This is a genomic window from Streptomyces sp. NPDC020780, assembly GCF_044334475.1.
Classification (GTDB): Bacteria; Actinomycetota; Actinomycetes; order Streptomycetales; family Streptomycetaceae; genus Streptomyces.
This window is the reverse complement of sequence record NZ_JBIRTB010000002.1, coordinates 1-461373: the sequence shown is the minus strand read 5'-3', so window position 1 is coordinate 461373 and position 461373 is coordinate 1. Positions and strand designations below refer to the sequence as shown.

Sequence of the window (461373 nt, the reverse complement as noted above, 5' to 3'; positions counted from 1 at the left end):
CGTACGAGCAGACCCCGCCGCACACGCGCAGGGCCGACACGCCCATGGCGTACTGGACCAACTCCTCCCGGTACGTGGCCTACCGCTACAAGGGACTGGCCGCGGGGGCGAGCGGCAGCGGTGCGGACACGCGGTTCCCGGGCGCCGGGAAGTTCGGTCCGGGGGCCGACAACGCGTACGTGACCCGGCTCGGGAAGCTGCTCATCGCCCAGGGCGCCGAACGCTTCTACCGGACGGGCGCGGGACCCCGCTGGACCGGTGCGGACCAGCGGGCGACCCAGGCCTTCCAGCGGGCACAGGGGTGGCGGGGCAAGGAGGCGGACGGCATCCCCGGTCCGCATACCTGGAGCCTGCTGGCCCGGGGAACCGGGCGGACGATCCCCGCGGGGACGAACGGGACCGCGGCCTTTCCCGGGCGCCAGCTCTTCCGCCCGGGCCAGTCCAACAGCCATGTGCGGCGGCTCGGCGCCCGGCTGGTGAAGAAGGGATACGGCAGGCATTACACGACGGGCCCCGGTCCGCGCTGGACGGAGGCGGACCGGCGCAACGTCGAGGCCTTCCAGCGGGCTCAGGGCTGGAGCGGCCGCGCGGCCGACGGATACCCGGGGCCCGAGACCTGGCGGCGGCTCTTCGCGTGACGGCTGTGGCTGACGGAACGGACATGACGGAGGCGGACATGCGCTACATCGAGAACCGACGGGACGGCTGGGGCGAGTGGGGCGGGGCCCCCGGTCCCGGCACACGCGGGAGCAGGGAGGGGGGAGCGCCCGCAGGCGAGACGCCGGGTGCGGAGCCGGCACCCGCGCCGGTGAGCGGGGCGCGGATGCCGGGCGGCGAGACGCCCAGGACGGAGCCCGACCGCGCGGCGGAGCCCCTTCCGTACGACGGCACCCGGGCGGACGCGCTCGGCCTGGCGGGTGCGGCGGACAGCGCCGGGGTTCCCGCCGCGACGACACCGGCGGACGTGGAGCCTCTCGACCTGGACACGCATCCGGCCGTGGACGTGCCGGCCGACCTGGGGCCGGCGATGGACGCGGTGGCGGGGGTGGGGCGGTCCGGTAGGCCGGGTGGTGAGGTGCCGGCCGGTCTGGGGCCGGTCCTGAACGTGGTGGCAGGGGTGGGGCGGCCCGGCGGGTCGGGTGGCGAGGCGCCGGCTGAGTTGGGGCCGGTCCTGGGTGCGGTTCCCGCGGTGGGCGCGCAGGCAGGAGGGGAGCCCTCGGTGGAGGAGCCGGGGGGCCTGTTCTCGGCCGGGGACGCGCTGCCCGACCGGCACCAGGCCCCCGGCGCCGGCCCGGAGGCCCCGGTTCCGGGCGAGGCGGCGGAGGTGGAGGCGGACCCGGGGGCGGACCCGGCGGTCCGGGTCGAGCCGCCCGAGGCGGTGGACATGGTGCCTGCCCAGGCCCTGGGCACCGGTCCGGACGTGCCGGCTCCCGCGCACGCGGCGGACCGGAGAGCGACGGACGGGGAAACGGCGGCCGGGCAGCCGGCCCGCACCGAGCGCGCCAGGACGGCCGCCACCGTGGGGGCCGGGGACCCCGCCCCGCGGTGGGGGGCCGGACGCCGGCGCCCCATGGCCGCCGGTGGGGGCACGGCGCCCCTCCCTGCGCACCTCCTCCTCCGCGACGGCCCCGGCTTTGGCGGCGGGCGGGCGGTCCCGCCCCCGGACGCCACCGCCACCCGGCCGGGTGCCCGGCGCCCTCCCCTGCCGCGCTCGCCGCAGACGCAGAAGCCCACCCGTCCGGCGCCCGTCACCGACCCCCGGCTCACCGAGCGGCCCGGACCCGTACTCCCCGGCTGGGCCGCGCTGCTGGCCGGAGCGGCCGGGACGGCCGCCGGGGCAGCCGTACTGGGATGGCACGGCGCCCTTCCCGCCGCGGTGACCGGCCGGCTCGGTATCGGCGTACGCCCGTACCACGGCCTCGGCGTCGGTACCTGGGCGGTGCTCGCCCTGCTGCTGACCGTGGTCCTGCTCGCGCTCGGCGGCCTCGGGCGCGGGCGGGCCGGGTACGCCTCGGTGCTGACGCTGTTCGGCGACTACCGGGGCAGCGTCCGGCGCACCGGCCTGGTCTGGGCCTCGCCGCTGCTGCTGCGCCGCCCCGTCGACGTGCGGCTGCGGCACTGGCGCAGCGAGCCACTGCCCGCGGTGGACGCGAGCGGTACCCCCTTGCGCGCCGTCGTCCTCGTCGTCTGGCGGGTGCAGGACACGGCGCGGGCCATGCTCGGCGTCGCCGACCACGAGCAGTACCTGCGGGACCAGGTGGAGGCGGCCCTGGCCCGGGTGCTCTCCCAGCTCCCCGCCGACGCCTTCCACGAGGAGACCCGCACCCTGCGTGACGCCGAGGCCGTGGGCACCGCGCTGACCCGGATGCTGAAGGGTGACTGCTCGCCCGTGGGCATCGAGGTGTACGCGGCGCAGCCGACCGCGATCGAGTACGCCCCCGAGGTCGCGGCGGCGATGCACCGCAGACGGGTGGCGGCCATCGACGCCAGGCACCGCGACAGTGTGCTGACGGCCGTGGTCGACGCGGTGGACGACACCGTCGGCCGGCTCACCGCGCGCGGCATCGTGGAGCTGGACGACTACGAACACAAGTCCCTGGTCAGGGACTTGACGGTGGCCTTCTACGCCGGCCGCAGCGGTGGCCCGGGCGCCTGATCCCGCCCGGGGGTCCGGTGGTGCGCGCGGAAAACGGTACCCACATTGGTCTGGACATGTTCATGCTCCGTCAATAATCTGGAGTTGGTCCAGACCAAACACGACGACCTGCGCGCGCGGCATTCCCCGAGACATCCCCCACGTTCGAGGAGCGACACACCATGCGGAAAAGGGCAAGCGCGGCCGTTCTCGGCCTCGCGATAGCGGGCGCCTCCATGTTCGCGACCGGCAGTGCCAGCAGCCACGGCTACACGGATTCCCCCATCAGCCGGCAGAAGCTCTGCGCCAACGGAACCGTCACCGGCTGCGGCGCCATCCAGTGGGAGCCGCAGAGCGTCGAGGGCCCCAAGGGCTTCCCGGCGGCAGGACCGGCGGACGGGAAGATCTGTTCCGGCGGCAACAGCACCTTCGCGGCGCTCGACGACCCGCGCGGCGGCAACTGGCCGGCCACCGGCGTCACCAGTGGGCAGGGTTACAGCTTCCGCTGGCAGTTCACGGCCCGCCACGCCACCACGGACTTCCGCTACTACATCACCAAGAACGGATGGGACCCGACCAAGCCGCTCACCAGGGCCGCACTCGAATCGCAGCCGTTCATGACCGTGCCGTACGGGAACCAGCAACCCCCGGCGACACTGACCCACCAGGGCTCCATGCCCACCCAGAAGACCGGCAAGCACATCATCCTGGCCGTCTGGAACGTCGCTGACACCGGCAACGCGTTCTACGCCTGCTCCGACGTGAAGTTCTGATACACCCCGGCACGACGCACAGTGGGCGGTCCCCCCGGAAGGGGACCGCCCACTGTGGTGTCTGTGCGCCGTCAGGGACTCGAACCCCGGACCCGCTGATTAAGAGTCAGCTGCTCTAACCAACTGAGCTAACGGCGCCTGCTGACGTGAAAATAATACCTGGTCCCCGGGGGTGCTGAGGACACGTGCCCGCACGCCCCGTGCGTGGTCCTCCCCACACCCGCCCCGCCCCGGGCCCGGCGCGCCGGTGGCTTCCGGGCCCGGGGTCAGAGGGCCAGGGACAGGAGCACCGGCGCGGCGCGGCGGTTCAGGGTCGCCGCAGCCGCCCGCAGCCGGTGGGCGTCCTCGATCGGCAGTGACAGGGCGAGGCACCCGGCCGACGAGCCCGCCGTCAGCGGGACCGCCGCGCACACCGTGCCCACCGCGTACTCCTGGAGGTCGAGGACCGGGACCGTCGCCGGCTGGCTGTCCAGCTTCGAGAAGAGCACCTTCTCGTTCGTGATCGTCCGCGAGGTCAGCCGGGCCGTCCGGTGCCGGGCGAGGTGGTCACGCCGCCCGTTCTGGTCGAGCTGGGTCAGCAGGCACTTGCCGATCGCGCTGGCGTGGGCCGCCGAGCGGAAGTCCACCCACTCGTTGACCGCGGGCGTGCGCGGCCCGTCGGCGACCTGGGTGATGCGGATCTCGCCGTCGACGTACCGGCTGACGTAGACCGCGGCGCCCACCGAGTCCCGCAGCTGGACGAGCGACTGCTGCAGCTTCGCCTCCAGGGCCCGCTTGCGGGCCACGCCGGAGCCGAGCTCCAGGAGTGAGGAGCCGATGACGTACGCGCCGTCGGCCACCTGCTCGACGTACCCCTCGCGGCGCAGGGTGAGCAGGAGCGGGGTGAGGTGGCCGACGGGCAGCCCCGTCTCGCGCGCGAGACGCGCGTCGGTCACGCCGTCGCCGTGGGCGGACACGGACTCGAGCACGCGCAGGGCGTACTGCACCGAGTGGAACGGCGCCTTCGGTTCGGGCTTCAACGCCACGGTTTCCCCCTACCAGGTTGTGACCGCAAGCTTCCGCCCCACGATAGCCCTCAACGGCGCCGGTCGGAGGGGGTGTTGCCGAGATGGGGGAAGCGCCCCCTGCCCACCGCAGGGGTGCGTCCGCCCGGCATATGTCAGTGTCATTACCCTTACGCCGCTACCCGGGTCACAGCACCGCGTCGAGGAACTCGCGCGTGCGTGCGTGTTCGGGGTCGGAGAAGATCTTCTCCGGCGTACCGGACTCCACCACCCGGCCCGCGTCGAACATGAGGACCTTCTCCGAGACGTCCCGGGCGAAGTTCATCTCGTGGGTCACGCAGAGCATCGTGATGTCGGTGTTCCGGGCGATGTCACCGAGGAGCTCCAGCACGCCCGCCACCAGCTCCGGGTCGAGCGCGGAGGTCACCTCGTCGAGCAGCAGGATCTCCGGCCGCATCGCCAGCGCGCGGGCGATCGCCACCCGCTGCTGCTGGCCGCCGGAGAGCTGGGACGGGTGGGCGTCGACCTTCTGCGAGAGCCCGACCAGGTCGAGGAGTTCCCGGGCTCGGGACTCCGCCTCCTCGCGGTCCATGCCCAGCACGTTGACCGGGGCCTCGGTGATGTTCTGGAGCACCTTCATGTTCGGGAAGAGGTTGAACTGCTGGAAGACCATCCCGATCTTCTTCCGGGACTCCCGCAACTGCTTCTCACCCGCCGGCTTCAGGGCGCCGGACGGCGTCCGTACGTGCGAGAGCGGCGAGCCGTCGACCCAGATCACCCCGTCGCTGACCTTCTCCAGCGTCATCAGCAGCCGCAGGATGGTCGTCTTCCCGGAGCCGCTGGGCCCGATCAGCGTGACGTGCTCACCGCGCCTGACGGTGAAGTCCAGCTGGTCCAGCACCACGTGATCGCCGTAGCGCTTGACGACCTTGTCGAAGCGCACCAGCGGCTCGACACCGGTCACCGCCGGGTCCGCAGCCGCGTCGGCGGGTTCCTTCAGGGGAGCAGAGTCAGTGGCCAAGGCGCTTCTCCAGCTTTCTCATCAGCAGGGAGGTGGGGTAGCTCGCGACCAGGAAGATCAGACCGGCGAGCGTGAACACCTCCGTGTACACGAAGTGGTCGGCCCCGTACTTCCGGGCCTCGAAGACCATTTCCTGCACCGTGATCACGGCGAGGAAGGGGGTCTCCTTGAACATCGAGATCGCGTAGTTCCCGAGGGCGGGCAGCACGTTGCGCACCGCCTGCGGCAGGATCACCGCCTGCCAGGTCCGCCGGGGCGACAGGGAGAGCGCCCGGCAGGCCTCCCACTGCCCCTGGGGCACACCGTCGATCCCGGCCCGGTAGACCTCGGAGGTGTACGCGGCGTAGTGGATGCCCAGCACCACGATGCCGACGGTCAGCGGCTCCACGGAGCTGAAGACGGCCGCGGCGCCGACCAGCTGGACCAGCAGGGGCGTCGAGCGGACGAACTCGGTCACCGCCCTGACCGGCACCGTCACCAGACGGGACGGAGCCCGCCCGGCCACGGCGACGGCCAGCCCCAGTACCGCCGCCACGAGCGTGCCGAGCGCGGTGGCCAGCAGCGTGACCCGGAATCCTTCGAGCAGCAGCGGCAGCGCCTCGCGCGCCGCGTCCCAGTTGAACGACTGGTTCACCGCGTACCTCCGGCTGTGGCGGCGGCCTCCGCCGTACGCGTCCTGAGCAGGCTGCCCACCCCCGTGTGCAGGCCCAGCCGCCGCTTGGCGGCGCGCTCCAGCGTGTTCATGAGCAGCGTCAGCGCGTAGGCGAGGACGAAGTAGACGGCCAGCAGCAGCAGATAGGTGCCGAGGGTCTCACCGCTCCGGCTGCGGACGTGTTCGACGGCGGTCATCAGATCGGCCGCGGAGAGCAGCCACAGCAGGGGCGTGCACTTCAGCAGCTGGATCAGGAGGTTGGTGAAGGAGGGGATCATCTGCACCCAGGCCTGCGGCATGATCACCTTCCGCATCCGGTGGAAGGGCGTCATGTTCAGCGCCACGGCGGCCTCGTACTGCGCACGGGGCACCGAGTTGATCGCGCCGCGCACGATCTCGGCGCCGTACGCACCGTAGTTGAGGCCGAAGGCGACGACGCCGCAGAGCAGCGGGGTGAGTTCGTACCCCGTCAGCGGCGGCATCGCGTAGTAGAGCCAGAACAGCTGGATGTAGAGGGAGGTGCCGCGGAAGAACTCCACGACGGTCCGGGAGACCCCACGCACCAGGAGCAGTTTGCTGCCCGCCATCAGGCCGAGTGCGAACGACAGCACCAGCGCGAGCAGGGAGCCGAGCACCGTGGCCTCGAGCGTCACCCCCAGGCCCGATCTGACCTGGGGGAACTCTTCGCCGAGTACGGAGAGGAAGTCACTCATACCGTGTGATCCGTCCCCGTCAGCCCTTGCACAGGTCGGCGGTCTTCAGGGTGGCCGGCGGGATCTCCGTGGCGCCGAAGCCGTACTCCCCGAGCAGCTCCACATAGCGCGACCTGTCGGCGACGATCTTCTTGAGCTCGCGGTTGAAGGAGTCCCGCAGGTCCTCGTTGCCCTGACGGAACACCGCGCCGCCCGGGGAGAACTGCTTCGTGCCGTCCAGTTCCGGTACGAAGGCCTCGGTGACCTCGGTCTCCGGGTTCGTCCTGGCCAGCCAGCGCAGCGAGATGCCGGTGAGCAGGAAGGCGTCGATCCGGCCGCCCTTGACGGCGTCGGCGCCGTCCTGCGGCTTCTGCAGCGTCTTGATCTTCCCCTCGGCGATGCCCGCGCCCTTGGCGTACGAGGCCTCGACCGCACCCGACATCACGCCGACGGTGACTCCGGCGGCCTTCGCCGACGCCAGGTCGGTGATCTTCGCCGGGTTGCCCTTCCGCACCATCATGGCGGTGGGGGAGATGAACTCCGGCTCGGAGAACAGGGCGTTGGCACACCGTTCGGGGGTGATGGCCATGCCCGCGCTGACCACGTCGTACTTCCCGGCCTGCAGGCCGGGTATCAGTCCGTCCCACTCCGACAGGGTCGGCTTCAGCTCGTCCACCCCGAGTGCCTTGAAGATCTCCCGGTGCAGGGTGGGCGCCTCGCCCTTGAGCTCCTTGCCCTCCATGTACCCGTACGGCGCCTCGTTGGCGTATGCGACCCGGACGAACCCCTGCTTGCGGAGCTTGTCGAGGGCGCCCTCGCCGTCCGCCGCACCGGCGTCGGTCTTGCTGCACGCGGAGAGCAGGCCGGGGACGACGAGCAGCCCGCCCACGGCTGCGGAACGATTGAGGAAGCCCCGACGGGACAGGTGAGGGAAGTCAGCCATGGTTCGCAATCTCCTGGGGAATTCGGGGAGTCGGACTGTCCGGACAGGCTCAGCGCCTGCCCGATCCCCCGTGTCTATGCAGGCAGCGCTGTCATGTAATCGAACGGTGGCCGGAGGGAGACCTTCCCGTGTCCCGTTGCGGGCGGAGGGCGACGGCGGGAGTGCGGGGTGTATTGCCCTGGTGCGCTTGGTTCCTGAGTGACCGTTCCGTCCCGGGGCCGGGCAGTACACCCTGCGTGCGGGGCGGTTCGGTGGGCGTGTTCAGGCTGTTGCCCGCGTGCCGGGGGTTCAGTCCCCGAGTCGGGCGGTTTCCCGTGGCCCGGGCGGTTCAGTCCGCGTGTCCGGCCGGGATGTCCCGCGAAGGTACGTAACCGCGTCGCACGTCCACCACGTTCGGCAGCGGCTCACCGGCCGTCCACCGTTCGTACATCGAGACGAACTGCTCGCCCAGCCGGTCCCGCCGGCCTGCCGTGTCCCCGCTCATGTGCGGGGAGACCACCAGGCCGGGCACGTCCCACAGCGGGCTGTCCGGCCCCAGGGGCTCCTCCTGGAACACGTCGAGTGCGGCGCCCGCGATCCAGCGCCGGCGTACGGCGTCGACCAGGGCCTCCTGGACGACCACCGGCCCGCGCCCGACGTTCACGAAGTGGGCGGACGGCTGGAGCAGGCCGAAGAAGCGCGCGTCGAACATGCCGCGCGTCCCGTCCGTCAGCGGAGCCGCGCAGATCACCCAGTCGGCGCCGGCCGCCAGCCGGTCCAGGTCCTGCACGCCGTGGATCGAGCGCCGCGCCGTACGCCCCACGAGCGCCACCTGGACGCCGAGCCCGTGCAGCAGGCGCATGATCTCCCGGCCGACCGGGCCCGCCCCGACGACGACCGCGCGGCTGCCGGCGAGCTGCCGGGTCTCCCTGGGGTGCCAGCGGTGCTGCCGCTGGAGCTCCAGGGTGCCCGGGAGATCCTTCGCGAAGGCCAGCACCAGGCCGGCCACGTACTCGGCGACCGGAAGCTCGAAGACGCCCCGAGCATTGGTGACGACGGTGGGGGACACGGCCAGTTCCGGGCAGAGCAGCCGGTCCACTGCCGCACTCGCCGTGTGGACCCAGCGGGGGCGCGGACCCTCACCGGGCCAGGCCCGGCGCACCGCGTCCGAGGTGACGTCCCACACCAGCAGGACGTCCGCGTCCGGCAGCTGTCCGGCCAGTGTCCGCTCGTCGGCGTACCGGACGTGGGCCCGCCCGGTCAGCCGGCCCAGGCGCGGCGACGGGGCGGTGTCCAGGACGAGGATCACGGGATCGGCCATGAGGACCTCCTACGCTCGCACCGGGCCGGACGGCCGTCAACAGGGCCGTAACCCGGAAGAGAAACCGCTGGTCACACGTACTGAGGGCGCCGACAGGCGGCAGGTGGGGGAATACTTGACGCAAGCAGGGGCAGCGGTGACAGCGTGCACGGGGAGCGGCAGCGGGGGACATCCGGACGGACAGGAAGGATGGACATGACGACCGTAGGACTTCTCTACCCGGGCCACGCCGCGGAGGACGACTTCCCGCGGATCGAGGTCATGCTCGACAGCGACATCAGAGTGCCGCTGTTCCACACCGACGACGTCACCGGGACCGCCGGGCCCCGGGGTGCCTCCCGGATCGAGGCCCTGCGGGAGGCGGGTGCTCCCGGGCGTCTGGCCGCAGGGGTGGAGGAGCTGCGCCTGGCCGGTGCCGAATCGCTGGTGTGGGCCAGTACCGAGGGCAGCTTCGTGTACGGCTGGGAGGGCGCCCACCAGCAGGTCGCGGACCTCGCCCGGGCCGCGGGGCTGCCCGCGTCCAGCACGTCCTTCGCCTTCGTGCACGCGGTCGGCGAGCTCGGTGCCTCACGGGTCGCGGTCGCCTCGCTCGACGCCGAGGACGTCGCGCCGCTGTTCGCCGACTTCCTGACGGCCGCCGGACTGGGGGTGGTCTCCGTCCGAGGCGTCGGTGACGCCGCCGGGACCACCCCCGCGGAAGCCGCCGCCTGGAGCCCCGAACAGGTGATAGAGCTCGCCACCGCCGCGGACCATCCGGAGGCCGAGGTGCTGCTGCTGCCGTGCAGCGCGCTGCACACGGCGGCCTTCGTGCCCGAGCTGGAGGAACGGGTGGGCAAGCCGGTCCTCACGGCGAGCCAGGTGACGGTATGGGAAGGGCTCCGGCTCGCCGAGCGCCGAGTCTGGGCCCCCACGCTCGGCACCCTGTTCGCCACCCGGGAGCCCCCGCCCGGCATGTCCGAACCCCGGGGCATCGAGGTGCGGGAGTAGCACCGGCCGGGGAGGGAGTCTCCGCCGTCCGGTGCAGGACGCCGGACGGCGGCTCCCGGGCGGCGGGGGAGACACGCCGGGCCGGGCGCCGCCCGGTGGAGAGGACGCCACGGCGGGGTACGGAAGAACGACGCCGCGCCGGGTACCCGGCCGACGAAAGAACGCCGGGCCGGGCAGCGGCCGGGAATAAGCGGAGTCATCCTCCTGTTCGTACTCTCCGATACACGGACGCAGCACAGGAGAGGCCGGACACGTGGACGAGAACCGAGGCGACGAGATCCGTGGCACCACGAGGGGGACGGCCTCCGTGCCCCTGTCCGTCCTCGACCTGGTGACCGTGGGACAGGGCCGCACCGCCACCCAGGCCCTGCGCACCAGCGGGGAGATCGCCACCCTCGCCGAGCGGCGCGGGTTCCACCGCTTCTGGGTCGCCGAACACCACTCGATGCCGGGTGTGGCCTCCTCGTCGCCCGCCGTGATCCTCGCCCACCTGGCCGCGCGCACCGAGCGCATCAGGCTCGGCTCCGGCGGCGTCATGCTGCCCAACCACGCCCCACTGGTGATCGCCGAGCAGTTCGGCACCCTGGAGGCGATGGCACCGGGCCGCATCGACCTGGGCCTCGGGCGGGCCCCCGGAACGGACGGCGCCACCGCGGCCGCCCTGCGCCGCACCGACCGGCTCAACGAGGGCGCCGACGACTTCCCGCAGCAGCTGGCCGAGCTGACGCGCTTCCTGGACGACGACTTCCCGGACGGGCACCCCTACGCCCGCATCCACGCCGTACCCGGACCGATCCAGGCCACCTCGCCCGGCGGCGTGCAGTCGCCGGCCCGCCCGCCGATCTGGCTGCTGGGCTCCTCCGGCTTCAGCGCCCGGCTGGCCGGCGTCCTCGGTCTGCCCTTCGCCTTCGCCCACCACTTCTCGGCCCGGAACACCGTCCCGGCCCTGGACCTGTACCGCGAGTCCTTCAAGCCGTCCGCGGTGCTCGACGCCCCCTACGCCCTGATCGGCGTCGCGGCACTGGCCGCCGACGACGAGCGTGAGGCCCGGCGCCAGGTGCTCACCGGCGCCCTGTCGATGGTGCGGCTGCGCACCGGACGCCCCGGACTCGTACCGACGCCCGAGGAGGCGGAGGCGCACACCTTCAGCCCCGTGGAGCGCGAGTTCGTCGACGGCTGGCTGACCGACATCGTCCACGGCACCGCGGACGAGGTACGGGCCGGACTGGACGACCTGGCCAAGCGCACGGGCGCCGACGAGCTGATGATCACGGCCAACGCGCACGGAGGCGAGGCCCGGCTGCGCTCGTACGAACTGATCGCCGACGCGTACGGACTGCCCGACCTCGGCTGATCCCGCCCGCCTCCCGGCCCCCCGTCCGGGCGTCACCGCCTCACCGTGCCCCGGCTCAGCTCCGGGGCGGCCGGGTGCCGATCAGCTCCCCGATCCGTTCCGGGGCCACCGCCCGGGAGTACAGCCATCCCTGGCCGGTGTCGCAGCCGATGCGCCGCAGCCGCTCCGCCTGGCCCGACGTCTCCACGCACTCCGCGGTGACCGTCAGGCCCAGGCGGTGCGCGAGCTGCACCATGGCCTCGACGATCGTCTCGTCGGCGGGGCTGGGGTGTGTGCCGTCCTCGTACCGGAACCCGCGGACGAAGGAGCCGTCCAGCTTCAGCACCGAGACGGGCAGCCGGCTCAGGTAGGCGAGGTTGGAGTAGCCGGTGCCGAAGTCGTCGATGGCGATGCGGACCCCCATGTCGCTGAGCTCCTGGAGCACCCGCAGCGGCCGGCCGGAGGATCCCATCACGGCGGACTCCGTCAGCTCCAGCTGGAGCAGGCCCGGTTCGAGCCCGGTCTCGGCGAGGACCGCCGCGACATCGGCGACGAGATCGGAGTCCCTGATCTGGCGCACGGCCACGTTGACGCTGATGAACAGGGCCGGCTCGCCGGGGTGTTCGAGCTGCCAGCGGCGGGCCTGCCGGCAGGCCGTACGCAGCACCCACCGGCCGAGCTGGACGATCGTGCCGTCCTCCTCGGCGATCGGGACGAACCGATTCGGCGCCAGCATGCCGAACTGCGGGTGATTCCATCTGACCAGGGCCTCGACACCCCGGACGACCTCGTCGGCCATGCCGACCAGCGGCTGGTACTCCAGCGTGAACTCCCCGCGCTCCACGGCGGCCCCGAGCGTGGAGGAGAGCGCCTGCCGGGTCACCCGGTACGCGTTGCGCTCGGGGTCGAAGAGCGTCCAGCGGGCCCTGCCGTCGGCCTTCGCCCAGTACAGGGTGGTGTCGGCGGCCTGCATGAGAGCGGTGGGTGAGGTGCCCGCGGTGGGCCGCTCCACCACACCGATCGACGCGGAGACCGAGAGCCGCCGGCCGGTCAGGTCGAAGGGCCGCTCGAGTGCGGTGAGGACCGAGCGGGCGAGCTCGGTGAGCTGATGGGTGCCCGCCGAGTCCTCGACGAGGATCGCGAACTCGTCGCCGCCCAGACGCGCCACGAGGTGTCCGCCGAACCCGTCGCCCGCGCGGTGGTGGCCGTCCGCCTGCGCGCACTCGGTGAGGCGCCCGGCGACGGCGGTGAGCAGCCGGTCGCCCGTGCGGTGCCCCAGGGTGTCGTTGACCGCCTTGAAGCCGTCGAGGTCCAGGTAGCAGAGGCCGATCCGGTTGCGCCGGGGCAGGGAGTCGTCCTGGAAGGTCGGGGTCTCCAGGGCGGTGGCGAGCCGTTCGAAGAACAGCGTGCGGTTGGGCAGCCGGGTCACCGGGTCGTGCAGCCGCAGATGGCGCAGCCGCTCCCGCAGCTCGTGCCGGTCGCTGATGTCCGCGACCGACAGCAGGACGCTGCCCGTACCGCCGCGCCCGCGCGTGGCCGGGTCCGCCATCGGCACGACGGTGACCTCGGTCCACACCGACCGGCCGTGGCCGTGCCTGAGCCGTGCGGCGCAGCGGAGCCGGGACCGGGTGCCGTCCAGGACCTCGTTGTACGACTGCCAGGTTGCCCGGTCCGAGGCGAGACCGACGAGGTCGGCGGCGGGCTGCCCGGCCAGCGAACGGGGATCGGCGCCGAACAGCGCCCCCATCGCGTCGTTCACCCGGACGACGCGGCCCCGGGGGTCCACGACGGCCATCGGGAGGGCGGCCAGCCGGAAGGCGGCGCGGTAGTCGTCCGCCCCCGACGGGATGGAGGAGTCCTCCGGGTCCGGTGGCTTCCTGAAAGCCCGCTGATCACGTTCGGTGACCACGGGCCGTCCGGTGCCGGGGGCCGTGCCCGCCGGGGCTGCCGGGCCTTCGGAGGTTCCGCTCACCGCTCGCTCCCGCTGTGCAGATGGTGTCGACAGATGTGGTCGGGCAGGGGTCATGGGGTGGAGCGCCGTACGGGAGGCGGACACCACGCAGGAAAGCGAGGTGAAGCATAGAGCGTGGCGCGTCGGCCGTTCCAGCGCGACCACGGTTTCCGTCGTACGGCACGCGCATGGCTCAGGCGAACCGGCGCGACCCTCTTTTGCGCGTGAGTGGTGGTTTTTGTGTCCATCTGGCTTCATCGCGGGGAGGGGGTGATCGAATGTGACTTTCTGTGAGCGGATGGCGGCCCATGATGTCCCAGCGGCGCGGTGACGGTGGGGGGAAGGGCGCCGACCGTGGGCGAGGCGTGCCCGCGCTGACCCGTGTGGGGCAGCACAACAGGGCGCACGGCATCCAACCGGCACAGGGTGAGGGGGATGTTCCGCATTCGCCACCCCGGAGGTAGATGTGCCGCGTCAGCGCAGACCCGGGGGAGTGGAGAGGCCGAGTCTGCGCAGTGCGGCGGCTGCCCTCACCTCCCTCGTGGCGCTCGCCGCCACCGGACTGGTCGCCGGACCCGCCGTGGCCTCCCCGCGCGATGCCGCCCCCTGCGCCCTGCCCCGCACCGCGGCCCACCACTCCCTGGGACTGGACAGCTGGAACAACGCCTATCCCCGCCCCGGGCGTGACCTCGACGCGGTGATGGTGTTCCTGTCGTTCCCCGACTCCGAACCCGCCGTACCGCCCGAGGTACTCGCCGCCGACCACTTCCCCTCGACCAGCCGCTTCTTCCAGCGCGCCTCGTACGGGACGTTCACCCTGCGCGCCCACCCCCAGCGGCAGTGGACCCGGATGCCCCACCCCTCCACCTGGTACGGCATACAGCGCGACTGGGACCCCGGCCGGCGCGGCGCCTACCTGCGTGACGCGATCCGCGCCGCCGACGAGCGGACCGACTTCTCCGCGTACGACATCGTCTACCTGGTCGCCGACCCGGACGCGCCCGGCGTGGACTCGGACGCCACGAAGGTCGTCAACTTCGACCACCCGCTGCGCGTCGACGGTACGGACGTCCGGCGGGTCGTCACCGTCTTCGAGGAGCACCCGCCGGACCGCAACGTCCTCGCGCACGAGACCGGACACGTCTTCGACCTGGCGGACCTCTACCACCGCCCGGAGGACGGCAAGGGCGACTGGGACACCTACGTCGGCGACTGGGACGTGATGGGCAGCCAGTTCGGACTGTCCCCGGAACCGTTCGGCTGGCACAAGTGGAAGCTCGGCTGGCTGGGACGCGACCAGATCGTCTGCGTCCAGGGCAGCGCCGACCTGACCCTGGAGCCCATGGCCGAGGCGCCCCTGCCCGGCGTTTCCCTCGGCACCCGGCTCGCGGTCCTCAGGACGGGCACGGACAGCGCGGTGGCCGTCGAGGCCCGCAGCGCCACCGGGAACGACCGCGCGACCTGCACCGAAGGTGTGCTGATCTACCGCATCCACACCGCCACCCCGTCCGGCGGCGGCCCGGTCGAGGTGCTGGACACCCACCCGCACTCCGGCGCCTGCTGGGACCGGTCCGTCTACCCGCCGCTCGCCGACGCCCCGCTCCGCGAGGGCGAGCGCTACACCGTGCCCGGCGAACGCGTCCGCATCGAGGTCACCGACCGGACACCCTCGGGGGCGTGGACGGTGCGGATCGACACCGGTACCTGAGCCGGGGAGCCGCAGACACACGAAGAAACCCCCTCGCTTCCGCGAGGGGGTTTCTCCCGTCTGTGCGCCGCCAGGGACTCGAACCCCGGACCCGCTGATTAAGAGTCAGCTGCTCTAACCAACTGAGCTAGCGGCGCCTGCTGACGTCGTAGACATTAGCACCCGTATCGGCGGGAGGAAAAATCGAATTCCCGGTGGTCGACGGGGCCGCCGACCTGCTGACCCGCACACACGCCCAGAGGAGCACGTCCGGACCCGGAAGCCAGGGGGTACGGGTGTCCGGGGCCACCAGCCAGCGGGGTCCTGGGCCGTTCGCCCCGCCGGCCAGCGGCGGCACGGTCACCGCGTCCCCCGTGCCGTGACACAGCAGCGGAGGCAGCGCACCCTGGTGCGCCCGGGCGTGGCCGGCGGAACCGGTGCCCCACTCCTCCCAGGCCAGCAGCGACGGCAGCCGCTGGGCGGTGCCGGGCGAGGCGAAGAGCAGCGTCCTGCCCCGGTGGGTGGCGACCGGGCCCGAACCGGGGCCCTCGGACCAGAGCTGCTCCAGCATGCGCCGGCCGAACAGGGCGGTCACGCTCACCACGTCGAACGCGGAGCCGCACGGCAGGACGCCCGGGGATGCCGGGCGCGCCTGCCATCGGGAGAGGGTGCTGCAGGGGTACGGCGAGGCACCGGCCAGCCAGGCCGCCCCGGCGGCGGTGACCTGAGCGGCCCGGTCGTCGGCCGTCCGGTCGTCGGCCCCGTCCCGCAGGAGAGCGACGAGGTCGACGGCGTGGCGCGGGGCGGCACCGGGGTGCAGGGTCGTTTCGTCTTTCAGCCATACGCTCATGACGACAGGTCTACCGGCTGTGACGGTACTGATTCCCAGGGTTGCGCGAAAGCCGGACAGGTCACGTTCCGGGGAGTATCGTGCCCGAGCGCATATGCCAGAGGCTGTACCCGGAGTGACGAAGGGGAACGGCCGGGCAGCTCGCGCCGGGCCGTACGGCTGCTCTGCCGGCGTCAGGGGCGAGGCGCGTTCAGCAGGGAGCGGCCGAACTCGATCATCTTCTTGGCGTAGTCCTCGGTCCACTCCGCGCGTTCGGCTATGTCCGCGGCGGTGAGCCGGTCGAACCTGCGAGGATCGGCGAGCTGCGCGGCGGCCAGGGCCTGGAACTCGACGGCCCGGTCGGTCGCGGCCCGGAAGGCGTGCGTCAGCTCCGTCGCACGGGCCAGCAGCTCCTTCGGGTCGTCCATCGACTCCAGGTCGAAGAAGTGCTCCGGATCGGCTGCCGCCTCGGCCGGCTCGAAGAGCAGGGGCGCGGGACGCAGCCTCTGCCGGTCGTTCCGCTCGGGTTGTGCCATGTGGTGTTCCTTCCTCGTGCGGCCGGAGGGCCACCTTCCATTGTCCAGCCCGGCGCAAGAGCGCTGCCCAGGAACGAGCCCGGCGATGCGTCCGGGGCGTCCCGGATTCACGGCCGCCAGGGGACGCGGTGTTCGGCGAGATGGGCCAGGACCGCGTGATTCGCCTCCCAGCCGTCCGGGAACTTCACCGTCACCCCCAGCTGGACGGGCTCCGTCGAGGGGTGCTCGTCCAGCAGCTCCGCCACGCCTTCCCGGCACACCACCACACACGCGTGCCGGTGCCGCGAGGCCAGGACGCACAGGCGGCCCGTCTCCAGGTGGAAGGCCGTGGCGTCCGGGCGGCCGGACAGCGGGTGCAGGACCACCGTCACGTCGAACTCGCGCCCCTGGAGCCGGTTCGCCGTGTCCACCGCGACGCCCGTCACCCCCAGCTCGGCGAGCGCCGCACGCACCGCCGCGGCCTGATCGCGGTGGGCCGTGCCGACCGCGACCCGGTCCGCCGTCACCGCGACGGCTTCCGGGGAACGCTCGCTCGTCGCGGCGCCGCCCCGGTCCAGCAGCCGCCGGACCACCAGGGCCACCGCGCGCACCGCCTCCGGGTCGGTGCGCGGCGTGTGGCGGGCCGGAAGCTCCAGCAGCCCCCAGCCGGACTCCGCCGCCTCGTCCAGCACCCGGTCGGGGCCGGAGCCGTCCGAGGGCACGCCGAACGACAGCCGCCGGTCACCGTGGCCCGTCCCGCTGCGGAAGGGGGTGTACGGATAGAAGGCGTCCGAGACCAGCGGCGCCGCCGACGCGGGCAGCCGCCACGACACCGGCAGCCGGTGCTGCGGCAGCTCCGGATTGTGCGCGAGCAGCGTGGACACCGCGCTGGCCGACGGGTCGTACGACAGCCCCGCCCACTGGTCGGCGCCCACGATCGAGAACGGGTCGAGCTGACCGGGGTCCCCGACGAACAGCGCCCGCTCGAAGAGCCCCGCCACGGCGAGCAACGCGTCCGACCGCATCTGGTAGGCCTCGTCGACGATCGCGTGTCCCCAGGGCTCCACGTTCTTCACGTGGGCCCACTTGGCGGCCGTGGAGATGACGACGTCGAGACCGGCCAGATCCGCCGCCTTCGCCGACTTCCGTACGGTGGCCAGACCGTCCAGGACCTTGTCGTACGGGTCGGAGTCGCTGCTGTGCAGGCGGCCCACCGGCAGCTCCGGCGCTTTCTCGGCAAGCCGGACCACCAGGTCGTCCACCTGGGCGTTGGTCTGCGCGACCACCATCAGCGGGCGGCCAGCCGCCGCGAGTTCGAGCGCCGCGCGCACCACCAGGGTCGACTTCCCGGCGCCCGGCGGCGAGTCCACCACGATGCCGCGCGCCGTGCCCCGCAGGGTGTCCCCGAGAATCGCGTCGGTCGCCCGCGCCGCCGCGGAAGCCGGGTCGAGTACGGCAGTCACAGGAGGTCCTCCGCGGTGACGGGGTCGGGCTTCTCGGCGTGTCCGTCGGCCGCACTGCCCGGCGGGCCGCCGTGGGTCCACGGCGTGTCCTCCGGGTCGGGCAGCTTCGGGCCTCCCCGCTGGTCGTGCTCGAACAGCGTCCAGGCGATCCGGTCACCGGGCTCCGGGACCGAGCCGGGCGCGGGCTCCCTGCTCCGGCCCATCCGGTCCGTGATCTTCAGGACGAGCAGGAGCTCCCCGGCGTCCGGGCCGTCGCAGGCGTACGACACGAACTCGGCCGTCTGCGGCTTCCCGTCCAGCGAGCGGTACACCTTCGTCCGCTCACCGAGATGCGGGCGCTCGTCCGTGCGCACCGTGAGCAGCGGGCGCGGCGAGGGCCGCTTCGACTCGGTGTACGTCATCTCCACGTCCGTCACCTCCGCGACGAACGCCTCGCCCGCCAGCCGCCGCCCCGCCAGCACCAGCGGATCGTCCAGCGCCTCCTGCGCCTCCAGCTGCGCCTGGGCCGTCTCCCGGGAGGCCAGCTTCTGCGCCGCCGTCACCGCGTCGTCCCGGCGCGGCTGCGGAGGCTCGCCGGCCCGGACCCGGTCCCGGTGCGCGGTGAACGACCAGCGGTCCCTGGTCCAGCGGTCCTCGGTCCTGGCGCCCCCCGGCAGCTCCCGCAGCAGGTCGAGCCCCCGCCACACGGCATCCCACGTCGGCCGCAGGACTCCGTCGAGGAGCTGCCTGATCTCCTGTTCGGCCCGGCTCAGCTCGCCGAGCCGGACGTCGGCGACCAGACCGTCCTCGGCGGCGGCCAGCGCCGTGCGCGCCCGGTCGTACGCCTCGATCGCCGGCGCGAGGAGCTTGTTGTCGAACGCCGGGTCCGTGGCCGGTCCGGCGGGCGGACAGACCAACTGCCCGGTGCCGTCCCGCTCCAGCTCCGCACGGAGCGCCGCCACCGCCCCCGACCCGCCCGCCGGCGGGTCGATCCAGGCGAGCAGAGCACCGAGATGCTGGTCCTCCAGGCCGCTCTGCCCCGTCGCCCAGTGCCGGTTCAGCAGGTCCGTCGCGGACAGGAGCAGCGAGGAGCCCGGCACCCGCGCCCGCTCCCCGTAATGCGTCAGCCAGCGGCCGAGCAGCGGCACCCGGGCGGGCGCCGGGTACGGGGTGTCCGGATCGTCCTCGGCGGTGCGGCGGAACCGCATGGACCGCCCGAGCAGCCGTACGAACTCGACGCCCGCCCGGCTCGGCACGATCAGCTGGGCGGCGTCCGCGCAGAGCTCGACCTCGACCTTGACCTTCTTACCGGTCTCCGGGTCGGTCTCCGCGCGCTCGGCCGGCTCGACGGCGTCGGCGTACGACTCGATGTGCGGCAGCACCGCCTCCGCCAGCTCGGCGAGGAACTGGAACCGCAGGTCGCGGTCGCGCGGCTGGGGCACCGCGAGCAGCCGGGGCGCCTCGCGGTCCGTGCCCACGAGCGCGCCGAGCGGGGCGCCGGCCTCGCCCGCGGTGGTCAGCGGCACCAGGACCAGCGGCCGATCCGTGAGATGGCGGTGGCGCACGGTGGCCAGCGGCTGGGCCCGCCCGCTGTCGACCGCCTCCAGTCGGGCCAGGGTGGTGATCAGCGACATGGTGCGCCGCCCTCCAGCGCCTCGGCGCGCAGCGCCGCCGCCCGGCGCAGCGCGGCCACCGTCGGGTCCGCCGGGTCGCCTTCCTTGCCGGCCGCGGCCGCCAGTACCCCGGCGACGGTCGTCAGACCGCCGAGCTCGCCGCGCACGCTCCGGCCCAGGGTCTCCACCGCACCCCGCGCACGGGCCTTCGCCCGGCAGTGGAAGGCCAGCTCGCACGCGGCCAGGCACTCGGGGGCGTAGGCGGCGGGGACCGCGTCGACCGCCGTGCCCAGCTCCTCGGGAGAGCACTCCGGGTCGAAGGTCGTCCCCTCCGGCAGGGCGGCGGCGATGTCCTCGACGCGCGTCAGCCTGGTCAGCTGGCGGCGGGTGACGGCGCGCTGTTTACGCACGTCCACGACCGACGCGGTCGGCAGGTTGGAGAAGTCCTTCGGGCAGACCAGCAGAACCCGGTGGCCGACTCCGGCCCCCTCGGTCAGCGCGGCGACCCGCTCCAGCGCGAGGACGTAGACGGCGGCCTGCCGGGCCGCGGCCCCGACCTTCGCGGCATCGGCGGAGCCGTCGATCATGGGGAACGACTTGATCTCGACGACGGTCCAGGTGCCGTCGGGGTGCACCACGACGGCGTCCGGCTCCAGATAGGCGGGTGACCCGGCCACCTCCAGCGCCAGCATCGGGTGGTCCAGGAGCGACCAGCCGCCCGCCGCGGTGGCCTCGCGCAGTGCCAGCGCCGTGCGCGCGGCGCGGCCCTCGGGGCCGGCGGCCGTCAGATCGGGCACCTCGGCGGGCCCCGGGGCGTCCGCCCCGCTGCCGAGCCGCTCGAACAGCAGGCGCAGCAGCTCCGTGCCGCCGTCGGCCTTGACCTTCGCCTCGAAGGCGTTGCCCCGGACGAACGCGAACTGCGACTGGCCGAATGCGGCGGGGGAGCCGAGCGCGGTCGCCAGCCCGGCCTTGTCGACCCCGGCGCCGTCGAGCAGGGCGCGCCGCCTGCAGCCCGGGTTGGCGGCGAGGGCGGCCAGCGCCCGCGCGTCGAGCGGATGCGGCGCGACGGTCGGGCCGCGCAGCTCAGCGAGCCGCTGCCGGAGCGTCGTCGCTGGCGGCTTCGGCCGCGGAGCCGGTGGCTGCGTGGCGGGAATCTGCGGAGGGGGTCCGCTGGCCGGGGAAGCGCTCACCCGCGGAAGTCTTGCATCCGTCACTGACAATCGGGGACTTCGCGGGGGTGACGGGGGCCGGAACAGGCGTGAACACGGCGCGCACCCGGTGCCTGACACGGTCGGCGGCCCGCATGACGGGCTTGGTCAGCAGCGCGCCGACGCCCATCACGGCCGCCCCGGCCACCGCGTCGAGGAAGTAGTGGTTGGCCGTCCCCATCACCACGAGCACGGTGATCAGCGGGTAGGCGATCCCCGCCGCCCGGACGAGCGGGTGGCGGCCGTGGCGCCACAGCAGGAGGCCGCACCACACCGACCAGCCGACGTGCAGGCTCGGCATCGCCGCGTACTGGTTGGTCATGCCGCTGAGCCCGCGCGGGGCGCTCGCGCCCGTACCCCACCAGCCGTAGGAGCTGTACTGGGCCATCGTGTCGACGAATCCGTGTCGGGCGTCGAGCAGCCGGGGCGGGCAGGTCGGCAACAGCGCGAAGCCGGCCAGTCCGAGGACGGTGGAGGTCATCAGCCAGGTGCGGGCCGCCCGGTAGGCGGCGGACCTGCGGCGGAACATCCACACGAGGACGGCCGGGGTGACCAGGTAGTGCAGGGAGGCGTAGGCGAAGTCGGCCGGGACGCCGAGTGCGGCGTGCTCGGTCAGCAGCCGGTTCAGGGGGTGCTCGGCGTTGAGGAACAGCGCCTTCTCGATCCGGAGTATGGCCAGGCCGTGGTCCACGGCCGCCGGTATGTCCTCCCGGACGAGGAGGCGGCCCACCGAGTACAGCCCGTACACCACTGCCAGCAGAGGCAGCTCCGTCCACCAGCGGGGCCGCCGTCGGCCGGAGGTGCGTATCGCGGCGGTGGCGTGCGGCATCCGGTTGCTCTCCCCATGTTCGTGCGGTCGACGGCGGGCGTTCAACCGTACGGCGGTTGCCGGCCTTGTCACCCCCGGGGGGCCGTTCGGCCGCGGACGTCGCCGGTCACGCGTGGTGAGGGACGCCCGTACCGCCCCGCGGGTTGCCCCGGGGGCGTGTGAGAGATGATGATCCGGGGCCTCGCCCGCACCGTCCCCCGGCCGGTCGTCGCCGTTGCCGCCCCGTCGCCGTCCCGGACACCGCTGTCCCGGGACCCCTCAGATCCTAAGGTCCCCGGATCTTCGGACCTCATTACCTTCTTCAGGGAGAGCCGTCATGGCACCGCGAATCCTGCTCGCCCGGCACGGCCAGACACAGTGGTCGCTCCAGGGCAATCACACCGGCAGGACCGACATCCCCCTCCTGGACGCCGGCCGGGAAGGCGCCGAGCTGCTCGGGGAGCGGCTGCACCGGCAGCCCTGGGGGGGCTTGCCGGGGGCGGAGGTGCGGACCAGTCCGCTCGTCCGGGCGGCCGAGACGTGCGCACTCGCCGGATTCGGTGAGCGGGCCGAGCCGTGGGACGCGCTGATGGAGTGGGACTACGGGGAGTACGAGGGCCTCACCCCGGCACAGATCAAGGCGGACCGCCCCGACTGGCTCATCTGGCGCGACGGGGTGCCCGGCGGCGAGACCCTGGCCGAGGTCGCGGCCCGGGCCGACGCCGTCGTGGACTGGGCGCGTGCGGCCGACCGGGACGTGCTGGTCTTCGCCCACGGGCACATCCTGCGGGCCCTGGGCGCGCGGTGGCTGGGCGAGGACGTGTCCTTCGCCGCCCGGATCCGGCTGGAGCCGACCTCGCTGTCGGTTTTGGGATGGGCGTACGGGATGCCGGCCCTGGAGCGCTGGAACGACACCGGACACCTGGACCGGTAGGCGGGCGGGCCCGCTGGGGCGAGGAGCGGGCTCTTCCCGGCCCGCCCCGGGCGCGGGCCCGCCCGTCATCCGACGGGCGGGAGTTCCTCGTACCGGTTCAGCAGCGCGGCCACCTCCGGGCCGCCCCGCGGCCTCAGCACGCGCACCGCGCTCGCCAGCATCCCCCGGATCCGCGAGGACCGGACCCGGTCCAGCAGGTCGAGCACCTGGTGGCCGACCGCCGCCGCCTCGTCGGCCGTACCCGCGCGGGCCAGGTCGCCGGCGAGCTGCGCCCGGTAGAGCGCGAGGTTCCGCGTGAAGTGCGCATCCTGCAGCTGGGTGGCCCGCCGGGCGTGCCGCGCGGCCCGCGGCCAGTCGCTCAGCGCCGACCAGCACTGCGCCTGCAGCATCTCCAGCTCCGCCTCCCGGAAGAACGTCATCCACTCCGGGTCCGACGCGCGCGCCCCTCGCTCGAACGCCGTCCGCGCACGCCCGATCGCCTGCTCGCACCCGGTACGGTCCCCGAGCCACGCCCGGCCGCCCGCCTCCCGCAGGGCGAGGAGGGCCGTCAGCCGCGGCGAGCCGAGCGGACGGGCCGCCCGCTGCCCCGCCTCCGCGGCCCGGACCGCCTCCCTGGCCCGTCCGGTGTCCCGGGCCAGGAACGACGCGTTGCAGAACGCGTGTGCCTCCAGCGCCGTGTCCCCGGCCAGCCGCGCCGTCGCCAGCGCCTCCGCGTAGTGCGAGCGCGCGTCCTCGAATCGGCCCGAGTCGTGCGCCAGCCAGCCCACCGAGATCGCCAGTTCACCGGCGCCCGCGTGCAGCCGGTCCAGGGTGCTGCGGCGGGCCGTCGTATCGGCGTCGAGCAGGGCGTACGCGGCCCGCAGGGGCTGGGAGGCCCGCCGGTAGAGCCCGTCCGCGCCGTGCCGGTCGTCCAGCAGTCTGATCTGGCGCACCGCGCTCTCGACGGCGCTCACCTCGGCCTCGCCGACCCGGCGCGGGGCGGGCATGGTGATCAGGCCGGCGGCGGACGGACCGCCGAGACCCAGGGACGCGGCTGCCACCGTGGCGGTGCCGCTGGTCATGAACACGCGACGCAGCACGTCGCTCTCCTCGTCGATGTCACTGTGGAGCGTGGGGGGAGTGCGGGGAAGGGGAGGGGACGCCGGGCGGGCCCTCCGGCCGCGCACGCTCTCGCGAGCCGAGAAGCCCAGACTTTCCAGGGTGGCCCCCGGGAACATGTGCAGGAACACCCGTTCGTACGCGTAGTTGGGACAGCGGATCTCGCCGGATTCCACGCGCCCGATGTACCGCGCGTCGCACGCGACGTGTTCCCCGATCTCGCGGGCAGCCCTGCGGACCGTTGCCGCGAACTCCCCGGCGGAGCGCTGTCCGCGCAGCCGCCGGAAGGCGAGGTTGGGAACTGCCGGTGTCGACACCATGGCGGGGCCCTTCTCCGGTGGGCAGCCGGGCACCTGCTTCCTCTGTCCCGGCGGAGCACGAACGTACCTGCTGTGACGGAACGCACACGCTGTGTTTCGGTGCAAACTGGGCATCTCGCCCCCGATCCGCCATGAACTGCCACCCTTTGCGGCGGCGTGCCGCCGTAGCCCTTGACGCCGTCGGCGCGTTGGTCCATGGGAGACGGGGCACGGCCCCGTTCGGCGACAGAGGAGGGCTTTCCCGTGCTGCACATGGGCCCGGAAACAACACCGTGCGACCTGGTGACCGTCCCGGCGCGTCAGGGCCTGGAGGCCGTCGACATCCTGCGCCGGGGCGCCGACCACGAGGCTGTCGGCCCGGTTCTCCACGACGGTGCCTGCGCCACCCTCGGCTTCCTGGTCCCGCCCGGCACCGCGGACGGGTGGGACGTACCGGGCAGTGCCTGTACGCGGACGGACGGCCGCGGGCTGAGCATCCCCGCCGAACCGCCCGTCGTCGGTGGCGGCTGGCTCCTGCCGCCCGGCGCCGACGCCCCGGTCACCGACCCGGACGCGCTCCGGGCCGCCCTCGGCCAGGCGGCCCGCCTCATCGAGGCGGTCGACAACTGCCGCTGAGGCGATAATGGGCAGGTGGGCGGAGTTCCCGCCGTCGCCGGCCCGTCCCAGGACACCGGCCGCAACCGGTGAGCGAGGACGAGGACGTGGCACGTCGAGGAGCATCCGCGAAGGGCGGGGGCGCCCGGAAGCGGCCCGACCACGCACAGGAGCCCGTCGCGGCCCCGGTGGACGGCGGCCTCGCCGAACTCGTACCCGACCGGGAACGGCCGCGCGCCCGGACCCTGCTCCTGGACGGCGCCCCGCAGTCCCATGTGGACCTCGACGACCCCGCGTACCTCTCGTTCGCCTACCAGCGCAGGCTGGGCCACGTCATCGATCTCGCCGCGCCCCCGGGCCGCCCCCTCCAGGTCCTGCACCTGGGCGGCGGCGCCTTCACACTCGCCCGGTATGTCGCCGCGGCCCGCCCCCGCTCCACCCAGCAGATCGTCGAGATCGACGCGGCCCTCGTGCAGTTCGTCCGCCGCGAACTCCCCCTGGACCCGCAGGCCCGGATACGGGTGCGTACCACCGACGCCCGCGCCGGGCTCGGCAAGATCCAGGACGGCTGGGCCGACCTCGTCATCGCCGACGTGTTCCGCGGGGCCCGGACCCCCTCCCACCTCACCTCCGCCGAGTTCCTCGCCGAGGTGCGCCGCGTCCTGAGGCCCGGCGGACAGTACGCCGCCAACCTCACCGACGGGCCGCCGCTCGCCCACCTCCGGGGCCAGATCGCCACGGCCGCGTCCCTCTTCCCCGAACTGGCCGTGGCCGCCGACCCGGCCGTCTGGCGGGGCCGCCGCTTCGGCAACGCCGTCCTGGTCGCCTCGGACCTGCCGCTCGCCGTCGCCGAACTGACCCGCAGGGTCGCGAGCGACCCGCACCCCGGCCGGGTCGAACACGGCCGTGCCCTCACCGACTTCACGGGCGGAGCCGCCGTCGTCACCGACGAGGGCGCCCGTCCCTCACCGCCCCCGCCGCCCGGAGCCTTCGACTGACCACCCGGGCCGTGTCACCGGTCGACGACTTCGGGCGCCCGGTCGTCGGCGCCGCCACCCGGACTCTCCCTTCGCCCCTCCACCTCCCCGCCCTCGAGGAGTTCGGGGCCGACGGGGTCCTCGGCGCCCGCGGCGGGTTCCGGTGAGGTGAAGAGCCGGGCATGTGAGGCGAAGAGCCGGGCATTCGGCCCGCCCACCGGAACCCCCGCCCCCTCAACCGGAGTTCGGGGAAAGAACGCGGAACTGCCCCCAGGTCCCCCGGGGCGCCCCCGAACCGCAGTGTCCCGTTCATCTTCCGGCGGGCGTCTCCGGGCCGCGGCGTGACCGCCACCCGCCGGAAAGAGCCGCGCCGAAATATGCCGCACAGGCGCCCCGTCTCGGGGCCGGCAGCCGGTTCCTGAGCCCAACACCCCGCTGAACTGGGCCTTTCAGGGGCTCGACGCCCGGTTCATGCAGGGCGTGCCGGTGAACGCAAGACCTCGGTCGGACACGTTCGCGTGACTTGCAGGACACACTCGGGCAACGGAAGCGTCTTCAACTCTTGACACCCACCCCCTTGAGGCAGCAATCTTCCGGCATCAGCGCATGGGAGCGCTCCCATATCGAACGAGGTTTTTCGCTCGTACGGGGACGGCACAGCCCATGTCCTCTCCGTACCACCGGCACCCGCCCCCACCGGCGCGTATGCCGAGCAGATCGAACGCCAGTCCCACCCTGGAACAAGGAGTAGTGGAATGCGCATCACCCGCACCGTCGCAGGTCGACGCCGCAGAGCTGCCGTCATGGCCACCACGGGCCTCACGGCCACCGCCCTGCTGCTGACCGGCTGCAGCGACTCGGACTCGGACTCCGGCAAGGCCGACGCGAACGGGAACATCACCCTGACCGTGGCCGACTTCGGGCAGTTCGGGTACAAGGAGGCGGGGCTCTTCGCGAAGTACCACGAGCTCCACCCCAACATCACGGTCAAGGAAAACACCACGGCCGAGGAGAAGGTCTACTACCCCAAGTTCCTCCAGCAGCTCAACACGGGCAGCGGACTGGCCGACGTACAGGGCATAGAGGTCGGCCGCATCAAGGAGCTCGTCGACACCAAGGCGGACGCGTTCGTCGACCTCGCCAAGGTGGTCGACACCGACCAGTGGGTCAACTGGAAGGCGCTGCAGGCCAGCACCGACGAGGGCAAGGTGATCGGCGCCGGTACCGACATCGGCCCCATGTCCATCTGCTACCGCCGCGACCTGTTCGAGCAGGCCGGTCTGCCGGCCGACCGTGAGGCGGTCGCCGCGAAGGTCGCCGGCGGCTGGGAGGACTACCTCAAGCTCGGTGAGGAGTTCAAGAAGAAGGCGCCCGAGGGCACCTTCTTCATGGACTCCGCCAGCGCCATGTACAACGGTGTGGTCAGCTCGGACTCGGAGCAGTACTACTCCAAGGACGGCAAGCCGATCTACAAGGAGAGCGCCGGCGTCAAGGCGGGCTGGAACCTCGCCGCGGAGGCGGTCGACAAGAAGCTGACCCAGGGCCTGGCCCAGTTCAGCCCGCCGTGGCAGGCGGCCCTGCGCAAGGGCAGCATCGCCACCGTGGCCTGCCCCGCTTGGATGGCGGCGCAGATCTCCACCTACGCCGGTGACGCGTTCAAGGGCAAGTGGGACATCGCCCGCACCCCCGGTGAGACCGCGGCCAACTGGGGCGGTTCGTTCCTCTCCGTGCCCGCGAAGGGCAAGCACGTCAAGGAGGCCGGTGAGCTCGTCAAGTGGCTGACCGCGCCCGAGCAGCAGGCCGCCGTCTTCAAGGCGGTCGGTGTCTTCCCGTCGAACAAGGGCGCCTACGAGCTCGCCGACGTGAAGGGCGCCAAGCTGGAGTACTTCAACAACGCCCCCATCGGTGAGATCTACGCCCAGGAGGCGCAGGTCATCCCCGCGGCCGTGCTCGGCCCGAAGGACGGCATCATCAAGGACTCCATCTCCACCCAGATCAACAACATGGAGCAGCGCGGCACCAAGCCCGACAAGGCCTGGGACGACGCCGTCGAGGCCATCGACAAGGTGATCGGCTGATCCTCACCGGTGCGGGCGGCCGGGACGCCTTCCACGCGTCCCGGGCCGCCCGCACCGGCGCCGGTTCCCGCACCGGCCCCGTGCACGGCTTCCGACACCCCCGCCGGCCCTGACCAGAGGCCGGCCTGCCCCTGCGGTGTCGGCACACCCCAGGGAAGGACTCCCACCTGTGGCAACCACGACCCCCACCCGGGGCGCACACGGCTCCCGGCCCGGCCGTCGCGCCCCGAAGCCCATGAGCCCAGGACGCCAGGCATGGCGCAGCCGGCTGTGGCGCTTCGACGACAAGGCGTCGCCGTACGCCTACATCGCGCCCTTCTTCCTCGTCTTCGGGGCCTTCGGCCTCTACCCCCTCCTCTACACCGGCTGGATCGCCCTCCACAAGGTGGAGATGACCGATCTCGACCACATGGAATGGGTCGGTTGGGAGAACTTCAGCACCATCCTCCAGGACTCCGAGTTCTGGACCGCGGTCACCAACACCTTCGTCATCGGCGTCATCTCGACCGTCCCGCAGCTGATGATGGCGCTCGGTCTCGCGCACCTGCTGAACTACAAGCTGCGTGCCAGCACCTTCTGGCGCACGGTGATCCTCACCCCGTACGCCACCTCGGTCGCCTCCGCGGCGCTCGTCTTCGCCCTCGTGTTCCGTGCGGACGGCGGTCTCCTGAACTGGGTGCTCAGCTTCTTCGGTGCCGGTGACACCAACTGGGTCAACGGCCACTGGACGTCCAAGATCGCCATCGCCGTCATCGTCATCTGGCGCTGGACGGGCTACAACACGCTGATCTACCTGGCGGCGATGCAGGCGGTCCCCTCCGACCTGTACGAGGCCGCCTCGATCGACGGAGCCTCACGCTGGCAGCAGTTCCGCAACGTGACGATCCCCGCGCTGCGGCCGACGATCCTCTTCACGATCGTCATCTCCACCATCGGCTCCATGCAGCTCTTCGGTGAGCCCCTGCTGCTCGAGGGCGGCGTCAACGGAGCCCAGGGCGGTACGGAACACCAGTACGAGACGCTCAGCATCTACCTCTACAACTACGGCTGGAATCTCCTCCACCTCGGTCCGGCCGCCGCAGTCGCCTGGGCCATGCTCGTCCTGCTGCTGCTCATTGCCGCGATCAACTGGCTCATCGGGCGCTTCGTGCGCAAGACCGCGGCCTGACGGGGAGCGATATCCATGACCACCACCAGCACCGTCACCACCCCGGACCGCCGCGGCGTCTCCAAGACCGCGGTCCGCCCCGGCGAACCGCCGCGCCGCGCCTCCCGGTTCAAGCCCGGCGCGGGCCGGCAGCACCACGCGGGACCCTTTGCCTACGTCGCCCTGGCGGTCGTCGGCATCGGCTCGCTGTTCCCTCTGTACTGGACGCTCGTCACCGCCTCCCGCACCCAGGACGAGGTACTCGACACGCCACCCCCGCTCTACCCGGGCGGCAAGCTGGTCGACAACCTCGAAGCGGCCTGGGAACAGGCCCACCTCGGGACGGCCATCCTCAACACGTTCATCGTGTCCTGCTGCATCACCGCCGCGACCCTGTTCTTCTGCACCCTGGCCGGCTACGCCTTCGCCAAGATGCGCTTCAAGGGGCGCGGAGCGCTGATGACGATGGTCATCGCCACCCTGACGGTCCCTCCGCAGCTGAGCGTCGTCCCGCTCTTCATGATGATGTCGGACATCGGCTGGGGCGGTCAGCTGGAGTCGGTGATCTTCCCGACCCTGGTGAGCGCCTTCGGCGTGTTCTTCATGCGCCAGTACCTGCTGGAGGCACTGCCGTACGAGCTCATCGAGGCGGGCAGGATGGACGGGGCGAACAACCTCCGGATCGTCCGGAGCATCGTGCTCCCCGTGGCCCGCCCGGCCATGATGGTGCTCGGCATGCTCACGTTCGTCCAGACGTGGAACGACTTCTTCTGGCCCTACCTCGCGCTGAACCAGGAGAACCCCACCCTGCAGGTCGCCCTCGGCCAGCTCAGTGCCTCCTACGTCCCCGACCAGAGCATCATCATGGCCGGCGCGCTGATCAGCACCGTGCCCCTGCTCGTCGTCTTCGTGATCTTCGGCAAGCAGATCGTCGGCGGGATCATGGCCGGCGCCGTCAAGGGCTGACCTCCTCGCCCGCCGTGCCGTCCCGTCCTGGTTCGACCCCCGGCCGTCCCGTACGGCCTGTGCCTGACCACAGGCCGTACGGGCTCCGGGGCCCGTACCTCCCCGTCCTTGTCCCTCCACCCCATGGGAGCGCTCCCGCATGACTGCCGTACGACCCGACACCACCCCCCAGCAGGCGCCCGAGGCGCAGTTCCCCACGGGCTTCCTCTGGGGCGCGGCCACCGCTTCCTACCAGATCGAGGGCGCCGCCGCCGAGGACGGCCGTACGCCGTCCATCTGGGACACCTTCAGCCGTACCCCGGGCAAGGTCCGCAACGGTGACACCGGTGACATCGCCGCCGACCACTACCACCGCTACCGCGACGACGTCGCCCTGATGAAGCGGCTCGGGCTGAAGGCCTACCGCTTCTCCGTCTCCTGGTCCCGGGTCCAGCCCACCGGCCGCGGCCCGGCGGTCGAACGCGGCCTGGACTTCTACCGCAAGCTCGTCGACGAACTGCTCGACGCCGGCATCATGCCCGTCGCCACCCTCTACCACTGGGACCTCCCCCAGGAGCTCGAGGACGCGGGCGGCTGGCCCGAGCGGGCGACCGCCGAGCGCTTCGCCGACTACGCCGCGATCGTCTCCGGTGCCCTCGGCGACCGCGTCGGCATGTGGACCACCCTCAACGAGCCCTGGTGCTCGGCCTACCTCGGTTACGGATCCGGTGTGCACGCCCCCGGCCGCACCGAGCCCGCAGCCTCCCTGCAGGCGGCCCATCACCTCAACCTCGCCCATGGCCGGGCGATCGAGGTTCTGCGCGCCCAACTCCCCGCTGCCGCGCAGACCTCGGTCACCCTCAATCTCCACCAGGTCCGCCCGCTGACCGGCAGCGAGGCCGACGCGGACGCCGCCCGCCGGATCGACGCAGTCGGCAACCGGGTCTTCACCGGCCCGATGCTGCGTGGCGAGTACCCCGAGGACCTGATCGCGGACACCTCCCACCTCGTGGACTGGTCCAAGCTGGTCCGGGACGGCGACCTCGCCTCCATCTCCCGGCCGATCGACGCCCTCGGCGTCAACTACTACACGCCGACGCTGGTCTCCACGCCCGAGGGCGGCGCCGGTGACACCCGCAACGACGGCCACGGCAACAGCGACCACTCGCCGTGGCCCGGTTCCGAGCACGTCGCCTTCCACCTCGCCGAGGGGAAGGAGCGCACGGCGATGAACTGGGCGATCGACCCCGCCGGGCTTTACAACCTGCTCATGGACGTCACCCGCGACCACCCGGGCCTGCCCCTGATGATCACCGAGAACGGTGCGGCCTTCGACGACTACGTCTCGCCCGAGGGCAAGGTCGAGGACCCCGAGCGGATCGCGTACCTGCACGGGCACCTCGACGCCGTCCAGCGGGCGATCGCCGACGGCGCGGACGTCCGCGGGTACTTCCTGTGGTCGCTGATGGACAACTTCGAGTGGGGCTACGGCTACTCGAAGCGCTTCGGTGCGGTGTACGTCGACTACGCCTCCCAGCGCCGCATCCCCAAGGCGAGCGCCCACTGGTACTCCGACGTGATCCGCCGCCACGCCCTGCCCCGGGCCGACGGCACGGTCTGACGCGACGGCGCAGGCGGGACCCGTCCGGGGGGACGGGTCCCGCTTCTGTGTGCCCGCCCGCCCCTCTCCCTTCCGTCTCCTCCCCTCCCGCCTTACCTGCTGGTTACAAGGACCCCGTAGGCTTGGGAGCGCTCCCAAGAGGTGGGTGCCGCGCAAGGACCGCAGGTCCGCGCGAGTGCCGGGGAACAGGCGGCGGGACTTGGATTGGCTATCCCGCTGTGAGAAATTGACCGCGAACGGGAGGCAGCCATGGCGGCAGCGCGAGTACGGAGTGGTGGGCGTCCCACACTCGAAGAGGTAGCGGCACGGGCCGGAGTGGGGCGGGGCACCGCCTCGCGCGTCATCAACGGCTCGCCCCGGGTCAGCGCGCAGACCAGAGAGGCCGTCGAGGCAGCCGTCGCGGAGCTGGGGTACGTGCCCAACCGGGCGGCCCGCGCGCTCGCCGGCAACCGGACGGACGCCATCGCCCTCGTCGTCCCCGAGTCCGAGACCCGGTTCTTCGCCGAGCCGTACTTCTCCGACATCGTGCGGGGGGTCGGAGCGGCCCTCGCCGACACCGAGATGCAGCTGCTGCTGACCCTGGCGGGCAACGACCGCGAGCGCCGCCGGCTGGCCCAGTACCTGACCGCGCACCGGGTCGACGGTGTGCTGCTGGTCTCCGTCCACGCGGACGACCCCTTGCCCGACCTGCTGGAACAGCTCGGCATGCCCTCCGTGATCAGTGGCCGCAGACACGCGGCGGAGACGCTGCCCTCCGTCGACTCCGACAACTTCGAGGGCGCCCGCGCGGCAGTCGACCACCTGATATCGCGGGGCCGCCGCCGCATCGCCACGATCACCGGACGCCTCGATGTGTACGGCGCCCAGCGCCGCCTGGACGGTTACCGCAAGGCCGTTGCCGCGGCCGGGCTCGACCCCGACGAACGGCTGATCGCCCCTGCGGACTTCAGCGAGGAGGGCGGCGCCCGCGCCATGCGCGAGCTGCTGGCCCGCCGCCCCGACGTGGACGCCGTCTTCGCCGCCTCCGACGTGATGGCCGCAGGCGCGCGCCAGGTCCTGCGCGAGTCCGGCCGCCGTATCCCGGACGACGTGGCCCTGGTCGGCTTCGACGACTCGGCGGTGGCCCGCCACATGGATCCGCCACTGACGAGCGTCCGCCAGCCGATCGAGGAGATGGGCCGCACGATGACCCGCGTCCTGCTCCAGGAGATCGCGAACCGCTCGTCGGGTGAGAGCCCCCAGGACCGCCCGAGGATCGTGCTGCCCACGGAACTGGTGGTGCGGGAGTCGTCCTGAGGCTTTCCGCCGGTGCCTACTCGGCGGCCGTCGCCGCCACCCTCGGGAGCCTCGGTGGCGCCTCGGCGGCGACGGTCCCGGCCGCCGTCGCGACCATGATGGTCGATGTCGCGTTCATCACCCGGCTCCAACTGCGCCTGGCTTATGACGTCGCAGTCCTCTACCGGGTCCCGCTCGACCTGTCCGACCCCGATGACATGTGGAAGCTCATTCGTGTGGCCTTCACGATCAAGAGCGGGGAAATGGTCCGGGAAGGCGTGGTCAAGGTGGTTCCGGCCCTCATGCGGCCGGTGATCAAGCGCTTCTACTCCCGAGGGGTACTGACCGCCGCGAGAGGGCTGCCCGTCGTCGGCAAGTATCTCCTGCAGCGCAATGTCATCAAGATCGGGATCCCCGTGGTCGGCGTTCCCCTCGCGGTGGTGCTGAACCGCTATACGACGCTGCTCGCGGGGCGGCACGCGCAAGCCGTCTTCCGGAACGAGGCGCGGGTGATCGAGGTCGCCGAAGGGCTGAGCAAGCGGAGCCGGCACCCGCAGTTGATGCTGTGGGTGGCGTGGCTCGTCGTCAGGGCGGACGAGAAGATCGCGGACGACGAGGCGCTGTTGATGCGGCACCTGGTGAAGCTGGTGCGGGATCGGCATCAGGTGGTCGACGAACAGCTTGCTCACCTCGTCGACATCGAGTCGGCCGAGGTGTGGCGACGCCTGGACGCCGAACCAGGCGATCTCAGCGACATCCTCGACGTGGCCGAACGGGTGGCCACTGTGGACGGTGCCCTCAGCGCTCGGGAGGCAGCCGTGATCTCCGAGCTCCGCGAGCGCTGCAGACGAGTCTGAGGCCGTCACCCGCCTCCCCCGCAGAGTCCCTGCCTGCTCGGGATGACCACAGGGACCCTCTGACGTATGAGCCCCCATCGCTCCGGTCGGCAGCCTGTCGGCCGGGGCCTCATTTTTCCTCGACACGAAAGCGGCCCCGTCTGTGACGGGGCCGCTCGTTGTGACACTGGTGTGGGGGTCGCTTGGGCCCGCCGTTCGGATCTCCGGTAGTTGGCCACGGCGGCTTACCGGTGAGTCGATCGTGGTGCCGATTGCGACGTAGGCGTCGGCGCGGAGGACTTCCGCACGAGCTCACTGGAGCAGTTCGAAGTGGGGATGGTAAGGGGAAGACGGGCAGACGTGGAGTTGCAGGTTGTTGCCGCCGGTGATGTCGATCAAAGTGAAGTTGCCGTCGCGGGCGCCCAGGTACGGCGGGCCCGGGGTCGGCCGGTCCTCCTCGGCTATCCAGGTCGCGCTGCCACCGTCCCATTCCGATGAGGCGATGGTGAGGAGCGGGACCGCCTCGGTGCCGCACTCCGGGCAGGCGCGGTCGACGGGGTCGGTGGGGCGTGCGCGCCAGCGGGGCCAGGTGAGGGAAGAGCGCAGTGACGTCGAACGGCCGCGGAGGGGTGGTAAATATGGCGTTCATGGCGGTGATGCTGCCAGCAGCCGCCGACAATGGGAGAGCGCCATCAGCGCCTCGCGCCGCCTCCATGCCGGCGGTTGTGCCGCCGAGGGGAGACAAGTCGCTCCTCGGGTGCTCCGGGTTCGGGGTGGACAGCGGCGCGGAGTCGGCGAAGACCGGCATGCCGAGTTCGACCAGCTGAGGGCGGCCATCAACAGGGGCCCGCTGGAGGCGGCTGAGATCGCCGTCGCGGCATCCACGCTGATCTGAAGTCCTTCAACCTTCCCGAGCCAATCATTGCCACGAGCTTCCCGGATGCGTTCAGGGAGGTTCTGGATGATCTCGATGGGGCCGTTGGCGGGGGTCGATCTGAAGGACCGGGCCGCGGATGCAGGCGTGCTCGTGCGTGCAAGGGGTTCCGTCGGGGTGAGAGCGCCCGGGCCGCCTGACCGGAAACGGAAAAAGATCAACCCCTGACCGAATTCCAGGTCAGGGGTTGATCAAGCAGGGTGAGTAACGGGACTTGAACCCGCGACATCCTGGACCACAACCAGGTGCTCTACCATCTGAGCTATACCCACCATGTCGCCCGGTCCTTTTCTGACCGGCCGAGAAAAAGTGTACAGGGTCCGGGAGGGTGCTCGCGCCCGAGTTCTCCGAAGCCCGGATCGCGGGCCCCGAAGGGCCCGTGACCTGCGACGTCGTCGCTTACGGCGCGGAGGGCGGCGTGTGGCGGGCCGCGATCTCCTTGGCGCGTGCCGAGTCCGGGCCGGGCGGCGGCACGAAGACCGCCTCCCGGTAGTAGCGCAGCTCCGTGATGGAGTCGCGGATGTCCGCCAGCGCCCGGTGGTTGCCGTTCTTGTCCGGACTGTTGAAGTACGCCCTCGGGTACCAGCGCCGGGCCAGTTCCTTCACCGAGGACACATCGACGATCCGGTAGTGGAGGTAGCCCTCCAGCGACGGCATGTCCCGCAGGAGGAAGCCGCGGTCGGTGCCGACCGTGTTTCCGCACAGCGGGGCCTTGCCCGGCTCCTTCACGTGCTCGCGCACGTACGCCAGGACGCGCTCCTCGGCGTCGGCCAGGGTCGTGCCCCCCGCCAGTTCGTCGAGGAGGCCCGAGGCGGTGTGCATCTGCCGCACCACCTCGGGCATCGTCTCCAGCGCCGCGTCCGGCGGGCGGATCACGATGTCCACCCCTTCGCCGAGCACGTTCAGTTCCGAGTCGGTGACCAGCGCGGCCACCTCGATGAGTGCGTCGTCCGTCAACGAGAGCCCGGTCATCTCGCAGTCGATCCACACCATGCGGTCGTTCATGTTCCCCACCCTACGGGGCACTCCGCTGCCCGGGCAGGGCCGGGCGCCCGGGGGCGTACGCATCGGAAACCCCGGCGAAGTGCTCCAGCGGACCACCGGAGCCCGCCGGCGCGGTGACGGGTGCCGGACCGGACGGGGCCGCCCCTGCGGCCCGCCGACTCGACGCCGTGCCCTGGACGGGCACGGAGGTCTCCAGCACCGTACCGACGCTCTCCATCGCCCCGCCCTGCGGACGGCGGGCCCGGTAGGCGGCCCGGTACGCGGCGGGGGAGGACCCCAGCTGGCGGCGGAAGTGCCCGCGCAGCGCGACCGGCGAGCGGAAGCCGCAGCGGCCCGCGACCTCGTCGACCGAGTAGTCGGAGGTCTCGAGCAGCCGCTGCGCCTGCAGCACGCGCTGGGTGATCAGCCACTGGAGCGGTGCGCTGCCCGTGAGCGAACGGAACCTGCGGTCGAAGGTCCGCCTGCTCATGTAGGCGCGCGCGGCCAGCGTCTCGACGTCGAACTGCTCGTGGAGGTGCTCCAGTGCCCAGGCCACGACCTCGGCGAGCGGGTCGGAGCCGATCTCCTCCGGTAAAGACCTGTCCAGATAGCGCTCCTGACCGCCACTGCGCCGCGGCGGTACGACGAGCCGGCGCGCCAGCGCCCCTGCCGCCTCGGTGCCGTGGTCGGTACGGACTATGTGGAGGCACAGATCGATTCCGGCCGCGGTGCCGGCGGAGGTGAGTACGTCACCGTCGTCGACGAACAGCTCCCGCGGATCGACGTGCACCGACGGATAGCGCTTGGCCAGCGTCGGCGCGTACATCCAGTGCGTGGTGGCCGGGCGGCCGTCCAGCAGGCCGGCCGCGGCGAGCACGAAGGCGCCCGTGCACAGACCGACGATGCGGGCACCCTCCTCGTGGGCGCGGCGCAGCGCGTCCAGTGCCTCGGCGGGCGGCGGCGATGTGATGGAGCGCCAGGCGGGCACCACGACGGTGCCGGCCCTGCTGATCGCCTCCAGGCCGTACGGAGTACTGAGTTCGAGCCCGCCGGTCGTGCGCAGCGGTCCGTCCTCACCCCCGCACACCAGCAGGCGGTAGCGCGGAACGCCCGCGTCCTGGCGGTCGATTCCGAAAACGGAGAGCGGGATGGAGCTCTCGAAGATAGGGCCCCCACTGAACAGCAGTACGGCTACGACTTCCCGGCGTCGCCGCCCGGTCAGTTTCCGTGCGGCCTCCGTTGCGGTGGCGGAGTCCTGGCTCATGACGCTAAGCCCCCCTCGGTGTTCGCGTCTCCCTGGTCCCTACGGGCCTGTCGCTCCTGCACGTTTCCCCTCGGTCTCGCACGCGTCCCCAGTCTTCGATATTCATGATCGAATCTACTGCGTTCCGTGGTGCCGACGTGACACGTTCCCCCACCGGCACTATGTCGACAAGGCAACTTGGCGCGAAGCATTCGATCACGAAGCGTTTCACCCGCGAGCGCCGCAGGGAAGGGCGCCTGGTGATCATGGCCCGTCCGCGTTGGGTCAAAGCGTACCGCGCGGTCTATTCCTGCCTGCTGGCACGTGGCTTGGTCGGCCATGACGCCAAGAAAGTGGGGTCGATAGGAAGTTGGCTGAAAACGAGCGGTTGCGTGGGTGCATTCCAGTCATGTGACCGGCGTACGACCGCGAGGGTCGACAGCTTCCGTGCGCCCCTGAGAGCTCCGGAGGGCGTCGGGTCGCCGGGATGTGAACGAGCCGGAGCCGCCCGGTGGCACGGAGTGACGGCGGGCCGGAGGGACGGGTGCGCCGCGTCCGGACGCCGCTCGCGGATTCGTCACAGGGGCCGGCGAGAACCGGAAGGGGGGCGGACCGCTCCTCCCGAGCTGGATGTACGACACAACCGGCATTGCCATACGGGGCGGTGTCGGGCATGCTCCCCCCATTGCCGCATGCGCCGTGCGAGGGCTGGGCAGTGAAGGAGTGGCGCCGTACCCTTGCGGGTAAAGGGTTGGGAAGATGATTCCCGGACACAGCTTCGCCGCTCGCAGCCACACCTCCACACCGCTCCCTCCTCACGAGGACTCTCTTCGCCGAGACACCGATGGCCGGTCACGAAATCCCTGAACCCGCAGACCGCAAGCAGGTAGCCGACCCCCGGTCGGAACCGCGGACGGTCGAAGAGTCGCGCCCCTCGTGCGATCCAGCCTTCCGGCATGGGGTCGTGGTCGGTTTCGACGGCTCCATGTCCAGCGAACGAGCCCTCGCCTATGCCATCGGTATGGCGGGGAGGCACAGTTCCGGGCTGATCATCGTCCATGTGGCCAACCGGCTGCCGACCACGGTCTGGGCGGGCTGCGAGCCGCCGGTCTTCGTGGATGTGCCCGACCACCGCACCGAGGTGCTCGGGCTGGAGCTGGCCTGCGCGGACTACCTCTCCGACGTGCCGTGGGTGCTCGTCGAGCGCGGCGGTGACATCTGCCACGAGCTCGAGGAGGTCGGCCGCGAGTATGCGGCGGACGCCATCGTGGTCGGCTCCACGCACGGCCTCGTGGGCCGGATCTTCGGGTCCGTGGCGGGTCGTCTCGCCCGACGGGCCCAGCGCCCCGTCATCGTCATCCCCTGAGGCCCCGTAAGGGCCCCTGGCGGCCCGTCAGCCAGTGTGTGGCCCCGTCCGGCCCTGTGTCCGGCCGCCCACGAGCACGGAGCGGCCCCCGCACCCGCCGTGGCGTGGTGCGGGGGCCGCTCCCTGAACCGGCCGGCCGCTCGGGGCCGTCAGCCCTGGCCCGGGCGTGGCCCGCGCCGGACCACCGGCTCCGCGCCCCGGCCGCTGCCGTCCTACTCGACGGTGACCGACTTCGCCAGGTTGCGCGGCTTGTCGATGTCCCGGCCCATGGCCAGCGCCGTGTGGTACGCCAGTAGCTGGAGCGGGATCCCCATCAGGATCGGGTCCAGCTCGTTCTCGTTCTTGGGCACGACGAAGGTGTGGTCGGCCTTCTCCTGCTCGCGGTGGGCGACGGCGAGGATACGGCCGCTGCGCGCCTTGATCTCCTCCAGCGCGGCGCGGTTCTTCTCCAGCAGGTCGTCGTCCGGGACGATCGCGACCGTGGGCAGCGCGGGCTCGATGAGGGCGAGGGGGCCGTGCTTCAGCTCGGAGGCGGGGTAGGCCTCCGCGTGGATGTACGAGATCTCCTTGAGCTTCAGGGATGCCTCCAGTGCGACGGGATAGCCCCGCACGCGGCCGATGAACATCATCGACTGGGCGCCCGCGTACTCCTCGGCCAGCTTCTTGATCTCGTCCTCGGCCTCGAGGATCTCGCCGATCTGCGCGGGCAGCTTCCGCAGGCCCTCGATGATCCGCTTGCCGTCCGAGACGGACAGGTCGCGGATGCGGCCGAGGTGCAGTGCGAGCAGCGCGAAGGCGACGACGGTGTTGGTGAAGCACTTGGTGGAGACGACGCAGACCTCGGGGCCGGCGTGGACGTACATCCCGCCGTCGGCCTCCCGGGCGATCGCCGAGCCGACGACGTTCACGACACCCAGGACACGCGCGCCCTTGCGCTTGAGCTCCTGGACGGCGGCCAGCACGTCGTAGGTCTCGCCGGACTGGGACACGGCGACGTACAGCGTGTCGGGGTCCACGACCGGGTTGCGGTAGCGGAACTCGGAGGCGGGCTCGGCGTCCGCGGGGATGCGTGCCAGCTCCTCGATGAGGCCGGCGCCGATCAGACCCGCGTGGTACGAGGTGCCGCAGCCGAGGATCTTGATCCGGCGGACCCCGCGGGCCTCGCGGGCGTCCAGGTTGAGGCCGCCGAGGTGGACGGTGGAGAAGCGGTCGTCGATGCGGCCGCGCAGCACGCGGTCCACGGCGTCGGCCTGCTCGGAGATCTCCTTGTGCATGTACGTGTCGTGGCCGCCCATGTCGTACGACTCGGCCTCCCACTCCACCGTGGTGGGCGTGGCCGTCGTGGTCGAGCCCTCGGTGGTGTACGTGCGGAAGTCGTCGGCCTTCAGGGTGGCCATCTCGCCGTCGTCGAGCGTGACGATCTGGCGGGTGTGGGCGACGAGGGCGGCCACGTCGGAGGCGACGAACATCTCCTTCTCGCCGATGCCCAGGACGACAGGGGAGCCGTTGCGGGCGACGACGATGCGGTCGTTGAAGTCCGCGTGCAGGACGGCGATGCCGTACGTGCCCTCGACGGACTTCAGCGCCTCGCGGACCTTCTCCTCCAGTGTGGCGGCCTGCGCCCGGGAGATCAGGTGGACCAGCACCTCGGTGTCGGTCTCGGAGAGGAAGGTGACACCGTCCGCGACGAGCTTGGCGCGCAGCTCCGAGGCGTTGTCGATGATGCCGTTGTGGACGACGGCGACCTTGTTCTCCGCGTCCAGGTGCGGGTGCGCGTTCTCGTCGCTCGGGGCGCCGTGCGTGGCCCAGCGGGTGTGGGCGATACCGGTGGTGCCGGCGAACCGCTTGGGTACCCGGGCCTCCAGTTCGCGGACCCGCCCCTTGGCCTTGACCGTCTTCAGGACGCCCGGCTTCCCCGCCGCGGCCTTGCCCGTGATGACGATGCCCGCTGAGTCGTAGCCCCGGTACTCCAGCCGCTGCAGGCCTTCCAGCAGCAGTGGAGCCACGTCACGCTTCCCGATGTAACCGACGATCCCGCACATAGAGTCCTGCTTCCCATCGACGTACAGAGTGAGTGCCCGGCCGCCCGGCCGTTCGGCTTGCCCGGATTGTTCGGTCGGCCGTTCGATCGTTCAGCTGTTCGGTTGTTCAGCCGTAGACGATGCGGCGCAGCTGCCGGAGCGAGAGCTCCTGCGGTGCCACCGCCCGGTGCGGCAGCTCGGCCGCGATCCGCTCGAAGATCTCCGTGTTCACCAGGCCGCCGGACTGCAGTTCGCGGTGGCGGCGGCGGACGAAGTCCTCGGCCGTCTCGTCGAAGTACGCCAGCACGTCGAGGATCACCCGGGCCGCTTCCCCGCGCTGGAGCGGGGTGGAGCGTACGAGGTGGTCGACGAGGTCGTCATGCGACGGGCGGTGTTCGAGCACCCGTTGATATTGCTCGGAACGGACGGTATTCGCAAGAATTCTGCCCGATATCGGGCAGGAGGGCGTGCGGGTGCCTCGTGCGGTGGGCTCCCGGGTGCTTCAGGGACGCCCTTTTCGTGGCGTTGAACGCGTCGTCGGTGAGGATGTTCACCTCGCGCGGCTCACCTGAGGGCTGTCCCGCAATCCCGGGTGGATCGGCGCGCTGTCGGCGCGCGCCCGCCGGGTACCACAGGACAGGGAACGGCGGCGGCCGGGTGGCGGTGTACTGGCGGGGGGCCCTCACCGGTCCGGGGCCCTCACCGGTCCGGCGCACGTACCGACTGAACGGTACGGACGGTTCCCGACCGCCGCTGATCGGCCACCTCGGCGGCTTCCTCTCCGATCCGGGCGGAACGGTGGCCGGACCGGGGAGGAGCCCTTCGGTTCGGGGGGTCAGCTGACCTTCTTCGCCTTCTCGATCGCCTCGGCGAGGTCCTCGAGAATCGGCGCGCACTTGGCGTACGAGTAGATGGGCTCCGTCGTGCGCGGGACGACCTGGCCGGCCTTGACGGCGGGCAGCTGGGTCCAGGTCGGCTTGGAGGTCAGTGCGTCGGGCTGCAGGGCGGAGGAGCGGTTGTCCATCATGATGATGTCGGCGCCGTACTTGTCGACGTTCTCCCAGCTCAACTCCTCGAAGAAGCCCGCCGCGTTGACCTTGGGCTCGACGAACCGCACGCCGAGTTCCTGGAAGTACCGGGTGTCCGCGGACGTCTTGGCGAGCGAGACGTAGAAGAGGTCCTGGCTGGCGGAGCCGACCATGACCGTGATGTCCGGCCGGGACTTCGCGGCGGCGCGCAGCCGGGCGGCGGCCTTCTCGAAGCGGGCCTTCGCGTCAACGACAGCCGTGGCCTTCACGTCGGCACCGAGGGAGGCGGCGAGGTCCTCGTGGCGCTGGATCGCCTTGGGGACCGTGGTCTGCGCGGCCCACAGGGCCACGCTCGGTGCCAGCTTGAGGATCTTGTCCTTGGACTGGTCCGGCACGTACCAGAGGGCGTCCTTCTCCCACATGGCGGTGACGAGCAGCTCCGGCGCGAGAGCGGTGTACTTCTCCACGTTGAACTCGCCCCATACGTTGCCGAGTACCGTGACCTTGCTGATGTCGAGGTCGCCGGCCTGCACATCCGGCTTGCCGTCGGTGGTCTTCGTCGGGCCGAAGACGCCCTTGACCTCGATGCCGTAGTCGTGGAGCGCTGCGGCGACACCGATGAAGGCGACGATGTTCTTCGGTACGGAGCCGGCCTTCGCGGTCTGCCCGCGGTCGTCCTCGAAGCTCCAGGGGCCGGACTCGGCGGCTCCGGCCCCCGGGCCGGACTCCTGCGCGGAGTCGTCCCCGCACGCGGCGAGTACGGCTCCGAGGCCGACGGCTCCACCGGCGGCCAGCAGACCGCGGCGGGAGAGGGAGGGTATCCGGGCGTGGGGCATGTTCGATCTGCTTTCATGCGGGTCACGGCTGGCCGCCGACGGTTCGAAGGATAGGTTAGCCTAACCTTACGATCCGGACCCGGGGTGGCCGACGAAGGACTGTCCCGTGGTCCCTGGCGGATCAGCGCGCGGCGTCAGGTGCGGTGCATCGCACGGCGGAGGCGAGTCCGCACACCCGATGTGCATTAGGGCGTTCCGGCGGCGCGGCGCGGCGCCGTAGCTGTCGTCGCGCGCCCGCCAGGAGACGGGACAGCCCTCAGGGCCGCCCTCTCGTCGTCGAAGGAGCGGCCCCGCACGGCCCGGCGGTCCGTCAGGCGCCCATCCCCAACTCCCGTGCGATCAGTATCCGCTGCACCTCGCTCGTGCCCTCGCCGATCTCCAGGATCTTGGAGTCGCGCCACATCCTCGCCACCGGATACTCGTTCATGAAGCCGTAGCCGCCGTGGATCTGCGTCGCCTCGCGGGCGTTGTCCACCGCGACCGTGGACGAGTACAGCTTCGCGATCGCCGCCTCCTTCTTGAACGGCTCGCCCGCCAGCAGTCGCGAGGCCGCGTCCCGCCAGCCGATCCGGGCCATGTGCGCCCGCATCTCCATGTCCGCGATCTTGAACTGGATGGCCTGGTTGTCACCGATCGGCTTGCCGAACGCGTGCCGCTCCCGCGCGTACTTCACCGACTCGTCCACACAGCCCTGCGCCAGGCCCGTCGACAGGGCCGAGATGGCGATCCTGCCCTCGTCCAGGATGCGCAGGAACTGCGCGTACCCGCGGCCCTCCTCGCCCAGTAGGTTGGCCGCCGGCACACGCACATCGGAGAACGACAGCTCCCGGGTGTCCGAGGCGTTCCACCCGACCTTCGAGTACGGGGCGGCGACGGTGAAGCCCGGGGTGCCGGAGGGCACGATGATCGAGGAGATGCGCGGGGCGCCGTTCTCCTTGCGGCCCGTCACCGCGGTCACCGTCACCAGGTCCGTGATGTCCGTACCCGAGTTGGTGATGAAGCACTTGGAGCCGTTGATGACCCACTCGTCCGTCGCTTTGTCCAGCACGGCCGTCGTCCGCGTGCCGCCCGCGTCCGAGCCGCCGTCCGGCTCCGTCAGCCCGAAGGCGCCCAGCGCCTCGCCCGAACAGAGCCTCGGCAGCCACCGGCGCTTCTGCTCCTCGGTGCCGAAGCGGTAGACGGGCATGGCACCCAGCGAGACCCCGGCCTCCAGGGTGATCGCCACGGACGAGTCGACCCGGGCCAGCTCCTCCAGGGCGATCCCGAGGGCGAGGTAGTCACCGCCCATGCCGCCGTACTCCTCCGGGAAGGGCAGGCCGAAGAGGCCCATCCGCCCCATCTCCCGCACGATCTCGTACGGGAACTCATGGCGCTCGTAGAAGTCGCCGATCTTCGGGGCGATCACGTCGTGGGCGAACTCCTCGACGGTACGGCGCAGTTCCTCGTGCTCGGCGGTCAGCCGGTGGTCCAGGGACATGGGGTGGGTCACTCCTTGTGAGAGAGGGCACGGACGGTGCGGGACGGGCTGGGCCGGCCCAGTTGTTCGGCCATCCACACGCTCGTGGCGGTGAGTGCGCCGAGATCGACACCCGTTTCGACACCGAGGCCGTCGAGCATCCACACGAGGTCTTCGGTGGCGAGGTTGCCCGTCGCGCTCCTGGCGTACGGGCAGCCACCGAGGCCGCCCGCCGAGGCGTCCACCGTCGTCACCCCCTGCTGGAGCGCGGCCAGGGTGTTGGAGAGCGCCTGACCATAGGTGTCGTGGAAGTGCACGCCGATCGCGCCGGTGGGGATCCCCGCATCGTTCAGCGCGGTCAGCAGGGCCACCACATGGCCCGGGGTGGCGACACCGATGGTGTCGCCGAGGGAGAGTTCGTCGCAGCCGAGGTCCATCAGAGCCCTCGCGACCCGGACGACCTGGGCGATCGGCACCGCGCCCTCCCACGGGTCGCCGAAGCACATGGACAGATAACCGCGCACATGCACCGCCTCCGCCCTGGCGCGGGCCACGACCGGCTCGAACATGGCGAGCGACTCGTCCACCGTGCGGTTGAGGTTGCGGGCGGCGAACGTCTCGGTCGCCGAACCGAACACGGCGATCCGCCGGGCACCCAGGGCGAGCGCCCGGTCCAGCCCCCGCTCGTTCGGTACGAGGACCGGCAGGGCCACGTCCCCGACGTCCGCGATGTCCCCGAGCAGCGGGAAGAGCTGTTCGGCGTCGGCGAGCTGGGGCACCCACTTCGGGTGGACGAAGCTGGTCGCCTCGATCGTGGACAGCCCGGCCACGGCGAGCCGGCGCACGAACTCCGCCTTCACCTCCGTCGGCACGACGGACTTCTCGTTCTGCAGGCCGTCGCGGGCGCCGACCTCATGGATGCGGATCCGGGCCGGCAGGCCCTGCGCGGGCACCGTCATGGGCAGTCCGGTCCCGGTCACGACTCCTCCTTCGGGGCCACCACGGCCAGGATCTGGTCCATGGCGACCGAGGTCCCGGCGGTGACGTCCAGCTCGGTGACCGTGCCGGCGTGCGGGGCGGAGATGACGTGCTCCATCTTCATCGCCTCGACGACCAGCAGGCTCTGCCCGGCCGCGACCTCGTCCCCGACGGCCACCTTCACCACCGTGACCGTCCCGGGCATGGGCGCGGCGAGCGTGTCCGCGCCGGAGCGGGCGGCGCCGCTCAGCGACGCCGCCACCGGGTCGTGGTCCTGGACGTGCCAGGTGTCCCCGTCCCGGCCGAGCCAGACCCCGTCCGGGGAGGAGGCCCGGCTGAACGTACGGGTGAGGCCGTCAACCTCCACGGTGACGTGGAGCGGGTCCACCGCGACCAGCCGGGAGGCCTCCGCACCCGGCAGCGAGGGCAGCGGGCCGCACGCGTCGGCCGGCTCCTCCCGGTCCCCGGCGTGGCCGAACGTCAGCCGGGCCGTGCCCCCCGGCTCCGCACGCATCCCCACGCGCACCGGGTCGTGGCCCGGGACCCGGAAGTGGTGGAAGGTCTCGGCCGGTGTCCCGCCCAACCGCCAGCCGTTGGGTACCGAGAACGGGTCGACCCAGCCTGCGGAGGACGGCGGCGAGGGGGTACGCAGCAGCGCCGCCGCCGCGTACACCTCCTCCGGCACGCCCTCGGGCACCAGGCCGTCGGCCTCCCGCTCCACGAGACCGGTGTCCAGGTCGCCCGCGACGACCGCCGGATGGGCCAGCAGCCGTCGCAGGAACCCGGCGTTCGTCGGAACGCCCAGCACCACGGTGTCCGCGAGCGCCGCCCGCAGCCGGCGCAGAGCCGTCGCCCGGTCGGGTCCGTACGCGATGACCTTCGACAGCATCGGGTCGTACGTGCTGCCGACCGGGACGCCCTCGCCGAGACCCGAGTCCGTCCGCACCCCGCCGCCCTGCGGCTCGTGCAGTGCGAGCACCGTGCCGCCGGAGGGCAGGAAGCCGCGCGCCGGGTCCTCCGCGCAGACCCGTGCCTCGACGGCGTGCCCGGTGAGGGTGATGTCTTCCTGGGTGTACGGGAGCCGCTCCCCGGAGGCGACCCGTAGTTGCCACTCCACCAGGTCGAGACCGGTGATCAGCTCGGTGACGGGGTGCTCGACCTGGAGACGGGTGTTCATCTCCATGAAGTAGTACGACGAGGGGTCGTTGCCCGGGACGATGAACTCCACCGTGCCCGCGCCCACATACCCGCAGGAACGTGCCGCCTGGACGGCCGCCTCGCCCATCGCCGCCCGGGTGTCCTCGTCGAGCAGGACCGAGGGGGCCTCCTCGATGATCTTCTGGTGGCGGCGCTGGAGCGAGCACTCGCGCTCGCCGAGGTGCACGACACCGCCGTGCCCGTCGGCCAGGACCTGGATCTCGATGTGGCGCGGCCGGTCGATCCACCGCTCCACCAGCAGCGTGTCGTCCCCGAACGAGGCGCGCGCCTCACGCCTCGCCGCCGCGATCTCGTCCGCGAGCAGCGTCTCCTCCCGCACCAGCCGCATGCCCTTGCCACCACCGCCGGCCGAGGGTTTCAGGAGGACGGGGGTGCCGATCTTCCGTGCCGCGTCGGCCAGTTGCTCATCGGTGAGTCCGCTGCCGGAGGAGCCCGGCACCACCGGGACGCCGGCCGCCGCGACCGTCTCCTTGGCCCGGATCTTGTCGCCCATCAGGGAGATCGCCGAGGCGGGTGGGCCGATGAAGACGAGCCCCGCCTCCGCGCACGCCCGCGCGAAGGCGGCGTTCTCGGCGAGGAAGCCGTACCCGGGGTGGACGGCCTCCGCGCCCGTGCGCCGGGCGGCGTCCAGGAGCCGCTCCACGGAGAGATAGCTCTCGGCGGCCGCCGCCGGTCCGATCCGGACCGCGGTGTCCGCCTCCCGCACATGCCGGGCGTCCGCGTCCGCGTCGCTGAAGACGGCGACCGACCGCACACCGAGCTCGCGCAGGGTCCGGATGACCCGGACCGCGATCTCGCCGCGGTTGGCGACCAGAACAGTGCTGAACATGGAAGTCCTCACATCACATCCGGAAGACGCCGAACTGGGGATCACCCAGCGGGGCGTTGGCACACGCGGTCAGGGCGAGACCCAGCACCTGCCGGGTCTCCATCGGGTCGATCACGCCGTCGTCCCACAGCCGGGCGGTCGCGTAGTAGGCGTTGCCCTGCTGCTCGTACTGCGCGCGGACCGGATCCTTGAAGGCCTCCTCGTCCTCGGCGGGCCACTCCTCGCCGCGCCCCTCGATCTGGTCGCGCTTGACCGTGGCCAGCACGGAGGCGGCCTGCTCGCCGCCCATGACGGAGATCTTGGCGTTCGGCCACATCCACAGGAAGCGCGGCGAATACGCCCGCCCGCACATGGAGTAGTTGCCCGCCCCGTAGGAACCCCCGACGACCACGGTGAGCTTCGGCACCCGGGTGCACGCCACGGCCGTCACCATCTTGGCGCCGTGCTTGGCGATGCCACCCGCCTCGTAGTCCCGGCCGACCATGAAGCCGGAGATGTTCTGCAGGAAGACCAGCGGGATGGCGCGCTGGTCGCACAGCTCGATGAAGTGGGCGCCTTTCTGGGCGGACTCGGAGAACAGGATGCCGTTGTTCGCGACGATGCCGACGGGGTGGCCGTGGATGCGGGCGAAGCCGGTGATCAGCGTCTGGCCGTACTCCGCCTTGAACTCGGCGAAGCGGGAGCCGTCCACCACTCGGGCGATGACCTCCCGCACGTCGTAGGGGGTGCGGGAGTCGACGGGCACCGCCCCGTACAGCCCGGCGGGGTCGACCTTCGGCTCCTCGGCGGGCTCCACCGTCCAGGGCAGCGGCCCCCGGCCCGGCAGGGTCGCCACGATGTTCCGGACGATCCGCAGCGCGTGCGCGTCGTCCTCGGCGAGGTGGTCGGTGACCCCCGACGTACGGGAGTGCACCTCGCCGCCGCCGAGCTCCTCGGCCGTGACGACCTCGCCGGTGGCGGCCTTCACCAGCGGCGGACCGCCCAGGAAGATCGTCCCCTGGTTCCGGACGATGACGGCCTCGTCGCTCATGGCGGGTACGTACGCCCCGCCCGCCGTGCAGGACCCGAGCACCGCGGCGATCTGCGGGATGCCCGCACCCGACATCCGGGCCTGGTTGTAGAAGATCCGGCCGAAGTGCTCCCGGTCGGGGAACACCTCGTCCTGCATCGGGAGGAACGCCCCGCCCGAGTCGACCAGGTACAGGCAGGGCAGCCGGTTCTCCAGGGCCACCTCCTGGGCGCGCAGGTGCTTCTTCACCGTCATCGGGTAGTACGTGCCGCCCTTGACGGTCGCGTCGTTGGCGACGATCACGCACTCGCGGCCGCTGACCCGCCCGATCCCGGCGATCACCCCGGCCGCCGGCGCGGCGCCCCCGTAGAGCCCCTCGGCCGCCAGCGGCGCCAGCTCCAGGAAGGGCGAACCCGGATCGAGCAGGGTGTCCACACGCTCCCGGGGCAGCAGCTTGCCGCGCGCCACATGCCGGGCGCGGGCCTTCTCACCCCCGCCGAGCCGTGCCGTGGCGAGCCGCGTGCGCAGCTCCTCGGCGAGCGCGTGATGCGCCGCCTCGTTGGCCTGCCAGGCCTCCGAGGCGGGATCGGCCGCGCTCGTCAGGACCGGTGCCTGCTGCATCTGTCGAGCCCCCTTGCCCGTACCGCGGTGGTCGGCCGCCCGCACCGCGGGAGCCGACGAGAGTTAATGAGCGTTAACGCGTTGCGCTCAGGTTAACGAGCGCTAACCCGCCTGTCTAGAATGAATCCTCATGAGCACCCACGCCGCCGACCGCAACGCCGCCCGTGCCGTCCCCCGGGTCGCGGCCCCCACCCGTCGCGAGCAGATCCTCCGGGAGGCCGCCCGCCTCTTCGCCGAACGCGGCTTCCACGGGGTCGGTGTGGACGAGATAGGGGCGGCGGTCGGTATCAGTGGTCCCGGCCTCTACCGTCACTTCCCCGGCAAGGACGCGATGCTCGCCGAGCTCCTCGTCGGCATCAGTGAGCGGCTGCTGGAGGGGGGCAGGCTCCGCGTCACGGAGGACGCCGCCTCCCCGGGCGGCTCCCCGGAGGCGCTCCTGGACGCCCTCATCGAGGGCCACATCGACTTCGCCCTGGACGACCGGCCCCTGATCACCCTCCATGACCGTGAGCTGGACCGCCTGCGCGACACCGACCGCAAGCGGGTGCGCCGGCTCCAGCGGCAGTACGTCGAGGTCTGGGTCGAGGTCGTCCGCGCCCTCTACCCGGCGCTCGCGGAGAACGAGGCGCGCGTGACCGTCCACGCGGTCTTCGGCCTGCTGAACTCCACGCCCCACCTGGCCCGCCCGGAGGCCCTGCCGGGCCGCGCGGCCACGGCCGCCCTGCTGCACCGGCTGGCCCGCGGCGCCTTCGCGGCGGCGGGTGGCTGAAGGCTCCGGGAGAGGTGCGCGGTCCGCACGGGCCCGTGACGCCGCGTGGGGAGGGGGTGGTGACGGGGCGTCGTGCCGCACGCGCCGAACGGCGTGCGCCGTACCCTCCGGGCCGGCGCCGGGCAGGTGACTGCCGATCGCTGCCAGGTCGCGGTCAGGAAAAGTCGACAGAGTGCCGGTTCCGTACATAATAGGACTAATCGTCCATGTGACGGACAGTCGTCACATGGCTCCGCACAGTCCCGCCGTGCGTCCCGAGCCTGTCTCCTACGGTGCCCGGTGCGCGCGATCACCAGGGCCGATTCCGGTCCGCGGCCCGCCAGGTATGTCCCGGCCCCAGTGGCGGGCAGACCTCCAGGCCTCCGCACACATCGGGGGCAAGGGTGGGACGCGCCGCCGGTGACGCGCACATCGGCGGGGACGGCGGCCACCCGTTCCGACCCGACCGAGGAGAGCCGAAAGCTGTGGCTGATCACACGACACGTCGCCGGGGTTACCGGGAGGGTCTGGGCGGCGAGATGCTCGCCGAGTTCCTGGGCACCTTCGTCCTCATCCTGCTGGGGATCGGCTCGGTGGCCCTCACGGTCGCCGGCCTGCCCGGGTCCGGCCGCCAGGCCGTCCCCTTCGGACCCGCCGACTGGCTCATCATCGCCTGGGGCTGGGGCTTCGGAGTGATCTTCGGCGTGTACGTCGCCGGAGGCGTGACCGGCGCACACCTGAATCCGGCGGTCACGCTCGCCTTCGCCGTCCGGCGCTCCATCGCCTGGCGGAAGGTCCTGCCCTACTGGCTCGCCCAACTGGTAGGGGCCTTCGTGGCCGCCGCGCTCGTGTACGCGTCCTACCGCTGGGCGATCGACTCCTTCAACCAGAAGGCCGGCCTCGCCCGGGACAAATCGCTCCCCACCTTCTCGATCTTCGCCACCTTCCCGGCCGAGTACTTCGGGAACTCCTGGTGGGGCCCGCTGCTCGACCAGATCATCGGCACCGGCATTCTGCTGTTCCTGATCTGCGCGATCACCGACACCCGGAACATGTCACCGATGGGCAACCTCGCACCGTTCGTCATCGGCCTCGTCGTCGTGGCGATCGGCATGACCTTCGGTACGAACGCCGGGTACGCCATCAACCCCGCCCGCGACTTCGGTCCCCGCCTGTTCACCTTCTTCGAGGGCTGGGGCTCCATCGCTCTGCCCGGGAAGTACCAGTGGTTCAGCGGCTACTGGTGGATCCCCATCGTGGGCCCGCTGATCGGCGGCGTCATCGGCGCCGTGCTCTACGACCTGCTGATCAGCCCCCTGGTCAAGGCGCGCCGGGGCCCCGAGCAGGAGGGCCACGTCCCCGAGGAACCGACGCGCAAGCGCTGACACCCTCGGCCGGTGCGCCCTGCCCGCCCGCAGCGGCCCTCCAACGGACGCGCCCGGCGGGCAGGCAGGGCGGTCGGCCCCGATGCTGGTGACAGACGGTGCCGGCGCCCGCCCGGCGCGGCGCGTTCCAGCGGCGCGCCCTCTGTACAAGGAGAAGGGACGGCAGCGATGCCCGAATTCGTCGGCGCGGTGGACCAGGGGACCACCAGCACGCGCTTCATGATCTTCGATCACGCCGGTAACGAGGTGGCCCGCCACCAACTGGAGCACAGCCAGATCCTTCCGAGGTCGGGATGGGTCGAACACGATCCCGTGGAGATCTGGGAACGCACCAACACGGTGATGCAGAACGCCGTCCGGGCCGGAGGCCTGCAGGCCTCGGACCTCAAGACGATCGGGATCACCAACCAGCGGGAGACCACGGTGGTCTGGGACCCGCGCAACGGCCGTCCGTACTACAACGCGATCGTCTGGCAGGACACCCGCACGGACAAGATCGCCGCGGCCCTGGAGCGTGACGGCCACGGGGACGTCATCCGGCACAAGGCGGGCCTGCCGCCCGCCACCTACTTCTCCGCAGGCAAGATCAAGTGGCTGCTGGAGAACGTCGACGGGCTCCGCCAGGCCGCCGAGGCGGGCCACGCGATCTTCGGCAACACGGACGCCTGGGTGCTGTGGAACCTCACCGGCGGACCGAACGGCGGCGTCCACGCCACCGACGTCACCAACGCCAGCCGCACGATGCTGATGAACCTGGAAACGCTGGACTGGGACGACGAACTGCTGGACATCTTCGGGATCCCGCGCTCGATGCTGCCCAGCATCCACCCGTCCTCGGACGCGGAGGCCTACGGAACCTGCCGCACCTCACGGCCGCTGAACGCCGCCGTCCCGATCACCGGCGTCCTCGGTGACCAGCACGCGGCCACGGTCGGCCAGGTCTGCTTCGCACCGGGCGAGGCCAAGAACACCTACGGCACCGGCAACTTCCTCGTGCTCAACACCGGTAACGAGCTGGTGCGTTCGCGCAACGGACTGCTGACCACCGTGGCGTACCAGTTCGCCGGCAGCCCGGCCGTCTACGCGCTGGAAGGCTCCATCGCCGTCACCGGCGCGGCCGTGCAGTGGCTGCGCGACCAGCTGAAGATCATCAGCACCGCTGCCGACAGCGAGCAGCTCGCCCGGTCGGTCGAGGACAACGGCGGGATGTACTTCGTGCCCGCCTTCTCCGGCCTGTTCGCACCGTACTGGCGCTCGGACGCACGAGGGGCGATGGTCGGCCTGGCCCGTTACAACACCAACGCGCACATCGCACGCGCCACCCTGGAGGCCATCTGCTACCAGAGCCGCGACGTGGTGGACGCGATGGAGCAGGACTCCGGAGTGCACCTCGACGTGCTCCGGGTCGACGGCGGCGTGACCGCCAACGACCTGTGCATGCAGATCCAGGCGGATGTGCTGGGCGTACCCGTCAGCCGTCCGGTGGTCGCCGAGACCACGGCGCTCGGCGCGGCCTACGCGGCCGGACTCTCCACCGGCTTCTGGCGCGACACCGACGAACTGCGCACCCACTGGCAGGAGTCCAGGCGCTGGGAACCGCAGTGGAGCGAGGAGCGGCGTCAGGAGGGGTACGCGGGCTGGAAGCGGGCCGTGGAGCGCACCCTGGACTGGGTGCGGACGGAGACCGGCTGAGAAGCCGCGCCGGGAGGCGCCCGCCGTCCTGCCGCGCCTGTACGGGTCCCGCCGCCCCGTACAGGCGCGGCGCTCATGCGTTACTCCGGCACCCGTACGTACGTGACGGCACAATGGGTGCATGCCGATACCCAGCCGAGCCGCCCTCGTGGAGCACCTCGTCCGTTCCCGTATCGCGGGCGACGTCGCCACGCCCCGCGACAACAACCTCTCCCACTACCGCAAGCTCGCCAACGGCGACCGCCACTACTGGCTGGGGCTCGAGCTCGGCGACCGGTGGCGGGACGAGCAGGACGTGCTGGCCGTGATGGCCGAGCGGTGCGGCGTCAGCGACGACCCGGAGCACCGGCAGGGGCAGGACACCATCGACCCGGAGTTGACCGTCGCCGCCCTGGACCGGATGGCGGCCCGGCTGCGCAAGGCCGCGGACGGCGGCCAGCGCGTGCTGTTCGCGACCGGGCACCCGGGCGGGTTGCTGGACGTGCACCGGCAGACGGCGGCCGCCCTGCGCGCCGCCGGGTGCGAGATCGTGCGCATTCCGGGCGGCCTCATGGCGGACGAGGGCATGGTCTTCCAGTTCGCGGACGTGGCCGTCCTGGAGCGCGGCGCGACCCTGTGGCACACGCACTCCCCGGCTCCGATGGCCGCCATTCTGGACGGGCTGGAGCGGGAGGGCCGACCGCAGCCCGACCTGGTCGTGGCGGACCACGGGTGGGCGGGGTGCGCCGGGCAGCGCGGGCTCGACTCCATCGGGTACGCGGACTCCAACGACCCGGCGCTGTTCCTGGGCGAGGCGGAGGGCACCCTCCAGGTCACCGTGCCGCTGGACGACCACGTCACGGACCCGCGCTTCTACGACCCGATGACCGACTACCTGCTGGACGCGGCCGGGCTGCTCCCGGCCGCGGACCTGGCGTAAGGCGCCGCCCTCCCGCAGGCGGGGGGCCGGCTCCGGGGCTTCGCCCGCCTGCCGGTTCCTACGCCGGGCGCAGCCGTACGGGCAGGGACCGGTGACCGTTGCTGATCAGCGAGGCCATGGGTTCCAGCTCCCCTTCGGCCACGGCGAGCTCGGCGTCCGGTCATCCGCCGGAGCGCGCCGCCGACCGCTGTGCGAGCCCCGGGGTCGGGTCCAGGTACACCCGCCGGATCGACGGGTACCTCTCGCGCAGCCGCTGTTCCGCCTCCTCGCAGGCCCACTCGATCTCCGCGGCGGTCGACGCGTCCCGGAAGTCGACCTTCGCCGCGACCAGCAGTTCCCTCGGGCCCTGGATCAGCGTGGTCAGCTCCAGTACCCCGACGACGTGGGGGACGGACAGCAGTTCCTCGCGCACCCCGGCCCGCATCTCGGCGGGGAGCGGGCGGCCGATGAGCAGCTGGGCGTTGGACCGGCAGAGCACATAGGCCACGTAGACCAGCAGGACGCCGATGAGGACGGAGGCGACGCCGTCCCAGACCCCGGAACCCGACAGCTGACCGCCGAGCAGGCCGCCGGCGGCCAGGAGGAGGCCGGCGAGGGCGGCGGAGTCCTCCATCACCACCGCCTTGACGGCCGTGTCCGAGGTCCGGCGCAGGTAGTGGGGGGCGGGCATCCGGAGGCGGGCCGCCTCGCCGCGGATCTGGCGGACCCCGGTGCGCAGCGAGAAACCCTCCAGCACGAAGGCGACCGCGAGCACGAGGTACGAGACGAGCGGATCGCCGAGCTCCTCACCCCGTGTGAGGGTGTGGATGCCGTCGTACAGGGAGAACACCGCGCCGCCGACGAAGGTCGCCACGGCGGCGAGCATCGCCCAGATGTACCGCTCGGGGCCGTAACCCAGCGGGTGATCCTCGTCGGCGGGCTTCCCGCTGCGCTTGAGCGCGGTGAGGAGCATGACCTCGGTGACGGTGTCGGCGACCGAGTGAGCGGCCTCGGAGAGCATGGCGCTGGAACCGCTGATCAGCCCCGCGACCAGCTTGGCCACGGCGATGCCGAGATTGGCCGCCGCCGCGACGACGACGGTGACCGTGGACTCGCCGCCGGACTCCCCGTCATGGCTCTTCTCGTCGCTCATGGGGGCGAGTATGTCCGAACGGGCGCCGTTCAGTCCCTCGGGACGCGGACCACACCCTCCTGGATCACGGTGATGGCGAGCTGCCCGTCGGCCGTGTAGATCCGGGCCTGGCCGAGGCCGCGCCCGCCGGACGCCGACGGCGACTCCTGGTCGTACAGCAGCCACTCGTCCGCCCGGAAGGGCCGGTGGAACCACATCGCGTGGTCGAGGCTGGCACCCACCACGTCGCCCACGGCCCAGCCGCCGCGCCCGTGGGCGAGGAGCACCGAGTCGAGCAGTGTCATGTCGGAGACGTACGTCGCCATGCAGACGTGCAGCAGCGGGTCGTCGGCCAGCTTGCCCTGGGTGCGGAACCAGACCTGCGACCGCGGGTCCCGCGGCTCGCCGACGCTGGCGAACGGCGGGGCGTCCACGTACCGCAGGTCGACGGCCGCACGTGCCTCGATCAGGCGGTCCACGACCGACGGGTCGCTGAAGCGGCCGGCGTACCGGGGGAGCATCTGCTCGGCCGTGGGGAGCGTCTCGGGGTCCGGGGAGGGTGGCATCGGAGCCTGGTGGTCCATGCCGTCCTCGTGCACCTGGAAGGAGGCGGAGAGGTGGAAGATCGGCTTGCCGTGCTGGACGGCGACGACCCGGCGGGTGGTGAAGGACCGCCCGTCGCGGATCCGGTCGACGCTGTAGACGATGGGCGCACCGGGGTCCCCGGCGCGCAGGAAGTACGCGTGCAGGGAGTGGGTGGCCCGGTCCGGTGCGACCGTACGGCCCGCCGCGACCAGGGCCTGGGCGGCGACCTGGCCGCCGAACACCCGGGGCACGACCGCCGAACGGCTCGTGCCCCGGAAGATGTCCTGCTCGATCCGCTCGAGGTCGAGCAGATCGAGCAGGGAGTCGAGTGCCGATCTCATGGAGAGAAGGTAACCGCTCTACAGACCCATGGACTTGGCGATGATCGACTTCATGACCTCGCTGGTGCCGCCGTAGATGCGGTTGACCCGGTTGTCCGTGTACAGGCGGGCGATCGGGTACTCGTTCATGAAGCCGTACCCGCCGTGCAGCTGGAGGCAGCGGTCGATCACGCGGTGCGCGACCTCGGTGCAGAACAGCTTCGCGGACGCGGCCTCGGCGGCGGTGAGCTCGCCGGCGTCGTGGGCGTCCATGGCCCGGTCGACGACGGCCTCGGCCGCGTCCACCTCGGCCTTGCAGGCGGCCAGTTCGAACTTGGTGTTCTGGAACGAGGCGACCGTCTTGCCGAAGACGGTGCGGTCCTGCGTGTACTGCTGGGCGAACCGCACGGCGGCGGCGGCCTGGGCGTACGCGCCGACGGCGATGCCGAGACGCTCCTGCGGGAGGTTCTGGCCGAGGTAGGAGAAGCCCTTGTTCTCCTCGCCGAGCAGGTCCTCGACGGGCACCTTGACGTCCACGAAGGCCAGTTCGGCGGTGTCGGAGACCTTCAGGCCCAGCTTGTCGAGCTTGCGGCCGACCGAGTAGCCCTCGGACTTGGTGTCCACGACGAGGAGCGAGATCCCATGCCGGCGGTCGTCGGCCCTGGGGGCGTCGGTGCGGGCGCAGACGATGACCTTGTCCGCGTGCACACCACCGGTGATGAAGGTCTTGGCGCCGTTGAGGACGTAGTGCGTGCCGTCCTCGGAGAGCTTGGCGGTCGTCTTCATGCCGGCCAGGTCCGAACCGGTGCCCGGCTCGGTCATGGCTATCGCGTACATCGTCTTCCCGCTGACGAAGTCCGGGAGCCAGCGCTTCTTCTGCTCCTCGGTGGCGTACGACTTGATGTACGGCAGGCAGAGCAGGACGTGCACCCCGGAACCGCCGAAGGAGACGCCCGCGCGTGCGGTCTCCTCGTACAGGATGGCCTCGAACTTGAAGGACTCCTCGCCCGCGCCGCCGTACTCCTCGGGCACCTCGATGCCGAAGATGCCCAGCTCGGCGAGCTTGTAGTAGAAGTCGCGAGGAGCCTGGCCGGCCGCGAACCACTCGTCGTAGACGGGGACGACCTCGGCCTCGATGAAGGCGCGGATGGTCTCCCGGAACGCCTCGTGGTCCTCGTTGTACACCGTACGGCGCACGGGGTGCCTCCTCGGTCGGCTTCAGCTGCGGCTTCGGTCAGGATGGCTAAGCGCTTGCTCAGTCCTGGTCAGAAGTTACCCGGCAGTCACGGTGGCTGTCCAGGGTGATGCTGAGCACGCCCGCCGCCCGTCCCCGCCTCCGGGCCGTACGGGAACGACCGGCGGGGGCCCGGCCGCGCCGCACGCGCCGACCGGGCTGACCGCAGAAGAACTCGGCGCTCTAAAAGCCGAGTTCGAGGAGGGTGGTGGTGAGATCGGGGCGGTCGCGCGAGGGGACCTGCGAGGTGCTGTCCGGGGGCGCGGGCCGCCGCACCCCCGGACAGGGAGGTGAGGGCTGGTTCCTGACCCTCACCGGTGATTCGGAGCCGGCCCGCCCCCGGATGGGTCGTGTGTCAGGAAAGTGGCGGAGAGTGCCGAGGTGGAGCGCTGTGTCACTCCGATGGCGGCGGGCGACGGGCGGGCGCACTGTGGAACGAGGGTCGGTGAGAAACGGGCCGGCCTGTCGTACCAACCCTCTGTGAGGCAGTCATGGCTGATATGGACGGGAACACGGAAAAGACCGGACGCGGCACGACCACCATCGCCGACAACGTCGTCGCCACCATCGCGGGCATCGCCATCCGGGACACGGACGGCGTGCACGCGGTGGGCACAGGGGCGTCGAAGGCATTGGGAGCCGTCACCGGCCGGGTGTCCGGGTCCTCCGTGGCAGGGCGCTCCGTCAAGGTGGAAGTGGGCGAGAAGCAGGCGGCGGTCGATGTCGCCATCAAGGTGGAGTACGGCGTGCCGATCCACGAACTCGCCGACCGGGTCAGGAGCAACGTGACGGACGCGGTCGAGAGCATGACCGGTCTGGAAGTCGTGGAGATCAACATCAACGTCTTCGACGTCCACATCCCGGGCGACGACAGCGACGAGGACGAGGGCGGCCGGTCGTCCGCCCGCGTGCAGTGAGCCCGCGCCGGGTCCGAGCCCCGGCGCCGGCCACCTGCCCCCAGGACGTGGCGGGTTCCCCGGCTACTGGGGCTTGAAGGAGCGGATCTGGTAGTTCCCCTGGAGGTTGCCGCCCTGCCCGGCGAGCGTGGAACCGACGCGCGAGTTGAAGTTGGTCTGCGTGTAGTACTGCACCCGGTGCTCGGTCTTGTTCCACACCGACAGGACGTTCCGTCCCTCGCGGATGAAGGAGCAGTTGTCCGCGGTGTTCCGCATCTCGCGGGCCGTCCACTGGCAGCGGGTCCCCTCGCCGTTCCAGCCGGCGAACGCGCAGAAGTAGCCGTGTGTGCACCGGGTGAACGCGGCGGCCGGAACGGCATGCCCGGTCTGTCCGACGGCCGGGCGAGCGTCGGCGTCGGTGGTCGACACGGGGCCCGTGCCCAGCCCGAAGGCCAGGACGATCGCAGTGGCGGCAAGTGCGGTGATGCGGTTCATGGTGAGACCTCTCGCTGATCCTGTCGGCGGGCTGTGCCCGTGGCAGAAGCAGCGTGGCACCACGATGACCTGCGCAGACAGGTCCGAACGGGGGGCGCGCGAGGTCAGTGCGACGGTGGGGACGCGCCTGTGCGCACCGGCGTGGAGCCGGCCTCCGCCGACGGAGGGCTGCTCCGTCACCGGGGAGCTGCGCGCGGTCCGGTCGGTGGTCTGGCCGTCACCGTGAGCGGTGCCTCCTGAGTGCGGTGCGACGACGGGCCCGTCCCGATCGCGAACTCGCCGGGCTCCACGGCCCAGTGCCCGGTGAGGGTGAACGAGGCGAGTGTCCGGGCGTCCACCGCGAAGGTGACCTCGGTGCTCCCGCCGGGCGCCAGTTCCACCTGCGCGAAACCGCGCAGCTCGCGCACCCGTGGCCACGAGGTCCCGCCGAGCACCCGGCGCACGTAGAGCTGGACCGTCTCCCGCACCGGACGCCCACCGGTGTTGGCGACGCGGACCACACAGCTCACCGGCGCCGGTCCGTCGAACCGGTCCACCGCCAGGGACGACCGGGACAGCCGGGGTGCGCCGTACTCGACCGTCGTGCAGGACAGCCCGTGACCGAAAGGATGACGGGCCGTGGCGGGCTGGTCGACGTAGCCCCGGTAGCCGTGGTCCTTCCCGTTGTAGAAGACGGGCAGCTGGGCCGCCGAGCGGGGTACGGACACGGGCAGCCGCCCCTGCGGCTGGGCCGCGCCGAACAGCACGTCCGCGACCGCCCTCCCGCCCCACGGACCCGGATACCAGGCACTCAGTACCGCGGCCGCCGAGCCGGAGAGGTCGGGCAGCGCGTGGGGGCGGCCCTGGACGAGCACCACGACCACCGGAGTCCCGGTCGCGGCGACGGCGTCCAGCAACGCCGACTGCGCCGGGGGCAGGCCGAGTTCGGCGAGGTCGACGCCCTCGCCGCAGGTCATCTCCACCGGATTGCCGGAGGTGACGACGGCTGCCCCGTTGGCGTCGAAACGGGTTCCGGACTCGCGTGCGCTCGATCCGCCGAGGACCAGCACGGCCACATCGGCGGCGCCGGCGAGCGCCACCGCCTCGGGCAGATCCGACAGATCCCCGCCCACGAGGCCGCAGCCCTCGGCGTACACGACGTCGGTCCCCTCCGGCGCGGCGGCCCGGATGCCGGCGAGCACGCTGCTGCCCGTCCCGGGCCGTTGCGGGGCGGTGTAGTCGCCGATCTGCTGCGGAACGGAATCGGCGTTCGGCCCGATGACCGCTACGGTCCCGATCCGCCGGCCCGCGAGCGGCAGCGTCACCGCGTCGTGTTCGAGGAGGGTGACGGACTCGCGGGCGATGCGCTCGCTCAGCCGCTCCAGGCGGGCGCGGTCCGGACCCCGCCCGGCGGCCCGCCCCGCGGTGTACGGGTGCTCGAAGAGGCCGAGGCGGAACTTCAGCGCGAGGACGCGGCCCACCGCGGTGTCGAGCGCGGACTCCTCGACGAGACCCCGCCGGACCGCCTCCCCCAGCCGGGGGTAGCAGTCGTCCCACAGGCTCACATCGGTCCCCGCGCGCAGCGCCAGCGCACCGGCCGCAACCGGGTCACCCGCCATCCGCACCAGGCGGTCGACCGCGAGCCCGTCGGCCATCACCAGGCCGTCGTAGCCCCACTGTTCCCGGAGGATCCCGGTCAGCAGACGGTGGTTCGCCGCGCACGGCACGCCGTCGAGCTCGTTGTACGCCGCCATCAGACCCGCAGCTCCGGCCCGTACACCCGCCAGTGCCGCCACGAGGTGGATCTCGTGCAGTTCCCTCGCGCCCAGCTCGGTGGCCGCGCTGTTGCGGCCTCCGACCGTGGCCCCCTGCCCGGCGAAGTGCTTGAGGACTACGGCCGCGCGGTCCGGCCCGATGCGCTCCCCGGCCGGACCCTGCACACCGCGTACGAGTGCCTCGGTGAACCGCGCCGCGAGATACGGGTCCTCGCCGAAGCATTCCTCCGCGCGACCCCAGCGCGGATCCCGCACCAGGTCGAGCGCCGAGACCAGCGCGACATGGCCCCCACGGGCCCGGAGCTCGGCGGCCGCGAGGGCGGCCGCCTCCTCGTACAGCTCCGGGTTCCAGGTGGCGCCGACCGCCAGATTCACCGGCAGCACGGTTCCGTCCAGCGCCTGCAGCCCGTGCGGCATCTCCTCGACCAGCAGGACGGGAATGCCGAGCCGGGTGTTCCCGACGACGTGCCGCTGCACGGCGTCGGAGACCCGCGCCCCGTCCGCCGCGCCGATACCCGTCTCCGGCGTCACGCCGGACCACGGGTCGGCGCGCTGGAGCCCGTACAGCGCGCCCATCCCGTCGTAGGCCGCCACCTCCGCCCGGAACGCGTCCGTCAGCCGATGGCCGGACGGGGTGCGCTCGTACGCGTCCCAGCCGTACATCCGCTGGTTGACCTGGCCCACCTTCTCGGTGAGCGTCATCCGTGACAGCAGATCGCGGACCCGGTCGGCGACGGGCACCTCGGGGTCGCGGAACAGTGGCTCGGACATGGGGCGGCTCACCTCGGGAGGTCGGGAGGGCAGGGCGGTCAGCGCAGTTCCAGTACGCGCACCCCGTACGGGGGGAGGGTCACGTCCCGCACCGGCTCCGCGCCGGTCAGCTCGCGCAGTTCCCCGTCCGCCGCCGGGCACACGGTCAGCTCCTCGCCGGACTGGCTCACCAGCCACACGAAACGCGTCCCGTCCTCGCGGACCAGCGTGTCAGCGCTGACGTACGGGGTGTCGACGGTCACCGGCCGTGCGGCGCCCGCCAGTTCGGCCAGGGCCGCGTACAGCCGGTGCGTCTGCTCCGGATTGGCGCGGGCGGTGCGCGCCGCCATGTGCTCCAGCGGATACGTCGCCAGGACCGTGCGGCCCTCGCCCGCCCGGTGACACAGCAGTGCCGGGCGGCCGTGCGCGTCGGTGGCCACGACCCGTGCGCCGTCCGGGACGACGGGCAGGTAGGCGCGGCTGTCCTCGTTGCCCGCGACCGGGAAGGTGAGCACCTCGCCCGCCGCTATCGACCCGAAGTCCTCGGCGAACGTCATCTCCAGGACGTCGTCCTCGATCGGCTCCGCGACCCCGTAGGAGAGCTGGAGCTCCACCCCGAACAACCCGTCGAGGTCGTGGAACCACGGGCCACGGGTCGTCGGGTACTCGCCCGAGCAGAAGGACAGATAGACCGTCGCCCCTTCCCGCGCCCGGCGCTCCAGGGCGCGGCGGGTGCGGGTGGTCAGCTGGCGGGTCGAGGGCAGCAGGTACAGCGAGGCGTCCTCCGGCAGCCCGTCCGCCTCCCGGGCGAACGCCACCGGCAGGTCCGCGCCGCGCGCCGCCACGTAACCCTGGTGCAACGAGGTGAAGATCAGCGGGCGGTCGGCGGGCCTGCTGTAGGGGTAGCCCCGCTCCAGGAACGCCGGCACGACCAGGGCCGCGTCCGCGTCGGTACGCCGGCAGCGCGGGAAGTCGACCTGTTCCAGGACTTTCGCGAAGGCGGCCAGTTCGCGCAGCGGCTCCTTGGGGCGGCCGGCGCCGTCGGTGATCCCGAAGTGCATCTCGAAGGGGTGGTGGTCGTACGGCGACCGGTCCCACAGGTCGTCGTAGTCCGTGTTGTTCCAGGCCATCCAGCCGGTCGCCCCGCCCAGCAGCGAGTTGTGCAGGGTCTGCCGGTAGAAGATCCCGGCGTTCGCGGCCGAGACCGTGTCGGTGGAGAGCCCGAACTCCTCCAGGACGACCGGCTGCCCCGTCACAGCGGCCAGCTCGCACTCGAACGCGGCCCGGTAGTGCTGGCGCGGCCGGTCCGTGTCCGAGCGGTAGACGTGCGGCCCAACGAAGTCGACGTATTCCGCGGTCTCCCGCAGCGAGAAACCGTTGTCGCGTCCGGTCACCTCGATGCCCCAGGCGCCGTCGCCGAGCGACACCGGCTGGGTGCCGCCCGCCGCGCGCACGGCGTCGCACATGAACTGCGCCCAGGCGGTGACGACATCGCTGGACGGAGGGTCGACCTGGTAGATCCGCCCGTAACCGGGCATCTCGTTCGTGATCAGCCAGCCCGTGACCGCCGGATGGTCCTTGAAGCGCCGGGTCATCTGGGAGACGAACCACGCCTGCCGGCCGACGAGCCACACGTCCTCGTAGAGGTCCCGGTCGCCGCGCCAGGCCGGGTCCCAGTTCTCGCCCGACATGTGGCCGACGATGAAGGTGGGTACGGTGCCCATCCCCGCCTCGTGATGGGCGTCCAGGAAGTCGCGGAACCGGTCGCAGAGTTCCTCGTCGATCCGTCCCGGCTCGGGGTGGAAGTCGGGCCAGTAGAAGAACGACCTCGTCATGTTCAGACCGTGCTCCCTGAGCACGGCCAGCTCCTCGCGCACCGTCCGCGGCTCGTAGTTCCGCCACATCAGCGGACCGCCGGTGCGGGACCAGAAGTTGGCCCCCAGCCACGGGAGGACGGCGGAGTCGTGGGTGAGCTGGGCGCTGTGGCGTCGCATGGTTCTACAGGTCCTCTTCGGTGTGCGGGGGGTGCCGTGGTGATGCGGTTCAGGCCGGGGACGGCAGGGGGCCGGTCGATTCGCGTACGACCAGACGGGGGCGGCCGTCGAGCACGGGCGGAGGTACGTCCTCGCCGCAGCCGACGAGCAGGGTGCGGGCGGCCGCCGCGCCGACGCGCTGCACCTGCTGGTCGACGGTGGTGAGCCGGGGGTGGATCCAGCGGCCGAGCGAGAGGTTGTCGTACCCGACCACCGACAGGTCGCCGGGCACCCGCAGACCGGTGCGCTGTGCCGTGCCGATGGCGCAGACGGCCATGGAGTCGTTCGGGAACACGAGGGCCGTCGGCCGGTCGGGCAGGGAGAGCAGCTCCTCGGTCACCTCTACGGCCGCCTCCTCCGTGAAGTCGCTGTGCCGTACGGCGACGGGGCGCAGACCCGCCTCGGCCAGGCTCTCCTCGAAGGCCTGCAACCGCAGCCGGGTGTGCAGCAGTTCGGCCGGCCCCGCGACGTAGGCCACGCGCCGGTGGCCCAGCTCCAGCAGATGGCCGACCGCCTCCCGTATGCCGGCCCCCTGCTGTCCGAGGCCCACCCGGGGCACCGGCGATGCGGTGTCGGGGGCACCCAGCAGCACGGCGGGCAGCCCGAGGCCGCGCAGCAGCTCCGGACGCGGGTCGTCGGCGCGGGCGTCGGTCAGCACGGCGCCGTCTATGCGGCCCTCGGCGGCCAGGCGTTCGTACAACGCGTTCTCTTGCGCCATGTCGGCGACCAGGTGGAGCAGCAGGCCGTAGCCCCGCGGGGCGAGTTCGCCCTCCAGACCGGTGATCAGCTCGCTGAAGTGCGGGTCGGAGCCCAGCACATCGGTGGGCCGCCGGACGACGAGCGCGATCGTACGGGTCCTGGCCCGGCGCAAGGCGGTCGCGGAGGCGCTGGGGGACCAGCCGAGCTCTGCCGCCGCGTCCAGGACCCGGCGGCGGGTGGCCTCCGAGATCCGGCCGGTGCCGTTGACGGCCTGGGAGACCGCCGCGGTCGACACCCCCGCGGCGGCGGCCACGGCCTTGATCGTGGGGCGCGCGGGGGCACGCCCTTCGGGACGCTTGTTCACCAGGTAACTCCGGGCGTGCTCCGGACGTGGGGCCGAGTAGTGATCGCACCCAAGCAGTTTGAGGCGGGGGAATGGCTGTCAGGGCGACTCGCCGTCAGCCTGCGCGCCGGCACGCTCGCCCTCAAGGCGGTAAATGATCTCGGAGTTGAGTGACCGATGGGCAGTCTTGGCTTGGGCGACCAGCCACGCGTGGAGGTCGGCAGGGAGGCGGAGCGTGATGCGGGATTCATGATCCATGACCTCACAGTAGTGCTAGAGTGACACTATGACGACACTGGATGGAGGGGCCGTCGCGCTCGCCCGGTACACCTACCGTCTCCGTGTGTCGTCCACCGCCCTCGTCGGCATCGAAGCGGAATGGGCTCGCTGCCGGTGGGTGTGGAACGAGTGCGTGGCCACGTCCCGCAAAGTCCACACCCGCAGTAGGGCGGCAGGTGGGAGGGCGACGTGCGGTCCAGCCGCGCTCGACAAGATGCTGACCGAGGCTCGCCGCGCTATGGCCTGGCTGCGTGAGGGTAGTTCGGTTCCACAGCAGCAGATGATCCGGGACTTCGCGAAGTCCCGCGCGAAAGCCCTGAAGGACATCAAGGCCAGGCTGCCCGAGCGGCAGCGCGCCGGGTTGCCCCGCGCCAAGCGGAAGCGTGAGGCATTGCCGTCGTTGAACTACACACAGCGCGGCTTCCGGCTGAAGGACGGGCGCCTGCACCTCGCAGGGAACATCGTCCTGACCGTGGTGTGGTCCCGTGACCTTCCTTCCGTGCCCACATCTGTGCGCGTGTACCGCGACAGCCTCGGCCACTGGTACGCGAGCTTCGTAGTGGAGACGCGCACTCAGGCGCTGCCTGCCACAGGCCGCATAATCGGCATTGATTGGGGCGTGAGGGAGATCGCGACCACCACCAGCGACGCCCATGACCTGTCCCACCCGCAGCACGGGAATGTCTCTGCTGCGAAGCTTGCCGGTTACCAAAAAATGATGGCTCGCCGCCGATCTCCGAAGAATCAGCCCGCTACCGGCGGGTATCGAGAGGCTCGCAAAGCGGCGGCGAAGGTGTGCAAGAAGATTGCCCGGCAGCGTCAGGACACAGGCCGCAAGTGGGCCAAGAACGTCGTGCGCAGTTTTGACGTGGTCGCTGCAGAAGATTTTCGGCCGAAATTCCTTGCCCAGACGACCATGGCTCGCAAGGCCGCCGACGCCGCCATCAGCGCTACGAAAGCCGCTCTGGTCGAGATGGGGCGTAAGCACGGGCGCATCGTGCATTTGGTAAACCCCGCGCACACCACCATGGACTGCGCGCGATGCGGAGCGAGAGCCAAGCACGCACTTCCCCTTTCCGAACGAACGTATGCATGTGCCGCGTGTGGTTGGGTGTCCCCGAGGGACAAGAACTCCGCCCGCGTGATGCTTGCCCGGGCTGGTCTCAACCCGGCTGGTGTTGATCTTGTAAGCCCTGCCGCCTGCTAGGCGTGAGGCAAAGTGAGCTTGGAATCCCTCTTCTTCCGGAGGGGGAGGAGTCAAATCTTCACCGCTCCGCTGACGAGTGCCTGCTGCATCCGCTTCTGGAGCACGGTGTAGACCACCCAGACCGGGATCAGGGTCAGCACCGTGCCCGCCGTAAGGATGCCGTAGTCCGTACCCGTCAGGGACTTGAGCGTGGGCAGGGCGACCTGCACCGTCCGCAGGTCCGGGTCGGGGCCGATGATGACGAGCGAGTAGAGGTACTCGTTCCAGAAGGTCAGGAAGTTCAGCAGCAGGATCGTCGCGATGCCCGGCATGCACATCGGTGTGTAGACGTGCCGCAGGACGGCGAAGGTGGACGCCCCGTCCATGCGCGCCGCCTCCTCCATCTCGCGTGGGATGGTCCGCATGAACTGCACGAGGATGACGACGGACAGCGGCATCGCCGTCGCCGGCAGGAACAGCACCATGAATGCCCGGGTGTGGAACAACCCGGTGGCGGCCGCGAGCAGGAACGTCGGGAAGAGCGCGGCGAACGTGGGGACCAGGAAGCCCAGCGAGAACACCCGCTCCACCAGGGCCCCGAGACGTCCCTCGGTCCGGGCGATGGCGAAGGCCGCCGGTATGGCGAGCGCCAGGGTGAGGGCCAGCGCCAGCGCCGTCACGAGCAACGAGTTGAGGACGGCCGGCCCGAGGTGCGCGGAGGAGAACGACTCGGTGAAGTTGGTGGTGGAGAGAGAGGTAGGCAGGGAGAACGGGCTCCCGAAGATCTGGTCGTTCGTCTTGAAGGCCGAGACCAGCAGGTAGTAGAGGGGGACGACCAGCAGCACCATGTACAGCCAGGCGAAGATGTGCGCCGGCAGCCAGGACCTTCCGAACTTCATGGGACCTGCTCCGATCAGTAGTTCTGGCGGAAGACGCGACGGATGGTGAGCAGACCGGCCAGGCCCACGAGGAAGAGGACCACTCCGACGGTCTGGCTGTAGCCGAGGTCGGCCGCGATGAACGCCTTCTGGTAGACGAGGAAGGACAGCGTCGTCGACGAGCTTCCCGGGCCGCCCTGGGTGAGCAGCAGGACGTTCTGCGCGGAGCCGAACAGCGTCCAGAGGAACTGGAGCATCGTCACGACACCGACGAAGTCCCGTATGACGGGGAAGTGGATGCGCCACATGGCACGCCAGTGACCGGCGCCGTCGAGCTGCGCGGCCTCACCGATCTCGTCCGGAACGCTGCCCAGCCGGGCCGCGAACAGCACGGCGGTGAACCCGACGCCGCTCCACACGTCGAGGACGATGAGGGAGGCGAGCGCGGTGGAGGGCGAGGCGAGCCAGGCGTCGGTCATCGAGCCGAGACCGAGTGTGTCCAGGGCGCCGTTGAGTAGGCCGTCCGGTGAGAGGACCGCGTAGAACACCATCGCCTTGGCGGGGGTCGAGATCAGCCCGGGGATGAAGAGCAGGTAGCGCAGCACGCGGTGCCCCGGAGGCTTCTGCGCCACGTAGTAGCCGAGCATGTACGCGCCGATGATCATCAACGGCAGGGCCACGACGAGCTGTACGGCGGTGTTGCGCACCGCGTCCAGGAACACCGGGTCGTCGAGTACGGCGCTGACGTTGCCGGTGCCGGCGAAGGTGACCGGCTGGAGCATGCCCGGCCAGTGCAGGGCCGCGATGACGAAGATGGCGACCAGCGGGCCGACCATGAAGACCAGGTACCAGACCAGCGCGGGCACCGCGAGGACGACCCCGCCCTGCGTACGGCGCTTCGTGGTGGTGGCGGTGGAGGGCTGCGGGGCGGCCGGTCCGCGGACCGGGGCGCCGCCCGGGGCGGACGAGAGCATCGTCATGGGAGGACTCGCAAAGGCTCGGGCGCGCGGATTCAGGCCGTGCGGTAGGCGGATTCCAGGGCGGAGCGCACGGAGGCCGCGCTCGTGCCCCGCGTGAAGGCGGTGCTGGTCGCGGTGATCAGCGGCTGAGTCGCGGTGGGCGGGACATAGAGGTCGGGCAGGAGTACCTGGCCGACCCGGTCGCCGAGCCGCTGGGCCTCGGCCACCAGCGGGAAGTCCTTGCTGACCGTGTCGGTCACCAGCGCCATGTCCCGGCCGCTCTCGGTGATGAAGCGCGACACGATGTCGGGCCGGTACATGAAGCGGAGGAACTTTTCGACCGAGGACAGCTTCTTCACGCCGTTGGGGCTGATCCAGAAGCCGATGAGGGTGTACGAGCGCAGGATGGTCGGCTTCTCGTGCGCGGCGCCCGGCGCCAGCGGCCAGCCGCCGACCTCGGTGTGCCCGGCCGTCTCGGCGGGGACCTTCGCCAGCGCGGAGGACATCGCGGACTGGATGGCCGCCGCTTCCGTGTTGTACTGCGTGGTCATCGTGTCGGAAGTCAGCCCCTGCGCCTTGTCGGCGAAGACACCGGCGTCCCGTAGCGACACGAAGTAGTCGATGCCCGCGCGGGCGCCCCGGCTGCCGCTGAAGTCCCCGGTCGTGTAGACCTGCCGGGCCTCTTCCGGGGTGAGGAAGGTCTGGATGATCTGGGCGAGCAGCTTCTGTCCCGTCCAGTCGTTGCCACCGACGGTCACCGGTGCGATGCCCTTCGCCCGCAGCTTCCGCGCGGCGCCGATGAGCTGGTCCCCGGTGGTGGGCACGGCGTCGACGCCGGCGCGGTCGAGCAGGTGGGTGTTGAAGGCGACGGGCCAGTTGGTGGCGAAGTAGGGGAAGGCGCGGAGCCTGCCCTTCCCGTCGGTCCACTCGGTGAGTGCGGCGGGCAGGACACGCTCGCGAAGGCCCCAGTCGTCGAGGTAGTCCGTCACGTCGACGGTGGCGCCGACGTCGGTCCAGGCGAGCGTCTTGTCGTACAGGTTGACCATGACGACGTCCGGCTCCTTACGGGCCAGCCGCGAGGTCTCGTACACCTGGGGGAGGTCGTCGCCGTTGACGAGGTTCTTCACCCGGAGTCCCGGGGTCTCCTTCTCGAAGGCCTTGACGGCGGCGGTGTACGTGGGCGAGCCCGGCGCGGTCGTGCCGAGCTGGGTGTGGACGACGAGCGTGCCCGGGTCGGAATCGGCCGAGGCGAGCGTGGAGCAGCCGGACATTGCGGGCAGCGCGGTAGCGGCGGCGAGGCCGGAACCAGCGGCAAGGAAACCGCGCCGACTCAGGGGTGAGCGCACAGCGGGATGTCTCCAACCAGGACGTTGACCAGAGTGGTTAATCGATGTACCAGCGGGTTGCGAGAAACCTAGGGGCGGGGGGAGGAATGGTCAACCCCCGGTTGCGCATGCTGGAAGAGCCGACATTTCGGGCCGTGTGTCATGCGGAGGGAAGCGATCGGTCGTCGTTCCACTCCACGCCGTAGGGGGCGCGGCGATCGACCGCCGCCCCTATGCTCCGTACATGCGTGCGAGATGGGTGGGGGCTGCCTTCGCGGCTGGCCTGATGCTCTGGTTCGGCTGGGGCCTGGCGGGATTGGAGACCCTGGGGTGCGCGCCGCATCCCAAGGGCGGCTGTGGCGTACCGGAAGGCGGTGGGAAGTACTTCACGGCGTTCATGGCCGCGCCCTGGCCACTGGGCATCATGGCCAGGGCTTTCGGGCGCTACCGCACGGACTGGCGCCCGGCTCTGGGGTACTCGGTCGGAGCGGTGGCCGGGGCGGTGGTCGCGCTGACCATGGGCACCTCGGTCGGACACTGGATCGTGGCGTGCGCCCTCGTCTCGGCCGGTGCCGTGATTCCGTGGGCTGCGCGGCGCCACACCGACAGGGCGCGCGAGGCGCGGCGCCTGGAGCGCGAGCGTCGCATGCGCGAGGAACGGCTGGCGCGCTCCCGGGCGCGCAGGGCCGAGCGCCGCCGTGAACGGAGCAGGCGGCGGCGCGAGGAGACAGCGGTACGTGACGTGACGTGAGGGCGCGGGCGGGGCGCGCCGTCGGTGAGCCGCTGTGACGTTCGGCGTCCCCTCGATCAGGATCTCGCACATACCCTGCATGCCCGTGACCCTGGCCGGGGCGGGGTGCGGGGCTCAGGCGGCGAAACGACCGGCCTTTACGGCGGCGACGAACGAAGACCAGCCTGCGGCCGGTATCAGCAGGGCCGGTCCGTGAGGCGACTTGGAGTCGCGGACGGGGACGCCGGAGGGGTGGCCGTCCAGGACCTCTACGCAGCTGCCGCCTTCGCTGTTGCTGTAGGAGGACTTACGCCAACCGATCTGCTCGAAGGAATTCTGGACGATTCGGTCAGTCATTGGCTTCCGTAATCCTTCGCTGTAGTCCTCAGCAGGTCCAGCGACTCCTTCAGCGGCAGAGCGTCGCTCAGGGCGAGAGCGTAGCGGCTCTGCAACTCCTGTACTACGGAGGGGGAATCATGCACCCGTCCCATACGCAAGCCCTCGCTGTATGCCACAGGAGGCTGATCCTCGAAGGTCATCAGGGTGAGCATGCCGTCCATCAGGGGGTGGAATCCCAGGGTGAACGGCATCACGTGAACGCGCACACGCCCCGCCTGCACCAACTCGACCAGATGCAGGATCTGCTGTGCCATGACGTCCGGCCCGCCCACCGACCTGCGCAGTACGGCTTCGTCGAGTAGCACCCACACTGCGGGATTCAGCGGGTTGTCGAGCACTCCTGCCCGCTCGAGACGTGTGACAACGAGCCTGTCACATTCCTCTTCACCTACAGGAGGGAAGGACATGCCGAGGATCGCACGCGCGTACCTTTCCGTCTGGAGGATGCCTGGAATGTATGACAGCGCGAACTCGGAGATCGTCACAGCCTGTTGTTCGAGGAGTCGAGCCGCTTCGAAGTAGTCGGCGACCGCCGCATCATCGTCCGGCAGGAAGCTACTCAGCACATTCCCCGTGTTCAGGGCCTTGTCCAGCCGTCGCGCGTCCTCCTTCGACGGGATGCGGCGGCCCGCCTCGATGTGCGCGATGTGCGAACGGGTCATGACCGCCGCGTCGGCCAACTCCTGCTGGGTCAGCCCTGCGGCTACGCGCTGTTCCTTGAACCAGTCCCCATAGCTATTACTCAACGTCAGCTCCCGTGTGACGAAGCATCTGTCACCAAAGACCCCCTGGCGAGCCTAGTCCCGCCGGTCCCACTCTGTGAGCAGATCGCTACTCAGCGACAGACGGCCAGGTGTCGGCCCCAGGGCACGACCTTGCCGTCGCCCTTCCAAGCCACGGAGTTGACGACGTGCTGCACTGCGCCATCCGCATCCTCGAGACGTTGCTGCGTCTCCTTCAACCGGTCTCGTCGCTCCCGGAGGAGCTCCGGGTGACCCCTCCTCCCGAGCGCTTGTCGTCCGAGTCGTTGCCGGGGCGGTCGTCGCTATGGCTCGCGATGTACGGCATCGACACCAGGCCCTGTCCGAGCTGCGGCACGGTGGCAGCCGTATGACCGGTCGGATCCCCGACGCGGCACGACTGCTCCCGTGGGCCGGCCCGGAGGGCAAGCCCTGCTATGTCCTCGGCGACGGGACGGGGTACCTCTCCCGGATCGCGGACGACATCGAGAGCGTCCAGCTCGACATGGCTACCGAACTGCTCGGCCACGCTGCCGACATGCTCGACGACCGGCAGGTGACCCCACCACAACTGCGGTACGTCGTGGCCCGCATGGCCGAGTCGCTGGGTGACGTCCACCGGATCGCCCGGAGCCGAGGCGAACGCCTCGCGGCTCTGCGTGCCGGCCCCGAGGACTGAGCGGCCGACGGCTCTCAGGCGTCGAGCACCGCTGCGACCGCTTCGATCTCCACGAGTTGGTCGGTGTACCCGAGGACCGTGACGCCCAGCAGTGTGCTCGGGGCGTCATGGTCGCCGAAGCCGGCCCGGACCACGTCCCAGGCGGTCACCAGGTCCTCCTGCCGCGAGGACGCGACGAGCACCCGCGTACTGATGACATCCTCCAGCGAGGCGCCCGCGTCGGCGAGGGCGGTGCGCATGTTCCCGAACGCCTTCGCCGCCTGGCCCGCGTAGTCGCCCACCGCCGCCGTGGAACCGTCCTCGTTCAACGGGCACGCCCCGGCGAGGAAGACCAGCCGGGCGTCGGCGGGGGCGGTGGCGGCGTAGGCGTACTCGGCCACGTCGGAGAGGGTGGTGGAGCGGATGAGTGTGACGGCGCGGGGCATGGCATCCAAGTCCTGGCGAGTGGGCGGGCGTTCCCCTGTCTAGCAGACTCCCGCCGGGGCGGCCTTCCCATTTCTCTCCGCGCGGGCGGTGCTTCCCACCGGACGATCCGGTGCATCGCTTGGTGTGATGTCCTTAGAGCCCGACGTCGGGGAGACTGTCATGCAGTGCCCCGACTGGATGCGACAGGCAGAGGCGCGACCGGGGCGCGGCATCAACCGCCTCCGCTCCTGAAGCGCGCGGGGATCGCCTCGGCACCCCTCCTCGGATCGCGGAGAGCGGCGCGAGCATCTGCGCGTGATGGATCTCAGGGCCGGGTGGCCCCGGCCGGCGGGAAGCCGCAGACTTCCATGTGCACGACCGGGTTCAGCTGTCCCGTCGGCCTATCCGCCTGGTGAAGCGCCGTATCCCTCTTCGGGTGGGCGCGAGAGGCGGGTCAGCGGGGGCGACCTGGACCTGAGCCGCGGGCAGGGCCGGTGCGGGGGCGGGTGCCGGGGTTTGCGCGTACGGGCTGCCGTGTTCGATCCGGCTCCGGACGGCCTGGGCCATGGCGTGGTGGGACGGTTCCCGCAGCAAGCCCGCCGCGGACAACCTCTGCCACATGTGCACTAGTTCCTGTCCCCTGGCCGCCACCTGGGCCTCGTCACGGAGCCGTTGCCACGCCGCGGTGGCACGGGCCACCTCGGGCACGGCCCGGTGCAGATCACTGCTGCACCGTATGCGCGCGACGGTCAGCGCGAGGCCGACGGAGGTGGTGTAGTCGCCGCGGCGATAGGCGATGTACGCCTCGATCGCCCTGGCCTCCAGTGACATCTCGTCCTCCGCGCCCCGGCGCAGCGTCAGGTGCTCTCGCAGGGCGCCGGCGAGGACGAACGCGGCGTGCAGTTCCTCGCGCTGCGCGTGCTGGATGATCCGTTCGACGCGGGCGAGCGGAGGAAACGCTCTCTCCTCGGCGGTGGTCCGCTCGTGGCCCGGCGGGAGGTCCTCCTCCTCGGCGATGGTCCGGCTGGAGCCGTCGGGGTACACCCGAAGCCGCGCCACCTGCCGCACGCTGCGGTCGATGACGGTCGCCGCCACCGGAGTCCCCAGGGTGCGGGCGAACATGGCTATCGCGTCGAGGATCGCCTCGTTGGGCGGGCGTGTGCCGCCCATCGCCAGCAGGTGGCCGTTGACCACCGTCGACCCGTCCTCCGCCACGTAGGCGTCGAGACGAACGAGTGGCTGTGCGCTGAGGGCGGGGAGATTTCCCTTGTCAGGGGGCGTCAGTGAGTGAGGCATCCGCTCAGACTCCGGGCCGGACTACGTCTAGGGCGGGTGCGGAGGCAGCTGGTGCAGCGGTGTGTCCGGGCTGTGGAACGTGGACCATATGTTCGCCTCCGAGGTGCATGCCCACGTGCGTGGCGTCATCCTAATAGATGATCAGGTTGCGGGGCCGGGCGGATGCCAGGCCGGTCCGGGCGGCACCGCACAGCACGCGTCCGACCGGGCACATCCCTGCCTTTGACGACGTACGTCATCGGGTTGACAAAGCGGCTCACCTTGTCTGCCGCGGGCAGGGCTTTGCGGCGAAACGGCCTTACGCCGGCAGCGATCGCGCCGCCGAGGTAAGGCGTGACAAGGCCCCCCGCGCGGCACGGTTCCTGCCATGGACGGGTAGCGCACAGGAAGAAGGTCGATGACAGGACAACAAGCCTGGTCACCGGACTGACCGAGGGGGCGGCACCAAGGCCCTGCGTGCTCACGGGCGGAGCCACCTGGCCGAGCTGCCACCCCAAGTCCGAGAAAGAGCTGAACGCGGGGAAGTCGGCGGAGACCTGTACGGCGCCGCTGATCACCAGAGGTGAGAGGTGGGCGCAGTTGAACTTGCCAGCGCTTCAGCGGTGACACCACTGGAGTGCCCGCTCGGGAACTAGCCCTAGGCAGAAGGAAGTTGCAGACCTGATCGCTTACGTGGGGAACTCGCCGCACCAGTTGCGCCCGAGGAGAGTGGCGGGCAGGTACTCGGACTCGACTTCGATAGGGATGTTCGCGTCGTGGGCGATGCAAGCCATGGCCAAGGGGGCGAGGGCGACGAGGCCCGGGGCTTGGTACATGCGGCTTTCCTCGGTCCAGTAGTCCTTGTGCCACTGGAGGGCCGTGGTGAGCGCCTGGGTGAAGCCAGCATGGTCCTTGCGGAGGAAGCGGTGGAACATTTCCATAGGTGGGTACATCAACTTGCCCGCCGTCTCCGGGTCAGAGGCGGTTTCCGGGTCGGTGCCGTCGACGGCGGCCACCAGTTTCTCGCCGAGATCGGGGCTGCCCAGCCAGTAGGCCTGAAGGGTGCTGATCCAGTTGTAGTGGTACGCGTCGAAGTTAGAACCATTCTCCCGGAGCAGGGCGAGTGGTACGTGGCACAGGGCGGTGATCCGGGCCTTCTCGCGGCAAACGACTGCCAGGTAGAAGGCGGTGATCCAAGCGCCGGGGGTCACATACGACTGGGGGCCGGTGGCCTGGAGCGTGCGGTCCTCGTGCGCGATGCGGCACTGCACGTGCTCCAGGGGTGTGGTCGCTGCGGCGAACACGGCAGAGCTAACCTGCATCGCGGTAACCCAAGCGTCCCAGGTCGGGAAGATCGATGCCCGTGGATCCAGCAAACAATGAGACTGGGCCAAGGTAAGCGTGGTGCGCTGGGCACGGCCCAAATCCGTGGAGTCGGTCTCGAGCCCATCGATAAGCTTCTGGGCGCTCGCTTGGAGTACGGCGATGCCTGCTTCCGCCCTCTCGGTGGGGAGGGAAGGGCGGGAGATGTGGAAAGCCAACGCGTTACTCCTCGAAGATCTTGAAATGTTTGAGCTCTGCTCCAGCATACTTACCGGTGTTCTCAGTGGCCTGCACAAGGACGTAGCGCAAGGTCTTGTTCTTGATGGCCGTGTCGATCTCCTCTGCGTACTTCGCGTCTTCCGGTGAGAAGAGGGCGCGTTCCTCCATGTCGGCGACAATCGTACGGACGTATTCGAGGGTTCCCTGCTTCACTAGAGTGCCACTGTCCAGATCGCCGTTGCCTTGACGCCAGAGCAGGGTTCCCTGGGGCCCCTTCGCCTCGACGACAATCAGGTTTCCGTCCCTGTCCCGCCAGAGCTGGTCGAACCTTCTGGAACCGTTAGGCGTATCGGGGAGGTCGGTTATCTCTCGGGCTCCATCGAATTCCTTCAGCAGGAGCATGTGCTTGCGGGCGGCCTCTTCGCCAAGGGCCTCGCCGAGTTTGCTGTTATTGGAGACGCGCGGCCCGACAGTCGCATCGAAGTGCTGCTGGGCATCCGCGAGCGCTCGAGCAGTTTGATCGGTCGGGGTGGCGTCGAATGCCTTCTGGGCATTGGTGAGTTCCATGCCAGCTATGCGCTTGGCCGAGACTTCGTCGAGGTGTGTGAGCCTATGGGGGGCGACTGTGGCGTGGTCCCTCACGAGGTCTCCGGGAAGAAAGTCCTCCGAGCTCGCGTACGGCAAATCGTTGGCGCTCATCCAACCTCCGCCCGGCTTCTCGACGAGCTTCGGCAGGAGCTGACCATCGACCAGTTCCTCGGCGTTGTTGCGTTTGCCGATTCCCCACTTGTCGTAGTACTGAGCTCGCCAGGCGGGGTCCTCGTTCGCCAACCGGACGTGTTCGCGGGTGATGACTGCGCGCTCTCCGGGTGTCCGCTCGCCAGCCGGCTTGTTACGGGCAGCCTCAAACTCCGCGCGGTGGCCACCGCCGTCCGCCGTTGAACCGCCAGGGGCGTTGTCAGCCGCTCCGCCCGAGGCTGGAAAGTGGCCTCTGCCGCCGCCACCATGGTCTTGGGTGCCGCCCGGTGTTCCGTTGTCGACGTCCGAGTGGGGTGCAGGGTTACCACTGCTTCCTGGTGTGCTGTCGCGACCACCAGGTGTGTCGACGTCAAGGCTACTGCTCGGCATGTGGTCTGCCGTGCCGCCGGGCGCGCGGTCGGCCGCCTTGTTCCCCGGCAGATCGGTCTCGGCCCGGCCGGCATGTCCCAGGTCGTCGCCCACCCGCGCCCCCGCCCCGACCAGCACCGGCTGCCGTGCCGGGGTCTCCACGCGGGCGTGGTCCGGGGTGTTCGCGTCCGCGTCGGCCTTGCCGGGTTCGACGCGGGCGTCCTCGCCGCGTTGGACGAGGTTGCCGCTTTCGTCGTAGAGGTTGCCCTTGAGGTCCGCGTAGGCGGCGCCCTCGTCGAAGGGGTTCTTGACTGTGCCTTCAGGGAGGGCGATCACTCCCTCCGGGAGTCTGACCGTGCCGTCCGCGAGCCGGATCGCGCCTTCCGGTATCGCCGTGCCCGCGGGGAGGTCGACCGTGCCGTCGGCCAGGCGTACCGCTCCGTCGGGGAGGGTGAAGACGTTGTCCGGGAGTGGCGGTATCTCGATCGTGCCCAGGCCCTTGAGGCCGGTCATGGCGTCGCCGACCTTCGTGAGGCCGAAGCCGGCGCCCTTGAAGACGTACGTCATCGGGTCGACGAAGCGGCCCACCTTGCCTGCGGCGGACAGGGCCTTGGCGGCCAGGGCGGCCTTGCCGCCGCCGGCGACCGCGCCGCCGGTGCCGCCGGTGAAGACGGTCGTGACGACGTTGAAGGTGACCGCACCAGCTGCCCGGGAGGGGTTCTCGCCCCACTGGTCCCAGGCCACCAGCGCCTTGCCCGTCTCCTTCATCGCCGTACGGGAGTCACGCAGCCAGGAGGGCAGGTCCTCGTCCTTCGCCGTCCAGTAGGCCGGTCCGGCCGCGATGGTCACCACCAGGCCGGTGCCGAGCTGAGCCAGGCCCTTCCACGCCTGGCCGGCCGCCTCGAAGCCGTCGTAGCAGAACAGGGTGCCCAGGCCCTTGATCGTGCCCCAGACCCCGTCGACGAAGAAGCCCTTGGTGAAGTCCCAGGCGTGTTCCCACACCTGCCAGCCCGGGGTGGATTCGACGAGCGGGTCGCCCCAGGGGAGGCCCTCTGCATGCTTGAGGGTTTCGGCGTCGTAGCCGTACTGGTTCTTGCTGTCCGAGCCGTCGCTCGTCTTCAGGGGCAGGAGGCAGACCAGGGCGACGATCTTGTTGTAACAGGCGATTTCCGCCTCCTGGAACGCGGCCAGGGTCTCGATGATCTCGTCGCGGCGGTGGTTGTTCTCGTCGATCAGGTCGCCGTCCTCGCGCCACTTGTCGTCGGCGTTGATCTTCACGAGGAACGCGCCGGCGTCCCGCTTGATCTCCTTGAGCTTCTCGACCAGCGGGTAGACCTCGTCCGAGTAGGTGCTCAGTGCCGAGGCGATGGACTCGAGGTCGGACTTCAGCGTCTGCCCGCTGGTCGCGACCGGCTTCGTCGTCGCGAACAGCTGGTCCGCCTCGGGCGCCCGGTAGAAGGCCTGGAGGCCGCCGAAGCTGCTGTGCACGTCGGCGGTGGCCGTCGCGATGGTCTCCGCGGCCGTGGTCAGCTCGGTGACCTTCACATCCAGTGTCGCCAGGTCTCCCGTGAAGACCGGTATGCCGTCCAGGGGGATCGGCTTGTCGTTGCTCACTTGCGTCCCCCGGGAGCGTCCTTCAGCAGGTCCAGCCGCACGGCCCTGGCCGCGTCCTGCGCGTGCTTCGCCGCGTCCAGGTCGCCCGCCACGTACTCGTTGGTGGCCTTCGCCGCCCCCAGCACGGCGGCCTGGATACGCTCCGCCATCGACTTCAGATAGCCCTGGCGCATCTCGAGGTACTGGCTCAGCGCGGAAGCCACCGGTCCGAGCGTGGGCTTGGACAACGGGGCCGCACCCACCGGTACCGGGCCCTGCAGCGGCACCGAGGCCTCCGAACCCGGCACGGCGGTCCCCGCAGCCGTCGCCGCCTCCGACATCGTCGTGACCAGAGCGTTCAGAGCCTTCTCCAGGTCACCCGCATGCGTGCCGGTGACCTGCAACTGGCCCTGTACCCCCTGCGGCTTGATGTCCCATGCCGTCATGAACGCCCACCCCCGTGTACCCCTGCGCCGAACCGTCCCGCTGCCTCGTCCGGGCCGGAGGGAACGTTCCTCCAAACCCGAATGCGCGCCACGTCAGCCGATGTTGTCGACCGCTGCCTTCGCGCGTGCGAGCGTCTGCTGCGCGGTGCTGTCGTTCTTCTCCAGCGTCGTCTTCAGCAGCTGGATGATGTTCCTGACCTCGTTCGAGGTGTTGTTCCAGCGGATTTCCTTGCCGTGGTACTCGTCCGCCACACCGTCCGCGGCGAAGTCCAGCATCGCCGCCTTCACCTGCGCGTCCCGCGCCGAGATCACCTGCTCCAGGCGGGCGATGACTGCCTGGATGTTGCCCTGCGCCTCCGAGGACGCACCCGTGTCGTAGGAACGGCGGTCGCTGTCCGTGGCCATGGTCGATTACTCCCCGTGGAATGAGATCCGAGCCTGCGCGTGCGAAAGAGGGCCGGTCAGCCGCGACCGGAGAAGCGGGCCGCGTCGAAGTTCGCCGATGCCATCTGCGCCTTCGCGTTCTCGCCCTGCTCCTGGTCACCCTCACCGAACGCGGCGTCCATCCCCGACTGGCCACCGAGCAGGGCGGCCAGGGAGGCGTTCAGCGCCGCGGTGATCTCGTCGGAACGGGACTTGAACGAGTCGAAGGCGGCCTTGCCGGCGCCGTTGAACTTGCCCTCCAGCGGCTGTGCCGCCTGGATCAGCTGATTGATCAGAGTTCCGAGGTCGGTACTCGACTCCGAGGAACGCGACCTCAGGTTCGTCAGAACCGATGCCCCCATGTCGAACTTCATCAGGCCCCCCACCAGACTGAACAACCGTACGAATCATCATGTCTATCAACCCGGACGTCGCTGATGCAATCAGCAATCAGGTCACTGTGACCATCCCAATACACTCCTGCGGAAGCCCCGGTCACGCACCCTTCAGATGCCGCACCAGCCGTTCGTAGTCCTGCCAGCCCGACAGGTCCGACGGATCGCCCGGCAGGGGGTAGTACAACGCGGGACGTGCCCGGGGGCCCAGCTGAACGGGCTTCGCGGTCAGAGGAGTGCGCCGGGCCCGGTCGCCCGGTATCGCGCGGACCTCGTCGGCGCCCAGGACGAAGGCCAGCGGGACGCCGGGCCCTTCGAAGCGGGGAGGTACCGCGAGATCCCGGCGGGCTTTGCGGACCTGTACGAGCATCGACTGGAGCCGGTGGCGCGTGGCGAGCACCTCGGCCGCCCGGGGGAGCGCGTCCAGAGGCATGTCCTCGTCCGCTCCGTATCCGAACGCAAGCGTCACCTCCTCCTCCACCCCCGCCGTCGTGCGGGTGACGCGCACGGTGGCGAGCCCGGGCCGTTCCGGGGTGCCGACGACCACGGCCCAGGTCGGCCGGGGGGACCGCTCGAAGGCGAGGTCCGTGAGGCGCTGCGGTGACCAGGGGAGGTTGGCCGGTTCGGCCGTCCCCCAACCCGCCGGAGGTGCGCCGGTGAGCTCGCGCCACACCGACTCCAGGCCGCCGCCGAGCACCAGTCGATCGTCGGCGGGGTGGAGGGAGCGGAACGTCAGTGCCAGCTGCCGTTCGCCGGTGACCGACACCTCCTTGTAGGACGCGGCGACCAGGTTCTCCGGGCCCTCCACGGTCGAACCGGGGCCCCCGACCGGTGCGAAGATGCCGTCCTGCCAGCGGAGTACGGCTCCTGACAGCCCGTCGTAGTAGCCGTCCCGTTCGTCCTGGACGATCCAGCGCGACGGCCACGTTCCCAGGAGAGGCCGAGCGGCGGGGGAGAGCGTCGTCCCGGGCGGTGCGACGACCTGGAGTCCCAGTCCGGCCTCCGTGGCGGCCCGGTAGGCGTCCGAGAGCCACGCCGTCAGGGCGACCACCGGACGGTCCTGGATGACGACGGCGACCTTCTCGGTGAGTACGTCGACGGCGGGGACCGCGGCGGCCGGGGTGGGGGCGACGCTCACCCCGTCCGTCGACACCACGGCCAGCGAACGGGCGGCCTCCGGAGGCCAGGCGGAGCCACCGGCCAGGTGGGCGAGCCGGGCGGCGAACGTGCCCGCGAGCTGCTCGGCCTCCGTGACCCCGGTGGTGGCGCGGGCCTCCGTCCACCAGAACGGGACAGGCGGCGCCGTGGCCCCGAGCAGCCGCTCCGCCTCGCCGGCCACCTGGACGAGCAGCGGTGCCTCGACGGAGACCAGGGGGCGGCCCTCCGGGTCACAGAGCTGTACGACGGCGCCGTCGCCGTGGGTGTCCACCAGCTTGTCGGGCCCCCCGGAGAGCAGCCCCACGAGCACGGTCCACGGGTCGGGCATGCGGGTGGTGAGGGCGATGACGTCCTTGGTCATGGGGTCGTCCGGTCCTTCGTCGTTCGTGGAGGTGCGCCGGGTGCTATCCGGGCGTGTACACGGTCTGTATCAGGCGGTTCGCGTAGCCCCGGCGAATCAGCACGCCGCGTCCCGGGGGCTGTCGGGTGGCGTACACGCCCGGGAACAGCTGGCCCTCGCTGCGGTCGCCCGCCATGAGAACGGCTGAGGCGCCGGACTCGCGCAGGCCCTGCACCAGCGGCTCGTACATCCCGCGCGACGCCCCCGCGACGCGGCGCGTCAGGACGAAGTGGAGGCCGATGTCCACCGCGGACGGGATGTACGGCAGGAACGGGGAGAGAGGCGACTGGCCGGCCGTCGTCAGTACGTCGTAGTCGTCGATGAGGACCACGATCCGCGGACCGTCGCCCCAGTTGCCGGGCTCCAGATCCTCGATGGGCGTGCTGCCGTCGGGCAGCCGCTTCTCCAGCTCGGTGGCGATTCCGGCCGAGAGGCCGGAGCACAGCTTGGCGTTGTACGCGTAGCCGCCGCGGAACTCCTCGGGGATCGCACCGCGCAGACTCCGCCGCGGATCCATCACGGCGAAGACCAGCTCGTCCTCGCTGTAGCGGTCGATGAGCCCGGCGGCGACGGTCCTGAGGAGAGTCGTCTTCCCGCACTCACTGTCACCCATGACCAGCAGGTGCTGGTCGTGCTCGAACAGGTCCAGGAGGACGGGTTCCAGCGCCGTCTGGTCGACGCCGATCGGCACTCTCCGGGGTTCGGCGGCCGGACCCGGCAGCAGGTGCGGTTCCAGGAGGTGCGGCAGGACCCGCACCGGCTGGGCGACCTCTCCGCTCCACGTGGCACGGACCGTACGGGCCGTGCGCTCCAGGACCGCTCCCAGGTCGGTGGTGCCGGCGAGCCCGTCCGTGCGGGGCAGCGCCGCCTGGGCGAAGAGCTTGCCGTCGGTGAGGACACGACCGGGCTCGTCGGGGGACAGGGTCTGGGAGAGCTTGCGGTCGATGCTGGACTCGCCCGGGTCGTTCAGCCGGAGCTCCAGGCGGGTGCCGAAGGTGGACTGGGTGGCGATGCGTACGTCGTTCCAGCGGAGCATGCCCGCGACGACGTGGATTCCGTAACCACCCCCGCGCTTGAGGATGTCGGTGACGGCGTCGTCCAAGTCCTCGAAGTCGTCGCGCAGCGCGCCGAACCCGTCGATGACGAGCACGATCTCGGCCGAGGCGAGCTGAGGCAGCCTGCCGGCCGCGTGCAGGGTGCGCAGCTGCCCGACGGAGTCGATGCCGTGCTCGCGGAAGAGCTCCTCGCGGGTGGCGAGCATGTTCCGCACCTCTTCGACCGTGCGTCCCGCGCGCTCGCGGTCCGCGCGGCCGGCGACACCGCCGACGTGCGGCAGGCCCGACAGTGCCTGAAGGCCACCGCCGACCAGGTCGAGGCCGTAGACACCGACCTCCTGCGGGGTGTGGGTCAGTGCGAGCGCGAGGACGAACGTACGCAGGAGGGTCGTCTTGCCGGACTGCGGGCCCCCGATGAAGGCGGCGTGGCCGCCGGCCACGGTGAGGTCCAGGAACCAGCGGCCCTGCCACTGCTTCGTCGGGTCGTCGAGCAGACCGAGCGGCACCTGGAGCGGGCCGCGGCGCCCGGCGAGCTGCATACCGCGTGGGCCGGCGTCCAGGGGGCCCGCCACGCTGTCCAGGGTGAGAGCGGTCGGCAGCGGCGGCAGCCAGATGCTGCGTACCGGTCCGGCGGCGCCCTCCAGCTGCCCGACGACGATGCCCAGCTCGGTCGGCCCCGTCTCGCGGCGTCGCGTCGAAGGCTCCTGCGGGCCGGAATCACCGGATGCGGAGCAGGTGTTGAATGCCTCGTACTCAAGAGCCAGTGGACCCGTCTCCTCCTCGTCCGCGCGCTGGACGGGACCGCGGTAGCCCCCCGAGACGTAGCTGGCCTTGAATCGCGCGTAGTGGCTGGTGTCCACCTTGAGGTAGCCGAAGCCCGGCAGCGGCGGCAGATGGAAGGCGTCCGTGGTGTCCAGGACCGTGCGGGACTCGTCGGCGCTGAAGGTGCGCAGACCGAGCCGGTAGGAGAGGTAGGTGTCCAGGCCCTTGAGCTTGCCGCCCTCGATGCGCTGGCTGGACAGCAGCAGGTGCACGCCGATGGAGCGGCCGATACGGCCGATGGACAGGAACAGGTCGATGAAGTCCGGTTTTGCTGTGAGGAGTTCGCCGAACTCGTCGATGACGACGAACAGGTGCGGCAGCGGTTCCAGGTCGGGCCGCTTCTCGGCCCGGAGCGCGGCGTAGTCGCCGATGTCGGCGACGTTGCCCGCGTCCTTGAGCGCCTGCTGCCGGCGCTTGACCTCACCGGCGAGGGAGGCGTGGACGCGCTCGACGAGACCCGCCTGGTTTTCCAGATTGGTGATCACGCCCGCGACGTGCGGCAGGTTCGCGAACGGTGCGAAGGTCGCCCCGCCCTTGTAGTCGACGAGGACCAGGGCCAGATCCTCCGGGGGGTGCGTGGCCACCAGGGCGAGGACAAGGGTGCGCAGCAGCTCCGACTTCCCGGACCCGGTGGCGCCGACGCACAGGCCGTGCGGACCCATACCGAGCTCCGAGGACTCCTTCAGGTCGAGGAGCACCGGTTCGTGGGAGTCGCTGATGCCGATGGGCACGCGCAGGAAGGCACGTTCGCCGCGCGGGGCCCAGAGGCGGGACAGGTCGAGCCGCGCCACGTCGTCGATGCCGAGCAGGCCTGCGAAATCGACGGGGCCGGACAGCGGGGCGTCGACGAGTGACTCGGCGGACAGGCGCAGAGGCGCCAGCATCCGGGCCAGACCCTCGGCGAACGGGATGCCGACCTCGTCGACGGTGCCGTGCGCGCGGACCGGTTCCTGTTCCCGCAGGTCCTCGATGGCCACCTCGGTGCCTTCGACGGTGATCCGGATGCCGACGTGTCCTGGCTCCTGGACGCGCTGTTCGAGCAGATGCAGGACCGTGACGCCCATGTCGCGCAGGCCCACGGCGTCATCGGGCCGCGGCAGGTCGACGGCGTCCTCACCGTGGCCGTCGGTGACGACGAGCAGCCGGGACGTCATGGACAGGGCGTCCTGGCCGGCCAGGCCCCTGCGCAGCTCGGCCGCGTAGGAGGCGCGGCGGCGTAGTTCGGGGCCGAGCTGCCGGGCGAGCTGGGGTGCGGAGGGGGCGATGCGCCGGGCGGCGACCGGGCCGTCCAGCTGTTCGGGGTCCAGCAGGTGCGGCAGCCACTTGGCCCACTCCCAGTCGGCGACCCGGTCGCCGGGCACGGCGAGCGCCATCGCCACGTCGTCGGGGGCGTGCGTCGCCGCGGCTTGCACGAGGAGGGCGCGGACGACCCGCAGGCAGTCTTCGCGGGGGCCGATGACGCTGATGTTGCCGACCCGGTCGAGCGGGACGGTGAGCGGGAGTTCCGTGCCGGTGCGGAAGCGGGTCATCAGCGCCGAAGCTTCGTTGAGCATGAAGAGGTCGGGCGGGGTGAGGACCGACGAGCCCTGGTCGGCGATGCGCAGATCACGTACGGGCATCTCACCGGTGCCGAGCCGCACCTGCAGGAAATCGGCGTCGACGCGGCGGCGCTCCCACAGGCGGGCCGGGTCCCGCACGACGTCGTAGAGGGCGTGCGGCGGCGGGTCGAGCACGTCGGCGAGCTCACGGCGCGCGCGCTCCTCGCCGGAGAGTTCCTCCCGCAGGTCCTCCACGTAGGCCAGGTAGGCCTCGCGCTGGGTCCGGCGGGTGCGCTGGGCCTTGCCGCGCTGCGAGAAGAGCAGGGCGACGGAGCCGACGACCGTGACGACGAGGATGACCGCGCCCAGAGCGGCGAACTGGCTGTTGCGGACGACGGTCATCATCACGACCGACGACATGACCCCGGCGACGGGGAGCAGCGACATCGCGATGTTGCCCGCCTTCCCCTCGGGGAGGTTGGGCGGGGCCTCGATGGTGCGTGCTCCGACGGCTGCCGGAGGTCTGGTGGTCCTGGCCGGGCGGTGTATCAGTCGGGTACTCATGATCGTCCGTCACTCACGGTCGGGCTCGGGCTCGGCATGGTCAGCGCCGCTTCTGCGAGAGCTGGAAGACATCCGCTGCGAGGCGGGTGGCGGCCTGCCTCGTCGAGCGGGCGAGCAGTTCCGTGCGGATGGCGCCGCCGGAGGCCAGATGCCGGTCGTAGGGGAGGATCTGGACGCTCGCGCCGGTGGACGCGAGCTTCTGCGCCGCTTTGCCGAGGTCGATCCCGGGGCGGGGTGACTGCTCGGTGAGGACGACGACCGTGCCCTCGATCACGTGGCGGGGCAGCCCCTTGACCCACTCGAGCACGTTGTACGTACTCATGACACCTTCCAGGGTCGCCGGGGCGGTCAGCACGCGGGCCTGGGAGGCCGAGAGTGCGACCCGCGCGACCTCCGCGGGCAGCGTCTCGCAGTCGACGACCGTCACACCGAAGTAGCGCCGCAGGGAGACCATGACCCGTTCGTACGCCCTGGTGTCCAGCATCGCGCCGATCCGGCCCTGGCTCCCGGGCAGGAGCCAGGCGTTGTCGCGCAGTTGGACGAGGTAGCCGGTGACGTCGAGCAGGGACATCTGTGGTTCGACGATGTCCGCGACGTCGCCGGTGGTCCAGCGCAGGGACGGGGCGCCGAGCCGCAGCGGCAGCGAACCGAGCGCCGGATCGGCTTCGACGAGGAGGACCGGGTCCTGCCGGTAGTGGGCGTACGTGGTGCCGAGCAGCGCGGTGACGGTCGACTTGCCCGCGCCACCCCGGATGGAGGTGACGGCGATCTGGCGGCCGGTCGTCACGGGCTGCTGGAGCCGCTCGGCGGTGCGGGTGGCCTCGGCGACCTCGCGCGCGGCGGATGAGGAAACGATGCGGCGCAGGGCGTGTGCGGCACGGGCCGCGAGGGGTTCCCCGTGGTGCGGCTTGCGCACCGCCCCGGCCAGGCCTTCGTCCACCACCGGCCGGGAGCCGGGGGTGTTCCGGGGAGCTCGGGCACCAGGCGTGTACGGCGCCGGAGCCGGTCGCTCCTGACGCTGGTGACCGGCCTGACCGGCCTGACCGGCCTGACCGGCCTGACCGGCCTGACCGGGCGCACCCGTCCCGGGCCCGGCATCCGGTACCGGGGCACCGGGGGAGGGAATGCCCGGGGCCTGCGAGGGGGAGCCGACGGCGTGGCCCGCGTCGCCCCGGCGTTGACCGCCACGCGGGGCAGCGCCTCCCAGGTCGCGCAGCACATCGCCCTGCCAGTTGTCCGCGTTCGGCATCTCTGCCCTTCTCCTCCGCCGTGAAGCCCCTGCCGGAGCGTCCGCGCGTTGTCTCAGAACTTGTTGAGCAGCTGTCCGAACACACCGAACGCACCGACGGCGAGCGGGAAGAGGCTCACCATGCCGATGGATTCGATCAGGTCGGCCGTTCGCCGAAGCCGGACCCGGACGTGCTCCGGTGGCTGCACCGCCAGGACGAGCAGCGGCAGAACCGCTGCCGCGCCGAGGACGGCGATCGGTCCGGCGCTTCCGCCGTGCTGCATCCACAGCATCACCAGGCGTACGACGAGGACCGTCGCGGCCGTGAAGAGCGCGACCACTTCCGCCACCAGGGGAAAGGCGCGTGCTCGTGACAGGAGGACCACGGTGACGACCGAGGTCAGCACCACGGTCCACACCGTCTGCGTCCCGGCCCGGGTGATCAGCCAGCCTGCGCCGGCAGCGGAGACCGACGTGGCCAGGGTCGCGAGGGCGAGGCCACGATGCGTGGCCGCGAGCGCGTTGCCCACCTCGTGACGGCTGATGGAGGCGCCGCCCGAACGGCGGTCGTCGAGTGCGGTCAGCCCCGACGCCATCAGGGCCAGGCGAGGCAACAGGCCGAGCAGGACGACGGAGACGACCGCCATGACGGCACCGAGCCGTGCCGGGTCCCCCTGGACGGCGGCGGCGCCTTCCCACACCACGGTGAGCGCGGCAGTCGTCACGGCGCCGATGAGTCCGCCGCGGCCGAGCGGCGAGAAGTAACCGAGCATCACCAGCGTCAGGATCACCGCTCCCGCGACGGCGGCGAGACGCAGAGTGCCCGGCCAGTCGTGCGCGTCGGCCGCGGTCCACGCAGCGAGGGTGCCGATCGCGCCGGAGAGGAGCAGGAGTGCTGTTGCCAGGCCGCGGTTCCCCTTCCCCGCCTTCGCCACGACGGCGCCGGCCGCCACGAGGAGGAACGTGAGAGCGGTGAGGGAACCGGCCAGGGCGCCGAGCGGGAATTCACGGCGGGCGAGCAGCGCGGCGGTCACGGCGAAGACGACGGTGGCCACACCCCCGGCCGTCCGGCGCGCGGTGGGACGCCAGCGCCACACCCGCAGATCGAGGTCGTCGGCCACCTGGTCGGTGACGTCGTGCACCACGGGCGCGGGCGGTGCGGAATGCGTCCTGACGAGCCGGAGGACGGCGCCGTCGGCTATCCCGGCCGACGCCAATGTGCTGTCGTGCGGGAGTGCGGAACCGTCGGACGTCATCAACTGCCGTGTCAGCGGGCGCGAGGCGATTCGGTCGTCGAGTACCTGGAGGATATCCGGGAGCAATTGACCGATCGGGGTGTCCGACGGAAGGACGATGTCGGCCCTGCGCCGCTCTCCGACCAGGGTCACCCGGCTCAGTTCCGCCCGGGAAGTTATCGCTGTGGTCACCACTTACGGGAACCTATCATCACGGCTTCGAGAGCTTTCGGGGTCAAAGGTGTGTACCGCAATTCGCAGTCTTTTCGCACTCAATCCGGGGGTATCAACCGGTACTTCGCGGATTCCGTTGAGCGCTTGTCCTGCCGCCTGTCAGCCGGTGCGGTCGTACTGCTGCGCCTGGCGCTGCTGCTTTTCCTGTTCGGCCTTCTGCTTGTCCAACGTGTGCTGGAGGAAGGCCCATCCGACGCAGCCAGCGCACATCACAGCCGCGATGGCGATTCCCGCGAAAACCTTCCCGAGTCGCTCGTCAGCGGTCCGCCGCGCGCGTTGCGCGCCGAACAGCAGGGCGTCGCGCATTCTGCGTCGGCGTACCCCCACCGACTCCAGTAGCTGACTGTCGTAATCCCGTGCCATGGGTGGTCCGTCGCCTCGGTCGATCGTCGCGTCAGTCGGTCGTCCTGAAACATAGGGCACACGTCGGCGAGGGGCACGCCCCAGGGGCTGTTTCAGGGCGCGTTCACGGTGTGCGGCTCCGCAGCGCGAACCACAGCTCCGTCCGTACGTCCATGTCGTCCAGGTCCATGTCCAGCAGGGCCGCGCACCGCGCGACGCGCTGGCGGACCGTGTTGCGGTGGATGCGCAGGGCCACCGCCGTGCGGTCCCAGCTGCCGTGGAGGCTCAGCCAGCAGCGCAGGGTCTCGGCCAGGGGCGCGGTGAGCGGGGCCAGCAGGGCGCGGCCATGGGCCTCGGCACGGTCGGCCGGGATCAGGCCGTCCAGGCCTCCGGCGCCGGGGCGGTGGATGCTGAGCGGGGCGCGGGTCGCCTCGGCGTGGCCCAGGGCGCGGGCCGCCTGGCCTTCGGCGGCGGGCAGGGCGGTCACCGGGACGGATGCGGAGACGCCGAGGGTCCAGCCGGGCTGCGGGGCCACCGCCTCGGCAGCGCTGCCGGGGAGCAGGATCCGTACGGTCTCGCGGTCCACGTCCGTCAGGGCCGAGCCCAGCGCCGCGCCGAGTGCCCCGGCGTTCAGCGGGTCGGCCGGGGCGCCGTCGGCGCGGCGGGCCTGTACGACCGTCCACGAGTCGCCGTCGCCCAGCAGCGGGGCCACGTCCTCGGGGGCCGCGCCCAGCAGGAGCCGCACGAGCGCCGCCGAGCGGCCCGCCCCGTCGGCGCCCTGGTGCGGGGCGGTGAGCAGGGACAGCAGCACGACCGCGATCCCCGCGACGGTGTGGTCGCCGGTGTCGCGGCGGGGCGTCGCCAGGGCGAGGGCCAGTCCCTGCCCGCCGCCCAGCGCATACGCGAACAGATGGGTGCCGCCTTGGGTGTCGGTGGCCGATGACGGACTCGGCGTCCGCCCGGGCGCCGGGCCCGTGCCGGCCATGGGCGCGGCGGGGGCCACCACCCTGGCCAGCCGTGCCAGCGCCGCCCCTACGTCCGGTGCCGGACGCCCGCCCGCCGAGTGCAGCACCCCGCCGTCCGCGGTGAGGAGCGCGACCCGGCCGTCCAGCTGTACGGCGAGCTGACGCAGCACCGCGGGCACCGGGTCGGGGCGGGCCGCCGCCGTCGCCAGGGCCTGCTGGGCGCGGGTCACCCTGCGCAGCTCACGGTGTCGCGCCTCCGCCATCAGCCGCCACACGGCCCGGGCGATCGCGGTGAAGCGGGTCCCGGGAGGCACCTCCACCAGGGGCAGCCCGTGCCGGTCGCACGCCTCCACCAGGCCGGACGGCACCGTGTCGTGCACCGGCGCCACCCCGAAGCCGAGCGCCGCCGCCCCGGCCTGTACGAGCCGGGCCACGTAGGTGTCCCCGTCCGTGAGCTGGACCCCGGCGGTCAGCACCAGCTCACCGCCGAGCAGGTACGGATACGGGTCGGCCATCTCCGAGGTGTGCACCCACAGGAGATCCGCATGTTCGGGACCGGCGATCCGGCGCAGACCCAGTTCCTCCCGGGCCAGCAGTTCGGCCAGGGGGACGGGCGGGGCCGGTGGTCCGGCGGGGAACTCCGGCATGGACGATCCATCCATCGGTGCGGGTGGGAACGTACGAAACGTACACTTCAGCGTAGGCTTCCGGCCACCTACCGTCTTTCCTGCAAGCGGCACCTGAGCGGACGCCCGGTCGCCGCGCACCCGAACGAAAGGCATCCGCCCCCATGAGCAGCAACGAAACGCCGCGCGGCCCGATCGACTCCTCGCGCGTGCCCCGGTACGCCGGGCCCGCGACCTTCGCCCGGCTGCCCCGGCTCGACGAGGTCGGCACCGCCGACGTCGCCGTGGTCGGTGTGCCCTTCGACAGCGGGGTCTCCTACCGTCCCGGCGCCCGCTTCGGCGGCAACGCCATCCGCGAGGCGTCCCGCCTGCTGCGTCCCTACAACCCGGCGCAGGACGCCTCCCCCTTCGCCCTCGCCCAGGTCGCGGACGCCGGGGACATCGCCGCCAACCCCTTCAACATCAACGAGGCCGTCGAGACGGTCGAGGCGGCCGCCGACGACCTGCTCGCGACCGGCGCCCGCCTGATGACGCTCGGCGGCGACCACACCATCGCGCTGCCGCTCCTGCGGTCCGTCGCCAAGAAGCACGGACCCGTCGCGCTGCTCCACTTCGACGCCCACCTGGACACCTGGGACACCTACTTCGGCGCCGAATACACCCACGGCACCCCGTTCCGCCGGGCCGTCGAGGAGGGCATCCTCGACACCGAGGCGCTGTCCCACGTCGGCACCCGCGGACCGCTGTACGGCAAGCAGGACCTCACCGACGACGCCAAGATGGGCTTCGGCATCGTCACCTCCGCAGACGTCATGCGGCGCGGCGTCGACGAGATCGCCGACCAGCTCCGGCAGCGCATCGGCGACCGGCCGCTCTACATCTCCATCGACATCGACGTCCTGGACCCGGCCCACGCCCCCGGGACCGGCACCCCGGAGGCCGGCGGCCTCACCTCGCGCGAACTCCTGGAGATCCTGCGCGGCCTCTCCTCCTGCCACCTGGTCTCCGCCGACCTGGTCGAGGTCGCCCCCGCGTACGACCACGCGGAGATCACCTCCGTCGCCGCCTCCCACACGGCGTACGAGCTGACCACGATCATGTCCCGCCAGATCGCGGAGGGCCGCGGCCGCTGAGCCACGCCCGCGACGACCGGCCGCGGCCCGCCCCTGCCCGGGCGCAGAGCGCCCTCAACCCCCCGGCCGGGGCGTGACGACGGCGACCCCGTGGCCGAGACCCTCCAGGGACCCGGCGCCGCCACCGTCTTCGGGCTGCCCGGCCGGCACACGCTCGTCATGTCCGACGCGATGTTCCGACGCACTCCGCCGCTCCTCCCTCTACTGCGGCGGACTGCGCGTCGGGAAGAACGCCGCCTTCGCCACCGACGCCCGGCCGGAGCACGGGCGAGGTGGCACCCTGCGTCTCTCCACCGTCCCGGGAGCCTGACCTCCCTCGCCGCGCTCCAGGAGGCGGTGGCGGCACCGGCGCCCGTACCGGCGGTCTCCGGCCGGATCCCGGCCGCCGGGCTCGGCGGCGGCCCCTCCGCCCCCCGGCTGCCGCCCGCCTCCCGGCTGCCGCCCGCCTCCCGGCTGCCGGCCGCCGCCCGCGCCCCGTCGGCCGTCCCCGGTCCTAGGACCACCCGCCCCCGCCTCCGTCCATGGGCCGAGAATTGTTGCCGCGGGATGAAATCCGCAGCTGACCGCGTTGGTGACTGGCGGTAGACCAGCGGGCGGTACGGGGACATGCGGGAGGCACGATGGCGGGCGAGAGCGCGGACGGGGAGCGTAAGGACGCGGGGCGGAAGGACGCGGCGGAGAAGGGCACGGCTCAGCCGGGGTGGGCCCGGCGGCTGACCGGATACGCGTGGCGCTACCGGCGCAACGTCCTGCTGGCCCTGGGTTCGTCCCTGGCCGGCATGGCCGTGATGGCCCTCGTCCCGCTCATCACCAAGGTGATCATCGACGACGTCGTCGTGAACCACACCCGGTCCCTCGGTCTCTGGACCGGGATGCTCGTCGTCGCCGCCGTCCTCGTCTACGCCGCCACCTACGTCCGCCGCTACTACGGCGGCCGGCTCGCCCTCGACGTGCAGCACGATCTGCGGACCGAGATGTACGGCACCCTCACCCGGCTCGACGGGAAGCGGCAGGACGAGCTGTCCACCGGCCAGGTCGTCGGGCGGGCCACCAGCGACCTCCAGCTGATCCAGGGACTCCTCTTCATGCTCCCGATGACCATCGGGAACGTCCTGCTCTTCCTCATCTCCCTGGTGATCATGGCGTGGCTGTCGCTGCCGCTGACCCTGGTCGCCCTCGCCGTCGCCCCCGCCCTGTGGTACATAGCCCGCCGCTCCCGCGCCCGCCTCTTCCCGGCCACCTGGTACGCCCAGAGCCAGGCCGCCGCCGTGGCCGGCGTGGTCGACGGGGCCGTCTCCGGTGTCCGGGTCGTCAAGGGGTTCGGGCAGGAGGAGCAGGAGACGGGCAAGCTCCGCGAGGTCGGGCGCAAGCTCTTCGCAGGGCGGCTGCGGACCATCCGGCTGAACTCCCGCTACACCCCCGCACTGCAGGCCGTCCCCTCGCTGGGCCAGGTCGCGATGCTGGCCCTCGGCGGCTGGCTGGCCACCCGGGGCGAGATCACCCTCGGTACGTTCGTCGCCTTCTCCACCTATCTCGCCCAGCTCGTCGGCCCCGTCCGGATGCTCGCCATGGTCCTCACCGTCGGCCAGCAGGCCCGTGCGGGCGTGGAGCGCGTCCTGGAGCTGATCGACACCGAGCCCTCCATGCAGGACGGGACGAAGGAGCTGCCGGCCGACGCCCCGGCGAGCGTCGAGTTCGACGACGTGCGCTTCGGTTACGGCGCGCCGGACCCCGGTTCCCGTGAGGGCGAGCCGGGCGACGGAGCGGGCGAGCGACCCGTGCTCGACGGGTTCTCCCTGACCATCGAGCCCGGCGAGACCGTCGCCGTCGTCGGCGCCTCCGGCAGCGGCAAGTCCACCGTCTCCCTCCTGCTGCCCCGCTTCTACGACGTGTCGCACGGTGCCGTCCTCGTCGGCGGCCACGACGTCCGCGAGCTGACCCAGGACTCCCTGCGGGCCGCCATCGGGCTCGTACCCGAGGACAGCTTCCTCTTCTCCGACTCGGTCCGCGCCAACATCGCGTACGGACACCCGGAAGCCACCCAGGAGCAGATCGAGCAGGCCGCGCGTGCCGCCCAGGCCCACGGCTTCGTCTCCCAGCTGCCGGAGGGCTACGACACCAAGGTCGGCGAGCACGGGCTCACCCTGTCCGGAGGACAGCGCCAGCGCGTCGCCCTCGCCCGCGCCATCCTCACCGACCCCCGCCTGCTCCTCCTCGACGACGCCACCTCCGCCGTCGACGCCCGCGTCGAGCACGAGATCCACGAGGCGCTGGCCCAGGTCATGGCCGGCCGCACCACCCTGCTGATCGCGCACCGCCGTTCCACCCTCAACCTCGCCGACCGCATCGCCGTCCTCGACCGGGGACGGCTCGCCGACATCGGCACGCACGCGGAGCTGGAGGAGCGCTGCGCGCTGTACCGGCGGCTGCTCACCGATCCCGACGAGCTGGGCGGCACGTCACCGGGCCATCAGCCGGCCGGTGACGCCGTGCCCGAGGACGACCGCGCGCTCCAGGAGGAACTGGACGCCGAGTTCGACGCCGAGCGCGGCATCACCCCCGAGCTGTGGATCCGCAAGGAGGAGCGGCGCGACCCGGCGGCGGCCGGTATGCCCGCCACCCCCGAGCTCCTCGCCCAGGTCGAGGCCCTGCCGCCGGCCACCGACACGCCTGGCATCGACGAGGCGAGCGCCGTGCGCCCGGAGGAGTCGTACGGCCTGCGCCGGCTGCTGCGCGGCTTCGGGCTGCCGCTGCTGGTGAGCCTGGCGCTGGTCGCCGTCGACGCGGGCATGGGCCTGCTGCTGCCGGTTCTGATCCGGCACGGCATCGACGACGGCGTGCAGCGGATGGCGCTCGGCGCCGTCTGGACCGCGGCCGGACTCGGCCTGCTCGCCGTCCTCGTCCAGTGGGCGGCCCAGATCGGTGAGACCCGGATGACGGGCCGTACGGGCGAACGCGTCCTGTACTCCCTGCGCCTGAAGATCTTCGCCCAGCTCCAGCGGCTCGGCCTCGACTACTACGAGCGCGAGCTGACCGGCCGGATCATGACCCGGATGACGACGGACGTGGACGCGCTGTCCACGTTCCTGCAGACCGGCCTGGTCACGGCCTTCGTCTCCGTGGTCACCTTCTTCGGCATCACGGTGGTGCTGCTCGTCCTGGACGTGCAGCTGGCCCTGGTGGTCTTCGCGACCCTCCCGGTGCTTGTGGTCGGCACGTTCTTCTTCCGCCGCAAGAGCGTCAAGGCGTACGAACTCGCCCGGGAACGCATCAGCGTCGTCAACGCCGACCTCCAGGAGTCCGTCGCGGGGCTGCGGATCGTGCAGGCGTTCCGTCGTGAGCGCGACGGCGCCGAGCGGTTCGCGGCCCGCAGTGACCACTACCGCCAGGCCCGGGTGCGCGGGCAGTGGCTGATCTCCGTCTACTTCCCGTTCGTCCAGCTGCTGGCCTCGGTCGCGGCGGCCGCCGTGCTGATCGTCGGGGCGGGCCGGGTCGACAACGGCACCCTGACCACGGGCGCGCTGGTCGCCTACCTCCTCTACATCGACCTGTTCTTCGCCCCGGTGCAGCAGCTCTCCCAGGTCTTCGACGGCTACCAGCAGGCCACGGTCTCGCTCGGCCGGATCCAGGAGCTCCTGCGGGAGCCGACCTCCACCGCCGACCACGAGGCCCCGCAGGACGTGACCTCGCTGCGCGGCGAGATCGCCTTCGAGGACGTGTCCTTCGCGTACAACGGCGAGGAGGAGGCCCTTACCGGTATCGACCTGCGCATCCCGGCCGGTCAGACGGTCGCCTTCGTCGGTGAGACCGGCGCGGGCAAGTCCACGCTCGTCAAGCTGGTCGCCCGCTTCTACGACCCGACGAGCGGGCGGGTCACGGCGGACGGCAAGGATCTGCGCACGCTGGACCGGACCGCGTACCGGCACCGGCTCGGAGTCGTACCCCAGGAGGCCTACCTCTTCGCGGGAACGGTCCGTGACGCCATCGCCTACGGCCTGCCGGACGCCACCGACGCCCAGGTGGAGGCGGCGGCCCGGGCGGTCGGCGCCCACGAGATGATCGCCACCCTGGAGGGCGGCTACCTGCACGAGGTCGCCGAGCGGGGCCGCAACCTCTCCGCGGGCCAGCGCCAGCTGATCGCCCTCGCCCGTGCCGAGCTGGTCGACCCCGACATCCTGCTGCTCGACGAGGCGACCGCCTCCCTGGACCTCGCCAGCGAAGCGCAGGTCAACCAGGCCACCGACCGGATCGCCGGCCGTCGCACGACGCTCGTCGTCGCCCACCGGCTGACGACGGCCGCCCGCGCGGACCGGGTCGTGGTGATGGACGGCGGGCGGGTCGCCGAGGACGGCACGCACGACGAACTCCTCGCCAGGAACGGCCACTACGCCCGGCTGTGGCGCACGTTCATAGGGGAGGACCTGGGTGAGGACGCACCGGTGAGGGTCTGACACCGTTGTCCACCCCGGATCCGCGCAACCTCGCAGGCCCCCTTTCGCGTCGTACACCCGTACGCATGTGGGTCCCGGTGAGGGCCCGAGGGTCCGACGGAGCGGGTGGGGTGGACGAGTGGCGGGACGACTGAGGGCATCGGAGCGGCCGCGGCCGGCGGGACCGGCGGCGGGCCGGCGCCTGGGAGCGGCGCTGTTCGTGCTGCCGCTCCTCGGCTCCGCCGGCCTGGTGCTGGGCGGCCCCGCCGTGGCCCCCGCGCAGGCCGCGGCGGCGTGTTCCGGCCGGCTGGCCAAGACGGTGACGTTCGCCACCGGCTCGCTGCGCGTCTACGAGAGCCGGTCCTACGCCTGCGCGGTCGCGGTCGCCGCGAAACCGGGCGCGCGGCGCACCATGCGGGTGTCGCTGCAGCCGCGCGGGGGCCGGGCGGTCGTGGACAGCGGCACCTTCACCACACTGGCCGGACCCGTCACCGTCCACGCCCTGAACCGGTGCGTGCGCGCCTCCGGTTCCGTCGCCGGTTCGTCGGGTTCCACCGGATGGATCCTCTGCTGAGGTGCAACCGGGTCTGGCGTGGCGGGTGTTGTCCCCGCTAGGTTCACGGCGTCTGTCGTGAATCAAGGGGAGGGTGCATGCGCAAGGCGCTCACAGGGGTTCTGTCGCTGGCGGTGCTCATCGGCACAGCGAGTGCGACCGGAGCCTCGGCCGGTGCGGCCACCGCCGCGGAACCGGCCGCGAAGCAGAGCAGCGGCTCCGTCAGCAGCGGCGGCGAGAGCAGCAGTGAGGACATCAAGGACCGCATCCTGGCCATCCCGGGCATGAGTCTGGTCGAGGAGAAGCCGTACCCCGGATACCGCTTCTTCGTCCTGAACTACACCCAGCCGGTCGACCACAGGGACCCGTCCAAGGGGACCTTCCAGCAGCGCGTCACCCTGCTGCACAAGGACACGTCCCGCCCGACTGTCTTCTTCACCAGCGGCTACAACGTCTCGACCAACCCGAGCCGCAGCGAGCCGACGCAGATCATCGACGGCAACCAGGTCTCCCTGGAGTACCGTTTCTTCACCCCGTCCCGCCCGGACCCCGCCGACTGGTCGAAGCTCGACATCTGGCAGGCCGCCAGCGACCAGCACCGGGTCTTCACGGCGCTGAAGAAGATCTACTCCGAGAACTGGCTGACCACCGGCGGTTCCAAGGGCGGCATGACGGCCACCTACTTCGAGCGGTTCTACCCGAAGGACATGGACGGCGTCGTCGCCTACGTCGCGCCCAACGACGTGGTGAACACGGAGGATTCGGCCTACGACCGGTTCTTCGAGAAGGTCGGCACCAAGGAGTGCCGCGACCGGCTGAACGGTGTCCAGCGCGAGGCGCTCGTGCGCCGCGGCCCGCTGGAGGAGAAGTTCGAGGCGTACGCCGCGGAGAACAGCCTCACCTTCGACACCGTCGGATCGCTCGACAAGGCGTACGAAGCCGTCGTCATGGACTACGTCTGGGCGTTCTGGCAGTACAGCCTGCTCTCCGACTGCGAGGCCATCCCGGCCGACGCCCCGAACGCCACCGACCAGGAGATATGGGACTCCATCGACGGCATATCGGGCTTCTCCGCCTATGCCGACCAGGGCCTGGAGCGGTACACGCCGTACTACTACCAGGCGGGCACCCAGCTCGGATCGCCCGACATCGCGCAGCCGTGGCTGGATGGTCTCAGCCGCTACGGCTACCAGCCGCCCCGCACCTTCGTGCCGCGCTCCATCCCGATGAAGTTCGAGCCCTCGGCGATGCGCGACGTGGACACCTGGGTCCGGAACAACGCCAGGCACATGCTGTACGTCTACGGCGGGAACGACCCGTGGGGCGCCGAGCCCTTCCGCCTCGGCCGGGGTGCCCGTGACAGCTACGTCTTCACGGTGCCGGGCGGCAACCACGGCTCCAAGGTCGCCGGGCTCGTCGCCGACGAGAAGGCCACGGCGACCGCCGCCATCCTGCGCTGGGCCGGCGTCGCGCCGGCGGCCGTCGAGGCCGACCCGGCGAAGGCGAAGCCGCTCGCGAAGTTCGACGCGAAGCTGGACAAGCGGGACCAGGAGCTCGAGAGGAACCCGGGCTCGCTGAGGCCGTAGTACGGCCCCGCACGTCGACGGGCCGGTCGAACCGGGTGGGCCTCACCCGGTTCGACCGGCCCGTGGTCGCGTCAGTAGGACAGGCCGTAACCGACGGGGTACAGCGTCCGTGCCGGGTCGTCCGCGCGCTGCACCGGAACCGGCAGGCGGCCCACCGGCTCCGCCCGCCCCGCGATGACCCGGACGGCAGCCCGCAGCTCGACGTCGGTCCAGGAGTACGCGGCCAGGCTCGCCGCGTAGCCCGTACCGGTCAGCTGGGCGATGTCGTACGGGTTGCGCAGGGCGAGCGTGACCACCGGGACGCCGGTGGCCGCGAGCGCGCTGACCAGGGTGCGCTGGGAGCTGGTCGCCGAGACGTTGTACGTCCCGACGACGACCGCGTCCTTGCCCTGCGCGGCCGCCACCGCCTCCGCGATCCTCGCCTTCGACGGAGCCGTCCCCGTGGACAGGGCGGTCGCCGAGAACCCCAGCTCCTGGAAGGCGCCGGCGAGCGTGGTGGTCGGTGGTCCCGTCGTACCGGACGGTGAGGCGGGATCCGCTCCGACCACGAGGAGGTCGCGGTGCGAGCGGCGGGAGAGCGGCAGCAGCGCACCGGTGTTGGCGAGCAGCGTGGTCGTGTGCTCGGCGATCCGGTCGGCGGTGGCCAGATGGGCCCGGGTGCCGACGGTCCGGTCCACACCCGCGTGGGTGACGTAGGGGTCGCGGAACAGCCCGAGCTTCGACTTCAGCCGGAAGATGCGCAGGATCGATTCCTCGATCCTGGCCTCACTGATCTCCCCGCTCTTCACCGCCGCCAGGACGGCGTTCCAGGCGACCGAGAGGTCCGGCGGGTTCAGCAGCTGGTCGACCCCGGCCTTCAGGGCCAGGACGGGGACGCGCTCGTCGCCGTACTTCGTGCGCACACCCTCCATGCCGAGCGAGTCGGTGACCACGACGCCGTCGTAGCCGAGCTCCTCGCGCAGGATGCCGGTGAGGATGGGGCGCGAGAGGGTGGCCGGGTCCTCCGAGGGGTCCAGGGCGGGGACGACGATGTGCGCCGTCATGATCGAGTCGATGCCCGCCGCGGCGGCGGCCCGGAACGGCGGGGCGTCCAGCTCCGCCCACTGCTCCCGGGTGTGGTGGATGGAGGGCAGACCGGTGTGGCTGTCGGTGCTCGTGTCGCCGTGGCCGGGGAAGTGCTTGGCCGTGGCGGCGATCCCCGCGCTCTGGTAGCCCTTCACCTGGGCGGCGACCAGGGCGGCCACCGACCGGGGGTCGGAGCCGAAGGACCGCACGCCGATGACGGGGTTGGCCGGGTTCACGTTGACGTCGGCGTCGGGCGCGTAGTTCTGCCGGATGCCGAGGGCGGCCAGCTCGGCCCCGGCGATCCGGGCCGCCTTGCGTGTGTCGGAGCGGGATCCACCGGCGCCGAGTGCCATGGCGCCGGGCATGAGCGTGGCCGGCTCGCCCACGCGGCAGACGATGCCGTGCTCCTGGTCCGTCGAGATCAGGAGCGGCAGAGGGGTCGGTCCGGCGAGCCCGGCGCGCTGGATGCCGTTGGAGAGATCGGCGATCTGGTGCGGGTCGCGGGTGTTGTGCGCCCAGGTGAAGTAGATGATGCCGCCGACGTGGTACGTGGAGATCAGCTCGGCGGCGGTACGGACGCCGATCTCGGCGAGGTTGGCGTCGATGTCCGCCTGGTCGGGGGCGGTGGCCGAGTGCCCGTACACCCGCATCACGAAGAGCTGGCCGACCTTCTCCTCGAGGCTCATCCGGGCGATGAGCCGCTTGAGGCCGCTGTCGGACGAGGGGCCGGCAGCCTGGGCGGTGCCGGGAACGGCGACGACTCCGGTAGCGGCCGCGGCGACGGTGGCCGCGGTGGCGGCGAGGAGGGTGCGTCTGGAGGTGCGGTGGTGCACGTGAGCTCCTTCCGGTACTGAAAGAAACTTCCAAGAAGGTACGGATATATGGAAAGTAACTTCCGGTCAAGGGGATCACCCGAAAAAAGCCGGACACGCGCCGCACGCCGCGTCCCCGCCCGGCCTACTGCTTCGGCGCGCCGAGCCGCAGCAGATACTCCCGACCCATCGACAGCAGCCCCGGCAGGGGTGCGGCGGCCGGGTACCAGCGCTTCTCGTACTCCCAGCAGACCCAGGCATCGGGGTCCAGTGTGTCCAGGCACGCCTTCAGGGGCAGCACCCCGTCCCCCAGTGCCAGCGGTGTGGTCTCCTCGGCGGACGCGATGTCCTTCACCTGGACGTAGCCGAGGTGGGGGGCGAGCACCGCGTGCGTGGCCACCGGCTCCTCGCCCGCCAGCCAGGTGTGCATGACGTCCCAGACGGCGCCGATCTGCTGGTGGCCGACCGTGCCCACGACCCTGGCCACGTCCACCCCGGCGCGGTGCGAGTCGTGGGTCTCCAGGAGGATGCGTACGCCCAGGTCGGCGGCGTGCGGAGCCGCGGCGCCCAGTCGGCGGGCGGCGTCGGCGTCGGCCTCGGCGGAGTCCCGGTCGCCGCCACCGGGAAAGACGCGGACGTTCGCCGCCCCCAGGTCGCGGGCCAGTTCCACGAGCGCGGCGAGCTCGGTCAGGACGGCTTCGTCGTCCCCCTCGGCGGCGACCCGTACGTATCCGGCGAGGGCCAGGATCTCGATCCCGCCCTTCGCGAACTCCTCGGCCACCGCAGTCCGTTCGGAGGGCGTCAGCCCGGTGTGCACCGGCTCCTCGGGGTGCGTGCGCAGCTCCACCCCCGCGTACCCGTGGTCGGCGGCGAGCCGCACCACCTCGGCGACCGGCGTCCCCGGAACTCCGAGGGTCGAGAAAGCGAGCTTCACGTGTGTGTCCTTTCGTCGGTGCGGGTGAACCGGTACCCAGGTACGGGGCGGGGAATCCTCACCCCACCCGGGGCGCCGCCGTCGACCCGCGCACCGTCAGCTCGGCCGGGATCGTCGCGATGCCGCCGGGTGGGGGCTCCTCCTTGCCCATCGCCAGCCGCCCCGCCCGCGCCCCGGCGTCGAACAGCGGCAGCCGTACGGTCGTCAGGCCCGCGTCCACCGAGAACGGCAGGTCGTCGAAGCCGGCCACGGAGATGTCCTCGGGGATGCGGAGGCCGCGCTCCCGGACCGCCGCGCTCGCGCCCAGGGCGACCGTGTCGTTGGCGGCGACGATCGCCGTCACCCCGGGCTGCCGGCGCAGGAGTTCCAGCGTGGCGTCGTAACCGGAGCGCCGGTCGTACGGTCCGTGCACGGTGAGGCCCTCCCCGTCCTCGTGCACCCCCGCCGCCTCCATCGCCTCGCGGTGGCCCTCCAGGCGGTGGCGGGTCGTGGTGCGCTCCAGCGGCCCGGCGACGTATCCGATCCGGCGGTGCCCGAGGCCGAGCAGGTGCTCGGTCAGGGCCCGGCCGCCGCCCCGGTTGTCGAAGGCCAGCGAGGCCACGACCGCGTCGGAGTCCGGCAGCGGGGGGCGCCCGCAGAAGACGATCCGGGTCCCCGCGTCCGCGAGTTTCGCCAGTTTCGCGGTCATGGCGGCCTGGTGGCCGGAATCCTCCAGGGCGCCGCCGGTGAGGACGAGGGCGGCCGCGCGCTGGCGCTGGAGGAGGGTGAGGTAGGTGAGTTCGCGCTCGGGGGAGCCGCCGGTGTTGCAGACGACGGCGAGCTTCTCGCCGCCCGCGCGGCCCGTTCCGTCGCCGGGTCCGCCGATCTCGCTCTGCGCGGCCCCCGCCATGATGCCGAAGAACGGGTCGGCGATGTCGTTGACCAGGATCCCGACGAGGTCGGACGTGGCGGCGGCCAGGGAGCTGGCGGGGCCGTTCAGCACGTAGTCGAGATCGTCCACCGCGCGCAGGACCCGCTCCCTCGTGGAGGTGGCCACCGGGTAGTTGCCGTTCAGTACGCGGGACACGGTGGCCGGGGACACCCGGGCGCGAGCCGCCACGTCCGCCAGGGTGACTGTCATCGCTCTCCTCCGAGGAGTTGTGGGGCGCCCCTCTTGTCCGGGCCGCAGTCGGCAGGCTAGCGTCATCCCTCATAGAAAGCGCTTGCTACGGCGGTATGGAGGAACTTCGTGACACGCAGGACAGTGCGCATCGCCATGAACGGCGTCACGGGACGCATGGGATACCGGCAGCACCTGGTGCGCTCGATCCTCGCGATCCGCGAGCAGGGCGGCCTCGACCTCGGCGACGGCGAGGTGCTGTGGCCCGAGCCCGTCCTCGTCGGCCGCCGCGCCCCCGCTCTGGAGGCACTCGCCGCCCGGCACGGCCTGACCGAGTGGTCGACCGACCTGGACGCGGTGCTCGCCGACGACTCGATCGACATCTACTTCGACGCCCAGGTCACCTCGGCCCGCGTCGAGGCGATCAAGAAGGCGATCGCCGCGGGCAAGCACATCTACACCGAGAAGCCCACCGCCACCGACGTCGAGGGCGCCCTCGGACTGGCCCGCCTCGCCCGCGACGCCGGGATCAAGCACGGCGTCGTCCAGGACAAGATCTTCCTGCCCGGCCTGCTGAAGCTGAAGCGCCTCATCGACGGCGGCTTCTTCGGCGAGATCCTCTCCGTGCGCGGCGAGTTCGGCTACTGGGTCTTCGAGGGCGACTGGCAGGAAGCCCAGCGGCCGTCCTGGAACTACCGCGCGGAGGACGGCGGCGGCATCGTCGTCGACATGTTCCCGCACTGGGAGTACGTCCTGCACGAGCTGTTCGGTCAGGTCACCAGCGTCTCCGCGCACGTACGGACCCACATCCCGCAGCGCTGGGACGAGCACGGCAAGCCCTACGCCGCCACCGCCGACGACGCCGCGTACGGCACCTTCCAGCTGGCCGGCGGCGCCATCGCCCAGATCAACTCCTCCTGGGCGGTCCGCGTCAACCGCGACGAACTCGTCGAGTTCCAGGTCGACGGCACCCACGGCTCCGCCGTCGCGGGACTCCGCAACTGCCGTGTCCAGCACCGCTCGGCCACCCCCAAGCCGGTCTGGAACCCCGACCTCCCGGTCACCGAGCCGTTCCGCGACCAGTGGCAGGAAGTCCCCGACAACGCCGTCTTCGACAACGGTTTCAAGGCCCAGTGGGAGCTGTTCCTCCGCCACATCGTCCTCGACGAGCCCTACACCTGGGACCTGATGGCCGGTGCCCGCGGTGTCCAGCTGGCCGAGCTCGGCCTCAGGTCCTCCGCCGAGGGCCGCCGCCTCGACGTACCGGAGCTGACCCTGTGACCGCCCCCGCCATCCCCGGAGCACCGGAGCTGATCCCGTGACGATCCACCTCCCGCAGGGCCCGTACGAACCCCGCAGCACCCCCCTCGACCTCACCCCGGGCGGCGGACCGCTCGCCTCCCGTACGGTCTTCTCCGCCGCCCACGTGGTCGCCGACCCCTACGCCGACATCAGCCCCGACGACCCCGCCGCCGTCGACTGGGACGCCACCCTCGCCTTCCGCCGCCACCTCTGGTCCCACGGCCTGGGCGTCGCCGAGGCGATGGACACGGCGCAGCGGGGCATGGGCCTGGACTGGTCGGGGGCAGCCGAACTGATCCGGCGTTCGGCCGCCGAGGCGAAGTCGGTGGGCGGCGCACTCGCGTGCGGCGTGGGCACCGACCAGCTCACCGGCCCGGCGACGCTCGCCGAGGTGCGCGCCGCGTACGAGGAGCAGCTCGCCCTGGTCGAGGAGAGCGGCGCCCGGGCCGTCCTGATGGCCTCCCGCGCGCTGGCCGCCGCGGCCCGCGGCCCCGAGGACTACCTGGAGACGTACGCCCACCTGCTGCGCCAGGCCACGGAACCGGTCGTCCTGCACTGGCTCGGCCCGATGTTCGACCCGGCTCTGGAGGGGTACTGGGGTTCCGCCGACCTCGACGCCGCCACCGGCACGTTCCTCGAGGTCATCGCCGAACACCCGGACAAGGTCGACGGCATCAAGATCTCGCTCCTGGACGCCGGACGCGAGATCGACGTGCGGCGCCGCCTGCCCGGCGGGGTGCGCTGCTACACCGGCGACGACTTCCACTACCCGGAGCTGATCGCGGGCGACGACCGGGGCTTCAGCCACGCCCTGCTCGGCATCTTCGACCCGCTGGGCCCGCTGGCCGCCCACGCGGTACGGATGCTGGACACGGGGGACGTCGAAGGATTCCGCGCCGTCCTGGACCCCACGGTCGAGCTGTCCCGCCACCTCTTCCGCGCGCCGACGCGCTTCTACAAGACGGGCGTGGTGTTCCTCGCCTGGCTGGCGGGCCACCAGGACCACTTCACGATGGTCGGCGGCCTGGAGTCCGCGCGTTCGCTGCCGCACCTGGCGACGGCGTACGAACTGGCCGACCGGCTCGGCCTGTTCCCCGACCCCGAGCTGGCCGAGTCCCGGATGCGCGCCCTGCTGGGCGTCCACGGAGGTAGCCGATGAACACCGGACTCTCCCGCCTGTCCCTCAATCAGGAGACGGTCCGGCAGCTGTCCCTGCCCGAGCTCGTCGAGAGCTGCGCCATGGCGGGCATCGGCCAGGTCGGCCTGTGGCGGGCCCCGGTGCGGGAGTACGGCGTCGAGCGCGCCGGACAGCTGATGAAGGACGCCGGCCTCACCGTCACCAGCCTCTGCCGGGGCGGCTTCCTCACGGCGACCGACCCCGCCGAACGCGCCCGCGCCCTGGACGACAACCGTGCGGCCGTCGACGAGGCGGCCGGCCTGTCCACCGACACCCTGGTCCTGGTCTCCGGGGGGCTCCCCGCCGGGGACAAGGACCTGTACGGCGCCCGGGAGAGGATCGCCGACGCTCTGGGCGAGCTGGCCCCGTACGCACGGGAGCGGGGCGTACGTCTGGCCATCGAGCCGCTGCACCCGATGTTCGCCTCGGACCGCTGTGTGGTCTCCACACTGTCCCAGGCGCTGGACCTGGCGGAACGCTTCCCCGCCGAACAGGTCGGCGTGGTCGTGGACGCCTACCACGTCTGGTGGGACGACCAGGCGCCCGCCCAGATCGCCCGGGCGGGCGCGGCCGGCCGGATCCACTCCTTCCAGCTCGCCGACTGGATCACTCCGCTTCCGGCGGGCGTGCTCGTGGGCCGCGGCCAACTCGGCGACGGGTGCGTGGACTTCCGTGCGATGCGCCGCCAGGTCGAGGCGACCGGATTCGACGGGCCCATCGAGGTCGAGATCTTCAACGAGGGCCTCTGGGCCCGCGACGGCGCCGACGTGGTGGCCGAAGTGGCCGCCCGCTACCTGGAACACGCCTGCTGAGAGGCCTGTGGGGGGAGTTGGGCAAAGAGACCGTCAAGGCGTGCAACCTTTCCGCACCCTGCCCGGTCATATTCGGCGTCGGGACTTCCGGGGAGGGGTCCGGGGGGAACGGGAAGCCCGACGGAGGGGGAGAGCGAGGGGGGTCCGGCCTGTGGGCCGGGCCCCATTCCGCTTTCCGTACCGCCGTACCGCCGTACCGCCGTACCGCCGACGCCGGGGATCCGGCTTCGCCGCGCCCGCCCCGGTCAGCCGTCGAAGTCGCGGCGGGACGCTTCGATGTGGGCGAGGTTGCGCTGTGTCCACTCGCACATCACGTCGACCGTCCTCCGCAGGGCCCGGCCCGGCTCCGTGAGGGCGTACTCGACCTTGGGCGGCACGGTGGGGTGTACCGTCCGGTCCACCAGCCCGTTGCGCTCCAGCATGCGCAGGTTCTGGGTGAGCATCTTGTGGCTGATCCCCTCGACGGCGCTCCGCAGCTCACTGAAGCGCAGGGTGCGGTCGCCCAGGGCTTCGATGATCAGGAGCGCCCATTTGTTGGCGACGTCCGAGAAGATCTCCCGCGCCAGCGAGTCCGCGCGCCGCAGGTCGGCCTGTTCCTCGGGGGAGCCGTCGAATTGCTTGGTCACCTTCTGGTTCCCCTGTCACAAAGAAGTGCGTTCTTCCACGTCAGCACACACTCTCCTACGGTTATCCAGTAACCACAAGAGAGTGCGCGACGGCCCCTGGCGGGCCGCGCGGCAAGGAGGCGGACAGCATGGCCATCACCCTGACGAACCCCGCAGGACTGCCAGAGATCGACGTCTACCGGCAGGTGTCGGTCGCGACGGGTTCGAAGCTGGTCTTCGTCGCCGGACAGGTCGCCTGGGGCGCCGACGGCGTCACGGTCGGTGAAGGCGACCTGGCGGCCCAGGTCGAGCAGTGTTACGTCAACGTCGCCACCGCCCTGGCGGGTGTCGGCGCCTCCTTCGACGACGTGGCGAAGCTGAACGTCCACGTCGTCGACTGGACGCCGGAGAAGATGCCTCTGCTTCTGGAGGGCATCTCCCGGGCGTCCGCCCGGCTGGGGACCACTCCCGCTGCGCCGGCCACGCTTCTGGGTGTCGCCGCACTGGACGTCCCCGAGCACCTGGTCGAGGTCGAGGCCACGGCGATGCTCGACTGACCGGATGTGATGACTCCCGTGGGGGACTGCGGGAGTCATCCGGCTCACCTGAGCAGCGGTGGCGAGGGCAGCTCGAAGTGGTCGGCGATGATCCGGAGCGTGAGCGTTCCGCCGGCGTTGAAACCGGGATCGGCCTCGTACGCCGGTGTGTCCCGGCCGATGATCCCGGCTTCGAGCAGCTCGCGTACCAGGAGATCTCCGCTCCGGCGTGATTCGCGGCGATCGCCCATGTTGAAGCACGTCCGTGCGAACCCGCCCCGGCTGTAGGCGAACTGGAACGGATGGACGTCGCAGTGCGGCACCATCCCTGGCCTTGCGTGGGTATCCCCGGCTTCAGCTGGGGAGGGGAACGCATCCTTGGCCCGGAGGCGCGCAGCGCCGGAGTTCTCTGCGCCCGGAGTGACGCGACGTGATGACCACTCGAACGAATGTCCGGGTGGATTTGTCGGCTTGGCGACATCCACCGAAGGTACTGTGATCAACGGAGCCGGACCGGAAGGGGGGTGGGCCGGATGATCCGCGCGTACAAATTCCTCATGCGGCCCACCGTGGGCCAGGCGATCGCGCTGGGCGAGATGCTGCGTGATCACTGTTCGCTCTACAACGGGGCGTTGCAGGAGCGCCGTGATGCCTGGCGGCACGTCTCGAAGACCGGCATCACCTATGGGATGCAGTCGGCGCAGCTCAAGGGGATCCGGGGGTTCGATCCGGAGCGTCAGGGGCGTTGGTCGTTCTCCAGCCAGCAGGCAACGCTTCGTCGTCTCGACAGGGCGTTTGCCGCGTTCTTCCGCCGGATCAAGGCCGGGGACACCCCGGGCTATCCGCGTTTTCGCGGGGTGGACCGGTTCGACACGGTGGACTTCCCCAAGGACGGGGACGGCTGCCGCTGGAACTCCTCCCCGCACGACCCGGTGACCCGCGTCCGCTTCCAGGGCGTCGGGCATGTGAAGGTCAACCAGCATCGCCCGGTCCTCGGCCGCGTCAAGACGGTGTCGGTCAAGCGCGAGGGCCGAAAATGGTTCGTCGTGCTCACCGCCGAACAGGAGCGGCCCGAACCGCTGCCCGCGACCGGCTCGGTGGCCGGGATCGATCTGGGCATCGCGAACTTCCTCGCCGACTCGAACGGCGCCTTCGTGGCCAACCCGCGCCACGGCCGTCGTGCGGCCGCGAAACTCGAGGCGGCGCAGCAGGCCCTGTCCCGTTTCCCGTGCCGCAAGGCCACGGACCGTACCGCCAACCACCAGCGGGCCGTGGAGAGGGTCGCCCAGCTCCACGGCAAGGTCCGGCGTCAGCGGCTCGACCACGCCCACAAGACCGCGCTGAGTCTGGTCCGCGCACACGACTTCATCGCGCACGAAGGCCTCACGATCCGCAACATGAACAAGGCCCCCGCACCCAGGCCCGACCCCGGCCGGGCAGGTGCGTTTCTGTCCAACGGGGCCGCCGCCAAGGCCGGGCTCAACAGGTCGATCTCCGATGCCGGATGGGGGGTGTTCCTGACGATCCTGCACGCCAAGGCTGAGAGCGCCGGACGGGAAGTGATCGCCGTGGACCCCCGCAACACCTCCCGGCGGTGTCCCGAATGCGGGCACACCGCGAAGGAGAACCGGCTCACACAGGAAAAGTTCCACTGCGTCTCGTGCGGCCACACCGCGCACGCAGACACAGTCGGAGCTGTCAACGTTCTACGGGCCGGGCTGGTCCGTCGCGACGCCAACCAGGCATAGCGAGAAGCCCCTTCGTTCACGAGGGGGAGGAGTCACGTAGTTCTGTCCGTGCTCGCACGGACGGGCGGGCGTCGACGCCAGGAACACGGTCTCCATCGGTTCGGGCCGGTCTGCGCGGTCCGCGTAGCGGAAGCCGGTGACGTAGCACGCCAGATCGCTGACGGAGAATCCGTCCGATGCCGATGCCGATGCCGATGCCGATGCCGATGCCGATGCCGATGCCGATGCCGAGCGCGCGTCCTGCGTCACCCAGGTCCAGCCGGACGACCGGCACCGTCGGATATGGGATGCCCGGCTTCGGCGAAGACGGCGGACAGCGTGGACATGCTCATGCCCTTGCAGAAGGTGACATACGTGTCCGGGGCGAGCTGGATCACTTGGCCGCCACCTCTGTCGGCAGTTGCGGTGAGGGCAGGAGGAAGTAGTCCGCGTTCGTCTGCACGAGACGGTCCTCGTCATCGGTGTCATGGTCGAAGCAGTCATGGTTGCCGGTTTCCTCCTCCGCGCACGAGGAGTCAGGGCCTATCAGACCCGCGGCCAGCAGCTCGGCGGAGAGGTGGTCCGGATTCTCCCCCATTCGGAATTCCACATCCTCGAAGTGGAAGCCGCCCGAGTCGCGGGCCAGGCTGTACGGCCGGCACCGTGTCCTCGGCGCAGGCGTCGTCGAAGGGGAAGCGGTCCCGGCGACCGGCTCCTCGGCCCTGGGTGATGGCACCGACGACAGCGGTGACGGCTTCCGCCTCGAAGCCGAAGTCTCCGCGCGAGCCGGGAGTGTGCGGAGGTTTCGCCACCCGGAGGCCCCGGAGGGGTGCGCTGCCGCGGGCGGGCTCGGTTGGCCGACCATGCTCGAGGGAGTTCCTGTACCGTCGTCCCGGGCCCGAACCGTTCAGGCATGACACCCCGCGCTATCTGCCAACACGGTTGTCCTCCAGAGGACTTGGCTCACCCCACGGCCGAGGTGGGTGAGGTCCGGTCGTGCGTGGGTGCGGAGCGCGCCGCGACACGAACGCCGAACCCGCATATGAGTAAGGAAATTGCATGGCACGTGAGCATGATCCTTCCAGCCACATACCGCCGAGTTCGGGCACGTCCTCCGGGGCGGCCGGCGCGGCCGGGGCGTCCGGGAGTCCGTCGGTGTCCGTCCGCCGGGCGGTGCCGATGCAGGGACCGGCCGGGGACCCCGGTGACGCCCTGACGCCGGGCGGCCTGCGCGGCCGCAAGGGCGCCTCGTCCGCAGCGGCCGCCGCGGACGCCGACGCGCAGGGCCCGACGAGCGGGAGCCCGGAGAGCGGGGGCCCGAGGAGCGCAGGCTCCGAGAACAAGGCCGCCGAGGGCGCGGACGCCCGGACGCAGACCACGGAGCGAGCGGATAACGCCGCAGCCGCCACCGGCGCTTCCGGCACCGGTGCCGTGCGGGGTATCGGCGCACCGGAGCCGTCGGCGGAGGAGGCGCCCGAACCTGCCTCGGCCAACTCCGCCGAGAGCACGGTTGCGTCCGCGGCGTCGGCGTCCGACCGGGCCGCGGCGTCCGCGGCCTCCGGTGCCGTCGGCGGGGCCCCGGCCGCCGCGGTCGCGGCGGCGGGCAGCGGCGGCGCGGGCGCGGGTACGCACGCGGACGGCGAACCGCCCGGCAGCCGGCCCAAGAAGCCGATGCTGGCCGCGGCGGCGATCATCGGCGCGATCCTGATCTCCGTGCCCTTCCTCGTGGCGGGTCAGGACGACCGCAAGCCCGAGAAGGACCGCACGCAGAACGCGGCAGGCACGGTCCTGGACACCGAAGGCTCCGTGCGCCCGCAGACCTACACCAGCAAGTCGCCGACTCCCTCCGTGACTCCGAGCAAGGAGAAGGAGAAGCCGAAGCCGAAGGTGGTGCAGAAGGAGAAGCCGTCCGTGTCGCCGACCCCCAAACCGGTGATCGTACCGCCACCGGTCAAGCCCGAACGCAAGCCCACAGCGACGGTGACGGCGAAGGCGCCGCCGTACACGGCTGCCAGCGCGTTGAGCAGCCTCGCCAAGGGCGACCCCGGGGGGCGGCACATCTGCTACCGGACCTTCGTCTCCGGGAGCGGCTGGCAGGCGCCGGTGTGCGACGGGACGATGGCCGGGACGGCCGGCCAGGGCAAGCGGATCACGGCCCTCAACATCGCGGTGTGGAACGTCGGCGGGTCCTCCGCCAACGCCATGCTGCACGACCCGGGTTCGACGAGCGGTAAAGCCACGTGGGTCCCGAGCTGGACGGCCATCGTCGAAGACGGCAAGAACAACTACATAGGCAGCTCGAAGCCCGGCGCCCCCTTCATGACGGCCTTCGCCATGAACATCGGCAAGGGCGGCGTCTGCCACACGGCCAAGATGCAGAACGGCGGCTGGGGCCCGCAGTACTGCAAGAACAGCCGGCCCGAGTTCATGTTCGTCGGCACCACCGACAACAACAACTGGTTCGAGGCCGTGAAGCTCACGGTGTGACCCACCGGGCTCCGGCCCGTCAGGAGGAGCCCCCCGGTCGTCACCGGGGGGCTCCACCGTGTCCGCCCCGGGTCGGGCGCGGACCACGCCGCAGCGACCACCCGGACCATCCGGATATGCTCCCGGCGCGCCTGCGGTGATCTCGCCCGCCCGCATGGCCCCGCAACCCCCGTTCGGTACAGCGGTGTCGGAGCGAACGCGGCCCGGTCGGTGGGCGGCTTGCGGCATGGCCAGGGTGGCCGTCGAGGCAACGGCGGTCATCGACCGGGAGTACCGGGCCCCTCGGGCTTCCTGAACAGCGCGGTCCAGAGGAAGTCCTCGCCGAAGCGGAGGGAGTCGTCCGGCTCGTCCCGCATCCGCCGGAGTTCGACCTCCTCCATCCCGGAGAAGATCCAGCGTAGGGACTCCGGTGTGTAGGCGAGGCCGCCACGAAGCCCCGCACCACCGTAGAACTCGGCGTCGGAGAGTTCGGAACCCATCGCCCCGGCGGCGAAGCAGCTGAGAGCGAGGTGCCCACCGGGTACGAGGGTGCGCTCCACCAACTCGAGGTAACTGACACGACGGTGGGGCGGCAGATGGTGGAAGCAGCCCGAGTCGCAGATCAGGTCGTACGGCCCGGCAGGCGCGTCCTCGGCGAAGGCGTCCCCGCAGTGGAAGCGGATGCCTGCCCCGGCGTCACCGGCCCGCTCCTCGGCCCAGGCGAGCGCCCCCGGCGACAGGTCGACGGCGTCCACCTCGAAGCCGAGCGCGGCAAGGTACAGCGCATTGCGCCCCGGCCCGCAGCCGAGGTCGAGCGCCCGCCCGGGGCGGATCAGGCCCCGGTCGACGTACGACGCCAGGCTCTCGTCGGGCTTCGCCACGAAGAAGGGCACGGGCTTCGACCGGTCCTCGTAGAACGCGTCCCACCACGCCCCCGCTCCGCCGGTCCACCGGTCGGCCTCCGGCGCGAAGAGGCCGTCCATGAGCCGTAGAACGTCCTCGACCGTGCGTGTGTTCCGGTCCATCCGGCCCCCTTTCGGAAGGTCTCAATCTACCTGCTCACCCGGGTATAAGGCCAGGTCAGCACGGTTGGGCGCCCCGCCTGAGCGGCCGGGCGGCGGCCTCGGAGACCCCCTGCCGCCCACCCCGCCACCTCCGGCCCGTACGCACCTCCCCGCGCCCCTCAGCCCCCGCCCCGGGCCCCCGTACCGCCCCGCCGACCCCCCTTTCTCCGCCACACGCGAGGCCTGCCGGTCGTCGGGAAGCCAGGGACGGGAATATGCGTGCAAGTCGGGCGCGACCGTGTCTCTGGCTTCTCTCTGACGCTCGGCGCTCGGCGCGGGCGCCGGGGAGGGGTTCGCAGTGTGGCCTTGGGACTGTCGGTCCCGCCCGATACGGTCGGGACCATGTCCAACACGGCCGTGCTCGAAGGCGTCCTGGAGCGGATCACCTACGCCAACGAGGAGAACGGCTACACCGTCGCCCGCGTCGACACCGGGCGCGGGAGCAACGATCTGCTCACCGTCGTCGGCTCACTGCTGGGTGCCCAGCCGGGCGAGTCCCTGCGGATGGAGGGGCGCTGGGGCTCCCATCCGCAGTACGGCAAGCAGTTCACCGTCGAGAACTACACCACGGTGCTCCCCGCCACCATCCAGGGCATCCGCCGCTACCTCGGCTCCGGCCTGATCAAGGGCATCGGTCCCGTCATGGCCGACCGCATCACCACCCACTTCGGCGTCGACACCCTGGACATCATCGAGCAGCGACCCGAGCGGCTGGTGGAAGTGCCGGGGCTCGGTCCGAAGCGGACGAAGATGATCGCCGCGGCCTGGGAGGAACAGAAGGCCATCAAGGAGGTGATGGTCTTCCTGCAGAGCGTCGGCGTCTCGACCTCCATCGCCGTCCGCATCTACAAGAAGTACGGGGACGCCTCCATCTCCGTCGTGAAGAACCAGCCCTACCGGCTGGCCGCCGACGTCTGGGGCATCGGATTCCTCACCGCCGACCGGATCGCCCAGGCCGTCGGCATCCCGCACGACAGCCCCGAGCGGGTCAAGGCCGGTCTGCAGTACGCCCTTTCGCAGTCCACCGACCAGGGGCACTGCTTCCTCCCCGAGGAGCGGCTGATCGCGGACGGGGTGAAGCTGCTCCAGGTGGACACGGGGCTCGTCATCGAGTGCCTGGCCGAGCTCGCCGAGGACCCGGAAGGTGTCGTACGGGAGAAGGTGCCGGGCCCGGAGGACGGACAGCCCGTCACCGCCGTGTACCTCGTGCCCTTCCACCGCGCCGAGATCTCCCTCGCCGCCCAGGTGCAGCTCCTGCTGCGTACGCCGGAGGACCGCATGCCGGCCTTCCGGGACGTCGACTGGGAGAAGGCGCTCGGCTGGCTCGCCCGGCGCACGGGGGCGAAGCTGGCGCCCGAGCAGGAGGCCGCCGTCCGGCTCGCGCTCAGCCGGAAGGTCGCCGTCCTGACCGGCGGTCCCGGCTGCGGCAAGTCGTTCACCGTACGGTCCGTCGTCGAGCTGGCCCGTGCCAAGAACGCGAAGGTGGTGCTGGCCGCCCCCACCGGGCGGGCCGCGAAGCGGCTCTCGGAGCTGACCGGCGCCGAGGCGTCCACCGTGCACCGGCTGCTGGAGCTGAAACCGGGCGGGGACGCGGCGTACGACCGGGACCGGCCGCTGGACGCCGACCTCGTCGTCGTCGACGAGGCGTCGATGCTCGACCTGCTGCTTGCCAACAAGCTCGTCAAGGCGGTGGCACCGGGTGCCCACCTCCTGCTGGTGGGAGATGTGGACCAGCTCCCCTCGGTCGGCGCGGGGGAGGTGCTGCGGGACCTGCTCGCCGAGGGCGGCCCGGTGCCGTTCGTCCGGCTGACGACGATCTTCCGGCAGGCCCAGCAGTCCGGCGTCGTCACCAACGCCCACCGGATCAACTCCGGGGTGCCCCCGCTCACCCAGGGGCTGAGTGACTTCTTCCTCTTCGTGGAGGACGAGACGGAGGACGCCGGAGTGCTCGCCGTGGACGTCGCGGCCCGCCGCATTCCCGCCAAGTTCGGGCTGGACGCCCGGCGTGACGTACAGGTCCTCGCTCCGATGCACCGGGGGCCGGCCGGCGCCGGACACCTCAACGGCCTGCTCCAGCAGGCCATCACCCCCGGCCGGCCCGATCTGCCGGAGAAGCGGTTCGGCGGCCGGGTCTTCCGGGTCGGCGACAAGGTCACCCAGATCCGCAACAACTACGAGAAAGGGGAGAACGGCGTCTTCAACGGCACGGTCGGCGTCGTCACCGCCCTCGACGCGGACGAGCAGAAGCTGACGGTCCGCACGGACGAGGACGAGGAGATCGCCTACGACTTCGACGAACTCGACGAGCTGGCCCATGCCTACGCCATGACGATCCACCGTTCCCAGGGCAGCGAGTACCCGGCGGTCGTCATCCCCGTCACCACCAGCGCCTGGATGATGCTCCAGAGGAACCTGCTGTACACAGCCGTGACCAGGGCGAAGAAGCTCGTCGTGCTGGTCGGCTCCCGCAAGGCCATCGGGCAGGCGGTCCGCACGGTTTCCGCAGGAAGACGCTGCACGGCGCTGGATTTCCGGCTGCGCGGAGGACCGGTGGAAGACTTCGCGGCAAAATGATCGATCAAAACGGTGGGAAACATCACTGAGCCCTTCCGGAACCGGGGGACAGGGGGCAGGATGAGTAACTTGGCGGCACTCAGTGCCGCCAGTAGGTCCAATGGACGACCCCGAGTGCACTCTCCTGAGCCGAATGGGGGAGGGTGGAGAACAGTCAGGGCACCTCGAAGAAGAGGCACTACGTCGGTGAGGGATGACGTGAGCGAGCACACCAACAACGCTGTAGTACTGCGGTACGGCGATGACGAGTACACCTACCCGGTGATCGACAGCACCGTCGGCGACAGGGGCTTCGACATCGGGAAGCTCCGGGCCAACACGGGCCTGGTGACGCTGGACAGCGGATACGGCAACACGGCCGCGTACAAATCCGCCATCACCTACCTCGACGGCGAGCAGGGCATCCTGCGCTACCGCGGCTACCCGATCGAGCAGCTCGCCGAGAGCTCGACGTTCCTCGAGGTCGCCTACACGCTGATCAACGGCGAGCTTCCCAAGGTCGACGAGCTGTCGGCCTTCAAGAACGAGATCACCCAGCACACGCTGCTGCACGAGGACGTCAAGCGTTTCTTCGACGGCTTCCCGCGTGACGCCCACCCGATGGCCATGCTCTCCTCGGTCGTCAGCGCGCTGTCCACCTTCTACCAGGACAGCCACAACCCGTTCGACGAGGAGCAGCGCCACCTCTCGACGATCCGTCTGCTGGCCAAGCTCCCGACGATCGCGGCGTACGCCTACAAGAAGTCGATCGGTCACCCGTTCGTCTACCCGCGCAACGACCTCGGCTACGTCGAGAACTTCCTGCGCATGACGTTCTCCGTGCCGGCCCAGGAGTACGTGCCGGACCCGGTCGTCGTCGCGGCGCTCGAGAAGCTGCTCATCCTGCACGCGGACCACGAGCAGAACTGTTCGACCTCCACCGTGCGTCTGGTCGGCTCATCGCAGGCGAACATGTTCGCGTCGATCTCCGCCGGCATCTCGGCCCTGTGGGGCCCGCTGCACGGTGGCGCCAACCAGTCGGTGCTGGAGATGCTCGAAGGCATCCAGGCCAACGGGGGCGACGTCGACTCCTTCATCCAGAAGGTGAAGAACAAGGAGGACGGCGTCCGCCTGATGGGCTTCGGCCACCGGGTGTACAAGTCCTTCGACCCGCGCGCCAAGATCATCAAGGCCGCTGCCCACGACGTGCTGTCCTCGCTCGGCAAGTCCGACGAGCTGCTCGACATCGCCCTCAAGCTGGAGGAGCACGCGCTCTCCGACGAGTACTTCGTCTCGCGCAACCTCTATCCCAACGTGGACTTCTACACGGGCCTGATCTACCGCGCCATGGGTTTCCCGACCGAGATGTTCACCGTGCTCTTCGCGCTCGGCCGGCTTCCCGGCTGGATCGCCCAGTGGCACGAGATGATCAAGGAGCCGGGATCGCGCATCGGCCGCCCGCGCCAGATCTACACCGGCGAGGTCCTGCGTGACTTCGTCCCGGCCGAGAGCCGCTGACACCGGGTCGCCGAGTCCGCGTCATGGAGGCCGGGTCGTGGAGACCGGCCCCGCGGAACCGCCGTAGTATCCGGGCCTCGTTTCAGGCCCCCGCCTTCGCCCCGCGTACCGCACTCTGCCCAGCAGGGTGCGGTGTCCGGGGCGATTCGGCGTTCCGGGGCGGATCGGGACGCCGGGGGGCGCTTCGCGCACCTGGGCGCTCCGCCGACCGGTGTGGTGCGTCGACCGGCGTGCGTGGTGGTCCGGGAACGCGAGAAACGCCCCGCCGCCGATCCCCCCACGGGTCGACGGACAGGGCGTTTCCCATGTCCCGGAGCGGATTCCCCCCACGGGATCCGGCCGGGCGTCTGCCGGGAGCCGTAACTCCCGTTGTCCTTGCGGTGATGCTGTTCAGTTCTGTCCTGCTGTGCGGTCCGCCGGGGTACGTACGGGAGGGCCGCTCAAAGCTCCCCGGTGCACGTGCCCCGGCCAACACTTGCCCGGAGCGTCCCCCAAGACACTCCGTCGGACGTCCCCCAAGACATCCTTGGCATCGCACTCTTAGACTCACCAACCCATCAGATGGTTACCCTCGAATCGGTGTGATCTAAGTCTCTTTGTGTGCATCATGTGAAGGTGCGCAACCGGCGACCGGCCGTTAGGGCGAAGGCCGGTGGCAACGCCGTGGTCGCACCCCGCGATCATCGGGCTGAGCAGCCCGAACACAGCGCGGGGCGGAGCGGCCACGTAGGAACCGAAGGCCCGGAGGAGGTTGCCTCTGATGGCTGACAGCGTACGCCGTGACTGCCGGTCGGCGGCAGTCGCCACCTTGATTTCTCCACGAACACGTCGGGCCGGCCCCCTCGCGTGTCCCCGCGGCGGGAGCCGGTCCGGTGGGGCGGTGCGGGTGGCGGTTCGTCCGGGCGTCGGGCCGCCCCGCCGGGTGGGTGCTCAGGCGAGGCCGACCAGCTCGTAACCCGCCTCGTCGACGGCGGCGCGCACGGCGTCCTCGGTCAGCGGGGCGGCGGACGCGACCGTCACCCGTCCGGTCGAAGCCTCGGCCTTCACCGAGGTGACTCCTTCGAGTCCGGAGATCTCCTCGGAGACGGCCCCCTCGCAGTGGCCGCAGGTCATGCCCTTCACCTCGTACACCGTGGTGACGGCTCCGGCCTGGGCGTCGGACGCCCCGTCGCTGCAGGAGCCGGTGGACGAGCAGCAGGAGCCGGCGGCCTGGGGGGTCCGGGGTTCGGCGGTCATGACGTTCTCCTCTTCGCGAGCACACTGGGACTGGCGTACGGGCAATCGCCCGGGGGTGAATACCCGTACGCCTGCACTATACCCCCAGGGGGTATCGATGTCCCGCAGTGCGCCCTGCGGGATCCGTTCGCAGGGCGGCGGCTCCAGGTAGCGGTCGAGCACCGCCGTCAACTCCCGCTTGTACGCGTCCCGTTCCGCTTCCCCGCGCGCCATGGCCGGATCCAGGAGCACCTGAGCCGTCAACGACCCCGGTTGCTGGGCCGGGCCGCGACCCAGGCGAGCACGGTGTCCACATACCAGTACGGCTTCCCGTGCTGGACGTCGTCCGGTGGTGGGAGCAGCCCGTGCTTGCGGTACGAGCGGACGGTGTCCGGCCGGACCCTGATGTGCGCGGCAATGTCCTTGTACGACCAGAGCCTGCTGTCCGTCATGAATGACACCTCTCCGTATCCCCGTGCCGCACCCACCGCGCCGCCCTGATCGGCGAACGAGAGGGGCGGCACGCGGGGCAGGGGATGTAGTGAAGCTGTGACGCAAGCCCGACGGAACGCGTACATATGTGACGCGGAGATGACCTGACCCGAGAGGTGCGGGCGGCTCGCCGGGCCGTGGCGACCGCCGAGCCCCCGGGTGACTGCTCAGCCGCAGTGGCCATGCACGCCGCTCCCGCCCTGACGCCGCTGGGCTGACGCGACCCGAGGCCGCGAGCTGACGTCGCTGACCTGACGCCCTGACGCCCTGACGCCGCTGCGGTCACGTGGCCACCGTGGCCGGCGGGATCAGACGGCGGGCCGGGCGGGTCCGCAGGTCCGGAGGAACGCGCGGGTGCGGCGGGCGATGGGCAACGGTTTGTCCGGCGGGCACGGGTACATGTCCTGCTCGACGATCGCGAAGAGATCGGTGCCCAGGGCGCGCGCCGCGTCGAGTACGGGTTCCAGCGCGGGCACTCCGCCCGGCGGCTCGCACATCACCCCGCGCGCCACCGCGGGCCCGAACGGCACCTCGTTCGCCACGACCTCCGCCAGGATCACCGGGTCCACCTGTTTGAGGTGCAGATAGCCGATCCGTTCGCCGTAGGTCTCGATGAGCTTCACGCTGTCCCCGCCGCAGTACGCGTAGTGGCCCGTGTCGAGGCAGAGGGAGACCAGGTCGGGGTCGGTCGCGTCGAGGAAGCGGCTGACGTTCTCCTCGCTGTCGATGTGCGTATCGGCGTGCGGGTGCACGACGATCCGCAGCCCGTAGCGCTCCCGCACCTCATGTCCCAGCCGCTCCGTCTGGGCGGTGAGATCGCGCCACTGCGCCGCCGTGAGGGTGCGGTCCTCCAGGACCGCACCGGTCTTGTCGTCCCGCCAGAACGACGGGATGACCACCAGGTGTTCGGCGCCCATCGCCCGGGTGAGTGCCGCGATGCCGTCGACATGCGCCCAGGTGCTGTCCCAGACGTCCGGGCCGTGGTGCAGTCCGGTGAAGACGGTGCCCGCGGAGACGGTGAGGCCGCGGCGTGCGGTCTCGTCCGCGAGCCGGGCGGGGTCGGTGGGCAGATAACCGTACGGGCCGAGCTCGATCCACCGGTAGCCCGCCTCGGAGACCTCGTCGAGGAAGCGTTCCCAGGGCACCTGCCGCGGATCGTCGGGGAACCACACTCCCCAGGAATCGGGTGCCGAACCGATGCGGACGCGGGCCGGGCCGGGTGCGGAGGAGGTCATGCCGCCCACCTTTCAGGGCCGGAAATCGAGTGTCAAGGGACCGTCCGAATGTCCGGACAAAGCGTTGACAGGGTGCGGGGCGAGGGCTAGACCTGGGACCAGTCGTCCGGCCGCGACCGATACGCGGACCGAAGGGATGCGTATGCCTGAGCCGTATGACGTGATCACCATGGGGCGGATCGGGGTGGACATCTACCCGCTGCAGACCGGTGTTCCGCTGGCCCGGGTCGAGACCTTCGGGAAGTTCCTCGGCGGCTCGCCGTCCAACGTCGCCGTGGCCGCCGCGCGGCTCGGGCGGCGCACGGCCGTGATCACGCGGACCGGCCGGGACCCCTTCGGGGACTACCTCCGCGAGGAACTCGGCGCGTTCGGTGTGGACGCCCGCTGGGTGAGCGACGTGGCGCGCTACCCCACCCCCGTCACCTTCTGCGAGATCTTCCCGCCGGACGACTTCCCGCTCTACTTCTACCGGCAGCCCAAGGCCCCCGATCTGGAGATCCACGCCGACGAACTGGACCTCGACGCGGTGCGTGCCGCCCGCGTCTTCTGGATGACCGGAACCGGACTGTGCGCCGAGCCCAGCCGGTCCGCCACCCTCGCCGCACTCCGGGCCCGCGCCGCGGCACCGGGGCCGCCGCCCGGACACGTCACGGTCTTCGACCTCGACTGGCGGCCGATGTTCTGGGAGGAGGGGGACCACGGCTCCGTCGCCCGCGCCCGGTACCGCGAGGCACTCGCCCACGCCACGGTCGCCGTGGGGAACGTCGACGAGTGCGAGATCGCCACCGGGGCACGCGACCCGCACACGGCCGCCCGCGCCCTGCTGGCCGCCGGGGTCGAACTCGCCGTCGTCAAGCAGGGCCCCGCGGGCGTGCTCGCCGTCCACCGCGACGGCACCACCGCCGAGGTCCCGCCCCTGCCCGTGGACGTCGTCAACGGGCTCGGAGCGGGCGACGCGTTCGGCGGCGCCCTCTGCCACGGCCTGCTCGCCGGATGGGACACCGCACGCACGGTGCGTTACGCGAACGCGGCGGGCGCCATCGTCGCCTCCCGCCTCGCCTGCTCCTCCGCGATGCCGTTCCCGCACGAGGTCGAACAGGCCCTCACCGCCGGCGGCGTGCCCTCGGCCGCCCCGGCCGCGGAAGCCCCCGGAACCGCCCCGTGACCCCGCCCGCCGCCTCCGGCGTCGCCGACCTCGTCCGGCTCCGGGCGCACCGCCCCGAGGCGGTCGCCGAGGCCGCCGCCGCCCGCAGCAGACGCCCCCTCCTCGGCCCCACCGGCCGCCTGATGATCATCGCCGCCGACCACCCCGCCCGCGGTGCCCTCGCCGTCGGCGACGACGAGACGGCCATGGCCGACCGCTTCGAGCTGCTGGAACGCCTCTGTCTCGCCCTCTCCCGCCCCGGCGTCGACGGCGTACTGGCCGCAGCGGACGTCCTGGAGGACCTGCTGCTCCTCGGCGCCCTGGAGGACAAGGTCGTCATCGGCTCCATGAACCGCGGCGGGCTCGCCGGAGCCGCCTTCGAACTCGACGACCGCTTCACCGGCCACCGCCCCATCGACCTGGCACGGCAGAACTTCGACGCGGGCAAGATGCTGCTGCGGATCGACCACGAGGACCCCGCCTCCCTGGAGACCCTGCACACCGCCGCCCGCACCGTGAACGCGATGGCGGATCACCGGCTGCCCGTCTTCATCGAGCCGTTCCTCTGCCGGCGCACCGGCGACGGGCTCCGCACCGACCTGGGGGCCGCCGCCGTCACGGCCTCCATCGCCATCGCCTCGGGGCTGGGCGGCACCTCCGCCTACACCTGGCTCAAGGTCCCCGTCACGGAGGACCCCGACGCCATGGAGCGGGTGCTGCGCGCCTCGACCCTGCCCACGGTCCTGCTCGGCGGCGAGGTCAAGGGCGATCTGGACGGGGCGTACGAGAAGTGGCGCGGGGCACTGCGGCTGCCGACGGTGCGGGGCCTGGTCGTCGGGCGTTCGCTGCTCTACCCGACCGGCGGGGACGTGGCGGCGGCGGTCGACACGGCCGTGGGGCTGTTGTGAGGGAACACCCGCCGCGCGAAAGGGTAGGGATGCGGTCATGACGACGCGCGAGGAGCAGCAGCGGTACCACCTGCGGGCCGGGGACACGGCGAGCGGCCCGTACTCCCTCGACATCGGCCCCGAGACGGTCGGCTGGGACCGGTCGAGCCTGCGGGTGCTGGAGCTCGAACCGGGTGGTGTTCACACCCTGGTCACCGGGGAGAGCGAATGGATCGTCCTGCCGTTGACCGGCGGCTGTACGGTGCGGACGGCAGATGAGATCTTTGAACTGCGCGGCAGGGCAAGCCCGTTCGGCGCAGTGACCGATTTTGCCTATCTTCCACGTGACGCCCGCGCACAGATCGCCTCCGGCGCAGGAGGTCGCTTCGCCCTGGCAGGAGCGAAGTGCGAGCGACGACTCCCCGCTCGCTACGGCCCCGCGCCGGAGGTACCGGTCGAGCTCAGGGGGGCCGGCACCTGCTCGCGGCAGATCAACAACTTCGCCGCCGCCGACACCTTCGCGTGCGACCGGCTCATCGCCGTGGAGGTCCTCACCCCGGGCGGCAACTGGTCCTCGTACCCCCCGCACAAGCACGACGAGCACCGTCCCGGTGTCGAGTGCGTACTCGAGGAGATCTACTACTTCGAGGTCGAGGGCGACGGCCTCGGCTACCACCGGGTCTCCCCCTCCCGCGCGGGCGGGACGGACGTCCTCGCCGAGGTCGCCACCGGGGACGCCGTCCTCATCCCCGACGGCTGGCACGGCCCTTCCATCGCCCCGCCCGGCCGCACCCTGTACTACCTGAACGTGATGGCGGGCCCCGGCGAGCACCGCGAGTGGCTGATCCAGGACCACCCCGGCCACCGCTGGATCCGTGACACATGGCCCGCGCAGCCGGTCGACCCACGGCTCCCGCTGTACGGCGAGGAGGCCGGCCGGTGACCACGTCCCGTACCGCCACCCGCAGGCTCACCACCGCCCAGGCGCTGATCGCCTTCCTCGCCCGGCAGTACACCGAGCGCGACGGCCGGCGCCAACGGCTGATCAGCGCCACCTGGGGCATCTTCGGCCACGGCAACGTCGCGGGCGTCGGACAGGCGCTCGTCGAGTCCGGCCCCGCGATGCCCTTCCTCCAGGGCCGCAACGAACAGGCCATGGTGCACGCGGCCGTCGGATTCGCCCGCCAGTCCGGCCGGCTCTCCGCGCAGGCCGTGACGACCTCCATCGGCCCCGGCGCCACCAACCTCGTCACCGGCGCGGCCCTCGCGACCGTCAACCACCTGCCCGTCCTGCTCCTGCCCGGCGACACCTTCGCGACCCGCCCCGCCGACCCCGTGCTCCAGCAGCTCGAAGTGCCGTACGCCGGTGACGTGTCCGTCAACGACTGCCTGCGCCCCGTCTCCCGCTACTTCGACCGCGTCACCCGCCCCGAGGCACTGATCCCGGCGGCCCTGCAGGCGATGCGGACCCTCGCCGACCCGGCCTGCACGGGCGCCGTCACGCTCGCGCTGCCCCAGGACGTCCAGGCCGAGGCGTACGACTGGCCGGCCGAGTTCTTCGCCGAGCGCGTCTGGCACGTACGCAGGCCCGCCCCCGACCCGTACGAACTGGAGCAGGCCGTACGGGCGGTGCGCTGCGCCCGCCGGCCCCTGATCGTCGCGGGGGGCGGTGTCCACCACAGCGCCGCCGAGGAGGCACTCGCCGCCTTCGCCGCCGCCACCCGCATCCCCGTCGCCTCCACCCAGGCGGGCAAGGGCTCGCTGCGCCACGACCACCCGGCCGACGTCGGCGGCATCGGCCACACCGGCACCGCGACGGCCGACGCCCTCGCCCGCGAAGCCGACCTCGTCATCGGGATCGGCACCCGTCACACCGACTTCACCACCGCCTCCGCCACCCTCTTCGCCCATCCGGAGGTCCGCTTCCTCAACCTCACCATCACCGGCTTCGACGCCCACAAGCTCGCCGCCCTCCCGCTCGTCGCGGACGCCCGCACCGGCCTCGAAGCTCTCGGTGCCGCCCTGCACGCACGCGGTCACCGCGTCGACCCCGCCTACGAGACCGAGTACACCGACGCCAAGGCGCGCTGGGAGCAGCGCGTCGACACCGCCTTCGCCACCCCCGATCCGGACGCCCGCCCCACGCAGGCCCAGGTCCTGGGCCTGCTCGACGCCCTGGTCACCGAGGACGACATCCTGATCAACGCGGCCGGCTCGCTCCCCGGCGACCTCCACAAACTGTGGCGGGCGCGCTCCCCGCGCCAGTACCACGTCGAGTACGGCTACTCCTGCATGGGATACGAGATCCCGGCCGCCATCGGCGTGCAGCTCGCCGCGCCCGGCCGGCCCGTCTGGGCCCTCGTCGGCGACGGCACGTACCTGATGAACCCCACCGAGATCGTCACGGCCGTCCAGGAGGGCCTTCCCCTCAAGCTCGTCATCCTGCAGAACCACGGCTACGCGTCCATCGGGGGCCTCTCCGAGGCCGTCGGCGCCGAACGCTTCGGCACGGCCTACCGGTACCGGGACGCGGACGGCGGCTACACCGGCTTCCCGCTCCCCGTCGATCTCGCGGCGAACGCGGCCTCCCTCGGCATGCGGGTGCTGCGGGCGAAGTCCGTGGCGGGTCTGCGCGCGGCCCTGGCCGAGGCGCGTGGCGCGGACCGTCCCACTTGTGTCTACGTGGAGACCGAAACGGCAGACACAGTGTCGGGCCCCCCTCCCGCACAGGCGTGGTGGGATGTTCCTGTGGCCGAGACCGCGACCCGCCCGTCGGCGGCCGAGGCACGCAAGGAGTACGACCGGCAGATCGCAGCCCGACGCCGCCACCTCTGAAGGAGCACCCCGTCATGAAGACCGTCAACCACTGGATCGGTGGCAAGGCCGTCGAGGGCACGTCGGGCACCTACGGCCCGGTCACCGACCCGGCGACCGGTGCCGTCACCACGCAGGTCGCGCTCGCCTCCGCCGAGGAGGTCGACCTGGCGGTCGCCGCCGCGAAGAGCGCGTACGCCACGTGGGGCACCTCCTCGCTGTCCGCACGCACCGCCGTCCTCTTCCGCTACCGCGCTCTGCTGGACGCCCACCGGGACGAGATCGCCGCCCTCATCACCGCCGAGCACGGCAAGGTGCACTCCGACGCGCTCGGCGAGGTCGCCCGCGGTCTGGAGATCGTCGAGCTGGCCTGCGGGATCACCACCCAGCTCAAGGGCGAACTGTCCACCCAGGTGTCCAGCCGGGTCGACGTCTCCTCGATCCGCCAGCCGATCGGTGTCGTCGCGGGCATCACGCCGTTCAACTTCCCGGCCATGGTGCCGATGTGGATGTTCCCGCTGGCCGTCGCCTGCGGCAACACCTTCGTGCTCAAGCCCAGCGAGAAGGACCCGTCGGCCGCCAACCTGCTGGCCGAGCTGGCCGCCGAGGCCGGCCTGCCCGACGGTGTGCTGAACGTCCTGCACGGCGACAGGGTCGCCGTCGACGCGCTCCTCGCCCACCCCGACGTCGCCGCCGTCTCCTTCGTCGGCTCCACCCCGATCGCCCGCCACATCCACGCGACGGCCTCCGCGAACGGCAAGCGCGTCCAGGCGCTGGGCGGCGCGAAGAACCACATGCTGGTCCTCCCGGACGCGGACCTGGACGCGGCGGCCGACGCCGCCGTCTCCGCCGCGTACGGCAGCGCCGGGGAGCGCTGCATGGCCATCTCGGCCGTCGTCGCCGTCGGCGCGGTCGGCGACGCACTCGTGGCCCGCATCAAGGAGCGCGCCGAGAAGATCACGATCGGCCCCGGTACCGACCCCGCCTCCGAGATGGGCCCGCTGATCACCGCCGCCCACCGCGACAAGGTCGCCTCCTACGTCACCGGCGCCGCCGCCCAGGGCGCCGAGGTCGTCCTGGACGGCACGGGCCACACGGTCGAGGGCTTCGAGGACGGCCACTGGATCGGCCTGTCCCTCCTCGACCACGTCTCCACGGACTCCGACGCCTACCGGGACGAGATCTTCGGGCCGGTCCTGTGCGTCCTGCGCGTCGACACGTACGAGGAGGGCGTCGCCCTCATGAACGCCTCGCCGTTCGGCAACGGCACCGCGATCTTCACCCGCGACGGCGGCGCCGCCCGGCGCTTCCAGATGGAGATCGAGGCCGGCATGGTGGGCGTCAACGTCCCGATCCCGGTACCGGTGGGCTACCACTCCTTCGGCGGCTGGAAGGACTCCCTCTTCGGCGACCACCACATCTACGGCAACGACGGGGTGCACTTCTACACCCGCGGCAAGGTCGTCACCACCCGCTGGCCGGACCCGGCCGACGCCCCGTCATCCGTCGACCTGGGCTTCCCCCGCAACCACTGAGGCCCACGCACCCGTTCCCCGGTGGTCCCCGCCTTCGGAAAAGGCGGGGACCACCGGCGGGTCCGGCTGCGACACTGACCGCATGGTGACGGCGTCGCAGCTTCCGTTCGGCACGGTTCTCAGCGACCGGCTGGGGCCGCCCGCGCATCCGGCCGAGCTGGAGAGCAGCCCACGCTCCCACGTCTGGCGCCTCGAGCTCGCCGGCGGGCCGGCCGTCCTGAAGCAGCTGGTGGCGGGCCCCGGAGCCGACGAGCGGTACGCGCGCGAGGTGGCCGCCCTGCGCATCGCCGCCCGGGCCCCCGGACCCCCCGTCGTGCCCGCGCTGCTCGCCACCGACCCCGCCGAACGGGTCATCGTCCTCGAACACCTCGACCACGGCCGCCCCGCCCCCGACTGGACCGTCGGCTACGCGGCGGCCCTCGCCCGGCTGCACGCCACCGCGCGCCCCGGTGACGCCGGAGCCCTGCCCCGCTGGCAGGGCCCGACCGGCTCGGACGTCACCTCCTTCCTCACCCTGGCCGAGGCCCTCGGGGTCCGCGCGGCACCGGGTGCCGAGGCGGAACTGCACGCCCTCGTCGAGCGGCTCGGCCGGGCGGAAGGGACCGCGCTGCTCCACGGCGACCCGTGCCCGGGCAACGACCTGCACACCCCCCACGGAGTCAGGTTCATCGACTTCGAGCAGGCGTCCCTGGGCAGCGGGCTGATGGAACTCGCCTACCTGCGCATCGGGTTCCCGACCTGCTGGTGCGTCACCCGGGCGGCCGGGCCCCTGCTGGAGAGAGCGGAGTCCGCGTACCGCGCGGCCTGGTACGCCGCGACCGGCCGCGCGCTCCCGGACACCGGCCTCGCCGACGCCTGCGCGGGCTGGCTGATCCGCGGCGACGCCCTGGTCCAGCGCGCCCACCGCGGCGCCGCCGACCAGCTGGCCCGGGTGCCGGAGGAGGACTGGGAGTGGGGCACGGCGACCGCCCGCCAACGGCTCGCCCACCGGCTCGCGGTGGTCGCCGGAACAACGGAGGACGGCGGTGAGCTGCGGGGACTGCGCGCCCTCGCGGCGGACCTGCGCCGCGCGCTCCTCCACCGCTGGCCGGAGCTCCGCCCGGTGCCGACGCGGCGCCCGTAGGACGTTCGTAGGGGCGGCCGGCGGCCCGCCGGAAAACCCGTGGCAGCGAGCACGGCGCCCCGGCCATCCTGGGGGCCATGTCCACACCGCACCATCAGATCCGCGCCCGGCACACAGCCACCACGGTCACCGTCTACCAGGCGTACGCGCCGTCCATCGGACTGCCCACCGCCCGGGGCGGGCGTTTCCCGGCCGCCTGGAAGCGTGACCGCATGACGTGGATCAAGCCGAGCTTCCTGTGGATGATGTACCGCTGCGGCTGGGGCACGAAGGAGGGCCAGGAGACCGTGCTCGCCGTCGAGATCACCCGCGAGGGCTTCGGCTGGGCCCTGGAGAACGCCGAACTCTCGCACTACGTCCGGGGCGTGCACCCCGACCGGGCCACCTGGCAGCGCGACCTGCGCCGCAGCCCCACCCGGGTGCAGTGGGACCCGGAACGCGACCTGCACCTGAACGCGCTGCCGCACCGCTCCCTCCAGCTCGGACTGAGCGGCGAGGCGGCACGGCGTTACGCGGACGAGTGGCTGGTCTCCGTCACCGATGTCACGCCCCTCGCCCAGGAGGTCCACGCACTGGTCAGGGCGGGCGAGACGGACCGGGCATCCGCCCTTCTGCCCGCCGAGGAGCCGCTCACCGGCTTCCGCGCTCCGGTGCCTGCCGGCCGGTGAGGGACGGCAGGTCCCCTGCCTGCGCCCGGTAGGAGCTCCGCGGCCGCGGTGTGGCACGGCTGATGCGGATGTCCCCGTATGTGCGCTTTCGTGAGGCCGGGTGTACCGCGTGCGGAGTACGAGGAGGAGCGGACGTACCTCCCGGGGATGCCGTCCACCTCCCCCCGGGGGCACCCCGGCCCCCGGGCCGCTCCGTCTAGGGTCGAGTCATGGAGAACCCGACTTCCCGGTGGCGGCACCGGCTGCCCCGTACCCCAGGCCGGTGGGCCGCGGTCGTCGCCGCCCTCGCCGTGCTCGTGGGCGCCGGTACCTGGACCGCCGTCGCCGACGACAGCGCCCCGACCGTGCACCGGCAGGACCGGATGATGAAGATGAACGGCGTGTCGGTCGACACGTCCTACTTCACGTCCGGGGGCACGAAGCCCCGGCCGGCCGTCCTCATCGGACACGGGTTCGGCGGCAGCAAGAACGACGTGCGCGCCCAGGCCGAGAAGCTGGCCGCGGACGGGTACGCCGTCATGACCTGGTCCGCCCGGGGATTCGGGAGGACGACCGGGGAGATCACGCTCAATGCCCCCGACGGCGAGGTCAAGGACGTGTCCGGGCTCATCGACTGGCTGGCGGACCGGCCCGAGGTCGAGCTCGACGCGAAGGGCGACCCGCGCGTCGGTGTCACCGGCGCTTCGTACGGCGGCGCGGTGTCCCTGCTCGCCGCCGGGTACGACGAGCGGGTCGACGCCATCGCCCCCGTGATCAGCTACTGGAACCTCGCCGACGCGCTCTTCCCGGACGGGGTGTTCAAGAAGCTCTGGGCCGGGATCTTCGTCTCCTCCGGCGGCGGCTGCCAGAGGTTCCAGAAGCAGCTGTGCGAGATGTACGAGCGGGTCGCCGTCAGCGGCAAGCCGGACGCCGCCGCGCGCGCCCTGCTGACGGAACGTTCCCCCGTGTCCGTCGCCGACCGCATCGACGTGCCCACGCTCATCCTCCAGGGCCAGAGCGACTCCCTCTTCCCACTCGGCCAGGCCGACGCCATGGCCGAGGCCGTCAAGGCCAACGGCGCGCCCGTGTCCGTCGACTGGATCTCCGGCGGGCACGACGGCGGGGACGACGAGGGCGACCGGGTCCAGGGCCGGATCGGTGACTGGTTCGGCCGGTACCTGAAGAAGGACGAGGACGCCGACACCGGGCCGGGCTTCCGCGTGACCCGGACCGGCGGTGTCGACTCCACCGACGGCGCCGCCCTGAAGCGCGGCGCGAGCAGCGACTCGTACCCCGGGCTGACCAGCGGCGGACGGAAGATCCCCCTCACCGGCGCCCACCGGCTGCCCGGCCAGGGCGGCGGGCAGGACGCGGCCACCGGCGGCGAGGGCGGCGGACGGAAAGCACCGGACGGTCTCACCCAGACCTTCCGCAACCCCGCCGGCGCCGCCCCGCCCTCCGTCTCCGCCCTCCCCGGCGTCGGGGGCGGGCTCTCCCAGCTGTCCTCGCTCGGCGTCGGGCTCTCCCTCGACTTCCCCGGGCAGTACGCGAGCTTCGAGTCCGCCCCGCTGGACAGTTCCGTACGCGTCACCGGATCCCCCACCGTCACCGTGAACGTGAAGGCGGACCGGGGCGACGCGGTGCTGTTCGGCAAGGTCTACGACGTCTCCCCGGACGGGACGCGGCAGGTGCTGCCCTCCCAGCTGGTCTCCCCCTATCGGATCACCCCCGCCGAGCAGGGCAAGCCGGTCGAGCTGACCCTGCCCGCCGTCGACCACGAGGTCGACGCCGGGCACCGGCTCCGCCTGGTCCTCTCCGCGACCGACCTCGCCTACGCCTCACCTGCCGAGCCCGCGACGTACACCGTCACCCTCGACGGGGCGCTGACCGTGCCCACCGCCCCCGCGGTACGAACGGCGTCGGCCGCCCTGCCCTGGTGGACCTGGGGACTCCCGGCCGCCGCGCTCGTCGTCGCCGCCGTACTCCTGTCCACCGCACGCCGCCGCACCGCGACTCCGGCGCCGGACCCGTCGCTGACCGGCGTACCGCTGCAGATCACCGGCCTGTCCAAGAAGTACTCCAAGGCCTCCGACCGGTACGCGGTACGGGAGCTGGGCTTCCGGGTCGAGAGGGGGCAGGTCCTCGGCCTCCTCGGTCCCAATGGAGCCGGCAAGACCACCACCCTGCGCATGCTGATGGGCCTCATCACCCCCGACGCCGGTGAGATCCGGGTCTTCGGGCATGCCATCCGGCCCGGGGCGCCGGTGCTGTCCCGGGTGGGTTCCTTCGTCGAGGGCGCCGGCTTCCTGCCGCACCTCTCCGGCCGCGCCAACCTGGAACTGTACTGGCAGGCCACCGGACGGCCCGCCGGGGACGCACACCTCGACGAGGCGCTGGAGATCGCCGGACTCGGCGACGCCCTGGCCCGCGCGGTGCGCACCTACTCCCAGGGCATGCGTCAGCGGCTCGCCATCGCCCAGGCCATGCTCGGCATGCCCGACCTCCTCATCCTCGACGAACCGACCAACGGCCTCGACCCGCCCCAGATCCGCGAGATGCGGGACGTGATGATCCGGTACGCGGCCGGCGGCCGCACCGTGATCGTCTCCAGCCACCTCCTCTCCGAGGTCGAACAGTCCTGCACCCACCTGGTGGTCATGGACCGCGGCAGGCTCGTGCAGGCCGGCCCGGTCGCCGAGATCACCGGCAGCGGCGACATGCTGCTCGTCACCACCGCGGAGGAGGCCACCGGACCACTCGTGGACAAGGTGGCCGCGCTGCCCGGCATCGGCTCGGCCGTCCGCGTGGACGGCGGCCACGGACTGCTGGTCCGCCTCGACGGCGCCACCGCGGCCCAGCTGGTCGCCGAACTGGTCCGGCTCGACGTGCCGGTGACCGGTGTCGGCCCGCACCGCCGCCTGGAGGACGCCTTCCTCACCCTCATCAACGGAGATCCCGCATGAGCGCCGCGACCGAGCTCCGAAGCCTCGCCGAAGCCCCCGGCTACCAGGCCCGCCGCACCCTTCCGCTGCGCGTCGAGGCGATGCGCCAGCTGCGCAGGCGCCGCACCCTGCTCATGGGCGGGGTACTGGCCGCCCTGCCCTTCGTCCTGATCATCGCCTTCGCGATCGGCGGCACCCCCGACGGCGAGGGCGGCGGGGGAGGGGGCTCGCGGATCAACCTCATGGACGTCGCCACGGAGTCCGCCGCCAACTTCGCGGCGACCTGCCTGTTCGTCTCCGCCGGTTTCCTGCTGGTGGTGCCGGTGGCCCTGTTCTGCGGGGACACCGTCGCCTCCGAGGCGAGCTGGTCCTCGCTGCGCTACCTGCTCGCGGCGCCCGTCCCGCGCGCCCGGCTGCTGTGGAGCAAGCTCGTCGTGGCGCTCGGCTTCAGCCTCGCCGCGATGGTGCTGCTGCCGCTCGTCGCGCTGGCCGCGGGAGCGGCGGCGTACGGCTGGGGGCCGCTGAAGCTCCCCACCGGGGGCGCGCTCGCCACCTCCGACACCGTGCCGCGCCTCGCCCTCGTCGTCGCCTTCGTCTTCGTCTCCCAGCTGGTCACCGCCGGGCTGGCGTTCTGGCTGTCCACGAAGACGGACGCACCGCTCGGAGCGGTGGGCGGCGCGGTCGGGCTGACCATCGTCGGCAATGTCCTGGACGCGGTCACCGCGCTCGGGACCTGGCGTGAATTCCTGCCCGCCCACTGGCAGTTCGCGTGGGCCGACGCACTCCAACCCGACCTCGAATGGGGCGGGATGGTGAAGGGCGCGGCCGTATCGGTGACGTACGCCCTGATCCTGTTCGCCCTGGCCTTCCGGGGGTTCAGCCGCAAGGACATCGTGTCCTGACGGCGACGGCCCGCCCCGCCGCCGTGCGCTGTTGCCGCATCGAGACGGATCCGCAACACGTTCGTCCGATCCTGCGGGGCTCCCCGTACGTCACATACACAGAGGTCGACGACGCGGGGGGCACGGATGGGACGCAGGACGAGGACACACCGCAACGCGCTGGGTCTACTGCTGGCAGGGGGCGTGGTGATCACCGGCTGCAGCGCGGGAGGGACGAGCTACGAGTCCGCCGCCGGGCACGACAGCGCACGCCGGCCCGTGGGCGGACAGCCCGCGCCCGGCGCACCCGGCGGGGCGCGGCCGAAGGGGGACGGCGCGCGGGAGGGCGACGCCCGACAGGCCGCGCCGCCCGACTACCTCTCGACCTTCGCCCTGGACGTGGACACCGCGAGCTACGGATACGCGCGCCGCGTCCTCGGTGACGGCCGGCTGCCCGAGGCGGACACGGTGCGCCCGGAGGAGTTCGTCAACAGCTTCCGGCAGGGCTATCCGCAGCCGGAGGGCAACGGCTTCTCGGTGAGCGTCGACGGGGCACGGCCCGCCGCCGACGCCGCCGACTGGTCACTCGTACGCGTCGGACTGGCCACGAGGGCCGCCGCCGCGACGGGCGAACGCCCGCCCGTCGCCCTGACGTTCGTCGTCGACATCTCCGGATCGATGGCCGAACCCGGCCGCCTCGACCTGGCCAAGACGTCGCTGGGCATCCTCGCCGACGAACTGCGCGACGACGACTCCGTCTCCCTGGTCACCTTCAGCGACGAGGCCGAGACCCGGCTGCCGATGACCCGCCTCCAGGGCAACCGCACCCGAGTCAAGGACGCCGTCGAGGAGATGGAACCCGCAGACTCCACGAACGTGGCGGCGGGCGTCACCCGGGGCTACGACGAGGCCGTCAAGGGCCACCGCGAGGGCGCCGCCAACAGGGTGGTCCTGCTCTCCGACGCGCTCGCCAACACCGGCGAGACCGACGCCGACGCGATCCTGGAACGGATCGGCGACGCCCGCGCGGAGTACGGCATCACACTGTTCGGCGTCGGCGTGGGCAGCGACTACGGCGACGCCCTGATGGAGCGGCTCACCGACAAGGGCGACGGCAACACCACCTACATCGGCGACGAGGCCCAGGCCAGGAAGGTCTTCGTCGACCAGCTGCCCGCCCATGTCCAGCTGCGGGCCCGCGAGGCGAAGGCCCAGGTGGCCTTCGACCGCAGGACCGTCCAGCGGTTCCGGCTCATCGGCTACGAGAACCGCAAGGTGGCCGACGCCGACTTCCGTGACGACAGCGTCGACGGCGGCGAGGTCGGCCCCGGCCACACGGTGACCGCTCTCTACGCCGTACGCCTGCGCGAGGGCGCCTCCGGCCACGTGGCGACGGCGACCGTGCGCTGGCTGGACCCCGGTACCCGCACGGCACACGAGGAGACCGGTTCGGTGGGGACCGAAGCGCTCGGCGGCATGCTCTGGGGCGGCGACAGCCCCCGGCTCCAGGTGACCGCGGTCGCCGCGTACTTCGCGGACACCCTGCGCGGCGGCGACCTGCCGGGCACCCCGCCCCTCACCGCCCTCGCCTCCCGGGCACGGAAACTGGCGACCGTCACCGGGGACAGCGCGGTGACGAAGCTCGCCACGGCGATCGAACAGGCCGACCGCATCAGGAACCGCGGCGGCGAGGAACCCCCCGGCGCCGCGGGTGAGGGCGAGGTCGGCTGACCCGGCCCTCCGGGCCGTTCGGGCCCTCAGCCACCGGCCGCTTCATCGGCCGGCGGGCGGTCCGGCTCCGCCTGTTCCCCCCGGGCCTCCCGCTCCCAGGTCAGCCGGACGGTGAGGTTTCCCTTCGCGGCCGTCTTGGCGATGATCGCTCCCGCCTCGGCGTTGATCCGCACACCGAGTCCGACCTCGACCGTGGTCGGCGAGCTCGGCATGGTGGTCATCCGGTCCATCAGGAGGGCGGCGGCAGCCCGTACCTGGTCGAAGCTCTCAGCCAGGGAGCGCGCCGCCGTACCCGCGATCTCCCCCGGCCGGCCGGGTGGCCGGTACGATTCCGGAGTTGCCGGACGGAACCTCCACCACCACCCGATCGCCCTCGCCGTCACCTCCCGCGTCCAACGGCACCCAGATGAGCCGCGCCTCGTCACCCACGCGTCCGGCTCCTTCCCTCGCACAGAGGCCCCCGGTAGGCACCGGGCGGTACGTTGCCGCTCACCGCGGGGGGCAGACTGTCATCGCCGAGGATCCGGCACAGCCGTGTCATCCACCCGCGTGCCTGTTCCACGGACGCTGACGTCACCGGTTTCGCCCCGGGGGCCGGGAGCCTGCCGAGTGCGTCGCCGTCACCCGGTCCGACCACGGCGACCACGCCCATCGAGTCCAGGACCACGGACGTCCTGTCGGCCGGTCCCGTCAGGTCCAGGCCCGACCAGATCTGCCCCGCGCCGATCGTGCGAACCGGACCCTCGCCGGGTGCCTGGATCGGCGGACCCTCACCGGCCAGGTAGTAGGCCAGCGGTTCCACCCCGGCGGAACCCAGTGTGATCCCGCTGACCGGGACCTGCTGGGTGCTGCGTTCCTCCTGGAGCAGCCTGCCGTCGTCGAGGTCGTGAACGGCGATGCGGTGGGACAGCGCCGGCTGTCCGCTCCCGGTGCCGGTATCCGTCTCCACGAGCCCCAGCCGTCTCAGGTCAGGGCTCACGTCCATGTACACCGGCTTGTCCGTCGTACTCCGCCAGCGCATCACCTCCCGGCCGACGGGTGCCGCGCCGGTCAGGTCCCAGGACTTCACCACCATGGTCTGCTCGGTCAACGACACGCTCCGGTCGGCCACGGTGAGCAGCCGCTCGCCCCCGCCCCTCAGCCACAGCTGCTCCACGTCGTCCGGAAGACCGGGCATGACCTTCTTGATCCGCCCGTCGGCCGCGTTCCACACCACCAGCCTGCCGCCCTGGCCGAACAGGCCCGTCTGCCCGAGCAGTACCTCGGACTCCTGGTCGAAGGCGAGACGGGCGTACTGGGTCGGTAGTTCCAGTCCGGGGATGTCGGGGAGCGTGGGCATCTCCAGCCCGGGGATCTCCGGGCCCGTGTCGATGTCCTTGGGAAACGGGTCCCCGCCCCGGGGCGCTTCCAGGTCCACGATCCGGCCGGTGGCGACAGTGAGCAGCCGGGCCATCGTTCGCGTCGGGTCCGGTGACTTCGTCAGGTCCGGAGAGATGACCGTCGAATCCGCCAACGCCACCATCGTGCCGTCCGGGCTGACCGCCGTGACGTCCCCTTCCTGCCGCGTCTCCACGCGGCGTAGGCCTGAGGCGTCGCGGCGCAGGACCACGAGGTCGTTCTCACCGGTCCGCGCGACCACCACCTGCGCCTTCTCGTCCGCGACCGTGCCGGTGGGAAGGCGCAGCGGGTCGAGCACGGCGGTGGTGGCGCTCCTGTACCGGGGAGCGAGCAGGTCCGCGAAGCCGAACCGTGCGTACATCTCCCCGAGCAGCTGCCGCGTGCGCGGAGTGTCCTGGGTCCGGTAGGCACGCAGGGCGAGCAGTAACGCCGTGTACGACATGCCGAAGTCCGCGGCGTTCTTCCCCATGTCCGCGTCGCGGGACTGCTGGACCAACACGTCCGATGCCCTCGCGGCGGCGTCCTGGCTGATGTCCGCACGCCAGGCCCAGCTGCCGAGCCCCGCCAGCAAGGCGAGCGTGACGCCCACAGCGATGAGCCCGGTCACGCGCCGCCGCGCGCTTCTGTCGCTCGCCTTGATGAACGCCTCCTCGCCGGGGCGCAGTTCGCCGGTGCGGGCGACCCCCCAACGACGGGCGTCACGGAGATCCTGCCCGCGCAGCAGCCGCCGCCCGGGGCGGTCGTCGGCGGACCACAGGGCGATGCGCCGGCGCAGCCCCTCCTGCCACATGCGGAAGTCACGGTCCTCCGCGACGTACGCGCGCAGGCGGTCCCAGTGGGTCAGCAGCGTCTCGTGGGCCAGCTCGACAGTCTCCTCGGGCGGACCGGAGTCCGGCCGGTAGTCCTCACCCGGGATGAGCAGGCGGGTGGTCATCAGCCGCTGCGCCAGACGCCATTGCTCGGGACGGAGTTCCGAGCGGGCCAGGGTGCGGCGGGTGGGCGCGATACGGTCGTCACCGGGGTGGACGAGCTGGACCAGCAGAGCGCGGGCCGCTTGTTGCTCGGTCTCGGACAGGGCATCGGTCCAGACCTGCTCGGCGTGGGTGACCAGTGCGTCGTGGACCCGCCCGAGGGACTCGTACGCCGTGTGGCCGATGCGTCCGTACCGCTGGCGTTCCCACAGTTTCGTCAAGGTGAACTCGAGCAGCGGCAACCGTCCGGGATCGCTGCCGACGTCGCTGAGGATGCGGTCGACCAGCCCTGGCTCGTAGGTGGTGCCCGTGCCGGTGAGCGGCAGCTCCACGGCGGCCCGCAGTTCGGCGTCGGACATCGCGCCCACCGTGAAGAGCCGCTCGCCGGCGAGCAGGGGGGCGAGGCCCGCGTGGGCGAGGGCGGGGGCGAGGAAGTCGGCCCGCAGGCTGATGACGAGCCGCATCCGGGAGCCGCGATGCAGGCAGTACGTCAACGCCGCTGCGAGGGAGTCGAGTTCGGTGTGCGCAGTGGTGCCGCCGGTTCCGGTGAGTGCTTCTTCGAACTGGTCGGCAACCAGGATCAGACGCTCCTTGCCCTGCCGGACCAGCAGCCGTTCCACCAGGGCGGGAAGTTGACCGTCCCGTAAGAGCGCTGTCAGAGCCGGGAGTTCGGCGAGCCGGGCGGCCTCCGTCAGGTCCGGTTCCAGCCGGGGCAGCAGGGCGAGCGCGAGCGCCTCCAGAGGGCTTCGCCCGAGCCGCCCGGGGCGGAAGACAACGATCTCCAACTCGGCCGTCCCGCGCAGCCTGGGCAGCACACCGGCGTGCAGGAGGGAGGACTTGCCGCAGCCCGACGGTCCGACGAGGCTGGTCACCGGTGCGTGGGAGAGCAGTCCGGCGATCCGGTCGGCGGGTTCGGCGCGGCCGTGGAAGAGGGCGGCGTCCTGCTCCCCGAACGGTTCCAGGGACCGGAAGGGGCAGGCGGGCAGGGCACTGGCGGACAGTCCCGACCAGGTCTCGCGCAGGGTCCGGACCGGGATCAAGTAGGCGGTACGCACGTCGGCCCGTGCGTCGGCGGCGACGACCATGCCGACGACACCGCCCTCGGCGACATCCCAGACGGGGGCCCCGGAGTAACCCTGCTCCACCCGGTGCTCGCTGGCGGGGTCGGTGTCGTACTGGAGCCAGCCGGCCCCGGTCGCGCCGCGCAACCAGCCGACACTCCAGGTGCCGTCGTCGTATCTCCGAGGGAAACCGAAGGTCCGTACCCTGCGGTCGGGGCCTGCGGCGTCCTCCACGAGGCGGGCCACGGGTGCCTTCGCGGGCGGATCGACGAGGAGTTCCAGAACGGCGACGTCACCGGAGCCGTCGGCCCGGACCGGCGTCCAGGCGCCGACGCGTGCGGGCACCCGGGTGCCGGGCTCGACGAGTGGGAAGTCGATCCACAAGCGGCTGTCGGGCGGTTCCTGGGTGTCCGGCGGCAGACCGAGCGCCGTGGCGACGACGTGCGCGCAGGTGATGACCTCGCGTTGCCCGGCACGGAATCCGGCGCCCTCGGGCCTCCCGTCGATTCCTAGGACGCGTGCCACCGACGCATCACTGGGCGCCGCGCTTCCCGGTTCCATGGTGTCCACCCCCGTGCACCAGATCCCTGTCGAGGCGCTGAGCATATCCAGGTGTCTGCCGATGTCCAGGGGTGATTCCGGACGGCCGAGGCGGACCCGCGCGGCCCGTCCGGCCCATCCGGTGGCCGCGGTCGCGCGGGGGACGACGGCGAGGGCCGGACCGGTGCGGCCGGGGCCGTTGTCGCTCACCGCCTCGGCGACGCAGGTCCGATCGGTGGTGAGAGTGAGGGTAGACATCGGTGGCGGGCGTCGGCGGGACGGGGCCGACGGCCTGCTGGGGCCGGTGGGCGTCGCGGTCAGGGCGCCACTGCGAGCGATGCTGACGCAGCCTCCGACCTCGCTCATGCACGGCGGACACCGTTGCGGTCCGCGGGGCCGTCCCGCACGTCCCGGAGGGCGCGGGACGAGGGTTGCGGCGCCTCGCCGCGTCGTCGGGACGTCCCCGTACGTTCCGTAGGGGGACGTCCCTCCACCGTGCGACGCACCGCATCCGACGCCGCGCGCCGATCCTGAGGGAAGCGCGGGACGGCCCTCAGGCCAGGTGGAACACCTCGGTCAGCGGGACCATGGCCTCGTCGGCGGCCTCGTCCTGCTCGAAGAACCCGGACATCTCCCGCTGCCACCGTGCGTTGACCTCGGTCGCCGCCATCGCCTCGCGGGCGGCGTCGAAGTCCTCCGTCTCCAGGTAGCCGACCAGCAGGCCGTCCTCGCGCAGGAAGAGCGAGTAGTTGTGCCAGCCGGCCTCCGACAGGGCGGCGAGCATGTCCGGCCACACCGCGGCGTGGCGCTGACGGTATTCGTCCTTGCGGTCCTCGCGGACCTTGAGCAGAAAGCAGACGCGCTGCATGGAGCCGGCTCCCCGGATCAGAAGTCGAAGGTGTCGATGTTCTTGGCGTCGAAGACGGTCGGCTCGCCGAGGATGACCTCGCCGTCCTTGCCGATGGTGTACTCACCGAGCTTGCCCGCCTCGAACTTCTCACCCTCGGCACCCGTGATCTGACCCGACGCCAGCGCGGCGGCCGCGTAGGAGCCGAGGTAGCCGAGCTCCTCCGGGTTCCACAGCGAGAACTGCTCGACCGTGCCGTCCTTGATGTACTTGCGCATCTGGTTCGGCGTACCGAGCCCGTTGAGCACGACCTTGCCCTTGTACGAGGAGTCGCTCAGGTAGCGCGCTGCGGCCGCGATGCCGACCGTCGTGGGCGAGATGATGCCGTTGAGGTCCGGGTAGGCCTGCATGAGGCCCTGGGTCTGCTGGAAGGACTTCTGGTCCGCGTCGTCGCCGTACGCGACCTTCACCAGCTCCATGTTCTTGTACTTCGGAAGCTTCAGCTCCTCCTTCATGAACTCGATCCAGGTGTTCTGGTTCGTCGCGTTCTGCGTGGCCGAGAGGATCGCGACCTTGCCCTTGTAGCCGATCTGCTCACCGAGGTGCTGGACCAGGCTGCGGCCGATCTCCTCGGAGCTGGCCTGGTTGATGAAGAGCTGGCGGCAGTCCTTCGCCGTGTCCGAGTCGTAGGCGACGACCTTGATGTCCTTCTTCATGGCCTGCTTGAGCGGGCCGCACACCGCGTTGGGGTCGTTGGCCGCGACCAGGATGGCGTCCTGGCGCTGCTGGATCAGGGTGTTGATGTAGGAGACCTGCGAGGAGGCGTTCGCGTCGGACGGGCCGACCTCCTTGCCCGTGCCGCCGTACTCCTTCGCCGCGGCGATGCCCGCCTCGTCGACGATCTTCTCGTACGGGTTGTTGATCTGCTTGGGCAGGAAGGCGATCTTCAGGCCCTTCTTCAGCGAGGCGTTCGGATCGGCCTTCGCGGAGCTCGCGGCCTTGGCGCTCCCGCTCTCCTTGCTGTCCTTCGTGGTGCCGGAACAGGCGGTCAGGGCGAGGGCGAGGGAGACGGCGGTGGCTGCGGTCGCGACGGCGCGGCGCCCAGCGGCATTGCGGAGCATCATGGCGGCGGTGTGCCTTTCGAGGAGGGTGAGGAGGGTTACTGCTGGGGTGCGGGCGTGTTCGCGGCCCGCCGGTGCCGTCGTTCGACGACGGTGGCGATGACCCGGGGGGTGAGGACGGAGGCCACGAGGAGCAGGCCGGTCACGATGACCTGCACCTCGTTGGCGATGTCGTTGAGGGTGAGCAGGTTCTTCAGGACGCCGATCAGCAGGACACCGGCGACAGCGCCGAAGAGCGTGCCCTTCCCGCCGTCGAAGTCGATGCCGCCGAGCAGGACGGAGGCGATGACGAGCATCTCGAAGCCGAGTCCGTTGTCCGCGCGGGCGCTTCCGTAGCGGAGGGTGAAGACGATCCCCGCGAAGGCGGAGAACAGGCCGGTCACGACGAAGAGCAGCAGCTTGATCCGCTTGACCCGGATGCCGGCGAAGTACGCGGCCTCCTCCTGGGCGCCGATCGCGAAGAGCGAGCGGCCCAGGCCGGTGGCGTGCAGCACCACGGCGGTGACCGCGGCCAGCACGACGAAGAGCAGGACGGGATAGGTGAGAAAGGTGCCCGGGACGGTCGTGGTGTCGACGGCCCAGTCCGCGTACACCTGCGGGAAGTCCGTCACCGCGTCGCTGCCCAGCGCCACCGAGGCGAGGCCGCGGTAGAGCGCCAGGGTGCCGATGGTGACGGCCAGGGACGGCAGCCCCACCCTGGTGACCAGCCAGCCGTTCAGGAGGCCTCCGGCGACGCCCACCAGGAGCACCACCGGCACGATCGTCTCGAAGGCCCAGCCCGCCTCCCACAGCGCACCGGTCAGCGCACTGCCCAGGCCCAGCATCGACGCGACCGACAGGTCGATCTGCCCGGCGACGACCAGGAGGGTCATCGGCAGGGCGATGAGGGCGACTTCGGCGATGTCGTTGAAGGCGAACGCGAGGTTCTCGCTCGACCCGAAGCCCTCCGTGGTACCGAGTCCGACGATCAGGACGGCCACCAGCAGGACACCGACGGCGGTGTCCCAGCGCAGTGCCAGGCTGCGCAGGGGAGAGGGCTTCGTTCCGGCCCGCGGCGTGGGAGCCGTCTTCGTTTCAGGCGCCGTGGTCATGGCGGGCGCTCCTCTTCCTCAGTGCGGCGGTCATCCGCAGGTTCACGATCCGGTCGACGCTGATGGCCAGCAGGAGGAGCGCACCGGTGATGGCGCCCTGCCAGAAGGAGTCCACCTTCAGGACGACCAGGACGCTGCCGATGGTGGTGAGCAGCAGGGCGCCGAGGGCGGCGCCCCACACGGTGCCGGTGCCGCCGGTGATGGCGACACCGCCGACGACGACGGCGCTGACGACGGTCAGTTCCCAGCCGTGCGCGTTGTCGGCGACGACGGTTCCGAAGCGGGCCAGCCACAGGGCGCCCGCGAAGCCGGCGACGGCCCCGGAGAAGGCGTACGCGGCGAGCACCCGGCGGCGGATCGGGATGCCGGCGAGCCGGGCGGCCTCGGGGCTCGACCCGATGGCGTACAGCTCACGGCCCGAGCGGTAGGAGCGCAGGAAGTACGCGGTCGCCGCGAGCAGGACGAGTGCGATCAGCGGGAGGTAGGGGACCCCCAGCACGCTGCCGCTGCCGAGCCCCAGGATCGCCTCAGGGACCTCGGAGGCGCTGATCTGGTCGCCCTGGGCCCACCAGTAGTCGACGCCCTGGATGATGTAGAGCATGCCGAGGGTCACCACGAGCGCGGGGACCTTGCCGAAGCTGACGAGGGCGCCGGAGACCAGTCCGCAGACCACGCCGATGGCGATGCCGAGCAGCATCACGGTCAGCACGCCGTGGTCGCTCCCGGCGACGAACTTGCCGCAGGCGAAGGCGGAGAGGCCGACGACGGAACCGACCGACAGGTCGATGTTGCGGGTGACCACGACGGCGGACTGGCCGACCGCGAGCAGGACCAGGATCGAGGCGTTGAGGAGCAGGTCCTTGATGCCCTGGTCGGACAGGAAGCGCGGGTTGGCCAGGTAGGTGCCGAGGATCAGCAGGACCAGGGCCCCGGCGATGGAGATCTCGCGGGCCCGGAAGACCGCGTCCACGAGCGAGGACGCACTGCGCTGCGGCGCCTTCACGGTGTCCGGAGGACTCTCGATGGTGGTGGTCATGCCGCTGCCCTTTCCTTGCGTCCGGTGGCCGCCGCCATGACCGATTCCTCGGTGGCTTCCGCGCGTGGGATCTCGGCGACGAGCCGGCCCTCGTGCATCACGAGCACCCGGTCGGCCATGCCGATGACCTCCGGAAGGTCGGAGGAGATCATCAGGACGGCGAGACCGTCCGCCGCCAGCGAGGAGAGCAGGCGGTGGACCTCGGCCTTGGTGCCGACGTCGATCCCGCGGGTGGGCTCGTCCACGATCAGCACGGCCGGCCCGGTCGCCAGCCACTTGGCCAGCACGACCTTCTGCTGGTTGCCGCCGGAGAGCACGCCCACGGTGTCCGCCAGCCGGTTGTACTTGAGCTGGAGCCGCACGGCCCAGTCGGCGGCCCGGTCGTGCTCCAGGGCCCGGCTGACGAGCCCGCGCTTGCGGACCTCGTCCAGGCCGGTGAGTCCGATGTTGCGCTCGATCGACATATCCATGACCAGCCCGCGCTGCCGGCGGTCCTCGGGGACGAGCGCGAGCCCGGCGGCCATCGCGGCGGTCGGCGATCCGGGCCGCAGCACCGTGCCGCCCACCCTCACCTCGCCGGCGTCGGCACGGTCGACGCCGAAGACCGCCTGGGCGACCTCGGTGCGCCCCGCGCCGACGAGTCCGGCGAGGGCGACGATCTCGCCGCGGCGGACGTCGAAGGACACGTCGCGGAAGACGCCCTCGCGGGTCAGCCGGTGCACCGACAGGGCGACTCCGCCGACCTCGGCGTCCTGCTTCGGGTAGAGGTCGTCGAGGTCGCGGCCCACCATCCTGCGGACCAGGTCGTCCTCGGTGAGTCCCTCCAGCGGCTCGGAGGAGATCCACCGGCCGTCGCGCAGGGTCGTGACGCGCTGGCACAGCTCGAAGATCTCGTCGAGGCGGTGCGAGATGAACAGCACGGCGGCGCCCTCGGCGCGCAGGGCCTGCACGACGGAGAACAGCCGGGCGGTCTCGCTGCCGGTGAGCGCGGCAGTCGGTTCGTCCATGATCAGGACGCGGGCGTCGAAGGACAGCGCCTTGGCGATCTCGACGATCTGCTGGTCGGCGATCGAGAGCCCGCGGGCGGGGCGGTCCGGCGCCAGGTCGACCCCGAGCCGGCGCATCAGCCCGGCGGTGGTCGCGTGCACGGCCTTGCGGTCGATCCTGCCCAGGGCGCGCCGGGGCTGGCGGCCCATGAAGATGTTCTCGGCGATCGACAGGTCGGGGAAGAGCGTCGGTTCCTGGTAGATGACCGCGATGCCGGCGTCCCTGGCGTCGGCCGGGCCGTGGAACACGACGGGTACGCCGTCGAGCAGCACCTCGCCGCTGTCCGGCCGGTGCACCCCGGCGAGGGCCTTGATCAGCGTGGACTTTCCTGCGCCGTTCTCCCCGGCGAGTGCGTGGGCCTCGCCGGGGAACAACTGCAGGGACACGTCCCGCAGGGCTCGTACGGCACCGAAGGACTTGCTCACGCCCTTCAGGGCCAGGACCGGGGCCGGGTCCGGGGCGGACTGGTTCATGGGAGCTCCTCAGCGGTGGGAAGTGTCGCTCCAGCCGCCGTGAAAGGTTTCAATGAGGTTGCTCGGAAGCTAAACGGGGATTGCGGGCTCAGTCAATGGGTTGATGGGGAGAACTTCACCGACGGCGGGAGAAGTGCGACCTGAATAGGGTGAATGGGTGGAACTCTTGACAGTCTTCGAGGTCAGCCGCTATCTTCCGAGGCTCTGAATCGATTCACATAACGGTCGCGCATCGCTCCTCTTACAACTCCGCACCGGCGGCCCCCTCGTTCACGGCCGCCGCCGCAGCCGCCCCGGCACGTCCCTATGGTCCCGGCCGATGGCAACGTTGTCCGGCAGGCCCCGCCTCAGCCCGCCCACTCTCCGCCCACGACCGCCGGATGCCGTGGACCCAGGAGCGCTACCAGCCCCGCCCTCCCCGGGACGGGCTCCGGCACCTGGTGCCATCCCGCCCGGCGGTAGAAGCCCGTCGTGGCGTGCGCGCGCACCGAGGTGAGCAGCCAGCAGCGGGAGTCCGCCGCGGGCGCGGTCGCGGCGGCCAGCAGTGCCGAACCGGCCCCTCACCCCGGACCTGCGGGTCGACGGCCAGATCGTCGACCCGCAAAGCCCCGCACAGCCACGCCGCGACGCGCTCCGGCCCCAGAGCCGCCGCGACCTGCCCGTAGGGGCGGCCGTCAGGAAAGGGGTCGGGGGTCGTCGAGGCCGTGGCGAAGCCGACGATCGTGTCCCCGTCGTGGGCGAGCGCGGCCGTGAACCCGGGCCGGTCGGTGTCGGCGGCGAGCCGCCGCGTGCAGTGGCCGGCCATGGCCGCGTCCTCGTTCCACGGCGGCGCCGAGAACACCTCCGCGTACACCCGCCGTATCCCTTCGGCGTACGCGGGGAGGCTCCGGCCGTCCACCGGTCCGACCCGCATGACCCCCATGACCCCCACCCGTCCCGTCGCCCGTGGCCCGGAACAGGACAGGGACCGCGGCGGCGCCGTCCGGTGCCGCCCGCGGTCCCTGTCCGCCTCGCCCCCGTCAGGAGCCGCCGGGGCCGGCGTACGAGGACGTGAAGTCCCGGCGGAGGCGTTGTCCGTGCGCAGCACCCTGCCCCGCACGGAGACGGTTGCGCCGGCGGGCGACGGGTCAGACGCGGGGAAGCGCGGCCGTCACCCGGCGGTAGGGGCGGAGGGAGACCGGGCCGAGCAGCCCCGACGGCAGCGGCTTCTTCCGCTCGTTGGACAGGGTGTTGGAGACCCGCACGGACAGCGTGTTGCGGCCCGGCCGCAGCAGTTCGGTGACGTCGGCGGTGTACGGGGACCACAGCAGGGGCGGCAGTTCGGTGCCGTTGAGGGTGACCGCGGCGACCTCCCGCACGGTGCCGAGAGCGAGCCGGAAACCCCTCTCCCGGAGCACCGCGCGGTCCAGCGTGAACGCGGTGGAGTAGGTCCCGCTGCCGGAGAACAGCGGTTCCAGGTCCGTCCAGCTGCCGAGCGGCCTGGTCACCGGAAGCGCACCCTCGCGCGCCAGCAGCAAGGTCCAGTCGCCGTCGAGGGCGACGGCCTCCAGCGGATCGGTGACGACGGCGCTGCCCCGGTAGCCGTGTGCGCCGTCGGTACCGGCGAACCCGTACCGGCCGGGCGCGTCGGCGACCGCGGTGACCCGCAGCTCCCGGCCGTCCCGGACGACGGCGTCCACCGGCAGGGCCGCCTCGGTCAGGTGGGGACCGGGCCGCGCGGTGTGCCGCACCACGACGGCCAGCGTCTCGTACGGGCGGAGCCGCAGCGGCAGCCGGATACCGGCCTCGTCACCCTGCTTCCCGGGCCGCTCCACCCGGTACACGGGTGCGGTCCGCGCGGTCCCGGTGGCCGGGTCCCACAGCTCCGGCACTCCGGACACGGGAAGCGCGGCCACGGTGTCGACCGGCTCGCCGCTCTCGTTGTTGACGAGGAAGGCGGTGTCCTTCCCGCGGGTGGTGCGCAGCACGCGTACGGAGGGCGCGGCCGGTTCCAGGACGGCGGCGGCCACCCCGGCGGCGTGCGCGGCGGCCCGCAGCCCCCCGGTGTCCGCGACGCGCACCGCCGTGCCCGCTCCGAAGCCGTTCCGGCCGGGCACGGAGTCGCCGAACAGCCCGGTGACCGCCCGCTGCAGGGACCGGTCGCTCCCGTTCGCGTCCTCCCGCGGCAGTTCGCCCACCGCGACGACGGTGCCGCCGCTCCGCACGAAGGCGGCCAGCGTCTTCACCGTCTCCGCGTCGATGACCGGAGTGACGGGGAGGACGACCAGGTCGTAGCGTGCCGCGCCGACCACGAGGCGGCCGCCGTCCACCGAGCCGTGCGCGAGCAGTCCCCGGTCGCCCGAGAGAGCCCCCTCGTGCACGAGGTCGAAGTCGACCTGTGCCCGCTCCAGGGCGCCGGCCGCGTCGTTGAACGCGCCGTCGACCTCACCCTGCCGGGCCGTCCCGGTCACCTGTTCGGCCGCCCGCTGCGGCTGTACGAGCGCGGTCCGGGCCCCGGAGGTCCCCCGGGCGAGCTCCATGACCCGCCCGATCCAGTCGGAGATCGGCCCCATCGCCCACCACCACGGCGAACGCGGGCCGAAGGGCGGTGGGAAGAAGACCCGGACCTCGTCCGTCCACAGCGCGTGCAGCACGGTGAGATTGACCCCGCGCGTGGCGTGCGCGCCCAGCAGGGCGCGCACGAAGTCGGGGGCCACGGCCCAGCCCATGTTGCCGAAGGCCTCCATCAGCACCCGCTCGCGGCCCATCTGGTGGCCGGAGGAGGCGGGGTTGCGGGGCGTCATCGTGGAGCCGCCCGCCACGTACTCGGCGGTGATGACGTCCCCACCTGGTATCTGGGCCCACTGGTTGACCTTGTGCAGGTCCCCGGTGGACCAGATGCGCTTGGCGGGCGAGGTCTCGTCGTACAGCGGGTTGGTGATCAGGACGGTCCCGCGCTCCGCGTACCAGCGCGACTGCTTCTCGAAGGCCGCGGCGAAGCGGTCGGACACCGCCTGCCAGTAACGGCCCCGTTCGATACGGCCGCTGCGGCCCAGGTCGTCGAAGGCGCAGGCGTACGCGAGGCCCGGCTCGGTGCCCACGGCGCGCAGCGCGTCCTCCAGCGCGGGCGACCACGGCAGCCGTCGGAAGTGGGCCTCGGCGGACGCGAAGAACGGCTCGTCGTCCCAGAAGCCGGGCACGACCGTGCCGAAGTAGCGGGCGAACCGGCGGTGGTACTCACCGGGCACGATGTCCAGCATCAGCTCGACGGGCTCGTCGGCCAGCAGATCGACGTAACTGCGGCTGTAGCCCTGGCTGTCGTCGACGAGAGGCGTGCCGCCGAAGAGGTCGATCTGCCAGCGGCCGGCGGGCACCTGCCAGCGTCCCCCGGCACGCAGCCGCGAGGTGAGGTCGGTCAGCGGCCCGGTGCCGGTGGCGCCGATCGGGCGGGCCACGGCCGCGGCCGGGGAGCCCGCGGTGTCCGCGCGGTCCGGGAAGTCGCCCGCGCAGGACGGGTCGGAGAAGTCCTGCCCGTACAGGATCCCGCCGTCCGGGCCGGTGACGGTGATGCTGTCCCACAGCGAGCGCTGGGTGCCGGTGGCGCGCACCCCGGCGCTGCCGGTGGCGTACGTGGTGTCGGTGACGGTCCCCTTGTCCCTGCCGTCGAGGGTGACGGACAGGGACGGCCCGGTGACGGTCACCGCCAGGGTGTGGAACTTGGTGCTGTTGAAGCCGTCGGTCCGGGTGGACCTGGCCAGCTGGACGGACGTGCCGTCCGTCAGCCGGGATACGGTGACGACGCCGGTCCGGTCGAACTCCACGACGTATCCGGCGGAACCGTCCGCGGCGGCCCGTACGACGAGCCCGGCCGCGGACTGCTCGGCCTTGGCGCTCGCCGTGACGGTGACGTCGCTCCAGGCGGCACCGGCGCGGAGCACGGCGGAGCCGCCGAGCACGGCGGCGTCCGCCACCAGCCGGCCGGTGTCGGTGCCGACGCCGGTCGTCGTGAGGAGATCGGCTTCCAGGGGGCCCTCGACGACGGTGGTGGAGCGCCACAGGGCCTTCAGCCGCAGGTCGGGCCGGGGTTCGTAGGTGCGGGAGCCGACCGTGCCGCCCTTGACGATGTACTCGCCGCCCCGGCCGCTGGGGAAGTGGTCGTCGTTGAAGATCCACACCCGCATGCCGGTGCGCTCGGCGACCCGCAGGACGTGCTCGACGATGCCGAACCACTCCTCCGTGAAGAACTCGGGGCGCATCTCGGCGTTGTCGAAGGGGAAGAGGACGACCTCGTACATCCCCTTGGAGCGCAGGTCGGCCATCTGGGTGTCGACGAGTGCGGGGGTGACCGGGCCGTTCCAGTACCAGTAGACGGTCGGGCGGCTGTCACGCGGCGGGTCGGTGAAGCGGGCGGGGGAGTAGCCGGCGGCCGCGGCGGGGGAGGGGGAGGCGCCTGGAGCGGAGGCGGACGCCGTGCCGGCGGCGTCGAGCGCGAACACCGTGCCGGCGGCGCCGACCGCCGCTACGAACGTGCGTCTGGACAGGGGGGCTTCAGGCATGCGGGTGCTCCGTGCTCGAGGGGTGACAGTGACGGTGTGACGAGTGAGGGGGGAGGGGTGCGGACGTACGGAGGTGCCTTTAGGTGTGTGTGCGGGCCGGGGGAGGGGCTTCAGAGGGCCGCGACCTGGGCCGCCTGAGTGCCCTGTTGTGGAGGCGGAAGTCCGCGACGGCGCCGTGCGGCGGCGGGTGGGTGGCGTTCTGCGAACGTCCCAGGTAGTTGCGGGTGGTGGAGCCGAGCAGCAGCGGGCTCGTGGTCATCGCCGCGTTGCGCCCGGCCTCCACTCCGTCGACGTACAGCACGCCGGGCTCCTTCCGAGGGGGAGGCAGCTCTCGGAGCCGTAGGACCGGGCGGACCCGGCCCTGCGGCCACGTGTGTGCGATGCGTGGCGCCCGTTTCCGAGCGGCGGCCATCAACGAGGCGCCCCCAGAGACGAGTTGAAACGTTTTTACAGCGCCGGTGGCAAGCTAGGTGCTGCCGTCGCGAGCGTCAAGAGGCCGGACCCGGAGTACTCCACGTACTTCCCTGTGCTGCTATGCCCCCATCTGGCTGCAGGGATCCCGGATGACGGATCGCCACCTCGGCGGCGGGGGGCAGAAATCCGCGCACGCCTCTTGTGGCCCGGGCGGCGGCCCGCATATCTTCCAGGCCAAGACTATTGAATCGTTAAAACGTGCCGACGGTCAGCGCAGGCAGTCAGTACGGCGAACCAGCAGGGTGGCGAGATGCAGAACAGACCGCGTCCCGACGACGTGACCGCGAACAACGCCCCGGCCGTGGCCCGGGCGGCCGGGGCGAACGGCGCGGCGTCCGGAGCCGAGGACGGCGTGGACGCGGGGACCAGCCTCCGGCGACGTGCCGTCCTCGGTATGGCCGCCGCGGCGGGCGCGATGGCCGCGCTGCCGTTCTCCGCCTCCGCCGCCGCGGCGGCCGAGCCAGGATCCCCGGCCGCGAACCCGCCCGCCCAGGGGGAGTTCGCCCGACGCTTCGCCTCACCCGCCGCTCCCGTACGGCCCAAGTTCCGCTGGTGGTGGCCGGACGCCCTGGTCGACGCCGACGAGATCGAGCGGGAGATCGACCAGATCGCCGCGGCCGGCTTCGGCGGCGTCGAGATCGCGGCCGTCACCCACAGCCTCTCCCGGCCGATCGACCCGGTCCGCTACGGCTGGGGCACCCGGGCCTGGACCGATGCCGTCGAGACGGCCCTGACGAGGGCCCGCAAGCGCGACCTCGTCGTGGACCTCACCCTGGGCCCCGCCTGGCCCGCCGCCGTCCCCGGCATCACGCCCGACAGCCCCGGGGCCGTCAAGGAACTCGCCCACGGTGTCGCTGTCCTTCCCGCCGGCACCGCCTTCGCCGGCCCGCTGCCCGAGCCCGTCACCGCTCCCGGCTCCGGCGTCACCGCCCGTACGCTCCTCCTCGTCCAGGCCGCTCGGGTCGCCGCCGGTACCTCCCCCACGGCCGCCCCCGTGCAGCTCGACCTCGCCACCGTCACCGACCTCACCCCCCGTGCGTCGGCGGACGGATCCCTGGAGTGGACGGCTCCCGCCGACGGGACCTGGCTCCTCATCGCCTGCTGGGAACGCGGCTCGGGCCAGCGCCCCGAAGGCCCGGCGCACACCACCCCGCTCAGCTACGTCGTCGACCACTTCAGCGCGGCGGGCACCCGCGCGGTCATCGACTACTGGGAGAAGCACATCCTCACCTCCCGCATGCGCACCCTGCTCCGGGAGAACGGCGGCGCCCTCTTCGAGGACTCCATCGAGATGGAGACCCACGCCACGCTCTGGACCCCGGGCATCGCGGCAGAGTTCGAACGGCGCATGGGCTACGCCCTCGCGCCGTACCTGCCCGCGCTCCTGCAGACCAAGGAGAAGTACGTCTTCTCCTTCGACGCCGCCACCAACAAGGCGATCCGGCGCGACTTCATGGAAGTCGTCACCGAGCTGTACGTCGAGAACCACCTGCGGCCGGTCCAGGACTGGGCCCACAGCCTCGGACTCCAGCTGCGCATCCAGCCGTACGGGCTCCAGACCGACGCCATGTACAAGGCAGCCGTCCTGGACATCTCCGAAGGCGAGTCGCTCGGCTTCAAGAACCTCGACGACTTCCGCACCCTCGCGGGCGGCCGCGACATGGGCGGCAAGCTCATCCTCTCCAACGAGGCGGGCGGCACCGCCGGCGGCGCCTACGCCACCACCTGGGAGGCCACCCTCAAGAAGCTCGTCACCCAGTACGCGGCGGGCGTCAACCAGGCCGTCTTCCACGGCTTCGCGTACGCCGACGCCCCCGGCGCCGCCTGGCCCGGCTTCGCCGCCTTCTCCCCGTACAACGGCGGCACCGGGTACGGCGAGGCCTGGGGGCCGCGCCAGCCGACCTGGGGCCACTTCCCCGACATAGCGGGCTACTTGAGCCGTACCCAGCAGGTGCTCCAGACCGGCGTCAACAAGGTCGACATCGGGGTCCTGTGGCAGAAGGGCTACGCAGGCTCGGGCCTCGGTGCCTCCTGGTTCACGGCCGACGGCGTCCCGGCCGGCTGGACCCACCTCTTCCTCAGCCCCCGCCTGCTCGGCCTCCCGAACGCCGTGGTGAAGAACGGCAGACTCGCGCCCGAAGGACCGGCGTACAAAGCGCTGCTCGTCGACGGCGACATCATGATCGGACGGGAGCACACCCTCCAGACCGACGTCGCCGAGAAGCTCATCGGCTACGCCCGCAAGGGACTTCCCGTCATCGTCATCGGCGACTGGAGCGACGGCCACGTCCCGGGGATGCCCCGCACGGGCGACAACGACCGGCTCCGTGCCCTGATCCGGGAACTGCTCGCCCAGCCGACCGTCAGCAACGTCCCCGACCGCCCCGACGTCCCCCAGGGCATCGCGGCACTCGGCCTCACCCGCGACGTCGAGTACGCCGAGTCCTCGATGCTGCTCCACAACCACCGGGCCGACACCGACGCCGACTACTACTTCTTCGCCAACGACGCCGTCAGCAAGAAGAACTCGACCGGCACGCGCATCAGCCACGACGTCACCCTCACCACCCGCCACGCCGACGTCGTCCCGTACCGCCTCGACGCGTGGAGCGGCACGATCGAGCCGCTGGCCGCCTACACCCGCCTCCCGGACGGGCGTCTGAGGCTCCGCATCACCCTCGAACCCGGGGCGACCACGATCATCGCCACCGCACGCCCCGGCCGCTGGGTCACCGGACCGGCCCCGCAGTGGTACGCCACCTCGACCGAGGCCGCCGAGGTGCGGCGGGCCGGTAACGGCAAGGTCGAGATACGCGACACCCGCCCGGGCACCTACGTCACGACGCTCGGCGACGGGCGAACGCTCAGCGCCCGCATCGAGGACGTGCCGGAGCCCCTGTCCCTCACCCGCTGGACGCTGACGGCCGAGGACTGGACCCCGGGCGCGACCGCCTCCACCACCAGCAGGACCCGTCGCACGATCGAGCTGGACGGGCTCGTCCCCTGGTCCGGCATTCCGGAACTGGCCGACTCCTCGGGCGTCGGCCGCTACCGCACCACGGTCCGGCTCGGCCGCCCCTGGACGGGGGGCCACGGGGCGACGCTGGAACTGGGCGAGGTGTTCGACACCTACCGGGTCACGGTCAACGGCCGCCACCTGCCGCCCGCCGACCAGCTGACGACGACCGTCGACGTCGGTCCGTACCTGCGCGCGGGCACCAACACCATCGAGGTGGAGGTCGCCACGACCCTCCTCAACCGGCTGCGGGTCAGCAACGCGCCCGTGTTCGGGGTGGCTCAGCGGCAGAAGTACGGACTGGTCGGGCCCGTACGGCTCGTTCCCTACGGGCGGGCCGTGGCCGACCGCTGACGGGCGGGTGGCGGGTGGCGGACGGCCGGGGCGTCCCGCGCCTGCTTCGGCCTCCGGCCTCCCGCCTGCTGTGAGTTCCGGGTTCAGGCCTCAGCCGACTGCCGCAGGTGCCAGGCTCCGGCTCAGCCGGTTGCCGCGGGGGCCAGGCTCCGGCTCAGCCGGCCTGCCGCACCAGATGCGCGGTGAACCAGTCCCTCGCCAGGTCGGCGACCTGGTCCAGGGTGCCCGGTTCCTCGAAGAGGTGGGTGGCGCCCGGCACGATCTCCAGCCGGTTCTCGCAGTGCAGCGCCGCCTGGGCCTGCCGGTTGAGGTCGATCACCGTGGTGTCGGCGCCGCCCACGATGAGCAGCGTCGGCGCCCGTACTGCGGACAGGTCCGCCCCGGCCAGGTCGGGCCGCCCGCCGCGGGAGACCACGGCGCCGACCCCCGAGTCGGGCGCGGCGGCGGCCCGCAGCGCGGCCGCCGCCCCCGTACTCGCCCCGAAGGATCCGACCGGGAGGGAGACGCGGCCCCGCAGCCAGTGGGTGGCGTCCGCCAGCCGCCCGGCGAGCAGCCCGATGTCGAAGACGTTGGCGCGGTCGGCCTCCTCCCGGGGCGTGAGGAGGTCGAGGAGGAGGGTACCCAGGCCCGCCCGGTTCAGGGCGGACGCCACGGAACGGTTGCGCGGGCTGTGGCGGCTGCTGCCCGAGCCGTGGGCGAACACCACGACGGCCCCCGCGCCCTCGGGAAGCACGAGGTCCCCGGTGAGGCCGGCCGCGCCCGAGGCGACCTCCACCTGCTCGGACACGGCAGGGACGGTGTTCTTCCGGGCCCGGGCCAGCAGGGAGACGACCTCTTCGTCGGAGGTCTGGGAGAAGTCCCTGTACCACTCCCCGACGGCGGAGAACAGCGCCGGCGTGGACAGGCACACGAACTCGTCCACGTCCGCCCGCAGCCGGGCGACGACGTCGGGCGAGGCCACCGGCACGGCGAGGACGACGTACTCGGCGCCCTGTGCCCGTACCACCCGACAGGCGGCCCTGGCGGTCGCCCCGGTGGCGATCCCGTCGTCCACCACGACCACCGCGCGGCCCTTGAGCGGGAGACGCGAACGACCTTCCCGGTACGCGTGCGCCCGCCGTACGAGCTCCGCCTCCTCGGCCTGTTCGACGGACACGAGATCCTTACCCCGTACGCCGGCGTGACGGACGATCTCGTCGCTGATGACCCTGACCCCGCCCTCCCCGATGGCACCGAAGCCCAGTTCGGGATGGTAGGGAACCCCGAGTTTGCGGACCACGGCCACATCCAGGGGGGCGTCGAGCTCCCGTGCGACCTCGGCCGCCACCGGGACACCGCCGCGCGGCAGTCCCAGGACGACGGGGTCGCGCCGCTTCATGTGCCGCAGCGCCTCGGCGAGCTGCCGTCCGGCGTCCGTGCGGTCGGTGAACAGCACAGTGATTCGCCTCCCAGCGGGCGGCGGCACACATTCCCGCGGCCCGGCATCCGGAATCTCTCCATCCCCAGGGTCGCACCTCCGACAGGGCCGTGGCGAGGTGGCGGAACACCCCGAGCACGCCCCCGCGGCGCAGGCTCCGCCGGAGGCCGCGGCGGCGGCGCAGATCCTGCCGTAGATGCGGGCCGCCTCCACGTCGAAGGGGAGGGGATCGAACTCGTTCTCGGCGCGCTGCAGCATGTCCGTACGGCGGGCCCGCTCGGCGCGTTCGTCGTGGTCGCTCTGCTCGCCGCTGCCGCGTACCCGGTGGGGTCCTGCGGAGAGTTCCGCGAGGGTGATGGCGCTGATGGCCATCTCGGTAGGTAGCTCGTCGGCGTCGATCCACTTACGCAGGATCATGATGTTGGGGTCGAGCAGGCCTTGCTCATGCTCAACGGGCATACGGGTCGTCCAACTCCTGCTCGACGGCGGGGCCCTGGTCGTCGCGGAAGGCGCCCAGCGAGATGTCCGGGGCGGTACGTGACATGGCCGCGAACTCGGCACGGGGAACGAAGCGGCGACGGCGGCGGAGCGGGATCAGTTCGCCGACGCGGTGCCCGTCGCGGGTGACGGTGAACGCCTGTCCTCCCTGGACGGCGTCCATGATCCGGCAGGCGGGACGGAGGGCGAACGGGTCAGCGCCGATGCCGGTAGGGGTCCGTGTACGGCTCCATGGACTGGCGGACCTCGTCCCGGACCGGATCCATGAGCGGGCCCGGGGCGTAGTACCGGGCGCGGGCCTTGCCGTGGGGGACGAGCCAGCCGCGGGCCACGAGCTCCCGGATGTCGCGGATGGCCTGCTGGTCGCTGAGGTCGGCGTCCTGCTGGTAGACGGTGCGGCGGACCTTCGCGTCTGAGAAGGCGGGCAGCAGGGCGTAGACGACTCGCTCGTCCAAACCGGCGGCCTCGACGCCCTCGACCAAGCGGGTCCAGGCCCGTGACATCACATCGAAGCGGCGCTGGGCCTGCTGGGCCTGGCGGTGGTGGGCGGTCAGGCAGAACCGGACCCAGGGCCGGGTGTCCCGCTTCGGACTCCAGTGGGGGCCGCCCACGTCCTCCAGGATCTGGTAATAGGCGTACGTGTTCTGCCCCCGGCCGAGCCATTCCTCGATGGAGGAGAACTCGGGCGGCATCAGAGCCTCGCGGGAGAAAACGAGAGTGGACAGGGCGCGGGACATGCGCCCGTTGCCGTCCTTCCACGGGTGGATCTTGACGAGGTTGAGGTGGGCCATGGAGGCGCGGACGTGGACGGGTGCGTCGAGATCGCCCTCATTGAGCCAGTCGATGAACTCCGCCATCAGAGCGGGGACGTCCGCCTGGTCCGGTGCGGTGTAGGCCGGGACGAGAGGGTCGTCGGGGCTTGTGACGTAGACGGGCCCGTCGCGCCAGCGGCCGGGGCGTTTGTCGAGGTGGTGGCCCTGGAGCATGAAGTGCAGGCCGTTGAGCAGGCCGGCGTCGTAGCGGAAGTCGTCTCCGGCGTCGGCGAGGGCCTGGATGTAGGTCATACCGCGCTGGTAGCCCTCCAACTCGGCACGCGTCTTCTCCCCGGTCTCCAGCGGTTCCTCGCCCGACATGAGGGCTTCCACGTCGTCGACCGTCGCCGCGTACCCCTCGATGGTGTTCGATCCGGCGATCGCGCGGGCGGTGAGGTTGCGGCGCAGCTGGCGGGTCCAGCGGGGGGTAGCCCGAAGCATGTGCCGCAGGGCGCGACGCATGGCCTCGATCTCGTCGAGAGCTCGATGGTCGTCAGTGGTCAGGCGCGGGGCCGCGTAGAGCATGCGGCAATGACACTATGATTGTGTCATTCGGTCAAGTGGGCGGGCCTCGATGCGCTACAACTCAGGCATCCCAGGACAGCGGAACCAGAGGGCCACCTGCCGGGTGTGTCAACGATGCGAAATGGTCCACGAGACTGGCGACAGCGGTGGGGTGTGGATGACTGCGCCTATCTCTGGGTTGTCCACATAGGCATGGTCCGTGAGGTTTGCACTGCCGAGCAGCGCGATACTTCGGTCGGCCCCGATGAGCTTGGCGTGCATGCTGCCGTGGCGCCCACCGGCGCCCCGACGCGTGTGGGGCGCCCATTGCCCAGCTCGTCTGTTGGGCAGGGGGCTCCGTCCGGGCGGACGATCCTGGCCTGGGGCAAGCGACTGGCGCACGCATGGAGCAGGTGCCGCTTCGGCGCCTGCTCTGCATCCTCCCGATGGGCCGTCAGAATGCCGCTGACCAGGAGGTTGCTCTCTCGCGGATGACGGTGAACCGTGGGATAACCCCGAACCGGGGGACGTATAAGGGACGGGGCGCCTGAAGCGAGGGGGCGAATCAGGGCAAAATCCCTCCGGGGCAATGAAAAAGCCCCCCGCAAGTGATCTTACGGAGGGCTTGAAACCGCCTCTGACCTGTATAAACGAGTGCCCCCGGCAGGACTCGAACCTGCGGCCAAGCGCTTAGAAGGCGCCTGCTCTATCCACTGAGCTACGGGGGCCGGTATCCGCCTCTGCGGTCCGGAGGGCGCTGGATCAAGCCATCCGGGACCTTGCCGGGACAAGGATAGGGCTCGGATCGCCTCGTCCCGCTTGCTTCACCTGCGTGGCACGATGTGGAGGTTCAGTGAAGCGAACCGATAATCGCAGGTAGGTACGATTCGCGCACCCCTTTTGGCTCCGCGCGCCCCGGGTGTTGTGCACTCGTTATGCCTGTGCCCCGCTCGTCCCCTCTGTCCCCCGGGTGGATCCGCCGCGCAGAGAAGCCTATACGCTTCAAAAAGCCTTCAAAATTGGGCATTCTTCGCATGTGGTAACCATGGATGTACGGCCCCAGCTCATCGACGCACTTTCCGCCCTGCGCGACCGTGTCGCCGCCGTGCGTCTTCCCCTTCCGCTGCCGGGGGCCGCCCGGGCCCGGCAGACCAGGACCGAACTCCTCGCCCAGCTGGACGACTACCTCGTTCCCCGCCTCAAGGACCCCGAAGCGCCGCTGCTCGCCGTGATCGGCGGATCCACCGGCGCCGGCAAGTCGACGCTCGTCAACTCGCTCGTGGGCTGCCGGGTCAGTGAGGCCGGTGTGCTACGCCCGACGACGCGGACGCCCGTACTCGTCTGCCACCCCGACGACCACCACTGGTTCGCCGGCGTCCGGGTCCTGCCCCAGCTGACCCGGATCTGGCTGCCGCCGGGGCGGATCCCGGACCCGGACGGTCTCGACCACCTGGGCACGGACGGGAACCAGGACGGCACCGTGCTACGCGTGGAGACCGCCGCGACGCTGCCCCGGGGTCTCGCCCTCCTGGACGCCCCCGACATCGACTCGCTCGTCGTGAGCAACCGGGTCCTGGCCGCCGAACTCATCTGCGCGGCCGACGTGTGGGTCATGGTCACCACCGCGTCCCGGTACGCCGACGCGGTCCCGTGGCACATGCTCCGTACCGCCAAGGAGTACGATGCCTGCCTCGTCACCGTCCTGGACCGGGTGCCGCACCAGGTGATCGCCGAGGTGTCGCGGCAGTACGCGGCCCTGCTCACCCGGGCCGGTCTCGGCGACGTGCCCCGGTTCACCATCCCCGAGCTGCCCGAGTCCGCAGGCGGCGGCAGCGGGCTGCTCCCCACCACGGCCGTCGCCCCGCTGCGCGCCTGGCTCACCCACCGGGCGCAGGACCCGGCGGCCCGTCAGCAGGCCGTGGGGCGAACCGCGTCCGGGGTCATCGGCTCCCTCGACGTGCGGCTCCCCGAGCTCGCGGGGGCCGTGGCCGCCCAGTACGCGGCGGCCGTGCGGCTGACCGGCGTGGTCGAGGAGGCCTACACGAAGGAGTCGTCCCGCGTCCGCCTACGGCTGCGGAACGGCGCCGTACTCGCCGGTGGCGCCCGCACCCGGTGGCGCGGATACCCGCTCTACAGCACGGCCGGTGAGGTGCTGGACGCCCTCGTGGAGAGCCTCGCCGCACTGCTCCAGTGCGCCGTCGCCGCCGCCGACGAACAGATCCGCACCGCCTGGCAGCGGGACCCCGCGGCGGGTGACTTCCGGTTCGAGGGCGCGGGCCGGGAGGCCGGGGGATGGGGACCGGCCGAGGACGTCCAGGGCCGGATCGCCATGGCCGTACGGCGTTGGCGGCGCGTCCTGGAGGAACTGGCCGAGGAGGAGGTGCGGCTGCTGGAGCGCAACGCCGCGCCCGACGCCGAGACGGTCGCCGCGCTGCTGGCCGCCGCCCTGCTCGGCGGTCGCCGGGCCCGTGGCGCCGGCGAGCAGCTCGCCGAACGGATCGGCGCCCAAGGGGCGTTGAGGCTGCGCGACAAGGGCGGGGCGTTGCTGACCAGTTATCTGGACCAGGTCCTGCACGGCGAACGCGACCGGCGCCTCGCCCCGCTCGACGCGCTCGAGATCGCCCCCGAGCCACAGGCCGAACTCATTGCCGCGCTGTCCCTACTGCAGAAGGCGAGGTGGCAGCGATGACTGCCCTCACGGACCAGGACCGCGGCCAGGGGCCGGGACCGGAGCGTGGAAAGGCCGAGGCCGCCGAGGAGTGGCGCTGGGACGACGGGCTCATCGCGCGGCGCGCCGCCGAGGCCGCACCGGGGGACGACCGGGAGCAGGGTCCGCCTGGTGACGACGTACCGCCTCAGGTCGAGGCGTACGGGCTACCGGGCGGCGCCCTGGGGCCGAGGGTCGACGCGCTGCGCGAACTGGTCGGGCTCTCCCGCGCCAGGATCGAGGGGGACACGCTCGCCGAGGCGGGGCGGGTGCTCGACGAGGCGTCGGCCCGCCGCCGGCTTTCCTCCCGGCATACGGTCGTCGCTGTCGCGGGGGCCACCGGCAGCGGGAAGTCCACGCTCTTCAACGCGCTCGCGGGCGCCCAGATCTCCGAGACCGGGCTGCGCCGGCCGACGACGTCCGCGCCGATCGCCTGCAGCTGGACGGACGGTGCCGCCGGACTGCTGGACCGGCTGGCCATCCCGGGCCGCCTGCGGCGCAGGCCGGTACCGGGCAGCGCCCAGGCCGACGAGGCGTTGCAGGGGCTCGTCCTCGTCGACCTCCCGGACCACGACTCCGCCGCCACCGGTCACCGGGACCAGGTGGACCGGGTGCTGGCCTTGGTCGACGCGGTGATCTGGGTCGTCGACCCGGAGAAGTACGCCGACGCGACCCTGCACGAACGCTATTTGCGTCCGCTGGCCGGGCACGCGGAGGTCACCTTCGTCGTCCTCAACCAGATCGACCGGCTTCCCGGCGAAGCGGCCGATCTCGTCCTGGACGATCTGCGCAGGCTGCTCGACGAGGACGGCATGGCGGTGGGGGAGCACGGAGAGCCGGGCGCCACGGTCATGTCCCTGTCCGCACTGACCGGTGAGGGCCTCGCCGACCTGCGCGAACTGCTCGGCAGGCTGGTGCAGGACCGCTCGGCGGCGGCGCTCCGGCTCTCCGCCGACGTGGACGCGGCGGCCGCGCGGCTGCGGCCCGTGTACGTCGCCGAGGGGCGCCCCGGACTCGGTGAGCGGTCCCGTGAGGAGTTCACCGACCGGCTGGCGGAGGCCGTCGGAGCGGCGGCGGCGGGGCAGGCGGCCGAGCGTGAGTGGCGCAGGAACGCCGGGCGGGCCTGCGGGCCCCCGTGGCTGCGGCTGTGGCGCTGGTACCGGTCCACCCGGCAGCTCGGCGGCCTGGACCTGATGGCGCAGGTACTCGCGCCGCCCGCGGAGGAGGAGCTCACCGCCCGGCAGCGGGTGGAGCAGGCCGTACGGATGCTGGCGGACGACGCGGCCGAGGGGCTGCCCGCCCCGTGGGCCCAGGCCGTACGCGAGGCGGCGGTGAACGGTGCGCGGGGGCTGCCGGAGGCGCTGGACGCGCTGTCCCGGAACGCCGGGGCGCAGTCCGGCGGGGGGAACCGGGGCCGTACGGGGAGCCGGGAGGCCGGCCCGGCGGGCTCGGCGGTCGCGAACGGCTCCGGGAGTGCGGAGTCTTCCGCGGACTCGGGGACGGGACGTACCGGGGCCGCGGGGCGCGGAGCGGCGGGGAGGGCGGGTACAAGGGACACGGACACGGCGTCGGGAACGGCGGGTCGGGGCAGCACCGCGCGAACGGCGGGCGGAGGCAGGACGGCGGCTGCGGGCCGGGCCGCCGGCCCCGCCAGGGCCGCGGCGCGCGGTGCCTCCGCGGAGGCGGCCGGGGCCGACGGCCGTGCGGGTACGACCGCCGCGGGGCCGGTGGGCGGCCGCGGCGGCAAGCCGCCGCGCCCCGCCTGGTGGCCCGCGGCGGTGCTGGCGCAGGCCTCCATGACCCTGCTTCAGCTCTTCGGCGGCCTGTGGCTGCTCGGCCAGATCGTCGGTGTGCTCGAACCCGGCCTGGTCACCCCGGCCCTGCTCATGCTGGCCGGCGTCCTCGGCGGGCCGCTCGTGGAGTGGTCCTGCGTGGCCGCCGCCCGTGGACCCGCGCGCCGGTACGGGCAGGAGGCGGAGCGGCGGCTGCGCGAGGCGGCGGCGGGCTGCGGCCGGGCCAGGGTCCTCGACCCGGTCGCCGCGGAGCTCGCCCGGTACCGGGAAGTGCGGGAGCGGTACGTGGCGGTGACGGAGTTGTCCACAACCGGTCGGTAATCCACAGGCTCAGCAGAATTCCGCAATCCCGTCCAGCATGAGGACATCGGAGCGGGCCCGGTGCGGACCGGGCCCGCTGGAGCGGGCACGCCGGACAGCGGGGGACGGGTAATGAACGAGACATGGGTGACGCTGGTGGGCAACGCCGCCACCCCGGTGGATTTCCGGGACACGGCGACGGGCCCGACGGCACGCTTCCGCATGGCGGTGACGCCCAGGCGCTGGGACCGCGAGAAGCAGCTCTGGGCGGACGGGCGCACGAGTTTCTACACGGTCTGGGCCTGGCGGACGCTCGCGTCCAACCTGGCGGGTTCGGTCTCCGTGGGAGAACCCCTCCTCGTCCACGGCCGTCTGAAGGTGCGCGAGGAGGAACGGGACGGGGTCTGGAAGACGTTCGTGGACGTCGAGGCCACGGCGGTGGGACACGATCTGAGTAGGGGCACCGCCGCGTTCAGACGGGTGGCCAAGGCTGAGCCGGCACTCACGGAACCGGTGCATCGGCAGAAACAGGCCAAGACAATGGCCTCGGTGACCTGAACAAGTGGGGCGCGCCGAAGTCGGCTGTAACGATTGCGAGTCGGAATGGTTATCTGACGGTATGACGGGGGACTCTCCTCCGCCTGCTCCATACGATTCCCCCGTACTCATGCGGCACTTGAGTTTGCTGGCGAGGCACCTCCCACACGCACACCACGCGTGAAGGTCTCGCCCGGAGGGGAATTCTGTGTTTTCAGCGTCTTCAACATCCGCCCCGTCGTCCTCGTCGACGACGGCGCATGCGATACGGAGCCGGAGCGGAGGTCACCGCCACGGCCTTGCCCGCGCGGCAGCCGCAGTGATGGCGTCCGGCCTTCTGGCAGCCGGCAGCCTCGTCGGCGCGACGACGGCGTCGGCGGAGGAGCCCGGCCAGCACCAGGGCGGCGCGACCGCCGTCCTGGGCGGGCTGAAGAAGGACGCCTACGACTACGCGCTGCTCAACACCGGCAACGGCGAGAAGCAACAGCTGCCCGCCGGCCTGTTCGAGATGCAGGTCGACGGCGGCGGCACGATCAAGACGTACTGCATCGACTTCCACACCCCGACCAAGAACAGCGCCAAGTACCAGGAGACCCCCTGGGACCAGTCCTCGCTCGGTAAGAACGAGAACGCCGGCAAGATCCGCTGGATCCTGCAGCACTCCTACCCGCAGGTCGACGACTTCGCGGCGCTCGCCAAGGAGGCCGGAACCGGCCCGCTCACCGAGAAGACCGCCGCCGCGGGCACCCAGGTCGCCATCTGGCGCTACTCGGACAACGCCGACGTCACGGCCAAGGACGAGAACGCCGAGAAGCTCGCCGACTGGCTGGAGGAGCAGGCCCAGAGCGTCGAGGAGCCCAAGGCCTCCGTCGCCCTGGAGCCCGCCGCCGTCTCCGGCAAGGCCGGCGAGCGGCTCGGCCCGATCACCGTCCACACGGACGCGGACCAGGTCTCCGTCGTCCCGCCCGTCGACACCGCCGCCAGCGGCGTCAAGGTCACCGACAAGGACGGCAAGCCCGTCACCGAGGCGACCGACGGGGCAGCGCTCTACTTCGACGTCCCCGCGGGTACCGCGGACGGCAACGCCTCGCTGAGCGTGGAGGCGACGACCTCGGTCCCGGTGGGCCGGGTCTTCACCGGGCTGATCAAGAGCCAGACGATGATCCTGGCCGGCTCCAGCGAGTCCGCCGTCACCGCCACGGCCACCGCCACCTGGGCCAAGACGGGCGCCGTCCCCGCGCTCACCGCGGAGAAGAACTGCGCCAAGGGCGGCGTGGACATCACCGCGAGCAACACGGGTGACGAGCCGTTCACCTTCGAGCTGGCCGGCAAGAAGAACACGATCGAGGCCGGCGGGACCCGCACGGTGACCATCCCGGTCGGCGAGGACCAGGCGTACGACTTCACGATCACCGGCCCCGGCGGCTACGAGAAGAACTTCAAGGGCGTCCTGGACTGCAAGACCGCAGGAACCCCCGCGCCGGGTGGCGACACCGAGACGCAGACCGGCTCCGACCAGCCCACGCCGGCACCGTCCGGCGCCGGCACCACCGGAACCACGGGCACGACCGGCGCCGAGGGTGACCTCGCCGCGACGGGCGGCTCCAGCGCCACCCCCGTGATCGCCGGTGTCGCGATCGCCCTCGTCGTCCTCGGCGGCGGCGCGGTCTTCTTCCTCCGCCGGAAGAAGCCGCAGGCCAACGCCTGAGCGCATGACCACGGGCGCGTCGTGAGACCGCCCCGGTGAAGGGCCCGGTACGGACATCCGTACCGGGCCCGACGCTTTCCCGCGGCGGGCCGGCGGGTAGCCGGAGGCCGGACGGGTTTCCGTCCGGGTGCGGGTGTCAGGCAAGATGGGTGTATCTACCCACACCTCTATTGCTGCCGGACGGTTTCTCTTGGCTGAGTACATCTACACCATGCGCAAGACGCGCAAGGCGCATGGCGACAAGGTGATCCTCGACGACGTCACCCTGAACTTCCTGCCCGGTGCGAAGATCGGTGTGGTGGGCCCCAACGGTGCCGGTAAGTCCACGGTGCTGAAGATCATGGCGGGCCTGGAGCAGCCGTCCAACGGCGACGCGTTCCTGTCCCCCGGCTTCAGCGTCGGCATCCTCATGCAGGAGCCGGAGCTCGACGAGAACAAGACCGTCCTGGAGAACGTCCAGGACGGCGCCGCCGAGATCATGGGCAAGCTCAAGCGCTTCAACGAGGTCGCCGAGCTCATGGCGACCGACTACTCCGACGCCCTCATGGACGAGATGGGCAAGCTCCAGGAGGACCTGGACCACGCCAACGCGTGGGACCTCGACGCCCAGCTGGAGCAGGCCATGGACGCCCTGGGCTGCCCGCCCGGCGACTGGCCCGTCGTGAACCTCTCCGGTGGCGAGAAGCGCCGGGTGGCGCTCTGCAAGCTGCTCATCGAGGCTCCGGACCTGCTCCTCCTCGACGAGCCCACCAACCACCTCGACGCCGAGTCGGTGAACTGGCTGGAGCAGCACCTCTCGAAGTACTCGGGCGCCGTCGTCGCCGTCACGCACGACCGGTACTTCCTGAACAACGTCGCCGAGTGGATCCTCGAGCTCGACCGCGGCCGCGCCCTTCCCTACGAGGGCAACTACTCCACCTACCTCGACAAGAAGGCCACCCGCCTCAAGGTCGAGGGCCGCAAGGACGAGAAGCGCGCCAAGCGGCTCAAGGAAGAGCTGGAGTGGGTCCGCTCCAATGCCAAGGGCCGGCAGACCAAGTCCAAGGCACGTCTCGCCCGTTACGAGGAGATGGCGGCCGAGGCGGACAAGATGCGGAAGCTGGACTTCGAGGAGATCCAGATTCCGCCGGGCCCGCGGCTCGGTTCCATCGTCGTCGAGGTCGAGAACCTCTCCAAGGCCTTCGGCGACAAGGTCCTCATCGACGGCCTGTCGTTCACGCTGCCGCGCAACGGCATCGTCGGCGTCATCGGCCCGAACGGCGCGGGCAAGACCACGCTGTTCAAGATGATCCAGGGCCTGGAGACCCCCGACTCCGGCTCCATCAAGGTCGGCGACACGGTCAAGATCTCCTACGTCGACCAGTCCCGCGCCAACATCGACCCGAAGAAGACCCTCTGGGCCGTCGTGTCGGACGAGCTGGACTACATCAACGTGGGCCAGGTCGAGATGCCCTCGCGGGCCTACGTCTCCGCGTTCGGCTTCAAGGGCCCGGACCAGCAGAAGCCGGCCGGTGTCCTGTCCGGTGGTGAGCGCAACCGCCTCAACCTGGCGCTGACGCTCAAGGAGGGCGGCAACCTGCTGCTCCTCGACGAGCCCACCAACGACCTCGACGTCGAGACGCTGTCCTCGCTCGAGAACGCGCTGCTGGAGTTCCCGGGAGCCGCAGTGGTCATCTCCCACGACCGCTGGTTCCTGGACCGCGTCGCCACGCACATCCTGGCGTACGAGGGCGACTCCTCCTGGTACTGGTTCGAGGGCAACTTCGAGTCGTACGAGAAGAACAAGGTCGAGCGCCTCGGTGCGGACGCGGCCCGCCCGCACCGTGCCACGTACAAGAAGCTCACGCGAGGCTGACCGTGGCTCGTCACCTCTACAGCTGCCCGCTGCGCTGGTCGGACATGGACGCCTTCGGCCACGTGAACAACGTGGTCTTCCTCCGCTACCTGGAGGAGGCGCGCATCGACTTCATGTTCCGGCTGGCGCCGGGGGACGGTTCGCCGTCCTTCGCCGGCGGGTCCGTCGTCGCGCGGCACGAGATCGACTACGTACGCCCGCTGGTCCACCGGCACGCGCCGGTGACCGTCGAGTCCTGGGTCACGAAGATCGGTGCCGCGTCGCTGACGATCGCCTACGAGATCAAGGACCCGGAACAGGTCTACGTACGGGCGTCGACGATCGTCGTCCCCTACGACCTGGCGGCGGAGCGCCCCCGGCGGATCACCGCCGAGGAGAAGCTCTTCCTCCAGGAGTACCTCGACCAGGAGCCCGCTGCCGTATGACGGTGCCCGTACGGTCCTTGCGGTTCGCCGACGCGAGGGAGGCGGCGGACCTCGCCGCCTTCCTCGGCCGGCTGCTCCACTACGACCGGGCCGCCGCCGTCCGCCTCCAGGCGGGCGGCGGGGCGCTGGCGGTCTTCGGCCGGCCCCCGTCCTTCGAGGTGCTGGCGATCCGCACGGCCCGGCTGGCCGGTGTCCACGAGTTCGACGCCACCGTCTCGGCCGGCGAACTCCTCGAAGCCCTGGACACGAACGGGGAGGCCGGGCTCGAGGCCCTGCCCGCACCCGTCACCGGTCCGCCCTGGACCGGGGTCCTGCCGCCGCGCGGCGGTTGGCGGGAGCACCCGGGCCTGCCCGGTCCGCACGCCCTGCGCACCGCGCTTGCCGACGCGGTGGCCGAGTTCCGGGCCCGCGACGCGGCCCTGCCCGAGCAGCGGCGTACGCGTACGGAGCGCGACCTCATCGGCCGTGACATCTGGTCCCGTACGGTCGGCGGCACCCCACTCCCGCTGCGCGCCGTCCATGCCGCACAGTCGCTCGGTTTCCTGCGGCAGGCACCCGACTTCCCGGTCGCGCTGCTGACCGCCGGCGCGTGGCTGCGACTGCGTACGCCCTACGGTTCGATCGCCCTGCGGGGCGCGGGCGGCGGCCTCGGCACCCTCGCCGTGACGGTCGGGACGGCCTGAGCGCCTGAGCGCCTGAGCGCCGGACCGCCGGACTGCCTGCGTGCCGGACTGCCTGCGTGCCGGACCGCCTGAGCGCCGGACTGCCTGCGTGCCGGGGCCGTACGTCACTCCTTCGGCGTGTCCGGCCACACCCCGATGTGGTCCTGTTCCAGCTCCAGCATCACCCGGTGCTCCATCCCCAGCGCCTCGGTGTAGTCCACGGGAAGTTGCAGCCGCCCGGCCCGGTCGAGCATCGCGTACTCGCGCGCCACCTGGGACTCCTGCCCCGTCGCCGCGTCCACCTCGGTGCGCCGCAGGACCTCCGAGGACGTACGGCCGTCCCGGATGGCGACCGTACGGCGCACCTCGCTCGCCACCGCCTGGTCGTGGGTGACGATCACGATCGTCGTACCGAGCTCCTCGTTGGCGCGGCGGAACGCGGCGAACACCTGCTCGCCGGTGGCGGAGTCCAGCTCGCCCGTCGGTTCGTCGGCGAGCAGCACCGACGGGTTGTTGGCCAGGGCCACGGCGATCGCCACCCGCTGCTGCTGGCCGCCCGACATCTGGGCGGGGCGGCGGTCGCGGCACTCCGCGACCTCCAGCATCCGCAGCAACGACTCGGCCCGCGCGGCCCGTTCGCGGGCGCGTCCGCCGCCGCGCAGCTGCATGGGCAGCGTGATGTTCTGGACGGCGGTCAGATACGGCAGCAGGTTGCGGGCGGTCTGCTGCCAGACGAACCCCACCACGTCGCGGCGGTAGCGCAGCCGCTCCCTCGGGCCCATCGCCAGCAGGTCGCCGCCGGCCACCTTCGCCGACCCCGCCGTGGGCACGTCGAGGCCCGCCAGAATGTTCATCAGGGTCGATTTCCCGCTGCCCGAGGCGCCGACCAGTGCCATCAGCTCCCCCTCGGCGACGAGCAGGTCGAGACCTTGCAGGGCCTGTACCTCGACACCGTCGACCGAGAAGATGCGCACCAGCCGGTCGCAGGTGATCAGCGCGTCGTGACCGTACGCCGGCCGGTCGCGGCGCGCGGCGGCCCGCCGTTCCAGTTCGGCCAGTGTGGTCTCCGCGGACGACGTCATCGGCTGTCTCCTGCCCTGAGTTCCTTGATCGATCCGCGGCGGCCCGCCCACCACGCCTGCACACCGGCGACGGCCGCGGTGAGGACCACCACGCCGAGCGCCGGAAGGACCAGCGACACGGTATCGGCGTGCAGCGAGGCGGTCCGCGGTGTCCCGGGATCCCCGCCGGCGAAAGCGAGGGCCGCCAGGTCGATGCCGGGGGCCAGGAGGGCGATGCTCGCCCCGCCGGCGAGGAGGCCGCCGGCCGCGGCCAGCAGCGCCTGCGGCATCGCCTCCGACGCGAGCAGCCGCCGCCCCTGCCGGGTGGTGAGCCCCATGGTGCGCAGCCGGGCCAGCAGAGTGGTGCGTTCCGGGGCGGTCTGCAGCAGGGACAGGAGCACGGCAAGCAGCGCGTAACCGGCGCCCGCCCCGACCGCCGCACCGTAGATCCGCTCGGCGCCCGACTGGATCGGGGTGTCGACGAACGTCTCGCGCTCCGCCACCCGCAGCCGTACGTCGAATTCCGGGCCGGCCGTCCGCGCGGCGGCCCGCAGCTTCCCGCCGTCGAGCGCCGCTCCCGTCACCAGCAGCGTGGTGGGTGCCGACTGGGCGAGCGAGGCGGAGTCCACGACCAGGAACTCGGAATCGCTCACCGCCGAGGTGCGGGTGAGGACCGCGGCGACCCGCACCCTGATGTCCCCGGCCTGCGAGCTGACGGTGTGTGGTCCCTCGCCGAGCCGCTTCGCGAGCGCCGGTGAGACGGCCGCGGGCAGCACCCCGTCTCCGCCGGTGCCGTCCCTGCCGGGACCGTTCGCGATCCGGGCGGCGGGGAACGCCGGAAGGCCGCCGGCCCGGGCCAGCCGCGCGTACGACTCCGGCTCGACCCCCAGCAGCGTCGCCCGCTTCGTCCCGGACGTGACGTCCCCGGACGCCGCCAGCGGGGTGCCGTACTCGATGTGTACCGCCGTCACGTCCTCCACCCCGGGCACCGCGCGCGCCCTGCGGACGTCGTCGCGGGAGAGCGGGGACGAGCCGCCCTCCCCGCTGATCCGGGCGTCCGCGCCGACCGCCCGGAGCGCGGCCCGGTCGCGTGCGTCGGCGATCCCGGCGAGTACGGAACCGCCGAACGCCGCGGTGGTCAGGGCGATCAGCAGGGCCAGCAGCGGCAGTGTCCCGCTCGCGGACGACCGGCCTGCCCGGGCCAGCGACAGGAAGCCGACGGCTCCGCGCAGCCTCGCGGCCGGGCGCGCGGCCAGCCGCAGCGGCAGCGGGTAGAGCCGTACGAGGACCAGGGCGGCGATCAGCCCGACCAGGACGGGGGCGGACGTGACCAGCAGATCGGCACCGGAGTCGGCCGTCGTCCCGCGGCGGCGCAGTGCCACGACGGCGCCGACGGCCAGCACGAGCACGGTCAGTTCCGCGACCGTACGCCGCCGGGACGGCTTTGCGGTGACGACGTCCTCGCGGGCGCCGTGCAGCAGCGGCCTGCGGTGGTGCAGCGTCGTACGGAGCGGCAGGGCCACGCAGACCAGCCCGGCGACCGTGGCGGCGCCCACCGCGGCCGGCCACCACCGGGCCTCGCCGACGAGCAGGACGGCGAGCAGCAGCCCGAGCGCCGCCGCGGGCAGGACGGCCACCGCGGTCTCGGCCAGGAGACGGGTGCCGATGCCGCGCAGCGAGCCGCCGCGGGAGCGCAGCAGGGCCAGTTCGTGGTGCCGGCGCGCGCCGATCAGCCCGCCGGTCATCAGCAGGACGACGAGGGCGACCGCCCCGATGCCGACGGCGGCGACCGTGACGACGGGACTGATGGCGGTGCGCATGGCCGTGTAGGCGTCGAGGATGGCGTCCAGGTCGGTGGTGAGGGTGGTGTTCGGCCCCGTGAGGTCGCGCAGCTCCAGCAGCCCGGGCCCGGTCTCCACCGCGGCGATGCCGGTCTCCAGGGCGGGCACGTCGCCCGCGGTCAGCTTCGAGGCGTCCGGTGCCAGGCGCCAGTACAGCTCCGGTTCGCCCGTGGTGGCGAGCAGCGCGGGACCCGCGTCCGGTGGCAGGAGCAGCGTCGCGCGCCAGTAGAAGACGGGTGTGCGGGACCCGGGGTCCTTGATGAGGGACGGCGCGCGGAGCAGCGGGTCGACCGCCCAGTAGCCGCTCTCCGGGTGCCGCGGGGCGACGATGCCGGTGACGCGTACGGTCAGCGGCTCCCCGCCCTGGGTGGGCACCGCGACGGCGGAGCCCGGCTTGATGCGCAGCTGCGCGGCGGTCTCCTCGGTGACGGCCGCCTCCACCTCCCGGGTGTCCAGTGTCACCGTGCTCCTCACCACCGGCCAGCGCCCGGCCCGCAGGACGCTGTGGCGGGGGAGGGCCGACGGGATGGCGTAGGTCAGCTCGGGCGGCATCGCGTCGGGGCGGGGCAGCCAGGACTCGTTCGCGGCCAGGGGCTTCGTGGTGTGCACGCCGTACGAGGACGCGGGCACGTCGGCGCGTACGGGGTCGGGGAGCGCCTTGACGAGCGCACCCTGGGCCGACGACAGGAACTCCTCCCGCATCGCGCGCTCCCGGACGGCGGGAGGCAGCCCGAGGGCAGGCGGCGGTGTCGTCACCTCCAGGACGCTCCGGCCCGGAGACGCGCTCGTCACGTCGTGGCGCAGCGCCCTTGTCTCGTACGCGTCGACCGAGCGCGGGAACGCGGCGGCGAGGAACGCGGTCACGCACACCAGGACCGCGAGCGCGGCGGATATCCCGGGCGCCGTACGCAGCCGGGTGCGCACCCAAGGGGCGCAGGCGGCCGCAGCCTTGTCGGCGTTCATGTCAGTTGTCCCCCTGGTGGCGCAGCGACACCGCGGGGTCGGCGCGCCGCAGTGTGACCGCCGCGACGATCAGCAGCGGCAGTACGGCGACCGAGGCGAGCAGTACGGCGACCTGCCCGGCCGGCAGGAGCACCAGCACGTCGGGCACGGGCCTGGTGGCCTGTCCGGTCAGTACGACCAGTGGCACGACGGCCCTGGTCAGTACGGCTCCGAGGGCGAGCCCGATCAGCAGGGCGAGGGCGATCAGCACGCCCTGTTCGGCGGCCAGCATCCGGGCGAGCCCGCGGCGGGAGGCGCCCAGTGCCCGCAGGACGGCGAACTCAGCGGTCCGTTCACGCCGCGAGCCCACGAGGCCGACGGCGAAGCCGACCGCGGCCAGGGCCGCAGCGGCCACGGCGACCGCCAGCAGCGCGGACTGCGGCCCCGCCCCCAGCGGATCGTCCGTCAGCTCCCGCACCGCCTCGTCGCGCACCCGCACCTGGGCGAGGTCCGCCCCGGGCAGCGCACGCAGTGCGGCCGCCACCCGCGGGCCGTCCCCCGGTGCCGTACTCAGCCACCACTCCGTGGGCGCGAGCACCGCATCCGGACGGTGGGCCAGCACCTCCGAGACCGCCCTGAGGTCCAGCAGCAGGCTTCCGCCCGGCTCGGTGGACGACTCCACCGGGGCGCCCCCGGCCGCCCCGGCGCCGGTGACCGCCCCGGCGCCCGTGGTCGGGATCTGCCGCACCGATTTCACCAGGGTCACCCGGACCGTCCGGCCCGCCAGGGTGAGGTCGACGTCCTGGCCGGGTTTCGCCCCCGCGTGCGCCAGATACGCGTCGGTGGCCACCGCCTTGAGCGCGGGGGCGGCGGGCCTGGCCGCCGTCACGCGCAGGGTGCTGACCGGAGCACCGTAGTAGCCGCCGTCCGCGCGGGCGTGGCCGGTCTCGTACCGGAAGGCCGGGGAGGCGCCCGAGCCCGTCACCGCCTCCGGTGGCCTGCCGGTCTGCTTCTCGCCGGCCCCCGCCATGGTGACGCCTGCCTGCCAGCGCACCCGGTCCGCGCCCGTGACCGGCCGCCGGACGCCGTCCGCGGTGACCGTCCTGAGGCCGGTCAGTGCGGCCAGGCGCGTCTCGGCACGGCCCTCGGGCAGGCCGCTGTCGATCTCGAAGCCGGTCACCGCCAGGTCACCGGCGGCCGACACGGGGAAGGACAGGGTGTGCGCACGGCCGTCGACGGGGACGGCGCCCACCCCGACCCGGTACCCGATGCCGTAGCGGTCCTCCAGCAGCACGCCGACCGCCGCCACCGAGCCGGAGGGAGACGTTCCGCCGGGCGCCGAGAGGTCGCGGACCCGCAGGTCGAACAGCACCCGCTCACTGCCGGCGGGCAGGACCACCCCGGTCCGCGCGGTCCTCGGCGGGGCGATGGCGTCGAACAGCTTCTCCGGTGAGGTCCCGGCGAGGTCCTCGCGCATCAGCATCCGCTCCCGCGCGTGCGCGGTGTCCAGGGCGAGTACCTCGGCCGTCCGCCCGCCGGAGAGTTCGGCCGTCGTGCGGTACGCCGGCGCCGCCTCCCGCACGCCCGGCAGGTCCGCGTACGGGGCGGCGCCCACCGGGCCGCCGGACAGCGTGCCCACCACGCGTACGGACGCGCCCGACGCGAAGTCCGCCCGGTCGCGCTGCGAGCGGTCCCACGACGCGCTCTGACCGATCGCCAGCATGCCCGTGGCCACGGCCAGGACGAGCAGCAGCACCGGCCCGGCGCCCCGGAGCGGGCGGCGGCTGAACTGCCAGCCCGCCAGCGCCGCGGACAGGCCGCGGCTACCCGCCGCCCGGCGCTCCGCGAGCCGGGCCGCCGGCGGCAGCAGCCGCAGGGTCAGCACCGTACCCGCCAGCAGCGCCAGCGCAGGGGCGGCCACCAGCAGCGGATCGATCCCGAGGTGCCCCTCCCGGTCACCGCTGAGCGCGCCACCGCCCGAGGCCCCGGTCTGCCGGTCCAGCTGCCAGTACGCGACCCCGGCGACGAGCAGCAGACCGATGTCCGCGCCCGCCCGCACCGGGGCCGGCAGCGCCGCCGCCCGGCCGCCGCGCCGCCCGTCGGAGCCCGCCGTGAGCGCGGGCGCCACCACGGCGAGCGCGCAGGCCAGCGCCACGGCGCCGGCCGCCGTCCACACCGCGCCGTCCACAGCGCCGTCGAGCCGCAGCCCGATGTGGGTGAGTCCGCTCCGGTCGGCGAGCAGCCGCGTCAACGGGCCGGCCAGCAACGGGGCGACGACCGCGGCGGGCACCGCGAGCATCAGCGCCTCGATCGAGGCCAGCGAGACGATCCGGCCCCGGGAAGCGCCCCGTGCCCGCAGGAGTGCGGTCTCGCCGCCGCGCTCGCTGCTCAGCAGCCGGGACACGAGCAGCAGGGCGTAGCCGGCGAGGAGGACGAGCTGAACGGCGACGATCATGATCGTCGAGCGGGACACCAGGAGCGCCCGCTCGATCTGGCCGAGGACGGTGGGAAGCGAGGTCCGTACCGTGGCGCCGTCGCCGAGCGCCGGGGAGGCGCGCAACGCCTTCGGGCCGTCCGTCGACGCCCGGATCAGATACCTCGTGCCCTCGGTCGTCAGCGTGCGGAAGTCCGCGGAGGCCAGCCAGGCCACCCGCTCGGAACCGACCCGGCCCGAGCCGAACACCGCCGGGTCGATGAGCAGCGGGCCGTAGGTGGTGAAGACGACCTCGCGGATCCCGCGCCCGGCCAGCGGATCCAACTGCCAATAGGGATCGGCCGGTTCGGCGGCCTCGTACAGACCGGTGATCTCGACGCGGAGCGGTGCCCCGCCCAGTTGGTCCGTGAGGGTCAGCGCGGCGCCCGGCCCCAGCCGCAGCGCCTCGGCGGCCGTACGGGGCAGCGCCACCTGTACGGGACCGGTCGCCGTCCCCGAGCCCCCGGCGGGCAGGCGGCCGGCGGTGAGGCGGATCCGGCCGCGGTCGAGGGAGGCGACGTGCGTGAGGTCCGGTTTGCCGCGCCGCTCCGACGGTGTCTGCAGCGTGCGCGGCAGCGCGTAGGGGCCCGAACTCTCCAGCTTCCCCACGGTCACCGGCAACCCGCCGAACGTCTCGGCGGCGGCCCGGCGCACCGCGGCGTCCGCCTCCGCGCGCTTCTCGTGGTCCACCCCGGCGGACACGAGGAGAGAGGCCGGACCGGCGGACCGGTGGGTGAGTGTGTGCCGCAGGGCGGCGTCGCCGACGGAACCGGAGAAGGCGGCGAGCGCGGCGAGCACGCACGTGGTGAGCAGCACGGCCAGGACGGCGGCGGCGAGCAGGAGGCGGTGCGCGCGGACCCGCAGAAAGACGAACCCCGTCACCTGATCCCCCGAAACTTCGCAGCCGCACGCCCCCCGGCGTTCCGTGGATGGTTTCAGAGGGCACCGGTCCCGGAGAACCGGCGGTGGCACACCTTGATGGGATCGTGATCGTTATGCGAGGACGGAGTACCGGATTCCGCACAGTGCGCGGGGTCAGTCCGCCGTGTTGATCATCGAGGCGGCGGCATAGGTGAGGTAGTCCCACAGCTGCCGCTCGTGCGCCGGGGACAGGCCCAGTTCGTCGAGCGCGACCCGCATGCGGGCGAGCCAGGCGTCATGAGCCGCCTGATCCACCGTGAAGGGCGCGTGCCGCATCCGCAGCCGGGGGTGCCCCCGCCGGTCGCTGTACGTACGCGGCCCGCCCCAGTACTGCATGAGGAAGAGGGCGAACCGCTCCTCGGCCGGTCCGAGATCCTCCTCCGGGTACATCGGCCGCAGCAGCGGATCCTCCGCGACCCCCTGGTAGAAGCGGTGGACCAGGCGTCGGAAGGTGTCCTCGCCGCCGACCTGCTCGTAGAAGGTCTGCTCCTGAAGCGTGTCGCGCGGAATGTCTGTCACCCGTCCATCGTCGCAGACGCACCGGCCGAGTACCGGGGACTTAGGACCCTGGTACCCGGCCGGCGCGCGGGCCGCTCAGTCGCGGCGGACCGTGATCGTCGTCCAGGCCCCGACGTGCACCTGGTCCCCGTCCTGCAGCGGCACCGGGACGTAGGGCTGGATCGGATCCTCGGCACCGTTGAGCGTGGTGCCGTTGGTGGAGTTCTGGTCCACGACGGCCCAGTTCCCCTCCGGCTGCCGCACCAGCACGGCGTGCTGGTGCGAGACGCCCGGATCCTCCGGCGGCACGGCCAGATCGATGTCGGGGGACTCGCCGGTGCTGTGCCGGCGGCGCCCGATGGTGATCTGGTTACCGGTGAGCGCGAGACGCTGTTCCGGGGAGTACGCGGGCAGGTTGAGCCCGGTCGCCTCGGGACCGCTGCGCTGCATCATCGCCAGGAAGTAGTCCCGGTCCGGCGCGACGACGGCCGTCCAGCTGCCCGGCCCCTGGTCATGGCCCGGCCCCTGGGCCTGCGCGGGCCCCTGTTCCTGTCCGGGGAACTGGGGATGGTGCGGGGCCTGCGGCGTCTGCGGGCCCTGCGGGAACGCCGCGGGCGGTTGCTGCTGCTGCGAGGGCGGCGGCAGCATCCAGTCGTCGTCCCCACCCGTCCGCGGAGCGCGGGGCTGCGGCGGGGCCGGCGGCGCGGACTGCTGCTGGAACGACGGAGGCGGCGGCGGACCCTGCTGCCCGGGGTGCCCCTGCGGTTCGAACGACGCGGGCGGGCCCTGCCGGGGCTGCCCCTGCGGTTCGAACGGCGCGGGCGGCCCCTGCTGCCCGGGCCGGCTCTGCCGTTCGAACGGCGCGGACTGTCCGGGCTGTTCCTCCCGTTCGAACGGCGACGGCTGCCCGGGCTGCCCCTGCCGTTCGAACGGCGACGGCGACTGCTGCTGGAAGGCGGGCGGAGGCGGCGGCCCCTGCTGGAACGACGGCGGCGGGCCGGGCCGGCTCGGCTGCTCCGAGAGGGGTTCCGCCGGCCGGTTCACCTGCGAGGGGCGGGAGCCCTGGTACTCGAACGGGTCCCGCTGCTGCTGGGGCGGCGGGCCCTGCTGCGCCTGGAAGCCGGGCGGCAGGTTGAGACCCGGCACCGGGCCGCCCACGCCGCCCTGCGGGGCCAGCGGGGTGTACGACGTCGCCGTGTTCGTGAGGAAGTTCCAGCGGCACTCCTCGCAGAACGGCGCCATCGCCTCGCGCGGGGTACGGCACTGCGGGCAGAGCTCCGCCTGGGCGGTCGGCTCCCCGGGGCCGGAGCCCTGCGGGTAGCCGTAACCGGGCGCGGGCGGCGGGGGAGGCGGCGGAGGGACCGCGCCCGCAGGCGCGCCCGCCCCGGCCATGCGATGGCCGCAGACCTCGCACCAGTCCTCGGAACCCGACTGGTGTCCGTTCGGGCAGGTCGGCATGTCGGCGCTTCCTCCTCTCCTCGTCCGGCCCGGAGGCCGTCATGCTCGTAGGCGCGCCGTCCGGCGGGCCGGGCGGCCCTCCGTACGGCTGTGTCGCTCTCGTGTGAGCAGTTGTTTCTTGATGCTATTTCTTGACGCGAACGGTCTTGGTCGAGCGCGTTTCGAGTGTCATCTCGTCCGCTTCGGCCACCTTCGCTTTGAGTCGCACAGTACCGGTCGCCGCGTCGACGACGTCGACGACCTTCGAAAGGAGTTTCGCCGTATCCGCGTTTCCGGAGGCAGAGGCGAGCTGCACCGCACGGCCCAGTTTCGCGGTCGCGCCGTCCACGTCACCCGCTTTGCGCGCGTCGAGTCCCTGCTGGATGACGTGTGCCAGCTCCGCCTGTCCTGTGTAGTGCGCGACCTGGGGGTTGATCGAAGTGGACGCCGCCATGTCGTCCGTCCACACCGCTCGTACCAGGCCCTGCGAGAGGGTCTGCGGGGCCCCGCCGCCGGAGGGTGCGGGCAGGAGCAGGGAGACGCGGGCCGCCAGCATCTCCTGGCCGATCCCGGCCTCCGGAACCCGTACGCACACGTGGTAGTCCCGGGACTCGTCACCCCAGGAGCCGGTCGGATAGTCCCCCGCACGCGGCCCCGCCTCGGTGCGGCGGCCGGTCAGCTCGGCGACCGCGGGTGCCACCTGCTTGACGAAGACGATCTCCACGCCGACGGGTGTCCAGAGCCGCAGCGCCACGTCCGCGACCTCCTTGCCCATCACGTTCTCCATCATCCGCGTGAAGTCCGCGGCGAGGCCCGCCGGATCGGCCACGATGTCGGCCGTGCCGAGCAGGGCGGAGGCGATGGCTGTGACCTCTTTCACCTCCCAGTCGGTGCCGACACCGCGGGCGTCACAGGTGAAACGGCCCGCACAGGCGTCCAGCGCGGCCCGCAGGTCCTCGGGGGACTCGTGCTCGTTGCGCCCGTCGGTGAGGAGGATGCCGTGCCGGATGTCCACGTCGGCCGCCCCGAGCAGCCGGTCGGCCAGCCGCAGCCACGTACCGATCGCCGTGCCGCCCCCCGCGCCGAGGCGGCGCAGGGCCTCCTTCGCCTGCGCCTTCGTCCGAGCGTCGGCGGTCGCCAGCCGGCCGTTGCCCGGATACACGTCCTTGGCGACGTGGGTCCCCGCGACCACGGCGAACCGGGTGCCGTCCCGCAGCGTCTCGATGGCCGCCGCCGTGGCGTCCCGCGCGTTGCGCATCTTCGTCGGCGGGTAGTCCATCGAACCGGAACAGTCGACCATGAGCACGACGGCTGCGCCCGGCCCGCGGCCCGGCACCCGCGCGTCCGCCGGGACCGCCGCCGGCGGCACGCCACCGGTGGTGCCCCCGCCCGTCGAGGTCACGGTGACGATCGCGTTGACCTCCCGTCCGCCCTCCGGCAGGTAGGCGTTCTGGTACACCTCGACGGAGAACCGCGGCACGCTGGACTTGGAGAAGTTGGCCATCTGATCGGCTCCTCGAGGCTCCATGTAGGTCAGACGAAGACAGATGTGCGAACAGGGTTCAGGACGGGCAGGACGGCGGGTCGCACAGGTCGCGCCGGTCGCGCAGGGCGCGCGGGACGCACAGGGCGCACAGATCGGTCGGGTGGCTCTCGCGGTCGGGCCGCGGTCCGGTCCGGGCGGTGCCTCAGGCCGATCCTGCCCCTCGGGGCGGCACGGCGAACGGCAGGAGCGCCACTGTTACGTTGTCGTGGCCCCCGCCGTCGAGCGCGTGACCGACCAGCACCTGGGCGCCGTGCAGCGGCCGTTCGTACGCGTCGGCCGGCACGGCGGCGGCCATCTCCGCAGCGGCCTCCGCGTAGTTCCAGAGGCCGTCGGTGCAGACCACCACGAGCCCCGGCCGGTCCGGCTTGAACGACGCTGTGTGCGGCTCCAGTTCGTACGCGTCGGCCCCGAGCCAGCCCGTGATGGCGTGGGCGCGCTCGTCGGCGTACGCCTCGGCCTCGTTCATCAGGCCCGTCGCCACCATCTGCGCAGCCCAGGAGTCGTCCTCCGTGAGCCGGGCCGGCGGGTGGGCGCGGTCCTGGGGCACCCAGTAGACGCGGCTGTCGCCGACCCAGCCGACGACCAGCAGACCACTCGCCACGATCGCGCCGACCAGCGTGCAGGCCGGGGCGTTGCGGTGGCGGTGCGGATCGTGCTCCATCGCCCCGCCGGGCTCCTGGGCCAGGGAGTTGACCGCTTCGGACGCGGCGAGGATCGCGTCGTGCATCGCCTGCTGCGGGTGCGTGCCGCGCGGCAGCGAGTCCATCAGCGCCCCGTTGGCTGCGCTCGCCGCGGCGGCCGACGCCTCGTCGGGGCGGGTCGCCGACGAGACGCCGTCGCACACGACGGCGACGACGGCCGGCGACCCGTCCGGGAGCGCGGTGCTGGACACCGCGAACGCGTCCTCGTTGCGGTGGTGGCGCAGGCCCCGGTCGCTGACCGCCGCCACGGAGCCGAGCTCCTGTTCCATGTGGTCGCGCTCGCGGGGCTGGGCGTGGCCGCAGTTCTCGCAGTAGCCGTCGGGGTCCACGTGGCCGGCGCGGCAGGCCACACAGACCGTGCCGCAGGGGGCGGCCCCGGCCGCCCCGGCGGCGCGCTCCGCCGTGCGGGGATCGGGGGCGGCCAGTTCGAAGTCGCCCGAGGCTCCGGGCGCCCCGCCGGGCTCGTCGAGGCGGACCGCCGGGGGAGCGGCGGTCGGCAGCGGCCTGCCGCCCGAGTCCGTGCCGGGGAGGTCGGCCGGCCGGTGCGTAGGGGCCGGGCGGCCGGAGCTGCCTGCCTCGGCGGCGGGCGGCCACTCCAGGGCCCCGGCGCCCGGCGCGTCCGGTACGCGCGCGTCCGCGCCCGCTGCTCCCGCGCCCTGCGCGGGGACCGTGAGGGCGACCGTCGGCCGGTCGCCCGGAGGAGCGGGAACGGCCGAGAGGTCGTAACCGCAGGCGCCGCAGAACAGGTCGCCCGGCTCCAGCGGTTCCTCGCAGCTGGGGCACCCCGGCAAGGAGGCCCGCTGGTGGCTCTGTGACATCTTCACACCCAGGTCCGGGGGCGGAAACGGTTGGCCCGCTCCACCAGTTCGATCCTCTCGTCACCCCGCTGCGCGAGGCGGGCGAGCATGCGGTACGAGCGTTCGAGACCGAATCTGAGGCCCCGCTCGTCCAGCCCGCTGCCCAGCAGCGTCCCCGGTCCCGCTGCCGCGGGGGAGGCCGGAGCCGGGGACCGGTCCGTGGGACTACCGGAGAGTACCCAGTCGAGTCCCGTACCCAGCACCTCGGTCGACAACTGCTCGCGGCGCACCGCGTCCAGGCCGTACTCCCGCAGTGCCGTCACCTGCTCCGCCGCGGCGGAGAGGTCGTCGAGCAGCGGCTCGCGCGGGTCACGCTCCCGCAGCCGTGCCCGCACCGCGGCCACCCGGGCCGCCGTGTAGTGGATCGACGACTCCGGTACGGACTCCAGGGTCCGGACCGACCCGGCCCGGTCACCGGTGGCGATCTGCACCCGGGCCAGACCGAACGCGGCACTGACGAAGCTCGGGTCGGTCGCCCACACCAGGCGGTAGTACTCGGCGGCGTTGTCCAGCTGACCCAGCACCTCCGCGCAGACGCCCAGCGCGAGCTTGGGCGCGGGCTCCCCGGGGAAGGCGTCGTACACCGCGTCGAAGGACAGCGCCGCGTTCTCGTGGTCACCGGTCACCAGCGAGGTGACACCCCGGTACCACACGACGCGCCAGTCGTCGGGGTGCTGCGCCTCCACGGCCGACAGAGCCCGGACACCGGAGTCGAGTTCGTTCATCTCCAGGCGGGCGCGCAGCTCCCGCAGCCGGGTCTCCAGCGAGGCGGCCGGCACCGAGTGCAGCGCGGCGATCAGCTCGGCGGGCGCCGACGCCATCAGCCCTGCGAGGAAGCCCGCGTTCGGGTCGGTGGCGTCGACCCGCGGCACCGGAAGGGCGAGCGCGGTCCCGCGCGCGTCGAAGGCCGCGAGCCGTGGAGCGCCGGGTGCGTACGCGGCCGGCGGCGGCGGGGGAGCGGGGACGGCCGCACGAGGGGCCGGGACCGCCCGTACCGCTGGCCCGTGCGCGACCGCGCCGCCGCCCCGCGTGCTGCCGGTGCCGCCCCGCACATGGGTGTCCGGCGCGTGGACGAGCCCGGCGCCCGCGGTGGCGTGGGGGCCCGGCCCGCCCGGGCCGCCCACCGGCAGGGCGGCGGCCACCGGGGCCGCCACCGCGCCCTGCGGAACGGGGACCGGCGCGTGGGCCACCGCCGTGTTGCGGCGCCGGCCGAACCGCCCCGCGCCGCCGGGCGGAACCGCCCGGCGGGCACCGAGCCGCGAGGCGTCGGCCGCGGGCTCGGCGAACAACTCGGTGTCCGTCACCCGCAGTTCCGTACCGAACAAGGTCGAGAGCGCCGGGCGCGGGCGCCCCGTCCGCAGGGCCACCACCTCCCGCAGGACGCCCGTCAGCTGCTCGGCCATCTCGGCGGCCGAGGCGAACCGCCGTGCCGGATCGGGGTCGGTGGCCCGCACCAGCAGCCGGTAGAACGACTCGTACCTGCGGAAGACCTCGATGCCGTCCGGGTCGGGCAGTGAGTCCACGAAGACGTTCGTGTACCCCTGGAAGTCGAAGGTCAGGACGGCGAGCGTGCGGGCGACCGTGTACAGGTCGGAGGCGACGGACGGGCCGGTCTCGGCCACCTCCGGAGCCTGGTAGCCGACGGTGCCGTAGATGGCCGACTCCTGGTCGTCCATCCTGCGCACCGCGCCCATGTCGATGAGCTTGAGCTGGTCCTCGGTCTGGATCGCGTTGTCGACCTTGAAGTCGCAGTACAGGAGATTGCGGCTGTGCAGGTGACCGAGCGCCTCCAGCGCCTCGATCCCGTACGCGCACGCCTGATCGACCGGCAGCGGGTCCCGCTTCCCGGCAGGTGTCCGGCGGGCGTTGGCGATCTCCTTGAGCGCCTTGCCGCCGACGTACTCCATCACGATGTAGCCGTCGAGCGAACCGGTGCGCTGGTCCAGGTGCTCCACGAAGTTGTAGATCCGGACGATGTTGGAGTGCTCGATCTCCGCGAGGAAGCGCCGCTCGGAGATGGCCGCCGCCATGGCGTCCTGGTCCCCGGTGTCCAGCAGGCCCTTCAGGACGACCCAGCGGTCGGAGACCGCGCGGTCCACGGCGAGATAGACCCAGCCGAGCCCGCCGTGCGCCAGGCAGCCCGCCACCTCGTACTGCCCGTGCACGACGTCACCGCCACGCAGCTTGGGCACGAAGGAGTACGGGTGCCCGCACTTGGTGCAGAACCCCTCGGTGCGGCCCGCCCGCTCGCCACGCGACCGGCCCACCGGGGCGCCGCAGTCGGAGCGCGAGCAGAACCGCTTGCGCTCCGGGACCTCCGGGTTCTCCATCACCGCCGTCCGCGGATCCGGCCGGGGCACGTCCGGCACCTGTACCAGTCCGGCGCCCAGCCTGCCCCGCCGCGAGGACGCGCTCGTCGAACTGCCCGAGGAGCGCACCGACACCGACCGGGACGCGGACTCCCCGGACAGGGAGCGGGAGAGCCGCCCGGAGACCGAACGCCGGGAGGTGGACGAGCGCGACGAGGACCGGGAGGACGGCCGTGAACCGGTGCGCTGCGAGGTGCTGCCGCTTCCCCGGCCGACCGCCCCGCCGCCACCCGCGATGCCGGTGGGAAGCGAACCCACCGTGCCGTCCCCCGGCCGGGCGACGACCGGCGCCAGGCCGCAGGTGTCGCAGTACAGCTCGCCGCCGCCCATGTCCTCGTAACGGCCCTCGCACCCCGGGCGCTGGCACTGCGTGTTCACGATGTCTCCCCCTGTCCGCCGTGACCGTCCGGACGGAGCGGCGTCAGCAGCTCGGCGGCGGCCCGCTGGTAGCGCAGCACCGCCTGTTCGGCGACGCGCAGATCGCACGGCGCGCTCCACAGCATCCGGCGGGCGGCGTCGTACCGTTCGATGAGGACCGGATCCTCCGCCATGCCGTGCCGCGCCACCTTCGCCTTGTACGCGTCGAGCCGGCCGCGCAGCTCCGCGCGGACGGCGAGTGGCGCCGTCACGGACGTCAGCGACTCCCGGGCGCGCAGCAGTTCGTCCTCGGCCTCCCGCTCCAGCGAGTCCAGCAGCGGAGAGAGCCGGCTCCACCGGGCGTGCCTGCGGTACTCCGACGCCGCGGCCAGCCGCTCCTGCAGTGCGGTCGGCGGCCCGCTGACCGCCGGCACCTCCGAGGCGGCGATCTTCGCCAGCACCTCGCCGCGCGCCGACCGCGCCTCGGCCAGCGTGCGGTCCGCGCGGGAGAGGACGTCCCGCAGCCTGACCAGGCGCTGTTCGGCGTCCTGCCGGACCGCGAGCACCGCCTCGATCTCCCGGCGCACGTCCTCCAGGGCCCGGGCCGCCCGGTCGTACCGCGCGGTGTCCGGGCGCCCGCCGCCGGGCGCGGCGCTGCCGGGGCCCGGCAGCCAGAAGGCCAGCGGATCGGAGATCACCCGCACGCGCAGCGTGGTCAGCTCCTCGGTGATCGCCTCCAGGTCGTCACCGGCCGGATGCTCGCCGGGCCGCACACCGACGGAGTGCGCCAGCGAGCGCGTGCGGCGCAGCTCGGCGGCGAGCAGGTCGATCCGCGCGGGCAGGGCCGACCATACGGAGTCCGCGGCGACGACCATGTCCAGCGAGCGCGCGTACAGGTCGTTCATCCGGGTGACCAGCTCCTCCAGCGTGAACCGCTCGGAGAGCCTGGCCGGACCGGTGAGCGTGGGCCCCGGGTGGACGGCGCCCGCGTTCGCGACGGTCACACTGTCGCCCCGCAGCACGTCGGTCAGGGCGGCCAGGTCCTCCTTGCCGGGGTAGCGGCGTGCGGCTCTGATCTCCCGGGCTCTCCTGAGCGCGTCCGCGTAGGCGTCGAAGTACCCCCACAGCAGGGTGATCGCCTGCTCGGTGGCGGCCCAGCGCTCCTGGGTGACGCCGGTCAGTTCGGCGCCCTCCAGGAGCCGGCGGCCGGCGTGGTCCTGCAGGGCGAGGAGGGAGGTCTCGATGGCCTCGTGCTCCGCGCCGAGCCGGGCCAGCGCACGGTCCGCCTCGTCCCGGTCCATGACCGGGACGGGGGGCCTCCCCGCGAAGCTGGGGAAGGATCCCGCGACGCCCATCGATCACCTCTCCGCTCGTCCGCCGGGCCGGGGGCCCGGACGGGGTCAGTTGTTCCGGTACGCGGGCGCGGGGGGCGCCGTGATCCCGGGCAGTCCCTCCGCCAGCCAGGCGCGGTACGACCGCATCCAGGGGCTGTCGGCCCCTCCGCTGCGGTAGCCCTCCAGCACGCGGTTGATCCGGGCCACCAGGTCGTCCGCGCCGAGCTTCGCGGCCACGCCGTAGTACTCGGTGGTGAACGGCTTGTCGCCCTTGAGCTCCACCGCCGGGTCCTGCGCGGCCTGGCCGGCCGCCAGGGCGTTGTCCGTGACGACCGCGTCGACCTCACCCAGCTGCAGCCGCACCAGGCAGTCCAGCTGGTTGGGGACGGTCAGCTGGTCCCGGTCCTGCGCGGTGCCGTCGTGCTCGTCCCGGAACACCGCGCCGTACGACTGCCTCTCCATGGCCTCGTAGGCCGTGGAGCCCTCCGCCGTACATACCCGCTTGCCCTTCAGCGACGCGTCGTACCCGGTGATGTCCGATTCCTTGGGGGCCAGGACCTGCTGACCCGCCTGGAAGTAGGCGGTGGAGAAGGAAACCTGTTCGAGACGCTTGCAGTTGATCGTCATCGTGCGGACGACGACGTCGACCCTGTCGTGCTCGAGCGCGGCGATGCGCTGACTGGTCGGGATGGCACGGAAGATCACCGCGTCGGGGTCGCCGAGGATGTCCTTCGCGATCGCCCGTACGAGATCGATGTCGAAGCCCTCGAGCCTGCCCGTCCCCGGATCACGGTAGCCCCACCGGTAACTGTTCTGGTCGACCCCCGCGATCAGCTTCCCGCGCTTGCGGATCTCCGCGATGTCCGGCCCGTCGGCGGACGACGGCGGCAGGCTCGCCTCCGGGTCCGTGCACGCGTCCGCCTGCACGGCCAGCGCGGACGTCGCACCCCGGCCCACGGTGTCCCCGCCGGGTGAGCCGGCGCCGTGCGTCAGCGGCAGCAGGGTCACCGCGGCCGTGACGGCACAGGCCACGGCCATGCCCGTCACACCGCCCCAGCCCCGCAGCCTGACGCGTCGCGCCCGGTTCCTCGCCCTGGTCATCGCTCCTCCTCTCACCGGTACTCCGAGAGTCTGCGGTTGACCCCGGCGATCGCGGCCACCGCACCGAGCACGGCGAGCAGGGCGGCACCGGCCGGCAGTCCGCCCAGCGCCCCTTCCCCGCTCCCGGCCGCCGCGGAGAACTCGCGCTGCTCGTGGTCGAGGGCCTCGCGCAGCGCGTCGTCCACCTTCCGGAAGGACTCACCCGTGGAGTCCTCCGGGCCGATGACCTGCTTCAGGGCGCCGTCGTAGTCGCCCCGGTCGTCCGTCGCCCGGGCCTTCCGGTGGCGCTCCTGCCACTGGGCCACACCGCTGACGGCGTCCGCCACCGGTCTGCTCCCCCGGGCGTCGTCGGCGAGCTTCCCGGCGCTCGCGAGCTGCTCGCCGAGGGACCGCATGCCCGTGCCGTAGTCGGTCTCGTACTGGTCCCGCGTGCCGTCCGCGGTGAGTACGGCGCCGCGGGCGACCAGGGTGAGGTTCTCGTTGGCGCGCGCCTTCAGCGAACTGATCCGCGCCTTGTTGAGGACGTCGAGCGACTCCTGCCCGTGGACCATGGCGTCCCGCAGCTCGGCCCGCGCCACCGTGTGGCCCACCGCCAGCCACAGCAGCACCACCGTCGCCGCGGCGGTGGCCGCGAGCAGTCCCTGGCTGAACACCCGGTTCGTCGCGCGGTAGTGGCGCCGCTGCGCCCACACCAGCACCGCCAGCGCCACGACCCCCACCGCGAGCGAGACGAACGGCCACTGCCGGGCGTCGTCCGAGTCGGCGTCCAGCCGGCCCGTCTCCGCCGCGTACAACCGCTCGGCGGCCGGGAGGAGTTCACCGGCCATCTTCTGGTTGGCGTACCGGAGGTAGGCGCCGCCGAGCGGCAGCCCCTGCCGGTTGTTCGCCCGGGCCCGCTCGACCAGTCCCGTGTACACGGGCAGCAGTTCGTTGAGCGTGGCGATCTCCTTCGCCGAGGAGGTCGAGGCGCCCGTGCTCGCCGCCGCCCGGACCAGGAGCCGGGCGGCCTCCGTGATGTCCCGCTCGTACTGCTCGTGGACGTCCTTGGGCTCCTGGGCCCCCGCCAGGAAGCCGCTCGCCGCCATCGTGTCCGCGTCGGCCAGCGAGCGGTAGATGCTCGCGGCGTCCGCGCTCAGCGGCTGGCTGCGGCTCACCACGTCGTGGGCGGCCGAGGCCCGTCCGTCGATCTCCAGCGCGGTGACCGCCCCGAACCCCAGGACCAGCAGGGCCAGTACGGCGCCGATGATCCGCAGCCGGCCCGGCTCGGTCGTCGCCGCGGCACGCAGCTGGTCGGCACCGGCCCGCACGCCGCGCCGCTGGGCGGGGACGCCCGGAGGGGCGGGCGCGCCCGCCCGTCGCGGCTCCCCGTTCGGCGGGTGTGTCACTCGACCTCCCCCTCGGTCACTGACGTCGGTCCTGCCCCCCGGCCGGCCGGGGTACTGGTATCCGGCCAGAAGTATGGCGGCGCGGACCGGTATGCACCAGGACGGTCCGATCCCGGCATCGGCCCCCGGCGTGTGTCCGGCGTATCCGGTATTCGATCAGTACGGACGCGGCCGATCAAGGCGTTCGGCCGGGAAGGACCCCCGAACCCCCCGGAACGGATCGATCTCCCCCTCATGAACACGTCCGGGACACCTGATCGGTTCCCGGACGGAAGGGGCGTTCCGCGGCGACGGGCCGCGGAACGCCCCCGCAGGTCTCACGCGTAGTGCGCGCGCAGCCTGGTGTGGGCCCCGGGGGCCGCCCCCGTGCGGTCCAGGCCCAGCAGCGCGGCGCCCAGCACCGGGGGCTGGGCCACCACGCGGATCGCTGCCTTGGGGGCACGCTCCGACAGCAACCGGGCGATCCGCTCGTCCAGCCGGCCGTGCCGGGCAGCCAGGACACTGCCGCCGAGTACCACGGGTACGTCCTCGCCCAGCAGTCCGAGGCGGCCCAGCGCGACGGACGCCAGCGCGACCACCTCGTCCGCCAGCCGGTCCACCAGGGCGCTCGCCACCGCGTCACCGGCCGCGCCCGTCGCGAACAGCACCGGGGTCAGCTCGTGCCGGCGCTCGTAGGTGATCCGCCCGCGGTGCAGCGCCTCGATCAGTTCGTACATGGAGCCCAGCCCGAAGTGCCCGGGGAGGGTGCGGGCCAGCTCCGTCGGCTCACCGCGCCCGTCCTCGGCCCGGGCCGCGTACCACAGGGCCTCCTCCGCGAGCCCCGAACCGCCGCCCCAGTCCCCGGATATCCGGCCGATCGCCGGGAAGCGGGCGGTGCGGCCGTCCGGGACCATCCCGACGCAGTTGATGCCGGCGCCGCAGACGACGGCCACGCCACGCGGCTCGTCCACTCCGGCGCGCAGGACGGCGAAGGTGTCGTTGCGGACCTCCACCGTCCGGCCCCAGCCCCGCCGCCGCAACGCGTCGGTCAGCTCCTCCTCCTCGACGGGGAGGTCGGCGTTGGCCAGGCACGCCGAGACGTGCCCGATGCCGTCGACGGGCTCCGCGCACCGGGCGAGTGCCTCCTCCAGTACGCCGGCCAGTACGTCGACGGCCGTCTCGACGCCGACGGCCGGCGGCTGGAAACCGCCTCCGCGGGCCTCGGCGAGCACCGAGCCGTCCTCCCCGATCACGGCCACGTCGGTCTTGCTGTTGCCCGCGTCGACGGCGACGACCGAAGCGTTCACGCCCACGCGAAGTGCTCCCGGTTGTGGGCGATCAGACGGTCGGTGAGCGTCTCCGCGTACGCGTACTGTCCGACGAGCGGGTGCGCGAGGAGTGCCGTGAACACCCGGTCCCGCCCGCCGCGCAGCGCGGCCTCCAGCGCCAGGTCCTCGTACGCCGTCACATGCGCGATGAGCCCCGCGTACATCGGGTCCAGCGCGGGCACCGGCAGCGGCGTGGCCCCCGTGCCGTCGACCCGTGCCTGCACCTCGATCACGGCGTCGTCCGCGAGGAAGGGCAGTGTGCCGTTGTTGTACGTGTTGACCACCTGCACAGCGGAGCCGCCCCCGCCGAGCAGCGAGGCCGCCAGGTCCACGGCCGCCTCCGAGTAGAACGCCCCACCGCGCCGGGCGAGCAGCTCCGGCTTCTCGTCCAGCGCGGGATCGCCGTACAGGGCGAGGAGTTCCTTCTCCATCGCGGCGACCTGCGACGCCCGGGACGGCGAGGTGCCCTGTTCCCTGACGACCTCGTCGTGCGCGTAGAAGTACCGCAGGTAGTAGGAGGGGACGACGCCGAGCCGGTCCAGGATCTGCCGGGGCATGCGCAGGTCGCCGGCGAGGGTGTCGCCGTGCTCGGCCAGCAGCCGCGGCAGGACGTCCTCGCCGTCCGGTCCGCCGAGCCGCACGCCGAGCTCCCACGACAGGTGGTTGAGCCCCACGTGGTCCAGGTGGACCTCGCCGGGCGCGACGTCGAGCAGCCGGGCGAACTTCCGCTGGAAGCCGATCGCCACGTTGCACAGGCCGACGGCCTTGTGCCCGGCCCGCAGGAGTGCCCGCGTGACGATGCCGACCGGGTTGGTGAAGTCGATGATCCACGCGTCGGGGTTGGCGCGGCGCACCCGCTCGGCGATGTCGAGGACGACCGGGACGGTGCGCATCGCCTTGGCGAGCCCGCCGGCCCCGGTGGTCTCCTGGCCGACGCAGCCGCACTCGAGCGGCCAGGTCTCGTCCTGGTCGCGGGCCGCCTGCCCGCCGACGCGCAGCTGGAGCAGGACCGCGTCGGCGCCCTCCACCCCCGCGTCCAGGTCGGCGGTCGTGGTGATCCGCCCGGGGTGGCCCTGCTTGGCGAAGATCCGCCGCGCGAGGCCGCCCACGAGGGCGAGGCGGTCGGCGGCCGGGTCGACGAGCACGAGCTCCTCGACCGGCAGCGTGTCCCGCAACCGGGCGAACCCGTCGATCAGTTCAGGTGTGTAGGTGGATCCGCCACCCACTACTGCGAGCTTCATGTCAGCCCTTCACTCCGGTCAGTGTGACGCCCTCGACGAACGCCTTCTGGGCGAAGAAGAAGACGGCGATCACGGGGGCCATGACCAGGATGGTCGCGGCCATGGTCAGATTCCAGTCGGTGTGGTGCGCGCCCTTGAAGGACTCCAGGCCGTAACTGAGCGTCCAGGCGGCCGGGTTCTCGGAGGCGTAGATCTGTGGCCCGAAGTAGTCGTTCCAGGCGGCGAAGAACTGGAACAGGGCGATCGCCGCGATGCCGGGTCTGGCCATCGGCAGGACGACCCTGGTCAGCGTGCGGAACTCACCGCAGCCGTCCACCTTCGCGGCGTCGAGGTACTCGTTCGGGATGGTCAGGAGGAACTGCCGCAGCAGGAAGATGGAGAACGCGTCGCCGAAGGCCGTCGGGATGATCAGCGGCCACAGCGTGCCCGACAGATCCAGCTGCTTCGCCCAGAACAGGTACATCGGGATGATGACCACCTGGGGTGGCAGCATCATCATCGAGATGACCAGCATGAGCGACAACTTGCGGCCGCGGAAGCGGAACTTCGCCAGCGCGTACGCCACCGGCACGCTGGACACGACGGTCAGGACGGTGCCCAGCCCGGCGTAGAGCAGGGTGTTGCGCCACCAGGTCAGGAAGCCCGGGGTGTCCCACACGCGCCGGTAGTTCTCCCACTCCCAGGTGTCCGGGGTGAGGTCGCGGGTCAGCGCCTGCTGGTCGCTCATCAGCGAGGTCAGGAGGACGAAGACGAACGGCAGGACGAAGAAGAGGGCGGCCGCGACGCCCAGCGCGTGCACGGCGATCCAGTGCAGCAGCGCCGTGCGCCGGGCGGTCCGCTCGGCCGGTGTCGGGGCGCCGGGGGCGGGCAGTACGGGCGCGGTCGGTGCGAGGAGTCGGGTCATGGGTCAGTCACCGGCGATCAGGTTGTTGCGGCCCCGCATCAGCAGCGCGGTGAAGGCCATGGCCAGGGCGAACAGGACCAGGGCGACGACACAGGCGGAGCCGTAGTCGAAGCGCTGGAAGCCGAGGTTGTAGACGAGCTGGGGGAGCGTCAGTGTCGACTTGTCGGGATAGCCGGGTTCGAACTGCTGCCCGGAGCCGCCGATCACCCCGGAGGCGACCTTCCCCGCCACCAACGGCTGGGTGTAGTACTGCATCGCCTGGATCACCCCCGTGACCACGGCGAACAGCACGATCGGCGAGATGTTCGGCAGCGTGACGAAGCGGAACCGCTGCCAGGCCGACGTACCGTCCAGCTCCGCCGCCTCGTACTGCTCCTTCGGTACGTCGAGGAGCGCGGCCATGAAGATCACCATCAGGTCGCCGATGCCCCACACGGCGAGCATCGTGAGGGCGGGCTTCGACCAGGAGGCGTCGTTGAACCAGCCCGGCGTCGGCAGCCCCAGGTCCCCGAGGACCGAGTTGACCGGCCCCGTCCCCGGGTTGAGCAGGAAGACGAAGGCGAGCGTGGCGGCCACCGGCGGGGCCAGGTAGGGCAGGTAGAAGAAGGTCCGGAAGAGACCCGTACCCGTCCTGATCCTGGTGATCAGCATGCCGACGCCGAGGCCGAAGACGACCCGGCAGGTGACCATGACGAGAACCAGCCACAGCGTGTTGCGCAGCGAGGGCCAGAACATCGGGTAGTCCTGGAAGACGTACGACCAGTTCGCCAGGCCGTTGAACGACGGCACCCCGAAGCCGTCGTAGTCCATGAACGAGAAGTACACGGTCGAGACCAGGGGGTACGCGAAGAAGACCGTGAACCCGATCAGCCACGGCGCCATGAAGGCCGCCGTCCGCAGCGCCGAGCCGCGGCGCTTGGAGCGCAGCGTGTGCGTCGTCATCGGGCTACTTCGCCTTGGCCAGGTCGGTGTCGATCTGGGCCGCGGTCTTCTCCAGGCCCGCCTTCAGGTCCTTCACCGCGCCCTTCTCGTACTGGAAGCCGAAGTCCTGGATCGTCTGCTGGTACGTCGCGCCGTTGACGGCTCCGTCCGGGGTGCTGGACTTCGGGTGCCGCGCGATGTCGAGGAACGTCCTGAAACGCGGGTCGAACTTCAGGTCCGGGGACTTCAGCGCCGCGAAGGTCGAGGGGACGTTGCGGATGCCGTTCGCGAAGCCGACCACGGCCTGCGTGTCGCTCGTCATGAACTTGACCAGCTCCCAGGCGGCGTTCTGCTTCCTGCTCGCCGGGGCGATCCCCATGATCGTGCCGGACAGGAAGCCCTTGCCGTAGCTGTCGGCCTCGTCGTCGGCGACGGGCATCGGTGCCACACCGATCTCGAAGGGCACCTTCGCGTCCTCCGCCATGCCCAGCCGCCACTCGCCGTCCAGCTGCATCGCGACCTGGCCGGTGTGGAAGGGGTGCTTGGCCCCCCACTCGTCCCCGAAGGTCCCGCGGTACTTCTCCAGCCTGGCGTAGCCGCCCAGGTCCTCGACCAGCTTCTTCTGGTACGTGAACATCTCGGCGAAGGCCGGGTCCTTCGCGATGTTCGACCTGCCGTCCGCGTCGAAGTAGGTGTGGTCCCACGAGGACAGGTAGTGGTCGGCGACGGTCTCGTAGCCGTGGAAGGTCGGCATGAAGCCGAGCTGCCGGTAGCCGTCGCCCTCGGTGATCGTCAGCTTCTTCGCGACCGCGGCCAGTTCCGACATCGTCCTCGGCGGCGCGGTGATGCCGGCCTTCTCGAACGCGTCCTTGTTGTAGTAGAGGCCGTAGGCGTCGGCGAGCAGGGGCAGTGCGCAGCGCTTGCCGTCGAACTGGGTGTAGTCGAGCAGCACCTTGGGGAAGGTCTTCTCCAGGTCCAGCTTCGACTTCTCGATGAAGGGCCGCAGATCGGCGAACGCTCCGGAGGAGCAGAACTTGCCGACGTTGGAGGTCGTGAAGGACGACACCACGTCGGGGCCCTTCGAACCGCCCGCGCGCAGGGCCTGGTTGAGCTTGTCGTCGTTGATGTTGCCCACGACGTCGACCGTGATGTTGGGATGGGTCTTCTCGAACCGGTCGATGGTGTCCTGGACGGCCTTCACCTCGGAGGGCGCGCTCCAGCCGTGCCAGAAGGTGATCGTCGTCCTCGCGTTCGGATCGTCGTCGGCACCGGATTCGGCCTGGCCCGTACAGGCGGTGGCGAGCACGGATATCGCGGCGACGGCGACGGCGGCGGTGGTCAGCGTGCGGCTTCTGCGCATGGCAAAGCTCCAAGGGGCGGGAGGGAAGAGGAAGGCGGGAGGGGCCGGGGTTCAGCGCGACGTGTCGAAGACTTCGTCTCGGGTGTCCGCGAGGGCCCGTTCCAGGGCTCCCCGCAGGACCGGGTGCCGGTCGATCGCGCCGAGCGCGAGACGGGGCCGGGACGCGGCGAGTTCGGCGAGCTCGGACTGGATCAGCGACCGCAGCAGTTCGCCGCCCGAGGAGACCAGCCCGCCCGAGAGGACGATCAGGCCGGGGTCGAGCACGGCGGTGAGGGAGGCGAGGCCGGTGGCGAGCCGCTGGGCGTACTGCCGGAGGAGCTCGGTGAGCGCCGGGTCCCGCTCGTACGCGCCGGCCGCCCGCGCCAGCAGGGCGGCGGCGACGTCCGCGTAGGGCTGGTGCGGGGTCTCGATGCCGAGCGAGGTGGCCAGCCGCGGTACCGCCTGCGCGCCGGCCAGCTCCTGGAAACCACCGGCGTTGGCCTTCACGACCTGGCGTACCAGAGGCGTGCCGGGCACCGGCAGGAAGCCGACCTCGCCCGCGCCTCCGGTGAAGCCGCGGTGCAGCCTGCCGTTGATGACCAGGGCGGCGCCCAGGCCCTCCTCGTTCCAGAGCAGCACGAAGTCGTCGTGCCCCCGGGCCACGCCGAGCCGCTGCTCGGCGACGGCGACCAGGTTCACGTCGTTCTCGTACTCGACCGGCATCGGCAGGGCCGCGGCCAGCTCGTCCAGCAGGGTGGGGGAGTGCCAGCCGGGCAGGTGCGAGGCGTACCGCAGCCGTCCGGTGCCCGGGTCGAAGGCGCCCGGGGTCCCGATGACGACCCGGTGGACATCGTCGCGGGCGAGGCCGGCCGCCTTGACCGCCCCGTCCAGGGCGTCCGTCACCTGCCGTACCACACCGTGGGCGCGCCGCCCCGAGGCGGGCAGCGTGAACTCACCCACCGTCCCCCCGGTCACGTCGGCGACAGCGGCCACGATCCGGTGCGCGGTCACGTCCAGCCCCGCCACGTGCGCGGCCTGCGGGTTGACCGCGTACAGCTGGGCGTTGGGGCCCGGCCGTCCCTCGCTCGTGCCGGTGGCGAGGACCAGGCCCGCTGCTTCCAGCCGGGCGAGGAGCTGGGAGGCGGTGGGCTTGGACAGCCCCGTCAGCTTCCCGATCCTCGTACGGGTGAGGGGGCCGTGTTCCAGCAGCAGGTCGAGCGCGGCCCGGTCGTTCATGGCGCGCAGGACGCGCGGCGTGCCCGGTGTGGTGCCGGCCATGCGTGACGCCCCCTCCCTCTTTGTTAGGAAACTTTCCTGTTCGGTGAGAGGAAGGTAGGACCCGCGTCACCCGATCGTCAATGGGGGGCGGCCACGGGGCTGCCGAAGCGTTACCCGCGGGCGGATGCCGGAATCCGCCCGGCGCGCCTCCCGGGGGGCGCCGACCGGTCCGCGGCACACGGAAAGGGGCGCCCCACGGTCTCGCCGGGCGCCCGTTCGACAGGTTCTACTTCGTCATGCTGGGCGGCGGTATCGGGGTCGCCGCCAGCGACTGCGGCGACGTCGTCGAGGCGTACGCCGAGGGGGCCGCCATCGCGGCGGTCGGGTCCGGCAGCGCGCCACCGTCCGCTTCGAGGGGCAGGGTGCCGACCATCCGGATGCCCGCGGCGTCGAGCGCCTGCTTGATCCGCCAGCGCAGTTCCCGCTCCACGCCCAGCGACTTGCCCGGCATCGTCTTCGCCGTCACCCGCACGGTCATGGAGTCGAGCAGGACGGCGTCGAGACCCAGGACCTCCACCGGGCCCCACAGCCGTTCCGACCAGGGCTCCTGCGCGGTCATGGTCTCCGCCGCCCGGGCGATCGCCTTGCGGACGAGTTCCAGGTCCTCCACGGGGCGGACGGTGACGTCGACACCGGCCGTGGACCAGCCCTGGCTGAGGTTGCCGATCCGCTTCACCTCGCCGTTGCGGACGTACCAGATCTCGCCGTTGTCACCGCGCAGCTTGGTGACCCGCAGGCCGACCTCGATGACCTCTCCCGAGGCCACCCCCGCGTCGATCTGGTCGCCGACGCCGTACTGGTCCTCAAGGATCATGAAGACGCCGGAGAGGAAGTCGGTGACGAGGTTGCGCGCGCCGAAGCCCAGGGCCACCCCGGCGACCCCGGCCGAGGCCAGCAGCGGGGCCAGGTTGATCTGGAACGCCCCCAGGATCATCAGTGCCGCCGTGCCGAGGATCAGGAACGACGTCACCGAACGCAGGACGGAGCCGATGGCCTCCGACCGCTGGCGGCGGCGCTCCGCGTTGACCAGGAGACCGCCGAGTGCGGTGCCCTCCACGGCTTGGGCGCTGCGGTTCATCCGCTCGATGAGATTGGTCAGCGCACGCCGGATCGCGTAGCGCAGCACGATCGCGATGGCCGCGATGAGCACGATGCGCAGACCGGTGTTCAGCCAGGTGGACCAGTTCTCCTCCACCCAGCCCGCGGCGTTCCCGGCCCGTTCGGCCGCTTCGTCCAGGGAGCCGACCGGCTCCGGTGACGGGGCCGCGGCCAGGAGGGCGGACAGGGACACGGCAGGGACCTCCAGATGGGCGACAGCAGACCAACCACACTAACGAAGCCGGGGGAGTGATCCGTGGCCCCTGACGGCGGAGAGACGCGTCTCACCGGGGCGTTCCCCGCGGATGTGGCCGATCGCACAGTGCCGGCGTACGCGGTGGTGACGTGCCTGTTCCGGTGTGCGGCGGGGGCGCGCCCGGGCGGGTGATGAGACGAATCCCTCCGGCCCGTTACGCGTACGTGGTGGCGCTCGGACCAGGCATGAGGCGAAACTGAGAGCGGATCGTCCCGGCGCGAGCCACGCGTCGCCGGCGTACAAGGAGGCATCCACCGTGCCGCACGTCCTGGTTCTCAACGCGTCGTACGAGCCGCTCGGCGTCGTACCGCTCCGCCGCGCGCTCGTCCTCGTCCTCGAGAACAAGGCCATCTGCCTCGAGGAGTCCGGCGCCTTCATGCACAGTGCCACCCGCGCCGTGCCGGCGCCCAGCGTCGTCCGCCTCAAGCGGTTCGTGCGGGTCCCCTACCGGGGGCCCGTTCCTCTCACCCGCCGGGCGCTCTTCGCCCGGGACGGCGGGCGCTGCGTGTACTGCGGCGCCGCCGCCACCAGCGTCGACCACGTCATCCCGCGCAGCCGCGGCGGGCAGCACGCCTGGGACAACGTGGTGGCGGCCTGCCGCCGCTGCAACCACGTCAAGGCCGACCGCCATCTGCCCGAGCTCGGCTGGCGGCTGCGCCACCAGCCCGCCCCGCCCAGCGGCCTCGCCTGGCGGATCATCGGGACCGGACACCGCGATCCGCGCTGGCTGCCCTACCTGCAGCCGTTCGGCGCGGACGACGTGATGGCCCGGATCGACGGCGTCTCAGCCTGAGAGACCGGGCCCTCGCCGTCCGGGGCCCGTCTCTCAGCGGGCGACGGCGTAGGCCTCCACGGAACGGAGCGAGTAGCCGTACCGGGTGGCCCGGCCGTCGCCCCGCACTCTGAGGAAGCGGGTGTCCCGCGCGTCCATCCGGACGGACTCGGTGCCGCCCCGGCCCTCACGGACGGTCGCCGCCGTACGCCAGGTCCGGCCGTCCGAGGAGACCTGGACCCGGTAGCGGGAGGCGTAGGCGTCCTCCCAGCGCAGCACGACCCGGCCCAGCCGGACGGGGCGGGGCAGTCGTGCCTGCCACCAGGCGTCGTCCTGGACGGGTGAGGACCAGCGGGTCTCCGGGTCCCCGTCCGTGGCCGCGGAGGCGGGGAAGTCCGGGGTCTCGTCACCGGACGAGGACGCCGTGGCCGTACGCAGCAGATCGGGGCCCGCCGTCCGCGGGAAGGCCCGCACGGTCAGCGTGCTCTCCTCGCCACCGAAGCTCAGCGGCACCTCGTACTCACCCGCCGGGGTGCCGGCCGGCACGGTGATGTCCACGGGCACGTCGGTGCGGGAGCCACGCGGCACCGTCGTGCGCCCCGGCACCTTCACCTCGATGCCCTCGGGCGCCTTCGCGGTGAGCGTGCCCTCCACCGCGGCGGGGCGCCCGCCGGCCAGCCGTGCCTCCACCCGCTGCGGGCCGCCGCCGATCACGGCGTCCGTCTCACCGCGTACGAGGTCGAGCCGGGCCGCCGGCTCGTCCCCGAACCACGGGACGAGGGCCCGCACCGCCGTGAGGGGTGCGCGGGGGCCGGCCGGGGCCGCGCCCGGGGGCTGGGGATCCGTGAGGGCGGGGCGGGCGGAGGGCACGGTGACGCGCAGGGCGTCCGCCCGAAGCCCCTTCGCCGGGGTCTGCGTCCAGCCCGCCGCCGCGAGGGGGCCGAGTCCGCGCCAGCCCTGGCCCGGCACGTGGACCTCCAGCACCGCGCCCGCCGTCCGGCGGCCGGGTTCAGCCAGGGTGGTGACGGCCTCGACGGGGCGGGTACGGCCGAGGCGGACCGTGTAGCTGTTCGCGTCCCGGTGCACCGTGCCCGCCTCACGGTCGGTGCCGTTCCAGCCGTCGGCCGCCGTGCGGGCCCGGTTCAGGAACGGCCCGAGCACGCCCTCGCCGACCGTCGCCCCGCTCGCCTCGATCTCCTCGCGCAGCGGTTCCAGCTCCAGCTGGGCCTTCCAGGCGGCCGGCCCGTCACCGCGCGCCTGGGCCTGCAGCAGGTCGACGGCGAGTTCGCCGGCCAGTCCGTAGCGGGCCAGCTGCTCGGTCCACGGCCGTACCTCCTCGTCCAGCCGGCCGTCCGCGGGTGTCCTCAGCCGCTGCGGTGCCGTGCGCATCACGCCGAACGCGGTCCGCAGCTCCCGCGCCGCAGCCTCCCGGGCAGCCGGTTCCGCCGTGCGGGACGCCCAGAACGCGGCGAGCAGCGGCTTCAGGTACGCGGACTCCTCGCCGCCCAGCACCGAGGCGGCACTGTTGCCCGCCAGGGCCCGCAGCGCGGCCCGGGTGGCCGGGTCGCCGCCCGCCAGCTCGTCCGTCGCCGCCCGCCAGGAGTCCTGCGGCCGGTAGCCCGTCGGGTTCCAGGCGAAGTCGGCGGCCGTGAACAGGGGAATCCGGGAGGCCGCGGGCTGTTCCATGGCGTTGGCGAGCAGGGCCGCCGAACCGCCGGCCACCGCCGGTTCCCGGCCGGTGTAGGGGCCGAGGAAGATCCGGTCCTGCGCGTAGTCGTTGACCGGGTAGTTGTCCATGGTGACCAGGGGGTGCCGGAAGGCGGCCCGCGCACCGGCCAGCTCCCGCCCGGTGATGGTCCTCGGCACGACACCGACCCCGGTCCAGGCCACCTGCACCCGGTCGTCCAGATCGGTGGCGAGCGCCGTGCGGTAGTCGGTCGCGCCGTCCTGGTAGAACTCCGTCGGCAGGACGGACAGGGGTTCCGCGTCCGGGTGGCGGTCCGCCAGGTGGCGGGCGACCGCGCTCGCGACGCGTGCCTGGGCCCTGGCCGCGGCCTCCGGTCCGCTGCCGAAGGCCTCCGCGTCCTCGTCGCAGTGCCATTCGCTGTAGCTGACGTCCTGGAACTGCAACTGGAAGAACCGGAAACCCAGCGCCCACATGGCGTCGATCTTCCCCTCCAGCGCCTTCACGTCCGCGTCCGAGGCCATGCACATCGCCTGCCCGGGAGAGACGGCCCAGCCCGGCGTCACGTGCTGGGCGCGCGCCCTCTCCGCCAGGGCGCGGAAGCCGTCGCGCTGTCCGGCGGGGTACGGCTCGCGCCAGCGGGCCTGCCGGTAGGGGTCGTCGCCCGCCGCGTAGAGGTAGCGGTTCTGCTTCGTACGCCCCATGAAACCGATCTGGGCGAGCCGCTCCTCCTCGGTCCACGGCTGCCCGTAGAAGCCCTCGGTCATCCCGCGCCGGGCGGTCACCGGCCAGTCCCGGACGAGTGCTCCGGCGACGGTGCCGTCCGTGACGAGCCCGCGCAGGGTTTGGACGCCGTGGAAGAGCCCGTCCTCCCCGACGCCGTCCAGGGCGACGGTGGGCCGGCCGGCGACGTCGCCGACGGCGAGGCGGTAGCCGCCGGACGGGAGACCGGCCCGGCCGGGGGCGCGCAGGGCCCGCAGCGCCCGGTCGGCGCCCGCGCCGTGGAGCCGGAGCACCGGTCCACGGCCGGGCCGGGCGTCGTGCACCGTGCGGACGCCCGCCTCGCGCAGGAGCGCGCGCAGTTCGTCGAGCGCGTAGGGATCGGCGCCCGCACCGGCGAGGAGAGTGACCTCGCTACCCAGCTCCACCGGGCGGCCGGTCGCCTCGATGCTCTGCGGGCGGGGCCGGACGTCGGGCAGCCGTGCCGCGGCGGAGCGGTCCGCGGCGGCCGTCGCGGGGGCGGCGGGCTCCGCGGCCGCCGCCGGGGCGAACGGGCCGAGCAGTCCGCCGATGACGGCGACGGCGAGGGCCGCCGTACGCCTCCTTCGCCCGAACCGCACGCCCACCCTCCCTCGCCGTGGTCCTCTCGTCCCAAGCGGCCCCGGTGCGCGCGGGGGCCGCGGGCGGGTGCGCGCCAAGAGCCCCCGGACGAGGGGACGGTGCGCGCCTCGCTCCGCCGATGGCATCCGACCCCACCACCCGCGCGTAAGGGTGTCAACATGCGTGACCGTTGTGGCGGATTTTCCCCGATACGTCACAGGATGTGAGGGGTGATCCTCAGGGGGACTCGCCGACTGGCTGAAAAACGCCCATAGTGGGCGTACGGGGGAACGGAATGTGACCTACGGCACGTTGGGATCGTTGTCGTAACGCATATGTCACGTCCACGCCTGCCCCCGCGCCAGATGGGTAGGCCTGCTGTGTCCTGTTGTCCACGGCCAGGAGGCCACCGTGTCCGCTTCCGCACACCTTCTGCTCTCCGTCCTCTCCAAACAGGTCCCGAGCCCCACGGGCCCCGCCGCGCCCGGGGATGACCCGCTCCCCTCCGCGGCCGCACCGTGGCTGATCAGCGAGCTCCCGCTCGCCGAGGTGCCCCACCAGGCGGGTGAAGCCGCCTTCGCCGACGCCGCCCCGCTGACCAGCGAGCCCCCGCTCGCCGACGCCACCCCGCTCACGAGCGAGCCCCCGCTCGCCGCCGTCGCCCCACTCACCAGCGAGCCGACAGCACCCGGCACCGCAGGGGGCATGGAGTCCCCAGGAGTCTGAATGGGCTTGTCCCGGCTCGCCGCACTGCACGGCGTCGCCACCTCCTTCCGCCCGTCCCCGGATGTCACGGTCTCCGTACCCGACGACACGGTCACCGCCGTGCTCGCCGCCCTGGGCGTCGACGCCGCCACCCCGGTGGCCGTACGGAGATCCCTCGCCGCGGCGGAGTCCGCGGCGGCCTCCCGGCTGCTCCCACCCACGGTGGTGGTCTGGTCGGGTGAGCCGCTGCCACCGGCTCTGGCCGCCCTGCCGCCCGGCGCGGTCCTGACGGTCGACCCGGAGCAGGGGAGCACCTGCACGCCGCCGCAGCTGCGGATGCGGGTTCCCGGACCCGACCTGGCGCCCTCCGCCGGGAGGACGCCCGCCGCGCCCGTCTGGTGGACCGAGCCGCCCCTGGGGGTCCACCGGCTGACCGCCCGTACGCCCGACCACCGCTACGCCACCGCCACACTCGTCGTCGCACCGGACCGCGTACCCCGGCCCCCCGCCCGCACGCACGGATTCCTCGTCCAGCTGTACTCGCTGCTCTCCGCCCGCTCCTGGGGCATGGGCGACCTCGGTGACCTGGCCGACCTCGCCGCCTGGTCGGGGCGGACCCTGGGTGCCGGCTTCGTCCAGGTCAACCCGCTGCACGCCGCCGTACCCGGCAGGCCCACCGACCCCTCCCCGTACCGGCCCTCGTCCCGGCGCTTCCCCGACCCCGTCCACCTGCACATCGAGTCGATCCCCGAGTACGGGCACGTCGGCGACCCGGGCCGGGCGGTTCTGGACGACCTGCGCCAGGACGCCGCGGCGTTACGCGAGGCCGTGCTGAACAAGGGGGCCCTGATCGACCGGGACGCCGTCCGGGAACTGAAGACGCAGGCCCTCGAGCTGATCCACCAGGTCCCCCTGACCCCCGGCCGCCGCGCCGCCTACTGCGACTTCCTCGCCGAGCAGGGACAGGCCCTGGAGGACCACGCGCTGTGGTGCGCCCTGGCCGAGGTGCACGGCCCCCGGTGGCGCGACTGGCCGGCCGCACTGCGCGACCCGTGCTCCCCGGAAAGCAGGCGCGCCCGCGCCGAACTCCTGGACCGGGTCGACTTCCACTGCCGGCTGGCCTGGCTGACGGACACCCAGCTCGCCGCCGCCCAGAGCGCCGCCCGGGACTCCGGGATGGCCGTCGGCATCGTCCACGACCTCGCCGTCGGCGTCCACCCCGACGGCGCCGACACCTGGGCGCAGCAGGACGCCTTCGCGCGGGGCATGTCCGTCGGCGCGCCCCCGGACGCCTTCAACGCGCACGGCCAGGACTGGGGACTGCCCCCCTGGCGCCCCGACGTGCTGGCCGCCTCCGGCTACGCCCCCTACCGCGGCCTGCTGCGCGGCCTCCTCGCCCACGCCGGCGCCCTGCGCATCGACCACGTCATGGGCCTCTTCCGGCTCTGGTGGGTCCCCGAGGGCCGCCCGCCCACGGAAGGCACCTACGTCGCCCAGGACGCCGAGGCCATGCTCGCCGTCCTCGTCCTGGAGGCGCACCGCGCCGGCGCCGTCGTCATAGGGGAGGACCTCGGCACGGTCGAGCCGGGAGTACGCGAGACGCTGGCCCGGCGCGGGGTGCTCGGCACCTCCGTGCTCTGGTTCGAGCGCGACTGGGACGGCACCGGGCGGCCGCTCGCCCCGGAGAAGTGGCGCCGGGACTGCGTGGCCACGGCGACCACCCACGACCTGCCGTCCACCGCCGCCCGGCTGACGGGCGACCACGTGACGCTCCGCCACCGCCTCGGGCTGCTCACCCGCCCCCTGGAACAGGAACTGGCCGAGGACGCCGCCGACACCGCCGAGTGGCTGTCCTGCCTGGCCCGGCTGCGGATGCTGCCGGAGGGCGGGGGTGACGAGGAGGCAGCCGTCCGGGCCGTCCATCGCTTCCTGCTGCGCACCCCGGCCCGGATGACCGGGGTATGGCTCCCGGACACCGTGGGCGACCGCCGCCCGCAGAACCTCCCGGGCACCTGGGACCAGTACCCCAACTGGCGCCTGCCCATCGCCGACGCGCAGGGCCACCCCGTCACCCTGGAGCAGATCGCCGCGTCGCCCAGGCTGCACCGGCTGATGGACGTCCTCAGGCCCCGGGAGTCCCGTACGGCACCCCCGGACGCGCGGCCCTCCTAGGCGTTCGCTACGTTTGCACCGTGGACAAGAAGAACGCTATGCGCGCCGGCGCCGTCGCGGCCGGTACGACGCTGATGATGCTGCTCATGTCGTCCCCCGCGCTCGCGCTGACCCGTGACGCCGGTGACGACCCGGGCCAGGGCCTGAGCGTGCTGGAGACGCTCGGCCTGTACGTCGCGGCGCCCATCGTCCTGTTCCTGGTCATCGCGGGCCTCGTCATGGTCCTCGACAGGTCGCAGAAGCGGGTCTAGGCCCTCGGGGCCGATCCGTGCGCCGCCGGTACCCCGTACCGCGCGGCGCGCCCGCATGTCCGGGCGCGGGTGGGTTCCGGCCATGACCGAGTGGGACGTCAAGAAGCTCCGCGTCCTGCGCACCCTGCGCGACCGGGGCACGGTGACCGCCACGGCCGAGGCTCTTTCGATGACCCCGTCGGCCGTCTCCCAGCAGCTCACGAACCTGGCGAAGCAGCTCGGCGTGCCGCTCCTGGAGGCCACGGGCCGCAGGGTACGGCTCACCGACGCGGCGCACCTCGTGCTGCGCCACGCGGAGGCGGTCTTCGCGCAGCTGGAGCGGGCCGACGCCGAGCTGACCGGATATCTGCGGGGCGAGGCCGGGCAGGTGCGGGTCGGTGCCTTCTCCACGGCCGTCCCGGCTCTCGTCGTGCCGGCGGTGCGGCTGCTGCGGGCGGAGGACCGGCCGGGCCCCGGCGTGCGCGTACGGGAGGCGGAGGCCGCCCAGGCGTACGAACTGCTCTCGGCCGGGGACGTGGACCTCGCGCTCTCCCTGGCGGCCCACGCCCCGACGGCGCGCGACCCCCGCTTCACCCTGACGCCCCTGCTCGCCGACCCGCTGGACGTGGCCCTGCCCGCGGACCATCCCCTCGCCCGGGAACCTGGCCTGCGCCTCGCCGACCTGGCCCGTGAGCCCTGGATCTTCGGCGGCTCGGGGCCGTGGTCGCAGATCACGACGGCCGCGTGCGAGGCGGCCGGCTTCGTGCCCGAGCAGGCCCACAGCGCTTCCGGCTGGACCGCCATCCTCGCCATGGTCGAGGCGGGCATGGGTGTGGCGCTGATCCCCCGGATGGCGTCAGCCCCCGAACGGCGGCGGCCGGGCGTCGCCATGCGGGTCCTGGAGGCCGACCGGCCGCGGCGCCATGTCGTGGCCGCGGTGCGCCAGGGAGCCGAGCGGAATCCCGCGGTGGCCCGGGTGCTGGGGGCCCTGCGGGAGACGGCGGACCGCATGGGCTGACCGTTAAGCGTCGCTGAAAGAACTGTGCGGAAACTTTCGATGGACCTGACGGTTCCCGGTGGGCCACAGTCGGCCCATGACCACCGACGCGAGCGGGACCACATTCCAGGACACCGACCCCCACGCCCATGACGCGGCCCCCTACGGCGGTGGCGACCCCTACGCCGACTACCGCACCGCCACCGGCCTGGCCTTCACCGACCTCGTCGACCTCGCCGACCGCCGGCTCGGCGCCGGGGTGATCGCCGCCAACGACGAGTTCTTCGCCGAGCGCGAGAACCTCCTGATCCGCGAGCCCGCCGTCTTCGACCCCGAGCGCTTCGGCCACAAGGGCAAGATCATGGACGGCTGGGAGACCCGCCGCCGCCGCGGCACCGACGGCGCCCACCCCTTCCCCGCCCCCGAGGACCACGACTGGGCGATCGTGCGCCTCGGCGCCCCCGGCGTCATCCGGGGCATCGTCGTCGACACCGCCCACTTCCGGGGCAACTACCCCCAGCGCGTCTCCGTCCAGGCGACCGCCGTCGAAGGCGCCCCGGGCGCCGAGGACCTCCTCGCCGACGACGTGAAGTGGGAGGAGATCCTCCCGCCGACCCCCGTACGCGGCCACGCGGCCAACGCCTTCGAGATCACGGGCGAACGCCGGTACACCCATGTCCGCCTCTGCCAGCACCCCGACGGAGGCATCGCCCGCCTCCGCGTCCACGGTGAGGTCGTCCCCGATCCGGTCTGGCTTGCGGCCCTGGGCACGATCGACCTGATCTCGATCCTCAACGGTGGCATGTACGAGGACGCGTCGGACCGCTTCTACTCCTCACCGGCACAGATCATCCTGCCCGGGACCTCCCGCAAGATGGACGACGGCTGGGAGAACCGCCGCCGCCGGGTCCGTGGCACCCACGACTGGGTCCGCTTCCGGCTGCCCGCCCAGGGCGCGGTACGCGCCGTCGAGATCGACACCGCCTACCTCAAGGGCAACGCGGCCGGCTGGATCAGCCTCCACGGCCGCGACGGTGACACCGGCGCATGGCACGAGATCATCCCCCGCACCCGGCTCCAGCCGGACACCCCGCACCGCTTCGTCCTGGACACCGAGGCCGTGGTCACCCACGTCCGCCTCGACGCCTTCCCCGACGGCGGAGTGGCCCGCATGCGCCTGCACGGGTCCCTGACGGAGGCCGGTACCGCCGAACTGACCGGCCGCTACGAGCGATCGGCCCTCTGACCCCACCGCTCCCGCCCGGCGGACGGCTGCGCATCGCGCCTGCCCGCCGGGCGGTTCCCACTCCGGTCAGGCGGTGGCCGCCGCCGCGTCCGCGGCCTGGGCCCGGAGCGCGCGCTCCACACCCGCGCGGGACTCCGACATCAGCCGCCGCAGGGCCGCGCTCGGCCGCGCCGACTCCAGCCAGGCGTCCGTGGCGTCCAGGGTCTCCTGGGAGACCTGGAGGGCCGGGTACAGACCGACCGCGATCTGCTGGGCCATCTCGTGACTGCGCGCGTCCCAGACGTCCTTCACCGCCGCGAAGTACTTCTCCGTGTACGGGGCCAGCAGTTCCCGCTGCTCCGTCTGCACGAAGCCGCCGATCACCGCCTCCTGGAGGGAGTTCGGCAGCTTGTCGGACTCGACGACCGACGCCCACGCCTCGGCCTTCGCCGCCTCGGAGGGCTGCGCCGCGCGCGCGGACGCCGCGTGGCGTTCGCCCGCCGCCGTCCGGTCACGCTCGTACTCCGCGGTGATCTCCTCCTCGTCCAGCAGACCGGCCGCGGCCAGCCGCTGCACGAACGCCCAGCGCAGCTCCGTGTCCACGGCCAGCCCCTCGATCTCCTGGGTGCCGTCCAGCAGCGCTTGCAGCAGGTCCAGGTGGAGCGGGCTGCGGGCCGTCGCCGCGAAGGCACGGGCCCAGGCCAGCTGGTGGTCGCTGCCCGGCTCCGCCGCGCGCAGGTGCGCCAGCGTGGCCTCGGTCCACTGCGACAGACCCGCCTCACGCCACTCGGGCGCCGCGTACAGGTCAAGCGCCAGCTTCACCTGGCGGTGCAGCGACTGGACGACGCCGATGTCCGACTCCTTGCCGATCCCGGAGAGGACCAGCGCCAGGTAGTCGCGCGTCGCCATCTCGCCGTCGCGCGTCATGTCCCAGGCGGAGGCCCAGCTCAGTGCACGGGGCAGGGACTCGGCGAAGTCGCCCAGGTGCGCGGTGACGACCCGCAGCGACTCCTCGTCGAGGCGGACCTTGGCGTACGACAGGTCGTCGTCGTTGAGCAGGACGACCGCGGGCCGGGCCGTGCCGGCCGGGAACGGCACCGTCGTGCGCTCGCCCTCGACGTCCAGCTCCAGCCGCCGCGTACGGACCAGCTTCCCGGCCGCGTCGAGGTCGTAGCAGCCGACGGCGATCCGGTGCGGGCGCAGCGTCGGCTCGCCCTTGGCGCCGGCGGGCAGCGCCGGGGCCTCCTGCAGGACGGTGAACGAGGTGACGTGACCGTTGCCGTCGGTCTCGATCTCCGGGCGCAGGATGTTGATGCCGGCCGTCTCCAGCCACGCCTTCGACCAGGTCTTCAGGTCGCGGCCGGAGGTCTCCTCCAGGGCGCCCAGCAGGTCGGACAGGCGCGTGTTGCCGAACGCGTGCGCCTTGAAGTACGCCTGCACGCCCTTGAAGAACGCGTCCATGCCGACATATGCCACGAGCTGCTTCAGGACCGAGGCGCCCTTGGCGTAGGTGATGCCGTCGAAGTTCACCAGGACGTCGTCGAGGTCCCGGATGTCCGCCATGATCGGGTGCGTGGACGGCAGCTGGTCCTGGCGGTAGGCCCACGTCTTCATGGAGTTGGCGAACGTGGTCCAGGAGTGCGGCCACTTCGAGCCCTCGGCGTACGCCTGGCAGGCGATCGAGGTGTAGGTGGCGAACGACTCGTTCAGCCAGAGGTCGTTCCACCACTCCATGGTGACCAGGTCGCCGAACCACATGTGGGCCAGCTCGTGGAGGATGGTCTCCGCGCGCGTCTCGTACGCGGCGTCCGTGACCTTCGAGCGGAACACGTACTGGTCGCGGATGGTGACCGCGCCGGCGTTCTCCATCGCGCCCGCGTTGAACTCCGGGACGAAGAGCTGGTCGTACTTGGCGAACGGGTACGCGTAGTCGAACTTCTCCTGGAACCACTCGAAGCCCTGCCGCGTGACCGCGAAGATCTCCTCGGCGTCGAGGTACTCGGCGAGCGAGGGGCGGCAGTAGATGCCGAGCGGCACGGAGCGGCCGTCCTTCTCGTAGCTGCTGTGCACCGCGTGGTACGGGCCGGCGATCAGCGCCGTGATGTACGTGGAGATGCGCGGCGTCGGCTCGAAGGACCAGACGTCGCCCGATGGTTCCGGCGTCGGCGAGTTGGAGATCACGGTCCAGCCGGACGGTGCCTTCACGGTGAACCGGAAGGTCGCCTTCAGGTCGGGCTGCTCGAAGCTCGCGAACACGCGCCGTGCGTCCGGGACTTCGAACTGGGTGTAGAGGTAGGCCTGCTCGTCGACCGGGTCGACGAAGCGGTGCAGGCCCTCACCGGTGTTCGTGTACGCGCAGTCGGCGACGACCTTGAGCTCGTTGGCACCGGCCTGGAGGTGCTTCAGCGTGATCCGGGAGTCCCGGAAAACGGCGGCGACGTCCAGGTCCTGGCCGTTCAGCACGACGTCGTGCACGGCCGGGGCGACCAGGTCGATGAAGGTCTCCGCACCGGCTTCGGCGGAGTCGAAGCGCACGGTGGTGACGGACCGGTAGGTGCCACCCTCCTGCGCCCCGGAGAGGTCGAGATCGATCTCGTACGCGTCCACGGTCAGCAGGCGCGCCCGCTCCTGTGCCTCTTCGCGGGTCAGATTCGTGCCAGGCACGCGGTCATCTCCTTGATCTGTGACGTTTTCGGTCATCCTTCCACGTGGGGCGCGTACAACGCGATGTCCGTTTTCCGCCGGACCCGTGGCGCCGTCCCGGGGATGCTCGGCACATGACCCGATACGAGGCACTGCCCATCGACCCCGCGGCCCTGGAGGAGCTCCGCGCGAGCGACGACGCGGGCCGCCCCTGCGCCCCGTACAGGGTCACGGAAGGGGGCGCCCCCCTGCGCTGCTGCCTGCGGGGAGCGGAGCCGGGCGAGCGCATCGCCCTGGTCTCGTACGCGCCGCTGCGGCGCTGGGCGGCACGGACGTGGGCGCGTCCCGGGGCCTACGACGAACAGGGGCCGGTCTTCGTCCACGCAGAGGAGTGCGGGGGACCGGACCCCGACGCGGCGGGCTACCCGTTCTCCCGGGCCGGCGCGTTGCGTACCGTGCGCCGCTACAGCGCGGAGGGGCACATCGTCGGCGGCCGGCTCCTGGAGATCCCCGCCGACGAGGAGCGGGGGTACGACGCGGCACTGGCGGAGGCCTTCGCCGACCCCCGGGTGGCGCTGGTGCATGTACGGGCCGTGGAGTACGGATGCTTCCACTTCGAGGTACGGCGGGGCTGACACACGAGGGGGCGGCCACCGGACCCGCGGTGGCCGCCCCCTCGCCGTCGGCCGGGTCAGCCAGTGAGCTCCGCCGCGACCAGCTCCGCGATCTGCACCGCGTTCAGCGCGGCGCCCTTGCGCAGGTTGTCGTTGGACACGAAGAGCGCGAGACCGTGCTCGACGGTCTCGTCGACCCGGATGCGGCCCACGTACGAGGCGTCCTTGCCGGCCGCCTGGAGCGGGGTCGGGATCTCGGAGAGCTCCACGCCCTCGGCGTCCTTCAGCAGCTCGTAGGCGCGCTCGACGCTGATCGGTCGCGCGAACCGGGCGTTGATCTGGAGGGAGTGGCCGGAGAAGACCGGGACCCGCACGCAGGTGCCGGACACCTTGAGCCCGGGGATCTCCAGGATCTTGCGGGACTCGTTGCGGAGCTTCTGCTCCTCGTCGGTCTCGAAGGAACCGTCGTCGACGATCGAACCGGCGAGCGGGAGTACGTTGAAGGCGATCGGGCGCTCGTAGACGGCCGGCTCGGGGAAGTCGACGGCGCCGCCGTCGTGCGTCAGCTTGTCCGCGTCGGCGACGACCTTGGACGCCTGGCCGTGCAGCTCCGCGACGCCGGCGACGCCGGAACCGGACACCGCCTGGTAGGTGGCGACCGTCAGCGCGTCGAGCTGCGCCTCCTCGTGCAGCGGCCGCAGCACGGGCATGGCGGCCATCGTCGTGCAGTTCGGGTTGGCGATGATGCCCTTGGGGCGGTTCGCGATCGCGTGTGCGTTGACCTCCGAGACCACCAGCGGCACCTCGGGGTCCTTGCGCCAGGCGGAGGAGTTGTCGATCACGACGGCACCCTGGGAGGCGACCTTCTCGGCCAGCGCCTTCGAGGTCGCCCCGCCCGCGGAGAACAGCACGATGTCGAGACCGGTGTAGTCCGCCGTGGAGGCGTCCTCCACCGTGATGTCCGTGCCCTCGTACGTGATCGTGGAGCCCGCGGAGCGCGCGGAGGCGAAGAGCCGCAGCTCGGCGACGGGGAACTTCCGCTCGGCCAGGATCCTGCGCATGACTGTGCCGACCTGACCGGTGGCGCCGACGATTCCGACCTTCACAGGAACTCCTTCAAGCGTACGAACGGGCACGGTGCCGGTCCATGATGCGTATGTCCACGCCCCCTTTGTCCAATCCATTGTCCGGCAGACGGACGGGTGCGCGAACGGGTGCGCGGACGGGTGCGCGGGAGGGGGGCGCGGACGGCACGGACACGCCGGTGGGGCGGGACTCCGGAGAGTGCCCGCCCCACTGGCGTACGTGTCACATGCGCGTCAGCAGGTCTACGGCGTGACCTTCCCGATCACGACGCTGCCGGTGCCCGCCGCGGTGCCGCGGGCGTTCACCAGCCGGACCTCGCCGAAGAACTGCCGGCCCTCGGGGGCCGCCCCGGCGACCACGACCTCGGCGCCGACCTGGGCGGACGCGCCGTTGGCCAGGTTCACGGCCTTCGACTCGTCGACCTGGATCGTGCCGAGCGACGGTGCGTAGTACACGTCGCGGTAGTCGTACTCGGTGGTCCCGGCCGGGACCGAGTAGCCGTCGACGACGACTGTGTAGGTGCCGGCCGCCGGCTTCAGCAGGCTGACCGACTCCTCGGAGCCCGCCGTCGTGGAGGCGCCGACCTCGGTGTCGCCCTTGTAGACGTAGAGGTCGATGTCGGCGTTGGCGTCCGAGGTGCCGCCGATGGCGACGTCCAGCTTCTCGACGCCCTCACCGATGGTGACCGTCCGGGTGTACTCACCACCCGTGGAGATCGACGGACGCTCGACGTCGGCCGAGCCCAGCGAGCCGCCCTTCAGGGAGCCCTCCAGGTCACCGGCGTTGTTGGTGACCGTCCAGTCCACCGCGGCCGGGGTGCCGACCTTCGCCTCGGCGAGGGTGCGCACCGCCGGGTCGAAGGTGGCGCCGAGCAGCGAGACGTCCAGCTTGTACGGGTTGTCCAGCAGCGGCGACGTACGGCGCGACTCGACCTCGATCTCCCAGACGCCGGGCTGCGGGTCCTTGTAGGAGCGCGTGTCCGGGCGGCAGGTGTTGGCCGGGTTCTCGTAGTTCGGGTAGCAGAAGATCGTGGAGCTGTCCTCCACCGCGACCCCGTAGGGGTGGAGGGAGATGAACCGCGTCTGGCTGCCCGAGCGCAGGGCGCTGAGCGCGACCTCGAGGGTCTTGGCGCCTTCCGGGACGTTCAGGAAGTACGACGTGGTGCCGTTGCGCTGCACCGAGCCGGTCGTGGAGAACGCGTAAGCCGGCTTCACCAGGTCCTTGGCGACGACCACCGTGGAGAGGATCTGCCGGTCCACGCCGCTGGTCCTCGAGTCGTCCACCTGCAGGATCGCGCTGTGCACGCCCGCGGTGCGCGGCGTGGCCCGCACCGTGACGGTCACCGGCTTGCCGAGCGGCAGGGAGACGGTGCTCGAACCGGCCAGGGAGAAGGTGCCGTCGTTGTTCTTCCACGACAGCGTGTGCTTCACGGCCTTGTCCGGACCCGTGGTGCGGGTGACGGTGACGTCGTACGACTTCTTCTGGCCGGCCTTCAGGCCGCCCTCACGGTCGTACAGGCCGGTACCGAAGCCCGGGTCCTTCAGCGCGAAGTCGATCGCGGTGTCGACCGGGGCCTTCACCGCGTACTCGTGTGCCGGGGTGCCCTGCTTCTTGATCTGCTTCCAGGCGCCGACGATGTTGATCAGACCGGCACCCTGGGCGTGCGCGGGCACGCCGTCGATGTGGGTGGCGGTGCTGGTCAGCGCGGTCCGCAGGTCCGCCGGGGGAAGCTCGATGTGCTTCTGCTTCGCGGCGGACAGCAGCAGCGCCGTCGCGCCGGCGGCCTGCGGCGAGGACATCGAGGTGCCCTGCAGCATGGAGTAGCCGGCGGGGAGCGAGTAGCCCGCCTCCTTGACCGGACCGCCGGGGAGCCAGGTCTGGGTGGTGTTGATGGACGCGCCCGGAGCCGTCAGGATCGGGGCGAAGCCGCCGTCCTCACGCGGACCGCGCGAGGAGAAGGGCAGCATGTCGTACTTCTTGGTGACGGCGGAGCCGTAGTTCGCGGCCCACGTCTCCTTGGAGATCGACGCGCCCACCGAGATGACGTGATCGGCGAGGCCGGGGTCACCGATGGTGTTCAGACCCGGGCCCTCGTTGCCGGCCGAGATGACCAGCTGGACGCCGTAGACGTCGATGAGCCGCTTGTAGAGCTCGGCGCGTGCGTTGTTGCCGTCGTTGAGCGGCGGCAGGCCACCGATCGACATGTTGACGACGTCGACACCGCGGTTGACGACGAGGTCGATCATGCCCTCGGTCAGCGCGATGTTGGTGCAGCCGCCGGACCAGGTGCAGGCGCGGGAGGAGACGATCTTGGCGCCGGGCGCCGCGCCGTTCATCTTGCCGCCGAACAGGCCGTTGGCCGCGGTGATGCCCGCGACGTGCGTGCCGTGCTCGCTCTCGATGACGCCGATGCTGACGAAGTCGCTCGTGCTGCCGGCCGCGTTGTACACGACGTTCTTGCGGGTCTCTACGACGAACGGGATGCGCTCGACGACGTCGGTCCGCGGGTCGTCCTCACCGAAGTAGGCGACCTGGTGCTTGTCCTTGTAGGGCTTGAGCACGGCGTCGTCGGAGAAGTCCGCGTTGCTGTTCAGGTCGACACGGGTGGTGCCGGTGACCGGGTCGTACAGCACGCCCCACGTGTCGGTGGTGTCACCGTCGCGGTTGAGGTCACCCGCCATGTCGCCGCCCTTGGTGGCGGCTTCCCTGAACTCCTTGAAGCGGTAGGAGCCGACCGGCGCCGAGTACGTCCTGCCCCCGGCGGTGAACGTCGGGCCCGTGACGGCCGCGTCCATCCGCAGCCAGGTGCCGTCGCCGTCGCTGACCGGGTCCGTCGCCGTCACCCAGTCGACGATCTTGCGCTCGCCGGTGGTGGTCTTCTGCAACGCGGGGTGACCGAGGTCGACACCGGAGTCCAGGACGCCGATGGTGATCCCGCGGCCGTCGGCCTGGGGGTGCTGCTTCACGAAGTCGACCGCGCCCGTCTCGAAGGACGGGTTGTACGGGTTCTTCGCGGGGGTGTTCCTGTCCGGCGCCGCGTAACTACCCGTGGCCTTCGGCTGCTTCGCCCCGGCGGCCCGGTCGCCCGCGGGCGTCGGGTCGTCCAGCTGGATCTCCTGCTTGAGATCGATGCCGTGGACCGACGACAGCTTCTGCGCCGCCTTGATGGTGGCCTCGGCCGCCGAGGTCGGCACGGTCGCCCGTACGTAGCCGAGCTTGTCGTACGTCTGCCCCAGTACGGACCCCTTGACGGAGTCCAGCTGCGCGGTCACCTGCTCGGTGGCACCCGGCGCGGTGGCGACCATCATCGTGATGTTCTTCTCGCCCGCGGCCTCGGCCTTCGCCAGGACGTCGGCGTCGGCCCGGCCGAGCTTGTCACCCTTGTCACCGGTGGCGGCGGGCTTCACCGGGGCTGCCGCCGGGCCGTCGGCGGCGAACACCGGGGCGGCACCGGAGGCGGCCAGTGCGGCCGCCAGGCCGGCGGCGGCGGCGATACGTACCGCGCGTCTCGCCCCGGGTATGGAGCTGGGGGATTCCTTGGTCATCAGCATCCCTGTGATGTGAAAGAGAAAGTCCGGAATTCGGTACCGGATGACCGCTCAGCCTTTCGTAAGGGACGGGGTTTTGTGGAGACTTGGCGAGGCTGAGAAACGAACATGGCGTAGATCCGCCACCGTTGATAATGCGCCACGCGGGACGAACAGGACGAAATCCCTGTCACCGCGGCAGCACCACGACGTAGGCCGCCGGTTCGCGGTCCCCGGCCGCCATCATCGCCGTACGCACCACCACCGCCTGGTCCGCCGGGGCCTCGCGCAGCATCCTGGGAGTCGTGCGCACGACCGTGATCCCGAGCCGTTCCAGGTGCTCCCGCTCGGCGGCGAAGGTGACGTGCTCCTCGCGGGGCGCGCGTGCGCCGACCTCCAGCGCGACCGCCTGATCGGGCCAGTACGCGTCCACCCCGCCCAGGAAGGTTCCGCCCGGCAGGCGCAGGTCCACGTTCCACAGCGGCTCCGGCAACCCGTGGCCGCGCACCATCGCGTAGAGCCGGCCCTCCGCCACCGCGCGCCCCTCGGCGAGCAGGGCGTCCACCGCGTCCACCACCTGCGGCCGGCCCAGCAGCCGGGCGGCGCTCAGCTCCCGTACGACCGCGGCCGGTTCGCAGTGGCCGCCGCGGACCGCCTCCGTCAGGATCGGGCGCACCTGCGAGGGATCCGTCAGCGCGGAGACCGCGTCGGCCAGGGCCCGCTCCACCGGGGCCAGCGGCACTCCGCGCCGCCGCTCGGGCCGGGGGAGCGAGGCCGCCCGGGTCACCTGCACGAACCGGGTGGAGCGCAGCCGCCTCGTGCGCGGCACGAGCAGGTCGATCCGGTGGAGCCCGACCGCCGGCGGCGTGGCCGCGAAGCCGTACAGGGTCAGCGCCGCCAGGCCCGTGACCATCGCCTCGCCGTACCCGTGCTCCGACGTGCCGCCGGCGCCGCGGCGGGCGGCGGCCGGGGGCCGCCCCGCGTACAGCAGGGCGCCGTGCACCCGTTCCCGGTCGGTGGGCGGGCCCGGGTGCAGCAGATACACGCCGGGCAGCAGCTGCTGCCAGGGGCCGCAGGGCAGGCACCGGGCGGCGGTCTGCGCGGCGGTCACACCGAGGGCGCGCAACTGCGTGGCGGACCGCACACGGTGGTGGGGGCCCTGGGCGGGGCGCAGGAGCAGGGGCAGGGGGGTGTTCCGGTTCATGACCGGCAGGGTTCCCCCGGGGCCTCCTGGGGCCGGCCCGTGTTACACGGCCGTCGATATCTCAGGACACCCCCGTCCTAAAGGATGTGTGTTCGACTGCCGAAAGGGGCGAGCATGCCGGGAATGGGGCGGCGCGCGCCCCGCTCGCGCGAGCGGGGCGCGCGCGCCGGGAGTTCACGCCGCCGCGTCGCACTCCTGACCCCGCAGCGCCCGGGCCAGATCGTCCCGCGCTTCCAGGACCAGCCGTCGCAGCGCCGGAGCCGCGTCCGGGTGCGAGGTCAGCCAGGCGTCCGTCGCCGCGAGTGTCGCGGGGTCGTCCTGAAGCCCCGGGAACAGGCCCTTGACCACGTCCATGCCGATCTGGATGGAACGCTCGGCCCACACCCGTTCGATCGCCTCGAAGTACGCGGCCGTGTACGGCGCCAGCAGCTTCCGCTGCGAGGGCTGTCCGAAGCCCGCGATGGTCGCCCCGACGAGCGCGTTGGACAGCTTGTCCGACTCCACGACCACCGCCCACGCCTGCGCCTTGACCTCCGCCGACGGGCGTGAGGCCAGGCACCGCACGTGGTGCCGCTTGCCGGACGCCGTGTCGTCGCGCGCCAGTTCGGCGTCGACGGCAGCCTCGTCGGCCGCGCCGTGTGCGACCAGCGCGGACAGGAACGCCCACCGCAGCTCCTGGTCGACCTCCAGGCCCTCGATCACCGCCGTGCCGTCGAGCAGACCGGCCAGCAGCCGGAAGTCGTCGCCCGAGACGGCGACCGACGCGAAGAACCGCGCCCACGTCAGCTGGTGCTGGCTCCCCGCCTCCGCACGCCGCAGCTCCCGCAGCGCACCCTCGGCCAGCGTCCGGCCGCCCGCCTCCCGCCACGCCGGAGCGGCGTAGTGCACGAGCGCCGACTCCGCCCAGGCGTGCAGCATCTGGAGCACACCGATGTCCGACTCCCGGCCGGCGAAAGCCAGCACCAGGGAGACGAAGTCACGGGCCGGCAACAGCGCGTCCCGGGTCAGGTTCCACAGGGCCGACCAGCACAGCGCACGGGCCAGCGGGTCCGTGACCTCCCCGAGGTGCTCCCGCAGGGTGGCCAGGGAGACGGCGTCGAAGCGGACCTTGCAGTACGTGAGGTCGTCGTCGTTGACCAGGACCAGGTCCGGCCGCTCCGCGCCGGCCAGCTCCGCCACCACCGTGCGTGCCCCGGCGACGTCCACCTCGGCCCGGGCGTACCGCGTCAGTCCGCCCCCGGGGGAGAGCCGGTACAGGCCCACGGCGACCCGGTGCGGGCGCAGCTCCGGGTGGGAGGCGGCCGCTTCCTGCTCCACCGCGAGCTCCGCGACGCCTCCCTCGGCGTCGTACGTCAGGACCGGGGTCAGCGTGTTGACGCCTGCTGTCTGCAGCCACGCGCGCGACCAGGCCGTCATGTCGCGCCCCGACGTCTCGGCCAGCACGGAGAGCAGGTCGCCCAGCTGGGTGTTGCCGTACGCGTGCTGCTTGAAGTAGCGGCGCGCGCCCTCCAGGAACGCGTCCCGGCCCACGTACGCCACCAGCTGCTTCAGCACCGAGGCGCCCTTGGCGTACGTGATGCCGTCGAAGTTCAGCTTGGCGTCCTCCAGGTCACGGATGTCGGCCGTGACGGGGTGGGTGGACGGCAGCTGGTCGGCGCGGTAGGCCCAGGCCTTGCGGTTGTTGGCGAAGGTGGTCCAGCCGTTGGTGAAGCGGGTCGCCTCCACCATCGAGAAGGACCCCATGAAGTCGGCGAAGGACTCCTTCAGCCACAGGTCGTCCCACCACCGCATGGTGACCAGGTCGCCGAACCACATGTGCGCCATCTCGTGCAGGATGACGTTGGCACGGCGCTCGTAGGACGCCGAGGTCACCTTCGAGCGGTAGATGTACTCCTCGCGGAAGGTGACGCAGCCGGGGTTCTCCATGGCGCCGAGGTTGTACTCGGGCACGAACGCCTGGTCGTACTTCCCGAACGGGTACGGGTAGTCGAAGTTGTCGTGGAAGAAGTCCAGGCCCTGCTTGGTGATCAGGAAGATGTCGTCCGCGTCGAAGTACCGCGCGAGCCCCTTGCGGCACATCGCGCCGAGCGGGATCTCCAGCGTCGAGCCGTCGTCGAACGTACGGGTGTAGAGGTCGCTCTCGCAGTGGTACGGGCCGGCGACGACCGCCGTGATGTAGGTCGAGATGGGCTTCGTCTCGGCGAACCGCCACACCTCGCCCTCGTGGAACTCCTCCGCGCCGTTGGACCGGACCGTCCAGCCCTCGGGGGCCGTCACCTGGAAGCGGTAGGGCGCCTTCAGGTCGGGCTGTTCGAAGGTGGCGAAGACGCGCCGCGCGTCGGCCGGCTCGTACTGCGTGTACAGGTAGACCTCGCCGTCCTCCGGGTCGACGAAGCGGTGCATGCCCTCGCCGGTCCGGCTGTACGCGCACCGCGCGTCGACCTCCAGGACGTTCTCACCCTCGGCGAGACCGTCCAGCGCGATCCGCGTGCCGTCGAACACGGCCGCCGGGTCCAGTTCCCGCCCGTTGAGCGTCACGGTGGCCACGGACGGCGCCACCAGGTCGGCGAAGGTCGACGCTCCGGCGCGAGCGGCACGGAAGCGGATCGTGGTCACCGAGCGGAAGGTCCGCGGGCCGGCCTCCCCGTCGTCCCCGTCGGGCTCACCGACGGCGGAACGCAGGTCGAGCGCGACCTCGTATCCGTCCACGGTCAGCAGCTCGGCCCTCTCGCGGGCCTCCTCGCGAGACAGGTTCTCACCCGGCACGGAACACTCCTCTGTGTCACGGACCGACCTGCCGTCGGAGGCGGCCGGTGGGTCCCATCCGATCAGCTCCGATCCTCGCATGCGGCCGGCCGTGCCGGTCAGGGGGAATGCCCGGAGGGCCCCGGAGTGTTCTGTGCCACACGTGGCACCCACACCGCACGAGGAGAGACATGCCCGAGAACAGCACGTCGCACGGCAGGACCCCGGTCGACTTCTGGTTCGACCCGCTCTGCCCCTGGGCCTGGATGACCTCCCGCTGGATGCTCGAGGTCGAGAAAGTCCGTGACGTGGAGGTGCGCTGGCACGTGATGAGCCTGGCCGTGCTCAACGAGAACAGGCTGGACGAGCTGCCCGAGGAGTACCAGGAGATGATGCGGACCCAGGCCTGGGCCCCCGTCCGGGTCGTGGTCGCCGCTCAGCAGAAGCACGGCGACGAGATCGTCGGCGAGCTCTACACGGCCCTGGGGACGCGCTTCCACAACCAGGGCGAGGGCGCGACCCGCGAGGCGATCGCGGGCGCGCTGGCCGACGTCGGCCTGCCGGCCGAGCTGCTGGAGTACGCCGACTCCGACGCGTACGACAAGGAGCTGCGCGCCTCCCACAAGGAGGGCATCGACAAGGTCGGTCAGGACGTCGGCACCCCGGTGATCGCCGTACCGGGTTCCGACGGCGAGCAGATCGCCTTCTTCGGCCCGGTCGTCACCCCCGCACCCAAGGGCGAGGAGGCGGCGAAGCTCTGGGACGGGACGCTGCTCGTGGCGTCGGTCCCCGGCTTCTACGAGATCAAGCGGACCCGCACGCAGGGCCCGATCTTCGACTGACGCCCCGCGTCCGGGCACGGACGCATCCCCTGCGGCATGGGAGAACCCCCGCGAGTCCTGTCCTCGCGGGGGTTCTCCGTTGTTCCGCCTGCCGGGTGAAGGCTGAGAAGACGATCACGGGGCAGGACGACTGCGGCTGTCAGGGGGCGAGCAGGAGCACGTCCCCGCGCTCCTTCGCCGCGGCGTACCGCTTCGCCACGTCCTGCCAGTCGACGACGCGCCACATGGCCTCGATGAAGTCCACCTTCTGGTTCTTGTACTGCAGGTAGAAGGCGTGCTCCCAGGCGTCGAAGACCAGGATCGGGACGGAGCCCTGGCCGACGTTGCCCTGGTGGTCGTAGACCTGCTCGACGATCAGCTTCCCGCTGAGCGGCTCGTAGGCGAGGACGCCCCAGCCGGAGCCCTGGGTGGTCGCCGCGGCCTTGGTCAGCTGGGCCTTGAAGCCGGCGTACGAGCCGAAGGACTCGGCGATGGCGTCCGCCAGGTCCCCCACGCCGTCGGCGGCGAGGGGCTCGCCCCCGCCGTCGCCGCTCATGTTGTGCCAGTAGATCGAGTGGAGGATGTGGCCGGAGAGGTGGAAGGCGAGGCTCTTCTGGAGGCCGTTGACCGCGCCCCAGGCCCCCTTGTCACGCGCTTCCTCCAACTGCTCCAGGGTGTCGTTGGCCCCCTTGACGTACGCGGCGTGGTGCTTGTCGTGGTGGAGCTCGATGATCTGCGGGTTGATGACCGGTTCGAGCGCCGCGTAGTCGTACGGGAGTTCCGGGAGCGTGTACGTGGCCATGAGTGCGAACCCTCCAACTGCGGCATGTTTGTTATTGCAAGTCTTTCGCAAGTGCACGCTATCAGGAGGAGCCCCCGGATGGGGGCCGATCGCGCGTAGGGTCCGGGAGTGACGACAGATCAGGGGACACCGATGCCGTACGTACGGGAGGGCCGACCCGACGAGGCGGCCGCGCTGACCGCGCTGGCCCTGCGGTCCAAGGCGCACTGGGGCTACGACGAGGCGTTCCTGGCCGCCTGCCGTGCGGAGCTCGCGGTACGCCCGCAGGACGTGCAGGCGCGGCGTACGGCGGTGGCGGAGCAGGACGGCAGGGTCCTCGGCTTCACCATGCTGGACGGCGCACCGCCCCGGGGCGCCCTCGGGATGATGTTCGTCGAGCCGGACACCATCGGCAGGGGTGTGGGCAGGCTGCTCCTCGAGCACACGGCGGAGCGGGCCCGGCGGCTCGGTTTCGTCATGCTCACCATCGACGCGGACCCGGGCGCCGAGCCCTTCTACACGGCGATGGGCGCGGTGCGCGTCGGGACGGTCCCCTCGGGGTCCGTCCCGGGCCGTGAACTGCCGTTGCTGGAACTCGCCCTCACCTGACCGCCGGAGGTGTGTGAGGGTGGGTCCCACCGAGTGACCTGACGGGGACATGGGGGGTGTCATGAGCGAGGTGCTCTACGGCGAGCGGTCGTGGAATCCGCTCGCGAACACGGTGGAGCTGACGGGGGACCGGCTGCGCAGGGGCGGCAGGACCACCCCGCTGGACGAGCTGAACCTCGGCGCCATGGCGGAGGCGTACGTGCGGGGGTGCTGGCTGGGAGGCGGTGGCGCCGAGCGCCCGCTGGAACGGCTCGCGGACGGCGCCGGGGTCGTGCCGGTGATCCGGGTGACCGGCACTGCCAAGCCGATGAGGGTACGTCAGGCCGCGTCCTTCGCGCGGGCGTTGGGCGAGCTCGCGGTACGGCGGTGCGGCGGGCCGGAGCAGGTGGCCGCCCTGGCGGACCGGGCCCGGGCCGAGGGCGTACCGCTGTGGATCGCGCGGAGGGCCGCGCCCGGCCCCGCCGGACCCGTCACGGTCGCCGTGGACCGCCGCCTGGTCCGCGTGGACGTATGGGGGCCGCGGGCACCCGTCGTACGGCTACGGGCCCCGCGCGGCTTCCGCGGCGACGCGGCCGGCCTGTCCGGCGGTCTGCGCCTGACCGCCGGTGACGTGGTGGCGGAGCTCGAACTTCGGAAGAGGCTGCGCAAGTCCCGGAGCACGGTCGAGGTGCGGCTGCCCGGGCAGCGCTGGACGCTGCGGCGGGAGAACGCGACGAGCTCGTGGCTGCTGCGCGACGAGCGGCGCGTCGCCCTGCTGGCCCGCCCCCCGCGCCGCCCGGCACGCGAGCCGGGCACGGTGCTGCTGCCGCTGGCCCCCGTGCGCTACGAGAGCACCGACCCGCTGGACGCCGTCATGGCCCAGGTCTTCGCCGTCGCCTTCGGCCTCGGGGACACGACCGGCACGGCGCGCTTCCGGGCCGAGCGGTCCCGGGACGCGGGCGGCGAGCCGGTCGCCACCGACTTCGCGTGGGACCGCCCCTGGTTCAGCAACCTCGGCGTCGGCCGCGACGACAACGAACCCGGTGGCGGCGACGGCTGGGGCGCGGACGGCGGCGACGCCGGTGACTCGGGCGGAGGCGACGGCGGCGACGGGGGAGGGGGCGGTGACGGCGGCGGGGGCGGCGGTGACTAGGTGTTCTGTCCACGGAGGTTGGGTGCGGTGACGGTGATCACGGTCTGGGGATCTTGAACGAGTGAGGGCCTTCCGGGTTCGGCGGGGTCGACCACGTCTGCCGAGACCGCGGCGGAGCCGGCGCCTGATCTGACCCCGGCTGTTCTCGCCCTGCGTACCGATCGTCCCTGGCCCGCCCCCTATCCGACCCGGAAAAGCCCCTGACACGGGCACCACACGCGCGTCGGCGTACCTAACGTGACGGCACGTGCCCCGGCCGGGTCCGTACGACTGATCCCACCGATCTCTTCACGAGGAGGATCCATGCCGTTCAGGGCCCGATCAGGGCTGCGGCTGCTGGCCGCAGCCGTGGGAGCCGTCATGGCCGCTGTCAGCTGCCTCGCCTCCGCTCCCTCGGTCCACGCGTCGCCGTCTTCAGCAGGGGCCCTCCGGTGGGCGCCGTGCGACGATCCGGCGAAGCCGGGAGCCGAGTGCGCCACTCTTGCGGTGCCGGTCGACTGGGCCCACCCGGAGGGGCCGCGACTCGGCCTGGCTGTGGCCCGCCGCAAGGCCGCCGACCCCGGCGCACGCGTCGGCTCGATGGTCTTCGGACCCGGCGGCCCGGGCGACTCGGGTGTGCAGATGGTGGTGCGCCGCGTCAGCCGGTTCAGCCCCGAGGTCCGCCGGAGGTTCGACATCGTCAGCTTCGACCCGCGCGGTGTGGGGGGCAGCAGCCCGGTGACCTGCTCCGGTGACCTACTTGCCGAGCGGCCGTCACCGGAGCTGAAGAGCCAGGCGGACTTCGACGCCACTGTGACGTACGACAAGCGGCTCCGTGCCGACTGCCGGGCCCGTACCGGCCCGGTGTTCGACCACCTCGACACCGCCCAGACGGTCCAGGACCTGGAGGCCCTCCGGGCCGCCCTCGGCGAGCGGAAACTGACCTTCCACGGCAGCTCCTACGGAACGCTGCTCGGCGCGCAGTACGCCGAGACCTTCCCGCGCCGCGTGCGCGCGATGGTGCTGGAGAGCGTCATGGACCACAGCGTGCCGACCACCCGGGACTTCCTGCGGTCCGAGGCGGCCGCGGCAGCGGATTCGTTCCAGGAGTTCGTGAAGTGGTGCGACGGCACCGCGGACTGCGCGCTGCACGGCCGCGACGTACGCGCCCTCTGGCAGGGGTTGCTGGCCCGGGCCGGACGCGGCGAGCTGGAGGACCCGGCGAGGCCGGGTGTCTCGCTGTCGTCTTCGGATCTGGTCAACAAGGTCGCGTTCCGGAAGTTCTACGAGGCTGACTACGCGGGCCTGGCCGTGATGATGGCGGGGATGGAAACGAGCAGGCCGCTGCCGGCCTCTCCCACCTCGACCGCGCCGCTGCCGCCGGCCACCCCGGTCTTCTGCGCGGACTGGCACCTGCCGGTGCGTGGCTATCGGGAGTACGCCTCGCTCGTCGCCATGATGAACAGGACCGCACCCGACATGCCCTACCTGCTGCCGATCCACATGGTGGCGGCGTGTCTGGGCGCGCCGACCACCAACCCGCAGCACCGCCTGGACGCGGACGGTGCCCCGCCGATCCTGCTGTCCAACGCGCTGCACGACCCCGCAACCGGCTACCCGTGGGCGGTCTCGGTGGCCCGGCAGCTCGGCCGCAGCGGCGTGCTCCTCACCTACGAGGGCCAGGGGCACGGCAGCGTCACCAGCGGTCCGTGCATGGAGGACGCGGTGGACGACTACCTCACCGACCTGGCCGTCCCACCGAGGGGCGCCAGCTGTCCCGCGGTGCCGTCCTGAACCGGTTTCCGGAGCGCGCCGGTCAGTCCCGCAGGCCACCACCCGCCCTCAGGTGCGCGGGTCGCGTGCCGCACGCCTCTGCCGCACCAGCCCGACGACGATCAGGACCCCGGTCAGCGCCCCGGTCGCCAGCAGCTGGTCCCGGGTGCCCGGCTGGCGCAGCATCAGGAGGAAGATGCCCGCCATGGCGAGGAGCGCCACGACCGTCAGGCCCGGGAAGAGCCACATGCGGACGACGAGCCGGTCCGGCGCCTCGCGCTCCAGCCGCCGGCGCAGGACCAGCTGGGAGACGGCGATGAAGACCCAGACGACCAGGATCACCGCGCCGATCATGTTGAGCAGCCACGGGAAGACGTCGTCCGGACGCCAGTAGCTGAGCAGGACGCACAGGAAGCCGAAGGCGGACGAGACGAGTACGGCGTTGCGGGGCACACCCGAGGTGATCGTGCCGAGCCGCTTCGGGCCCTGGCCGCGCGCGACGAGCGAGCAGGCCATGCGCGAGGCGCCGTAGATGTTGGCGTTCATCGCGGAGAGCAGGGCGACCAGGATGACCACGTTCATGATCTCCGCGGCGCCGCTGATGCCGAGGTGGTCGAGGGTGGCGTAGAACGGCCCCACCTCGGCGACCTCCGGGAGGTCCCACGGCACGAGGGTGACGACGACCGCCATCGAGCCGACGTAGAAGACCGCGATCCGCCACATCGCCGTGCGCACCGCCTTGGCGACACCCGCCACCGGGTTCTCCGACTCGGCTGCGGCGATCGTGACCGTCTCCAGCCCGCCGTAGGCGAACACGGAGGCGAGCAGCCCGATGATGAAGCCGTTCGAACCGTTCGGCAGGAAACCGCCCGCCCCGGTGAGGTTCGAGCCGCCGGGGGAGTCGGTGCCGGGCAGGACGCCGAGGATAGCGAGCACGCCGAGCACGAGGAAGAGCGTGATCGCGACGACCTTGAGCGCGGCGAACCAGAACTCGAACTCGCCGAAGTTCTTCACGGCGGCCAGGTTGGTACCGAGGAAGACCAGCATGAACAGCGCGACCCACGCCCACGCGGGCGTGCCGGGCAGCCAGCCCGTCACGATCTGCGCGGCGCCGATGCCCTCCAGGCCGACGGCGACGCAGAGCAGCACCCAGAACGCCCACCCGGCGGTGAAGCCCGCCCACGGCCCGATCGCCCGTTCGGCGTGGACGGAGAACGAGCCGGACGCCGGGTCGGCCGCCGACATCTCGCCGAGCATGCGCATCACGAACATGACCAGCAGGCCCGAGATGCCGTAGGCGACGACGATCGAGGGGCCGGCGGCTGCGATGCCCGCCCCGGAGCCGACGAACAGCCCGGCCCCGATGACGCCCCCCAGGGCGATCATCGACAGGTGGCGCTGCTTGAGGCCGTGGGTCAGCGCGGAGTCGGCCGCGGGCGCGGCGGCCTCCGTGGAGGGCGGCGTGGAGGTCCGGGACATGGACAGGCTCTGTTCACTGGTCGGGCGGGAGGTCGGCACACAGTCTGGGCGCGCGCCCCGTCCACGGGGAACGGGTGTCCGCTATACGGTCACCAGGCTCACACGTGGTGCACATCCGCCTACGGTCCTTACCGTGGGACCCGGTTATGGGAAACCTACAGTCTCCTGTGCGGAGCGCCTTCCCTTCCGTCTCGGCCGATCCACCGCTCACCACCGTGACGAGCATCACTCGCCCGCGTGGTTGAGTCCCACCCTTTGTGTGAACCCGACGAAGCCGCCGACCATCGCTTTGTGGGCGGCTGATGGTGATCGGGCGACGCCCCGTCGGCTAACGTCACCCCCAGTCCGTCCCACCCGTCCTGCTGCCCTACCCGCGGAGTCCCGATGAGCACTGCTGCCGCCCCCACCCGTTCCGGAGTGGTCCTCGCCGACCTGCTGCCCGTGGCCCGGCACCGCTACGCCGTGGACACGGCGCTGGTCGCCGCCGGCGCCGCGCTCACCGGCATCGCGGCCCAGATCGCCGTGCCCGTCCCCGGCTCCCCGGTCCCCGTCACCGGCCAGACGTTCGCCGCGCTGCTCATCGGCACCGCGCTCGGCGCCCGCCGCGGCTTCCTCGCCCTGGCCCTGTACGCGGTCGTCGGCATGGCCGGCGTGCCGTGGTTCTCCGAGGGCAGCTCGGGAGCCGGCGGCGCCTCCTTCGGTTACGTCCTGGGCATGCTGCTCGCCGCCACGGTCACGGGCGCTCTGGCCCGCCGCGGCGGTGACCGCTCCGTCCTGCGCACCGCGGGCACCATGGCCGTCGGCTCACTGATCATCTACGCCGTCGGCGTGCCCTACCTCGCGCTCTCCACCGGGATGTCGGCGGGCGCGGCCGTCGCCGCCGGCCTCACCCCGTTCCTGATCGGCGACGCGCTCAAGGCCGCCCTGGCCATGGGCGCGCTGCCCGCCTCCTGGAAGCTCCTCGGGCGTCGCGGCTGACACCGCAGGAACCACCGAACAGGCTCGCCGGGTCGTGACGCGACACCAGCCCGGCGGGCCTTTCGCGTGTCCGGGCGCAGGGGGAACCCCCGGTGCGGCCGTCGCCGCCGAACGAGGAGTTCAGGGACCGGCCCACCCTCCGGCGCCAGTTCCCCGATGTCCCGCGCGTACGGCACGCGTACAGCGCCCGTACCGCCGCCACCTACGTGCCATCGGGCGGGGCGGACAGCCGCGGCAGGAAGCCCGCGTCGCGGAGGCCGGTCCCCACGCGGCCCATCCGCGGGTGCTGACCGGCGTCCCCATTCCGCTCGCGACCGGGCCGGACCGCCCGTGCCGGGTCGGCGTGGACCCTGACGCGCCGGCCCGCGAGGACGCGTCCCGCACGGCGGCCTGTGCGCCGGCCGGGTCCCGGGCCTCGGCGAGGAACGCGCACGGCGTACAGGGGGGAAAGCGGTCCGGAAAGGAGGCGGGGGCGGTGGTCATGGGAGAGGCTCTCCTCCCGCTCGCGTGACCCGCGCGCCGAAGGAGAGCCTCCCGCAATATCCGACACCCGCCGTCAGGTGTCCCGCCCGGTCACTCGACCGGGGCTGTTCCCGCCTTCCTGGCGCGGGCGTCGCGTACCAGGGAGACGGCCACCACCAGCGCGGCGACCAGCAGCGAGAGGAGCACCTGCTCCCGCCCGGCGTCGTCGGTCAGCATGTAGACGAGGACGAACGAGATCATCGCGATGGTCGCCCACGTCAGGTACGGGAAGAGCCACATCCGTACGACGAGCTTCTCGGGCGACTCGCGCAGGATGATGCCCCGCATCCGCAGCTGCGTGAAACAGATCACCAGCCAGACGAACAGGGCGACCGCACCGGAGGAGTTCAGCAGGAACTGGAACACCGTGTCGGGCCACTGGTAGTTGAAGAACACGGCCACGAAGCCGAACACGACGGACGAGAGGATGGCCGTCTGCGGCACGCCCCGCCTGTTCACCTTGGCGAACGCCCTGGGCGCGTCGCCCCGCTCCCCGAGCGAGAAGGCCATGCGCGAGGCCGTGTAGAGGCCGGAGTTGAGGCAGGACAGCACGGCGGTCAGCACGATGACGTCCATGACCTGGCCGGCGTGCGGAATGCCGATGACGTTCAGTGCGGCGACGTACGAGCCGTCCTCGACGATCGAGGGGTCGTTCCACGGCAGCAGCGTCAGGACGACGAAGATCGAGCCCAGGTAGAAGATGGCGATGCGCCAGATCACACTGTTGGTGGCTTTGGAGACCGCCCGCCGCGGGTCCTCCGACTCGCCGGCCGCCAGGGTCACGATCTCGCTCCCCATGAAGGAGAAGACGACCATCAGCACACCCGTGAGGATGGCGCCCGGACCCTCGGGGAAGAAGCCGCCGGTGTCCGTGAGATGGGCGAGTCCCGAACCCCCGCCGTCCGAGCCGGGCAGCACGCCGAAGACGGCGAGCAGGCCGACGACGACGAAGGCGCCGATCGCCACGACCTTGATCCCGGCGAACCAGAACTCGAACTCGCCGTACGAGCCCACGGAGACCAGGTTGGTCGCCGTCAGTACCACCATGACGATCAGGGCCCAGGCCCACTGCGGCACACCCGGGACCCAGCCCTCCAGGATCTTGGCACCCGCCGTGGCTTCGACGGCGAGCACCACGACCCAGAAGAACCAGTACAGCCAGCCGATCGAGAAGCCCGCCCAGCGGCCCAGGGCCCGGTCCGCGTAGGCGGAGAAGGAGCCGGAGCTCGGACGGGCGACGGCCATCTCGCCGAGCATCCGCATGACGAAGACGACCATCAGGCCGACCAGCGCGTACGACAGGAGAATGGCCGGTCCCGCGGCCGCTATGCCGGCGCCGGAGCCGACGAAGAGGCCCGCGCCGATGACGCCGCCGATGGCGATCATCGAGAGGTGGCGGTTCTTGAGGCCGGCCTTGAGGCCGTCCGGGGAGTGCGGCTGGTCCGGATCGCCGGGCTGGTGGCCCGACTGCTCCAGAGTCGTCTGCGACGTCATGGATCGAATCCTTACGTGTCTGATCGCGGGTGCCGGTCCTGCCGTCGCGAGGGTGGTGCGCGGCGCGTCACGCATTCAAGCCTGGACGGCACCGGAAGTGGAACCCTTTCATCCAGTTTTTTGACCCGATCGTTGCCGGAGTGGCGTCGCACACATCCGGGGTCCGGAGCCGCCCCGGTGGACGGCCCGACGGTCCGGACCCCGCTGACGGCTACCCCGTCCCGTCCGTGCCACACTTCGCCCCATGCGCGTGTACCTCGGTTCCGACCATGCCGGCTACGAACTCAAGAACCACCTCGTCGAGTGGCTCACGGCCCACGGCCACGAGGCCGTCGACTGCGGTCCCCACATCTATGACGCCCAGGACGACTACCCGCCGTTCTGCCTCCGCGCCGCCGAGCGGACGGCGGCGGACGAGGGCAGCCTCGGCATCGTCATCGGCGGCTCCGGCAACGGCGAGCAGATCGCCGCGAACAAGGTCAAGGGCGTACGGGCCGCACTCGCCTGGAGCGAGCAGACCGCCGCGCTCGGCCGTGAGCACAACAACGCCAACGTGGTCGCCGTCGGCGGCCGGATGCACACGCGTGAGGAGGCCACGAAGTTCGTCGAGATCTTCCTGGCCACCCCGTACTCGGGTGAGGAGCGCCACACCCGCCGCATCGAGATGCTGTCGGCTTACGAGACCACCGGCGAGCTCCCCCCCATTCCGGCGCACCACCCCCAGCAGGGCTGAACGGCCCCGTACCCGCTTCCCTGTGCCGCCGGGTCCCCGCCCGGCGGCACAGGCGTGTTCCCAGGAGATCCGCCGTGCCCGAGGGGCATACGATCCACCGCCTCGCCGCCGACCACCAGGAGCGGTTCGCCGGCGGGCCGGTGCGCGTCAGCAGCCCGCAGGGGAAGTTCGCCGCAGGCGCGGAGCTGCTCGACGGCCGGACCCTCACCGCCGTCGACGCCCACGGCAAGCACCTCTTCCTCGGCTTCGGCGGCGGCGGGGCCGCAGTCGGCGGACCCTCCTGGGTCCACATCCACCTCGGCCTGTTCGGCAAGCTCGGCTTCGGCACGGCGCCGGCCCCGCCGCCCACCGACACGGTCCGGCTCCGTCTCGTCAACGACGCCCACTACGCCGATCTGCGCGGCCCCACCACCTGCGCCCTGATCACCGGGCCCGAGAAACAGGCCATACACGACCGGCTCGGGCCGGACCCGTTGCGCACCGACGAGGACGGCGAGCGGGCCTGGCGCCGCATCTCCCGCAGCCGCGTCACGGTGGCCGCCCTGCTGATGGACCAGAAGACCGTCGCGGGCGTCGGCAACGTCTACCGTGCCGAGGTCCTCTTCCGGCACGGCATCGACCCGTACCGGCCGGGCAAGGACCTCACTCGCGGCGAGTGGGACGCCCTCTGGGCCGACCTCGGCGAGCTGATGCGCGAGGGCGTGCGGAACAACCGGATCGACACGGTCCGCCCGGAGCACCTGCCCGAGGCCATGGGCCGGCCGCCGCGCGTCGACGACCACGGGGGAGAGGTCTACGTCTACCGCCGCGCCCGCCAGGCCTGCCATGTCTGCGGCACCGCGATCCGTACGGCGGACCTGGCGGCCCGCAACCTCTTCTGGTGTCCGGCCTGCCAGAGCCGCTGAGGGCCGACCCACGTCCCGGTGGCACGGTCCGGCGCGTGCTCAGAACCCGTGGGGGCACCACGGCTCCACGTCCGAGGAGAACGCCGAGGACACCTCGGCCACCGCGCCCCGCCGCGTCTCCCGGACCCGCCCGGCGGCGGCCAGCGCCGTCAGCGACACCCCGCCGAGGTACACGGCCCCCAACTCGCGCACGGACAGCGCGAGATCAGCGGGGTCTTCGGTACGGCGGCAGGAGGCCACGCCCTTCGCGTCCGCGGTCAGCCGCCAACGCCCGGCGTTCCACGGGCAGAAGGAGTCCTCCACGTCCAGCACCACATTCACCGGGGACCGGTAGCTCCGCGCCTCGAGAGCCGTGCCCACCTCGACCAGGCGGACGTACAGCCCGTCCCGCACGCGCACGTCGCAGCGCCGTACGTCCGAGACCAGGTGCAGCACGGCGTCGTCCGGCGGCCGGTTGGAGCACTCGACGACCGAGGTCAGGTCGATCCCGAAGAGGAAGCGCCACAGGACCGCGTAGGAAGCCGGATCCAGCGCCCAGAGATCCCGCAGCAGCACCCGTCCCCTGGGCCCCTCGTGATCCCAGTCCGGCCTCATCCGGTACGTCGCGTAGCCGGTGACCCGGCCGTCCCGCTCCGCGAGGACGCACAGCAGAGGGGAACCGCCGTCCCTGTCCCGCGCCGAATCGAGGACCGCCATCCGGTCCCACCCGGGCTGCCGCACCGGGGCGCCGGGCCGGGCGGCCGCCAGCTCCGCGTACACCGCCTCGCAGGCGGCGAGCGCCTGCTCCGGGGACGCGTACCGCACCCGCACGCCGTCCGTGCCGGGCGGCACGTCGAGGTGCACGCGTGACGTGTCGATCCGCATGTTCATCTCGCGGGTGGCCGCGCCGTAACCGAAGCGGCCGTAGATGCCGGGCTCCGAGGCCAACAGCACCGCGAGGGGTTCCCCCCACGAACGGACATCGTCCAACTGCCGCCGCATCATCGAGGTCAGCAGTCCCCGCCTGCGGTGCGTGGCCGCGACGCTGACCATCGTCACACCGGCGGCGGCCACCTCGGACCCCCCGGGTACCGTCACACGGAAGCGGTGCGCGCCGGCCGTGGCCACCCAGTCGGCACCGTCCCGGTGGCCGATCGACCGCTCCGGGGCGGCCAGCTCGGCGTACATCTCGCGGGTCTCCGGGGACATGAGGGCACCGCCGAAGGCGAGTTCGAGACATTCGAACCACGCGGACCACTCGGACGCGCTCGGTACCCGCAGCTCTGTTGTCATATGCCATGCCTACCAGTGGCCGGGCAGACGGGCGACCCATTTTCCGACACATTGTCACAGGGGTCCCCCTGCACCGGAGGCCGCGCAGTGGATAAGGTCCCCGCAATGGCCCGTCGCGAAGGAGTAGACGCGTACCCGGCCCGGTGGCGAAGATCGGCGCACCGGGCGCGCATCGCGCTGCGCAGGTCGGGGGTCGACTACTTCCGTGGGGACGGGTCGGACTGGATAGCCCTCGCCGGTCTGCTGCTCACCGTTCCGGCGATCGCGGGGGCGGGCCTGATCAACCCGGTGTGGTGCTCACCGGCGGCCCTGGCCCTGCCGGTCGTCGCAGGCGGCCTGCTGCTGCGGCCGGCCAGCCTGCTGGGGCTCTACGCCGCCGCCGCGACCGCCCTGATCGTGGAGTCCATCGCCCTCGGCCCCTATACGGAGGGCCCCGCCCGGGTCACCCCGGGCATCGTCCTGGTCGTGGCCGCCTGCGGCTTCTTCGGACTCGTACTCGCCCAGTTCCGGGCCCGGGTCGGGGTGCCGTGGCGACGCGGCGGCACCATGCTCTTCGACCTCCGCGAACGCATCCGCGTCCAGAGCGCCCTGCCGCGGCTGCCCCAGGAGTGGCACTGCGAGATGGCGCTCCGTCCGGCGGGCGGCCAGTCCTTCTCCGGCGACTTCGTCGTCGCGGCCCGCACCGGCGGCGGACGGACGCTGGAAGCGGTGCTCACCGACGTGTCCGGCAAGGGCATGGACGCCGGCTCCCGGGCCCTGCTGCTGTCCGGGGCCTTCGGCGGTCTCCTGGGCTCACTGCCGCCGCACGGCTTCCTGCCCGCCGCCAACGGCTACCTCCTGCGCCAGGACTGGGACGAGGGCTTCGCCACGTCCATCCACCTCGTCCTGGACCTGGAGTCGGGGGACTACGAACTCCTCTCGGCCGGCCATCCTCCTGCCCTGCAACTGCACGCCGGAAGCGGCCGGTGGGAGGAGAAGGCGGCCGAGGGGCCGCTCCTGGGGGTGTACGACGGGGCGCAGTTCGACGCGGTGAAGGGCTCGCTGGCACCGGGTGACGTGCTGATGCTGTTCACGGACGGACTCGTGGAAGCCTCCGACCGGGACATGGCCGAGGGCATCGACCGGCTGACGGGCGAGGCCGACCGCTACGTCACCACCGGCTTCGAGGGCGCGGCCTGGCACCTCATCGAGGCCTGCGCGAAGGACGTCAACGACGACCGCGCGCTGCTCCTGTTGTCGCGTCGCGCCTGAACCGCAGGAACCGTGCGAACCGGACGAAATCCGTCCGTGCGTCAATGCGGCGCGACTTTTTCACTCGAACGTGAAGACGCCTGGCAGGACCGCCGGATGAGGGCACCGGGCGGACGCTCCGGGCGGAGGAAGCCCCCGGAGGCGGTTCGGGAGCCGGCCCGGGCAGGCGGAGGTCCGGGCACACGGCCCGGGTGGGTGGCCACCGCGCTCCGCCGTCCCGGGATGCGGCGCGCGAGGGCACCGCCCCGCCCCGGGCCGTGTGCCGTCCCTCAGACCGGTGCGGCCTCCCTCTCCGTGTCCCGTTCCCGCTCACGGCCTCCGGGCAGGATCCCGGCCAGCCAGTGCGACCGGCCGGCCGCCAGGGGTGACAGGACCGCGAGCAGGAGCACGTACCCGGCGATGAACGGGGAGAGCCGCTCGTCCAGACCCGCGCCCGCCGCCATGGTGGCGAGGATGAGCGCGAACTCGCCGCGCGCCAGCAGGGTGGTGGAGATGTTCGCCGTCGCCTGCGGACCGAAGCCGTAGACCCGGGCGGCGGCAAGCCCGGCGAAGACGTTCATCGCCATGGTCACCGCCACGGCGGCCAGCACCGGCCACACCACGCTCGGGAGGTCGCCCGGGTCGATGGACAGTCCGAAGGCGAAGAAGAAGATCGCGCCGAAGGCATCCCGGAGCGGATGGACCAGCTTGAGGATGCGGTCGCCCGATGCGGTGCTTCCCAGCATCAAGCCCACCATGAACGCGCCGATGGCGTCCGCGACGCCGAACCACTCCGAGACCCCGGCCACGAAGACGGCCGCCCCGAGGAAGGAGATGACGAGCAGTTCGTCGTCCCTGGTGTGGAACAGCCTGCCGACCACCTTGGTGCCGAACCTGGCCACCACGGCGAGCAGCAGCAGGAAGCCGAAGGCCTTGCCGCCGTCGAGCACCGCCGCGGCGAGGTTGTCCGCACCGGACAGGATCGGCTGCAGGGCGGCCAGGTAGAGGGCGAGGAAGACGTCCTCCACGACGATGATGCCCAGGATCGGCCGCGTCTCCGGATTGCCGATCCGGCCCAGGTCCACCAGGACCTTCGTGACGATCGCGGACGAGGAGATGCCCAGCACCCCGGCGAGCACCAGCGCCTCCGAGGTGCCCCAGCCCAGCGCGAAGCCGAAACCGAGACCCGCGCCCACGTTGAGGGCGAGATAGGTGCCGCCGGCGAGCGCCATCTTGCGCCCGCCCTTCTTCAGGTCGTCCAGATGGAATTCGAGGCCGAGGTAGAAGAGGAGGAGTACGAGGCCGAGTGCGGAGAGCATCTCCAGCTCGTGGGGATCCTCGACGAGGACGACCCCGGGGGTGTGCGGGCCGAGCAGCATTCCGGCCAGGATGAACAGCGGGATGGTCGGCAGTCCGATGCGGCCGCCGAGGCGGGCGAGAACGGCGGCGGCCAGGAAGGCGCCCCCCATGGCGATGAGTGTGTCTGCGTGTCCGATGAGCCTGTCCTTCGCTTGGTCAAGAGAGCGTCAAGAAATCGTCAGTAATTAGTTTACCGAACGACTGGCGCGGCTCTCCGGGACCGCAGGAGGTGCGGCGCACCTCGACCCCTGGGAGGAGTTGCCGGCCGGGCGTACAGTCGGGCGCATGCCGACTCCGCACCTGTCCCTGGCCGAGGTCGAGGCGATCGCCCGCGAGGCCCACCGCACCCGGACGGACAAGGCCGGCCGCCCCTATGCCGAGCATCTCGCCGCAGTCGCCGACGGGGTGCGGAGCCGGGGCGGCACGGACGAGCAGACAGCCGCCGCCTGGCTGCACGACGCCGTGGAGGACGACGCGCTCTCCCGGCAGTGGCTGGACGAGGCAGCCCTGCCGCAGCGGGTGAAGGACATGGTCCTCGCCGTCACCAGACGGGACGGCGAGGACCTGGCTGCGTACGTGGAGCGGATTCTGGCCACCCCGGGGGCGTTGCTGATCAAGGAGTCGGACCTGGCGCACAACGCGGACCCCGACCGCCTCGCGGTCCTGGAGCCGGCGACCCGTAGCCGCCTGACGGAGAAGTACGCCTTGATGCGCGGGCTGTTGGGGCTGTCCGGGGGCCCTGCGCCCGCCCCGGGGCGGGAACCGGACGAGTGAGTACCGGGCTGCGCCGACCCGGACGGGACCGGACGCTCAGGGCGGGCTCAGCGCTCGGTCAGGTCCCGGCGGAACGCCCAGTTCATCTCGGGCTCGGTGGCGAAGCGCAATGCGCGCCGGACCGGCGGGGTGCACAGCAGGGTCACCGCCGCAGCCGCGACGAGGGAGACGAGGACCAGCCCGGCGGGCTCCGAGAGCCACGGGTACCGGTCGAACAGCCCCACGTATCCGGCGCCCTTCACCAGGAAGCCGTGCAGGAGATAGCCGCAGATCGTTCCCGCGCCCAGCACCGTGAACCAGAGGTGACGGCGCGGTACCCAGGCCAGGAAGCCGGCCGTGAGAAGCAGCGCGCACCCGAACATCGCGAGGGACATCACGGCCCCTGACCACCACGGGGCCCCCAGTTCCTGGGCGCTGCTGCTGCGGTAGAACCAGCCGAGCCGCATGCGCGGTGCGGCCCAGTAGGCGAAGAGCAGGGCCCCCGCGAACAACGGCAGGGAGAGCAGCCTGACCTCGCGCCGGCGGACGAGCGCGAAGTGCTCGGGCTTCAGCAGGAGCCCGAGCACGAAGAACGGCAGGAGTTGCAGGACGCGTTGCAGGTCCAGGTCGTCACCGATGCCCGGCGTCAGGGAGGCGAGTACGGCGAGCGTGAGCGCCACCGGCAGCGGATGGCGCAGCGAACGCCACAGCGGCGTGGTGACCCGCCAGACGAACAGGGCGATCAGGAACCAGGTGAGGTACATCGGGTCGAGGAGTGTGATGGCCACGTCGTCCGCGCCCGCGTACCGCCTGAACAGCGAATAGGCCGTCTCGAACAGCACGTAGGGCACGGCGACCCCGGTGACCAGACGCTTCACCCTGGCCGGACTCATGTCGAACGACCGTGAGAAATAACCGGAAACAAGGATGAACGCGGGCATGTGGAACGTGTACACGAACATGTACAGCGCCCGCGTGGCACGGCTGCCGTCCATGACCGGTTCCCATGCGTGCGCCACGGCGACGAGCACGATCGCGAGGTACTTCACGTTGTCGAAGTAGGCGTCACGCCGCTTCGCCGACGCAGGGGCAGGCGCCGCCGGAGCATGGCGCGCGACCGTCGCGGCGGCCGTCGGAATCTGCTGGTGTCCGGGCTCCGACTCCCGGGTCTCCGGGGGGATCGGGGCCCTCTGAATTTCGCTCGGAGCTTTGAACATCTAAGGCACCCTAGACCCGTCGATCGGCGCGCGTAAAACCTCATTCCGTGGCGCGTGTTCCCGGCCGTCGAGAAATGAAACCACCAGCAAATGTCCTCTATGGAGCGTTTTGTCTCCACCAAATCGGTCAGATCGACAAGTGGTTGGCGGGGTCAATTTCCTCGCATCAGCCGCCCGCAGAATGCTGTGAATGAAGTGTGGGGATATGGAAACCGTCACATCGGCGAATATTCGAATGGGTTTCGCACAGTGGATGCACAGCTTTCCTTGAGCCCGCTGTGAGGCCGGTCCGCGCCCCGTGGCGAGGTCTGCCGTGCGGCCCGCCCCGGGCCCCGCGTGGCGAGGGCGCGGTGGGCCCGCCCGGGCGCCACCGGACCCGGCATCTCCCGGTGTTTCACCGGCACATGCTCCCCACGCGCCAGGCGTGCGCGGGCGCGGGTATGGCGCGATCCGGCCAGTCGGCTTCGTCACGCGGCAGCACGCACAGGGGAGTTGGTGGCACGATGGGCGCGACGGAGGTGTGCTCGGCCGCACGCCGCCGGGCCGGCAAGGCGGACCGACCAAGGGTGTGATCAGTCGTGGCCATTTCACTGTCTGTGGTGCTTCTGCTGGGGATTGTCCTGGTGGTGCTGATCCGCGGCGGATCCCTCAAGGGCGGGCCGGCGGTCGTCGCCGTGCTCTTCGGCTTCTTCCTGGCCTCGACGGGCATGGCTCCGTCGATCAACAGATTCATGAACTCGATAGCGGACACGATCAACCAGATCAGCTTCTGATCGGCTCCTGATCGTTCCTGAGCGGGCTCTGCTCCGCTTCCGGGCGGGTCCCGTCCGGTCCGCGGGCGGGGCCCGCTCCGGCATGCCGTCGGCCGGCTCTTCACGGGTCCGCGAACGCCACAGGGCCAGGCCGGAGGATGATCCTCTGACCTGGCCCTGAGCCGGTGGAGCGGGCGACGGGAATCGAACCCGCGTAGCTAGTTTGGAAGACTAGGGCTCTACCATTGAGCTACGCCCGCACGTGCCGTACCGCAGGTTCCTGGACCGCGGCACGGAAAGCATCGTAGCGGGTCGGGGAAGGTCCGCGCACACCCGCATGCCGGCGTGGCCCCCGCGGCGCTGTGCAAAACGGCCGACGCACCGCTTGCGGGCATGTACCCTACGTGTCGCACCGACGGGGTGTGGCGCAGCTTGGTAGCGCGTCCGCTTTGGGAGCGGAAGGTCGTCGGTTCGAATCCGGCCACCCCGACCACCAGCAAGATCGCACAGGCAAGATCGCGTTGTGGGAGTCATCCCGCTTGCCGTTACTATGCAAATTGCGTGCCCGTGTGTCTGATGTACCGGGCTCGATCCGCGAAGCCGCCTCTCGGCGGCCCAGCAGAACCCCAAGAAGTCAGCCACCAAGGAGACCGAACCGTGAAGAGCGCCGTGGAGACCCTGAACCCGACCCGGGTTCGGCTCAGCATCGAGGTGCCCTTCGAGGAGCTCAAGGACAGCCTCGACGCGGCGTACAAGAAGATCAACCAGCAGGTCACGGTGAAGGGCTTCCGTAAGGGCAAGATCCCCAACCGGGTCATCGACCAGCGGTTCGGCCGTGGTGCGGTGCTGGAGGAGGCCGTCAACGACGCCCTTCCGAAGTTCTACACCGAGGCTGTCAACGAGGGTGAGCTCAACGTTCTGGGCCAGCCCGAGGTCGACATCACCGAACTCAAGGACGGCGAGCTGCTGGCCTTCACCGCCGAGGTGGACGTCCGTCCCGAGATCGAGATTCCGGACTACTCCGGCATCGAGGTCACCGTGGACGCACTCGAGGTCACCGACGAGGACGTCGACAAGGCCGTGGAGCAGCTCCGTGAGCGCTTCGCCTCCACCAACCCGGTCGAGCGTCCCGCCGCCGAGGGCGACGTCGTGACGATCGACCTGGAGGCCAAGGTCGACGGAGAGGTCCTGGAGGACGGCGTGGCCGCCGGTGTCTCGTACACCATCGGTTCCGGCGAGCTCCTCGAGGGCATCGACGAGGCCGTGACCGGCCTGGAGGCCGGTGGCGAGGCCACCTTCACCTCCGAGCTGAAGGGCGGCTCCGCCGAGGGCAAGGAAGCGGAGGTCACCGTCAAGGTCGCTTCCGTCGCCTCCCGCGAACTTCCCGAGCTGGACGACGACTTCGCGCAGATGGCGAGCGAGTTCGACACGCTCGCCGAGCTCCGTGAGGACAGCCGCAAGCGCCTCGAGAACACCAAGCAGTACGACCAGGCCACCCAGGCCCAGGAGCGCGTCCTGGACGAGCTGCTGAAGCTGGCCGAGGTCCCGATCCCCGAGAAGCTCCTCGCGGACGAGGTCCAGACCCGCAAGCACAACCTCGAGCACCACCAGCTCGGCCAGATGGGTCTCGACCTCGAGAAGTACCTCGAGATCCAGGGCAAGACGCTCGAGGAGTTCGAGGCCGAGACCGCCGAGCAGGCCGTCAAGGGCATCAAGACCCAGTTCATCCTGGACGAGCTCGTCAACAAGGAGAAGCTGAACGTCAACCAGGAGGAGCTCACCGAGCACCTCATGCGGCGTGCCGCTTCCTCCGGCATGAGCCCGGACCAGTTCGCCCAGGCCGTCGTCGAGGGCGGCCAGGTGCCGATGCTCGTCGGCGAGGTAGCCCGCGGCAAGGCGCTCGCCGTCGTCGTGGAGGCCGCCAAGGTCGTCGACACCAACGGTGAGATCGTCGACCTGGAGGACGAGGAGGAGGAGGCCGCCGAGACGGCCGAGGCCGCCGCCGAGGACGCGTCCGAGGCTCCCGCCGCCGAGAAGGACGACGAGAAGAGCGACGAGAAGTCCGAGGCCTGAGCCTCGCACTGATCGGCACGCCCGATCGCACCGACGGGCTCCGGACGTATCGCGTCCGGAGCCCGTCGGCATATCGGCGCCCGCACCCCCGGACCCTTGTGCGGACTGCTGACCTTGCGCTCCCAGCGAACAGTTGGGGAACCGGGATGGCGTTGTCCCACCTGCGCGTTAGGGTCCATGAAGAGGAAGGGTCGGGTAATCCCGGCCCACCCGGTACGAAGACGCTGAGACGGCCGGAGCCGTCAGAGACGAGCAGGTGGATACGTGACGAATCTGATGCCCTACGCCGCCGGAGAGCCGTCCCTCGGTGGAGGCCTCGGTGACCAGGTCTACAGCCGACTGCTCGGCGAGCGCATCATCTTCCTCGGTCAGCAGGTCGACGATGACATCGCCAACAAGATCACCGCACAGCTCCTGCTCCTTGCCGCCGACCCCGACAAGGACATCTACCTCTACATCAACAGCCCCGGCGGTTCGGTGACGGCCGGCATGGCGGTCTACGACACCATGCAGTACATCCCGAACGACGTGGTCACCATCGGCATGGGCATGGCGGCCTCCATGGGCCAGTTCCTGCTCACCGGCGGTTCGGCGGGCAAGCGCTTCGCGCTTCCGAACACCGACATCCTCATGCACCAGGGCTCGGCCGGCATCGGCGGCACCGCCTCGGACATCAAGATCCAGGCCGAGTACCTGCTCCGCACGAAGAAGCGGATGGCGGAGATCACCGCCCACCACTCCGGCCAGACCGTGGAGACGATCATCCGCGACGGTGACCGCGACCGCTGGTACACCGCGGACGAGGCCAAGGAGTACGGCCTCATCGACGAGATCATCACGTTCGCGTCGGGCATCCCGGGCGGCGGCGGCACCGGCGCCTGATCCGGCCTCCCCACCGGACCACGCGCCCCCGCAGACCTCTCGTACGCCACTCGTACGCCGAGCAGCCCCCCAGCCCACATGAACGCCACCAGGATGGTGAACACGCATATGAACAACTTCCCCGGCGCCTCCGCGAGCGGCCTCTACACCGGCCCGCAGGTGGACAACCGCTACGTCGTCCCGCGCTTCGTCGAGCGCACCTCGCAGGGCGTGCGCGAGTACGACCCGTACGCGAAGCTCTTCGAGGAGCGCGTGATCTTCCTCGGTGTCCAGATCGACGACGCCTCGGCCAACGACGTCATGGCGCAGCTGCTGTGCCTGGAGTCGATGGACCCGGACCGCGACATCTCGATCTACATCAACAGCCCCGGCGGCTCGTTCACCGCGCTCACCGCGATCTACGACACGATGCAGTTCGTGAAGCCGGACATCCAGACGGTCTGCATGGGCCAGGCGGCCTCCGCCGCCGCCGTCCTGCTCGCCGCGGGCACGCCGGGCAAGCGCATGGCGCTCCCGCACGCCCGGGTGCTCATCCACCAGCCGTCCTCGCAGACGGGCCGTGAGCAGCTCTCCGACCTGGAGATCGCGGCCAACGAGATCCTGCGGATGCGCACCCAGCTCGAGGAGATGCTGGCCAAGCACTCCACCACCTCGCTGGAGAAGATCAGCGAGGACATCGAGCGCGACAAGATCCTTACCGCGGAGGACGCACTCGAGTACGGTCTGGTGGACCAGATCGTCTCCACCCGCAAGACCACAGCCGGCGCGTCCGTCTGACGTCGGTCTTTTCCCCTTGGCACCTTCCGTTCGCACGGCCCCGGCCGTGTGAACCGTGCCAAGGGGGGCCCGAACGGGGGGTCAGGCAAGGTACCGTCGGATAGAGGCACCAGGAGCCGCTGAACCAGGCTGCTCCCAGGCGAAGGGGAAGCACCTCGTGGCACGCATCGGTGATGGCGGCGACCTGCTCAAGTGCTCGTTCTGCGGAAAGAGCCAGAAGCAGGTGAAGAAGCTCATCGCGGGACCCGGTGTGTACATCTGCGACGAGTGCATCGATCTCTGCAACGAGATCATCGAGGAGGAGCTCGCCGAGACCTCCGAGGTGCGGTGGGAGGAACTCCCCAAGCCGCGCGAGATCTACGAGTTCCTCGAGGGGTACGTCGTCGGGCAGGAGCCCGCGAAGAAGGCCCTCTCGGTCGCTGTGTACAACCACTACAAACGGGTCCAGGCAGGGGAGAACGGCGGCGGTCGCGACGACGCGATCGAGCTCGCCAAGTCCAACATCCTGCTGCTCGGCCCCACGGGCTCGGGCAAGACGCTGCTGGCGCAGACGCTGGCCCGCATGCTCAACGTCCCGTTCGCCATCGCCGACGCGACGGCGCTGACGGAGGCCGGGTACGTCGGCGAGGACGTCGAGAACATCCTGCTCAAGCTGATCCAGGCGGCGGACTACGACGTCAAGAAGGCCGAGACCGGGATCATCTACATCGACGAGATCGACAAGGTCGCCCGCAAGAGCGAGAACCCGTCGATCACCCGCGATGTCTCCGGCGAGGGCGTCCAGCAGGCCCTGCTGAAGATCCTGGAGGGCACCACCGCCTCCGTACCCCCGCAGGGCGGACGGAAGCACCCGCACCAGGAGTTCATCCAGATCGACACGACGAACGTCCTGTTCATCGTGGGCGGCGCCTTCTCGGGCCTGGAGAAGATCATCGAGTCCCGGGCCGGCGCGAAGGGCATCGGTTTCGGCGCGACGATCCGGTCCAAGCTGGAGATCCAGGCGAGCGACCAGTTCCAGGAGGTCATGCCGGAGGACCTGGTGAAGTTCGGGATGATCCCCGAGTTCATCGGCCGTCTCCCCGTGCTGACCTCGGTCCACAACCTGGACCGCGAGGCGCTGCTCCAGATCCTGGTCGAGCCGCGCAACGCCCTGGTGAAGCAGTACCAAAGGCTGTTCGAACTCGACGGCGTGGAGCTGGACTTCGAGCGCGAGGCGCTGGAGGCCATCGCGGACCAGGCGATCCTGCGCCAGACCGGCGCACGTGGCCTGCGGGCCATCATGGAGGAAGTCCTCCAGTCCGTGATGTACGAGGTCCCGTCCCGCAAGGACGTGGCCCGCGTGGTCATCACCCCGGACGTCGTCCGCGACAACGTCAACCCGACGCTGGTCCCGCGCGAGCCGCGCACGATCGGCAAGAACGACGGCGGCCGCCACGAGAAGTCCGCGTAGCGGCGGCGCACCACAGACGCCGAAGGGGCGCCCGGCCACTGGCCGGGCGCCCCTTTTCGGGCCCGAGGGCATTAGTTAGTGCAAATATTTTTTTGCTGTGGACGGTCCGTACGAACTCAGATTCTTCGCAGATGTCCTGGACTGGATTCATAGGCTGGCCAAGGAGGATCCGGATAGTCACGATCACGTCATCGCCGCGCTGGAGCGTCTTGAGGAGGCCGGTCCGGCATTACGGCGACCGACGGTCGGGGCTGTCGAAGACAGTCGGTACCGCAACATGCGCGAGCTCCGCCCACGCAACGGCAGCACGGTCAGCATCCGGATGCTCTTCGTGTTCGGTCCCGTGCGGCGCGCTGTCTTCCTCGTCGCCGGAAACAAGGCGAGCGGACGGCAATGGGCGGCCTGGTACCCGAAGGCGGTCAAAGAGGCCGACGCCAAGTACATGGCTTACCTTGAGGCTCTGAAGGAGGAGGACGGATGAATCTCGGTGGCATGGCCGATCTCGCGGCTGACATCACCCCGGAGAAGCGCGCTCGCATTGACGCGATCAAGAACGAGATGGTCGACGCGGAGCGAGGACATGAGCTCGCCTCTCTCCGGAGGGCGCAGGGGATGACCCAGGTTCAGGTGGCGAAGGCGATGGGCGTGACACAGGGGCGGATCAGCCAGATCGAGCGTGGTGGCGTACGTCTGGACACGTCGACCATGTCGGCTTACCTGCACGCCATCGGCGGCGAGCTGACCATACTGGCCACCGTCGGAAACGTCTCGGTGAAGCTCTGACTCGACGATCGCCCGGTCCGCACACGATCGGCAAGAACGACGGCGGCCGCCACGAGAAGTCCGCGTAGCGGCGGCGCACCGCAGACGCCGAAGGGGCGCCCGGCCAGTGGCCGGGCGCCCCTTCGCGCTGTGCGGAATCAGACCTTGGTGCGGGAGGTGTTGTAGAGCTTGGCGGCGAGGCCCGCCGCCTCGTCCTGGGACATCGGCTTGTTCGTCATGGCGCCACCGATGTCGAAGCCGATGACGGCGGCGACCGTGCTGTAGTCGGCCCAGACGCACACCGGCATCGTCATGTCCTTGGGGCCGTTCTGGACCGAGCCGTCGCCCTTCTCGTTGACGATCTTCATGTTCTGGCACTTCATCAGTGCGCCCTTGAAACCGGCCGGAGTGACCTTCTCCGGGCTGCCTACCAGCGAGCCCTTCGTGTCCTCGTCCTTCATGGTCTCCTTCTCGGCGCTCTTGAAGAAGGCGTCGATGACCTTGGCGGGGTCGTCGATCTGGCCCCAGGCCCCGTAGAGCATGAGCATCTTCGTGGTGAGCGGGTTCTGTGCCATGTCACCGCTCACGTACTGGGCGCTCGCCTGGCTGGGGTTCTTGACTCCCATGGCCTCCGACTCGGACTTCTCCTTGCCCGTGAGCGGGCCGGAGGGCGTCTTCTCGGACGTGTCCTGCTTGTATGCCTCCACCGAGGTGGCCGGCGTCAGCTTGTACCCCTTGGTGGAGTCCGCGACGTCGCTGTTGCCGGAGCCCCCGCCCGAGGTGAGGAAGTACACGCCGCCCGCGATCACGGCGAGCGCCACGACGGCCGCGCCGATGATGAGCCCGGTCTTCTTCTTCGGGGCGTTCGGCTGCGGAGGCATGCCGTACGGCTGCTGGCCGCCGTACGCGGGCTGCTGGCCGTACGGCGGCGTCGGCGGCTGCTGGCCGTACGGGCCCGGCTGCTGCTGGCCCTGCTGCGGGTAGCCGTAGCCCGGCTGCGGGGGCTGCTGCTGCGGCGGGACGCCCTGGGGGGCCTGCTGCGGGTAGCCGTAGCCGGGCTGGCCCTGGGGCTGGCCCTGGGGCTGGCCCTGCGGCGGTCCGCCGTAGGGGCCCGGCTGCTGTCCGTACGGTCCGGGCTGGCCCTGCGGCGGCTGCCCGCCGTACGGGCCCGGCTGGTTGTAACTCATCGCGCTGTCCCCTCCAGAATGCTTATGCGTTCCGAACATCCTGACGGAAGCCGCGCTGACATGGGGCATCGCAGCTCACACCGTTACTGAACAATCCTGTTTCAGTGCAGGACTGTGACGGCCCTAAACTGTCCCCCGTGACCGAGAACACTCAGCAGCAGACAGCCAGCAACCCCGAACTGCCGACCCAGTACGCGCCGGCCGAGGTGGAGGGGAAGCTGTACGAGCGCTGGGTAGAACGCGGGTACTTCGAAGCCGACGAGCACAGCGACAAGCCGCCCTACAGCATCGTCATCCCGCCGCCGAACGTCACCGGAAGCCTCCACCTGGGGCACGCCTTCGAGCACACCCTGATCGACGCCCTCGTCCGCCGTAAGCGCATGCAGGGCTTCGAGGCGCTGTACCAGCCCGGCATGGACCACGCGGGCATCGCCACCCAGAACGTCGTCGAGCGCGAACTCGCCAAGGAGGGCAAGTCCCGTCACGACCTGGGCCGCGAGGCCTTCGTCGAGCGCGTCTGGCAGTGGAAGAACGAGTCGGGCGGCCAGATCTCCGGCCAGATGCGCCGCCTCGGCGAGGGCGTCGCCTGGTCCCGTGAGCGCTTCACCATGGACGAGGGCCTGTCCAAGGCCGTCCAGACCGTCTTCAAGAAGATGTACGACGACGAGCTGATCTACCGCGCCGAGCGCATCATCAACTGGTGCCCGCGCTGTCTGACGGCGATCTCCGACATCGAGGTCGAGTACCAGGAGGACGACGGCGAGCTCGTCTCCATGACGTACGGCGAGGGCGACGAGACCATCGTCGTCGCCACCACCCGCGCCGAGACGATGCTGGGTGACACGGCGGTCGCCGTCCACCCCGACGACGAGCGCTACAAGCACCTGGTCGGCAAGCAGATCAAACTGCCGCTCACCGACCGCACGATCCCGGTCGTCGCCGACCACCACGTCGACCCCGAGTTCGGCACGGGTGCCGTCAAGGTGACCCCCGCGCACGACCCGAACGACTTCGAGATCGGCCGACGCCACGACCTTCCGTTCCTCACGGTCATGGACGAGCGGGCGGTCATCACCGTCCCCGGCCCCTTCGAGGGCCTGGACCGTCTGGAGGCCCGCTCCGCCATCGTCGCCGCGCTGCGCGCCGACGGCCGGATCGTCGCCGAGAAGCGCCCGTACGTCCACTCCGTCGGCCACTGCTCGCGCTGCAAGACGACCATCGAGCCGCGGCTCTCCCTCCAGTGGTGGGTCAAGGTCGCCCCGCTCGCCAAGGCGGCCGGTGACGCCGTCCGCGACGGCAGCGTCAAGATCCACCCGCAGGAGATGGAGAAGCGGTACTTCGACTGGGTCGACAACCTCCACGACTGGACGATCTCGCGCCAGCTCTGGTGGGGGCACCGCATCCCCGTCTGGTACGGGCCGAACGGCGAGGTCGTCTGCGTCGGACCGGACGACGAGGCGCCCACCGGTGAGGGCTGGACCCAGGACAGCGATGTCCTGGACACCTGGTTCTCCTCCGGCCTGTGGCCGTTCTCGACACTCGGCTGGCCCGAACAGACCGACAGCCTCGCGAAGTTCTACCCGAACTCCGTCCTGGTCACCGGCTACGACATCCTCTTCTTCTGGGTCGCCCGGATGATGATGTTCGGCCTGTACGTCAACGACGGCGTCCCGCCGTTCGGCACCATCGTCCTGCACGGCATGGTCCGCGACGAGCACGGCAAGAAGATGTCGAAGTCGTTCGGCAACGTGGTCAACCCGCTGGACTGGATGGACAAGTACGGCTCCGACGCGCTGCGCTTCACCCTCGCCCGCGGAGCCAACCCGGGCACCGACGTCCCGATCGGTGAGGAGTGGGTCCAGGGTTCGGCGAAGTTCTCCAACAAGATCTGGAACGCCACCCGCTTCGCCCTGATGAACGGCGCCACGATCGAGGGCGCCCTTCCCCCGGTCGAGGAGATGTCGGTCACCGACCGCTGGATCCTCTCCCGCCTCAACAAGACGGTCGCCGACGTCGACGCCTTCTACGACGACTACCAGTTCGCCAAGATCAGCGAGACGCTGCGCCACTTCGCCTGGGACGAGGTCTTCGACTGGTACGTCGAGCTGTCCAAGACCACGTTCTTCGCGGGCGGCCGCCCGGCGGAGGTCTCGGGCCGGGTCCTCGGCGAGGTCCTGGACGTGATGCTGCGGCTGCTGCACCCGATCGTCCCGTTCGTCACGGAGGCGCTGTGGACCGCGCTCACCGGGCGCGAGTCGATCGTCATCGCCGAGTGGCCGAGCGACTCCGGCTTCCGCGACGACGCGGCCGAGAAGGAGATCGAACTCGTCCAGCAGGTCGTCACCGAGGTCCGCCGCTTCCGCAACGACCAGGGCCTCCAGCCCGGCCAGAAGGTCCCGGCCGCGCTCACCCTGAGCGGCACGGCGCTCGCCCCGCACGAGGCGGCCATCCGGCAGCTCCTGCGCCTGCAGCCCGCCGGGGACGGCTTCCACGCCACCGCCTCCCTGCCCGTCGCCGGCGCCGTCGTCGCGCTCGACCTCTCGGGCACGATCGACGTCGCGGCGGAGCGCAAGCGCCTGACCAAGGACCTCGAGGCGGCCGAGAAGGAGAAGGCGCAGGCCACCGGCAAGCTCGGCAACGAGGCCTTCCTCGCCAAGGCGCCGGACCACGTGGTCGACAAGATCCGCGGCCGGCTCGCCAAGGCCGAGGCCGACATCGCGCGCGTCTCCGCCCAGCTGGCGCATCTGCCGCAGGACTGATGAGCTGACCACGGAGCCCCCGCACCCCCGACCGACCGGGAGCGCGGGGGTTTCGCCGTGCCCGGGAGGGGGAGCCGGGGCGGCTGCCCACGAGGTCCCGCCGCGTCCGCCCGGAGCGTCCCACCGGGCGCCGCGCACGATGTCCGCGGCCATCCGTAGACTGGCCCTGTGAGTGAGCCCCGCCCTTCAGACCGGCACGACGCGTCAGATCCCGACGACACCTTCGAGGAGATCGTCGAAGAAGCGACCCAGCGCGACCCCGACCTGGCGGTGATCGAGGCCGGGAGCCGCACACTGCGCACCCAAGCGGGCCCGGCCCAGGCCGACGCGGTGCCCGCCCGCCCCGCCGACCCGGAGACGGACAGGGCGCTGCGCGCCGTGGAACAGGAGCTCGCCGGCCGCTGGGGCGAGACCAAGCTCGAGCCGTCCGTGACCCGCATCGCGGCCCTGATGGACGTGCTCGGCGAGCCGCAGCGCGCCTACCCCTCGATCCACATCACGGGGACGAACGGCAAGACCAGTACGGCCCGCATGATCGAGGCCCTGCTCAACGCCTTCGAGCTGCGCACCGGCCGCTACACCTCCCCGCACGTCCAGTCGATCACCGAGCGGATCAGCCTGGACGGCGCCCCGATCGACGCCCAGCGCTTCGTCGAGACGTACGACGACATCAAGCCGTACGTCGAGATGGTCGACGCCCAGCAGCCCTACCGGCTGTCGTTCTTCGAGGTGCTGACCGGCATGGCGTACGCGGCGTTCGCCGACGCGCCGGTCGACGTGGCGGTCGTCGAGGTCGGCATGGGTGGCACCTGGGACGCGACGAACGTCATCGACGGCTCGGTCGCCGTCGTCACGCCCATCTCGCTGGACCACACCGACCGCCTCGGCACCACACCGGCCGAGATCGCGGGCGAGAAGGCCGGAGTGATCAAGCAGGGGGCGACGGTGATCCTGGCGCAGCAGCCGGTCGACGCCGCTCAGGTGATGCTGAAGAAGGCCGTGGAGGTCGATGCCACCGTGGCCCGCGAGGGCATGGAGTTCGGCGTCGTCTCCCGCGAGGTCGCGGTCGGCGGTCAGTTGCTGACACTGCGCGGACTCGGCGGCGAGTACGACGACATCTTCCTGCCGCTCTACGGCGCCCACCAGGCGCACAACGCGGCGGTGGCGCTCGCCGCCGTCGAGGCGTTCTTCGGCATCGGGGCCGACCAGGCCCGCAGCCTCGACGTCGCATCCGTCCGCAAGGCCTTCCTCTCCGTGCTCTCACCGGGCCGTCTGGAGGTCGTCCGGTCGAGCCCGACCGTCGTCCTGGACGCCGCCCACAACCCGGCGGGGGCCGCTGCCGCCGCCGAGGGGATCTCCGAGGCGTTCAGCTTCTCCCGGCTCGTGGGAGTGGTCGGCACCAGTGGCGACAAGGACGTCAAGGGGTTGCTGGAGGCCTTCGAGCCGATCTTCGCCGAGGTGGTCGTGACGCAGAACTCCACCGCCCGCGCGATGGACGTGGACGCGCTCGCCGCGGTCGCCGTAGAGGTCTTCGGCAACGACCGCGTACAGGTCGAGCCGCGCCTGGACGACGCCCTGGAGGCGGCCATCACCCTCGCGGAGGAAGAGGCCGAGTACGCGGGCGCCGGGGTCCTGGTGACCGGTTCCGTCATCACGGTCGGCGAGGCCCGGCTGCTTCTGGGAAGGCGCTGACCCATGCGGACCCTCTGTGCGTCGACGCTGATCGGCGAGTTCTTCGTGATCGGCTTCGCCGGCCTGGTGGCGATGAAGCTGGACGGCATGTCCATGGCCACGGTGTGGACGGTCTGCGGCATCGGCATGCTGGTGTCCGTCCTGCTCTGCGGCGTGATCACCCGGCCAGGCGGCGTACAGCTCGGCTGGGTCCTGCAGGCCGCGCTCTTCATGAGCGGCCTCTTCGTGCCGATGATGTACATCCTCGGAGTGGTCTTCGCCGCCCTGTGGTGGGCCTCGGTGCACTACGGCCGCACGATCGACGAGGCGAAGGCGCGGTGGGCGGCGCAGGCGGAGGCCCAGGAGGCCGGACAGGCCTGAGGCGTGGCCCGGCAGCCCTGCCGGGCCACGCCCGGCGGGCCCACCCAGGAGGGGCCCCGCCCGCCATGCCGGGACGCTCCGGTACATCCGGTACCAGGGCGCCTTCCGGCCGCGCGACCGCCCGTGTCGGACCCCCGCCGGGCGGACTGCGCCGCTTTCGGGACACGTGCCGGGCCTGAGGATGACGCAGCGTAAACCCCGGCGTCGGCCCGCTCCCGTGCCCCTGTAATCTCAGGGCTCCCACCGCACCCGTAACGACCTGGGAGCAAGAGGGAGCGGCGTCGCGGCCGCTTGCTCGCCACGTCGTCAGCCCGCAAGGAGCCGCACATGACGCAGCGCACCCTCGTCCTTCTCAAGCCCGACGCCGTCCGGCGCGGGCTGATCGGCGAGATCGTCGGCCGTATCGAGCGCAAGGCCGGCTGGACGATCACCGCGCTGGAGCTGCGCACGCTGGACCTGGCGACGCTGGAGCAGCACTACGGCGAGCACAAGGGCCGCCCGTTCTACGAGCCGCTGGTCGAGTTCATGGCCTCGGGTCCCGTCGTCGCCCTGGTGGCCGAAGGCGAGCGGGTGATCGAAGGTGTCCGCGCCCTGGCCGGCCCCACCGACCCGATCGCCGCCGCGCCCGGCTCCATCCGGGGTGACTTCGGCACCGTCACCCGGGAGAACCTCATCCACGCCTCGGACTCCGAGGAGTCCGCAGAGCGGGAATTGAAGCTTTTCTTCCCCGGGCTTTCCTGACGCCGGCTCGGCCAAACAGCGCTCAGTACCTGGGGCGACCGAAGTAATTCGGCCGCCCTTCGGCATAGGGTCAGGTATCGCGGGAACGCATCGTTCCGACGTAACGTCACCATGGGTGGGACGGGCAGCCGTTCCACCCGCACAGGCGAAGGACCCTCGCGCTGTGTCCGTGCATACGGCACTACGATGGAAGCTTCCACGCCCGCAGCGCCAACCTCGCCTACCTGGAACAAGCCATTCTTCGCTTCCTGGGAAGGCCCGACGCATCCTCATGGGGAACAAGGGGAACTCAATGTCGTTCATCGGCCGTGACATGGCTATCGACCTCGGGACTGCCAACACGCTGGTGTACGTCAGGGGGCGCGGCATCGTCCTGAACGAGCCGTCCGTCGTGGCCATCAACACCAACACCGGCGGAATTCTGGCGGTCGGCTCCGAGGCCAAGAAGATGATCGGCCGCACGCCGGGCAACATCGTTGCCGTGCGGCCGCTGAAGGACGGCGTCATCGCCGACTTCGAGATCACGGAGCGCATGCTCCGCTACTTCATCCTCAAGATCCACAAGCGCCGCTACCTGGCCCGCCCGCGGGTCGTCGTCTGCGTGCCCTCCGGCATCACAGGGGTCGAGCGACGCGCCGTCATCGAGGCGTCGACGCAGGCAGGCGCGCGTCAGGTGCACATCATCGAGGAGCCCATGGCCGCGGCCATCGGTTCCGGGCTCCCGGTCCACGAGGCCACGGGCAACATGGTCGTCGACATCGGTGGCGGCACCACCGAGGTCGCCGTGATCTCGCTCGGCGGCATCGTCACCGCGCAGTCGATCCGGGTCGCCGGTGACGAGCTGGACAACGCGATCATCCAGCACATCAAGAAGGAGTACTCGCTCCTCCTCGGTGAGCGCACCGCCGAGCAGATCAAGATCACCATCGGCTCGGCCTACGACCTGGACAAGGACGAGCACACCGAGATCCGCGGACGCGACCTGGTCTCCGGGCTGCCCAAGACCGTGGTCATCTCGGCGGCCGAGGTCCGCAAGGCGATCGAGGAGCCGGTCAACGCGATCGTCGACGCCGTGAAGACGACGCTCGACAAGTGCCCGCCGGAGCTCTCGGGTGACGTGATGGACCGCGGCATCGTCCTCACCGGGGGCGGCGCGCTGCTGCGCGGACTCGACGAGCGCCTGCGCCACGAGACGGGCATGCCGATCCACATCGCCGAGGACCCGCTGGACTCGGTGGCGCTCGGATCCGGGAAGTGCGTCGAGGAGTTCGAGGCGCTCCAGCAGGTGCTGGACGCCCAGCCCCGACGGTAGGACCGGCGTTCCGCCGTACGGGCACTGCCGTCCCGTGCGGCGGAACGTTGATATACAGGCACGAACATTCCGACGAGGAAGGCACGGCCGCCGCACGTGAGGGACACACGAGAGAGCCGGCTGCTCCTGGTGCTGCTGATCGCCATCGCATTCGCCCTGGTCACGGTCGACATCCGCGGGGGCGAGGAGTCACCGGTGGACGGGGCCCGGCAGGCCGCCGCCACGGTCTTCGGACCGGTCGAGAACGGTGTCGCGGCGGTGGTGGACCCGGTGGGCAACGCCATCGGCGCCGTACGGGACTCCGGTGACCGGCACGACCGGATCGCGGCACTGGAGCACGAGAACGCGACGCTCAAGACGAAGCTCGGCAGCGACGACCGGACCGGCAGCAAGATCCGCCAGCTCGACACCATGCTGAAGAGCGCGGGGGCCGGCCAGTACGGCATCAAGGCCGCCGAGGTCATCGCCATAGGAGCGGCCCAGGGGTTCTCCTGGACGATCACCATCGACGCAGGTGCCCACGACGGCCTCAAGCGCGACATGACCGTACTGAACGGTGAGGGCCTGGTCGGCCGCATCACCACGGTCGGCCCGGACACGGCGACCGTCCTGCTGGCCAACGACCCCGACTTCACCGTCGGCACCCGGCTGGAGAAGACCGACGAGCTCGGGTTCGCCACCGGGCAGGGATCGCGGCCGCTGTCGGTCCAGTTCCTCAACGGCAAGGCCAAGGTGGGCAAGGGCGACCGGCTCGTCACCTTCGGCTCCAGCAAGGACAAGCCCTTCGTGCCCGGCGTGCCGGTCGGCGAGGTCGTTCGCGTGGACCCGTCCGGGGGCGGCCTCACCCGGACCGTCTACGTACGCCCGTTCGTGGGCTTCACCAAGCTCGACATCGTGGGCGTCGTCGTCCAGGCGCCCCGCGAGGACCCGCGCGACATGGTCCTGCCGCAGCAGCCCAGGAAGCCGGAGAAGCCCAAGCCCACCCCGACCGTCACCGTCACCGCCCAGCCGAACGGGGACCTCGTGGACGCCGACGGCAAAGTCGTCGGCACCATCAACGACAAGCCCGGCACGGAGGCCGGCGGCAGCGCCTCCCCGGACGCCGGTACAGACGCCGGTGACGCGGCAAACGAGCAGAGGTAGCGCTGATCCCCATGCCCTTCAACCGGACACTGCTCTCCGTCACCCTGGTCGTCGTCGCCCTCGTCGTCCAGGTATCCGTACTCGCCCGCCTCCAGCTCCCCGGCGCCACGCCCGATCTGCTGCTCCTCGTCGTCCTCGGACTCGCGTTCGTGTACGGGCCCGTGAGCGGCTCCCTCATCGGCTTCGCCGCGGGACTCCTCGCCGACCTGGCCCCGCCCGCCGACCACGCCGCCGGGCGCTACGCCCTCGTGCTCTGCGTCATCGGTTACGTCGCCGGAATGACCCGGCCCGAGAACGGCCAGATCAAGTCGGCGTTCGCCCCGATGGCCTTCGTCGTCGTCGCGGCCGTCGGATCGACGCTGCTCTACGCGGGCGTCGGCGCCCTCGTCGGCGACACGGCCGCCCGCCACGTGGGCCTGGGCAGCCTGCTGTTCACCGCCGTGGTGTACGACCTGCTCCTCGCGCCGTTCACCGTTCCACTGATCATGGCGCTGGCCAGACGCACCGAGAACGACCCGGTCGCCGAGAGCTCCACCGGCGGGGACGTCGCCGCGGGCTGGCTGGCCTCCGGCACCGGGCTGCGGATCGGCAGCCAGCGGAGCGGGATGCGCCTGAGGGCGGCCCGCGGCCGTGCCGCACGCGCAGGACGGATCAAGGGGGTCAAGCGACTGTGACGCCGCGTCAGCACCGGCCGGCCACCCGAGGCCCCATCCGCACCCCCGGCCGACCCACCACCACCGGGGGCGCCCCGTGAGGCTGTGTTCCTCCGGGGGCGACCCCCGCACCCCCGGCCGACCCACCACCACCGGGGGCGCCCCGTGAGCAACATCCCGGAGACCGGCCGGACCCCGCGGGTCCGCATCCGGCTCGTCGTCATCCAGGTCCTCGTCTTCTCCCTGCTCCTGACACTCGGCGGCCGGCTCTGGTACCTCCAGATCCGCAACGGCCAGGAGTACACGGACGAAGCCAAGAACAACCACGTCCAGCAGGTCGTGCAGCCCGCCGTGCGCGGCGCCATCCTCGACGCGCGCGGGGTGCCCCTCGCCGACAACGAGACCCGCCTCGTGGTCTCCGCCAGCCGCACCGAGCTGATGAAGATGAAGGACGACGGTGCCGCCGTCCTCGCCCGGCTCGCCGGCGTCCTGGGCATGACCCCCAAGGAGGTCCGGGACAAGGTCCGCCTCTGCGACGCCAAGACCCCGCAGCCCTGCTGGAACGGCTCGCCCTACCAGCCGATCCCGGTCACGGACGAGGCCACCACCCAGCAGGCCCTCACGATCCGCGAGCGTGCCGAGGACTTCCCCGGCATCACCGCCGAGCCCACCGCCGTACGCCGCTACGCCGCACCCGGCAAGGCGAACACCGCGCAGGTCCTCGGTTACCTCTCGCCGGTCACCGACGAAGAGGTCACCAAGGCCCAGGACACCGATTCGCCCTACCTCCGCTCCGACCAGGTCGGCCGCTCCGGCCTGGAGCGCACGTACGACAAGGAGCTGCGGGGCAAGGCCGGCGTCACCCGCTACGAGGTCGACAACCTCGGCCGCGTCATCGGCGAGGCGCAGAACGACGAGGCCGAGCCCGGCGCCAGCATCGTCACCTCCATCGACGCCCGGGTCCAGGCGGTCGCCGAGTACGAGCTCAACAAGGCCATGGAGACGGCCCGCAAGGAGATGGACCGCAACACCAACGAGTTCTACAAGGCCGACTCGGGCGCCGTCGTCGTCATGGAGGCCAAGACCGGCCGCATCGTCTCGATGGCGTCCCTGCCGACCTACGACCCCAACGCCTGGATCGGCGGCATCTCCGCCAAGGACTACGCCAAACTCACCGGCAAGAAGTCCAACTTCCCACTGCTGAACCGCGCCATCCAGGGCACCGCCGCCCCCGGCTCCGTCTTCAAGGTCATCTCCTCCACCGCCGCGGTCAACGCCGGATACGACTTCGACGGCAACTACCCGTGCCCCAGCTCGTACAACGTCGGCGGCCAGACCTTCAAGAACTTCGAGTCGCAGGGCTACGGCAGCATCACCATCGGCCGCGCCCTCGAGGTCTCCTGCGACACCGTCTACTACGGGCTGGCGCACAAGGAGTGGCTGAAGGACGGCGGCAACAAGCCCAAGAAGAACCCCAAGGACTGGTTCTACAAGACCGCCCACCAGTTCGGCCTCGGCAAGGAGACCGGCATCGACCTCCCCAACGAGGTCGCCGGCCGCGTCCCCGACCGCCGGTGGAAGCAGGACTTCTACGACGCCAACAAGGCCGCCTGGTGCAAGCAGGGCAAGAAGAACGGCACGTACGTCGAGAAGATCGCGTACGAGGGCTGCGTCGAGGGCAACAAGATGCGTGCCGGTGACTCCGTCAACTACTCGATCGGCCAGGGGGACACCCTCGTCACCCCGATCCAGATGGCGACCATCTACGCCGGGATCTCCAACGGCGGCACGCTGTACGACCCCACCGTGGGCAAGGCCGTTATCAGCGGCGACGGCCGGACCGTCCAGGAGATCAAGCCCCGGTCGCACGGCAGGCTGCCCTTCACCGGAGACACCCGCGACAAAATAGACGAAGCCCTCGCGGGAGTCGCGACCCGGGGCAGCGCCGCCTGGCGATTCGGCGGATGGCCCCAGGACAAGATCCCGATGCACGCCAAGACGGGTACGGCCGAGGTCTACGGCAAGCAGACGACCTCCTGGTTCGCCACGTACACCAAGGAATACTCGATCGTCATGACGATCTCCCAGGGTGGTACGGGCTCCGGGGCGTCCGGACCTGCCGTGCGCAACATCTACAACGCGCTCTACGGACTCGACGCCACCGGGAAGCAGGACCTCAGGAAGGCCCTCCTCCCCAAGCCCCAGAAGGCCCTGCCGAAGATCCAGCCGGACGGCTCGATCGACGCACCGAAGATCAAGCCCTACACACCCGAGCCGCCCGCGGACGACGGGACGCAGGCACTCGCGGGGGCGCTCGCCGCGGCCCCGGGGAGGCGCGACTGATGGCAGGCTTCTCCGTCTCCCGCTACGCCCCCGAGCGTTCCTCCTGGGCCAGGCTCACCGCCCGCGACTCCGTCGTGCGGCGGCTGGACTGGCCGCTGCTCGGCTCGGCCGTCGCGCTCTCCGTGATCGGGTCGCTGCTGGTCTGGTCGGCGACCCGCGGCCGTGACTCGCTCACCCACGGCGACCCCTACTACTTCCTGTTCCGGCACGTCCTCAACACCGGCATCGGCCTGGCGCTGATGATCGGCACCGTCTGGCTCGGCCACCGCACCCTGCGGGGCGCCGTACCCGTCCTCTACGGGATCTCCGTCCTGCTGGTCCTCGCCGTCCTCACCCCGCTGGGCGCCACCGTCAACGGCGCCCACGCCTGGATCATCATCGGCGGCGGCTTCTCGCTGCAGCCCTCCGAGTTCACCAAGATCACGATCATCCTGGGGATGGCGATGCTGCTCGCCTCCCGCGTCGACGCGGGCGACCAGCTGCACCCCGACCACCGCACGGTCGCCAAGGCACTCGGCGTGGCGATCGTCCCCATGGCGGTCGTCATGCTGATGCCCGACCTCGGCTCCGTCATGGTCATGGCCGTCATCGTGCTCGGCGTCCTCCTCGCCTCCGGCGCGTCCAACCGCTGGGTCTTCGGGCTCCTCGGCGCGGGTGCCACCGGAGCCGTCGCGGTCTGGCAGCTCGGTCTGCTCGACGAGTACCAGATCGCCCGCTTCGCCGCCTTCGCCAACCCGGCGCTGGACCCGGCGGGCGTCGGCTACAACACCAACCAGGCCCGCATCGCGATCGGGTCCGGCGGACTCACCGGTACCGGTCTGTTCAACGGCTCGCAGACCACCGGCCAGTTCGTCCCCGAGCAGCAGACCGACTTCGTCTTCACGGTCGCCGGCGAGGAGCTCGGCTTCCTCGGCGCCGGACTGATCATCGTCCTGCTCGGCGTCGTGCTGTGGCGCGCCTGCCGCATCGCCCGCGAGACCACCGAGCTGTACGGCACCGTCGTCGCCGCCGGGATCATCGCGTGGTTCGCCTTCCAGTCCTTCGAGAACATCGGGATGACGCTCGGCATCATGCCGGTGGCCGGACTCCCGCTGCCCTTCGTCTCGTACGGCGGGTCGTCGATGTTCGCCGTATGGGTGGCCATCGGACTGCTCCAGTCGATCCGGGTGCAACGGCCGATAACGGCCTGAACGGGTACGGACCAGCCTGCATATCCGCCCCGGTCGCGGATAGATTCGGTATATGGCGGACTCCAAGCGCGAGATCGAGCGGAAGTACGAAGCCACGGCCGACACCCGGCTGCCCGACCTGAGGAAGGCGGCCGGGGTCGCGGCCGTCGTCCACCGCGGAGTGAGCGAACTCGACGCCGTCTACTACGACACCCCCGACTTCCGCCTGGCCGCGGCCTCCCTCACCCTGCGGCGCAGGACCGGGGGGAGCGACGCCGGCTGGCACCTCAAGTTCCCCGTCGCCCCCGGAGTCCGCGACGAGATCCAGGCCCCCGCGGCCGACACCCTCCCGCCGGATCTCGCCGCGCTGCTCCGCTCCCGGACCCGCGGCGCGGAGGTCGTTCCCGTGGTCCGGCTCCTCACCACCCGCGACGTCCACCACCTCACCGGTGCCGAGGGAGGCCTGCTGGCCGAACTCAGCGTCGACGAGGTCTGCGCCGAACGGCTGACGGAGGGCGGCGGGCCCACGGTTACCTGGACCGAGATCGAGGTCGAACTCGCCGACGACGGGGACCCCGCCCTCCTGGACGCCGTCGAGAAGCGGCTGCGCAAGGCGGGCGTGCGGCCCGCGGCCTCCGCCTCCAAGCTGGCCAGGGCCCTCGGGGAGACGGCACCGGGATCCCGCCCCGCCCCCACCGAGGGGCCGGAGCGCCCCGCCCCCGTCACCGCGGGGGACCACGTCCTCGCCTACGTACGCCGCCAGGCCGAGGCGATCGTCACCCTCGACCCGGCGGTCCGGCGCGACCTGCCCGACTCCGTGCACCGGATGCGGGTCGCCACCCGACGGCTGCGCAGCGCCCTCAAGACGTACCGTGCCGTCCTGGACCGGACCGTCACCGATCCCGTCGGCGACGAGCTGAAGTGGCTCGCCACCGAGCTCGGCGCCGGACGTGACCACGAGGTACTCGAAGCGCGCCTGCGCGCCGACCTCGGCCGCGTCCCGCAGACCCTGCTGCTGGGACCGGCCACCGCCCGGCTGGACATCTGGTCCACCGCCCACGGCATCGAATCCCGCGAGCGCGTCCTCGCCGCGCTGGACGGCGAGCGCTACCTGGCCCTCCTGGAGACCCTCGACGCACTCCTCGCCGACCCGCCGCTGCGCCCGGCCGCCGGCCGGGCCCCGGGCGAGGTGCTGCCGCGGGCCGTCCTGAAGGAGTACGACCGGCTGGCAGCCCGGGTTGCCCGCGCCTTCGAGCAGCCGCCCGGCCACGACCGCGACGTGGCGACGCACGAGGCCCGCAAGGCCGCCAAGCGCGCCCGCTACGCGGCGGAGGCCGCCCGGCCCGCCCTCGGCAAGCCCGCCAAGAAGTTCGCCAAGCGGATGAAGGCCGTGCAGTCCGTGCTCGGCGACCACCAGGACAGCGTCGTCGCCCGCGCCACCCTGCGCGCCCTGGCCGTCCAGGCGCACGCGGCGGGGGAGACCGCCTTCACCTGGGGTCTTCTGTACGGGGAGGAGGAGGCGGCGGCCGCGGGCCGGGAGCGCGAACTGCCGGAGGTGTGGGCCCGGGCGTCGCGGCCACGGCTGCGGTCGGCGTTGACGGGCTGAGCGCCGGGGTACGCTGGATGGTCACCCCTGCCAGCCCAGCTCACGAAGGTCCCAGATGTCTGCCGAGTCGGTCTTCCCACAGCTCGAAGCTCTGCTCCCGCATGTGCAGAAGCCCATCCAGTACGTCGGCGGTGAGCTGAACTCCACCGTCAAGCCGTGGGACGAATGCGACGTCCGATGGGCCCTCATGTACCCGGACGCGTACGAGGTCGGGCTCCCTAACCAGGGCGTCATGATCCTGTACGAGGTGCTCAACGAGCGCGAAGGCGTCCTCGCCGAGCGCACGTACAGCGTCTGGCCGGACCTCGAGGAGCTGATGCGCGAGCACCGCGTGCCCCAGTTCACCGTGGACAGCCACCGTCCCGTCGGCGCCTTCGACGTCTTCGGGCTCAGCTTCTCCACCGAGCTCGGCTACACCAACATGCTCACGGCGCTGGACCTGGCGGGTATCCCGCTGGAGTCCAAGGACCGCACCGTCGATCACCCGATCGTGCTGGCGGGCGGGCACGCCGCCTTCAACCCCGAGCCGATCGCGGACTTCATCGACTGCGCGGTCATCGGCGACGGCGAGCAGGCCGTCCTGGAGATCACCGACATCATCCGGGCCTGGAAGGCCGAGGGCAGGCCCGGCGGCCGCGAAGAGGTCCTGTTCCGTCTCGCGAAGACCGGAGGCGTGTACGTCCCGGGCTTCTACGACGTCGAGTACCTCCCCGACGGCCGCATCGGCCGTGTCGTGCCCAACAGGTCCGGGGTGCCGTGGCGGGTGTCCAAGCACACCGTCATGGACCTCGACGAGTGGCCCTACCCCAAGCAGCCCCTCGTCCCGCTCGCCGAGACCGTCCACGAGCGGATGTCCGTGGAGATCTTCCGCGGCTGCACCCGCGGCTGCCGTTTCTGCCAGGCCGGCATGATCACGCGCCCCGTCCGGGAGCGAAGCATCACCGGCATCGGCGAGATGGTCGACAAGGGCCTCAAGGCCACCGGCTTCGAGGAGGTCGGCCTCCTCTCGCTCTCCTCGGCCGACCACAGCGAGATCGGGGACATCGCCAAGGGCCTCGCCGACCGGTACACCGAGGACAAGATCGGCCTCTCCCTGCCCTCGACCCGCGTCGACGCGTTCAACGTCGACCTGGCCAACGAGCTGACCCGCAACGGCCGCAGGTCCGGGCTCACCTTCGCCCCCGAAGGCGGCTCCGAGCGCATGCGCAAGGTCATCAACAAGATGGTCTCGGAGGAGGACCTGATCCGCACGGTCGCCACCGCGTACGGCAACGGCTGGCGCCAGGTGAAGCTGTACTTCATGTGCGGCCTGCCCACGGAGACCGACGAGGACGTCCTCCAGATCGGCGACATGGCGGTCAACGTGATCGCCAAGGGCCGCGAGGTGTCCGGCCAGAACGACATCCGCTGCACCGTCTCCATCGGCGGCTTCGTGCCCAAGCCGCACACCCCCTTCCAGTGGGCGCCGCAGCTCAGCGCCGAGGACACCGACGCCCGGCTGAAGAAGCTGCGGGACAAGATCCGCGACGACAAGAAGTACGGCCGGTCCATCGGCTTCCGCTACCACGACGGCAAGCCCGGCATCGTCGAAGGCCTGCTCTCCCGCGGCGACCGCCGCGTCGGCTCCGTCATCCGCGCGGTCTACGAGTCCGGCGGCCGTTTCGACGGCTGGCGCGAGCACTTCAGCTACGACCTGTGGATGCGGAGCGCCGGGGAGACGCTGCCCGCCTTCGGCGTGGACGTCGACTGGTACACCACCCGCGAGCGGACGTACGAGGAGGTCCTGCCCTGGGACCACCTGGACTCCGGCCTCGACAAGGACTGGCTCTGGGAGGACTGGCAGGACTCGCTCGACGAGACCGAGGTCGAGGACTGCCGCTGGACCCCGTGCTTCGACTGTGGTGTGTGCCCCCAGCTCGACCTCGACATCCAGATCGGCCCGACCGGCAAGAAGCTCCTGCCGCTCACCGTCGTGAAGTAGCGCATGACGTGACACCGCCGGGGTGACAGCCCGGTGACGAAGGCCCCGACCGGGAAACCCCGGTCGGGGCCTTCGCGTCCTGGAGGACATGGACGACGAGAAGGACCGGACACCCGTGCCGTACGAGGGCGGGGAGGGCTGCCTCACCACGCTCGTCAGGATTCCCGTGCGCATCGTGGTGCTGGTTCTCGTGCTGCCCGTGCGGATGGTGTGGGACCTGGCCGCGGCCGGGGCGCGGGCCCTCGACCGGACGCTGCTGCGCCCGCTGGGGCGCGGCCTGGAGTGGCTGTACGCCACCGTGCTCACCCCCGCCGGAAGGGCGCTCGCGTGGCTGGCCGTCGCCGTCCTCGTCCGGCCCTGGACCGCACTGTGGCACTACGTGGTCGTGCCGGGCGTCCGGTACGGGATCGTCGTCCCGCTGGTGTGGCTCCACGCCACCGTGCTCACCCCCGCCGGGCACGGGCTGCGGTGGGTGTACCGCACGCTGCTCGTCCCGGCGGGGCGGGCCGTCGCCGCAGCGGTCGCGGCCCTGGTGACCGTGGTCCTGGTGTGGCCCGTGGCCGGGGTGTGGCGCTACGTCCTGAAGCCGCTCGGGAGGGTGGGCGCATGGCTGGCCGTGCACGGGCTCGTGAGGCCGGCCCTGTGGGTGCACCGGCATCTCCTGACGCCCCTCGGCCAGGCCTTCGTGCAGACGCTCCGCGTGCTGGGGCGTGGGCTCGCCGCCACCGGGCGGGGGCTGGGGGCCGTCGTCAGGTGGCTGGTCGTGACGCTGCTCGTCGTGCCCGTCTCCTGGGTGTACCGCCGGATCCTCGTCCCGGTCGGCCGGGAGACCGCCGCGGCCGTGGGCGTCGCGTGGCGGATCGCGGGCTTCGTCTCCCGGGCGGTCGGCCGGGGACTGGCGTGGCTCGCGTGGCACCTGGTCGGCGCGCCGGTCACGTGGGTCTACCGCGCGGTGTGCACTCCCGTGGGGCACCTGGTGCGCGACGCGGTCTGGGCGCCCGTCCGGCGCGCCGGCCTGGAAGCGGGACGTGCGGCCCGCAGCGCCCTGCGCGCGGCCCGGGAGACCCTGCGCGCGGCACGCCGGGACGTTTGGCACGCTTTGGCGGGGACGCCGCAGGTCAGGAAGGTGCGGGAACTCGAGGGGTCCGCTGCGCGTACCCTGGGTAGGACAACGACTGTCCCCAGCGCGGCGCCCGCGCCCGAGATCTCTCCGCACACCGGCTCAGCCGGCGAGCGGGGGTGAGCCGGAGCGGCACCCCGGGGCACCCCGTACTTCGTGGGCGGTACGCCACCGCGTCCGCCCCGCACCGAGGAGAAGAACCACTGGGCAAGCGACAGCCCGAAGGCCCGCCGCCCGCACCGGCGGTGCAGCGCATCCGACTGCGCTACACCAAGCGGGGCCGCCTCCGGTTCACCAGTCACCGAGACTTCCAGCGTGCCTTCGAGCGGGCGCTGCGCCGCTCCCAGGTGCCCATGGCCTACTCGGCGGGCTTCACCCCGCACCCGAAGGTGTCGTACGCCAACGCCGCCCCCACCGGTACGGGCAGTGAGGCCGAGTTCCTGGAGATCGCCCTCACCGAGGCGCGTGACCCCGAGGTCCTGCGCGAACTGCTCGACGCGTCGATGCCCGCGGGCCTCGACATCGTCGACGCGGTGGAGGCCCGTACCTCCGGCCTCGCCGACCGTCTGACCGCCTCCGTATGGGAGATGCGGCTGGACGGGGTCGCGGTGCAGGACGCGGAGAAGGCCGTGGCCGCCTTCCTGGCGGCCGGGACCGTCGAGGTCCAGCGCCGGGCGAAGAACGGCGTGCGGAGCTTCGACGCCCGAGCGGCCGTGGCCGACCTGCAGGCCCTTGATCCACAGGCCGATAGGCCCGGGGACAGGCCCTGTGCGATACTGCGCCTGGTAGTGCGGCACGTGACACCTGCCGTGCGACCCGACGACGTCCTGTCCGGTCTCCGAGCTGTGGCCGACCTGGCGCCGCCGGTCCCCGCAGCGGTGACCAGGCTGGCGCAGGGGCTCTTCGACGAGGAGTCCGGCACGGTGACCGACCCGCTCGCGCCCGACCGCGAGGCAGCCCCGGCCGTTTCCACGGCCGACCCGGCAGCCGCCGCGGCGGCGCCGGAAGGTGCAGGTTCCGCGTAAGGCGGTCGTTGTAGCACAGCCCTCGGACCCGGGAGCCACCTGGGTCGGGCCGTGCACCGCCCCATAAGACTTTCGCCAGGCCGTGCTGAGTACGTACGGAACCGGCGAGCCAGACATCAGCTCCCGTGCGGCGCCCGCGCCCCGGACGGCGGTCCTGCGCACATCAGGCGGACCGGCCGGACCGGAATCAGACGCGGCGCCCGGGAGCGTGACGGGAGAACCACCCGCATGCCCGAGCCGATCGAACCCGGAACCACCGGAAACACCGAGAACAGCAACGCTCCCGGGGACAAGCTGCCGCCGCGCCGCAGGCGCCGTGCGGCCTCCCGGCCCGCCGGCCCGCCCGGCGCGGCCGGTGCCGAGAGCGTCTCCGCCGCCGTGACGGCCGAGGACACCTCCGAGACCACGCCGGCCCCGGCGCAGAACGCCGAGGCCGAGGAGTCGGCGCCTCCGGCACGTACCCGCCGCCGCGCGGTCCGCAAGGCGACCGCTCCGGCGGGCGCGCCGCAGGCCGCTGAGATCGTGGCCGAAGCCGCGCCCGTCGAAGCCGCGCCCGTGGAGGAGCCGGCCGTCGAGGCCGAGACCGCCGAACCCGCGCCGCCGGTACGTGGCCGCCGCCGCGCGGTCCGTAAGGCGACCGCTCCGGCGGGTGCGCCGCAGGCCGCCGAGATCGTGGCCGAGCCGGCCGCCCCGGCAGCCGCGGAGATCCCCGCCGCGACTCCCGGCGTCGAAGAGACCGCCGAGGCCCCCGCCGAAGCACCCCGTCGTCGTCGCGCCACGCGCAAGGCGACCGCTCCGGCGGGCGCCCCGCAGGCCGCCGGCACCGAGACGGTGGAGCTCCCCCAGGCCGAGCCGGCGAAGGCCGAAGAGCCCGCCCCAGCCGAGGGACCCGTCGTCGAGCCCGCCGCACCGCGTGGCCGTACCCGGCGCCGTGCGTCGGCCCCGGCCGGTGCCCCGCAGGGGGCCCGGACCGCCGAGGCCGCTGCCGAGCCCGCCGAGGCACCCGCCGTCGAGGCTGCGGAGACCCCTGAGGCCGCAGAGACCCCCGAGGTCTCCGAAGCCCCCGAGGCCCCCGCCGCTCCGCGCGGCCGTCGTCGCGCCACCCGCAGGGCGTCCGCCCCGGCCGGCGCGCCGCAGTCCGACGAGGAGGAAGCCGCCGAGCAGGCCGCCGAGACCGGCGAGAGCCTCCCCGAGGCCGTCGCCGAGGAGCTGGCCGCCGAGACCGAAGAGGTCGAGGAGGCCGCGCCGCGCGGCCGGCAGCGCCGCCGGGCCACCGCCGCCGCGGGCCGCCCGGAGTTCACCGCCAAGGCCGAGGAACCGGCTCGCAGGAGCCGGCGTGCCACGCGCCCCGCCGTCGCCGTCTTCCAGGCTCCGGTCTTCGCCGAGCCGATGTTCCAGACCCCCGAGACGGCCGCCGCGGCAGCCGCCGCCGCGCCGCAGCAGGAGAGCGACATCCACGAGGAGCCCAAGGCTCCGGAGCGGGTGTCCCGCAGGACCGGCGGTACGCAGGCCGCCGAGCCCGCCGCCGAGAGCGCCGCACCCGCCGAGGCCGCCGAAGAGGCGCCGCAGGGCGGATCGCGCCGTCGCCGCCGCCGTCGTGGCGAGGCCGTGGAGACCGAGCCGGCGGCGACGCCGGTCACGCTCCCCGCCGAGCAGCCCGCCGAGGACGAGCACGAGGCCGAGACCGACGCGGACGCCGACCACGAGGGCGACGAGCAGGACGAGTACGGCGACCGCCCCTCGCGCCGCCGCCGCCGGGGCGGCCGTCGCCGTCGCCGCGGTGAGGCCAACGACGCGGACGAGGCCGAGCAGCACGAGGACGCCTCCACCGACCGCTCCGAGGAGGAGCCGCAGGCCCGGGACGACGAGGACGAGGACGACGACTCCTCCGGGTCCAGCAGCAGCCGTCGCCGTCGCCGCCGTCGCCGTCGCAGCGGGGACGCCTCGGGCGAGGAGACCGCCACGGGCGCCGACGACCCGGAGCGTACGGTCGTCAAGGTCCGCGAGCCGCGCCGCAAGGAAGTCGAGCGCGAGCCCGGCACCGGCTTCGACGAGGTCCAGTCCATCAAGGGCTCGACCCGTATGGAGGCCAAGAAGCAGCGCCGCCGTGAAGGCCGCGAGCAGGGACGCCGCCGCGTCCCGATCATCACCGAGGCGGAGTTCCTGGCGCGCCGCGAGGCCGTCGAGCGCGTCATGGTCGTCCGTCAGAGCGGTGAGCGCACCCAGATCGGTGTCCTCGAGGACAACGTGCTCGTCGAGCACTACGTCAACAAGGAGCAGGCCACCAGCTACGTCGGCAACGTCTACCTGGGCAAGGTGCAGAACGTACTGCCGTCCATGGAGGCCGCCTTCGTCGACATCGGCAAGGGCCGCAACGCCGTGCTCTACGCCGGCGAGGTCAACTTCGAGGCGCTCGGCATGGCCCACGGGCCGCGCCGCATCGAGACCGCGCTGAAGTCCGGCCAGTCCGTCCTCGTCCAGGTGACGAAGGACCCGATCGGCCACAAGGGCGCCCGCCTTACCAGCCAGGTCTCGCTGCCCGGCCGCTACCTGGTCTACGTGCCCGAGGGCTCCATGACCGGCATCAGCCGCAAGCTGCCCGACACCGAGCGCGCCCGGCTCAAGAGCATCCTCAAGAAGATCGTTCCCGAGGACGCGGGCGTCATCGTGCGCACCGCCGCCGAGGGAGCGAGCGAGGACGAGCTGCGCCGTGACGTCGAGCGGCTGCAGGGCCAGTGGGAAGAGATCCAGAAGAAGTCCAGGAACACCACCGGTTCCAACGCGCCGACGCTCCTCTACGGCGAGCCGGACATGACCGTCAGGGTCGTCCGGGACATCTTCAACGAGGACTTCTCGAAGGTGATCGTCAGCGGTGACGACGCCTGGGAGACGATCCACGGCTACGTCTCGCACGTGGCACCGGACCTCACGGACCGGCTGTCGCGCTGGACGTCCGAGGTCGACGTCTTCGCGACGTACCGGATCGACGAGCAGCTGATGAAGGCGCTGGACCGCAAGGTCTACCTGCCGAGCGGCGGCTCGCTCGTGATCGACAAGACCGAGGCGATGGTCGTCGTCGACGTCAACACCGGCAAGTTCACCGGGCAGGGCGGGAACCTCGAGGAGACCGTCACCAAGAACAACCTGGAGGCGGCCGAGGAGATCGTGCGCCAGCTGCGGCTGCGCGACCTCGGCGGGATCGTCGTCGTCGACTTCATCGACATGGTGCTGGAGTCCAACCGGGACCTGGTGCTGCGGCGTCTGCTGGAGTGCCTGGGCCGGGACCGTACGAAGCACCAGGTCGCCGAGGTCACCTCGCTGGGTCTGGTGCAGATGACCCGCAAGCGGGTGGGCCAGGGTCTGCTGGAATCCTTCTCCGAGACCTGCGTCCACTGCAACGGCCGCGGAGTGATCGTCCACATGGAGCAGCCGACGTCCACCGGTGGTGGCGGCGGAGGCAAGCGCTCCAAGAAGCGCGGACGTGGCGGCGCGGGGCACGAGCACGACCACGAGCAGCACGAGCACGCCGAGCTCGCCGAGGAGACGGCCGGCCACGAGGCCGAGAGCGAGGCCGAGCTGGCCGCGGAGGTCGCCGCCCCGGTGGCGCTGCCCGAGCCGGAGTTCGTCGCGGACGAGGAGCTGTACAGCAGCCCGGCCGAGGCGGAGGCCGCCGCCTCGCGCGGTCGTGGCCGTCGCCGCGCCACCCGCAAGGTGTCGGCGCCCGCCGGTGCCCCGAAGGTCCCGGCCCCGGCCGTGGCCGAGGAGACACGGGCCGCGCAGGAGACGCCCGTCGTCGAGGAGCCGGCCGCGGCGCCGGCCGCCGAGCCGGTGGCTGAGGCCCCGGTGGCCGCCGAGGCCGCGCCGCAGGGCCGTACCCGCCGCAGGGCGACCAGGAAGGCGACCGCTCCGGCGGGCTCGCCGAAGCCGGCCGGTACGGCGGAGCCGGTGCAGCCGGCCGAGCCGTCGGCCGAGCCGGTCGCCGTGGAGGACCCGGTCGTCGAGGCCCCCGCCCCGGCCGCCGAGGCTTCCGGAGCCGCTGAGACCCCCGGGACGCCTGAGGTGCCCGAGGTCCCTGAGGCGCCCGAGGCCAAGGCTCCGCGTGCCCGGCGTCGCGCGACCCGCAAGGTGACCGCTCCTGCCGGCTCGCCCTCCGGCGCCGAGGAGGCCGAGATCGTCGTGGTGACGGGAGCCCCCGCCGCCGAGGCACCGGCTCCCGAGGCACCGGCCGCCGACGCGTCCGCCGAGGCACCGGCCGCGGAAGAGGCCCCGTCCGAGGAGGGGGAGACGGCTCCGCCGGCCAGGAAGACGGCCACCCGCAAGGCCGCCAAGACGGCTCCGGCCAAGAAGGCGGCGGCGAAGAAGACGGCGGCCAAGAAGACCACGGCGGCCAAGAAGACGACGGCGAAGAAGACGACCGCGAAGAAGGCGACGAAGAAGTCCGTCGCCGCCGAGCAGCCGTCGCCTTCCGTGACCGCTCCGGCAGGGACCGACGAGTCCTGACGTCCGACCGCGCGGACGCACCGTAATCGGTCGTCCGACCATCCGTGTCCCGCTCTCGCCCAGCACGAGGGCGGGACACGGATTTGTTTCAATACTGATGCACGCGCGGGTTAACGAGCCTGAAATCGCCTGAGAGATCCCTGATAATCTGACGACGATCGCTGGCTGTGAGTCTCCCTGAACGGGATGACGGTCGGTGACCAACCCGGTTTGAGAACCGACCGGGCCCAGATTCCTCGGTAGGGCGTCGGCCATGCGCCGGTAGGGTATGCGCGGCCTCGGAAGGCGTCCCGCATCCCGGACCTCTGCCTGTGAAGAGCTCTTGCGGTGTTCAAGGAGGACGTCCATGACGAGCATCAACGAGCAGCCCATCCCTGCTGCCCGGCCGGTCATCGGTGAAGAAGAGATCGAGGCCGCGGTACGTGTGCTGCGCAGCGGCCGCGTCGTGCAGGGCCCTGAGGTCGCGGCGTTCGAGGAGGGTTTCTCCGAGCTGGTCGACGGCCGTCACTGCGTCGCCGTCAACTCCGGGACGTCCGCGCTGCACATGCTCCTGCTTGCCCTCGGGATCGGCCCGGGCGACGAGGTGATCGTCCCGTCCTTCTCCTTCGCGGCCTCCGCCAACGCCGTCCGACTGGTCGGCGCCGACGTGGTGTTCGCCGACATCGAGCCCGGCAGCTTCGGCCTGGACCCGGCCGCCGTCGAGGCCGCGATAACGCCGCGTACCGCAGCGATCATGCCGGTGCACCTCTACGGTCACCCCGCGGCGATGGACAAGCTCATGCCCATCGCCGAGAAGCACAAGCTCGCCGTGGTCGAGGACGCCTGCCAGGCCCACGCCGCGGCCCTGAACGGCACACCGGTCGGCGCCTTCGGCGCCGGAGGAACGTTCAGCTTCTACCCGACCAAGAACATGCACTCCCTCGAGGGCGGCATAGTCACCACGGCGGACGCCGAACTCGCCCGTACCCTGCGCCTCCTGCGTAACCAGGGCATGGAGGCGCGCTACGCCAACGAGATCGTCGGCGCCAACATGCGGATGACGGATGTGGCCGCCGCCGTCGGCCGTGTGCAGCTCGGCAAGGTCGGCGGCTGGACCGAGCAGCGCCGCGCCAACGCCGCGTACCTCGATGCCCACATCACCGCCCCGAACATCACGACACCGCCGGTCGCCGAGGGCGCCCGCCACGTCTATCACCAGTACACGATCCGGGTGCAGGGCGACCGCGAGGCCGCGATGGCCAAGCTCACCGAGGCGGGCATCGGCAACGCCGTCTACTACCCGACCCCGATCCACCGGCTCAAGCCGTACTGGGAGCCGGACCAGAAGGCCGGGCGGACCTGGGACCTGCCCGAGACCGAGCGGGCCGCCGCAGAGGTCGTCTCGCTCCCCGTCCATCCGTCGCTCGGCGAAGGTGACCTCGAGCGCATCGCCAACGCAGTGAACGCACTGGGAGAGAGCCTGTGACCACCGCCGTACTGAGGGCCGGCCTCGTCGGACTCGGCTCCATGGGGCGCCACCACGCTCGCGTGCTCGCGGGCCTCGACGGTGTGCAACTGGTCGGCGTCGTCGACCCGATGGGCGACAAGAACGGCTGGGCGCAGGGCGCCCCCGTCCTGTCGACGGTCGAGGACCTCATCGCGCTCGGCGTCGACTACGCGGTGGTGGCCTGCCCCACCGCCCTGCACGAAGAGGTCGGCCTCCAGCTGGCCGACGCCGGCGTCTGCGCCCTGATCGAGAAGCCGCTGGCCGACACCGTCGAGGGCGCGCGCCGCCTCGTCGCGGCGTTCGAGTCGCGCGGCCTCGTGGCCGGAGTGGGCCACATCGAGCGCTGCAACCCGGCGCTGCGCTCCCTGCGCAGCCGCCTGGAGGCCGGCGAGCTCGGTGACGTCTTCCAGGTCGTCACCCGCCGTCAGGGGCCTTTCCCCCACCGCATCGCGGACGTCGGCGTGGTCAAGGACCTGGCCACGCACGACATCGACCTGACGGGCTGGGTGACCGGCCAGACGTACACCTCGATAGCGGCCCACACCGTCTCCAAGTCCGGTCGTCCTCACGAGGACATGGTCTCCGCAGTGGGGCAGCTCTCCGACGGCACCATGGTCAATCACCTGGTCAACTGGCTGAGCCCGCTCAAGGAGCGCTTCACCTCGGTCACCGGTGAGCGCGGCTGCTACATCGCCGACACCCTCACCGCCGACCTCACCTTCCACTCCAACGCGGCGGTGACGACCGAGTGGGAGGCGCTGCGCGCTTTCCGCGGTGTCTCCGAGGGCGACATGATCCGCTACGCGATCCCGAAGCGAGAGCCGCTGCTGGTCGAGCACGAGCTCTTCAGGGACGCCGTGCTGGGCGAGGCGGCCGACATATGTACGCTGCGGCAGGGGCTTCAGACGGTCGAGGTGGCGGCAGCAGTACTGGAGTCCGCGGTGAGCGGCACGACCATGCATCTGTCCAACGAACGTCAAGCCGGCCAGGGGCGGGAGAGTTGACCACACCGGATGTGACGGTCGTCGTCGCCGTCTACAACACGATGCCGTACCTGACCGAGTGCCTGCAGTCACTCGTCGGGCAGAGCATCGGGCTCGAACGATTGCAGGTCGTCGCCGTCGACGACGGCTCGACCGACGACAGCGGGGCGGAACTCGATCGCTTCGCGGAGAAGTACCCCGGTACCTTCACCGTGCTGCACCAGGAGAATTCCGGCGGTCCTGCCGCGCCCAGTAATCGCGCCCTGGAATTGGCCACGGGCCGTTACGTGTACTTCATCGGCTCCGACGATTATCTCGGCGACGAGGCGTTGGAACGCATGGTGACGTGCGCCGATGAACGCGGATCCGACGTCGTCGTGGGGAAGATGGTCGGAACCAACGGCCGTTACGTGCACCAGAAACTCTATACGGACGACAACCCCGATATCAGTCTCTATGATTCGGCGCTGCCGTACACGTTGGCCAACACCAAACTGTTCCGGCGCGACCTCGTCGAAAAGCACGCGCTGCGCTTCCCGGAGGACATGCCGGTCGGTAGTGACCAGCCCTTCACCATCGAGGCGTGCTTCCGGGCCCGGAAGATCTCCGTCGTCGGTGACTACACGTGCTACTACGCCGTGAAGCGCGGTGACGCGAGCAATATCACCTACCGAGCCGATCATGTGGCCCGACTGCGGTGCGTCGCGAAGATCATGGAGCGCACGGCAGCTCTGATCGAAGCCGGTCCGAAGCGTGACGCCGTTTTCAAGCGCCACTTCGAATGGGAGCTCTCCAAGCTTCTCCAGAAGGATTTCACTGGCCTCGACGCGGAAACCAAGCGTCAGGTGTGCAACGGGGTAGCGGTGCTTCTGGACGCCTACTACACCGACGAGCTGCGCGACCTCACGGGCGTCGTACGGCGGGTGCGCTTCGGGCTGGCCTGGCGTGGGGCGGTCGACGCACTCTCCGAGGCCCTCGCGAGCGACGCGGAGCGGGGTGCACCGCCTTTCCTCCTGGAGGAAGGACGGGCCTTCGCGGTCTACCCGGGCTTCAGGTCCGAGACCGTCGGGCTGCCCGACCACTTCTACGAGGTCCTGGGTGAAGGCGTGGCAGGCAGGCTGGCCAAGAACACGCGGCTCGAGTCGGTCGAGTGGGAGCAGGAGGGCGCCGACCTCGCACTTCTGCTCACCGTTCGCATCGGCGTCATCGGTGACACCTCCTCCGCGGTGGCGGCGCTCGCCCAAGGCGCGATGCCCGCGTCCGCGGACAAGGCCGGGGCTCGCAGACTGCCCAGTGGCACCGCCCGGCCGGAGGCCGAGGGCGACTTCGTCCGTGAGACCACCGCGGACGGCACGGGGACCAGACTCACCGCACGCATTCCGATCCGGCCGGTCGAGGCCAAGCGAGGCGTACGGATCTACGTCGACGTCTCCGGCTCGACCTACGAGATCCCGGTGCGGGCCGACGAAATGCCCATGCCCCTCGCCCGGCGCTGGGGCCGGCACGTCCCGTACCGTGTCGCGGCGAACGTGAACCCCAAGGGCCGTCTCGTCATCACGACGGCGCCGCTCTGGGAGACCAGGACCGGCGTGTTCAGGCGCCTGCGGCGGAAGCTGTCCAGGCTGAAGAGGAAAGTAGTCCGATGAACATCTGTGTAGTCGCGCTCGGCAAGATCGGCCTGCCGCTCGCCGTGCAGTTCGCCGCCAAGGGCCACAAGGTCATCGGCGCGGACGTCAATGCGAAGGTCGTGGAGCTGGTCAACGCGGCCACCGAGCCGTTCCCCGGCGAGTACGACCTCGACGTGAAGCTCAAGGAGACCGTGAGCGCCGGTCTGCTGTCCGCGACGACCGACACCACGGCCGCGGTCGCCGCGTCCGACGCCGTCGTGGTCGTCGTACCGCTCTTCGTGGATGCCGAGGGCACCCCGGACTTCGGCTGGATGGACTCGGCGACGAGGGCCATCGCCGCGGGCCTCAAGCCGGGCACCCTCGTCAGCTATGAGACGACCCTGCCCGTCGGCACCACCCGCACCCGCTGGGCGCCGATGCTCGCCGAGGGATCCGGCCTCACGCCGGGCCGTGACTTCCACCTCGTCTTCTCCCCGGAGCGTGTGCTGACCGGGCGCGTCTTCGCCGACCTGCGCCGCTACCCCAAGCTCGTGGGGGGCATCGACGAGGCGTCCACGCAGCGCGGTGTGGAGTTCTACGAGGAGGTGCTCGACTTCGACGAGCGCGGGGACCTGCCGCGTCCGAACGGTGTCTGGGACCTCGGCACGGCGGAGGCCTCCGAGCTGGCCAAGCTCGCCGAGACCACCTACCGCGACGTCAACATCGGTCTGGCCAACCAGTTCGCCCGGTTCGCCGACCAGAACGACATCGACGTCAAGAAGGTCATCGAGGCCTGCAACAGCCAGCCCTACAGCCACATCCACCAGCCCGGCATCGCCGTGGGCGGCCACTGCATCCCCATCTACCCGCGGATGTACCTGTGGAACGACCCGGAGGCCACCGTCGTGCGCTCGGCCCGCGAGGCCAACGCCGCGATGCCCGCCTACGCCGTCGACCTGCTGGCCGCCGCCTACGGCGACCTCGACGGTGCGGGCGTCCTGGTGCTCGGCGCCGCCTACCGCGGGGGCGTCAAGGAGACCGCGTTCTCCGGGGTCTTCGGTGTCGTCGAGGCCTTGAAGGCCCGCGGCGCGGTGCCGTTCGTATCGGACCCGATGTACACGTCCGACGAGCTGACCGCGCACGGTCTCGTGCCGCACGAGGGTCAGGCCGTCACGGCCGCGATCCTCCAGGCCGACCACGCCGAGTACCGCGAACTGGCCGCAGCCGACCTGCCGGACGTCCGCGTGCTGGTCGACGGCCGGCGCACGACGGACCCGGCCAAGTGGGCAGGCGTCCGCCGCGTCGTCATCGGTGGCTGATCGCCGATGACCTGGCTGATCACCGGCGGAGCCGGTTACATCGGATCGCATGTGGTGCAGGAGATGGTGCGGCGGGAGCCCGTCGTCGTCCTCGACGACCTCAGCACGGGCCGCGCCGAGCGGCTGCCTCAGGACACTCCTCTGGTCGTGGGTTCGGTCCTGGACCGGGAACTGCTCGACCGGGTGCTGGCCGAGCACGCCGTTACGGGCATCGTGCACCTCGCAGGGAAAAAGCAGGTCGGTGAGTCCGTCGAGCGCCCCCTGTACTACTACCGCGAGAACGTCGACGGGCTGCGTAGCCTTCTCGACGCCGCGGTCGCCGCAGGTGTCGGACGCTTTCTCTTCTCCTCGTCGGCGGCGGTCTATGGCATGCCCGATGTCGACCTCGTCACGGAGGAGACTCCATGCCTGCCTCTCAGCCCGTATGGTGAAACCAAACTGGCCGGAGAGTGGATGGTCTCCGCGGTCGGCAGGGCGCACGGCATGGCCACCGCCTCGTTGCGCTACTTCAACGTGGCGGGTGCGGCCTCTGCCGAGTTGGGCGACGACGGTGTCTTCAACTTGGTGCCGATGGTGTTCGAACGGCTGACCGGGAACGAGCCACCACGTGTCTTCGGTGACGACTACGAGACCCCGGACGGCACGTGCATCCGGGACTACATCCATGTGGAGGACGTGGCGACCGCCCATGTGGCGGCGGCACAGCGGCTCACCGACGACCTCTCGACCTCCCTCATCCTGAACATTGGCCGTGGGCAGGGCGTTTCGGTATCCGAGATGGTGGCTGTCATTCAGGACGTCACCGGGCTTCGAGACCTACCACCCGTCGTCGAAGGGCGTCGGGCGGGCGATGCCGCCCGCGTCGTGGCGTCGGCCGACCGGATCCGGCAGGAGTTGGGCTGGACATCCCGCCACGACATCCGATCGATGGTCGCCTCGGCGTGGGCGGGGTGGTGCCTGCGCCACCCCACGTCGGCCTGACACGCCCGTACGACGGATGAGGGTCTGCCCCCCCGCGGGGGGCAGACCCTCATCCGTTGTCTCTTACGGTTCAGCTCTCGCCGAGGAACAGCCGGTCGAACTGCTTCTGGACGACGCTCCAATCCCAGGCGGAGACGGCGTACTCGGAAGCCAGCTTGCCGGCTTCGAGCCAGGCCTCCTCGCTGGAGGTGACGTCCAGGATGCGACGGGCGGCCTCCTCGGGTGACCCGACGACCCAGCCTTCCGGGTACAGGGTCCGTGCGCTGTTGTCCCGTCCGGCGTAGAAGGGCCAGTCACGGGCCACCGGCAAAGCGGCGCTCGCCGCACCTTCCATCAGACCCACGTGACAACCCTCGCGCACGGAGGAGCTCAGGATCACACCGATATCCGTGAGCGCGGCAGGCACGTCATCGGTGGGGCCCAGCCGTACCACCGCTCCGGATTCGACGAGTGGATCGAGCTCCCGCTCCAGCGCGGTCCGGTATTCGGCGGTTGCCTTGCTGGTCTTGCGATCCATGTCACCGCCCACGAGCAGCAACCGGTAACGCTCGTCCTGCTTCCGCACTCGCTTGAGCACGTCCACGGCCCAGAGCGGGTCCTTGGCGACCTGGCTGACGCCGACCAGCCCGAGGTTGAAACGGGCGTCCGCGGTCTTCGGGCGGACGAAGCCTGACAGCTCCATCGCGTTGTCGAGGACATGCATGCGTGGCGCGGTGTCCCCACGGAGCTGTGGCACCAACGAGGTGACGAGATCCCTGACATGAGGTGCCACGAAGATCAGATCGTCGATGCGTGAGAAGTCCGTCATGTGCGGCCACCGGGTGAACGCTTCGTAGCTGTGCAGGCGCACCACGATCCTCGTATCTCCGGGGTCGATGGTGGTCAGCATGGCCGCTGGGCCGACCGACCAGTCGAGGAACACGGTGTCCGCCCAGTCGAGGTGCGGGCGCATCAGCCGCTCGACGTCCGCCTGGTAGGTGGACGCGCCATCGGCCAGCCGGTCCTCCAGCATGAGACGCGCAGCCCAGGAGATGCGCTTGAGCGACTTCTGGGCCGCGAGGTCCAGGTAACGGAGCTCGACCCGGGGGTGGTCCGCGTACAGGGCCAGGATGTGCTGGAGGAAGTTCGCGTTGGCACTCGTGGTGACGAGCAGGCGCAGGGGGCGGTCGGCCGGCGGGGCTGCCGGCGGCTTCCTTCGGCCATGGGCGCGCGCGAGGGCCTGGAACGCGGTGGAACGGTGGAAGCGCTCCATGTACTTCTGCGCGTCCTCAGCGAGCGGGGAGCTCAACTGGTCTATATGGAGCACCCGGTGAAAGCCGAGGAACAGTGCGCGGTTCAGGGCTTCGGAGGCGACCTCGTAATTGCCCTCGGCCTGCTGTTCGTCGGCTCGGGCCAGATGGGCGTCGACGGCCTTGCCGAGATCACGAGGACTGATGCCTCGGGAGATCTCCGTCATGACGCCCTTGTCGAGAAGCTCCGCCCGGACCGCGAGGTCGGAGATCCTGGAGGCCGCCTCCGTGAGCGCGATGGCCGCACCGCTGGTACGGCCGGCCCATTGCATGCCTTCGGCCACATATTGGGAAGCCGCCACACGCGCCTTGACGGGCATACCCGGAACGGTCACGGCGGAACGCCAGAGCCGGGCCCCCAGAGCCGAGCGCATGACGGGGCGTGCTGTCGCCGTACGCATCATGGCGGCCGGTAGACCGTCGATCGTGCGGCGCACGTCCTTGGCCACGGCGCCGAGCGGCGGGAGAGCGGCCTGGCGCGTGGTCGTCCCCTGCTGCCTGACCTTGTCGAGGGCTGTCAGGGCGGCGGCGACACCGAAGTGTGCCTCTGCCGCCGGGGCGTACTGCGAAAGACGCCACACCGTGTAGACGGCGCCGGGGTCCAGTGCGACGATGATCTGGGCGTTCATGGCGCGGCGGCGAAGCCACCGGTCGCGCTGAGCCTGCAGCCACACCCGCATGCCTGCGGGGGAGGCGGCCGCCTTACGCCGCAGTGCGTCACTCCTCTTGGAGAGGTTGCGCGGCAGTTGGTGCACGCCTTCCAGATCTGTCTGGGAGAGGTCTTCGGAGACCGGCAGCACGTGGAAGGTGCCCGCCAGGTAGACCTTGGCGCCACGCTCCCGGAACTTGGCCACGGAGTCAGTGAGGAGGCCCAGCTGAGGTCTTTTGCTGGCCACGAACAGAACCTCGGTCACGATGCGGGCCCTCCTGCGACGGTCGACTTCTCGGCGAGGACAGGCGCGTCCACTTCTCTGTTGCCAGGCGCCAGGTCCGCGGTGAGCTGATCGATCAACTCGTTCACTGCGACAGCCATCAGGGCCTCGCGGGTGAACTGATCCGCGTGCGCCATCGCCTCCGCGTGCAGGGCGTCGCTGGTTTCGACGGCCATGTGCGCGGCCTTGATGAAGGATTGGGCCAGGGCCTCCTCGTCGAGACCGACGGCGCCGGTCCACAAGGGGTGTCCTCTGAGGACGTTCGACGCATCGTGTTCGACCACGTGCGCGGAGACGATGGGAAGCCCCGTCGCCATGTACTCGTAGACCTTGCCCGAGGTGACGTAACGGCCGCCGATGAGAATGAGGACCATGGCGTCCCAGCGGGCGTATATCGAAGCGACCTCGGCCTTGGCCGCAGGACCACCGAAGTGGACACCGTGCTCCTCCGCCTGCTTCAGGATCTCCGCATGCCGATTGGCTTCGCGGCCCGAGCCGTTGCCGATGTGACCGCGCACCTCGAAGCGCGCCTCGGCAAGCAAGGGTTCCTGCTCGCGTGCCGACTGCCAGGCGCTGAGTACTGTTTCCAGGTGCTGAGCCGTGAAGTTCACCGTGCCCAGATAGCCGAAGACGAGACCGGCGTCCGGGTCGGGCGAGTGGACCCGGCCCGGCGAGCTGTCCGCGTCGTAGCCGTTCCGCACGACACGGACTCGTTCGGCGAAGGCCGGATAGCGCGTGCGGTAGTGCTCGGCGATCGGGTCGTTGACCACCCACAGGGAAACCGCGTGATCCAGGATCTTCTGTTCCCAGCGGCCCAGTTCGGAGTCCCGGGAGAAAGCTTCCACACCCTCGATGACGTCGATGGACCAGCCATCGCGGAAGTCCACCGCGTAAGGGACGTGCGCGTGCTCCCACAGCTTCCATGCAGCGGCGAGGTTGACGTAGGGGACACAGCTCGCCAGCAGGAGGTCTGCAGGGTGGTCCTCATGGATGTCCACCACGGCCTGTTCGAGAGCGCCTCGCCAATCGCCGAAGTTGGGCTCGGGGAAGGTGGTGGTCTGCCGGACGCGGAGCTTCGCGACCCAGTCGGCAGGCCGGAGGGCACGCGCTTCGTCGTAGAGGCGGATGTCCGTCTCCAGGTCCTCCCTCGCCAAGGGAAGTTCGACGACGTTGACGCGGGAGTCGACCTGCTCGAGAAGGGTGAGGTCGACGCCGGAGTCCCGTTCCCAGGATTCCTGGGCGATCGTGACGACGGTGACGTCCCAGCCCGCCTTGATGAACTGGTTCGCGGTCTCGCGCATGCGGTAGGCGCAGCTCTTGGCGGCCGGCGGGAAACCGATGGCGAGGTAGATCACATGGGGCCGTGTGCCTTTCACGGGCAGCCCTGACCTGGGAGACACTGACATAGCGGATGACGCTAGCACGGTGACATTTACGTATAAGCGCCGCTCGCGGCGCTTCGCATGTCACGCGCGCCGGCTTCCCCCTTTCCATTCTTCCATGAGCCGGACGACGTTCTCCGCTGCGTGCCCGTCGCCGTAGGGCGTCCCAGGGTCGGCCGTGGGTGCGGGGCGCGTCACAGTGTCTGCCCATGTGTGGGCATCCATCGTGTGCGGATCGGGTACGAGCACGTTCCAGCCGGTACGGACCGTCTCCACCCATTCCGTCTCCGGACGGATCGTGGTCGTGATCCGCTCGAGGAGAAACGCTTCTTTCTGCAGGCCTCCGGAGTCCGTGACGACGCCGGCCGAGGCCAGTACCGCCGCGATCAGGCCGGCGTAGGGCAGCGGTCGACCGATGTGGACGGAACCTCGCTGCAGTTCGATGCCATGGGCCTCGGCGCGGGCGACCAGACGCGGATGGGCGAGCAGGGCCACGGGGATCGGCAGGCCGGCCAACGAGTCGATGATCGCCTCGAGACGGGCTGGGTCGTCGGTGTTGTCCGGGCGGTGCAGGGTGGCGAGCAGGAAAGGCCGGCCGGGGTCGATGCCCGCAGGCAGCATCGGTGTCGCGTGGTCACCGGCCAGTACGGCGTCACGGACGCGCAGGCAGATGTCGACCATGACGTCGCCCGCCAACTGGGTGCGCGCGGACAGTCCTTCTGCCGCGAGGTGGCGCATGGCTTCCTCGGTCGGTGCCAGGAGGAGGTCGGCGCAGTGGTCGGTCAGCACCCGGTTGTGCTCCTCCGGCATGCGCCGGTTGAAACTGCGGAGTCCCGCCTCCAGGTGCGCCACCGGGAGGTGCATCTTCACAGCGGAGAGCGCCCCGGCGATGGTCGAGTTGGTGTCGCCGTAGACCAGGACCCAGTCCGGCTTCTCGCGTTCCAGTACGGGGTCGAGCGCGGAGAGAACGGATCCCGTCTGTGCGCCGTGACTGCCTGATCCGACTCCCAGATGGACATCGGGGTCGGGGATGCCCAGCCCGTCGAAGAAGACATCGGACAGATCGGCGTCGTAGTGCTGCCCCGTGTGCACGATGAGGTGCTCGTGGTCCGTGGCTGCGAACGCTGCCGAGATGGGTGCCAGTTTCACCAATTGTGGACGGGCGCCGACGATGCTGATGACTTTCACTGAGCACTCTTCTTCTGGGTCAGGGCATATGTGAGGGGTGTCAGCACAATGGTAGGCAATCACGGGGGGGTCGATGATCGCACCGGGTGAACCTCCCGCAGCGACCGCAGAGCCCTTCACCTGCGCCGGGGCGCTCGTACGGGCTCTGGCGGGCCTGAATAACGATCGGGCGAACAAAAACGGGGCGGTCAGATCCGGAGGGGCGAATGCGGAACGCCTCGCCTGAAAACCCGCGAGACGCCCCTTACATCCCGACTCGGGCGCCGGCGAGTATGGGTCGGGCCTCCAGCAGCCGGTCAGCCGGCCTGCTGGTGATGTGTCCCATGCGGCGCCCGTCGACAAGGGCGCGCCCGCCGAACGGCGCGTTGGCCTTTTCGGCGCGGAACGTCGTGCCCGTCCACTCCAGTCTGTGCCGAACTTGTGACAGACACTGTCGCCCTCGGCCAGGGAGGAGGCCGCTCGGTGCGGGGTGCAGAGGGTGGTCGGGCACCTTCCGTACCGACGTCTTCTCCGGCACACACACCCACCCACCAGGCGAGGAGGCGCCCGCGGCGAGGCAGCAGCGGACGCCACGGTCTTGGCCGCGGTGTCGAAGGGCGTCAGTCGCCGGAGCCGATCCACAGCCGCGCCCGAACCAGCACCTGCGGGGTGGCGCCGGTCGTTGCTGCGGCCCCGGGGCCGCACGCGCGTAGCCGGCGGGCCGCAGTGACGGAACCGGCCAGGACGGCCGCCGGCCACAATGGCGGCCCGTTCACGCGGCTTCAGGGAATCCGGCGTCCGGCCGCGATACTCGCTGTTCAGCCCCGGGAACAACTTCTCCGCAAGGAGGATCACTGACCCGGGGGCGCGAGACCTGTGGAGAATGCGAAGGACCGCCGGTGCCGACGTCTTGTCAGCGTTCGGCCAGGACGCCGTCGCTCTCCTCGTATGCCGAACCTGACTGGGGGCACAGCCACACGCCGGGCTCGTCCTCGCTTGCCACCAGGCGCACGCCGTTGCGGCCCACCCAGCCGATCCGGCGGGCCGGGACACCCACGACCAGGCCGAAGTCCGGCACGTCCTTGGTCACGACGGCTCCGGCGGCCACCATGGCCCAGCGCCCGATCCGTACGGGCGCGACACATACGGACCGTGCGCCCAGGGAGGCGCCCTCGGCAACCTTCACGCCCACGGCCTCCCAGTCGCCGCCGCGTTTCTGCTTGCCCTCCGGGTCGACGGAGCGGGGGTTGTGGTCGTTGGTGAGAACCACGGCCGGTCCCACGAACACGCCGTCGCCGAGTTCGGCCGGCTCATAGACGAGGGCGTAGTTCTGGATCTTCACGTTGTTACCGATCTGCACACCGGTCCCGACGTACGCGCCACGGCCGACGACGCAGCCCTCGCCGAGCCGGGCTTCTTCCCGGATCTGTGCGAGTTCCCAGACACTGCTCCCGGCACCGATTTCGGCACGGTCGTCGACCTGGGCGGTGGGCTGGACTCTGTAGCTCACGACTACACCTTCCGGGGCACGGATTCGAAGGCACAGCATACGATCCCCGAGCGTGTGGTCAGGGCGTGCTGCGTCGTCGCGGTCAGAGCCAGGAAGCGAACGGCCTGCGACAGCTGTCCCCGGGCGAGGAGGCTGTCCCCGGGCGAGGACGTTCTTCGCCCCGGACGGCGCGTCGCCGTGGTCCTGTCGTTCGGAACCTGACCGGTCATGGTGGTGCCGTGCGCCCCGGTGGCACACGTCTGCTCCCGGCGGCGGTCACTGCCGGGAGCAGACGAAGCGGTGTACGCCAGTGCTACTGAGTGCTGCCGGTCAGTGCAACGGTCGCCGGGGCGCCTGGGTAACCGACGACCTGTTCGGTGGCGTCCCACTTACCGTCGGCGTGGCGCACGGTGTGCTTGATCTTCCCGCCCGTGGTGACGACGGCCGCCTGCAGCTCGCCGTTGACGGCGGTGGCGTCGACACCGATGGTGGTGTCGCGTCCGAGTTCGTCGCCGAGGTCACCGAACCTGCTCCACGTCCCGTCGGCCTTCCGTATGGCGTGCTTCTTCTCACCGGTGACACTGGTGAGGACGACGTGAAGGTCCCCCGCGACGCTGGCGAAGGACATGCCGTTGATCGCTGAGGTCACGTTGGTCTCCAGCGAGCTGACGGCGTGCCAGCGGTCGCTCCACGTTCCATCGGCTTCCCGGATGCCGTGGTACGCCTTGCCGTCGGCGGTTACGCCCACCTGCGTCTGGCCACCGGTGGTGTGGGCGACGGTGACCTGGGTGGCGTTGCCGAGAACGCCGAGCTTGGCCGTGACGTCCCCCCACCTCGACCAGACTTCGCTGGCGTCCTGGGTGGCGTGGTAGACACGTCCGTCGGCGAGACCGATCAGCGCCAGTCCGGTACCGGTTGATGTCACGGCGATACGGGTCAACCCGGGCTTGTCGCCGAGTTCGGCCGTCAGGTCGCGGAAGGCCCCCCAGCCGCCGGTGGCGCGCCGGTTGGCCTGATGGAGGTGTCCGTTGCCGCTGACGGCGAAGACGTAGTTCTTGCCCTTGATGGCGGCCTCGGCGGCGAACTGGATTCCCTCGACGGTGCCGGCGGCGTTCTGCACGTTGCCGAACGAGGTCCAGTCGCCGTTGCTGTTACGCATGGAGTGGTACAGGCCGGTGGAGGTCTTGGTGAGCATCTGGAGGTTCCACACATTCAGGGTGGACGCAGTGCTCTCGGTGATCCACGCCCGAAGGTCGTCCACCCGGGTGGCGATGGCGCCCGTGCGGGTCTCGGTGGTCCCGAGGCAGCCGCCCTGCCACGACCTGACGGCGACCGCGACGAGTTCGGGACGGCCGTCCGTCTCACGGAAGACAGGCGCTCCGGTGTCACCCTTGCAGACGGGGGTGCCGTCGATGCCCACGGTGGTGGGCTCCACCGCGCCCACGGTGAACGCGCCGGTGTGGAGCGAGTCGGGCACCCAGGTGTCCGCGGTCCGGCCGTAACCGGCACCCTTCAGGGTTTCGCCCATCGCGGCGGCGCCGGCCGTCGGGTGGAGGAAGGAGGGGCCGGAGACCGGGGTGGCCAGCTTGGCCAGCACGAGGTCGCGGTCCGTACGGGGCACCAGCTCGGCGATCTCCCGGACCTGGCCGGCCGTGGTGGTGAGGTCGGTACGCCCGATGGTCGCGGTGGACTTCAGCTTCGGAGCCCCTGCGGTCAGGGTGGCCCACTGAGCCGGATCGTCGGTGAAGCAGCTGGCTGCGGTGATCAGCCATTGGTTGTTGACGAGGGTCCCGGTGCAGGCCCGGCTGGTGTCCCCGTCACCGATCTGGATCTTCGCGGTGAACGTGTAGGCGTTGGCGGCGGCTACTTCGCCACTCATGGCCTGGGCCGGGAAGGCGACGGTGAGGGACCCCACTGCGGTGGTGGCGGCCAGCAGTGATGCGGCCCGCACCCGGCGGGAGGTTCTGAGGAGCACGTTACTTCCTTATTGACTTGGGAGGTTCCGAGGAACAGCGAACGTCCGGGCCCGGGGCACGGACTCGTACGCGGCCGTCAGACGACGCTGCCGCTCCAGTGCCTGACAGGTGCCTGCACGTCGGTGCCCGTGCTGGTGAAGGAGAACAGGGAGTCGATGCGTCGGCCGTCGGCGGTCGTCCCGGAGCGGTAGAGGACGCCGATGTCGTCCTTGCCGTCCTTGTTGAAGTCGCCGGTGACGGGCTGGCTGGCGGCCCAGCTGAAGGACCCGGAGCTCGTCCAGACCTCACGGGGCGCGGCGAAGTCGGTGCCGTCGCCGGTGAGGGTGAAGAGGGCGGACTGGTGAACGCCCTCTGCCGTGGTGCCGCGGTTGTAGAGGATGCCGATGTCGGCCCGGCCGTCTCCGGTGTAGTCGCCGGAGGTCACCTTGCCGGCATTCCAGTTGAAGGATCCGCTGCTGGTCCAGGACTTGCGGGGGTTGTCGAAGACGGTGCCGTCGCTCGTGAAGGTGTAGAGCGAGGAGATGAACTTGCCGTCGGCGGACTTGCCTCCGTTGTAGAAGACCGCGACGTCGTCCTTGCCGTCCTTGTTGTAGTCGCCCGAGGTGACCTGGCCGGCGGACCAGGTGAAGCCACCGGGAGTGGTCCAGGTCTTGCGGGGGTTGTCGAAGTCGGTGCCGTTGCTGGTGAAGGTGTAGAGCGAGGAGACCCTGCCGGTGTCGGAGGACCCGTTGTCGTAGAAGACGGCTACGTCGTCCTTGCCGTCACCGTTGTAGTCGCCGGAGGTCACCTTGCTGACAGCCCAGTTGAAGCCGCCGGTGGTGGTCCAGGTCTTCCGGGGAGCCTTGAAGCCGGTGCCGGTGCTCGTGAAGGTGTAGAGCGAGGAGACGGCGCCGGTGTCGGAGGATCCACTGTCGTAGAAGACGGCGACGTCGTCCTTGCCGTCCCCGTCGAAGTCACCCGAGGTCAGCTTGCTCTTGCTCCAGGTGAAGCCGCCGGGCGTGCTCCATACGTTCTTCGGAGCGGCGAAGCCGGTCCCCGTGCTGTAGAAGGCGAACAGCGAGGACCGGTTCTTGCCCTCGGGGGAAGTGCCGTTGTCGTAGAAGGCGGCGATGTCCTCCTTGCCGTCCGCGTTGAAGTCACCGGAGACGACCTGGGACTCTCCGGGCAGGGCGCGGACCTGCCGCACCCACTCGGTGATGTCGTCGAGGCGGGTCTCCACGGCGCCGGTGCGGGTCTCCTCCGAGCCGAGACATCCGGCCTGCCAGGACGCGCTGTGGACGGCCACCAGTTCGGCCTTGCCGCCGGTCTCGCGCAGCGCGGGGCCGCCGGCGTCGCCCTTGCAGATGCTGCCGCCGTCCCGGGTGATGGCGACGGTGGTGGCATCGGCCTGCGTCACCGTGAAGGCGCCGGCGTGCAGACGGTCGGGCACCCAGGTGTTCTCAGTGCGCCCGTAGCCCACTGCCTGCAGCGCCTCACCCGCGGTGGGCGGGGCGGTGGCGAGGAGTACGGGGGCGATGTCGGTGACCGGGGTGGCGAGCTTGGCCATCACCAGGTCGCGGTCCGCGCGGGGGACCAGTTCGGTGATCTCGACGACCTTGCCCGCGGTGCCGGTCAGGTCCGTACGCCCGATGGTCGCGGTGGCCTTCTCGGCCGGCGCGCCTGCGGGGATCGGGAAGGCGGGCTGGCCGGCGGCGGCGAAGCAGCTGCTGGCGGTGAGGACGTACTGGGCGTCGACGAGGGAGCCGGTGCAGGCGCGGCTGGTGTCGCCCTCGCCGATCTGGATCTTCGCGGTGAAGGCGTAGGTGTTGTCGGCGACCGCGTCACCGATGACGGCCTGAGCCGGGGTGGTGAGGGTGAGTGCGCCGGCCGCGGCCGTGGCTGCCAGCAGCGATATGGCCCGCACTCTGCGGAGAGGTCTGACAGGCACGTGGGTTTGCTCCGAGTGGTTGCGCGCCGCGGGGCGGCCGGGGGCGGGGGAGGGCTGGTGCCGTGTCACCCGGTGACGCGAATCTCGACGAGGACGGAGCGGGCGCCGCCGACCGTGCCTTCGCCGACGGCCTCGAAGCCGTTCTGAGCTACGTCGACGGTTGTCGTCTCGCCGTTGGCGGTGAGGTCGGCGCTGATGGGGTGGTCCGCGGCTTCCAGGGCGAATACCCGGGGCAGGGAGAGCGTGACGTACCCGGTCTTGCCGGTTGCCCGGAAGCAGTAGGTACCGGCGCGGCCGACGGAGTCGTCCTTGACGGTCAGGACCCTGATCTGCTCGGCTGCCAGGTCGCAGTCGGCGAGAAGGATGTGGCCGTCGCCCTTCTTCAGCTCGATGCCCTTGGTCGCCAGGATGCCGGCGGCACCAGGGTAGGAGAAGTCCTCGACCGCTGACGGCGGGGCCTCTTCGTTCACTGCGGACGTGGTGTTCTCGGCGGCGAAAGCGAGCGGCACCCCGATCAGTGCCGCCAGGGCGCTTATCGCTCCTGAAATAAACCATGCGCGCGTACGGAAAATCACCGGAATTCCTTTCAGGCGTGACAGCCTGCGAATCCGGAGGCCCCCCGCCCAGTCGTGTGTAGAAAGAGTAAAGATGTAAGCGCAATCTAGCCGTCGGGTGAGGGGGCGTCAAACAGTTTATTTGCGCTAAAAGTCGCCGCTGTGGGGCGTGATGCTCGGTTTTGCCCCTTTGGTTGAATGCCCGTAATTGCGGTCAATCTTGCATTTCGTCCGGTGACTCCTGGTCATCAGACTTGGCGTGCTGCTGCGGTGCAAGGGTGTCCAGGGTGAAGGCGCGTGAACACTTCAAGTCAGTAAACCGGCCGAATATCGCTGCTCCGTGTGCTCTTCCGTAATTCGCAGAAGGGGGCATTCAGGGCTCGGCGTGCGTGGTTCTCCTTTACGATCACGGCGTCGATATCCGCGATCGGTAACGAGAGTTGCCGACATCAGAGATGGAAATTTCGTGAAGCGAAGATTCGCCCGATCTGATCACAAGAGGGGCATGCGGGGCGCGATGCGCGCCCTTGTTTTGGGCGTGCTGCCCCTGGCCCTCACGTTCGGTCTTCTCAGTTCCCCACCTGCCACCGCGGCTGCCTCCGCGTCCAGCACAGAAGAGGTCGCGGCCCTGGCGGAGGTGACGGCGACCGACCGCGGCCGTGTGGTCGACTACTGGAAGGAAGGCGGCCCCGGAGTCAAGGCGGCGGCCGAAGCTGCCCTGACCGGCAGCGACGCCGAACTCGCGGCATTCCTGACCGTAGTGAACGACCTCTCCTTCCAGGACGAGCGGGTAAGCGCCGCGCAGATCGCATCCGTAGGCGGTACAGAGCTGCTCACCGCCGCCCGGGCGGCGCTCGCGGGGCCGCAGGAGGACCTGGAGATCTTCCTCAACTGGGGCTGGGAAGCTCCCATGAAAGAAGACCAGCGGGTTCAGGTGGCGCAGGTTATCGACGCGGGTGGGCCTGCTGTGCGGGATGCGGGGCGGGCTGCGCTGGAGGGCTCGTCGGACGATGTGGCCGCATTCCTCAAGGAGGGGCAGTTCGTTCAGCGGGAGCAGGACGAGCGGGTGCAGCTCGTCCAGGTCATCAGTGTGGGCGGCACGAATGTCCGAGCTGCGGGCCGACTGGCTTTGTCCGGTGGGCCTGAGGACATCCGGGAGTTCTTGACGGTCGGTCAGTTCGTTGCCAGGGACAAGGACCAGGAGCAGTCGACGGTCGCTCAGCTGGCCGCGCAGGCGAAGGAAGCCGGCAGACAGGCCGCTGTGGAGACCACGGCTGCGAAGGCGGAGTCCGCGAAGGCGGTGGAGGCCGCCAAGCTGGCGAAGGAAGCGGCGCTGAAGGCCGCGGCCGAGGCCGAGGCGGCGAAGGACGACACGGAGAAAGCGGCCCGTGCCGCCAGCCGTGCGGCGAAGGCGGCTACGCAGGCCGCTGCCGCCGCGCAGACGGCGATCGACGCGTCCCGCGCCGCGAACAATTCCGCTCGTGTCGCGGCGAACGCCGCCTCGCAGGCTGCCGCGGCTGCTGCGGGTGCCTCGCAGGCAGCAACACGAGCCCGGAACGCGGCCGCAAACGCCGCGGTGGACGCGGGTGACGCCGCTGCCGCCCGTGCGGCTGCCGAGAACGCGCGGGATGCCGGTAAGGGCGCCGCACTGGCGGCCGATGCCGCCGATCAGGCCGCGATCGCGGCCGACGCAGCCGGTGATGCCGCGCATTCCGCCGCCAGCGCGGGGTCCAACGCCAACCTCGCGGCCGACGCGGCCGTCGAGGCGAGCAACTACGCCGGCCAGTCCAGCGCCGCGGCCGCTGAGGCGCGTGCCGCGGCCGCCGCGACCAAGCGTCACGCCGCGGAGGCCAACCGTGCCGCGGCGGCCGCCGAAGCACTGGCCCGCAAGGCCGCTACCGCCGCACGCGAAGCCCGTGACGCGGCCAGATCCGCGGCCACGCACGCGAACAACGCGGCCGCAGCCGCCGATGACGCAGCCGACCACGCAGGCGACTCAGCCCAGGCAGCGGAGAAATCCACTCTGCACGCCAACGCGGCCACCACTGCGGCGAACGTGGCGAGTGCCGCGGTCGCCACAGCCCAGAAGGTCTACGCCCTCGCACGCGAGGTCGAGACGCAGGAACTCCTGGGACGAACCAACGCGGGCATCGAACGCGCCCGGGATCAGAAGGCGGCCGACGAGGCCCGTACCGCCGGTCTGGCCGAGCTGCGGCAGGCGGCCAAGGACCGCGACACCGAGCGGGACCGCCTGGTGGCGCTGGCCGCAGCACCTGGAGCCGATCCCACGGCCGTGGCAGCTCAGGGCCGTGAGCTGGCCGTCCTGACGATGAAGAACGGCACCGCCTGGGGCAGAGCCGCAGCCGAGGCGGCCCTCGCCGGCCCCGATGAGGTGGTCATCGACCACCTCCGCAACGGCTGGCTGACAGCGCGGGAGCAGGACGACCGCTCCTACGTCGAGCGCCTGGCGGAAGAGAGCGCGGCCAGGGAAGTACGTGAGGCGGCCGAGACCGCGCTCGACGGGGACGCCGCAGCGATCGCCGCGTTCATCACCGACGGCCAGTACCAGGCCGGCGCCGAGAGCATGCGCGTCACCATCGCCCAGACGATCGAGGGCGCCGGACCCATCCTGGCCGAAGCCGGCCGGAAGGCCCTGGCCACCGATGACCCGAAGCAGTACAACACCTTCCTGAGCGACACTCAGTTCACCGCACGCACCCAGGACGAACGGGTCCGGGCAGCACAACTGGTCTCCTCCGGCGGCCCCGAGGTCAAGTCCGCGGCCCGGATCTCGCTGGAGGGCTCCGACCAGACCCTGCACGCCTTCATCGCCACCGGCCAGTACAGGGCCCAGCGACAGGACCTCCTCAACACCACCCACGTGGCCCAGGTCCAGAAAATGATCGCGGACGCAGCGAAGATCGCGGCCACCGCGCAGCAGAACGCCGCCACCGCACAGAAGGTCGCCGCCACCGCCCGCAAGGCAGCCGCCGAAGCCAACGAATGGGCAGCCAAGGCCAGTGCCTCCGCCGCCCAGGCCCAGGACTACGCCGACCAGGCCGCCCAGCATGCCAAGGACGCTGCGGCATCCGCGGCCAGCGCGGCCACCTCCGCCAAAACCGCACGGGACGCGGCCGACAGTGCCGACATCGCAGCCACCGACGCCGCGAACTCGGCAGCCGACGCCACTCTCTCCTCGGAAATGGCACAGGTCCACGCCTCCAACGCCTGGTACTCCGCCGACCAGGCGCGCCAGTCGGCGATCGCCGCGGGCAAGGACGCGGCAGCCGCGCTCGAGGCGGCCACCGAAGCGTTCTCGATCGCGGTCACCAAGCAGCGCGAGGAAGAAGAAGCCCGGCGCAAGGCCGCCGTCGCGGAAAAGGAGAAGAACGAAGCCGGCCAACGCGCCGCCGCGCTCTACCGCTGCGGGCAGGCACTCATTCCCTGTGACCCCCAGGAATTCGCTCGCTGGTGCCAGCACAACGAGATCTACTGCACCATCCTGGCCCACGGCGACGAGTTCGGCGACGCCATGGACCAGCTGTGGGACGGCGCCAAGGAGCTTGCCGGACTCAGTGACCTCGAAACATGCATGAAGAACAAGGACCTCGAGCACTGCTGGACACTCGCGGCAGACGTCCTCGTCGGCGCCAAACTCAGAGCGCTGGAGAAGGCATTCGACGCCCTCAAACTACTCAAGCGCGGCTGCAAAGTCGTCGGTCGTTCCACTCTGACCGCCGCCTCTTCCGCTATGTCCTCGGATCTCCCTTGCGGAGTGCACGGCGTCCCCGGACTGCCCCGCGACAAGTCGATGATCACGAATGGACCCGGCGACTGTCAGGCGTGTGCTGAGAGGATCCGCGACAGTATCGGTGGGGAGGTCGTCAGAATCCCTGCACCGGGCCCGTTCTTCGGCAAGTACCGCGACCAGGAGACCCCCAACTGGAATAACGGCTACCATGCCGTGGTGGTGCTCAATGGGCGGGTCTACGACGCGTTCACTCCGAAGGGCGGGGAGTCGATCTCCGAGTTCAAGTCCCGATTCGAGTACGGCGACATCATCAATTTCGGATTTTAGGGACGTCCGTGAACGATAGGAAGTTCTTCGAGGGCGTGAGGTCGCGGCCCGGGGTCTACGGTCTCAATGGCTCATACAACGGCGCGGTCATGTTCCTCATCGGATTTGACGAAGCGCGCTCCGGTGGGCTTATGCGGGGCTTCACCGAGTGGCTGGTCGTACGCAAGGGAGAATGCTCCAGCTTCGGATGGCAGGCGCTCGTCCTTGAAGAGGCGCTGCCCGATGTCGAGTCGTGGGGCTGGAACAAACTGAACGAAGCGACTGTGGAGCAGGAACGAGAGGCCGTAGAACTGCTGCTCTCCCTCCTGCTCGAATTCCTGACGGTGCGGGACGACGTGATGATGTTGGCTCGCATGTATACGGAATACCACTTCCTTAATTCGAGGGCTGGTGAATCTGCAGAAGGTTAGAGCAGGTATAGCCCCGCGATGCGCATCGGCCGCAGCCAGGGTTGATGCGTTCTCAGGTGGCGCATGAGGAGTTCGCCCGGTGTGGTGCGCGGTGACCGATGTGCTCTCCTGGACAGGTGAAATGCGCGAACAGGGTTCGCGTTCGCGTGTCATCCACGTTCAAGGTCCCGGATCCTGTTGCCAGCCTTTTCGGCCACCAAAGAGCCGCCACGGGTTCAAGTGGGCAGACGAAGCGATCGACTGCCCGCCGGAGGAATCTGCTCGAGGACGTCGCCGCATGTCGGCGACGTCATCGAGCAGAGCCACTGGGGCCCCGGTGTCGATCAGCCGCGGAAGCTCAGCAGTCCCTGCAGACCGGCAGAGGAGCGCTGCCCCGGCCGAGCTGTCTGATGCAGCCGCGGCCACACGGTTTGACCCCCCGCACCCCGCCCCGTAATCTTGACCCTCGGCGTGTTTCTGTGCGCCTACCCCTGAGCACATCCCTCCCGGTGATCCGTCCCCGGGGGAGGCCGCTCATCCTTCCGGACTGTCGTGGGCCCCGGCCCGCGCGGGCGGCTGGCATCAGGGGATCCGTTCCGAGTGAGAGAGAGATCCGCGTGTACGCCATCGTGCGCAGCGGTGGTCGCCAGCACAAGGTTGCTGTCGGCGACATCGTTGAGGTTGACAAGATTCCCACCGCCAAGGTTGGCGACACGGTCGAGCTCTCGACCCTGCTCGTTGTCGACGGCGACGCCGTGACCAGCGACCCCTGGGTGCTGGACGGCATCAAGGTCCAGGCCGAGATCGTGGACCACCACAAGGGCGCGAAGATCGACATCCTTCGCTACAAGAACAAGACCGGTTACCGCCGCCGCCAGGGTCACCGCCAGCAGTACACGGCGATCAAGGTCACCGGCATCCCCGCGGCTGCGAAGTAAGGGACTGAGAACACATGGCACACAAGAAGGGCGCATCGTCCACTCGGAACGGGCGCGATTCCAATGCTCAGCGGCTCGGCGTGAAGCGCTTCGGCGGCCAGGCCGTCAACGCCGGTGAGATCCTGGTCCGCCAGCGCGGCACCCACTTCCACCCGGGCACGGGCGTCGGCCGTGGCGGCGACGACACGCTGTTCGCGCTGACCGCCGGTGCGGTGGAGTTCGGTACGCACCGCGGCCGCAAGGTCGTGAACATCGTTCCCGTCGCCGCCTGATCCAGGCAGTGACCGGCTGAACGACTCAGCACCTTCCGAGGGCGGATCTCGGCTTTCCCGGCGGCACCGGGGAAGCGGGTCCGCCCTCGGCGCGTTACGTCAAGAGACAATTTCCTGTTGTACCGGCAGTACCTGGAGGCACCAACCATGACCACCTTCGTGGACCGCGTCGAGCTGCATGCCGCCGCGGGTAACGGAGGCCACGGCGTGGCCTCCGTACACCGTGAGAAGTTCAAGCCGCTGGGCGGCCCCGACGGGGGCAACGGCGGGCGCGGCGGCGACGTGATCCTCGTCGTCGAGCAGTCGGTCACCACGCTGCTCGACTACCACCACCACCCTCACCGCAAGGCCACCAACGGCCAGCCCGGCGCGGGTGACAACCGTTCGGGCAAGGACGGCCAGGACCTCGTACTGCCCGTTCCGGACGGCACCGTCGTCCTCGACAAGGCCGGCAACGTCCTGGCCGACCTGGTCGGCCAGGGCACCACCTTCGTCGCGGGTCAGGGTGGACGCGGTGGCCTCGGCAACGCCGCGCTGGCCTCTGCCCGCCGCAAGGCGCCCGGGTTCGCGCTGCTCGGCGAGCCGGGGGAGAGCCGGGACATCGTCCTGGAGCTCAAGACCGTCGCCGACGTCGCTCTCGTCGGCTACCCGAGCGCCGGCAAGTCCTCGCTGATCTCGGTGCTCTCCGCGGCCAAGCCGAAGATCGCGGACTACCCGTTCACGACCCTCGTCCCGAACCTGGGCGTCGTCACCGCGGGCTCCACCGTTTACACCATCGCGGACGTTCCGGGCCTCATTCCGGGCGCGAGCCAGGGCAAGGGCCTCGGCCTGGAGTTCCTGCGGCACGTCGAGCGCTGCTCCGTGCTGGTGCACGTCCTGGACACCGCGACGCTGGAGTCGGACCGCGACCCCGTCTCGGACCTCGACATGATCGAGGAGGAACTGCGGCTGTACGGCGGCCTCGAGAACCGCCCGCGCATCGTCGCGCTCAACAAGGTCGACATCCCGGACGGCCAGGACCTGGCCGACATGATCCGCCCCGACCTGGAGGCGCGCGGCTACCGCGTCTTCGAGGTCTCGGCCATCGCGCACAAGGGCCTCAACGACCTCAGCTACGCGCTGGCGGGGATCATCGCCGAGGCGAGGGCGAGCAAGCCGAAGGAGGAGTCGACGCGCGTCGTCATCCGCCCCAAGGCCGTCGACGACGCCGGTTTCACCGTGACGGTCGAGGAGGACGGCCTCTACCGGGTGCGGGGCGAGAAGCCCGAGCGCTGGATCCGGCAGACTGACTTCAACAACGACGAGGCCGTCGGCTACCTCGCCGACCGGCTCAACCGCCTCGGTGTAGAGGACGAGCTCCGCAAGGCGGGTGCCCAGGCCGGCGACGGCGTGGCCATCGGTCCCGAGGACAACGCGGTCGTCTTCGACTGGGAGCCGACCATGGCTGCCGGCGCCGAGATGCTGGGCCGACGCGGTGAGGACCATCGCCTGGAGGCGCCCCGCCCTGCCGCGCAGCGACGCCGCGAGCGCGAGTCGGAGCGCGACGACCCGCAGCGCGAGTACGACGAGTTCGACCCCTTCTAGGCCTGGCCGGGCCCGCGCTCCGGGCACTCCCGCGCTGAGGGGGTGCCCGGATTCACAGAGAACTGCCAGGTGGCGGGCGGTGCGGCGGCCGGGGATGTGCGGATTGCGTAACACGTCTGTGGAGTCTGTCACCCCGGGGGCCTTCCCCGGAGGGCCCAATCCGCCTGGCCAGGCGGTGAACAGCGGGTTTCCCAGGGACGAGCGCCGTTAAACGTCCGCCTTGCGAGACGGTCACGGAGAGTGCGACCATCACACCGTTCCCCCCTGTCATCGCAAGGTAGGTCGTCTGTGTCTGTGCCGCATGAAGCCAAGCCCCGGACCACAGCGGTCGTGCTCGCCGGTGGGACCGGTCAGCGCGTGGGACTGTCGATCCCCAAGCAGCTGCTGAAGATCGCCGGTAAGGCAGTCATCGAGCACACGCTGAGCATCTTCCAGAACGCCGAGTGCATCGACGATGTCATCGTGCTGATGGCGCCGGGCTTCGTGCCCGATGTCGAGAAGATCGTCGCCAAGGCCGGGTTGACCAAGGTCACCCGGATCATCGAGGGCGGCAGCACCCGGAACGAGACCACCGAGCGCGCCATCGCGGTCCTCGGCGAAGGGCTCGCGGAGGGCGAGGACCGCAACGTCCTCTTCCACGACGCGGTCCGCCCGCTGCTGTCACAGCGTGTCATCAAGGACTGCGTCGACGCCCTGGGCCGCTACCAGGCGGTCGACGTCGCCATCCCGTCCGCCGACACGATCATCGTGACCAGGACCCATGGCGAGGACGGCGAGTTCATCACCGACGTCCCGGACCGTTCCCGGCTGCGCCGTGGTCAGACCCCGCAGGCGTTCAAGCTGTCCACGATCCGCAAGGCGTACGAGATCGCGGCAGGCGACCCGAACTTCCAGGCCACCGACGACTGCTCCGTCGTCCTGCGGTACCTCCCCGACGTGCCGATCTACGTGGTCGCGGGCGACGAATACAACATGAAGGTCACCCAGCCGGTCGACGTCTTCATCACCGACAAGCTCTTCCAGCTGGCCTCCACCGCGGCACCGCGCCAGGCCGACGAGGCCGCCTATCGCGAACTGCTGTCGGGTAAGACCCTGGTCGTCTTCGGCGGTTCGTACGGCATCGGCGCCGACATCGCCGCGCTGGCCGAGCAGTACGGTGCAAGCGTGTACGCGCTGGGCCGGTCCACCACCGGTACACACGTCGAGAATCCCGAGCACATCGACGACGCGCTGTCCAAGGCGTACGCCGAGACCGGCCGCATCGACTACGTGATCAACACCGCGGGTGTGCTCCGCATCGGCAAGCTGGCCGAGACGGACAACACGACGATCCAGGAAGCGCTCAACGTCAACTACCTGGCGCCCGTGCAGATCGCCCGTGCCTCGTACAAGTACCTGGCGGAGACCCGGGGGCAGTTGCTGCTGTACACCTCCAGCAGTTACACCCGGGGCCGTGCCGAGTACAGCCTCTACTCCTCCACCAAGGCCGCGATGGTGAACCTCACCCAGGCGCTGGCCGACGAGTGGGCGGGCGAGGGCATCAGGGTCAACTGCGTCAACCCGGAGCGCACCGCCACCCCCATGCGGACCAAGGCGTTCGGCCAGGAGCCGGAGGGCTCCCTGCTCTCCTCCGAGGCTGTGGCGCGCACCTCCCTCGACGTCCTCCTGTCCGCGATGACAGGTCACGTCATCGACGTACGGCAGCAGGATCCGACCCGTGACGTCACCGAAGCCTCCGGCTTCGAGCAGGCCCTGGCCTCGGTGCTGGACCGTCAGGAAGATGTGTAATAATTCTTGACAAATGTACTTTTACGGGCCTCTGGGCTCACCGAACGGTGAGCCCAGAGGCCCGAGTGCGTAAAGCCGCACCTTCACATTTCCCTCCATACGTGAAAAAATCGGCACCCTCTGGAGCAGGTTCTTCGTGATCTCGACAGCCATTCGCCTGGCCCGTGTGGGCAGCCGGTCGGAACTGGCGGCAGCAATACTGATGGCGCTGGGATACCCCTGTGTCATGATCGCCGCTCTTCTGCCTGATATCTGGTTCTTCGCGGCGGCCACGGCTGTCACGTATACCGCGGACTGGTATCTGCATCAGCGCGGCAGCTATCTGATCAACCGGCTCGGCAAGGTCCGGGCGGGACTGTCCGTCCGCTTCCTGCTCCGCCAGTTGATGGTCATCCTGCTGTTGGCCCGGCTCGACCTCGCCGAGGAGCCGCTCTTCTACGCGGCAGTCGCGTGCTTCCTCGTCTTCCACGGTCTGCAGGCTCCGCACGGTGCGCTGACGACCCTGGTGAAACTGCGCCGCACCCTGCCGATCGTCACCCGGAACGTGGACCTGCACGCCGTCCGCATCCCCGACGCCCCGCCGCGCGCGCTGTTGCACCGCTCCAGCGAGAAGATGCTGCACTTCGACGTTCCGGCGGTGGCAGGCGTTCTTGTCGCCGCCGGCACGGGCGAATACGTCGTCGGGTACATCGGCGCCGGCGTGATGCTGCTGCTGGCCGTCGGCTACAACGCGCTGCTCGTCCCGTACCTGCGCCGGAGCCGGCGGGTGCCGTCGACTCCTTCCGTGTTCAAGGCACTCGACATCTGGCTGGGTGAGTACCAGCCGACCGTCGTGCTCTACTTCTCCGGCTCGGTCGATTCCGCTTACCAGTGCAACATGTGGCTCGACACCATGGCTTCCGTCGAGGGGCGTCCGCTGATCGTGATGCGCGAGCGCAACCTGGTTCCGGCGCTCGCCGACACGTCCGTACCCGTGGTCTGCGTGCCGGCCGGCACGCACCTGATGAACCTGAACCTCTCCACCGTGCGTGTGTGCCTGTACCCGGCCAACGTTGGCAAGAACATCCACATGCTGCGCGTGCCGACCATGAAGCACGTGTTCATCGGCCACGGCGACAGCGACAAGCTGGCCAGCGTCAACCCGTACTCCAAGGTGTACGACGAGGTGTGGACCGCCGGGCGGGCGGGACGTGACCGCTACGCCCTGGCCGATGTGGGGGTCCGCGACGAGGACATCGTCGAGGTCGGACGGCCTCAGCTGGCCCCTATCGAGCGCTGGACCGGTGCGACGAGGAACCCCGTTCCCACGGTGCTGTACGCCCCCACGTGGGAGGGCTGGGACGACAATCCGGGCAACACCTCGTTGCTGCTGGCGGGGGAGAACATCGTCCGTCGACTGCTGAACGCGGACAGTCCGATCCGGGTCATCTACAAGCCGCACCCGTTCACCGGCATCCGCAGCCCCAAGGCGAAGGCCGTCGACGCCCGGATCAAGGCCCTGGTGGCCAAGGCCGCGCAGGAGCGCGCTGCCGACCCCCGCTGGGCGAAGGAGGCCTCGGCTGCCGCCGGACAGGCCGCAGCCAAGGCCGAGCTGGTCCGTGTCGAAGCACGGCTGGCGGAGCTGGCGAAGCTCGGCCGGGCCGGGGGCGACGAGTCGGAGGAGTCGCGGGTCGCGCTCGCCGACCCGGCCCGCCAGGCCGAGATCGCCACCCTGCGGGCCAAGTGGAACGACGCCTACTGGCGTTCCTTCGGCTGGTGGGAGCACAGGACGGTGACCGGCGCGCAGCCGAAGCTCTACGACTGTTTCAACCAGTCCGACGCCATGGTCTCGGACATCTCCAGTGTGGTGTCCGACTTCATCGCGAGCGGCAAGCCGTACGCGGTCACGGACTCGGCAGAGCTCGGTGCGGAGGAGTTCCGGCGCCAGAACACGGCGGTCCGGGCAGCCGTCATCCTCTCCAACGGCGCCGAGGAGATCGACGAGCTGCTGCGTGCCGTCGCCGATCCGGCAGCGGACCCGTTGGCCGAAGCCCGCCACCAGTTGAAGACCTACCTGCTGGGCCCGGACGAGCCGACCTCCATGGAGCAGTTCAACGCCGCCGTGCAGGCACTCGCCGCCAAGGCCGAAGCTCGCAACGCGGGGGTCGCGCAGCGCATCGGCGGGCAGCTGCCCGCCCCGCTGCCCGACGAGGAGGCCGCGTCCCGGATTGCCGGGGATGCGGACTCCGGAAGCGTTGTCGAGGCGATTGCCGCGGCCGATCCCGACGTACCGTCCCCGGACGCCGGCGCGGGAGTGGGGGCCGGGCCCTCGGCGAACCGCTGAGACCAAGGTCCGTCCGGGTGGGCAAGTGACGGGGTCTACTGGACCGGCACCTGACCGCGCGGTGTCATCCCGTCGTCATCCGTGGTTCGAAATCCACCCGGTCAGTGACGCAACCCATGCCCCGGCCCGCCCGTCTTCTTCTCCGGGAAGAAAACGTACGGGCCGTTCGGCTTCTTCGTACGGGAACGGGGATGCGTCGTCGTCTTGTCGATTTCTCCCACTTGATACGTTTTGCATGTGAACCGGGGAGAGATGAGCACCACCACACCAGATGTGACCGTCATCATCGGCGCCTACGAAGCCATGCCCTACCTGACCCGTTGCCTGGAGTCCGTCGAGGCGCAGACGCTTCCGGCCGGGCGTATGGAGATCGTGGCTGTCGACGACGGGTCCACCGACGGCACGGGGGAGTACCTGGAGGAGTTCGCCGCCCGGACCGCCATCGATATGCGTGTCGTGCACCAGGAGAACTCCGGCGGCCCCAGCGGCCCTCGCAACGTCGGGCTCGCTCTCGCCCGCGGCCGGTACGTCTTCTTCCTCGACGCGGACGACTACTTCGGTGAGGAAGCCCTGGAGCGCATGGTCGCCATGGGGGACCGGGCCGGCACGGACGTGGTGCTCGGCAAGGTGGTGGGTGTCAACCGTGGCGCGGCGAAGTCGATGTGGAAGCAGACGGTCGAGCGGGCCGACCTCTACTCGTCCAACATCAAGTTCACTCTGAGTGCCCAGAAGTTGTTCAGGCGGAGCCTTCTGGTGCGGCACGGGATGAGGTTCGACGAGGAGCTCAAGACGGGTGAGGACGCGCTCTTCACCATGGAGGCGTATCTGCGGGGCAGCGGCGTCTCCGTCGTGGCCGACTACACCTGCTACTACCTGGTGGGCCGGGACGACGGCAAGCACGTGACGAAGAGCGGAAGCTACATGCTCCGCTTCGATTCGGCCCGTGCGTTGATGAGCCTCATCGCCGCTCACGTACCGCCGGGTGCGCGTCGGGACGTGCTTATGGTCCGGCCGTTCGTCATCACGCTGCTTCCGCAGTTCGGTCCCGCTCTGCTGCGGCAGTCCGACGACGTGCGAAAGAAGAAGATGGAGCTGGCGGCCCCCCTGCTCGAGGCCTACTGGTCCCCAGGGCTGGCCCGTCTCCTCAAGGTCAACGAGCGGCTCAGGCTCCTCTGTATCGCCAAGGGCAGACTCGACCTGCTTCTGGAGATTCTGCGGTTCATGAGCGAGAAGAAGGAACCCCGTGCGGTCCGTAAGGGCCTTCGAGGCCGGCTGTATCTGGTCTATCCCCACTTCGGCGAGGGCGAGGGACTGCCCCTGTCGGCGTACGAACTGACCGTGCCCGAATGGATCGGCCGCAAGCGAATCGACGTTCCGGGGCGTCAGTCCACTGCCGCCTTCCTCCGGCGGCTGGCAGGCAAGGCGCGCAGGACGGTCAGGTCCATGGGCCTGCGAGGTCAAGCCCACAAGGTCTGAGGCAGACGGCAAGCGGCAGTGGACGTGCTGCCTACTGTTCGGGGCGCAGGAGCTTGCGGACCGGACGCCCTACCACACGCCGGGCGCGCCGGTAGGCGGACGGCCACGCGGCCGCTCCGTCGCTCCTCTGCACCTTGATGCTGACCGGGACGGCTTTCCTCTCGAGCTGGCCGCGCAGGAGGGCGTTCTCCGCGGCCAGTTCCTCCATCCGGTTCTGCATCCAGCTGAAACGGCTGCTCAGCGACCCAGGGTCGGAGTCGGTCCAGGGGCGTACGGCGGGCGGAAGAGCGAGCCTTGAGAGCTGCTCGTCGAACGCCTTGCCGCTGTCACCGTGATGGAAGGTGTTCTCCAGACCGTTCTTCTCCATGAAGCCGGTGAAACGGAGGAAGCGTTCCTTGTGGCCGTTCACCAGATCGCCGAAGTCGGCCGCCTCGTACAGCTCTGCGGGGTCGATGTTCCTGGGCGTTTCGGAGATCTTGCGGTGCGGAATGCCGAAGTACCGGCAGAGTTCCAGGGTTCGCGAGTCGCTGCAGAGTACCGTGCTCGGGACGCCGGCCAGCAGTGCCGCGATGTTGCCGTGGATGCGCGAGCCGAACGAGAAGTCGAACGAGCGTAGTTCGTCGATCCAGGTGGCGGGGTCGACATAGAGCCTGACCTTGCCCTCGCGGTACATCGGGTGGGAGGGATGCGTCGGCATCGACGTCTGCGCGCCGACCGGGTTCGGCGTCTCCCGCCAGTGGAGCAGCTGAGCCTCCAGGAGGTTCTGCCCGATGAACCGCAGATGCGGATACCGCTCGTGGGCCTGCCTGATTATGGCATCGAGGCCCTGTGAACGTACGGCGCTGTGCGAGCCGTTCATCGAGATGCGGGACTCCGAGGTGAGCGCGTCCAGCCGCTTCTCGAGTGTGAACGTCTCGCCGTTCATGAACATCGAGGGGCATCCGATGACCTCGACATCCCGAAAACCCATGGAGTTGAGGTACTGCTCGGTGAACTCTCCCCGCACGCCGATGGAGGCGCTGCGGTTGAGTACCTCGGTGACGAACTCCCTGACCGTCGGCTCCATCGGCTTCAGCCGTGAGGGGTCGTAGTTGAGGTCGGCCTGTGCTCCGACTCCCAGTACGACCACGGGTATGCGCAGCTTCTTGATCAGCTGGGTTATCCGCTTGAGCGGCCGCTCGAAGGTGGGGCGGAACGCGTTGGCCAGCGGCACGACGAAGACGTCGTACTCCTCGTTGATGCGCTCGGCAGCCGACGGGATCGCACGGATGCCGTTGGAGAAGACCTCGGCCCGCGGCGTCGTCAGGATTTTGTGCGCCGCGTCACTGAAGATCAGGTTACCCGCGTTCGTCGCGAAGACGTCTCTGTGGAGCGACTGTTCCACGGAAGCCACATCGAAGGGGCTCTTGCCCGATCGGAGCAGAATGCGTCTTTTGCGCGTCGGTTCGTCTGTCACGCATAAAGAGTAGCCCGATGAATGGTCGGTGGAGAGGACGTGAATGGCTCATCTCCGCCGTGAGCCGACGGGCTGTCAGCCGTCCCGGCGCGACGCCGGACGCTGACGTTCCGCCGGCCGGCCGCGGCGTCGGAACGATTGGCGCTACGGGCGTGGATACGGGTGCCGCTACGGCAGCTGAGACGATACGGCGCGGCCCCGGCCACCTCGCGTAGATTGTGGGAACCGAGCAGGTCGACGTGATGGGGACGTACGTGTCAGGGGCAACGGAATCCGAAGGCGCACTGCGCTCACCCTCCGGTGGCGGCGCGGGGCGAAGGCCGGGTGTGACGGACGCCCGCCGGATCGTGGTCAAGGTCGGGTCCTCCTCGCTCACCACCGCGGCCGGCGGCCTCGACGCCGACCGCGTCGACGCGCTCGTCGACGTTCTCGCCAAGGTCAGGAGCGGCGGGGAGCGGGAGATCGTCCTCGTCTCCAGCGGTGCCATCGCTGCCGGCCTCGCCCCTCTCGGACTCGTCCGCAGGCCCAAGGACCTGGCCCGCCAGCAGGCCGCGGCCAGCGTCGGCCAGGGACTGCTCGTCGCCCGGTACACCGCGTCCTTCGCCCGCTACGGCGTACGCGTCGGCCAGGTGCTCCTCACCTCCGACGACACCAGCCGGCGTGCGCACTACCGCAACGCCTACAGCACGCTCGACCAGCTCCTGGAGATGGGCGCGTTCCCCGTCGTCAACGAGAACGACACCGTCGCCACGGACGAGATCCGGTTCGGCGACAACGACCGGCTCGCGGCGCTCGTCGCCCATCTGGTCCACGCCGATCTCCTCGTGCTGCTCTCCGACGTGGACGGCCTCTACGACGGTGACCCGAGCACGCCCGGCACCTCCCGCATCGCCGAGGTGAGCGGACAGGCCGACCTGGAGGGCGTCACGATCGGCAGCGCGGGCAAGGCGGGCGTCGGTACCGGGGGCATGGTCACCAAGGTGGAGGCCGCCCGGATCGCCACCGCGGCCGGGATCCCCGTGGTCCTGACGTCCGCGAGCCAGGTCGCCGACGCCCTCGCCGGCCGCGATACGGGTACGTACTTCCACCGCACCGGGCGGCGCTCGGCCGACCGGCTGCTCTGGCTGGCCCACGCCTCCACCCCGCAGGGAGCGCTCGTCCTGGACGACGGCGCCGTGCAGGCCGTCGTCGAGCGCCGGACCTCGCTGCTGCCCGCCGGGATCTGCTCCGTCGAGGGCGAGTTCTCGGCGGGCGACCCCGTGGAGTTGCGGGACACGGCCGGGGCGGCGGTCGCCCGCGGGCTCGTCAACTTCGACGCCAAGGAGATCCCCCAGCTGCTCGGCCGTTCCACCCGGGACCTGGCGCGCGAGCTCGGCCCCGCGTACGAGCGGGAGGTCGTACACAGGGACGATCTCGTCGTCCTCACGCCTCGCCCGGGCCCCTGAAACGACTGAAAGTCCGGTCTCCGGAGGAGAGCTTTACCAAAACCGCCCCAAGCCCGCCCCCGGACTGGTCAACTTTGTCACGGGGATACGAGGGGGCAGTACTGCCACGCATTCAGGACCGCTACGCATGCACAGGAGGCCGCCGGTGAGACGAGCGCGCCCGGGGGCGCCGCCCCGCGGAACGGGCAGCCGTGCCCTGACCAGCGTCGGAGCAGGAGCCGACTTCCACGGCCCGCCCGCCGACCACACCCCCGAGCAGGAACCGGTGGCCCCGGACGGGGAGCGTGTCAGGTCCAGGCTGTGGCACATCACCCTCAGCGTCTCCGGCAGTGAGACACCGCTGAAGGAGGTCAGACGCGGACTGGAACAGCTGGCACACGACCACCCCTTCCTGCTGACCAGCCGGTACGCCAACGACCATGCGGAGGTCCGCTACTGGGAGGAGGCGCGCGACCTGCACGACGCCGCGGCGGTGGCGCTGCGGCTGTGGGGTGAGCACCGTTCCAGCGCCGGACTGCCGCCCTGGGAGATCGTCGGCCTGGAGGTCATCGACCGGGAGACGTACCACCAGCGCATCGCGGAGGGCTACGGTCCGCCGCCGGCGGCGCCGGTGGGGGTGCATCCGTACTGAGCGGGGACGCGTCCGTACCGGCCGCCCGACGACGGGGGCGGCGCGCCGAGCGCCGGTTGCGCGCGGGCTGCGCACGGAGCGGGCGGTGAGCCGGGCGGGGAGCTCGCATCCGCCCCCGACGTGCGCGCCGGAGCGTGCTGCGAGCGTGCCACCCCGCGGGGAGTCCCCTGCCGTGCGTACGGGTGCGGGGAGGGCGGGGCGCGCGCCCGTGCTGCTCACGGGCTGTGTGGGCGTGGGCGGGGCCGGAGTGCCGGCCGTCTTGGGACGCCCGTCTCGCATCACGGGATGTGTGGCGGATGCCCGCGGCCCGCGCATTACCCTGCGGGCATGACCACGCTTTCGCCGTACGACAACATGTCCCCGGTCGTCCAGGCCGCCTACCGGTCGCGTGCCGCCGCCGCCGACATCGCGCCACTCCCGCGCTCGGCGAAGGACGACGCTCTGCTGGCGATCGCGGACGCGCTGGAGGTACGCACCAGCGAACTCGTCGAGGCCAACGCGGAGGACGTCGCACGGGCCCGAGAGGCGGGAACGGGCGAGTCGATCGTCGACCGGCTCACGCTCACTCCCGAGCGCATCCGGGCCATCGCCGCGGACGTCCGCGCCGTGGCGGCACTGCCCGACCCCGTCGGCGAGGTGGTGCGCGGATCCACCCTTCCCAACGGCATCGATCTGCGCCAGGTGCGGGTGCCGCTCGGTGTGGTCGGCATCATCTACGAGGCGCGTCCCAACGTGACGGTCGACGCCGCCGCGCTCTGCCTGAAGTCCGGCAACGCCGTGCTCCTGCGCGGGTCCTCGTCCGCCCACGCCTCCAACACGGCCCTCGTGCGGGTGCTGCGCGACGCGGTGGGAGGTTCCGGTCTGCCGGCCGACGCGGTGCAGCTCGTCCCGGGCGAGAGCCGCGACTCGGTGCGCGAACTGATGCGCGCCCGCGGCCTGGTCGACGTACTGATCCCGCGCGGGGGTGCGTCCCTGATCCGCACGGTCGTGGAGGAGTCGACGGTACCGGTCATCGAGACCGGTACCGGCAACTGCCACGTGTACGTGGACGCGCAGACGGACCTGGACATGGCCGTCGACATCCTGATCAACTCCAAGGCCCAGCGGCCGAGCGTCTGCAACTCCGCCGAGACCCTCCTCGTCCACAAGGACGTCGCCGCGGCCTTCCTGCCGCGGGCTCTGGACGCGCTGGCCACGGCGGGGGTGACGGTGCACGGCGACGAGCGGGTGCTGGAGCACGCCCGGGGGACGAAGGCGACGGTCGTCGCGGCGACGCCGGAGGACTGGGAGACCGAGTACCTCTCGTACGACATCGCGGCGGCGGTCGTGGAGTCCCTGGACGCGGCCGTGGCACACATCCGGCTCTGGTCCTCCGGACACACCGAGGCGATCGTCACCACTTCGCAGGCGGCGGCCCGCCGGTTCACCCAGTTGGTGGATTCCACGACGGTGGCGGTGAACGCGTCCACGCGTTTCACGGATGGCGGGGAGTTCGGCTTCGGCGCCGAGATCGGCATCTCCACCCAGAAGCTGCACGCCCGCGGCCCGATGGGGCTGCCGGAACTCACGTCGACGAAGTACATCGTCACGGGGGACGGCCACATCCGGTAGGCCCGGTGCTCCCGAGTCCCCGGTGGGGCGCTCGAAGACCCCTCCGCAGCTGTTCGGAGCGCTCTCCGCGGGATTCGACGGGCCCTCCGCGGGTGTGTGTGGCGGGTGCTCATGGGGGGTTCGTCGCAGTCGGTCCGCAGGTGTTTCGCCTTTGGCCTGCCGGTGGTTCGGCGGACTCCCCGGGTGCGGGCGCCCGATCCGGGGGCCGAGGGAGCGGGCGCCGTGCGCAGCCCGGTGAGCCGGCGGCAGGCCCGGCTGGTGCCTGGGAGGGTGAGTTCGTGAGCTGTCTGCCCAAAACGCCCCGCCGGGGCTACGCTGATGCTGTGCCGGACGACGTGGGGGGCAGGCCGTTCCCGGACGGCTGGGAGCCCGACGACGACCGCGGGGGCGCGGACGAGGACTTCGCCTCCGTGGTGTTCGACGAGGACTTCGTGAGGTCTGCGGAGATCCACGAACCCACCGCGGTGGAGCGACTGCTCGAGGCCGCGCAGGCCCGCGCCGAAGCCGAGGCGAGCCGAGCACGGTCCGGCGGCGGCGCCATGGACGACGACCTCTACGACGAGGACAACGGGCCGGACGGCACGTACGGCCGCGGAGGGGCCTTCGGCGGCTCGTACGACCTCGATCAGCCCTACAGCGACGTTGACGGCCTCGACGGCCCGTACGGTCGCCATGGCGGCGCCCTACGGCCTTACCGCAGCACCGCGCGATGGCATCGGCCGGTCGCCTGGCTCCTTGCCGTGCTGATGGGCCTCGGGATGGTCGCCCTGGCGTTCAACGCCGTCTACAGAGGCGGCGCCGCCTCTCGGGAGGAACAGGTGCCCTCACCGATGACCAGCGGCTCCGGCGCACCGGGCGCGGCGCCCACCGCCACCGCCGGGCAACCCCGCCCCGCCGTCTCCGCGATTCCCCGCACTCCCTGAGCCCCGCACTTCCTTAACCCCGCACTTCCTTAGCCCCGCACTTCCTTAGCCCCGCTCGGGGGCGAGTGCCGTACCGCTGACGCACGACACTCTCCCCTCAGGGACCGGCAGCCCGGGGCCGCGCCGCAGACCGGCCGTGGACAGAGCGAGGAACATACCGGTCCAGTTCTCGCCTCTCCTCCGGTCCTCCGGACGACCGAGGCCCGCAGCACCAGCCGGCCGCTGCTCTCGCCCTGGCGGTGGGAGAGCCGGTATGCGGGCAGGGCCCCGCGCTGGTCCCGCCCGCTCGCCCGCTCGGGTCGCGGACGCAGGCCCGAGCCGCGTGCGCAGGCCCGCGCCTGCGCTGGTCCCGACCGCTGGGGCCGCGTGCCCAGGCGCGCGCCTCGTGCGTGGGCCCGTGCCTACGCTGGTCCCGACCGACAGCTCGGGTCGCGGACGCAGGCCCGCGCCTGCGCTGGTCCCGACCGGTCGGGCCGCGTGCCCAGGCGCGCGCCTCGTGCGCAGGCCCGCGCCTCGCGCGAGTGGGACGGTCACCCGCACGGGCACCGCCCGCTTGCGTCTGGCACGGGCGAGAGCCCCGGCCGCATGATCTCCGGCTGCCGGCTCTCGCCCGGACGTGAGGGGTACCGACGACGAGTTCGGCCCGGTGATGCCTGGTGATGGCTCGTCCCGGTGACAGCGTGCGAGGGCCCGCCCGGTGGTGACCGACCGTGGCTCGGCCCGGTGGCGTAACCGTGTGGGCTCCGGGCTGCGCTCTCACCTGCAGGGCGTTTACCTTGATGGCGATCGACCTACTCTGCATGTACGACCTGGTGACCCGGTCCCCCGCCCCCGTTGCCGCATTCCGGGCGGAGGGTCGCGGGTCGCGGGTCGCGGGTCGCGCACGGATCACTCCTCCATGTACGACCCGCGAAGACAGGTCCGCCCGACGCCACCCGGCCCGGGCGGAACCCGGCACCCGCCCTCGCCGACGGCGTGGAAATCGGGAGTAGTCATGACAGGCCACGGAGAACCCCCGGAAGGACCGACGCCGCCCGAAAACCCGTCGGATGGAGAGGACGAGTACCGCTCCCTCGTCTTCGACGAATCGTTTGTGCGCGCTGCCCAGCTCCAGGAATTCTCCGCGCAGGAACGGATGGGCGCACACGCGCGCGCCGTGCGCTCCCTCCCCGGCCGCGGCACCCGCCGGCGCTCCCGGGCCGCCATCGCTCTCGTCGTGCTGATAGCCCTCGCCTTCGCCACCGCCGTCTACATGGGTTTCCGCAGCCCCTACCCCACCCCCGTCGGCAGGCACGCGGAGCCGCTCCGCACGACAGTCGTCCCGTTGGCCCCCCGGGGCACCGTGCCAGGCGGCACCCCCGACTCCCTCCTGGCCGACGGTCCGGCTGCCGCCTTCCGGACCGGGGCGTCGGGGATCAACCCGCCGCCCGTCCGGCGGACGGAGAACTTCTCGGACAGCCAGGTCACCATCGCCCTGAGCACGGTCAAGGACTACCTGGTCGAGTCCTCGCTCGACCCCGACGTCCTCACCGGCGGGGTCATGCGGCCGGTCGGTCGGCTGCTCGACCCGGACCAGACGAGCCAGTTCGAAGCGAGCGTGAACTCACCGGCCGACGACGGCGCGCACTCCGCCACCGGCTGGCTGGTGCGTTTCGACCCCGCCCAGGTGGAACTGGCCGACCCCGACATCCGCGTCCACGGGACCCTCTCGTACGCGGAGGCGGGGTCGGACACCCTGGAGGTGGTGTCCGACCACACCTTCACCTACGCGCTGCGCCCCGCCGCATCGAACCCGCACCGGGCGGACGACGCGTCGCTGTTCACCGTGCGCCGTGTGCTGCACTTCCTCCTCGACCGGGAGGACCTGCGACTGCACCGGCTCGAGGTGCGCAGTGCCTACGTCCAGGCCGGACCGCAGTCCTGCTCGGCGGACACGGCCGGCGCCCTGCGGCCGCTTCTCGCCGGTGAGCGGACGGACACCCGGGGCCCGGACGGCACCGACCCGTACGCCACCGGTCCGCCCGCGGCCGCGCTGTGCGGGACGCTGGCCGTCAGATCCCCGTCCCCGGGGACTCCTCCTCGGGGCCCGGACGCCGCCAGGTCCCCTCGGAGCCGCCCGTAGCGTCCGCGTCCGGCGCGGAGCCGCCCTTGCCGGCCGCGCCGCCGTTGCCCCCGCCGCCCGCGCCGGTGAACTTGTCGCGAAGCTTGCCGCCCAGGTCACCCGCCCCGCCCGCGATGTCACCCACGAGCTTCATCAGCGGGTCCTTGCTGGTGCGCACCGTGTCCGCGTAATGAGCAGCCGACTCCCGGAAGGAGTCCGTCACGGACGTGTCCTTGTCCTCCTCGCGCTTCGGGTAGTGGCCGTCCATGATGCGCTGGTAGTCCCGGGTCTCCGACCATTTCTTCAGCTCCGCCGCACGCACGGTGGCGAAGGGGTGCGAGCGGGGCAGCACGTTGAGGATCTTGAGGACGGAGTCGCGGAGGTCTCCGCCCTTCTCGTACTCGTCCGCCTGTGCGAGGAACGCGTCGACGTTCATCTCGTGGAGGTGGTTACCGCCCGCGATCTTCATCAGGCCACGCATGGACGCCTGCAGGTCCTGCCCGACCAGCAACCCGGCCCGGTCGGCCGACAGCTCCGACTTGCGGAACCACTCCCGCAGCGCCGTGACGATCGTCATGACCGCGACGTTGCCGAGCGGAATCCACGCCACCTTGACGGCGAGGCCGGTGAGGAAGAGCAATATCGTGCGGTACACCGAGTGACCGGAGAGGGCGTGGCCCACCTCGTGGCCCACGACGGCCCGCATCTCCTCCTCGTCCAGCAGCTCCACCAGCCCGGTCGTCACCACGATGATCGGCTCGTCCAGACCGATGCACATGGCGTTGGGCTGCGGATCCTGCCTGACGTACATCGCCGGGACCTTCTTCAGGTCCAGGATGTAACAGGCGTCCCGCAGCATGTCGTTGAGGTGGGCGAACTGGGCATCGCTCACCCGGACGGAGTCCGACAGGAAGAGCAGCCGCAGACTGCGCTCGGGAAGCAGCCCGCTGAGCGCCTTGAACACGGTGTCGAAACCGCTCAGCCTGCGCAGGGCCACCAAGGCCGAGCGGTCCGCCGGGTGCTCGTAGGCCCGGGACGAGATACCCGGGAACCGCTTACGCTGCCTGCTCGGCATGCTCTCGTGACTGTTTTCGGTCATGGATGGCCCCCTGTTCGTACGAGACGTCGCTCGTCCCCCTGGCACAAGCCAGCGTATGTGCTGGCGCTACGGTGTGCGGGGGGGCTGTGGATAACTTTGAGGAGCGCCCGAAATGCCGCACACCGCCGTACTGCTCGCTGCCGCGTCCGAGGACCAGGGGCCGGGCAGCACACTCCGCGTCGTGCTGCTCGTCTCCCTCGTCGGCGCCGCCCTGCTCGCCTGGTTCCTCCTGCGCGGATACCGCAACGACGATGACAACGACTGAGTCGGCGTGAGCGTGCCCGGAGCTCCCGCATACGATGTGCGCGACGTCTTCCTTCCGACTCCCGATCGATAGGTCCTGCAGAAGATGAGCCTCACGAGCACCGCGCACCAGCTGGTCACCCTCGCCTCCGAAGGCGGCGAGCAGGGTGGAAACCACGAAAGCCTCAGCCCGTACCTCACCGGTGGTGGCGCGTTCGTCGTCCTGCTGCTCCTGCTGTGGATCACCACCCGCTTCAACCGCGACCGCTGAGGCAGAGGCGAACAGCCGTGCCAGTAGGGTCTGCACGCATGGGAGAGCAGGAAGTGCCTACCGGCCGGGGCAGACGCCGACTCGGCGTGATGGGCGGGACGTTCGACCCGATCCACCACGGCCACCTGGTCGCGGCGAGCGAGGTGGCCGCCCAGTTCGACCTCGACGAGGTCGTCTTCGTACCGACCGGGCAGCCGTGGCAGAAGAGCCACAAGCAGGTGTCCCCGGCCGAGGACCGTTATCTGATGACAGTCATCGCCACGGCGTCCAACCCGCAGTTCTCCGTCTCCCGCAGCGACATCGATCGCAAGGGACCGACGTACACGATCGATACGCTGCGGGACCTGCGCGCGGTGCACGGCGACGCGGACCTCTTCTTCATCACCGGCGCCGACGCGCTGGCCCAGATCCTCACGTGGCGGGACGCCGAGGAATTGTTCTCGCTCTCCCACTTCATCGGGGTGACCCGCCCCGGGCACGTACTGACGGACGACGGGCTGCCCAAGGGCGGCGTGTCACTCGTGGAGGTGCCCGCACTGGCGATCTCGTCCACGGACTGCCGTGCGAGGGTCGCGCAGGGAGAGCCGGTCTGGTATCTGGTGCCGGACGGTGTCGTCCGCTACATCGACAAGCGCCAGCTGTACCGCGGCGAATGAGCCACGGAGAGGGGCACCGGTGAACGACCGCCAGAACCCGTACGACCCGTACTACCCGCAGCAGCCGCAGATCGTCGGCTACGACGAGTACGGGCAGCCGGTCTATCAGCAGCAGGAGCAGCAACAACGACAGGAGCAGCAGCAGTACGACCCGTACGCGCAGCAGTCCCAGCAGGGCGGGCAGACCCAGCAGGATCCCGGCGCCTCCCAGACGTACGGCTACGACCCGTACGCGGGCACGCAGCAGCAGTACGACCCGTACGCTGCCCAGCAGACGCAGCAGACGCAGCAGACGCAGCAGACGCAGCAGACGCAGCAGACGCAGCAGGGCTACGCCTACGGCGACGGCTCTGCGGGCTACGGCAACGGCCCCGCAGGCTATGGCGACGGTTCCGCGGGCTACGGCTACGACACCGGTCGGCAGCCCGCCGTGGACGGCACCGCCCAGCAGTGGTCCACCCCGCAGGCCGCGCCGGCGGCCGCACCTCCGGAGCCGCGGCGCGAGCCCGAGCCGGCCCCCGACGCCGTCGTCCCCGAACAGCGGCGGGCCGACCGTGACTACCGCACCGAGCAGTTCTCGTTCATCGAGGAACCGGACGAGGACTCCGAAGACGTCATCGACTGGCTGAAATTCACCGAGAGCCGCAGCGAGCGGCGCGAGGAGGCACGGCGCCGCGGGCGTAACCGGATGGTCGCGCTCATAGTCGTCGTGGTCCTGGTGGTCGTCGGCGGTGCCGGCTACCTCTGGTTCGCCGGAAAGATCCCCGGGGTCTCCGGCCAGGACGAGAGGACGTCCGCGGTGACGGGCCCGCAGAAGAGGGACGTCATCGTCGTCCACCTGCACGACACGAAGAACGGCGGCACCTCCACGGCGCTGCTCGTCGACAACGTCACCACCGGTCAGGGCACCACCGTCCTGCTACCCAACTCGCTGTCCGTGACCTCGGATGACGGTTCCACCACCACACTCGGCAAGTCGGTGGACGAGGACGGGTCCACCGGCACACGCGAGGCCATCGACTCGCTCTTCGGTACGGCGATCAGCGGCACCTGGCGGCTGGACACCCCCTATCTGGAGAACCTCGTCGAGCTGGTCGGCACCATCGAGGTCGACACCGACATCGAGGTACCCGACCCCAAGAAGGGTGCGGCGCCGCTCGTCAGCAAGGGGGAGGCGCAGACGCTGAACGGGCAGATGGCCGTCGCGTACGCCACCTACCGAGGGCCCGGCGAACCGGAGGCCGAGCAGTTGATGCGCTTCGGGCAGGTCATGCGCGGCGTGCTGCGCAAGATGTCCGAGGACCCCAAGTCCGCGACGGTCACCGTCGAGACGCTGGCACAGATCCTCGACCCGTCGCTGCCCGAGCAGGACCTGGGCGCCTCGCTGGCCAAGCTCGCCGGACACGCGAAGGTCGGCGACTACAAGACCTCGCTGCTTCCGGTCCAGGACGACGGCACGCTGACCGAGAAGGCCACGGAGGAGGTCGTCAAGGACATCCTCGGCGGCGCGGTGAAGTCCTCGGAGCAGGGCGCCGCCGTACGCGTCGGGATCAAGAACGCCACCGGCAGCACGCGCGGCACGGAAGCCGCCAGGGTCCAGCTCGTCAACGGTGGCTACGCGGCCGTCGACAGCGGCAAGGCGGACGTCCAGGCCACCTCCGAGGTCCTCTACGGCACGGCGGGGGACAAGGCCAAGGCGGTCGAGATCGCCAAGACCCTGGGGCTGCCCGACAGTGCGGCGAAACAGGGCAAGCCGGCGGCGAACGCCGACGTGTCCGTCGTCCTCGGCCAGGACTACGAGGTCCCGGACCGCACGTAGTGAGGGCTGTCGGCGGTCCGTGAGACCCTAGGAGGGTACTGAAGGGCGTGGCTCGGCCCGCGACCACGATCTTCAGCACCCTCCCGGAGGGTGACCCCGACCGCCGACGAAAGCCTGCATGTGACCGCCACGGACCGCTCCATCGAGCTCATCACCACCGCCGCCCAGGCGGCGGCCGACCGGCTCGCGCACGACATCATCGCCTACGACGTCAGCGACGTGCTGTCGATCACCGACGCCTTCCTGCTGGCCTCGGCCCCCAACGACCGCCAGGTCAAGTCGATCGTCGACGAGATCGAGGAGCGGCTCCAGAAGGAGCTCGGCGCCAAGCCGGTGCGCCGAGAAGGCGACCGTGACGCACGCTGGATCCTCCTCGACTACGTCGACATCGTGATCCATGTCCAGCACAGCGAGGAGCGCGTCTTCTACGCGCTCGAGCGCCTGTGGAAGGACTGCCCCGAGATCGCGCTCCCCGAGGACGCGCTGAAGACCCGCGGCAAGGCCGAGGAGCACGCCCAGCTCCACGGAGTCACGGAAGGTGAGCAGAGCTGAACGGCACCAGGAGCGGCAGAGGCCGCAGGATCGTCCTCTGGCGGCACGGCCAGACAGCGTGGAATCTGGAGCGCCGCTTCCAGGGTTCCACCGACATCGACCTCACGGAGACCGGCGTCAGCCAGGCCCGCCGGGCCGCCCGGCTCCTCGCCTCGCTGAAGCCGGACGCGATCGTGGCCTCCGACCTGCGGCGGGCAGCGGACACGGCCGCCGAGCTCGCCGCGGTCACGGGCCTCGACATCGCCCACGACTCAGGGCTGCGCGAAACGTACGCAGGCGCCTGGCAGGGACTCACGCACGAGGAGATCGTCGAACAGTACGGCGAGCAGTACGCCGCGTGGAAGCGCGGCGAGCCCGTACGCAGGGGTGGTGGCGAGCTGGAGACGGAGGTGGCCGACCGGGCCGCTCCGGTCGTGCTGGAGCACGCCGGCAAGCTTCCCGACGCGGGGACGCTGGTCGTCGTGAGTCACGGCGGCACGATCCGCACGACCATCGGTCGGCTGCTCGGACTGGACTCCCACCACTGGGAGGGACTCGGTGGACTTTCCAACTGCTGCTGGTCCGTGCTGGGCGAGGGCGCCCGCGGGTGGAGGCTGCTCGAGCACAACGCGGGGACCCTTCCCGAGCCGGTGCTCGGCGACGACGACTGACGCGTGCTCACCGGCGCGTGCTCCCGGGCCGTGCCCGGGCCGTCTCGGGGCGACCCGGGCCGGATTTCACTTTCCGGCTGGTCGCAGGCTAAAGTTCTTCTTGTTCGCAGCGCGGAAACGCAGGGAAACACAGCGGACAGCGGGGCTATAGCTCAGTTGGTAGAGCGCCTGCATGGCATGCAGGAGGTCAGGAGTTCAATTCTCCTTAGCTCCACAGTACGGATCCCGTCCCCGGTAGGGGGCGGGATCTTTTCGTTCTGCTCTTCCGCCCGGCCCCGGCCCTCGGCGCTCTCGCGCACTTCAGGGGTCCGTACCGGGTCGGCGGCGGCTGTTCCCGGCCGACACCGGCGGCGGGTTCCTCAGCGGGCTGACCTGCTTGCGGGGGCATGGCAGAATCGGAACGCCGGAGGGGGCGACGGACCGATCGGGAGGGAGCGCGATGCCTGCGAGCCGCGTACAGGTCCTGGACCTGCCCGTCACCTCCGCCCCGCCCGCCGGTCCCCGCGTACGTCCGCCCGATCGCGGCGCGCGTACGGCCTGTCCCCGCAGTCGGGGCTGACCGGATGGGTGTGCACAGGCGGAAGTGCGACTGGTGCGGCAGCGGTACGCCCATCGTCAGGGACATGGATCCCGTGAACGCCGAGTTCCAGTACTGGTGCGAGGAGTGCGCGCGGGCGCTGATCATAAAAGGCGACCCCATCGAGACGTACCGGGAGCTGGAAGGGGAGCCGATCTACGGCCGGCTCCTGGAGGAGCACTGCACCCTCAAGCGCTTCTACTCCTTTGCCACTGCCTGAACGGTGCCGACGGCCGGACACCCCCTGGTCAGGGCGTTGCCCGCCCGGCGTATCGGGACGTAGTGGAAACGATTTTTGATGGGCCGGGGGGACCGTGTAATGTTCTCGATGTCGCCAGGGAAACCGGGCGGCGGACAGCACGGGGCTATAGCTCAGTTGGTAGAGCGCCTGCATGGCATGCAGGAGGTCAGGAGTTCAATTCTCCTTAGCTCCACAGTGAAGAAGCGGGTCGTCCGAATCGGGCGACCCGCTTCTCGTTTTCCCGGACGGGTCTGGACGTCCCAGGAACCGGTGGGTCGATCGCGCCCGCCGTCCAGGACCGCTGGAGGGTGGTACGGGCGTGACGCTCGGAGCGCGGGTGGCCGCCGGCGGGAAGGGGCAACGGTGGGGCAGCGCTCGGGGGCCGTACGGTACCCTGGCGCCATGCGTGCCGTAGGCCTTCTGCTTAGCGAGCCGCGCTGATCAGTACCGACCGGTGAGAACGCCTGGTCGGACTCGGCGCGGCGTCCCCTCCTGTGCGAGGGGATTTTTCGTTTCCGTAGACGTGTGTCCGTAGACGTGTGTCCGTGGACGTGGGCGCCGCAGATGACGATCGATGGAGCTTTGAGGATCATGAGCGAGACGAACACCGCGGCCGAGGTCGCCGCGCCGCACCGCTACACGGCGGCGATGGCCGCTGACATCGAGGCACGCTGGCAGGACTTCTGGGATGCCGAGGGGACCTACGAGGCGCCGAACCCGACCGGCGACCTGGCGGGCGACCCGGAACTGGCCGCCAAGCCCAAGAAGTTCATCATGGACATGTTCCCCTATCCGTCGGGTGCGGGACTGCACGTCGGCCACCCGCTCGGCTACATCGCCACCGACGTCTACGCACGGCACCAGCGGATGACCGGACACAACGTCCTGCACACCCTGGGCTTCGACGCCTTCGGCCTGCCCGCGGAGCAGTACGCCGTGCAGACCGGCACGCATCCTCGGATCTCCACCGAGGCCAACATGGAGAACATGAAAGCCCAGCTGCGCCGGCTGGGCCTGGGCCATGACAAGCGCCGTTCCTTCGCGACGATCGACGCGGACTACTACAGGTGGACCCAGTGGATCTTCCTGCAGATCTTCAACTCCTGGTACGACACCGATGCGGACCGGGCGCGCCCGATCGCCGAACTGGTCACCCAGTTCGAGAACGGTGAGCGCCCGACCCCGGACGGCCGTGAGTGGACCGCGCTGAGCGCCACGGAGCGTGCCGACGTCCTGGGACGGTACCGCCTGGCGTACGCCTCGGACGCGCCCGTCAACTGGTCGCCGGGGCTGGGTACGGTGCTGGCCAACGAAGAGGTCACGGCTGACGGCCGCTCCGAGCGCGGCAACTTCCCCGTCTTCAAGGCCAAGCTGCGCCAGTGGAACATGCGCATCACCGCCTACGCCGACCGGCTGCTGAACGACCTGGACGGGCTGGACTGGCCCGAGGCCATCAAGCTGCAGCAGCGCAACTGGATCGGCCGTTCCGAGGGCGCGCGCGTCGACTTCCCGGTCGACGGCGCGGGCGACATCACGGTCTTCACCACCCGTCAGGACACCCTGTTCGGCGCCACCTACATGGTGCTGGCACCCGAACACGACCTGGTCGAGCGGATCATTCCCGCCGCTTGGCCGGAGGGCACCCACCCGGTGTGGACCGGTGGCCACGCGAGCCCGGCCGAGGCCGTGACGGCGTACCGCAAGCAGGCCGCCGCCAAGTCCGACGTCGAGCGGCAGGCCGAGGCCAAGGACAAGACCGGTGTCTTCACCGGCGCGTACGCGACCAACCCGGTCAGCGGGGAGAAGGTCCCCGTCTTCATCGCCGACTATGTCCTGATGGGCTACGGCACGGGCGCGATCATGGCTGTGCCGGCGCACGACGCACGCGACTTCGCGTTCGCACGCGCCTTCGAACTGCCGATGCGCTGTGTGGTCGAGCCGTCCGACGACCGCGGTACGGACCCCTCGACGTGGGAGGACGCCTTCTCCTCGTACGAGGCGAAGCTGGTCAACTCCGCCAACGAGGAGATCTCGCTGGACGGCCTGGGGGTCGTCGAGGCCAAGACGAAGATCACCGACTGGCTGCAGGCGCGGGGCGTCGGCGAGGGAACCGTCAACTTCCGTCTGCGTGACTGGCTGTTCAGCCGTCAGCGCTACTGGGGCGAGCCCTTCCCGATCGTGTACGACGAGGAGGGCATCGCCCACCCGCTGCCCGAGTCGATGCTGCCGCTGGAGCTGCCCGAGGTCGAGGACTACTCGCCGCGCACCTTCGACCCGGAGGATGCCGACACCCAGCCCGAGACACCGCTGTCCCGGAACGCCGACTGGGTCAACGTCACCCTGGATCTGGGCGACGGTGCCGGTCCGCGGAGTTACCGCCGCGAGACCAACACCATGCCGAACTGGGCGGGTTCCTGCTGGTACGAGCTGCGTTACCTGGACCCGAACAACGACCGCCGGCTGGTCGACCCCGAGATCGAGCAGTACTGGATGGGCCCGCGTGAAGGGCAGCCCACCGGGGGCGTCGACCTGTACGTGGGTGGCGCGGAACACGCGGTGCTGCACCTGCTGTACGCGCGCTTCTGGTCCAAGGTGCTGCACGACCTGGGCCACATCTCGTCCGCCGAGCCGTTCCACAAGCTGTACAACCAGGGCATGATCCAGGCCTTCGTGTACCGGGACAGCCGTGGCATCGCGGTCCCGGCCGCCGAGGTCGAGGAGCGCGACGGGGCGTACTACCACGGGGGTGAGAAGGTCAGCCGTGTCCTGGGCAAGATGGGCAAGTCCCTGAAGAACGCCGTGACGCCCGACGAGATCTGCGGCGAGTACGGGGCGGACACCCTGCGGCTGTACGAGATGGCCATGGGCCCGCTGGACGTCTCCCGCCCCTGGGACACGCGTGCCGTGGTCGGCCAGTACCGGCTGCTGCAGCGGCTGTGGCGCAACGTGGTCGACGAGGAGACCGGTGAGGTCACCGTCGTCGACACGGAGCCCGACGAGGACACGCTGCGGGCCCTGCACAAGGCCATCGACGGTGTGGGCCAGGACATGGCGGGGATGCGTTTCAACACGGCCATCGCCAAGGTGACCGAGCTGAACAACCACCTGACGAAGACGGGCGGCCCGCTGTCGCGGTCGGTCGCCGAACGCCTGGTGCTGCTGATCGCGCCGCTGGCACCGCACGTCGCGGAAGAGCTGTGGCGCCGGTTGGGCCACACGGAGTCGGTCGTGAACCAGGACTTCCCGGTCGCCGACCCCGCGTACGTCGTGGACGAGACCGTGACCTGTGTCGTGCAGGTCAAGGGCAAGGTCAAGGCGCGTCTGGAGGTCTCCCCGTCGATCACGGACGAGGAGCTGGAGGCGTTGGCACTGGCCGACGAGAGCGTCGTGGCCGCACTGGGCGGGACGGGCATCCGCAAGGTGATCGTGCGGGCGCCGAAGCTGGTCAACATCGTTCCCGCGTAAGCCGTCGGTCCCGGCCGCGCGCACGGCGACCGAACCCGTCTCGGCGCAGGGCGGTCGGTCTTGGCTCGGCATGGGCGGCCGGACGCGTCCCGGTGCGGGTGCAGGGGGTGGGCATCCTCCCGCGCGCGGGATGACGGGCGGGGCTTCGGGAGATCTTGGGGCTTTCCCCTACGGGCAGGTTGGGGGTTCCGGTGGAACCCTCGGCCTGCCCGTTCCGTTTACGGTAGAGGGGGCGACCGCACACCGGCAGCCGAGTCGACAACCGAGGGGCGTTCATGGAAGCCGTGATCCTGATCCTGACGCTGCTGTTCGTCGCCTTCGTGACCCTCGGGGTGTACGCGGGCGTCAAGGCGGTTCGCGCCGCGAAGCGTGGCGTGGACCGCACGATCACCCAGGCACGTCGCTCCGTGGAGGACACCGCGCTGCGGGCCAAGAGCTACGGTCAGCCGGGTGTGGCGGGTGAGCTCGCGCAGCTCCGCCTGGCGCTGCGCACGTCGATGCGGGCCACGCAGGAGACACTGAACGCCCAGGCGGCGCAGGACGCCTCGCTCTCGGAGTCACTGGGGCTCTTTCAGCGGCTCAGCGTGCACGGACGTGAGCTGGACGAGGACCTCAAGCGCCTGGAGCGGGAGCCGGACCGGGCGACCGTGGCCGCGCTGCTGCCGGGGCTGAAGGAGCGAACGGAGCGCATCACACACTCGGCGGAGTCGCTTCGCTGGGCCGCCCGCGACCGTGCGCGGCAGTTCGCCGACGACGATCTGGCGGCGCTGAACGCCCAGATCGGCGTGGAGGCGGGAGCACTGCGGCACTGGACGTCCGACGAGCTGCCGGAGCGGAGCGGCACAACTGGGGCCGCGGCCGGTGCCGGAGACGCGTGGAGCGGGCCGGACGACAGGAAGACACCCCAGGCGCTCACCCCTCCGGACCCGCGGCAGCACACCGGCTACCCCTGGCAGAAGTCCGCCCGGCCCGAGACCACGAACTGACGCGGCCCCTCCGTCCGAGACCGGCAGGACGTGTCCCGGGCCGACCGGGAACGATCAGCGAGCCGGGGCCGGGCTGCGATGTCTGCGTCCTGAGAGGTAACCTCCGGCTCATGTCCCGCCATGTCGCGATCGTCACCGATTCAACGGCCTACCTGCCGCCGCAGACGATGGAACGGCACAGCATCACCGCGGTGCCGCTGACCGTCGTTCTGGGCAATCAGGCCCTGGAGGAAGGTACGGAGATCTCGGCCCGGTCGCTGGCCCTGGCCCTGCAGAGGCGCCGTTCCGTGACTACGTCCCGGCCCAGCCCCGAAGTCATCGCGGCCGCCTACCGTGCCGCAGCCGACACGGGGGCGGAGGGCATCGTCTCGCTCCATCTGTCGGCCGAGTTCTCCGGCACGTACGACGCGGCACTGCTCGCGGCGCAGGACGTGCCGGTGCCGGTGCGCGTCGTCGACACCGGGATGGTCGCCATGGCCTTGGGCTTCTGCGCGCTCGCCGCCGCGCAGGCCGCCGAGGCGGGCGGAGGGCTCGACGAGGTGGTCGCCGCCGCTGAGAAGCGGGCCGCGGGCACATCCGCGTACTTCTACGTCGACACGCTGGACTACCTGCGGCGGGGCGGTCGGATCGGCGCCGCACAGGCACTGCTGGGTTCGGCTCTCGCGGTGAAGCCCCTGCTGCAGCTCGCGGGCGGACGTATCGAACTGCTGGAGAAGGTCCGGACGGCGTCCAAGGCGATCGCACGGCTGGAGGAGATCGTCGCGGAGCAGGCCGGAACGGGTGCGGTGGACATCGCCGTGCACCACCTCACCGCGCCGGACCGTGCTGAGCGGCTGGCGGAGCGGCTTCAGGAGCGGGTTCCGGGGCTTGTGGATCTGCATGTGAGCGAGGTGGGGGCGGTGATCGGGGCGCACACCGGGCCGGGACTTCTGGCCGCGGTCGTGTCGCCGCGCTGAACCGCGCTCCTTCGGCGCTACACCCCTTCCCTCCGGCACCGGATCTACCTCCTGCCGCGCCGGACGCACTCTTTCGGGTGGCGGAGCTATCCACAACTGCAGAGTTTTCCACCGTATGTGCGACGGCTCAGCGGGTGCGGGCGGAAGTGTCTAGCGTCCTGAGGCATGACTCTCCGATCACCTCACGCTGCCCTCCGCGCCACCGTCCGGCAGGCCGGCGATGCCCTCGCCGAGGCGATGCCCCGCGCCACGGGCTCAGGAACGCACCGGGCCACACACCGTGCGACGCGTCGGGCCGCTCCGGCTGCGACGCGGCACCGGGCGGCCGACGACGCTCGGCGAGGGCCAGGAGCCGGCCCCCGGGGAGCGGCAGGAACCGGGCCCCACGGCCGTGGCTTGCGCCGACGACGGACCCTGGGCGGAGCGGACGCCCAGGCCGTAGCCGCATTCCGGCTTCGGGCCGAGGCCCTGCTTGCCGGCGGTGGGGCCGCGGAGGGGACGGTGCGCGTGGTGCCGTCCGAAGGGGTGCCGTCGGGTGAGGAGCCGCTGGGTTCGGTGCCATCCGCTGTGGCGCCGCCCGGCGTGGTACCACCGGGCGGAAGGGTCTTCTTTCGCACCCGCATCCGCACCCGCACCCGCATCCGCACCCGCACCCGCCCCGCGCCGTCGTGGGCGCCGGCACCGATGCCGTCCGCGTCGCAGCTCTCCTCGACCGGGACGCGTCCCCCGACCCAGGCGCCGTCCTCCACCCGCGTGCGTGTTCCGTCCCAGGCGCCTTCCCGTAGCCAGGCGTCGCCCTCCATGCGCGCATCGCCCGGGGGTCCGGTGGCAGGGGTGGCCGTGGCGCGCCGTGCCACCTCGCCGCCGCGTTCGGCCCTGCCTCCGCACCCGCCACCGGCCGGGTCAGCCGACCGGGCACCCTCGCCGATCCCGATCCCGATCCCGATCCCGATCCCGATCCCGATCCCGAGCCCGAGCCCGATCGTGAGGACGAGCCCGATCGTGAGGACGAGCCCGATCGTGAGGACGAGCCCGATCGTGAGGACGAGCCCGATCGTGAGGACGAGCCCGAGTGCGGCCCCGAGTCCCGGCACCGGCCCGGGGAGTGACGGGCCGTCCGCGGGATCGGCCGCCCTGACACGGTGGTGGCGGACGGCCGGGCCTGCTCTCCGTGATCGGCTGCCCCTGTGGGTGCAGCTCCGCTGCGGCCTGGAGCTCCGGTCACTCGCCGCGCTCGCTGTCGTCCTGGTCGGGGCCGCAGTTCTCGCCGTGACTCACTTCTGGTCGTCGCGCCCCGAGTCCGTACGGGCTCCCGAGCAGGTGACGGAGGCAGCGGAAGCCCGTGCAGGAAGACCGGAGTCCTCCGACCGGCTGATCCCCGGCGCCCTGCCTGGGACGGGGCCGTCCCCCCGGGTTTCCGCCCTCGCCGTGAGCGGCGGACAGGTCGTCGTCGACGTGAGCGGCAAGGTGCGCCGGCCGGGCGTCCGGCATCTGCCGGCCGGCTCGCGTGTGGCTGACGCTCTGCGCGCTGCGGGGGGTGTGCGCGAGGGCACGGACGTCACCGGACTCAACCGGGCCCGTGTGCTGACGGACGGCGAGCAGGTGCTCGTGGGCCTGCCCGCGGCCCAGCCCGCCCCAGGCACGGCCGCCGGCGGCTCCGGTGGGGGACAGGCCGGACCGGCAGTGCCTGTCAGTCTCACCACGGCCACGGTCGAGCAGCTCGACGCCTTGCCCGGTGTCGGGCCGGTGCTCGCTCAGCACATCATCGACTACCGCACGGAACACGGGGGTTACCGCTCCGTCGACGAACTCCGCGAGGTCAAGGGGATCGGCGACCGCCGGTTCGCGGACCTGCGGCCACTGGTCCGGCCGTGAACAGCCACGCTGTCACCACCCACGCTGTCACCACCCACGCCGTCACCACGCACGGTCCCGCCGACCATGAGGGGGAAGGGCGGCGACCACCCGACCTCGACGCTCCCCCGGAAGGCCCGCTCGATCTCCGGCTCGTACCGCCGGCCCTCGCCACCTGGGCAGCCTCCGCACTTGCCCTCGGTGTACCCGGACGGTGGGCAGCAGTGGGGGCTCTTCTCAGCGCGGGTGCCGCTCTCTTCCTCGTATCCGTACCCCGTGCAGCGGCCGCGGTCCGCGCACGGCGCCGGGAAGCCGAGGTGCGCGGTGCCGGACGGGCACGGGACGCCGGACCGGGCCGAGCAGGGGAACCAGGTGCGAGCGGTACCGGCCGGCTCCAGCTCACATGGGGAAGTACCGCTGCCCCCGCCCCCGCGCGGTTGGGTAGGACCGCTGCCTCCGGCCCCGCGCGGTTTACGACCGCTGACTCCGGCCCTGCGCGGTTCCGGGCTCCCGCTACCTCGGGGTCACCGTGGTGGCGTACCACCGCCGTCCCCGGTACCCCGTGGTGGGGTACGACTGCTGCGTCCGGGCCCCCGTGGCTGCGTACGACCGCTGTCGCAGGGGTACTGCTCTGCGCCGCGGCCGGGGCGGCCACGGCGGGGCTCCACGGCGCGGACACCCGCAGGGGCCCCGTACCCGGACTGGCGCAGGACTACGCGCGCGTCGAAGCCGAGGTGACGCTCACCTCCGACGCCCGGCAGACCACGTCCCGGGTGAGGGGTGACCGCAGCACGCCGGTTTCCCTGCTCCTGGAAGCCGAAGTCGACAGGCTGACCGCACCCGGCGGGTCGGTCACCAGGGTCCGTACCCCGGTCCTCCTCATGGTCGCGCCGGGTGACGCCGCCGCGACGTGGAAGCGGTTGCTGCCCTCCACCCGGCTTCGTGTCAACGGGCGGCTCGCGCCGCCGCGCCACGACGGCGAGGGCATTGCGGCCGTGCTCGGCACGGACGCGGACGACCCACCCCGCGTCACATCCGCGCCGACCCTTCTCCAACGGGGCGCGGGGCGACTCCGCTCCGGCCTGCGGGAGGCCACCGACGGACTCGACGCCGACGCGCGGGCCCTGCTGCCGGGCCTCGTGGTCGGCGACACCTCGCGGGTCCCGCCCGAACTGCACGACGCTTTCCAGGCCACCGACCTCACCCATCTGCTCGCCGTGTCAGGCGCCAACCTGTCGATCCTCCTCTTTCTCCTCATCGGACCACCGGGCATGGCCCTGCGCAGCGAACGTCGTGGTCTGGCACCCCGGCTGGGCATCTCCCTGCGTGTGACCGCACTCATCGGAGGGGCGCTCGCACTCGCCTTCGTGATCGTGTGCCGGCCCGAGCCGAGTGTGCTGCGCGCCGCCGCCTGCGGCCTGATCACGTTGCTCGCCATCGGCACGGGCCGCCGCCGCTCGCTGCTGCCGGCCCTGGCCGCCGCTGTTCTCCTGCTGGTGCTCTACGATCCGTGGCTGGCGCGCAGTTACGGGTTCCTGCTGTCCGTGCTGGCCACCGGAGCGCTGCTGACACTGGCACCGCGCTGGAGCAGCGCCCTGCAGCGGCACGGCGTCCCACCGAGACTTGCCGAGATGCTGGCTGCCGCCGGAGCCGCCCAGGCCGTCTGCGCACCCGTCGTCGCCGTCCTCGCCTCGCGGGTCAGCCTCGTCGCGGTCCCTTGTAACCTGCTGGCCGAGTTCGCGGTGGCGCCCGCGACGGTCCTCGGGTTCGCCGCGCTCGCGGTGGCCCCCCTGTCGATACCGGCGGCCGAGGCGCTGGCCGGTGTCGCGGGCTGGCCCGTCGGGTGGATCGCGTCCGTGGCCCGCACCGGAGCGGGACTGCCCGGCGCGCAGGCCGACTGGCCGGGCGGCTGGCGCGGCGCCGCGCTGCTGGCCGCCCTCACGACCGTACTGGCACTGTCCGCCCGCCGTCTGGTGCGTCACCCGTGGGTGTGTTCGGCAGCCGCGTTGCTCCTCGTCCTGGCGGTCCTGCGGCCGGTGCCGCTGACCAGGCTGATGACCGGATGGCCGTCCCCGGGATGGGCGTTCGCCATGTGCGACGTGGGGCAGGGGGACGCGATGGTCCTCGCTGCGGGGAAGCACACGGGGGTGGTCGTGGACGCGGGCCCGGAGCCTCAGCTCGTCGACCGGTGCCTGCGAGATCTCGGCATCACCCGTGTGCCGCTCCTCTTGCTGACCCACTTCCACGCCGACCATGTACGCGGCCTGCCGGGGGTACTGCGGGCACGGCAGGTCGGCGCCGTCCAGACGACCGGTTTCGACGAACCGGCGGACCAGGCCGCCTTCGTCAGGAGAACTGCCGCGGAGGCGCACGTCCCCGTGGTCCGAGCTCTGCCGGGGGAGCGCCGCACGGTGGGCCCGCTCGACTGGCAGGTGCTCTGGCCGACGGCCGACCCGCGGGGAGCGGCCATGATGACGGAGGAGCCCAACGACTCCAGCGTGACGCTCTTCGTACGGTCCGGTGCGCTGACCCTGCTGCTCCTCGGCGACCTCGAACCTCCCGCCCAGCGGGGGGTGTTGCGCAGTTATCCGACCCTGCCGCGGGTGGATGTGCTCAAGGTCGCCCATCACGGCTCCGCCTACCAGGACCCCGCACTGCTGCGCAGCGCCAGTCCGCGGCTCGCCCTCATCAGCTGCGGTACGGACAATCCGTACGGGCACCCGGCAGCTCGTACGGTGCGGGCGCTCACGGAAGGCGGTGCGCGGGTGTTTCGTACGGACACCGACGGAGCGGTCGCCGTGGCGGGCGCCGGTGCAGGACTGCGCGCGGCAGGCCGCTCATGAGCGGGGGTGCCGGCCGGTCCCGCCGGTCCCGCCGGTCCCGCCGGTCAGATCAGCCATACGCCGTCGGCCATCAGATCGCGTCCGGCCAGTTCGTTCACCTCCCGCCAGGCCTTGACGGTACGGGGCGTGATGCGCAGGTACACCCAGGCAGGCCGACCGCGCGGGTCCCAGTGGAGCTTCGCCGCGAAGGCGTCCCCCGAGGAGGTGGGGAGAGCGGACCCTTCCACGGTCTCGGCCGTTCCCTCGATCAGCACCACGTCGCGCGTACCGCCCAGGACGATCCGGACCTGCCCGGAGTGCGTCACGTTGGCGGCGGTCGGGTTGGTACGCCGGGTGGCCAGGAGGAGCGTCTCCCGATCCCGGACGAACGACAGCGGCACCAGGCACGGCACAGCGTCCGAGGAGACCGTGGCAACCCAGGCGTCGTCCTGCTCCAGACGATCGAGTACGTCCTTCCGGCGCTGTTCCGGGCCACGTGCCGGCTTCTGTTCCGGCCTGTCCCGCACGCGAGTCAGCAGCCCTGTCCACCACCTCCGTCCGCGGACCTACGACCTGCGGCTCATGGTGCACCTGTGCGCGCCGCGACAGACTTCTGCCATGCAGCAGCAATCGGCGCGGCCTCGTCCGACGTCCAGCGACCAGTCGCCCGCCCGTGCGGACTGGGTAGACGCCTACCTGGAGCGCATAGGCGCCACCCACCCCACCCGCCCCGATGCGGAGGCCCTGCGGACGCTTCAGCTCCGGCACCTGATGACCGTGCCCTTCGAGAACCTCTCCGTCCATCTGGGCGAGGACATCGTCCTGAACGAGGAGAGGCTCGTCGACAAGATCGTCACGGGCCGCCGCGGTGGCTTCTGCTACGAACTCAACGGCGCCTTCGCGGCGCTGCTGCGCGAGCTGGGGTTCCGCGTCACGCTGCTTCAGGCACGGGTCTTCGGCGACGGTGGACGCCTCGGAATCCCGTACGACCACATGGCGCTTCAGGTGGAGACGGACGACGGGACCGGCCCCTGGCTCGCGGACGTGGGCTTCGGCGATCACGCCCTGCGGCCGCTGGCACTGGACGACCGCACCGAACAGGACGACCCGTGCGGTCTCTTCCGTTTCCGGGCGGCTCCGCAGGGAGATCTCGATCTGCTGCGCGGCGGCTCACGCCAGTTCCGCCTGGACCTGCGGCCGCGGGTGCTCGCGGACTTCCGTGCCGGTGCCTGGTACCACCGCACGGCGCCCGATTCCGTCTTCACGCGGTCACTCGTCTGCTCGCGCCCTACCGGCACGGACCGGGTGACGCTCAGCGGCCGCACCCTCGTCACGACCGTGGCGGGCGAACGGCACGAGACCCCGCTGGACACCGACACGGATGTGCTGGCCGCCTACCGCGACCACTTCGGCATTCACCTCGCGTCCCCGCCCACGGTGCGCCGGATTCCGGATGCGTGACACACGGGAGGGACGAGCGGAAGGGGCTCATAGGAGCTACCAGTGGCATCTCGTCACGACTTTGTGTGATGTGCCGCGTTTACCTCGAACATCACACGGGTGATCTGGGCCGCCGCGGTCCAGGGTCCCGCCGGAGTCCACTGGGATTCTCCGAGATCGCCCCGCGACACCGTCGAGGTCTCGCCTACAGCCGAGAGGCTGTCCCGGACGCGGCCGCGAGCTGTCCCGCCACTCCGCCCAGGCCTGTCCTGCCGTCCTCGGCACCGGCACCGGCACCGGCCCGGTACGGGTCCCGCCGGCCCCACCCCCCACCCCGCGCCCCCGCTACGGCCCCGCCTCGTCCCTGGCGCCTGCCCCCGCCACCCGCCCTCTGCCCCCGCTCGCCCCCGGCCGGAGGCCGGCGGGGCAGCCCTCAGGGCGCCTCCAGCCATCCCTCGTACTCCGAGGCGAACGCGTCGAGGGCGGTGGAGTCCAGCCGCCCGGCCGGGTCCTCCACCACGACCAGCCACTGGACGTCCTCCGCGTCGTCCTCGCCGGCCAGGGCGTCACGTACGAGCTGCGGCTCCTCCACGACCCCGAATCGGTCGGGGAGTTCCTCGGCCACCTCCTGGGCCGTGTCGCGGTCGGGCAGCACCAGTACATGTCTCATGTCGCTCACCCGGTCATTCTCCGATACGCCCGAGCTCGGCGGGTACGCACGTCCGCGCCCCGGCGGGCCCAGCAGTACGCCCGCCACGCCACCATCGGCCCCGGTCCGCGCCCCCAGCGGCCCCGGCCCGCGTTGTCACAGGGGCGTGGGATGCTGGAGCGCGATGGCCACCAGAAGCAAATCCTCCGACGACCCGCTCGCCCCCATCACGCTCGCCGTGGGCCAGGAAGACCTGCTCCTGGACCGTGCCGTGCAGCACGTGGTGGCCGCGGCCCGCGCCTCCGACGCCGACACGGACGTCCGCGACCTCACCTCCGACCAGCTGCAGCCAGGGACGCTCGCCGAGCTGACCAGCCCGTCGCTCTTCGCCGAGCGCAAGGTGGTGATCGTGCGCAACGCCCATGACCTCTCCGCCGACACCGTCAAGGACGTCAAGGCGTATCTGGGAGCTCCCGCGGAGGAGATCACCCTCGTCCTCCTGCACGCGGGTGGGGCGAAGGGTAAGGGGTTGCTGGACGCGGTGCGCAAGGCGGGTGCGCGCGAGGTCGCCTGCCCCAGGACGACCAAGCCGGCCGAGCGGCTCTCCTTCGTGCGGTCGGAGTTCCGGACCCTGGGACGCTCGGCGACCCCCGAGGCCTGCCAGGCGCTCGTGGACTCGATCGGCAGCGAACTGCGGGAGCTGGCCAGTGCCGTCTCGCAGCTGGTCGCGGATGTAGAGGGCACCATCGACGAAGCGGTCGTCGGGCGTTACTACACGGGCCGCGCGGAGGCCTCCTCGTTCACCGTCGCCGACCGCGCTGTCGAAGGCCGTGCGGCGGAGGCGCTGGAGGCGCTGCGCTGGTCCCTGTCCACGGGAGTCGCACCCGTCCTCATCACGAGCGCGCTCGCCCAGGGGGTCCGGGCCATCGGCAAGCTGTCCTCCGCCCGGGGCGGGCGGCCGGCCGACCTGGCCCGCGAGCTCGGCATGCCGCCCTGGAAGATCGACCGCGTGCGCCAGCAGATGCGCGGATGGACCCCGGACGGTGTGGCAGCCGCGCTGCGGGCGGTCGCGGCGGCCGACGCGGGGGTCAAGGGCGGCGGCGACGACCCGGAGTACGCGCTGGAGAAGGCCGTCGTCGCGGTCGCCCGCGCGGCACGGTCCGGCGGCCGCTGAGCGCCGCGCCGTCCACGGCCACTCCGGGTGCCCGCGACACACCGTCCGCACGCGCCCCGGCCACGGACCTCCGCGGGACGGCCAGCCGCCCCGCGGACCACGCCCTCCGGCGCGGACCCGACCCGGAGGAAGCGTCCCGCACAGACCGAAGGCCCCGGCCGGCGTCCTGGGGAGGACGCGGGCCGGGGCCTTCGGTTCACGCGTGGTGCGCCGCACCCGCGTGGCGAACGCAGGTTCGGTGTGCGGCGCGGGGTGCCGGTCAGGAGCGGGAGAGAGGGCCCACTGGGTCCGTCCCGGCGATCACATCAGTAGCTCAGCCCTGGAGGGCGGCAACCTTGAGCGCCAGCGCCGACTTCTTGTTGGCGGCGGCGTTCTTGTGGATGACACCCTTCGAGACAGCCTTGTCGAGCTGGCGCGACGCGTCACGGACGGCCACAGTGGCCTTCTCGACGTCACCGGCAGCGGCAGCCTCACGGGCCTTGCGGATCGAGGTCTTGAGCGAGGACTTGACGGCCTTGTTGCGCAGGCGCGCCTTCTCGTTCGTCTTGTTCCGCTTGATCTGGGACTTGATGTTCGCCACGAAAGAGCCTTTTCAGGTTCGTTGGATCTTCTATGTGCGCCACGCCGCTTCTTCAGGCCACGAGGCACAGCTGCCCACGGTACCAGTCGCCCTCGGACCGGCCCAAACCGGTCCCCGCCCCCCAGGCGTGGGACGATGGAAGCTACGTATCGATCCGTCCGACCCGACATCGACCCGAGACACGGCGTTCGGCGTCTCAAGAATCAGGACCCTGCGTGCCCGCGACTCCTACCAACGTGCCCGAGCCGAGCCGTACCGACCCGGCGCTGATCCGCAACTTCTGCATCATCGCGCACATCGACCACGGCAAGTCGACGCTTGCCGACCGGATGCTCCAGCTGACGGGTGTGGTCGACCAGCGGCAGATGCGCGCTCAGTACCTCGACCGTATGGACATCGAGCGCGAGCGCGGTATCACCATCAAATCCCAGGCGGTACGTCTGCCGTGGGCGCCCACCGAGGGCGAGGACCAGGGCGCGACCCACGTCCTCAACATGATCGACACCCCCGGCCACGTGGACTTCACCTACGAGGTCTCCCGGTCCCTCGCCGCCTGCGAGGGCACGGTCCTACTGGTCGACGCGGCCCAGGGCATCGAGGCGCAGACGCTCGCCAACCTGTACCTGGCGATGGAGAACGACCTCACCATCGTGCCGGTGCTGAACAAGATCGACCTGCCCGCCGCGCAGCCCGAGAAGTTCTCCGAGGAGCTGGCGAACCTCATCGGCTGCCAGCCCGAGGACGTGCTCAAGGTCTCCGCCAAGACGGGCGTCGGCGTGGACGCGCTGCTCAACCGGGTGGTCAGGGACGTGCCGGCCCCGATCGGTGTGGCGGACGCGGCGGCCCGCGCGATGATCTTCGACTCGGTCTACGACCCGTACCGCGGGGTCGTCACCTACGTCAGGGTCGTCGACGGCCAGCTCAACAAGCGCGAGCGCATTCGGATGATGTCGACGGGCGCCACCCACGAGCTGCTGGAGATCGGTGTCTCCTCCCCGGAGATGACGCCCGCCGACGGCATCGGTGTGGGCGAGGTCGGCTACATCATCACCGGGGTCAAGGACGTCCGGCAGTCCAAGGTCGGCGACACCATCACCTCCCTGAACAAGGGAGCGACCGAGGCGCTGGGCGGCTACAAGGACCCCAAGCCGATGGTGTTCTCGGGGCTGTACCCGCTGGACGGCTCGGACTACCCGGACCTGCGTGAGGCACTGGACAAGCTCCAGCTCAACGACGCCGCCCTGGTGTACGAGCCGGAGACCTCCGCCGCGCTCGGCTTCGGCTTCCGCGTCGGCTTCCTCGGCCTGCTGCACCTCGACGTGATCCGTGAGCGCCTGGAGCGCGAGTTCGGGCTCGAGCTCATCGCCACCGCCCCCAACGTGGTCTACCGCGTGGAGATGGAGGACGGCTCGGAGCACATCGTGACCAACCCGAGCGAGTTCCCCGAGGGCAAGATCGACAAGGTCCACGAGCCGGTCGTCCGGGCCACGGTCCTGGCGCCCAGCGAGTTCATCGGCGCGATCATGGAGCTGTGCCAGAACCGGCGCGGCACCCTGCTCGGCATGGACTACCTCTCCGAGGACCGGGTGGAGATCCGCTACACCCTGCCGCTCGCCGAGATCGTGTTCGACTTCTTCGACCAGCTGAAGTCGAAGACCCGCGGCTACGCCTCCCTGGACTACGAGCCCACGGGCGAGCAGTCCGCCCAGCTCGTCAAGGTCGACATCCTGCTGCACGGCGACAAGGTCGACGCCTTCTCCGCGGTGACCCACAAGGACAAGGCGTACGCGTACGGCGTCCGGCTGGTCGCCAAGCTCCAGAAGCTCATCCCCCGGCAGAACTTCGAGGTGCCGATCCAGGCGGCCATCGGCTCCCGGGTCATCGCCCGTGAGACCGTCCGCGCCATCCGCAAGGACGTCCTCGCCAAGTGCTACGGCGGTGACATCTCCCGTAAGCGGAAGCTGCTGGAGAAGCAGAAGGAGGGCAAGAAGCGGATGAAGATGGTCGGCAACGTCGAGGTGCCCCAGGACGCGTTCATCTCCATCCTGTCGACCGACGAGTCGGCAGCCGAGGGCAAGGGCAAGAAGTAGGCCCGCGCCGGCGTACGGGATGACCTCCCCCGGGGTGTTCGGGTCCGGCCACGGCTCCCCGTACCGGGGGGACCCCGCACGTGGGGCCGCCACTCCCGCCACGTGCTACCCGTGGGTAGCAGAACGGGCCCCCGCGCCGCAGACCTCTGCGGCGCGGGGGCCCGTTCGTTATGAACCGGCGGCCTGTTGCCCCTTACGCCACGGTCCCGTGCGCTCTAGTCTGATCACCACCCGTTAGTTACTCGCCAGTTAAACAAGCAGGTCGAGCGGGAACGAGAAGCAGGAACCCCCAAGCAGCAGCAACCAGCAACCGGTCGTAGCATGCCGCAGGCCCGGAGGACGTCGTGAGCGACAATCTGACCTTGATCGATAATCGGCCGCCCTCCGTGGCGACTCTCTTCATCGACCGTGTGGCGGCCACGCCGGAGGGGGAGGCCTACCGCTACCCGGTGCCGTCCCCGTCGGGGCAGGGCCCGGACGAGTGGAAGTCGCTGACCTGGGCGCAGGCCGCCGAGAGGGTCTACGCGATCGCCGCCGGTCTGATCGGTCTGGGCGTCGGGCCCGAGGAGCGGGTCGCGCTCGTCTCCTCCACCCGTGTCGAATGGATCCTGGCCGACCTCGGCGTGATGTGCGCCGGTGCCGCGACCACGACGGTCTATCCCTCCACCAACGCCGAGGAGTCGGCCTTCATCCTGGCCGACTCCGACAGCCGGGTGCTGATCGCCGAGGACGCCACCCAGCTGGCGAAGGCGAGGGAGCGCCGTGCCGACCTGCCCGGCCTGGCCCACGTCGTCGTCATCGACCCGGCCGGGGCCGAGTCCGCCGAGGGCGACCCCGAGGGCTGGGTCGTCACCCTGGCCGAGCTGGAGGCCCGGGGGAGCGCGTACCTCGCGAACAAGCCGGACGCGGTCACCGATCGGGTCGCCGCGATCACGGCGGACCAGCTGGCGACCATCATCTACACCTCGGGTACCACCGGCCGCCCCAAGGGCGTGCGGCTGCCGCACGACAACTGGTCGTACATGGCCAAGGCGACCGTGGCCACCGGGATGATCAACGCGGACGACACCCAGTACCTCTGGCTGCCGCTCGCCCACGTCTTCGGCAAGGTCCTCACCTCCGGCCAGATCGAGGTCGGCCACGTCACGGCGGTCGACGGCCGGGTCGACAAGATCATCGAGAATCTCCCGGTGGTGCAGCCGACCTACATGGCGGCCGTCCCCCGCATCTTCGAGAAGGTCTACAACGGGGTCGCGGCCAAGGCCCGCGCCGGCGGCGGAGCCAAGTACAAGATCTTCCAGTGGGCGGCCGGTGTCGCCCGCGAGTACGCGACGGTGTCGCAGGACAACTTCCGCCGCACCGGCAACGCCTCCGTGCCGTTCGGCCTCAGCGCCAGGCACAAGGTCGCCGACGCCCTGGTCTTCTCGAAGATCCGCGAGGCCTTCGGAGGCCGGCTCCGCGCCTGCATCTCCGGTTCCGCCGCGCTCGCGCCCGACATCGGCCTCTTCTTCGCCGGTGCCGGGATCCACATCCTGGAGGGTTACGGCCTCACCGAGTCCAGCGCCGCCTCCTTCGTCAACCGGGGCGAGGCGTACCGCACCGGGACCGTGGGCAAGCCGCTCCCCGGCACCGAGGTACGGATCGCGGACGACGGCGAGATCCTGCTCCGCGGCCCCGGCATCATGGAGGGCTACCACCGGCTGCCCGAGAAGACCGCGGAGGTGCTGGAGTCCGACGGCTGGTTCCACACCGGCGACATCGGCGAGCTCTCCCAGGACGGCTACCTGCGGATCACCGACCGCAAGAAGGACCTGATCAAGACGTCCGGCGGCAAGTACATCGCCCCGGCAGAGGTCGAAGGCCAGTTCAAGGCGGTGTGTCCGTACGTATCCAACATCCTGGTGCACGGCGCGGACCGTAACTTCTGCACCGCCCTGATCGCGCTCGACGAGCAGACGATCCTCGGCTGGGCGCAGGAGAACGGCCTGGGCGGCAAGCCGTACGCGGACGTGGTCGCCTCCCCGCAGGCCGTCGAGCTCATCGAGGGCTACGTGAAGGAGCTCAACGAGGGTCTGCAGCGCTGGCAGACCATCAAGAAGTTCCGCCTGCTGCCCCGCGACCTCGACATCGAGCACGGCGAACTGACCCCCAGTCTCAAGCTGAAGCGGCCGGTCGTCGAGCGCGAGTACCAGGATCTGATCGACGACATGTACGCGGGTTCCCGCGAGGCTTGAGGCGGCGGACCGGGCCCGCGCCCGGGAAGCCGTAAGCCGCGAACCGGGGCGTGAGCGGCGAAGCGGGGCACAACGGAACGGGTGGCGGAAGAGGAGAGGGAGAACAGGGGAGCGCGGGGGAACGGCGGAAGACGAGCAGGTGGGAGGCGGGGCCGGCGGGCGCGTGAGCAGTCGCCGACCCCGCCCGCCGGCCTGCTCCTCCCCCTTCAGCTTCGGCCACTTCGGTCACTCGGTGCTTATGGGCGCGGCCGGTCTGTCACTCTGTCGTAGACGTCAGCGGCGTTTCGAGAGAACTGTCAGGAGCCGCACCGTGGGGCCCATTCCCTTGCAGCGGGACATCGTGCACCGTCCCGGATCCCTCGTCGCCGGGCAGGGTGACGACCCGCGCCTGGTCACGCGGACGAGCCTGCCCGGAATCCCGCAGGCCCCCTCGGCGGGCCGGCGGTTCGTCCGCGCGGCGCTCGCCGGCTGGACCGCGCTCGGCCTGCCCTCCACCGGAGAGTTCGGCGACCGCCTCGCCGACGACGCCGTGACCGTGGCCAACGAACTGGTCACCAACGCCGTCGTGCACGCCGGCACGACGGTCGAGCTGCTCCTCAGGCTGGAGGAGGCAGCCGGCCGGGAACCCGCCGCGCTGGTGCTGGAGATCACCGACCACCATCCCGCACGCTCGGTGCGCGACGGAGGGGCCGAGCGGCCCGATCCCGCCGAGTACGGCCGGGGCCTCCAGCTCGTCGCCACCCTCGCCGAATCCTGGGGCATCACTTACCGCACCGGCCTCAAGACCGTCTGGGCCCGACTCCCGGCCGAGGACCGGGCGGCCCTGCCCGAGCCGTCGCCGGCCGAGGAGGCCGCCCGCCGACGAGGACTGCGCGCCGCCGAGATCCTCGCCCCGTCGGTCCGGCGCGCCGAACGCGACGACGCGGGCCGGGCCGGGGGCGGGGCGCTCTCCTTCCTGGCCGAGGCCTCCGGCATGCTCGCGGGCCAGCTCGACGAGGACCTCGTGGCGTCGACAGCCGGACAGCTCCTCGTGCCCAGGCTCGCGGACTGGTGCGCGATCTGGCTGGAGAGCGACGGCCCCGGTCCGGCTGCCGCCCCGCGCCTCGCCGGGGTCTGGCACAGCGACGAGACCCGGAGCGAGCTGCTCCGTCCGGCGCTGGAGAAGGACCCGATCCGCCTGCCCGGCAGCGTCGGCACCGCAGCCGTACCCGTGCCGTGGCCCGGCGACGTCCTGCCGGAGCGCGGCGGCGGAGCCGCGCTCGCCCACCGCATCACCTCGGGCGGCCGCACCCTCGGCGCCGTCCTGATGGGCCGCGCGGGCGTGGCGCAGTTCCCCGAGGAGGTGGCCGCGCTCATCGCGGACTTCGTGCGCCGCGTCGGCCTCGCCGTGGGCGCCGCCCGCGCGTACACCCGCCAGGCCACCATCAGCCGCATCCTGCAACGCGGGCTGCTGCCCAGCAAGGTGGCCGAGATACCCGGGGTCACCAGCGCCCTGGTGTACGAACCCGGTGACTACGGGGTGGTAGGCGGCGACTTCTACGACGTCTTCCCGTGCCCCGGCGGACGCTGGTGCTTCGTCCTCGGCGACGTGCAGGGCAGCGGCCCCGAGGCCGCCGTCGTGACCGGCCTCGCACGCCCGTGGCTGCGGCTGCTGTCCCGCGAGGGCTTCGGCGTCGGTGAGGTGCTCGACCGGCTCAACCGGCTCCTGCTGGACGACGCGATGGAAGCCGCCGAGGCCGCCGCCCTGATGGTCGCGGCGGCGGGCGGGCAGCAGATCCAGGAGGGCCCGCGGAGCCGGAGCGGGCCGGCGGCCCAGGACGGCACCCAGCCCCGCTTCCTCTCCCTGCTCTACGGCGACCTCGTCCCGCTCCCGGACGGCGGGGTGCGCTGCACCGTCGCGAGCGCCGGCCACCCGCTCCCCCTGCTGCTGCGCCCCGACGGCTCCGTACGCACGGCCGCCGAGCCGCAGGTGCTGCTCGGGATCGTCGAGGACGTGGCGTACGAGAGCCAGAGCTTCGACCTCGCCCCCGGCGACAGCCTTCTCTGCGTCACCGACGGGGTGACGGAGCGGCGCTCGGGGCGGCAGATGTTCGACGACGGGGACGGCCTCGCGCGGGCCCTGGCCGACTGCGCTGGACTGTCCGCCGACGGGATCGCCGACCGGATCAAGCGGGCCGTCCACGCCTTCGCCGTGCGTCCGCCCGACGACGATCTGGCCCTGCTCGTGCTCCAGGTCGGCTGAGGCGGCCGGGAGCTCCCGCCGAGCGTGGACCGGGGAACTCCGCGGGCGAGTGACAATGGACGGTATGCCTTCCGTACTGCCCGATGGTGAGCCCGTGCCCGACGACGGGGCACTGCCCCGCCATGCCCTGGAAGGCGCCGCCGGCCGTCCGCTCGGCTTCTACCTGCACGTGCCGTACTGCGCCACCCGCTGCGGCTACTGCGACTTCAACACCTACACCGCGTCGGAACTGCGCGGTTCCGGCGGGGCGCTGGCCTCCCGGGACACCTACGCGGCGCACCTGACCGAGGAGGTCCGCCAGGCCCGCAAGGTGCTCGGCGACGACCCGCGCCCGGTCCGCACCGTCTTCGTCGGCGGGGGTACGCCGACCCTGCTGCCCGCCGCCGACCTGGTCCGGATGCTCGCCGCGATCCGCGAGGAGTTCGGGCTCGCCGAGGACGCGGAGATCACCACGGAGGCCAATCCGGAGTCCGTCGATCCGGCCTATCTGTCGGCGCTGCGGGAGGGCGGCTTCAACCGCGTCTCCTTCGGGATGCAGAGCGCCCGGCAGCACGTCCTGAAGGTCCTGGACCGCACCCACACCCCGGGCAGGCCCGAGGCCTGCGTCGCCGAGGCCCGCGCGGCCGGCTTCGAGCACGTCAACCTCGACCTGATCTACGGAACCCCGGGCGAGTCCGACGACGACTGGCGGGCCTCGCTGGACGCGGCGATCGGCGCCGGCCCCGACCACGTGTCGGCGTACGCGCTGATCGTCGAGGAGGGCACCCAGCTCGCCCGGCGCATCCGGCGCGGCGAGGTCCCGATGACGGACGACGACGTCCACGCCGACCGCTACCTCATCGCCGACGAGGCGATGGCCGCCGCCGGGTTCTCCTGGTACGAGGTGTCGAACTGGTCCCGTACGCCCGAGGGCCGCTGCCTGCACAACGAGCTGTACTGGCGCGGGGCCGACTGGTGGGGCGCCGGACCGGGGGCGCACAGCCACGTCGGCGGCGTGCGCTGGTGGAACGTGAAGCACCCGGGGGCGTACGCACAGGCCCTGGCAGAGGGGCGCTCGCCCGGTGCCGGGCGGGAGATCCTCGGCGACGAGGACCGCCGGGTCGAGCGCATCCTGCTGGAGCTGCGCCTCGTCGAGGGGTGCCCGCTGTCCCTGCTCGCTCCCGCCGGCCTCGCGGCGGCCGGCCGGGCCGTGGCGGACGGGCTGCTGGAGCCCCGACCGTACGAGGAGGGGCGCGCGGTCCTCACCCTGCGCGGGCGGCTGCTGGCCGACGCCGTGGTGCGGGACCTGGTGGACTGAGGCCGGCACCGGCTCCCCGACGGGCTCGCGCGGGCCGGCCCCCGCGCTCAGGCCGGGACGGTGACGAAGTCGATCAGCTCCTCGACCCGGCCGAGCAGCTGCGGTTCCAGGTCCTTGTAGGAGCGGACCCGGGACAGGATGTGCTGCCACGCGGCACCCGTGTTCTCCGGCCACCCCAGCGCGCGGCACACCCCCGTCTTCCAGTCCTGGCCGTGCGGCACCGCCGGCCACGCGTCGATGCCCACGGACGACGGCTTCACGGCCTCCCAGACGTCGATGTACGGGTGCCCCACGACCAGGACGTGCGCGTCCGTGACCTGGGCGGCGATACGGGACTCCTTGGACCCGGGCACCAGGTGGTCGACGAGCACCCCCAGACGGGCGTCCGGCCCCGGCCCGAACTCGCGGACGATCGCCGGCAGGTCGTCGACGCCCTCCAGGTACTCCACGACGACCCCCTCGACGCGCAGGTCGTCGCCCCAGACCCGCTCGACCAGCTCGGCGTCGTGACGGCCCTCCACATAGATCCGGCCGGCCCGGGCCACCCGCGCCCGCGCCCCCGGGACGGCCACCGAGCCGGAGGCCGTACGGGCGGGCCGGACGGGCCCGCCGGCCGACGGGCGCACGAGGGTGACGACCCTCCCCTCCAGCAGGAAACCGCGCGGTTCCATCGGGAACACCCGGTGCTTGCCGAACCGGTCCTCCAGCGTGACCGTCGGCCCCTGGGCCGTCTTCTCGCAGCGGATCACCGCGCCGCAGAAGCCGGTGGCGACCTCCTCCACGACCAGATCGGGCTCGGCGGGTACCTCGGGAACGGGGGCGGACCTCTTCCACGGCGGGGTCAGATCCGGCTGGTAGCTGCGCATGGCACGACGATAAACGGCCCGCCGGCGCTGGGGGCCCGTTCGCGCGCGACGCCGTGGGAGGGCCGCGCGGCGATCAGGCGGACGCGTTCACGACATGCCGAAACGGCGGGCCAGCGCGTCGCGCTGCGCCCGTACGAACGCGGCGTCCACGACGGCGCCGTGTCCCGGCACGTACAGCGCGTCCTCGCCGCCCAGCTCCAGCAGCCGGTCCAGGGCGGCCGGCCAGTGGGAGGGGACGGCGTCCGGGCCCGCCTGCGGTTCGCCGGACTCCTCGACCAGATCGCCGCAGAGCACGACCACGGGCGAGCCCGGCACCAGCACCGCCAGGTCGTGGCCGCTGTGGCCCGGACCCACGTTGGCCAGCAGGACCTGCAGGCCACCGCCCAGATCGAGCGTCAGCTCACCGCTCACCTGATGGTGCGGCACCACCAGCGCGTCGGTCGCCGTGACGGCGTCGTCCTCGCTCATGCCGTGACGCAGCGCGTCCTCGCGCAGCTCTCCGGCGCCGTGCCGCAGCAGCCCGGCCGTGCCGACCGCGCCGTAGACCTCCGCCCCGGCGAACGCGGCGGTGCCCAGTACGTGATCGAAGTGCGGATGGCTGAATGCGATATGCGTCACCCTGCGGCCGAGCATGGCCTGCACCTGGGTCCGCAGTTCCACCCCCTCCCGGAGCGTCGCACCGGTGTCGTGGAGCAGGACGCCGTCGGCCCCCGCCACCAGGGAGACCGTCGCGTCCCAGACGGGAAGGCGCCGCCGCCCCGTACTGTCGCCCAACCGCTCCCAGCCGAAGTCTTCCCAAGAGACGTCCATGCGACGACGCTATCCGCAACGGCCCGCGCGGTCCCGCGACGGCCCGGCCGGTCACCCTTGCCCCGGGGCCGCCCCGCCCCCGTACACTGGCCGGGGGAGTTGCTGGCACTCGAACGCGCAGAGTGCCAGGCAGACGCCGGAGAACCACAGCTGGAGGTGTGCGCCGTGCTCAGTGAACGCAGACTCGAGGTGCTGCGCGCCATCGTCCAGGACTATGTGGGCACCGAGGAGCCCGTCGGCTCGAAGGCGCTCACGGAGCGGCACAGGCTGGGGGTCTCCCCGGCCACCGTCCGCAACGACATGGCGGTGCTGGAGGAAGAGGGCTTCATCGCCCAGCCGCACACCAGTGCGGGGCGTATCCCTACGGACAAGGGCTACCGCCTCTTCGTCGACAAGCTCGCGGGCGTCAAGCCCCTGTCGTCGCCGGAGCGCCGGGCCATTCAGAACTTCCTCGACGGCGCGGTCGACCTCGACGACGTCGTGGGCCGTACGGTGCGGCTGCTCGCGCAGCTGACCCGGCAGGTCGCCGTCGTGCAGTACCCCTCGCTGACCCGCTCGACGGTGCGGCACGTGGAACTGCTGTCCCTGGCCCCGGCCCGGCTGATGCTCGTACTGATCACGGACACGGGCCGGGTCGAACAGCGTATGATCGACTGCCCTGCACCGTTCGGTGACACCTCCCTGGCAGATCTGCGGGCCCGGCTCAACAGCCGGGTCGTCGGACGCCGCTTCGCGGATGTCCCGCATCTGGTGCAGGACCTGCCGGAGTCCTTCGAGAGTGAGGACCGGGGAACCGTATCCACGGTGCTCTCCGTTCTTCTCGAGACTCTGGTCGAAGAGACGGAGGAGCGGCTCATCATCGGCGGCACCTCCAACCTCACGCGCTTCGGGCACGACTTCCCTGTGATGATCCGGCCGGTGCTGGAGGCACTGGAGGAGCAGGTCGTGCTGCTGAAGCTGCTCGGTGAGGCGACGGACTCAGGCATGACCGTACGGATCGGGCACGAGAACGCTCACGAGGGCCTCAACGCCACGTCCGTCGTCGCGGTCGGCTACGGTTCGGGCGACGAGGCAGTCGCCAAACTCGGCGTGGTCGGACCGACCCGCATGGACTACCCCGGAACGATGGGAGCGGTACGCGCAGTGGCACGTTACGTCGGACAGATCCTGGCGGAGTCGTAAGTGGCCACGGACTACTACGCCGTACTCGGCGTGCGCCGCGACGCATCTCAGGACGAGATCAAGAAGGCATTCCGCAGGCTCGCCCGCGAGCTGCACCCGGATGTCAACCCGGATCCGAAGACCCAGGAGCGGTTCAAGGAGATCAACGCCGCATACGAGGTGTTGTCGGACCCGCAGAAGAAGCAGGTCTACGACCTCGGCGGCGACCCGCTGTCCGCCTCGGGCGGCGGCGGTGGCGCGGGCGGCTTCGGAGCCGGCGGCTTCGGCAACTTCAGCGACATCATGGACGCGTTCTTCGGCAACGCCACCCAGCGCGGGCCCCGTTCGCGCACCAGGCGCGGCCAGGACGCCATGATCCGGCTGGAGATCGACCTCAACGAGGCGGCCTTCGGCACGACCAAGGACATCCAGGTCGACACTGCGGTCGTCTGCACGACCTGCAGCGGCGAAGGAGCCGCGCCCGGCACCTCCGCGCAGACCTGTGACATGTGCCGCGGCCGCGGCGAGGTGTCCCAGGTCACCCGGTCCTTCCTCGGCCAGGTCATGACCTCGCGGCCCTGCCCGCAGTGCCAGGGCTTCGGTACGGTCGTGCCGACGCCGTGCCCCGAGTGCGCCGGCGACGGCCGCATCCGTTCGCGGCGCACCCTCACCGTGAAGATCCCCGCAGGTGTCGACAACGGCACCCGCATCCAGCTCGCGGGTGAGGGCGAGGTCGGCCCCGGGGGCGGCCCCGCCGGCGACCTGTACGTCGAGATCCACGAGGTCTCGCACGCCGTGTTCCAGCGCCGCGGCGACGACCTCCACTGCACGGTCACCATTCCGATGACGGCCGCGGCGCTGGGCACCCAGGTGCCGCTGGAGACGCTGGACGGCCTGGAGGAGATCGACATCCGGCCAGGCACCCAGTCCGGCCAGTCGGTCCCGCTGCACGGGCGCGGTATCACGCACCTGCGGGGCGGCGGACGCGGCGACCTGATCGTGCACGTCGAGGTCATGACCCCGACGAAGATGGACCCCGAGCAGGAGCGCCTGCTGCGGGAGCTGGCGAAGCTGCGCGGCGAGGAGCGGCCCACCGGCCAGTTCCAGCCAGGGCAGCAGGGCCTCTTTTCCCGCCTGAAGGACGCTTTCAACGGCCGCTGACGCCTGCCGGCCGCTCATCGGACGTGTCCTCCGCGGCGGCGACGAGGAGGGCCACCGCACCGCGCCGCAAGGGCGCCGAAGCACCACGCCGGGAGCGCGCTCAGGCGCCCGCCCCGACCGCGCCACCGCACCGCCCGCCGGTTCCTCACCGGCGGGCGGTGCCGCGTGACGGGGTGCCCGGCCGATCTGCGGAAAACGGCTGATTCGGCACGGTGCACCGGACGTGGCACGATGCGGGCATGTCCTTGGCGCTGACCGATCTCTGCCGGTATCCGATCGTGCAGGCCCCGATGGCGGGCGGCGTCTCCGGCCCGCAACTCGCCGGGGCCGTCGCGGAGGCGGGGGCCCTCGGTTTCCTCGCAGCCGGGTACAAGACGGCTGACGGGATGTACAACGAGGTCAAACAGCTGCGGCGGCTGACCGGCCGGCCCTTCGGCGTCAATCTGTTCATGCCCCAGCCGATGCTCGCCGACCCGAGCGCCGTCGAGGTGTACCGCCACCAGCTCGCCGGTGAGGCCTCCTGGTACGAGACCCCGCTCGGCGACCCCGAAGCCGACGGCGACGACGGCTACGAGGCCAAGGTCGCCATCCTGCTCGAGGACCCCGTACCCGTGGTCTCCTTCACCTTCGGCTGCCCCGACCGGGAGGTGCTCGACGCCTTCGCGCAGGCCGGTACCTTCACCGTCGTGACGGTCACCTCCGCCCAGGAGGCGCGCAACGCGCAGTGGGCGGGCGCCCGCGCGGTCTGCGTCCAGGGCACCGAGGCGGGCGGACACCGGTCCACGCACCGTGACGACCCGCAGGGCGGTCTCACCGGCACCGGGCTCCTCACCCTCGTCACCGAGGTCCGCGAGGCCGTCGCGCTGCCCCTGATCGCGGCCGGCGGGCTGATGCGCGGTTCACAGATCACGGCGGTGCTGGCAGCCGGTGCGGAGGCGGCGCAGCTGGGAACGGCGTTCCTCGCCTGCCCCGAGTCGGGAGCCCACCCGCTCCACAAGCAGGCCCTGACCAACCCGCTGTTCGTGACGACGACCCTGACCCGGGCCTTCACCGGCCGTCCGGCACGCGGGCTGGTCAACCGGTTCGTACGCGAGCACGGCCGGTACGCACCCGCGGCCTACCCGCAGGTGCACCAGCTGACCAGCGGTCTGCGCAAGGCCGCCGCGAAGGCCGGGGACGCCCAGGGCATGGCCCTGTGGGCGGGCCAGGGCCACCGGATGGCACGCGAGCTGCCCGCCGGGGAACTCGTGGAACTGCTCGCCGCCGAAACGGAAGCCGCGCGTGCGGCAGTGAGTGGGAGGAGTGCCCGGTGACGGCACCGGTCTTCGTCGTCGAACAGATGCCCAGCGGGGGGGAGTTCACCCTGGAAGGTCCCGAGGGGCGGCACGCCGTCTCCGTGCGACGGCTGAACCCCGGGGAGGACGTCGTCCTGACCGACGGGCGGGGCCGCTGGGCCGAGGGGGTCGTACGCGCGGCCGAGGGCAAGGACCGCCTGCTGCTCACCGGTCTGGAGCCGGTGCACGAGGAGCCCGCGCCCACGCCGTTCGTCACCGTCGTCCAGGCACTGCCCAAGGGCGACCGCGGGGAGCTCGCCGTCGAGACGATGACCGAGACGGGCGTCGACGCGATCGTTCCCTGGCAGGCGTCCCGGTGCATCACGCAGTGGAAGGGCGACCGCGGACTCAAGTCCCTGGCCAAGTGGCGCAGTACCGCCCGCGAGGCGGGGAAGCAGTCGCGGCGCGTGAGGTTTCCCGAGGTGGCGGAGGTCATGACGACCAAACAGGTCGCCGCGCTGCTCGCCACCGCGGACTTCGCGGGTGTCCTGCACGAGGACCGGGAGACCGGCAGCGCGGCGCTGGCGACCGCCCCGCTCCCGGGCCGGGGCTCGATCGTGCTGGTGGTGGGACCGGAGGGCGGGGTCTCCCCCCAGGAGCTCGCCGCCTTCGCCGCCGCCGGAGCTCCGCCCTACCGGCTCGGCCCCAGTGTGCTGCGCACCTCGACCGCGGGGACGGCCGCCGCCGCGCTGCTGATGGGGCGCACGGGGCGCTGGGGCTGAGAGCCCCGCCTCCCGGGCGGGCCGTCGCCGCCACCACCGGGCGGGCACGGCCCGCTAGCATGCCGGTGTACTGATCACGGTCCGTGCGACGCGCGCGGACCGCCGGCGCCGGCCGGTACGGCGGGCCCGGAGCACGATCACCGAGAGAGACGACCGAGGAGGCCGGGCCATGGCGGGAGAGCCGCAGACCGACTGCCTGTTCTGCAGGATCGTTACGGGCGACATCCCGGCGACCATCGTCCGCGAGAGCCACACGACCGTCGCCTTCCGCGACATAAACCCCCAGGCCCCCACGCACGTCCTGGTCATCCCCAAGGCGCACTACCCGGACGCCGCCGCGCTCGCCGCAGCCGAGCCGCAGATCGCCGCCGACGTGCTGCGCGAGGCCGGACTCGTCGCGGCCGACGAGGGGATCGTCGGCAGTGGCTACCGCATCGTCCTCAACACCGGCACCGGGGCCGGACAGACCGTCTTCCACGCGCACGCCCACGTCATGGGCGGACGCGGGATGCAGTGGCCCCCCGGTTAGCCCGTGTCCGCACGAGAACTCGTGGTCCTCGGCACCGCCAGCCAGGTCCCGACCCGCCACCGCAACCACAACGGCTACCTGCTGCGCTGGGACGGCGAGGGCATCCTCTTCGACCCGGGCGAGGGAACCCAGCGCCAGATGGTCAGGGCGGGCGTCGCCGCGCACGACATCAACCGGATCTGCGTCACACACTTCCACGGCGATCACTCGCTGGGCCTGGCCGGGGTGATCCAGCGGATCAGCCTCGACCAGGTCCCGCACACCGTCACCGCCCACTTCCCGGCGAGCGGACAGCACTTCTTCGACCGGCTGCGGTACGCGACCGCCTACCGCGCGTCCGCGGATCTGGCGGAGGCACCCGTCGCCGCCGACGGCGTCCTCGCCACCACGGACGCCTACACCCTGGACAGCCGCCTGCTCTCGCATCCCGTCGAGTCCTACGGCTACCGCCTGACCGAGCCCGACCGGCGGCGCATGCTGCCCGCGAAGCTCGCCGAGCACGGCATCGCCGGACCCGACGTCGGGCGCATCCAGCGCGAGGGCGTCCTGCGCGGCGTGACCCTCGACGAGGTGTCGGAGCACCGGCGCGGGCAGCGGTTCGCCTTCGTCATGGACACCCGGCTCTGCGACGGCGCCCACGCGCTCGCCGAAGGGTGCGACATGCTGGTCATCGAGTCGACCTTCCTCGACGAGGACGGCCGCCTCGCCGCCGACCACGGCCACCTCACCGCCGGGCAGGCGGCGGGGGTGGCGCGGGAGGCCGGCGTGCGGCACCTCGTGCTGACGCACTTCTCGCAGCGCTACCCCGACCCGGACGCCTTCGAGCGCCAGGCCAGGGCCGCCGGCTTCGAGGGCGAACTGACCATCGCGAAGGACCTGATCACGGTCCCCGTACCCACCCGACACCAGTGACGAGAACCCCGTGCACCTCCCCAAAGCAGAGCTCCACCTCCACATCGAAGGGACGCTCGAACCCGAGCTGGCCTTCACCCTCGCCGCGCGCAACGGCGTGGAACTGCCCTACGCGGACACCGACGAGCTGCGCACCGCCTACCAATTCGACGACCTGCAGAGCTTCCTCGACCTCTACTACGCCCTCATGGCCGTCCTGCGCACCGAGGACGACTTCACCGAGCTGGCCGACGCCTACCTCGCCCGGGCCGCGGCCCAGGGCGTCCGGCACGCGGAGATCTTCTTCGACCCGCAGGCCCACACCGACCGCGGTGTCCCGATCGGCACCGTGATCGAAGGGCTCGGCAGGGCGCTGGAGCGCAGCGAGGAGACGCACGGCGTCTCGACGCAGCTGATCCTGTGCTTCCTGCGCGACAAGTCCGCCGAGTCGGCCCTGGAGACCCTGGAGGCCGCCAAGCCCTACCTGCACCGCATCAGCGCCGTCGGCCTCGACTCCGCCGAGGTCGGCCACCCGCCCGCCGCGTTCCGCGAGGTGTACGAGGCGGCCGGCGCCCTCGGCCTGCGCAAGGTCGCGCACGCCGGCGAGGAGGGGCCGCCCTCCTACATCACCGAGGCCCTGGACGTCCTGGGCGTCGAGCGTGTCGATCACGGGCTGCGCTGCATGGAGGACCCCGAACTGGTGGAGCGGCTGGTCGCCGACCGGGTGCCGCTCACGCTCTGCCCGCTGTCCAACGTACGGCTGCGCGCGGTCGACGTCCTGGAGGACCACCCGCTGCCGGCCATGATGGCCGCCGGACTGCTCTGCACGGTGAACTCCGACGACCCCGCCTACTTCGGCGGCTACGCCGGAGACACCTTCCGCGCCGTCCACGAGGCCCTCGGCCTGGACCGCGAGCAGCTGCGCACCCTGGCCCGCAACTCCTTCGAGGCGGCCTTCCTCGACCACGACGAGGAGCGCAGGGCGCGCTACCTCTCCGAGGTCGAGGCGTACGCGTTCGACTGACCGGGCCCGCCGGCGGCCGTACGGAACGCGCTCCTGACCAGCCGCCGGCGGCGCAGCCCGGGCACGCTGATCTCCGCGACCGCCTGCTCCGGCGCACCCAGCTTGGGGACCGCGCCGGGCAGGCTGCCGGTCGTCGCCGCGAGCAGCGCCGCCGGGGCGCCGCCGCGGCGCCGCACCGAACCGGGGACCAGCGGGCGGCCACCGGTGTGCAGCGCGACGGCGGTGACCGGGGCGGCGACCAGTAGCGTGGCCGTCCCGAGGACCAGGCCCATCACCGCGTAGCCCGCCTGCTCGGAGAGCACACTGCCGAGGACGGGCCCGCATGCCGTGCCGACGGACGCCGCCGAGCCGGCGAGGACCGCCCAGCGGCCGCGGACGTCCAGCGAGGCGGCCAGGCCGATGAGGTAGGACAGGACCACCGGGTAGAAGGTGTTCCACACGATCTCGCCGGTCGCGAACGAGCCGAGCCCCTCGGCGGACGAACTGAGCACGATGCTCGCCGCGATGATCATCGTCCCGACGCCGATCGGCACCGCCCGGCCGAGCCGCGCCCCCAGCATCCCGGCGCCCATGACCCCGAGCAGGCCGGCGCCGAGCGCCGCGGCGAACACGGCGCCGATCGTCACCTCGGACAGCCCCACCTGTACGGCGCCGATGCGGCTGCTCACTCCCCACAGGGCGTTCTGGGACATGGACCAGACGAGCATGCCGCCGGCGAGCACCAGGCCCGACCGCCGGTGCGGCAGCCGTCCCTGGACGGACGGGGCCGTGCCCGCGGGCAGCGGGCCGCCGAGCCGGGAGGTGGCCGGCCAGACGAGGAGCGCGACCAGGGCGATCGAGGCGAAGGGCAGCCGGTGACCGCCGCCCAGGTGGGGAACGGTCAGATAGAGGGCACCCGCCGTCGCCGAGACGCTCAGCAGCCCCAGCGAGGAGGTGCGGTGCGGATCGCGCTGCGCGGCGATGCCGGCCGCGGCGACCGCGGTCGCCGTTCCGGAGCCGAGCCCGCCGATCACCACGCCCGCGACCACGAGAGGCACCGAGCCGGTCAGTGCCGCGCAGCCGTAACCCAGTGCAGCCAGTACCAGTCCGGCCCGCGCGGGCCGGCGGGACCCGAACCGCTCGACGCGTCCCGCCAGGGCGAAACCGGCCGACGCCGAACTCAGCAGCAGGGTGCTGCCGACCAGGCCGGCCTGGGCGGAGGTCAGCCCCAGGTAGACGCTGAGACGGCCGACGATGGTGGGGAGGAGGTAGGCGGCGAGGTAACCGGCGGTGAACACGGCGACCAAGGGCCACGCGGCGCGCGGGCGCGAGGACATGGGCGTTCCTGAGGACGTGCCAGAAGAGGCGGAAGGCAGGGGAGGGCAGAGCGGGGTAAGGCAGGTGCGTGGAGCCGCACGGAGGCAGGGGAGGGCGAAGCGGGAAAAAGCGGGAGACGCGGCACTCGTCGTCAACTGTCCCGAACGGTGCTCGCGGGCCAATTTGTATCAAGCGCGCACAGCGGACGGAAAGCCGCCTCGCTGTGAGGTGGGTCACTTTCGGGTTTACGAGTAATCCGACCGGGTATTCACCGGAGTTTGCGCAGGTCGGAGCGGATCGGAGCGAGTATGCGCACGTCGCCCGCGCACCCCCGGATGCCGCCCGACTTCCGGCACACTGGCCGAATCTCGCACTGTCCAGATCGACCACGGCCGGGGAGCGCACGGTGAGCACCGACAAGACAGGCAGCGACCCGCTGCTCGACCCCCTGCTCGGGCTGCGCGCCCCGCAGGACCCCGCCTGTGACGTCTTCCTGACGGGCACGGTCTTCCTGGACATCATCTTCACCGGCCTCGACAGCGCCCCGGTACGCGGCACCGAGTCCTGGGCCCGGGGCATGGGATCCAGCCCCGGCGGCGTCGCCAACATGGCCACCGCGCTCGCCCGACTGGGCCTGCGCACCTCGCTGGCCGCCGCGTTCGGCGACGACCACTACGGCGAGTACTGCTGGGACGCCCTCGAACAGGGAGAGGGCATCGACCTGTCGATGTCGCGCACGGTCCCCGGGTGGCACTCGCCGGTCACCGTCTCCATGGCGTACGAGGGCGAACGCACCATGGTCTCGCACGGCCACGAGGCGCCCGCCCCGGCCGCCCCCGCCCCGCCGGGCCGCACCTTCCCGCACTGCCCGCCCCGGGCCCGCGCCGCCATCGCCTCGCTGACCCCCGGCCGCAGTGAGCCCTGGGTGGCGGGAGCGGCCCGTAACGGCGCCCTCCTCTTCGCCGACGTCGGCTGGGACGAGACCGGCCGCTGGGACCTGGACGCGCTGCCCGATCTCGGGCACTGCCTGGCCTTCCTCCCCAACGCCGAGGAGGCGATGCGCTACACCCGCACCGCGTGCCCCCGCGCGGCCGCCCACGCCCTGGCCGAGCGGGTGCCGCTCGCCGTCGTCACCCTGGGCGCGGAGGGTGCGTACGCCGTGGACCGGGAGACCGGAGCCGCAGCCGAGGTGCCCGCCATCGAGGTGGAGGCCCTGGACCCCACCGGAGCGGGCGACGTCTTCGTCGCCGGGTTCGTCACCGGAACGCTGGCCGGCTGGCCGCTCGCCGACCGCCTCGCCTTCGCCGGACTCACCGCGGCCCTCTCGGTACAGGAGTTCGGCGGATCGCTGTCCGCGCCCGGCTGGGCCGAGATCGCCGCCTGGTGGCAGCGGGTACGCACCTGCGCCGGCCAGGCCCCGGCGGCGCTGGAGCGGTACGCGTTCCTCGACGACCTGCTGCCCGCCGCGAGCCGGGGATGGCCGCTGCGCCGGGCCGTGCCCACGATCGGCTTCCGGCAGTGACGGGCGGGACCGCTGGACGATCACCCGGTAAATCCACTCGGTGTTGTCGGTGGGGAGTCGTACGCTTGTAGTCCAGAGGCCGTCGACCGGCGACTGCCCTGTACAGGGAGGTATGCGCAGGCCCGAGGGCCGGCCCATGACGCAGTCACCCACACCGCCGCAGGCGCGCGCCCAGATCAGCATTCCGGCCGCACACCCCATGGTGATGCTCCTGGGATCGGGCGACTCCCTGCTTCGCGTAATCGAAACGGCGTTCCCGGCCGTCGATATCCATGTCCGGGGCAACGAGATCAGTGCGACGGGAAGCGCGGCGGACGTCGCGCTGATCCAGCGCCTGTTCGACGAGATGGTGCTGGTGCTCCGCACCGGGCTGCCGATGACGGAGGACGCTGTGGAACGCTCGATCGCCATGCTCAGGGCGAGCGGGAACGGCGAGGGGGACGGCACCGAGACCCCCGCGGAGGTGCTGACCCAGAACATCCTGTCCAGCCGCGGCCGCACGATCCGCCCGAAGACGCTCAACCAGAAGCGCTACGTCGACGCCATCGACAAGCACACCATCGTCTTCGGCATCGGCCCCGCGGGCACCGGCAAGACGTATCTCGCCATGGCCAAGGCGGTCCAGGCCCTGCAGGCCAAGCAGGTCAGCCGGATCATCCTGACCAGGCCCGCCGTCGAGGCGGGGGAGCGGCTCGGCTTCCTGCCCGGCACCCTCTTCGACAAGATCGACCCGTATCTGCGCCCGCTCTACGACGCCCTGCACGACATGCTCGACCCCGACTCGATCCCCCGGCTCATGGCCGCGGGCACGATCGAGGTCGCGCCGCTGGCTTATATGCGTGGCCGTACGCTGAATGATGCTTTCATCATCCTGGACGAGGCGCAGAACACCAGCGCCGAGCAGATGAAGATGTTCCTCACCCGGCTCGGCTTCGACTCGAAGATCGTCGTCACCGGTGACGTCACCCAGGTCGACCTGCCGAGCGGTACCAAGAGCGGCCTGCGCCAGGTCCAGGACATCCTGGAGGGCCTGGACGACGTGCACTTCTCCCGGCTCACCTCCCAGGACGTCGTCCGGCACAAGCTGGTCGGCCGTATCGTCGACGCGTACGAGAAGTACGACATCGCAGAGGGCCGTGACGGCCGCAACGGGAAGTAGTCGCAACGCACCATGTCGATCGACGTCAACAACGAGTCCGGAACCGAGGTCGACGAGCAGGCGATCCTCGACATCGCCCGCTACGCGCTCGCCCGGATGCGCATCCACCCCCTGTCCGAACTCTCGGTGATCGTGGTGGACACCGCCGCCATGGAGCAGCTCCACATCCAGTGGATGGACCTCCCGGGGCCGACGGACGTCATGTCCTTCCCGATGGACGAACTGCGTCCGCCGTCCAAGGACACCGAGGAGCCCCCCCAGGGACTCCTCGGCGACATCGTGCTCTGCCCGGAGGTCGCGAAGAAGCAGGGCGAGGAGGCGCCGACCCGGCACTCGATGGACGAGGAGCTCCAGCTGCTCACCGTCCACGGCGTGCTGCACCTCCTCGGGTACGACCACGAGGAGCCGGACGAGAAGGCCGAGATGTTCGGGCTCCAGGCGGCGATCGTCGACGGCTGGCGCGGTGAGCACGGGCTGACCGGGGCGTCCCCGGCCCCCACCGTCTCGTGAGCGTCCCCCTCGCCCTGGGCGCAGTCCTGCTGATCGTCGTCGGCTGGCTGGCGGCGTGCGCCGAGGCCGGTATCGCCCGCACGTCCAGTTTCCGTGCGGCGGAGGCGGTCCGCTCCGGGCGGCGGGGCAGCGCCAAGCTGGAGCAGGTGGCCGCCGACCCCACCCGCTACCTCAACGTGGCGCTGCTCGTCCGGGTCGCCTGCGAGATGTCGGCCGGGGTGCTCGTCACCTACGCCTGCCTGCGGGAGTTCTCCGAGACCTGGCAGGCGCTGGCCGTCGCCATGGGGGTCATGGTCCTCGTCAGCTACGTCGCCATCGGGGTGTCGCCGCGCACCATCGGCCGCCAGCACCCGCTGAACACGGCGACGGCGGCGGCGTACGTCCTGCTGCCGCTGGCCCGGATCATGGGCCCGGTCCCGCAGCTCCTCATCCTCCTCGGCAACGCCCTCACCCCCGGCAAGGGCTTCCGCAAGGGCCCCTTCGCCAGTGAGGCCGAACTGCGGGCGATGGTCGACCTCGCGGAGCAGGAGTCGCTCATCGAGGACGAGGAGCGCCGCATGGTGCACTCCGTCTTCGAGCTGGGGGACACCCTCGTACGCGAGGTGATGGTGCCCCGTACCGACCTGGTCGCCATCGAGCGCTACAAGACGGTCCGGCAGGCCCTGACCCTCGCCCTGCGCTCCGGCTTCTCGCGCATCCCGGTCACCGGGGAGAACGAGGACGACATCGTCGGGATCGTGTACCTCAAGGACCTGGTCCGCAAGACGCACGTCAACCGGGAGGCGGAGGCCGACCTGGTCTCCACGGCGATGCGCCCCGCCGCGTTCGTGCCCGACACGAAGAACGCCGGTGACCTGCTGCGCGAGATGCAGCAGGAGCGCAGCCACGTCGCCGTCGTCATCGACGAGTACGGCGGTACGGCCGGCATCGTCACCATCGAGGACATCCTCGAGGAGATCGTCGGCGAGATCACCGACGAGTACGACCGCGAACTCCCGCCCGTCCAGGAGCTGGAGAACGGCTGCTACCGGGTGACCGCCCGGCTCGACATCGGCGCCCTCGGCGAGCTCTTCGGCCTCGACGAGTACGACGACGAGGACGTGGAGACGGTCGGCGGTCTGCTGGCCAAGGCGCTCGGACGGGTCCCGATCGCCGGCGCCTCGTCCGTGGTCGAGCTCCCCGACGGACGGAAGGTCCGCCTGACCGCCGAGTCGCCGGCCGGACGCCGGAACAAGATCGTCACGGTGCTCGCCGAACCGGAGGGGACGGAAGCGGAATGACCCCCGAGCAGCTGCGCGCGCTCTGCCTGGAGTTCAACGCCAGTGCGGAGGAGTTCCCGTTCGGACCCGAAACCTCGGTGTTCAAGGTGCTCGGGAAGATGTTCGCACTGAGCGCCCTGGACGCGAGGCCCCTCACGGTCAACCTCAAGTGCGACCCGGACGAGGCCCTGCGGCTCCGGGAGGAGTACTCCGCGATCGTGCCCGGCTATCACATGAACAAGCGGCACTGGAACACGGTGACGGTCTCCGGGCTCCCGGACCGCATGGTCCGGGAGCTCGTCGAGGACAGCTACGACCTTGTGGTGGCCGGCCTCCCGAAAGCGGAACGGCTGCGCCTGGACCGGTCGTAGGCCGGGCCGCGGGGCCGCCGCACCCGGGCGGCCCCGCGGAGCCCTGCTCCGCGGTCCGCGAGGAGCTCGCCGACCTCCCGCAGCCGGGTCCGTCCGGCTGCGGGCACCGGCCCGTCCGGACCGCCTCGTCGTGCCGTACACCCACGGCCGGTCCGGGTACGCGCCTCGCCGGAGGGCCGGCGCGGACCGGTGACCCCTCCCGGCGCGAGCGTCCGCGCCGCGGCGGCGGGCCACGCGGAGGGACGGGCGACCCCGTTGCCGGGAGGGGGTGCGCCGCCTTCGTATGCTCAGCACATGACCGATACCACCGACCTCGGCCCCGAGGACCGCAAGATCGTCACGCTGGCACGCAGCGTCCGTGCCCGCAACGGAGTGCCGGAGGGCGCGGCGGTCCGGGACGAGACAGGACGTACGTACGCCGCGGGCACCGTGGAACTGGAGTCGCTGAAGCTCAGCGCGTTGCAGACCGCCGTCGCCATGGCGGTGGCGGGCGGCGCCACGTCCCTGGAGGCGGCAGCGGTCGTCACCGCGGCCGGGGTCCCCTCGGACGCCGACCGGGCGGCCGTACGGGACCTGGGCGGACCGGACACTCCCGTGCTGCTCGCGGGGCCCGACGGGACGCTCAGGATCCAGGTGACCGCCGGCTGAACCGGGGCCGCCGTGCCCCCTCCGGGGGTACCGGGCGCCCTGCTGTGCAACGGCGCCGCCGGGATCGGGGAGAATGGGCGCCATGAGCGCTCGACCGAACACAGAAGCTGCTGCGGAGCAGGCGGAGAACGACGCCCCCCACAGGGCGGGCTTCGCCTGCTTCGTGGGCCGCCCCAACGCGGGCAAGTCCACCCTCACGAACGCTCTGGTCGGTCAGAAGGTGGCGATCACCTCCAACCGCCCCCAGACCACCCGGCACACCGTGCGGGGCATCGTGCACCGCCCCGACGCCCAGCTGATCCTGGTGGACACGCCTGGTCTCCACAAGCCGCGCACGCTGCTCGGCGAGCGGCTGAACGACATCGTGCGGACCACCTGGGCCGAGGTCGACGTCATCGGCTTCTGCCTGCCCGCCGACCAGAAGCTCGGCCCCGGCGACACCTTCATCATCAAGGAACTCGCCGGGATCAAGAAGACCCCGAAGATCGCGATCATCACCAAGACCGACCTGGTCGACTCCAAGACGCTCGCCGAACAGCTGCTGGCCGTCTCCCGCCTCGGCGAGGAACTCGGCTTCGAGTGGGCGGAGATCGTCCCGGTCTCCGCGGTCAAGGAGGAGCAGGAGGCGGGACGCAGTCCCTCGAACAAGGGCGGTGGTGGGCGAGGGGCAGGCCAGGTCGGACTCCTGGCCGACCTGATCGCCCCGCTGCTTCCGCAGAGCCCGCCGCTCTACCCGGAGGGCGACCTCACCGACGAGCCCGAGATGGTCATGGTCGCGGAGCTGATCCGCGAGGCCGCCCTGGAAGGGGTGCGGGACGAACTGCCGCACTCCATCGCGGTCGTCGTCGAGGAGATGCTGCCGCGCGAGGACCGTCCGGCGGACAAGCCGCTGCTGGACATCCACGCGAACGTCTACATCGAGAGGCCGAGCCAGAAGGGCATCATCATCGGCCCGAAGGGCAAGCGGCTGAAGGACGTGGGCACGAAGTCGCGCAAGCACATCGAGGCGCTGCTGGGGACGCCGGTCTTCCTGGACCTGCACGTGAAGGTCGCCAAGGACTGGCAGCGGGACCCCAAGCAGCTGCGCAAGCTGGGGTTCTGAGTCGCCACGGATCCTGAGCCGGCCGGGATCGGGGTACGGCGGAGACCCGCGCACGGCCGTCCGCCGCCCCGGGCCCGGTAGGGCGCCCCGCTTCAGGCGCCTTCTTTCAGCACACGCGAGATCAACGTGCGCTGCGCGTCCGTCAGTCGGGGGTCCGCGCAGTGCACCGTCCGGTCGCCCACGGTGATCCGGTAGCGGAATCCGTCCGCCACCCCCGCGGGGGGGCCTTCCCGGCCGGCGGCGAGCGCCGCTTCGGCCAGGGACTCCCACTCCGCGGCGTCCGGCCGGTCCGAGGTGTCGACCTCGCCGTGACGTGCGATGCCGGCGAAACCGCCGGTCCGGCTCACCTGAATGCGCATGCGTAGCGGCTCCTGCCCGACCCGTCCGGACGACCCCGGTTCCGTATCCGTACCTACCCGGTCAGTCCGTACCTACCCGGTCAGCGGGTCGGCACGCCCACCTCCGACCAGGCCTTCAGTACCGCCTCGGCCTCGTCGCCCTCCCCGAAGCGGCTCCGGGTCGCGGCGACGGTGAGCTTCGCGAAGTCCGTGAACGACGCGTCCTGGGCCAGCTCGCCCCCGGTCAGTACGTCGAACCAGATCCGGCCGGCCCGCTCCCAGGCGTTGCCGCCGAGGGCGGTGGCGAAAAGGTAGAAGGCACGGTTGGGGATGCCGGAGTTGAGGTGCACCCCGCCGTTGTCCTCCTCCGTCTCGATGTAGTCGTCCATCGAGGCGGGCTGCGGGTCCTTGCCGAGGACGTCGTCGTCGTACGCCGTGCCCGGGGCCTTCATGGACCGCAGCGCGACCCCGCTGACCCGGGGCGCGAGCAGCCCCGCGCCGATCAGCCAGTCGCCCTGTTCCGCGCTCTGGCCGAGCGAGTACTGCTTGACCAGGGAGCCGAAGACGTCGGACACCGACTCGTTGAGCGCGCCCGACTGGCCCTCGTACGCCAGGTTGGCCGTGTACTGGGTCAGGCCGTGCGCCAGTTCGTGGGCGATGACGTCGATGGCGACGGTGAAGTCGAGGAAGATCTCCCCGTCCCCGTCCCCGAAGACCATCTGCTCACCGTCGAAGAAGGCGTTGTTGTACTTCTCGTCGTAGTGCACGGAGCCGATGAGCGGCAGCCCCCTGCCGTCGATCGAACTGCGGCCGTACTCCGTGAGCAGCAGGTCGAAGGTGGCGCCGAGACCGGCGTACGCGCGGTTGACGCTGGCGTCCCGGGTGGGCTCGTCGCCCTCGTCGCGGACCTTGTGGCCGGGCAGGTCCGTGCCGTGACGGCAGTCGTAGAGGGTGCGGTGGGGCTTCGTCGGCACCGGGTCGGCGTTGCGGGGGCCGGCGGGCGTCCGGGCCAGGGCGGTCGTGCGCCGGTGACGGCGCCGGGCCCCGTCGGTCTCCAGGGTGCGGCGGGCGGGACCGGCCAGGACCGGGTCGTCGGCCTGTGACAGCTTGTCGAGGAGGTGGGGCGGCACGATGGTGCAGAAGACGGGCTGGAACCTGTTGTTCGGTCGAGGCTGCATGCATGCGACTGTGGCACTCCGTCATCACACTGTCACTGCTTGCGACCGTGATTGACGAAATGGAGTGATGAGTCACCGTTTTGCCCCCGCGGGCGTCCGATCCCGCATACTGATACGGGCCGACGCGGTGGGGACCTCTCGGTTAGTCTCGTCGCATCATGCGTTTCGGGCTGCTCCTCCTTAGCTGCCGCGGCGAGGGCCTGTAGTCGTAGGCCGGCTCCCTCCCCGCGGAGTCCGCTGGTGCAGCGACCCGGTCGGCCGCCCCGCTGGACCTCAGAGGAGCCGTACGTCATGACTGCCGTAAACCCCGCCCCGAACACCGCGGACGCCGAGAGTGCCGCCCCCGTCGGGGGCCCCACCCCGGTCACCAACGCGACGCAGCTGCAGAAGCCGTCCGGGATGCCGGTCCACAAGTACCGCGGGTACGAGGCCGTGGACATCGCCGACCGCACCTGGCCGGACAACCGCATCACCCGCGCGCCCCGCTGGCTGTCCACGGACCTGCGCGACGGCAACCAGGCACTGATCGACCCGATGTCGCCCGCACGCAAGCGCGAGATGTTCGACCTGCTCGTACGCATGGGCTACAAGGAGATCGAGGTCGGCTTCCCCTCCTCCGGTGAGACCGACTTCGCGTTCGTGCGCTCCATCATCGAAGAGGGCGCGATCCCCGAGGACGTGACGATCTCCGTCCTGACACAGGCGCGCGAGGAGCTGATCGAGCGGACCGTCGAGTCGCTGGTCGGCGCGCGGCGTGCCACCGTCCACCTGTACAACGCCACCGCGCCCACCTTCCGCCGGGTGGTCTTCCGCGGTTCGAAGGAGCAGGTCAAGCAGATCGCCGTGGACGGCACCCGGCTGGTGATGGAGTACGCGGACAAGATCCTGGGCGACGAGACGATCTTCGGCTACCAGTACAGCCCGGAGATCTTCACCGACACGGAGCTGGACTTCGCCCTGGAGGTCTGCGAGGCCGTCTGCGACGTCTGGCAGCCCGAGGAGGGCCGGGAGATCATCCTGAACCTGCCGGCCACCGTGGAGCGTTCGACGCCGTCCACGCACGCGGACCGGTTCGAGTGGATGTCGCGCCACCTGACCCGCCGGGAGCACGTCTGCCTGTCGGTGCACCCGCACAACGACCGCGGCACCGCCGTCGCCGCCGCCGAGCTGGCCCTGATGGCCGGCGCGGACCGCATCGAGGGCTGCCTGTTCGGGCAGGGCGAGCGCACCGGCAACGTCGACCTGGTGACCCTGGGCATGAACCTCTTCTCCCAGGGCGTCGACCCGCAGATCGACTTCTCCCAGATCGACGAGATCCGCCGCACCAGCGAGTACTGCAACCAGATGGAGGTCCACCCGCGCCACCCCTACGCGGGCGACCTGGTCTACACCGCCTTCTCCGGCTCCCACCAGGACGCCATCAAGAAGGGCTTCGACGCCATGGAGGCCGACGCGGCCGCCCGGGGCGAGGGTGTCACCGTCGATGATCTCGAGTGGGCCGTGCCGTACCTGCCGATCGACCCGAAGGACGTCGGCCGTTCGTACGAGGCCGTCATCCGGGTCAACTCGCAGTCCGGCAAGGGCGGCATCGCCTACGTCCTGAAGAACGACCACAAGCTGGACCTGCCGCGCCGCATGCAGATCGAGTTCTCCCGGATCATTCAGGCCAAGACCGACGCCGAGGGCGGCGAGGTCACGCCGGACCAGATCTGGTCCGCCTTCCAGGACGAGTACCTGCCCAACCCGGACGACGCCGCGGACCGGTGGGGACGCGTACAGATCCGCTCCGGCCAGACCACGACCGGGTCGGACGGCCGCGACACGATCACCGTCGAGGCCACCGTCGACGGTGCGGACACCGTGCTGAGCGGCGTCGGCAACGGCCCCATCTCCGCCTTCTTCGAAGCGCTGCAGGCCATCGGCATCGACGCCCGCCTGCTGGACTACACCGAGCACACGATGAGCGAGGGCGCGAGCGCCCAGGCCGCCTCCTACATCGAGTGCGCCATCGACGGCAAGGTGCTGTGGGGCATCGGTATCGACGCCAACACCACGCGCGCCTCGCTCAAGGCCGTGGTCTCCGCGGTCAACCGCGCGACCCGCTGACACCTTCCGGCCTCGACGGCACAAACGTCCGATAAGCCGCGGAACCGTCCGGTCCACGAGCCCCGTCCGCCCGCCAGGGGTGGCCGGGGTTCGGCCATGTCCGGGTGGTGTGACGTCGGGGATGCTGACGTCACCACCCCCATGTGGCTAACATCACGTCCAACGCGGCAATGTCGCCGTGGGATACCTCCCGTGCCCGAAGGGCCGGGGGGAGTTGCGGAGGTGTGCGACGTGCGGCCGGCCAAAGGACAACGCGCCATAGGACTGCGCATGTACGGCATCCGTACCGTGTGGGACACCGTCGGCGACGGCGAGTTCTTCTGCCCGGGCTGCGGCGGTGACCGCAACTACCGGCGTCTCACCGGACGCCGGCGCCTCACCGTGCTCGGCCTGCCGCTCCGGGCGCGCGGGAGCGCGGGGCCCGTCGTCGAATGCGCCGCCTGCCGGGAGCACTTCCCGGTCGACACCCTCGACCACCCCACCACCACCCGCTTCTCCGCCATGCTGCGCGAGGCCGTGCACACCGTCGCCCTCGCCGTGCTCGCGGCCGGCGGCACCACCTCCCGTACGGTCCTGGAGACCGCCGCGGCCACCGTCCGCGACGCCGGAGTCGACGACTGCACCCAGGAGCAGCTCTTCACGATCGCCGAGGTCCTCGCCGCGAACACCGGACCGGACGGCACCGGTCCCGGGGCCTGCGGCGCCGCCCTCGCCATCGAGCTGCACGAGGTACTGGGGCCGCTCGCCCCGCACCTGGCCGTGGCCGGACGGGAGTCGGTGCTGCTGCAGGGCGCCAGGATCGCGCTCGCGGACGGCCCCTACGGCGTGGCGGAGCGCGAGGTGCTGGCCACGGTGGGCAGCGCCCTGCGGATCCGCCCCGACGACACCACGAGACTGCTCACCGCCGCGGCGCGTACGCCCTCCTGACCTCGCGCGAACCGGTGGCGTAGGCGGGGCACCGGAAGCGAGGACCGCCGACGGGCCGCCGTCCCGGTGGGCGACAATGGACGCATGAGCTTGTTCCGGGACGACGGCGTCGTACTGCGTACGCAGAAGCTGGGCGAGGCCGACCGGATCATCACGATCCTGACCCGGGGCCACGGCCGGGTGCGCGCCGTCGCGCGCGGGGTGCGCCGCACCAAGTCGAAGTTCGGGGCGCGCCTCGAACCCTTCTCCCACGTGGACGTGCAGTTCTTCGCCCGTGGCAGCGAGCTGATCGGCCGTGGACTGCCCCTGTGCACCCAGAGCGAGACGATCGCTCCGTACGGCGGCGGCATCGTCTCCGACTACGGCCGCTACACCGCGGGCACCGCGATGCTGGAGACCGCCGAGCGGTTCACCGACCACGAGGGCGAACCCGCGGTCCAGCAGTACCTGCTGCTCGTCGGCGGCCTGCGCACCCTCGCCCGCGCCGAACACGCCCCGAACCTCATCCTGGACGCCTTCCTGCTGCGTTCCCTCGCCGTCAACGGCTACGCCCCGAGTTTCGACGACTGCGCCAAGTGCGGAATGCCCGGACCGAACCGGTTCTTCTCCGTCGCGGCCGGCGGCGTCATATGCGGCGACTGCCGGGTGCCCGGCAGCGTCGTACCCTCGGCGGAGGCCGTCGAACTGCTGAGCGCACTGCTCACCGGTGACTGGGAGACGGCGGACGCGTCCGAGGCGCGTCATGTCAGGGAGGGGAGCGGGCTCGTGTCCGCCTATCTGCACTGGCATCTGGAGCGCGGCCTGCGCTCGCTCCGGTACGTAGAGAAGTGACACAGGGAGACGAGAGAAGCCCATGGCAGTACGCGGGATGCTCGGCGGCCGTAACCGGCGTGAGTACAAGACCCCCGAGCCGCACCCCTCCGGCGCCACCCCGCCGAAGATCCCCGGCGAGCTCGTGCCCAAGCACGTCGCCGTGGTGATGGACGGCAACGGACGCTGGGCCAAGGAGCGCGGCCTCCCGCGCACCGAGGGCCACAAGGTCGGGGAGGGCGTCGTCATGGACGTCCTCAAGGGCTGCATCGAGATGGGCGTCAAGAACCTGTCGCTGTACGCCTTCTCCACCGAGAACTGGAAGCGTTCGCCGGAGGAGGTGAAGTTCCTCATGAACTTCAACCGGGACGTCATCCGCCGCCGCCGTGACGAGATGGACGAGCTCGGTATCCGCATCCGCTGGGTAGGCCGCATGCCGAAGCTGTGGAAGTCCGTCGTCCAGGAGCTCCAGGTCGCCCAGGAGCAGACCAAGGACAACGACAGGATGACGCTGTACTTCTGCGTCAACTACGGCGGCCGGGCCGAGATCGCCGACGCCGCCCAGGCCATCGCGCGTGACGTCGCGGCGGGGAAGCTCGACCCGTCCAAGGTCAACGAGAAGACGTTCGCGAAGTACATCTACTACCCGGACATGCCGGACGTGGACCTCTTCGTGCGCCCCAGCGGTGAGCAGCGCACGTCCAACTACCTGATCTGGCAGAGCGCCTACGCCGAGATGGTCTTCCAGGACGTGCTGTGGCCCGACTTCGACCGTCGCGACCTGTGGCGGGCCTGCCTGGAGTTCGCCCAGCGGGACCGGCGCTTCGGCGGCGCGGTGGAGGCCGCCTCGTCCTGAGGCGGGGTGACGCCCGTCGGCGTGCGGGGACCCCGGGTGACACCGGGGGCTTCCGGGGACCGGGCCCCCGGAAGCCTCATCCCCGCGCGCCCGCGCAGTCGGCGCACGTGCCGAAGATCTCCACGGTGTGTGCCACGTTCACGTAGCCGTGCTGCGAGGCGATGGTCTCGGCCCACTGCTCCACGGCCGGGCCCTCCACCTCGACCGCCTTGCCGCAGACCCGGCACACCAGGTGGTGGTGGTGCTCGCCCGTCGAGCAGCGGCGGTAGACGGCCTCGCCGTCCGTCGTGCGCAGTACGTCGACCTCGCCCGCGTCGGCGAGGGACTGGAGCGTGCGGTAGACGGTGGTCAGCCCGACCGAGTCCCCCCGGTGCTTGAGCACGTCGTGGAGGTCCTGGGCGCTGCGGAACTCGTCCACCTCGTCGAGCGCCGCCGCGACCGCCGCCCGCTGCCGGGTGGACCGGCCGCGCACCGGAGCCGCGTTCGTGCCACTGCTCGGCGCCGTCGCCACAGCTGCCTCCTCGTGTCGCCCGTACGTGTGTCGGGCCATTGTGCCAGGCCGCCCCCGCACCGCGGTCACACCCGTACGTCGTCCCCGGCCGGGCGCGTCGCCGGTACCTCCAGGGTGCACTGCGCCGGGTCCTCCTCGCGTGCCCGGGCCCGCCTGCGGGCCAGCGGCGTGGCGAGCGCGGTCAGCGTGACGAACGCGGCGATGGCCAGCAGCACGATCGTCGCGCCGGGCGGTACGTCCTGGTAGTACGAGGTCACGGTGCCGGCCAGGGTCACGGCCGTGCCGAGGGCGACGGCCAGCACGAACGTCACCTTGAAGGACTTCGAGATCTGCTGGGCGGCGGCGACCGGGACCACCATCAGCGCGCTGACCAGCAGCAGGCCGACGACTCGCATCGCCACGGTGACCGTGACCGCCGCCGTCACCGCGACGAGCAGGTTGAGGGCGCGTACCGGAAGCCCGGTGACCCGGGCGAACTCCTCGTCCTGGCTGACCGCGAACAGCTGCCGTCGCAGCCCCACGGTCACCAGCACCACGAGGGCGGCCAGCACGACCATCGCGGTGACGTCCTCCTCGGAGACCGTCGACAGGGAGCCGAAGAGGAACGAGACGAGGTTGGCGTTCGAGCCGGTGTCGGAGAGGTTGATCAGCATCACTCCGCCCGCCATGCCGCCGTAGAACAGCATGGCCAGGGCGATGTCGCCGCGGGTGCGCCCGTACCAGCGGATCAGTTCCATGACGACGGAGCCCGCCACGGCGACGAGGGTGGCCATCCAGACGGGATTGGTGGAGAGCAGGAAGCCGAGGCCGACACCGGTCATGGCGACGTGCCCGATGCCGTCGCCCATGAGGGCCTGGCGGCGCTGGACGAGGTAGATGCCGATGGCGGGGGCGGTGATCCCGACCAGGACGGCCGCGACGAGTGCCCGCTGCATGAAGGGCGGTGTGAGGAATTCCATGATCAGCTCAGCAGTCCCGTCCGGGCGGGCTCGGAGGCCGCGTGGGGGTGTACGTGGTCGTGGCCGGGCAGGGCGTGCTGGCCCACGGCCTCGGGGGGCGGTCCGTCGTGCGTCACGCAGCCGTCGCGCAGCACGACCGCCCGGTCGATGAGCGGCTCCAGCGGGCCGAGCTCGTGCAGGACGAGCAGCACCGTCGTTCCGGCGGCGACCTGCTCGCGCAGGGTCTCGGCGAGGATCTCCTGACTGGCCAGGTCGACGCCCGCCATCGGCTCGTCCATGATCAGCAGCTCGGGTTCCGAGGCGAGGGCACGGGCGATCAGGACGCGCTGGTGCTGGCCGCCGGAGAGGGCGTTCACGGAGTCGGCGGCCCGGTCGGTGAGGCCGACGAGCCCGATGGCCCGCTCGACGGCCGCCCGGTCCGCCCGGCCCGGGGGCCTCAGCCTCGTACGGGACAGCCGGCCGGAGGCGACGATCTCGCGGACCGTGGCGGGGACGCCCCCGGCGGCGGTGGTGCGCTGCGGGACGTAGCCGACGCGGGCCCATCGGCGGAAGCGCCGCAGCGGCGTGCCGAAGAGCTCGACGGTGCCGCCGGTGAGCGGCACCTGCCCGATGACGGAGCGTACGGCGGTGGACTTGCCGGATCCGTTGGCGCCGAGCAGCGCCGCGACCTCCCCGGCGTGGACGGTGAGGTCGACGCCGCGCAGTACGGGGCGCCCGCCGAGCGTCGCCGTGGCTCCGCGCATGCTGATCACGGGTTCGGGCCTGCGGGGCTCGGGCACGATCGCCTCCGGTGCTGTTGCGGCTGGTACGGACGGTGCGGGGGTCACTTCGCGCCGAGGGCCTTCTGCAGCGCGGCCAGGTTGGACGTCATGACCTCGAGGTAGTCAGCGCCCTTGGACGTGCCGGTGATTCCCTCCAGGGGATCCAGGACGTCCGTCTTCAGGCCGAGGTCCTTCGCCAGCGTCTTGGCGGTCCGGTCGCTGGCGAGCGTCTCGAAGAACACCGTGGTGGCCTTGTTCTTCTCGGCGACGGAGTGGATCTCGCCGATCCGGGCGGGGCTGGGCTCGGTCTCGGGGTCGAGGCCGGCGATGCCCTCCTGGGTGAGGCCGTAGCGCTCGGCGAGGTAGCCGAAGGCGGAGTGCGTGGTGACGAACGTCCTGGTCGCGGTGGTCTTCAGCCCGTTCTCGTACGCCGTGTCCAGTGCGTCGAGCCTGCCGACCAGGGCGGTGGTGTTCTTGCGGTAGTCCGCGGCGTGGTCGGGGTCGGCCTTCTCCAGGGACTTCCCGACTCCTTCGGCGACCTCGGCGTACTTCACCGGGTCCAGCCAGATGTGGGGGTCCCGCCCGGCCTCCTCGTCCCCGTGCTCCTCGCCCTCCGCGTGCCCGTGGTCATGGCCGCCCACCTCGGAGCCGTGGTTCTCCAGCGTGGTGAACCCGGCCGCGTCCACGGTGTTCTTCACCCCCGCCTGGCCGACAGCGTCGTCGACGGCGGGCTGGACGCCCTTGAGGAAGAGGATGTAGTCGGCGTCGCCCAGTCCGCCGATCTGCTTCGGCGAGAGCTCCAGGTCGTGCGGCTCCACACCGGGCTTGGTCAGGGTGGTGACGGAGACGTGCGACCCGCCGATCTCCTCGGCGAGGAACGTCATCGGGTAGAAGGACGCCACCACGTTCAGCTTGCCGCCGTCCGCGTGGCCGGCCCCGTCGGAGGAGGAAGAGGAGGAGCAGGCGGTCAGCGCGGTGAGGCCGAGGGCGGCCGTGGCGGCGACGGCGGCGGTGGGTATGAGGCGGCGTACGTTCATGACAGTCATTTTCAACAAAAGTGGAAACGATTGTCAACAAGGCGTATGAGATGACTGGTCACGGTTCGGGGGCGGCGATACGGCCCCACCGATTTGATCCGGGGGGTGCGCCCGCCGGTAATCTGAGGTATTCGCCCGCCCGTCTTCCGATCACCACCCCCCACTGCGGCGCTCCGCGCCGTCCTTGTCCCGTTTCGTCGTCGTAATGAAGAGAGCACCGTGGCCGCCGACAAGATCGACACCATCGTCAGCCTGAGCAAGCGCCGTGGCTTCGTCTACCCCTGCAGTGAGATCTACGGTGGCCAGAAGGCCGCCTGGGACTACGGGCCGCTGGGCGTCGAGCTGAAGGAGAACCTCAAGCGCCAGTGGTGGCGCTACATGGTCACCTCCCGCGAGGACGTGGTCGGTCTCGACTCGTCGGTCATCCTGGCCCCCGAGGTGTGGGTCGCCTCCGGCCACGTCGCCACGTTCTCCGACCCGCTCACCGAGTGCACCTCCTGCCACAAGCGCTACCGCGCCGACCACCTGGAGGAGGCGTACGAGGAGAAGCACGGCAAGCCGCCCGTCGGCGGGCTGGCCGACCTCAACTGCCCCAACTGCGGCAACAAGGGCACGTTCACCGAGCCCAAGCAGTTCTCGGGTCTGCTCTCCACCCACCTCGGCCCGACCCAGGACTCCGGCTCGGTCGCCTACCTGCGCCCCGAGACCGCCCAGGGCATCTTCACCAACTTCGGCCAGGTGCAGCAGACCTCGCGCAAGAAGCCGCCGTTCGGCATCGCGCAGATGGGCAAGTCCTTCCGGAACGAGATCACTCCGGGCAACTTCATCTTCCGCACGCGCGAGTTCGAGCAGATGGAGATGGAGTTCTTCGTCAAGCCGGGCGAGGACGAGCAGTGGCAGGAGTACTGGATGGAGCAGCGCTGGAACTGGTACACCGGTCTCGGCCTGCGCGAGGAGAACATGCGGTGGTTCGAGCACCCGCAGGAGAAGCTCTCCCACTACTCCAAGCGCACCGCCGACATCGAGTACCGCTTCCGCTTCGGCGGCAGCGAGTGGGGTGAGCTGGAGGGCGTCGCCAACCGCACGGACTACGACCTCACCGCGCACTCCAAGGCCTCCGGCACGGACCTCTCCTACTTCGACCAGGAGAAGGGCGAGCGCTACACGCCGTACGTCATCGAGCCCGCCGCCGGCGTCGGCCGTTCGCTGCTGGCCTTCCTCCTGGACGCCTACAACGAGGACGAGGCGCCCAACGCCAAGGGCGTCATGGAGAAGCGCGCCGTGATGCGCCTCGACCCGCGCCTCGCGCCGGTCAAGGTCGCCGTCCTGCCGCTGTCCCGCAACCCGCAGCTGTCGCCGAAGGCCAAGGGCCTCGCCGCCGACCTGCGGCAGAACTGGAACATCGAGTTCGACGACGCGGGCGCCATCGGCCGCCGTTACCGCCGCCAGGACGAGATCGGCACGCCGTTCTGCGTCACCGTCGACTTCGACACCCTCGACGACAACGCGGTGACCGTGCGCGAGCGCGACTCCATGAAGCAGGAGCGCGTCTCCCTGGACCAGATCCAGAGCTACCTCGGCTCCCGCCTGCTGGGCTGCTGACCACCCCGCCGCGTACGAAGCCCCCGTTTCCCCACCGGGAAGCGGGGGCTTCGGGCACACTGGGCGCACTCGTCCACAGGAGGCCAGGATGCCGTCCATGACCACGAGCACGGTCAGGAGATGGGACCAGCACGGCCGTGAACACGTCGTGCACGTAAGGAAGTCGGGGATGCGGCGGCAGCTCGCCTGCGACACCTGCGGATGGCGGGAGGCCGTGCAGTTCCTGCCCTGGCTGAAGGCCGAGGGGCATCTGACCGAGGCCCACCAGGCGACGGTCGACCCGACCGCCTGAGCGGGGGAGCGGCGCGCTGCCGTGGAGGGTTGGGACCGGCGGCGGCGGAAAAGCGGATGAGGCGCACCCGCCGGGCGGGGTACCTTCTCGGTATGTATTCGTTCTTCCAGATCTACGAGTGAGCGCGCGACGGGCCGGAGCGCCCGTCGCCCATCGATTCGATCCCCGGTCCTCCGATCACGTCGGACCTCACGTCTCACCACGAATGGGAGAACCCCGTGGCCAAGAGCCGCAACAACCTCCTCGGTGTGGGCGGACAGCGCAAGAAGCTGTCCCGCGCCGAACAGCAGGGTGCGGGCCCCGCCCGCACAGCCGACCGCAAGGCCGCCGAGGACAAGAAGCAGGAACTGGTGCGCAAGATGCGTGAGCGGGCCGCCGAGGCCGCACCGGCGCAGGACGCACCGGCCGAGAGCTGACCTCCTCGCACGACCCGTACGACCGCGGGCCCGGACCACTGGAACCCAAGCTCGGTGGTCCGGGCACGTGTCCGTCCTCCGAAACCGATCGAGAACGGCACCACCAGGGTCAGACCGCGCCGCAGCGAGTCAAGCCGCAGCATGGCTCGGTGGCACCAGCGGAGCACGCCCCCGGGCGTCGGCCCGCCGTTCGACCCGGTGGAAGGCCACCGGCAGGACCGGCAGGACCGGCAGGCACAGCGGAACCCAGGTCCACAGCGGCCAGCCCGCCGCCCGTCCCTCCGTGAGCGGGGCCAGCAGCGTCGCCAGGGAGGCGGCCAGCAGCGTGCCCGGTACGTTGACGGGGGCCGGCCGGTCCGAGCGGCTCTCCGGCACCGAGCGGACCGCCAGGAACAGCCCCGCCACCGCCACCGGCACGTTCACCAGGAACACCGACCGCCAGCCCGCACTTCCGCCGAACACCGACCGGCGCTCCTCCGGGACCGCGCCTGACCGGGGTCGGCCCCCGCCAGGGGCCGCTGTCTGCCAGGAGACCGCTCGCCGACCGGGTCCCGGCCGGTGTACGCGACAATGGGGGAATGACCACGCTCGCCCCCGCCCTCCCGCTGCTCACGATCGGCCCGCACGCCGTGCGCCCACCGGTCGTGCTCGCCCCCATGGCCGGCATCACCAACGCACCGTTCCGCACCCTGTGCCGTGAGTTCTCCGGCGGCAAGGGGCTGTTCGTCAGCGAGATGATCACCACCCGGGCGCTGGTCGAGCGCAACGAGAAGACCATGCAGCTCATCCACTTCGACGCGAGCGAGACCCCGCGCTCCATCCAGCTGTACGGAGTGGACCCGGTCACCGTCGGCAAGGCGGTCCGCATGATCGTCGACGAGGACCTCGCCGACCACATCGACCTGAACTTCGGCTGCCCGGTCCCCAAGGTGACCCGTAAGGGCGGCGGTTCCGCGCTCCCGTACAAGCGGCCCCTGCTGCGCGCCATCCTCCGGGAGGCCGTGGCCCACGCGGGCGACCTCCCGGTGACCATCAAGATGCGCAAGGGTATCGACGACGACCACACGACCTACCTCGACGCCGGCCGGATCGCCGTCGAGGAAGGTGTCACGGCCGTCGCCCTGCACGGCAGGACCACCGCCCAGCACTACGGCGGCACCGCGGACTGGGACGCCATCGCCCGCCTCAAGGAGCACGTGCCCGAGATCCCGGTCCTCGGGAACGGCGACATCTGGTGCGCGGACGACGCCCTGCGGATGATGCGCGAGACGGGCTGCGACGGCGTGGTCGTCGGCCGCGGCTGCCTGGGGCGGCCCTGGCTCTTCGCCGACCTCGTCAGCGCGTTCGAGGGGACGGGCACCCGGCAGGCGCCCACCCTGCGGGAGGTCGCCGGCGTCATGGTGCGGCACGCGACACTGCTGGGGGAGTGGATCGGCGACGAGAGCAGGGGCGTGATCGACTTCCGCAAACACGTGGCCTGGTACCTCAAGGGCTTCGCGGTGGGTTCCGAGATGCGCAGGAAGCTCGCGGTCACCTCCTCGCTGGAGGAGCTGGACGGGCAGTTGCGGGAGCTGGACCTCGCCCAGCCGTGGCCGGAGGGCGCGGACGGCCCCCGTGGGCGCACCTCCGGGAACAACCGGGTGGCCCTGCCGGACGGCTGGCTCAAGGACCCCTACGACTGCGCGGGTGTGGGTGCCGAGGCGGAGCTGGACACCTCGGGCGGCTGAGACTCCTGGGGCACCGAGTGCCCTCACAAAGGCTCGCTCATATGAGCGGGCCTTTGTGGGTCGTGCTCGCGTTGTGGTGGCGTACAGAAAGCGGTACGCCCCTCTTCCGCTCCGGTTCATCACGTTCCGTCGAGGATGGGTGACCCCTGAGTGACCACGATGTGGCCATCGGGCGTCCGGATCGTGACATCTGAGCGGAGGGGGTGACGTGATTCTCGCCACCCTTGAGGTTGGGTTTGCTCAAATGAGCGCTCTTGTGATTGCTGTAATACTCAAATGATGGCACTGGGTGCCAGGTGACCGTATTTTGATCGATCGACGCGATCGGTGCTCTCCGTGGACGGATCAGGCCGGGAGTATGCACAGTGCGTCAGGAATCCTTCAAGAGGTGAACGGACGCGGCGGTGACCGTTGATCGCCGCGTCACTTTGGATCTGCTGGCGGACGGGTGGTGAGGACCCCATGACCCGCACGTGTGCGTACCCAGACACCTTTGATCTGGGTATGTTCCTCGCCGTCAGGGCAGCCACCGCGTCCTCGAGGAGTCGAGACCCGTGTCGGAAAACAAAGACCCCCAGAAGTTCGTCTACGACTTCACCGAGGGCAACAAGGATCTGAAGGATCTTCTGGGTGGCAAGGGCGCCAACCTCGCCGAGATGACCAACCTCGGACTGCCGGTCCCTCCCGGCTTCACCATCACCACCGAGGCGTGCAAGGTCTACCTCGACAGCGGGGACGAACCGTCCGCGCTGCGCGACGAGGTCAGCGCCCACCTCGCGGCGCTCGAGAAGCGGATGGGCAAGAACCTCGGCCAGGCGGACGACCCGCTGCTGGTCTCGGTCCGCTCCGGCGCGAAGTTCTCGATGCCCGGCATGATGGACACCGTCCTCAACATCGGCCTCTCCGACGCCTCGGTCGTCGGGCTGGCCGAGCAGGCCGGCGACGAGCGTTTCGCCTGGGACTCCTACCGCCGCCTCATCCAGATGTTCGGCAAGACCGTCCTCGGGGTCGACGGCGACCTCTTCGAGGAGGCGCTGGAGGCGGCGAAGCGGGCCAAGGGTGTCACGGTCGACGTGGACCTCGACGCCGCCGACCTGAAGAAGCTCGTCAAGCAGTTCAAGAAGATCGTCAGCAGGGACGCCGGGCGTGACTTCCCGCAGGACCCGCGCGAGCAGATGGACCTGGCCATAAAGGCGGTCTTCGACTCGTGGAACACCGACCGGGCCAAGCTCTACCGCCGCCAGGAGCGCATCCCCGGCGACCTCGGCACCGCCGTCAACGTGTGCTCGATGGTCTTCGGCAACCTCGGCCCCGACTCGGGTACGGGCGTCGCCTTCACCCGTGACCCGGCCAGCGGCCACCAGGGGGTCTACGGCGACTACCTGCAGAACGCGCAGGGCGAGGACGTCGTCGCGGGCATCCGCAACACCGTGCCGCTCGCCGATCTGGAGTCGATCGACAAGGCGTCGTACGACCAGCTGATGAAGATCATGGAGACGCTGGAGACCCACTACAAGGATCTCTGCGACATCGAGTTCACCATCGAGCGCGGCCACCTGTGGATGCTCCAGACCCGTGTCGGCAAGCGCACCGCGGGTGCCGCCTTCCGTATCGCCACGCAGCTCGTCGACCAGGGCCTCATCGACGAGGCCGAGGCCCTGCAGCGGGTCAACGGCGCCCAGCTCGCGCAGCTCATGTTCCCGCGCTTCGACGACCAGGCCACAACCGTCCTGCTGGGCCGGGGTATCGCCGCGTCGCCGGGCGCGGCCGTCGGCAAGGCCGTCTTCGACTCGTACACCGCCGTCAAGTGGTCGCGCTCCGGCGAGAAGGTCATCCTCATCCGCCGGGAGACCAACCCGGACGACCTGGACGGCATGATCGCCGCCGAGGGCATCCTCACCTCGCGCGGCGGCAAGACCTCGCACGCCGCCGTCGTCGCCCGTGGCATGGGCAAGACCTGTGTCTGCGGCGCCGAGGAGATCGAGGTCGACACCAAGCGCCGCCGGCTGACCGTCGGCACCACCGTCGTGGAGGAGGGCGACCTCGTCTCCGTCGACGGCTCCACCGGCAAGGTGTACCTCGGAGAGGTGCCCGTCGTACCGTCCCCGGTCGTCGAGTACTTCGAGGGCCGCATGCACGCCGGCGCCGACGACGCGGACGAACTGGTCGCCGCCGTGCACCGGATCATGGCCTACGCGGACCGGGTACGCCGCCTGCGCGTACGGGCCAACGCGGACAACGCCGAGGACGCGCTGCGGGCCCGCCGCTTCGGGGCCCAGGGCATCGGCCTGTGCCGCACCGAGCACATGTTCCTCGGCGAGCGCCGCGAGATGGTCGAGAAGCTGATCCTGGCGGACACCGACGACGAGCGCGAGGCGGCCCTGGCCGCTCTGCTGCCGCTCCAGAGGGCCGACTTCATCGAGCTGTTCGAGTCGATGGACGGGCTGCCCGTCACCGTACGACTGCTCGACCCGCCGCTGCACGAGTTCCTGCCCGACATCACGGAGCTCTCCGTGCGGGTCGCCCTCGCCGAGTCCCGCAAGGACGCCAACGAGAACGACCTGCGTCTGCTGCAGGCCGTGCACAAGCTGCACGAGCAGAACCCGATGCTCGGCCTGCGCGGAGTGCGCCTCGGCCTGGTCATCCCCGGCCTGTTCGCGATGCAGGTCCGGGCGATCGCCGAGGCCGCGGCGCACCGAAAGAACGCCAAGGGCGACCCGCGCGCCGAGATCATGATCCCGCTCGTCGGCACCGTCCAGGAGCTGGAGATCGTCCGGGAGGAGGCCGACCGGGTCATCGCCGAGGTCGAGGCCGCCACCGGCACCGGGCTGAAGCTGACCATCGGCACGATGATCGAGCTGCCGCGGGCGGCGCTGACCGCCGGTCAGATCGCCGAGGCGGCGCAGTTCTTCTCCTTCGGCACGAACGACCTCACCCAGACGGTCTGGGGCTTCTCCCGCGACGACGTGGAGGCCTCGTTCTTCACCGCGTACCTGGAGAAGGGCATCTTCGGGGTGTCGCCCTTCGAGACGATCGACAAGGACGGCGTCGGTTCGCTCGTGCGCAGCGCCGTGGCGGCGGGCCGGGCCACCCGTCCGGACCTCAAGCTCGGTGTCTGCGGGGAGCACGGCGGGGACCCGGAGTCCGTGCACTTCTTCCACGAGGTCGGCCTCGACTACGTCTCCTGCTCGCCGTTCCGCATTCCGGTCGCACGGCTCGAGGCGGGCCGGGCCGCCGCTGGACCGAAGGGCAGCGACAGCGCCTGAGAACGCGGCCGGGACACGGCCGCACGACTTCCGGGGCCGCCGTCGGACATGCCCACCCTCACCGGTCCGGCGGTGGACCCGGACCACCCGGAAGCGGCGGCACCCTGTGCGGGGGTGCCGCCGCTTCGTCAATTGAATGGCGCACCGTTCGGCTTTCTTTCTTTCCGCCGTTCGGTGCGCAAAGGCCGGGCCGAACGGACCGGGGTGCGGTCCATGGATCCCCACCCATGGACCGCACCCGGCTTACCCCCGCCGGGTGCGGAGCCGCACCGGTCACCACCGCCGCCGACCGGGCGAAGCCCCCCACGGCCCTCACCCGCTCTTTCGGTGGTGCCGGATGCGCACCCGACGTCGTACAGCCTTTCGTTCCGGGGGGATGCGGGCGAGACGTTTCAACTGTGGCCGAAACCCCGTGGTGACCTGCTGTGACTGTATGCATACCCTTCGATGGGGGCGATTGCTGTTGCAACAGGTGGGGGTTCGGTGCTGCGTATCCATGTGTCCGGAGTGGACCTGTCCAGAGTGCGGATGGCCACCAGGCCGGACGCAATGTGGGAAACCATTCTGAGTTTCCACCGGCTCAGGGACCGGCGGGGTTCCACGGTGTTCGGGAAATGGCGGACGGAAACCCGTGCCCGGTTGAATGGTGAAGCACGTCTGCTGTCGGCGGTGGTTCCCGCCCGCGGCTATTTCCCCGACTTCCTGACGCCTTCCCGGGAAGGCGGCGAGCCATTCGGTCTCGACGCGGGAATGGAGGCGCTGCGCGACACCCCCGAGGACCGTCTCCGCGACGAGGTGGCGCTGCTGGCCGGTGACCGGTCCCCGGCGCACCGGTCACCGCGTGGCGGGCGCTCGCCCGCCGCCCTGGCGGACGCGCTCGCCGAAGGCCGTACGGAGCCGCTGGGCCGCCTCGTCGCCACCCTGCGCGGCTACCATCGCGCCGCGGTCGAACCGTACTGGCCGCACATCCGGGCGAGCGTCGAGGCGGACCGGGCCCTGCGGGGCCGCGCGCTGCTGGACGGCGGCGCGGACGAGCTCCTCGCCACCCTCCCGTCCACGATCCGCTGGCGTGCGCCCGTGCTCGAGGCGGACTACCCGGTCGACCGCGACCTGCACCTGGACGGCCGGGGGCTCCTGCTGCAGCCCTCGTTCTTCTGCCGGGGTACGCCCGTCGTCTACCGCGACCCCCGGCTGGCGCCCGTCCTCGTCTACCCGGTCACCCACCCCGGCGCCCCGGGGTTCGCCGAGCCCGGACCGTGGCTCGGGCGCCTCGTGGGCCACACCCGCTCCGCCGTCCTCCAGGCGATCGGCGACGGCTGCACCACCAGCGAGCTGGCCCGCAGGGCGGGGGTCTCGCTGGCCTCGGCGAGTCAGCACGCCTGCGTACTGCGCGAGGCCGGCCTCGTCCTCACCCTGCGCCACGGCAGCTCGGTCCTGCACACGCTGACACCGCTCGGTGCCTCGCTGCTCAGGGGAGGGGCGCCGCTCGCGCCGGCCTGAGCGGAGGGCCGTACGGGACGGCCGTTACCGGGACCGGCGAAGGACCGGCCGGGGCGTGCCTCCCCGGCGGGCGATGAGTTCCGCCGTCGCCGGCCGTCCATCCCCGTGAAAGCGCTCGTACAGGGCGCCGCGGACCGCGTGGAAGCACGCCCGGACGGAAGAGTGGATCCCTCATGACACAGCCCCGGATGATCTTCGTGAACCTGCCCGTCAAGGATGTGGAGACGTCGAAGAGCTTCTTCTCGAAGCTCGGCTTCGGCTTCAACCCGCAGTTCAGTGACGACAGCACGGCCTGCCTGGTCATCAGCGACACCATCTTCGCCATGCTCATCGGCGAGTCGCGCTTCAAGGACTTCACCAAGAAGGAGATCGCCGACGCCGGCAGGTCGACCGAGGTGCTCATCGCCCTGAGCGCGGACAGCCGTGCCCAGGTCGACGAGATGGCGGACGCCGCGCTCGCCGCGGGCGGGTCCCCCGCCAACGACCCGATGGACGAGGGCTTCATGTACGGCCGGTCGTTCCAGGACCCGGACCACCACATCTGGGAGGTCGTGTGGATGGACCCGGCCGCCGTCGAGGCCGGCGGCCGGGCCTGACCGCCGCGGGGCAGCGGCGCGCCGCCGCTGCCCCGGCGTCCGGCCACGGGCGAGGTCAGCCCCGGAACGGCCCGGCGACCTCGTAGGTGATGCCACCGGAGGAACTGCCGCTCGTCCCGCGCTGCGAGGAGAAGTAGAGCCGCTTCCCGTCCGGGGAGAAGGCGGGCCCGGTGATCTCCGACCCCGACTGGCCGCTGATCCGCAGGAACGGTGCCACGGTGTCGTCCGGTGTGATCAGGCAGATCTCCATGGTGCCGCCGTCCTCGGCCACGTACAGGTCGCCCGAGGCGGACCTGGTGACGTTGTCGACGCCTGTGAGCGGTGCCGTGCCGCCGGTGACCAGCGAGTCGTCGTACGCGAGCGACAGGGAGGACGTGTTCGCGTCGTAGGCCCACACCCTGTTGTCACCCTTGGTGGTGAACCAGCAGGTGCCGGCCGCGTAGAAGCAGCCCTCGCCTCCGTTGAAGACCTTGGCGCCGGACACCTGGTAGCGGGTCTGGGTGGGGGAGCCGTCCGGGTCGGGGACGGTCGCCCAGGTCACCGGGCCCGAGGTTCCGGTGCCCGCCACCAGCACCTGGAGCGTGCCGGAGGAGAGGCTGCCCCATGTGGCGGGGCGGAAGCGGTAGAACCGGCCGTCCGTCTCGTCCTCGGTCAGGTAGACGTAGCCGTGGTCGGGGTCCGCGGCCGCCGCCTCGTGCTTGAAACGGCCCAGCGCGGGGCGCTGCACGGCGGCGTTCACTCCCCACGGGTCGGTCTCGTAGACGAAACCGCGGCTGACCTCCTCGCAGGAGAGCCAGGTGTTCCACGGGGTGCGCCCGCCCGCGCAGTTGTTGTTCGTGCCGGACAGGATCCGGTAGGCCGAGGTGACCGTCCCGGAGGAGTCGAAGCGCACCGCGCTCGCCCCGCCGCCGCTGCCCGAGGACACCTCCGCGTTGGAGACGTAGATCCAGCCGCTGCCGTCGGTGAACGTCGCGCCCCCGTCGGGTGCGCTGTGCCAGGCGTACGAGGTGCCGGGGACGGTCTGTCCCGAGCGGGCGACGACGCGGCTGCTGAAGCCGCTCGGCAGCAGGATGCCGTCGGCGTTCGCCGCCTGCAGGGCGCCGTAGGGGCCGGGGGCCGGCTGGGCCGGAGCGGCGACGGCGGCACCCCGCCAGAGGGTGCCGCCGAAGGCCGCCGCCGAGCTGCCGATCACCGCTGTGCGCAAGAAGGTCCGACGTTCCACGATCACTCCACGGGTGACGTGCGGGCCCGCCGGTCCGGTCGGCCCGGCGGGTCGAACGTCAGGACAGTAGAGGCCGTCAGTTGACGGTGCGTCAATGTTCGGTGAACGGAACGCGATCAGTCGGCGCGGACCGGGAAGACCGGTACGGTGACCTCGTCGTCGTCCAGGCAGACCCCGGTCTCCAGGTCGAACCGCTGCTTCAGCAGCGGGGAGGCGACGAACGGCCGGCCCTCCGCGGAGCCGACGAGGCCGCGCGAGAGGACGTAGGCGCCCGTGAACGGGTCGCGGTTGCCGATCGCGTACGCCCGGCCCGCCCGGTCCACGAACAGCGCGACCTGCCGGCCGTCCGGGAGGAGGGCGGCCACCCCGCGGCCCGGCGTCAGCAGCGCGCGGTCGCAGACCGTGAGCCAGTCCGCTCCGTCCGACAGCTGGATCGTCCGGGTTTCCTGCGCCGTTTCCGTCGTCCGGGTCGTCATCATGAGGGAGTCCCTTCGAGAGTGCGGACGGCAAGCACGGGGCCCGCGAGGATGTCCAGGTCGGGCTTGACCTGGTCGCGCTCGGGGACGAACTTGACCGAGGGGTCGGGTGCGTCGGGGGCATTGACGAAGGTGACGAAGCGGCGGAGCCGCTCCGGGTCGTTGATGGTCTCGGCCCACTCGTCGCGGTAGCCGGCGACGTGGTCGGCCATCAGCCGCTCCAGTTCGTCGCAGAGCCCCAGGGAGTCGTGGACGACGACGTCCCGTACGTGGTCCAGGCCGCCCTCGATCCGGTCCAGCCAGGTCGAGGTGCGCTCCAGGCGGTCCGCCGTACGGATGTAGAACATGAGGAACCTGTCGATGAGCCGGACCAGTTCGGCGTCGGAGAGGTCCTGGGCCAGCAGGTCCGCGTGGCGGGGGGTGGCTCCGCCGTTGCCGCCGACGTACAGGTTCCAGCCCTGGGCGGTGGCGATGATCCCGAAGTCCTTGCCGCGGGCCTCCGCGCACTCCCGGGCGCAGCCGGAGACCGCCGACTTCAGCTTGTGCGGGGAGCGCAGCCCCCGGTAGCGCAGCTCCAGGTCGATGGCCATCCGCACCGAGTCCTGCACGCCGTAGCGGCACCAGGTGCTGCCCACACAGGACTTGACCGTCCGCAGCGACTTCCCGTACGCGTGCCCCGATTCGAAGCCCGCGTCGACCAGCCGGGTCCAGATCAGCGGCAGCTGGTCCACGCGGGCGCCGAACAGGTCGATCCGCTGGCCTCCGGTGATCTTCGTGTAGAGGCCGAAGTCCCGGGCCACCTCGCCGATCACGATCAGCTTCTCCGGTGTGATCTCTCCGCCCGGGATGCGCGGCACGATCGAGTAGGAGCCGTTGCGCTGGAGGTTGGCCAGGAAGTGGTCGTTGGTGTCCTGCAGCGCCGCCTGCTCGCCGTCCAAAACGTAGCCGCTCGCCCCGACCGTCGGCGCCAGCGAGGCGATGATCGAGCCGACCGTGGGTTTGCACACCTCGCAGCCGTCCCCGCCCCTCGCCGCCTCGCGGCCGTGCGAGTCGAGCAGCCCGGCGTACGTCGTGACCCCCAGGGTGCGGACTATCTCGTACAGCTCGCTGCGGGTGTAGGCGAAGCAGCCGCACAGCCCCTGGTCCTCGGGCTGCGGCAGCAGCTGGCCGATGACCTTGAGGCAACTCCCGCAGCCGGTGCCCGCCTTGGTGCACTTCTTCACCTCGGGCAGCGTGGTGTGCTCGCAGATCGCACCCTTGGTGACGTTGTGGCAGGAGCAGATCACCGCCTCGTCCGGCAGCGAGGACGGCCCGAGGGTGACGGGGGCGCCCGCGCCGGCCGGCAGCACCAGCTGCTCCGGCGCGACCGGCAGGACCGTGCCGGTCATCGGCCGCAACGTGCCGTACTGGTCGGCGTCCCCGACCAGGACCCCGCCGAGCAGTGTGCCGTCCTGGCCGATCACCAGCTTCTTGTAGACGCCCGAGCGGGAGTCCGCGTACACGACGTCGAGGCAGCCCTCGGCCGCGCCGTGCGCGTCACCGAACGAGGCGACGTCCACACCGAGCAGCTTCAGCTTCGTCGACAGGTCGGCGCCGGTGAACGATCCCGCCAGCCCGGCGATCACCGCGGCGGCCGCCTGTGCCATCTCGTAGCCAGGCGCCACCAGCCCGTACACCCGGCCGTCCGAGGCCAGCGCGCACTCACCGATCGCGAAGACGGCGCTGTCCGAGGTGCGGCACCGCTCGTCGACGATGATGCCGCCGCGCGGCCCGACCGCCAGACCGCAGTCACGGGCCAGCTGGTCCCGGGGACGTACGCCGGCGGAGAAGACGACGAGGTCGGTGGCGAGCGAGGAGCCGTCGGACAGCGACATCCCGGTCACCCGGCCGTCCTCGCCCGCGGTGACCTCCTGGGTGCCGACGCCGGTGTGGACGGAGAGGCCCATGTTCTCGATCGTGCGCAGCAGCGCGGCGCCGCCGCCCTCGTCGACCTGGACCGGCATCAGGCGGGGGGCGAACTCCACGACGTGCGTCTCGAGCCCGAGGCCCTTCAGCGCGCCCGCGGCCTCCAGCCCGAGCAGCCCGCCGCCGACCACCGCGCCGGTCGTCGCGCCCTTCGCGTACGCCTCGATCGCGAGGAGGTCCTCGATGGTGCGGTAGACGAAGCAGCCCTCGGCGTCCTTGCCGGGGACCGGGGGGACGAAGGGGTACGAGCCGGTGGCCAGCACCAGCGTGTCGTAGGAGAAGGTCTCCCCGGAGCGCGCGGTGACGGTGCGCGCCGCACGGTCGACGCTCTCCGCCGGGTCGCCGACGCGCAGCTCGATGCCGTGGCGGGCCATGAAGTCCGGGTCGGCGAGGGAGAGTTCCTCCGGCGTCCGCCCGGCGAAGTACGAGGTCAGCTGGACGCGGTCGTAGGCGGGGCGGGGCTCCTCGCAGAGCACGACGACCCGGGCCGTGCCCGCCGCCGCGGTCAGTCCGCGGTCGGCGAGCGCCTCCAGGAACCGCTGGCCGACCATGCCGTGCCCGACGACCACGATCGTCGGCACGCCCGCGGTGGGGGCGGTCGGGGGGGTGGACACCGGCATCAGAAGCCTCCGTCGTTGGTGAGCAGGTGGAGCAGGGACATGTCTGCGGGGAGGGATGCGTCGTCCTGCCAGGTCCGGGCGAGGGTGCCGACCGCGGCGAGGTCGCCGAACAGCACCCCGCCGGCCAGCCGGTCGCCACGGACCACGACCGTGCGGTACGCGCCCCGGGTGGCGTCCGCCAGCCGGATCACGTCGTCGCCGGGCAGCGGGCGGGAGTCGCCGAAGGCAGCCAGGTCGAGCGGCCCGGGAGCCCCGGCGGCGACGGGGGCGGCGGGGGCGCGCAGGGTGAGACGGGTGAGGGCCCGGGTGCCCTCGTACCGGGCGGTCCCGCCGGCCAGCACCTCGGCCAGCACGTCCGCCTGTTCCAGCGCGGCACCCGCCAGCCCGTACACGGTGCCGCGGTGCTCGGCGCAGTCCCCGACCGCGTGGATGTACGGGTCCGAGGTCCGCAGCTCGTCGTCGACGACGACGCCCTGGCGGACGTCGAGACCGGCGGTCCGGGCCAGACCCGTCCTCGGGCGGACCCCGCAGGCCAGCACCGTGATCTCGGCCTCCAGTTCGTAACCGTCGGCCAGTTCCACGGCCCGCACGGCCGGTGCGGCGCCACCGGTGCGGCGCAGCCCGCGCACCCGGCACTCCGTGTGCACCTCGACGCCGAGGGCCTCCAGGTGGCTCCGCAGCATTCCGGCCGCCTCGGCGTCCAGCTGCCGCTCCATGAGGTGTTCGCCCTGCTGGGCCAGCACCACCTGGGCGCCGCGCTCGGCCAGGGCGCGTGCCGCCGAGACCCCGAGGAGCCCCCCGCCGATCACGACGGCGCGCACACCGGGGCGTACGGCCGCGCGCAGCGCCAGGCAGTCGTCGAGGGTGCGGAAGGGATGCACCCCGTCCGGCAGGGTGCGCCCGAGGCCCCGCAGCGGTGGCAGCACCGGGTTGGAGCCGGTGGCCAGCACGAGGCGCCCGTAGCCGATGACGCCGCCGTCGTCGCAGTGCACGAGCCGCTCGGCCCGGTCGATCCGTACGACCCGCACGCCCCGCCGTACCTCGGCGGGCGGCAGGGCGATGACGTCCGGCGCGTACCGGCCGGCGAGTACCTCGGCCAGGAGCACCCTGTTGTACGGCGCGTGCTCCTCCTCGCCGATGACGGTGACACCGGGGACCCGGGCGGCCAGCCGCGCGCCCGCCATCCCGGCACCGATCACCACCACCCGCTCCGCGTTCCCGCTCCGTGTCCTCATGGAGAAGAGACTGCGGGCCCGGTGTTACCCGACCGCATCCCCGCTGTTTCCCCGGAGGAACCTTGCGCTCAGCACGCCGGCCCGCTCCCTGTGAGGGCGGGGCGGCCGGTTGGACGGGGTACCGGCCGCCTGCTTAGGGTCCGGGCATGCCCGAGATAACGCTGACCACCCTTGTCCTCCTGTGCCTGGCCGCGGCGTTGGCCGGCTGGATCGACGCGGTGGTGGGCGGTGGCGGGCTCCTCCTGCTGCCCGCGCTGCTGCTGGGCCTGCCGCACGTCCCGGCGGCCCAGATCCTCGGGACCAACAAGGCGGTCGCCGTCGTCGGCACCACGGGCGCCGCCGTCACCTACGTACGCAAGGCGCCCGTCCAGGTCGGCACCGCCGTGCGGATCGGGCTGACGGCGCTGGCCGGGTCGATGGCGGGTGCCTTCTTCGCCGCCGGGATCAGCAGCGAGGTGCTGCGCCCGGTGATCATGGTGGTGCTGCTCGGTGTGGCGGCCTTCGTCCTGCTGCGTCCGTCGTTCGGTACGGCGGCGGCCGGTGACGGGGAGGGCCGGAAGGTCACCCGGACCCGTACGGTCACCGCCGTCGTGCTGGTCGGCGGTGGAATCGGCTTCTACGACGGGCTGTTCGGCCCGGGCACCGGAACCTTCCTGGTGCTGGCGCTGACCGCGGTGCTCCGCCTCGACCTGGTCACCGCGTCCGCCAACGCGAAGATCGTGAACGTGTGCACCAACGCCGGCGCCCTGGCGATGTTCGCCTACCAGGGCACCGTGCTGTGGCAACTCGCCGCGCTGATGGCCGTGTTCAATCTCGCCGGCGGCATGGCGGGGGCGCACATGGCCCTCAGGAAGGGCAGCGGCTTCGTTCGGGGGGTGCTGCTGGTCGTCGTGTTCTCGCTCGTCGCCAAGCTCGGCTTCGACCAGTGGACCGGCTGATCACCGCACTCCGGCGAGGTGGGCGTACGCCACCACGTTGCCCTGGTAGCCGGTCCTGCGGCTGAACCCCCCACCGCAGGTGATCAGCCGCAGCGAGGCGTCCGGCGAGGGGCCGTAGACGCGCCGGTCGGGGAAGTCGTCGTTCGCGTACACCTCGACCGCGTCGACGGCGAAGACTGCGGTGCTGCCGTCCCCGCGGTCGACCTCCACGCCGTCGCCCTTCTTCAGGGAGCCGAGGGCGTAGAAGACGGACGGCCCCTCGGCGTCGTCGACGTGCCCGGCGACGATCGCGGTGCCCTTCGCGCCCGGCGGGGTCCCCTTCGCGAACCAGCCCGCGAGGTTGCGGTCCCGGGCGGGCGGTACCTCCAGGCTGCCGTCCGCACGCAGCCCCAGCCGCACCATGGGCGCGTCCACGCCGATGCGCGGGATCCGGATGCGGACCGGTGCCGAGCGCGGCAGGGGTGCGGCGGCGCGTGCGCCCGGACGGGGTGCGGGTCCGGCGGCGAAGGCCTCGGCCGCGGCCGGCCGGGGCGGTTCTGTCCGGGTGGCCGCTCCGTTCTGGACCAGCCAGAGGCCGCAGAGCGCGGTGATGCCCACCAGCCAGGCCCTGGCCCGCAGGGCCGTCCGGGTCGTCCCGTTCACGGGTGGCGTTCCCGGCCGTGCCGCGTCAGGCGTCCTGCGCGCCGCTCGCGCGGCGTCGCACGAGGCAGGCACCGGCGACGGCGGCCGCGCCCAGGACACCGGCCCCCGCGGCGATGCGGGCGGTGTCGGGGCCGATGCTGCCGCCGACACCCGTGCTGACGTGTCCGGAGGGGCGGTCCGGCCATGCCTCGGTCGGGGTGGCGGGCTCGGGGCCGACCCCCAGGCCGGATTCCGGCACGGTCCCGGTCCCGGGCTCCGGCTTCTTCCCGGTGTCCGGCTTCTGCGCGGTGCCCGGGTCCGGCTCGGTGGTCGGCTTCGGCCAGGCGGAGGAGCCCGCCGCAGAGGCCCCGGAGGACGCCCCGGCAGCCGCCGTCGAGGAGGCGGCCGTCACCTGGACCTCCCCGGTGGCCTCCTCGCCGCTGTCGCAGAAGACCCCGACGGCGTAGGTCCCCGGCTCGGCCTCCTCCGGCACGGTGAACCGGCCGGTCGCCCCCGCCCCGGAGGTGCCCGGCTCCAGCTCGAACTCCCCGGCCTCCAGGTCGGCGGCGTCGCCGAAGCCCGTGCCGTCAGATCCGCAGGCGCCGGTGTTCACGGTGACCGGAGCGCCCGGCGAGGCCGTCGCCGGAGCGAACTCCAGCCGGCCGGGGTCCTCGGCGTACGCGGGAGGGGCGACGATGGCGGTGGCGGCGAGACCGAGCACGGCGGCGGTGAGGGCCGCGGCGGCGGTACCGGTCGCGAGGCGGGCAGGGCTGCGCATGGGAGTCCTCCGGGCAGACGGATGTGTCCTGCCTCCGAGGTAACGCCCGGTCCCCGGCCGCCGCCTGCTGACGCCTGGTCAGCTTTCACCCGGACGGGCGCGTGGACCACACCGGTTCCCCCGCGGCCGGCGCAGGTCGCGGCGGTGGCCCCCGCCGCTCGGGCCGTACGGCACCGATCGGGTGATGACGACCGCTGAAGCTGTGTGACGCACCTCACATGTGTGTCGCTGTCCTGTCCGGGCACACGACGGATACCCCCCCCCACGGGAACGGCAGCCCCCCGCCGTCCCCTGGCAACCGCCCTCACCCGCCCCTCCCCCCGGGCCCGGTGAGGGCGGTGTCGCGTCCGCCGGCCCCGGAGGACCGTCATGTCCCGTCCGTGGCCGACCATGTGATGTCCGGCGGACGGACACGGGCGCACCGGGGCTGTCCCCTGTCGTCGCTCAGCCTCAGCCGTGCGGTGAGGTGGCCGGTCCGGGCAGCCGCCTCCAGGACGTCCGGGTCGACGTCGCCGATCACCAGTTTGGCGCGCCGGAACATGGTGAACGCACCCGCCTCGTCCACGGTGCCCCAGGAGAGATAGACGAAGTGCCCGCCGAGCCGGTCCTGGATGTACGGGCCGGCGACCTCCAAGCCGTCCGGGCCCGGCGTCGTCGTGCAGTCCAGGGTCCAGGAGGCGGCGGGTGCGTCCCCCGGGTGCGGGGCGAGCACTTCACCGGGCCGGTCCTTGCGCTGCACGCCCACGTGGATGTTGTCGAAACCGGCGAAGTCGGTCCCGGGCCGGCAGGTGCGCCCCGGGAGTTCTGAACCTTCGATGTGGATCTGCATGTGCCCATGCTCCGGTACGGACGGCCCGTTCTCCGGCGCCCGGGCCCGCGCTGCCGCCCCGGAGGCCGTGCTCCCCGCACCGGCGGGTTCAGACGGCGTCCCCGGGAACCTCCTCGTACACCCGCCTCAGCAACGTCATCAGCTCCTCGTCGACCTCGAACGCCGTGCCGTCGATCCGGTGGACGGGTGCGATTCCCTGGGAGTTGGTGACGAACGCCGCCCGGTACGCACCGAGGCCGTCCAGCGTGACCGGCCGCCGCACCGACGGCCGGTCCGTCCTCGCGAGGCCGCGCTCCAGGAGCGACATGGTGATGCCGTTCAGCGCAGGGGCGTCGGGCCGGACCACCGAAAACCCGTCCAGGAATCCGACGTTGGTGATCGCGCCCTCGGTCACCACCCCGCCGGGCAGGGTCAGCAACGCCTCGTCGAAGCCCGCGCGCACGGCCGACCGGCCGTAGTGGACCTGCCCGAACTCGCCGGGACGCTTGATGTGCGGCAGGGCCCGGGCGTACGGGACCGACATGAGGGCCTTGGGGCCAGGGGGCATCCGGGCGGGCTCCCGTACGGTCACCATGACCGTGGTGACCGTGTCGCCGGGCGGCATGAACCCGTGCACGCGGACCGACGCGTCCCGCGCCCCGGTGCTGTCGAGGGCGTGTGCGATCAGCTCGCGCACCCGGGCCCCCTCCAGCGGCACGCCGAACACCTCCTGGTTCGCGGAGCCCAGTCGGTCCAGGTGCAGGCCGAGACCCCGTACCGTACGGTCCCTGACCTGCATCGCCGTGAAGTGGCCGTAGCCGTCGAACGCGGGGATCCGCAGGTCCCCGGCGGTCGCGGGACGGCCGTCGAACTCCACGTACGGGTCGGACGAGGCGCTTGTCATGCGCCCAGGCTAAGGGCTGTCCCGCACCGGGCGTATCGGCGGTTTCGTCGGGGCCGAGGCCAGGGCCGAGGTCACGGCACGGGCGTGGGGGCACGGACACACCACGCCCGCCCCCGTCTCTGCCGACGCCGCCGCCACGGCGTGACCCGCTCGTGTGTGGGGGCCGGTCCTGTGCGGGGCGAGGGAACGAGCGCGTACGGCGGCCGAGCCCGCCCGGGGCCGACAATCGGTGGTGCACGTAAGCCGAGACGACCGAGGAGACCCGGGATGACCGAGCCCGCATGGCTGACCGTACTGACCACGACGGACAGCGAGGAGAAGGCCCGCGCCCTCGCGCGGGACGCGGTGGAGGGACGGTTCGCCGCCTGCGCCCAGATCTCCGCGCCGGTCCACTCGGTCTACCGGTGGCAGAACGCCGTCGAGACGACCGAGGAGTGGCAGGTGCTGTTCAAGACGACAACAGAGCGCTACGACGAACTGGAGGCCCACCTCGTCGCGGCGCACGACTACGACACCCCCGAGATCATCGCGACCCCCGTCGTCCGCGGCAGCGCCGGCTACCTCGCCTGGGTGTCGGCGGAGACCGCGCCGCCCCCGGCCCTGTGACCGGCCCGGAACCGCCGTTCTCCATCCGTGGCGCCCTGCCCGGCGCGCCCACGAACACTTCGGCCCGACCTCCCCCGCCGTCCCCCGCTCCCCGCGCGCCGGTGGCACCCCCGTGCCCGGAGGCGGCCGGCTCAGACGGCGGCCTCCACCCGCACGGCGCACACCTTGAACTCGGGCATCCGCGAGGTCGGGTCCAGGGCCGGATTGGTCAGGGAGTTGGCCCGCCCCTGACCCGGCCAGTGGAACGGCATGAAGACGGTGTCCTGCCGGATCGCCACCGTGATCCGGGCCGGCGCCACAGCGCGCCCCCGCCGCGAGGTGACCGCGACCGGGTCGCCCTCGGCCACCCCGATCCGCTCGGCGAGCCGCGGATGCAGCTCGACGAACGGCCCCGGCGCCGCGGCGTTCAGCTCGGCGACCCTGCGCGTCTGCGCCCCCGACTGGTACTGGGACACCACCCGCCCCGTCGTCAGCACCACCGGATACTCGGCATCGGTCTCCTCCGCCGCGGGCCGGTGCGTCACCGGGACGAACCGGGCCCGCCCGTCGTCCGTCGCGAACCGGTCCAGGAACAGCCGCGGCGTCCCCGGGTGCGCCTCGTCCGGGCAGGGCCAGAACACCCCGTCCCGCTCCGCGATCCTGGCGTAGGTGATGCCCGCGTAGTCGGCGGGACCACCCGCCGACGCCCGCCGCAGCTCGTCGAAGACCTCCTCCGGCTCGGCAGGGAAGCCCTTCCCGTGCCCCAGCAGCCCCGCCAGCGCGTGCAGCACCTCCAGATCGCTGCGCACCCCCTCGGGTGCGGTGACCGCACGCTGCCGCAGCAGCACCCGGCCCTCCAGGCTGGTCGTGGTCCCGCTCTCCTCCGCCCACTGCGTCACCGGCAGCACCACGTCGGCCAGCGCCGCCGTCTCCGACAGCACGACGTCGGCGACCGCCAGGAAGTCCAGCGACCGCAGCCGCTCCTCGACATGGCCCGCGTGCGGCGCGGAGACGACCGGATTGGACCCCATCACCAGCAGCGCCCGCACGTCCCGGCCCAGGGCGTCCAGCAGCTCGTACGCGCTGCGCCCCGGCCCCGGCAGCGTGTCGGGGTCCACGCCCCACACCCCGGCCACGTGGCGGCGGGCCGCGGGGTCGGTCAGCTTGCGGTAGCCGGGCAGCTGATCGGCCTTCTGACCGTGCTCCCTGCCTCCCTGGCCGTTGCCCTGACCGGTCAGGCAGCCGTATCCGGACAGCGGACGCCCCGCCCGGCCGGTCGCCAGCGCGAAGTTGATCCACGCGCCGACGGTGTCCGTCCCCTTCGCCTGCTGCTCCGGGCCGCGCGCGGTGAGGACCATCCCGCTCTCCGCCCCGCAGAACAGGTCGACGGCCTCACGCAGTCGGGGTACGGGCACCCCGGTGATGCGCTCCACCAGCTCCGGCCAGTGCGCCATCGCCCCCGCCCTGGCCTCGTCCCAGCCGCTCGTGCGCGTACGGACGAAGTCCTCGTCCACCCGCCCGTCCGCCACCACCAGGTGCAGCATGCCGAGCGCCAGAGCCAGATCCGTGCCCGGCCGGGGGGCCAGGTGCAGGTCCGCCTGCTCGGCGGTCCGCGTCCGGCGCGGGTCGATGACGACGAGCCGGCCGCCGTTCTCCCGCAGTTCGGTCAGATAGCGCAGGGCCGGCGGCATCGTCTCCGCGAGGTTCGAACCGACCAGGATCACGCACCCCGTCCGGGGGATGTCCTCCAGCGGGAACGGCAGCCCCCGGTCGAGCCCGAACGCCCTCTGGTGTGCGGCGGCCGCCGAGGACATGCAGAAGCGGCCGTTGTAGTCGATCTGCGAGGTACCGAGCACCACACGGGCGAACTTGCCGAGTGCGTACGCCTTCTCGTTCGTGAGCCCGCCCCCGCCGAACACGCCCACGGCGTCCGCGCCGTGGCCGGCCCGCGTCCCCCGCAGCCCGTCGGCGATCCGGCCCAGGGCCTCGTCCCAGCTCGCGGGCTCCAGTTCGCCGCTCACCGTGCCGCGTACGAGGGGTGAGGTCAGCCGCACCCCGGCGGCGAGGACGGCGGGCGCGGTGCGGCCCTTGCCGCACAGGGCACCCCGGTTGACGGGGAAGTCGGTGCGCTCCACGACCTCGGCCACCGGTCCGCCGGGGACGGGGCGCAGGATCATCCCGCACTGGAGGGCGCAGTACGGGCAGTGCGTGGGAGTCTCGGTGCGGGCCATGCGCCCAGCGTGCGCGGCGGGTATTACGGGTGCCGGTTCCTCCGGTTACGCCCCCGGTACGCACCCCTCAGCCCGGGCCGCCCGGCCCCGTGAGGTCGGCGCTTCCCGGTGCCGGGGGAGCGGTGTGCGGCGCTCACCGGTCCCGCCCGCGCGGTGCGGGAAGGCCGCCGGCCGCCAGGGCGTCCGTCACCCCTGTCTCGCGCGGCCCCAGGAAGCGCGGGTCCGGCCGGAACACGGTGTCCAGGAGCGCCTTGCCCGCCGCCGCCACCTCCCGCGCCCCGCCGTAGTACCAGGTCACATCGTGTACGGCGTCGACCCCCACCCCGTACGCGTCGATCCCCGCGGCCCGGCACAGGGCGATCGCCCGCCGGATGTGGAAGCCCTGGCTCACCAGTACCGCCCGGTCGACGCCGAAGACCTTCTTGGCCCGGACGCAGGAGTCCCAGGTGTCGAAGCCGGCGTAGTCGCTGACGATCCGGCCGTCGGGCACCCCGTGCGCGGTGAGGTAGGCGCGCATGGCGTCCGGCTCGTCGTACTCCTCGCGGCTGTTGTCCCCGGTGACCAGGACGACCCTCACCTTCCCGGTCCGGTACAGCTCGGCCGCGGCGTCCAGCCGGTGGGCGAGGTACGGCGACGGCCTGCCCTGCCACAGCCCGGCCCCGAACACCACGGCGACCTGCCGCACCGGGGCGTCGCCCGTCGTCCGCACCCGGGCGTCGGCCGTGGCGTGCAGCCAGGTGGCGGGTACCAGGGCGACCACGCAGGCCGCCATCAGCCCCTGCACCAGCCGCCGTTGCCCGCGCCGGGTGCGGGGCAGCCGCGGCCGCGGTATCCCCGCGCGGGGACGCCACCTCGGCCGCTTCGGCGCGTGCGGTGCCTTCAGCCCCATGCGGCGTACCCCCTGTCCCTGTCGTCCTGTCCCTGCCGTCCGTCTCCCGGAGAGACGAAGAGGCGGCGGAAAAGGTTCGCCGCCCCCGCGTCCGCCCCTCCTGACAGCGCCGGGCGGCACCCCGTGAGGCGGCGGAAAACACCCGTCACCGGTGCGAAACGGCCCGGCAACGTCCACCCGGCACCCTTGCCGCATGACGGAGACGGCACCGGAACACCCTCGTGGGTCCCCGCCCCCCGACAGCACGGCCCACCTCCTCACCCGCGTCACCGCCCCGCTCGGACACCAGATCGGCCTCGTCTCCCGGAACGGAACCCGCAGATGCACCGCACCCGGAACGTCACCCGGCCCGCCGCCCCCACCCTGGTCGCCGTCGCGCACGGCAGCCGCGACCCGCAGGCCCTGCGTACCGTCCTGGAGCTCCTGGACCTCGTACGGGAGCTGCGCCCCGGGCTCGACGTCCGCCCGGGGCACATCGAGCTGAACGAGCCCCTGCTGCCGGCGACCCTGGCCGGCATCGGTACCGGCGACGCCGTGCTCGTACCGCTGCTGCTCGGCCGCGGACACCACGTCCGGCACGACCTGCCCCACGCGGCGGCCGAGGCCGGCGGCCTGCGGACCCGCATCGCCGCACCGCTCGGCCCGCACCCGCTGCTGATCGAAACCCTGTACGAACGACTGGTCGAGGCCGGCTGGCGGGCCGAGGACGGAGCCGATCGCGGTGCGGCCGTCATCCTCGCCGCCGCCGGATCACGTGACCCGGACTCGGTCGTCGACGCCCGCCGGAGCGCCCGCATGCTCAGCGACCGGCTCGGCGGGGTGCCCGTGCTGCCCGCGTACGCCTCGGCGGCCACGCCCACCGTGCCGGCCGCCCTGCGCGCCCTCGCCGCCCGGGGCCGTCACCGGGTCGCCGTCGCCTCGTACTTCACCGCCCCGGGCCGCTTCGCGACCGCCGCGGCCGCCGCCGCCCCGGGTGTCGCCGCCGCCCCGCTCGGCGCGCACCCGGCGATGGCGCGGCTCCTGCTGCACCGCTACGACCAGGCACGGGCCGACGCCGGCCCTCCGCGCGGCGCCCTGACCCGTCCCCACCTCCTGGCCCCCGCCTGACCCTCACCGCCGCGGGCAGGCCGCTACTGTCGGGAGCATGGACGGTACGCACGCCCGCCGGGACGCCCACACGCACGCCCCCCGGGACGCACAGGAGTACGGCACCACGCCCTACGGCAAGGGCGACACCGAGCGCTGGGACGCCGAGCCCGACAAGCGGCCCGGCCGCACCGCCTTCCAGCGCGACCGGGCGCGCGTACTGCACTCCGCCGCCCTGCGCAGGCTCGCCGGGAAGACCCAGGTGGTCACGCCCGGAACACGCGGCCTGGCCTGGGACGCCAGTCCCCGCACGCGGCTCACGCACTCCCTGGAGTGCGCCCAGGTCGGCCGGGAGCTGGGGGCCGCTCTCGGCTGCGACCCCGACCTCGTCGAGACGGCCTGCCTCGCCCACGACCTGGGCCACCCGCCCTTCGGGCACAACGGCGAACAGGCGCTCAACGACTTCGCCTCCGACTGCGGCGGCTTCGAGGGCAACGCCCAGTCGCTGCGCCTGCTGACCCGGCTCGAACCCAAGCGCTTCGTCCGCGACCCGCGCAGCGGCGAGCTCGTCAGCGTCGGGCTCAACCTGACCCGAGCCGCCCTGGACGCCGCGACCAAGTACCCCTGGTCCCGGGGCGCCCACCCGACCGACCCCGGCTCACCGAAGTTCGGGGTGTACGAGGACGACCTGCCGGTCTTCGACTGGGCCCGCACCGGCGCCCCCGGGAACCGCACGTGCTTCGAGGCCCAGGTCATGGACTGGTCCGACGACGTCGCCTACTCCGTGCACGACTTCGAGGACGGACTGCACGCCGGGCACATCGACCCGGACCGCCTCCTCGCCGCACCCGAGCGCGCGGAGATCTGGGAGGTCGCCATCGGGCGGTACGTCCCGGTGGACACCGACCCGCAGGAGCTCGCCGACGCCCTCGACCGGCTCGTCGCCCAGGAGTGGTGGCCGCACGGCTACGACGGCTCCGCTGTCGCCCAGGCCCGACTGAAGGACGCGACGAGCCAGCTCATCGGCCGGTTCTGCCTCGCCGCCGAGGCCGCCACCCACGCGGTGTACGGCCCCGGGCGCCTCGGCAGGTACGGCGCCGAACTCGTCGTCCCGGCCGAGGCGCGCAACGAGTGCGCCGTGCTCAAGGCGGTCGCCGACCGTTACGTCATGCAGCGCGCCGAGCAGGAGGCCATCCGCGCCGACCAGCGCATCGTGATCGCCGAACTCGCCGCCGCGCTCACCGCCCGCGCGCCCGAGGGCCTGGAGCCCCAGTTCCGGGCGCTCCACGAGGCGGCCACCGACGACCGGGCCCGCAAACGGGTCCTCGTCGACCAGATCGCCGCGCTCACCGACGCATCCGCACGCACCCTGCACGGAACACTCACCGGGGTTCGGCAGACTGGGTCCTGACCGGGCCGCACGCCCCATGGGGTGCGACCCGGCCGTGGCACACCCTCTTTCGTCATCACGCTGCGTGCGGGACGCTCGCAGGTGGCGGCGCAGCGCAGCACAGCACCGAGGAGGCACCAAGTGGTCGACGCACATCGCACGTTCGTCATCGTCGGCGGGGGACTGGCCGGAGCGAAGGCGGCCGAGACACTCCGGGCGGAGGGTTTCAGCGGCCGGGTGATCCTGATCGGCGACGAGCGTGACCATCCGTACGAACGGCCCCCCCTGTCCAAGGGATATCTGGCGGGCACGGCGGAACGGAACAGCGTCTTCGTCCACGAGACGGCCTGGTACGCCGGGGCCGACATCGAACTGCACCTCGGCCAGACCGTCACGTCCATCGACCGGGCCGGCCGGTCCGTGCAGCTCGGCGACAACACCGTCGTCCACTACGACAAGCTGCTGCTCGCCACCGGCGCCGAGCCGCGGCGCCTCGACATCCCCGGCACCGACCTGGCCGGGGTCCACCACCTGCGCCGCCTCGCCCACGCCGACCGGCTGCGCAACGTGCTGGCCTCGCTCGGCCGCGACAACGGCCACCTGGTCATCGCCGGAGGCGGCTGGATCGGCCTGGAGGTCGCCGCCGCCGCCCGCGGCTACGGTGCCGAGGTCACGATCGTCGAACCGTCCGCGACCCCGCTGCACCACGTCATCGGCCCGGAGCTCGGCCAGATCTTCACCGATCTGCACACCGAGCACGGCGTCCGCTTCCACTTCGGCGCCCGCCTCACCGAGATCACCGGACAGGACGGCCTGGTCCTCGCCGCCCGCACCGACGACGGTGAGGAGCATCCGGCCCACGACGTGCTCGCCGCGATCGGCGCGGCACCGCGCACCGCCCTCGCCGAAGCCGCCGGACTCGAGACGGCCGACCGTGCGCACGGCGGCGGCGTCGCCGTCGACGCCTCCCTGCGCACCTCCGACCCGCACATCTTCGCCGCCGGGGACATCGCCTCCGTCGAGCACCCGCTGTTCGGGACCCGGCTGCGCGTGGAGCACTGGGCGAACGCCCTGAACAGCGGCCCGGCCGCCGCGCGGGCCATGCTCGGCCTGGAGGTGTCGTACGACCGGGTGCCGTACTTCTTCTCCGACCAGTACGACCTCGGCCTGGAGTACTCCGGCTGGGCGCCGCCCGGCTCGTACGACCAGGTCGTCATCCGCGGGGACGCGGGCAAGCGGGAGTTCATCGCGTTCTGGCTGAAGGACCGCCGGGTGCTCGCCGGGATGAACGTCAACGTGTGGGACGTCACCGACACCGTCCAGGGCCTGGTCCGGGCCGGCCGGCCGGTCGACCCGGACGCGCTGGGGGACCCGTCGGTGCCGCTGGAATCCCTTCTCTGACCGGCCGCACGGCCCCTCCCGCCCTCTGCGCGGTTCCGCCGCGGCCTCCCGCCACCCTCGGACCGGCCGGCACCCCGGGGCCCGCCCCGCCGCCGGCCGGTCCCGGTTGTCCTACCCCACCCGTAGACTTCACCCGTGGCAGGCAGGATCAACGACGACGACGTGAAGGCGGTCCGGGACGCGGTCCCGATCGACGCCGTCGTGTCCGAATACCTCCAGCTGCGCAACGCCGGCGGCGGAAACCTCAAGGGCCTGTGCCCCTTCCACGACGAGAAGTCCCCCTCCTTCCAGGTGAGCCCGGGCAAGGGTCTCTTCCACTGCTTCGGCTGCCAGGAGGGCGGGGACACGATCGCCTTCGTGATGAAGATCGACCACCTCACCTTCTCCGAGACGGTCGAGCGCCTCGCCGCCAAGGCGGGCATCACCCTGCGCTACGAGGAGGGCGGTTACAACCCCTCCCACCAGCGCGGCGAGCGCATCCGGCTCATCGAGGCCCACCAGGCGGCCGCCGACTTCTACCGCGAGCAGCTGAACGGCCCGGAGGCGGAGATCGGCCGCAGGTTCCTCGCGGAGCGCGGATTCGACCAGGACGCGGCAGCCCACTTCGGCGTCGGTTACAGCCCCGCCGGCTGGGACCACCTCACCCGCTACCTCCGCGGCAAGGGCTTCAGCGACAAGGAGCTCATCAGCTCCGGCCTCTCCCAGGACGGCCGCCGCGGCCCCATCGACCGCTTCCGCGGCCGGCTGATGTGGCCGATCAGCGACACCTCCGGCGAGATCGTCGGCTTCGGCGCCCGCAAGCTCCGCGACGACGACAACGGCCCGAAGTACCTCAACACCCCCGAGACGTCGATCTACAAGAAGTCCCAGGTGCTGTACGGCATCGATCTGGCCAAGAAGGACATCGCCAAGGCCAGCCGGGCCGTCGTCGTCGAGGGCTACACCGACGTCATGGCCTGTCACCTGGCCGGGGTCACGACGGCCATCGCCACCTGCGGCACCGCCTTCGGCACCGACCACATCAAGATCCTGCGACGGCTCCTGATGGACAACGGCAGCGCCCGCGTCATCTTCACCTTCGACGGGGACGCGGCCGGCCAGAAGGCCGCCCTGCGCGCCTTCGAGGACGACCAGAAGTTCGCCGCCGAGACGTACATCGCGATCGCCCCGGACAACATGGACCCGTGCGACCTGCGCCTGGCCAAGGGCGACGACGCCGTCCGCGACCTGGTCGAACCCCGCACCCCGCTCTTCGAGTTCGCGCTCCGCCAGATCGTCGGCCGGTACGACCTGGAGACCCCGGCGGGCCGGGCCGCGGCTCTCGACGAGGCGGCGCCCGTCGTCGCCCGTATCAAGAACAGCTCCTCGCAGCACGAGGTCGCCGTCCAGCTGGCCGGGCTGCTGGGCATCCTCGACACCCAGTTCGTCGTCAAGCGGGTCGGTCAGCTCGCCCGCTGGGCCCGTGACCGGGGCGAGCGCGGCCCGGCGCAGGGCCGCCCCGCGCGGGGCGGTCCCCCGCAGCATCAGGTCCAGGCCGCGAAGGCGCCGTCGGGGCCCGCGCTCAACCTCCGCAGTCCCGCCCACCGCACCGAGCGCGAGCTGCTCAAGCTCGCCCTGCAGAAGCCCGCCCTGGTCTCCCCGGCCTTCGACGCCTACGGCGCCGACGAGTTCACCGCCCCGCCCTACGCGGCGGTGCGCCAGTGCATCGCGGAGGCCGGCGGCGCCGAGCAGGGGATGACCGAGACCCGCGACTACCTCGCGAGCGTGCTGGACGCCGCACCCCACGACACCGTGCGCAACCTCGTCACGGAGCTCGCCGTCGAGGTGTTCCACGGCAAGACCATCGACGAGACGTACGCGGGCATGCAGCTCGTCCAGGTCCGCCTGCGGGCCGTCGACCGCCGGATCAACGACGTCCAGGGCAGCCTCGCCCGCCTCGGGAGCAACGTGGCCCCCGAACACCTGGCCGCCGCGCAGAACGAGGTGTGGGTCCTCCAGCAGTACGCCCAGTCGCTGCGGAGCCACGGCGCCGCCGCGCTCTGAGCACCAGCACGTCCCGCCCCGCTGCCAGCGAAGAACTCGGAACGGCCCCCCCGGCACTGATCCCGCCCGACCTCGGCGCCCCGGTACTCCGCTGTGCGCTCCGCGCGTCTGCGCCCGTGACGCGCCGGGCGCAGAAAGTCACCGCACGCCCCTCGTGGCGGGGATGTGTCGTACCCCACACTGGGTGCCGGTGCCTGACTCATCGGAGCGCGGTCGGCTCGCCCCGGGCCTCCATCCCCCGCGATCCGGCAGCGATCACCTGGAGGTCGCCCCCGTGCAGACCCGGACCGTGACGACCACGACCGAGCACGTCCCGGCGATTCCCGCGCAGAACCGGGCCGCCCTCCACCCGGAGACGGCGGGCACGCCGGCCGCGGTGCTGGAGGAACCCGCGCTGGAGGAACCGGTGGACGCCCCCGGTCCGCCCGGGCCGAGGAGCCGCCCGGAAGCCGGCGGCCCCTCCTCCGACCTCTTCCGCCAGTACCTGCGGGAGATCGGCAGGATCCCGCTGCTCACCGCTGCCGAGGAGGTCGACCTCGCCCGCCGCGTGGAGGCCGGGCTGTTCGCGGAGGAACGCCTCGCCGGCACCCCCGACCCCGACTCCCGGCTCGCGTGGGACCTCGACCGGCTCGTCGTCATGGGCCGGATGGCCAAGCGCCGTCTCATCGAGGCCAACCTCCGCCTCGTCGTCTCCGTCGCCAAGCGGTACGTCGGCCGCGGCCTGACCGTGCTGGACCTCGTCCAGGAGGGCAACCTCGGTCTGATCAGGGCGGTCGAGAAGTTCGACTACACCCGGGGCTACAAGTTCTCCACGTACGCGACCTGGTGGATCCGCCAGGCCATGTCCCGCGCCCTCGCCGACCAGGCGCGGACCATCCGGATGCCGGTCCACGTCGTCGAGCTGATCAACCGCGTCGTACGCGCCCAGCGCCGCATGCTGCAGGAACGCGGCTACGAGCCGACCGCCGAGGAGGTCGCCGCACAGCTCGGCCTGACGCCCGAGCGCGTGGGCGAGGTCCTGCGCCTCGCCCAGGAACCCGTCTCGCTGCACGCACCCGTCGGCTCGGAGGACGACGTCGCCTTCGGTGACCTCATCGAGGACGGCGACGCCGCCTCACCCGTCGAGTCCGCGGCCTTCCTCCTGCTGCGCGAACACCTGGACGCGGTGCTCTCGACCCTCGGCGAACGCGAGCGGAAGGTGGTCCAGCTGCGCTACGGCCTCGACGACGGGCGGCCCCGCACCCTGGAGGAGATCGGCCGGATCTTCGGCGTGACACGCGAACGCATCCGCCAGATCGAGTCCAGGACCCTCGCCAAGCTGCGGGACCACGCCCTCGCCGACCAGCTACGCGGCTACCTCGACTGACGCGGGGGCCACCTCAGACGACCTCGGCCGGCGCCTGCGCGAACTGTGCCGCGTACAGCCGGGCGTAGGCGCCCTTCGCCGCCAGCAGTCCGTCGTGCGTGCCCTGTTCGACGATCGACCCGTCCTCCATGACCAGGATCACGTCGGCGTCCCGGATCGTGGAGAGCCGGTGCGCGATGACGAAGCTCGTACGGCCGTGCGCCAGGCGCGCCATCGCCTTCTGGATGAGCACCTCCGTACGGGTGTCCACCGAGCTGGTGGCCTCGTCGAGCACCAGGATCACCGGGTCGGACAGGAACGCCCGCGCGATGGTGATCAGCTGCTTCTCGCCCGCGCTGACCCCCGAACCCTCGTCGTCGATCACCGTGTCGTAGCCGTCGGGCAGGGTACGCACGAAGCGGTCGGCATGGGCCGCCCGGGCCGCCTCCTCGATCTCCTCCCGGGTGACCTCGCGCGAGGCGCCGTAGGCGATGTTCTCCGCTATCGTCCCGCCGAACAGCCAGGTGTCCTGCAGCACCATCCCTATGCCCGAGCGCAGTTCGTCACGCGACATCTTCGCCACGTCCACGCCGTCCAGGGTGATCCGGCCACCGGTGACCTCGTAGAACCGCATCAGCAGATTGACCAGGGTGGTCTTGCCTGCGCCGGTCGGGCCGACGATGGCGACGGTGTGGCCCGGTTCCACGCTCAGCGACAGGTCCTCGATGAGCGGCTTGTCCGGGTCGTACCGGAAGGCCACCTTCTCCAGCGACACGCTGCCGCTCAGCTCCTTCGGCCGCTCGGCGTTGTCGGGCTCGGGCGACTGCTCCTCGGCGTCCAGCAGTTCGAAGATCCGCTCGGCCGAGGCGACGCCCGACTGCAGCAGGTTCGCCATTGACGCGACCTGCGTCAACGGCATCGAGAACTGCCGCGAGTACTGGATGAACGCCTGTACGTCACCGATCGACAAGGCGCCCGAGGCCACCCGCAGACCGCCGACGACCGCGACCAGCACGTAGTTCAGGTTCGACACGAACATCATCAGGGGCTGCATGATCCCGCTGTTGAACTGGGCCTTGAAACCGGCCTCGTACAGCGCTTCGTTCTGCTCGGCGAAGTCCCTCGCGGACTCCTCCTGCCGCCCGAAGACCTTCACCAGGGCGTGGCCGGTGTACATCTCCTCGATGTGGGCGTTGAGCCGCCCCGTCACCTTCCACTGCGCCACGAACTGTGGCTGCGACCGCTTGCCGACCCGTGCGGCGACGAGCGCCGACAGCGGGATCGTGACGAGCGCCACCAGGGCGAGCAGCGGCGAGATCCAGAACATCATGATCAGTACGCCGATGATGGTCAGCACCGCGTTGATGAGCTGGCCCATCGTCTGCTGCATCGTCTGCGAGATGTTGTCGATGTCGTTCGTCGCCCGGCTCAGCACCTCGCCGCGCTTCTGCCGGTCGAAGTAGGAGAGCGGCAGCCGCGACAGCTTCGTCTGGAGGTCCTCACGCAACTGGAAGACGCCCCGGTTGATCACCCGGATCGACAGCCGGGTCGACACCAGCATCAGCAGCCCCGCGCCGACGTACACCAGCAGCGCCGCCAGCAGGACCCTGCCCACCGCGTCGAAGTCGATGCCCGCACCGGGGGTGAAGTCCACCCCGGACAGCATGTCGGCGAGCCCGCCGTCGCCCCGGTCCCGCAGGCCGTCGACGGCCTGCTCCTTCGTCGTCCCGGCCGGCATCTGCCGGCCGACGACCCCCGCGAAGATGAGGTCCGTGGCCCCGCCGAGGATCTTCGGCCCGACCACCGAGAGCGCGACGCTCAGCGCTCCGGCGCCCAGCATCAGGTACAGCGAGGACTTCTCCTTGCTGAACCGGCCCAGCAGCCGCTTCCCCGACCCCTTGAAGTCCGCGGACCGCTCGGTGGGTCCTGTGGCCATCATCCGTCCGCCCGGCCCTGCCATCAGGCGGCCTCCGCTTCCGTCAGCTGGGAGAGCACGATCTCCCGGTAGGTTTCGTTGCCGTCCATCAGCTCGTGGTGGCTGCCCGACCCGACGACCCGGCCCTCGTCGAGCACCAGGATCCGGTCGGCGTCACGGATCGTGGACACCCGCTGCGCCACGATCACGACGGTCGCCTCCGCGGTCTCCCGCGCAAGGGCCCCCCGCAGTGCGGCGTCCGTGGCGTAGTCCAGGGCCGAGAACGAGTCGTCGAAGAGATAGATCTCGGGCCGCTGCACCAGGGTCCTCGCGATGGCGAGCCGCTGCCGCTGCCCGCCGGAGACGTTCGTCCCGCCCTGGGCTATCGGTGCGTCCAGACCGTGCTCCAGCCCCTCCACGAAGTTCTTGGCCTGGGCCACCTCCAGGGCGTGCCAGAGCTCCTCGTCGGTGGCGTCGGGATTCCCGTAGCGCAGATTCGTCGCGACCGTCCCCGAGAACAGGTACGGCTTCTGCGGGACCAGGCTCACGGTCTTCGCCAGCAGGACCGGATCCAGGGTCCGCACGTCCACACCGTCGACCAGCACCGCGCCGTCCGTCGCGTCGAACAGCCGGGGCACGAGGCCGAGCAGTGTCGACTTCCCGCTGCCCGTCGACCCGATGATCGCGGTGGTCTCGCCGGGCCGCGCCGTGAGGGCGACCGACCGCAGGACGGGCTCCTCGGCGCCCGGGTAGCGGAACTCCGCGTCGCGTATCTCCAGGTGCCCCCGCCGGGTCAGCTCCGTGACCGGGGAGAGGGGCGGCACGACGCTCGACTCGGTCTCCAGGACCTCCTGGATGCGCTCGGCGCACACCTCGGCGCGCGGCACCATCATGAACATGAAGGTGGCCATCATCACCGACATGACGATCTGCATCAGATACGCAAGGAACGCGGTCAGCGCACCGATCTGCATCCCGCCGCTGTCGATGCGGTGCGCCCCGAACCAGACGACGGCGATGGAGGACAGGTTCACGACCGTCATCACGGTCGGGAACATCAGCGCCATCAGCCGGCCCGTCGACACGGCGACGTCCGTCAACTCCGTGTTGGCGGCCCGGAAGCGCTTCGTCTCGTAGTCGTCCCGGACGAAGGCGCGGATGACCCGGTTGCCGGTGATCTGCTCGCGCAGCACGCGGTTCACGGTGTCGAGCCGTGTCTGCATCGTGCGGAACAGGGGCCGCATCCGGCGGACGATGAGACTCACCGCGATACCGAGGACGGGGATCACGCCCAGCAGCACCGCGGACAGCGGGACGTCCTGGCCCAGCGCCATGATGACGCCCCCCACGCACATGATGGGTGCCGACACCATCAGCGTGAACGTCATCAGGACCAGCGTCTGGACCTGCTGGACGTCGTTGGTCGTACGGGTGATCAGCGAGGGCGCCCCGAACCGTCCGAGCTCGCGTGCCGAGAACGACTGCACCCGGTCGAAGACCGACGCCCGCACGTCGCGCCCGAGGGCGGAGGCGGTCCGCGCGCCGTAGTACACGGCGCCGACGTTGCAGAGGACCTGGGCGACGCTGACGGCGATCATCACGCCGCCGAACTCCAGGATGTAGCCCGTGTCACCCTTCACGACACCGTTGTCGATGATGTCGGCGTTGAGGCTCGGCAGATAGAGAGTGGCGCAGGTCTGCAGGAGCTGGAGCAGCACCAGCAGCACGATGGGTTTCTTGTACGGATCCAGATAGGTCCGCAGGATTTTTATGAGCACGCGTGTCTCTCGGAGTCGGCGGAGGGCAGAGGCCGGTCCATCCTGCGGCACCCCGAACCTCACGGCCAACGCTTTTCCCCAAGCGTGGGTCAAAACAGGCCCGTTGCCCCCTCAGTCCGTGCCGAACGCCCCCGGGTGGATCTGGTCACGGGTGGCCCCGTACTGCTGCCGCACGGCCCGCCCCACGGCGGCGTCCTCGCCCGGCTCCAGGACCTGCGTCGCGGCACCCTGCCAGGCCGGGGGAGTCCGCGGATCGAGCGTCCCCCGCGAGACCCCGAGCGCCCACGCCGCCTGCCGGGCCGCGCCCTGCGCGGCGTACTGGGCGGGCTGCGGCACGACGGCCTGGGTACCGAACACCGCGGGTGCCAGGGCCTGCACGGCAGGCAGCTCGGCCGCCGCGCCCAGGAGGAACACCCGCCGCACCTCCACGCCCCGGCCGCGCAGCACGTCCAGCGCGTCGGCCAGCGAACACAGCATGCCCTCGAACGCCGCCCGGGCCAGATGCTCGGGCTTCATCGACTCGCGCCGCAGCCCGGTCAGCGTCCCCGCCGTGTGCGGCAGACGCGGGGTGCGCTCGCCCTCCAGGTACGGGAGGAACACGAGCCCGGAGGAGCCCGGGGTCGACCTGAGCGCCAGCGCGGACAGCTCGTCCAGATCCTCCACGCCCAGCATCTCGGCCGTGCCGCGCAGCACGCGTACGGCGTTCGACGTGTGGACGACCGGCAGGTGCATCCCGGTCGCGTCGGCGAACGAGGTGATCATCCCGCTGGGATCGGCCAGCGCCTCGTGGTGCACGGCCATGACGGAACCGGACGCGCCCAGCGACACCACGGCGTCCCCGACGGCGACCCCCAGCCCGAAGGCCGCGGCCATCGTCTCGCCGGTCCCGGCCGAGATCAGCAGCCCCTCCGGCGTCGTACCGGCGGCGTCGGCCGGGCCGAGCACCTCCGGCAGCGCGGCCGGGTGGCCGAGCGCGAGTTCCACGAGGTCGGGCCGGTAGGAGCCGGAACGCGCCGACCAGTACCCCGTGCCCGAAGCGGCACCGCGGTCGGTCGTCCGGCGGGCAGGCCGGCCGAGCAGCTGCCACACCAGCCAGTCGTGCGGCTGCATGACCGCGGCGACACGCTGCGCGTTCTCGGGCTCCGTACGGGCCAGCCAGCGCAGCTTCGCCACAGGCTGCGCCGCCTGCGGTACGGCTCCGACGGCCTCGGCCCAGGCCTGCCGCCCGCCGAGCCCGTCGACCAGGTCGGCTGCGGCAGCCTGCGCCCGCCGGTCGTTGCCGAGCAGCGCGGGGCGTACGAGATTGCCCTGGTGGTCCAGTGGCACCAGGCCGTGCTGCTGCGCGGACACCCCGATGGCCTCCACGCCTTCGAGCAGCCCGCCGGAGGCCGCCTCACCGAGTGAGAGCAGCCACGCCTGCGGGTCCACCTCCGAGGCCTTGGCCTCGACGGGATGTGCGGCGTATCCCTGCCGCAGCACCGCACCGGTGTCCGTGTCGCAGACGACGATGTGCGTGTAGGCGGAAGAACTGTCCAAGCCGGCGACTATGCCCATACACAGAATTCTGCCGCACCGCCGGACCGTTCCGTGCCGGGCCCCACCCGTACCGGGCCGGGGCCCGGCACGGGGAGGGTCCCTCACGTGTTGGTCGTGCCCCAGTCGTCGCCGCCGGTGTGGCCGTTGCGTTCCCGCAGCGAACGCACCCGGTCGGCGACGGAGACGGGCACCTTGTCGCCGACCTTCTCGCTCACCGAGTGGTAGGCCTTGCCCGCGAAGTCCCGGCCGCCGTGCGCGGCGGACTCCGCCGCGTTGCGCACGGCGGGATTCTCGGAGAGCCGCTGCGCGGCCTTCCGGAGCTGCTCGTAACGCTCGCGCCCTGCTCGTGTGCCGAGCACGTAGCCGAGGGCCACTCCGGCGATGAACGTGAGCCGGTACCGCATGGCTGCCACCCTTCCTTCGCTCTGTGCGACGTGTGCTGCCCGCCTACCCGCGAGCACCCGAGATCACCCCGGCAGATACCGATTGGCGGAGCACCCCCCTGCTTGCGCTAATGTATGTGTCGCAGCGAACGCGCGCCGCCCGGCAGCCGCCAGGCAGGTGCGATTCGAGGCACCGCAGCAATCCCCTGTAGCTCAATTGGCAGAGCAGCCGGCTGTTAACCGGCAGGTTACTGGTTCGAGTCCAGTCGGGGGAGCGCGATCCCCTGTAGCTCAATTGGCAGAGCATTCGGCTGTTAACCGGAGGGTTACTGGTTCGAGTCCAGTCGGGGGAGCGATGCGGAAGAGGGCCCTTCGGGGTCCTTTTTCGTGTGTCCGCACGGGCCCCGCCAGGGCCCCGGCCACTCTTTCCGGGGCGATCTCCGACCGGCCGGAACCGGGCAGCACGCAGCGCCCTCTTCATGGTCACGCGAAGCCGACCATCCGCAGCAGGAGATCGTATGACCGGCTATGCTGCGGCAGACGGCGCGCACACATGTACGCGCCACGCCGAGACGGGGCGGTAGCTCAGCCGGTTAGAGCAGCGGACTCATAATCCGTCGGCCGTGGGTTCGAGTCCCACCCGCCCCACCCAGCGTCCCCAGGCAGAATCGTTCTGACCTGGGGAAACGTGTTTTTCGGGGGCATTTCGTGGCCACATGACCAGGCGAATCCCACGCCGGTCTCACCCGGATGCGGACGTCTTTTCGGGAAGCCAGCACCGACGCACCCGCCGACGGAACCTGGTCCTACCAACGGGTTGCCTCCAATAACCCGGCCGTACCCGGAGCCTGGACCCACCTGGCCGGTGTCTACGACGCCACCGCCAACACCATCAGCCTCTACGTAAACGGTGAATTCCAGGGCGTCACGCCCTTCACCGGCGCATGGGCAGCCACCGGTCCACTGTAGATCGGCCGCGTGCACTGGTCAGGCACCTACACCGACTACGGCCCGGTGGTCTGAACCGTCACCCCTGCCTCCCCGAGAGCCCAACCGTGCCCCACTTCGCGGTCGGCGTCGGTTTCCGGGCCCGGTTCGGCAAGCTCCGCGGCACCTTTCCGTGGGCCTGGCGCGAGCTGGTTGTACAGCGGTCGGATGCGTCCCATTCCAGCGGCCTCTGCGCCAGGTGACCGCGACCACCGTGCCTCGGCCTGCGGCCAGGACACTCCGACGGCGGCCCGTTCGCCGAGCGTGCCCAGCGTGAGCTGTCACTTCGGCCAGTGCCGCTCCGTGGCGTGGGCCCGGCAGCGGGCCCGACGGTCAGCGGCCTCGTCCCCAGCCGGGCAGGAACAGCCGCCGGGACAGCGGGCACGAAGAGATTCGCTGAGGCGCTCCGCGTCGGTCAGGGGGACAGCAGATCGCCAGTCGACTGCGCCCAGCTCGCCCATGGGCTTCCTCGTCTCGTCTCCCCGTGAGCGAGGGGCGTTGACAGGCTAGTTGGCAACGAAACCCATGTGCAACAGTTGCGCAGGCCTATCGAAAATGATTATCGTCTCGGTGTCCATGAACGACATGGACATGACCCATGGGGGGTTCCCTTGCATACCCGTAAGCGTCTGCTGACCGTCACCGGCGTTGCCGCCGCCGCGCTCGCTGTGGCCGGCTTCAACAGCTCCGCGTTCGCCGCGACGACGCTCTCCACCGGCCACGTCGACGTCCTCGACGCGGAGTGGGACGGCAGCGCCTTCGCGCTGCACGTGCATGACGAGACCAACGCCGCCGAGTACGCCCCTGCCGACGCAGTCCTCTCCGTACCGGCCGCAGCCAAGGTCACGCGCCCGTCCGGCACGCAGTACGGCTTCCTCGGCACGGGCGCCCAGGTCTGGGTCCTGCCTCAGGACGAGGCATCGGCGACCGTCAAGAACATCCTGTGGCCCGGCATCTCCACCGAGCACCTGGCCACCGGCGTGTTCGCCAACAACACCGTGCAGTACAAGCTCGGCACGGTGACCCGCAACGGCGCCGCCACCGACGACTTCAGCGTCTACAAGGTCAACGGCTCCACCGTGGACCGCTACTACGACAGCGGCACCACCACGTCGTACAAGAACAAGACGTTCGCCGTCGGCGGGCACGACCACGCCCACTGGGCCTTCGAGGAGCCCGGCACCTACAAGGTGAACTTCACCGTCACCGGCACGGTCGGCACTGTGGCCAAGTCGACCGCGGCCACGTACACGTTCACCGTCTCCAACTGACCCTGCACCGACCGCGGTGACCCGTCCGCGCTCGCCGCGCGGGCGGGTCGCCGCTCTGGCAAGGAGGCAGGACCGATGAGTGTCCTGACACACGGCCGACGAGCGGTCGCGGCGACCGCCGGCACCCTGGCCGCGGCGCTGCTCGCCACCGCGGCCGGACTGGTCGCCGCGGGTACGGGAACTGCCCACGCCGAAGGCGGGGCGGTGGTGCTCGCACAGGGCGACATCGACTTCGTGCCCCAACTCACCAACGGGCGTCTGGACCTGCGGATAGCTGACCGAACCGGCGCGGCGACGGTGGTGCGTGAACCGTCGGACGTGGTGCTGCATGTGGTGCCTGAGGCGAAGGAGTCGGTCATCTCGCCGGTGAACCCGCTTCTCGGCGACGGGCTGCACGGTTGGTTCCTGAATGGCCGTCACGCGAAGGACGTCTTCGCCCTGACACCCGGATGGACGGACCTGGCCGGGGCGCGATCGGTCGAGGTCACGCTCGACCGTTCCCAGGGGGATGGAAGGTTCGCGCTCTACACCTTCACCGAGGAGATGGAGTGGTCGGACCAGGAGCCGGTCCAGCACCTCAACAGCGACGATCCTGAGTTCCGTTCCTTCCCGATGCCGCAGGGACCGGACCGCTTCGCGCCGACGTGGGGCTTCGCCGCCGAAGGCGTCCACCGGCTCACCCTCACCGTGCGCGCGACGCTGGCCGACGGCAATGAGGTCACCGATACCGAGACCCTCGCCGTCGCGGTCGGATCGACGGACCCGACGCAGGTACGGCCCGGTGATGGCACCGCCACACCGGACCCGACGGCACCCACCCCGTCCACGACCCCCTCCACGCCCCTCCCGACGCCGACCTCGGCGGCGCCCACCGCGCACGTCATCGACGACGGGCACATCGACCTGGCCGCCCGGCCGGGGAAGAGCGGGGCCCTCGCGTTCGAGATCAAGGAAGGGGCGCCCCAGCACCCGCGGTGGCACGAGCCGGACGCCGTCGTCATTCACGTGAAACCCGCCGCCAAACGACGTATCAGCGAGGGTTACGACTTCCTTGGCACGCCCGGAGACCCGGTGTGGTGGCTTCCGTCCAGTCAACTGGCCGGACTCGTCTGGCCCGGCTGGAACACCGAGGAGTTGCCCGCCTCTCAGGTCAGGGGCCGGATCACCTATCGAGTCGACTCACTCCAGGGTCCCGGCACGCTCGCGATCATCAACGACAACTCGATGGACAGCACCGTCCTCGCCGACAGCGGCGACGGGCTGCCCGACGCGTTCGAGCACACCGCAGGCAGCCACTCCCACTCTGCCTGGGCCTTCACCCAGGAAGGCGTCTACCGGACGACCTTCACGGCCGCCGCCACCCTCGCCGACGGTACGAAGGTCAGTGACACCGCGACGATCGCCTGGGCAGTCGGGGCCATCGACCCCACGACGGTGAAGCCGGGCCGGGGTGCCGAGCCCACCGCCCCCTCGACGGCCCCGCCCACCGGCGCCCCGACCACCACCGTGCCCTCGTCCAGTGGTACCCCGACTACCAGTGCGTCCGCTCCCCAGCCCGGCCCCTCCGCATCGTCGCCTGTACCTGACGCCGGTGCCGCTGACGACCCGCCGGGTACGGGCACATCAGGAACGGCGGGCGGCACCGCGGTCGGCGGCCGTCTGGCCTCCACCGGTGCATCCGCCCTGTTGCCCATCGGTCTTGCGGTCGCCGCGGTCGGCGCCGGAGCTGTGGCCTTCCACGCCACCCGCCGCCGACGTGAGGGCCCGTCCGCCACCGCTTCCTGACCACCGGCTCCGAGGGCTCACAGCCGTCCCTCCCGCCCTCGGAGCCGGTCCTTCGCATCGATCTAGGAGTATCCGTCGTGCGCACCGCACCACGAAGAATCACTCTCGCGCTGGCCGGCGCACTGCTGCTGGCCGGCTGTTCGGGCACCGGCCCCGGCACGTCCGACGCCGCTCTGACGGTCTCGACGACGACCGGCGTCATCGCCGACCTGGTACGCCAGGTCGGCGGCGAGCGCGTCGACGTCACCTCGATCGTGCCGCACCACGGTGACCCGCACTCCTACGAGCCCAGTCCGGGTGACACCGTCAAGGTCGCCCGTGCCGACATGATCTTCTCCAACGGGCTGCTCCTGGAGGAGCCCGGAATTATGAAGATGATCCACAACAACGCCACCAAGGGCGCGCCGAAGATCGAGATAGCCGCCAAGCTCGAGCAGTTCGGCGGCACAGTGATGAAGCTGGAGGAGGACCTCGGACTCGACGTGCTCTGGCTGGGCTGGGCCGTCGAGGGCGAGGTCGCGGGGGAGGGCGCACACGTCCGTACCACCGCCGTGAAGCTCACCGGGCCGGGAGACCTGCACGTCTACCTCACCGACACACTCGGCAACCCCACCAGCTACATCGACTCCTCCGACGGCCTCGACGCCAAGGACTCCTTCACACTGCCGCCCGAGGCCCACACCCACGTCAACTGGGTGTTCACCAAGCCGGGTACGTACGAGTTGACCGTACGAGGCCAGGTCGAGGCCCTGGACGGCAAAACCACGGAGGCCGGGCAGGGCAGCGTCACCTTCACCGTCGGGGGCGCCGCACACAACAAGGCCGCCGCGGGTCGCAGGACACTCGACGACGGCCACGCCGACCTCACCCTCAACGCCCAGCAGAAGTCGGTCTACGTACGGACCGACGAGAAGGCCACCGGCGAGCGGCTGCGCACGGCCGGCAAGGAAGTGGCGCTGAACGTGCCCGACCGGGCGAAACAGAAGGTGCCCGAGGAACCGCAGTACCGCTTCCTCGGATCGGCCGGCCAGGACATCTGGGTGCTGCCGCAGGCCGTCATCGGCAAGCACGTCCACGGCGACATGGACCCGCACGCCTGGGGTGACGTCTCCAACGCCGAGGCGTACGCGCGCCGCATCCAGGCCGAACTCACCAAGGCCGACCCCGCTGGCAAAGCCGTCTACGAGCGCAACACGAAGGCGTATCTGAGCACGCTCGCCTCTCTCCACAAGGACATGGCCGCCACCCTCGCGACCGTCCCTGAAGCCAACCGCAAGCTCATCACCACGCACGACGCCTTCGGATACCTCGCCAAGGCGTACGGCATGGAGGTCGCCGGGTTCGTCGTCCCCGTACCGAACCAGGAACCGAGCGCGGCCGAGGTCGAGAAGCTGCGCAGCACCATCCGGGGCAAGAAGGTGCCGGCGGTCTTCCTCGAACCGAACCTCGCCGCACGCGCCGACATCCTGCGCCGCGTCGCCCAGGACGAGAGCGTCGGCATCTGCACGATCTACGGCGACTCCTTCGACGACAAGGTCCACGACTACGTCGGGATGATGCGCCACAACGCCGACGAACTCGCCCGCTGCCTGGGTGGAAAGGAAAGCAAGTCCTGATGACGAGCGTACGGAAAAGGGGGGCGGCGGGACGGATCGCGTTGGGCTGCTTCCTCGGAACAGCCCTGATCCTGGCCCCCGCCGCGGCGGCCGTCGCGGCTTCTGAGGAGCCTGGCACGGGCGGTACGGCGGCGCCCGAGGCACCGGTTTCCTCCGCCGAGACCACGACCCGCCCGCCGCTCGACATCGACGACACCCATCGGTTGGCCGTGCCGGACGACGCCGCGTACGCGTTCCTGGGCGCACCGGGCGCACCGGTCTGGGACATCGAGGAACCTGCCGACAGCGCTGGACTGACCCTCACGGGCGTCGAGGGCCCGGGTGCCCTCGTCGTCCACCGGGCAGCGGGGACAGCGGCCTCGGAGCTGCTGGCGCACAGCGGCGGTACCGAAGGGCTTGCCGAGGACGGGTACCCGATCCCGCCCCGTACCGCTGACATCGCCGTACCGGTCGCGCGCTGGGCGTTCACCGCCCCGGGTACGTACCGGCTCACCCTCGCCCACGCCTCGGTGGAGACTGACCCGGTCCGCAGGACGACCACGCTGGCGGTACGGGTGGGAGACGCGGCCGTCGTCACGCCGCCTGTTTCAGCACCGACGCCGACGCCACCCTCGTCCGACGCGCCGTCCACCTTCCCGGCCGAGGACGCGGCCGGGGAGACACCCCTCCAGCGGGGCGCTCCGATCAGGGGCGCACAGGCCGTCGAGGGGGCACCGGCCGACGCGCTGAGGGCGGCCGAGGCGCTCGCCACGGAGAAGGCCGCCACGGAGAAGAAGGTGCTCGACAACGGCCACGTCGACATCGCCGCCCGTGCGGTCGACGGGAAGCTGCAGATCCAGGTCAAGGACGGCACGGTCGCGGGGAAGACCACGTGGCGCGAACCCTCCTCGGTCGTGTTCCACGTCAAGTCGGCGGCGAGGAAGCAGGTTCCGGCGGGGGGCGCGTTCTCCTTCCTGGGCAAGGCCGGCGACCCCGTCTGGCTGCTCGACCAGGTCCAGCAGGAAGGTCTGCTGTGGCCGGGCTGGTCCACCGACAACGTCGCGTCGGGCGTGCTCAAGGGCGGCGTGAAGTTCGGCCTGGCCAAGGCCGAAGGACCCGGCGGCTTCGCCCTGTACACCTACGACGGACTTTCGGGTGCGACCGTGCTGCTCAACAGCAAGGACGGCGTTCCGGACGCCATCGACGTCCCGGCCAACACCCACGCGCACGGTGGATGGGCCTTCGGCGGTGAGGGCGTCCACAAGCTGACCTTCTCCATGACCGGAACCCTCGCGAACGGCTCCGCCTCCGCCGACACGGAGACCTTCACGTTCGTAGTGGGGGACAAGACGGACCCGGGTTCTGTCAGCCCGACAGGAGGCGGGTCCGGATCAGGCAGCTCCGGATCCGGGGACTCCTCCCCGGGGACCGACGACAAGCCCGGTTCCGATGCCGGCACGTCCGCGTCCGGAGCGACAGGCAACGACACAGGTGCGGGCAAGGGCACCTCGGGCGCCATGGCCCATACGGGTGCGGCCGATGTCGTGCTCATGGGTGGCGGCGCCGTGGCGCTCGCCGCAACCGGCGCCGCCCTCGTCGCCCTCAACCGGCGCCGGGAGCAGCGGAACGGAGCCCAGGCATGAGTGACAGCGATCCCGTACTGCGGGCCGAAGGCGTCACCGTCGCGCTCGGCGGCCGTGTGGCGCTCCAGGACGCGAACCTCTCCGTCGGCGCGGGGGAACTGGTCGGGCTGATCGGCCCCAACGGTGCGGGCAAGACGACGCTGCTGCGCGCCGTCCTCGGCCTGGTTCCGTTGTCTTCCGGTCGGGTCCTCGTGGCCGGTCAGCCGGTCGCGGAGGCCCGTCGGCTGATCGGCTACGTGCCCCAGCGGCACGAGTTCGCCTGGGACTTCCCCGTCGACATCGCGGGCGCCGTCCTCTCGGGTCGTACCCGACGCATCGGCTGGCTGCGGAGACCGGCGGCGGAGGACCACACAGCTGTGGAGAGCGCACTGGAACTCACCGGGCTCATGGATCTGCGGCGCCGCCCCATCGGCGAGCTGTCGGGCGGCCAGCGTCAACGTGTCCTCGTCGCCCGTGCGCTGGCCGCCGAACCACGGATCCTGCTGCTGGACGAGCCGTTCACCGGCGTCGACGTTCCCACGCAGGAACTACTCAACGACCTGTTCGGCCGACTGGCCGAGGACGGAACCGCACTGCTGATGACCACACACGACTTGGCGGCAGCCGCCCGCACCTGCACCCGCGTCGTCCTGCTCAACCGGACCGTGGTCGCCGAAGGCGGGCCGGAACTGCTGTCCGATCCGGACCGCATGCTCCGGGCCTTCGGCCTCGACCGCGCCCCCGTACCGCTGCAGCGGACGCCCGACAAGGAGGCTGCGGCGTGATTGAGTTCTTCCTCTCTCCGTGGGAACTGCCCTTCATGCAGCGCGCCTTCGCGGTCGCCGGGGTCGTCGGTCTCGTCTGCGGGGTCGTCGGGGTCTACGTCGTACTGCGAGGCATGGCCTTCATCGGCGACGCCGTGGCCCACTCCGCGTTCCCCGGAGTAGCCCTCGCTTACGCTCTGGAGGGCAACCTGCTGCTCGGCGGCGCCGCAGCCGGAATCACCACCGCCGTCCTTATCGCCTTCGTCTCCCAGAACCGGCGGCTGAAGGAGGACACCGTGATCGGCGTGTTCTTCGCTTTCGCGTTCGGACTCGGCATCGTCCTCGTGTCCACCCGCGACAGCTGGACGACCGACCTGTCCTCCTTCCTCTTCGGCCAGGTCCTCGCCGTCGGCCCCGAGGACGTGTGGACGGTGGCGGCCATCGGGGCCGTCGTCGTCACGGTCGTGCTGCTCCTGCGCAAGGAGCTCATCGCCGTGACGCTGGACCGTGAGACGGCCCGTGCCGCCGGCCTGCCGGTCTTCGGCCTCGACCTGGTGCTCTACATCGTCGTGACGACGACGATCGTCATGTCGCTGGAGGCGGTCGGCAACATCCTCGTCCTCGCCCTGCTCATCACGCCCGCCGCGACCGCACGGATGCTCACCGACCGGATCAGTGTCATGACCGCTCTGGCGTCCGGTATCGGCTGCGTCGGCACCCTGGGCGGACTGTACGTGTCTTACACCTACGACCTGGCGGCGGGCGGATCCATCGTCGTCGTCCTGACCGGGATCTTTGCCCTCACCTGGTGTCTCGCCCCGAAGCACGGACTTCTGGCGCGCGCCCGCAACCGAGTGTTGCCCGAGGCACCGAACACCCCCGAGCCCGCGACGGGAGTGACCGTGTAGGGGACGGACACGCAGCACAGACGAGTGGGGCGCCGCGAGGTCTTCGCGGCGCCCCACTCGTCCCGGGTCCTACCGGATCCGGATCGGGTGCTACGGCTACGGAATCGGGTCATCCGCGCCGGCGCCGACCGAAGAGCCCGCAAGGGCACCGAGGCTGCGGAGGATCATCTCCGACCGAGGCAAGATCCGCAGCCGACGCGTCACCCGCGCTGGGAGGATGAGCGTCGGCCCCGCGCCCGCGGAAATGGTGCGGACCATGAGCGAGGTCGGCTGGACCCCACCGCGGCGCGCAGTCGGGACTCTGCCGACGCAGCCGGGACCGTCCTTCCGATCCGTGAGGATAGGGCGCTTGGGGTCCGGCGCCTCACACTCCGTCGCGACGGTCCTCGGCGGTCACCTGGTGCTCCACGGGGATGGGTGTACCGGCTCGGGGGATCAGGAGGGGCTCTTCGCGAGTCGCCGGGTCCGGTACCGGACGTTCGCGCGGTGACGGCGGGCAAGCTGCCTGCGGCGTTCGAAGGCCCTCAGGCGGGGTTGCGGCGGACGATCGACGCGTTCAGGGCGGTGGCGAAGGCGCACCAAGCCGCGTAGGGGAGCAGGCTCCCTCCTGCTGTGCGATCGATGCAGGTGGTGCGGCGGATCAGCTCCGCGTTGCTCACATCGAGCGCGAGGGTGCCCAGGAGGCCCGCCTTCGGGCTGCGGCAGCCGAAGAACAACCAGTTCCACGCCGCGTTCAGAGCGAGGTTGGCCCCCATGCTCGCGGCGAGGCCGCGCCGTTCGTCTCCCCGGGCGCGGTGCAGGGCTCGGCCGCCCGCCCAGGCGATCGACGCGTACAGGGGTGTCCATACCGCGCCGAACGCCCAGGACGGGGGTTGCCACCGCGGTTTCTCCAGCCCTCGGTACCAGGCGCTGTCCGGGTTCACAGCTGCGGCCCCGGCTACCGCGCAGGCCGTGACGGCCACGGTGGTGAGCGCGTACGGCTGCCAGGAGGCGTACGGGGAAACGTACTTCGGTGTGTTGATCTGTCTCATGTGTTCCGTCTTTCCCCGGAACCCGCGTCCACCCCGACCGTGGACCTATGCGTCACGCCGCTTCGCGTGGCGATGTACGGAGCTTGCGCGGTCGGCGGACCCGGGCGGAGGCGAGCACCGTACGGACCGGCTCGCCTCCGCCCGTCCCGCAGCTCCCTGCGGTCAGCTGCTCTGCAGCTGACGGGTCAGGCCCAGCTGGCTCATGATGGCGCCGGTGTCCATGTAGACCCGGCCCTCCTTGATCTTGCCGTCCTTCACCTTGTAGACATCGCACGCGTGCACCGTGATGTGCTGCCCCGTGGCGGGCAGGGTGCCCGCGTGAAGGGCGAGGTCTCCCGTCTGGGTCCCGGTGCCCGTGTACTCGACGACCACCGTGTCCCCCTGGGACGTGAGGTGGTCCAGCGCGAAGCGGCCGTCGGGCATCGCGTCGAACAGGGCCTTCGCGAGCTGGGTGAAGCCCTCCGGGCCCTTCATGGTTCTGCCGCTGCCCTCCTCGACGACGGTGCAGTCAGGAGCCACGGCTCCCGCGATGGAGTCGTAGTCCCGGTGGTTCCACGCCGTGAACAGGTCGCGTACGAACATTTCGTTGTCAGCCATGGGAACCTCCGCTCAGACATATCCCGTACCTCCCATGCTGACGGGTGGGGCCTGACCGTGCATCCCCTGCCGGAGGGCCGACGCCTCCGAAGACGAAGGCCCCCGGAGCGCCTCCGCGCATCGCTGCTTGATGCCGTGTCACACCTGCTCCCGGGCGGCGTACGCGGGACGCGGGAGCGGGACAATCCGGGGCGACCGGTGGCCGGCTCGTCCGGGGGCGGCAGCCGGCCCCGCCCCCCGGATCGGATCGGGGCGGGGCCGTGAGAGGGCCCGGGCGCGGGCTCGACGAGCACCCGCCCGAACGGTGTCGGCGGCGGGTCAGCGTCTGCGGGAGGGGCGACCCGCTCCGATCCCCGCCACGTGCAGGGCGAGGAGTGCCAGGCCCAGGAGCATGACGTTCACGGAGGCGAAGACGTCGTTGGTGGTGATGTCCGCGGCGTTGATCAGGAAGGCGATGGCGAACAGGACGGCAGCGGCTATGCCGAGCATGGTGGTTTTCCTTTCCGAAGGGTGAGGTGCTTGTGCCCGGGGAACCCACGGACAGGCCTCGCGTCCGGCTTCCGGTCACGGCCGGGCCGCGTGGGTGTGTCTCGCAGGCGGGGGTAGAGGAAGAGGAGGGAGCCGAGAGAGGAGGACCCATGACGAAGGACACGTCGCTGCGTGCCGTGGGATGGGCGCAGTCGTTCCCGGCTTCGAACGGGGTGCGGGCAGGCCGCCGCTGGACCCGGGAGCATCTGGCGTCCTTGGAGTGGACGAAGGACGCGCCGGAAACCGTGGACGCGATCCTGCTCAGCGTTTCCGAGCTGATCACCAACGCTCACGTGCACGCGCACAGCGACGCCCAGTTGGTCCTGACCTGGGACAGCCGCTGCCTGCACGTCAGCGTCCACGACTCCGACCCCCTGCCCCCCGCCCAGCAGCCGGAGAACCTCACGACGACCGGCGGGCGCGGAATGGCCATCATCGACGCGCTCGCCGACGCGTGGACGACGCATCCACAGCGGTCGGGCAAGACCGTCTCCGCCTGTTTCGTGCCCCCGGGTGCTCCGAAGCCCCGGCACGACGCGGCCCTCGGCTGATCCGCGGTACGGGACCCGGGAGGCCGCAGGGCCGCCGACCCGTCCGGACCGGCGGCCGACCGCGTCCCGTAAAGGGACGAGACGCCGGTGCCCGTGACGCCCGCGAACCGTACGGCGACATGCGTGTGGCCCGGCGCCGGCCGGGCCACACGCGTCAGGGGGAGAGCGCCTCGCGCTCTCGTCGCCGTCAGTGCTTGAAGGCGTCCTTCGCCTTCTCCTTGGCCTGCCGGGCGTCGCCCTTGGACTGGTCGGCCCGGCCTTCGGCGGTGAGGCGCTCGTTGCCGGTCGCCCGGCCGGCGGCCTCCTTGACCTTGCCCTTGGCCTGCTCGGTCTTGGCCTGGGTCTTCTCGTCGGCAGCCATGTCATTCACACCTTGCTGTACTCGGCGTCAGGGTCACCTGCCGTATGACCGGGACCGGCCCGCGCAAACCCCCGGAGGCCCGGAGCGTGTGCCCGGCGTCCGGCACCGGGGAACGTCATCCACAGCCGGCCGGGGCGGGACCGTCGGCCGGATCGCCGCCCGCCGGGCCGACGACCGAGCGGGCGACGCCGAGTTCCACCAGGTCCTGCGGGCGCAGCCGCAGCTGGTCGGCGGTGGCACGCACCTCGTCCGGGCCGCGCTTCAGGATCGCGGCGGCCAGTTCCGGGGCGATGACCGAGAAGTAGCTGTCCGCCGTGACGTGGGTGTTGTCCGGCGCCGCCAGCGCGAGCGCGCCGCCCGAGCCGCCCTCACCGATCACCAGCGTCGTCACGGGCACCCGGGCGCCGGCGACCGCCGCGAAGGTCCCGGCGATGGCCGCTCCGGCACCCGCGCGCTCCGCCTCGGCGTCGTTGGCCGCGCCGGGGGTGTCGACCAGGGTCAGTACGGGGATACCGAGGCGGTCCGCCAGGTGGATCACCCGTGACGCCGTGCGGTATCCGGCCGGGAGGGTGGCGGTGCCGCACTGGGCGACGTACGCCACCGGCCGCCCGCCGTGCAGTCCGACACCGCAGAGCAGCCCCGGGTCGATGCCCCCGCAGCGGTCGCCGCTCAGCGCGAGCCGATCCTCGAAGTAGGCGTCCAGATACGCCGCTGCCCGCGGCCGGGCCGCCGAGCGGGCCTGCGCCACCGCCGCCCAGCCGGTCTCCGGCAGTCCCGTGCCCGACAGCGGCCCCGGCACCGGGGCCGGCCGCGCCGGACCGGACACCGTCAGCGCGGCCAGCCAGCGCCCCAGCGTCCCCGCCAGCTCCCCGGGGGGCACCACCGCGTCCACCTGACCCGCCGCCAGCTGCCCTTCCGCGGTGTAGGCGTACGGGTCCGCGCCGGCGGGCCGCACCCGGGACCCGGCGAAGCCGATCTGCGCCCCGGGCAGGGCCAGCACCACGTCGGCCCCCGCCCCCAGGGTGGCCCAGCCGCCCCCGGTGGTGGGATCACGCACCACCGCGATCTGCGGCAGGCCCGCCGCCCGCAGCAGCGCGGAGGCCCGGGCCACCCGCTGGAGCTGTATCAGCGCGATCATGCCCTCCTGCATCCGGCTGCCCCCGGTGGCGACCAACGAGACGAGCGGCAGGCGGCGTTGACGGGCCAGCGCGTACGCGGCCTCCAGCCGGTCCCCGGTGTGGCCCCCGAGTGACCCGCCCAGGAAGCCGAACTCGAAGGAGACCAGCACGCAGGAGAGGCCGCCGATCCCGGCCACCCCGTACACGACCGACTCCTCCTCGCCGGTGCGTGCCGCGGCGCGCGCCCGGGACTCGCCGTAACCGGCCCAGCCCAGCGGGCCGTCGGCCGGTGCCGGACGGACGGGCGGGCGGTGCTCGGTGAAGCTCCCGGCCACGGCGGCGACGATCTCCCGCGCCGTCATGCGGCCGCCGCCACCGTCGCCGTCACCGCGGGCGCTGGACACCGAGCGACCTCTTCATGATCTTGCCCAGTTCGTTGCGGGGCAGGGCATCGAGGTGGCGGACGACGCGCGGGCGCTTGTGGGGGGCCAGCAGGGCCGCCACATGGTCCGCCAACTCCCTCTCGCCGGGCGGTGATCCGGGGTCCTCGGGGACGATCCAGGCGACGATCCGCTCACCGAGGTCCGCGTCCGGCTCCCCGGTGACGGCGGCCTCACGTACCCCGGGGTGCTCCAGCAGGACGTTCTCGATCTCCCCGGCGCCGATCTTGTAACCACCGCTCTTGATCAGGTCGGTGGCCTTGCGCCCGACGATGCGTACGTAACCGTCGGGGTCGACCGTGGCCATGTCCCCGGTACGGAAGAAGCCGTCCGCGGTGAAGGCCGCCGCCGTCGCGTCGGGGCGGTTGAGGTAGCCGGTGAACAGGTTCGGCCCGCGCACCTGGATCTCCCCGATGGCCGCCGGGTCCCCGAGCACGCTGCCGTCCTCCTCGACGAGCCGCAGTTCCACCCCGGCCAGCGGCGGCCCGACCGTGCCGGCGCGCGGGATGCCGTCCGCCCGTACCCCCGTGTTCATCAGGGTCTCCGTCATGCCGTACCGCTCGACGACGCGGCGGCCGGTGGCCGCGGCGATCCGTTCGTGGTCGTGGACGGGCAGGGCGGCCGAGCCGGAGACCAGCAGCCGGGCGCCCGCCAGCGCCTTGGTGAGGCTCCCGGAGCCGGCCGGATCACTCAGCGCGCCCGCCAGCCGGTGGTACATCGTGGGCACGCCGAAGAGCATCGTGCCCCCGGAGAGCAGCTCCCGGGCCACCCCCTCGGGCGAGAAGCGCCCCAGGTGGCGCACCGAGCCGCCCCGGCGCAACGGGCCGAGGACGCCCAGGATCAGACCGTGTACGTGGAACAACGGCAGGGCGTGCACCAGGACGTCGTCGGCGGTCCACCGCCAGGCGTCCTCCAACGCGTCCAGCGAGGCGGCGATCGCCCGGCGGGGCAGGACCGCGCCCTTGGGCGGGCCGGTCGTGCCCGAGGTGTAGACGATCAGGGCGGGGGAGTCGGGGGCGGGCTCGTCCCGGAAGACACCCGCACCCGCACCTACCCCCGCACCCGCATCGCCCGTCTCCGCCCCCGTACCGGCGTCCAGCCGGCGCAGGCAAGCCAGCGCCGGCGGAAGCGTGTCGCCCTCCCCGGCGAGTACCACCGAGGGGACGCTGTCCGCGACGATGTGCGCCAGTTCCCGCTCACCCGTGTTCGGGTTGAGCGGTACGGCGGGCACGCCCGCCCGCAGCGCCGCGACCACCGCGATCACCGTCTGCGGCGTGGACGTCGCCCAGACGGCGACGCGCCCCGCCCCCGCGATCTCGGCCGCGAGCGCGTCGGACGCCGAGGCCAGCTGTGCGTACGTCAGGCTGTGTGCGCCGAAGCGGACGGCCTCCGAGGAGTCCGTCCGGCCGGCCGGCCCGTGCAGTGCGGGCAGAAGAAGGGTCACCCTAAGCAGCCTAGGGCCTGGAGGGAGTTGTCCGGCGGGACGCCTCCCTACAGGCCCGGAGGCTGTCCCGGCGACGGTCCCGGGGCCCGGGCGCCCCGTCAGGCGTCGCGCCGCAGGCTCCGCATCCGTCCGTACGCGTACACCGCGCCGGCCAGCGCCAGATCGGAGAGCAGCATGAAGCCGATCGCGTACGAGCCCTTCGCGCTGTAGATCGCGCCCATCACCAGCGGCGGCACGAAGCCGCCGAGGCCGCCCATCGCCCCGACGATGCCCGTCACGCTGCCCACCTTGGCCTGCGGCGTCACCTGGGAGACCAGGGCGAAGACGCTGCCGCTCGCGGTGCCCAGCCCGGCCGCCATGCAGAGCAGCGCGATCGTCCCGACCGGGTACAGCCCTGGCTCGAACGCCTGGGCGATCGCCATCAGGGCGGCGAGCAGCAGCGCCCCCGCCGTGACCAGGGCCGGGTGCACCCGGTCCGAGAGCCGGCCCCCGACCGGGCGGAAGACCACCGTCACCAGCGCGAAACCGGCGGCCTTGGTGCCCGCCTCGGTGGGGGACATCTCGTACCAGGTCTTCAGGTACGTCGGAAGGTAGACCCCGAACGCCACGATGCCGCCGAAGCCGATCGCGTAGAGCGCGGAGAGTTCCCAGGTGACCCGCAGCCGGCCGGCCCGTCCCAGCCGGTGGCCGAGCGAGTCCGCCGGCACCTGGCGCCCCGGCCGGTCCGTGACCAGGGCTGCGGCGAGCAGCGCGTACACGACGAGCGCCGCGGCGACGACCAGGAACGGCAGGTTCGCGCCGTGTTCCGCGATCCGGGGGGTGAAGTAGCCGGACAGCGCGACGCCCCCCATGCCCATGCCGAACACCCCCAGCGCCAGACCCCGGCTCGTGGGCGGGAACCACGAGTTGACCAGCGGGATGCCGATGGCGAACGTCGTTCCCCCGAGCCCCAGCAGGAAGCCGACGGCGAGCATCGCCCCGTACGAGTCCGCCGCCGGGATGAGCAGCAGCACCGGGAGGACCGTCAGCGCCGACACCGCGGGGAACATCCGCCGGGCCCCGTACCTGTCGGTCAGTGCGCCGACCGGGATGCGGCCCAGCGAGCCGACGAGCACGGGCACGGCGACCAGGAGCGACTGCTGGAACGAGGTGAGTCCCAGCCGTTCCTTGTAGTCACCCGACATCGGGGCGATCAGATTCCACGCCCAGAAGGTGAGGGTGAAACCGGCCGTGGCCATGATCAGGTTCCGGTAGGCGGCGGATCGGGTGCGTTCCGGGGCGGGGGCCTTCTTGACCGCTGTGTCCACACGGCAAGTCAACGCGGCGGGGGAAGGCCTGGCCCGCCGGATTGCGCCATCCGGGTAAGGGCCCCGTACGGCAGGCGCCCCTAGGCGTACGGGGCCCGCGGAGCCCTGGCGGACAGCCGCTCGCCCGCCGTTCACCGCCCCGGACTGCGACAATCGCGGGTATGGACCGCATGGACAGAGAGATCCTCGGGATCCTCCAGGAGGACGCGCGGATCTCGTACCGCGATCTCGGCCTGCGCGTGGGACTGAGCGCCAACGCGGCGGGCGACCGCGTACGCCGCATGCGCCGCGAGGGGGTGATCCGGGGCTTCACGGTGATCATCGACCCGGCCGCCGACACGCGCTCGGGCCTCGTCGTCTTCATCGACGTGTCGCTGCGCCTCGACACGACGAACGAGGAGTTCGAACGTGCCGTGCTCGCCCTTCCCGGCATCACCGAGGTGGTACACGTGACCGGCGGCCACGACTACCTGGTGCGGGCCACGGCTGCCGACTCCGGCTCCCTGGACGCCCTGCTGCGCCGGCTGAAACGGGACGCGGGCGTCGCGCACTCCAACACCCGCATCGCGCTCAGAGCGGCGCCTGCCAGATGACCGTGGGCGAGCGGGTGCCGTCCTCGGCCCGCCCGTCGTCGGCGACCACCAGGCGCACCGCGGGGCGCCCGTCGGGCAGCCGGGCCGTGACGTCCACCTCCACCTCGATGACCGACACCCCCGGCCGCCGGTGCGCGGTGGCCAGCGCCCCGCGCAGGACGCCGAGCAGCTGACCGTCCACGGGCTCCGGCACCAGGGCGTCCACCGCCCCCGTGAAGTGCACCGACGGCTGGAAGCCGAGCACCGCCGCCGCACCCGCCGTCTCGCGCAGCACCCGGCCGCGGAAGGTCGCCGGAGCCTCGGCCGGCGGCTGCTGGAGTGCGAAGATCGTCGTCCTGACCTCCTGGATCGTGGAATCCAGCTCGTCGACGGCCCGCGCCAGCAGCTCCGCCGTCGCGCCGTCGCCCGCCAGGTCCTTGCGGCGGGTGGACTCCAGCATCATCTCCGTCGCGAACAGCCGCTGGACGACGAGGTCGTGCAGATCGCGGGCGATCCGGTCGCGGTCCTCGTAGACCGCGAGCTGCTCCCGGTAGTGCTGGGCGTCGGCCATCACCAGGGCCAGCGCGGCCTGGGAGGCGAACTGCGAGGCCAGCAGCCGTTCCACCGCCGTGTACGGACGGCCGCCGCGCCGCCGGGGCAGGGCGAGGGTGCCGATGAGCCGCCCGCCGCTCTGCAGGGGGAGCATCATGCTCGGTCCGAACCGCTCCCGCACGTGTGTCGTCATCCGCGGATCCGTCGCGGAGTCCTCCAGGAACACCGGCTCGCCGCCCAGCAGTTGGACGAGGACCAGGGAGCCCGGCTCGATCACGGTGCCGACGATCCCCGCAGGGTCCTCGCGCGTGGAGGCGGCGACGATCTCCATCCCGCCGCCCGCGGTCGGCTGGAGGATCACCCCGGCCGAGGCGCCGGCCAGCACCCTGGCCCGCTCCGCGACGGTCACCAGGGCGTCCGTCGTGGACGTACCCGTCAGCAGGGCCCGGGTGACGGCGGCGGCCCCCTCGATCCACTGCTCCCGCTGCCGCGCCGCCTCGTACAGATGGGCGCCGTCGACCGCCGCGGCCGCCTGGGAGGCGAGCAGCCGCAGCAGGGCCAGGTCCGTGTCCGTGAACCGTCCGGGGTCCTCCCCGGTGAGGCAGAGACCGCCCAGCACCTCGGTGTGCAGGCGGATCGGGGCCCCCAGGAAGGAACGCTGCGGCGGACGTCCGGGCGCTGTGCCGCCGAAGCGCGGGTCGGTGCTCACGTCGTCGCCGCGCAGCGGCTCGCCGTCACGGACCAGGGCCCCGAGGAACGCGCCGCGCACGTCCAGGAGCGGGCCCGGGTGCCGGCGTTCGGCGTGCGGCAGGCCGGAGGTGAACAGGTCCGTGACGCGGGCGTGTTCGCGGTCCAGGAGCGCCAGGGCGCCGCGGTCCGCCCCGGCCAGCGCCGTGGCGGTGTCCACGATGTGCTGCAGGGTGCTCCGCAGGTAGGGACCGGTTCCGCCCACGGATCGGTGGGGCTCTCAGCCGGCGAGCGGGTCGAGGACCAGCGGCTGGACCGTGCCGTCCAGCATGGCGCCCAGTCCGAGCACGGAGCAGACATCGGGCCGCTCCGCGATCTGCACCGGCACGCCGGTGGCCTCGCGCAGCATCTGGTCCAGCCCGGGCAGCAGGGCGCTCCCGCCGACCATCATGATCCCGGAGTCAGCGATGTCCGCCACCAGGTCGGGCGGGCAGTCGCGCAGCACCTTGCCCAGGCCGTCGAGCACCGCGGTCAGCGGGGTGTGGATGGCCTCCCGGACGGCGGCCGTGTCGACCTGCACCGAGCGGGCCAGGCCGGTGACCACGTCACGGCCGTGGATCTCGGTGACCGCCGGGCCCTTGAGCGTCAGGCCGTTGCCACGCAGCGCCAGTTGCAGGGGGCGCACGGACTGGCTGGGCAGCATCAGCTGGTGGTGCTGGCGCAGGTGCTGGATCACCGCGCGGTCGATGGCCTCCCCGCCGATCGGGATGCGTACGGCCGTCACGATCGAGCCCAGCGAGAGCACCGCGATCTGGGTCGTGGCGGCCCCGCACACCATGATCATGGTGGCGGTCGGCTGCTCCACCGGCAGTCCGCAACCGACGGCCGCGGCGATCAGCGTGTCGACCAGCTCCACCCGCCGCGCGCCGAGGCCGACCAGCGTCTCGACGGTCGCCCGCTGGGCCAGCGGATCGGCTTCGTGCGGGGTACAGGCGGCGGCCCGCAGCCGGGGCTTGCGGCGCAGCTGGCGCCGGAGCTTCTCACCGAGGAGGTGGCGCAGCATGCGCTGGGCCATGTCGATGTCGACGACGGTACCGCCGGTCACCGGCCGGGCCACCCGGATGTACGCGGGCGTGCGGCCGGTCATCTGCTCGGCGAGGGCGCCGACGGCGATGAGCGAGCCGGTGCGGGTGTTCACTGCGGCGACGCTGGGCTCGTCGACGACGAGCCCGACTCCCTTGATGTACACACGGGTCCTCGCGGCCCCGAGATCGACGGCGACATGGCAACGGCGCAACTGCTCAAGACTGACGGTCACGGCAGGGTCTCCCGAGAGCGCTGACGGGCGGGTACCGGCGGCAGCCGGCTCTCCTGGCATCCTCGCGCCGGGCGTGGGGCGGCGCGCGCCGGGTGAGGCGTACGAGGGAAGGCCGGGCCCGGGCCGACGGGGCGACAGCCGGGGAGTCGCGCCGGGATCAGCCCGTGCCCGGGAGGAGGCGCTGGAAGAGGCCCCAGGTGAACTCGGCGACGTACCGGCGGCCGTCGGCGGGGTCCGTGAGGGCGAGCGCCCAGCGGGTCGGCGCGCTGCCCTCCATCGGACGGGCCTCCTCGAAGGCCCGGGCCACCTCGTCCACGGTGCACGACCACGGGCGCAGATCCCCGGCCGTACGCAGCTCGGGGCCCGGCAGGCCCGGGGTGCGGACCAGCCACTCGTTCCACACGGCTCCGCCGGGGCCCGCCATCACCTCGAACCGGAGGTCCGGCCAGAGCGGCAGCGGCCACCGCAGCGCATCGCACTCCAGGTCGCCCACCGTGCGGCGTACGGACGTCTCGGGCTCGCCGAGCACCGACCGGTAGCGGCGCAGGGCGCCCCGGCCGCGCGGGGCCCGCACCATGGCCTGCCAGCGCCGGTTCGCCTCGCGCATCTCGGCGAGCGAGGCGCTCAGTTCGTGGCGGGCGTCCTCCACCAGATCCGGCTGGTGATCGGCCATCCGGCGCAGCAGGACGAGCTGGAACTCCAGCGGCCCGAAGGGGGTGCGAGCGGTCATGGCGCCCATCCTGCCCCGTCTCACGCGTATCGGACGGCGTGCCTCGGTATCCGCTCTTCCACACAGGATCCTCACCTGGGTGGCTTCCTCCGCTGTTCGCCGCCCGTCTAGTCTGCGGGCGCCATGGATTATTGCCACCCGTGCCAACGGCACCTCAACGGCGCCCTGGCCTGCGCCGGATGTGGAACCCCCGCCGAGGCGTTGGCCCCGTACGCCGTCCCGGTCCACCACGGTCACGAACCGGAACCGCCGGGCGAGACCCTCGAGCCCTCCCGGGTGGGAGGGCCACGGCGTCGTGGCCGGGGGCCGGCGGGCAGGAAGGGCGGCCGTCGGGGGCACCGGCGCCGCAGGCGCGGGGCGCTGCTGACGGCGGCCGGGGTGGTGCTGGCCGCCGGTGCGCTGAGCCTGGCCGAGCTGGCCGCCGAGCCCGAGCACGACAGCGGCGCCGCCGAGTACGTGACCGAGGTCACGGACACCGCCACCGAATCCGCCCCGGCCCCGTCCGGGTCCACGGCACCCGACGGTCCGGGGCCGGTGGACGCACCCACCGCCGCACCGGTGACGGAGTCCGGAGCCGGGGAACCGGGGCCGTCCGCGTCGGCGGTGCCGAAGGCTTCCGGGGAGCCGGCGGGACCCGTGTCCGCCCCGCCCGAGGGCTCGCCCGCCGCGTCCGCGTCCGCCTCCGCCTCCGCCTCCCCGTCCTCGGCTCCCGAGGGCACCGGGGGGCCGGACGTACCGTCGCCGTCCGGTCGGCCGTCCGAGCAGCCGACGCGCCCGGAGCCGCCGGGCAGTCCCTCGCCCACTCCCTCGCCGACCGAGACCTGCACCCGGTGGCTCTGGTTCTGCACCTGAGGACGGGACGCCCGGCCGGGGCCCCGGGTGGCGGCGACCGCCCCGGCCGGCCCGCCCGGTCCGGGGTGCGTCAGGCCGCGGGAGGGTCATCCCACGGCGTGGCCCGGGGCTGACGGGGCCGCGTCCGCCGCGCCGGCGGGGTCCTTGCCGAGCATCCGGCGCAGCAGGTCGCGCAGCATCATCCGCTCCGCGTCCGACAGGTCGGCGAGCGGCTCGCGGGCGAAGTCCAGCGCGTCCCGCAGCTGCCGGGCCGTCCGTATCCCGTCCTCGGTCGGGGCGGCCAGCTTCACCCGCCGGTCGGCGGGGTCGGGGCGGCGCTCAACGAGGCCGCGGAGCTCCAGCCGGTCGACTATTCCGGTGATGTTGGAGGGCTCGCACTTCAGTGTGCGGGCGACCTTGCGCATGGGCATCGGTTCGAGGGACAGGAGAGCGAGGACACGGGCCTGTGCGCCGGTCAGGGCGTGCGAGGCCGCGGCGCGGTCGTACTCCTCGTGGTAGCGGGCCACGACGCCGCCGATGAGTTCGATGACGTCCAGGGTCAGCGGGTCCGTGCGCGAGGTGGCCATGACACCCAGGTTACCCAATTACTTGACAAGATGAAATATCGCTGCGCATGGTTGTTTCAGGTAGTGAAGCATTTACGCTTCCTTTCCCCACCGTTCCGTGAGACATCGAGGAGACCCCCAGCCCATGTCTGCAGCACTTCCCACGGTCAGCCGCGAATGGCACCTCGTCGCCCGCCCGCAGGGCTGGCCGGAGGCCAAGGACTTCGCGCTGCGCGAGGCGCCGGTGAAGGCCCCCGGCGAGGGCCGCGTCCTCGTCCGCAACCTGTACTTCTCCGTCGACCCGTACATGCGCGGCCGGATGAACGACGTGAAGTCGTACACCCCGCCCTTCAAGCTCGACCACCCCATGGACGGCGGCGCGGTCGGCGAGGTCATCGCCTCGAACGCCGACGGCTTCGCCGTCGGCGACCACGTGCTGCACGGCCTCGGCTGGCGCGAGTACGCCGACGTCCCGGCCCAGCACGCCGTGAAGGTCGACGCCTCGCTCGCCCCCCTCTCCGCCTACCTCGGCGTGCTCGGCATGACCGGACTCACGGCGTACGCGGGCCTGTTCGAGGTGGCCTCCTTCAAGGAGGGCGACGCCGTCTTCGTCTCCGGCGCGGCCGGGGCGGTCGGCAGCCAGGTCGGACAGATGGCGAAGCTCAAGGGTGCCTCCCGGGTCATCGGCTCCGCCGGGTCCGACGAGAAGGTCAGGCTCCTGGTCGAGGAGTACGGCTTCGACGCGGCCTTCAACTACAAGAACGGCCCCGTGGGTGAACAGCTCCGCAAGGCGGCGCCGGACGGCATCGACGTCTACTTCGACAACGTCGGCGGTGAGCACCTGGAGGCCGCGATCTCCTCGTTCAACGTCCACGGCCGCGCCACCATCTGCGGCATGATCGCCCAGTACAACGCCACGGAGCCCACCCCCGCCCCGCGCAACCTCGCGCTGGTCATCGGCAAGCGGCTGCGCCTGCAGGGCATGCTCGTCGGTGACCACTCCGCGCTGCAGCCGCAGTTCGTCCAGGAGGTCGCCGGCTGGCTGGCCTCCGGCGAGCTCAAGTACCGCGAGACGAAGGTCGAGGGCATCGAGAACGGCTTCGACGCGTTCCTGGGCCTCCTGTGCGGCGAGAACACCGGCAAGATGATCGTTTCGCTGGACGCCTGACCGGCCTGCGCCGTCACCCGTTAGGCTCGCTCCCAGGCCGTCGCGGTCGTGGGCGCGAGCCGCGGCGCACCAGCAGGAGGTATCCCCGGTATGACGATCCAGAACATCGACGTGGCCTACACGGCCGTGGCCACCGCGGAGAACGGCCGTGACGGCCGTGTCTCGAGCGACGACGGCAAGCTCGACGTCGTCGTCAACCCGCCCAAGGAGATGGGCGGCAGCGGGGCGGGCACCAACCCCGAGCAGCTCTTCGCGGCCGGCTACAGCGCCTGCTTCCAGGGCGCGCTCGGCGTGGTCGCCCGCAAGGAGAAGGCCGACATCTCCGGTTCGACGGTCACCGCGTCCGTCGGCATCGGCAGGACCGAGGCGGGCGGTTTCGGCCTGGAGGTGGCGATCACCGCCTCCATCCCGAACGTCGACAGGGCCACCGCCCGGTCGCTCGTCGAGAAGGCGCACGAGGTGTGCCCCTACTCGAACGCCACCCGCGGCAACATCAAGGTCGAGCTGTCGGTCGCCTGACCAGCTCACCCGTACGTCCGAGGGCCGCATTCCGTCACCGGGGTGCGGCCCTCGGACGTGGCCGGGGAGTCCTTCCTCGAGAGCGTCGTCGCCACCTGCGGCCCCGTGGGGGCGCATTGACGCGGGTCGGCGAGCCCCAGTCGTCGCCGGCGCCGATCCGGAGGCCCGGAACATGCACGCCGAGCCCGAGCGGGTCACCTCGCGTCCGGCCGACGGCACCGCACTGACCAGGGGCGTGACAGCGGCGGACGGCGCCCTCCCCGCCGGGGAAGGACGCCGTCCGCCGTCTGTGGTCAGCGTGCCGAGCGGGCGTGCACCGTCGTCGACGGGCTGCCGGAGAACGAGAAGGGGTGCCGGAACACAGTGCCGGGGGGCAGAGGGGTTCCGGGGGACGAGAAGGGTGTTACGAACCGACCTTCCGCTTGTTCCAGACGTCGAAGCCGACCGCGGCCAGCAGCACCGCGCCCTTGATGACCTGCTGCCAGTCGGTGCCGACGCCGACGAGGTTCATGCCGTTGTTCAGCACGCCCAGGACCAGACCACCGATGATCGCGCCGAGGACCGTGCCCACCCCGCCGCTCATCGACGCGCCGCCGATGAACGAGGCGGCGATGGCCTCCAGTTCGAAGTTGAGGCCCGCCTTGGGCGAGGCGGCGTTGAAGCGGGCGGCGAAGACCAGCCCCGCCAGGGCCGCGAGCATGCCCATGTTCAGGAAGACCAGGAAGGTGACCTTCTTGTCCTTCACGCCCGACAGCTTGGCCGCGGGCAGGTTGCCGCCGATGGCGTAGATGTGGCGGCCGATGATCGCGTTGCGCATCAGGTAGCCGAAGCCGACGACCAGCACACCGAGGATGAGCAGCACGACCGGGGCGCCCTTGTAGCTGGCGAGCAGCAGCGTGACCACGAGGACGGCCGAGACGAGGGCGACCAGCTTCAGCAGGAACAGCGTGGCGGGCGGCACGTCGAGGGCGAACTCCTGCTGCCGCTTGCGGTCGCGGACCTCCTGGAACACCACGAAGACGATCAGAGCGAGGCCCAGCAGCAGAGTGAGGTTGTGGTAGTTGGTGTCGGGGCCGACCTCGGGCAGGAAGCCGTTGGCGACCTTCTGCAGGTCCTTCGGGAAGGGGCCGAGGGTCTGGCCCTTCAGGAAGATCTCCGTCAGACCACGGAAGAGCAGCATGCCCGCGAGGGTCACGATGAACGACGGTATGCCGAGATAGGCGATGAAGAACCCCTGCACCGCGCCCGCGACGGCGCCGATGGCCAGGCACAGCACCACCGCGAGGGGCCAGGACAGATGGTGTTCGACCATCAGTACGGCGGCCATCGCGCCGATGAACGCGGTCAGCGAGCCGACCGACAGGTCGATGTGGCCCGCGATGATGACCAGCATCATGCCGATCGCGAGGATCAGGATGTAGCTGTTCTGCAGCACCAGGTTGGAGACGTTGCGCGGCAGCAGCAGGTCGCCGTCGGTCCACACCGCGAACAGCACCACGATCAGGCCGAGGGCCATCAGCATGCCGTACTGGCGCATGTTGCGGCGCATGCCGCCGAGCATCAGCTGCAGCAGGCCGTCGCCGGAGGCCGGTCCGCCTCCGCCGGACGGCGCGGGGGCCGGGGTCTTGGCAGTCACGTCCGTGCTCATCGGGTTACCTCTTTGTCCTTCGTCATCTGACGCATCAGCGCTTCCTGCGAGGCCTCGGCCCGCGAGAACTCACCCGTCAGCCGTCCCGCGGCCATCGTGTAGATGCGGTCGCACATGCCGAGCAGCTCCGGCAGTTCGGAGGAAATGAAGACGACCGCCTTGCCCTCGGCGGCCAGCCGGTCGATGACCGTGTAGATCTCGTACTTGGCGCCCACGTCGATGCCGCGCGTGGGCTCGTCCAGGATCAGCACCTCGGGACCCGCGAAGATCCACTTGCTGAGGACGACCTTCTGCTGGTTGCCGCCGGAGAGCTTGCCCACCGGTTCGTAGACGGTGGGCGCCTTGATGTTCATGGACGTGCGGAAGCCCTCGGCGACCTGCCGCTCCCCGTGCTCGTCGACGAGACCACGCCGGGCGACCTTGCCCAGCGCGGTCAGCGAGATGTTCCGGTTGATGGTGTCGATGAGGTTGAGGCCGTAGTGCTTGCGGTCCTCGGTGGCGTACGCGATGCCGTGCCCGACCGCCTCCGGGACGGTCTTCGTACGGATCTCGGTGCCGTCCCTGAGGACGGTGCCGCCCGCGTACCGGCCGTAGGAGCGGCCGAAGACGCTCATCGCCAGCTCGGTGCGACCGGCGCCCATCAGGCCGGCGATGCCGACGATCTCGCCGCGCCGCACCTCGATGGAGACGTCGTCGACGACCTTGCGCTGCTGGTCGATGGGGTGGTGGACGGTCCAGTTGCGGATCTCCAGGGCGGGCGCGGTGCCCTCCTCGGGGTGGTGCGGGGTCCGCTCGGGGAAGCGGTGCTCCAGGTCGCGGCCGACCATCCCGCTGATGATCCGGTCCTCGGTCGTCTCCGCCGCCTTCACGTCGAGCGTTTCGATGGAGCGCCCGTCGCGGATGATCGTGACCGAGTCGGCGACCCGGCGGATCTCGTTCAGCTTGTGCGAGATGATGATCGAGGTCATGCCCTGGTCCTTCAGCGAGAGGATCAGGTCGAGGAGTTTGCCGCTGTCCTCGTCGTTGAGGGCCGCGGTCGGCTCGTCGAGGATGAGCAGCTTCACCTTCTTCGACAGGGCCTTGGCGATCTCCACCAGTTGCTGTTTGCCCACGCCGATGTCGGCGACGCGGGTCTCCGGGTGCTCGTCGAGACCGACCCGGCGCAGCAGTTCACCGGCGTGCCTGAGGGTGTCGTTCCAGTTGATCAGTCCGCGCTTGGCGTGCTCGTTGCCGAGGAAGATGTTCTCCGCGATGGAGAGGTACGGCACCAGCGCCAGCTCCTGGTGGATGATCACGATGCCGTGCTGTTCGCTCGCCCGGATGTCCTTGAACCGGCAGGTCTCGCCCTCGAAGAGGATGTCCCCTTCGTAACTGCCGTGCGGATGGACACCGGAGAGGACCTTCATCAGGGTCGACTTGCCGGCGCCGTTCTCACCGCAGATGGCGTGGACCTCGCCCTGACGGACGGTCAACGTGACGTCCGACAGCGCTTTGACACCGGGAAAGGTCTTGACGATCGAGCGCATTTCCAGGACGGGTCCCGCCATGGTCTTGCCTTCCAATCCTTGAGGGAGCCCGGTTACTTGAGGTCGTTCTCGGTGTAGTAGCCGCCGTCGACGAGGACCTGCTTGTAGTTGGCCTTGTCGACGCTGACCGGCTGCAGCAGGAACGCGGGGACGACCTTGGCACCGTTGTCGTAGGACTTGGTGTCGTTGACCTCGGGCTTCTTGTCGTTCAGCACCGCGTCGACCATGTTCGAGGCGACCTTGGCGAGCTGGCGCAGGTCCTTGTAGACGGTCTGCGTCTGCTCGCCCGTGATGATCGACTTCACCGAGGCGACCTCGGCGTCCTGGCCCGTGACGACCGGCATCGGCTTGGCCTTGGTGCCGTAACCGTCCGACTTCAGGGCGGAGAGGATGCCGATGGAGATGCCGTCGTACGGCGAGAGCACGGCGTCGACCCGGGCGCTGCGGTAGCTGGACGTCAGCAGGTCGTCCATGCGCTTCTGCGCGGTGCCGCCGTCCCAGCGCAGGGTGGTGACCTGGTTGAGGGCGGTCTGCTTGGACCTGACGACCAGCTCGCCCTTGTCGATGTAGGGCTTGAGGACGTTCATCGCGCCCTGGAAGAAGTACTTCGTGTTGTTGTCGTCGTTGGAACCGGCGAACAGCTCGACGCTGAAGGGGCCCTTCTTGCCGTCCCCCAGGCCGAGCTTGTCCACGATGTACGTGCCCTGCAGCTCGCCGACCTTCTCGTTGTCGAACGAGGCGTAGTAGTCGACGTTCTCCGTGCCGAGGATCAGCCGGTCGTAGGAGATCACCGGGATGTCGGCGTCCTTGGCCTGCTGGAGGACGTTGCCGAGGGACTTGTTGTCGATCGCGGCGACGATCAGCGCGTCCACGCCCTGCGTGATCATGTTCTCGATCTGCGAGACCTGCTGGTCGGGGTCGTCCTCGCCGTAGACGAGCTTGGTCTTGTACCCCTTGGACTTCAGTTCCTTGACAACGTTGGCGCCGTCGGCGATCCAGCGCTCGGAGGACTTGGTCGGCATCGCGACGCCGATGGTGGCGCCGTCGGCACCCCCCTTGTCCTCCTCGCTGCCGCCCTCTCCGCTCTGGCCGCAGGCGGTCAGAGTGAGGGCGAGGGAGGCGGCGGAGGCTATGGCGGCGAGTGCGGCTCTGCGGTTGCGCATAGTCATCATCCTTGATGTGGGTCAGGGCTCTGCCCGGTGGTGCCGGAACGCGGGGGGCGGACCGATCAGGAACAGGTGTGTGGGATTGTGCGCGGCTGTGTCTTCTTTTGGGAGGTACGTTTCCGGAACGTTATGACGAGATCCCGAACCGGTTGAGCGGGCCCGGCAGCCGGGTGCCGAGCGGGGCCATGCCCCCGTCCGCCCCGTGCCGCGCGAGCAGGTCCAGGGCGAGCCGTCCGCGCCGCACCCGCTCCTTCGCGGAGGCCAGCGCCAGGTCCCGCAGGTGCCGGCCGTACGGATAGATCCCCGGCGACCTGGAGAGGCCGAACTTCAGGTACAGGGGCGCCCCGCGCCGGATCAGTTCGGCGACCTCGTACATCCGTACATAGCCGCCCAGATCGTCCGGGGCCTCGATGTAGAGGTCCATCGGCGCCCGGGAGACCCGGCGTATCTCAGTGAACTGGGCCAGCGTCAGGTCGGACGGGATGTTGATCGAGTCGGCGCCGAGCTGCTCGTACACGGCGTACGAGGCCGGGTTCACCGGCCCGATGAGCGCGGAGACCTTGAAGGTGGTGTCCGCCGGCAGGGCGCCCTGCTCGCGCAGCCGGTGCAGGGTCCACAGCACGCCCTCGTCGGCGACGAGCAGGCACTTCACCCCCAGCCCGGTGGCGCGCAGGGCGTCCTCGACACAGCCGGCCAGGGCGTCATGGCCCCGGGAGCGCAGTCCGGCGCCACCGGAGTCCGTGCGGACCGAGGCACCGGTGTCCCAGGTGCCGCGCGGCCCGGTGAACAGGCAGAGCTCGATGTCCCGTTCGGCACAGCCCTTCACCATCTCGGTGATCTCCGCGTCCGTGAGCATCCAGACGCCGCTGCCCTGGCTGACGCGGTGCACCGGGACGTCGAGGCGCGCGGACTCATCCAGGACCGCCCCGAGGGCCTCCGGGCCCTCCACGGACGGCACCTCGGTGCGCCAGGTCCCGCCGCCGGGGAAGGAGTGCGGGGAGGCGTCGGAGGGCAGCAGGGGCGCCGGACCGAGGCCGAGCGCGGTGAGAGCGGCGTCACCGGGGCGGCGGAAGCCGTCGGTGCCGGGGGGAGGGGCGGGGACGTCGTTCACGACTGGTCCTTCATGTTCGGTATTTCGGACGAAGTTCGGATCTTCGGGTACGCGCCGGTACGGAGGCGGGGCGCACCCGTCACGGGCGGAGCAGCACCTTCCCGGTCTCCGGACCTCCGGCGCCGACCAGCGCCACGGCCTGGGCGAACCGCTCCAGCGGGAACTCGTGGGTGATCAGCGGGGCCGGGTCGAGCAGCCCGGCCGCGAACGCCCGCACCGCGTACGACCAGGCCGCCGAGGGCGCCCCGAAGACACTGCGCACCGTGAGCTGGTTCAGGGACAGGTGCACCGGGTCGATGCCCACCGCGCCCGGCGTGAACATCCCGGTGAGGACGACGCGGCCGCCGCGCCGCGCCAGCAGGCAGGCGTCGGCCGCGGTGGTGGGGGCGCCGGCGGTCTCCACGACCAGGTCGTAACGGCCCCGCACCTCCTGCGCCTCGCCGGGGCTCCGTGCCTCGTGCGCCCCGAAGTCCAGGGACTGGGAGGCCCGCGCCCCGCGCGGGTCGATCACGGTGAGCTCCGCCGGCGACACGGCCGCCAGCAGCTGGACCGCGAGCAGCCCGAGCGTCCCCGCCCCGACCACGGCGATCCGCTCACCCGGCTCGGGCGCCCCGGCCCGTACCGCCGCCGCGACCACCGCGGCGGGTTCCAGCAGGGCGGCGGCCCGCAGGTCGGCGTCGTCGGGCAGGGGGTGCAGCAGCCGGGCCGGCACCACCACGTGGTCGGCGAACGCGCCGGGCCGGGTGAACCCCGTCTCCTCGTACCCTGCCGTGCACAGGGACGTCTCCCCGCACCGGCACCGCTCGCAGGAGCCGCAGGCGCGGAAGCCCTCGGCGACCGTGCGCCGGCCGGTGAGCGCGGGGTCGACGCCTTCGCCCACGGCGTCGACGGTTCCCGACCACTCGTGGCCGGGAACCACGGGATACCGCACGTAGGCCGCGTCGCGGTGGCCGTCGTACACCTCGCGGTCGCTCATGCAGATCCCGGCTGCCGCGACCCGCACCCGGACCTCGCCGGGGCCCGGCTCCGGGACGGCGCCCTCGGTCAGCCGGTGGCTGCCGGGGCGGTCGACGACCAGCGAACGCGAGAGGGTGCTCACTTGGGCTGCCTCTTCTCCCAGCCGTCCGCCCACAGGTCGAACCGCGCCTGCTGCTGCGGGAACTCCGCGGCGGCGTCCACGTCCAGCTCCACACCCAGCCCGGGGGCGTGGGAGAGCTCGAAGCAGCCGGTGGCCGGATCGACCTGCGGCGCTCCCTTGACGACCTTCTTGATGTCGGCGTCCGCGAAGTCGTTGAAGTGTTCGAGGATCTTGAAGTTCGGCGTGCACCCCGCGAGCTGGAGGCTGGCCGCCGTCAGCACCGAACCGCCCACGTTGTGCGGGGCGACCAGCGTGTAGTGGGTCTCGGCGGTGGCGGCGAGCTTACGGGTCTCCAGGATGCCGCCGATGTGGCCGAGGTCCGGCTGGATGATGTCGGCGGCCTGCGACTCGAAGAGCTCGCGGAACTCGATCCGGTCGTGGATGCGCTCACCCGTGGCGATCGGCAGATCGACCTTCTCCGCGACCTTCGCGAGCGCCTTGAGGTTCTCCGGCGGCACCGGCTCCTCCAGCCACGCCGGCGCGAACGGCGCCATCTCGCGGGCGATCCGCACCGCCGTGGCGGGGCTGAACCGCCCGTGCATCTCCAGCATCAGCTCGGTGTCGGGGCCGATGGCGTCCCGCACGGCCTCGATGAGGGAGACCGCGTACCGCGTCTCCTCCTGGCCCAGCTCGAAGTGGCCCGTCCCGAAGGGGTCGATCTTCAGCGCCCGGTAGCCACGCGCCACGACCCCCTGAGCGGCCTTGTGGTACGCCTCCGGGGTGCGCTCGGTGGTGTACCAGCCGTTGGCGTACGCCTTGACCCGGTCGGTGACCTTCCCGCCGAGCAGCTGCCAGACGGGCACGCCGAGAGCCTTGCCCTTGATGTCCCAGCAGGCCATCTCCACGACGGCGATGCCGGACATCACGATCTCGCCGGCCCGGCCGTAGTCGCCGTACTTCATCCGGCGCACCAGGTCTTCCACCGCGAACGGGTCGGAGCCGGTGATGTGGTTGGCGGACGCCTCCCGCAGATAGCCGACCAGCGCGTCCGTGCGCCCGAGCATCCGCGTCTCGCCGACCCCGGTGAGACCCTCGTCGGTGTGCACCTGGACGTAGGTGAGGTTGCGCCACGGCGTGCCCACGACATGCGTGCTGATTCCGGTGATACGCACGGGTGTTGCCTCTCTGGGTGTTCGGTCGTTCGTGTTCGGTATTTCGTCACACGTTCGAAATGCTGGCGTGACGGTAATGACGGGCCGGGGGACGTGTCAATGGTTCACGCAAGTACGCTGACGCGCATGAGTGATCTCGGGGCGGGTTTCGGTTACTTGGTCAAGGGGCAGCGCTGGGCCCTCGGACACGGCCGGTGGTTCGGATTCGGCCTGCTGCCGGGCCTCGTCACCCTCGTCCTGTACGTGGGTGCGCTGGTCGGACTCGGTTACGGCGCCGACGACTTCGTCGCCTGGGCCACCCCGTTCGCCGACGACTGGTCCTCACCCTGGGCGGCGCTCCTGCGCAACACCCTGGTCGTCCTCGTCTTCGTCCTCGGACTGTTTCTCGCGGTGATCACCTTCACCGCCGTGACCCTGCTGGTCGGCCAGCCCTTCTACGAGTCCCTCTCGGAGCAGGTCGACCGCAGCGAGGGCGGCGAGGTCCCGGAATCGGGACTGCCGCTCTGGCGGGAACTGTGGATCTCCGCCCGCGACTCCGTCCGCATCCTGGTACGCGTCGCGCTGTACGGCGTACTGCTCTTCGCCCTGGGCTTCGTCCCCGTCATCGGCCAGACCGTCGTCCCCGCGCTCGGCTTCTGCGTCTCCGGCTACTTCCTCTGCGAGGAACTCACGGCAGTCGCCCTCCAGCGCCGGGGCATGGTCCTGAAGGACCGGCTCGCGCTGCTGCGCGGACGCCGGGCGGCGGTGCTCGGCTTCGGCGTCCCGCTCGCCCTCGCCTTCCTCGTCCCCTTCGTCGCCGTGTTCCTGATGCCGGGCGCCGTCGCCGGGGCCACCCTGCTCGCCCGCGACCTCACCGCCCCCTCGCAGGACGAGGACGCCGCCCCGGCGCCGTACACCCTGGACAAGAGCTGAGGGACGCCCCCTGCCGGGCGTCCGCTGCGGCCCCGGCCTCGTCCTGACCGCCGACTCCACGGCGGGAGGAGCGGGAGGGGCGGGTGGGTGACGTGACGTCGGCGGACGCGGTCATGACGCCCCTGCCGGGCCGTGCCGGCCGGTGCCCCTCCGGACGCGCCGCCACCGCCGGAGGCACCCGCCGGTGCTTCCGCCCGCCCGGTGCCGGCGCGGGCCACCGGGCGCGCACCGGGGGAGGGGGACGGGGGAGCTGACGAGGGGGCCGGGGCGGCGGGCCACCGCTGCGCGCGGTCAGCGCACCGAGAAGCCGTACACCGTCGTGGACGTGAACTCTTCGCCCGGCCGCAGGACGGTGGACGGGAACTCCGGCCGGTTCGGGGAGTCGGGGAAGTGCTGGGTCTCCAGGGCGATCCCGGCACACGGCGGGAACGGCTGGCCGTCCAGGTGGTCGGCCGTGTAGAGCTGCATCCCCGGCTCCGTCGTGCGGACGGTCAGCAACCGCCCCGACGCGGGGTCGTACAGCTCGGCGACCGGCTCCCCGCCGGTCCCGTCGAGCACGTAGTTGGTGTCGTACCCGGCGCCCACCGGCTTCGCCAGCCGGAAGTCGAAGCGGGTGCCGTCCACCGGCGCGAACGCACCCGTCGGGACGGACTCCGCGTCCGACGGTGTGATCCGGCCGGCCGCGAGCCGCAGTTCGTGCCCGAGCGCGCTCCCGCTGTCCGCCCCGGCCAGGTTCCAGTAGGTGTGGTTCGTCAGGTTCGCGACCGTCGGCGCGTCCGTCGTCGCCCGGTAGGCGATCCGCAGCGCCCCGCCCTCGTCCAGGGTGTACGTCACCGAGACCGCCAGCCGTCCCGGGTAGCCCTCCTCGCCGTCCTGCGCGACCAGGGAGAGCCGCACGCCGTCCGGCACCTCCTCGGCGTCCCATACCCGCCGGTCGAAGCCGCGCGCCCCGCCGTGGAGGTGGTTGCGGCCCTCGTTGGGCGTCACCCGGTGCGTCCGCCCGTCGAGGACGAACGACGCGCCCCCGATCCGGTTCGCGTACCGCCCGACCACGGCGCCGAGGTACGGGCCCACGCACTTCTCGTAGGCCACCGCGTCCGGCAGCCCGAGCGCCACCCCGGTCCGTGTGCCGTCCCGGCCGGGCACCTCGACGGACTGCACCACGGCGCCGTACGTCAGCACGCGCACCCGCGTGCCGTCGCGCTCCAGGGTCCAGCGCCGGACGGGGGCGCCGTCCGTGAGCGTGGAGAAGTCTTCGCCGTGTACCGCCGCACCCGTCTTCATGATCAGGAACTTTACGCCGGAGGGCCTGCCGCCGTGACAGCGCGGTAAGCGATTTCCGCGAGCCTGGCCTGGCCGTCGCGGCCCGGGTGGAACCAGTCCCAGGGGCTGAGCTGCTCGCCCGTGAACCGGTAGTCGAACACCGCCCCGCCGTCGTACCGGCACCGCGCGTCCTTCGCGCAGACGTCCCTGAGCACGCCGTTGTACGCGACGACCCGCTCCCGCACCGCCTCGCGCCGGGCCACGGCCGCCGCACCCATGTCGTCCGCGTCCTGGAGCATCGACCGGCAGATCCCCAGCTTCCAGATCTGCTTGCCCATCGGGTTCACGCGCCCCGTCGACCAGAGCCGCTTCAGGTCCGGCACGCTCGACACGTACACCTGGGCCTTCGGAGCCGTACCGCGCAACTGACGCAGCGACGCCTCGAAGGAGGCCCGGAAATCCGCCACCGGGGTCATGAGCCGCACCGAGTCCCGGCAGGCGTCGTTGGCGCCGATCATCACCGTGACCAGTTCGGGCCGCTCCTTCGCGGCCAGGGCCATCTGCTCCGGCAGCTGGGCGATCCGGGCGCCCGCCACGGCGTGGTTCGAACTGTGCGAAGCCGCCCGCGCCGCCCCCAGGAGGCGCACCGCGAGGCTCCGGACCGCGCCGTCGCTCCCCGTCGCCCACGACACCTCGGGGCAGTCGGTCAGCACCGAGCAGGCGTCGAAGCCCGTGGTGATCGAGTCCCCGACGGCGGCGAGCGAGGCCGGGCTCACGTCCCAGAGAGGGGTCGTGGAGGGCGACGGGCTCCGCGGCGCGCTCCGCGCGGCGCCGTCCGGGCCGGTGGTGCAGCCGGCCAACGCGGCCGCGCCGACGAGCACCGCCGTGCCGGACGCCACGGCGGCTCTGCGGATGCGACGGCGTGACGCACGCTCAGGCATGCCTGTCTCCCCTCCGGTCACACAGGTGACGGTGCCTCCGGCACACCCCGGCACCCCCAGGTGGCGGGCCCGTGCTCCCTGGCGGGTGAATGATGAGCGAATCAAGGGCCCGGGACCGACGGTACGTCACACACCGGGCCCCGGCGCACGGTAGCTTTTCCCCGTCGACCCAGTGGCGAACCGTCCGGCCCGCGCATCCACGAGGATTCCGGTAAGTTATCTCTCGTCACATACTGTCCTTTTTCAGGAGATTCACTCCCGATGCTGTGTACGGATGACAACCTCGGGATGCGGCCGGAAAGAGGCGAGACGGGCGCGAGGCCGCTGGGGAAGGCGTACCTCGTCCCACACTGGAGGTCCCGGTGACGACACGTGGAGTCCTGTACGTTCACTCCGCACCGCGCGCGCTCTGCCCGCACGTCGAGTGGGCGGTGGGGGGTGTGCTCGGTGTGCGGGTCCAGCTCGACTGGATCCGACAGCCGGCCGCGCCCGGCACCTGGCGGTCCGAATTCTCCTGGAAGGGCCGTGCGGGCACGGCCTCCGAGCTGGCCTCGGCCCTCCGGGGCTGGGACATGCTGCGCTTCGAGGTGACGGCCGAACCCTGCCCCCAGGCGGAGGGCGAGCGCTACAGCTCCACGCCCGGCCTCGGCATCTTCCACGCCGTCACGGGCATGCACGGCGACATCCTGGTACCCGAGGACCGGCTGCGGGCCGCGCTGGCGCGCTCCGTGCGCGGGGAGACGGACCTGGAGGCGGAGATCGCCAAGCTCCTGGGCAAGCCCTGGGACGACGAGCTGGAGTCCTTCCGCCACGCCGGCGAGGGCGCCCCCGTGCGGTGGCTCCACCAGGTGGTGTGAGCCGGCCGCGCCCGGCACGGTCATGCGAGAGGCCCGCCTCCCGATCGGGAAGCGGGCCTCTCGCACGTGGGTCGGGACGTGCGGATCAGACGGACCGGAACGCCAGTACGACGTTGTGGCCGCCGAAGCCGAACGAGTTGTTGATCGCGGCGATCGGGCCCTCCGGCAGCGGCCGGGGCTCGCCGCGCACGACGTCGGCGTCCACCGCCTCGTCGAGGTCGTCGACGTTGATGGTGGGCGGCGCCATCCGGTTGTGCAGCGCCAGCACCGTCGCCACGGTCTCGATACCGCCCGCGCCACCCAGCAGGTGACCCGTCATCGACTTCGTGGCCGAGATGGCGACATGGTCGAGGTCGTCGCCGAGCACCGCGCGCAGCGCCTTGATCTCCGCCACGTCACCCTGCGGGGTGGAGGTGGCGTGCGCGTTCAGGTGCACGACCTCCGACGGCTTGAGGTCCGTGGAGTCCAGCAGGTTCTGCATGGCGGCGGCGATCCCGCGCCCGGTGGGCTCGGGCTGCGCGATGTGGTGGGCGTCCGCGGACAGCCCCTGTCCGAGCACCTCGCAGTAGACCCTGGCGCCACGGGCGGCCGCGTGCTCCGCGGACTCCAGGATGACGACGCCGGCGCCCTCACCGAGGACGAAGCCGTCACGGGCGGTGTCGTACGGACGCGAGGCCTTCTCGGGCTCATCGTTGCTCTTGGACATCGCCATCATGTTGGCGAACGCGGCGATGGGCAGCGGGTGGATGGCCGCCTCGGTGCCACCGGCGACGACGACGTCGGCACGGCCGGTGCGGATCATCTCGACGGCGTACCCGATGGCCTCCGCGCCCGAGGCGCAGGCCGAGACGGGGGTGTGGACACCCGCCTGGGCGTTGACCTCCAGGCCGACGTTGGCCGCCGGGCCGTTGGGCATGAGCATGGGAACGGTGTGCGGGGAGACGCGGCGTACGCCCTTCTCCTTCAGCACGTCGTACTGGTCGAGCAGGGTGATCACGCCGCCGATGCCGGAGGCGATGACCGAGCCCAGACGCTCGGGTTGGATCTTCTCGTCCTCACCGGCCTTGCCGGTGAAGCCCGCGTCGGCCCACGCCTCACGGGCCGCGATCAGCGCGAACTGCGCCGAACGGTCCAGCTTGCGGGCGAGGGGACGGGGCAGTACCTCGCCGGGGTCGACGGCCGCGAGGGCGGCGATCCGGACGGGCAGTTCGGCGAAACGTTCGCCCTCGAGAGGCTTGACGCCGGAGCGGCCGGCCATCAGACCTTCCCAGGTCGATGCGGAGTCGCCACCCAGCGGAGTGGTTGCGCCGATACCGGTGACGACCACGGTGCGATTGGTCGGGATCACTGGAAAATCTTCTCCACGTGTAGAGGGGCGTGAATCAGCGGCGCCACCGCCGGGTGGCGACACACGGGTCGGGCTGGGATCAGCCCTGGTGCTTCAGGATGTAGTCGGCGGCGTCGCCCACCGTCTTGAGGTTCTTGACGTCCTCGTCGGGGATCTTGACGTCGAAGCGCTCCTCGGCGGCGACGACGACCTCGACCATGGACAGCGAGTCGACGTCCAGGTCGTCGGTGAAGGACTTGTCCACCTGGACGTCCTCGACGGGGATACCGGCAATCTCGTTGACGATCTCGGCGAGACCGGAGACGATCTCTTCCTGAGTGGCGGCCATGTTGGCGCTCCTTCGGTGTGTTTCTGCAGGGTTCGGGCGTACGGACCGGGAGGTCCGGGGTGCCTAGGGGAGGGTAACGACCGTCGCGGCGTAGACGAGACCCGCCCCGAAGCCGATGATGAGCGCCGTGTCGCCGCTCTTGGCCTGACCGGTCGCCAGGAGCCGCTCCATCGCGAGCGGGATCGAGGCGGCCGATGTGTTGCCGGTGGTTTCCACGTCACGCGCGACCGTGACGTGCTCCGGCAGCTTGAGCGTCTTCACCATCGAGTCGATGATCCGCATGTTGGCCTGGTGCGGAATGAAGACATCCAGGTCTTCCGGGGCGATCCCGGCCGCGTCCAGCGCCTGCTGGGCGACCTTCGCCATCTCGAAGACGGCCCAGCGGAAGACCGCCTGGCCCTCCTGCGTGATGGCCGGGAACTTGATCTCGCCGTTCTTGTCGAGCGGCAGTTTCGAGACGTCGCCGACGTGATAGTCGTTCCACGGCACGGTCTGCTTGATCGTGCCGGACTTGTCGCCCTCGGAGCCCCAGACCGTGGGGCCGATGGCCGGCTCCTTGGAGGGACCCACGACGACCGCGCCGGCGCCGTCGCCGAAGAGGAAGGCCGTCGCGCGGTCCTCCAGGTCGGTGAGGTCGCTGAGCCGCTCGACGCCGATGACCAGGACGTACTCCGCCGAGCCCTCGACGACCATGCCCTTGGCGAGGGTCAGGCCGTAGCCGAAGCCTGCGCAGCCGGCCGAGATGTCGAAGGCGGCCGGCTTGCCCGCGCCGACCCGGTGGGCGATCTCGGTCGCGATGGCCGGGGTCTGCTGGAAGTGCGAGACGGTGGAGACGATGACTCCGCCGATCTGCTCGGGAGCGATCCCCGCGTCGGCGATCGCCTTGCCGGCGGCCTCCACGGACATCACGGCCACGGTCTCCTCGTCGGAGGCCCAGTGGCGGGTGGCGATGCCGGAGCGGGAGCGGATCCACTCGTCGGACGAGTCGATCGTTTCGAGGATCACCTCGTTGGGCACGACGCGGGTCGGCCGGTAGCCGCCGACACCCATGATCCGTGCGTACGGGGCGCCCTTGCTGGGCTTGATCTTCGACATGCTCTCGGGCTCCTTAGGCGCCCGCGTGCTCGGAGATGAGCGCGCGGGCCGCGTCGAGGTCGTCGGGGGTCTTGAGCGCGAGGGTCTTCACGCCGGGCAGCGCGCGCTTGGCGAGCCCGACCAGGGTGCCGCCCGGAGCCGCTTCGACGAGCGCCGTGACACCGAGCTCCTTGAAGGTCTCCATGCACAGGTCCCAGCGGACCGGGTTGGCGACCTGGCCGACGAGGCGCGTGATCACCTCGGCGCCGGTGGCGACCGTCTTCCCGTCGGCGTTCGAGACGTAGGTCACCGTGGGGTCGGCGGGATGGAGTTCTCCGGCGGCGACACGCAGCTTCTCCACGGCCGGAGCCATGTGGTGCGTGTGGAACGCGCCGGCGACCTTGAGCTCGACCACGCGGCGCACACCCTCGGGCATGTCCTTGGTCAGCGCGGCGATCTGCTCCGCGGTGCCCGCCGCGACGATCTGGCCGCTGCCGTTGACGTTGGCCGGGGTGAGCCCCAGCTTCTCCAGGTGCGCGACCGTCACCTCGGGGTCGCCGCCCAGGAGCGCGGCCATGCCGGTGTCGGTGACCGCGGCGGCCTCGGCCATGCCGAGCCCCCGGGTGCGGACGAAGCGCAGCGCCGCCTCGTCGTCGAGGACGCCGGCGAGCGCGGCCGCGGTGATCTCACCGACGCTGTGGCCCGCGACGACGCCGGGCGAGGCGCCCAGGGCGGCGGCGGACAGGAGACCCGCGGCGACGAGCAGCGGCTGGGCCACCGCCGTGTCGCGGATCTCGTCGGCGTCGGCCTTCGTGCCGTAGTGGGCGAGGTCGAGCCCGATGGCGTCGGACCAGGCCGCGATGCGGTCGGAGGCACCGGGGAGGTCGAGCCAGGGAGTCAGGAAGCCGGGCGTCTGAGCGCCTTGGCCGGGAGCGACGAGTACGAGCACCCTCACACTCTCTCTTGTGGACGGCTCCCGACGCCCGTGGGGACAGGGACGAAGAACCGTAAGGGGAATTGTTGAAGTCCGACAAAAGTCTAGGACCGAGTGTCTCCGGCGGCCAAGCGCCCCAGGATGAGGGCGATCCGCAGGGTGAAGGCGGAGCGGACGTCGGAGGGTGACCAGCCGGTGACGTCGGTCACACGTCGCAGCCGGTAGCGCACGGTATTGGGGTGCACGAACAGCATCCTGGCCGCGCCCTCCAGACTGCTCGCCTGTTCCAGGTAGACGCTCAGCGTCTCCAGGAGCGCCGAGCCCGCTTCTTCGAGTGGTCTGTAGATCTCCTCCACCAACTGATCACGCGCCGCCGGGTCGCCGGCCATCGCTCGTTCCGGAAGGAGATCGTCCGACAGGACGGGGCGCGGAGCGTCCTGCCACGCCGAGCAGGCCTTGAGTCCCGCTGCCGCGGCCTGCGCGGACCGGGTGGCCGCGAGCAGGTCGGGCACCACGGGTCCGGCGACGACGGGACCGGCCGCGTACGGGCCGATCAGTGACTTCGCGACGTTCAGGGGGTTGTCGCTGCCGCCCGCGATGACGACGAGACGGTGCCCGAGCACTCCGGTCAGCACCTGGAGCTTGGCGTGCCGGGCCGCCCGCCGGATCGCCTCCACGGTGAGTTCGCTGTCCCCGTCAGGCGCGGTGCCGAGGACGACGCACACGTGCTCGGGGGAGTTCCAGCCGAGCGCCGCGGCCCGGGACACGGCCCCCTCGTCGGCCTCGCCGGACAGCACCGCGTTGACCACGAGCGACTCCAGCCGGGCGTCCCACGCGCCGCGGGCCTCGGCTGCCTGCGCGTACACCTGGGCGGTCGCGAAGGCGATCTCCCGGGCGTAGACGAGCAGGGCCTCCCGCAGCACCGACTCGTCGCCGGGCGCCGCGACCTCCTCGATCGCGGTCTCCATCACCTCGATCGTCGTCCGCACCATCTCGACCGTCTGGCGCAGCGTGATCGCCCGGGTCAGCTCGCGCGGCGCCGTCCCGAACACGTCGGTCGAGATGGCCTGCGGGGTCTCCGGGTGCCGGAACCACTCGGTGAAGGCGGCGATACCGGCCTGGGCGACCAGGCCGATCCACGAACGGTTCTCCGGTGGCATGGCCCGGTACCACGGCAGCGTCTCGTCCATGCGGGCGATGGCGTTGGCGGCCAGCCGGCCGGAGGACTGCTCCAGCCGCTTCAGAGTCGCGGCGTGCAGGTGGGCGGCGTTCGCAGCGGGCTGCTCAGGATCGGGTCGGGACACGTACACAAGACTGCCTTATCGGAGCAGGTGCGCGGTGGGGTGGGGCCACGGCTCACCGTGCGGGGCTACCGTGGACGTGTGATGGACGTACGCCGCTCCGGGAGCCGCTTCCGCGGTGGGGACCCGGCCCCGGGTGTCTCCCCGGGCATCGAGACGCTGCACGCCTTCTCCTTCGGGCGCTTCTACGACCCGGACAATCTGCGCTTCGGGCCGATCCTCGCCTGCAACGAGGAGCGTCTCGCCCCGGGGGCCGGATTCGACGAGCACCCGCACAGCCACACCGAGATCGTCACCTGGGTGGTGGAGGGCGAGCTCACCCACCGGGACACGGCCGGTCACACCACCGTCGTACGGGCCGGGGACGTCCAGCACCTCAGCGCGGCGGCAGGGGTGCGCCACGTCGAACGCAACGACGGGAAACACCCGCTGACGTTCCTTCAGATGTGGCTGGCGCCGCTGTCACCCGGCGGGGAGCCCGCGTACACCCACGTCGCCCAGATCGCCGACTCCACCCCGTACGCGCTCCCGGAGGCGGGCGCGACGCTTCACGTGCGGCGCCAGGAGGCGGGCGAGCGGACCGCGGTGCCGGACGCGGCGGGGGTGTACGCGCACGTGGTGCGGGGCGGGGTACGCATCGGCGGCGAGGAGCTGGGCGAGGGCGACGCGGTACGGATCACGGGGTCGCGGGGGCTGGAGCTCGAGGCGCTGCGGGACGCCGAGGTGCTGATCTGGGAGCTCGGCGCGGTGTGACACGGCGGCGTGCGAGCGCCCGGGGCCAGACCCGTGTGCGCGCCGCCCCACCTCAGTCGCCCTTCCGCGGGGAGCGTTCGGTTCCCTTCTTCCACCAGTCACGGATGGCGAGCAGATCGACCACCGTGCCGACCACGTGGAACGCCAGCCGGCCCACGCCCCTCAGTGCCCGCACGATCGTCGAACCCGCAACGTCATCCATCGTCCGACCCCTCAGGGTGCGTCTTCGCGGCCTGCTGTGACCTCGGAGACGCGTTCCGGCGCCGTTCGGTTGGCCGAAGGAGTGGATCGCCGGACCGTGACCGGCCGGGCGACGGTCCGCGTCCTACCGCAGGCAGTCCACGAACGCCTGCCAGGCGTCGGCGCCCAGAACGAGGACGGGGCCGGCGGGGTTCTTGCTGTCGCGGACCGGGACGGACGCGGAGCAGCCGTCGGCCACCTCGACGCACTCACCGCCGTTGGTGCCGCTGAACGAGGACTTCCGCCAGGTGGCGCCGCCGGTGACGGTGCACTCGACGCAGTCGCCCCCGTTCGGGCCGCTGAACGAGGACTTCCGCCACCGTGCTGCGGCCAGGTCATGGGTTTCCATACCGTTCCTCCATCACGCGAGCGATCAGTGTCGCCGAGTCCTCGGGGGACAGGGCTGCGGCTTGCAATCGAGCGTAGCCGACCGAACGTTCCTTGATCACCTGTGGATTGGCGGTCATGTGGCCCTGGTCGTAGCTGTCCACGTAGAAGAGATCGGGGTCGTCCTCGAACCTGAGCAGATTGAACGAGCCAATCATGCCCGTGTGTTGACCGACGGAGAAGGGAAGAACCTGGATCTGCACCCAGGGGTTATGGCGGAAGTCCAACAGTCGTGCCAGTTGCTTTCGCATGACGTCTCGTCCTCCCACTTCCTGGAGCAGTGCTGCCTCGCTCAGGACTGCCCACAAGGCGAGCGAACGGTCGCTCTGCAGAATCCGCTGACGCTCCAGGCGGGCTGCGACGAGTTCATCCACCTTGTCGGGGTGACCGAGGGAGAACAGGGCCCGCGCGTACTCCTCCGTCTGCAGCAGCCCGTAGACCAACTGCGCCTGGTACGTGGAGATGTACGTCGCCCGCGCCTCCATCTCCGCGTACGGCTGGAACCAGGTCGGCAGTTGGCTCCGCAGCACCAGGCCGACCAGGCGCGAGAACACCCCGTCCGTGCCGAGTGCCGCGTCCAGGCGCTCCGAGAAGTCGCGGGTCGGCACCTTCTTCGTCGTCTCGATCTGGCCGATGAGCGAGCCCGTGCAGAAGATGATCTCGCCGAGCTGGCCCTGCCGCAGGCCGTGGGCCTCCCGCTGGCGGCGCAGCTCCCAGCCGTAGTAGTCGAGGGGGGAGGCGCTGGGGTCGAGCGATTGCACGTTGGCCACGGCGGGGTGCCTCCAGCGTTCAACGCCTGACGGCGTTCGTTTCAGGTCGTAGCCGAGCGTAATCAGGGCGCTGCACGCTGGTGACATGAATCACGTGAACGACACCCGGACCGGTGACCCGGAGGCCGCGGTCTACCGCGCCGACCTGGCGATGGGGGAGCACTCCGCCCGTCATCTGCGCCGCATCCTGCGGCTGTACCTCACCGCCTGGGGACTGCCCGACCTGGTGGACGCGGCCGAACTCGCCCTCACCGAGCTGATCGCCAACGTCGTACGGCACGTTCCCGGCCGCCGCTGCCAGACCCTCGTCTTCCTGCTCCCGGACGGGCGGGTGCGGGTGGAGGTCGCGGACGCCTCGCCCCGGCTGCCCCGCGCCGTCGCCGGGGACGTGCTCGACGAGGGCGGGCGGGGGCTGGTGCTGGTCGACGCCGTCACCGACGGCTGGGGCGTGGAGGTGCGGAGCGACGGCCGGGGGAAGACCGTGTGGTTCGAGTGCTGTCAGCGGGAGGCGCCGAGCTCCGCCAGTACCGCGTCCGTGAACGGGGGCCACGCCTCCGTCGCCCAGGGGCCGAAGGCCCGGTCCGTGAGGGCCACGCAGGCCGCGCCCGCCGCCGGGTCGATCCACAGGAAGGTGCCGGACTGGCCGAAGTGACCGAAGGTCGCCGGCGAGGAGGACAGGCCCGTCCAGTGCGGTGTCTTGGAGTCACGGATCTCGAAGCCGAGGCCCCAGTCGTTGGGGTTCTGGTTGCCGTAGCCGGGGAGTACGCCCTTGAGGCCGGGGTGGACGACGGTCTGGGCCTCCAGCACCGTGCGCGGGTCCAGCAGGCGCGGGGCCTGCACCTCCGCCGCGAACCGCACCAGGTCGTCCACGGTCGAGACGCCGTCCTTGGCGGGCGAGCCCTCCAGCGTCGTCGCCCCCATGCCCAGAGGCTCCAGGACCGCCTGGCGCACGTACTCCGGGAACGGGATCTCGGTCGCCTTGGCGATGTGGTCGCCGAGCACCTCGAAGCCCGCGTTCGAGTACAGCCGGCGGGTGCCGGGAGGAGCCGTGACCCGGTGCTCGTCGAAGGCCAGGCCGCTGGTGTGGGCGAGGAGGTGGCGGACCGTGGAGCCCTCGGGGCCGGCCGGCTCGTCCAGCTCCACGGCTCCCTCCTCGTACGCCACCAGCGCCGCGTAGGCCGCCAGCGGTTTGGTGACGGAGGCGAGGGGAAAGCGGTGTGCGGTCGGGCCGTGCGTACCGGCCACGCGGCCGTCCGCCCGTACGACCGCGGCCGCCGCGGTGGGGACGGGCCAGTTCTCGATCATCGCCAGGCTCTGCATGGGTACGAGCGTAAACGGAAGGCGTCACCCGTTTGCGCTTGCTTGGAGTGCACTCCAAGGTTCTAGCGTGGAGGACATGACGGTGATGGACAGCACTTCCGCACGGACGGACAACTGCGCCTCGGCTCCGCGGGCACATCCGCGGCCCGAGGGGCAGGACCGCTACACCATCAGCGAGGTCGCCGCCTTCACCGGGCTCACCGCGCACACCCTGCGCTGGTACGAGCGGATCGGGCTGATGCCGCACGTGGACCGTTCGCACACCGGCCAGCGCCGCTTCACCAACCGCGACCTGGACTGGCTGGCCTTCGTGGGCAAGCTGCGGCTGACCGGCATGCCGGTCGCCGACATGGTCCGGTACGCGGAACTGCTCCGCGAGGGCGACCACACGTTCGAGGAACGACAGGAGCTCCTGGAAGCGACCCGCCGGGACGTCCGGACCCGGATCGCGGAACTGCAGGGCACTCTCGCCGTACTCGACTTCAAGATCGATTTTTATGCCGGCGCCCGCAGGACGCCGGAAAGGGGCCTGACGACATGAGCGAGAACACGCAGAAGATAGCGACCGTGGAGCTCGGCACGGGAGGCCCGCGGGTGGGGGTCCAGGGACTCGGCTGCATGGGGATCAGCGAGTTCTACGGCGACACCGACGAGGCCGCGGCCCGGGACACCCTGGAAGCGGCACTGGAATGCGGCATCACCCTCTTCGACACCGCCGACGCCTACGGCCGCGGCGCCAACGAGAGGTTCCTGGCGCCGTTCGTCCACGCCCATCGGGACGCGATCACGATCGCCACCAAGTTCGGCATCGAGCGGACCGACGACCCGGGCTACCGGGGCGTGCGCAACGACCCCGCGTACATCAGGGAGGCCGTCGAGGGCAGCCTGCGGCGGCTGGACACCGATGTCATCGACCTGTACTACATGCACCGGCACGACCCGCGCGTCCCGCTCGCCGAGTCCGTCGGCGCGATGGCCGAACTGGTCGAGCAGGGCAAGGTCAAGCAGCTGGGTCTGAGCGAGGTGACCGGCGCGGAGCTCCGTGAGGCGCACGCCGTGCACCCGATCGCCGCCCTGCAGTCCGAGTGGTCCCTCTTCAGCCGCGACATCGAGCGCACCGCCGTTCCGGCGGCCGCCGAGCTCGGCGTGGCCCTCGTGCCGTACTCGCCGCTCGGCCGCGGCTTCCTGACCGGCGCCTTCCAGGACGCGGCCACAGACCTCGCCGCCGACGACTTCCGCCGGCACCAGCCGCGCTTCACGGGCGACAACGCCCAGGCGAACGCCGTCCTGCTGGAGCACGTCCGGGCGATCGCCGCGGCGCACGGGGCGTCGGCCGCCCAGGTGGCCCTGGCCTGGGTGCAGCAGCGGGCCCAGGTGCACGGGCTGACCGTGGTGCCGATCCCCGGCACCCGCAAGCGCGCCCGGGTCCTGGAGAACGTCGCGGCGACCCGGCTGACCCTGACCGACGACGAGCTCGCGCAGCTGGAGCCCCTCGCCGGACGGGTGGCGGGGGACAGGTACCCGGACATGAGCAGCACGTCGGCGGCGCGCGAGTAGGCGGGCCGGCGGGGCGCTCGGACCTCCGAGCCGGCCGAGGAGTCCTGGCGCTCCAGGACTTTTCGGCCGGCTCACGACGTGCTGCCTCCGGGCGCGTGCGCGACGGCTGCCGGAGACCGCGGGTCATAGGAGCCGCTTGTGGCCCCGGGCGATGACGAAGGCGGCGACGGCGGCGGTGAGGGCGAGCATGATGCCCGCTCCGAGCCATTGCATGGTCTGCATCTGCGAGACGGGCAGGTAGTCCAGGGACCAGCCGATGACGTGCTTGGACTCCAGGCAGGCGGTGTGCGCCTGGAGGTTCTCGGCCCGGTCGAGGCAGGTGGTCCAGCCGAGGCGGTCTCCGGAGCTGGTGAGGAAGTAGGTGCCTTGTCCCTGCTGTTCGGCCTGGGCGGGCAGCTCCGGGCGGACGGCACCGGGTCCGACACCCTTGCCGGTACTGATCGTGAGGACGTGCCCGAGGTTCCGCCAGAAGCGGTCCCAGACGAGGCTGATCGCCACGACGACGCCGAGCGTGACGACCATCGACACCAGTGTGCGGCGCAGGAGGAGGCCGGCCGCCGCGCCGACGGTGAAGGTGAGCAGGGCGTAGGCGACCGGCACGGGCCCGGTGACGCTGAAGAAGGATGTCCACGTCAGGCCGGCGGAGAGCCCCTTGACCGGGCTCCACCACCAGCTGAGGACACCGGAGAGCACGGCGGTCGACAGGGCGACCAGTGCGGCGGGCAGGGCGAGCTTCATGGTGATCCACCGCCGTCGGCTGACGGACTGCGAGGTCACGAGCGCGGCGGTGCCGCTCTCCAGGTCACCCGCGATGAGCGGGGCGCCGAGGAGGACACCCACCAGGACGGGGACGTAACCGAGGTAGCTCCCGGCAGCGAAGATGCGGTCGGCGTACGGCTCGAACCCGGGCGGCGGGCTTCCGGCCTTCCGCGCCGTCGGGTCCTGGGTGGTCAGGTAGTCCATCATCTGTCCGCGCAGGAGGACCATGACGGTCACGGCGAGGAGGGTGAGGGCGATGAGGGTCCAGAACGCGGCGCGGTGCTGGCGCCGGACGAGCCAGGCCGGGCCGCGGAGCCGGAGACCGGCCGGCCGGGAGCCCCGCCGGTTCCGGGGGCGCCCGGCGGGCGCGGGGAGGGCCGGGCCACGGGTGAGGGTGCTCATGCGGTCACAGCCTTTTGCCGGTCGCGGGTGAGGTTGTCGTGGATGTCGCCGACCTGGGCGCTCGGGGCGATCAGCGGAGGTGCGTCGGGCGACCGCAGATAGGCGAGCAGGAGCTCTTCCAGGGTGGGAGGCTCCGCCCGCCCGCCGTACTCGACGGGTCCGCCGAGACGCACCAGGACGCCGGGCCGGCCCTCGCCGCTGCGGGCGTCGATGACGCGGTGGGGGGCGACGGACGGGGACGGACCGCTCCCCGCGACATCGAGCAGGGCGTGTGCGGCGCGTAGTTCCTCCACCTCGCCGGCGAGGCGCAGGCCGCCGTTCGCGACGACGAGCAGGTAGTCACAGACGTACTGGAGCTCGGCCAGCATGTGGGAGGACACCAGCACCGTCGTGCCGTGCCCGGCGGCCTCCCGCGTCAGTGTGGCCATGAGCTCGCGGCGCACCAGTGGGTCCAGGTCGGACATGGGTTCGTCGAGGATGAGCAGGTCGGGGCGTTTCCCGAAGGCCAGGGCGAAGGCGACGCGGGTGCGCTGTCCGCCGGACAGGGTTCCGATCTTCGCCCCCATCGGCACCTGACCGGCGTGGACGATGCCTTCGGCGACTTCCTGGTCCCAGCGGGGGTTGAACTCGTGACCAAGCCGCAGGGTCTCGGCCACGGTGAAGCGCCGGAACAACGGCTTCTCCTGGGTCAGGAACGCGGTGCGCAGGACGGCCTCCGTCGACCCCGGAGCCGCACCGAACACCCGCAGGGCGCCGGTCGTGGGCCGGATCATGTGGGTGGCCAGACCCATCAGGGTGCTCTTGCCCGCGCCGTTGGGGCCGACGAGGCCGCATACCCGCCCCGCGGGCAGCCGGAAGGAAACGTCCTGCAAGGCCCAGCCACGCCGGTACTTCTTACCGAGCCCTCGGGCCTCGATCGCCGACTCACCTGAGGAGGGCGTGAACCCCTCCCCGCTTCCGGGGTGCATCTCTACGTGATCCATGGGTGGCTCCTGTGCGTGTGGAGGGGGCGGCCGTGTGCGTGGGGGGAGGGCGGCCTCGTGCGGCCGGCCGGTCGGGAGGGCCGCCTGGGGGGTCGGACGGGCAGCGCGCTTCCGGAGGGGCTTCACGGCCTCCGGGGGCGGCTCACTGCCGCTCTGCCGTCGGCCGGCGTCGCCGGAGAGGGCGGTCGGACGGGTCCACGCCGGCCCTGCGGGCCCCGACGACGCGTGGCGGCCGGGCACCGCGGCGTACGTGACCGACGTACCGGGATCCCGAGGCGGAAGCCGGACCCGGACCAGGGCGGCAGCACCTCCGGGGGGTTCCCCAGCGAGCTGAAGTCGGCCGTGATCATGACATGCTCCTCGGGTGATGAACGGCGAACGCCGCCCGGTGAAGACCACTCTTCTGCGCCGCGCCCCCGCGGCGGATCGGGCGAAAGACAGATCATGGGCGGCCGGCTCCGACTTTCGGCCGGTCGGCGGGAGGAGGGTGAGAGGAATGTCGAAGGCGGCGCACACGGTGGCCGGGGCCACACGGGGAATCGGACGTCCGCACCTGCTGCCCGTCACGGTCCGGCTGCTGCTCGTCGGGTGCCTGGCCACCCTCGTCGTGCTCGACTGGGTGGGCGGCGACTCCTACCGGATCCTGGACGACGGCCCCTCCGCGCTGGGCCCCGCCAAGCTGGGTGGCGCCCTGCTGGGCATCGCTCTCGCCGGGGCCTCGTCCCGGCTCGGCAGCCGGGCGCTGCCAGCGGCCGGCAGCGCACTCGCGGTCGTGTCGCTGTGCCTCTCCGCGGCGCTGCACCTGGAGTTGTCGGTCGGCTCTCAGGCCCTGGGATTCGCCGAACCGGCCGCGCTGGTGTGGCTCCTGCTGGTCACGGCCCGCCGCGGGAAGCCGTCGTGGGCGGCAGTGGCCGTCCCCGTGCTGTTCCTGGCGATCGTGCTGCGGCCGGTGTCGATCTCGATGAGGCAGTCCACCACGATCATGGCGCTGATCTTCGCCCTGGTGGCGGTCACGGCGTTGGGCGCCGGCCTGGGGATGCGACTGCTCCTGGTAGACCGGCGGCGGCAGGCGGCGGCGCTCCGGCTGGAGCAGCGGGCCGAGTTCGCCAGGGACCTGCACGACTTCGTCGCCCACCATGTGACCGGCATTGTCGTGCAGGCGCAGGGCGCCCAGGCGATCGTGGGCCGGCGGCCCGAACTGGTGCCGCCCGCGCTGGAGCGGATCGAGCAGGCGGGCTCCGAGGCGCTGACGTCGATGCGGCACATGGTGGGGATGCTGCGTGACGCCGACGGCGAAGTGGCGCTGACGCCGTTGGCGGGCATCGGGGAAGTGCGGTCGCTCGTCGAGGAGTTCTCGGCCGTCGGCGGCGCCCGGGCCCGGCTCGACGTGGAAGGCGCCTTCGACGACCTGCCGGTGGAGGTGACCACCACCGCGCACCGGGTGGTGATGGAGGCCCTCACGAACGTACGCAAACACGCCCAGGGGTGCACCGAGGTGCGGGTGCGTGTGGAGCGTTCGGGAGACCGGGTGACCCTGCGGGTCGGTGACGACGGACGACCGCGCCATGTCTCGCAGGGCGGCTTCGGACTGAAGGGGCTGTCCGAGCGGGTGGGGCTGATCGGCGGAAGCGTACAGGCGGGCCCGGTGACGGCCGGCGGCTGGGCCGTGGAGGCGACGCTCCCGGTGACGGCAGGGATGGCGGTCTCATGACGATCCGGGTGCTGATCGCCGACGACCAGGCCATGGTCCGTGCGGGGTTCGCGATGATCCTCGCCGCGGAGGACGACATCGAGGTCGTCGCCGAGGCCCCGGACGGGGTGCACGCCGTGGAGCTGGCGGAGCGCCACCGGCCCGACGTGGTGCTGATGGACATCCGCATGCCCCGTATGGACGGGCTGGAGGCGCTGCGCAGGCTGACGCGGCCCGGCACCGTGAACCCGCCGAAGGTCGTGGTGGTCACGACGTTCGACGACGACGAGTACGTCCAGCGCGCACTGGGCGAGGGCGCCTCCGGCTTCCTGCTCAAGGACTCCGGCCCGGCCCTGCTGGTCGAGGCCATCAGGGCGGCCGCCTCCGGTGAGGCGCTGGTGAGCCCGGCCATCACCGTCCGGCTGCTGCGGCACCTCCACAGCGCCGGGCCCGCCCCGCGGAGGCCGCACACGGCGCTCTCCGCCCGGGAGGAGGACCTGGTGCGTCTGGTGGCCAGAGGACTGACCAACGCCGAGATCGCCACCGAACTGACCATCTCGGTGGGCACGGTGAAGACCCACCTCGGCAACGTGCAGACCAAGCTGTCCGCTCGCAACCGCGTCGAGATCGCCGCCTGGGCCTGGGAATCCGGCCTCGTCCACGGACGGGGGTAGGGCGTCCCGAACGTGGGGCCGACTGGCCGAAGAGCAGGCCGGCCGCCGCCGGGCGGACGGGACGTCCGGAACACGGTCCGGGCCGGTGGGCGCGGTTCCGCGCGCTCAGGCCGGCCGGAGCGCGAAGACCGCGAACCCCGCCGCGAGCAGCCCGGCCGCGGCCCGGCGGGCGGTCCCGGCACGGCTGCCCTTCTCCCACGGTGCCTCGAACCGGCGGGCGTACCGGGAGATCAGCGCCAACAGGGCGGCGAAGAGCGGCATCCACAACAGCCGGGCCAGGATCCAGCCGGCCGAGTCCGGACGCGTCGTCAGCCCGGGCACCGCCCCGGCGAAGGACGCCGGCACGGCCGCGGCCAGCATCGCCGTCTGGTGCCAGCACAGGATCGTCATCGCCGACAGGTTGACCACCACCACCGGGGCCCACAGCGCGGGGCGGCGCAGTGCGCGGCCGATCCGGCCGTGCAGCAGGACCGCCGCACCGCTCTGCGCCGAGGCCAGCGCGAGGACCAGCAGCGACGGCGGGTGCGAATTGGTCCGTGCCTCGCCGGGTACGCCGACCATCGACGCCGGGTAGTGCAGGACGAGCAGCAGCACGGCGAACAGGACCGTGCCGCCGACGAGCAGTACGCGCGCACCGCGCCGGGAGAGGCGCCCTTCGCCCCAGCTGACCCCGAGTTGATAAGCGAAGAGCCAGCCCGGAAGGATGTTCAGCACCCCGATCCACGACGGCACGGCCTCCGCGTACGGGCCGTAGCGCAGGAAGTCCACCGCGGCGACCGAGCCGATCAGTGGTGCCGCCGCCCAGCCGCCGAGCCGCCGGGCCTGCCGCACGCACCAGGGCGTGAGGGCCGTGACCACGGCGTACACCCCGACGAACCAGAGCGGCTGGATCACCAGCTTCGCCCCCGTACGCAGGGTGTCGCCGGGCACGCCGGCCGCGTACAGCACCGGGATCATCAGCGCCCACACGGCGGTCACGCCGAGCACCGGCCTGCCCAGGCGGACCATCCGGCCGCGCAGCCAGGCACCGGTGGTGGACGGCCTGCGGTGGTAGGACAGGACGGAGGCGTACCCGCCGACCAGGAAGAAGATCCCCAGCATCTGGAGCACCCAGCTCACCGGGGAGAACACGGCGAAGGTGGAGAGCGGGCTGGCGTTGTGCAGGGCGCCCGCACCGTCCAGGTGGAAGCCGCCGAGCAGCCAGTGACCGGCCGGGACGGCCATCAGGGCGAGGGCGCGCAGCCCGTCGACCGCGCGGTCGCGGTGGGCGGGGGTGCCCGCGTCGATGCGGGAGACCAACCGGCGCACGCTCATCGGGAGACCCCCTCGGCGATGGCGGCGAAGGCGCGGAGCGAGTCCGTGCCGGGAACGAAGTACCCGGTGTGGCCCTCGGCGTCCTCCGCGGGCACCCGGCGCGCCCCGAACTCCTCGTCGGCCGGGTCGGCGCCGTGCCCCAGACCCGCCACCTCCACATGCGGTACGTCGTCGATCCAGTCGGTGTCGTCCTTGGCCGCCCAGACGCGGGCCCGGGTGTGCAGATCGGTCACGTCGTCGGCGCGCATCCCGGGAGAGCCGAGCACCACCAGGTCCGTGGCGCCGAGCCCGGAGGCCGCGAGCCCGCACACCACCGAGCCGTAGCTGTGGCAGAACACGGCCGGCGCCGGGAGCCCGTCGGCCGCCAGCCCGGCGGTGAACCGGGTCAGCCGCTTCGCCCCCGCCTCGGCGAGACCACCGGTCGCCGCGTCCAGGCCGAGGCCCACCGGTGTGGTGTAACCGGCCCACGCGATCACGGCGTTGCCCGGGCCCGTCCCCGCGTACAGCGACCGCGCCATGCCCGCCGGAGTGCCGTACACGTCACCACCACGCCGGTCGAAGGTTCCCGCGTCGATGTCCGAGCCGGGCACCACCACGGACACGTGCCGCGCGGAGCGGAGGTCCCCGAACACCTCGGCGACCTGGCCGCGCCCTCGCGGGTCGAACGCGAGGATCTGCCGTCCGGAGGCGGCAAGACGGGCATACCGGAAATCCGTGGAGGCCCGCAGCGCGAAGGAGTTGGCGCGGTAGCGGAGCTCCAGCGGCACACCGTCCAGATTGCCGACCACCGACGGGTGCCGCTCCAGCAGCGATTGCCGCTGATCGGCGCTCAACTCCCTGAAGAACCGGTCCACCTGCGCCGGTGTCGCGCGGCCCGGGTCGGGCAGAGCCCTGCCCAGCATCCCGTCGGCACGCCAGGCGGCGCTGCCGGGCGGTGGCCCCGTCACCGCCCGCTGGGTGTCCCCGGACGCCCAGCCGGCCGTCCCCGCCACCACTGCGGCAGCCAGTGCGAACCCGGCCAGCGTCCTCGCGAATCGGCGCATCGTGTCCTCCCCGTACGGCGTGCGCACACCGGCCGGTGTGCGCGGGAGGAAGGTAGGAGGATGGCGGGTGGCAGGGCGTCACCCCGCGGAGCCAAGCGTCCGTTGATACCGGGGTAGGGGGTGTACGGGGGGACAGCCCCACAGCGCACCGGGTGGCAGCTGGTGCAGCGGGGGGACGAGCTGCGAAGCGCCGGGGGGTACGGGGCAACGGGAGGGCGGTGAGAGGGTTCCGGGTGTCCGGGGGCGGGGATGGTGGGACGGGCTCGCGCGTCGGGCGCGGAGCGTGGCGGGAGTGCCCGGTGTCGGGGCGCGGGTGCCTCGAAGGGCTCGCGCGCAGGGGCGCGGAGGCGGTGGGACGGGTGGCCGCGTGCAGAGGCGCGGGGTGTCCGGAGGGTCCGGCGGGTCGGGGTGCGGTGGGACGGCCTCGCGTGGCGGGGCGCGGGTGTGGTGGGACGGTCTCATGGCCGGGTGCGGGCGCGGCCTACGCTTCGCCCGGGGCCACCAGCCCCGACTCGTACGCGAAGATCACAGCCTGCGCGCGGTCACGCAGCCCGAGCTTGGCCAGCACCCTGCCGATGTGCGTCTTCACCGTCTGCTCGGCCAGCACCAGCCGCGCCGCGATCTCCTGGTTCGACAGGCCCCGGGCGATCAGCTCCAGGACCTCGGTCTCACGCGGCGTCAGGCCGTTGAGCCGCAGGGCCGGTCCGCCGGACGGCGGGGCCGGCCGCTGACGCGCGAAGTCCGCGATGAGCCGCCGCGTCACGGACGGCGCGAGCAACGCGTCCCCCGCCGCCACGACGCGCACCGCCGCGATCAGATCCGCCGGCGGGGCGTCCTTCAGGAGGAACCCGGACGCCCCGGCGCGCAGCGCCTCGTACACGTAGTCGTCGACGTCGAACGTGGTGAGCATCAGCACCTTCGGCCGGTGGACCACCCCCACCGCCGGACTCAGCAGCTCGCGGGCGGCGGCCAGGCCGTCCATCTCCGGCATCCGGACATCCATCAGGACGACATCCGGATGCACCGTCCTGCTGACCTCGACACCCCGGCGCCCGTCCGGGGCCTCGCCCACCACGTCGATGTCGCTCTGCGCCGCCAGCAGCGCGGCGAATCCGGCCCGCACCATGGCCTGGTCGTCGACGATGATCACGCGGATGGTCACGGGTCCTCCGGGTTCACGGATGCCGGGGGCGGCTGGTCCGGCGGCAGCGGGAGCCGCGCGGCCACCCGGAAGCCCCCGTCCGGCAGGGGGCCGGTGTCGAGCGTGCCGCCGGTCAACCGTACGCGTTCCCGCATGCCGACCAGCCCGTGCCCCGTACCCGACACCTCCACCAGTGAACTCGGCTCCTGCGCCTCGTCGTTGACGACCAGCACCGTCAGATGACCGTCCCGCGCCGTGACGGACACCCGGGTCCGCGCACCCGGCGCGTGCCGCACGACATTGGCCAGCGCCTCCTGCACGATGCGGTACGCCGACAGGTCCACCGCCTGCGGCACACCGCCCCGCTCCACCGCCTCCCGTACGGCCGCCGCCAGCGACAGCTCCGCCGGGAGCCCGGCCCGCACCGTCGCCTCCACCAGCTGCTGCAGCCGGCCGAGACCGGGCTGCGGGGCCAGTTCCCCCGGGCTGCCGTCACTGCGCAGCACCGACAGCAACCGGCGCATCTCGGCCAGCGACTCCCGGGCCCCGGCCGCGATCGACGCGAACTCCGCCCGCGCCTCTTCGGAGAGCCCGTCGAGCCGGTACGGAGCCGAGTCGGCCTGCACGGTGATCACCGACATGTGGTGCGCGACCACGTCGTGCAGCTCACGGGCGATCCGGGTGCGCTCCTCCAGCAGCGTCCGCTGCGCACGCTCCGCCTCACTGATCGTCTCCTGCTCGACGAGCAGCCGCCGGGCCTCGCTGCGTTCCCGTAGGGCGGCCCCGATCACCAGCACCACCGCTCCGAGGACGGACATCAGGAGCGCGCCACCGCCGGCCCGCGACGGTACGAGGAGGTGCAGCAGCTGCCCGGCCACGCCCGTCACCAGCCACACCCCGACCAGGGTGCGCCTGCGCTCGCGCAGGCCGAGGGCCAGCAGCACGAAGAGATAGCCGATGATGACCGGTGGGGGCCATGGCCAGACGGCGTCCTGCCGCTCGGGCTGGACCAGCAGGGCGCCCAGGACATCGGCGGCGAAGACGATCCACCAGGTCTGCAGCGGCCGGTGGGCCAGCATCAGCAGCGGCGCGGCCTGCCCGACGGCCAGCGCCCCGGCGATCCCGCCGGACACCCCGTAGTCGCCGGTCAGCACATCGATGGTGACGGGGAGCAGGGTGGCGGTGAGGGCGACGACGGCCACGTAGGGCAGCAGCCGCAGCCAGCGCCTCGGGGAGTCGGCGAACAGCGGGGTCGGCGGATGGGACGCGTGGGACAACCCGTGGGCGAGCTCGCGCAGATTGCGGTGGGCGGCGCTCAGCAGACCGTCGGCGGGCGGCGGGGGCCCGGCAGGAGTGGTGGCCATGATCGGGTCAGGGTAGGCGGGGGACCCCGTGCCCGGCGTCATACCGAGGGGTCGATCACGGGCTCGCGCGCCGTACCGGGGTAGGGGGTGGCAGGCCGGCCCGGACTTCGGGCGGGCGCCTGCGGCGGCGGGGTGCCGCCTACAGCTCCGCGAGCAGCTGGGCCTTCTTCGCGCTGTACTCGTCGTCCGTCACCAGACCGGCCTCGTGCAGATCGCCGAGGTGCCGTATGCGCTCGGCGATGTCCGCCGGATGCGGCCGCTGCGCACCCACGGCGACGGGCGCCGCCAGGACCGGAGCCGGCTGGGTCCTGCGTACGGCCTCCAGCACGGCGGCGGCGAAGGGCAGTGACTCGTGCACCGGCCCGTACCCCAGGCCGAACACGACGGCGGCCGGGTCCTGGTCCGCCTGGGCGGGCCGCGCGGCCGGGCCGGTACGCGCCGCGTCCGCCCCGGGCGCGCCCAGGCCGTCCGGGCCGCGCTCCGAGGCCGCCGAACGCGGTACGAGACGCAGATAGCCCTCGAACGCCTCGGGAGAACGCCACTCGACCCCCCCGAGCTCCGCCACCGGGAACGTCTGGTCGCCCGCCTTCCACTTGGCGCTGGACGCACCCGTCCAGAACCACCGGAAGGAGACCCGGGCCCCGTCGAAGGCGGCCCGGCCGTCGTACGCCTTGAACTGCATCGGCGCGTCGGGGGCCGTGACCAGGAACCGGTCGGCGGGCAGGGAGGCATCGGGTTCGAGCAGGGCGCGCAGCTCTTCCGCGTAGTACTCGGCGAGCGTTTCGCGTTCGGCGGGCAGCACCAGGCGGTACGGGTCGCAGCTCTCCTTGAGCTGGCCCGCCGCGGCCTCCAGCAGCGGATCGGCGCCCGGTCTCGGCACCGCGCGCAGGACCACCGTGTCCCGCTTGCCCGGGGTCAGCGTCACCGACGACAGCGCCGCGTACGGTATACGGCGTTCACGCAGGCTCTGGAAGAGCCTGGGCGTACGGATCCCCCGTTCGAAGCGGATGAGCACGGAGTCGGCGTCGAACTCCCAGGTGGCTTGATTTCCGACCAGCACATCACCCATGTGCCTCATCGTATGCGGCACGGGCCCACACGTCCCCCCTCGGTCACCGGCAATCCCGGCACGGCTGTTCGGCGTTCTCTACGCGCGTCGGCCTCTCCCTACGCCAGTCCGACCGCCGGCTCGCCGGAGATCTCGCGGTGGCACGCCTGGTCGGTGCTCGCACAGCTGACCGAGTCGTACGCTCCCACGCCGATGGCCGCGAAGTTGCTGAGACTGCGGGTTCCCGGCTCGAAATAGCCGCTGTGCCCCATCGCCCCGCTCGCCGACAGGATGCGCGCGCCGAACCCCGGGTCGACCGGATCGGCGCCGTGGCCGAGCCCGCCGACCGCCATGTTCGGCACGTCCTGGATCCAGTCGTCGCCGTCGCGCATCGCCCACACCCGGGCCCGGGTGTGCAGGGCGCCCACGCTGGCGGCCCGCATCCCGGGGCTTCCCGCGACCGCGATGTCGGAGACCCGGGAAGGCAGGTCACGCGCGGCGAGGCCGCACAGCACGGAGCCGTAACTGTGGCAGAACAGCGTGACCGCCGACGTGCCGGGCAGCGCGCCCACGAGCGCGTTGAGCCGCCCCGCCCCGACCGCCGCGAGCCTGCCCAGCGCGGCGTCCATCCCGAGGCCGGCGGGTGCCGTGTAGTCCGCCCACGCGATGACCGCGGTGCGGGCACCGGGGCGGGCGGAGCGTTCGGCCCCGTACAGGGACCGCGCCATGCCGACGGGCGCCGCGTTCGTCTTGCTGCCGGTGCGTTCCAGGGTCAGCAGACTCGTGTCGACGCCGGGGACGACGACCGAGACCCGTTCGGCCCGGTCCAGGTCACCGAAGACCTCGGCCGCGTGGCCCCGGCCGGCCGGGTCGAAGGAGAGGATCTGCCGGTCACCGGCGAGTAGCGAGCCGAAGCGTTCCACCCGTCGAAGGGCTTCGTCGCGGCCGTCGGGGGAGAGTCTCGCGTCCCTGGTCCGTGCGAGCTCCTCCGACTTCGCCCGCCGGAGCGCCTCCCGGTTGGCCCGGTAGCGCAGTGTCACGGGGACGCCGTTCAGATTGCCCACCACCAACGGGTACTTGTCGGTGAGTGCGACCTGCTGGCCCGCCGTCAGCGTCGCGAAGAAGTGCGCGAGCCGGGCGGCGGGAGCGTCCGCGTCCGGGAGGGCGTGACCGGCTATCCGGTCCTTCGCCCAGGAGGCGAGCGCGGCCTCGCGCGGTCCGGCGGAGTGCTGATGACGCACGGCGGTCCACCCGGTGGTCGCCAGCATCACGAACACGACCGCGATGGCGAGCACAGCGCGCCATGCGGTGAGCGTGGGGGAGGAGTCGAAGGAAGTCACTGCGCCCCACCCTAGGAGACGCCCACGAGCGGTCGTCGCAGGGGTGACGCGGATCACCCGTCCGCAGGGAATCGGCCGTCCGTTTTTCACGCTGCGTGCACCCCGCTCTCACGGTGAGCGGTGCCGATGTCCGGTCCGGCTGCCGGAATCCGCCCCGGCACCCGACAGAGGCCGCGGCGCTGTGAGTTCGGCCATGGCGGCACAGTGAGGCGTACGGCACAGTTGTGCGGTTCGCCTAAGCGGCGCGCCAGTTGCCCGACAGTGCAGGTCCGAGATGGTCCAGGTGGTATTCGGTCAGCTGGCGGAGTGCGTCGACACCGGCGTCCTGGCGTCGGCCCCAGAGCTGGCCGGCCAGCCGCATCACACCCGAGAACGCGGCCACCGCCACCCTGGGGCGCGGGTCGGTCTCCGGGTCCAGCCCCTCACGCTCCGCGATCACCTGGGCGACCTGGGACTCGAGATCGATGCTGCGCCGCAGATGGGCGGCGAGTAGTGCGGGCGTCGATTCGATCATCCGGTAGGTGCGCGCCTGGAGTTCGCCCGTGACGTCCCCCGCGGCGGCCTCCGCCATACTGTCCCACGCGTGCAGCGCGGCCCGGCGCATGGCCTCGAAAGGGGGTTCGGCGGCGGGGCGTTGACGCAGCTCCGTGAGAAAGCGCGTCTCCACCGACTCCTGGACGGCGAAGGCGACGGCTTCCTTGTTCGCGAAGTAGCGGAAGAAGGTGCGCTGGGAGACCTCGACGGCCTCGACGATCTCGTCGACCGTGGTCCGCTCGTACCCCTGGGCGGCGAAGAGGTCGAGAGCGGCGTGCAGCAGGGCCTCGCGTGTGCGCTGCTTCCTGCGTTCACGCAATCCGGCCGGGGCCCCGCAGGGGAGCACCCCGGAATTCTGCCTGCGCGTCACGAACCGGACCTCTTTCCGCCGCTTTGACCGGCTCAGCCTACCTGTGAGCTACGTGACAGTTACTGTCATGTGAATTGGTTTGTTAACTGTCAGTGGCTGACACTAATCTCCTGCGCATGACTAGTCAGACCACTGTCGAGAAGGCGCCGCGGGAGCCCGAAGACACTCTCGTTCCCGCACCGGTGAAAGGACTGCGCGGCCACCCCTGGCTGACGCTGTTCGCCGTCGCCATCGGCGTGATGATGGTGGCGCTCGACGGCACGATCGTCGCCATCGCCAACCCCGCCATCCAGCAGGACCTCAAGGCCTCGCTCGCCGACGTCCAGTGGATCACCAACGGCTACATGCTGGCCCTCGCGGTCTCCCTGATCACCGCGGGCAAGCTCGGTGACCGCTTCGGACACCGCCAGACCTTCCTCATAGGCATCGCGGGGTTCGCCGCGGCCTCGGCGGCCATCGGCCTCTCCGGCAGCGTCTCCCTGGTGATCGCCTTCCGGGTGCTCCAGGGCCTCTTCGGCGCCCTGCTGATGCCCGCGGCGCTCGGCCTGCTGCGCGCCACCTTCCCCGCCGAGAAGCTGAACATGGCCATCGGCATCTGGGGCATGGTGATCGGCGCGTCGACCGCGGGCGGTCCCATCCTCGGCGGCGTGCTCGTCGAGCACGTCAGCTGGCAGTCCGTCTTCTTCATCAACGTGCCGGTCGGTGTGATCGCCCTCGTCTTCGGCCTGGTGATCCTCAAGGACCACCGCGCCGAGAACGCGCCCAGGTCCTTCGACATCGGCGGCATCGTGCTGCTGTCGCAGGCGATGTTCTGCCTGATCTGGTCGCTGATCAAGGGATCCGAGTGGGGCTGGGGCGACCCCAAGACCCTCGGCTTCCTCGGTGGCGCCCTGGTCCTCTTCTTCGTGTTCGCGCTCTCCCAGAAGAACGTCCGCGAACCGCTGATCCCGCTGGCGATGTTCCGCTCCGTGCCGCTCTCGGCCGGTGTGGTCCTGATGGTGCTGATGGCCTTCGCCTTCATGGGAGGCCTGTTCTTCGTCACCTTCTACCTGCAGAACGTGCACGGCATGAGCCCGGTCGACAGCGGTCTGCACCTGCTCCCGCTCACCGGGATGATGATCGTCGGCTCGCCGCTCGCGGGAGTCGCGATCACCCGGTTCGGTCCGCGGGTGCCGCTGGTCGGTGGCATGGTGTCCGTCGCGGTCGCCATGTTCGGCATGTCGCAGCTGACCATCGGCACGGGCACGCTCACCATGTCGCTCTGGTTCGCACTGCTCGGCTTCGGCCTCGCGCCGGTCATGGTCGGCGCCACCGAGGTCATCGTGGGCAACGCCCCGATGGAGCTCTCCGGTGTCGCGGGCGGGCTCCAGCAGGCCGCCATGCAGGTCGGCGGCAGCCTCGGTACGGCCGTCCTGGGCGCCGTCATGGCCGCCCAGGTCGACGCGAAGCTCGACGACAACTGGAAGGCCGCGCAGCTCCCGCCGGTCGACGCGGCGCAGCTGGACCAGGCGTCCTCCGCCATCAAGGTCGGCATGCCGCCGGTCGCGCCCGGCACCCCGCCGGAGGTCGCGGCGAAGATCGCGGGTGTCGCCCATGACACGTTCGTGTCGGGCATGAGCTCCGCCTTCATGGTCGCCGGAATCGTCGCGGTGGCCGCGGCCCTGGTCGCCACGCTCACCAAGCGGGGGGCGAACGCCGAGGCCGGCATGGGGGCGGGACACATCTGACCCCCCGCGTCCCGGAAAGTGCGCCCCGGCGCACGCCCGGCGCATCACGCCGCCACAGCGTCAACACGACGCACCCGACAGCCCCGCCGGACAGCACCGGCGGGGCAGTCGCCTATCAGGGTGGTCCGCCGGCCCGCCCCTTCCCCGCCCCCCTGTACGCAGGTCACAGTGCGGACATCGAAGCACTCGACCACGGGGGTAGATCCACCATGCGTACGACCGTTCTCGCCGCCACACTGGCAGCCACCGCACTCGTCCCGGCCACCGCCCTGGCCGGCACCGCGCCGGAGGCTCACCGGCCCGCCACCGGGCAGGAGCGCTCCCGCAGCGCCCCGCACGCCACCCCCGCCGGGCTCGCGCCGTGCGGATCCGGGCAGCTCTGCCTCTGGGCGGAGCCCGACTTCACGGGGGCGGCCCAGACCCACGAACTCTCCACCGTCGACATCGAGAGCTGCGTGCCCCTCGCCTCCGGCACCACCGCCCAGGCCGTCGTCAACCGCACCGGCCGCCCCGTCACCACCTTCCAGTCCGCCGAATGCGCGGAGACCGGCGAGTTCGAGACGTACCCGGGCGGCGGTACCTGGGTGCCGCGGTCCCCGTACACGGTGCGCGCCTTCAAGATCTGGGAGAGCTGAGCGGGCCGGAGAGGGCCGCGGGAGACGCCGAAGGGCGGCGGGACCGGTACGGCCCGCCGCCCGCAGGGCGTGTTTCGAAAGTCCCGTCTGCCCGGCGACGCCTGGCACGCGCACTCGCCGCGTTGTCGGGATCACCCCGATACACCAGTATCGGGGCGACCCTCCGCCTTGCGATCGCACGCACCAAACGCCGCCGGGCCTGCCCTGCGGGCAGACGACGCTACTTTCGAAACACGCCCCAGTGGGAGTACCGCGTCGTTACGCGTCGCCCCCGGCCGCGCCCGGGTCGGCCGCGGCCACGTCCAGGAGCGCGTACCGGTCGACGGCCGTCTTCAGCGCCGAACGGTCGATCCTGCCCTGCTTGGCCAGCTCCGTGAGGACCGCGAGCACGATCGACTGCGCGTCGATGTGGAAGAAGCGGCGGGCCGCACCCCGGGTGTCGGCGAAGCCGAAGCCGTCCGCGCCCAGCGACTGGTACGCGCCGGGCACCCAGCGCGCGATCTGGTCGGGCACCGCACGCATCCAGTCCGAGACCGCCACGAACGGGCCCTCGGACCCGGAGAGCTTCCGCGTCACGTACGGAACGCGCTGCTCCTCCTCCGGGTGGAGCAGGTTGTACCGCTCCACCTCCACGGCCTCGCGGCGCAGCTCGTTCCAGGAGGTCGCCGACCAGACGTCCGCCTTCACGTCCCACTCGTCGGCGAGGATCCGCTGCGCCTCGACCGCCCACGGGACCGCCACGCCGGACGCCATGATCTGGGCCGGGATGCTGCCCTTCTCACCGCTGCGGTAGCGGTGGACACCCGCGAGGATGCCCTCCACGTCCACGTCGGCGGGCTCGGCCGGATGCTGGATCGGCTCGTTGTAGACGGTGAGGTAGTAGAAGACGTCCTCGTTCTCCTCGGGGGTCCCGCCGTACATCCTGCGCAGACCGTCCTTGACGATGTGCGCGATCTCGTAGCCGAACGCCGGGTCGTAGGCGACGCAGCCCGGGTTCGTGGAGGCGAGCAGCTGCGAGTGGCCGTCCGCGTGCTGGAGGCCCTCACCGGTCAGCGTCGTGCGGCCGGCGGTCGCCCCCAGGACGAAGCCGCGGGCGAGCTGGTCGGCCATCTGCCAGAACTGGTCGCCGGTGCGCTGGAAACCGAACATCGAGTAGAAGACGTACACCGGGATCAGCGGCTCGCCGTGCGTGGCGTACGCGGAACCCGCGGCGATCAGCGACGCCGTGCAGCCCGCCTCGGAGATGCCGTCGTGCAGCATCTGCCCGGTCGGCGACTCCTTGTACGCGAGCAGCAGCTCACGGTCCACCGACTCGTACTGCTGCCCCAGCGGGTTGTAGATCTTCGCACTCGGGAAGAACGCGTCCATGCCGAACGTGCGGTACTCGTCGGGCGCGATCAGCACGAAGCGCTTGCCGATCTCCTTGTCCCGCATGAGGTCCTTCAGGACGCGGACGAACGCCATCGTGGTGGCGATCGACTGCTGCCCAGACCCCTTCTTCGCGGTCGCGTACGCCTTCTCGTCCGGCAGTGGCAGGGGCTTCGCCCGCACGACGCGCGTCGGGACGTAACCGCCCAGACGCCGCCGCCGGTCGTGCATGTACTGGATCTCCTCCGAGTCGCGCCCCGGGTGGTAGTACGGCGGGTTGCCGTCCTCCAGCCGGTCGTCGGAGATGGGGAGGTGCAGCCGGTCCCGGAAACGCTTGAGGTCCTCGGCCGTCAGCTTCTTCATCTGGTGCGTGGCGTTGCGGCCCTCGAAGTTCGGGCCGAGGGTCCAGCCCTTGACCGTCTGCGCCAGGATCACGGTCGGCTGGCCCTTGTGGGCCTTGGCCGCCGCGTACGCCGCGTAGACCTTGCGGTGGTCGTGCCCGCCGCGGCCCAGGTGCAGGATCTGCTGGTCGGACATGTCCTTGACCATGTCGCGCAACCGCGGGTCGTCACCGAAGAAGTGCTCGCGGATGTACGCGCCGGTCTCGGTCGCGTACGTCTGGAACTGGCCGTCCGGGGTGGTGTTCAGCTTGTTCACCAGGATGCCCGTGCGGTCCTGCGCGAGCAGCGGGTCCCAGGTGCGGTCCCAGACGAGCTTGATCACGTTCCAGCCGGCGCCGCGGAACTGCGACTCCAGCTCCTGGATGATCTTGCCGTTCCCCCGCACCGGGCCGTCGAGGCGCTGCAGGTTGCAGTTGACGACGAAGGTGAGGTTGTCCAGGCCCTCACGCGCGGCGATGGAAAGCTGGCCGAGCGACTCGGGCTCGTCCATCTCCCCGTCGCCGAGGTAGGCCCAGACGTGGGAATCGGAGGTGTCGGCGATGCCGCGCGCCTCCATGTAGCGGTTCATCCGCGCCTGGTAGATCGCGCCGAGCGGGCCCAGGCCCATCGACACCGTCGGGAACTCCCAGAAGTCCGGCATCGACCGCGGGTGCGGATAGCTGGACAGAGCATGGGGCGCCTTGGACTTCTCCTGCCGGAAGCCGTCGAGCTGCGCCTCGCTCAGCCGGTCGAGCAGGAAGGCGCGGGCGTAGATGCCCGGGGACGCGTGGCCCTGGAAGAAGATCTGGTCGCCGCCGCGGCCGTCGTCCTTGCCGCGGAAGAAGTGGTTGAAGCCCACGTCGTACAGCGAGGCGGAGGACGCGAAGGTGGCGATGTGGCCGCCGACGCCGATCCCGGGACGCTGGGCGCGGGAGACCATCACCGCCGCGTTCCACCGGGTCGCGTTGAGGATCTTGCGCTCGATCTCCTCGTCGCCGGGGAAGAACGGCTCGTCCTTCGTGGCGATCGTGTTCACGTAGTCCGTGCTGCGCATCTCCGGCACGGCGACGCGCTTCTCCCGCGCGCGCTCGATGAGCCGGAGCATCAGGTAGCGGGCCCGCTCACGGCCCCGCTCGTCCACGGCGGCATCGAGGGAGTCGAGCCATTCCTGGGTCTCTTCCGGGTCGAAGTCCGGGACCTGGCTGGGAAGGCCGCCAATGATGATCGGGGTGCGATCGGATCCGGAAGCCACGCTGTTCCTTCGCTGGTGGGTGATGCCCTTGGGGCCTGTTTTTCGGGGGGCCTGGCCCCCGGGAGGCTGCTGTACGCCGCCTCCATCGTGTACCGCGAGGCCTTCGACGTCATCTCTACTGAGCGGTAACCATGTGGTTCCCGGCCGCCCGATCCGGGCAAGGACAACAGCAGCGTGACGGCGCTCCGGCCCAAACCGCAACCATACGCCCAACCCGGCCAAGCGTTCCCAAAGGCTGTTCGACTCCGAATGGCGGACCGAAACGGCATAAGCTGAGGAAGGACCGTAAAGGGTCCGGACCCCGTTCCGGGCCCCCGTAGGAGACGTGCCGGAGCTTGCGGCGACGTGGCAGGGAACGTCACCGTATAGGCGGTCTCGGACACCGGGTACTTGCGCGATTCGCCGAGCCCGTGTGGACTACGGCCAACGCCCCGCGCACGCGCGTGGCTGAAGCATTTTCCGAAACATGATCAGGAGGCAACCCGTGAGCGCGACCGCGGACCACGCGGAGGAACGGACCAACACGGCCGCAAGGCTTGGGTTCGAGCCCGGACAGGTGGTCCAGGAGATCGGCTACGACGACGACGTCGAGCAGGAGCTCCGTGAGGGCATTGAGGCCACAATCGGCCAGGAACTCGTCGACGAGGACTACGACGACGTCGCTGACGTCGTCCTGCTCTGGTTCCGCGACGAGGACGGCGACCTTACGGACGCGCTGGTGGATGCCATTGGTCTGATCGAGGACGGTGGGGCGGTCTGGCTGCTGACGCCCAAGACCGGCCGCGACGGATACGTCGAGCCGAGCGACATCAACGAGGCTGCCCAGACAGCTGGTCTCGCCCAGACCAAGAGCATCAGTGCGGGCAAGGACTGGACGGGCAGCCGTCTGGTCACTCCCAAGGGGGCCAAGGCCAAGCGCTGAACGATTCGCATCACCGAGGGCCCCTGACGGCACCGCGCCGCCGGGGGTCTTCGCACGTCCGCAGGGATCCTGCCCGGGCCCTGCGGCGAGTGCTGCGTAGGGTGGGTGGCACCCGGACGGATCGGGCCGGGCACGTGGTGACGTTTGCGAAGGGACGCGTATTCATGGCGATCGAAGTAGGCACGCCGGCTCCGGATTTCGAACTGAAGGACAACCACGGACGCACCGTGATGCTCTCGGACTTCCGCGACGAGAAGAACGTGGTGCTGCTCTTCTACCCGTTCGCCTTCACCGGAGTGTGCACGGGCGAACTCTGCGCGCTCCGTGACGAGCTGCCGCGGTTCGAGAACGACGACACGCAGCTGCTCGCCGTCTCCAACGACTCGATCCACACCCTGCGTGTCTTCGCCGAGCAGGAGGGCCTGGAGTACCCGCTCCTCTCGGACTTCTGGCCGCACGGCGAGGTGTCACGGGCGTACGGCGTCTTCGACGAGGACAAGGGCTGCGCGGTGCGCGGCACCTTCGTCATCGACAAGCGGGGCGTGGTGCGCTGGAGCGTCGTCAACGGGCTGCCGGACGCCCGTGACCTCAACGACTACATCAAGGCCCTCGACTCGCTCTGACCGGATTCTCCGGACCGGCCCGTCCGAGGGGCACTCCGGGGGCCGCCGTAGCACCTGCGGCGGCCGTCCGGGGAGCTTCCGGCGCCGGATCCGGGGATCTCGCAGCGGCGCCCGGCCAAAAGCCTGTTTTGGCCGGGAACCGGTCACTAGGATCCAATCGTTGATCCGATGCCAACGCACGACGGGGGCGCTGGTGTCTGCCGGCCCTCTCAACACTTTTGGAGGACTCGTGGGAGTCAGCCTCAGCAAGGGCGGCAACGTCTCGCTGACCAAGGCCGCGCCGAACCTGACCGCGGTCATCGTCGGTCTGGGCTGGGATGCCCGAACCACCACCGGTGGTGACTTCGACCTCGACGCCAGCGCTCTGCTGACGAACACCGAGGGCAAGGTCGGCAGCGACGGGAATTTCGTCTTCTTCAACAACCTCAAGAGCCCCGACGGCTCGGTCGAGCACACCGGTGACAACCTCACCGGTGAAGGCGAGGGCGACGACGAGGTCATCAAGGTCAACCTGGCCGGCGTCCCGGCCGACGTCGACAAGATCGTCTTCCCGGTCTCGATCTACGAGGCCGAGAGCCGCCAGCAGAGCTTCGGCCAGGTGCGCAACGCCTACATCCGCGTCGTGAACCAGGCGGACAACAGCGAGCTCGCGCGCTACGACCTGAGCGAGGACGCCTCGACGGAGACCGCCATGGTCTTCGGCGAGCTGTACCGCAACGGCGCGGAGTGGAAGTTCCGTGCCATCGGCCAGGGGTACGCCTCGGGTCTGCGCGGCATCGCGCAGGACTTCGGCGTCAACGTCTGACCCACGGGGGACCGGGCGGTCGACCGCGCGACGGCCCCGCTCCACCGCGTCCGGCGCCGCACGATGTGCGGCGCCGGACGCGCACGCTCGAACGCACGTCCATCGAATCGGGGAGGACACACCATGGGCGTCACGCTCGCCAAGGGAGGCAATGTCTCCCTCTCCAAGGCCGCACCCAATCTCACCCAGGTGCTGGTCGGGCTCGGCTGGGACGCACGATCCACGACGGGAGCCGACTTCGACCTCGACGCCAGCGCACTGCTGTGCCAGTCGGGCCGGGTGCTCGGTGACGAATGGTTCGTGTTCTACAACAACCTCACCAGCCCCGACGGCTCGGTCGAACACACGGGCGACAACCTCACCGGTGAGGGGGAGGGGGACGACGAGTCGCTCATCGTCAACCTCGGGCAGGTGCCGGCGCACTGCGACAAGATCCTCTTCCCGGTCTCGATCCATGACGCCGACAACCGCGGGCAGACCTTCGGCCAGGTCAGCAACGCCTTCATCCGTGTGGTGAACCAGGCGGACGGCCAGGAACTGGCGCGCTACGACCTCACCGAGGACGCCTCGACGGAGACCGCGATGATCTTCGGCGAGCTGTACCGGTACGGCGGGGAGTGGAAGTTCCGTGCCGTCGGGCAGGGGTACGCGTCGGGGCTCCGGGGCATCGCTCTAGACTTCGGGGTCAACGTTTCGTAAAGCCGCGCACGGCGCGGGCGAGCCCCGTACTCAACCGGGGGAGACCCGTTACTTACACGATGGGGTAGCCAGTGCTTCTGAAAACCTTCGGCTGGTCGTTCGCGATTACCGCGCTCGGTCTGGTCGCAGCGGTGTTCTACGGGGGGTGGCAGGCATTCGGCGTCGTGGCGATCCTGTCGGTCCTCGAGATCTCGCTGTCCTTCGACAACGCGGTGATCAACGCCGGAATCCTGAAGAAGATGAATGCCTTCTGGCAGAAGATCTTCCTCACCGTCGGTGTGCTCATCGCGGTCTTCGGTATGCGGCTGGTCTTCCCCGTCGTGATCGTGGCCATCAGTGCCAAGCTCGGCCCCATCGAGGCGATCGATCTCTCCTTCAACGACCCGGACAGGTACAAGGAACTGGTGACGGACGCCCATCCGTCCATCGCTGCCTTCGGTGGCATGTTCCTGCTCATGATCTTCCTCGACTTCATCTTCGAGGACCGTGACATCCAGTGGCTGCGCTGGATCGAGCGCCCGCTCGCCAAGCTCGGCAAGGTCGACATGCTGTCGGTCTGCGTCGCGCTGATCGTCCTGCTGATCTCGGCCATGACGTTCGCGACCCAGGCGCACCAGCACGGCGGCGGCCACGCGGACAAGGCGGAGACCGTCCTCCTGTCGGGCATCGCCGGGCTGATCACGTACCTCGTGGTCGGCGGTCTCTCCGGGTTCTTCGAGAACAAGCTCGAGGAGGAGGAGGAACGCGAGCACGAGGCCGAGGAAGAGGCCAGGAAGGCCGGCAAGCCGGCCTCCGCGGTCGTCCTCGCCGGCAAGGCGGCGTTCTTCATGTTCCTCTACCTCGAGGTCCTCGACGCCTCCTTCTCGTTCGACGGTGTCATCGGCGCCTTCGCCATCACCAACGAGATCGTGCTGATGGCCCTCGGCCTCGGCATCGGCGCCATGTACGTCCGTTCGCTCACCGTGTACCTCGTCCGCCAGGGCACGCTGGACGACTACGTCTACCTGGAGCACGGCGCGCACTACGCGATCGGCGCCCTGTCGGTCATCCTGCTCGTCACCATCCAGTACGAGATCAACGAACTCATCACCGGCTCCGTCGGTGTCATCCTGATCGGCTGGTCCTTCTGGTCCTCGGTGCGGCGCAACAAGGCGATCGCCGCGGCCGGCGACGGCGGCGACAGCTCCGGCTCCAAGGCGGAAGTCCCTTCCGGGGTGTGACCCGGCAGGGATTGAGGAACGCTCTCTCTGCGGGGCGGCCCACGAAGGCGGTTCCCCGGGAAGACCCGGGCCCGCCCCGTGGCCGCCCCGCAGGGGTGTGCGGGAGTGCGGGGGCGGGAGCGGAAATCGAGCGGTACCGAGGCGTGTGGGGGTTGGGATGGGCTTCTGGGACGGCCTGCGGCCGGGGCGGGCAGCACAGTTCGAGTCGGGTCACTCCGCGACGAGCTCCATCGTGCTCTCCCGGCGCAATGCCACGGTCTCGCTCAAGAAGCAGGGCGCGCTGTCGGGAAACCTCCGCGTCAACCTGTCGTGGCGGATGCGCACCTCCGACATCGGGGGCAGGCCCCGGCAGAGCGGCCGGCTGCTGCGCCCGCTGAAGCTCTTCCAGCCCGACGTGGTGCAGGCCCACACCCAGGGGATGGTCAACGTCGACCTGGACCTGGGCTGCATGTACGAACTCACCGACGGCACCAAGGGCGTGGTGCAGCCGCTGGGCAACCTGATCGGCGACCTGCACGCACCGCCGTACGTCCGGCTCAGCGGGGACGACCGCTTCGGCGCGCCGTCGGGCGAGACCGTCTATGTGAATCTCGACAAGCGCGACGACATCAAACGGCTGCTGTTCTTCGTGTACATCTACGACCAGACCCCGGCCTTCGACCGTACGCACGCCAAGGTGACGCTCTACCCGGGCAACGGCCCCCGGATCGAGATCGAGTTGGACGAGCGCGCCCCGCAGGCCCGCTCCTGCGCCGTCTTCACCGTGGACAACTCCAAGGGCGAGATGGTCGTGCGGCGCGAGGTGAAGTTCGTGTACGGCTTCCAGTCGGAGCTGGACCGGATGTACGGCTTCGGTATGCAGTGGGGGCGCGGCTACAAGACGCGGGCCTGAGTGACCACCGTGAGGGACGGCCGCGGCACCGGCTCAGGGCTGGAGGAACTGCGGGCCCTGCGGGGGCAGCACGAAGTGCGGGTCGGCGGCCGGTGCCGCCGCGGCCGCGGGCTGCGGGTAACCGTAGGCGGGCTGGGGCGCCGACGTGGGCTGCGGGTAGCCGTACGCGGGCTGGGGCGGCGAGGTGGGCTGGGGGTAGCCGTACGCGGGCTGCTGGTGCTGGATCGTGGCCTGCGTGTCCGGAGCCGCAGCCGTGTCGGGTCCGGGGGCGGTCGTTCCGGCGGCAGGTGTGCCGGAGTCGGCTGCGCGGGCAGGTTCCTGCGCAGCCTCGGTCTCGTCGACCGAGATCCCGAACGCGGTGGCCAGCCCGACCAGGCCGTTCGGATAGCCCTGTCCCACCGCGCGGAACTTCCAGCTGTCGCCGCGCCGGTAGAGCTCCCCACAGATGATGGCGCTCTCCTCGCCGGTCTCGGCCCTCACGTCGAAGACCGCGAGCGGTTCGCCGTCCGGCGAGGCGGCGTCGTACAGCGATATGCGCAGGTCGCTGACCTGCTCGAAAGCCGCTTCGTCGCAGGACGCGGCGATGACCACCTGATCCACGGAGGGGTCGAGCGCGGCGAGGTCCGCCTCGATGGTGTCCGTGAGTCCCTCGGGGGTGCTGCGCTTGGGCAGGCGGCGCACCAGGCCCGAGGGGTGCCGGGGCTGGTTGTAGAACACGAAGTCCTCGTCCGAACGCACCCGGCCCGAGGCGCCGAGCAGCAGGGCGGAGGCGTCCACGTCCGGGACTCCGGCGCCGGAGGTCCAGCGCAGCACGGCCCGTACGGCCATGGCGTCGAGAGGGACGTTCGAGCCCTTCAGCATCGCGTGCGTCATGCCGGTCATCCTGCCTGCTGGTGGGCCGCCCGGACAACGCGGGGGTCCGCACCAGTAGGCCAGGGGGACATCCTGGCGGGCACGCGGACGCGCCGCGCACTGTGGGGGAAATGGCTGGGTTACCCGAAGTTCATACGGTCGGGGAACTGTCGACACCTGTCCGTACGTACTATTACCGGCCACACATTGTCCGGACTCTCAGGCAGTACGGGGGAAGCACATGCGTCATTTCGGGCACATCTCGCCCGCCGCCCGGGAGGGTCTGTTCTTCGAGGAGCCGTGCGAATTCACCGCCGACTCCCCGGCCCGGGTGCTGTCGGCGGCCCTGGGGGCCACGCTCTACAGCCCCGCGACCCGGCCCCGGCTGGCCGACGACGTGATCAAACTCGCCGGACGCGGAGTGGTCTCCATGGTGCTCTGCCTGGAGGATTCCATCGACGACGCCGAAGTGGTGGGTGCCGAGACGAATCTGGTCCAGCAGTTCGCCGACCTCGAGTCGCGGGCCGCCGCCGTGCCGCTGCTCTTCATCAGGGTGCGTGAGCCGGAGCAGATCACGGACCTCGTGAAGCGCCTCGGAAGTTCCGTCCGGTTGTTGTCCGGATTCGTACTTCCGAAATTTACGAAGGCGCGGGGAGAGCTCTTCCTGGAGGCCCTTGCCGCAGCCGAAATCGCGGGCGGGCGAAGGCTGTTCGCGATGCCCGTCCTCGAATCCCCCGAGCTGCTGCACCTGGAGAGCCGGCGCGAAACCCTCCGGGGAATCGCCCGCACCGTCGACACGTACCGTGAGCGGATACTCGCGCTGAGGCTCGGAGTCACCGACTTCTGCTCGGCGTACGGCCTGCGCCGGGCCCCCGACATGACGGCCTACGACGTGCAGATCGTCGGCGCGGTCATCGGCGACGTCGTCAACGTGCTGGGCCGGGCCGACGGCACCGGGTTCACCATCACCGGCCCGGTGTGGGAGTACTTCCGGCTCCAGGAGCGCATGTTCAAGCCCCAGCTGCGGCGCAGTCCCTTCATGGGCCGGGCCGAGGAACTGCGTACCGCCCTCATCGAACACGATCTGGACGGGCTGCTGCGCGAGATTGAGCTCGACCGGGCCAACGGGCTGCTCGGCAAGACGTGCATCCACCCGTCCCACGTCATGCCCGTGCACGCGCTGTCCGTGGTCAGCCACGAGGAGTACAGCGACGCCCAGGACATCCTCAGGCCCGAGCGGGACGGCGGCGGAGTGCTGCGGTCCGCGTACACGAACAAGATGAACGAGGTGAAACCACACCGCGCGTGGGCCGAACGCACGCTGCAGCGCGCCGAGGTCTTCGGTGTGGCGCGGGAGAACGTCGGCTTCGTCGAACTGCTGGCCGCGGGCCTGGCGGACTGATCGGGATCATGAACGAGCACATATCAGATGCGATGGGTGAATCCGGCGAATCCGGTAAATTCGGCGTGACCGGCGTGACCGGCGTGACCGGCGTGACCGGCGTGACCGGCGTGACCGGCGTGACCGGCGGGCCGGGTGTGCGGGGAGAAGAGGCAGTGGACGTGCAGTGGTCGGGTAACTGGGTCGCCGGGCGGCTCGGAGTGGAACTCGTCGGTGACGGGGAGCTCCGCGAACTGCTGGGCCTCGCCCTGCGCCGCAACCCCAAGCGGGCCCATCTGCTCGTGTCGAACGTGCTGGGCAAGCACGTACCGCAGCGGCCCTCCGTGGTCTACGGGGCGGGTTTCGAGCTCGGCGAGCGGGTACGGGACCTCCTGGGCGAGGCCGAGGCCCGCCGCGCGGTCGTCCTCGGATACGCGGAAACGGCCACCGGCCTCGGGCACGCGGTCGCGGACGGGCTCGGAGTTGCCCCGTACCTCCACTCGACCCGCAGGCCCGTGGACGGCGTCGCCCAGGCGGGCGGCTTCGAGGAGGCGCACTCGCACGCCACCTCGCACCTGCTGCTCCCCGAGAACCCCGGTCTGCTGGACGCCGCCCAGGGCGCCCCGCTGGTGCTGGTCGACGACGAGTTCTCCACCGGCAACACCGTGCTCAACACGATCCGCGCCCTCCACGGGCGCTACCCCCGGGACCGGTACGTCATCGTGGCCCTGGTGGACATGCGCTCCGAGGCGGACCGGGGACGGCTCACCGACTTCGCCGATGAGATCGGCGCCCGGGTCGACCTGGTGGCCCGCGCGGCCGGCACCGTGCTCCTCCCGGACGGGGTCCTGGAGAAGGGCCGCGACCTGGTCGCCGCCCAGGAAGCTGCCCCGGCCGCCGCCGTGGAGGAACCCGCGCCCGAGGGCCCGCGCCCGGCACCCGTACGCGTCGCCCTGGACTGGCCGGCGGGCGTCCCCGACGGCGGGCGCCACGGCTTCACCCCGGTCCACCGTGCGGCCCTGGAGGCCGCCCTGCCGGCCATGGCGGGCAGGATCGCGGACGCGCTGGGCGACGCCCGGCGGGTGCTCGTCCTCGGCTTCGAGGAGCTGATGTACGCGCCGCTGCGGCTCGGCACCGCCCTGGAGGACGCCACCACCGCCGAGGTGCGGTACTCCACCACCACCCGCTCGCCCGTGCTCGCCGTCGACGACCCCGGCTACGCCATACGCAGCCGCCTGGTCTTCCCCGCCCACGACGACCCCGCCGACGGGCCCGGCGAGCGGTACGCCTACAACGTCGCGGGCGCCGGGTTCGACGCCGTCGTCGCCGTGGTCGACTCCACGGGCGACACGGCCGCACTGCACGCCCCCGGCGGCCTGCTGGACCGGCTCCGCGCGCACACCGGCCGGGTGCTGCTCGCCGTCGTCCCGTCGTACGTTCCGGAGCCCGCGCCTCCGAGCGCCCAGCGGCCTCCGGGTCCGTCCGTCGCGGACGCCTCGCGTCCGTACGCCTCGCGGCGCGGATCCTCGCACGTCCCCGAAAGGCAGGAAGCCGCCATGCTGCCCGACCCCCTCCGGGGCCCCGCCTTCTCCTCCTACGCGGCGGACGATGTCGGCTGGCTGCTCCAGGACCTCTCGGACACCCCGCTGGAGGCCCCCACCGAGGAGCGCGAGGAAGCGATACAGAGCGGCGGGGCGCACTACGCCGAATCGCTGCCCGTCGAATACCAGCCCACCGCGCAGTACCAGGAGCTGTTCCGGGCCGCCCTGGACGCCTCGGCTGCCCGGATCGCCCGCGCCGTCGGCACGGTCACCGAGACGGTCCTCGCGGAACACCGCCGCGCCCGGCCCGGCTCGAACGGGGGGAGCCCCGACGCCCGTCCCGTGCTGGTCTCCCTCGCCCGGGCGGGCACACCCGTCGGGGTCCTCATGCGCCGCTGGGCGCAGCGCCGCCACGGGCTCGACCTGCCGCACTACGCCGTCTCCATCGTCCGGGGGCGCGGCATCGACGCCAACGCCCTGCGCTGGCTGGCCGCCCACCACGATCCGGCGGACGTCGTCTTCGTCGACGGCTGGACCGGGAAGGGCGCCATCACCCGCGAACTGGCCGCCGCCCTCGCCGGGTTCGACGGGTTCAACCCGGAGATCGCCGTACTGGCCGACCCCGGGGGCTGCGTACGGACCTACGGGACCCGCGAGGACTTCCTCATCCCGTCCGCCTGCCTCAACTCCACGGTGTCCGGGCTGATCTCCCGTACCGTGCTGCGCGCCGACCTGGTCGGGCCGAACGACTTCCACGGCGGGAAGTTCTACCGGGAACTCGCCGGCTCCGACGTCTCCAGGCTTTTCATCGACACGGTCGCCGCCCGCTTCGACGAGGTCGCCGACGCGGTCGACGTCGACGCCAAGGAGCTGATCGCCTCCGACCGAGCCCCCACCTGGGAGGGATGGGCCGCGGTCGAGCGCATCAGCGAGGAGTACGGCATCCATGACGTGAACCTGGTCAAGCCCGGCGTCGGCGAGACGACCCGGGTACTGCTGCGCCGGGTCCCGTGGAAGATCCTCGCCGACCGGCGGGCGGGCTCGGACCTCGACCACGTGCGGCTGCTCGCCGAGCAGCGCGGCGTCCCCGTGGAGGAGGTCGACGGGCTCCCGTACACGTGTGTCGGGCTGATCCACCCGAAGTTCACCCGGGGTGCGACGGGCGCGGACGGCACGGCGGTGACGGGGAAGTGACCACGCCCGCTTTCCCGCCCGTGCCCTCGCCCGTCCCCGGGCCGGCGCCTTCGGTGACGCTCGTCGCCAGCGACCTCGACCGCACCCTCATCTACTCGGCGGCGGCGCTCCAGCTTCCGATGCCGGACGAGCAGGCCCCCCGGCTGCTCTGCGTGGAGGTGTACGAGCACAAGCCGCTCTCCTACATGACCGAGCAGGCAGCCCGCCTGCTCGACGAGCTCGCCCGCACCACGGTCTTCGTGCCGACCACGACCCGGACCCGGGAGCAGTACGGGCGCATCCACCTCCCCGGCCCCGCGCCCCGCTACGCGATCTGCGCCAACGGCGGGCACCTCCTGGTCGACGGCGTGCCGGACCGGGACTGGCAGGGACAGGTGGCGGCCAGGCTCGCCGACGAGTGCGCCTCGCTGGAGGAGGTACGGGCGCATCTGCTCGCGACGGCCGACCCGGCCTGGCTGCTCAAGGAACGCGTCGCGGAGAACGTCTTCGCCTACCTGGTGGTCGACCGGCCGGCCCTGCCCGAGAGCTGGGTCAAGGAACTCTCCGCCTGGGCGGAGCCCCGGGGCTGGACCGTGTCCCTCCAGGGACGCAAGATCTACGCCGTCCCCAAGCCGCTCACCAAGAGCGCCGCGATGGACGAGGTGGCCCGCCGCTGCGGCGCCACCACGACCCTGGCCGCGGGTGACTCGCTCCTCGACGCCGACCTGCTGATCGCCGCCGATCACGGCTGGCGCCCGGGCCACGGCGAACTCGCCGACAGCGGCTGGGGTGCTCCGCACGTGGAGGTGCTCCGGCAGCGGGGCGTCGCGGCGGGCGAGGAGATCCTGCGCCGCTTCCTGCGCGCCGCCGACCCCGCGAGACCGGGACCCCCGGTGCCGGGGCGCTGAGGGGCGGCCCGGGTCGAGGCACCGGAGGTGCCGGGGCGCCGAGGCCGGGGCGCCGAGGCCGGGGCGTCCGGGGGCGCTGCGGGCCGGGTCAGCCGCAGCAGCCTCCCCCGCAGCAGCCCCCGCCTCCGCCTCCGGCCGCCGCCGGAGCGGGAGCCGACCCGGACGCGGCGGAGCCGCCTACGGCCACGGTGGAGAGCAGTTTCACGGTGTCGTCGTGCCCGGCGGGGCAGGAGGCCGGTGCGGAGGACTCGGCCATGGGACGGCTGACTTCGAACGTCTCGCCGCAGGGGCGGCAGCGGTACTCGTAACGAGGCATGGCCCCAGATTAAGGGGGCGCCGCCCCAGCTCCCCCCGGTCAGGTCCCCTTCCGCCGGACCTCGGGCATCTCCGGGTACCTGCGGCGCTCCTCGAGCGCGACCTGTTCGGGGTGGCGGGCACGCCAGTACGGGTTGTCGTGGGGCAGGCCGCCGCTGACCCGCCCGTACATGCCGAAGATCATCAGCATCAACCCCACCACGAAGCTGAACAGCACGTTCTGCATGCGGAAGGCCAGGAAGTTGAGACCGCTGTCCAGCAGGGCCAGATTGACGAAGCCGCTGACGAGGAAGGCGACGCCCAGCACCATGTTCAGTGTCGAGGCGAAATTGCCGCCGATCACCATGCCGACGAAGAGCAGCAGTCCGACGCAGATGGACAGGACACTGAGCGCGCCGTTCGTGTTCAGGCCCGCCACCTTGTCGCCGCCGGTGTCGAAGAAGCCGATGTTGTCGGTCAGCCCCAGGATGCCGAAGGCGACGAGCACGAGCCCCATCAGGCCCGCACCCGCGCGGTAGACCTGGCTGAGCCGGTGGTCGACGGGCAGGTGTTCGTCCAGGCGGGTGACCTCACGCCGCCGGCCCCTGGGCAGACCGCGGGTGGCACGGCGATCGGTCGGGTGCCGGTCCGTGGGGCGCCGGTCCGTTGGGTGTGTGGCGTGTGTGGCCATGCCGGCCTCCTCCGGCCGTGTCCGGCCGTATGTCCAGCCTTGCGCCGGGCCGCGCCTGCGGCCGACGCCCGAGCGGTGTGTCCAGCCGACTGCCGCACCCAGGCTGCCGCAGCCGTGCGTGGCCGTCTGCCTCTGCGTCTTCCCGGCCTTCGCCTGCCTGGCTGCCTTTCGTCCGGCCGGACGGCTCCCGGCGGCAGCCGCCGCGCACGCGTAGACGTATGCGTAAGTCCAGGATCGGCTCATCCGTGGCGGGGGACAAGCGGACGGCCGGCTTCCCAGCCGGAGCAGCCTTCCGGGCAGGGTGCCCGGCCGGCACGTACGTGCTTGGCTCGTCGGCCCGTGTCCGCGGCTCCGGACGGCGTCCGGAGCTCCGGTCGTTGCCGGCTGTGGGGCAGGGAAGGGATGCCCGACCGGTGACCGGGGGTCCGGCCGTGACCGGCTGTCGGGTCGGCGCCCGGACCGGCAGCCGGGCGCGGCCTTCTCGGCCATCGCCCGCTCTCTCGGCTCGTAAGCAGCCGCTGCCCGGTCTTCCGGCTCGTACGGCCGCTGCCCGGATTCTCAGTCCGTACCGCTGCTACCCGGCCGATCAACCGCCGCCGCTACCCGGTCGCTCAACCGCCGCCGGTACCCGCGCCACCGGCGCCCAGCTCCTCGCGGATCGCGGTGACCACGCGGGTCACCGACTGCCGCACCGCCTCGGTCTCGGTGAGGAAGTGCCAGTAGTCGGGATGGCGCCCCTCCAGTCCGGCGATCGCCCGGTCCAGCCGGGCGACCGAGTCGTCCAGCGGACGGGCGTGGCGCGGATCGGGGGTGTTGCGCCCGGCCATGGCCAGGCGCTGGGCGTCCCGGATCGCGAACCGGGTGCGGTCGATCTCCGCCTGCGGGTCCTTGGCGACGGCGTCCAGGCGCCGCAGCCGGTCCCCGGCGGCGGACACCGCCTCATCGGTCGCGTTGAGCAGGGCACGGACCGTGCTCAACCGGGCCGTCGCATCGGGCCAGCGCTGCTCCGCCCGCGCTGCGGCGGCCTCCACCAGCTTCTCCTCGGCCTGCCGGACGTTGACGGCGGCCTGATCGGGAACCGGCTGCAGGTCATGCCAGCAGGCGGCCGAGAAGCGGCGCCGCAGCTCGCTGAGCACCGGCTCGACCTGTCCTGCCCGGGTCGTCAGCGCCTGGGCCCGGGTACGCAGGGTGACCAGCCTGCGGTCGATCTCGGCCGCCCGCTCCGGGAGCCGGTCGGCTTCCGCGCGTACGGCCTCGGCATCGCGCAGCACGTGGTCCGCCCGCTGCAGCGTCTCCGCCACGCCATGGCGTCCCGCACCCTGGTTGAGCTTGGTCAGCTCGGGGGCCAGGGCGGCCAGCCGGGCCGCGAGGTCATCCGCGCGCAGCCCGGACGCCCTCACCGCGTCCAGGGCGTTGCTGGCCCCGAGCAGTGCCTGCCGGGCGCGCTCCACGGCGGGGGCGAGCCGGGCGAGCTGCGTCTCCGCGCTGCCGAGCAGCGGCCCGAGGCCCTCGGCGAACCGGTCCAGCTCGCCCTTGACCCGTACGAGTTCGTCCTTCGCCCGGGTCAGCTGCGTCCTGGCCCCGGCGGCCACCGACGGCTCCAGATCGTCCCGGTCCAGGTCGTGGGCGTCCACCGCGGTGATGTAGCCGTGGCTCACCTCGTCGATGCGCCGGCCGAGCGCGGCGAAGTCGTCCGCCGCACGGCGGGCACGGGGAGAACTGTCGACGGCGGTGATCGTCTCGATGGAGATCCTGAGATCGCGCTGAGCGGTGTCCAGCTCGTAGAAGGCCTCGGCCGCCGCGTCCTTCGCGGCCTGCGCGTCGGCCCGCTGATGCTCACCGCGGCCCCCGAACCAGCGCCGCGTACCCCCGCCGGCGAAGGCGGCAGGCAGCACGGCGGCCATCAGCGGAACCGGGAGCAGCATCAGCACCAGGACGTCCTTGACGGCGCAACTCCCACTCGCTTTCGCCCGCGGCCGCGCGTGTGTCGCCGTCACATCCCTCTCCCGTGCCGATTCACCCTGCCCGGTTCATTCTCCCACCCGGTAAGGACGAACACACGGGTCGATCAGTTCGCACTTCGGACAATGACTTCGCCGTTGTCGCTGCGCGCCTTCACCACGCGCGGGCTGGTGTCGCTCCGGGGCACGTCCACGGAGACGGTCCCGTTGTCGGCCGACGCGGAGACCGCGTACGGTCCCACGCCTGGTGGCAGGTCGATGGTGACGTGCCCGTTGTCACTGACGGCGTCCACGAGTGTCGGGGCCTGGGTGAAGGACAGGTCGATGGTCCCGTTGTCGGCGCGCGCGATCACGGAGGCCCCGGAGACCCGCTCGGCCACGACGGAGCCGTTGTCGCTCTCCAGCTCCAGCGGCCCCTTCGAGTCGCGTACCCGCACCGCACCGTTGCCGGACGAGAGCGTCAGCGGGGTGGTGAACCCGGAAGCGGTGATCTCGCCGTTGTCGCCGTCGACGGAGAGGGGGAGGCCACGGGGGACCCTCACCTGGTGGTGAGAGACGCAGTTGTTGATCACCGCGGTGCACCTCACGCGGAGCGTGAGCGTGTCGCCCTCGAGCTTCCACACGGGATCGGGACCACTGCCGAGCACGACCCACCCGTCGACACGGCGGGTCACCTCGATCTGGTCCACATCGGCCGGCACGACCTCCAGGCTGGAGTTCTCGGCGTCGATGGTGAGCGTCCTCCCGCTGAAGGCGAACGACGTGTGCTCGACGGGAGCGTCGTCCACATCGGCGCTGCCGCAGCCGCTGAGCCCGGCGACGAGAAGGAGGGTGCCCCCGGCAGCCGCGAGTGCGGTGGTGCGGTTACGGATGGTCATGATGATCGAGTCCCCCTGCTGTGCCGCCGCCGATGAGCCCTCACCGTACGTATGCCGCACCCTCCGTAACGATCCGGCCGGCTACCGTCCCCGGGGTGGGGATATCCCCCGTATCCACGGGCCGGGCCTCGTCGCCGCCTGCCCGGCGACCGGATTGCGGCCGGGGGCCGGGAGCCATGTAACCTGTTCCTTCATCCACGGGTGCGTAGCTCAGGGGTAGAGCGCTGCTCTTACAAAGCAGATGTCGGCGGTTCGAAACCGTCCGCGCCCACCATGGATAGTCGCAGGTGAGAGCCTGTTTCGGCCCCTCGATCCGCTGAGAT

373 protein-coding genes, 12 tRNA genes and 4 pseudogenes (1 of these 389 only partly in view) are annotated in these 461373 nt (G+C 71.5%); 198 read left to right on the top strand and 191 right to left on the bottom strand.

The window, feature by feature from the left end; translation table 11 throughout:
* The 3 genes from ACH4VO_RS05365 to ACH4VO_RS05355 all read left to right on the top strand — a co-directional run.
* On the top strand, window positions 1-638 hold the 3' portion of the coding sequence (locus ACH4VO_RS05365; RefSeq protein WP_360987605.1) for a peptidoglycan-binding protein. It extends 634 nt beyond the left edge of the window; 638 of the gene's 1272 nt are visible here — the last part of the coding sequence; its start codon lies beyond the left edge, outside the window; its stop codon occupies window positions 636-638.
* A 23-nt stretch (window positions 639-661) separates the two neighbouring features.
* Window positions 662-2656 carry an SPFH domain-containing protein gene (locus tag ACH4VO_RS05360; protein ID WP_360987607.1) on the top strand — a complete coding sequence of 665 codons (1995 nt, stop codon included), beginning with the start codon at window positions 662-664 and terminating at the stop codon, window positions 2654-2656.
* A 161-nt stretch (window positions 2657-2817) separates the two neighbouring features.
* Entirely contained in the window at window positions 2818-3408 is a 591-nt protein-coding gene (locus ACH4VO_RS05355) for a lytic polysaccharide monooxygenase (protein ID WP_360987609.1), read from the top strand.
* 64 nt (window positions 3409-3472) lie between these two features.
* On the opposite strand, the gene ACH4VO_RS05350 is transcribed toward ACH4VO_RS05355, so the two are convergent.
* The 7 genes from ACH4VO_RS05350 to ACH4VO_RS05320 form a co-directional block, all read right to left on the bottom strand.
* Window positions 3473-3546, bottom strand: a tRNA-Lys gene (locus tag ACH4VO_RS05350).
* 128 nt (window positions 3547-3674) lie between these two features.
* Window positions 3675-4433: an IclR family transcriptional regulator C-terminal domain-containing protein gene (locus tag ACH4VO_RS05345; protein ID WP_360987611.1), complete on the bottom strand. Its 759-nt coding sequence runs from the start codon at window positions 4431-4433 to the stop codon at window positions 3675-3677.
* A gap of 166 nt (window positions 4434-4599) precedes the next feature.
* Window positions 4600-5433 (bottom strand): ectoine/hydroxyectoine ABC transporter ATP-binding protein EhuA, encoded by an 834-nt coding sequence (gene ehuA / locus ACH4VO_RS05340; protein WP_398440867.1) that lies wholly within the window; start codon window positions 5431-5433, stop codon window positions 4600-4602.
* A complete protein-coding gene (gene ehuD / locus ACH4VO_RS05335) occupies window positions 5423-6067 on the bottom strand; it encodes an ectoine/hydroxyectoine ABC transporter permease subunit EhuD (RefSeq protein WP_360987613.1) in 645 nt (214 codons plus the stop codon). The genes ehuA and ehuD overlap by 11 nt, the downstream gene beginning before the upstream one ends.
* On the bottom strand, window positions 6064-6798 hold the full coding sequence (gene ehuC / locus ACH4VO_RS05330; protein WP_360987615.1) for an ectoine/hydroxyectoine ABC transporter permease subunit EhuC: 735 nt from the start codon (window positions 6796-6798) through the stop codon (window positions 6064-6066). The genes ehuD and ehuC overlap by 4 nt, the downstream gene beginning before the upstream one ends.
* 19 nt (window positions 6799-6817) lie before the next feature.
* The gene (gene ehuB, locus ACH4VO_RS05325) at window positions 6818-7720 is read right to left on the bottom strand and encodes an ectoine/hydroxyectoine ABC transporter substrate-binding protein EhuB (RefSeq protein WP_360987617.1); all 903 of its coding nucleotides are present in this window, start codon (window positions 7718-7720) and stop codon (window positions 6818-6820) included.
* A 328-nt stretch (window positions 7721-8048) separates the two neighbouring features.
* A complete protein-coding gene (locus ACH4VO_RS05320) occupies window positions 8049-9020 on the bottom strand; it encodes a D-2-hydroxyacid dehydrogenase (RefSeq protein WP_360987619.1) in 972 nt (323 codons plus the stop codon).
* Window positions 9021-9215: 195 nt separating this feature from the next.
* On the opposite strand from ACH4VO_RS05320, the gene ACH4VO_RS05315 reads away from it, so the two are divergent.
* Window positions 9216-10007, top strand: coding sequence for a decarboxylase (locus ACH4VO_RS05315; RefSeq protein ID WP_360987621.1), 792 nt, complete (start codon window positions 9216-9218; stop codon window positions 10005-10007).
* 253 nt (window positions 10008-10260) lie between these two features.
* Window positions 10261-11361, top strand: coding sequence for an LLM class flavin-dependent oxidoreductase (locus ACH4VO_RS05310; RefSeq protein WP_360987623.1), 1101 nt, complete (start codon window positions 10261-10263; stop codon window positions 11359-11361).
* 55 nt (window positions 11362-11416) lie between these two features.
* Here ACH4VO_RS05310 and ACH4VO_RS05305 read toward each other — a convergent pair whose 3' ends face one another.
* Window positions 11417-13312 carry an EAL domain-containing protein gene (locus tag ACH4VO_RS05305; protein WP_360987625.1) on the bottom strand — a complete coding sequence of 632 codons (1896 nt, stop codon included), beginning with the start codon at window positions 13310-13312 and terminating at the stop codon, window positions 11417-11419.
* Between the two features lie 445 nt (window positions 13313-13757).
* Here ACH4VO_RS05305 and ACH4VO_RS05300 point away from each other — a divergent pair, with 445 nt between their 5' ends.
* Window positions 13758-14999 carry a M6 family metalloprotease domain-containing protein gene (locus ACH4VO_RS05300; protein ID WP_360987627.1) on the top strand — a complete coding sequence of 414 codons (1242 nt, stop codon included), beginning with the start codon at window positions 13758-13760 and terminating at the stop codon, window positions 14997-14999.
* A 63-nt stretch (window positions 15000-15062) separates the two neighbouring features.
* Here ACH4VO_RS05300 and ACH4VO_RS05295 read toward each other — a convergent pair.
* From ACH4VO_RS05295 to ACH4VO_RS05265, 7 genes are all read right to left on the bottom strand, one after another.
* A tRNA-Lys gene (locus tag ACH4VO_RS05295) sits at window positions 15063-15136 on the bottom strand.
* Window positions 15127-15828: a hypothetical protein gene (locus tag ACH4VO_RS05290; RefSeq protein WP_360987629.1), complete on the bottom strand. Its 702-nt coding sequence runs from the start codon at window positions 15826-15828 to the stop codon at window positions 15127-15129. Before ACH4VO_RS05290 ends, ACH4VO_RS05295 begins: the two co-directional genes overlap by 10 nt.
* A 173-nt stretch (window positions 15829-16001) precedes the next feature.
* Window positions 16002-16343 (bottom strand): hypothetical protein, encoded by a 342-nt coding sequence (locus ACH4VO_RS05285; protein ID WP_360987631.1) that lies wholly within the window; start codon window positions 16341-16343, stop codon window positions 16002-16004.
* Window positions 16344-16450: 107 nt separating this feature from the next.
* The gene (locus tag ACH4VO_RS05280; protein WP_360987633.1) at window positions 16451-17785 is read right to left on the bottom strand and encodes an AAA domain-containing protein; all 1335 of its coding nucleotides are present in this window, start codon (window positions 17783-17785) and stop codon (window positions 16451-16453) included.
* Window positions 17782-19398 carry a hypothetical protein gene (locus ACH4VO_RS05275; RefSeq protein ID WP_360987635.1) on the bottom strand — a complete coding sequence of 539 codons (1617 nt, stop codon included), beginning with the start codon at window positions 19396-19398 and terminating at the stop codon, window positions 17782-17784. The genes ACH4VO_RS05280 and ACH4VO_RS05275 overlap by 4 nt, the downstream gene beginning before the upstream one ends.
* Window positions 19389-20567 (bottom strand): hypothetical protein, encoded by a 1179-nt coding sequence (locus ACH4VO_RS05270; protein ID WP_360987637.1) that lies wholly within the window; start codon window positions 20565-20567, stop codon window positions 19389-19391. Before ACH4VO_RS05270 ends, ACH4VO_RS05275 begins: the two co-directional genes overlap by 10 nt.
* Window positions 20461-21414 (bottom strand): phosphatase PAP2 family protein, encoded by a 954-nt coding sequence (locus ACH4VO_RS05265; protein WP_360987639.1) that lies wholly within the window; start codon window positions 21412-21414, stop codon window positions 20461-20463. Before ACH4VO_RS05265 ends, ACH4VO_RS05270 begins: the two co-directional genes overlap by 107 nt.
* Before the next feature lie 316 nt (window positions 21415-21730).
* Here ACH4VO_RS05265 and ACH4VO_RS05260 point away from each other — a divergent pair, with 316 nt between their 5' ends.
* Window positions 21731-22327 (top strand): histidine phosphatase family protein, encoded by a 597-nt coding sequence (locus ACH4VO_RS05260; RefSeq protein ID WP_360987641.1) that lies wholly within the window; start codon window positions 21731-21733, stop codon window positions 22325-22327.
* A gap of 65 nt (window positions 22328-22392) precedes the next feature.
* On the opposite strand, the gene ACH4VO_RS05255 is transcribed toward ACH4VO_RS05260, so the two are convergent.
* Entirely contained in the window at window positions 22393-23745 is a 1353-nt protein-coding gene (locus ACH4VO_RS05255; RefSeq protein ID WP_360987643.1) for a tetratricopeptide repeat protein, read from the bottom strand.
* Window positions 23746-23997: 252 nt separating this feature from the next.
* On the opposite strand from ACH4VO_RS05255, the gene ACH4VO_RS05250 reads away from it, so the two are divergent.
* Window positions 23998-24360 (top strand): hypothetical protein, encoded by a 363-nt coding sequence (locus ACH4VO_RS05250; RefSeq protein WP_360987907.1) that lies wholly within the window; start codon window positions 23998-24000, stop codon window positions 24358-24360.
* Window positions 24361-24446: 86 nt separating this feature from the next.
* Window positions 24447-25337 (top strand): fused MFS/spermidine synthase, encoded by an 891-nt coding sequence (locus tag ACH4VO_RS05245; RefSeq protein ID WP_360987645.1) that lies wholly within the window; start codon window positions 24447-24449, stop codon window positions 25335-25337.
* A 14-nt stretch (window positions 25338-25351) separates the two neighbouring features.
* Here ACH4VO_RS05245 and ACH4VO_RS05240 read toward each other — a convergent pair whose 3' ends face one another.
* Entirely contained in the window at window positions 25352-25534 is a 183-nt protein-coding gene (locus ACH4VO_RS05240; RefSeq protein ID WP_360987647.1) for a hypothetical protein, read from the bottom strand.
* 537 nt (window positions 25535-26071) lie between these two features.
* Between ACH4VO_RS05240 and ACH4VO_RS05235 the strand changes: the two genes are divergently transcribed.
* The 6 genes from ACH4VO_RS05235 to ACH4VO_RS05210 all read left to right on the top strand — a co-directional run bounded on the left by ACH4VO_RS05235 (window position 26072) and on the right by ACH4VO_RS05210 (window position 33239).
* On the top strand, window positions 26072-27394 hold the full coding sequence (locus ACH4VO_RS05235) for an extracellular solute-binding protein (protein ID WP_360987649.1): 1323 nt from the start codon (window positions 26072-26074) through the stop codon (window positions 27392-27394).
* 169 nt (window positions 27395-27563) lie between these two features.
* Window positions 27564-28562, top strand: a complete 999-nt coding sequence (locus ACH4VO_RS05230) for a sugar ABC transporter permease (protein ID WP_360987651.1) — start codon at window positions 27564-27566, stop codon at window positions 28560-28562.
* Between the two features lie 15 nt (window positions 28563-28577).
* Window positions 28578-29507: a carbohydrate ABC transporter permease gene (locus ACH4VO_RS05225; protein WP_360987653.1), complete on the top strand. Its 930-nt coding sequence runs from the start codon at window positions 28578-28580 to the stop codon at window positions 29505-29507.
* Between the two features lie 139 nt (window positions 29508-29646).
* Window positions 29647-31107 carry a GH1 family beta-glucosidase gene (locus ACH4VO_RS05220; protein WP_360987655.1) on the top strand — a complete coding sequence of 487 codons (1461 nt, stop codon included), beginning with the start codon at window positions 29647-29649 and terminating at the stop codon, window positions 31105-31107.
* Window positions 31108-31356: 249 nt separating this feature from the next.
* A complete protein-coding gene (locus ACH4VO_RS05215) occupies window positions 31357-32403 on the top strand; it encodes a LacI family DNA-binding transcriptional regulator (RefSeq protein ID WP_360987657.1) in 1047 nt (348 codons plus the stop codon).
* Between the two features lie 95 nt (window positions 32404-32498).
* Window positions 32499-33239: a hypothetical protein gene (locus ACH4VO_RS05210; protein WP_360987659.1), complete on the top strand. Its 741-nt coding sequence runs from the start codon at window positions 32499-32501 to the stop codon at window positions 33237-33239.
* Between the two features lie 1112 nt (window positions 33240-34351).
* On the opposite strand, the gene ACH4VO_RS05205 is transcribed toward ACH4VO_RS05210, so the two are convergent.
* The 3 genes from ACH4VO_RS05205 to ACH4VO_RS05195 all read right to left on the bottom strand — a co-directional run bounded on the left by ACH4VO_RS05205 (window position 34352) and on the right by ACH4VO_RS05195 (window position 36400).
* Window positions 34352-34424: transfer RNA gene (locus tag ACH4VO_RS05205), tRNA-His, on the bottom strand.
* 127 nt (window positions 34425-34551) lie between these two features.
* Complete coding sequence (orn, locus tag ACH4VO_RS05200; RefSeq protein WP_360987661.1) at window positions 34552-35157, bottom strand: oligoribonuclease; 606 nt, start codon at window positions 35155-35157, stop codon at window positions 34552-34554.
* A gap of 10 nt (window positions 35158-35167) precedes the next feature.
* Window positions 35168-36400 (bottom strand): helix-turn-helix domain-containing protein, encoded by a 1233-nt coding sequence (locus ACH4VO_RS05195; protein ID WP_360987663.1) that lies wholly within the window; start codon window positions 36398-36400, stop codon window positions 35168-35170.
* 823 nt (window positions 36401-37223) lie between these two features.
* Here ACH4VO_RS05195 and ACH4VO_RS05190 point away from each other — a divergent pair.
* Window positions 37224-37745: a universal stress protein gene (locus ACH4VO_RS05190; RefSeq protein WP_360987665.1), complete on the top strand. Its 522-nt coding sequence runs from the start codon at window positions 37224-37226 to the stop codon at window positions 37743-37745.
* 212 nt (window positions 37746-37957) lie between these two features.
* Here ACH4VO_RS05190 and glmS read toward each other — a convergent pair whose 3' ends face one another.
* From glmS to ACH4VO_RS05155, 7 genes are all read right to left on the bottom strand, one after another.
* On the bottom strand, window positions 37958-39787 hold the full coding sequence (glmS, locus tag ACH4VO_RS05185; RefSeq protein WP_360987667.1) for a glutamine--fructose-6-phosphate transaminase (isomerizing): 1830 nt from the start codon (window positions 39785-39787) through the stop codon (window positions 37958-37960).
* A gap of 106 nt (window positions 39788-39893) precedes the next feature.
* A complete protein-coding gene (locus ACH4VO_RS05180) occupies window positions 39894-40169 on the bottom strand; it encodes a hypothetical protein (protein ID WP_360987669.1) in 276 nt (91 codons plus the stop codon).
* A 432-nt stretch (window positions 40170-40601) separates the two neighbouring features.
* Entirely contained in the window at window positions 40602-41630 is a 1029-nt protein-coding gene (locus ACH4VO_RS05175) for an ABC transporter substrate-binding protein (RefSeq protein WP_360987671.1), read from the bottom strand.
* Window positions 41631-41940: 310 nt separating this feature from the next.
* Entirely contained in the window at window positions 41941-43107 is a 1167-nt protein-coding gene (locus ACH4VO_RS05170; RefSeq protein WP_360987673.1) for an acyl-CoA dehydrogenase family protein, read from the bottom strand.
* Between the two features lie 8 nt (window positions 43108-43115).
* Window positions 43116-44045 (bottom strand): hydroxymethylglutaryl-CoA lyase, encoded by a 930-nt coding sequence (locus tag ACH4VO_RS05165; RefSeq protein ID WP_360987909.1) that lies wholly within the window; start codon window positions 44043-44045, stop codon window positions 43116-43118.
* 17 nt (window positions 44046-44062) lie between these two features.
* Window positions 44063-46111 carry an acetyl-CoA carboxylase biotin carboxylase subunit gene (locus ACH4VO_RS05160; RefSeq protein ID WP_360987675.1) on the bottom strand — a complete coding sequence of 683 codons (2049 nt, stop codon included), beginning with the start codon at window positions 46109-46111 and terminating at the stop codon, window positions 44063-44065.
* 13 nt (window positions 46112-46124) lie between these two features.
* Complete coding sequence (locus ACH4VO_RS05155) at window positions 46125-47741, bottom strand: carboxyl transferase domain-containing protein (protein ID WP_360987677.1); 1617 nt, start codon at window positions 47739-47741, stop codon at window positions 46125-46127.
* Between the two features lie 130 nt (window positions 47742-47871).
* On the opposite strand from ACH4VO_RS05155, the gene ACH4VO_RS05150 reads away from it, so the two are divergent.
* The 4 genes from ACH4VO_RS05150 to ACH4VO_RS05135 all read left to right on the top strand — a co-directional run bounded on the left by ACH4VO_RS05150 (window position 47872) and on the right by ACH4VO_RS05135 (window position 52485).
* Window positions 47872-48510, top strand: a complete 639-nt coding sequence (locus tag ACH4VO_RS05150) for a TetR/AcrR family transcriptional regulator (protein WP_360987679.1) — start codon at window positions 47872-47874, stop codon at window positions 48508-48510.
* 518 nt (window positions 48511-49028) lie between these two features.
* Window positions 49029-49874, top strand: coding sequence for an MIP/aquaporin family protein (locus ACH4VO_RS05145; protein WP_360987911.1), 846 nt, complete (start codon window positions 49029-49031; stop codon window positions 49872-49874).
* Between the two features lie 168 nt (window positions 49875-50042).
* Entirely contained in the window at window positions 50043-51566 is a 1524-nt protein-coding gene (gene glpK, locus ACH4VO_RS05140) for a glycerol kinase GlpK (RefSeq protein WP_360987681.1), read from the top strand.
* Window positions 51567-51687: 121 nt separating this feature from the next.
* Window positions 51688-52485 carry a phosphatase gene (locus ACH4VO_RS05135; protein WP_360987683.1) on the top strand — a complete coding sequence of 266 codons (798 nt, stop codon included), beginning with the start codon at window positions 51688-51690 and terminating at the stop codon, window positions 52483-52485.
* A gap of 160 nt (window positions 52486-52645) precedes the next feature.
* On the opposite strand, the gene ACH4VO_RS05130 is transcribed toward ACH4VO_RS05135, so the two are convergent.
* From ACH4VO_RS05130 to ACH4VO_RS05120, 3 genes are read right to left on the bottom strand one after another with little or no spacing between them, the layout of a single operon-like run.
* Window positions 52646-53617 carry a cation diffusion facilitator family transporter gene (locus ACH4VO_RS05130; RefSeq protein WP_360987685.1) on the bottom strand — a complete coding sequence of 324 codons (972 nt, stop codon included), beginning with the start codon at window positions 53615-53617 and terminating at the stop codon, window positions 52646-52648.
* 29 nt (window positions 53618-53646) lie between these two features.
* A complete protein-coding gene (locus ACH4VO_RS05125) occupies window positions 53647-54522 on the bottom strand; it encodes an acyl-CoA thioesterase II (RefSeq protein ID WP_360987687.1) in 876 nt (291 codons plus the stop codon).
* An 18-nt stretch (window positions 54523-54540) separates the two neighbouring features.
* Complete coding sequence (locus ACH4VO_RS05120; protein ID WP_360987689.1) at window positions 54541-55698, bottom strand: acyl-CoA dehydrogenase family protein; 1158 nt, start codon at window positions 55696-55698, stop codon at window positions 54541-54543.
* A gap of 528 nt (window positions 55699-56226) precedes the next feature.
* On the opposite strand from ACH4VO_RS05120, the gene ACH4VO_RS05115 reads away from it, so the two are divergent.
* A complete protein-coding gene (locus ACH4VO_RS05115; RefSeq protein WP_360987691.1) occupies window positions 56227-56652 on the top strand; it encodes an Asp23/Gls24 family envelope stress response protein in 426 nt (141 codons plus the stop codon).
* Window positions 56653-56715: 63 nt separating this feature from the next.
* Here the strand turns inward: ACH4VO_RS05115 and ACH4VO_RS05110 are convergent, their stop codons facing one another.
* The 5 genes from ACH4VO_RS05110 to ACH4VO_RS05090 all read right to left on the bottom strand — a co-directional run bounded on the left by ACH4VO_RS05110 (window position 56716) and on the right by ACH4VO_RS05090 (window position 62963).
* The gene (locus tag ACH4VO_RS05110; RefSeq protein ID WP_360987692.1) at window positions 56716-57126 is read right to left on the bottom strand and encodes a peptidase inhibitor family I36 protein; all 411 of its coding nucleotides are present in this window, start codon (window positions 57124-57126) and stop codon (window positions 56716-56718) included.
* Window positions 57127-57302: 176 nt separating this feature from the next.
* Window positions 57303-59651 (bottom strand): glycoside hydrolase family 3 N-terminal domain-containing protein, encoded by a 2349-nt coding sequence (locus tag ACH4VO_RS05105; RefSeq protein ID WP_360987694.1) that lies wholly within the window; start codon window positions 59649-59651, stop codon window positions 57303-57305.
* A 38-nt stretch (window positions 59652-59689) separates the two neighbouring features.
* Window positions 59690-61624, bottom strand: coding sequence for a cellulase family glycosylhydrolase (locus ACH4VO_RS05100; RefSeq protein WP_360987696.1), 1935 nt, complete (start codon window positions 61622-61624; stop codon window positions 59690-59692).
* 49 nt (window positions 61625-61673) lie between these two features.
* On the bottom strand, window positions 61674-62726 hold the full coding sequence (locus ACH4VO_RS05095; RefSeq protein WP_360987698.1) for a LacI family DNA-binding transcriptional regulator: 1053 nt from the start codon (window positions 62724-62726) through the stop codon (window positions 61674-61676).
* 78 nt (window positions 62727-62804) lie between these two features.
* The gene (locus ACH4VO_RS05090; protein ID WP_360987700.1) at window positions 62805-62963 is read right to left on the bottom strand and encodes an Arc family DNA-binding protein; all 159 of its coding nucleotides are present in this window, start codon (window positions 62961-62963) and stop codon (window positions 62805-62807) included.
* A 28-nt stretch (window positions 62964-62991) separates the two neighbouring features.
* On the opposite strand from ACH4VO_RS05090, the gene ACH4VO_RS05085 reads away from it, so the two are divergent.
* Complete coding sequence (locus ACH4VO_RS05085) at window positions 62992-64191, top strand: transposase (RefSeq protein ID WP_360987702.1); 1200 nt, start codon at window positions 62992-62994, stop codon at window positions 64189-64191.
* Window positions 64192-64241: 50 nt separating this feature from the next.
* Here ACH4VO_RS05085 and ACH4VO_RS05080 read toward each other — a convergent pair whose 3' ends face one another.
* Genes ACH4VO_RS05080 through ACH4VO_RS05070 form a run of 3 tightly spaced genes read right to left on the bottom strand, consistent with a single transcriptional unit; the run spans window position 64242 to window position 67353 of the window.
* Window positions 64242-65069, bottom strand: coding sequence for a carbohydrate ABC transporter permease (locus ACH4VO_RS05080; protein WP_360987704.1), 828 nt, complete (start codon window positions 65067-65069; stop codon window positions 64242-64244).
* Between the two features lie 14 nt (window positions 65070-65083).
* On the bottom strand, window positions 65084-66028 hold the full coding sequence (locus ACH4VO_RS05075) for a sugar ABC transporter permease (protein WP_360987706.1): 945 nt from the start codon (window positions 66026-66028) through the stop codon (window positions 65084-65086).
* Window positions 66029-66060: 32 nt separating this feature from the next.
* Window positions 66061-67353 carry an ABC transporter substrate-binding protein gene (locus ACH4VO_RS05070; RefSeq protein ID WP_360987708.1) on the bottom strand — a complete coding sequence of 431 codons (1293 nt, stop codon included), beginning with the start codon at window positions 67351-67353 and terminating at the stop codon, window positions 66061-66063.
* A 223-nt stretch (window positions 67354-67576) separates the two neighbouring features.
* Here ACH4VO_RS05070 and ACH4VO_RS05065 point away from each other — a divergent pair, with 223 nt between their 5' ends.
* Window positions 67577-68083 carry a hypothetical protein gene (locus tag ACH4VO_RS05065; protein WP_360987711.1) on the top strand — a complete coding sequence of 169 codons (507 nt, stop codon included), beginning with the start codon at window positions 67577-67579 and terminating at the stop codon, window positions 68081-68083.
* Between the two features lie 114 nt (window positions 68084-68197).
* Here the strand turns inward: ACH4VO_RS05065 and ACH4VO_RS05060 are convergent, their stop codons facing one another.
* From ACH4VO_RS05060 to ACH4VO_RS05050, 3 genes are all read right to left on the bottom strand, one after another.
* Window positions 68198-68419 carry a DUF397 domain-containing protein gene (locus ACH4VO_RS05060; protein WP_360987713.1) on the bottom strand — a complete coding sequence of 74 codons (222 nt, stop codon included), beginning with the start codon at window positions 68417-68419 and terminating at the stop codon, window positions 68198-68200.
* Window positions 68416-69207, bottom strand: coding sequence for a helix-turn-helix transcriptional regulator (locus ACH4VO_RS05055; protein WP_360987715.1), 792 nt, complete (start codon window positions 69205-69207; stop codon window positions 68416-68418). The genes ACH4VO_RS05060 and ACH4VO_RS05055 overlap by 4 nt, the downstream gene beginning before the upstream one ends.
* A gap of 211 nt (window positions 69208-69418) precedes the next feature.
* Window positions 69419-69559 (bottom strand): hypothetical protein, encoded by a 141-nt coding sequence (locus ACH4VO_RS05050; protein WP_360987717.1) that lies wholly within the window; start codon window positions 69557-69559, stop codon window positions 69419-69421.
* Window positions 69560-69571: 12 nt separating this feature from the next.
* On the opposite strand from ACH4VO_RS05050, the gene ACH4VO_RS05045 reads away from it, so the two are divergent.
* Window positions 69572-69880, top strand: coding sequence for a hypothetical protein (locus ACH4VO_RS05045; RefSeq protein WP_360987719.1), 309 nt, complete (start codon window positions 69572-69574; stop codon window positions 69878-69880).
* A gap of 14 nt (window positions 69881-69894) precedes the next feature.
* On the opposite strand, the gene ACH4VO_RS05040 is transcribed toward ACH4VO_RS05045, so the two are convergent.
* The 13 genes from ACH4VO_RS05040 to ACH4VO_RS04980 form a co-directional block, all read right to left on the bottom strand.
* The gene (locus tag ACH4VO_RS05040; RefSeq protein ID WP_360987721.1) at window positions 69895-70305 is read right to left on the bottom strand and encodes a Rid family hydrolase; all 411 of its coding nucleotides are present in this window, start codon (window positions 70303-70305) and stop codon (window positions 69895-69897) included.
* 364 nt (window positions 70306-70669) lie between these two features.
* On the bottom strand, window positions 70670-71581 hold the full coding sequence (locus ACH4VO_RS05035) for a hypothetical protein (RefSeq protein WP_360987723.1): 912 nt from the start codon (window positions 71579-71581) through the stop codon (window positions 70670-70672).
* 668 nt (window positions 71582-72249) lie between these two features.
* On the bottom strand, window positions 72250-73149 hold the full coding sequence (locus ACH4VO_RS05030) for an immunity 49 family protein (protein ID WP_360987725.1): 900 nt from the start codon (window positions 73147-73149) through the stop codon (window positions 72250-72252).
* Window positions 73106-75823, bottom strand: a complete 2718-nt coding sequence (locus ACH4VO_RS05025) for a hypothetical protein (protein ID WP_360987727.1) — start codon at window positions 75821-75823, stop codon at window positions 73106-73108. The genes ACH4VO_RS05030 and ACH4VO_RS05025 overlap by 44 nt, the downstream gene beginning before the upstream one ends.
* Entirely contained in the window at window positions 75820-76248 is a 429-nt protein-coding gene (locus ACH4VO_RS05020) for a DUF6507 family protein (RefSeq protein WP_360987729.1), read from the bottom strand. Before ACH4VO_RS05020 ends, ACH4VO_RS05025 begins: the two co-directional genes overlap by 4 nt.
* Window positions 76249-76341: 93 nt before the next feature.
* Window positions 76342-76653, bottom strand: a complete 312-nt coding sequence (locus ACH4VO_RS05015; RefSeq protein ID WP_360987731.1) for a pore-forming ESAT-6 family protein — start codon at window positions 76651-76653, stop codon at window positions 76342-76344.
* A 56-nt stretch (window positions 76654-76709) separates the two neighbouring features.
* Window positions 76710-77045: a hypothetical protein gene (locus ACH4VO_RS05010; RefSeq protein WP_360987733.1), complete on the bottom strand. Its 336-nt coding sequence runs from the start codon at window positions 77043-77045 to the stop codon at window positions 76710-76712.
* A gap of 121 nt (window positions 77046-77166) precedes the next feature.
* On the bottom strand, window positions 77167-78585 hold the full coding sequence (locus ACH4VO_RS05005; RefSeq protein ID WP_360987735.1) for a DUF6177 family protein: 1419 nt from the start codon (window positions 78583-78585) through the stop codon (window positions 77167-77169).
* Window positions 78586-78628: 43 nt separating this feature from the next.
* Complete coding sequence (gene eccCa, locus ACH4VO_RS05000) at window positions 78629-82603, bottom strand: type VII secretion protein EccCa (protein WP_360987737.1); 3975 nt, start codon at window positions 82601-82603, stop codon at window positions 78629-78631.
* A gap of 40 nt (window positions 82604-82643) precedes the next feature.
* The gene (locus ACH4VO_RS04995; RefSeq protein ID WP_360987739.1) at window positions 82644-83852 is read right to left on the bottom strand and encodes a MinD/ParA family protein; all 1209 of its coding nucleotides are present in this window, start codon (window positions 83850-83852) and stop codon (window positions 82644-82646) included.
* A gap of 53 nt (window positions 83853-83905) precedes the next feature.
* Entirely contained in the window at window positions 83906-85246 is a 1341-nt protein-coding gene (gene eccD / locus ACH4VO_RS04990; RefSeq protein ID WP_360987913.1) for a type VII secretion integral membrane protein EccD, read from the bottom strand.
* 153 nt (window positions 85247-85399) lie between these two features.
* Window positions 85400-85663 (bottom strand): hypothetical protein, encoded by a 264-nt coding sequence (locus ACH4VO_RS04985; RefSeq protein ID WP_360987741.1) that lies wholly within the window; start codon window positions 85661-85663, stop codon window positions 85400-85402.
* A 103-nt stretch (window positions 85664-85766) separates the two neighbouring features.
* On the bottom strand, window positions 85767-87254 hold the full coding sequence (locus ACH4VO_RS04980) for a PucR family transcriptional regulator (RefSeq protein ID WP_360987743.1): 1488 nt from the start codon (window positions 87252-87254) through the stop codon (window positions 85767-85769).
* A 143-nt stretch (window positions 87255-87397) separates the two neighbouring features.
* Between ACH4VO_RS04980 and speB the strand changes: the two genes are divergently transcribed.
* The 5 genes and pseudogenes from speB to ACH4VO_RS04955 all read left to right on the top strand — a co-directional run bounded on the left by speB (window position 87398) and on the right by ACH4VO_RS04955 (window position 94935).
* On the top strand, window positions 87398-88366 hold the full coding sequence (speB, locus tag ACH4VO_RS04975) for an agmatinase (RefSeq protein WP_360987745.1): 969 nt from the start codon (window positions 87398-87400) through the stop codon (window positions 88364-88366).
* A pseudogene (locus tag ACH4VO_RS04970) lies at window positions 88363-88768 on the top strand (thiamine pyrophosphate-binding protein); the annotation flags it as partial. The gene speB and the pseudogene ACH4VO_RS04970, both read left to right, overlap by 4 nt.
* A 218-nt stretch (window positions 88769-88986) precedes the next feature.
* The gene (locus tag ACH4VO_RS04965; protein ID WP_360987747.1) at window positions 88987-92817 is read left to right on the top strand and encodes an ABC transporter ATP-binding protein; all 3831 of its coding nucleotides are present in this window, start codon (window positions 88987-88989) and stop codon (window positions 92815-92817) included.
* 118 nt (window positions 92818-92935) lie between these two features.
* A complete protein-coding gene (locus tag ACH4VO_RS04960) occupies window positions 92936-93370 on the top strand; it encodes a hypothetical protein (protein WP_360987749.1) in 435 nt (144 codons plus the stop codon).
* A gap of 77 nt (window positions 93371-93447) precedes the next feature.
* Window positions 93448-94935: a S28 family serine protease gene (locus ACH4VO_RS04955; protein ID WP_360987751.1), complete on the top strand. Its 1488-nt coding sequence runs from the start codon at window positions 93448-93450 to the stop codon at window positions 94933-94935.
* Between the two features lie 71 nt (window positions 94936-95006).
* Here the strand turns inward: ACH4VO_RS04955 and ACH4VO_RS04950 are convergent, their stop codons facing one another.
* The 3 genes from ACH4VO_RS04950 to ACH4VO_RS04940 form a co-directional block, all read right to left on the bottom strand.
* A complete protein-coding gene (locus tag ACH4VO_RS04950; RefSeq protein WP_360987753.1) occupies window positions 95007-96833 on the bottom strand; it encodes a glycoside hydrolase family 3 protein in 1827 nt (608 codons plus the stop codon).
* Between the two features lie 124 nt (window positions 96834-96957).
* Window positions 96958-97746: a sugar phosphate isomerase/epimerase family protein gene (locus ACH4VO_RS04945; protein ID WP_360987755.1), complete on the bottom strand. Its 789-nt coding sequence runs from the start codon at window positions 97744-97746 to the stop codon at window positions 96958-96960.
* Between the two features lie 58 nt (window positions 97747-97804).
* Window positions 97805-98866 carry a LacI family DNA-binding transcriptional regulator gene (locus tag ACH4VO_RS04940; RefSeq protein ID WP_360987757.1) on the bottom strand — a complete coding sequence of 354 codons (1062 nt, stop codon included), beginning with the start codon at window positions 98864-98866 and terminating at the stop codon, window positions 97805-97807.
* A 108-nt stretch (window positions 98867-98974) separates the two neighbouring features.
* On the opposite strand from ACH4VO_RS04940, the gene ACH4VO_RS04935 reads away from it, so the two are divergent.
* Genes ACH4VO_RS04935 through ACH4VO_RS04925 form a run of 3 tightly spaced genes read left to right on the top strand, consistent with a single transcriptional unit; the run spans window position 98975 to window position 102136 of the window.
* Complete coding sequence (locus ACH4VO_RS04935) at window positions 98975-100126, top strand: Gfo/Idh/MocA family oxidoreductase (protein ID WP_360987759.1); 1152 nt, start codon at window positions 98975-98977, stop codon at window positions 100124-100126.
* Between the two features lie 37 nt (window positions 100127-100163).
* Window positions 100164-101306 carry a dihydrodipicolinate synthase family protein gene (locus tag ACH4VO_RS04930; RefSeq protein WP_360987761.1) on the top strand — a complete coding sequence of 381 codons (1143 nt, stop codon included), beginning with the start codon at window positions 100164-100166 and terminating at the stop codon, window positions 101304-101306.
* A complete protein-coding gene (locus ACH4VO_RS04925) occupies window positions 101303-102136 on the top strand; it encodes a sugar phosphate isomerase/epimerase family protein (protein WP_360987763.1) in 834 nt (277 codons plus the stop codon). Before ACH4VO_RS04930 ends, ACH4VO_RS04925 begins: the two co-directional genes overlap by 4 nt.
* A gap of 245 nt (window positions 102137-102381) precedes the next feature.
* Here the strand turns inward: ACH4VO_RS04925 and ACH4VO_RS04920 are convergent, their stop codons facing one another.
* Window positions 102382-102762 carry a helix-turn-helix domain-containing protein gene (locus ACH4VO_RS04920; protein ID WP_360987765.1) on the bottom strand — a complete coding sequence of 127 codons (381 nt, stop codon included), beginning with the start codon at window positions 102760-102762 and terminating at the stop codon, window positions 102382-102384.
* Between the two features lie 128 nt (window positions 102763-102890).
* Between ACH4VO_RS04920 and ACH4VO_RS04915 the strand changes: the two genes are divergently transcribed.
* Window positions 102891-103298 (top strand): RidA family protein, encoded by a 408-nt coding sequence (locus tag ACH4VO_RS04915; RefSeq protein ID WP_069172856.1) that lies wholly within the window; start codon window positions 102891-102893, stop codon window positions 103296-103298.
* Between the two features lie 44 nt (window positions 103299-103342).
* Here ACH4VO_RS04915 and ACH4VO_RS04910 read toward each other — a convergent pair whose 3' ends face one another.
* Window positions 103343-103528 carry a hypothetical protein gene (locus ACH4VO_RS04910; RefSeq protein ID WP_360987768.1) on the bottom strand — a complete coding sequence of 62 codons (186 nt, stop codon included), beginning with the start codon at window positions 103526-103528 and terminating at the stop codon, window positions 103343-103345.
* Window positions 103529-103810: 282 nt separating this feature from the next.
* Here ACH4VO_RS04910 and ACH4VO_RS04905 point away from each other — a divergent pair, with 282 nt between their 5' ends.
* Window positions 103811-105025: a transposase gene (locus tag ACH4VO_RS04905; protein WP_360987770.1), complete on the top strand. Its 1215-nt coding sequence runs from the start codon at window positions 103811-103813 to the stop codon at window positions 105023-105025.
* Between the two features lie 373 nt (window positions 105026-105398).
* Here ACH4VO_RS04905 and ACH4VO_RS04900 read toward each other — a convergent pair whose 3' ends face one another.
* Window positions 105399-105602: a hypothetical protein gene (locus ACH4VO_RS04900; protein ID WP_360987772.1), complete on the bottom strand. Its 204-nt coding sequence runs from the start codon at window positions 105600-105602 to the stop codon at window positions 105399-105401.
* 461 nt (window positions 105603-106063) lie between these two features.
* On the opposite strand from ACH4VO_RS04900, the gene ACH4VO_RS04895 reads away from it, so the two are divergent.
* A complete protein-coding gene (locus ACH4VO_RS04895) occupies window positions 106064-107491 on the top strand; it encodes a hydrogenase expression protein HypA (RefSeq protein ID WP_360987774.1) in 1428 nt (475 codons plus the stop codon).
* Between the two features lie 257 nt (window positions 107492-107748).
* Here the strand turns inward: ACH4VO_RS04895 and ACH4VO_RS04890 are convergent, their stop codons facing one another.
* Complete coding sequence (locus tag ACH4VO_RS04890; RefSeq protein WP_360987776.1) at window positions 107749-108495, bottom strand: class I SAM-dependent methyltransferase; 747 nt, start codon at window positions 108493-108495, stop codon at window positions 107749-107751.
* A 381-nt stretch (window positions 108496-108876) separates the two neighbouring features.
* On the opposite strand from ACH4VO_RS04890, the gene ACH4VO_RS04885 reads away from it, so the two are divergent.
* Window positions 108877-111108: an ATP-dependent RecD-like DNA helicase gene (locus tag ACH4VO_RS04885; protein ID WP_360987778.1), complete on the top strand. Its 2232-nt coding sequence runs from the start codon at window positions 108877-108879 to the stop codon at window positions 111106-111108.
* 198 nt (window positions 111109-111306) lie between these two features.
* Window positions 111307-112605 carry a citrate synthase gene (locus ACH4VO_RS04880; protein WP_360987780.1) on the top strand — a complete coding sequence of 433 codons (1299 nt, stop codon included), beginning with the start codon at window positions 111307-111309 and terminating at the stop codon, window positions 112603-112605.
* Between the two features lie 930 nt (window positions 112606-113535).
* On the opposite strand, the gene ACH4VO_RS04875 is transcribed toward ACH4VO_RS04880, so the two are convergent.
* From ACH4VO_RS04875 to ACH4VO_RS04865, 3 genes are all read right to left on the bottom strand, one after another.
* Window positions 113536-113841: a heavy-metal-associated domain-containing protein gene (locus tag ACH4VO_RS04875; protein ID WP_360987915.1), complete on the bottom strand. Its 306-nt coding sequence runs from the start codon at window positions 113839-113841 to the stop codon at window positions 113536-113538.
* A gap of 239 nt (window positions 113842-114080) precedes the next feature.
* Complete coding sequence (locus tag ACH4VO_RS04870) at window positions 114081-114272, bottom strand: MerR family transcriptional regulator (protein WP_360987782.1); 192 nt, start codon at window positions 114270-114272, stop codon at window positions 114081-114083.
* A gap of 348 nt (window positions 114273-114620) precedes the next feature.
* Window positions 114621-115547, bottom strand: coding sequence for a sugar phosphate isomerase/epimerase (locus ACH4VO_RS04865; RefSeq protein WP_360987784.1), 927 nt, complete (start codon window positions 115545-115547; stop codon window positions 114621-114623).
* A gap of 142 nt (window positions 115548-115689) precedes the next feature.
* On the opposite strand from ACH4VO_RS04865, the gene iolC reads away from it, so the two are divergent.
* From iolC to ACH4VO_RS04815, 10 genes are all read left to right on the top strand, one after another.
* Complete coding sequence (iolC, locus tag ACH4VO_RS04860) at window positions 115690-116712, top strand: 5-dehydro-2-deoxygluconokinase (RefSeq protein WP_360987786.1); 1023 nt, start codon at window positions 115690-115692, stop codon at window positions 116710-116712.
* Window positions 116709-117599 carry a deoxyribose-phosphate aldolase gene (locus ACH4VO_RS04855; RefSeq protein WP_360987788.1) on the top strand — a complete coding sequence of 297 codons (891 nt, stop codon included), beginning with the start codon at window positions 116709-116711 and terminating at the stop codon, window positions 117597-117599. The genes iolC and ACH4VO_RS04855 overlap by 4 nt, the downstream gene beginning before the upstream one ends.
* 37 nt (window positions 117600-117636) lie before the next feature.
* Window positions 117637-118521: a 5-deoxy-glucuronate isomerase gene (gene iolB, locus ACH4VO_RS04850; protein WP_360987790.1), complete on the top strand. Its 885-nt coding sequence runs from the start codon at window positions 117637-117639 to the stop codon at window positions 118519-118521.
* Complete coding sequence (iolD, locus tag ACH4VO_RS04845) at window positions 118461-120413, top strand: 3D-(3,5/4)-trihydroxycyclohexane-1,2-dione acylhydrolase (decyclizing) (protein ID WP_398440866.1); 1953 nt, start codon at window positions 118461-118463, stop codon at window positions 120411-120413. Before iolB ends, iolD begins: the two co-directional genes overlap by 61 nt.
* A 14-nt stretch (window positions 120414-120427) precedes the next feature.
* The gene (locus ACH4VO_RS04840) at window positions 120428-121927 is read left to right on the top strand and encodes a CoA-acylating methylmalonate-semialdehyde dehydrogenase (RefSeq protein WP_360987794.1); all 1500 of its coding nucleotides are present in this window, start codon (window positions 120428-120430) and stop codon (window positions 121925-121927) included.
* Window positions 121928-122009: 82 nt separating this feature from the next.
* A complete protein-coding gene (locus ACH4VO_RS04835) occupies window positions 122010-123050 on the top strand; it encodes an aminoglycoside phosphotransferase family protein (protein WP_360987796.1) in 1041 nt (346 codons plus the stop codon).
* 77 nt (window positions 123051-123127) lie between these two features.
* The gene (locus ACH4VO_RS04830; RefSeq protein ID WP_360987798.1) at window positions 123128-123718 is read left to right on the top strand and encodes a DUF4291 domain-containing protein; all 591 of its coding nucleotides are present in this window, start codon (window positions 123128-123130) and stop codon (window positions 123716-123718) included.
* A 209-nt stretch (window positions 123719-123927) separates the two neighbouring features.
* Window positions 123928-126660: an alpha/beta fold hydrolase gene (locus tag ACH4VO_RS04825; RefSeq protein ID WP_360987800.1), complete on the top strand. Its 2733-nt coding sequence runs from the start codon at window positions 123928-123930 to the stop codon at window positions 126658-126660.
* A complete protein-coding gene (locus tag ACH4VO_RS04820) occupies window positions 126657-127541 on the top strand; it encodes an ABC transporter permease (RefSeq protein WP_360987802.1) in 885 nt (294 codons plus the stop codon). The genes ACH4VO_RS04825 and ACH4VO_RS04820 overlap by 4 nt, the downstream gene beginning before the upstream one ends.
* A gap of 126 nt (window positions 127542-127667) precedes the next feature.
* Complete coding sequence (locus tag ACH4VO_RS04815; protein WP_360987804.1) at window positions 127668-129251, top strand: von Willebrand factor type A domain-containing protein; 1584 nt, start codon at window positions 127668-127670, stop codon at window positions 129249-129251.
* 26 nt (window positions 129252-129277) lie between these two features.
* Here ACH4VO_RS04815 and ACH4VO_RS04810 read toward each other — a convergent pair whose 3' ends face one another.
* The 10 genes from ACH4VO_RS04810 to ACH4VO_RS04765 form a co-directional block, all read right to left on the bottom strand.
* Complete coding sequence (locus tag ACH4VO_RS04810) at window positions 129278-129526, bottom strand: CU044_2847 family protein (RefSeq protein WP_398440880.1); 249 nt, start codon at window positions 129524-129526, stop codon at window positions 129278-129280.
* Entirely contained in the window at window positions 129519-129680 is a 162-nt protein-coding gene (locus ACH4VO_RS04805; protein WP_398440883.1) for a hypothetical protein, read from the bottom strand. Before ACH4VO_RS04805 ends, ACH4VO_RS04810 begins: the two co-directional genes overlap by 8 nt.
* The gene (locus ACH4VO_RS04800; RefSeq protein ID WP_360987808.1) at window positions 129673-133479 is read right to left on the bottom strand and encodes a trypsin-like peptidase domain-containing protein; all 3807 of its coding nucleotides are present in this window, start codon (window positions 133477-133479) and stop codon (window positions 129673-129675) included. Before ACH4VO_RS04800 ends, ACH4VO_RS04805 begins: the two co-directional genes overlap by 8 nt.
* Window positions 133480-133774: 295 nt before the next feature.
* Window positions 133775-134089 (bottom strand): L-rhamnose mutarotase, encoded by a 315-nt coding sequence (locus ACH4VO_RS04795; RefSeq protein ID WP_360987810.1) that lies wholly within the window; start codon window positions 134087-134089, stop codon window positions 133775-133777.
* A gap of 17 nt (window positions 134090-134106) precedes the next feature.
* Window positions 134107-135192 carry a rhamnose ABC transporter substrate-binding protein gene (rhaS, locus tag ACH4VO_RS04790; protein WP_360987812.1) on the bottom strand — a complete coding sequence of 362 codons (1086 nt, stop codon included), beginning with the start codon at window positions 135190-135192 and terminating at the stop codon, window positions 134107-134109.
* Between the two features lie 35 nt (window positions 135193-135227).
* Window positions 135228-136280 carry an ABC transporter permease gene (locus ACH4VO_RS04785; protein WP_360987814.1) on the bottom strand — a complete coding sequence of 351 codons (1053 nt, stop codon included), beginning with the start codon at window positions 136278-136280 and terminating at the stop codon, window positions 135228-135230.
* Window positions 136264-137316, bottom strand: coding sequence for an ABC transporter permease (locus tag ACH4VO_RS04780; RefSeq protein WP_360987816.1), 1053 nt, complete (start codon window positions 137314-137316; stop codon window positions 136264-136266). The genes ACH4VO_RS04785 and ACH4VO_RS04780 overlap by 17 nt, the downstream gene beginning before the upstream one ends.
* Window positions 137313-138836, bottom strand: coding sequence for a sugar ABC transporter ATP-binding protein (locus tag ACH4VO_RS04775; protein ID WP_360987819.1), 1524 nt, complete (start codon window positions 138834-138836; stop codon window positions 137313-137315). Before ACH4VO_RS04775 ends, ACH4VO_RS04780 begins: the two co-directional genes overlap by 4 nt.
* A gap of 1127 nt (window positions 138837-139963) precedes the next feature.
* Window positions 139964-143371 (bottom strand): glycosyl hydrolase, encoded by a 3408-nt coding sequence (locus ACH4VO_RS04770; RefSeq protein WP_360987821.1) that lies wholly within the window; start codon window positions 143369-143371, stop codon window positions 139964-139966.
* Between the two features lie 79 nt (window positions 143372-143450).
* Window positions 143451-143672 (bottom strand): LamG-like jellyroll fold domain-containing protein, encoded by a 222-nt coding sequence (locus tag ACH4VO_RS04765; protein WP_360987823.1) that lies wholly within the window; start codon window positions 143670-143672, stop codon window positions 143451-143453.
* A gap of 423 nt (window positions 143673-144095) precedes the next feature.
* On the opposite strand from ACH4VO_RS04765, the gene ACH4VO_RS04760 reads away from it, so the two are divergent.
* Window positions 144096-147215: a glycosyl hydrolase gene (locus ACH4VO_RS04760; protein WP_360987825.1), complete on the top strand. Its 3120-nt coding sequence runs from the start codon at window positions 144096-144098 to the stop codon at window positions 147213-147215.
* A gap of 154 nt (window positions 147216-147369) precedes the next feature.
* Here the strand turns inward: ACH4VO_RS04760 and ACH4VO_RS04755 are convergent, their stop codons facing one another.
* The 6 genes and pseudogenes from ACH4VO_RS04755 to ACH4VO_RS04730 all read right to left on the bottom strand — a co-directional run bounded on the left by ACH4VO_RS04755 (window position 147370) and on the right by ACH4VO_RS04730 (window position 151174).
* Window positions 147370-148650: a phosphoribosyltransferase family protein gene (locus tag ACH4VO_RS04755; RefSeq protein WP_360987917.1), complete on the bottom strand. Its 1281-nt coding sequence runs from the start codon at window positions 148648-148650 to the stop codon at window positions 147370-147372.
* A gap of 168 nt (window positions 148651-148818) precedes the next feature.
* Window positions 148819-149049 (bottom strand): annotated as a pseudogene (locus ACH4VO_RS04750) (PIN domain-containing protein); the annotation flags it as partial.
* 31 nt (window positions 149050-149080) lie between these two features.
* On the bottom strand, window positions 149081-149293 hold the full coding sequence (locus tag ACH4VO_RS04745; RefSeq protein ID WP_360987827.1) for a prevent-host-death protein: 213 nt from the start codon (window positions 149291-149293) through the stop codon (window positions 149081-149083).
* Window positions 149294-149324: 31 nt separating this feature from the next.
* Window positions 149325-150467 (bottom strand): Fic family protein, encoded by a 1143-nt coding sequence (locus tag ACH4VO_RS04740; protein WP_360987829.1) that lies wholly within the window; start codon window positions 150465-150467, stop codon window positions 149325-149327.
* A 108-nt stretch (window positions 150468-150575) separates the two neighbouring features.
* Window positions 150576-150728, bottom strand: a complete 153-nt coding sequence (locus tag ACH4VO_RS04735) for a phospholipase D-like domain-containing protein (RefSeq protein WP_360987831.1) — start codon at window positions 150726-150728, stop codon at window positions 150576-150578.
* Window positions 150729-151101: 373 nt separating this feature from the next.
* Window positions 151102-151174, bottom strand: a tRNA-Arg gene (locus ACH4VO_RS04730).
* Between the two features lie 317 nt (window positions 151175-151491).
* Between ACH4VO_RS04730 and ACH4VO_RS04725 the strand changes: the two genes are divergently transcribed.
* The 7 genes from ACH4VO_RS04725 (at window position 151492) to ACH4VO_RS04695 (ending at window position 160454) form a co-directional block, all read left to right on the top strand.
* Window positions 151492-153135: an ATP-binding protein gene (locus ACH4VO_RS04725; protein ID WP_360987833.1), complete on the top strand. Its 1644-nt coding sequence runs from the start codon at window positions 151492-151494 to the stop codon at window positions 153133-153135.
* The gene (locus ACH4VO_RS04720; protein ID WP_360987835.1) at window positions 153132-155267 is read left to right on the top strand and encodes a GTPase; all 2136 of its coding nucleotides are present in this window, start codon (window positions 153132-153134) and stop codon (window positions 155265-155267) included. The genes ACH4VO_RS04725 and ACH4VO_RS04720 overlap by 4 nt, the downstream gene beginning before the upstream one ends.
* A 111-nt stretch (window positions 155268-155378) precedes the next feature.
* On the top strand, window positions 155379-155804 hold the full coding sequence (locus ACH4VO_RS04715) for a single-stranded DNA-binding protein (RefSeq protein ID WP_360987837.1): 426 nt from the start codon (window positions 155379-155381) through the stop codon (window positions 155802-155804).
* 187 nt (window positions 155805-155991) lie between these two features.
* Window positions 155992-157491 (top strand): Cys-Gln thioester bond-forming surface protein, encoded by a 1500-nt coding sequence (locus ACH4VO_RS04710; RefSeq protein ID WP_360987839.1) that lies wholly within the window; start codon window positions 155992-155994, stop codon window positions 157489-157491.
* 190 nt (window positions 157492-157681) lie between these two features.
* Window positions 157682-159346, top strand: a complete 1665-nt coding sequence (ettA, locus tag ACH4VO_RS04705) for an energy-dependent translational throttle protein EttA (protein ID WP_360987841.1) — start codon at window positions 157682-157684, stop codon at window positions 159344-159346.
* Between the two features lie 2 nt (window positions 159347-159348).
* A complete protein-coding gene (locus tag ACH4VO_RS04700) occupies window positions 159349-159771 on the top strand; it encodes a thioesterase family protein (protein ID WP_028439661.1) in 423 nt (140 codons plus the stop codon).
* A complete protein-coding gene (locus ACH4VO_RS04695; RefSeq protein ID WP_360987844.1) occupies window positions 159768-160454 on the top strand; it encodes a hypothetical protein in 687 nt (228 codons plus the stop codon). The genes ACH4VO_RS04700 and ACH4VO_RS04695 overlap by 4 nt, the downstream gene beginning before the upstream one ends.
* A 104-nt stretch (window positions 160455-160558) precedes the next feature.
* Here ACH4VO_RS04695 and ACH4VO_RS04690 read toward each other — a convergent pair whose 3' ends face one another.
* The 18 genes from ACH4VO_RS04690 to ACH4VO_RS04605 form a co-directional block, all read right to left on the bottom strand.
* On the bottom strand, window positions 160559-161515 hold the full coding sequence (locus ACH4VO_RS04690) for an ABC transporter ATP-binding protein (protein WP_360987846.1): 957 nt from the start codon (window positions 161513-161515) through the stop codon (window positions 160559-160561).
* Window positions 161512-164298, bottom strand: coding sequence for an FtsX-like permease family protein (locus ACH4VO_RS04685; protein WP_360987848.1), 2787 nt, complete (start codon window positions 164296-164298; stop codon window positions 161512-161514). The genes ACH4VO_RS04690 and ACH4VO_RS04685 overlap by 4 nt, the downstream gene beginning before the upstream one ends.
* Before the next feature lies 1 nt (window position 164299).
* Window positions 164300-167632 (bottom strand): FtsX-like permease family protein, encoded by a 3333-nt coding sequence (locus ACH4VO_RS04680; protein ID WP_360987850.1) that lies wholly within the window; start codon window positions 167630-167632, stop codon window positions 164300-164302.
* Between the two features lie 153 nt (window positions 167633-167785).
* Window positions 167786-168190, bottom strand: coding sequence for a globin (locus tag ACH4VO_RS04675; RefSeq protein ID WP_360987852.1), 405 nt, complete (start codon window positions 168188-168190; stop codon window positions 167786-167788).
* A 75-nt stretch (window positions 168191-168265) separates the two neighbouring features.
* Window positions 168266-169627, bottom strand: coding sequence for an FHA domain-containing protein (locus tag ACH4VO_RS04670; protein ID WP_360987854.1), 1362 nt, complete (start codon window positions 169625-169627; stop codon window positions 168266-168268).
* Window positions 169628-169751: 124 nt separating this feature from the next.
* Window positions 169752-171110 carry a VWA domain-containing protein gene (locus tag ACH4VO_RS04665; RefSeq protein ID WP_360987856.1) on the bottom strand — a complete coding sequence of 453 codons (1359 nt, stop codon included), beginning with the start codon at window positions 171108-171110 and terminating at the stop codon, window positions 169752-169754.
* Window positions 171111-171294: 184 nt separating this feature from the next.
* Window positions 171295-172671 carry a protein phosphatase 2C domain-containing protein gene (locus ACH4VO_RS04660; protein WP_360987858.1) on the bottom strand — a complete coding sequence of 459 codons (1377 nt, stop codon included), beginning with the start codon at window positions 172669-172671 and terminating at the stop codon, window positions 171295-171297.
* A 2-nt stretch (window positions 172672-172673) separates the two neighbouring features.
* Window positions 172674-175457, bottom strand: coding sequence for a tetratricopeptide repeat protein (locus ACH4VO_RS04655; RefSeq protein ID WP_360987860.1), 2784 nt, complete (start codon window positions 175455-175457; stop codon window positions 172674-172676).
* The gene (locus ACH4VO_RS04650; protein ID WP_360987862.1) at window positions 175454-176791 is read right to left on the bottom strand and encodes a hypothetical protein; all 1338 of its coding nucleotides are present in this window, start codon (window positions 176789-176791) and stop codon (window positions 175454-175456) included. The genes ACH4VO_RS04655 and ACH4VO_RS04650 overlap by 4 nt, the downstream gene beginning before the upstream one ends.
* Window positions 176792-176836: 45 nt before the next feature.
* Window positions 176837-177871 (bottom strand): glutamate ABC transporter substrate-binding protein, encoded by a 1035-nt coding sequence (locus ACH4VO_RS04645; RefSeq protein WP_360987864.1) that lies wholly within the window; start codon window positions 177869-177871, stop codon window positions 176837-176839.
* A gap of 11 nt (window positions 177872-177882) precedes the next feature.
* Window positions 177883-179256, bottom strand: a complete 1374-nt coding sequence (locus tag ACH4VO_RS04640; protein ID WP_398440864.1) for a hypothetical protein — start codon at window positions 179254-179256, stop codon at window positions 177883-177885.
* Window positions 179257-179573: 317 nt separating this feature from the next.
* The gene (locus tag ACH4VO_RS04635; protein WP_360987866.1) at window positions 179574-180548 is read right to left on the bottom strand and encodes a BadF/BadG/BcrA/BcrD ATPase family protein; all 975 of its coding nucleotides are present in this window, start codon (window positions 180546-180548) and stop codon (window positions 179574-179576) included.
* Window positions 180539-181804, bottom strand: coding sequence for a 6-phospho-beta-glucosidase (locus tag ACH4VO_RS04630; protein ID WP_360987868.1), 1266 nt, complete (start codon window positions 181802-181804; stop codon window positions 180539-180541). Before ACH4VO_RS04630 ends, ACH4VO_RS04635 begins: the two co-directional genes overlap by 10 nt.
* A 1-nt stretch (window position 181805) precedes the next feature.
* Window positions 181806-182708: a carbohydrate ABC transporter permease gene (locus ACH4VO_RS04625; RefSeq protein WP_360987870.1), complete on the bottom strand. Its 903-nt coding sequence runs from the start codon at window positions 182706-182708 to the stop codon at window positions 181806-181808.
* A 3-nt stretch (window positions 182709-182711) separates the two neighbouring features.
* The gene (locus ACH4VO_RS04620) at window positions 182712-183650 is read right to left on the bottom strand and encodes a sugar ABC transporter permease (RefSeq protein WP_360987872.1); all 939 of its coding nucleotides are present in this window, start codon (window positions 183648-183650) and stop codon (window positions 182712-182714) included.
* A 4-nt stretch (window positions 183651-183654) separates the two neighbouring features.
* Window positions 183655-184989 (bottom strand): ABC transporter substrate-binding protein, encoded by a 1335-nt coding sequence (locus ACH4VO_RS04615; protein WP_360987874.1) that lies wholly within the window; start codon window positions 184987-184989, stop codon window positions 183655-183657.
* Window positions 184990-185040: 51 nt separating this feature from the next.
* Entirely contained in the window at window positions 185041-186246 is a 1206-nt protein-coding gene (locus ACH4VO_RS04610; protein ID WP_360987876.1) for an ROK family transcriptional regulator, read from the bottom strand.
* 226 nt (window positions 186247-186472) lie between these two features.
* Window positions 186473-187537 carry a mechanosensitive ion channel family protein gene (locus ACH4VO_RS04605; RefSeq protein WP_360987878.1) on the bottom strand — a complete coding sequence of 355 codons (1065 nt, stop codon included), beginning with the start codon at window positions 187535-187537 and terminating at the stop codon, window positions 186473-186475.
* Between the two features lie 319 nt (window positions 187538-187856).
* Between ACH4VO_RS04605 and ACH4VO_RS04600 the strand changes: the two genes are divergently transcribed.
* Window positions 187857-188393, top strand: coding sequence for an HNH endonuclease (locus ACH4VO_RS04600; RefSeq protein WP_069172816.1), 537 nt, complete (start codon window positions 187857-187859; stop codon window positions 188391-188393).
* A 33-nt stretch (window positions 188394-188426) separates the two neighbouring features.
* Here ACH4VO_RS04600 and ACH4VO_RS04595 read toward each other — a convergent pair whose 3' ends face one another.
* Window positions 188427-191396 carry a beta-N-acetylglucosaminidase domain-containing protein gene (locus tag ACH4VO_RS04595; RefSeq protein ID WP_360987881.1) on the bottom strand — a complete coding sequence of 990 codons (2970 nt, stop codon included), beginning with the start codon at window positions 191394-191396 and terminating at the stop codon, window positions 188427-188429.
* Between the two features lie 391 nt (window positions 191397-191787).
* On the opposite strand from ACH4VO_RS04595, the gene ACH4VO_RS04590 reads away from it, so the two are divergent.
* From ACH4VO_RS04590 to alc, 5 genes are all read left to right on the top strand, one after another.
* A complete protein-coding gene (locus ACH4VO_RS04590; RefSeq protein ID WP_360987883.1) occupies window positions 191788-192102 on the top strand; it encodes a hypothetical protein in 315 nt (104 codons plus the stop codon).
* Complete coding sequence (malQ, locus tag ACH4VO_RS04585) at window positions 192103-194253, top strand: 4-alpha-glucanotransferase (RefSeq protein ID WP_360987885.1); 2151 nt, start codon at window positions 192103-192105, stop codon at window positions 194251-194253. It abuts the gene before it with no gap.
* Window positions 194254-194273: 20 nt separating this feature from the next.
* Window positions 194274-194504: a hypothetical protein gene (locus ACH4VO_RS04580; RefSeq protein WP_360987887.1), complete on the top strand. Its 231-nt coding sequence runs from the start codon at window positions 194274-194276 to the stop codon at window positions 194502-194504.
* Window positions 194505-194586: 82 nt separating this feature from the next.
* Window positions 194587-195501: a LysR family transcriptional regulator gene (locus tag ACH4VO_RS04575; protein ID WP_360987889.1), complete on the top strand. Its 915-nt coding sequence runs from the start codon at window positions 194587-194589 to the stop codon at window positions 195499-195501.
* Window positions 195502-195577: 76 nt separating this feature from the next.
* Window positions 195578-196726, top strand: a complete 1149-nt coding sequence (gene alc, locus ACH4VO_RS04570; RefSeq protein ID WP_360987891.1) for an allantoicase — start codon at window positions 195578-195580, stop codon at window positions 196724-196726.
* A gap of 66 nt (window positions 196727-196792) precedes the next feature.
* On the opposite strand, the gene pepN (ACH4VO_RS04565) is transcribed toward alc, so the two are convergent.
* A complete protein-coding gene (gene pepN / locus ACH4VO_RS04565) occupies window positions 196793-199369 on the bottom strand; it encodes an aminopeptidase N (protein WP_360987893.1) in 2577 nt (858 codons plus the stop codon).
* Window positions 199370-199482: 113 nt separating this feature from the next.
* On the opposite strand from pepN (ACH4VO_RS04565), the gene ACH4VO_RS04560 reads away from it, so the two are divergent.
* Window positions 199483-199983, top strand: coding sequence for a DUF1203 domain-containing protein (locus ACH4VO_RS04560; protein ID WP_360987895.1), 501 nt, complete (start codon window positions 199483-199485; stop codon window positions 199981-199983).
* A 56-nt stretch (window positions 199984-200039) separates the two neighbouring features.
* On the opposite strand, the gene ACH4VO_RS04555 is transcribed toward ACH4VO_RS04560, so the two are convergent.
* The 4 genes from ACH4VO_RS04555 to pepN (ACH4VO_RS04540) form a co-directional block, all read right to left on the bottom strand.
* Window positions 200040-201068: an aspartate-semialdehyde dehydrogenase gene (locus ACH4VO_RS04555; protein ID WP_360987897.1), complete on the bottom strand. Its 1029-nt coding sequence runs from the start codon at window positions 201066-201068 to the stop codon at window positions 200040-200042.
* Window positions 201069-201290: 222 nt separating this feature from the next.
* Window positions 201291-204599: a S8 family serine peptidase gene (locus ACH4VO_RS04550; protein WP_360987899.1), complete on the bottom strand. Its 3309-nt coding sequence runs from the start codon at window positions 204597-204599 to the stop codon at window positions 201291-201293.
* Window positions 204600-204765: 166 nt separating this feature from the next.
* Entirely contained in the window at window positions 204766-205779 is a 1014-nt protein-coding gene (locus tag ACH4VO_RS04545) for a hypothetical protein (RefSeq protein WP_360987901.1), read from the bottom strand.
* A gap of 174 nt (window positions 205780-205953) precedes the next feature.
* Window positions 205954-208545 carry an aminopeptidase N gene (gene pepN, locus ACH4VO_RS04540; RefSeq protein ID WP_360992120.1) on the bottom strand — a complete coding sequence of 864 codons (2592 nt, stop codon included), beginning with the start codon at window positions 208543-208545 and terminating at the stop codon, window positions 205954-205956.
* A gap of 170 nt (window positions 208546-208715) precedes the next feature.
* On the opposite strand from pepN (ACH4VO_RS04540), the gene ACH4VO_RS04535 reads away from it, so the two are divergent.
* A complete protein-coding gene (locus ACH4VO_RS04535) occupies window positions 208716-209366 on the top strand; it encodes a DsbA family protein (RefSeq protein ID WP_360992117.1) in 651 nt (216 codons plus the stop codon).
* 139 nt (window positions 209367-209505) lie between these two features.
* On the opposite strand, the gene ACH4VO_RS04530 is transcribed toward ACH4VO_RS04535, so the two are convergent.
* On the bottom strand, window positions 209506-210147 hold the full coding sequence (locus ACH4VO_RS04530) for a superoxide dismutase (RefSeq protein ID WP_069172804.1): 642 nt from the start codon (window positions 210145-210147) through the stop codon (window positions 209506-209508).
* Between the two features lie 132 nt (window positions 210148-210279).
* On the opposite strand from ACH4VO_RS04530, the gene ACH4VO_RS04525 reads away from it, so the two are divergent.
* The 3 genes from ACH4VO_RS04525 (at window position 210280) to ACH4VO_RS04515 (ending at window position 213640) form a co-directional block, all read left to right on the top strand.
* The gene (locus ACH4VO_RS04525) at window positions 210280-210735 is read left to right on the top strand and encodes a GNAT family N-acetyltransferase (RefSeq protein WP_360992155.1); all 456 of its coding nucleotides are present in this window, start codon (window positions 210280-210282) and stop codon (window positions 210733-210735) included.
* A 61-nt stretch (window positions 210736-210796) separates the two neighbouring features.
* Window positions 210797-211867: a hypothetical protein gene (locus ACH4VO_RS04520; RefSeq protein WP_360992113.1), complete on the top strand. Its 1071-nt coding sequence runs from the start codon at window positions 210797-210799 to the stop codon at window positions 211865-211867.
* A 303-nt stretch (window positions 211868-212170) separates the two neighbouring features.
* On the top strand, window positions 212171-213640 hold the full coding sequence (locus ACH4VO_RS04515) for an alpha/beta hydrolase (RefSeq protein ID WP_360992111.1): 1470 nt from the start codon (window positions 212171-212173) through the stop codon (window positions 213638-213640).
* A 48-nt stretch (window positions 213641-213688) separates the two neighbouring features.
* Here the strand turns inward: ACH4VO_RS04515 and ACH4VO_RS04510 are convergent, their stop codons facing one another.
* Entirely contained in the window at window positions 213689-215098 is a 1410-nt protein-coding gene (locus ACH4VO_RS04510) for an amino acid permease (RefSeq protein WP_360992109.1), read from the bottom strand.
* 384 nt (window positions 215099-215482) lie between these two features.
* On the opposite strand from ACH4VO_RS04510, the gene ACH4VO_RS04505 reads away from it, so the two are divergent.
* Window positions 215483-216076, top strand: coding sequence for a biotin transporter BioY (locus ACH4VO_RS04505; protein WP_360992106.1), 594 nt, complete (start codon window positions 215483-215485; stop codon window positions 216074-216076).
* 573 nt (window positions 216077-216649) lie between these two features.
* Here ACH4VO_RS04505 and ACH4VO_RS04500 read toward each other — a convergent pair.
* Window positions 216650-218092 (bottom strand): amino acid permease, encoded by a 1443-nt coding sequence (locus ACH4VO_RS04500; protein WP_360992104.1) that lies wholly within the window; start codon window positions 218090-218092, stop codon window positions 216650-216652.
* Window positions 218093-218336: 244 nt separating this feature from the next.
* On the opposite strand from ACH4VO_RS04500, the gene ACH4VO_RS04495 reads away from it, so the two are divergent.
* A complete protein-coding gene (locus ACH4VO_RS04495) occupies window positions 218337-218825 on the top strand; it encodes a ribose-5-phosphate isomerase (RefSeq protein ID WP_360992100.1) in 489 nt (162 codons plus the stop codon).
* A 74-nt stretch (window positions 218826-218899) separates the two neighbouring features.
* A complete protein-coding gene (locus tag ACH4VO_RS04490) occupies window positions 218900-219730 on the top strand; it encodes a DNA-formamidopyrimidine glycosylase family protein (RefSeq protein ID WP_360992098.1) in 831 nt (276 codons plus the stop codon).
* A 39-nt stretch (window positions 219731-219769) separates the two neighbouring features.
* Here the strand turns inward: ACH4VO_RS04490 and ACH4VO_RS04485 are convergent, their stop codons facing one another.
* Window positions 219770-221002 (bottom strand): GNAT family N-acetyltransferase, encoded by a 1233-nt coding sequence (locus tag ACH4VO_RS04485; protein WP_360992092.1) that lies wholly within the window; start codon window positions 221000-221002, stop codon window positions 219770-219772.
* Window positions 221003-221107: 105 nt separating this feature from the next.
* Between ACH4VO_RS04485 and ACH4VO_RS04480 the strand changes: the two genes are divergently transcribed.
* Window positions 221108-222253 carry a PP2C family protein-serine/threonine phosphatase gene (locus tag ACH4VO_RS04480; protein WP_360992089.1) on the top strand — a complete coding sequence of 382 codons (1146 nt, stop codon included), beginning with the start codon at window positions 221108-221110 and terminating at the stop codon, window positions 222251-222253.
* A 269-nt stretch (window positions 222254-222522) separates the two neighbouring features.
* Here the strand turns inward: ACH4VO_RS04480 and ACH4VO_RS04475 are convergent, their stop codons facing one another.
* Window positions 222523-223701: a cation:proton antiporter gene (locus ACH4VO_RS04475; RefSeq protein ID WP_360992086.1), complete on the bottom strand. Its 1179-nt coding sequence runs from the start codon at window positions 223699-223701 to the stop codon at window positions 222523-222525.
* A gap of 175 nt (window positions 223702-223876) precedes the next feature.
* Here ACH4VO_RS04475 and ACH4VO_RS04470 point away from each other — a divergent pair, with 175 nt between their 5' ends.
* A complete protein-coding gene (locus ACH4VO_RS04470) occupies window positions 223877-224365 on the top strand; it encodes an HD domain-containing protein (RefSeq protein ID WP_360992084.1) in 489 nt (162 codons plus the stop codon).
* Between the two features lie 47 nt (window positions 224366-224412).
* Here ACH4VO_RS04470 and ACH4VO_RS04465 read toward each other — a convergent pair whose 3' ends face one another.
* On the bottom strand, window positions 224413-225561 hold the full coding sequence (locus tag ACH4VO_RS04465) for an acyltransferase family protein (protein ID WP_360992082.1): 1149 nt from the start codon (window positions 225559-225561) through the stop codon (window positions 224413-224415).
* A 578-nt stretch (window positions 225562-226139) separates the two neighbouring features.
* On the opposite strand from ACH4VO_RS04465, the gene ACH4VO_RS04460 reads away from it, so the two are divergent.
* Complete coding sequence (locus tag ACH4VO_RS04460; protein ID WP_145801539.1) at window positions 226140-226334, top strand: hypothetical protein; 195 nt, start codon at window positions 226140-226142, stop codon at window positions 226332-226334.
* Window positions 226335-226499: 165 nt separating this feature from the next.
* On the opposite strand, the gene ACH4VO_RS04455 is transcribed toward ACH4VO_RS04460, so the two are convergent.
* Window positions 226500-226573, bottom strand: a tRNA-Gly gene (locus ACH4VO_RS04455).
* Window positions 226574-226729: 156 nt separating this feature from the next.
* On the opposite strand from ACH4VO_RS04455, the gene ACH4VO_RS04450 reads away from it, so the two are divergent.
* The 7 genes from ACH4VO_RS04450 to ACH4VO_RS04420 all read left to right on the top strand — a co-directional run bounded on the left by ACH4VO_RS04450 (window position 226730) and on the right by ACH4VO_RS04420 (window position 232278).
* Window positions 226730-226806, top strand: a tRNA-Pro gene (locus ACH4VO_RS04450).
* A 164-nt stretch (window positions 226807-226970) separates the two neighbouring features.
* Complete coding sequence (tig, locus tag ACH4VO_RS04445) at window positions 226971-228386, top strand: trigger factor (RefSeq protein ID WP_360992078.1); 1416 nt, start codon at window positions 226971-226973, stop codon at window positions 228384-228386.
* 276 nt (window positions 228387-228662) lie between these two features.
* Window positions 228663-229268, top strand: a complete 606-nt coding sequence (locus tag ACH4VO_RS04440; protein ID WP_360992152.1) for an ATP-dependent Clp protease proteolytic subunit — start codon at window positions 228663-228665, stop codon at window positions 229266-229268.
* 93 nt (window positions 229269-229361) lie between these two features.
* Window positions 229362-230045: an ATP-dependent Clp protease proteolytic subunit gene (locus ACH4VO_RS04435; protein ID WP_069172792.1), complete on the top strand. Its 684-nt coding sequence runs from the start codon at window positions 229362-229364 to the stop codon at window positions 230043-230045.
* A gap of 157 nt (window positions 230046-230202) precedes the next feature.
* Window positions 230203-231495, top strand: coding sequence for an ATP-dependent Clp protease ATP-binding subunit ClpX (gene clpX / locus ACH4VO_RS04430; protein WP_360992075.1), 1293 nt, complete (start codon window positions 230203-230205; stop codon window positions 231493-231495).
* A gap of 97 nt (window positions 231496-231592) precedes the next feature.
* Complete coding sequence (locus tag ACH4VO_RS04425) at window positions 231593-231976, top strand: type II toxin-antitoxin system RelE/ParE family toxin (protein ID WP_360992073.1); 384 nt, start codon at window positions 231593-231595, stop codon at window positions 231974-231976.
* Window positions 231973-232278 (top strand): helix-turn-helix transcriptional regulator, encoded by a 306-nt coding sequence (locus tag ACH4VO_RS04420; RefSeq protein ID WP_360992070.1) that lies wholly within the window; start codon window positions 231973-231975, stop codon window positions 232276-232278. The genes ACH4VO_RS04425 and ACH4VO_RS04420 overlap by 4 nt, the downstream gene beginning before the upstream one ends.
* 137 nt (window positions 232279-232415) lie before the next feature.
* Here the strand turns inward: ACH4VO_RS04420 and ACH4VO_RS04415 are convergent, their stop codons facing one another.
* Window positions 232416-233444 carry a hypothetical protein gene (locus ACH4VO_RS04415; RefSeq protein WP_360992067.1) on the bottom strand — a complete coding sequence of 343 codons (1029 nt, stop codon included), beginning with the start codon at window positions 233442-233444 and terminating at the stop codon, window positions 232416-232418.
* A 137-nt stretch (window positions 233445-233581) separates the two neighbouring features.
* Here ACH4VO_RS04415 and ACH4VO_RS04410 point away from each other — a divergent pair, with 137 nt between their 5' ends.
* The 19 genes from ACH4VO_RS04410 to galE all read left to right on the top strand — a co-directional run bounded on the left by ACH4VO_RS04410 (window position 233582) and on the right by galE (window position 262224).
* A complete protein-coding gene (locus ACH4VO_RS04410) occupies window positions 233582-236203 on the top strand; it encodes a valine--tRNA ligase (RefSeq protein WP_360992065.1) in 2622 nt (873 codons plus the stop codon).
* Between the two features lie 168 nt (window positions 236204-236371).
* On the top strand, window positions 236372-237895 hold the full coding sequence (locus ACH4VO_RS04405) for a folylpolyglutamate synthase/dihydrofolate synthase family protein (protein WP_360992062.1): 1524 nt from the start codon (window positions 236372-236374) through the stop codon (window positions 237893-237895).
* A 3-nt stretch (window positions 237896-237898) separates the two neighbouring features.
* Entirely contained in the window at window positions 237899-238255 is a 357-nt protein-coding gene (locus ACH4VO_RS04400) for a DUF4233 domain-containing protein (protein ID WP_360992059.1), read from the top strand.
* A gap of 327 nt (window positions 238256-238582) precedes the next feature.
* A complete protein-coding gene (gene ndk / locus ACH4VO_RS04395; RefSeq protein WP_360992056.1) occupies window positions 238583-238996 on the top strand; it encodes a nucleoside-diphosphate kinase in 414 nt (137 codons plus the stop codon).
* 292 nt (window positions 238997-239288) lie between these two features.
* A complete protein-coding gene (locus ACH4VO_RS04390; protein ID WP_069172785.1) occupies window positions 239289-240308 on the top strand; it encodes a rod shape-determining protein in 1020 nt (339 codons plus the stop codon).
* 96 nt (window positions 240309-240404) lie between these two features.
* Window positions 240405-241451, top strand: a complete 1047-nt coding sequence (mreC, locus tag ACH4VO_RS04385; protein WP_360992052.1) for a rod shape-determining protein MreC — start codon at window positions 240405-240407, stop codon at window positions 241449-241451.
* Between the two features lie 11 nt (window positions 241452-241462).
* A complete protein-coding gene (gene mreD / locus ACH4VO_RS04380; RefSeq protein WP_360992050.1) occupies window positions 241463-242125 on the top strand; it encodes a rod shape-determining protein MreD in 663 nt (220 codons plus the stop codon).
* Window positions 242126-242269: 144 nt separating this feature from the next.
* Window positions 242270-244447: a penicillin-binding protein 2 gene (gene mrdA / locus ACH4VO_RS04375; RefSeq protein WP_360992048.1), complete on the top strand. Its 2178-nt coding sequence runs from the start codon at window positions 242270-242272 to the stop codon at window positions 244445-244447.
* On the top strand, window positions 244447-245637 hold the full coding sequence (gene rodA / locus ACH4VO_RS04370; RefSeq protein ID WP_360992046.1) for a rod shape-determining protein RodA: 1191 nt from the start codon (window positions 244447-244449) through the stop codon (window positions 245635-245637). The genes mrdA and rodA overlap by 1 nt, the downstream gene beginning before the upstream one ends.
* A 52-nt stretch (window positions 245638-245689) precedes the next feature.
* Window positions 245690-247222, top strand: a complete 1533-nt coding sequence (locus ACH4VO_RS04365) for a CYTH and CHAD domain-containing protein (RefSeq protein ID WP_360992043.1) — start codon at window positions 245690-245692, stop codon at window positions 247220-247222.
* A gap of 55 nt (window positions 247223-247277) precedes the next feature.
* Complete coding sequence (locus ACH4VO_RS04360; RefSeq protein ID WP_360992040.1) at window positions 247278-249203, top strand: TIGR03960 family B12-binding radical SAM protein; 1926 nt, start codon at window positions 247278-247280, stop codon at window positions 249201-249203.
* An 88-nt stretch (window positions 249204-249291) separates the two neighbouring features.
* Window positions 249292-250446, top strand: coding sequence for a hypothetical protein (locus ACH4VO_RS04355; RefSeq protein WP_360992038.1), 1155 nt, complete (start codon window positions 249292-249294; stop codon window positions 250444-250446).
* A 122-nt stretch (window positions 250447-250568) separates the two neighbouring features.
* The gene (locus ACH4VO_RS04350) at window positions 250569-251348 is read left to right on the top strand and encodes a TIGR03936 family radical SAM-associated protein (RefSeq protein ID WP_360992035.1); all 780 of its coding nucleotides are present in this window, start codon (window positions 250569-250571) and stop codon (window positions 251346-251348) included.
* Window positions 251349-251576: 228 nt separating this feature from the next.
* Complete coding sequence (locus tag ACH4VO_RS04345) at window positions 251577-255848, top strand: Rne/Rng family ribonuclease (RefSeq protein ID WP_360992032.1); 4272 nt, start codon at window positions 251577-251579, stop codon at window positions 255846-255848.
* 346 nt (window positions 255849-256194) lie between these two features.
* Window positions 256195-257313, top strand: a complete 1119-nt coding sequence (locus ACH4VO_RS04340; RefSeq protein ID WP_360992030.1) for a DegT/DnrJ/EryC1/StrS family aminotransferase — start codon at window positions 256195-256197, stop codon at window positions 257311-257313.
* Window positions 257310-258338 (top strand): Gfo/Idh/MocA family oxidoreductase, encoded by a 1029-nt coding sequence (locus ACH4VO_RS04335; RefSeq protein WP_360992027.1) that lies wholly within the window; start codon window positions 257310-257312, stop codon window positions 258336-258338. Before ACH4VO_RS04340 ends, ACH4VO_RS04335 begins: the two co-directional genes overlap by 4 nt.
* Window positions 258335-259963, top strand: coding sequence for a glycosyltransferase (locus ACH4VO_RS04330; RefSeq protein ID WP_360992025.1), 1629 nt, complete (start codon window positions 258335-258337; stop codon window positions 259961-259963). The genes ACH4VO_RS04335 and ACH4VO_RS04330 overlap by 4 nt, the downstream gene beginning before the upstream one ends.
* Entirely contained in the window at window positions 259960-261243 is a 1284-nt protein-coding gene (locus ACH4VO_RS04325) for a nucleotide sugar dehydrogenase (protein WP_360992022.1), read from the top strand. The genes ACH4VO_RS04330 and ACH4VO_RS04325 overlap by 4 nt, the downstream gene beginning before the upstream one ends.
* 6 nt (window positions 261244-261249) lie before the next feature.
* Window positions 261250-262224: a UDP-glucose 4-epimerase GalE gene (gene galE, locus ACH4VO_RS04320; protein ID WP_360992019.1), complete on the top strand. Its 975-nt coding sequence runs from the start codon at window positions 261250-261252 to the stop codon at window positions 262222-262224.
* A 70-nt stretch (window positions 262225-262294) separates the two neighbouring features.
* On the opposite strand, the gene ACH4VO_RS04315 is transcribed toward galE, so the two are convergent.
* The 7 genes from ACH4VO_RS04315 to ACH4VO_RS04285 form a co-directional block, all read right to left on the bottom strand.
* The gene (locus tag ACH4VO_RS04315; RefSeq protein ID WP_360992017.1) at window positions 262295-264427 is read right to left on the bottom strand and encodes a glycosyltransferase; all 2133 of its coding nucleotides are present in this window, start codon (window positions 264425-264427) and stop codon (window positions 262295-262297) included.
* On the bottom strand, window positions 264424-265800 hold the full coding sequence (locus ACH4VO_RS04310; RefSeq protein WP_360992148.1) for a glycosyltransferase: 1377 nt from the start codon (window positions 265798-265800) through the stop codon (window positions 264424-264426). Before ACH4VO_RS04310 ends, ACH4VO_RS04315 begins: the two co-directional genes overlap by 4 nt.
* 111 nt (window positions 265801-265911) lie before the next feature.
* The gene (gene wecB / locus ACH4VO_RS04305; RefSeq protein ID WP_360992014.1) at window positions 265912-267015 is read right to left on the bottom strand and encodes a non-hydrolyzing UDP-N-acetylglucosamine 2-epimerase; all 1104 of its coding nucleotides are present in this window, start codon (window positions 267013-267015) and stop codon (window positions 265912-265914) included.
* A gap of 892 nt (window positions 267016-267907) precedes the next feature.
* The gene (locus ACH4VO_RS04300) at window positions 267908-268504 is read right to left on the bottom strand and encodes an acyltransferase (protein WP_360992012.1); all 597 of its coding nucleotides are present in this window, start codon (window positions 268502-268504) and stop codon (window positions 267908-267910) included.
* 292 nt (window positions 268505-268796) lie between these two features.
* On the bottom strand, window positions 268797-270458 hold the full coding sequence (locus tag ACH4VO_RS04295; protein ID WP_360992009.1) for a S1 family peptidase: 1662 nt from the start codon (window positions 270456-270458) through the stop codon (window positions 268797-268799).
* Window positions 270459-270535: 77 nt separating this feature from the next.
* Complete coding sequence (locus tag ACH4VO_RS04290) at window positions 270536-272386, bottom strand: FG-GAP-like repeat-containing protein (RefSeq protein ID WP_360992006.1); 1851 nt, start codon at window positions 272384-272386, stop codon at window positions 270536-270538.
* 65 nt (window positions 272387-272451) lie between these two features.
* Window positions 272452-272961, bottom strand: a complete 510-nt coding sequence (locus ACH4VO_RS04285; protein ID WP_360992004.1) for a hypothetical protein — start codon at window positions 272959-272961, stop codon at window positions 272452-272454.
* A gap of 364 nt (window positions 272962-273325) precedes the next feature.
* Between ACH4VO_RS04285 and ACH4VO_RS04280 the strand changes: the two genes are divergently transcribed.
* The 8 genes from ACH4VO_RS04280 to ACH4VO_RS04245 all read left to right on the top strand — a co-directional run bounded on the left by ACH4VO_RS04280 (window position 273326) and on the right by ACH4VO_RS04245 (window position 285788).
* On the top strand, window positions 273326-277018 hold the full coding sequence (locus ACH4VO_RS04280) for an ALF repeat-containing protein (protein ID WP_360992002.1): 3693 nt from the start codon (window positions 273326-273328) through the stop codon (window positions 277016-277018).
* Window positions 277019-277026: 8 nt separating this feature from the next.
* Window positions 277027-277428, top strand: coding sequence for a hypothetical protein (locus ACH4VO_RS04275; RefSeq protein WP_360991999.1), 402 nt, complete (start codon window positions 277027-277029; stop codon window positions 277426-277428).
* A gap of 596 nt (window positions 277429-278024) precedes the next feature.
* Window positions 278025-278345 (top strand): 50S ribosomal protein L21, encoded by a 321-nt coding sequence (gene rplU, locus ACH4VO_RS04270; RefSeq protein WP_018551604.1) that lies wholly within the window; start codon window positions 278025-278027, stop codon window positions 278343-278345.
* A 14-nt stretch (window positions 278346-278359) separates the two neighbouring features.
* On the top strand, window positions 278360-278617 hold the full coding sequence (gene rpmA / locus ACH4VO_RS04265) for a 50S ribosomal protein L27 (RefSeq protein ID WP_014045902.1): 258 nt from the start codon (window positions 278360-278362) through the stop codon (window positions 278615-278617).
* 147 nt (window positions 278618-278764) lie between these two features.
* On the top strand, window positions 278765-280201 hold the full coding sequence (gene obgE / locus ACH4VO_RS04260; protein ID WP_360991996.1) for a GTPase ObgE: 1437 nt from the start codon (window positions 278765-278767) through the stop codon (window positions 280199-280201).
* A 288-nt stretch (window positions 280202-280489) separates the two neighbouring features.
* Window positions 280490-281989, top strand: coding sequence for a bifunctional cytidylyltransferase/SDR family oxidoreductase (locus ACH4VO_RS04255; RefSeq protein WP_360991993.1), 1500 nt, complete (start codon window positions 280490-280492; stop codon window positions 281987-281989).
* A gap of 226 nt (window positions 281990-282215) precedes the next feature.
* A complete protein-coding gene (locus tag ACH4VO_RS04250; protein WP_360991990.1) occupies window positions 282216-284312 on the top strand; it encodes a hypothetical protein in 2097 nt (698 codons plus the stop codon).
* 252 nt (window positions 284313-284564) lie between these two features.
* Entirely contained in the window at window positions 284565-285788 is a 1224-nt protein-coding gene (locus ACH4VO_RS04245) for a glycosyltransferase family 2 protein (RefSeq protein ID WP_360991988.1), read from the top strand.
* Window positions 285789-285819: 31 nt separating this feature from the next.
* On the opposite strand, the gene ACH4VO_RS04240 is transcribed toward ACH4VO_RS04245, so the two are convergent.
* Window positions 285820-287181, bottom strand: coding sequence for a polysaccharide pyruvyl transferase family protein (locus ACH4VO_RS04240; RefSeq protein WP_360992145.1), 1362 nt, complete (start codon window positions 287179-287181; stop codon window positions 285820-285822).
* A 389-nt stretch (window positions 287182-287570) separates the two neighbouring features.
* On the opposite strand from ACH4VO_RS04240, the gene proB reads away from it, so the two are divergent.
* The 5 genes from proB (at window position 287571) to ACH4VO_RS04215 (ending at window position 293976) form a co-directional block, all read left to right on the top strand.
* Window positions 287571-288689, top strand: a complete 1119-nt coding sequence (proB, locus tag ACH4VO_RS04235; RefSeq protein WP_360991985.1) for a glutamate 5-kinase — start codon at window positions 287571-287573, stop codon at window positions 288687-288689.
* Window positions 288690-288834: 145 nt separating this feature from the next.
* Window positions 288835-289320: a hypothetical protein gene (locus tag ACH4VO_RS04230; protein WP_360991983.1), complete on the top strand. Its 486-nt coding sequence runs from the start codon at window positions 288835-288837 to the stop codon at window positions 289318-289320.
* A gap of 327 nt (window positions 289321-289647) precedes the next feature.
* A complete protein-coding gene (locus tag ACH4VO_RS04225) occupies window positions 289648-290931 on the top strand; it encodes a glutamate-5-semialdehyde dehydrogenase (protein ID WP_360991981.1) in 1284 nt (427 codons plus the stop codon).
* Window positions 290932-291254: 323 nt separating this feature from the next.
* Window positions 291255-291854 carry a hypothetical protein gene (locus ACH4VO_RS04220; protein ID WP_360991979.1) on the top strand — a complete coding sequence of 200 codons (600 nt, stop codon included), beginning with the start codon at window positions 291255-291257 and terminating at the stop codon, window positions 291852-291854.
* A 994-nt stretch (window positions 291855-292848) separates the two neighbouring features.
* Entirely contained in the window at window positions 292849-293976 is a 1128-nt protein-coding gene (locus tag ACH4VO_RS04215) for a hypothetical protein (protein ID WP_360991976.1), read from the top strand.
* On the opposite strand, the gene ACH4VO_RS04210 is transcribed toward ACH4VO_RS04215, so the two are convergent.
* Window positions 293906-295054 (bottom strand): M48 family metallopeptidase, encoded by a 1149-nt coding sequence (locus ACH4VO_RS04210; RefSeq protein ID WP_360991974.1) that lies wholly within the window; start codon window positions 295052-295054, stop codon window positions 293906-293908. The two genes, ACH4VO_RS04215 and ACH4VO_RS04210, sit on opposite strands and share 71 nt — an antisense overlap.
* 112 nt (window positions 295055-295166) lie before the next feature.
* On the opposite strand from ACH4VO_RS04210, the gene ACH4VO_RS04205 reads away from it, so the two are divergent.
* The 14 genes from ACH4VO_RS04205 to ACH4VO_RS04140 all read left to right on the top strand — a co-directional run bounded on the left by ACH4VO_RS04205 (window position 295167) and on the right by ACH4VO_RS04140 (window position 310167).
* Window positions 295167-295319: a hypothetical protein gene (locus ACH4VO_RS04205; protein ID WP_360991972.1), complete on the top strand. Its 153-nt coding sequence runs from the start codon at window positions 295167-295169 to the stop codon at window positions 295317-295319.
* Window positions 295320-295403: 84 nt separating this feature from the next.
* Window positions 295404-295568 (top strand): hypothetical protein, encoded by a 165-nt coding sequence (locus ACH4VO_RS04200; RefSeq protein WP_307127075.1) that lies wholly within the window; start codon window positions 295404-295406, stop codon window positions 295566-295568.
* Window positions 295569-295606: 38 nt separating this feature from the next.
* A complete protein-coding gene (nadD, locus tag ACH4VO_RS04195; RefSeq protein ID WP_360991969.1) occupies window positions 295607-296224 on the top strand; it encodes a nicotinate-nucleotide adenylyltransferase in 618 nt (205 codons plus the stop codon).
* Window positions 296225-296243: 19 nt separating this feature from the next.
* Window positions 296244-298043: an LCP family protein gene (locus tag ACH4VO_RS04190; protein ID WP_360991967.1), complete on the top strand. Its 1800-nt coding sequence runs from the start codon at window positions 296244-296246 to the stop codon at window positions 298041-298043.
* Window positions 298044-298163: 120 nt separating this feature from the next.
* Window positions 298164-298595: a ribosome silencing factor gene (gene rsfS, locus ACH4VO_RS04185; protein ID WP_360992142.1), complete on the top strand. Its 432-nt coding sequence runs from the start codon at window positions 298164-298166 to the stop codon at window positions 298593-298595.
* Complete coding sequence (locus ACH4VO_RS04180; protein ID WP_360992139.1) at window positions 298592-299245, top strand: histidine phosphatase family protein; 654 nt, start codon at window positions 298592-298594, stop codon at window positions 299243-299245. The genes rsfS and ACH4VO_RS04180 overlap by 4 nt, the downstream gene beginning before the upstream one ends.
* 141 nt (window positions 299246-299386) lie before the next feature.
* Window positions 299387-299459 (top strand) — tRNA-Ala (locus ACH4VO_RS04175).
* 349 nt (window positions 299460-299808) lie between these two features.
* Entirely contained in the window at window positions 299809-300042 is a 234-nt protein-coding gene (locus tag ACH4VO_RS04170) for a hypothetical protein (protein WP_360991964.1), read from the top strand.
* 141 nt (window positions 300043-300183) lie between these two features.
* Window positions 300184-300256 (top strand) — tRNA-Ala (locus ACH4VO_RS04165).
* 398 nt (window positions 300257-300654) lie between these two features.
* Window positions 300655-303528, top strand: a complete 2874-nt coding sequence (gene leuS, locus ACH4VO_RS04160; RefSeq protein WP_360991961.1) for a leucine--tRNA ligase — start codon at window positions 300655-300657, stop codon at window positions 303526-303528.
* A gap of 275 nt (window positions 303529-303803) precedes the next feature.
* Window positions 303804-304514 carry a hypothetical protein gene (locus tag ACH4VO_RS04155; protein WP_360991958.1) on the top strand — a complete coding sequence of 237 codons (711 nt, stop codon included), beginning with the start codon at window positions 303804-303806 and terminating at the stop codon, window positions 304512-304514.
* Between the two features lie 110 nt (window positions 304515-304624).
* Window positions 304625-305470 (top strand): DegV family protein, encoded by an 846-nt coding sequence (locus tag ACH4VO_RS04150; RefSeq protein ID WP_360991955.1) that lies wholly within the window; start codon window positions 304625-304627, stop codon window positions 305468-305470.
* 1191 nt (window positions 305471-306661) lie between these two features.
* A complete protein-coding gene (locus ACH4VO_RS04145; RefSeq protein ID WP_398440863.1) occupies window positions 306662-307345 on the top strand; it encodes a helix-hairpin-helix domain-containing protein in 684 nt (227 codons plus the stop codon).
* Between the two features lie 578 nt (window positions 307346-307923).
* Window positions 307924-310167, top strand: a complete 2244-nt coding sequence (locus tag ACH4VO_RS04140) for a ComEC/Rec2 family competence protein (protein ID WP_360992133.1) — start codon at window positions 307924-307926, stop codon at window positions 310165-310167.
* A 44-nt stretch (window positions 310168-310211) separates the two neighbouring features.
* Here ACH4VO_RS04140 and ACH4VO_RS04135 read toward each other — a convergent pair whose 3' ends face one another.
* Window positions 310212-310673, bottom strand: coding sequence for a pyridoxamine 5'-phosphate oxidase family protein (locus ACH4VO_RS04135; RefSeq protein ID WP_360991953.1), 462 nt, complete (start codon window positions 310671-310673; stop codon window positions 310212-310214).
* 91 nt (window positions 310674-310764) lie between these two features.
* Here ACH4VO_RS04135 and ACH4VO_RS04130 point away from each other — a divergent pair, with 91 nt between their 5' ends.
* Window positions 310765-311607 carry an arylamine N-acetyltransferase gene (locus ACH4VO_RS04130; protein ID WP_360991951.1) on the top strand — a complete coding sequence of 281 codons (843 nt, stop codon included), beginning with the start codon at window positions 310765-310767 and terminating at the stop codon, window positions 311605-311607.
* A gap of 412 nt (window positions 311608-312019) precedes the next feature.
* Here the strand turns inward: ACH4VO_RS04130 and ACH4VO_RS04125 are convergent, their stop codons facing one another.
* A complete protein-coding gene (locus tag ACH4VO_RS04125) occupies window positions 312020-312256 on the bottom strand; it encodes a hypothetical protein (RefSeq protein WP_360991949.1) in 237 nt (78 codons plus the stop codon).
* A gap of 163 nt (window positions 312257-312419) precedes the next feature.
* Between ACH4VO_RS04125 and holA the strand changes: the two genes are divergently transcribed.
* Window positions 312420-313409, top strand: a complete 990-nt coding sequence (gene holA, locus ACH4VO_RS04120; RefSeq protein WP_360991946.1) for a DNA polymerase III subunit delta — start codon at window positions 312420-312422, stop codon at window positions 313407-313409.
* 313 nt (window positions 313410-313722) lie between these two features.
* Here the strand turns inward: holA and rpsT are convergent, their stop codons facing one another.
* On the bottom strand, window positions 313723-313989 hold the full coding sequence (gene rpsT / locus ACH4VO_RS04115; protein ID WP_014156344.1) for a 30S ribosomal protein S20: 267 nt from the start codon (window positions 313987-313989) through the stop codon (window positions 313723-313725).
* 215 nt (window positions 313990-314204) lie between these two features.
* Between rpsT and lepA the strand changes: the two genes are divergently transcribed.
* The 4 genes from lepA (at window position 314205) to hemW (ending at window position 321852) form a co-directional block, all read left to right on the top strand.
* The gene (lepA, locus tag ACH4VO_RS04110; RefSeq protein ID WP_360991943.1) at window positions 314205-316079 is read left to right on the top strand and encodes a translation elongation factor 4; all 1875 of its coding nucleotides are present in this window, start codon (window positions 314205-314207) and stop codon (window positions 316077-316079) included.
* 344 nt (window positions 316080-316423) lie between these two features.
* A complete protein-coding gene (locus tag ACH4VO_RS04105) occupies window positions 316424-318313 on the top strand; it encodes an AMP-binding protein (RefSeq protein WP_360991941.1) in 1890 nt (629 codons plus the stop codon).
* Between the two features lie 310 nt (window positions 318314-318623).
* Window positions 318624-320555, top strand: a complete 1932-nt coding sequence (locus tag ACH4VO_RS04100; protein WP_360991939.1) for an ATP-binding SpoIIE family protein phosphatase — start codon at window positions 318624-318626, stop codon at window positions 320553-320555.
* A 64-nt stretch (window positions 320556-320619) separates the two neighbouring features.
* On the top strand, window positions 320620-321852 hold the full coding sequence (gene hemW / locus ACH4VO_RS04095) for a radical SAM family heme chaperone HemW (protein ID WP_360991936.1): 1233 nt from the start codon (window positions 320620-320622) through the stop codon (window positions 321850-321852).
* Window positions 321853-321899: 47 nt separating this feature from the next.
* Here the strand turns inward: hemW and ACH4VO_RS04090 are convergent, their stop codons facing one another.
* Window positions 321900-322718 (bottom strand): DUF3097 domain-containing protein, encoded by an 819-nt coding sequence (locus tag ACH4VO_RS04090; RefSeq protein ID WP_360991934.1) that lies wholly within the window; start codon window positions 322716-322718, stop codon window positions 321900-321902.
* Window positions 322719-322805: 87 nt separating this feature from the next.
* The gene (locus ACH4VO_RS04085; RefSeq protein WP_360991931.1) at window positions 322806-323528 is read right to left on the bottom strand and encodes an MBL fold metallo-hydrolase; all 723 of its coding nucleotides are present in this window, start codon (window positions 323526-323528) and stop codon (window positions 322806-322808) included.
* A 165-nt stretch (window positions 323529-323693) separates the two neighbouring features.
* Between ACH4VO_RS04085 and hrcA the strand changes: the two genes are divergently transcribed.
* The 7 genes from hrcA (at window position 323694) to ACH4VO_RS04050 (ending at window position 330350) form a co-directional block, all read left to right on the top strand.
* On the top strand, window positions 323694-324710 hold the full coding sequence (hrcA, locus tag ACH4VO_RS04080) for a heat-inducible transcriptional repressor HrcA (protein ID WP_360991929.1): 1017 nt from the start codon (window positions 323694-323696) through the stop codon (window positions 324708-324710).
* Window positions 324711-325850: a molecular chaperone DnaJ gene (gene dnaJ / locus ACH4VO_RS04075; RefSeq protein WP_360991927.1), complete on the top strand. Its 1140-nt coding sequence runs from the start codon at window positions 324711-324713 to the stop codon at window positions 325848-325850.
* A gap of 239 nt (window positions 325851-326089) precedes the next feature.
* Window positions 326090-327163: a nitronate monooxygenase gene (locus ACH4VO_RS04070; RefSeq protein ID WP_360991924.1), complete on the top strand. Its 1074-nt coding sequence runs from the start codon at window positions 326090-326092 to the stop codon at window positions 327161-327163.
* Complete coding sequence (locus tag ACH4VO_RS04065) at window positions 327160-327906, top strand: 16S rRNA (uracil(1498)-N(3))-methyltransferase (protein WP_360991921.1); 747 nt, start codon at window positions 327160-327162, stop codon at window positions 327904-327906. Before ACH4VO_RS04070 ends, ACH4VO_RS04065 begins: the two co-directional genes overlap by 4 nt.
* A 169-nt stretch (window positions 327907-328075) precedes the next feature.
* Complete coding sequence (locus tag ACH4VO_RS04060; RefSeq protein ID WP_360991919.1) at window positions 328076-328435, top strand: histidine triad nucleotide-binding protein; 360 nt, start codon at window positions 328076-328078, stop codon at window positions 328433-328435.
* 3 nt (window positions 328436-328438) lie between these two features.
* Entirely contained in the window at window positions 328439-329347 is a 909-nt protein-coding gene (locus ACH4VO_RS04055) for a ribonuclease Z (RefSeq protein ID WP_360991916.1), read from the top strand.
* A 10-nt stretch (window positions 329348-329357) separates the two neighbouring features.
* A complete protein-coding gene (locus ACH4VO_RS04050) occupies window positions 329358-330350 on the top strand; it encodes an adenosine deaminase (protein WP_360991913.1) in 993 nt (330 codons plus the stop codon).
* Here ACH4VO_RS04050 and ACH4VO_RS04045 read toward each other — a convergent pair.
* Entirely contained in the window at window positions 330314-331666 is a 1353-nt protein-coding gene (locus tag ACH4VO_RS04045; protein WP_360991911.1) for an MFS transporter, read from the bottom strand. The genes ACH4VO_RS04050 and ACH4VO_RS04045 overlap by 37 nt on opposite strands.
* A gap of 386 nt (window positions 331667-332052) precedes the next feature.
* On the opposite strand from ACH4VO_RS04045, the gene ACH4VO_RS04040 reads away from it, so the two are divergent.
* The 7 genes from ACH4VO_RS04040 to ACH4VO_RS04010 all read left to right on the top strand — a co-directional run bounded on the left by ACH4VO_RS04040 (window position 332053) and on the right by ACH4VO_RS04010 (window position 338217).
* Window positions 332053-333168: a PfkB family carbohydrate kinase gene (locus ACH4VO_RS04040; protein WP_360991908.1), complete on the top strand. Its 1116-nt coding sequence runs from the start codon at window positions 332053-332055 to the stop codon at window positions 333166-333168.
* 136 nt (window positions 333169-333304) lie between these two features.
* Window positions 333305-334327, top strand: a complete 1023-nt coding sequence (locus ACH4VO_RS04035; protein ID WP_360991906.1) for a PhoH family protein — start codon at window positions 333305-333307, stop codon at window positions 334325-334327.
* A 12-nt stretch (window positions 334328-334339) separates the two neighbouring features.
* Window positions 334340-334837, top strand: coding sequence for an rRNA maturation RNase YbeY (gene ybeY, locus ACH4VO_RS04030; RefSeq protein WP_360991903.1), 498 nt, complete (start codon window positions 334340-334342; stop codon window positions 334835-334837).
* Window positions 334834-336117, top strand: a complete 1284-nt coding sequence (locus tag ACH4VO_RS04025; protein WP_360991901.1) for a hemolysin family protein — start codon at window positions 334834-334836, stop codon at window positions 336115-336117. Before ybeY ends, ACH4VO_RS04025 begins: the two co-directional genes overlap by 4 nt.
* Window positions 336114-336467, top strand: a complete 354-nt coding sequence (locus tag ACH4VO_RS04020) for an MmcQ/YjbR family DNA-binding protein (protein WP_360991899.1) — start codon at window positions 336114-336116, stop codon at window positions 336465-336467. Before ACH4VO_RS04025 ends, ACH4VO_RS04020 begins: the two co-directional genes overlap by 4 nt.
* A 294-nt stretch (window positions 336468-336761) precedes the next feature.
* A complete protein-coding gene (locus ACH4VO_RS04015; RefSeq protein ID WP_360991897.1) occupies window positions 336762-337115 on the top strand; it encodes a cytidine deaminase in 354 nt (117 codons plus the stop codon).
* 73 nt (window positions 337116-337188) lie between these two features.
* The gene (locus ACH4VO_RS04010) at window positions 337189-338217 is read left to right on the top strand and encodes a GTPase Era (protein ID WP_360991894.1); all 1029 of its coding nucleotides are present in this window, start codon (window positions 337189-337191) and stop codon (window positions 338215-338217) included.
* A gap of 92 nt (window positions 338218-338309) precedes the next feature.
* Here the strand turns inward: ACH4VO_RS04010 and ACH4VO_RS04005 are convergent, their stop codons facing one another.
* Complete coding sequence (locus ACH4VO_RS04005) at window positions 338310-338576, bottom strand: protealysin inhibitor emfourin (RefSeq protein WP_360991891.1); 267 nt, start codon at window positions 338574-338576, stop codon at window positions 338310-338312.
* Between the two features lie 80 nt (window positions 338577-338656).
* Window positions 338657-339733, bottom strand: coding sequence for a M4 family metallopeptidase (locus ACH4VO_RS04000; RefSeq protein ID WP_360991888.1), 1077 nt, complete (start codon window positions 339731-339733; stop codon window positions 338657-338659).
* A gap of 291 nt (window positions 339734-340024) precedes the next feature.
* Between ACH4VO_RS04000 and leuA the strand changes: the two genes are divergently transcribed.
* The 4 genes from leuA (at window position 340025) to ACH4VO_RS03980 (ending at window position 344432) form a co-directional block, all read left to right on the top strand.
* Entirely contained in the window at window positions 340025-341839 is a 1815-nt protein-coding gene (gene leuA, locus ACH4VO_RS03995) for a 2-isopropylmalate synthase (RefSeq protein WP_360991885.1), read from the top strand.
* A gap of 270 nt (window positions 341840-342109) precedes the next feature.
* The gene (locus ACH4VO_RS03990; RefSeq protein ID WP_360992131.1) at window positions 342110-342766 is read left to right on the top strand and encodes a TerB family tellurite resistance protein; all 657 of its coding nucleotides are present in this window, start codon (window positions 342110-342112) and stop codon (window positions 342764-342766) included.
* Window positions 342767-342850: 84 nt separating this feature from the next.
* The gene (gene recO / locus ACH4VO_RS03985; RefSeq protein WP_360991882.1) at window positions 342851-343597 is read left to right on the top strand and encodes a DNA repair protein RecO; all 747 of its coding nucleotides are present in this window, start codon (window positions 342851-342853) and stop codon (window positions 343595-343597) included.
* Between the two features lie 22 nt (window positions 343598-343619).
* On the top strand, window positions 343620-344432 hold the full coding sequence (locus ACH4VO_RS03980; protein ID WP_360991879.1) for an isoprenyl transferase: 813 nt from the start codon (window positions 343620-343622) through the stop codon (window positions 344430-344432).
* A gap of 76 nt (window positions 344433-344508) precedes the next feature.
* Here the strand turns inward: ACH4VO_RS03980 and ACH4VO_RS03975 are convergent, their stop codons facing one another.
* From ACH4VO_RS03975 to ACH4VO_RS03960, 4 genes are all read right to left on the bottom strand, one after another.
* Window positions 344509-344943, bottom strand: coding sequence for a transcriptional repressor (locus tag ACH4VO_RS03975; protein WP_360991876.1), 435 nt, complete (start codon window positions 344941-344943; stop codon window positions 344509-344511).
* 65 nt (window positions 344944-345008) lie between these two features.
* On the bottom strand, window positions 345009-345902 hold the full coding sequence (locus ACH4VO_RS03970; RefSeq protein WP_360991873.1) for a metal ABC transporter permease: 894 nt from the start codon (window positions 345900-345902) through the stop codon (window positions 345009-345011).
* A gap of 2 nt (window positions 345903-345904) precedes the next feature.
* A complete protein-coding gene (locus ACH4VO_RS03965; RefSeq protein WP_360991870.1) occupies window positions 345905-346681 on the bottom strand; it encodes an ATP-binding cassette domain-containing protein in 777 nt (258 codons plus the stop codon).
* A gap of 44 nt (window positions 346682-346725) precedes the next feature.
* Window positions 346726-347700 carry a metal ABC transporter substrate-binding protein gene (locus ACH4VO_RS03960; RefSeq protein ID WP_360991868.1) on the bottom strand — a complete coding sequence of 325 codons (975 nt, stop codon included), beginning with the start codon at window positions 347698-347700 and terminating at the stop codon, window positions 346726-346728.
* A 219-nt stretch (window positions 347701-347919) separates the two neighbouring features.
* On the opposite strand from ACH4VO_RS03960, the gene ACH4VO_RS03955 reads away from it, so the two are divergent.
* The 3 genes from ACH4VO_RS03955 (at window position 347920) to ACH4VO_RS03945 (ending at window position 350010) form a co-directional block, all read left to right on the top strand.
* Complete coding sequence (locus tag ACH4VO_RS03955; protein WP_360991865.1) at window positions 347920-349302, top strand: glycine--tRNA ligase; 1383 nt, start codon at window positions 347920-347922, stop codon at window positions 349300-349302.
* An 88-nt stretch (window positions 349303-349390) separates the two neighbouring features.
* The gene (locus tag ACH4VO_RS03950; protein WP_360991863.1) at window positions 349391-349594 is read left to right on the top strand and encodes a hypothetical protein; all 204 of its coding nucleotides are present in this window, start codon (window positions 349391-349393) and stop codon (window positions 349592-349594) included.
* Window positions 349595-349812: 218 nt separating this feature from the next.
* Window positions 349813-350010: a DUF6243 family protein gene (locus ACH4VO_RS03945; RefSeq protein WP_069172717.1), complete on the top strand. Its 198-nt coding sequence runs from the start codon at window positions 349813-349815 to the stop codon at window positions 350008-350010.
* A gap of 74 nt (window positions 350011-350084) precedes the next feature.
* On the opposite strand, the pseudogene ACH4VO_RS03940 reads toward ACH4VO_RS03945, so the two are convergent.
* Window positions 350085-350475 (bottom strand): annotated as a pseudogene (locus ACH4VO_RS03940) (MFS transporter); the annotation flags it as partial.
* Window positions 350476-350588: 113 nt separating this feature from the next.
* Between ACH4VO_RS03940 and dusB the strand changes: the two are divergent.
* The 4 genes from dusB to ACH4VO_RS03920 all read left to right on the top strand — a co-directional run bounded on the left by dusB (window position 350589) and on the right by ACH4VO_RS03920 (window position 357099).
* Window positions 350589-351737: a tRNA dihydrouridine synthase DusB gene (gene dusB / locus ACH4VO_RS03935; protein WP_360991860.1), complete on the top strand. Its 1149-nt coding sequence runs from the start codon at window positions 350589-350591 to the stop codon at window positions 351735-351737.
* A gap of 554 nt (window positions 351738-352291) precedes the next feature.
* Complete coding sequence (ppdK, locus tag ACH4VO_RS03930; RefSeq protein ID WP_360991858.1) at window positions 352292-355003, top strand: pyruvate, phosphate dikinase; 2712 nt, start codon at window positions 352292-352294, stop codon at window positions 355001-355003.
* Window positions 355004-355486: 483 nt separating this feature from the next.
* Window positions 355487-356503 (top strand): helix-turn-helix domain-containing protein, encoded by a 1017-nt coding sequence (locus tag ACH4VO_RS03925; protein ID WP_360991855.1) that lies wholly within the window; start codon window positions 355487-355489, stop codon window positions 356501-356503.
* 173 nt (window positions 356504-356676) lie between these two features.
* Complete coding sequence (locus ACH4VO_RS03920) at window positions 356677-357099, top strand: VOC family protein (RefSeq protein ID WP_360991853.1); 423 nt, start codon at window positions 356677-356679, stop codon at window positions 357097-357099.
* A gap of 55 nt (window positions 357100-357154) precedes the next feature.
* Here ACH4VO_RS03920 and ACH4VO_RS03915 read toward each other — a convergent pair whose 3' ends face one another.
* From ACH4VO_RS03915 to ACH4VO_RS03900, 4 genes are all read right to left on the bottom strand, one after another.
* Complete coding sequence (locus tag ACH4VO_RS03915; protein WP_360991851.1) at window positions 357155-358321, bottom strand: alkaline phosphatase PhoX; 1167 nt, start codon at window positions 358319-358321, stop codon at window positions 357155-357157.
* 116 nt (window positions 358322-358437) lie between these two features.
* Window positions 358438-358797, bottom strand: coding sequence for a nitrite reductase small subunit NirD (nirD, locus tag ACH4VO_RS03910; protein ID WP_360992128.1), 360 nt, complete (start codon window positions 358795-358797; stop codon window positions 358438-358440).
* Window positions 358797-361382, bottom strand: coding sequence for a nitrite reductase large subunit NirB (gene nirB / locus ACH4VO_RS03905; RefSeq protein ID WP_360991848.1), 2586 nt, complete (start codon window positions 361380-361382; stop codon window positions 358797-358799). The genes nirD and nirB overlap by 1 nt, the downstream gene beginning before the upstream one ends.
* Window positions 361382-362617, bottom strand: a complete 1236-nt coding sequence (locus ACH4VO_RS03900) for an FAD-dependent oxidoreductase (RefSeq protein WP_360991846.1) — start codon at window positions 362615-362617, stop codon at window positions 361382-361384. Before ACH4VO_RS03900 ends, nirB begins: the two co-directional genes overlap by 1 nt.
* Before the next feature lie 146 nt (window positions 362618-362763).
* On the opposite strand from ACH4VO_RS03900, the gene ACH4VO_RS03895 reads away from it, so the two are divergent.
* On the top strand, window positions 362764-363555 hold the full coding sequence (locus ACH4VO_RS03895; protein ID WP_360991843.1) for a TSUP family transporter: 792 nt from the start codon (window positions 362764-362766) through the stop codon (window positions 363553-363555).
* Here the strand turns inward: ACH4VO_RS03895 and ACH4VO_RS03890 are convergent, their stop codons facing one another.
* The 4 genes from ACH4VO_RS03890 to ACH4VO_RS03875 form a co-directional block, all read right to left on the bottom strand.
* Entirely contained in the window at window positions 363556-364197 is a 642-nt protein-coding gene (locus ACH4VO_RS03890; protein ID WP_360991841.1) for a class F sortase, read from the bottom strand.
* Between the two features lie 25 nt (window positions 364198-364222).
* Window positions 364223-364954 carry a hypothetical protein gene (locus tag ACH4VO_RS03885; RefSeq protein WP_360991838.1) on the bottom strand — a complete coding sequence of 244 codons (732 nt, stop codon included), beginning with the start codon at window positions 364952-364954 and terminating at the stop codon, window positions 364223-364225.
* Between the two features lie 367 nt (window positions 364955-365321).
* The gene (locus tag ACH4VO_RS03880; protein ID WP_360991836.1) at window positions 365322-365783 is read right to left on the bottom strand and encodes a DUF5990 family protein; all 462 of its coding nucleotides are present in this window, start codon (window positions 365781-365783) and stop codon (window positions 365322-365324) included.
* A gap of 88 nt (window positions 365784-365871) precedes the next feature.
* The gene (locus tag ACH4VO_RS03875) at window positions 365872-366666 is read right to left on the bottom strand and encodes an aminotransferase class IV (RefSeq protein ID WP_360991833.1); all 795 of its coding nucleotides are present in this window, start codon (window positions 366664-366666) and stop codon (window positions 365872-365874) included.
* Between the two features lie 267 nt (window positions 366667-366933).
* On the opposite strand from ACH4VO_RS03875, the gene cutA reads away from it, so the two are divergent.
* Window positions 366934-367272, top strand: a complete 339-nt coding sequence (gene cutA, locus ACH4VO_RS03870; protein WP_360991830.1) for a divalent-cation tolerance protein CutA — start codon at window positions 366934-366936, stop codon at window positions 367270-367272.
* Between the two features lie 131 nt (window positions 367273-367403).
* Here the strand turns inward: cutA and ACH4VO_RS03865 are convergent, their stop codons facing one another.
* On the bottom strand, window positions 367404-369482 hold the full coding sequence (locus ACH4VO_RS03865) for a molybdopterin oxidoreductase family protein (RefSeq protein ID WP_360991827.1): 2079 nt from the start codon (window positions 369480-369482) through the stop codon (window positions 367404-367406).
* A 133-nt stretch (window positions 369483-369615) separates the two neighbouring features.
* On the bottom strand, window positions 369616-370371 hold the full coding sequence (locus ACH4VO_RS03860; RefSeq protein WP_360991824.1) for an ElyC/SanA/YdcF family protein: 756 nt from the start codon (window positions 370369-370371) through the stop codon (window positions 369616-369618).
* Between the two features lie 321 nt (window positions 370372-370692).
* Between ACH4VO_RS03860 and ACH4VO_RS03855 the strand changes: the two genes are divergently transcribed.
* From ACH4VO_RS03855 to ACH4VO_RS03835, 5 genes are all read left to right on the top strand, one after another.
* The gene (locus ACH4VO_RS03855) at window positions 370693-371478 is read left to right on the top strand and encodes a sirohydrochlorin chelatase (RefSeq protein ID WP_398440860.1); all 786 of its coding nucleotides are present in this window, start codon (window positions 370693-370695) and stop codon (window positions 371476-371478) included.
* Between the two features lie 37 nt (window positions 371479-371515).
* Window positions 371516-372868 carry a deoxyguanosinetriphosphate triphosphohydrolase gene (locus ACH4VO_RS03850; protein ID WP_360991822.1) on the top strand — a complete coding sequence of 451 codons (1353 nt, stop codon included), beginning with the start codon at window positions 371516-371518 and terminating at the stop codon, window positions 372866-372868.
* Window positions 372869-372988: 120 nt separating this feature from the next.
* Window positions 372989-374248, top strand: coding sequence for an FAD-dependent oxidoreductase (locus tag ACH4VO_RS03845; RefSeq protein ID WP_360991820.1), 1260 nt, complete (start codon window positions 372989-372991; stop codon window positions 374246-374248).
* Window positions 374249-374383: 135 nt separating this feature from the next.
* Window positions 374384-376291 (top strand): DNA primase, encoded by a 1908-nt coding sequence (dnaG, locus tag ACH4VO_RS03840; protein WP_360991817.1) that lies wholly within the window; start codon window positions 374384-374386, stop codon window positions 376289-376291.
* Between the two features lie 274 nt (window positions 376292-376565).
* Complete coding sequence (locus ACH4VO_RS03835) at window positions 376566-377657, top strand: RNA polymerase sigma factor (RefSeq protein WP_360992126.1); 1092 nt, start codon at window positions 376566-376568, stop codon at window positions 377655-377657.
* Window positions 377658-377670: 13 nt separating this feature from the next.
* On the opposite strand, the gene ACH4VO_RS03830 is transcribed toward ACH4VO_RS03835, so the two are convergent.
* The 4 genes from ACH4VO_RS03830 to ACH4VO_RS03815 form a co-directional block, all read right to left on the bottom strand.
* Window positions 377671-379596 carry an ABC transporter ATP-binding protein gene (locus ACH4VO_RS03830; protein WP_360991815.1) on the bottom strand — a complete coding sequence of 642 codons (1926 nt, stop codon included), beginning with the start codon at window positions 379594-379596 and terminating at the stop codon, window positions 377671-377673.
* Complete coding sequence (locus tag ACH4VO_RS03825; protein WP_360991813.1) at window positions 379596-381329, bottom strand: ABC transporter ATP-binding protein; 1734 nt, start codon at window positions 381327-381329, stop codon at window positions 379596-379598. Before ACH4VO_RS03825 ends, ACH4VO_RS03830 begins: the two co-directional genes overlap by 1 nt.
* 111 nt (window positions 381330-381440) lie before the next feature.
* Window positions 381441-382883 carry an FGGY family carbohydrate kinase gene (locus ACH4VO_RS03820; RefSeq protein WP_360991810.1) on the bottom strand — a complete coding sequence of 481 codons (1443 nt, stop codon included), beginning with the start codon at window positions 382881-382883 and terminating at the stop codon, window positions 381441-381443.
* Between the two features lie 83 nt (window positions 382884-382966).
* On the bottom strand, window positions 382967-383269 hold the full coding sequence (locus ACH4VO_RS03815; RefSeq protein ID WP_360992123.1) for a YtxH domain-containing protein: 303 nt from the start codon (window positions 383267-383269) through the stop codon (window positions 382967-382969).
* A gap of 181 nt (window positions 383270-383450) precedes the next feature.
* On the opposite strand from ACH4VO_RS03815, the gene ACH4VO_RS03810 reads away from it, so the two are divergent.
* The 10 genes from ACH4VO_RS03810 to ACH4VO_RS03765 all read left to right on the top strand — a co-directional run bounded on the left by ACH4VO_RS03810 (window position 383451) and on the right by ACH4VO_RS03765 (window position 392180).
* Window positions 383451-383523, top strand: a tRNA-Asn gene (locus ACH4VO_RS03810).
* Window positions 383524-383528: 5 nt separating this feature from the next.
* Window positions 383529-383601: transfer RNA gene (locus ACH4VO_RS03805), tRNA-Asn, on the top strand.
* A 221-nt stretch (window positions 383602-383822) separates the two neighbouring features.
* Window positions 383823-383896, top strand: a tRNA-Ile gene (locus tag ACH4VO_RS03800).
* 102 nt (window positions 383897-383998) lie between these two features.
* Complete coding sequence (locus ACH4VO_RS03795) at window positions 383999-384217, top strand: LamG-like jellyroll fold domain-containing protein (RefSeq protein ID WP_360991807.1); 219 nt, start codon at window positions 383999-384001, stop codon at window positions 384215-384217.
* A 629-nt stretch (window positions 384218-384846) separates the two neighbouring features.
* Window positions 384847-385506 carry a choice-of-anchor M domain-containing protein gene (locus tag ACH4VO_RS03790; RefSeq protein ID WP_360991804.1) on the top strand — a complete coding sequence of 220 codons (660 nt, stop codon included), beginning with the start codon at window positions 384847-384849 and terminating at the stop codon, window positions 385504-385506.
* 75 nt (window positions 385507-385581) lie between these two features.
* On the top strand, window positions 385582-387291 hold the full coding sequence (locus ACH4VO_RS03785) for a choice-of-anchor M domain-containing protein (RefSeq protein WP_360991802.1): 1710 nt from the start codon (window positions 385582-385584) through the stop codon (window positions 387289-387291).
* Window positions 387292-387368: 77 nt separating this feature from the next.
* A complete protein-coding gene (locus tag ACH4VO_RS03780) occupies window positions 387369-388907 on the top strand; it encodes an anchored repeat ABC transporter, substrate-binding protein (protein WP_360991799.1) in 1539 nt (512 codons plus the stop codon).
* Window positions 388907-390529: a TIGR03773 family transporter-associated surface protein gene (locus ACH4VO_RS03775; RefSeq protein WP_360991796.1), complete on the top strand. Its 1623-nt coding sequence runs from the start codon at window positions 388907-388909 to the stop codon at window positions 390527-390529. Before ACH4VO_RS03780 ends, ACH4VO_RS03775 begins: the two co-directional genes overlap by 1 nt.
* A complete protein-coding gene (locus tag ACH4VO_RS03770) occupies window positions 390526-391293 on the top strand; it encodes an anchored repeat-type ABC transporter ATP-binding subunit (RefSeq protein ID WP_360991793.1) in 768 nt (255 codons plus the stop codon). The genes ACH4VO_RS03775 and ACH4VO_RS03770 overlap by 4 nt, the downstream gene beginning before the upstream one ends.
* Window positions 391290-392180, top strand: a complete 891-nt coding sequence (locus ACH4VO_RS03765) for an anchored repeat-type ABC transporter permease subunit (protein WP_360991790.1) — start codon at window positions 391290-391292, stop codon at window positions 392178-392180. The genes ACH4VO_RS03770 and ACH4VO_RS03765 overlap by 4 nt, the downstream gene beginning before the upstream one ends.
* Window positions 392181-392704: 524 nt before the next feature.
* Here ACH4VO_RS03765 and ACH4VO_RS03760 read toward each other — a convergent pair.
* The 3 genes from ACH4VO_RS03760 to ACH4VO_RS03750 all read right to left on the bottom strand — a co-directional run bounded on the left by ACH4VO_RS03760 (window position 392705) and on the right by ACH4VO_RS03750 (window position 394297).
* Window positions 392705-393211 (bottom strand): TspO/MBR family protein, encoded by a 507-nt coding sequence (locus ACH4VO_RS03760; RefSeq protein ID WP_360989416.1) that lies wholly within the window; start codon window positions 393209-393211, stop codon window positions 392705-392707.
* Window positions 393212-393373: 162 nt separating this feature from the next.
* Window positions 393374-393808 carry an ester cyclase gene (locus ACH4VO_RS03755; RefSeq protein ID WP_360989418.1) on the bottom strand — a complete coding sequence of 145 codons (435 nt, stop codon included), beginning with the start codon at window positions 393806-393808 and terminating at the stop codon, window positions 393374-393376.
* 318 nt (window positions 393809-394126) lie between these two features.
* Window positions 394127-394297 carry a hypothetical protein gene (locus ACH4VO_RS03750; RefSeq protein WP_175420869.1) on the bottom strand — a complete coding sequence of 57 codons (171 nt, stop codon included), beginning with the start codon at window positions 394295-394297 and terminating at the stop codon, window positions 394127-394129.
* A 149-nt stretch (window positions 394298-394446) separates the two neighbouring features.
* Between ACH4VO_RS03750 and ACH4VO_RS03745 the strand changes: the two genes are divergently transcribed.
* Window positions 394447-394887, top strand: coding sequence for an ATP-binding protein (locus tag ACH4VO_RS03745; RefSeq protein WP_360989422.1), 441 nt, complete (start codon window positions 394447-394449; stop codon window positions 394885-394887).
* Window positions 394888-395074: 187 nt separating this feature from the next.
* Here the strand turns inward: ACH4VO_RS03745 and ACH4VO_RS03740 are convergent, their stop codons facing one another.
* From ACH4VO_RS03740 to ACH4VO_RS03725, 4 genes are all read right to left on the bottom strand, one after another.
* Window positions 395075-395248: a CsbD family protein gene (locus tag ACH4VO_RS03740; protein WP_360989424.1), complete on the bottom strand. Its 174-nt coding sequence runs from the start codon at window positions 395246-395248 to the stop codon at window positions 395075-395077.
* A 115-nt stretch (window positions 395249-395363) separates the two neighbouring features.
* A complete protein-coding gene (locus ACH4VO_RS03735; RefSeq protein WP_360990065.1) occupies window positions 395364-396728 on the bottom strand; it encodes a carboxyl transferase domain-containing protein in 1365 nt (454 codons plus the stop codon).
* Window positions 396729-396750: 22 nt separating this feature from the next.
* Complete coding sequence (locus tag ACH4VO_RS03730) at window positions 396751-398250, bottom strand: acyl-CoA synthetase (RefSeq protein WP_360989426.1); 1500 nt, start codon at window positions 398248-398250, stop codon at window positions 396751-396753.
* 98 nt (window positions 398251-398348) lie between these two features.
* On the bottom strand, window positions 398349-399557 hold the full coding sequence (locus ACH4VO_RS03725) for an MFS transporter (RefSeq protein ID WP_360989429.1): 1209 nt from the start codon (window positions 399555-399557) through the stop codon (window positions 398349-398351).
* A 161-nt stretch (window positions 399558-399718) separates the two neighbouring features.
* Here ACH4VO_RS03725 and ACH4VO_RS03720 point away from each other — a divergent pair, with 161 nt between their 5' ends.
* A complete protein-coding gene (locus ACH4VO_RS03720) occupies window positions 399719-400150 on the top strand; it encodes an Lrp/AsnC family transcriptional regulator (RefSeq protein WP_069172685.1) in 432 nt (143 codons plus the stop codon).
* Here ACH4VO_RS03720 and ACH4VO_RS03715 read toward each other — a convergent pair.
* The 3 genes from ACH4VO_RS03715 to ACH4VO_RS03705 form a co-directional block, all read right to left on the bottom strand.
* Window positions 400128-401633, bottom strand: coding sequence for a GAF domain-containing protein (locus ACH4VO_RS03715; protein WP_360989432.1), 1506 nt, complete (start codon window positions 401631-401633; stop codon window positions 400128-400130). The two genes, ACH4VO_RS03720 and ACH4VO_RS03715, sit on opposite strands and share 23 nt — an antisense overlap.
* Before the next feature lie 15 nt (window positions 401634-401648).
* Window positions 401649-402686: a rod shape-determining protein gene (locus tag ACH4VO_RS03710; protein WP_360989435.1), complete on the bottom strand. Its 1038-nt coding sequence runs from the start codon at window positions 402684-402686 to the stop codon at window positions 401649-401651.
* A gap of 157 nt (window positions 402687-402843) precedes the next feature.
* A complete protein-coding gene (locus tag ACH4VO_RS03705; RefSeq protein WP_360989438.1) occupies window positions 402844-403416 on the bottom strand; it encodes a hypothetical protein in 573 nt (190 codons plus the stop codon).
* A gap of 123 nt (window positions 403417-403539) precedes the next feature.
* Between ACH4VO_RS03705 and ACH4VO_RS03700 the strand changes: the two genes are divergently transcribed.
* Window positions 403540-404268: a hypothetical protein gene (locus tag ACH4VO_RS03700; RefSeq protein WP_360989440.1), complete on the top strand. Its 729-nt coding sequence runs from the start codon at window positions 403540-403542 to the stop codon at window positions 404266-404268.
* 86 nt (window positions 404269-404354) lie between these two features.
* Here ACH4VO_RS03700 and ACH4VO_RS03695 read toward each other — a convergent pair whose 3' ends face one another.
* Complete coding sequence (locus ACH4VO_RS03695) at window positions 404355-404834, bottom strand: MarR family transcriptional regulator (protein ID WP_360989443.1); 480 nt, start codon at window positions 404832-404834, stop codon at window positions 404355-404357.
* Window positions 404835-404958: 124 nt separating this feature from the next.
* On the opposite strand from ACH4VO_RS03695, the gene ACH4VO_RS03690 reads away from it, so the two are divergent.
* Together ACH4VO_RS03690 and ACH4VO_RS03685 are read left to right on the top strand one after the other, a co-directional pair.
* Window positions 404959-405981 carry an NADP-dependent oxidoreductase gene (locus ACH4VO_RS03690; protein WP_360989445.1) on the top strand — a complete coding sequence of 341 codons (1023 nt, stop codon included), beginning with the start codon at window positions 404959-404961 and terminating at the stop codon, window positions 405979-405981.
* Between the two features lie 90 nt (window positions 405982-406071).
* The gene (locus tag ACH4VO_RS03685) at window positions 406072-406500 is read left to right on the top strand and encodes an organic hydroperoxide resistance protein (protein ID WP_069172678.1); all 429 of its coding nucleotides are present in this window, start codon (window positions 406072-406074) and stop codon (window positions 406498-406500) included.
* Window positions 406501-406903: 403 nt separating this feature from the next.
* On the opposite strand, the gene mmsB is transcribed toward ACH4VO_RS03685, so the two are convergent.
* From mmsB to ACH4VO_RS03655, 6 genes are all read right to left on the bottom strand, one after another.
* Entirely contained in the window at window positions 406904-408148 is a 1245-nt protein-coding gene (mmsB, locus tag ACH4VO_RS03680; protein WP_360989448.1) for a multiple monosaccharide ABC transporter permease, read from the bottom strand.
* A complete protein-coding gene (gene mmsA / locus ACH4VO_RS03675; RefSeq protein ID WP_360989451.1) occupies window positions 408145-409695 on the bottom strand; it encodes a multiple monosaccharide ABC transporter ATP-binding protein in 1551 nt (516 codons plus the stop codon). The genes mmsB and mmsA overlap by 4 nt, the downstream gene beginning before the upstream one ends.
* 32 nt (window positions 409696-409727) lie before the next feature.
* Window positions 409728-410837, bottom strand: a complete 1110-nt coding sequence (chvE, locus tag ACH4VO_RS03670) for a multiple monosaccharide ABC transporter substrate-binding protein (RefSeq protein WP_360989454.1) — start codon at window positions 410835-410837, stop codon at window positions 409728-409730.
* A gap of 130 nt (window positions 410838-410967) precedes the next feature.
* On the bottom strand, window positions 410968-411951 hold the full coding sequence (locus tag ACH4VO_RS03665) for a hypothetical protein (RefSeq protein ID WP_360989457.1): 984 nt from the start codon (window positions 411949-411951) through the stop codon (window positions 410968-410970).
* A 79-nt stretch (window positions 411952-412030) separates the two neighbouring features.
* Window positions 412031-413050, bottom strand: coding sequence for an alcohol dehydrogenase catalytic domain-containing protein (locus tag ACH4VO_RS03660; protein ID WP_360989460.1), 1020 nt, complete (start codon window positions 413048-413050; stop codon window positions 412031-412033).
* Entirely contained in the window at window positions 413047-414201 is a 1155-nt protein-coding gene (locus ACH4VO_RS03655; protein ID WP_360989462.1) for a mandelate racemase/muconate lactonizing enzyme family protein, read from the bottom strand. Before ACH4VO_RS03655 ends, ACH4VO_RS03660 begins: the two co-directional genes overlap by 4 nt.
* Before the next feature lie 126 nt (window positions 414202-414327).
* On the opposite strand from ACH4VO_RS03655, the gene ACH4VO_RS03650 reads away from it, so the two are divergent.
* Window positions 414328-415113, top strand: coding sequence for an EI24 domain-containing protein (locus ACH4VO_RS03650; RefSeq protein ID WP_360989465.1), 786 nt, complete (start codon window positions 414328-414330; stop codon window positions 415111-415113).
* A 291-nt stretch (window positions 415114-415404) separates the two neighbouring features.
* Here the strand turns inward: ACH4VO_RS03650 and ACH4VO_RS03645 are convergent, their stop codons facing one another.
* Window positions 415405-416397 (bottom strand): aldose epimerase family protein, encoded by a 993-nt coding sequence (locus tag ACH4VO_RS03645; RefSeq protein WP_360989468.1) that lies wholly within the window; start codon window positions 416395-416397, stop codon window positions 415405-415407.
* A gap of 11 nt (window positions 416398-416408) precedes the next feature.
* Window positions 416409-417317 (bottom strand): SGNH/GDSL hydrolase family protein, encoded by a 909-nt coding sequence (locus ACH4VO_RS03640; RefSeq protein WP_360989471.1) that lies wholly within the window; start codon window positions 417315-417317, stop codon window positions 416409-416411.
* Window positions 417318-417679: 362 nt separating this feature from the next.
* Between ACH4VO_RS03640 and ACH4VO_RS03635 the strand changes: the two genes are divergently transcribed.
* Complete coding sequence (locus ACH4VO_RS03635) at window positions 417680-418174, top strand: DUF3145 domain-containing protein (protein WP_360989473.1); 495 nt, start codon at window positions 417680-417682, stop codon at window positions 418172-418174.
* 85 nt (window positions 418175-418259) lie between these two features.
* Here ACH4VO_RS03635 and fabF read toward each other — a convergent pair whose 3' ends face one another.
* From fabF to ACH4VO_RS03610, 5 genes are all read right to left on the bottom strand, one after another.
* On the bottom strand, window positions 418260-419522 hold the full coding sequence (gene fabF, locus ACH4VO_RS03630) for a beta-ketoacyl-ACP synthase II (protein WP_360989476.1): 1263 nt from the start codon (window positions 419520-419522) through the stop codon (window positions 418260-418262).
* Between the two features lie 79 nt (window positions 419523-419601).
* Entirely contained in the window at window positions 419602-419850 is a 249-nt protein-coding gene (locus tag ACH4VO_RS03625; RefSeq protein ID WP_360989478.1) for an acyl carrier protein, read from the bottom strand.
* Window positions 419851-419913: 63 nt separating this feature from the next.
* Window positions 419914-420945, bottom strand: coding sequence for a ketoacyl-ACP synthase III (locus ACH4VO_RS03620; protein ID WP_360989480.1), 1032 nt, complete (start codon window positions 420943-420945; stop codon window positions 419914-419916).
* 13 nt (window positions 420946-420958) lie between these two features.
* Window positions 420959-421873, bottom strand: coding sequence for an ACP S-malonyltransferase (locus tag ACH4VO_RS03615; protein ID WP_360989482.1), 915 nt, complete (start codon window positions 421871-421873; stop codon window positions 420959-420961).
* Window positions 421874-421962: 89 nt separating this feature from the next.
* Window positions 421963-423162, bottom strand: coding sequence for a helix-turn-helix domain-containing protein (locus ACH4VO_RS03610; protein WP_360989484.1), 1200 nt, complete (start codon window positions 423160-423162; stop codon window positions 421963-421965).
* 81 nt (window positions 423163-423243) lie between these two features.
* Here ACH4VO_RS03610 and ACH4VO_RS03605 point away from each other — a divergent pair, with 81 nt between their 5' ends.
* Window positions 423244-423912, top strand: a complete 669-nt coding sequence (locus tag ACH4VO_RS03605) for a pirin family protein (protein ID WP_398440879.1) — start codon at window positions 423244-423246, stop codon at window positions 423910-423912.
* 52 nt (window positions 423913-423964) lie between these two features.
* Here ACH4VO_RS03605 and ACH4VO_RS03600 read toward each other — a convergent pair whose 3' ends face one another.
* From ACH4VO_RS03600 to ACH4VO_RS03590, 3 genes are all read right to left on the bottom strand, one after another.
* A complete protein-coding gene (locus ACH4VO_RS03600; RefSeq protein WP_360989489.1) occupies window positions 423965-424114 on the bottom strand; it encodes a hypothetical protein in 150 nt (49 codons plus the stop codon).
* Between the two features lie 123 nt (window positions 424115-424237).
* Window positions 424238-424501, bottom strand: a complete 264-nt coding sequence (locus ACH4VO_RS03595; RefSeq protein WP_360989491.1) for a DUF397 domain-containing protein — start codon at window positions 424499-424501, stop codon at window positions 424238-424240.
* Window positions 424488-425309 (bottom strand): helix-turn-helix transcriptional regulator, encoded by an 822-nt coding sequence (locus ACH4VO_RS03590; protein ID WP_360989494.1) that lies wholly within the window; start codon window positions 425307-425309, stop codon window positions 424488-424490. The genes ACH4VO_RS03595 and ACH4VO_RS03590 overlap by 14 nt, the downstream gene beginning before the upstream one ends.
* A gap of 85 nt (window positions 425310-425394) precedes the next feature.
* On the opposite strand from ACH4VO_RS03590, the pseudogene ACH4VO_RS03585 reads away from it, so the two are divergent.
* Window positions 425395-425805: pseudogene (locus tag ACH4VO_RS03585) on the top strand (ATP-binding protein); the annotation flags it as partial.
* A gap of 2 nt (window positions 425806-425807) precedes the next feature.
* On the opposite strand, the gene ACH4VO_RS03580 reads toward ACH4VO_RS03585, so the two are convergent.
* Window positions 425808-426629, bottom strand: a complete 822-nt coding sequence (locus ACH4VO_RS03580; RefSeq protein ID WP_360989496.1) for a serine hydrolase domain-containing protein — start codon at window positions 426627-426629, stop codon at window positions 425808-425810.
* A 76-nt stretch (window positions 426630-426705) separates the two neighbouring features.
* Here ACH4VO_RS03580 and ACH4VO_RS03575 point away from each other — a divergent pair, with 76 nt between their 5' ends.
* A complete protein-coding gene (locus ACH4VO_RS03575) occupies window positions 426706-427170 on the top strand; it encodes a MerR family transcriptional regulator (protein ID WP_360989499.1) in 465 nt (154 codons plus the stop codon).
* Window positions 427167-428186, top strand: coding sequence for an aldo/keto reductase (locus ACH4VO_RS03570; protein WP_360989502.1), 1020 nt, complete (start codon window positions 427167-427169; stop codon window positions 428184-428186). Before ACH4VO_RS03575 ends, ACH4VO_RS03570 begins: the two co-directional genes overlap by 4 nt.
* 123 nt (window positions 428187-428309) lie before the next feature.
* Here ACH4VO_RS03570 and ACH4VO_RS03565 read toward each other — a convergent pair whose 3' ends face one another.
* Both ACH4VO_RS03565 and ACH4VO_RS03560 read right to left on the bottom strand, forming a co-directional pair.
* Complete coding sequence (locus tag ACH4VO_RS03565) at window positions 428310-429347, bottom strand: ABC transporter permease subunit (RefSeq protein WP_360989505.1); 1038 nt, start codon at window positions 429345-429347, stop codon at window positions 428310-428312.
* Entirely contained in the window at window positions 429344-430330 is a 987-nt protein-coding gene (locus tag ACH4VO_RS03560; protein ID WP_360989507.1) for an ABC transporter ATP-binding protein, read from the bottom strand. Before ACH4VO_RS03560 ends, ACH4VO_RS03565 begins: the two co-directional genes overlap by 4 nt.
* Before the next feature lie 496 nt (window positions 430331-430826).
* Here ACH4VO_RS03560 and ACH4VO_RS03555 point away from each other — a divergent pair, with 496 nt between their 5' ends.
* Window positions 430827-432041 carry a histidine kinase gene (locus tag ACH4VO_RS03555; RefSeq protein WP_360989509.1) on the top strand — a complete coding sequence of 405 codons (1215 nt, stop codon included), beginning with the start codon at window positions 430827-430829 and terminating at the stop codon, window positions 432039-432041.
* Window positions 432038-432694, top strand: a complete 657-nt coding sequence (locus tag ACH4VO_RS03550; protein ID WP_360989511.1) for a response regulator transcription factor — start codon at window positions 432038-432040, stop codon at window positions 432692-432694. The genes ACH4VO_RS03555 and ACH4VO_RS03550 overlap by 4 nt, the downstream gene beginning before the upstream one ends.
* A 105-nt stretch (window positions 432695-432799) precedes the next feature.
* Here the strand turns inward: ACH4VO_RS03550 and ACH4VO_RS03545 are convergent, their stop codons facing one another.
* The 7 genes from ACH4VO_RS03545 to ACH4VO_RS03515 all read right to left on the bottom strand — a co-directional run bounded on the left by ACH4VO_RS03545 (window position 432800) and on the right by ACH4VO_RS03515 (window position 440848).
* Window positions 432800-434008 (bottom strand): acyltransferase, encoded by a 1209-nt coding sequence (locus ACH4VO_RS03545; RefSeq protein ID WP_360989514.1) that lies wholly within the window; start codon window positions 434006-434008, stop codon window positions 432800-432802.
* Window positions 434005-435051, bottom strand: a complete 1047-nt coding sequence (locus tag ACH4VO_RS03540; RefSeq protein WP_360989516.1) for an alpha/beta hydrolase — start codon at window positions 435049-435051, stop codon at window positions 434005-434007. The genes ACH4VO_RS03545 and ACH4VO_RS03540 overlap by 4 nt, the downstream gene beginning before the upstream one ends.
* Before the next feature lie 481 nt (window positions 435052-435532).
* Window positions 435533-436213 carry a response regulator transcription factor gene (locus ACH4VO_RS03535; RefSeq protein WP_360989518.1) on the bottom strand — a complete coding sequence of 227 codons (681 nt, stop codon included), beginning with the start codon at window positions 436211-436213 and terminating at the stop codon, window positions 435533-435535.
* Complete coding sequence (locus ACH4VO_RS03530; RefSeq protein ID WP_360989521.1) at window positions 436210-437556, bottom strand: sensor histidine kinase; 1347 nt, start codon at window positions 437554-437556, stop codon at window positions 436210-436212. The genes ACH4VO_RS03535 and ACH4VO_RS03530 overlap by 4 nt, the downstream gene beginning before the upstream one ends.
* A 139-nt stretch (window positions 437557-437695) precedes the next feature.
* Complete coding sequence (locus tag ACH4VO_RS03525) at window positions 437696-438625, bottom strand: DUF4429 domain-containing protein (protein ID WP_360989525.1); 930 nt, start codon at window positions 438623-438625, stop codon at window positions 437696-437698.
* A 98-nt stretch (window positions 438626-438723) separates the two neighbouring features.
* On the bottom strand, window positions 438724-439944 hold the full coding sequence (locus ACH4VO_RS03520; protein WP_360989527.1) for an alpha/beta hydrolase: 1221 nt from the start codon (window positions 439942-439944) through the stop codon (window positions 438724-438726).
* Between the two features lie 235 nt (window positions 439945-440179).
* Window positions 440180-440848: a TetR family transcriptional regulator gene (locus ACH4VO_RS03515; protein WP_360989529.1), complete on the bottom strand. Its 669-nt coding sequence runs from the start codon at window positions 440846-440848 to the stop codon at window positions 440180-440182.
* 239 nt (window positions 440849-441087) lie between these two features.
* Here ACH4VO_RS03515 and ACH4VO_RS03510 point away from each other — a divergent pair, with 239 nt between their 5' ends.
* Together ACH4VO_RS03510 and ACH4VO_RS03505 are read left to right on the top strand one after the other, a co-directional pair.
* Complete coding sequence (locus ACH4VO_RS03510; protein ID WP_398440878.1) at window positions 441088-442575, top strand: MFS transporter; 1488 nt, start codon at window positions 441088-441090, stop codon at window positions 442573-442575.
* Window positions 442576-442784: 209 nt separating this feature from the next.
* Window positions 442785-443210, top strand: a complete 426-nt coding sequence (locus ACH4VO_RS03505) for a peptidase inhibitor family I36 protein (RefSeq protein WP_360989535.1) — start codon at window positions 442785-442787, stop codon at window positions 443208-443210.
* 258 nt (window positions 443211-443468) lie between these two features.
* Here the strand turns inward: ACH4VO_RS03505 and aceE are convergent, their stop codons facing one another.
* A complete protein-coding gene (aceE, locus tag ACH4VO_RS03500) occupies window positions 443469-446210 on the bottom strand; it encodes a pyruvate dehydrogenase (acetyl-transferring), homodimeric type (protein ID WP_360989538.1) in 2742 nt (913 codons plus the stop codon).
* A gap of 484 nt (window positions 446211-446694) precedes the next feature.
* On the opposite strand from aceE, the gene ACH4VO_RS03495 reads away from it, so the two are divergent.
* The 6 genes from ACH4VO_RS03495 to ACH4VO_RS03470 all read left to right on the top strand — a co-directional run bounded on the left by ACH4VO_RS03495 (window position 446695) and on the right by ACH4VO_RS03470 (window position 451371).
* Window positions 446695-447132 (top strand): DUF3052 domain-containing protein, encoded by a 438-nt coding sequence (locus ACH4VO_RS03495; protein ID WP_056784969.1) that lies wholly within the window; start codon window positions 446695-446697, stop codon window positions 447130-447132.
* Between the two features lie 164 nt (window positions 447133-447296).
* Window positions 447297-447755, top strand: a complete 459-nt coding sequence (locus ACH4VO_RS03490; RefSeq protein ID WP_360989541.1) for a peroxiredoxin — start codon at window positions 447297-447299, stop codon at window positions 447753-447755.
* A 229-nt stretch (window positions 447756-447984) separates the two neighbouring features.
* Window positions 447985-448560, top strand: coding sequence for a TerD family protein (locus ACH4VO_RS03485; protein ID WP_329211422.1), 576 nt, complete (start codon window positions 447985-447987; stop codon window positions 448558-448560).
* A 123-nt stretch (window positions 448561-448683) separates the two neighbouring features.
* Entirely contained in the window at window positions 448684-449259 is a 576-nt protein-coding gene (locus ACH4VO_RS03480; RefSeq protein WP_360989544.1) for a TerD family protein, read from the top strand.
* 71 nt (window positions 449260-449330) lie between these two features.
* Complete coding sequence (locus ACH4VO_RS03475; protein ID WP_360989546.1) at window positions 449331-450479, top strand: DUF475 domain-containing protein; 1149 nt, start codon at window positions 449331-449333, stop codon at window positions 450477-450479.
* A gap of 157 nt (window positions 450480-450636) precedes the next feature.
* Window positions 450637-451371 carry a Tellurium resistance gene (locus ACH4VO_RS03470; protein ID WP_360989549.1) on the top strand — a complete coding sequence of 245 codons (735 nt, stop codon included), beginning with the start codon at window positions 450637-450639 and terminating at the stop codon, window positions 451369-451371.
* Window positions 451372-451404: 33 nt separating this feature from the next.
* Here ACH4VO_RS03470 and ACH4VO_RS03465 read toward each other — a convergent pair whose 3' ends face one another.
* On the bottom strand, window positions 451405-452244 hold the full coding sequence (locus ACH4VO_RS03465; RefSeq protein ID WP_398440859.1) for a TerD family protein: 840 nt from the start codon (window positions 452242-452244) through the stop codon (window positions 451405-451407).
* Between the two features lie 220 nt (window positions 452245-452464).
* Between ACH4VO_RS03465 and ACH4VO_RS03460 the strand changes: the two genes are divergently transcribed.
* The 3 genes from ACH4VO_RS03460 to ACH4VO_RS03450 all read left to right on the top strand — a co-directional run bounded on the left by ACH4VO_RS03460 (window position 452465) and on the right by ACH4VO_RS03450 (window position 457226).
* The gene (locus ACH4VO_RS03460) at window positions 452465-453625 is read left to right on the top strand and encodes an HpcH/HpaI aldolase/citrate lyase family protein (RefSeq protein ID WP_360989554.1); all 1161 of its coding nucleotides are present in this window, start codon (window positions 452465-452467) and stop codon (window positions 453623-453625) included.
* Between the two features lie 155 nt (window positions 453626-453780).
* Window positions 453781-456339, top strand: coding sequence for a phosphoribosyltransferase domain-containing protein (locus ACH4VO_RS03455; RefSeq protein WP_360990068.1), 2559 nt, complete (start codon window positions 453781-453783; stop codon window positions 456337-456339).
* Entirely contained in the window at window positions 456336-457226 is an 891-nt protein-coding gene (locus ACH4VO_RS03450; protein WP_360989557.1) for an HAD family hydrolase, read from the top strand. Before ACH4VO_RS03455 ends, ACH4VO_RS03450 begins: the two co-directional genes overlap by 4 nt.
* 88 nt (window positions 457227-457314) lie before the next feature.
* On the opposite strand, the gene ACH4VO_RS03445 is transcribed toward ACH4VO_RS03450, so the two are convergent.
* The 4 genes from ACH4VO_RS03445 to ACH4VO_RS03430 all read right to left on the bottom strand — a co-directional run bounded on the left by ACH4VO_RS03445 (window position 457315) and on the right by ACH4VO_RS03430 (window position 461050).
* Complete coding sequence (locus ACH4VO_RS03445; RefSeq protein WP_360989560.1) at window positions 457315-457542, bottom strand: zinc ribbon domain-containing protein; 228 nt, start codon at window positions 457540-457542, stop codon at window positions 457315-457317.
* A gap of 39 nt (window positions 457543-457581) precedes the next feature.
* The gene (locus ACH4VO_RS03440) at window positions 457582-458211 is read right to left on the bottom strand and encodes a DUF4383 domain-containing protein (protein WP_360989563.1); all 630 of its coding nucleotides are present in this window, start codon (window positions 458209-458211) and stop codon (window positions 457582-457584) included.
* A gap of 611 nt (window positions 458212-458822) precedes the next feature.
* Entirely contained in the window at window positions 458823-460208 is a 1386-nt protein-coding gene (locus ACH4VO_RS03435; protein WP_360989565.1) for a hypothetical protein, read from the bottom strand.
* 71 nt (window positions 460209-460279) lie between these two features.
* On the bottom strand, window positions 460280-461050 hold the full coding sequence (locus tag ACH4VO_RS03430; RefSeq protein WP_360989568.1) for a DUF4097 family beta strand repeat-containing protein: 771 nt from the start codon (window positions 461048-461050) through the stop codon (window positions 460280-460282).
* 199 nt (window positions 461051-461249) lie between these two features.
* Here ACH4VO_RS03430 and ACH4VO_RS03425 point away from each other — a divergent pair.
* A tRNA-Val gene (locus ACH4VO_RS03425) sits at window positions 461250-461324 on the top strand.
* Window positions 461325-461373: the final 49 nt, after the last annotated feature.

What these genes read in the sequence shown, in the direction of transcription:
- ACH4VO_RS03460 (WP_360989554.1), top strand. Translation starts at nt 452,465, where the DNA reads ATGCGTCATTTCGGGCACATCTCGCCCGCCGCCCGGGAGGGTCTGTTC.
- ACH4VO_RS03850 (WP_360991822.1), top strand. Translation starts at nt 371,516, where the DNA reads ATGGACGGTACGCACGCCCGCCGGGACGCCCACACGCACGCCCCCCGG.
- ACH4VO_RS03865 (WP_360991827.1), bottom strand. Translation starts at nt 369,482, where the DNA reads ATGGCCCGCACCGAGACTCCCACGCACTGCCCGTACTGCGCCCTCCAG.
- ACH4VO_RS04865 (WP_360987784.1), bottom strand. Translation starts at nt 115,547, where the DNA reads ATGACCTCCTCCGCACCCGGCCCGGCCCGCGTCCGCATCGGTTCGGCA.
- ACH4VO_RS04500 (WP_360992104.1), bottom strand. Translation starts at nt 218,092, where the DNA reads ATGACGTCGCAGACGACTCTGGAGCAGTCGGGCCACCAGCCCGGCGAT.
- ACH4VO_RS03740 (WP_360989424.1), bottom strand. Translation starts at nt 395,248, where the DNA reads ATGGCTGCCGACGAGAAGACCCAGGCCAAGACCGAGCAGGCCAAGGGC.
- ACH4VO_RS03885 (WP_360991838.1), bottom strand. Translation starts at nt 364,954, where the DNA reads ATGCGCAGCCCTGCCCGCCTCGCGACCGGTACCGCCGCCGCGGCCCTC.
- ACH4VO_RS04900 (WP_360987772.1), bottom strand. Translation starts at nt 105,602, where the DNA reads ATGGGGGAGAATCCGGACCACCTCTCCGCCGAGCTGCTGGCCGCGGGT.
- ACH4VO_RS04515 (WP_360992111.1), top strand. Translation starts at nt 212,171, where the DNA reads ATGCCGTTCAGGGCCCGATCAGGGCTGCGGCTGCTGGCCGCAGCCGTG.
- ACH4VO_RS04925 (WP_360987763.1), top strand. Translation starts at nt 101,303, where the DNA reads ATGAACACCGGACTCTCCCGCCTGTCCCTCAATCAGGAGACGGTCCGG.
- ACH4VO_RS05045 (WP_360987719.1), top strand. Translation starts at nt 69,572, where the DNA reads ATGACCGGTCGGATCCCCGACGCGGCACGACTGCTCCCGTGGGCCGGC.
- ACH4VO_RS04560 (WP_360987895.1), top strand. Translation starts at nt 199,483, where the DNA reads ATGACCCGATACGAGGCACTGCCCATCGACCCCGCGGCCCTGGAGGAG.
- ACH4VO_RS03525 (WP_360989525.1), bottom strand. Translation starts at nt 438,625, where the DNA reads ATGGGTGATGTGCTGGTCGGAAATCAAGCCACCTGGGAGTTCGACGCC.
- ACH4VO_RS03970 (WP_360991873.1), bottom strand. Translation starts at nt 345,902, where the DNA reads ATGGAATTCCTCACACCGCCCTTCATGCAGCGGGCACTCGTCGCGGCC.
- ACH4VO_RS03440 (WP_360989563.1), bottom strand. Translation starts at nt 458,211, where the DNA reads ATGGCCACACACGCCACACACCCAACGGACCGGCGCCCCACGGACCGG.
- ACH4VO_RS03875 (WP_360991833.1), bottom strand. Translation starts at nt 366,666, where the DNA reads ATGACAAGCGCCTCGTCCGACCCGTACGTGGAGTTCGACGGCCGTCCC.
- ACH4VO_RS05100 (WP_360987696.1), bottom strand. Translation starts at nt 61,624, where the DNA reads ATGCGACGCCACAGCGCCCAGCTCACCCACGACTCCGCCGTCCTCCCG.
- ACH4VO_RS04800 (WP_360987808.1), bottom strand. Translation starts at nt 133,479, where the DNA reads ATGTCTACCCTCACTCTCACCACCGATCGGACCTGCGTCGCCGAGGCG.
- ACH4VO_RS05035 (WP_360987723.1), bottom strand. Translation starts at nt 71,581, where the DNA reads ATGCCTCACTCACTGACGCCCCCTGACAAGGGAAATCTCCCCGCCCTC.
- ACH4VO_RS04510 (WP_360992109.1), bottom strand. Translation starts at nt 215,098, where the DNA reads ATGTCCCGGACCTCCACGCCGCCCTCCACGGAGGCCGCCGCGCCCGCG.
- ACH4VO_RS03690 (WP_360989445.1), top strand. Translation starts at nt 404,959, where the DNA reads ATGTCTGCAGCACTTCCCACGGTCAGCCGCGAATGGCACCTCGTCGCC.
- ACH4VO_RS05320 (WP_360987619.1), bottom strand. Translation starts at nt 9,020, where the DNA reads ATGGCCGATCCCGTGATCCTCGTCCTGGACACCGCCCCGTCGCCGCGC.
- ACH4VO_RS03895 (WP_360991843.1), top strand. Translation starts at nt 362,764, where the DNA reads ATGCCCGAGATAACGCTGACCACCCTTGTCCTCCTGTGCCTGGCCGCG.
- ACH4VO_RS04665 (WP_360987856.1), bottom strand. Translation starts at nt 171,110, where the DNA reads ATGGCCAACTTCTCCAAGTCCAGCGTGCCGCGGTTCTCCGTCGAGGTG.
- ACH4VO_RS04245 (WP_360991988.1), top strand. Translation starts at nt 284,565, where the DNA reads ATGAGCACCACCACACCAGATGTGACCGTCATCATCGGCGCCTACGAA.
- ACH4VO_RS03685 (WP_069172678.1), top strand. Translation starts at nt 406,072, where the DNA reads ATGACGATCCAGAACATCGACGTGGCCTACACGGCCGTGGCCACCGCG.
- ACH4VO_RS04795 (WP_360987810.1), bottom strand. Translation starts at nt 134,089, where the DNA reads ATGCAGCGCGTCTGCTTTCTGCTCAAGGTCCGCGAGGACCGCAAGGAC.
- ACH4VO_RS04520 (WP_360992113.1), top strand. Translation starts at nt 210,797, where the DNA reads ATGAGCGAGGTGCTCTACGGCGAGCGGTCGTGGAATCCGCTCGCGAAC.
- ACH4VO_RS03540 (WP_360989516.1), bottom strand. Translation starts at nt 435,051, where the DNA reads ATGCGCCGATTCGCGAGGACGCTGGCCGGGTTCGCACTGGCTGCCGCA.
- ACH4VO_RS04085 (WP_360991931.1), bottom strand. Translation starts at nt 323,528, where the DNA reads ATGGACGTCTCTTGGGAAGACTTCGGCTGGGAGCGGTTGGGCGACAGT.
- ACH4VO_RS04720 (WP_360987835.1), top strand. Translation starts at nt 153,132, where the DNA reads ATGACTGCCCTCACGGACCAGGACCGCGGCCAGGGGCCGGGACCGGAG.
- ACH4VO_RS04985 (WP_360987741.1), bottom strand. Translation starts at nt 85,663, where the DNA reads ATGGCACGGGATTACGACAGTCAGCTACTGGAGTCGGTGGGGGTACGC.
- ACH4VO_RS04340 (WP_360992030.1), top strand. Translation starts at nt 256,195, where the DNA reads ATGACGAGCATCAACGAGCAGCCCATCCCTGCTGCCCGGCCGGTCATC.
- ACH4VO_RS04995 (WP_360987739.1), bottom strand. Translation starts at nt 83,852, where the DNA reads ATGCCGAACGCGGACAACTGGCAGGGCGATGTGCTGCGCGACCTGGGA.
- ACH4VO_RS04915 (WP_069172856.1), top strand. Translation starts at nt 102,891, where the DNA reads ATGGCCATCACCCTGACGAACCCCGCAGGACTGCCAGAGATCGACGTC.
- ACH4VO_RS03545 (WP_360989514.1), bottom strand. Translation starts at nt 434,008, where the DNA reads ATGAGCGTGCGCCGGTTGGTCTCCCGCATCGACGCGGGCACCCCCGCC.
- glmS (WP_360987667.1), bottom strand. Translation starts at nt 39,787, where the DNA reads ATGTGCGGGATCGTCGGTTACATCGGGAAGCGTGACGTGGCTCCACTG.
- ACH4VO_RS05215 (WP_360987657.1), top strand. Translation starts at nt 31,357, where the DNA reads ATGGCGGCAGCGCGAGTACGGAGTGGTGGGCGTCCCACACTCGAAGAG.
- ACH4VO_RS04825 (WP_360987800.1), top strand. Translation starts at nt 123,928, where the DNA reads ATGGAGAACCCGACTTCCCGGTGGCGGCACCGGCTGCCCCGTACCCCA.
- ACH4VO_RS04215 (WP_360991976.1), top strand. Translation starts at nt 292,849, where the DNA reads ATGACAGGCCACGGAGAACCCCCGGAAGGACCGACGCCGCCCGAAAAC.
- ACH4VO_RS04475 (WP_360992086.1), bottom strand. Translation starts at nt 223,701, where the DNA reads ATGGGGGGCGCCTTCCTGGCCGCCGCCGTTCTCGCCCGCCTCGGCGGC.
- ACH4VO_RS04015 (WP_360991897.1), top strand. Translation starts at nt 336,762, where the DNA reads ATGACCGATACCACCGACCTCGGCCCCGAGGACCGCAAGATCGTCACG.
- ACH4VO_RS03480 (WP_360989544.1), top strand. Translation starts at nt 448,684, where the DNA reads ATGGGCGTCACGCTCGCCAAGGGAGGCAATGTCTCCCTCTCCAAGGCC.
- ACH4VO_RS04090 (WP_360991934.1), bottom strand. Translation starts at nt 322,718, where the DNA reads ATGCGCAGCTACCAGCCGGATCTGACCCCGCCGTGGAAGAGGTCCGCC.
- cutA (WP_360991830.1), top strand. Translation starts at nt 366,934, where the DNA reads ATGACCGAGCCCGCATGGCTGACCGTACTGACCACGACGGACAGCGAG.
- ACH4VO_RS03505 (WP_360989535.1), top strand. Translation starts at nt 442,785, where the DNA reads ATGCGTACGACCGTTCTCGCCGCCACACTGGCAGCCACCGCACTCGTC.
- leuS (WP_360991961.1), top strand. Translation starts at nt 300,655, where the DNA reads ATGAGCGAGACGAACACCGCGGCCGAGGTCGCCGCGCCGCACCGCTAC.
- ACH4VO_RS03645 (WP_360989468.1), bottom strand. Translation starts at nt 416,397, where the DNA reads ATGAAGACGGGTGCGGCGGTACACGGCGAAGACTTCTCCACGCTCACG.
- ACH4VO_RS04060 (WP_360991919.1), top strand. Translation starts at nt 328,076, where the DNA reads ATGGCGGGAGAGCCGCAGACCGACTGCCTGTTCTGCAGGATCGTTACG.
- ACH4VO_RS05175 (WP_360987671.1), bottom strand. Translation starts at nt 41,630, where the DNA reads ATGCCCCACGCCCGGATACCCTCCCTCTCCCGCCGCGGTCTGCTGGCC.
- ACH4VO_RS04465 (WP_360992082.1), bottom strand. Translation starts at nt 225,561, where the DNA reads ATGTTCAAAGCTCCGAGCGAAATTCAGAGGGCCCCGATCCCCCCGGAG.
- ACH4VO_RS04895 (WP_360987774.1), top strand. Translation starts at nt 106,064, where the DNA reads ATGGCACGTGAGCATGATCCTTCCAGCCACATACCGCCGAGTTCGGGC.
- ACH4VO_RS03595 (WP_360989491.1), bottom strand. Translation starts at nt 424,501, where the DNA reads ATGGAAACCCATGACCTGGCCGCAGCACGGTGGCGGAAGTCCTCGTTC.
- ACH4VO_RS04400 (WP_360992059.1), top strand. Translation starts at nt 237,899, where the DNA reads ATGCGGACCCTCTGTGCGTCGACGCTGATCGGCGAGTTCTTCGTGATC.
- ACH4VO_RS04485 (WP_360992092.1), bottom strand. Translation starts at nt 221,002, where the DNA reads ATGACAACAGAGCTGCGGGTACCGAGCGCGTCCGAGTGGTCCGCGTGG.
- ACH4VO_RS04965 (WP_360987747.1), top strand. Translation starts at nt 88,987, where the DNA reads ATGGCGGGCGAGAGCGCGGACGGGGAGCGTAAGGACGCGGGGCGGAAG.
- ACH4VO_RS04830 (WP_360987798.1), top strand. Translation starts at nt 123,128, where the DNA reads ATGTCCACACCGCACCATCAGATCCGCGCCCGGCACACAGCCACCACG.
- ACH4VO_RS04820 (WP_360987802.1), top strand. Translation starts at nt 126,657, where the DNA reads ATGAGCGCCGCGACCGAGCTCCGAAGCCTCGCCGAAGCCCCCGGCTAC.
- ACH4VO_RS05225 (WP_360987653.1), top strand. Translation starts at nt 28,578, where the DNA reads ATGACCACCACCAGCACCGTCACCACCCCGGACCGCCGCGGCGTCTCC.
- ACH4VO_RS04545 (WP_360987901.1), bottom strand. Translation starts at nt 205,779, where the DNA reads ATGAACCGGAACACCCCCCTGCCCCTGCTCCTGCGCCCCGCCCAGGGC.
- ACH4VO_RS05170 (WP_360987673.1), bottom strand. Translation starts at nt 43,107, where the DNA reads ATGTCCCTGGACCACCGGCTGACCGCCGAGCACGAGGAACTGCGCCGT.
- ACH4VO_RS04890 (WP_360987776.1), bottom strand. Translation starts at nt 108,495, where the DNA reads ATGGACCGGAACACACGCACGGTCGAGGACGTTCTACGGCTCATGGAC.
- ACH4VO_RS04620 (WP_360987872.1), bottom strand. Translation starts at nt 183,650, where the DNA reads ATGACGACGCACACGCTGCGCTCCAAGCGCCGCGGCTCGGCGCTGCGG.
- ACH4VO_RS04910 (WP_360987768.1), bottom strand. Translation starts at nt 103,528, where the DNA reads ATGGGCGATCGCCGCGAATCACGCCGGAGCGGAGATCTCCTGGTACGC.
- chvE (WP_360989454.1), bottom strand. Translation starts at nt 410,837, where the DNA reads ATGCGCAACCGCAGAGCCGCACTCGCCGCCATAGCCTCCGCCGCCTCC.
- ACH4VO_RS05125 (WP_360987687.1), bottom strand. Translation starts at nt 54,522, where the DNA reads ATGAGATCGGCACTCGACTCCCTGCTCGATCTGCTCGACCTCGAGCGG.
- ACH4VO_RS03745 (WP_360989422.1), top strand. Translation starts at nt 394,447, where the DNA reads ATGACGAAGGACACGTCGCTGCGTGCCGTGGGATGGGCGCAGTCGTTC.
- orn (WP_360987661.1), bottom strand. Translation starts at nt 35,157, where the DNA reads ATGAACGACCGCATGGTGTGGATCGACTGCGAGATGACCGGGCTCTCG.
- ACH4VO_RS04760 (WP_360987825.1), top strand. Translation starts at nt 144,096, where the DNA reads ATGCAGAACAGACCGCGTCCCGACGACGTGACCGCGAACAACGCCCCG.
- ACH4VO_RS03775 (WP_360991796.1), top strand. Translation starts at nt 388,907, where the DNA reads ATGACGAGCGTACGGAAAAGGGGGGCGGCGGGACGGATCGCGTTGGGC.
- ACH4VO_RS03755 (WP_360989418.1), bottom strand. Translation starts at nt 393,808, where the DNA reads ATGGCTGACAACGAAATGTTCGTACGCGACCTGTTCACGGCGTGGAAC.
- ACH4VO_RS04885 (WP_360987778.1), top strand. Translation starts at nt 108,877, where the DNA reads ATGTCCAACACGGCCGTGCTCGAAGGCGTCCTGGAGCGGATCACCTAC.
- dusB (WP_360991860.1), top strand. Translation starts at nt 350,589, where the DNA reads ATGACCACGCTCGCCCCCGCCCTCCCGCTGCTCACGATCGGCCCGCAC.
- ACH4VO_RS05235 (WP_360987649.1), top strand. Translation starts at nt 26,072, where the DNA reads ATGCGCATCACCCGCACCGTCGCAGGTCGACGCCGCAGAGCTGCCGTC.
- ACH4VO_RS04070 (WP_360991924.1), top strand. Translation starts at nt 326,090, where the DNA reads ATGTCCTTGGCGCTGACCGATCTCTGCCGGTATCCGATCGTGCAGGCC.
- ACH4VO_RS04645 (WP_360987864.1), bottom strand. Translation starts at nt 177,871, where the DNA reads ATGACCAGGGCGAGGAACCGGGCGCGACGCGTCAGGCTGCGGGGCTGG.
- ACH4VO_RS04155 (WP_360991958.1), top strand. Translation starts at nt 303,804, where the DNA reads ATGGAAGCCGTGATCCTGATCCTGACGCTGCTGTTCGTCGCCTTCGTG.
- ACH4VO_RS04650 (WP_360987862.1), bottom strand. Translation starts at nt 176,791, where the DNA reads ATGGGCGTCGCGGGATCCTTCCCCAGCTTCGCGGGGAGGCCCCCCGTC.
- ACH4VO_RS03445 (WP_360989560.1), bottom strand. Translation starts at nt 457,542, where the DNA reads ATGCCTCGTTACGAGTACCGCTGCCGCCCCTGCGGCGAGACGTTCGAA.
- ACH4VO_RS03950 (WP_360991863.1), top strand. Translation starts at nt 349,391, where the DNA reads ATGCCGTCCATGACCACGAGCACGGTCAGGAGATGGGACCAGCACGGC.
- ACH4VO_RS04955 (WP_360987751.1), top strand. Translation starts at nt 93,448, where the DNA reads ATGCGCAAGGCGCTCACAGGGGTTCTGTCGCTGGCGGTGCTCATCGGC.
- ACH4VO_RS03980 (WP_360991879.1), top strand. Translation starts at nt 343,620, where the DNA reads ATGGCAGTACGCGGGATGCTCGGCGGCCGTAACCGGCGTGAGTACAAG.
- ACH4VO_RS03640 (WP_360989471.1), bottom strand. Translation starts at nt 417,317, where the DNA reads ATGCCTGAGCGTGCGTCACGCCGTCGCATCCGCAGAGCCGCCGTGGCG.
- ACH4VO_RS05265 (WP_360987639.1), bottom strand. Translation starts at nt 21,414, where the DNA reads ATGCCGCACGCCACCGCCGCGATACGCACCTCCGGCCGACGGCGGCCC.
- ACH4VO_RS04535 (WP_360992117.1), top strand. Translation starts at nt 208,716, where the DNA reads ATGCCCGAGAACAGCACGTCGCACGGCAGGACCCCGGTCGACTTCTGG.
- ACH4VO_RS05030 (WP_360987725.1), bottom strand. Translation starts at nt 73,149, where the DNA reads ATGCTGGAGCAGAGCTCAAACATTTCAAGATCTTCGAGGAGTAACGCG.
- ehuB (WP_360987617.1), bottom strand. Translation starts at nt 7,720, where the DNA reads ATGGCTGACTTCCCTCACCTGTCCCGTCGGGGCTTCCTCAATCGTTCC.
- hemW (WP_360991936.1), top strand. Translation starts at nt 320,620, where the DNA reads ATGCCTTCCGTACTGCCCGATGGTGAGCCCGTGCCCGACGACGGGGCA.
- ACH4VO_RS03700 (WP_360989440.1), top strand. Translation starts at nt 403,540, where the DNA reads ATGGATTATTGCCACCCGTGCCAACGGCACCTCAACGGCGCCCTGGCC.
- glpK (WP_360987681.1), top strand. Translation starts at nt 50,043, where the DNA reads ATGCCCGAATTCGTCGGCGCGGTGGACCAGGGGACCACCAGCACGCGC.
- eccCa (WP_360987737.1), bottom strand. Translation starts at nt 82,603, where the DNA reads ATGAGTACCCGACTGATACACCGCCCGGCCAGGACCACCAGACCTCCG.
- ACH4VO_RS05220 (WP_360987655.1), top strand. Translation starts at nt 29,647, where the DNA reads ATGACTGCCGTACGACCCGACACCACCCCCCAGCAGGCGCCCGAGGCG.
- ACH4VO_RS04745 (WP_360987827.1), bottom strand. Translation starts at nt 149,293, where the DNA reads ATGGACGCCGTCCAGGGAGGACAGGCGTTCACCGTCACCCGCGACGGG.
- ACH4VO_RS05110 (WP_360987692.1), bottom strand. Translation starts at nt 57,126, where the DNA reads ATGAACCGCATCACCGCACTTGCCGCCACTGCGATCGTCCTGGCCTTC.
- ACH4VO_RS04420 (WP_360992070.1), top strand. Translation starts at nt 231,973, where the DNA reads ATGAATCTCGGTGGCATGGCCGATCTCGCGGCTGACATCACCCCGGAG.
- ACH4VO_RS04625 (WP_360987870.1), bottom strand. Translation starts at nt 182,708, where the DNA reads ATGACCCGACTCCTCGCACCGACCGCGCCCGTACTGCCCGCCCCCGGC.
- ACH4VO_RS05080 (WP_360987704.1), bottom strand. Translation starts at nt 65,069, where the DNA reads ATGAAGTTCGGAAGGTCCTGGCTGCCGGCGCACATCTTCGCCTGGCTG.
- ACH4VO_RS04905 (WP_360987770.1), top strand. Translation starts at nt 103,811, where the DNA reads ATGATCCGCGCGTACAAATTCCTCATGCGGCCCACCGTGGGCCAGGCG.
- mreD (WP_360992050.1), top strand. Translation starts at nt 241,463, where the DNA reads ATGCCCTTCAACCGGACACTGCTCTCCGTCACCCTGGTCGTCGTCGCC.
- ACH4VO_RS03795 (WP_360991807.1), top strand. Translation starts at nt 383,999, where the DNA reads ATGCGGACGTCTTTTCGGGAAGCCAGCACCGACGCACCCGCCGACGGA.
- ACH4VO_RS05360 (WP_360987607.1), top strand. Translation starts at nt 662, where the DNA reads ATGACGGAGGCGGACATGCGCTACATCGAGAACCGACGGGACGGCTGG.
- ACH4VO_RS04035 (WP_360991906.1), top strand. Translation starts at nt 333,305, where the DNA reads ATGACGCAGTCACCCACACCGCCGCAGGCGCGCGCCCAGATCAGCATT.
- obgE (WP_360991996.1), top strand. Translation starts at nt 278,765, where the DNA reads ATGACCACCTTCGTGGACCGCGTCGAGCTGCATGCCGCCGCGGGTAAC.
- ACH4VO_RS03830 (WP_360991815.1), bottom strand. Translation starts at nt 379,596, where the DNA reads ATGGCAGGGCCGGGCGGACGGATGATGGCCACAGGACCCACCGAGCGG.
- ACH4VO_RS04770 (WP_360987821.1), bottom strand. Translation starts at nt 143,371, where the DNA reads ATGCCTGAAGCCCCCCTGTCCAGACGCACGTTCGTAGCGGCGGTCGGC.
- ACH4VO_RS05115 (WP_360987691.1), top strand. Translation starts at nt 56,227, where the DNA reads ATGGCTGATATGGACGGGAACACGGAAAAGACCGGACGCGGCACGACC.
- ACH4VO_RS04630 (WP_360987868.1), bottom strand. Translation starts at nt 181,804, where the DNA reads ATGAAGCTCGCAGTAGTGGGTGGCGGATCCACCTACACACCTGAACTG.
- ACH4VO_RS03620 (WP_360989480.1), bottom strand. Translation starts at nt 420,945, where the DNA reads ATGTCGAAGATCAAGCCCAGCAAGGGCGCCCCGTACGCACGGATCATG.
- ACH4VO_RS05260 (WP_360987641.1), top strand. Translation starts at nt 21,731, where the DNA reads ATGGCACCGCGAATCCTGCTCGCCCGGCACGGCCAGACACAGTGGTCG.
- ACH4VO_RS05285 (WP_360987631.1), bottom strand. Translation starts at nt 16,343, where the DNA reads ATGGCACAACCCGAGCGGAACGACCGGCAGAGGCTGCGTCCCGCGCCC.
- ACH4VO_RS04530 (WP_069172804.1), bottom strand. Translation starts at nt 210,147, where the DNA reads ATGGCCACGTACACGCTCCCGGAACTCCCGTACGACTACGCGGCGCTC.
- ACH4VO_RS05105 (WP_360987694.1), bottom strand. Translation starts at nt 59,651, where the DNA reads ATGTCCGAGCCACTGTTCCGCGACCCCGAGGTGCCCGTCGCCGACCGG.
- ACH4VO_RS05060 (WP_360987713.1), bottom strand. Translation starts at nt 68,419, where the DNA reads ATGACTGACCGAATCGTCCAGAATTCCTTCGAGCAGATCGGTTGGCGT.
- ACH4VO_RS04210 (WP_360991974.1), bottom strand. Translation starts at nt 295,054, where the DNA reads ATGACCGAAAACAGTCACGAGAGCATGCCGAGCAGGCAGCGTAAGCGG.
- ACH4VO_RS03430 (WP_360989568.1), bottom strand. Translation starts at nt 461,050, where the DNA reads ATGACCATCCGTAACCGCACCACCGCACTCGCGGCTGCCGGGGGCACC.
- ACH4VO_RS03820 (WP_360991810.1), bottom strand. Translation starts at nt 382,883, where the DNA reads ATGGGCATAGTCGCCGGCTTGGACAGTTCTTCCGCCTACACGCACATC.
- ACH4VO_RS04005 (WP_360991891.1), bottom strand. Translation starts at nt 338,576, where the DNA reads ATGCGCATTCAGGTGAGCCGGACCGGCGGTTTCGCCGGCATCGCACGT.
- ACH4VO_RS04695 (WP_360987844.1), top strand. Translation starts at nt 159,768, where the DNA reads ATGACGGTGCCCGTACGGTCCTTGCGGTTCGCCGACGCGAGGGAGGCG.
- ACH4VO_RS05020 (WP_360987729.1), bottom strand. Translation starts at nt 76,248, where the DNA reads ATGACGGCATGGGACATCAAGCCGCAGGGGGTACAGGGCCAGTTGCAG.
- ACH4VO_RS03815 (WP_360992123.1), bottom strand. Translation starts at nt 383,269, where the DNA reads ATGCGGTACCGGCTCACGTTCATCGCCGGAGTGGCCCTCGGCTACGTG.
- ACH4VO_RS04690 (WP_360987846.1), bottom strand. Translation starts at nt 161,515, where the DNA reads ATGACGTCGTCCGCGGAGACCACACTGGCCGAACTGGAACGGCGGGCC.
- ACH4VO_RS04480 (WP_360992089.1), top strand. Translation starts at nt 221,108, where the DNA reads ATGGCCCGTCGCGAAGGAGTAGACGCGTACCCGGCCCGGTGGCGAAGA.
- ACH4VO_RS03695 (WP_360989443.1), bottom strand. Translation starts at nt 404,834, where the DNA reads ATGGCCACCTCGCGCACGGACCCGCTGACCCTGGACGTCATCGAACTC.
- ACH4VO_RS03990 (WP_360992131.1), top strand. Translation starts at nt 342,110, where the DNA reads ATGTACGGCATCCGTACCGTGTGGGACACCGTCGGCGACGGCGAGTTC.
- ACH4VO_RS04360 (WP_360992040.1), top strand. Translation starts at nt 247,278, where the DNA reads ATGTCTGCCGAGTCGGTCTTCCCACAGCTCGAAGCTCTGCTCCCGCAT.
- ACH4VO_RS03760 (WP_360989416.1), bottom strand. Translation starts at nt 393,211, where the DNA reads ATGAGACAGATCAACACACCGAAGTACGTTTCCCCGTACGCCTCCTGG.
- holA (WP_360991946.1), top strand. Translation starts at nt 312,420, where the DNA reads ATGGCCACCAGAAGCAAATCCTCCGACGACCCGCTCGCCCCCATCACG.
- ACH4VO_RS03490 (WP_360989541.1), top strand. Translation starts at nt 447,297, where the DNA reads ATGGCGATCGAAGTAGGCACGCCGGCTCCGGATTTCGAACTGAAGGAC.
- ACH4VO_RS03530 (WP_360989521.1), bottom strand. Translation starts at nt 437,556, where the DNA reads ATGGCCACCACTCCTGCCGGGCCCCCGCCGCCCGCCGACGGTCTGCTG.
- ACH4VO_RS04020 (WP_360991899.1), top strand. Translation starts at nt 336,114, where the DNA reads ATGACCCCCGAGCAGCTGCGCGCGCTCTGCCTGGAGTTCAACGCCAGT.
- ACH4VO_RS05085 (WP_360987702.1), top strand. Translation starts at nt 62,992, where the DNA reads ATGACGACACTGGATGGAGGGGCCGTCGCGCTCGCCCGGTACACCTAC.
- rpmA (WP_014045902.1), top strand. Translation starts at nt 278,360, where the DNA reads ATGGCACACAAGAAGGGCGCATCGTCCACTCGGAACGGGCGCGATTCC.
- nadD (WP_360991969.1), top strand. Translation starts at nt 295,607, where the DNA reads ATGGGAGAGCAGGAAGTGCCTACCGGCCGGGGCAGACGCCGACTCGGC.
- ACH4VO_RS05090 (WP_360987700.1), bottom strand. Translation starts at nt 62,963, where the DNA reads ATGGATCATGAATCCCGCATCACGCTCCGCCTCCCTGCCGACCTCCAC.
- ACH4VO_RS03880 (WP_360991836.1), bottom strand. Translation starts at nt 365,783, where the DNA reads ATGCAGATCCACATCGAAGGTTCAGAACTCCCGGGGCGCACCTGCCGG.
- ACH4VO_RS04470 (WP_360992084.1), top strand. Translation starts at nt 223,877, where the DNA reads ATGCCGACTCCGCACCTGTCCCTGGCCGAGGTCGAGGCGATCGCCCGC.
- ACH4VO_RS03470 (WP_360989549.1), top strand. Translation starts at nt 450,637, where the DNA reads ATGGGCTTCTGGGACGGCCTGCGGCCGGGGCGGGCAGCACAGTTCGAG.
- ACH4VO_RS03555 (WP_360989509.1), top strand. Translation starts at nt 430,827, where the DNA reads ATGTCGAAGGCGGCGCACACGGTGGCCGGGGCCACACGGGGAATCGGA.
- recO (WP_360991882.1), top strand. Translation starts at nt 342,851, where the DNA reads ATGAGCTTGTTCCGGGACGACGGCGTCGTACTGCGTACGCAGAAGCTG.
- ACH4VO_RS04735 (WP_360987831.1), bottom strand. Translation starts at nt 150,728, where the DNA reads ATGCACGCCAAGCTCATCGGGGCCGACCGAAGTATCGCGCTGCTCGGC.
- ACH4VO_RS05250 (WP_360987907.1), top strand. Translation starts at nt 23,998, where the DNA reads ATGGGCCCGGAAACAACACCGTGCGACCTGGTGACCGTCCCGGCGCGT.
- ACH4VO_RS04045 (WP_360991911.1), bottom strand. Translation starts at nt 331,666, where the DNA reads ATGTCCTCGCGCCCGCGCGCCGCGTGGCCCTTGGTCGCCGTGTTCACC.
- ACH4VO_RS03625 (WP_360989478.1), bottom strand. Translation starts at nt 419,850, where the DNA reads ATGGCCGCCACTCAGGAAGAGATCGTCTCCGGTCTCGCCGAGATCGTC.
- ACH4VO_RS04150 (WP_360991955.1), top strand. Translation starts at nt 304,625, where the DNA reads ATGTCCCGCCATGTCGCGATCGTCACCGATTCAACGGCCTACCTGCCG.
- mmsB (WP_360989448.1), bottom strand. Translation starts at nt 408,148, where the DNA reads ATGAGCACGGACGTGACTGCCAAGACCCCGGCCCCCGCGCCGTCCGGC.
- iolD (WP_398440866.1), top strand. Translation starts at nt 118,461, where the DNA reads ATGGCCCGCGCAGCCGGTCGACCCACGGCTCCCGCTGTACGGCGAGGA.
- ACH4VO_RS04010 (WP_360991894.1), top strand. Translation starts at nt 337,189, where the DNA reads ATGGGCGCCATGAGCGCTCGACCGAACACAGAAGCTGCTGCGGAGCAG.
- ACH4VO_RS04440 (WP_360992152.1), top strand. Translation starts at nt 228,663, where the DNA reads ATGCCCTACGCCGCCGGAGAGCCGTCCCTCGGTGGAGGCCTCGGTGAC.
- ACH4VO_RS03465 (WP_398440859.1), bottom strand. Translation starts at nt 452,244, where the DNA reads ATGACGCACGCGATGCTGAAGGGCTCGAACGTCCCTCTCGACGCCATG.
- ACH4VO_RS03735 (WP_360990065.1), bottom strand. Translation starts at nt 396,728, where the DNA reads ATGACGGCGCGGGAGATCGTCGCCGCCGTGGCCGGGAGCTTCACCGAG.
- ACH4VO_RS03605 (WP_398440879.1), top strand. Translation starts at nt 423,244, where the DNA reads ATGGACGTACGCCGCTCCGGGAGCCGCTTCCGCGGTGGGGACCCGGCC.
- ACH4VO_RS04170 (WP_360991964.1), top strand. Translation starts at nt 299,809, where the DNA reads ATGGGTGTGCACAGGCGGAAGTGCGACTGGTGCGGCAGCGGTACGCCC.
- rhaS (WP_360987812.1), bottom strand. Translation starts at nt 135,192, where the DNA reads ATGATGCTCCGCAATGCCGCTGGGCGCCGCGCCGTCGCGACCGCAGCC.
- ACH4VO_RS03550 (WP_360989511.1), top strand. Translation starts at nt 432,038, where the DNA reads ATGACGATCCGGGTGCTGATCGCCGACGACCAGGCCATGGTCCGTGCG.
- ACH4VO_RS04725 (WP_360987833.1), top strand. Translation starts at nt 151,492, where the DNA reads ATGGATGTACGGCCCCAGCTCATCGACGCACTTTCCGCCCTGCGCGAC.
- ACH4VO_RS04505 (WP_360992106.1), top strand. Translation starts at nt 215,483, where the DNA reads ATGAGCACTGCTGCCGCCCCCACCCGTTCCGGAGTGGTCCTCGCCGAC.
- iolB (WP_360987790.1), top strand. Translation starts at nt 117,637, where the DNA reads ATGACGACGCGCGAGGAGCAGCAGCGGTACCACCTGCGGGCCGGGGAC.
- ACH4VO_RS03900 (WP_360991846.1), bottom strand. Translation starts at nt 362,617, where the DNA reads ATGAGGACACGGAGCGGGAACGCGGAGCGGGTGGTGGTGATCGGTGCC.
- ACH4VO_RS03705 (WP_360989438.1), bottom strand. Translation starts at nt 403,416, where the DNA reads ATGACCGCTCGCACCCCCTTCGGGCCGCTGGAGTTCCAGCTCGTCCTG.
- ACH4VO_RS04870 (WP_360987782.1), bottom strand. Translation starts at nt 114,272, where the DNA reads ATGACGGACAGCAGGCTCTGGTCGTACAAGGACATTGCCGCGCACATC.
- ACH4VO_RS05040 (WP_360987721.1), bottom strand. Translation starts at nt 70,305, where the DNA reads ATGCCCCGCGCCGTCACACTCATCCGCTCCACCACCCTCTCCGACGTG.
- ACH4VO_RS03860 (WP_360991824.1), bottom strand. Translation starts at nt 370,371, where the DNA reads ATGGGGCTGAAGGCACCGCACGCGCCGAAGCGGCCGAGGTGGCGTCCC.
- ACH4VO_RS04390 (WP_069172785.1), top strand. Translation starts at nt 239,289, where the DNA reads ATGTCGTTCATCGGCCGTGACATGGCTATCGACCTCGGGACTGCCAAC.
- ACH4VO_RS05010 (WP_360987733.1), bottom strand. Translation starts at nt 77,045, where the DNA reads ATGAAGTTCGACATGGGGGCATCGGTTCTGACGAACCTGAGGTCGCGT.
- ACH4VO_RS05075 (WP_360987706.1), bottom strand. Translation starts at nt 66,028, where the DNA reads ATGACGATGCTCTCGTCCGCCCCGGGCGGCGCCCCGGTCCGCGGACCG.
- ACH4VO_RS03770 (WP_360991793.1), top strand. Translation starts at nt 390,526, where the DNA reads ATGAGTGACAGCGATCCCGTACTGCGGGCCGAAGGCGTCACCGTCGCG.
- ACH4VO_RS05135 (WP_360987683.1), top strand. Translation starts at nt 51,688, where the DNA reads ATGCCGATACCCAGCCGAGCCGCCCTCGTGGAGCACCTCGTCCGTTCC.
- ybeY (WP_360991903.1), top strand. Translation starts at nt 334,340, where the DNA reads ATGTCGATCGACGTCAACAACGAGTCCGGAACCGAGGTCGACGAGCAG.
- ACH4VO_RS03560 (WP_360989507.1), bottom strand. Translation starts at nt 430,330, where the DNA reads ATGGATCACGTAGAGATGCACCCCGGAAGCGGGGAGGGGTTCACGCCC.
- ACH4VO_RS04740 (WP_360987829.1), bottom strand. Translation starts at nt 150,467, where the DNA reads ATGCTCTACGCGGCCCCGCGCCTGACCACTGACGACCATCGAGCTCTC.
- ACH4VO_RS03750 (WP_175420869.1), bottom strand. Translation starts at nt 394,297, where the DNA reads ATGCTCGGCATAGCCGCTGCCGTCCTGTTCGCCATCGCCTTCCTGATC.
- ACH4VO_RS04365 (WP_360992043.1), top strand. Translation starts at nt 245,690, where the DNA reads ATGGCGGACTCCAAGCGCGAGATCGAGCGGAAGTACGAAGCCACGGCC.
- ACH4VO_RS04225 (WP_360991981.1), top strand. Translation starts at nt 289,648, where the DNA reads ATGACCACGCTTTCGCCGTACGACAACATGTCCCCGGTCGTCCAGGCC.
- ehuC (WP_360987615.1), bottom strand. Translation starts at nt 6,798, where the DNA reads ATGAGTGACTTCCTCTCCGTACTCGGCGAAGAGTTCCCCCAGGTCAGA.
- ACH4VO_RS04495 (WP_360992100.1), top strand. Translation starts at nt 218,337, where the DNA reads ATGCGCGTGTACCTCGGTTCCGACCATGCCGGCTACGAACTCAAGAAC.
- ACH4VO_RS05150 (WP_360987679.1), top strand. Translation starts at nt 47,872, where the DNA reads ATGAGCACCCACGCCGCCGACCGCAACGCCGCCCGTGCCGTCCCCCGG.
- ACH4VO_RS05210 (WP_360987659.1), top strand. Translation starts at nt 32,499, where the DNA reads ATGATGGTCGATGTCGCGTTCATCACCCGGCTCCAACTGCGCCTGGCT.
- ACH4VO_RS03580 (WP_360989496.1), bottom strand. Translation starts at nt 426,629, where the DNA reads ATGCAGAGCCTGGCGATGATCGAGAACTGGCCCGTCCCCACCGCGGCG.
- ACH4VO_RS04550 (WP_360987899.1), bottom strand. Translation starts at nt 204,599, where the DNA reads ATGCTGATGACCAAGGAATCCCCCAGCTCCATACCCGGGGCGAGACGC.
- alc (WP_360987891.1), top strand. Translation starts at nt 195,578, where the DNA reads ATGACCACCGACGCGAGCGGGACCACATTCCAGGACACCGACCCCCAC.
- mmsA (WP_360989451.1), bottom strand. Translation starts at nt 409,695, where the DNA reads ATGGCGGGACCCGTCCTGGAAATGCGCTCGATCGTCAAGACCTTTCCC.
- ACH4VO_RS04835 (WP_360987796.1), top strand. Translation starts at nt 122,010, where the DNA reads ATGGTGACGGCGTCGCAGCTTCCGTTCGGCACGGTTCTCAGCGACCGG.
- ACH4VO_RS05145 (WP_360987911.1), top strand. Translation starts at nt 49,029, where the DNA reads ATGCTCGCCGAGTTCCTGGGCACCTTCGTCCTCATCCTGCTGGGGATC.
- ACH4VO_RS04775 (WP_360987819.1), bottom strand. Translation starts at nt 138,836, where the DNA reads ATGAACCAGTCCGCCCCGGACCCGGCCCCGGTCCTGGCCCTGAAGGGC.
- ACH4VO_RS04715 (WP_360987837.1), top strand. Translation starts at nt 155,379, where the DNA reads ATGAACGAGACATGGGTGACGCTGGTGGGCAACGCCGCCACCCCGGTG.
- ACH4VO_RS04940 (WP_360987757.1), bottom strand. Translation starts at nt 98,866, where the DNA reads ATGACAGTCACCCTGGCGGACGTGGCGGCTCGCGCCCGGGTGTCCCCG.
- ACH4VO_RS03600 (WP_360989489.1), bottom strand. Translation starts at nt 424,114, where the DNA reads ATGGATGACGTTGCGGGTTCGACGATCGTGCGGGCACTGAGGGGCGTG.
- ACH4VO_RS03960 (WP_360991868.1), bottom strand. Translation starts at nt 347,700, where the DNA reads ATGAACGTACGCCGCCTCATACCCACCGCCGCCGTCGCCGCCACGGCC.
- ACH4VO_RS03650 (WP_360989465.1), top strand. Translation starts at nt 414,328, where the DNA reads ATGAGTGATCTCGGGGCGGGTTTCGGTTACTTGGTCAAGGGGCAGCGC.
- ACH4VO_RS04345 (WP_360992032.1), top strand. Translation starts at nt 251,577, where the DNA reads ATGCCCGAGCCGATCGAACCCGGAACCACCGGAAACACCGAGAACAGC.
- ACH4VO_RS04130 (WP_360991951.1), top strand. Translation starts at nt 310,765, where the DNA reads ATGCAGCAGCAATCGGCGCGGCCTCGTCCGACGTCCAGCGACCAGTCG.
- ACH4VO_RS05165 (WP_360987909.1), bottom strand. Translation starts at nt 44,045, where the DNA reads ATGACGGTGCCCGCGCAGGGCCTGCCGGCCCGGATCCGCATCCATGAG.
- ACH4VO_RS04815 (WP_360987804.1), top strand. Translation starts at nt 127,668, where the DNA reads ATGGGACGCAGGACGAGGACACACCGCAACGCGCTGGGTCTACTGCTG.
- ACH4VO_RS04610 (WP_360987876.1), bottom strand. Translation starts at nt 186,246, where the DNA reads ATGGCCGGCACCACACCGGGCACGCCGCGCGTCCTGCGCGCCATGAAC.
- ACH4VO_RS05155 (WP_360987677.1), bottom strand. Translation starts at nt 47,741, where the DNA reads ATGCAGCAGGCACCGGTCCTGACGAGCGCGGCCGATCCCGCCTCGGAG.
- ACH4VO_RS05275 (WP_360987635.1), bottom strand. Translation starts at nt 19,398, where the DNA reads ATGTCGCTGATCACCACCCTGGCCCGACTGGAGGCGGTCGACAGCGGG.
- ACH4VO_RS03855 (WP_398440860.1), top strand. Translation starts at nt 370,693, where the DNA reads ATGCACCGCACCCGGAACGTCACCCGGCCCGCCGCCCCCACCCTGGTC.
- ACH4VO_RS03570 (WP_360989502.1), top strand. Translation starts at nt 427,167, where the DNA reads ATGAGCGAGAACACGCAGAAGATAGCGACCGTGGAGCTCGGCACGGGA.
- ACH4VO_RS04980 (WP_360987743.1), bottom strand. Translation starts at nt 87,254, where the DNA reads ATGCCGGAGTTCCCCGCCGGACCACCGGCCCCGCCCGTCCCCCTGGCC.
- ACH4VO_RS04415 (WP_360992067.1), bottom strand. Translation starts at nt 233,444, where the DNA reads ATGAGTTACAACCAGCCGGGCCCGTACGGCGGGCAGCCGCCGCAGGGC.
- ACH4VO_RS04205 (WP_360991972.1), top strand. Translation starts at nt 295,167, where the DNA reads ATGCCGCACACCGCCGTACTGCTCGCTGCCGCGTCCGAGGACCAGGGG.
- ACH4VO_RS04660 (WP_360987858.1), bottom strand. Translation starts at nt 172,671, where the DNA reads ATGTCACAGAGCCACCAGCGGGCCTCCTTGCCGGGGTGCCCCAGCTGC.
- leuA (WP_360991885.1), top strand. Translation starts at nt 340,025, where the DNA reads ATGACTGCCGTAAACCCCGCCCCGAACACCGCGGACGCCGAGAGTGCC.
- ACH4VO_RS04125 (WP_360991949.1), bottom strand. Translation starts at nt 312,256, where the DNA reads ATGAGACATGTACTGGTGCTGCCCGACCGCGACACGGCCCAGGAGGTG.
- ACH4VO_RS05290 (WP_360987629.1), bottom strand. Translation starts at nt 15,828, where the DNA reads ATGAGCGTATGGCTGAAAGACGAAACGACCCTGCACCCCGGTGCCGCC.
- ACH4VO_RS04780 (WP_360987816.1), bottom strand. Translation starts at nt 137,316, where the DNA reads ATGACCACCACCATCGAGAGTCCTCCGGACACCGTGAAGGCGCCGCAG.
- ACH4VO_RS05355 (WP_360987609.1), top strand. Translation starts at nt 2,818, where the DNA reads ATGCGGAAAAGGGCAAGCGCGGCCGTTCTCGGCCTCGCGATAGCGGGC.
- nirB (WP_360991848.1), bottom strand. Translation starts at nt 361,382, where the DNA reads ATGCCGGTGTCCACCCCCCCGACCGCCCCCACCGCGGGCGTGCCGACG.
- ACH4VO_RS03510 (WP_398440878.1), top strand. Translation starts at nt 441,088, where the DNA reads ATGATGGTGGCGCTCGACGGCACGATCGTCGCCATCGCCAACCCCGCC.
- ACH4VO_RS04325 (WP_360992022.1), top strand. Translation starts at nt 259,960, where the DNA reads ATGAACATCTGTGTAGTCGCGCTCGGCAAGATCGGCCTGCCGCTCGCC.
- ACH4VO_RS05255 (WP_360987643.1), bottom strand. Translation starts at nt 23,745, where the DNA reads ATGGTGTCGACACCGGCAGTTCCCAACCTCGCCTTCCGGCGGCTGCGC.
- ACH4VO_RS03720 (WP_069172685.1), top strand. Translation starts at nt 399,719, where the DNA reads ATGGACCGCATGGACAGAGAGATCCTCGGGATCCTCCAGGAGGACGCG.
- ACH4VO_RS03575 (WP_360989499.1), top strand. Translation starts at nt 426,706, where the DNA reads ATGACGGTGATGGACAGCACTTCCGCACGGACGGACAACTGCGCCTCG.
- ACH4VO_RS05005 (WP_360987735.1), bottom strand. Translation starts at nt 78,585, where the DNA reads ATGACCAAGGACGTCATCGCCCTCACCACCCGCATGCCCGACCCGTGG.
- ACH4VO_RS05130 (WP_360987685.1), bottom strand. Translation starts at nt 53,617, where the DNA reads ATGAGCGACGAGAAGAGCCATGACGGGGAGTCCGGCGGCGAGTCCACG.
- ACH4VO_RS04785 (WP_360987814.1), bottom strand. Translation starts at nt 136,280, where the DNA reads ATGACCACGGCGCCTGAAACGAAGACGGCTCCCACGCCGCGGGCCGGA.
- ACH4VO_RS05195 (WP_360987663.1), bottom strand. Translation starts at nt 36,400, where the DNA reads ATGAGCCAGGACTCCGCCACCGCAACGGAGGCCGCACGGAAACTGACC.
- speB (WP_360987745.1), top strand. Translation starts at nt 87,398, where the DNA reads ATGAGCAGCAACGAAACGCCGCGCGGCCCGATCGACTCCTCGCGCGTG.
- ACH4VO_RS04840 (WP_360987794.1), top strand. Translation starts at nt 120,428, where the DNA reads ATGAAGACCGTCAACCACTGGATCGGTGGCAAGGCCGTCGAGGGCACG.
- ndk (WP_360992056.1), top strand. Translation starts at nt 238,583, where the DNA reads ATGACGCAGCGCACCCTCGTCCTTCTCAAGCCCGACGCCGTCCGGCGC.
- ACH4VO_RS04200 (WP_307127075.1), top strand. Translation starts at nt 295,404, where the DNA reads ATGAGCCTCACGAGCACCGCGCACCAGCTGGTCACCCTCGCCTCCGAA.
- ACH4VO_RS04670 (WP_360987854.1), bottom strand. Translation starts at nt 169,627, where the DNA reads ATGCCGACCTGCCCGAACGGACACCAGTCGGGTTCCGAGGACTGGTGC.
- ACH4VO_RS04875 (WP_360987915.1), bottom strand. Translation starts at nt 113,841, where the DNA reads ATGACCGCCGAACCCCGGACCCCCCAGGCCGCCGGCTCCTGCTGCTCG.
- ACH4VO_RS04435 (WP_069172792.1), top strand. Translation starts at nt 229,362, where the DNA reads ATGGTGAACACGCATATGAACAACTTCCCCGGCGCCTCCGCGAGCGGC.
- ACH4VO_RS04525 (WP_360992155.1), top strand. Translation starts at nt 210,280, where the DNA reads ATGCCGTACGTACGGGAGGGCCGACCCGACGAGGCGGCCGCGCTGACC.
- ACH4VO_RS04685 (WP_360987848.1), bottom strand. Translation starts at nt 164,298, where the DNA reads ATGAACGCCGACAAGGCTGCGGCCGCCTGCGCCCCTTGGGTGCGCACC.
- iolC (WP_360987786.1), top strand. Translation starts at nt 115,690, where the DNA reads ATGCCTGAGCCGTATGACGTGATCACCATGGGGCGGATCGGGGTGGAC.
- ACH4VO_RS03565 (WP_360989505.1), bottom strand. Translation starts at nt 429,347, where the DNA reads ATGAGCACCCTCACCCGTGGCCCGGCCCTCCCCGCGCCCGCCGGGCGC.
- ACH4VO_RS03785 (WP_360991802.1), top strand. Translation starts at nt 385,582, where the DNA reads ATGAGTGTCCTGACACACGGCCGACGAGCGGTCGCGGCGACCGCCGGC.
- ACH4VO_RS05160 (WP_360987675.1), bottom strand. Translation starts at nt 46,111, where the DNA reads ATGTTCAGCACTGTTCTGGTCGCCAACCGCGGCGAGATCGCGGTCCGG.
- ACH4VO_RS04000 (WP_360991888.1), bottom strand. Translation starts at nt 339,733, where the DNA reads ATGCAGCCTCGACCGAACAACAGGTTCCAGCCCGTCTTCTGCACCATC.
- ACH4VO_RS04250 (WP_360991990.1), top strand. Translation starts at nt 282,216, where the DNA reads ATGATCGCCGCTCTTCTGCCTGATATCTGGTTCTTCGCGGCGGCCACG.
- rodA (WP_360992046.1), top strand. Translation starts at nt 244,447, where the DNA reads ATGGCAGGCTTCTCCGTCTCCCGCTACGCCCCCGAGCGTTCCTCCTGG.
- ACH4VO_RS05315 (WP_360987621.1), top strand. Translation starts at nt 9,216, where the DNA reads ATGACGACCGTAGGACTTCTCTACCCGGGCCACGCCGCGGAGGACGAC.
- malQ (WP_360987885.1), top strand. Translation starts at nt 192,103, where the DNA reads ATGGGCTTGTCCCGGCTCGCCGCACTGCACGGCGTCGCCACCTCCTTC.
- nirD (WP_360992128.1), bottom strand. Translation starts at nt 358,797, where the DNA reads ATGACGACCCGGACGACGGAAACGGCGCAGGAAACCCGGACGATCCAG.
- ACH4VO_RS04615 (WP_360987874.1), bottom strand. Translation starts at nt 184,989, where the DNA reads ATGCGCAGAAGCCGCACGCTGACCACCGCCGCCGTCGCCGTCGCCGCG.
- ACH4VO_RS05015 (WP_360987731.1), bottom strand. Translation starts at nt 76,653, where the DNA reads ATGGCCACGGACAGCGACCGCCGTTCCTACGACACGGGTGCGTCCTCG.
- galE (WP_360992019.1), top strand. Translation starts at nt 261,250, where the DNA reads ATGACCTGGCTGATCACCGGCGGAGCCGGTTACATCGGATCGCATGTG.
- ACH4VO_RS04575 (WP_360987889.1), top strand. Translation starts at nt 194,587, where the DNA reads ATGACCGAGTGGGACGTCAAGAAGCTCCGCGTCCTGCGCACCCTGCGC.
- ACH4VO_RS05190 (WP_360987665.1), top strand. Translation starts at nt 37,224, where the DNA reads ATGGCCGGTCACGAAATCCCTGAACCCGCAGACCGCAAGCAGGTAGCC.
- ACH4VO_RS04355 (WP_360992038.1), top strand. Translation starts at nt 249,292, where the DNA reads ATGGACGACGAGAAGGACCGGACACCCGTGCCGTACGAGGGCGGGGAG.
- ACH4VO_RS03920 (WP_360991853.1), top strand. Translation starts at nt 356,677, where the DNA reads ATGACACAGCCCCGGATGATCTTCGTGAACCTGCCCGTCAAGGATGTG.
- ACH4VO_RS05065 (WP_360987711.1), top strand. Translation starts at nt 67,577, where the DNA reads ATGCGTGCGAGATGGGTGGGGGCTGCCTTCGCGGCTGGCCTGATGCTC.